We start from the raw sequence: 461,373 nt of genomic DNA on the forward strand, positions 1-461,373 counted from the left end.
AGGTGCACCCACCCAGTAAGTATTCTCGTACGGCTCTTTGTCGTTTGTTCATGTTACAGCTCAGTTGCGGGCTGTAAACCTATTCTAGGACATGACAAGACGATGAGAATCACACTCGTCTATCCCCATCATCGAACCGTCGATTCTAACCTCCGCAGTCTATGCGATTAGTTAAAATTAAAATTGTAGGTTAGGCTGGGAATCGGCGCCCCGAAGATGCTTAACTGGTAGGGCTTGGTGGCCTGCCCCTCGGTTTGATAAAAGAGCGAGTAGACGTTCTTACGACCGTACAGATTGTAAACCGTAAAGTTCCAGTGCCCCTGCCAGCGTCGGTTTTTACGACTGGGGTTGTAGATATTCCAGGAAAAATCCAGTCGGTGATAAGCGGGCAACCGATTTTGATTCCGTTCGTCGTAATAGGGATACGTCCGGCGTTGATAGACAATGAAGCCTTCCGGACTGGTATAGGGGCGGCCCGAACTATAGGCGAAATTGAATGAAAAACTGTGGTGTTTCGTCTGGTTAAGAGTTAGGCTCACGTTTAGGCTGTGGGGGCGGTCGTAATTGGCTCGGTACCAGTTGCCTCCGTTGATCTGCTCCTGAAAGTTGACGCCAGTATTTACCTGATTTAAGGTGCGGGAATAGGTGTAGTTGATCCACCCCGTCAATTCGCCCTTTTTCTTGGAGATCATCACTTCCATCCCGTAAGCTTTACTTCGGCCAGCTAACAACTGGGTTTCGGGATAAGGCTGCAACAGAAAATCAGCCCCCGGTTTGTAGTCTAGGATATGCTGCGTACTTCGCCAGTAAACTTCCATCGAGAGCTCAAAAATGGTATTCGATGAGTTTCTAAAATAACCCGCTGACCATAACTGGCTCACCTGGGGCTGGATGTGCGTATCGGCGGTTTTCCAGCGGGCCGTTGGCAATGGTGTAGTTGTATTGGTAATCACCTGCAAATATTGTCGCATCAGGTTATACCCCAACTTAATCGATGAATTGGACGTCAGCGCGTAGCGCAGCCCCAATCGAGGCTCAAAACCACCGTACGATTTACTGACCTGGCCCGCTCCGTATACGGTAGAGTCAATTACCCGGCCAGCATCGGCTACTTCGCCGGTAGGATACCGGCGAACCACCGACGGGCCTAGATTCAAAAAATGGGAGTAGCGCAGTCCAGCCGATACAGCCAGTTGATCGGACAAACGGATCTCATCTTCGGCATGAATACCCAGTTCCAGCGCGTTTTCAATCGGTGTCCGCTGGTAATTGACCGCCGGACTGTTGCCTGGAATCAACTCGCCGGGGTTCAATCGATAATGCGTGGCGCTGATTCCAACCTCAAGCTTCTGGTTTTCTAACTGGTAGTTGAAATTCGATTTGAGCTGACGCTGGAGCAGTGCCTGTTTCAATACCACCTGGTTGTTGGTCGTGTCTTCGGTGGACAGGATGCGGGGAATATAGCGAGCGATGAGGGCCGTCGTCTGCACATTCACCCGACTGTTAATGGCGTGAAACCAGCGCACCATGCCATTGGCCGTTTGCTGGGCGTATTGCGTATTCACCGCATTCACGTTGGCCAGACTGCCCACCAGATCCGTCTGAAAAAGATCCTGGCTATAATAGCCCATAGCGGTTATGGTGTTACGGTCATGCACTCGCCAGAACAACTTAGCCGTTGCATCGCCGAACTTGGCCCGAATGTTGTCAAAGCGGGGCGAAACGGCCCGTAACAGAAAATCATTAAATGCCCCCCGGCCCGAGACCAGCAAGGATACCTTCCCTGCGATGAGGGGTGTCTCAACGGTGAATCGGTTGGCTACTAGACTAACCCCTCCGCTCATCCGCAACTGGGTAAGGCTGGGGTTACGCAGGCTGATATCGAGTACCGACGCGGCCCGCCCCCCATACCGGGCGGGCACGTTGCCCTTATACAGGTCCAGCCCGCTAACGGCATCTGCCGGAAAGACCGAAAAGAGCCCAAACATGTGTGTAGGGTTAAAAATAGGCGTATCATCCAACAGGATCAGGTTTTGATCCGTTGTGCCGCCCCGGATGTTGAGGCCATTGGCCGCTTCGCCTACACTGGTCACTCCGGGCAGCATCTGCAGACCGCGCAGAATGTCAACCTCTCCTAGGGCCGCGGGTATTTTTTTAAGCGTTGAAATGTTGATTTGACTCACTCCCAGCAGGGGCTGACGAACGGTTCGATCATAGCCCTTGCTGGTCACGACAACTTCTTCCAACTGACTCGATATGGACGAAAGTCGGACGTTTACTGTGGTGTTTTCGCGCAGGTAAAGGGTAGTTCGGTAGGGCTGGTAGCCCACGCTGCGAATGACAACGACATGCTTTCCGGAAGGTAAGCTAACTAAAAACTGTCCTTGATCATTGGTGTAGGTGCCTTTGCCAATTTTTTCGTAGTCGATCAGTATGGTGGCACCAGGCAACTCCCGACCCGTAGCCGAATCGCGGACGATGCCACTAAGCGATAGGAGTCCATTGCGGCCGGTAAGCTCTTGCGGTGCTTTATTAACTGTTATCGCTTCGGTAGGCCGGTTTGGTACAGGGAGGGCGCTAGGTATCACCCTATTAGGCGGGGTCACAGACTGCTGAGATTGAGCCACTATCCGCTTTTGTAAGTAGCCTTGCCTATTTAACCAGTCTCTCCATTGGTTCAGCCAGCTATCAGATACAGGATAGGATAAAGAGATACCAGTGGGTTGGCTGTTCGGGGCGTAATTATGCAACTCTGCTGACCGGCCCGCCCGTAGCCATTGCTGGTATAACTGGGCGGTCTGGATCGCCACCTGGCTAGCCTTGTCCCCTGCCGCCCCCGATAAAGTGGCAATAAACAGGGCGGGAGCATCGGCCGGAACCGACTCAGCGGATAAGGTACCCACTTCCGCCTGAAGAAGGCTCACAAAGTTGGGGTAGGTTATTTCTGTTCGGTTATACACCAGCTGCAGAGCCAGCGTTCCACCCGTTGAGACGCCCAACACGCCAATCTGATCCGGTCTGATACTGAATTCAGCTGCGTGTTGGCGCAGGTAGCCGAGGGCTTGTTTGCCGTCAGCAAGGGCCGTTGATAGCGCATTCAGCGAATCTTGTGGGCTCAACGCTGCAGTTGACAAGGAGTCTTGATTTGTTCTATACGGCAAGACAAAAACCGTTATCCCCAATGCGGTTAGTTGGGCGGCCAAATCCCTGCTTTCCTGATCCATTGACCGAGTAGTTAATCCAATCTTCGGAAACACAAGCACGGCTATACCCGTTGCCAGCGCTGAATCTGGCCGAAAAACCGCTAGCCGAGGTATAGATGCCAGCGTCAATACGTTATTATTTCCCGGGCTGCCCGATATAACGTTTTCGGTTCCGATCCGGTTAGTGGAGCCAGGTGCTTTGCTTCCGGGTGGTGGCATCACATATTGCGCCCAGCTGATGTGGTTGGCAAGTATAATTAGCCCAAGAACGAATACAATATATTTCATCACGGATTTTAAGTGAATTTCGCCTTTTAGCTTTCGATGGACGAGCAGCAATAGGCTTAGTGATACCTACAGATCAAGCCAAATAGTAGGCATAGAGACATGGGACCAGGGAAGACAAAGGTTGTGGTTTTAGGAGGCCCATGGAATTACTTAGAAAAGGCTTTGTATGGCTGGTGGTCAGTACGCCAATTTATCGTCATTCCGAAATTCGTGTTGAGTTACGTATCGCCAGGTACAATAGAATAGACTAAATATCCACATCGTATACCCATTGAGCCGCCCTGTTTGTAAACTTTTCTTGCCATCACGTTTCTTGGACCAACAATGCTTCGGTCATTACGATCAATCTCGCCAGCCAGCGGGCCTATTGGGGGTGCGACTATCACTAGCAACACACACAGCAAGGGGAGGCCGGTTACCTAAGGCAGGCTCATTGATAGGGTCATGGCCGTTGAGGGCTTGAAATAATCCGGGGGCCGTACCCGTCGCATCACTTCGGCTTAACCAATACCGAACGGAAGAAACACCGGATACGGTGAAGAAGCCAACTACAGGTTCATTTCGTTGCGCCACATTTTGCACGTTACCAACTAACAGCGCGGGCTGACCTGCCGCCACCCCTCCGGTTTTCTGGGTCTGGTCGTTCAGTCGTTGCAGGTAATCGTAGGCTTGTTTGGTTAATGAGCTTTGCCTTATCTCAACCAGACTGTGCTCTTTGGAATACAGCGGTACCCGGCCAACAAGTAACCCTTTGACTGGATTTCCGTTACTGAACTGATCGCTGAATAACACCAGGTTGTTACTGTAGATAATTTCCCAGCAGGCCGTTCGGCAGTTGTAATCATAATTGGGGAAGGAAGCATTTAACGTATTATTGATGCAGTCTTCGAGTAGGTTGCCCTGAGTATCCCGGATCTGGTAGAGGCCCTGGTTGCAAGAGCGGCACCACGGCTGGCGCTCCCAATCAATCCATTCCCAGCGGTAATAATTGGGTTGGTCGGCCGGGTCCGCAAAATCTACATAGAAATCATGGGCGGCCGAGTAGCTGTTATTCAAGCGCTCGGTTGCGCGTAGGCTGGTAGGGTTAAACAGGGCACGAACTTGCCCGATCGGTGCCACGGGCAGGAGCAGCTCCGGAGTGGATTCGTATTGAGTGCCATCTGATAAAGTAAACCTGAGTTGATAAATGTGACCCGCTCGCCCCTTGAAGTCAGCGGGTAGCTGATAGCGGCCATCGGTAGTTTCTGTCGCTTTCACTACGTCTAGGGAATCAACTACGATTTGTACGTTCGCCTTGGTGACGGGTACATAGCCGAATCGACCAGTAAGCAAGTCGGATTGAGAGCGATTAAGCCGAATCACTTGGGTCTCGGCTTGATCGGTGATGGTGCCATCAACAATTAAGACATTCAGCGAACTATTGAAGGTTGATTCAACCGGATCCACACAACTAAGCAAGCTTAATCCAAGGATCAAGCAAAGTAATAACTTCACTGGAGTTGAGTACATACTGAGCTAAAAATAACCAATGCTGTAAAGCCGCAATGTAACCATAACCTACTTCCGTTTGTCTCTTTCTAGGCAAGGCGCACCAGAATTTTAAGTATTGTTTGGCTATTATGGGTTTATCCGTTGCTATAAGGGCGGTCCGCTAGCTAGTCAAATAGCACCGAGAATACAAATCAGCAGGTTACTAGTAAGCGACCAGCCTCCCCGCATAAAAAAGTTTTTCTATGATAAACGAGGGAAGTGAGAGGAGTACCGGCTACGCTTACTTGTTCATTAGCTGATGTTGCTCAATCAAAGCAAGGGCTTTTGCCAAGTCCAGGTCATTACGTGTTGCAACCGATTGTGGTGTATTTCGAACAGGGTAGTCGGGTTGTAAGCCATGACCATCTACCGTATTGCGGGAGGCAGAAACAAGGCGCATCCAGGGAAACTGGAGTACCAGTTTAGAGTGAGGTAGCGTCAGCTTGTTGTTTGTTCCTCCTCCGCAGCCCAGTTCCGTCCCACCTGTTTCACGACCAATGAAGACTGCCTTTCGACATTGTGCTTTCAAGGCAGCCGCGAAGTTTGCCCCATTTGAGAACGTCCCGCCATCAATTAACACATAAACGTTACCTCGAAAACGGTAAGCCTGAGCAACTGGCTGATAGCCGGTTAGCTTGCCCATCTCCGGTGAAAACTCGAACTCGTACTCCGTTCCGATCCGGCGACCTGGCTTAAACGTAGCAAAATAACTTCGGGTAAGCTCAGGGTCGAAGTGGGCAGAGAAGCGATTCTTGCCGGGATTAGCCACTTTAGCCGTCACACGCTGAAGAAACACGTAACTGGAGTCGGCCAGGTACGACAACAGCTTATTGATGATTCGAGCGTCTCCGCCGTGGTTTCGGCGGATGTCGAGCACCAGATGCTTGATCTGTTTCTTATCGATTTGTTGGAACGCCTGTTCGTAAAATGCTTCATCACCATATTCGAGTCCGTTAACGGAGAGGATAGCCGTCGCGGAGTCAGGCATGAACCGCACATCTAGGTAACTCCGTTTATGCACTTCTGCCTGTTCCTGAGCTAGCTTTTCTGCTTCGGCAGGTGATTGTTCTAATGTAGGCTTTGGCGTAATAACTGGCTTTGTTGGCACTGTGATGTTTAGGGTACGTACTGAGCCATTCAGGTCTCGTATCTGAAGAGTATATGGACCTTTCCAGCCGTAAATAGTCCCGCAAACGTCCTCAAAGAAATCGTATTCGTTCAGGAAAAACTCGTTCCAGGTTAGGTTATAGCCGTCGCCGTTCCAGCTATTTATGCCTGCCTGAATAAGGTCGGCGCTCATCACTCCGTTAATACGAAGCAACTCATCGCCAACGCGTAGTGTTGAATCTGTTGACTGGTTGCTGACTATCCACGCACGATTACCCTGCACAAACACATCGAAAGGTAAGTGCACCGCTTTGGGGCGGTTCGGTGATTGACGGTAAGCGGTCGAGTGTTCTAATTGTGTATGACCGCAGCGGATTTGACGAATAACCGGATACAGTAGGTTCATAAATTCCGTTTCGGTCATTGGTCGCTTAATTGATGCGTAGGCACGGTCAAACACCGTATTTAGGGAACCCTTGGGCGTATACTGGTATAAGCCTGGGTGAAGCTCTTCCAGCACTTGTCGCATAAATTGAAAATCAGCGCGTAGGGCCGCGACCGGAATTTTACGAAGCGGGTCAACATCTGCTTTCTTAGGCTGAGCAACTAACCAGAAGCAAACGAATAGGGTGTAGGCAAGGGTAAAAAAAGCGCTGCGTATCATAAAAAGTGAGCAAATCCGGTAAAAGTTACACGTTGCCTTGATGCGATGGATGCTAACAATCCATGAATAAAAATAGCTGGTATTAGCCACATATTATACAATGCATATTAATCAATACGCGCAATTGAATTTTTGGCTTTATATAGACAAAATGCCTTAGTTGTTGTAACATTAAGCTGTTTTTTGCCTAATAATATTTGGCTTGAGAATAGTTCTGTTTACTCTTTATCCTGTTCTATTTTATCATAAATGATGAAGCATTATACCGTAGCTGCATTGATTGCACCGCTGTTGATAGGTACCACTTCTTTAGCCCAGGCACAAGCTGAAAAACCTGTAGCCATCGACAAGCGGTACGAAACCGAAATTCAGAATCTGGCAAAACGTCCGGCTGTCCAAAGTGCGTTCAAGACGTTCGTCGATATGGAGCCGCAAACCAAACAGGACCTCATTAGCCTAACGGAAACACCCGCACCGCCATTCAAGGAGCAGGTGCGGGCTAAAAAGTATGCCGATATGATGAAAGCCGCCGGTGCCGATTCGGTCTGGCTCGATGACGTGAGCAACGTACTGGCGCTGCGTCGGGGCAAAGGCGGTAAGAAAACCGTGGTGGTTGAAGCGCACCTGGACACCGTTTTTCCAGAAGGTACCGACGTAAAGGTCAAACAAAAAGGCGATACTTTATACGCGCCCGGTATTGGCGATGACACCCGCGGCCTGACGACCGTGCTGGAGGTGTTGAAAGTGATGGAAAAGCACGGTATCGAAACCGATGCCGACGTACTGTTTGTCGGTGCCGTAGGCGAGGAAGGGCTGGGCGATCTGCGGGGCGTAAAGAACCTGTTTAAACCGAATGGTCCGAAGATTGACTCGTATATTGCCGTGGACGGTGACGGGATCAACGAGATTACCCACCGTGGCTTGGGCTCGCACCGGTACCGCATTACGTACAAAGGACCGGGCGGCCACTCGTACGGCGCGTTTGGTATCGTGAATCCTCATGGTGCATTAGGCAAAGCCATTTATTACTTTACCCAGGAGGCCGATAAATTTACCCGCGAAGGGATCAAAACAACGTATAGCGTGAGCGTGATCAGTGGCGGAACATCGGTAAATGCCATCCCGTACGAATCATGGATGGAGGTGGACATGCGGTCAGAGAGTCCCGAAAAGTTGAATGGCATCGACAAATTGCTTCAGGCTGCTGTGCAACGGGCATTGAAGGAAGAAAACCAGATCAAGCGTTCGGGACCAGACCTGACGGTTGACGTAAAACAGGTAGGCGACCGACCATCGGGACGTATTGAACCAACCGTGCCGCTGGTTCAGCGCGCCATGGCCGTTGCTAAGTTCATGAATGTTGAACCTCGTTTGAGTGTCGGCTCAACTAATGCCAACACCCCCATTGCGAAGGGCGTACCGGCTGTGACCATTGGCAGCGGGGGCAAAGGTGGCAACGAGCACTCGTTGAACGAATGGTGGCTGAACGATAAAGGCTACTTAGGGATGCAACGCGTCCTGCTGGTTCTGCTGGCCGAAGCAGGTATGAAATAAGAATGGGGATCGACCCCATTCTTACTCCGTTCGTAAACTCTTGACCGGGTTGGCCATAGCGGCTTTCAAACTTTGGAAACCGATCGTCAGAACGGCAATGCCAACGGCCAGGCAGCCAGTGGCGGCAAAGACCCACCAGCTTATGTCAACCTTGTACGCAAAGGCTTGTAGCCAGCGGTGGGTAGCATACCACGCCAGGGGAGAAGCAATCGCGATGGCGATGATGACTAGTTTAACAAAGTCTTTGCTCAGTAACCCCACAATGCTACTAACTGAAGCACCAAGTACTTTCCGGACACCAATTTCCTTCGTGCGTTGCTCGGCGGTGAAGGCGGCTAAGCCAAATAAGCCCAGGCAGGAAATCAAGATGGCAAGCCCCGAGAAGTAGAGGACGATCTGGCCCGTTCGTTGTTCCCGACGGTATTGTTTATCCAGCTCCTGATCGACAAAGCCATATTGAAGCGGTGCTTCTTTCTCATATTGTTTGTATAATCGTGAGATGGCCTGAATCGCCTGTTGCGCCTGGCCAGCACGTGTTTTAACCAACATTTGAAAATAGGGATTGTCTGGGGCATACCGGAAAATGAAAGGCTCAATCGCTACGTTGAGCGGCCGGAAATGAAAGTCCCGGACAACACCCGCAATCCGACCTTTAGTACCCCAAAACTCCACGCGTTTACCGATAGCGCTTTCGGCTGTGTACCCCATGCGCCGGGCGGCTGTTTCATTGATTAGATACGTAGCGCTCGTATCCTTCGCTGATTTTTCCCTAAAATTGGCGCCCCGCTCTAACTTCATGCCGACTGTCGACAGAAAGTCGGGGTCGACGTTCATTTGCGTAATCAGAAATTCGTCTTTCGGCTGCTGGCCCTCCCAGTTAATGTTGGACGAGTTCCCCACGTCAACCAATGTAGCCGTCGTGGCGGCAGCAGCTTCAATAGCGCTTTGCCGCAGCAGTTCCTTCTTGAAATCAATCACTTTTCCGCGTAAGGCACCCCCCATACCAACATACAGCAACTGCGACTTGTCGAATCCGAGATTTTTCCGCTGCATGTACTGCAGTTGGTTGTAAATAAACGCGGTGCAGATAATCAGCGCTATTGAGAACGTAAACTGACCCACAACCAGCGCCTGACGGAATGCTTGGCGGTACGTGTGCTTGGCGTTGCCAAATACGCCTTTCAACACGCTAGTCGGCTGAAACGATGACAACAGGAAAGCAGGGTACAGCCCTGATAATAAACCAACGAAAAGTGTTAACCCCATAAGGACTGACCAGAAGGGAAACGCTGTAAAATCGAGCGTGAGATTCTTGCCGGACAGTTGGTTAAAAACTGGCATCAGGGCATTGGCAAACAGCAAGGCGACGAGTATGGCCAAGCCTGTTAACAGGAATGACTCACCCAGAAACTGGAAAATGAGATGCTGCCGATTGGCGCCAATAGTTTTCCGAACGCCTACTTCTTTGGCTCGTCGGGTCGAGCGGGCAGTCGAGAGATTGATAAAATTAACGCAGGCGATCAGCAGCACAATCAAACCAACGGTGCTGAACAGCTTCACGTAGAAAATATCACTATGCTTTCCCCAGTCGGTGTTGAAGGCAAAGTTCGAATACAGATGAATATCAATGAGGGGTTGAAGCGCAAGTGTTGTTTCTGTCTTTCCATAGCGCATATACTGCCCTTTTATCTTCTGGCCGAAGCTCGCAGGATCGGTGCTGGGCGTCACCTGCACATACGTGTGATAGTTGTTACTACCCCAGGCGTATCCCCACTTGTCGAACAACTCTACGTTTTTAAATGAAAGCAGCATGTCGAACTGTAAGTGTGAATTAGCAGGTATATCTTGCAAGACGCCTACAACCTGATAATCGCGCTCATTATTCAGCCGTAGCGTAGCGCCTATCACCTTTGGGTTCTGCTGCCAGTTCGTACCGAAATATTTGCGGGCGGTGCTTTCGGTCAAGAGTAGTTCATCGGGTCGGGTCAATGCCGTAGCTCCGTTGCCACGTATCAACGGAAAGTCGAACATTTGGAGCAGACCATTATCAGCGAAGAACAAGTTGCCCTCTTCAAAAACTTGTTTGCCGTACTTCATCAAGCCGCTCCATTTGCCGATACGTCCCACCTGAACGACTTCCGGAAAGTCGGCTTTAATGGTGGGAGCCAGGGGACCAGGGGTTACAGCTACATCGTAGATTTCGCCCGCTTGTGGCTGCTTTTCAACGACGCGATAAATGGTGTCGGCGTGGCGATGGAATCGGTCGAACGTCCACTCGTCATAAACGTAGAGCGCAATCAGCAGGCAACAGGCGATGCCCATGGCCAGCCCACCAATGTTGAGCAGGCTGTACATGGACGATCGCCAAAGGTTGCGCAGGGCGATTTTGAGGTAGCTGTAGAGCATCGTAGCGAATAATTAACTCATGGTCAATAGCTTCTTCTGCTTTACCCAATCGTCGCGCTTCACGAACGTAACGGGCACAAAGTCGTCGGTTGGCGAACCAATGTAATAGAGCTGCCAGTCCTGATCGTAGTCGGCCAGATGCTGCCGGATACAATCCACGCGGTCGAAGGTTGGAATGGTGCAGTCGCCCCAGTAGAACAGTTCCACGCGGTAGTGCAGCGCTTGTTTCTGCCCGTTGATGGTTACTTCGATTTCGATGTCCTGCTTGCCCGGCAGGTTGGGGATGGGAATAGCGATGTGTGCCATGGTTATTTAGGAATATGGTTTTGAAAAGGGGAAACGGGAGAAAGGAGAAGAGAGGGACGAGTGGGATAACGATGTTCATTCCCGTTTTCCTTCCTCCCTCTCTTCTTCTCTTGCATTTATTCTGCTCGTAAGCTTCGAACCGGATTCATCAACGCGGCTTTCACGCTTTGGAAACTAACCGTCAGTAAGGCGATTAACAGCACGGCTACGAACGGCAGCACAAACAGCCACCAGTGTAAATCTGTTCGGAACGCGTAACTCTCAATCCATTGCGTAATGGCGTACCAGGCCAGCGGTGTGGCTACAACGAATGCGACCAGAATCAGGACGGCAAATTCTTTGTATAACATTCGTACAATTTCGGGTACCGAAGCGCCCAACACCTTCCGGATACCAATCTCTTTTGTGCGCTGGGCCGTAGTGAATGAGGCTAATCCAAACAAACCCAAACAGGCCACCAGAATAGCCAGCGCCGTGAATAAGCCGAATACTTGTCCAAATCGTTGGTCCGCGCGGTACTGATCGGCAAAATGCTGATCCAGAAAGAAGTATTCGAACGGGTTGCCGGGGAAGAACTGGTTCCAGGCTCCCTGAATCGTTGCAATGGTTTTGTTCGCTTCGCCGGGAGCCATTTTTACCGAGAAAAAGCCACGCACATCCGGAATCAACCGGAGAACGAGCGGCTCATAAGCCTCCCGCAGGGATTGCTGGTGGAAGTTGTCGACAACCCCGACAAGCTTGTACGTTTCGCCCCAGAAATCAATATCCTTACCGATGGCCTGCTCGGGGTTGGTAAAGCCCAGCTGCTGGAGTCCCATTTTATTGAAAATAACAGCCTTGGGGTCCGTGCCGAACTCTTTCGCGAAGTTTCGGCCCGCCAGCAGTTTCAGGTTATACGCTTTCAGGTAATCGTAATCAACGCCGATAACCCGGTACTGCGTCCCCTTCGATTCGTCCGTTCCCTTCAGGCGAATACCACCCGCATTCCAGCCCACAGGTTCGCCCGGAATTGAGGTTGACGCGGTGATGCTACGGATGTCTGATTGCCGCTGAAGCTCTTCCTTAAACGCTTTCATCTGCCGCATATAGGTCGAATCGTTGCCAACAATTGGGGGCTTGATCACCAGTGTCTGGTCGATGTTGAGGCCCAGCGTTTGCGCCCGCATAAACTGGATCTGCCGGAAAACGGCCAACGTACCGACCAGCAGGAAGAGCGAAGCGGCAAACTGAAAGACGACCAGTGATTTACGTAGGGCAATGCCCTGCCGTGTGTTGACCATCTGGCCTTTGAGCACAACCACCGGCCGGAAACCCGACAGCACGAAGGCGGGATATAAACCCGACAGGAAAACACCCACAACGAACAAACCAAGCAGGGCTGCCCAGAACCGACCGCTGCTTAGTAAGGACAGCGTCATCTGCTGTCCCGACAGCTCATTGAAGAGGGGTAACGTAACAACCACCAGCACCAAGGCCAGGACGACGGCGATACCATTGAGCAGAGCTGATTCGAACAAGAACTGCTTGATTAACTGTGGGCGCTGCGAACCAACGGCTTTTCGGACGCCTACTTCCTTAGCCCGGTTAATGGCCCGCGCCGTAGCCAGGTTTACGTAGTTCACCCAGGCAATGACCACGATGAAAAAGGCAATCGCCAGCAGAAGGTAAACGGTTTTGCCATCCCCGTTAGGTTCGGTTTCACCGATGTAATGCGAATACAGGTGAATGTCGCGCAGGGGCTGGAGCAGATAGACAGCCGCCGAGTTGTAGCGCTTGTGTTCCGCTCCCGCCAGCTTGTCAACTACGGTCGGAAACTTGGCTTCGAGAGCTTTAGGGTTTGTTCCGGGACGTAACAGCAGGTAGGTTAGGCAACCATCCCACTGCCAGGCGGTTTCCGGGCTGTTGTCAGGACCGAGGTCTTTGACAAACGTAGCGTAGGACGTTAATAAATCGGCTTTGAAATGCGAATTAGCCGGGAAGTCTTTGCACATGCCCGTCACTTTCATGTTCCGTTCGCGGTTGAACTGTATCGTTTTACCCAGTACCTGCGTGCTGCCGAACAGCTTCCGGGCGATCGATTCTGAAAGAACAACGGTGTTGGGCTCCGTCAACGCAGTACGTATGTCTCCGGCTAGTAGCGGATACGAAAACACGGTAAAGAACGCTGGACTGGCGTAATACACCGTTTCGATCTTAACCTGCTCGTGCCCCGGTACGTCGGCTACGACCGAGCGCGTCCGGGCAATTTTAACGTAGTCTTCAATTTCACTAAACGCGTCCTTAAACGAGTTACCCACTGCATACGCGCCTGATGCCCATTCGGTACTAAGCTTGCCGTCGTTGTAGCGGTCCTGTTTGACGCGGTAAATCCGGTCGCCTTTTGTATTGAAGTCGTCGTAGCTCAGTTCATAGGCAACGTACTGTAGAATGAGCAGACAGGCCGCTACCCCGATGGCGAGTCCTAGAATATTGATCGCTGAAAAGGCTTTGTTGCGGCTAAGGTTCCGCCAGGCGATTTTAAAATAGTTGCGTAACATAGAGTCATAGAGGGATGAGAGGAAATAAAGGAGGAAGGGTGGGAGAAAAGAGAAAGGACGAATGGGATACCGATTTTCATGCCTGGTTCCTTTCTTCCCCTTCTTCCGTTATTCTGTTTTAAGACTTTTGACCGGATTCATCAACGCGGCTGACACACTTTGGAAGCTGACGGTTAGGAGAGCTATGCCTGCGGCCAGTAGACCCGCCAGGGCAAACATCCACCATTCGATATCAACTTTATAAGCGAAATCCTGGAGCCAGCGATTCATGGCGTACCAGGCAATGGGCGAGGCAATGACAATCGAGATAAAGACCAGTTTCAGGAAGTCTTTTGAGAGCAGCGCCACAATGCTGCCCACCGATGCGCCCAACACTTTCCGAACACCAATCTCCTTGGTACGCTGTTCGGTCATGTAGGTGGCCAAACCAAACAAGCCCAGGCAGGCAATAAAAATGGCAAGAGCCGAGGCTAAGGTGAATACCTTTCCGTATTGCTGCTCAGTTTCGTATTGCTTATTATAATTCTCGTCGACGAAATAAAACTCAAACGGATTGCCGGGGTAAGCGGCTTTGTAAAGTCGCTCCAGTTCGCTCAGTTTACGTTGAATACTACCCTGCGCTGGGTCGGTTGTGAGTTGGACGGTCAAGCTAGCCGGGCCATGACGACGAGGCATAAAGATGACTGGGTCGATGGCTTTGTGTAAGCCCTGGTGATTATAATCTTTCACGACACCAACGATTTCATAAGGCTGTCCCCATTTGATCACCTGCCCGGCGGCCTGAGCGGGCGATGCGAAGCCCAGCTGCCGGGCTGCCGTCTCATTGATCATTAGTTTGGCACTTTTCTCCCACTCCAATTCAGCTTCCTGGGTAGTGAAATTACGCCCAGCTATTAGCTTTAAGCCGTACGTTTTCAGGTAGCGGTCGTCCACGATACCCATGGAATAATTTTTATTTTCGTCTCCGGGACGCGGATTTTGTCTGGTAATGCCACCAGCTCCGAAGCTATAAAAATTACCCGGCACCACCCCCTGGCAGAAGCTCTTGATATAAGGCAGTTGGGCCAGTTGGTTCTCCAGTACAGTTGCCCGCGAAGCAAGCAGCCTGTCATCACCGATCTGTGGACTTTGAATCACAACACGTTGGTCGAGCTGAACACCCAGGTCTTTGTTTTGCATGTACTGCAACTGCCGATACAGCACCAGCGTCGACACAACTAAGGCTACCGATGCACTAAACTGAGCTACGACCAGCGTTTTACGTAGAAGCCCACCCCGGTTTGTGCGAAATGTACCTTTCAGGGTCTGAATCGGTTGAAACGATGTCATGGCAAACGCTACGTATCCACCCGATGCTAAGGAGCCGACAATCAGCAGGAGTAGCCCGGTTAGCCACCCACCAGTGTTAACCAACGTACTAAGGCTTAATTCTTTTTTGACAAATTCATTAAATACATCCTGTAGAGAAGCAATTAGTAACAGGGCAACTACAAAACCGATGAGGTTGAGCAGAAGTGACTCGCCCAGAAACTGCCCGATTAGCTGTGCCTTACCCGCCCCGACGACCTTCCGAACCCCCACCTCTTTCGCCCGCTTCAAGGCACCAGCTGTTGACAGGTTGATGTAATTGAACCAGGCAATGAGTAAGATGAGTCCGGCAATACCACTTAACAGATACACGAAACCCAAGCTGCCACTCGTGCGGTATGGATCGTTCAATGAGGATGCCAGATGCATATTGGCCGCTGGCTGGAGTAAAAACTGGTTGTCTTCCTGGGGGTCACGTTTCTTCGCCAGATCGTCGAACTTAGCTTCGAGCACTTTATAATCTGTCTCTTCGCGTAGTTGTAAGAAGGTCGTAAGGTAAGTGCCGTCAAAACCGTCGAGCCGGGCCCAGGTGTTGCCGTTTAGGTTCGCTGGGTTAGCCAGTGTTTGCAGCGAAAGAACTGCATCGAACTGCATATCGGAATTGGCAGGCATATCAGCATACACGGCCGTAACGGTATAGAGTGTCTTCCCGAATTGATTGTTTACCGTCAGTGATTGACCAATGGCTCGCTCATTACCGAAATACTTACGGGCGTGGGACTGCGATATAGCGATTGTGTTCGGTTGAGTGAGAGCCGAAGCCGCGGTTCCCTGCACCAGCGGAAATGTGAAAAGATTAAAAAAGCTAGCGTCAGCGTAAGCCAGACGATTTTCCCGAAACGTTTGCTGCGATTGGTCCTTTTTCTGATCTCCTACCGTGATAATGCCATTGGCCGAATTGTCAGCGATGCGGCAGAAGTCGCGTACGTCTGGAAACTCCTGTTTTATCAAAGGTGCCACGGCCGGAGCCATAGAGGTATAAAATCCCTCTTCCGGGTCGTGACCCATGACCCGGTACAGTGTCGGCAGATTATTGTGAAAGGTATTAACGCTTCGTTCAAAGGCGACATACTCCAGAATCAGACCAAAAGCGGCAATACCAAGGCCCAGACCCGCGATGTTAATCAGCGAGAATACCCGGTTCTTCCGCAGGTTGCGAAAGGTAATTTTGAGATACGACTGGAGCATAGGAGTGAAGAGAAGGGAATGGGAAGAAAGGGAGGAAGTAGAGTTGATAAATCTTTTAACCCTTTCGTTCCTTCCTCTATTCTCCTTATTCGGTTTTAAGACTTTTGACCGGATTCATCAATGCGGCTTTCATACTCTGAATACTCACCGTCAATATCGCGACCAACGTACCGAGCAGCCCGACTACCACGAACATCCACCACTCAATCTCGATCTTATAGGAGAAGTCCTTCAGCCACTGGTTCATCGCATACCAGGCAATGGGCGAGGCAATGACAATGGCAATCAGAATCAGTTTCAAGAAATCGCGCGACAGTAGGGAGACCAGGCTCGGCACCGATGCGCCCAGCACTTTGCGTACGCCAATCTCTTTGGTTCGGCGTTCGATCATGAACGTAGCCAAGCCCCATAAGCCCAGGCAGCAAATGACCAGAGCCAGCCCGGCAAATACACGTAGCAGCGTGAACTGGCGTTCTTCGTCTTCGTATTGTTCCTGTAAGCTTTGCTCCAGGAACTTAGCGTCAAATAAGTTATCGGGGTAAAACTTATGCCAAACCTGTTCGACAGAGGCCAGCGTTTTAGCGTAGTTCTGAGTTTGTAAGTTGAGGCCCACCGATCGATAGAAATACGGGAAGTTCATCATCACCATCGGTTGTATCGGGTTGCGTAAAGAGCTCGTGTGGAAGTCTTTAACCACCCCAATAATCTCAGCCGTAATGTCGTTGAGTCCAATGTGTATTTTCCGGCCTAATGCCTGCTCGGGCTGGGCCAGCCCCATCGCCTTCACTGCATTTTGATTGACAACGAATACGTAACGCCGGTCTTTTTCCGCAACCGTACTGGCGATGGCTAACGTATCGTGGTGGTCCAGAAAGCGTCCGGCTAGTAGCTTCAAACCATATGTTTTCAAATAATCAGCGTCGACAAGCTTCAGCGAGATACCCACTTGTTTGTCTTGATTGGCCGGGTCGGGGTGCATATTGGTGCCGAAATTACTATCGGACGTCGGAGCACCCAGCGCGAACGAAAGCTGCCGAACACCGGGAATCTGCCGAAGCTCCTGACCAAGAGCCGCCAGATTGTTGGGTTCAGGTACCGAAACGGTCACCAGCGCATTATGCTGAAAGCCCAGGTCTTTCTGTCGGAAGTAGGTCATCTGCTGATAGATGACCAGAACCCCAACTGCCAATACGAGCGAAATCGTGAACTGAAACACCACCAGTCCCTGCCGTAACCATGCTTGTCCACTCCGCCCTGGTTCCGACTGCGTTTTCAAAACTTTTATGGGTTTAAACCGCGCCAGAAAGAAAGCAGGATATGTACCCGCCAAAACCGTTGTCAGCAACGCGAGTGCGGCAATAAACAGTAATGACTCGTTCCAGCGAAAACCGATCTGTTTTTGCATGAAATCATTAACGGCAGGCAAAACGGAGTAGGTCAACGTCAAGGCGAGTGCGGCCGAAACTGCCGACAGCCAGAACGCTTCGCTGAGAAACTGGCTGATCAACTGAGACTGTGTAGCGCCAACTACCTTGCGGACGCCCACCTCGCGTGAGCGGGTCATGGCCCGGGCCGTCGACATGTTGATGAAGTTAACGCAGGCAATCAGCAACACAAACAGGCCAATGGCAGCGAATACGTAGAGATACGTCGGCGATATGGCTTGGGCAAACCGGGTGCCTTCAAACTCCGGATTCGTATGGATGTCGTGCAGGGGCTGGAGAACCAATTCGTGTTTTTCCCCCTGTTCCCGGGCAAAATACTTTTTGCTGGCGGTTGCTAAGCGGGCTGCATAATCGGTCGGCGCGTGGCCAGTTGGCAGCAAGGCAAAAACGGAACCGCCCGAACGTAACCCCCAGTGATCAATTCCCAGCTCAAAATAGGTTTTCATGGTGGGGAAAGACACGATCAGGCTGGATGCCAGGTTCGACTGCGACGGCATATCGTGCATGATGCCCGCTACTTGTACCGTGGTTTTACCATCCAGTTTGAACGTTTTGCCAATGGCAGGTGCGCCCCCAAAATAGTTACGGGCCGTACTTTCGCTCAAAATAGCCTGGTTAGGCTGTTTCAGTATTTCCCGGCCATTGCCAGACACCATGTCGATGTCAAACACATCGAGCAGTTCAGGTTCGGCAAACAAGACGTTCTTCTCACGGATAATTTTCTCCCGCGATAGCGTGATGTTTATATTTTCATCGGCATGAACACGCGTTATTTTAGCCCAATCGCTAAAGTCGTTACGTAACGCCAGGGCTAACGGATAGGGCGTAATGCCCGATCGTTCGGTTCCGTCGCTCGTCGTAGTAATCTCGCTGACCCGATAAATCCGGTCGCCGAGATGGTGGTGCCGGTCATAGCTCAACTCATTGCGAATAAATAGTACAATGAGCAGGCAGGTCGTTAATCCCAGCGTCAGTCCCAGTACGTGAATACCCGTTGTAGTTGGGTGTTTGAGTAAACTTCGCCAGGCAATCTTCAGGTAATTACGTATCATAACCGATCGACGGAAAATGGTTCAACGACGAGATCTGTTAGATTCGCCCAAACGTCGTACCAGATTTGTAAGTTACTGTAAGTCAATATGTAAAGATTGGTGGACGTACGGATATGTCCGCAAACGGACGATCGTTCGGCCAGTTGCGGACAGGCGATTTGCCGAAAAAAAGCCAGCACTGCTTATCTTCCGGCGAATATATTCTTGGTCAACGTAATGAAAACAGAATTAGAGAAAATGCTCGATGGCGAATTGTACATCGCCAACGATCCGACACTGGTAGACATGCGGTACAAAGCGCGGACTTTGTTCGCCGAATTCAATCGAACGCCCTATGATGCCGAAGACCAACGGCAGGCAATCTTCAAACAGATTTTGGGCGGTTTCGGACAGGGGCTTAATATTCAGGCCCCATTTTACTGCGATTACGGTCCATTCATTACGTTCGGCGAAAATTGCTTCGTCAATTTCTGCACCTTTCAGGATTGTGCCCGAATTATCATTGGCGATAACCTGCAATGTGCGCCAAACGTACAACTCTACACCGCTTATCATCCTGTTATCGCGGCCGAACGGGACAAGGGCCCCGAACTGGCATCACCGATCACGATTGGCAATAGCGTCTGGCTAGGCGGTGGCGTTATCGTTTGCCCCGGCGTAACGATCGGCGACAACACAACCATTGGCGCGGGCAGCGTCGTTACCAGAGACATGCCAGCCAATGTATTCGCAGCGGGTAATCCCTGCCGTGTCATTCGGGAGTTGGTATAGAAGGAAAGAGGGGAGGAAGAGAGGGAAGAAGGGAATAAGGGGAAGAGAGGGGAGGAAGGAAAAGCAGAAAGAATTTTAATTCCTTTCGTCCCCTTAGTCCCTCTCTTCCCCTTCCTCCCCCTTATTCCATTCTCAAACTTTTCACTGGGTTCATCAACGCGGCTTTTACGCTTTGAAAGCTGACGGTTAGTATCGCAATGCTTGCGGCCAAAAGCCCTGCCAGGCCAAACACCCACCACTCCAGGTCGACATGGTAAGCAAAGTTTTGCAGCCACTGTTTTGTCAGATACCAGGCGATGGGTAACCCGATGCCGACAGCTATCAACACCAGCTTAATAAAATCTTTGGATAAGAGAGTCACTACGTTACCAACCGAGGCACCAAGCACTTTGCGCACCCCAATTTCTTTGGTACGGGCTTCGGCGGCAAAGGCCGCTAACCCAAACAAGCCTAAGCAGGCAATCAGCACGGCCAGCAGCGTGAAGGAAAGCAATACCTGCCCCTGTTTCTGTTCAGCTTTGTACTGCTGCGAAAAATTCTCATCGAGGAAATGAAACGACAGACTGGCCGCTGGATCGTAGGTGTGGTAGACCTGACTAATATAGGCCAGGGCTTCGGCGGTTTTTTCGGGCCGTATGCGTACGTAGAGGTTGTCCTTGTCAGCCGGGGCTGGCATCTGCAACACCAGCGGCTCGATTTTGTGCTGGAGCGAATAGGTATGAAAATCCCGAACTACCCCCACAACCCGTGCCTCGGCGGTTTGGTCTTTGCCGATATAGTAGTTTACCCGCTTACCGATCGGCTTCTGCCAGCCCATTTTTTTCACCAACGCTTCGTTGACGAGCACCGCACCGAGTGCATCGCTGGGAAACGAGGCCGAGAAGTTACGTCCCTGAACGAGCTTCAGCTCCAGCGTATTCAGGTAATCCGAATCGACAGAGAATTTCTGAACGACCTGGGTTGACGTTGGCATGGTGCCGTTTTGCTCGAAAAACATTCCGTTCGTACCGATATTGTTGTTACCGATCGGGTTCGACGCGGCCGCTACAGCTTCAATAAATGGGCTTTTGCGGAGTTGCTCTTTCAATGATTCCACCTGCTGGCGAGGTTTATCACTGTCCAGGTGAAAAGTCAGCACCTGGTCTTTATTAAAGCCGAGATTTTTGTGCTGCACATAATTCATTTGCCGGTAGATCATGGCTGAGCAGGCAATTAAGGCCACAGCGGCTACGAACTGGAAGACAACCAGCGACTGCCGGAGTTGAACCTTGCTGAACTGGCCCCCTAGCTGACCTTTCAGCGCCGTAACGGGTCGGAAACCCGATAGCAGCAAGGCCGGATAGAGACCACTACCAACGCCCAGCAATAGTGTAAACAGAACCACAATGGCCAGCGTCGTGCGTTGACCGTACTGCGTAAGTGAAAGCGAACGGTCCGCTAGTTCATTAAACCAGGGCAGAAGAATATTCGCCAGTAAGGCACCCAGCAGGCTCGCCAGGAAAGCCATCAGGAGCGACTCGGTCATGAACTGGCTAACAAGCTGAACCCGCCGGGAGCCGATAGCTTTGCGCACCCCAACTTCGCGCGTCCGGGTGATCGACCGGGCCGTGTACAGGTTTACGTAATTGATGCCTGCAATGAACAAGAGCAAAACCGCGATGATGGCGAACACCGAGACCGTGCGAGCATTGCCATTAAGGCCGATTTCATAGTCCAGGTGCGAGTGAAGATGGATTGATGTGAGGGGCTGAAGCTCCATGCGGTACGTAACCTCACCTATTTCTTTTCGTAGATATTTATCGTAGAAAGCAGGAAGTTTGGCTTCCAGCGCCTTGTAATCGCTGCCCTTTTTCAGCAGTACGTAGGTATAAAGTTCGAAATTCTGCCAGCCACTGGTGTAGTTGGCTGGCATCGAACGTAACGCGCTAAACCGAAAATGCGAACTGTTCGGTACGTCGTCAATGACCCCGGTAACGGTATTCACAAAATGATTGCTGAACTCGATGGGTTGGCCTACGGCTTTAGCTGCATCGCCAAACAGTTTTTCCGCCAGACTTTTGGTGAGAACAATACTTTGGGGCTGCGCTAGGGACGTAGCGGGATTGCCGTACAAAAACGGGAAGGTAAAGACATCGAACATGGTCTTGTCCGCGAAAAAGATGTCGTTCGCTTCAATTTTTTTGTCTTTATACGTAATCAGCCCGCCCCCTTCGGGTTGCATACGTACCGTTTCTTCAATTTCGGGGTACTCGTTTTGGAGGGCGCTGGCATACGGAGCGGAAGTAGGTGCCAGCTTTAGATCACCGCCCGGCCAGGTTGCGTAATGTACAACCCGAACGATCCGGTCAGCATTGGCGTGAAAACGATCGTAGCTAAGTTCGTGCGCGATGTATAGGCTCATCAGCCCAACGGCCGCCATGCCTACGCCCATGCCCACAATGTTCAGGGTGCTGAACAGCCGGTTCTTCCAGAGATTCCGTATTGCAATTTTTAGATAGTTGCGTAGCATAGTTGTTAGGGAAAGAAGGGGAGGAAAGGGGAGATAGGGAGGAAGAGGACGAGAGGGAGGAAGGGGACGAGAGGTAGAAAAGGGAAAGAAAGGGATTGAAAACTCGTTCTGCTCTTTCCTCTTCTCCCACTCTTCCCCTTATTCCCTTTCCTCCCCTTTATTCCATTTTCAAACTTTTGACCGGATTCGCCAAGGCCGCTTTTACGCTTTGGAAGCTGACGGTCAGGAACGCGATAAGTAAGGCCAGTGCACCGGCGAGAAGGAATACCCACCACTGCATGTCGATCTTGTACGCGAAGTTCTGCAACCACTGATGCATGGCGTACCAGGCCAATGGTGATGCAATGACAATAGCCACCAGCACTAATTTCAAAAAGTCCCTGGCGAGCAGATTGACGATACTGGGCACCGATGCGCCGAGGACTTTCCGTACGCCAATTTCTTTGGTCCTGCGCGCTACGGCTAAAGTGGCTAAACCAAATAAACCCAGGCAGGCAATCAGAATAGAGAGTCCGGAGGCAATGGTTACGATATGGCCCAAACGCTGTTCGGATTCGTATTGCCGCTGCAAATCTTCATCCAGGAACGTAAAGCTGAATGGCAGATCGGGCGCAACACGCTTCCAGGTTTGTTCAAGCATGGCTACCTTTTGGGGTAGGTTACCCGCCGTCAGTTTTATCGATAAGTCAGGCGAAGGCGACGACTGAAACATCAGATTTTCGATGCCTTCAAAAATAGAATCGGAGCGCATCATCAGAATGAGCGGCTGGACTTTTTCGTGCAGAGATGCGTAATGGAAATCGTCGGTCACGCCAATAACACGGTGCGCCGGAAACTTACCGGGTATCCGTTCATTGATTGGGTTCTTCCAGCCAAACTGCTTGACAAATGCCTGGTTGACGATGATGGCCCCGTAATTATCAGCACTGTTTTTTGGGTCGAAGTTGCGGCCGGCTACGAGCTTGATGCCATAGGTCGGCAGGAAATACGGATCGACTACGTTGAACAGGCATTTGCGGTACACCTTCTGGTTGTCGGTAAAGCCTATATCGCCCCAGCCGCCCGAGGCAAATGGAAAAGCCGAAGACGTAATCGCGATCACCTCTTTTTGACTGGCTACTGCATTTTTAAACCGATCGACCAGCGCCCGGCCCTCTTCTCCCCCTGTTCTCGTCGGAATAACAACGGTTTGTTCTTTCTGATACCCCAGCGATTTATTTTGCAGGTAGCCCAACTGCTGATTTAAGATGAACGTACCCGCAATGAGCATGATCGATAAGCTGAACTGAACAACGACCAAGATCCGCCGGAAGAGGCTGACATCGCCCTTGAGCGATAACTTACCTTTCAGAACCTCAACCGGTCGGAAGCCTGATAAAACTAAGGCCGGATAGCTGCCCGCTACCAATCCCACTGTAAGGACCAGTCCCACCAGCAAGAGCACCGTCGTGCCATCGAAGCGGAATTGCAGCTGCTGATTGGCTAATTGACCAAACATGGGTGTCAGCGCAAGGGAAAAGAATACGCCCAAACTAACCGCTAGAACGGTCATGAGCAGCGCTTCGCTCCAGAACTGGTTCATCAACTGGCTACGCATGGCACCCATTGCTTTCCGGACGCCCACTTCCTGAGCTCTGCTTACCGAGCGGCCCAGGGACAAGGTCATGAAATTGATACAGGCAATGACGAGCAGAAACAACGCAATGCCTGACAGAATATACGAATACGTCGGGTCGCTGATGGGTTCATAGCCGCCATCCAGTTCTTTGTTTAGATGAATATCGGGGATGGGCTGCAAATTGACGATGTAGTTGTCGCCCTTGTATTTATCGCCGAGTGCAGTACGTAGCATGGCGGGATATTTAGCCGCCAGTTTGTCGGCGCTGGCAGACTTCCCGAGCAAGACATACGTTTCAGGTGTTACGTTGAACCAGCTCTTCAGGGCTCTGTCGGAGGCTATGCTCTTGACGTGCGCCATTGGCAACAGAATACCAAACCGAATGCTTGAGTTCGTCGGTACGTTCTTCGCAATGGCTTTGACCGTGAAGGCCTGCATTGCGTTATCCAACTGAATATTCAGCGTTTTTCCCAGAGGGTTCTCACTGCCAAAATACTTCTGCGCCATGTCTTCGGTCAGCACGACCGAAAATAGCTCCTGCAATGGATTACTGGTTCGCGAACTGACCAGGGGAAAGTCGAACATCTGGAAGAAGGCCGGATCGGCCAGGTGGATGCGCTCGCTGAAGGTTTCTGTACCTTTCTGAACGTTGAAGTTGCTGGCCTGCACACGGCTCATGGCTTCAATTTCTGGAAACGTCTCTTTTAAGGTTGGCCCTAGCACGTAAGGCGTAGTGACGTTTTTAAAGCGATCTCCTTTGTATTCCTCTTCCGTCCAGGCGCGATACAAGCGGTCGGATTTGGTGTGGAAACGATCAAAACTCCACTCATGCCGGATGTAAAGGCCCAGCAGCAGGCAACAGGTAATAGCAACGGTTAGGCCACCAAGGTTAATAAATGAATATACCTTGTGCTTGGCAAAGCTGCGTAGCGCAATTTTCAGGTAGTTCCGTAGCATGGTTGTTAGAAGAAAAAAGGCAGGAAGGGGAGGAGAGGAAGGAAGGGGACGAATGGGAGGAGGAGTAAGAGAAAAAGCAATAAGGAATTTAACTCCCTTTCATCTCACTCGTTTCCTTCCTCCCCCCCCTTTTATTCTGTTTTCAAGCTTTTCACCGGATCCATTAGGGCGGCTCTAATGCTCTGAAAGCTCACCGTCAGCAAGGCAATGCCTACCGCTAAAATCCCTGCCAGGCCAAACACCCACCATTCGATATCGATCCGGTACGCAAAATCCTTCAGCCACTGACTCATGGCATACCAGGCAATCGGTGAGGCAACCAAAATGGCAATGACAACCAACTTCAGAAAGTCTTTGCTTAACAACCCAACGATGCTGAAAATCGACGCGCCTAAAACCTTCCTTACGCCGATCTCCTTGGTCCGTTGCTCGGCCATGAACGCAGCCAGACCGAACAGCCCTAAGCAGGCAATCAGGATGGCTAGGCCCGCGAAGGTCAGGGCGATGGTACCGACCCGCTGTTCGGCGCGGTACATGTTGTCGAACGCTTCCTCCATAAAGGCATAATTGAAGGGTTGGCCAGGAGCCAGTTGCTTCCACCTAGCCTCAATCTGACTAACAACAGCCGGTAAGTTGGTGCTGCTCAGCCGGAATGAAGCTGCTCCGCTGTTTGGAGTCAAAATCATACATAAGGCACCGATGTTGCGCCGGAGCGATTCGTAATTGAAGTTCTTAACGACGCCAACGACCGTGTAAGTTTTAAAGGTTTTGAGGGTTGGGTCGTCGAAGGTGATAATTCGTTTGCCGAGGATGTCCTTGCCGCCAAACTGTTTAGCGGCTGTTTCATTCAGGAGAACGCCTGTGGAATCGGAACCAAACTCGCGGGAAAAGTCACGCCCCTGAGTGATCTGCATACCCAGGGTTTTAACGTAGTCGTGGTCAACGCCCCAGATTTGCATCTGTACGGCATTACGCTGGTCCACTTTGCCTTCGGGAAAAAACGAGTTATCGCTTCGGCTCGACGGTGTCGGCAGATAGCCTGATACAGAACCACTCATTACACCGGGTAGGCGAAGTACTTCCTGCTTGAAGGTTTCGGCTTGGGTTCCCAGGGCGTACACATCATTGATGGTCAGAACCTGCTCACGTTTAAAACCTAAATTAGCCGTTTGTATAAACTTAATTTGCCGGTAAACGATGATGGTGCCGACGATCAGGATGACTGACATCATAAACTGAAAAACAACCAAACCGCTCCGCAGACTGAAGCTCCGGATATTCTGATTCCCCTTCCCAGATGCTGTACTACCTTTCAGCACGCTGATCGGGCGGAACGACGACAGGAAAAAGGCCGGATAACTACCCGCTAGTAAGCCTACAACGATAGGTAGCAGAACCAGTACGGGCAATAAATAAGGTGATAGTAAGCTTTGAATGGTTAACTCTCGGGCGGCAATGGTATTGAATAATGGAATCGCTACAGCAACTATAACCAGCGCCAGTGCCATCGCCAAGACTGTCATCAGCACGGATTCGGACATGAACTGCCCGATCAACTGCTGACGTTCGGACCCCAGAACTTTCCGAACACCTACTTCTTTGGCGCGGTTAGCCGAGCGGGCTGTGGCCAGGTTCATAAAATTGATACAGGCAATCAGCAGAATAAAGAGAGCTACTGCCGAGAAGATATAAACGTACTGAATGTCACTGGCAGGCAAATACTCGATCTGCTGTTTAGAATGAAGATGAATATCGGTGATGGGTAGTAACCAGAATCGGTATGCATTTCCGGCTTTCCGGAACTGCTCCATAGTGGACCCGACCGCCCGAAGGGCTTGCGGGCCGACGTACTTTTCGATAACGGCATCCAGATTTTTCTCAAACTGCTTATAATCTACGCCCTCTTTCAGCACAATGTACGTGTAGTGATTGTTGCTTAGCCACTGCCCCCACGGATATTTATCATTCAGCATGGTCAGGAAGAAATCGCTGTGAAAATGCGCGTTCGTGGGCATATCACGCATTACGCCCGTCACCTTGTACGCCTGCTGGTTGTCGAAAATCAGCGTCTTACCGATCGGGTCCTGAGTACCGAAATGGCGTTTAGCTGCCGATTCACTGATAACGACCGTGTTGGGTGAAGCCAGCGCTCGTTTGGAATCGCCCGAAACGAGGGGTAAGGTAAACACGTCGAATAAGGTAGAGTCGGCGAACGTAATATGATCTTCGCGCAGGTTGGTGGTGGCACCGGCTTGCTTGACGAGCCATATCCCCCGATCATGAAGCCGCACAAATTGCTCAACCTGTGGGTAATCCTGTTTGAGCGTCTGGCCAATGGGATCGGGCGAAACGGCCATTCGCATGTCGTTGCCCCCAAACTTAACGTCGGTGTTGATACGGTAGATGCGGTCGGCCTTGGCGTGAAAACGGTCGTAGCTCAACTCGTCCACAACGTAAAGCGTAATGAGCAGACAGCAGGCCAAGCCTACCGCCAGACCGAAAATATTGATGAAGGTAAACCCTCGTTGCTTGCGGAGATTTCGCCAGGCGATTTTGATGTAATTACGTAACATGTTTATAAATGAGTTTGGGCGAGAGCAATTCGGTAGGCGAGGGCCCCGCTTACCGGATTACTCGCTGCGTAAACTTTTCACTGGGTTTGTTAGGGCTGCCTTGATACTCTGATAGCTAACGGTCAAGAGGGCAATAAGTACCGCCAGGCCCCCTGCCACGATAAATACCCACCACGGCATGTCGATCTGATAAGCAAAATTCGTGAGCCACCCACTCATAGCCCACCAGGCAATCGGCGAGGCAATGACAATACCGATCAGCACCAGTTTGAGGAAATCTCTCGAGAGCAGGCTGACAATGCTGGTAACCGACGCCCCCAGCACTTTTCGCACCCCAATCTCTTTAGTACGTTGCTCAATGCTGAGGACAGCGATAGCGAACAGACCCATGCACGATAACAGAATAGCGATACCAGCCGCCGTCGTAAAAATGGTTGACAGGCGTTGTTCGCGTTTATACCAGCGGTCGGTGTTCTCGTCCAGGAATGACCCCTGAAACTCCTGCTTGGGCGCAATGTCTTTCCAGACGGCTTTTACCTCGCTCATGGCGCTGGTCAGGTTTTGCGGAGCTACCCGAATCAAGACGTAATTGACCGAGCCATCGGTCATTTGCAGGGTAATCGGTTCGGCTTTCTGGTGCAATGAATACAGGTTGAAATCACTGATGACACCAACGATCTGGAATGGCTTCTGATCGGGTTTTATGAACTTGCCAATTGGGTTCGACTCACCCAGTTGCTTGGCCATGCTCTCCGAAATCAGCACGGACGATACCGTATCGGTGCCAAATGTCGAATTGAAGTCACGGCCTTTAACGAGCTTAACCCCTAATGTTTTCAGGTAATCGAAGTCGACCCGCAGCCAGTCGCAGCGTACATCACGCTTATTATACGTAAAGCCGTACATCATACGCGACGAGTTGCCATCCAGCCCGGCACCAATGTTAACCCCTGATCCCGAAACCGATACAATGCTGGGGTTGTTGGCCAGTTGGCTGCGTACCTGTCGCAGGGCGGTTTCCCCATCAAGGTCCTGCCCAACCGGTATACTAATAACCTGCTCCTCGTTGATACCTATCGGCTTTTCGCGCAGGTACTTTATTTGCTGACCCATGATCAGCGTACAAACAATGAGCAGGCAGGCAATGGCAAACTGGGCCACGATAAGGGAGTTACGTAACACCCCCGGCCGTTTTAGACTCACTTTACCCTTTAAGACCTCTACCGCATTGAAGCGGGTCGCAAACCAGGATGGGTAACCTCCCGCCACCAGGGTTACAAGCACAAAACCTAATCCCGTTATGAGCAACGTATCGACTTGCAAGAAGTTGTCAAGCGACAGATGGCTGCTAAAAAGCCGGTTGAAGGTGGGCAAAAAGAACCAGGCCAGTCCGAGTCCAATCAGCAGCGAGACAAAACAGAGCAGAAATGTTTCGCCCCAGATCTGACCAAACAACTGCGCCCGACCAGCGCCCAGCGATTTTCGGACGCCTACTTCCCGGGCCCGCCCGACGGCCTGCGCAATGGTCAGATTGACGAAGTTGATGCAGGCAATTGCCAGAATAAATAATCCTACCAACAGCAGCGTATAAATGTACGTTTTGCTGATTCCCTGGCCTCCGCCCGTTTCTGTGTCAAAATGGACATCGGTAAAGGGCATTAGTAAGAGACTTTTCTGATAGCCCAGACTGTTTTTCGGATACCCCTGAGCGTTACGTTCCTTGTTGTCGGACGCGAAGTATTTGTCGGTAAAGCCCTGCAAGCGCCGTTGCAGCATGGCCGGTGTAGTTCCGGCTTTTAATTTCACATACGTCTCATGATTCGTGTGATCCCACCGGCCTTTATAGTCTGCGTAATCGCCTTTGTTTTCAATACGGGTCAGGGCATCGTACTGCTGAGTAGAGTTGTCCGGAAAGTCGCCGATAACACCGGTTACGACGAAGGGTTGCCAGCCGTTGTCCAGCCGAATCTGGATCGATTTACCCATAGGGTCTGCCGTCCCAAAAATGTCTTTGGCCATGTTCTCACTGATGACAATGTTACTCAGGCCGGCCAGGGCGGTGTTGATGTCGCCTTTTTTTAGTGGAAACGAGAATACCTTCAGGAAGTCGGCGTCGCAACTGCGTACCATTTTCTTATAGGTCTGCTCACCTCTCCGAACCCCTCCACTTCCCCACACAACTCGTGTTACTGCTTCAATTTCAGGAATTTCAGCTTTCAAAGCAGGCGTTAACGGGTAAGGCATGGACGCACTTTTGCTGAGTTTGCCGTCGCGTTCGCTTTGTTCAAAATAGAGCCTGAAAATGCGGTCGGCGTCGGTATGAAACCGGTCGTACGATAGCTCGAAGGCCGAGGTCAGAAAAAGCAGCAGCCCGGTGGCAAAGGCTACCGCTAAACCGACCACATTGATTATCGTGTGCGTACGATGCTTCCAGAGGTTGCGAAGGCCAATTTTGATGTAATTGAATAGCATAGATGGCTAAACGTTAAAGGAGATCGAATCGGGTGTTACGTTTCAAACACCCCCAGAAATTAGTTGCGTTGTGGCGAATGTCGCACTAACTAAGCTCAACTGTTGTGCCATGATACAAAAAGGCCGTTCTCAGTAAGAAAACGGCCTTTTTGTATGGTTTCGTTGTCCAGTTCCGGACAGTCGTACGTCCGATTACGAACGGTTTCTACTCGGTTTTTAAGCTCTTGACGGGATTCATCAGGGCGGCTTTGATACTTTGGTAGCTTACCGTTAAGAAAGCAATAAACACGGCTAGCCCACCCGACAAACCGAAAATCCACCAGTTCAAATCAGTTCTATACGCAAAGGTGCCCAGCCACTTGTTCAGTGCCCACCATGCTATCGGTGAGGCCAGTACCAGAGCAATAAACACAAGCTTGAGAAAGTCTCTTGACAGCAAACTAACAATACTGGTAACGCTGGCACCAAGTACTTTGCGCACGCCAATTTCTTTGGTCCGTTGTTCCGCCATAAAAGCGGCCAGCCCGAACAAACCCAGGCAAGAAATCAGGATCGCCAGCAGGCCAAAGTAATTCACAAGCGTATTGACCTGCTGCTCAGCGCGGTATAGGCCTTCGTATTCTTCATCCAGAAAATGATAGCTGAACGGATAATTTGGGTTGAAGTCTTTGGCCAGCCGCTCCATATCGCTGATGGCCTGTTGGGTCTGTCCGGCTTTGGTTCGTACGAGAAGATAGCTTGTGTTCCGCGCATCGAACGCCAGAATCAACGGTTTAATGGGGTCGTGCAGTGAATTGATATGGAAGTCCTTCATTAACCCAATAATCTTTCCTTTACCGGGCCAGAACGAAACTTCTTTGCCCACCGGGTCTTTCATGCCAGGCCGGTCCGCCGGTGCGGCCGATTCGCTCATCAGTTTGGCCGTTGCTTCATTGATCAGGTAGTTGGTTGAATCCGCCGGACTATCAAACCGGAAATCACGACCGTCGAGCAACTTGATATTCATAGTTTTGGTAAAATCACCGCCAACAAACATGCAGGAGACGTTCGTTTGCTGCTTAGGATCTTTACCCGGCCACGTCAGATCGGCAGAAGAGGCCTGAATATTTACGGGTAACAACATAGTAGTCGTCGCCGATGAAATAGCCGGAGTTCGCATGACTTCCTGCCGGAAAGCTTCTACCTTTTTAGGCTGGGCAATTTCGCCTTCCAGCGGCATGTAAATCACATTTTCGCGGTCGAGGCCCAGGTTTTTGGTACGCAGATAATCCATCTGTCTGCCAACGGCGAGCATGCCTACGATCAGGAATATGGATAAGGAAAACTGAAACACGACCAGCGTCCGACGAAACAGGGTAGGGCCAGAACCGAACTGTAAACGCCCTTTCAGAATTTTGATGGGTTGGAGGGAGGATAGAAACAACGCCGGATAGCTGCCCGACACGAAGCCGGTTACCAGTATGAGGCCCCCAAGCAGGAGCCAGAGCGAAGGCTCACTCAGGTTTATGGCCAGCTGTTTGCTAAATAACGTATTGAACGTTGGCAGTATAAACCAGACCAGTGCTGAAGCCAGCAGTACCGCCAGTAAACTTGTTAATATAGCTTCGCTTAAGAACTGGCCAATCAGCGATGACCGCATAGCCCCGACTACCTTTCGAACGCCAACTTCTTTAGCACGCATGGCCGAACGGGCTGTCGCTAAGTTCATGAAGTTGATGCAGGCAACGAGCAGGATGAATAAGGCTACGATAGAGAAAATTCGAACGTACTCGATCCGGCCGCCAACGGCTTTGCCATTTTTGTAGTCTTCATACAAGTGCAGGTCGGTAATGGGCTGTAAAGTGGGGCGACCCGTTTCAAAGTTCTTTCCGGCATAACGTGGGTAAATCACGCTCATCGCGGTTTCTGTCTGCGCCAGCGTCGTATTGGGCTTGAGCCGGACGAAGGTCTGAAACGAGTTGTTGCCCCAGGTTTTCATCCAGTCCTCTTCCTGCACTTTCCAGTTGACCAGCCAGCCGAATTGCAACGTAGCGTTGTAAGGCAAATCTTCAATTATAGCGCCTACGACGTAGAATTTTTTGTTGTCGAGCTGGACCGTTTTGCCCAGAGCCGACGTATTGGGGAAATATTTCTCGGCTACTTTTCGAGTGATAACAATCTGATTTGTTTGAGCCAGCGCTGCTTTAGCATTCCCCTGCAGGACAGGCAAGTTGAAAACATCAAAGAAGTCTGCGGTTGCGTAATGCCCCTTTTCTTTCGCGGCTTTATCACCTACTTTAATGAGCGTTTCGAAGCCCCAGTTGATTTTGGTGGCAGCCGCCACTTCTGGAATATACTGTGAAATCGTTTCCTGCAATGGCCCCGGCGTAACAAAATTTGTCACCGTGTCGCCGTTGAACGGAAAATTTACCCGTACAAAACAGATTTTGTCAGCATCGGGTAGGAAACGGTCATAGCTCAACTCATCCTTGACCCATAAGCCAATCAGTAAACTGCAGGCCATCCCTAATGCCAGCCCAAATACGTTAATCGACGCGTAGAGTTTATGCTTTAACAAACTCCGAACAGCGATCTTGAAGTAGTTGCGGAACATAGAGATTTTGCTGATTTTGAATGGTGTTAATAAGCAAAAATCGAAAGAGCTTGACGATGATAGGCTATCCTGACCTTGTCCCGCAAAGGTTTGTCACTCAAGGCGCTGGGATCAATGAGCCTGCTTTTCATCAACGCATAATCGCTGGGTTTACCAGTAAATACGCATCGGGCCATATTTAGTCGGAGCTTCTGCCCGAAATAATGGTCGGCTAGTACAACTCACCAATTCCTGATATTGTCTTTGATTGACGAGCAGGATTATAAATTCTGGAAGGCTTCCTATACAATAACAAAATCCGGAGTTGATTACGCTACCGGAAAGGCGACGGTGGACTGACTGAGTCATCCCCATTCTCCAACGTATTGCACTGAATTTGAACGTCTTTTTCTGAACCCAACGGATGACCTGGCAATGATTTTACAGATTAACAGGATTTTGCTTTCCACGAGAGGGGTAAACAAAATCCTGTTAATCTGTAAAATCAGCTAAATCCCAGTTCAACCATCTATACGTGGAAATTTTCGGTGACGACTTTTCCGTCGAACAGATTGACAATGCGGTGGGCAAAGCCAGCGTCGTAGGGGGAGTGCGTTACCATAATGATCGTGGTACCTTCGTCATTTAGCTCGCCCAGCAGTTTCATTACTTCTTCCCCGTTCTTCGAGTCGAGGTTACCCGTCGGTTCATCGGCCAGAATCAGCTTGGGTTTGGCCACAACCGCCCGGGCAATGGCCGTCCGTTGCTGCTGACCACCTGACAACTGCTGCGGAAAGTGATTGCGCCGGTGCATGATACTCATGCGGTTTAAGGCTTCTTCTACCCGAGCTTTACGTTCTTCGGTGGGGGTTTTTAGGTACAAGAGAGGCAACTCCACGTTTTCATAAACCGTTAGTTCGTCGATCAGATTGAAGCTTTGGAAAACAAACCCGATCGAGCCTTTACGAAGTTGGGCGCGCTGCCGTTCCGTCATTTTGGCCACTTCTGTGCCGTAGAAATTGTACTCGCCATCGCTAGGATTATCCAGCAGACCGAGAATGTTGAGTAGCGTCGACTTGCCGCAACCCGAGGGCCCCATGATGGCAACAAATTCGCCGTCTTTCACATCCATGTTGATGCCATTGAGGGCGGTGGTTTCAACCTCTTCCGTGGCGAAGAGTTTCTGAAGGTTAATTGTCTGGATCATTGTTATTTTAGGAGAAGTGGGGAGGAAGGGAGGATAGGGACGAAAGGGATTTTACTAGCTTTGCCCATACTCACCTTAACTCTCGTAATCATGGCTAAAGTTGAAAAATTCGAAGACCTACTAGTTTGGCAAAAAGGGTTAACTCAGGCAGTTGACTTATACAAGTTACTCGCTGATTGTAAAGACTATAGTTTGCGTGACCAAATGCAACGCTCATCCGTTTCTGTGCCGTCAAACATTGCAGAGGGCTTCGAGCGCCACACTAATAAAGAGTTTATTCGGTTCCTACGCATTGCCAAGGGCTCTAATGGTGAGTTAAGAACGCAAATCTACCTGGCTATCGGTGTTGGAATCCTCGATGAGGAAACTGGTAATGAACTGCTAGCCAAGAGCCGTATCATTTCGTCGATGCTGCAAAACCTGATCAAAACCAGAATAGAAAAGTTCTAACAGCATTGAGTAAGGAGGAGCAGGTGAAACAAGACGGAAGCTCCCTTTCTTCCCATTCCTCCTTCTTCTCCTTTCCTCCTTAAAACTCGAGGACTTCGTTATCGCCAAAATTTTCGTAAGAACTTGTAATGACCTGTTCGCCGGGTTGTAAGCCATCCAGCACTTCGTAGAACTCTGGATTCTTGCGGCCTAACGTAATGGTACGCTTAATCGCCCGCTTGCCTGAGTTATCGACAACGTACACCCAGTTGCCACCCGTGTCGGAGAAGAAACCACCCACCGGCAGCAGAGTCGCTTTGGCCGCCTTGCCTAATTCGAGCTGAATCGGCGATGACTGGCCCCGTTTGATGCCGGTTGGCGCGCCATTTACAAACGTCATATCAACTTCAAAACGACCATTCTTTACTTCTGGATAGACGCGTTTGATTTCTAACTGGTGCATTTTGCCATTGAACTCGAACGAACCTTTCAGGCCCGCAAATACGCGGCTGATGTAATGCTCGTCGATGCCCACCCGCATCTTAAAGCCGTTCAAATCATCGATCTGGCCGATGTTCTGACCCCGGTTAATGTTCGAACCTACTTCCACATCGATGCTCGACAACTGCCCCGATACCGGTGCTTTCACGACCAGGTTATCGAGCGTTTGCTGCCAGAGCGCTACGTTACGTTGAGTCCGTTGCAGCGTACCTTCCAGTTGCTGAATCTGAATTTTTGAGTTGTCCTCCTGATATTTCTGAGACTCAACTTCAATTTTGCGCTGCTCGACCAGACGCTCGTACGCCCGTTTGGCTTTTAAATAGTCTTCTTCCGAAACAACCTTGTCTTTAATAAGCTTGGCCTGCCGATCGTAGGTGTCCTTTGCCTGATCGATTTGAGCTTCCAGATCCGCCAGGGTTTTACGCAGGGTGTAGCGTTCAACGCGCAGTCGCTGGCGGGTATTCTGGAGTTCGTTCACAAGCCGGTTCGCTTCCGTTTCCGACTGTAAGAAGCTCAGCTTCAAGTTCTGGTTTTCTAACTTTAGCAAGACATCACCTTTGTTGACTGTATTACCGCCTTCTACCAATTTTTGCGTTACGTAGCCACCTTCAATGGCATCGAGCCGGATGGTTTTAAGAGGCTGCACAACGCCGGTCACCGCAATAAAATCTTCAAACGGACCTGTTTTGACCTCCGAAACGGTGATTTTATCTTTCTCTACATTAAGCTTCGAGCGACGATCGGCAAAGAAGAATGTGTAAGCTAATAAGGCAGCAATCAGTACTCCACCACCTGAGAGTGCAATGCGCTGGGTTGTCCAGAAACGTTTAGGTAAGACGCGATCCATTGTCAAGTAGCGAACGAGTGAAATAGTGAAACCGGGACGCCGACCAGAGCGATCAGACGCTTTGAACTCATTCGCTGGTTAAAATGCTTCCAATAGCCGTGCCAACTACAGGTTACTGTTGAATGTCAGTCGATTGGCTAATCTTGTTGACGAATGTCTGTCCGAAAGCGGACAATTATTTGTCCGCTTTTATCGTATGATATAACACCGCTGAAAACAACGGCAATTTATTGGTTTACTTCCGCCAGAACGTAGGGGATTACCGTCTGGGCGCGGGTCTTATGGTTGAGAAAACCATACGTCAATACACTGACATGGTAGTAGGGAAACGAGGCTATCCGTCGAACGTTGAAACCCCGGCTCGCCAGCGAATCGGCCTCGGTTGCCGTAGTAAACACCTGTTTCGATTGCTCCCGAACCTGAGCGGATAAAGCTGAATCCGACCGGGCATACACAGTCGGAGCATCGGCGTAAAATTCATACGTCCAGTAACTCCCACCTCCCACACCCGTTCCGGGTTCGTACAGTACAGTTGGTCGATTGGCAAGCCCTGGTTGTCCATTCACGTAGCGAGCGGCCGTCATGCCTGCCTGATAGTACATGAGCGTTGGGTACAGAAACAGATTCAGCATGCCGGCCAGCATCAGCACTACGCCAACCATACGGCCCATAAGCGACAACAGACTTGTTTTTCGGAATAGGGTGAACGTAGCGAACGTAATGACCGCAACCCAGCCCAGCGCTAGCCCTGGTTGATTCGGCTCGACCAGTAGCAGAATAGCGACGCTGAGCAGGACTAAAAGCAGGCCAATCACGGTCTGCCCGATGGTCCAGCGCCGGAGCGCAAGTGGGCGTAAATTGACCAGAAAGTGAGCCGTAAGTATGGCGAAAAACGGGAAAACAATGTTCATATAATGCGGTAGCTGAAATCCCGACAGCGAGAACAGCAGGAACGTAGCGAGTCCCGACCCCAGCGATACGTATTCCGGTAAGCTGTCTGAACCTGGCTGGTTTCGCTTCGTTAAACCAACCAGCGCCTTGCCAACGCCTACGTAAAGGAGAAGCGACCAGGGCAGAAAGGCCCACAGGAGCGTATGCACAAAGAAAAACTTGTCACCCTGCCCTTTAATCGGACCCGTATTGAAGAAGCGGCCGAACTGGCTATCCCAAACGAAAAAACGCACGCCCGATACGCCCGTTTCGCCGAATATCACCTTTTCGGGATGAAGGTCAAACTGGACGTACAGGCAATACACTTCGGGGAGCGTAAACAGAAAGGACAAGGCCACCACTACGTACCAGCGCGGTTTTAAAAGCTCGCGCCAGTTACCGGTCAGCAGCCAATGCAGCACAAGTCCGGCTCCGATTGGCACCAGGACAAACACACCTTTGGTCATCAGGGCGCAGCCGGTCAGCAGTGAACCGAGCAGGAGGTGCAGAGGGCTGGAGGTAATCGGCTTGGACGACTCAGACAGTAGGGAAGAACTGCTGCCGGTCATTCCCTGCCCCCTGCTCCCTGCCCCCTGCCCAGCGAACACCCGCCAGAAATGGTAAACTGGACCGATGATCAGGGCCATGAGGTAAGGTTCTGCCCGGACGTCGCTGTTCGACAATACGCCGTGAAAGGCTGTCAGCAGCACGAGTGCCGCAACCTGAGCAACCAGTTTCGGATAAATTAACCGGGCGAAGGCATACGTATAAGCAACGCTGCCCAGAAAGAACAGTAGCGCCGGGAATTTGTAGGCAAACGTGGTAATACCAAATATCTTATAACTAATGGCCGTTATCCAGAATGGAAAATGAGGTTTGTCAAGCCAATCGGTTCCAACGGCATATAGGTTGACAAAATCGCCAGTTTGTGCTATCTTTTTGGCAATAGTTGCGTACAAGGCCCCGTCGGGTTCGAGAATAGGTGCAAACAGGCCGGTTGCGTTCAAAAATAGGCCAGCCGCCAGTAAACCGTAAAACCAGCGATTCGTAAAAGGTAACCGTTCTTCTGTCATTAACTTGGTAGGGAGAGCCAATAAAGCAACGGCGGCCAGGCTCACGAATGAGCCGTGGTCCACACCGACGTAGTGACTTTTATAATCCTCAAAGTACGTAAGAAAAGCCTAATCTGCCGTTCATCCGGTATCGTATGCAACAATATAGTCATCCGGTTTATCTTTGAGCTATGCAAGATGCCAAACTTCTAATCGTCGACGATGACCCCGACGTTTTACTGGCCGCCCGCTTGTTGTTGAAGCGGCACGCCCGTACGGTGGACATTGAAAAGAACCCCGAAAAGCTTCCGTTCCTGCTTAACAACAATCAATATGATGCCATTGTGCTGGATATGAATTTTCAGCGCGATGTGAGCAGTGGACGCGAAGGCTTTGCCTGGCTCGACCGCATTCTGGATATTAATCCACAGGCGCGGGTGGTACTCTTTACGGCCTATGGCGATGTAGAGATGGCCGTTCGGGCCATTAAAGCCGGGGCCGTTGATTTTGTGCTGAAACCCTGGCAGAACGACAAATTTCTGGATACTATTCGGGGGGCCGTTGAGGGCAAAAAAGTTGACGGAGACGAAGGGACCAAGGATAAAGAAGGGAAGATTGTTGGCAAAAATAGCTCGGTTCCGAAAGTCGTTTCGCAGTCTTTAATTGGCGCGGCCATGCGCCCGGTTCTCGATACCGTCGAACGAGTTGCACCTACCGATGCCAACGTGTTGATTCTGGGTGAAAACGGTACCGGTAAGGATCTGGTTGCCCGCGCGATCCACGAACAATCCCTCCGGCGCGATAAGCCGTTCGTGAGCGTCGATGTGGGCGCCTTAACCGAAAGCCTGTTCGAGAGTGAGCTGTTTGGCCATGTGAAAGGCGCCTTTACTGATGCGCGTGAGGATCGGGCCGGACGGTTCGAAGAAGCGAATGGCGGCACTATCTTTCTCGACGAAATCGGAAACTTAAGCGCTTCGCAGCAGGCGCGGCTACTGACCGTTCTGCAACAGCGCCAGGTGACGCGGGTTGGGTCAAATAAAGCGAAGCCCATTGATGTCCGGTTGATCTGCGCGACGAATGCCGATTTGAACGAACGCGTTGCGGAGCGCGTATTCCGACAGGATTTACTGTACCGCATCAACACTATTGAACTGCACTTGCCCGCCCTGCGCGACCGACCTACGGACATTGGTCCGCTGGCCGAGCATTTCATGAAGAAATACGCCAAGCAATACAGCCGACCTGTCAACAACCTAAGCCCAATCTTACTGCAGGAAATGAAGCAATACCGCTGGCCGGGTAACGTACGGGAGTTACAGCATGCGGTTGAGCGGGCGGTGATTCTGGCCCAGGGCTCTACGTTAGAAGTTACCGATTTTGTGTTTCGGAAAGATGCTTCGGCGAGTTCGCCCGTGAACGAAACGTTGCAACTGGAAGACATGGAACGCCAGCTGATTCAGCAGGCTATGCAGAAACACCGGGGCAGCATTACCGACGTAGCGCGTGAGTTGGGTCTATCGCGGCAGGCCTTGTACCGGCGTCTGGAAAAATTTGGGCTATAATATGTACTGGCTTAGGACTGAGCAATAAGTCCATTTAACTCCTCCGTAATGGACTCCTGCGCGAGCCGTACTACTTCATCGGCTGTGCGGCCTGCCGGTTCAATGCCGGGTAACACCCTCCACGACATCGTTGAGAACGACCGGAGCGGAAACACCCCTTTCGGATTGAAATGCCCCGTGCCGCGCACGGCAATCGGAACGACCAGGGCGTTCGGAGCCCGTTTCAATAAGGTAGCCACTCCGCCGGTAACAAAGGGCCGCATTTGCCCTGACGCGGACCGGGTTCCTTCCGGAAAAATAACCGCTGAATAGTTGTGCTGCTGAATAAACTTCCCGAGCCGGGCTATCTCAACGATCGCCTGTTTGGGGTCCTTCCGGTCGATGAGCGCAGCACCACTCTTGCGGAGGTTGTATGAAACGCCGGGAATGCCGTGCGCCAGTTCAATCTTGGAAACAAACACCGGCGTATGGCGACGCAGAAACCAGATGATCGGCGAGATGTCGAACATGCTTTGGTGGTTAGCCAGAAAAATAATGGGACGGTCCGTGGGCAGGTTCGGCTGCTGTTGAAACTGGATTTGGCTGCCGGTCAGATACCACCCGTAGGCGATACACGCATTCATCCAGTCTACCGTCTTTTTGTGGGCGGGCTTGCCAAAGGCATGAAACGCGACTACCTGAGCAACGTGAAATACAACGAGCACCAACCCGAAGTAGAGTAGATAAAGGCAGCTCAGCACGTAATCGAGTAATTTTTTCATAAAGAATGCGCGGCTATACGACTACCGCCAGAACAAATAATTTAGGATCAAAATTAACGATTGGCGGTTTTTTCTTGCGTAGAAATTGATCGGCTGCCTAAAATGGTGGTGTATTTTAATCGTACTTTGCTGGATAATTGGATTATTTGTCAATATTCTGCGTTGAGTTTACATGAGTTTATCTGGAGCACGTTTGGATGTTATGCGTTTCGTCGGTGAGAAAATCGACGCCCTGATCGGAGAGTATCTGAAACCTGTTGAGTCGAACTGGCAGCCGGCGGATCTACTGCCCGATGCTACCAAAGAAGATTTTCTGGCGGAGGTGAAACTGCTTCGCGAAAGTGCGCGTGAACTGTCGTACGATTACGTGGCCGTTCTGATCGGTGACACTATAACCGAAGAGGCCCTGCCCACCTACGAATCCTGGCTGATGGATATGGAAGGGGTTGATCAGGGTGACCAGCAGCAAGCATGGACGAAGTGGATTCGGGCCTGGACTGCCGAAGAAAATCGGCACGGCGACTTGCTGAATAAGTTTTTGTATTTATCGGGCCGGGTTAACATGCGGGCTATGGAAGTATCCACCCAATACCTGATTGCCGATGGCTTTGATATTGGCACGGGCCGCGACCCGTACCGCAACTTCGTCTACACCTCGTTTCAGGAATTGGCCACGAACGTATCGCACCGCCGAACGGCTACGTTGGCCAAGCAGGCAGGCTGCACACAGCTATCCAAGATCTGTGGCGTGATTGCTTCGGACGAAATGCGCCATGCTAAAGCCTACAAGGCCTTTGTGCAGCAGATTTTCGAGGTCGATCCTTCCGAAATGATGCTGGCTCTGGAAGATATGATGCGCAAAAAAATTGTGATGCCCGCTCACTTTTTGCGCGAAACAGGTACCAAAATTGGGCAGACTTTTAGTCATTTCTCCGATGCAGCCCAGCGGTTAGGCGTTTACACGACGTATGACTACATTGACATTGCCGATTCTTTGCTGGCTGACTGGAATATTGGCGCTATTGTTGAACTGAATGACGCCGGTCAGCGCGCCCGTGACTACCTGATGGCTTTGCCGGATCGGTTGCGCCGGGTAGCTGAGCGGACAAAAGTGCCAACGCTCGAATACCCATTTAGCTGGATTGCCTAGATCTCTATGAACCGTTTCGCTTTCGGTATTGGCTGGCGGATTGTCAGTATCGTCGTCCTGACCGGAGCGATCGTAACCATGTATTTGCGGCAGGCCAATCAATTCTGGCTGTTTCCGGCCGCTATTCTGCTGCTGTTGCTCACGCTGAATCTGTATCAGTATGTGACGGGTCTGAATCGTAAACTCACTCGATTTTTGGAGTCGGTGCGCTATTCTGATTTCGCCGTTGCGTTTCGAACCGATAGTAACCTCGGCCCCTCGTTTGTCGACCTCAACGACCAGTTCAACGAAGTGCTGGATGCGTTTCGGCAGGCACGGGCCGAGAAAGAAGCGAACCTGCACTACGTCAATACCATTGTTCAGCACGTTAGTGTTGGCCTGCTGACGTTCGACGTAGCGGGGCAGGTCGAACTCGTTAATCAAACGGCGCTTCGGCTGCTGGGGATCTATCGGGTGCGGACGCTCAGTGATTTGAACGCTACGCACCCCGATCTGGCCGACCTGCTTCGTTCGGCAACGAATGCCTCGGGCCCGGTCATGTACCAGACTGGTACGGATGGCGAATTATCGGTTCGGTGCACGGCCGTGCGACTGCGCGGCCGCCTGGTTACCGTCGCTTCGTTACAGAACATCCGGACGGAGCTGCAACAGCGTGAACTTGAAGCCTGGCAAAACCTGACCAAGGTACTGCGGCACGAGATCATGAACTCCATCACGCCGATTGTGTCGCTGGCGGGTACCATGCGCGATATTGTAGAAACGGATTTAGTGCCGTTAACAAAAACGGAACAGGCGGTAGACCTGGAGAACGGAGGTGCTGACAACGAACTTGTTCTGCCAACGGTTGTCTCCGAATCGATCAGCGATCTGCGCGATGCTTTGAGTACTATTGAGCAGCGAGGGGCTGGTGTCATGCGGTTCGTTGATGCGTACCGGCACTTTACCACCATTCCGCAGCCCATTTTTGCCGAGGTGGGTGTTGAGCAGTTGTTACGTCATGTTGCGCAGCTTGCCCAGGCTAATGCACAGAAAAGCCAGATCACCATCGACATTGCTTCGCCCAATCTGGCCATTCGGGCCGATGCTGCGCAAATCGAAATGGTATTGATCAATCTGCTGAAGAACGCCGTCGAAAGCTTGGAAAAAACACCGGGCCTGACACCGACTGACCCGTCGATCCGGCTTGAGGCTAGTGCCGACGGTCCACACGTAGTGATTCGCGTATCCGACAACGGCCCCGGCATTGAACCCGAAGCACTGGAGCAGATTTTTATTCCGTTTTACACGACTAAAAAAACGGGCTCGGGTATCGGTCTAAGTCTGTCCCGACAAATTATGCAGCTCCACGGCGGTCAGCTTACCGCCGAGTCGACCCCAGGCCAAGGCAGTACGTTCAACATGATTTTCTAAGTTTTTTAGATTATACTTCTGATCTTTAAACCGCATCGGTATGATTAACGCGACGCTGGCCAATGAACTACCGATAGTTACTCGTATTCTCAAAGAGAACGGCGTTGAACGAGCTTATGCCTTCGGCTCGGTTTGTACTGATCAGTTTAACGAGAATAGTGATATTGATATTCTTATTGCGTTCGACGATACATTAGACCCTGTGCATTATGGTGATAACTACTTCAAGATTGCCTCGGCTTTAGAAGCTGTTTTGAAACGCCCTGTAGAGTTAGTAACCGAGCGTTCGCTACAGAATCCGTATTTCATTGCTTCGCTCAATAAAACGAAAACAGCCATTTATGAATGAAGAAGTACGCAAATGGCTCACTGATATTGCGCAGGCTATTCAAAATATCGATGTTCATCATGATAGCAAACGCGACTTTGAGCTTTATACATCAAACATGTCCGGCGGGCGGTCGAGCGTGAGTTAGAGATTATTGGAGAAGCCACAAATCGAATCTTAAAAAATGATAATCACATCGTGATATCAAATGCCCGTCGTATAGTTGACTTACGTAATCGTGTCATTCACGCCTACGACGCTGTAGATGACGTCATTGTTTGGAGTGTTGTTATAAAATATCTGCCTGCTTTGAAGGTAGAAATCGATCAATTGCTATTACTTGGTTAATCTCAAGAAAATTGTCTAGGTTTTTTTGATAATACTGAGCTTAGCAAGTCCACAACACGTAGTATGTGCTGTATCTGACTTATCCTGATGCCACGGATCATTGACCTTTCCAAACCTATTCGATACAATGCCAATGACCCGTGGTTTATGCGGGTAAAGATCAAGCACAAGAGCCACAGTAAGGCCCGGTGGCTGATTCGCTTCCTCGGCTTGCCGTTTCGGCTGTTTCCAAAAGACTTTCAGGGGTGGGCCGACGATACCATCCAGAACATGGGCGTTCATTCGACAACGCACATTGATGCGCCCTGGCATTATGCGCCAACCGTTGCGGGACAGCCCGCCAAGACAATCGATCAGATTCCGCTGGACTGGTGTTATGGCGATGGCGTCGTCATTGATGTGAGCCATAAAGCCGATTTTGACCCGATTACCGTTACCGATTTGCAGGAAGCTTTACAAAAGACGGGTGCCCAGCTTCGTCCTGCCATGATCGTATTGATTCGGACAGGACGCGACAAGCTGAACGGTACCAAAGAGTTTGCCGAGAAAGGAACCGGCATGAGCCCGGAAGCTACTCGCTGGCTGATTGATCAGGGCATTAAAGTCATGGGTATCGACCAGTGGGGGTGGGACTTGCCCTTACCGTATATGATTCAGCAGGCGAAGCAGACGCAGGATCGCGACCTGTTCTGGCAGGCGCATCTGGTCGGTCGTGAGCAGGAATACTGCCACATGGAACAGTTGGTTAATCTGGATGCCTTACCGCCCTTTGGCTTTAAAGTCTGCGTGTTTCCGCTCAAGATTGTCGGCGCATCAGCAGCTCCCGCCCGCGTTGTGGCTATTCTGGACGAATAGGTTATTCGGTATATTTATAGCTCTTCTTATTCGCAGTAAGTAATTCTTTCTTATCGAATTGAAGGCTAAAGGCAAAGGGTCTATCCTTGTGATCTGTGAAGTAAAGCACTCTGGCTTTAGGCAGCCCTTTTAATTCAAAGAGAATAGGAATGATCGGAACCAGTTCATACTCACCATTGCCTGGCAAGATGAGCCACAACGTTTTATTCTCTCTGACCTGAACCGTTACAACGCCTTCAATAGGTACATTCCAGGCCCGATATGTATGTGGGTCATCGCTGATGTTTACGAATTGAGACGGTCTGTTCAGGTTTTTGAATGAGTATTCACCACTCAACGCGTTGAGATAGCTGGTATCCCTCATCTTGGCCGCCGTTGAACTATCCGAATGGTGGGTGATATAAGCGCGGGCTTTTAATGGCGCACTCGCTGAATTGGACGATTGATTGTTTCGTTGACCAGGAGCCTTCGTAGGCGTTTTATTCGAGTTAGTTGGCACGGCCTCTACCTGTACCGGAATCTTTATGGGCGAGCTGGCGGGTTTGTTTGATTTCCGGTTGCTCTGAAAAGGCGCTTTTGTTGGCTTTCCACCCGAATTGGCAGGAACTGCTTCTACAATTACAGGCACCTGTATAGGTTTACCGGTTGTTTTCGTGGGCTTGCTACCAACCTGAGCAGGAACTTTTGTCGGTGGCGATTGAGCATACACAGCCGTAGAAATCAACAACGAGAAAGACAAGCAGAGCCAGGCGTTCATATTGATTACGTTGAGACGTTAAAAACCGTTTATCGTTCATTAAATCGCCTAAGACTAACTTTCCCGTGCCCAGACGATAAAATCGGTTACCGGCGCTTCGGTCAGCATCGGCCGAATGAGCTGCACCACCTGCCCCCGGTGGTAAGCGGCATGGTGACTCATGTGCGTGAGAATGTCGATAAGCGTGCTTTGATACGACTCCCCGGCCGAGGTAACGTACTCGACGGGCTGAAGCAGTTCCGGCTCCGCTAATGCCGTTACGTAACTAACCAGCTGGCGGTGTTGCCGCTCCGCCGTTTCGCCCATCCAGCTGACGGGTATATTTTCCCAAATGGCCACGTACGTAGGCTCTTTAGCAACCCGCCCGAACCAAACCTGCTGAGCCGATAAGATGTGACCCATTACGGCCAGCGCTCTTGCTGGCGGGTTATCAATTGTCTGAAGACTTTCGATGATACGCTGGTTGGCCCAGAGTTCGTAGTTCAGCAGGTGAATAAGAAAGTTTTTCATTGTATACCCCGCTTAATCGCCTGATAAAATGCTTCGGCGACATTCGTTCGTGTATTCAACGTGCTAATCCGATTGTTGTTTCGCGTGGGATACACCCGATTCGATAAAAAAACGTAGGACAGGTTATAGGCCGGGTCCGGATCAATCCACACGAACGTACCGGTAAAACCGGAATGACCGAAGCTGGCCTTCGTGGCCGACCGGGGTGCATTGCCAGTGAAGGTAAACGAGGGCTTCTCAAAGCCGAGCCCACGCCGGTTACCCAGCTCCGGAAACTGATAGCGGGTGAACTCCGCGATGGTCTTGGCCGAAATGAATTGCTGACCCGCGTAAGTCCCTTTCTGGCGGTACATTTCCATGAGCTTCATCAGGTCGTTGGCCGTGCCAAACAGGCCGGCATGTCCCGAGAGGCCATTGAGCATGGCGGCTCCCTCGTCGTGAACGCGGCCCCAAATCAGCGTTTTCCGGAACAGCGAATCATATTCGGTCGGCACAATCCGGTTCAGGCTGTAAAAACGGCGCGGATTATACGTCAGCGTAGTGGCACCCAGCGAGCGGTAAAACGTCGTTTTCAAGTAGTCTTCAAAGTTTTCGCCAGTGAGTCGTTTGATAACCTGCGGATAAAGAATGAACGACAGATCCGAATACACGTATTCTTTTTTCTCGTTCAGCGGGGAGTCTCTGATCTGCTCAAAAATCGTTTTCGGATAATTCTTATACTCAAACAAGCTATCCGTCACCTCAATTGGGTAGCGGCCTGACCGTTCGTTCTTAAACGTCTTTGGCTTCCACGTACCGTCGGGGTTTTTCGTGTCCATCCAGAACGGTATCCAGGCTTTTAGCCGGGCCTGGTGCGTCAGAACGTCCCGCCACACCAGGTTCGCTTTGTTTGATTTTTTCAGGCCGGGCAGGTAATCCGCCATCTTACCGTCCAGATTGAATTTGCCTTCGTCAACCAGTCGCATCAGCGCCGGTGTCGACGTACTGACTTTAGTCACCGAAGCCATATCGAACAGATCGTACAACTGCACGAGGGCTGGCTCGGCTCCGAGTGATGCGTCGTAGGTATGCGTGCCGTATGCCTTCTGGAAGATTACTTTGCCGTCTTTAGCCATCTGCACCACACAGCCCGGAAACGCGCGCTGGCTAATGCCTACGTTGACCAGCGAATCGACCTGACGAGCCAGGAACTGCCCATCGATACCCACTTCTTCGGGAATGGTGTACTTGACCCGGCCAATAGGCCGAACCTGTAAACCGTCGCCTACGCGGAACCGCTGATTCACTGTAACGGGGAGCTTACCCGATGCGCCGATCGCACCAAAAATCAACTGCGCCGATAGTTCTTCCGTGTTGTTCGTCAGCTGATAGGGCATTACAATAGCTCTGGCCTGCTCGATGTTACGTCCCGGTTGCGCCGTATCGGCCGGGAAGGTAAGTTTATCGAGGGCATACGCATTGCCGAAGACCGTAACAATGGCTTTGCCAGTCGCTACCAGTTCGCTGAGCAAACCGGCCGTTTTGGCTTGCAACCCATAACGCGCGCCCGGGCGGATGTTGTTCAGGTGAACATCCACCAGAATCAGGTTGTAGTTCTTCAGCGAATCGCGCACCTGAGCGATGGTCGAGTCGGGTGATTTGGACGTCAGGTTGAAATGGTTAACCTGCGTATAGTTTCCCGCCATTTGCTGAAAAGCCGTTTGCTTGTCGCTCTCCAGGGCAACCGATGCGATCCGTAACGTATCAAGCCGCTGCAGCGGTAAAATATTTTTATCGTTTTTAAGAACGGTCAGGCTGGCTTCGGTCAGTCGGCGATTCAGCAGTTCATCCTGTACGGAATTCAGATCGCGCACTAAATCGTTTAGGACGATTGGGGTATAACGATTCAGACCAACCCAGGCTTTGGCCCGCAGCACTTTCAGGCAGCGGGCATCAATAGACTCCTGCGTAATACGTCCTTCGGTGATCGCCTGTTTGACCAGTGAAATAGCGGCTGGAACGTCTTCGGTAAATTCCAGGACATCCATACCTGCTTCCAGACCAAGCTGATCGGCCCGCCCCGATGGGAAATACTTCGTCACGCCCTTCATGTTCATGGCGTCCGAAAAAATAAGACCCCGGAAGCCCAGTTCGTTTTTGAGAAGGTTGGTAACAATGTTGGGCGAAAGCGTAGAAGGCCGGTTGCGGGTGGTGTCCAGCGACGGAATGCTTAAGTGAGCCACCATTACGCCCGCTGCACCCGCGTTTACGAGTTGCCGGAAGGGGTATAATTCCAGTGAGTCGAGTTCGGCGCGGCTTTTTGTAATCAAGGGCAGATCGTAGTGCGAATCGGTACCCGTATCGCCGTGGCCGGGAAAATGTTTGATACTGGTCAGGAGTTGGTTGTCCTGCATCCCTCGCATGTAGGCGAGTGCCTTGCGCGTAACGGCGTATTTGTCTTCGCCAAACGAGCGGAAGTTGATGACAGGATTATTGGGGTTGTTATTGACATCGACCGACGGCGCAAAATTAACGTGCACGCCCAGCCGACGAGCCTGACGAGCGAGGTTCGCGCCCATCCGGTAGATCAAACTGTCGTTACCCTGAATGGCACCTAAGGTCATTTGGTACGGGTAGCGAACGGTACTGTCGAGCCGCATCGCCAGTCCCCACTCCGCATCCATCGCAATCAGCAGCGGAACCGCCGACAGAGCCTGGAGCCGGTTGGTAAGCTTAGCCTGCCGCATGGGTCCACCCTGGAACATCACAACGCCACCGAGTTTATTGGTGCGCACGAGCGTAACGAGCGAGTCTTCGTAGGCAGGTTTCCGGTTCGAATAGCCAGCCACCATAATCAGCTGGCCGATACGTTCATCGGGCGTCAGCGTGGCGAAGACCGAGTCGGCCCAGCGGTTCTGCCGCTCTGTGAGTTTGAGAAATGAAGGTGCCTGGGTTTGCGCAAGCGCCGAAAGAGATAAACAAAAGCAGACTAAAGCAGAAAGAACAGACCGGCAAAAGGCCATGAGCAAAAAATTGGGTCGTGAAAGGTCAAAAATACGAAAAGTAGCCGAGGGCATGGCCTAAACTTGATAGCGGTCTGCCAGAATTACCCGTTAGAGCCCTGTTATTTAGTATGCGGTTCCGGGGCGTAACGCTTATCTATTGCGTTATGTGACCTAGTGCCTGGTCCAGATCGGCAATAAGCAGGGCAGGGTCTTCCAGGCCGATGTAGAGCCGAACTAGCTTGAACCCGTCGTCTTCCGGGACTGTATCGGAAGCATAGCCAACACTGGCCGGAAACACCAGCGATTCGTGACCACCCCACGAAACACCCAGGATAAAGCGCGTCAGCGAATCGGCAAACGCATCGACGTCTTTCAATCGGTTGGTGTTCAGCTCCAGCGTAATAAGGCCCCCGCAGCCCGTCATCTGCCGACGGGCCAGCTCAACCTGCGGGTGACTATCGGCCAGCGGAAAGTGGACACGACTCAGGGCCGGGTGCGTTTCCAGAAACCGGACAATCTGGTGGGCGCTGTCGTTGCTACGTTGCACCCGCAGTGGCAGGGTCCGTAAGCCTCGAATCAGCAGCCAGGCATTTTGCGGGGAAATAATGCCACCCAGCGTCATGTATTCGCCGAAGAAAATCTTCTTCATCATCGCTTTGGTGCCACAAACCACCCCCGCTACTACGTCCGAATGGCCACCGATGTATTTTGAAGCCGAGTGCATGACCAGATCGATGCCCAACTCAATAGGCCGCTGGAAAAGCGGAGTGCAGTGGCTATTGTCGATCATGGTCAGAATGCCGTGCTGCTTCGCCAGCTGAGCTACAGCTGCGAGATCCTGCAACTCAAACAGCCACGAACTGGGCGATTCGAGGTAAATGATCTTCGTGTTTGGCTGGATAGCCTGCTCAAAATTAGCCAGGTCCGTACCATCGACAAAGGTAGTGGTGACCCCAAAGCGAGGCAGGTAGTTCGCCATCAGTTTCTCAGCCCAGCTATACGGTTTCCTGACGGAGACGATGTGGTCGCCCTGGCTGACATTCGCTAATACCGCAACCGAAATTGCTGCGCTGCCACTCGCCATCACGAGGGCGTCTTCGGCTCCTTCCAGCGCTGCCAGCTTTTTGCGCAGGATCTCGACCGTTGGGTTGTTGCCGCGCGTGTAAAAATGGCGTTCGTCTTCGTGGGCCAGGTCGGCCCGCATGGTCGCTACGTTGGCAAACGTAAAATTGCTGGCCTGGATAACGGGCGGAGCAATGGCGTTGAAGTAGCGCTCGCGCTCTTCGCCAAGCTCGTTAAGAATATAAGAAAGATCCAAAAGCGTGAAGCGTTCTAGGTAAGGAAGCCCAATTTTAAGCAAAAAAGTTGTCCTCAGTACCATTTGGAATAGGGACTGAGGACAACTAACGTAGATCGGAGTGCGGAACACTAGCGCTGGTAGCGGCTGCGGTATTCCGGACCAACGCCAAAGCCATAGCCCAGCGTAAGCGTAACGGTTGAGTTATAGATACTTTGCTGGCCCACACCTCCCCGGTAAATAGGCTGGCTCGTAATATCCGCTAATCCAAACGTGTAGCGGGCATCAATTAAAAACCGCTGGCGCTCGCCGAAGCCGGGCCAGTTTAACTGAAATCCAGCCAGTAGACCCAGATCTAAGTTCTTAAAGGCACTCGAATTATCAATATCGGGCTGCGAGAATCCGTTGATTTTTTGTTTCGTCACTTTGGCGCTCAGCGGAATCGCCAGGGATGGTCCCAGAAAGAGGTTTGGTCTGAACCGGCCGTTCAAGGTCAGGAAGTACCGGAGCGCCACTGGAATCTCCAGGTAATTGACGTGTTGCTTAAATTCTACCGGAACGTTACCGGGATCAACCCCTTCAAATTTACCCCCGCGCTGCGAATACAATACGTCGGCTGAAATACCGAAGTGGTTTAAAGAACTATACATCAAAAAAGCACCAGCGGCTAAGCCAGGCGTTAGTTTATAGCCATTTACGTCGCCCCGGAATGTGGATAAATTTAAGCCCACGCGTGGCCCGGCACTAAAGCGTTGCTGCGCAAAAACGCTTGATACACAGAAGGAAAACAGAAAAAACGCAGTGATGAATGGACGTAGCGAAATTGAGCGAAACATAGAATGTAATAATAGATTGTTACGCCCCGTTAACGCCTGAGGTTTCATAAATGTTTTAATCGGCCAGGCTACTTTTTAGGTTGCGGGCTTAAATTTTGTTTCAACAGCAAGCGTTGATAACCAAAAATTGCCGTTCAGAAAACGAGCATCGCGGTTGCTCAGCGCAGGTTGTTAGTCATCGTTAGCCCCTTTCCTAACTCCGCTACCTACTGTTCTCCAGCCGATATACCGGGTAGCGATTAAATGTCTTTTCGAAGTAATACGTTTGCTTGTAGATGAAGTCCAACTGGGCGTTAGCGTTTTCGGCGAAGGCTTTGTCGGACGTTCGCTTGTCAGTTAACTTCTGGCGCAGGGCAGAATCTTTGCGGAGCAGTTCAGCGGCCGTGTCTTCGAAGATGTAGTCTGAGAAATACTCTTTCTGGTCGAGAATGCTGTCGAAGAAATTCCAGGTAAAAAACGAGTCGGCGGCCTGAGGTTCCAGCGTTTCGATCAGGTACCGGTTGGCTGGCTGATTGGTGAAGATCAAATAATCACCTTTGTAAAACTGAATCCGCTGCGACTCCGTCCGAATCTTTATGCCCGAATGCAGATAGTGCCCTTCGTACGGCCGCTGGCTGGTTCGGTAATCGTCCAGGTAGTAAGCCGACACATTAATCAGCGTATCTTTGGGGAGTGTCTGCATCCGAACGCTGTTACGTTTCAGCAGGGCAATCACGTCCAACCAGGCTTGCGGAATGATGTAGGCACTGGGTTTAGTTAGTTGAAGATCGGGCACAAATGTATTCAAATACGGAATGCGCTTTGTAAACGGTTTTGTCCGGTCGTAATACAGCCGCTTTAGCCCCGACACTTCACTGAGTTTGTACCCCGCTTCGTACCCCAGGAACGTAACGGAGTCTACCTTACTACGGTCGAGCTTGTAATTCGTTGCAAACGTAGCCTGTTGACTTACAGCGGCATCCGCGCGTTGTTTGTTGGCCAGAATCGTTTTGGCGTCACGTTCGCACAGGCGCAGCACAGCCTCATCAAACGCGTAACTGCCCTTTACCCGTGCTGGGTAGTCTTTCCACATATGCGTTTCGAGTGTAAAGCCAAAGCAGTTGAACATAGCCGCGTACCCTGTTGTGTAGCGTGGTGAATCGTTATACCCGAGGAGTCCACTTTCAGGCGTCTCTTTCGGGTGGTTCACGTACGGCGCGGGCGGAAATCCTGTTGAGGTGAGCGCTTTATCCAAATCGGGCTGAAAGGTCTGGGTCATGTAACCTGATACGAGGGGGTGGAGCTTGTCTTTCTGCGTAGCAAAATACGTAACCACGTGCTGATAGTCAGCTCCGTTGCTGGTATGGTTGTCGATAAATACCTGCGGGTTCAACTGCTGATACATCGCCTGAAACGACCGCGTATTTTCAGCATCGGCCTTAATGAAATCACGGTTTAAATTCAGATTGCGGGCATTTCCCCTGAATCCGTAGGTCTCGGGGCCATTCTGATTCACCCGCGATATGCCCCGGTTCAGGCTGCCACCGACGTTGAAAACGGGGACAATAGCCAGCAAGACGTTTTTGGGCAGTTTGTTCGCCAGCAGTAGGTCGCGTGCCAGCATCATACAGGCATCAATACCTTCCGGCTCGCCGGGGTGTATGCCATTGTTGATCAACAACGTAACGCGGTTAGGTCGGGCGGCAAATACTTTATCGGACGCAAGCAGAAATACATGCAGGGGCTTTCCTACATCCGTTTTACCCACCTCGATCAGTTTCGCCTGGTCAAACTGCCGATCGAGCCGTTGATAATAGTTAATGATTTCCGTGTACGTAGCGGTTTGTCGGCCCTGACTCCGTTCGTAAGGGGTAATCCAATTGGGCTTTGTCTGGGCAAAGGAAGCAGGAGAGAGTAGAATGAGCAGCAGGTAAAGCTGTTTTTTCATGGGTAGACCTTTGTAAGCCACAAAATTACCCGAAATGGTATAGAATCGTTTAACTCTGTAGCTACGGGAATAACGCATTAGGCACGGATACTGTCAGGTAATGTACAGAAAATGAAGTAATCGGTATTTACGGGCTTTTCACCCAGCATCCGGATCATATTCACAATCTGGCCCCGGTGGTACGATCCGTGATTGGTTGAATGAATGACTGTGTCCAAAAAAGGTAGGCGGAACGTATCCCCTTTTTTGGTCGCAAAGACAATGTCCTCGTCTGGATTTGTTGCGAGTGCCTCAATGCGTTCTTTAATCTGGTCTTGTATGGGTGTCCAGGTCGTAATTATGGAATGGGCATCGTCTGTAGACCAGGTTTGCGGCACTTCCACGTAGGGAATGCCTTGCCAGCGATGCATCCAGATCCAGTCCGATTCGACCAGGTGACGTAACGTGAGCTGTATCGACGGGAAGCTGCCGCCTAGCTTTTTCGAGAAAAGATCGGTAGCGAACGTAGTTGTTTGTTCAGTGAGTCGTCGGTTCGCCCAGATGTTATAACTGATAAGCTTTACAGCGTCGATCATAAGGCTGCTCATTCAACGTTGAACAATGGCTAACCTCCTGTTGCCCGAATGAGGGTAGCTTTGCCGCCAACCCAAACCGTTACGTTACTTCTGGTCTTATTGAAGACCAAATGGAGTTGCAGCTGCGCGATGCACCAATTGCGAAGCAGGTTTGACTAAGCTTGCATGTGCGGGAGCTGGCTTGGGCGTTGGCGCAGGACGCTTCGGCGCAAAAAAGATAAAGTAAATCGCCATCGCCAGCATAAACAGAATGGCTGCGGTGGTTGTCGCGATCCAGAGGGGCCAGAGTCGTCTTTTGGTGGCCGACTCGTGAATCCGATCGTGCAGGGCGTTACGTAGACTGGCCAGTTGTTCGGCTGTCGGCGTGGCGGTTTGCTGCATGGCTTCCAGACCGGCCAGCGCATCGGCGTAGAACGGATCTTCGAGCAGTAAGCGCTCCACACGATACCGTGCCGGGCCGCTTAGCCGTCCGTCCTGATACGCCTTCAGGTCATCGAAAGTCAATTGGTCGTTCATAGTACTACGGCACAACAGGCCGAGGAAATCACATACCGCCAGTCAAAACCAGCGTTATTTACTCATACAAATTTTCAACATTCGGCGGCCATTTTGCAAATAACTCTTCACCTGTTTTAAATCGTAACCGGTTAGCGTAGCTACCTCGGTGTAGGTTTTACGATCCAGGTAAAACAGGGTGAGGCAGGTACGCTGCTCAATCGGCAACGTTTGCAAACAGGCCTCCATCCGGGTTAGGTCTTCTTCCAGGTCCGGCTCCTCGTTGAGGGGTATATCCACCGACGAGGTTCGCTCATCGTTCGCTGGCCGATCGAGCAGACCGGTGTCTCGATCGTCGAGGCTGGCCATTACATGCGTCTTTCGGCTCCGTAACTGCATCAGGCAGTAGTTTCGGGCTACACTGTGAAGCCAGGCCTGAAACTGCTGCACATCGTGTCGGCGCAGATCGACGATCAACTGTTCGAACAGATGCATCACTGCGTCTTTGGCCTCTTCTTCGTCGCGCAGATAATTATAGCATACGGCGTATACCAGTTCCATGTGCCGCTCATACAGCTCACCCAATATCGCCAGATCGCCCGTGGCCCGGTAGGCCGCGACGTACTCGGCGTCGGTAGAGGGTCTGTGCTTGCGGAACCGTTTCAGAAACATACGCTGTCTGACTGCTTACCAGTAAGATGCAGAAATCGCCCTGATTCCACACCAATCTGTTCATAAAAATAACCTGAACTACGTATTGAAACTGACTTAGCCCGACAGCAGACAGTTTACTGATTTCAGGTGTCGAGACGTCTGCCATTTCATTCGAGCCAAACAACCTTGGTCGCTCGGTGGTAACTCACTAAGTCGATAAGGCTGAGGGCTTATAACTTAAGCCCTTAGATAGGCGTTACGTAGTCATACTAAACAATCAACGTTATGAAACTTTCTCTGTTGTTCGCTGCTGCCATGAGTGTAAGTGTTGCTACTGCTGCCTTCGCGCAGAGCAATCAATCACCGGAGATGCAGCAATCTACCTCCACCCAGGATCGCCGGGCGGCCAATCCACCCCGGCCAAAACTGAAGAAACAAAGTCAACAGCAGCGCTCGAGGATGGAGTCTGGTTTAGACACCACGCTGCCTAAAGATCGTAAGCAAAAGCGACTGCGGCCCGATTCGCTTCGGCGGGGTGGTGCCACGCGGGTTGATACGGTTCGCCGATAACCTTGTTTGTACACGCTCATACCTTTAAACAAATTGGGGCCGCTGCCAGTCCTGTTTAGCAAGAACAACGACAACGGTATGATAAAATTAATGATGGCAGCCCTGCTGACGACTTCCGTAGCAGTGGCTCAGACAACTCCCCAAAACGCGAAAGGGAACGCAACGAATGCAACGACAAGCGCTGGCACGAAAGGCGCATCAGCCACAAAGTCGGCATCAACGTCAAAAACACCAGCTTCGGGCACTGCCAAGGCAACCACTGAACCATCTCGGCCGCTGCCGGAACATTCGTTAAAGACGAAGCTGAAAAACGACAATACGAATAACCCTAATTACAACCTCGAAAAAGCACGAAGCGATCGGGGCACGAAGCGGGAATACACCCCCCGCCGTACGGAATCGGGTGCCCGGAAAGACACCATGGACCGGCGTAAGTCGTCGTAGCTCGCATCTTTCAAGGCAAATTTAAATACCCCTCCCAGCCTCCCCTTGTAGGGGAGGCTGGGAGGGGTACAACAGAGGTGGGTTTTCCGCCTAATCTACCTAGGCTAGAACTATTTCTTTTTCTGACGTTCGGCTTTGCGTTCCTCGCGCTTCTCTTTCCGCTCCGCCTTTCGTTCTTCGCGCTTCTCTTTCCGTTCCGCCTTTCGCTCGGCACGCGCTGCTTTAAAGTCGTCTTTAACGGTTTTTAGCGCATCCTGGAACGTAATGTTGTTGTCGATTTCGCCCTTGAAGGCTTCGATGTAAGCGTTACGTAGTAAACCGAAGATGGTCGGCCATACCGCCGTTTCTACGTTCTCAACCGTGCCCGATATCGGTACGCGGGTGGCTACCTGATCCTTGCGGGGGTTAGTCAGTATACTAGACCCCGCCTGGGCCAACAGTTCGGTGAAGAATTTGCCAACCGAGCGACCTTCGTGCTCGTTCAGCTTGAAAATCTTCATGTCTTTGGTTAGCGGCTTGATGTAACCGTTGAAGCGACTGTCGTACATGGCCATTTCGCTGAAAACACTCACGGTACCGCGCTCGAAGTCAACGTTGGCGTATTCACGGGCCAGGTTATTGATTTTTACCAGCTGAACGTCGGTGAACTTCATGTTGTAGTCGAAGTCTGGCATGACCTTTAACAGGTTCATGTTCGCTGAGAAGTCCAGCTTACCGCCATAGCCGGGCGCATCGGCGGTGGCGATGACTGGCGAAGGCAGTTTCTTGTTCGCGTCGTCGACGTTTCGGATGTTACGTAGTTCGGCGTTGAAGTTTTGCAGCGAAAGGTCGGCACGCGGACTGGTAACCAGACTGGTAAGGTCGATTTTACCATCAATGACGGCGAACCGGTTAATGCTGATGGGCAACAGCTTTTTCAGATAAGCCGTCCAGTCGACTTCGGCCCCGGTCTGGCTGCTGGCTTCGTCGTTGCTGAACGCAAAGTTAAGCTCTGGCTTGTAGGCTTCAACCTCACTCACCAGCTTACCCTTAAATAACGATTTCCATTCGACCGACAGATCCGTCTTGGGCATGTACAGGAATGGTTCTTTTATTTTGCCATTGACCTTACGGATGCGCAGCTCATCGATCTGGTAAGCTCCTCGAATCAGCTGAATATCGATGTCTTCAACGTGACCCGTGTATTCGCCCATATCGGCCAGCGTTTTGTTGACGTACTTCAGAACGAAGTACGGCAGCAGGAGCCGCGCGACAACGAGCAGGACAACAAGTGCTATAAGAATTTTGGTTGTGCGTTTCAAAACGTTGAGTGATTTGGTGTAACGTTCTGATAAACGCAAAAAGAGGGGCAGGGGTTGGGTATTGGCGGAACAAGTGTAGCAATGCCGTGGGTGAAGCAAAGTCGTTTTCTACTTCATCCACGACATTATCAGACTAATTTACCGACTGCCCGGTGCAAACTTGCGGCCGTTCAACGTCGTGTATTTGAAATCGCTGGAGCCGCTAAACGTGACCTCGTCGAAGCTTGTTCCGCGTGGGAAGTGTGTGTATTTGAAATCGGCGTTACCGGAAAACCGAGCCTGGTTGAAATTAACGCCTTCCTCGAATTTGGTGTATTTGAAGTCGGCTGACCGTTCGAAACGGGCTTTCTGAAAGGTCGATTCTTCGTTGAAATGCGTGTATTTGAAATCGGCATAGCCCCGAAACGATGACCCGCTAAAATTAGCCGCATCCTTAAACTTGGTGTATTTGAAGAGGGCCTCTTCGCGGAACGTATTACCCGTAAACATGGCTCGCTGAGCAAACACTGAGTACTTAAAGGCCGCGTCGTCTTCAAACTGGCAGTTTTCAATGGTTACGGCTTCGTTGAAATTGGCGTTGTAGACTTTGTTGCCGCCTTTGCTTAACTTAAAATCTTCCGAGATATACGCCAGAAACTTACCACTGAACGTGCAGTTACGGAACGTAAGCGGAACCTCTACCGTGCTGAGGTATTGCTGGGAATCGCCCCAACCGCCTTCGCGTACCTCCCGGCGATTCGCCAGATTAGTCAGATCGAGGTCGCCAGTTATGGTTACGTCTTGATACGAAACCGGTTCTTTGCGGTTGATCTTATCGATGATCTCACGGGCAGCAACTGTCTTTTGCGCTAGTGATGGTGCTAATGCAATACAGGCGAGCAGGAAGGTGGTAAGAAGGGTTTTCATAGATAGTTGTTGTGCTTGTTTGGGGTAAAGATGCAGACCACGAAACAAAGGTTGCGTAGAGGGTAAAACAAAACCGCCGAACTCTTGAAACGAGTTCGGCGGTTTTGTCAGCGAAATGGGTTTTCTCCTATTGTACTAATCTAGCCACATGACTTTATCATACGCAATTTCGTAGTCCATTTCTTCGAGAGGAATCAGACTGGTGAACTGGCCCGTTTCGGTTGTCTTAATGGCATTCCAGCGGCCCGACGCATCACGTAACAACAGTCGATAGCCGTATAACGGATGCAACGTAGTACCATCGGTACGATGATCCCAGCCGGTTTGCAGTTCAATGGCGAAGGCGATGCGGTTAAGCACTTCATTCAGCTGATATACCAGACTGCCCGCTCCGTCCAGCTCTTCAATCCATAGCACCAGCCCGTCGGTACCCCAGTCGAAGTGGAGTTCGGTAGGCGTAAGTGTGATTATTGACGCATTCATAACGATTCAGAGTTTTGAGTTATCAGTTCGTCTTGGGCTTATCAGTAAAAGCCATTCGGAACGAATCTGCTGTTAAGCGCTCAGGCTCCAGGATGAAACGGAAGGCTGAGCGAATTCCTGTTCTTCACGCCATTTTCGAAGCCAGAAGCGGTATTTCTTACGACCGTAGTCAATAAAGTCTGGAATCGACGTAGCGTCTACCGCAAACAGGCGATGCGGCCGTTGCTTCATCACGCCAATAAACACAAACCGAAATTGCCGGGTCGTAGCCCAGTCCGCTGCTTCAGCGTAGCGGAGGCTGTCCAGGTAAAAAGCAGCCTGTCGATCATAGTCGTATGTATAGCACGACTCCAGGAATTGCGCCTGCGTGCGGGCTGAGGTCGTTTTAACGTCGATGATCAGGGCATTTCGGCGCTTGGGGCTCGTGTACACCATATCTAGCCGCGATTTGCAGGCTACGCCCGTAGCGGGGTCCGTAAACAGCACCACCCGCTCCCGCTCCGACATCCGCAAATACCGGCGACAGAAACCATCCTGCCGAATCGTACGCATCAGCGTGCTTAGCTGCTCGGCTTGCTTAGGAGCCAGCAAATGATTGTCGGGGTTCAAATCGGGCAATAACTGCTGCAACACCGTTCCGACCGTTTCGGGCTCCAGCAGATGCTGGTGAAACGCCCGGCCAAACACCTTGGCTTTCTCGGGAATGAACCGCGCCGAAGGAACTGACCAGTAACCCAGATGCTCTTCCTTAAGCCGGGTCAGGTCCGAATTCGATACACGAGGCAACGCCCGGTAATCGTCGCCGGTACCTATCAACGGCTGAAGTGTATTAATGCGTTGAGAAATCATACGAGAGAGGGAAGAAAAGGGAGTAAGGGGAGGAATGGGACGAACGGGGTGAAGGAAATTCAAAAGCTCCTTTATCCCGTTCGTCCCATTCCTCCCTTTACTCCTCCAATTAAATTTGACCCGCTGGCAACAGTTCTGGTTCTTCGGCGATATTGGCGAAGGGATTGTAGTAGTTCATTGCCGTTTTGATGTTGGCAATGTCGGTAAGCGTTTCCTGCCGGAACACCTTAACCTCCTGCGCAAACTGTTTCAGCTCTTTCGTGCGTTCAACGTCGCCCATCTTGTAGGAGAACGTAGCGATATAATACACGCCTTTGGGCTGGATCTTCGTGTTCTCTTTCTTTTCGGCTACGGCCGTAATCACTACGTCGGCCAGGGTGAGGTCGTCGTAATACAGCGGTTCGATGAGCCGGAATATGTTGTCTACCGAATAGCCATGGAACAGCACCGCCGATACGCAGTTTTTCTCGTCGATAAAGAAAAGCTCCGCCCAGTTCTTGGTGCCCATGTTCAGGATGTTGTCGGTAAAGATTCGCCAGGCAATTGGCTGAAAGGTCAGGGTACGTCCTAACTTCTCGGAACCGTTGATGTTGAACACACCTTCCTTAGCATCGAATCGGTATTGGCGTGGGTGACCCTCCAAATATTTGTATTTGTTAACCACCTCACCCGTTAATTCGTGAATCTTTTGATAAGGTTTCAGGGCCTCACCATTTTGAATTGTCGAAAGTTGGCTTTTGTTTTGTGTGTTCATTAGTATTTGTTGTTTACTGTTCAAGCAGGGGGCCCATATTGCGGTCCCTTTTGCCTTTTTAAACGGTAGTGTTTACTGTTTTAAAATTACACACTTTTACGTAAAAACCAAACCCGTTTAGGAATAATTCCCCCTGAATTTTACGTAGTTTTATGTAAAATAGTGAAGGGCAAAGCGCTTTAGGCATTGGGATAGACGTTCGTTCCCCTACGCCCCAGCCCCCAGCCCTTTTCTCCTGACCTATGACAATCGAATCCCGCCTTCAGCAATTAATTGACGCACTCAATGTGAGCGTTCTGGAATTTGCCCGGCAATTAGGCGAACGGCGGGGCGAAAAAGTGTATCATATTCTGCACGGCCGATTGAAGCCCCGGTACGATACCCTCGAAAAAATTCTGGTCGCTTACCCGCAGGTCAACGCCGACTGGCTGCTGCGGGGCGAAGGGCTGATGTTTAAACAACTCGACTCACCTTCGGCCGCAATTACCACCGAGGAGCGGCTACGTAACGTCGAGTTCCTGCTTTTTCAACTGAACGAACGGATGGCCTTACTCCAGCAAACCAACGATCAGTTGCTGGCTGAGTTAACCGCGCTTAAAGAGACTCGTTGACACCGAAACGGGTATCAGTTAGCCAATTAAGGCCGCGAATCCAGGCGGTTCTTTCTGAACAACTTGGGCGTTTCTGGGTTATACTCCCAAAAACACCTTAGCGTTATGGCAACGACATCACCATTCGACCCCAATAAAGTTGACCCCGAATTTTATTCGCAGGACCCTAATCAGCACGGTGATTCTGATTTCGGCCGCGTATCGGAAGGGGTCGGTAACGCACAATATAACTCTGTCACCACCAACGACCGGGGCGAAACATCGGAAGAAATGGCGCACGTACGCGAAGCAAACGTCAACGTGGGCGATCCTGATTTGCCAGAAGGCGAAAGCTACGGTGGAACACAGGCCTGGGACGTTAACGCTGATGCCATACAGACGGACCAGCCTAAAGGACAGATGATGAGCGATGAAGCGAGTAGAAAACTGAACGAAGTCGCTGAGAACCCATCGGATGATGCGCTCTTCCACCGGGGTGACGCTACGTACCTGGAAGATGGCGACGACCCAAATCAGGGCTACGACCCGCACAACAAAGGCTACGACGGAAAAGACAAGACGAATCCGCAGTAACATACACAGTGAATCGGTAAAGTAACCGATGAGCGGCCGGACCATCTTCCGGCCGCTTTTTTATTGGCAGACAAGCTAATGTATGGGTGCAGCGAGATTCTTTTGTAAACTTGCTGCCTGAATCGTATAGCTCGCGGATGAACGATCCGCTCCCCCGCTTTGCTTATTGAAACTCGTGCTTATGCCCGGGCCGGATTGCTTGGTAACCCGTCCGACGGCTTTTTTGGGAAAACGATTGCCATATCCGTGCGTAATTTCGGCGCGTCCGTTACGCTGTATCAGTCGCCGGAGCTGAACATCGAGCCACAATCCCAGGACACCAACGTATTCCGGAGTATGCACCACCTGCGGGACGCCGTCAGTACGTTGGGCTATCACGGGGGCGTGCCGCTGCTAAAGGCCGCTATCAAGAAATTCGCCGAGTACTGCGAAGCGGAGGGCATCCGCCTGCCGAACCAGAATTTTTCGATTCGCTACAATACGTCAATCCCGCGTCAGGTAGGCTTGTCGGGCTCCAGCGCGATCATTGTAGCGACTTTCCGGGCGTTGATGCAATTCTACAACGTCGAGATTCCAAAGCCCATCCTGCCGAACCTGGTGCTTGCTACCGAAACTGAGGAACTGGGCATCACGGCTGGCTTGCAGGACCGGGTCATTCAGTGCTACGAGGGGTGTGTGTACATGAATTTCGATCAGGCGATTATGGAACGGCAAGGCTACGGTCAGTACGAGCAGGTAGACCCGCGTTTGCTGCCTAAACTGTACATTGCCTACAACACGGACCTGGGCAAGCAGTCGGGGCGGGTGCATAACGACGTCAAAACCCGCTGGCTGAAAGGAGAAGCGTTGATTGTTGACACCATGAGCGCCATCGCCGACGTAGCGCGGGAAGGGCGCGAAGCCATGGTCAGGCAGGACACCGACGCCTTAAACGAGCTGGTAAATCGAAACTTCGATCTGCGGGCGCGTATTTACACCATCAGCGACCGGAATCGCAGCCTGATCGAAACCGCGCGTGCGTGTGAGGCATCGGCTTCGTTTACCGGGTCGGGCGGGTCGATTATCGGCCTCTACCGCGACGATGCCATGCTCAACCGCCTATTCGTCGAACTGAAAAAAATCAACGCTCGCGTGATTAAGCCTTACCTTATATAATGAGCGAAAGAGTGAATGAGCGATTGAGTGAATTAGTTCTCAAGCGTCATTCGCTCTTTCACTCAATCACTCATTCGCTCAATGATTAAAAAAGCTGTTATTCCCGCTGCTGGACTGGGAACCCGGTTCCTACCCGCTACTAAAGCGCAGCCCAAAGAGATGCTGCCGATTATCGACCGTCCAACGATTCAGTACGTTGTGCAGGAGGCCGTTGATTCGGGTATCGAAGATATTCTGATTATTACTGGCAAAGGCAAACGCGCTATCGAAGACCATTTCGACCGCAACTTCGAGCTGGAAACCCGACTCGAAGAGAAAGAAGATCAGTTGCTGCTGGACGAGATGCGCCGACTGTCGGATATGGCAAATCTGCACTACGTTCGTCAGCGGGAGCTAAATGGCCTCGGCGATGCAATTCGGTACGCTCGTCATCATATCGGCAACGAACCGTTTGCGGTGCTGCTGGGCGATACCATTATGGATGCTGTGATTCCGGTGACCCAGCAATTGATTGATACGTATGCCCAATACGGCTGTACAGTGATTGCCGTTGAGGAGGTGCCGCACGATAAGGTGAATCGGTACGGGATCATCGGGGGGAAGTCGCTGAGTGACCGCATTCTGGAACTGGAAACGCTGGTCGAGAAGCCCGCCTTGAACGAAGCTCCCTCTAATCTGGCCATTGCGGGCCGTTACATATTAACGCCCGAAATTTTTACGATGCTGGAGCAGACCCCCGCCGGTAAAAACAACGAAATTCAGTTGACCGACGCCATGCTGCTGCTGCTTAAACGCGAGAATCTGTACGCGCACCGAATAGAAGGCAAGCGCCACGACATTGGCAACAAGCTCGATTTCTTAAAAACAACCGTCGAATTTGCTCTTAAGCGGCCGGAATTTGCCGATAAATTTCGGACCTTCCTGGAAGAGATTCTCAGAAAAGAGTAGTAGCATAAGGCCCCGATGATCGGGGCCTTATACGTTGTTAACGCACCCTTAACGTGAGCGTGGCTTCGTCGTCTTCGCCATTTGCATAGCCGTTGCCCGGTGTCGAGTCGGGGTCAGTGAGGGAAGCTCCCGCTATCTGAGCCTTTAGGGTTCCGGTTCGGCTGCCCCTGACGGATAGCACTAGTGTTGCAGAGCTCCCCGCAGGGACTTGGGCCAGTGTGCCGCTCGCGGCTTGGCCGCTGAGCGTTAACCCAGTGGTGTTGGTCAGTGACCAGCCGTCAGGAAGCTCTACCTGGATGTCGACGTTAGTGACCGAAGCTCCACCCCGATTGCTGACTATGGCCGAAAGGCTAACGGGTATAGCTGATTCAGTGTATAACCGACTGCTCACCAGATCAAGGCTTAAATCAGCTTTCGTTGAATCGACCGGTGGTTGGTTAGTCTCTACGGATGGTAGTGGTGTCTGGTTCGGGTTGGGCGAGACCGATAAGCTACCATTGCCATCGCTTGTCCGCAGGGCTACCTGAGCCGCATCGTCCTGCCCATCGCCGGTACCGGAATTAGGCTGACTGTCCGGATCGGTCTGGCTGCTGGCTGTAATCTGGGCTGCGGTCACAAAGCTGCCCGCCCGGCTGGCTTTCAGCTGAAACACAAAGGGCTGGCTGGTACCTCTGGTTAACGTACCGGCGTTTACGATAACTTCAGTAGCGTTGGCCTGTACCGTGGGGCTGCTGGCTCCCACAAAATCCAGCCCGTCAGGCAGGCGGCTTGTTGCCATGACGCCCTTTGCTGTTCCCGGTCCGGCATTGTTTAGAACCAACGTAAACGTAACGGGTTGGCCTAGTTTGGGAGTTCGGCTATTGGTCTGCAACAAGACGGATAAATCGGCGCTGAGCCCGCTTACTCCGCAGATGGTCAATGATTCGCTGGGTGCGCTGGCTACTGCGGGGTCACTGGCAACTATGCGGATGCGATAATGGTCGCCGGGCGGCAGCGAAGCCGGTAACGTAACCGAAACGGGACTACTTGATCCGCTGCCAATGATGGTTTCGTCCGCAAATGACCCGTCCCCGTCCGATAAGCGCACGCTGTAGACGTTGCCGCTGTTCAGTGGTCCGTCCGTTACGTCAATCGCTACGTTGAACGACCCGCTCAGGCAGGTTGATGCTACAGGCGACGTGCTCGGCGTCAATACCGGAGGAATGGCCGCGACCGGTTCCATGGGGTAGTAAAGAATAGTACGGCCGTCCAGCAGGCGCATCTCGAACCATAGTCCATCGCCCGTGGTTCCCTGCCTGCGCACCGATAACCGATACCGGCCGGGCTCTACACCTCCGGTAGCCATGGCAATGGGTGGGTAGTTGCGTAGGTAATTAAAGTCGGCAAAATCCCAATAATCAGGCTCCTGACTGCTGGACACTACCGGATTCCAGTTTGTGTCTGTAAATGGGCCACCGTCGAGCCGTTGTAGCCTGACTTCCATCGATGTACTGGCCTGGACCATTGCATAAAAACCATGACTGGTGCTTTCGTAGCGGTAGGCAAAGCGTTGTAGCGCCGAATCGGCGAGACCTCCGCTTATGGGCTGACGTAAGATAGGCAGCGGAGCAACGGGAGCGGCTGACTGACGTACGGTAAACGGTTCTCCCAACGTACCGGTCAGAACCGGATGCGTCGACAGCGTACGTAAGCGGTACTGGCCATCGGGTAAGTCCGTTGGCAGGGTAATCAGGATCGGATTATCGACACTCTGCGCCGATTCATAAACTGTGGCCCCGTCGCTCACGCGAATGACCTGGGTGATATATTGATTGTCGGCTTCTGATGGGTTGCTACGTACCGAAGCCACAGCAAGCGTTTCGCCGGGACGCCGGGTTAAGGGGAGCGTGTACCCACTCGTGATGAGGGCGGATTCGTTTTGTGGGGTGAAGGGGATAGCCTGCTGGAAAAAGCTGTCGGATAAACTTTGATTAAGACTAACGACGAATCGAGTCCTGCCAGCTCCCTGCATGTGAACCCCATCGGGTCGGTTTTGTGGGCCGGTGATGCTATCCGTAGCCGGACCGGCAAACACAGAGGGTACGTCGGTAATCAGTCGATTTTGGGCCGCGATGACGCGGGAATTTGTCTGGCCACCGATGTAGCTCACCCGCGAAACAAGCCAGGGGAGTACATACCCACCAAGCTGCTGCCGGCTCTTTTCGATAATGAATTTGATGTTGGTGAAGTAGGTTTCCGCATCCGTGTTTATATCGCTTTCACCCTGGTGCCAGATCACCGCCCGGGCGCCCGTTCGCGCTACGTAGTGGAGTAAAACGGCACCCAAACGGCGATAAACGGATTGGCCGGGCGTTGAACCAACTAATCCGGCCGCCGATTGCTGCCATTGGCTGCTGCTGGTTCCGCCCAGTGCCGCGCCCAGAAACAAGACCGGTACGTTAAGCCGCCGGACGAGGCTGTCGCCTAAACTACCCCACAGATGGGCAGGCTGGCTTGGACCGAGGTTGGTGCCATAACTGATGTGACTGAACTGAAGAGGAAGCAATTGTTCGCTGAGACTATCCTGCCTGAAATCGACGCAGGATACCCGATCGTTGATAGCACTAATGGCTCGCTCGAACCCACCGTATACGTTCGATTGTCCGGCAATGACAAACACTTCACCAACGCCCACTCGATTCACGTGTGTTTCGGCAAGTACTGAAGCCCCCGCTTTGGCCCGGACGTCCAGGCGATACCAGCCCGCGGAAACGGTTGCCTGGCCGAGAAACGACGATGAGGCTGGAAGTCGATCCAGCTTTATCCAGGGAGTTACTTCGCCCTGCCCAATGGCTAAGGGAACAAAACGGGCTTCAATCCGGGTAGCTGCCGCTGGTGCTACCCCCGCCACCGTAATAACCGCTTTGTTCGCTAACGTACGCTGAAAAACCATCCGCGGAACCGGACTACTTACCCGTAACTGGGCAAATGCAGCCGATAAAAGCAGATGATAAATCAGAAAGCTGAGGTAGCCTTTTTGCATGGGTACGGTATGGCATGAGGGAGACCCACCATAGTCGTATCGTTGCAAAAAATATGCCTTGTATATTGATTTAGTATATTATTTAGCTGTATGTACTAGTTTTATGAATTCTGTTAATACGTATGGTATGTTAAGATGCATATCAGCTCTGTACTTTACTAGTTACGTCTACGGATGACTGCATGAATTTATAATCTGGTCCGCAACCGTATTGACGCTTCATCATCCTCCCCATTATCATACCCATTTCCGGGGGTAGAGTCGGCATCGGAGATGCTGTTCGTGAATACCTGCGCCTGCAGTCGACTATCGGTAGTGGCCCGTACCGAAAGCGTAACAACGCCAGAGCTTCCGGAGGCAATTCGTCCTACTGAACTCGATACGTTCTGGCCGTCAACGGTTAAGCCATTGCTATTGGTCACGCTCCAGCCGACGGGTAGTACGGTCCGGACCAAGACGTTTTCGGCTGCCAGGCTGCCCTGGTTTTTTACCCGAAGCTGAACCGACAGCGTATTGTTAGAGAGTGTTGTTAAGCTGCTGGTGATAATCTCCAGACTAAGATCGGACTGGTTAGTCGAGGGCGAAGGCTGGTTTGGCTGAACCGGTGGCAACGGTGCCTGATTTGCGTTGGGCGAGATCGATTGGCCGCCCCCCGCATCCGTTGTGCGTAGATCGATCTGAGCGGCATCATCCTGTCCATCACCGGTACCCGAGTTCGGCTGACTGTCCGGATCGGGCTGACTGCTGGCTGTAATTTGGGCTGCGGCTACAAAACTGCCCGCCCGATTGGCTTTTAGGCGAAATGCAAACGGAACGCTGGCCGAAGGAGCTAGGGATCCTGCGTTAACAGTTACTTCATTGTCAGTAGCGCTGATGGCCGAATGAAGGGCCTCCACAAACGCCAATCCGTCCGGTAATACGCTTTTCGCCGTAATGGCACTGACCGGCGAGGAACTGGAATTGGTCAGGACAAGCGTAACCGTAACGGGCTGCCCTGGCTGGAGCAAGCGGGAACTCGCATACATGGCTAATGAAAGATCCGCCGGTGGAGGGGTAGAAGGTACTCCAGCACAGAAGGTCAACGACTCTCCGGGGGCGCTGGCAACTCCCGGATTACTGGCTACCAGCCGCAGCCGATAGTAATCGCCTGGTGGTAACGAAGCGGGTAAGGTCGCCGAGATGGGACTGCTGCTGCCACTACCGATGGTGGTTTCGTTGGCGAACGACCCATCCTGGTCCGACAGACGAACGCTATACAGGTTTCCAGCATTGACCGGACTTTCTGTAACATCAAACGCAACGCTGAACGTAGTGCCCCGGCACGGCGAAACCGGATTGAGCGAGGTCAGCGTGAGCACCGTTGGAAGGGCACCAACCGGTTCCATTGACGCGTAGAGGATATTGCGGCCATCGAGCAACTGTACCTCATACCAGATTCCGTCGCCAGTTGTGCCCTGCGGCCGAACGGACAGCCGGTAGCGGCCGGGCTCAACCCCACCAACGCCCCCCGAGATAGGTGGGTAACTGCGTATGTAATTAAAGTCGGCAAAATCGGTAAAATCGGGGGCCTGGCTGCTTACGGGCGCCGGGTTCCAGCCGGAGTCGTTGAAACCGCCATCCAGCCGCTGTAAGCGAACTTCCATTGGTGCACTGGCCTGGATCATCGCGAAAAAGCCATGACTTTCTGCTTCGTATCGGTAGCCAATGCGTTGCAGGGCGGAACTGGCCGTACCACCCATTACAACGGGTGGAATCGGCTGGGTTGTGGGAGTAGGCGAAGCCGCATAATCAACGCGAAACGGTTCGCCCAACGTACCGGCCGTAGCTGGGTGCGTCGACAGCGTTCGCAGGCGATATTGCCCGTCGGGTAGATTCGCCGGTAAGGTCAGCGAAATCGGGTTGTCGGTTGAGCGGGCCGATTCGGCAACCAACGTATTGTCGGCCGCCCGGAGCAACTGTACAAAATACTGGTTGTCTGATTCGTGTGGATCAGTACGTAGCGAAGGGGATAACACGATTTCGCCGGGTCGACGAACCAGCGGTAACGTATAGCTGCTGGTGATTAAAGCCGATTCAGTATTGGGGGTGAAGGGGGTAGAATTCGTGAAAAAGTTGCTAGTCAGGCTTTCGTCCCAGCGGTCGGTGAATCGGGCCAGGCCTTTTCCGCCGATGTGAACATTATCGCCGAGCCGATTGTCGGGGCCGGTCAGATCGTCGGTAGAAGGACCAGCAAATACGTCGTTTATAGTAGCAATGAGCCGGTTTTGCGCGGCAATGACCCCCGCGTTTGTCTGCCCCTGTACGTAGGTCGCGCGCGAAACAACCCACGGAAGATTGTCGAACCCGGTTTGCTGGCGCGTTTTCCGGATTACGGAACTGATGTTCGAAAAGTACGTATCACCCGCCGAACCAATATCGCCTTCGCCCTGGTGCCAGAGAATAGCTCGGGCTCCCGTTCGGGCTACGTAATGCTGCAAAACAACACCCAGGCGTCGATACGGGTTGGGCCGCCCTTGCGCATCCGTACCGCCAGCCGCCGATTGCCGCCACTGTTCACTGGAAGTTCCGGCCTGGGCAGCTCCCAGAAAGAGAACCGGTACGTTCAGCCGACGCACCAGCTTATCGCCTAATTGACCCCAGATGTGGGGAGGCTGGCTGGGTCCGATGCTGGTGCCATAGCTTACGTGGCTGAACCGGAGGGGCAGAAGCTGCTCATCTAAAGCGTCCTGCCGGAAGTCGACGCAGGAAACTCGATCCTCGCTGGCACCCGGCTCGCGTTCAAATCCGCCCGCTGCATTCGATTGTCCGGCAATGATAAACACCTCGCCAACGCCCACCGGATTGACCTGCGTTTGGGTAAGTACAGTGGCCCCTGCTTTAGCCCGGACATCCAGGCGATACCAACCCGCCGTAACGAGAACGGTCCCCCGAAATGCTTTTGATGTAGGTAAAAACTCGAGCGGTGTCCAGGGCGTTAGTTGCCCTTGACCTGTAGCCAGCGGCACGAAGCGGGCTTCAATCTGGGTAGCTGTCGCAGGAGCCAGCCCGGCCACCAGTACGTTCGCTTCGTTGTACGAATTTCGCTGAAAAACCATCCGCGGAACCGGACTGGTTATTTGAAGTTGAGCAAATGAAATGCCGGGCAACAGGCAGGATAAAACCAGCCATAGCCGAAGGGCGAATAAAGTCATAAAATGCGTTACGGTGAGTCGGTTTGAAGACCGAATTCTACAAATCTACTAAATCTATTACGTAATGAAAATTAAAAATTGGTGTGCATTGAATAGTTGGAGATAGTTTTTAATTTACGAAAATAGTGTATTGGTAAATATTATTAATAACTGATGTTCATATTGGTATACGATATTGATGCGCATTAAGATTGTCTACAAGACCATTTATTTCACTAGAAAATACGTTCTACATTATCTAACATAAGCTTATGGCTTCGAGGCAAGCACAGCGACTCAAATAAATTAACCACCGCTGATTCCATGGTCGCCGTAAACATCGACTAAGTTCATACCGGAGCCTTCTGCACCCTTACTTCTCCATAGCTCCGTATGCATCTTATGAAAACGACACTAGTCAAATTCCTTCTGTTAAGCGGCATCAGTTTTGCGCTAACCAACTGTAGCAAGAAAGAAGTTGTGCCCCAGTCAGGGCTGTCCCAGGACATCCAAAAAATTGTGCCGCAAACCATTATTAATGACCTGCGTAAACGGGGTATGGTTATTAATGAAGGAGAGAAACCACCTAAACTGGATGGAATTATCTACGCTGATCCGTATCGATTAGTCAGCCCGTACGGCCCCAACGATGCCTGGCGAGAAGGCAAGGTAATTGACTCGTATCACTATAAATTTTACGGGCAGACGGCTGATAATAAAATCACTTATGACTACACGAACGGTTCGGACAAAGGCAAGGGCAACGGTGCTTTCGTCGCGGGTAACGGCAATCTGTTCACGATTTTCTCGGAAGATGTAGGCGTATCGAAAGGAATTAACTATAAGACGGTGACGATCATATCGGGCGAAGTTACCGACAAGGGCGTTCAGGCATTTCAGTACGCGTTTGTGATGACCGAGAAAACAGGTGAGGACCCGACCGTAGAAGATAAATTGATTGCGGTGGGTAACGGACGTATCTGGGACGACGGTGATCAACTCGCCGAGTGGGCCAGCAAGTTTCCACAAGCCGTTTCACCTGGCTTAACCGGCGACGCACGCCGGAAAGCCGCCCTCAGCGCCAGAGAAACTGGAGAGTAGTAAACGATGGATGATGAAAAAAGCCCGGCCAATACGTAACGTACTGACCGGGCTTCGTTATGCTGAGCAATATCTTATTTCGCGTCGGCAACCGTTTTGATTTTCAGTTCATCCAGTTGCTTGTCTGAAATCGTTGATGGCGAATCGATCATGACGTCGCGGCCCGAGTTGTTTTTCGGGAAGGCGATGAAATCACGGATTGAATCGACCCCACCGAAGAGCGAGCACAGCCGGTCGAAGCCGAACGCAATGCCGCCGTGGGGTGGTGCGCCAAACTCAAACGCATCCATCAGGAAGCCGAACTGTGCCTTGGCTTCTTCGTCGGAGAAGCCAAGTAAGCTAAACATCCGGGCTTGCAATTCGCGGTTAAAGATCCGGATCGAGCCGCCCCCAACTTCGGTGCCGTTGATGACCAGGTCATAGGCGTTGGCACGTACTGAACCGGGATCGGTGTCGAGCAGCGGAACGTCTTCGGGCTTCGGCGACGTGAAGGGGTGGTGCATGGCAAACCAGCGCTCCTCTTCTTCGCCGTATTCGAGCAGCGGAAAATCGAGTACCCACAACGTACTGAACACGTTCGGATCGCGCAGACCTAAACGGTTACCCATTTCTAACCGCAGTTCGTTGAGTTGCTTACGCGCTTTAGCCGCATCACCCGAAATGATCAACATTAAGTCGCCGGGTTTTGCGCCAAAACGAGCCGCCCAGGTCTTCAGCGCTTCTTCGTCGTAGAACTTATCGACCGACGATTTTAACGTACCGTCTTCGTTATAGCGAACATAAATCAGGCCTTTCGCGCCAATCTGGGGACGTTTTACCCAATCGGTAAGCTCGTCTAGCTGCTTGCGCGTGTAGCTGGCGCAACCGGGTGCGTTGATGCCAACCACGATTTCGGCCGAATCGAATACCCCGAATCCTTTGCCGGATGTCAGGTCAATCGTATCGAACGTACCTTTCAACTCAACGAACTCCATACCGAAGCGCGTATCGGGTTTGTCGGAGCCGTACAACCGCATGGCGTCAGCGTAGGTCATGCGGGGCACTTCGGCCAGATCAACGCCTTTGACGGACTTGAACAGGTGACGTACCAGTCCCTCGAACATGTTCAGGATATCTTCCTGCTCCACGAATGACATTTCACAGTCGATCTGCGTAAACTCCGGCTGACGATCAGCGCGCAAATCTTCATCGCGGAAACACTTGACAATCTGGTAGTACCGGTCAAAGCCCGATACCATCAGCAACTGCTTGAACGTCTGGGGTGACTGCGGCAGGGCGTAGAACTCACCGGGGTTCATGCGGCTTGGCACCACAAAATCCCGCGCTCCTTCCGGCGTCGACTTGATCAATACCGGCGTTTCAACCTCAATGAAATTCTGGCCGTCCATATACAGCCGCGTTTGCTGCGCCATGCGGTGACGTAGCTCCAGGTTCCGGCGAACCGGATTCCGGCGTAGATCGAGGTAGCGGTATTTCATCCGTAGGTCATCGCCACCATCCGTATCGTCTTCGATCAGGAAGGGCGGTAATTTTGCTGAATTCAACACCTCCAGTGCGGTGACTTTAAGTTCGATGTCGCCGGTAGGCAGATTCGGGTTTTTCGACTTCCGTTCGATCACCGTTCCCGTTGCTTTCAGGACAAATTCCCGACCCAGCGAACGGGCAATTGTGAAGAGTTCGGGGGCGGTTTGACCCTCTTCCAGCAGAAGTTGCGTAATACCGTATCGGTCGCGGAGGTCAATCCAAAGGACACCGCCTTTGTCGCGGGTGATCTGAACCCAGCCCGTCAGGGTGGCGGTGGTGTTGGCGTCTGCAAGGCGGAGTTCTCCGCAAGTATGCGTTCGAAGCATTTTTTATTGAGTGAATTAGCGATTGAGTGAATTAGTGATTGACTAAGCAGCCGTGTAATGAACTGAACCCGTACACTCAATCGCTAATTCACTCAATTACTCAATGAATTTGCCGCAAAGGTAGGGAGTTTGTGCGTATTGGGCACACCTTTCGCTCTTTCACTCCGGTCCGGCGTTCCGGTTCGCTCTTTCACTCATTATTTCCGGTAATCCAGGGCGGGTTTGCGGTCGCCGAGTAAAGCTTCGTATTTGAAGTTGGCTCCGCGTTTCTGAACCCATTCGGCGCGCGCTTTCTCGATCAGGGTAGGTGTTTTGTACAAATCCAGGGCCGTTAAGGCTAAGGTTTTAGCGGCTACGATCATGCCTTTTTGCCCGATGGTCATACCACTGGCGGCTGTTGACTGCCAGCTGTGCGCCGACGAGCCCGGTACCCACGTAGCCGTTTGCAACCCTACGGTTGGCACCGTCCAGCTTACATCACCTACGTCGGTCGAGCCGCCACTAGTAGCACTCTCCGAGGCATCCCGAAAATCTTTAATCTGAGCCGCATTGGTGACGGGCACTTTCTGGCCTTCGCCAAAGGTTTCGCTGATTTTGTTCGCAAACGCTGTTTCTTCTGGCGTATACTGCACACCGCCCACCGTTTTCAGGTTCTGGTGCATCACTTCCGCCAGGGTTACATTTGGCAGGAGATTGAATACACCACCCAGCACTTCCCATTCAACTTTCGTACCGGTGCCTTTGGCCGCTCCTTCGGCCGCGTTTTCAATACGTTTCCACACACTTTGCAGAATATCGCGATCCTTATGACGGGCGTAATAATAGACCTCGGCAAAGGCTGGAACTACGTTCGGGGCTTCACCGCCCTTCGTGATAACGTAGTGAATCCGGGTGTCAGACGGGATGTGCTCGCGCATCATGTTCACCATGTAGTTCATAGCCTCGACACCGTCCAACGCTGACCGGCCTCGCTCGGGCGAGGCCGCTGCGTGAGCGGCAATACCCCGGAAGCGAAACTTCGCATTTTTGTTGGCCAGAGACGTACCGGCATCGGCGGCATTCTGCGAGCCAGGGTGCCAGTGCAGTACAACGTCGACATCGTTGAACAGCCCTTCCCGAACCATATACACCTTACCCGATCCGCCTTCTTCGGCCGGACAACCGTAAATTTTAATCGTTCCGCTATGCCCCGACGATTTCAGCCAGTTTTTCACTTGTACCGCAGCTGCGACTGAGGCTGTACCGAACAGATTATGCCCGCAGCCATGACCACCTTTCTGGCCCTGAATGGGCGTAAACTCCGGTTTGGCTTCGGTGGCCAGACCGGGTAACGCATCGTATTCGCCAAGAATACCGATAACGGGTTTTCCCTTACCATACGTCGCGACGAATGCCGTCGGAATACCTGCTACGTCTGCTTTTACGTCGAATCCTTCTTTTCTTAGCTGCTCCTGAAGCAGAAGTGAGCTTTTCTCTTCCTGATAACCCAACTCAGCAAAATCCCAGATCTGTTTGGAGATGCCTGCGTACTCCGGAAAGCGCTTGTCGAGATCAGCGATGATGGTTTGTTTGTCACGATCCAGGGCTGTCATAGTGCTAGCTTTCTTTGCTTTGGGTTGCGCAAGGCCGAGTAGCGGCAAGAGCAATGCCGTGGTAAGGAGTTGTAGTTTCATAGCGGTTGTATTGGGAGTTGGTTGTAAGCTGATAAAAATAGACGAAAAAGGTAAGCGCGGCAATTTAAGGATAGTAATATCCGTCGAGCGTGATAGGCCCGTTCATTTCCAATGCTTTAGAGTTAGAGCTGATGTGTCGTTAGCAATCTCTAACGTATTGTATTTACGAAGGCCAGCCTTTCGAACCCTAAATTTCGGCATATTTGTAAAATTTACCTTTTGTAGAAGTTTACTTTATCCGGCAATAATCCTACTTTCGCCAATACCGCAACTACTATGTCTCTTCAACTTTCATTCATAGAATCTGAGATTACCGATCAGTATCTGGCCGATGACAACTCACGCCCCTGGATCGTTGGATTTAGTGGGGGTAAAGACAGCACCATGCTGTTGCAGGTCGTCTGGCGAACCATCAAGAAAATCCCGGCTGAGATGCGAAAACGCAATGTATACGTCGTTTGCAACAACACACTGGTTGAGAATCCACGTATTGTTGAATATAACGACCGGGTACTTGCACGAATCAAAGCTGCGGCACTGGAGCAACATATGCCCGTGACCGTACATCAGACCACGCCCCGGCTGGAGGATACGTTTTGGGTTAATCTCATTGGCAAAGGCTATCCGGCACCCAACACGATTTTCCGTTGGTGCACCGAACGACTCAAGATTAATCCGACGACCCGCTTTATTCTGGACCGTATCAACGACGAGGGGGAGGCCATTATTCTGCTCGGCACGCGCTCCGACGAAAGTTCGACTCGCGCCCGGAGCATGAAAAAACACGAGATCAAGGGTGAGCGGCTTCGTAAGCACGTGTTGCCCAATGCTTTCGTTTTTGCGCCTATCAAAGATGTACTGACCAATGACCTTTGGACGTATCTGCAACAGGTACCGTCGCCGTGGGGGGCGAACAACAAAGAACTGGTGACATTATACCGAAACGCTAATGCCGGCGATTGCCCACTGGTCATTGACACAACCACACCTTCGTGTGGTCAAAGTCGGTTTGGGTGCTGGGTCTGCACGGTCGTCAATCGCGATAAGAGCATGGAAGCCCTTATTGAGAACGGTGACGACTGGATGATGCCCCTCATGGAACTGCGCGACCTGCTGGCTATCTCGCGAGACAGCGACCAATACCGCGAAACTCGTCGGCGCAACGGCGAACAGAAAGAAGGGTCACTGGGGCCCTACCGACCGCAGTTTCGGGCCGAAGTACTCGAAAAACTGCTGATTGCTCAGAAAGAGATCCAGCAGGAAGATCCGACGCTAAACCTGATTAACTACCAGGAACTGGTGGCGATTCAGGTGCTGTGGTACCGCGACAATATGTTTACCCACAGCGTGGCCGACATCTATCACCGCGTGATGGGCAACCGTATCAACATTACAGCCGACGACCGAATGGTACGGGAAAAAACGCTGCTAAAAGACGTATGTCAGGATGTACCCGGTGATTTCAGCCTGCTCACTGATTTACTGACACTTCAGAAGTCCCGAACTATCCTCATGAACAATCGAGGGCTACAAACCGACCTGGAAGACAAACTACAGCAGCACATTCAGCTTCTAAACGCCTGATTTTTATGTATATCAGCTACGTTACGCTGGAAAATTTCCGAGTTTATAATGGCGTCAACACCATTCGGTTCGAACATCGCGACGGCCGCAACGTCACGATCATTGCCGGAAACAATGGCTACGGTAAAACCTCCTTCCTGACCTCGCTGGTTTGGTGCTTCTATGGCCGTGCCATGCAGGACGTAGAGCGCAAATACAAAGAGGACATTCAGGAAGGGGGCGGCTACAAAAAATACGCACCGGCCAACCTGAACCGCCTGGCCCGCGCCGAAGGCCAAACGGCTTATTCGGTAACGGTTGCCCTTGCCGACATCCATATTCCGGCCCTGCCCTGCCGTGAACTAAGCATCCAACGCACCTTCGATGTCCAGCACGATAGTGAAACGGTTACGATCCTGATCGACGGTATCGAAAATGAACTGACCAAAGAAGTAGGCGACGATATTTTCGTTAATGACTTTCTACTGCCCAAAGAAATCGCCAAGTTCTTTTTCTTCGATGCCGAGAAAATCGTGGCCCTGGCCGAAATGAAATCAGTTCAGGATAAGCGTAACCTGAGCATGGCTTATTCGGAGGTGCTGGGTATCAAAAAGTACGAAGACCTTAAAGCGAATCTGGAAGACCTGCGGATTCGGTTTCGACGTAATTCCGCCACGCTGGCCGACCGACGAAGGCTGGACGGGCTTCGCAAGGACCTGACAACCGCCCACGAACTCATCGACCTTCACGAGCGAACGGTGGAGAATCTGTTGGACGAGAAACAAGCCAAGCGGCTTTTCTCGGAGCAGTTGCAGGAAAAACTCATCCGGCAGGGGAATGCCATGAGCGCACAGGAACTGATTAGCCTGAAAAAAGTGCGCGAACGCCTGAGCGAAGAGGCCGAAAAGCACCGCGCTAACCTCCGCGACATGATGGAACTTGCCCCGTTTGCCATTGCGGGCAAAGCGATGCTGGGCGTGAAAAATCAACTCGATTACGAGCGAGAGCTTGCTAAAAAACGACTCGACCCAGCTGCGGCCCAAACCATTGTCGACCGCATCAATCACGAACTGCTCAATCTAATTTTGCCCGATGCGTCTATCAATCGCATTCAGGAAATTGTGCTTAAAAATCTGGTAGAAGGCGCACCGGCAGCGGGGAGTCAGCGACCAATCTTGCTGGCGATGACCGAAGCCGAGCAGAACGAGTTCGATGCCATTTTCAACAATTTACGCTTCTCGTTCCGGCAAACGTTTCGGCAGTTGACCAAAGATTACAAGAACAACCGCACGTTTTTCAACAAAGTAAACCGCCAGATAAGCGAAGCCGAATCAAAAGAAAACGATTTGCTGATTCGAGAGATACGCAGAGAGAAAACGTTAATTGATAAACGAATTGACGATATAGACGCGGAAATCACGCGCCTGACGCTGGAGATTGGTGGTCTGAGACGCGACGTAGCTGTAAAAGCCAAGCAGGAAGCCGAAACGGCTAAACTCGTCCGGCTGGAGGAGATCGACCGCCTGAAAGACGAAACAGCCGCCCGGCTGATTGACAACCTAAACCGGTTTCTGCACAACCTCAAACAGGAGAAGAAAGCTTCGCTCGAACTGGGCATCAAATCCGAACTGGACAAGCTGATGCACAAGGGTGGCTTCGTAGACCGGGTAACGGTGACGGTTGAACACGACCTGATCGATATCCTGCTTTACGACGTTCAGGGCGACGTTATTCCAAAAGAAAGCCTGTCGAAAGGCGAACAGCAACTCTACGCAACGGCCCTGCTGAAGGCACTGGTCGATGAGTCGAACGTGCGCTTTCCTATCTTTATCGACAGCCCGCTGCAAAAGTTCGACTCCGACCACACCCGCAATATCATCTCCGAGTTTTATCCCTTCATTTCGGAGCAGGTGGTGCTGTTTCCGCTGTTGAAAAAAGAACTCACCGAAGACGAATACAACTCCTTCCGCGAAACCGTCGGGCAAACGTACCTGATTGAACACAACCCCTCAGCAGGGTCTTCATTCCGTCAGGTGCCAGTCAGGAATCTCTTCGTGGAATTTGAAAGAAAAGGTCAACTCTCAATTAGTTGAATTATGGCACAGATATATTGTCGCAAAATTGACGGTTTCGAGTTTGTCATTTGTCCGCACCACCACAATCATGTGGCAATAATTAATACAGGCAAGGGATTAGCTTTCAAGCCAGTATTCAGTTCAGAAGCGTTCCACGCACCTTGTTTCGAAGTCAATGTACAAAATGCATACTTTCGATATAAGAATCGTCTGTATAGGGTCTGCAATGCTGAAGAATTACCAATAATTCCAGACTGGTTCAGGAAGTGGTTCTCTGCTGGACAATCCGTTAAAATGACCATGAACGCGGAGGAGAAGTTTATGCTGGACGGTATAAAGACGAAGCGCGAAGCTTATTTGACAAATATTGGTTTTTTCGGTTAGAGGATATGTTCAATACGATAAAAACGTCTTTGGCCAACAAGGCACAGGTGTCTGATCTGACACGCAAACTGAGTCTCGGACCAGAAAACGTAATTGCACGTCTTGCTTTCGCTTTTTCTATCGCTTCTGGCAAGAGGATGAACGTGGAAGACATACAAGACTCTAAGGGGAAAGAGTATAGTAAGAATGTTCTGTTTGGCTCAAGTTCTCCTTTCTATATCGCTTTAATATGCCAGCACTACGAATTGTACAAGACAGATAAGGACATTCCTAAATATATCAAAATGCACATTGATGACGGTTTGGAACTAATCGCTGCTGAGATGAGGGAGAACCCGAATGCTACAGGTATGGAGTTTCTTGTCAACAAGATTGAAGAGGGATTTGGATCGGTAGAGTAATGTCAATTCTCGGAATCGAGTATCCGCGCTCTGGTAGATACCGCAGTGGAGCAGAATTTGAGCCACTGACGTTCTTCTTTTCTGTACTCTCGGCAGCAACTACCTGCGATCTACTTCTTGGATATTTCAGTTCGACGGCCATTGCTACGCTGGCTGAAAGCTTTGCATCTTTTATCGTCAATGGAGGAACCATGCGCTTGATAACCAATCATGTGCTTAATCCTAATGATATTGCAACGATTGAGCAGGCTGAGAGGATAAAGGGAGTGAATAACCAGTCAGATATAGCTTATCTCCTGGCTGATTATCGGAAACTCAAATCGCAGTTGACTGCTTACGGTGAACATTTTTTTAACTGTCTAGCCTATCTGATTGCTAACGAGCGAATACAGCTAATAGCCACCAAACCAAAAGGTAGTCAGGGTATAACGCACTATAAAACGGGCACCTTATCAGACGGAAAGAGTCGGGTCATGTTTACGTCTTCATGTAACTTCACGTATTCCGGCCTTGTCGAAAATTTGGAAGTGCTCGACATAAAGAGAAGCTGGGGAAACGAACTCGAACAATTTGGTATAATTGAGCAAGAAGAGGAGTTTGAACGTATATTTAGCAAAGAGGCTGATTATGTTGAGTACCTTGATACCTATCAACTTAAAGAATGCATTTTGACTGATTTTGGTCAGAAACAATTGAGTGAGTTGCTATATGACGAGCGCAAACTCCTGGCAGAAAAGAAAGCCAAAATAGCAGCCAATCCACGCCTAATTAAAATGATAGAAGAAGCGGAACAGCGTATGGTGACACAGGCACAAACTCCCCGTTTCCCGCACGTAGACGGCCCACGGGACTACCAGACAACGGCTTACCAGAAATGGGTTGGTAATCAGTATCAGGGCTTATTTGCGATGGCTACAGGCACCGGCAAAACCCTCACGGCCCTCAACTGCATTCTGGAAGAATACCGACTAACGGGGCACTATCGGGTTATCGTGGTCGTGCCTACCAAAGCACTTGCCATTCAGTGGGTACAGGAAGTTCGGAGTTTCAACTTTCAGGAGGTTGTTTCTACCGTCGCTGATAAAGACTGGACTGAACGGCTATCCAAGTTCAGTCTACGCAGGCGATTAAATAAAGCTGACAACCTCTTTATCATCACTACATACGCGACGTTCAACGCCAAAAAGTTCAAGGCGGGTTTTTATGAGCAGCTACCTGATCTAGAAGGCTTTACACTTATCGCCGACGAAACGCACAACCTCGGTGCGCCTAAATCGCTGAAAAATCTGCCATACGACATCGTCCGCCGGATTGGGCTGTCGGCCACGCCCGAACGGGTTTATGATACGGGCGGGTCGGCGGAGTTGTACGCCTTTTTCAATGCCCGGCCACCTGCTTACACGTTTAGCTATTCGATGAAGCGGGCCATCGACGAGGGTATTCTGTGTCGCTACGATTACTACCCGCTACTGGTGGCGCTGGATACCGACGAAGCCGATGAATACCGGAAGTATACGGCGCAGCTTATGGGCCACTTCGACGCCAAAGCCGGGCATTTTCGCCCTTCCGCCGACTGGCTGCTGATGCAACGAAAGCAGGTCATTCATAAAGCCCGCAACAAAAAACGCGCCCTGCAACGTATCCTGAACGAACGCAATGCTGCCGGGCAGCGGCTGGCTTACACCTTCATCTACGTACCCGAAGGCTACGAACCCGACTACACGACCGATGATGACCATTCGCTTGACCCCGCCGACCGGCGTATCATCGATGAATATGCACAGGCACTAAACGCCGACGGCTACCGAACGCATCAGTTTCTGGGCGAAACAGCCGACAGTCAGCGCATTCTCCGGCAGTTTGCGGAAGGGCGGCTGGATATGCTATTGGCCATGAAGTGCCTGGACGAGGGCGTCGACGTACCCCGTACCGAAACGGCCATTTTCTGCGCCAGCACCGGCAATCCCCGTCAGTTCGTGCAGCGTCGGGGGCGTATCCTTCGCAAGCACAAGGAGAAGCACAAAGCTACCCTATACGACATGGTTGTGATGCCGCCCTTCGGTGAGACCGGCAAGCTGGCCCAGCAGGAAATTAACTTATTCCAGAACGAACTTCGGCGGGTAGTCAACTTCGCATCCCTTGCCGATAACCTTGTCGACATTATGCGGGGGGATGTGTTTCGACTGGCCGAGACGCTCGACATCGACATCTATGCGCAACTAAACGATTTCCAGGACGACCAAAACCAGCACGACAATCCATGAATCCCACACCTAAAAAAGGCGTTCGCGACCGGATGATTGATGAAATAAAAGCCGAAATCAGTCGGCAATCCGCACCCGAAGGCGCTACCGACGACTTGCTCGACCAACTGACGAAGGCCGTAGTCGACGCGCAGTTAGGCTTGAAGAATGGTCGGTTCCCTGATGAAAAAAGGGCCGCCCAAAGTATCGTCACTAAACTCAGTCAGCTTGTTTCCTAATGTACGTCAAATCAATTCGGCTAAAAAACTTTCAGTCGTACTATGGCGACGATAACGTGCTGGCATTCAGCGAGGGGCTGAACGTAGTGGTTGGCAGCATAAACAAAGGCAAGTCGAAGCTGTTCGACGCTTTCTACTGGGTGCTGTTCGGAGACATATACATCACGGGCGACAACTGGGTCAACACCAACCTGCTGTCGCCCAAAGCCTCGTTCATCAACGACCGCGCCCGGTTTCTGACCGGTCCGGGCGAACACGTCGACGTAACCGTTGAACTGGTGATTTGCCATCAGGAAGGCGAACAGCTACCCGTCGACTATACCTTTTGCCGGATGGTAACGGCCGAACGGCTGACCAACGGGGCCAGTTGGCACGACGACCGCGCCTGGCGGGTAGATAACAGCCGGGCCGAAGTGCGTTTCCACGAAGGCACGAACCTAACCATTCTGGATACGCAGGTTGAGGTAGAGGAGCAGCTACGCAAACTTTTCCCTCGCGAAATCAGGAACTACGTCTGGTTTCAGGGAGAAGCCCTCGACCGCCTGATTGATTTCTCGAACCGTAACACATTCGAGCAGGCCATCAAATACATTTCTTATTTCCCGCGCTACGTCACTTTGTCGAGTTTAATCGACCAGGCTACTGACGTTATCGAGAAGGAACGCAATAAAAAGCAGCGTGCCGCTACCAGCAATCAGCGGGAGTATGACGAGCAGGTACGTAAGCTGGCCGAACGAAAAGAAGAACTGCGCCGATTGAACCGGGAACTGGATGACTTGGAAAATCAGCGAACGGAAGCGAGTCAGGCGCAAGAAAAGGCCGAAACGCAGTTGAAGGCATACCAGGAATTTCCGCCCCTGAAGCAAAAGGAAAGTAAAGCCGAAACTGATTTCCAGGTAGCCCGAACCCGCATCGACGACGAAATAGATCGGCAGAAGAGCCAATTTCAGAAAAAGTGGCTGCTGAAAGGTATGGCGGGATTGATGCAGGAAGCCCGGCAGCGAATGCAGGATTACGAAACGCAGCGCAGCGGCAACGCCAAATACGAACTCCCTGCCGACGTACCCGCCAAAGCCTATCTGGAACGTATGCTGGGCGAAGCGCAGTGCCTGGTTTGTGGCACAGATGCGCCAGCCGGTTCTCCGCCCCACACGCACATTCAGAACCGGATTCAGGTACAGGAAGATTTCTATAAACAGCGTAAAGACAACCAGGAACTGCGCGATTCAGTGCAACAGGTACTTAGCTTTCCTGATGAAGCAATTGGCTCGCTGGATGGTATCGATACTCAGATTGCCGAATCGATAGACCGGATAGATGAGGCCGTTCAGCAGCGTAACAGAGCCAACGAAGTTTTGCAGGGTATTCAGGAGACGATTGGCGCTTTGCTGCAAAAACACCACTTGAGCGACCCAAATCAGGCCATGACGCAGCTCAGCAAATTTACGTCGATGAGCCGGGCATTGACCGATCTGGAAACCAGAATCGGGAAAAAGAAGGTAGACATCACTGAGTGCATGGCAAAAATTAAATCGCTCGAATCGACATTGAACCTGTCGGGTGCAGGTAGTGTAGCCAATGTTCCCGAAAAACGCTGGTATGAACTGGCAAACTTCATGAACGGCGTAGTGGGGCAGGTGAAGGACCGGGCAAAAGTTGAGATGGTGGGCACCATTGAGGAACGGGCGAATACCTTCTACCAGGCCATTACCAAACACAATCGGGCTGTCGACGGGAAAATCTCGATTGACAAAGTGACGTATAAAATTGCCCGGACGGAGAACGATGAGTATACAGTCAACAGTGGTAATACCGGCAATTTCACGCTGATGAAGATGTGCATCATCAACGCCATGCTCGCGCTGAACGAAGAGGTTGGCGGCACAAAATATCCGTTTATCGCCGACGCCCCAACATCTAATCTAGACGATGAAACGACCATTGCCTACATAAATAGCCTGGCGTCGGCGTTTGGTCAGAGCATTATTATCACGAAAGACATCAATCAGTATCGCTTCGATGAGGTAAAGCAAAACCCGGCCGTCAGGACCATTTATTCGCTGGAAACCTACTCGGAAAATTCCAGTGCCGAGCGATTCACACAGTACGAAGCCTACACCAAAGCTAAGCGCGTTAAATGAGTTTTCTATCCGACATTGCCGTTCTCAAACCCCGTTACGAAGCCCGTTATCGCAAAGACATTATCGACCGCTACGCCGAGGCACGTGGACAGGTAAGCAACCGTCCCATCTTTTCGCAGCTATGGCAGTGTTATGCTTGGGCGGCTGTGCTTGGCTTCACCAATGACCGGCGTCGCCCTCTCGACGCACCTACCGGTGATGCCTTCGCGTTCAGCACTATCCGCGACAACGGTCCTTTAGTGCATAAAACGCTGATTTGTGCCGCCCTTGCCAAAGCCGACACCGGTATCGACGTCCTGCGCGACCCCCGCGAGGTTATTCGCATCATCGAAGAATACGCCAACGGCGGCTTCGACCTCATCGCCGAGATACTCGACGAAAAAGGCAAAACCCACTTCGACAATTTCGACAACATGCTGAACGAGTTGATGACGCGGGGGTAATTGTAGCAATATATTTTACGAGGCAAGTATATTGAATTGATGAAGACTAAAGAAAAATATTTCTGGTATGTAATTGTCTGTATAGGCGGGGCAGGTGTCTGGCTTCCTATACTAATTACGCTGCTTAGCAACCAAAATTTTGATTGGAAAGACGTTCCTCCAAACATGGTAACTTACTTCATAAGTGTAGTTGTCAGCGGTTGCGCAGACCAAGGTATTCGGCTACTAGACACATTGGAAAAAAATAGCCTTGAAACAAGTGTAAAAAAATGGCAGTCTATGGTGATGGATGGTATTGGAATTTTGGCACTAAGCTTTGTCCTCGTCTTGGTCGCCACGTTAAGTTCGGTATTTCAGCACGTTGGAATAGCTTATATTTCTTCGGGTGCGGGTATTTATTTATCTCTACGAACATGGTGGAACGCTAATGTTAAAGAAGAAAAGGTTGACCCCTTTAATTCGTTGGGAGGCTCTGACTTTTAATTAATTGATTTATGCCGTTCCTCGAGTTTCATGCGATAAAAGTTACTCAGCCATTAGGTGAGTTTTACTTAGCGACTATCCCTGCTGATAAGTTACGGGAGGTCACTTTTGTCGAAGAGATGATCTACGCTGATGCTGCCGGTAACCGAAAAGGGAATCAACGTAAACGCGACAAAAACCGTCTTACTGAAATAGCCCGATATATTGACTCGGTTGAAATGGCTTTCCCGAATTCCATTATTCTCGCGGCCAACTACACGCCGGAGGGGGATGTACTGGAAGAACCAGCCGAAGCCGAAAGCAGTGAAATTGATACAATTCGCTGGCGGGTTGACGAAACGGTGTGTGGAGGAGTTTATAAAATTACGATTCCAACTGCCGAAAAATTAGCATCTATCATTGACGGGCAACACCGGGTCATGGCCTTTGAATATATACAAAATTCCGACCATGCTGCCATAGACCTGCCATGCGCTATCTTCTTTAGCCTCCCTAATGCGTACCAGGCGTTTTTATTTGCAACTATCAACGGCAACCAGAAAAAAGTAGACCGTAGTCTAGCATTAGAACAATTTGGTTTTAACGTCGATGACGAACCGCAAAAATCCTGGACACCTGAAAAGCTGGCCGTTTTCCTGAGTCGTAAGTTGAACAACAAAACAGATTCTCCTTTTTACCGACGAATCAAAATTGCTCCACTCGATCCGAAGAAATTATTCGTCAACAAAGCAGACTGGTTTATTTCGATGGCTACACTTGTTGACGGCATTCTGTCACTCATTTCAAGTAAGCCCAAGCGTGACCGGGTAGAAATGGCGCAGGAGAAGCTGTTTGGCCGCAGTCGGAATATGGTGAATTCATACAGCGATTCGTCTCCACTTCGGGAATTGTATTTGTCCAATCAAGATGATCGAATCTATGACACGATAAAACAATTCTTCGATGAAGTAGACACTTTACTTTGGCGACCGGCACCGGCCACTTCCTACATTATCAAGACGGTAGGCGTTCTGGCTCTTTTCGATTTGCTAAAGCGAATTTTGCAGGATAACCCAAACGAGACCAATTTCAGGCGATATATTGCTTCCGTTAGCCACGTTGATTTTACTAATAATCTGTATCAGGCTTCAGGGGTCGGGCGTTCGCGTATCAGGGCTACGCTTCTGATGGCTAATGGGTTCGAGGTACGGACCACAGAAGGGACGAAGCGGAGTATAGAGGGGTTGCTGGGCAGTATGTGAACTCAGCTTCTCCACGAATTGTAGTATCTTTCCAGTAGTTAACCATATACGATTATGAATACAGCACCAAATTGTGAATAACTTATTACTGAAGGCACCAAAGGCCTGCCCAACCAATACCTTAGCGAGGTGGCTGATTTCGTCGTGTTCATTCGGCGTCGGGCGATGGAACAGGAGCCCTATGATGTAGAGAGCATCCGTCAAGAACTGAGTCTGTTGGACGCTCGTGAGCGGCAACATTTGGAAGATGAGTTTGCCGATTTTATCTAAGCAACTCAGATGCCTTGGATTTCGTTATCTTGGTGGCAGATAAACAGAATAAGCATGGAAGCAACATTTGTCGCTAAGCCAAGCGAGCTAAAAGAGCAACTTCTACAGAAGATTGAGCAGTTGTTTGAGGGAGATGATCGTCCAGTAACCGTCACTCTAAAACGAGATGACGCCCCGCGTTATGACCCCCAGGAACTATTGAAGCGCATGCGAGAGACTCGTCAGAAATACCCCCCTAAGAAAATTGATGCCGACATTGACATCAATAAGATAATTGACGAAATGTATTGGAAGGGCAACCATTAAATGATATACTTTGACACCGATGTGTTGGTAAACTACTGCGTTGAGCAAGAACCTATCAAGCACCAACAAGCCATTCAGCTTATTGAACAGGCCATCACTAATGGCCTGTTTTTTATTTCTACCTTGTCGCTCAATGAACTGGCTTTTGCGCTGACTAAAGTTAGAGTGAAAGTAAGTCGCGATGAAATCACAGGACACTTGAATGACTTTTACCTCTTAAATCCGGTACCTGTTACACTGGAACAAATGCAACGGGCTGCAGAAATAGCCTACCGAGTTAGTTTCAGCCACATGAGTGACTGCGTACATACAGCCGTGGCGGAAGAGTTTTGTGACAGATTGTACACATACAATAGATCTGATTTTCAACTTATTCAGCACCACACAAAGTTGAAGATTACGATCCTTTGAACAACAGTCATGTACACGAAATGCATACGAGCGGTTTATCATGTACAAAAAAGCGCCAAAGATGTACATCATACATTACATCAGCACTCCGAACGGTTCCAATGAGTCCCAAACGTTCGTAATGCTACATACCCGGACATCTTTTTGGAGCCAGTAGCCATCAGCTTCCGGCGTGACAACGAGGGCCTGGTCAATACCAAGGTCGTTAATAGCCTGCGTGTTGCCGCGTGTCAGCGTTGGGGCGTTAGAATACCGAATCTCCAGCGCAACAATTGGTTTTCCGCCCTTAACTAGGAGTAAATCTAGTTCGGCCCCATTCTGCGTCCGATAGTAGTATGGAGTTATATCCGTTTTCAGTCGGGCAATAACCTGCTGAACAACGTAGCCTTCCCATGAAGCACCTAGCAGTAGGTTGCCCGACAAAGCGTTAAAATCGTCGATGCCGGTCAGTCGATGCATTAATCCGCTGTCGCGCACAAATACTTTAGGCGCTTTCACTAACCGTTTACCGATGTTGACAAAGAATGGCGGCAGTCGACGGATCAGATACGTGTTTTCCAGGAAACCAACATAATGCTGAACCGTTGATACGGACAGGTCAAGCGAGCGAGCCAGATCGCTATAATTGAGTTGACCACCCTGAATACCAGCCAGCATCGTCAGCAAGTTACGGACGGTGCTGGCTGGAGCTGGTAAGCCCAAGTCTGGTAGGTCGCGTTGAATGTAGGTCTGGATGAAACTGTCCATCCATAACTGCCAGATTAGTTGGTTTGGAGCCTGCAAGGCGTCTGGAAATCCTCCGCGCAGCCAGTGATCACGGTAGCTATACTGTTCTGAAACTTCCAGTAAATGCAAAGGAGTAAGCTCTAAATAGACAATACGTCCGGCGAGTGTCTCCGACGGATTTTTGAGCAGGTCGGGCGAGGCCGAACCTAATAATACAAAGCGCCCCGGAACCCGGTATTGATCAATCAATGACCGAAGCAGCGGAAACAGTTCGGGCATTCGTTGAATTTCGTCCAGCACAACAACCTTGTCTTGGTTAGCCTGAAAAAATAGGTCAGGTTGTTTAAGCCGATTCTGATCAACGAAATACTCTAAGTCTAAATAGATAACTTCTTTAATGTAATTGCTCAAAAGTGTCTTTACCAAAGTTGTCTTACCTACCTGTCGAGGGCCTAGGACAGCAACGGCCGGAAAATAAGACAAGGTATTTTGGAGCAACGACTGTAGCGAACGTGTAAATATTAATCAAGTAAATTTCCAATGAGAATGCAAATTTACTTGATTAATTGTTAAACTAACGCCCGTAACTCTTCGACTATTCCTTTCACTGCATCTGCTGTGGTCGTTATATCGTCTTCGTTATTGAACCGCCCCAGACTAAACCGCAGACATGAGAATGCTTCTTGCTCGTTCAGGCCGAGTGCGAGTAATACGTGCGAAGGGTCAATACTCGCAGCCGTGCAAGCTGAACCGTTGGAAACAGCCATGCCTTCTAGGCCCATAATTAGCGCATCGGAGTCACAATTTTCAAAGTAGATGTTCGTCGTGTTATAAAGCCGATGCTCCCGGTTACCGTTAACACGAGTACCGGGAATCGTTAGCAAGGCAGCCTCTAACTCGTCACGAAGCGTCCCAATACGCTGATTATCCTTGGTCATTTCAAGGCGAGCGAGTTCGGCAGCCTTACCCAAACCTACAATCCCCGGAACGTTGAGGGTTCCACTCCGCAAACCGCGCTCGTGGCCTCCACCGTGTAAAATTGCATCCAACTTTACCTTGTTCGGCCTGCGCTGCCGGATGAACAGACCACCAACGCCTTTTGGACCGTAAAACTTATGCGCGGAAAACGTAAGTAGGTCTATACCAAACTGGTCAACATTTATCGGGAGTTTGCCTACTGCCTGCGTCGCGTCAGTCATGAACAATGCACCAGCATCATGAGCCAGTGCTGCGATCTCTTTAATGGGTTGAATAACGCCAGTTTCGTTATTAACCAGCATCATCGACACCAATATTGTATCGGGTCGAATGGCTGCTTTTACTACGTTCAGATTTAATAACCCATCGGGTTGGACGGGCAGGTACGTAACCTCGTAGCCATGCGTTTCCAGGTAATGGCAAACGTCCAGCACAGCCTTATGTTCGGTCTGGACCGTGACAATATGCTTCCCTTTGTGAGAATAATTCTCCGTAACACCTTTGATCGCCAGATTGATCGCTTCAGTTGCGCCAGACGTAAACACCAGCTCGTGGGTTTCGCAACCTAGCAAATCGGCCACCTGCTGACGGGCAGTCTTAACGGCTTCGTGCGCTGATACACCGAATGGATGGGTGCTAGCCGCGTTGGCGAAGTTGTCCGTCAGGAACGGCATCATGGTCTCTAAAACGCGTGGGTCAATGCGGGTAGTGGCATTATTGTCGAGGTAAATCATAAAATAAAGATAACGTTAAGAAGGAATCTCTAGCGGCAAAACCTGTATATTTTGCTGATCATAGCGACTAATTCTGCATTTCAAAACCCCAACATTTATGAAAAACATAACTATAATCTTAGACCTGAAATCACTTTGCATTGGTGCGCTGGGCGTGTTCGCCATTATGTCGTTGTCAAACTTTAATCAATCATATAGCCACCAACAAGACACGGCTAATGAGGTACGTCGGTATCAGGTTGTAACGGCTGATAGAGGTGGTTTGATGATTCTTGATACAAAAACGGGCAAGTATTTGATTGATAATACCTTGCGGCCCGCACGTTGGCTAAAAGGTGATTTCACGACCAAGCATGCTGATGCCGCAACGAAACCCGACTGATTTTCGTCCGACAATTCTTATTGGTTTATAACCTGCAGAAGTTAAACCGGCTCTTCGGACTAATTGACTTGATGCAACTAAACAACGTTTCGGTTTAGCAGGCACAAACTCGTTCAGGATGGCGTTACGTGGCTAAGGCTGGCTGATAGACCGCATAGAGTTGTCGAGCCCTAAACTCAATCACTACCAGCGCATAATACGTAACATGGAGCAGCTTCAGTACCCTGTCGGGCGCTTTTCGCCGAAAGATGAGTATTCAACCCAGGAAATCAATCAGCTTATTAAGGTGCTGGAAACGACTCCCGCCCGTTATGAACAACTTTTGGCGAACCGCTCCCAGGAGGAGCTGGCGAAAACGTATCGTCCGGGGAGCTGGACGGTTCAGCAGTTAGTGCATCATGTCGCTGATATTCAGTTGCTCAATTTTGTGCGCATGAAAAAAGCGGTGACGGAGAGCGATTACGTAATGACTACCGTTCTGATGGATGCCTGGGCCCAAACGGCCGATGCTACCGACGCTCCCATTCAGGATTCCTTGGTGATTCTGGATGGTGTTACCCGGCGGTTCGTCATTTTACTACGTAGCCTCGACGAGTCGACATTGGGCAAAACGGTTTACCATCCGGTTCGGAACATAAACCTGAGCCTGACGCAAGCGCTGTATATGGCCACCTGGCACGTAGCGCATCACCAGGGGCACATCGAACTGGCCTTCGGACTTCAACCGAATACCTTGCTGACAAATCTGAGTTGATTCGCTTCGAATCTTCGATAAACAACAGGCCTACAAATAGGATTGGGTTATACATGAATAACCAATCGGAAAATTTAAATACGTATGGATTTGCAATTGACAGGCAAAACGGCACTGGTAACTGGCTCAACGGCCGGAATCGGCTTTGCTATTGCCAAACTACTGGCTAAAGAAGGCGCAAATGTGGTCTTGACAGGACGTAGTCAGGAACGGATTGATGAGGCTATTGCGAAGATTCAGCCCGAAGCAGTTGGTTCTGTAGTCGGCGTAGTGGTCGACTTTGGAAAGATAGATACGATTAACCAAATGCTGGAACAGGTGCCCGATGTGGATATCCTCATTAATAATGTGGGGATCTTCGGTCCCAAAGAATTTACCGACATCACCGATGAGGAGTGGCTGACTTTCTTCGAGGTCAATGTGTTGAGTGGTGTTCGATTGTCGAGAGTCTATTTTCCGAAGATGCTGGCCAGGAACTGGGGACGTATCTTGTTTATATCCAGTGAATCGGCTCTGCAAATTCCCGAAGAAATGATTCATTACGGGACTACGAAAACGGCACAGCTCGCCGTAGCCCGAGGCTTGGCCGAACTCACAAAGGGTACTAACGTAACCGTGAATTCGGTCTTGCCCGGCCCTACGAAAAGCGAAGGTGTGGGTACGTTCGTAAAGGAATTAGCCGACAAGCAAAACATCACCGAAGCGCAGATGGAAGAACAATTCTTCCGGGATATGCGCCCAACCTCGCTGATTCACCGATTTGCTATGCCCGATGAAGTGGCGCAGATGGTGGCTTTTCTAGCGAGTCCGTTATCGTCGGCTACGAACGGAGCCGCGATTCGAGTCGATGGGGGAGTGGTCAAAGCCGCTGTGTAATTGTTGCTTATGTAGCTCCGACAGGAACGGTCCGCCGTAGCGGTGTCGGAGCTACGAAAGTAGCTGGCAACAAGGCAAGACGGAGGTGTATTTAATGCCAAGGCTGATTAAAATTTGGCCTGTCTGCGAAAAAGGGTAGCCACAGCAAACAGATTTCCGTATGTTTGGGGATATACTAAATCGCTATGCTTACTCGTCATTCAAGACCTTTTCTAACCGCTTTCTGCTTATCTGTTCTCCTCGCTGGTGGCTTGACCGGCTGTCAGTCAAAAGGGTCCGATACAACTAAAACCACCGAAACGGCTGCGATCACCGAAGCAGCCGCAGCCGAAAAACCGGCGGAGACAAAAGCTGATCCGGCAACTCCGGCCCCCGATCCGTCGTCGATTCCCGCCAGTAAAATAGCCGATGCGGCCACGATCCTGGCCCGGCCGCAGGTTCCTATTTTGTGCTACCACCAAGTTCGGGACTGGCGTCCGAAAGATTCGAAAACGGCAAAAGATTACATCATTCCCGTTGCTGCTTTTCGGGAGCAGATGCAAATGCTGGCCGACAGTGGCTACCATACCGTTCTACCTGATCAACTCTATGCGTACCTGACCACGGGTGCTCCGCTGCCGCCTAAGCCGATTATGCTGACGTTCGATGATGGTGACCTCGATCAATACGAAACGGCGGCTCCCATTCTCGAAAAACACGGGTTTAAAGGCGCTTTTTTCATCATGACAGTTGCCATTGGCCGACGCGGTAAGCAACCCTATATGGACAAAACGCAGATCAAAGACTTGGCTGATCGGGGACATGCGATTGGCGCTCATACCTGGGATCACCATAACGTGAAAAAATACCAGGGCGAGGATTGGAAAATCCAGGTTGAAGAGCCGAAAGCAAAGCTAGAAGCGATTACCGGTAAACCCATCAAGTATTTTGCCTATCCGTTTGGTTTGTGGAACAAGCAGGCGCTACCCGAATTGCAGAAGCGAGGCTACGCGGCTGCCTTTACACTGGCTGACAAACGCGACGACAGCATGCCGCTTTATACCGTACGCCGTATTATTGCCGGTGGTCAGTGGACGGCGAAAACGCTGCATCGAAACATGGTTCAGAGTTTCGACTAGTTGAATCGACACGCTTGTTGCTGATAAAAATAGAGAGTACCGATCCTTCGGTACTCTCTATTTTTATGAAGAGCATTAGTCAGAATCTCAATTAGAAAAGTCAGAACAAGCTGATGGAGCGTTAGCACTATTCTGTTAATAAGTAGCAGTTACCGGCCATTATCGACCGAATACGTAAATGACGTGAACCTTCCATAAATTGGGTAGTTTAGCTAGCCGGAATCTCTGCTCACCATACACTATGGAAATCTCCATTCGCTTAGCCCTTGACTGGACACCAAATACCATTCACACCGGATTTTACGTCGCTTTAGCGAAAGGTGCGTATAAAAAGGCCGGACTTGATGTGCAAATTAGTACGCCCGATCAGGATAACTACAAGACTACACCCGCCAAACGTGTCGCTCAGGGGCAGGCTGACCTGGCCATTACGCCTTCCGAAAGTGTTATTAGCTACCAGATGAACGGCGTGCCGTTAGTAGCGGTAGCTGCTGTACTGGCCCGTGACGCCAGTGCCGTTGTGACGCTTGCGCAGAGTGGCATAAGTCGTCCGCAGCAACTGGATGGTAAAGTGTATGCGTCGTACGGAGCCCGGTACGAAGACGCCATTATTCGGCAGATGATTCAGAACGATGGGGGACAGGGGCAGTTCGTTTCGTATAAACCGGAGCGGCTGGGTATCTGGCGTTCTTTATTGAAGAACGAAGCCGATGCAACCTGGATTTTCCTACCCTGGGAAGGAATAAAAGCCGATATGCACGGCGTTGAGCTAAATCAGTTTCTGCTCGACGACTACGACATCCCCTATGGCTACAGCCCTGTACTGACGGCTCACCGCGACTGGGCCAGCCAAAACGCCGATGCATTACGTCGGTTCATGGAAGCCACAGCCGCCGGTTTCCGGTTCGCGGTCGAAGACCCCGACGAGGCTGCCCGGCTGCTGGCCGAGACGGCAAAGCATCCTACACTAGCCAATCGTAATTTTCTGGAACAAAGTCAGGAGATGGCGTCTGGCTATTACCTCGATGGCGAAGGCAACTGGGGATTCATGCATCGTGCCGTGTGGACATCGTTCACAAACTGGCTTATCCGAAATCAGTTCATCACCGATGCTGCTGGCAACGTAGTCGGCCAGATTGATCCGGAAACATTATTCACAAATGAATACCTGGAGGAGGTGCCGGCAATAGCCCGCTTTTAGAAGCAACGTGTTACGTTCAGGGGCGGCTGGTAAGTGGCACTAGCCGCCAATGGTAGCCATCGACTCGGTAACGACATCCCGATTCTGCTCAGCCTCAAACCCATTGGCCGGGCGGTGCGCGAAGGCACGCAAAAAAGCGGCTGTTAATTCGTCGTCGGTAGCCCCTGACCGGAGTAAAGCGCGAACGTCTAGCACGCCGTTATCGTACAAACAGGTCTTAAGCGTTCCCTGCGCCGTGAGCCGAATGCGGTTACACGTACCGCAGAACGTCCGGCTGAAAGCGGCAATCACACCGATTGTACCCTGGTGACCCGGAATCTGGTAGTTGGCCGAGGTTGAATACAGCGGGTCGGGCAACTTTTGCAGGCTTGGAAAGTGAGCCTGTATTTCCTCTACAATACGCTTGTGCGTCCAGTTCAATACGGGATAATGGCTCCCTTCGCCGTTGAACGGCATTTCTTCGATGAAACGAACATCAACCGGCAAGGCGCGCGTCAGGTCAGCGAGGGGAATCAGGTCCTGCGTATTCTGCCCGTCCATAACCACGGCGTTGATTTTGGTTTGAATACCAGCCGAAAGCAACGCATCGAGGGTTTTTAGTACCGCCGGTAATTCGTCGCGCCGGGTAATTTGTTTGAAACGGCCCCGGTCCAACGTATCAAGGCTTAAATTAACGGCTTTAACGCCAAGGGCGGCCAGATCAGCAACGTGTGGTGCGGTTAAGACACCATTTGTTGTCATGGAAATGTCCGTCAGTCCGTCAACCGCAGCCAGCCGGTGTAAAAAGTCCATAAGGCCAGTACGAACGAACGGCTCCCCGCCCGTGATACGTACTTTCGATACGCCCAGCCGTGCCAGCACCTGAACCACCCGCTCCATTTCTTCGTAGGTCAGGAGCTGCTTTTTAGGCAGATACGTAATACCCTCCTCTGGCATGCAGTAAAAGCAGCGCAGGTTACAGCGATCTGTCACGGCGAGCCGGAGGTAGGTGATCGGGCGATTGTGGTTATCGTAAATCATGCGGTATCAGACTAACACAAAACTACGAATTTTGATTGCACCGTTGATGGAATGACCGCCTTTACTGCGAAGAGCTGGCCAACTCGCTGACCTAGAATTAGTTGGCGTACAATTTGGCGCAGAGCCAACCTACCCACCAGCTTGTGTCCTTCCTGCGGTTTATTTACGTACTGTGTCTGTTGGCTTTTCATACCGCCTGCATCGTGCAGGACTGGACATTTTACGGCGTCTTCCCAGCCATCTCTCAATCGGGTAGTTTAGGAAAGCGGTTGCAATACAACCTGTACGTATCGGCCACAATCGATGCATTTCATCAGCGTGTTGAGACCAAAGAATTTCCGGCGACAGCGCTTCAATACTATCTTCAACCTAGCCTGAGTTATAAATTTTCGCCGACAGTGCAGGCCGGTTTGGGCTACGCCTATGTGAAGCATAATCTGTTCGGGTTGCACGTACACGAAAACCGGCTTTGGGCACAGGCGGTCGCTACGCATGATATACCCAGCTTAGGTCGCACCAAATTATCGCACCGGTTACGCTACGAAGAGCGCTACCCGCTCAACCGGCGAACCGGCCAGTGGTCGTATGCAACGCTCGTCCGTTATCAGATTGGATTTAATCTGCCACTGTACGATCCGAAGGTAAAAGCAACGGGGTTCTATGCGTCAGCATCCAACGAGTTTTTCTTTTGTCTGACTGGGGCGCAGAATGGCCCGATCCGTTCGAAGAACGCGTTTTACGGTGAAGATTGGGTGTATGGCGGATTAGGTTATAATACGGGTAAGCTGGGTAAAATTGAAGTAGGCTACATGTTCCAGGATTTGATCCGAAACCCTCAGCAAAACCACCGGCATCTGCACCTGATACAGACCACCTGGGCGCTAAACGTCGACCTGTCAGCTATTGGAGTTTGGCTATATACTCCATAAGTTTTCCGGAAAAACTGTGGAGTAACTACGTAGTACTTGTATTGTTTGAAATATTAGTATTATTTTTGGTATTATTTAACTGAGTAATTTGTGAAGAAAGTCGTTTCTATTGGTCTCTTCGGGCTGCTGCTGTACCACACACTGGCACATGTGCTTGTGTGCGTGGGAGCGTGGTGGCAAGCCGAACACGACCTCTCAGAACGGCTCTTGGTGTACCGGTCGGTTGACAGTATTGTCGAGTTCCAGATCCCCCTCAAAGACAAGCCGGATGCCAACGCCATTACCAGTACAACATCCGATGGATTTACGTACCGGGGGCATTATTACGACGTAGTGAGCCTTGAAGTTCGGGGCGATACGCTGCACATTGCGGGTCTGGAATCCGCTGACCGATCCTTCTGGCAGAGTGATCTGCTTTCATTCCTGAACGACCACGTTGCGGGCACCACCGACTCGAACCGCAAGTCAAACCAGCTTCTGAAGCTGCTGCTGAAAGAATACTCGATTAGTCCACGAGCCATTTTCTGTTTTCTTCTCCCCACCTGGCGCGATGCTGTTCGTATTCCTGTGCATGACTTTGTCACGGAATCCCGAGCCCTGCCTGTTCATTCTCCTCCGCCGGAGGTATAAAGGTTATTTCCTGCTTACGCTCAACAGGCTGATCTGGCTATGACTGCCGGATTGCCCCTATGCACGTTGTCTTTGGACCGGCTGTGTTCAGTTCATCCTGTTTCGGGAGGCTGTCCCTGTCTGTTACGTATGTCCTGGGCTGACTATAGTGCATGATGAGCACGTAGCATACACGCGCAACGGATCGGATGTCGCCTGACATCACTCTACGCACGTCCTGTCGAAAACCTTTAAAACGGCAACCAACCGCCATCGCGGTTTCCAATTTTCATGAAAAAAGTAATTTCTACCAGCGTTTTAGCAGTAGCATATATAATTATGGCGCATGCCCCGGCATCAGCACAGGGATGCGTTGCAGTACGGCACATGAGCTCTGCGGCTCCAGTGGGTACGAACTCCGCTGATTTCTTCAAGCAACGTACGGGCCGCTGGCAGGTGTCGGCAGGGTACCGGTTCTTTAAATCCTACAAGCACTTTGTGGGCGACGTTGAACAGAAACAACGCGTTGAACAGAGGACCCAGGTAATCAACGTATCACACGCCATTGATCTGGGCATTACGTATATGGTGAATCACCGGTTGTCCTTCTCGGCGAACCTGCCTATTCAGGACAATGACCGTTCATCACTGTACGAACACTACGGCAATGCGGTTGCGCAGAATCCCGATCAGAAACGCTTTCACACCGGCTCGCGGGGTATCGGCGATCTGCGGATTTCGGGTAGCTACTGGCTGGTCAATCCGGCCGCCTTACCAAAGGCCAATCTGGCCGTAGGCTTGGGGATTAAGCTGCCAACGGGGAACTACAGCGTAACCGACAATTTCCACAAACTGACGAAAGAAGGAGCCGATTATACGATCAATAAACCCGTCGATCAGTCCATTCAACTAGGCGATGGGGGTGTTGGAGCCAGTGTTGAATTACAAGGGTATGTTCAGTTAACCAAAGGCTTAACGGCCTACGCCAATGGATTCTATCTGTTCAATCCGCGTGAAACCAACGGCGTAGTCCGGAGCCCCGAAGCAACCACGATCGATCTGGTAACGGGTACGTTCTCGGTCGCTGATCAGTTTGCGGCTCGGGTTGGGTTAAGTCAGTCAATTGCCGCTATTCCTGGTTTCGCCGTTATGCTCGGCGGTCGGGTAGAAGGGGTTCCAGCCATCGACGCATTTGGTGGAAGTAAAGGGTTCCGGCGCCCAGGCTACATTGTTTCGGTTGAGCCCGGCTTGGCTTATATGCGGAATAAGACGTCTATAGCAGCTACAGTTCCCGTAGCTATTTACCGCAACCGGATTAAGAGCTATTCGGATCGACTCGACCCACTCGGACTTCGTCAGGGCGATGCTGCTTTTGCCGATTACTTAATCTCTGTTAACGTATCCCGCTGGTTTTAATTCGTTACGTGACGCTGCGCTGAACAACGTAGCGTCACCCCTATCTTGTTCACCGTACCTATTATGAAAAAACACCTGTACACGATCCTGACGGGCGCATTGCTAATTGCAGCTCCGGCTTGGGCACAAATGCCCCACGATGCTATTTACATGTCGAAAAATGCGATTTGTATAGCCGCCATGTACGGCGAGAGTTCGTGGAGCCAATACTGGGAAAATAGCCTCAAACGCGAAAACCTGAATATTGGCACGCACACCACCCGAAGCGCCATGGTTATGCCCGCTATCGGTATCAGCAACCGGGTCAACGTTATTCTGAGCCTTCCGTACGTATGGACCAGTACAAGCGCGGGTAATCTGATGGGGCAGAAAGGCTTTCAGGACCTTTCGGCCTGGCTTAAAGTAAAAGCCATCCAGAAAGGCGGTTTTTCGCTGAACGCTCTGGTGGGCGGTTCGCTGCCGGTGGGCAACTACGTCGCTGATTTCATGCCAATGTCGATTGGCCTGCAATGCCGTACGTTGACGGGGCGACTGCTGGCTAATTACAAACATCCGCAAACGGGTATTTACATTACGGCCCACGGTTCGTACGGCTGGCGGGGTAACATTCACGTCGACCGGGATGCGTATCAGGCCGATGATCGGGTGTATAACACCAACGAAGTGAGTGTTCCGAACACCTACGACGCTGCTGTGCGGCTGGGCGTTCTGCGGAAAGGCTTGCAGACCGAGGTATTCGCCGAGCAAAGTTCCTGCCTGAGTGGGGATAACATTCGCCGGAACGATATGCCGTTTCCGACCAATAATATGAAAGCAACCGTAGTTGGATGGTACGGTAAGTTCCAGCCGCGCAACGTCGGTGTCAACGCTCGTGTCGGTTACGTAACTAGTGGACAGAATGTAGGTCAGAGTACCAGCTATTCGGTCGGTTTGTTGTATCAGTTTAAATTCAAGTAAACAAGAGTATGAAATCAATCATCCGTAACCTACTGATCGGAAGCCTGTCTTTGGCGGGTGTATCGTCCGTATTGATATCCTGCGATAAAAGCATTGAGGAACCCCAGCGTATAGGCTATGCGCCCTCCAGCGTAGACGAAAAAGCAGGCACCTGGAAAACATACGTACTTACTTCTCCCGCCGACGTAACGCTGGCGGCTCCGGCGTCGACTACGTCGGCTCAGTATCAGGCCGAGCTGACCGATTTGAAATCAAAGTCGGCAAGCTTAACCCCTGAGCAACAGGAGGCTGTTGTGTATTGGGGAGCCGGAGCGGTATACCGCTGGAATGAGATTGGCCGTGAACTCTCCGCCAAGTACAATCTGCCGCCAGCCTCGAACGCAGAAGGTAAGTACCCCGTGCCCGATGCCGCCAATCCGTTGGCCGATCCGAAGTTTCCGTTCGCCAACCCACCGTACGCAGCCAGAGCACTGGCCTACCTGGGTGTTGCGCAATACGATGCGCTGGTGAGCGCCTGGGATTTCAAGTACAAGTTCAAACGCGCTGCTCCGTCGAAGGTCGACCCAACGGTTCGGGTAGCTCTACCGGCTTCATCGTTACCCGCTTACCCGTCGGAAGATGCGGTGGTAGCGGCTGCGTCCTATACCATCCTCAAAGCGATGTTTCCCGGTGAAGGACCGTTTCTGGATGCGAAGCTGGCCGAGCACCGCAACAGCCGTGTGTGGGCGGGCATGAACGTAACGAGCGACCTCGATGCCGGGGCCGATCTGGGTAATCAGGTAGCTGCTAAAGTGATGGGCCGCGCTAAAACCGATGGCATGGGGACCGCTAACAACCAGGCACTCACCGCGGGTATGATCGAAGCGGCCAAAGGCCGTGGCCAGACAAACGTATGGGTAAGTCAGGAACTGCCTGCCCGTCCGCCCATGCTGCCGAACTACGGGGCCGTTGCTACGTGGAACTTCGACGCAGCGACCAAAGTGAAGCTACGGCCTAGCCCGGCTCCACTACCTGGTAGCGAACAGTTTAACCGTGAACTCGATGAACTAAAGTCGATTCAAAAGAACCAAACCCGCGAGCAGGCTCGTATTGCCAACTACTGGGCCGATGGGGCTGGTAGCTACACGCCACCGGGTCATTGGCTCCGCATGGCGGCTAATGCGGCTCATGAAGCTAAGTATAGTGAGGTGCGTATGGCACGTACGTTAGCGCTCGTCGGTACGGCTTTGCAGGATGCCGGTATTTGCTGCTGGGATGCTAAATATTTTTACTATACCCCCCGGCCTCAGCAGTTTAACGTAAAAACGTCGGTGGGCCTGCCTAATTTTCCATCCTATACATCGGGTCACTCAACTTTTTCGGCGGCTGCTGCCGTCGTGCTGGGAAGTATCTTTCCGGAGCGGGCCGATGAGTACTGGGCAAAAGCTCAGGAAGCTTCGGATTCCCGCGTATACGGGATGATCCACTTCCGTTCTGACTGTACGGCCGGGCTGGCATGTGGGAAGAGTATTGGCAGCTACGCCGTAGCGCGTGGCAAGGCTGATGGATCAGGACTGTAAGCTATAGCAGATTGACTACATTTCGGCAGGGGCATAAAAACAGCTAGTTGAGGTTGTTTTTACGCCCCTGCATTATTTTCAGCCGCTAACCGTTAAACATAATAGCTATCCTAAATCGGTATTAAGCAGCTTCAGGGCAAAACAGGGCCGGTTAGACAGAATCCAGCGTCGAATATCGGGTGAGTACGCTTTACCATTACCTTTACTCGATCTAATACCACTATATGCGATCTACACTAATCCGGTTCGCACTTGTCGTTAGTTGTTTTGCTGCTCAGGAAACGCATGCGCAGGGCTTAGTTGACGGCTTTATGCGAGGGCAGCGGAAAGCCAGCCTTGCGGTAACGTACTCAAAAGAAACGTTCGATACGTATTACAGTAATACCACCGAAACGCGGGACCCAAACCTGGGCACAGTAACCACCGAAGCTATCAACCTGTACGGCGTTTACGGCTTAGGGTATGATCTGGATCTGGTCGTATCGGCTCCGTACGTACGTACCGAAGCCAGCGCGGGATACTGGCAGAAACAGGAAGGTTTTCAGGACCTCTCGGCCGCTCTGCGCTGGGAAGCGTATGATTACAAGATCGGGAAAGCCCGTTTGTCATGGCTGTTTGCCCTGGCTTATACGATGCCGCTTGAAAATTACGTCACTGACGGGTTGGTCACGATCGGGCGCGGCTCACGTAACATCGACGGACGCACGATGCTGCACCTGAAAGCCGGCATTTTTTTCCTGACGGGTCAGTATGGCTACATTCGGCGCGGGCAGGTCACCCTCGACCGAATTGTCAATTATTACGATCCCAGTCAGCTTAATCCCAATAGCGGCTCAAAAGCCAATGTGCCCGATGTTGCCGATTTGGTTATACGTAGTGGATTGGCCACGAAGCATTTTTACGTAGACGGCTGGTTTCAACAGCAAACGCCTTACAACGAAGGCACGAACATTGGGCCGGGCATTCCGTTTCCGACCAATGCCGTTGGCTTTACGCGGGCGGGTGCAACGTTGTACATCCCTATTGTGAAGAAATTTGGGTTTATGGGTACATACAGTACAACACTCGGCGGTCGGAACATCGGCAAAGCCACCCGGCTTAGCGGAGGTATTGTTGTAGGTATATAGTGTTCGATTTTCGGGATGAGAAACTATTTTAAAACGACTTTCGGGCTGATTGGCTTCCTGCTTTGCCTGGCCGGATGCAAAGAGCCCGTGATTACCGAAGGAATCTTACCCCTTCGCGAGCCAGCGACGGCTGACCCTACCGGTGGCAACTGGCGGCCAATCGTGTTGAAGTCGGCCGCTGAAATTAGTGTGCCGCAACCGGCCGCTGTTTCATCCGAATCGTACCAACGGGAATTGGCCGCTATAAAGAGTGGCGTTGCTGGTCTACAGCCTGAGCAATTAACGGCCATTAGTTACTGGGCCGATGGCGGTGTGTTACGTTGGAATCAGATCACCCGGCAGTTGATTTCGAAGTATAATACAACACCACTTCTTAACGAAGCGACTGGACAGTACGCACCGTATGATCCGGCGAAGCCTTCTACCAACGCTCCGCTGGCTGCCCGGATTCTGGCTTTACTGAGCGTAGCGCAGTATGATGCGCTGGTGGTTACCTGGCGGGCGAAATACCAGTACAACCGGCCGTCGCTGGAACAGCAGGGCGTATCAGCGCAGGTACCAGTGGCCGACGTACCGTCGTATCCGTCGGAAGACGCAGCGATTGCCGAAGCTTCCAGTCAGGTGCTGGCTTTTTTCTTTCCGAACGAAGCGGCTTTCCTGAAAACAAAAGCAGTCGAACATAAACAAAGTCGCATCTGGGCTGGCGTGAACGTAGCGAGTGATGTGAAAGCAGGTGAAGAGTTAGCCGCTGCCGTAGCGGCTAAGGTCATGATGTATGCGAAAGCCGACCGGTTTGCTTCGGCACTCGACCCGACCGGAACCTGGGTGACGAAACGGACCAATGCGCCCTACGATACGAAGTGGACGAGCTTAGATATACCCGCGCGGCCACCTGTGTTGCCTTTATTAGGTAACGTAAAAGCCTGGTATGATTCGACCGCCATTACCCGAAGTTTACCGCCGGCTCCCCCGCTGACAACTTCGGCGGATTTTCAGAAAGCCTTAACCGAAGTACGCGAAATTGCCCAGACCCGGACACGTGAGCAGTATCGGATTGCCAGTTATTGGGACGATGGGGAAGGGACCTACACTGTGCCAGGGCATTGGAATCTCCTCGCGGAAGAGTACGTTCGGCAGGGACGGCAGAACGAACTGCGAACTGCCCGCACCTACGCCCTGATGAATCGGGCGTTGCAGGACGGAGCCATGCTGTGTTGGCAAACCAAATACAAGTACTTTGTGCCTCGTCCGTCGCAGGTGGATCCTACGATCAAGACGGCTGTCCTGATTCCGAACTCGCCCAGCTATATTGCGGAACATGCTACGTTTGCCGCTGCGGCTTCTACAGTGCTGGGCTTTCTCTTTCCGGACGAAGCCACGGCTATAACAAATCAAGCTAACGAAGCCACGCTGTCCCGGCTGTATGGCGGTGTACACTACCGGTTCGACATTGACGAGGGCGCGAAAGCAGGCAATGCAGTCGGAAAACTGGCTGTCGATTGGGCCCGGACCGACGGGGCGAAATAAGATACTTCAATTTAGATGTAACTTTTGGCGAGGTTCTCCGTCAAAATGTTGTCGATCAGTAGCAATAATTCGGATTTTTCTGAAAAAAGAACAAAAGTGTTCTCTAAAACTCCGGTTTACTTTACTAAATAGCTAAATCAGTTAGTCCATTTTCGGGCTCCTCGATTAGTTACGTAACGAAATCTACCTGCTGATCGTCAACCGATTATGCACGTTCTTTACAGCTTGTATCTGATTTTTCTGGTTTATCTTGGCCTGTCGGTGCTGTACCTAGCCGTGTTTGCCATTGCGGGCCGGATTGGCCGTGCTGATGACAAGCCGCTGGTGGGGGCTCCCCGCCTATTTCGCAAGATTGGCGTATTGATTCCGGCTTATAAAGAGGACGCGGTTATTGCAGACTCAGTTCGGGTAAATCTACAGCAGGACTACCCGGCTGACCGCTTTGATCTGATCGTCATTGCCGATTCGCTGCAACCCGCTACGTTATCGGAGTTGGCAACCTTACCGATTAAGGTCATCCCGGTTTCGTTCGAAGTGTCTACCGTATCCAAAGCGATCAACGAAGCGCTGGCCCGTATCCCCGACGACGTATACGATCTGCTGGTAGTGGCTGATGCCGATAACCACATGGCTCCGGATTTTTTAAGCCGCATCAATGTCGCCTTCGAACAGGGATGGCGCGCGGTACAAGGGCATCGGGTGGCAAAAAACACCGATACTAGCGTGGCCATCCTGGACGCCATCAGCGAAGAAATCAACAATCATTTGTTCCGAAAGGGCAGCCGGGCGCTTGGGTTGTCGTCTTCGATCATTGGGTCGGGTATGGCCATCGAAACGCGCCTGATGAAAGCTGCTATGGCTGACTTGCGAACGATGGGTGGCTACGATAAAGAGTTAGAAATGAATATTGTGCTCCACGGCGCTACGGTTGGTTATCTGGAAGAAGCGTTTATCTACGACGAGAAGGTTGCCAACCGGGCAGTATTCGAAAATCAGCGCACCCGCTGGATAGCGGCTCAGTGGCAATTCTTAACAAACTACTTTCGTCGGGGCCTAACCGAATTCGTTCATGGTCGAATGGCCAGTACGTTCAAGATTGTGCAGGCGCTGGTTTTGCCCAGAGTCCTGCTGCTGGGCGTATTAGGTGTTTGTGCGGTATTGGGGTTGTTAACTGGTATGGCACTTGCCTGGGCTTTGCCACTGATTTTGCTATTGACGTTGGTGGGCACGCTGCTGATTTCGGTTCCCGGCTATCTGTGGAAACGGGTAACGATGCGCGAACTGCTGCTCATACCGGTCCTGATGTTGAATTTTGCGCGGGCCCTGTTCAATATGCGGAAGGCGTTCAAGAGTTTTTTGCCAACCCCGCACCAGGCTAAGCGTGACGTAGAAACATCAAGGTAAATTACAATAGCACCTTGTAAACTTTATGTGACACGTAGGCGAATAAATCGTCAAAAGGTAAGGGAGTCTATTTAGTTAATAGATAAAATGCTGTTCCAAGGGTATCACTGCTGATTTTAGTTACCTCCCGACTGGCGCAGAAGGAGTTCCGGATTACTGGTTAATGATTATCTTCGTAGGTTGCAAATACGTAAACCTCGGCAAATTGTTCTGAAATGAGATTTTGTTTACTCGATTGCCTACCGTTTTCTTGCCGTCGATTTAGTTTGCCATTCCTGATTGGCATGTTCTCGTTTTTGGTTTGTTCGGCCCAGACAATGAGCGGCCGACGGCTAATGATGTTCGGCCAGGCTACAGCCGGTCAGCCGGTAGATACGGTATACCTCGACGTTGATCAGGACATCGCGGTTCAGCTTATCCCTTTCGACGAATTGTATAAAGTGGCCGTAGCGAACTCTCCGCTGGTTAAATATCAGAACGAAGTGGCTAATTCGTTAAACTCAGCGTATTCGATAGCTAAGGCTCAAATTCTTCAGAACGTATCCGGTTACACAGGATACTCAACTGGTAACCAAGGTATTATTTCTACAGGTAGAGAGACCAGTAACATCAATCAGATTGCGAATGGCTATCGCGTAGGGGTAGATTTACGGGTAAGCTTGTTTGATGTATTTGGGCGTAAGCACCAAACTCGGCAGGCCTATTCGAATTATCGGGCTGCTGTTGTTCAGAAAGAAACGGTTGAGTTGCAGATCAAGCGGGAAATGAGCGACATCTATCAGGACATGATCACGGCGCAGCAGATTCTGAAAGTACTGTTAACGGATGAGCAGGCCTCCTTAACGGCTCTGCGGATTGCGGAGTCTGAAATTCAGAAAAGTAAGATAACGGCCGAAGCGTTGGCTGGGGCTACCAGCCGCTACGCACAGGCGAAAGTGACTTCTGAACAGGCGAAAGGAAATTTCATCAAGAACGTCCACCAATTCGAGATATTGGTTGGAATGCCCATTCAGCGGTTGAAACGTAATTAACAGGGTTCTATGAATATCGAGGTCTTTCAGCGTCTTCTGAAACAATACAGTTTGTGGTTCATTGTGATTCCGGTGATCACGGCGGCTACCGCCTGGTACTTTACCCGGAATCAGCCCAAGGTGTATAAATCACAGGCTACGCTCTATACGGGGCTGGCCTCGCGGTATTCATTACTCTCGGATAAAATACCGGGCTACGGCGACCGATCGGCGGGTGCGTTCGATAACCTGCTGACAACGCTGAATTCAAAGGAAACTTTGCTGCAGGTTGGCATCAGCTTACTTAGCGATCATCTGCGGCTCGAACAGCCCGATTCACTAGTACTCGCTGCGGCCGGGTTCGATAAATTGCAACAGACCGTTAACGCCGAATGGCGGCTCATGCTGCCGATCCAGGGTGATTCGACGCAGCTGCGGCTGACGCTCGATAGTCTGGTGAAAAGCCCGAACGACAACCCGATCAAAACGCTGCTGCTGAAATCGGATTCTTATTACTCCTTCGATCGGTTAAGCGCGAACCTGGTGGCAACCGCCCGGAAAAACAGCAATGACGTACTGCTGATGGAATACGAGTCGGACGATCCGGCAGTAGCCCAGCGAACGCTTCAGTACGCGATCAAATTCCTGAGTCAGCGCTATACGCTGCTGAAGACATCCGAAACAAACTCAGTAGTCGGTTATTACGAAATTAAACTGCAAAAAGCCAAAGCGGCCCTCGATCGGGCCGAAGCCAATCTCCGTGCCTTTAGTGTGAAGCATAAGGTTATGGATTTCGACGAAGAAGCTAAGAACGTAGCGTCGGCGAATGAGGTGCTCTCGAACGAATACAGTCAGGAGTTAATGCGGCAGAAAGCGGCCAAGGCGTCTTTGGATGCGTTAAACAAGCGCATGGGCCAGCAGGGCAGCGTCCGTTCCGCTAATAACGAACTGAATGCCAAACAACGTAAGCTCACCGAAGCGGAGAGCCAACTGGCCAATGCCCGGGCGTATGGCCAGCCTAAACACGTAATCAGCCGTTTACAGACTGCGGTTGCGCAGGCATCAGAGGAGTTGAAGGCTAGTGCCTTGAAGTACGATGCCACCACCGACTCGCCGGAGGCTGTTCCACCCCAGACGATGGCCAACGACCGGTTAGCTAAAGTACTCGAATACGAAGAGTCGACGGCCCGGCTGGAGCTTTACCAGAAGCGCATGAGTGAATACCAGGCGAAGCTGAACGAGTATAGCCCGCTTGGGTCGCAGCTCCGCCAGTTGAACCGGCAACTCAGCGTAGCCGAGAAAGAATATCTCGATCTGCTTCAGAACGTAGATCAGTCCCGTACGCGTCGGCAGGACGTCGCCATTGGCGGAACGCTGGAAATTATGGATGCGCCGGATTTTCCGGTTATGCCCATGCCCTCCAAACGGTTTCAATTGATAGCGATTGGGTTCGGCGTAGGCCTGTTCATTGCCTTGCTGATTACGGCGATCGGCTTCCTGATGGACAAACGGATTTACTCGCCCGACCAGGCCGAAGCCATGATCGGCTTGCCTACAGCCGCGTTTTTCCCGGTGATCAAAAAGCCTCGCGTTTTCTCGAAAGCGACTATGGCGGCCTGCGATATGTTTGAGCAACTGTTCAACACGATCAATATCGAAATCGCTCAGGTAACGGCTAAGCCGTATCCGCCCATTATTACGATGTTCAGTATTCGGTCAAAGCAGGGGAAATCCTGGGTAGCGAATCGCTTGATTGATCTGTACGTAGAAGCCGATCAGCAGGTGGCATATTGCTATCCTCGCGTCACGGGTAAAGAACAGCGGGAAGTAATGAAGGGCGTTACGTTACTGCCCTACACCATTCGGCCGGATTTTATGAACGTAACGAGTATCGATTACCTGCTCGACCATGAATATGGGTTTGATGCGACTCGCTACGATCGCATTATTCTCGAATTACCAGCACTCATCAATAATCAAATTCCGGGCTATCTGCTGAAAGGCAGTGCGCTGTCGCTGTTGGTGGTTGACGCTAATAGTTCGTGGGCACGGGCCGAAAAGCAGCTGTTGAGCCTTTTCGTACGGGTAACCAGTCAGCCTATCCTTATGATTCTGAATCGGGTAGGGGGCAACTACATTGGCAGTCCCGTTCGGATGTCATCGACCAGAAAGCCGCTGGAGCGGCCAGACTATACATTACAGGCTCAACGCAACGAGCCATAGGTTGTTGGGAGGTGACCAATCACACAAGTAGGCATCGAACACTATAAGCCGTAGCTTGTAGGGATTGACGCTTATTCCTCTCAGAAAACAAGTACCTATATGCATGTTTTCAATGGATCTGGCATAGACCAAACTCGTTTCCCGACGGGCTTCGTGCAGGAGCTTGTCGAAGCGGTTGTGCGTGAATACCCTAATCGAGTTGCCGTTAGTTACGGTGATCGCGAGCTAACGTATCGCGAGCTAAATGAACGGGCAGATCAGCTCGGTCAGGCGATTCTGCACGCGAGTCAGACGGCCGACAGCGCTTTCGTGGGCGTAAGCAGCGCCCGTAGCATCGAGATGGTGATCGGGGTACTGGCGGTGCTCAAAGCTGGAAAGGCGTATCTGCCTCTGGATCCAACTCATCCGGAGCAACGGCTTCGCCAGATCGCTACCGATTCGGGAATTCAGCTTTGCCTGGCCACGAATCAGCACAGGGCTACGTTTGAACAGGTTGGTTTAAAGATGCTTACGGCTGAAGAGAAATTCGTTAACGTCGAATCGCTTACTCCGCAGCAGGGAACAGCTGCCTATATACTATATACTTCGGGTTCGACTGGTAAGCCCAAAGGCGTGTGCATGGGACATGGTCCGCTGGTGAACCTGCTGCAATGGCAGGCGAAGCACTCGCAGGCCGGGCTCGATACGCGTACATTGCAACTGGCTCCCTTAAGTTTCGACGTATCGTTTCAGGAGATTTTTGCGACCCTGTGTACGGGCGGAACCCTAGTGTTGATTGACGAAAGCAGACGGCTCGATCCGAATGCGTTATTAACGTATATAGATGAACAGGCAGTCAACCGCCTGTTCCTTCCCTTTGTCGCGCTTCAGTTCCTGGCCGAAACGGCCGTTGCCGACCAGCATTATCCGGTGGCTCTGCGTGAGATCATGACTGCTGGTGAGCAGTTGAAAATTACGCCCCAGGTCGCGACCTTCTTTACGGCTCTTCCTGGTTGCATCCTCTATAACCAGTACGGCCCTACTGAATGCCACGTAGTGACCGAACTGAAACTGGAGGGCGACCCATCGTCGTGGCCACCGTTGCCGACCATCGGTAAACCCATTGATAACACAGTTCTCTACGTTGTTGACGATACGTTAACCATATTGCCCGACGGCGAAGTGGGTGAGTTGTGCATCAGTGGCGCTTGTCTGGCCGAAGGCTACCTGAACCAGCCCGAACTGACGAATGAGAAGTTTACCGCCCTGACCCTTCCCCAGCAGGGAACCGTTCGCATCTACCGGACCGGTGATCTGGCGCGGTACTTACCCGACGGAACCATCGAGTTTCTGGGTCGGCGCGACGACCAGGTGAAGATACGGGGCCACCGGGTTGAACTTGGCGAGATCGAAGTTGTGATCAACCAGACGACCGGCATCAAACAGGCAGTAGTTGTTGCCCGCGAAGGAGCCGATGGTCAAAAGCAGTTGGTTGCTTATCTGCTGTCCTCGACCGATGAAACCGATAGTCTGGCTCTTCGGAAGGCGGTCGAATTGCGTCTGCCGGAGTATATGATGCCCTCTGCATTCGTCTGGCTAGATGATTTTCCCCGGACGACCAGCGGCAAAGTTGATAAGAAGCGGTTACCTGCGCCCGAACGGAAGCGGTCAGACTTGGGCGGAATCTACCGGAAGCCCAAAACTGAGCTGGAAAAGACGATTGCGAGCATCTGGAGCCGACTGCTACAGCTTGACAAGGTTGGTGTCGATGACAATTTTTTTGAACTAGGTGGGAATTCATTGCTAGCCCAAAAAACAGTTGTCGACTTAAAGCAGCATCAGTACACGTTGCCCGTTACCAAACTGTATCAGTATCCAACAATAGCGGGTATTGTTCGGTATTTACAGCCTGAAACAACTGTGGCTGAGAACGTGCAGTCTCAACCAACCCGTCCGTCGGCGCATCAAACTGATGTAGCCGTGATTGGCATGAGTGGTCGTTTTCCGGGCGCTGCCACCGTCGACGAACTTTGGGAAATCTTAAAAGCGGGTAAAGAAACAACGCGTTTCTTTACCGCCGACGAACTTGACCCTAGCATACCCGACCGGATCAAAAACGACCCGTCTTACGTAAAAGCGCGGGGTGTTTTAAACGAAGTCGATCAGTTCGACGCGCAGTTTTTTGGTATACCCCCGAGCCTGGCGCAGGTCATGGATCCCCAGCAGCGCATCTTCCTGGAAATTGCCTGGGAAACGCTGGAACAGACGGGGTATCTGCCGCAGAATTACAGTGGGCGGGTTGGCGTCTTTGCGGGTTGCGGGAATAATACGTATTACCTGAACAACGTACTGGGCCATGCTGACGTGGTCGAGCAGGTTGGTCCGTTTCAGGTAATGACCTTAAACGAGAAAGATTACATTGCCTCCCGGACTGCCTACCAGCTAAACCTGAAGGGACCCGCCGTGAGTGTGTATTCCGCTTGCTCTACCTCACTGCTGGCAATAACGCAGGCCGTTCAGAGCATTCGGAGCGGTCAGTGTGAGGTAGCTCTGGCCGGTGGAGCCAGCGTTACGTCGCCAGTCAATAGCGGCCATATATATCAGGAAGGCGCGATGCTGAGCCGCGACGGGCATTGCCGATCGTTTGATGCCGACGCCCAGGGAACCGTTTTCAGCGATGGAGCCGGGGTTGTGCTGCTGAAAAGTCTGGAAGCTGCCCAGCGCGACGGCGACACGATCTACGCTGTCATTAAAGGAATTGGGGTCAACAACGATGGGGGCGGCAAAGGTAGCTTCACGGCGCCCAATGCCGACGGGCAGGCTGAGGCCATCCGGATGGCGATTGAAGACGCGGGCTTTGATCCATCGACCATCAGTTACGTAGAAGCGCACGGTACGGCTACACCGCTAGGCGACCCCATCGAAATTGAGGGCTTAAAAGCTGCGTTTGGCGATCAGGATCGTACGCAATTCTGCGCAATTGGTTCGATCAAGAGCAATATGGGCCATTTAACCCAGGCGGCTGGTGTGGCTGGATTGATTAAAACGACGCTGGCTTTATACCATAAACAGATTCCGGCGTCTATAAACTTCGACCGGCCTAATCCCGCCATCGACTTTGCCACGAGCCCGTTTTTCGTGAACACCACCCTAACCGACTGGTCGTCGCAGGCGCATACGCGACGGGCAGGGGTCAGCTCGTTCGGCGTCGGTGGAACAAACGTGCATGTGGTGTTGGAGGAAGCCGAACCGGCTGCCCAACTGGCCGAAGACGCTGGACGGCCCGTACAGCTCGTTACGTGGTCGGCGAAGTCGGTGCAAAGCCGCGATGCCTACGCGAAACGCTTAGCGAACGCACTCAATACGTCAGAGAACCTGCAACCGGCCGATATCGCTTTCACGCTCCAGACCACGCGCCCTGATTTCAAACACCGGGCCTTTGTTGTTGGGGCAACCACCGCTGAGCTACAGGATAAGCTTAACTCGGCGCGTCAAACGAATCAGACGGCGGATGGAAGCGTACCGGGCGAGGTCGTGTTCATGTTTCCTGGTCAGGGGGCGCAGTTTGTTAACATGGGGCGGGCTCTGTATCAGCATGAACCCGTCTTCCGACAGGCGGTTGATACGTGCGCCGATATGCTGAACGCGTATCTCAGCAGAGATATCCGTCAGATCCTGTATCCCGAAGTCATTGATTCGGAGGCTGAACAGCGGCTACGAAACACTCGCTACACACAACCGGCGCTGTTCGTGGTCGAATACGCCCTGGCGCAGTTGTGGATGAGTTGGGGAATTGAACCATCTGTGTTTTGCGGACATAGTATTGGCGAATTCGTCGCGGCTCATCTGGCGGGCGTCTTCAGTCTGGCCGATGCCCTGAAACTGATTGCTACTCGTGGCCGCATGGTGAGCGAATTACCCCGTGGCAGTATGCTGTCGGTACGGCTGGCGGCTGAAAAAGTCCAGACGTTGCTACCAACTGAGCTGTCAATGGCGGCCATCAACAGCCATACATTATGCGTCGTGGCGGGCCCCGACGAGCACATTGCGGACTTTGCGCGTGTGTTAGACGAACAGGAAATCCCTAATCGCCTGTTGGCGACCAGCCACGCGTTTCACTCGGTGATGATGGACCCGATTGTGGCCGAGTTTGCCACGGTTGCGGACAGTGTTACGTTAAATCGCCCGCAAAAGCCTGTTGTCTCGACGGTGAGTGGTACGTGGTTGACCGATGCTGAAGCCACCGATCCGCAGTACTGGGCTAAGCACCTGCGGGCAACAGTCCGCTTTGCCGATGCGCTCAACACAATTTTTGAACTGGATCAGCCGCTTCTTCTGGAGGTCGGTCCCGGTCATACCGGAGCAACGCTGGCCCGGCAGCAAGCCGGTACGAAGCCACCTATAATTCTGGCCGGGCTGGGCAATCACGACGATGACCTGACGGCTTATCAATCGATATTAACTACGCTGGGCCAGTTGTATCTCCACGGTATGGAACCTGACTGGAAAGGGTTCTACGCTAATCAGCGCCGAACTAAATTGCGGCTGCCTACTTACGCTTTTAACAAAAAACGCTGTTGGCTCGATCCGGTGGTGACGAAACCAGCCACGGCTGTCCAAATTACGGGTCAGCCTGTCCACACGTTGGATCATTTACCGCCTTCCGTACCCGTAACACCTATGCCAGTTATGAGAAAGACTGTATTACTAGACAAAGTCAAGGCGCTTTTAGAAGATGCATCGGGCATTGAGATGACCGACGTAAAACCCGATGAAAGTTTTCTGGAGATTGGTCTCGATTCGCTCTTGTTGACGCAGGTTGCGTTGACACTCAAAAAAGAATTTGGCCTGCCGATAACTTTCCGCCAGTTGACCAGCGACTACGCAACGCCCGAACTGCTGGCTACGTATCTCGATCGGGAACTACCTGCTGAACGGTACCAGCCTACCCCGGCACCAGCACACGTAACGCCAATGCCATCTGCGCAGCCGCTTGCTGCACCAGCTCCGGTGATGAGCTATGAAGGCACGCCGACTGCGCCGAATGATAGCGCTATCGGTCTGATTGCCCAGCAATTGCAGTTACTGGCCAAACAGGTTGCGTTGCTGCAAAGTCCTCAACAGGCACCACCGGCAATGAACCCGGGACACGTAGTGCCGGTGACAGCGCCATCTGTTGTTGCATCCACACCGCCTTCGGCTAATCAAAATCCAGTCGCTACATCGAATCTAACGGTCTCCCAGGCCGATCTGAGCCCCGAAGAGGCCGCCGAACTGAAAAAGCCGTTCGGCGCCACAGCGCGTATCGAACGGCAGGCGTCTGGCTTAACTCATAAGCAAACGGAGTTTCTCCAGCAGCTGACAACACGGTATAATCAGAAGACAAGCCGCAGTAAGGCATACGCTCAGGAACACCGTTCGCACATGGCTGATCCACGGGTTGTGTCGGGATTTCGGCCAACTACCAAAGAAATCGTGTATCCGTTAGTCGTAAATCGCTCGGCCGGGAGTCGGCTGTGGGATATTGACGGCAACGAATACATCGACGCCCTGAATGGATTTGGCTCGAATATGTTTGGCTATCAGCCCCCGATGATTAAGCAGGCGTTACACGATCAGATTGAACAAGGTTACGAAGTGGGCCCGCAGCATGGATTAGCCGGTGAGGTCAGCCAGCTGATCTGTGAACTGACCGGTGCCGATCGGGCTGCCCTGTGCAATACCGGTTCAGAAGCGGTACTGGGGACCATGCGCATCGCCCGGACCGTAACGGGCCGTTCGCTGATCGTCGCTTTTTCGGGCTCATACCACGGCATCGTGGACGAAGTGCTCGTACGGGGTACGAAAAAGCTTAAATCGTTTCCAGCCGCACCGGGTATCATGCCCGAGTCGGTGCAGAACATGCTCATTCTGGACTATGGTACTGACGAAAGTCTGGCCATCATCCGCGAACGGGCGCATGAGTTAGCCGCCGTTCTGGTTGAGCCGGTGCAGAGCCGTCGGCCCGAATTTGTACCGATCGACTTCCTGAAACAAGTTCGGGCCATAACCGCCGAATCAGGTACGGCGCTTATCTTCGATGAAGTGATTACGGGCTTCCGGATGCACCCCGGTGGTGCGCAGGCCTTGTTTGGTATCAAAGCCGATCTGGGCTCGTACGGGAAAGTGGTCGGTGCGGGTTTACCAATCGGGGTTATCGCCGGCAAGCGCGAGTTTATGGATGCACTCGACGGTGGTTTCTGGCAATACGGCGACAGCTCTATTCCTGAAGTCGGTGTTACGTACTTCGCCGGTACATTCGTGCGTCATCCGCTGGCGTTGGCGGCTGCCAAAGCTTCCCTGCAATACATGAAAGACCAGGGACCTCAGTTGCAACAGGAGCTGACCCGTAAAACAAAACGGCTCGCCGATGCCATCAATACGGTGCTAAACCACCGGCAGCTTCCCATGTTTGCGGCTCAGTTTGGTTCCCTTTGGAAAATAAAATTCAAAGAAGACGTCCCTTATGGAGAGTTACTGTTTACGCTAATGCGTGAAAAAGGTATTCATATCTGGGATGGATTCCCGTGTTTCATTACGGAAGCGCATACTAATCCGGAAATAGATTTAATAATTAGTAAATTTACTGATAGTTTAGATGAGCTAATCGAAGCCGGTTTCTTACAGGGCACTCCAGCGGCCGACATTAAAAGCAAATTAAATGGCTTAACTTTTGCTGGAAATACCCCACCGGCTCCTGGTGCCCGGCTAGGTCGTGATCAGAATGGAAATCCAGCCTGGTTCATGCCTAACCCCGATCAGCCCGGTAAATACATGCAAGTAGAATTAAACTGATGCCTGAATGGTGGCAAGCTCTACCAACGTAAATCTGATTGCCGTTGATTTCGACCCGTTTTCGGGACCGGAGATTGTGCATTTGGCACCCTCTGCCGAGCCTCAACTCGAAATATGGACTGCCTGCCAGTTTGGGGGAGATGACGCCAATCGAGCTTACAACGAATCTGTATCGCTCCGCTTTGCCGGACGTATTAATACATCCGCGCTGGAACGGGCGTTGGCGGAACTCGTAAACCGCCACGAAGCCCTCCGTTCCGCGTTCAGTGCCGATGGTCGTCAAATCTGCGTATTTCAGAACGTACCAGTTCGGCTAGCCTACCAGGACTGCTCCGCAAAAAGTGGAACAGAACAGGAACAGATTGTTCGGCATTACGTAAAACAGGATGCGCTGCATGTATTCGATTTAATTAACGGGCCGCTGTTTAAAGCAGGCCTTATCAAGTTATCGGATAGCCACTATCATTTCACATTGACAGCCCACCACATCGTCTGCGATGGCTGGTCGTTGGGGGTGCTGTTACAGGATTTAAGTGCCTTATATTCGGCTTACGCGCAGGGGACCACGCCCCATTTGCCACCCGCGCCCCTGTATAGCCAGTATGCACTCGATGAGCTGGCGTTTACGGAAAGCAAAGAGTACCGGCAAATCGAGCAGTTCTGGGTTGATCAATATACGGGAACTGTACCCGTTCTGGATTTACCGACCGATTTTCCGCGGCCATCCGTCCGGACGTACGCGAGCAGCCGACTCGATTTCCCAATCGACGATGCGCTGGTGCTGGCGGTTCGGAAAATGGGCATTAAAGCAGGCTGTAGCTTCGTCACGACGTTGATGACGGCCTTTGAGGTATTGCTCCATAAGCTGACTGGTCAGGACGATGTTGTGCTGGGGCTGCCGAGTGCTGGCCAATCGGCTACGAACAATCCGGGATTGGTTGGACACTGCGTCAATCTGCTTCCGTTACGTAGTCATATCAGTAACGAACAGTCGTTTGTTGATTTGCTGAAAGTCCGGAAAAACCAGTTTCTGGATGCGCTGGAGCATCAACGGTTAACGTTTGGGCATTTACTAAAGAAGATTGCCATCGGACGCGATCCGTCGCGGATGCCGCTTGTGCCGGTTATCTTCAACGTCGATATTGGGCTGGATAACGGGGTTTCGTTCTATGACCTTACGTATCAATTAATCAGCAATCCCCGGTCGTTCGAGAATTTTGAACTGTCCCTGAATGCGTCCGGTTCGGAGCAGTCGATGGTACTGGAGTGCTCCTACAACACCCAGTTGTTTACCGCCCAGACGGTGGACCGGATGATGACCGAGTTTGTTGCCTTACTCGAAACCGTCGTTGCTAATCCGGCTGTACAAATTGAACAGATTCGGCTAGGCGATCGGCACGAGTTAAGCCGGAAGCTGGCTCACTGGAACAATACGGCAGCCTCGTACCCGCACGATACTTCCTTGTCGGTATTGCTGACTCAGACGGCTGCCGCCTATCCCGAAAAAACGGCTTTATCTGTTCATGGAAAGTCGCTTACCTATCAGGAACTTGACCAGAAAGCCAACCAGGTCGCGCATCGTATTCAGCAGCAGGGAATCGGCGTGGGCGATGTGGTCGGCGTCAGTTTAGATCGATCTCCCGAATTGATTGTTACGTTGCTGGCCATCCTGAAAGCGGGCGCTGCGTACGTTCCCATCGATCCGGCCTATCCGCAGGACCGCATTGCGTTTATGCTGGCTGACTCGGCGGCCGGTATGCTTATTACGTCCCGCCGGTATGCGGGTCGGCTTACCCATCGGGCTAAAGAAGTGCTGATTGAGGCCGTATTGGCGGATGCGGGTGAGTTGTCGACTGAGGCCCCGGCTGTCACGGCTTCCGGCCACGACCTGGCGTATATTCTGTATACATCGGGATCGACGGGTAAGCCCAAGGGCGTACTGATTGAACACCGGAATCTGGTCAATTTGCTGTATAGCATGATCGCCTGGCCCGGTATTACTAACGATGACGTCTTACTGGGCGTAACGACCATTTCGTTCGATATTGCCGGATTAGAACTATTTCTTCCGTTGCTGGTTGGCGCTAAGCTCGTGCTGGCCGACGCGGAAACGGCTAAAGACGGCCGTGCTCTACTGGATATTCTGCGTGAAGGCGAGGTCACCATTATGCAGGCCACACCGGTTACGTGGAAGATGATGCTAACAGCCGGTTGGGAAGAACAGTTGCCCGTGAAGGTGCTGTGCTGTGGTGAACCGATGTCGCTCGATCTGGCTCAGAAGCTTACGGCACGCTGCGGTACGCTTTGGAACATGTACGGGCCCACCGAAACGACCATTTACTCGACCGGAAAGCAGATTCTGCCTACCGATGAGATTATTACGATTGGTCGACCGATCAACAATACCCAGATTTACATACTCGACGAGCAGCTAAACGTAGTGCCGGAGGGTATCGTTGGTGAGATTTATATTGCTGGCGATGGTGTTGCCAGAGGCTATCTGAATCGTCCGGAACTGAATCGGGAGAAGTTCGTTCGCAACCCGTTCGATCGCTCGGGTTCGGGGATGATGTACCGTACGGGTGATCTGGGTAAATTCATGGCCGATGGCGAAATCTATTGCCTGGGCCGGGTTGATCACCAGATCAAAATCAGAGGTTATCGGGTTGAGCCCGGGGAGGTCGAACAGGCATTATTAAAGCAGGAGGGTGTTAAAGAAGTGCTCGTCATTGCGCGGGAAGATCGCCCGGGCGACCAGCGGCTAACGGCGTACGTAGTCGGCCAGACGCCCGTTACCGATGAGGCTTTTGCCAAAGCTGTGCTGACATGGCGACCCAAGTTGCAGGAGGTCTTGCCCGACTATATGGTACCCGCCGACTTCGTGAACATGGCGCAGTTACCGGTTACGCCAAACGGAAAGGTTGACCGCAATGCCCTACCAAAACCGGCGGCACTGATACGCTCTGAAGAACGTAACGCTTCGGAACCGGTTACGGACGCAGAAAAGCTAATTGCTGCGATCTGGGCCGATGCCTTAGGCATTAGTAAAGTGAGCATCCACGACGACTTCTTTGAGTTGGGTGGGCACTCGATGATTGCCGTTCAGGTCATGACACGACTTGAGAAGGAAACGGGAAAACGGCTGCCTTTATCGACGCTGATGACGTACTCCACCATTGAGAAATTAGCGAAGCTGGTGCAGGACGAGAAACCGCCAACCCGCTGGAAGTCGCTGGTGCCGATCAAGCCGCAGGGCAGCAAAGCTCCGATTTATATTATACACGGTATCGGACTAAACTTGCTGAACTTCAATAGTTTGGTAGCATATATGGACGCCGAGCAACCGATATATGGGTTGCAGGCCCGCGGGCTGGATGGTATAGAAGAGCCACTCGACAACATGGAAGCCATTGCGGCCTGTTACGTTGCCGAAGTGCTGGAGCAGAATCCAACGGGTCCGTATGCCATTGCAGGCTACTCGTTTGGGGGGTACGTTGCCCTTGAGATGGCCCGTCAACTGAAAGACATGGGTAAGGAGGTGAAATTACTGGCAATGTTTGATACCAACGCGCAGGAGTCGACGACCCGTTACTCGCTGCCGGTTCGGATCGGCCGTAAGATCATTCGCCAGTTCCCGAAGTCAATCTGGATTGCCAAATCGTTTATTCAGGACCCTACCACCACTGCCAAATACCAGTGGCAGTTTCTGGAGCGCCACGTCCGGAGCTTCCTCGGCTTAACGGGCTTACACACCGAAACGCAGCCTGACGAAGGGCTGGCCGCGCTGGATCGCATTATTGAGAAGCACGAAATTGCCTATCAGAACTACGTAATGAAGCCCTACGATGGCGTAGTAGATCTGTTCAAGGCGAAGGTGCGTATCTATTTTGTAGAGGATAACAAATACCTGGGCTGGCGGAAATATGCCTTAAAAGGCGTACGCGTACACGAAGTACCCGGCGACCATGAGATGATGCTGCTGCCGCCTAACGATAAAGTGTTTGCCCAGGCGCTGCAACAGGCACTGGATAAGTCCTGACCGAGTAATGAGAGGGGGAGCCAATGAAAGCCTACTGATCAGCTTTATAACAAAGCTTGTCGGTAGGCTTTCAGTTCATTGAAGGAAAGCTTGTACATCAGCGTCAGCAGGGCATAGGTGATCCCGCCGAGTGCCACTTCAAACAACGTATTGAGCAGTCCCGTATACCCGATAAATGTCTTGTACACGAAGACGACGGCGACCATAATCAGGCAGAACAGAACCGGTTTGACGATGTTTCGGAGGAAATCGCGCATGAAGTTGCCCACCAGATAGTGAACAATCACAAAATTAGCCAGCAGGTTGAACAGGGTAGTCAGCAGAAAAGCGACGGCAATGCCCGTAACGTGCCAGTACGTACCGAGCCAGTACACCAGTGGAATCTTGACCAGTAGCGTCCCCAGATTCAGGTAGAACAGCAGATTGGGCTTGCCTTTGGTAAACGCCAGCGTAAACAACGGATGGCTCAGGCAACTGAAAATACCCACAAAAACAAAAATCCGGATTAGCTCGATGGTTTGTTCCCAACCCGGCCCGTACACCAGTGGAACGACACTATCGGCGGTAATGAACAAACCGGCTAACAACGGCAGATTGCAGTAACTAATGAAATCGAGAATCTTCAGATACGCTTTCTGCAGGCCCGCCGTATTGTTTTTCATCTTCGCCAATATCGGATACGCTACCTGTAAAATGATCGGATTCAGTTTAGTTGTTGGATACACCGCTAACTGATACGCGATTGTGTAGTAGCCAAGCAGTTTTACGCCCAGCATACCCCCAATAAAAATGTTGTCGGCGTTCGAGTGGACGAAGCCAATCAGGCCATCGCCCAGGTTGAAGATACCGAACCGCAGATGTTCCTTCGCTTCGCGCAGATTGAAGTACGCGACTGGGAAAAAGAATTTAAAGCCAAAAACGATTTGTAAAATGGTCTTGACCGTCTGCATCGTCAACGAGCCGATAATCAGCGCCAGTTCATGATAATTGCCATACGCCAGTGTGATCGTGGTTGCCGAGCCGATCACCGTACCAACGATGTCGATAATGGCTACCGATTTAAACTTAAGTTCTTTCTCGAGGAGAAACAGATACAACTGACCGAAATAAGCAATGAGAAAGTAATACGAAGACAGATTGAGTACACCCGCTAGCTTGGGTTCGTGGTAGAATGAGATAATGTATGGGCTGCTGATATGAATGGCAGCATACATGAAAAAGCCCACCAGCAGATTCAGGAAATAAAGCGTTGACAAGACTTTTCGGTCGCTCTCCTGCTTGTAAATAATGGAGTTGGAAAACCCCAGGTTCGAGAAAATCTGAAAAAAAGCAATGATCAGGTTACTGATGCTGACGATCCCGAAATCCGTAGGACTTAGCAGTCGGGCCAGAATAGCGACCTGGACAAATTGAAACAAAGTTGATACAACGCTGGCCGCTGTAATCCACTTTCCTCCATTCATTGCTTTACTTGTGTTACTCATGCAGGTCCGCTATTGATACGTTCGTTGTTGATGGGAGACGCCTGATCTTAATGCGCCCGAATGATTTTCTTGGCAACTCGTGACTCGCCCTGGCGAACTTCGAGTACATACAGCCCGTAGGGAAGGGTGCTGATATCGACGCGCTCGGAGAAGACCCGATTTGTCTTCGCCAGCTTTACCTGTTTAATCCGTTGGCCTGAGTTGCTAAAAACCGTTACGTCCACCGTGTCCATGCTACCATTTTCCAGGGTAAGTTCAACGTATTCGGCCGCAGGGGTAGGGTAGACACGGAGCGAGTTGAGCAGATTGCTGGCTTCACTGCCGTTCGTAGAGGATAAGAGGGCAAACAAGGGTGTTTCGGTGACAGTCAGCGGAATGGTTCCAGTTAGACTCACTTTTGTGGTTCTGGTCATTACGTCCGAGCCAATTGTGGGTGAATACAATTTGACCGTATCTCCTTTCGGGACCGACAAATTATACGTACCCGCCCGGCCCTGCTCATCGGGAATCAGCAAGACGTAGGCCGAGCGGCCATCCAGTTCATACCGGTCGACGACTGGATCGCTGTTGATGGTTTCTTTGTACCGATAATCACCGATTAGCTTCCGGGCCTGAATCAAATAATCGGCGGCCGGTTTGCGAGTTTTATTGTCGTTGATCAGCCCCATCGAGCTGAACTGTACCGGATTCTGGATGTTGTCGTCGTACAATTGATAAAAATACAGCCGGTCGATGCCTACCCGCGTGTACAGCAAAGCGGTACGTAACGTCCAGTCAGCCTGCGTTTCCAGGGCCGATTTGCGACCAATCGGAATGGCTCGGATAGGGCTTCCCTGGTTAATGTCATAGCCTGCTTCGGTAATCCAGACTGGCATGTCGTTGGCGTACTGGTGCGCGATGTCGACAAAGGCAGCTGCGCGTTTGCCAACTTCGGCTACTTCCGGTGCGGCACCCCGCTCGGAGTCGCCATCCTGCGACAGCTTGGTATCAGTAGCGTACAGGTGCTGATTAATAATATCCCAACAGAGATTGATCTGCCCGTTGGGCTTATAGCCTCTAAATTCGCGGCACCAGTCAATCATGGCTCTCAAATAATCGGTGGTCGAAGCTGCGAGGCCGCCGATAGCGACCTGAACGGAGGGGTCGGCATTTTTAACCCCGACGCCGGGTCCAAGCGTGTTTTTATGCCCATCGTAGAAGGCCGATAGGTTGGCCGCGTACTCACGGGCCGTCTGGTACGCTTTACGTCCCTTCCAGGTTTTATCCCGCTCGTTTTCGCACTCGATGTAGTGAATCAGGTCCATCCCAATCTTCACGGTATTGGTACCGGCCCAGGTCGTAATGGGGCTTACTTTAACCAGCGAAGGATCGACATTTTTGTTGCTGCCGTACCGGGCAATGTATTGAAATCCCACTTTAGCCTGCGCGATGTAAGAAGCCGGTGACGACAGGTCGCTGCCGTAAGGGGCCGGTACGTTTTCACCATCGCGTTCGTCAGGCGGATACGTCTCCTGTAGCCACTTCGGAATCGTTTTCAGACAGGCAAGTACTTCGATACCTTCGGCTTTGAGCCGTTCATACATGACATCGTAGTGCCAGCTACCGTTCAACGTCGGGTTGTACGTATAGTGCCCTTCCTGCTCTTCGAGCTTTTCCCAATCCATGTAGTGCCGGATAGCAAAAAATCCCTGCAGTGCTTTGATGCGGGCTTCGTCGACCTGCCAGGGTGAGAGGCCGTCTTCGACGTTCCATTCGAAAGCGTTTGCCCCGATGGACTGCCGGAACGGAGTCGATCGAACGGGGGTAGGCGTTGGTGCCTTTCCGGGCTGGTAGGTGCCGTACAACTCCATTTCGGATGGATACGCGCCGGAGGTGTTAATGACCAGATAACGGGCGTTCGACACGGGTGCTTTCAAAGCAAACTCCGTAAGGTTATCCGGATCGGGGCCCACCCAGTTGTTATACGTAGTACCGACAAAACTGGCGATCGGAATGCGTTCCCACTTATCAGTGATAATAGACAAGGTCATGGGCGCATCCTCGTTGGTGCCTTCGCTATCGTAGAACCGAATCCGCTCAATGGTCATCTTTTCGCCCTCGAGCAACGGGTAATACGCGTCATAGTTCTCCACCAGTTTGCTCCAGCCCGTCCGGACCGGTACGTCGGTGATCCCGTCGAAGAGTCCTTCCAGCCCATTACTGACGTTATTGACCTGATACCAACGGCTCGGTACAATTGGAATTTTTCCGCTTTCCAGCGCCGACGCTGATGTTACCATCCGTGAGCGGATTGGCAGTGGACTACATTCTTCGGCATTGGCGAACAGCAGAAGGGTACCAAACGCTATGGTCAGCGTCAGGATCGACTTTCGGAGTCGGGAATTAGAGGAAGAGGTCAGCATAGCCAGTAATGGATTAGCGTAAAAGCATAACGGTGCCCGTCTGAACGTACTGTTTCACTACGTTCGAGGGGTCGGTAAGTTGATAAGTAATGGCCCAGGAATACTTTCCGGTTGGACAGGGCACACCCGCGTAATCTCCGTTCCAGTGGTTAGTGAGGGCATCGCTGTTGAACACAACATTGCCCCACCGATCAAACACCCTCAGGTTGAAGGAAACCGCCCCGCCTAACCGAACCACCAGATTGTCGTTCATACCGTCGCTGTTTGGCGTGAAGGCATCCGGTACGTAAACCGGGGTTGGTGGACAAACTTCGCACTGCTTGAGCTGGAAATCATCAAGGGCCAGGTCGTTTCCACAGCCGCCGTCACCCTGTTTATTAATCAGCTTAACCACTACTTCTTCGGTTGTGATCGGTGCGGTGAACAGGGTGGCAAACTGTCGCCATTGTGGCGCATCCGTTTCGGGAATCGAGCCGATGTCAATCGTTTGTAGAACCTGCCCACTTACGGTTTCGATGCTGATGGATAGCTTCGGAATAAGCGGGTACGTACACACGCCTTTTTTTAACAAATTGACGCCCCATACCGAAAATTCGTAGGTCGTACCGGGGCATAATCCAATGATTGGCTGCCGATAAAACTCACCCGACTCCCGCGAACCATTAATAATGAGCATGTTTCCGTCAACGTCGTTCGGGGTGTGGTCTTCGGGCAGGTTGTGCCATAAGAACCCGAAGCAACTTCCGTCAACGGCGCTCGCTACGGTGTATTCCCCATCCTCCGGGCAATTGGCCGATACGTATTGATACGAAGTCAGACCCGTTAGCGACGGTTTCGAATTGCCGCGGCCGAATGACTGATTAATGGTTAGCGCGCTTGATAAGGAGGGGCAGGTTTGAGCGGAAACAGGCCTGCCAGTAGCACACAAACACCCTATAATAAGTAGTGAAATTAACCGTAATGCTTGACGCAGCCGTAACATAGCATCCTCTAAAAAAGCCCTCTACTGTGGGGGCTCTTGTTGATAGTTAAGACTATAACTTATCGGTTAAGTCACGGGCTTATCGGATTAATCTATTAATAATTTAATATTTTTGGTCACAAAGTAATAATTTAACGTTGTCATCATCTTACCAGACCAGCATGGAGTATGCGTCTGTCCGTTGTCGTACGCTTACTGACTTCGTGTGGCACGACCAGGCTGCCTGCTTTCCTTCGGCCGAGTTCGCCGTTTTTCGGTTACAGATCCCCGATTTCGCGCAACCGCCCTCGCCTGCGTATGATGTATTGTCGGCGGACGAATGGCAGCGGGCACGCCGGTACCGCCGAACTGAGGACCACTGCCGGTTCGTGTATGCCAGAGCCTTACTGCGCGTCCTGCTAGGTACGTATACGGGGCTGCATCCTGGCGCTATCCGCCTGGCCGAGGGAGCTAACAAAAAGCCTTACCTGCCGAACTATCCTGCTTTGCATTTTAACGTATCACACTCTGGCTGCTGGGTTCTTATCGCTGTGGGAGCGGCCAACGTGGGCATTGATGTAGAATACATAAAAGCTGATTTTCCCATTGGAGACGTAATGGCGCACAGCTTTACGGCTGACGAACGGGCGTATATTGAAGCCAGCGAAGTCCCCCAAGACCGATTCTGCCAGCTATGGACCCGAAAAGAGGCACTGGTAAAAGCAACCGCCAAAGGGCTGGACGATGATTTCGTTCAGATACCGGCGCTGGATGGCGTCCATCAGGTTGCGAGTACGTTGCTCAGCGCCGAAGGCAACTGGCAGGTGGCCGGGTTTACCGTGGCAGAGCAGTACCTGGGGGCCGTTGCTTATAACGCTACGTGGCCCGACCCTAAGTTTTATACGGTTGCGTCTTCCATTTTCTGACCAATCGATTGATCTGGTCACGTGGAGCCCTATGGTTAATCGGCCTAAGCAGTGCAGGATAGCTCTTTCTTTCGATCGAACCCGGCTGCTATCTTATAACCCTACCCAATTGATCAACCGCTTTACCAGAAGACAAGTTTATACCAAGCTCCTCACAAAGCTGTGCTGCTGAATCCATTAATTCATCGATCGCCTTGCGCAGCACCGGCGTAAGCGGCTCAACCTGTCGGCGGGTGTAGAGCGAAATCGGAACACCTCGCTTTTGCAGGCTGTATTTAGCGATGGTTGGATAAGCCGTATGCACTAAATCCATGCATTCCGTAAAGAACCGCTGCAACCGCATAACCTCTTCCTGGTGGGCCGGTTGATGGACGTGGGCGCATACCCAACTGATTAGTTCGGGAAAGATATTCCCCTGAATACAGGAGAGACCCGCAGCCCCGGCTTGCAGCGACGATACGGCATTAACCAAGTACGCGTCGTACAAACCAAACGTGTAGCCCTTGGCTGCCTCCAGTCGGCGGGCCACTTCATCGGCATCTAAACTCGTATCCTTGAGGTAAATCAGTCGCTTAGTCGGTAGTAATTCAGTCAGGATCGCACTAGTAATGAGCCGCTTGTAGGGCACTGGACACTCATAGATTCCAACCGGTATGTTTTCGGTCAAATCCAGAAGCCGGTGAAATCGTTCGAGTAAAACTGCGTCACTCTCGTCCTGGCGGACCAACTGATTGGTTGTAATGATCACGGCCTGGATTCCCGTATCGTAGATGCGCTTTATAAAGTCCGCCTGTTGGTCAGTTGTTCCTTGAAAGGTGCCAGTAGCTACGACTGGGGCCCGGCCTGCCACCTGCCTGACCACTTGCTGCGTGACGGCCAGCCGTTCGGCTTCAGTCAGTTCATACATTTCGCTGGACAAACAGTTAGCAAATAAACCGGCCGCTCCGGTTTCCAAATAGAAATCGGTTAGGTGAGATAATCCTTTCCAGTCAACGGCCCCATCGTCGCAAAACGGAGTCAGCATAACGGGAATAAATCCACGGGGCAAGGCGTGGTCAGACGAAATAGGCAAGGGGAAAGAATGAGGCATAGTTATAGCAGATAAGGCTTTAACGGGTTACGGCTGATGGCAGACTGTCAACAGCGTTAGGTAGTTTCGGACTTTGCGGACGGAGCTTGCTCAGGAAAAGCCCAACTAAAAAGATCGTCAGGGTGCCGACAACCATGATCATGTTCGAATGAAAAGGGCTTTGGAATGCTTTTAGATCATTGGGTAGCCGGTTTGAGAAGGTCATCCAGATAATAACCAGCACCCCAATTATCGTTGCGGTAAGTGCCTGTGTATTGCCCGCAGTTTTTGAAATGAGGCCGAGCAGAAACAATCCCAGCATACCCCCGGCAAAGATGCCCGACAGGAGCCACCAGCTATCCAATACGCTCTTGATGCCAATCATAGCGATCCCCGTCAGCATCCCCAAAACGCCGAAACCGGTGGTAGCGATATAGAGCAGTCGCAACGACTGTTTTGAACTTAACTCAGAGGTAACGTATCGCTGGTAAATATCCGCTGAAAAAACGGTAGCCGAAGCATTCATTCCCGAACTGATGGTGCTCATAGCGGCCGACATAATGGCGGCTACAATCAGGCCAACTAAGCCAACGGGGACTTTGTTGACCATAAAATGAGGCATGATTTTGTCGCCTACATCAGCTAGGCTCAGGCTATTGGCTACCTGCCGAAGGGCAGATAAGTTTCCGTTTGGCAAGCGTTCGGCGGCTACCTGCATCCGAACGGCATTGAGCAGTTCGGGATTGTTCTGGTAATACACGTACAGGCTTGACCCGAGAAAAAAGAACAGGAGCGAAATTGGTACGTAGAGGTAGACGCACAGCCAAACCGACTGGTTTGCTTCCCGAATAGATCCTGTGGAATGATAGCGCTGAACATAATTCTGATCCATACCAAAGTTATTGAGGTTCATAAAGAAGCCATACAATAACACCACCCAGAACGTGGGACCAGAGAAATCGGGAGCAAAACTGCCAAGACTAAACTTGTCGTTGGCATGACCAACGGACAGCACCTGGCCTAACCCTCCGGGTAAACCATTGATCACCAACCAAAGTATAATAACCGCTCCGCCTGTTTTGATTACCCCCTGAACCACCTCGGTCCAGATGACAGCTTCGATACCGCCCAGTACCGTGTAGAGAATAATACAACTGCCTACAACGAGCATGACCGTTTCCATCGAGTAACCCGTCAGCGCCTGCAGGCTTAGGGCTATACCGAAAAAAATGGACCCCATCCGGGCCAGTTGAGTAAGCAGAAAACAACATACGGCGTAAGTTCTGGCCCAGGGCCCAAACCGATGCTCTAAATGGGAGTAGGCTGATACCTCGCCTGAGTGCCGGTAAAAAGGCACAAAAAAGCGAGTAGCAACCCAGGCCGCTAAGGGCATTGACAGGCTAAAAACGAACGAATTCCAGTTTGATCCGAACGCCTTGCCGGGTACTCCCAAAAACGTATTGCTGCTCAGGAAGGTAGCATAAATGGACATGCCGATGGCCCAGCCCGGAATCCGTCCTGCTGCGGTCGTGAATTGATCGGCATTGGCCGTCTTACGGGAAAAATAGACGCCTACAGCTACCATACTCCCCAGGTAAAACAGAATAATGATCAGGTCTAGAAGAGGTAAGGTTTTCATTAGGGTAGTACTAAGTCAGAGAACCATTTAAAAGCAACGCCATGTTAATCCACGCCATGAAAGACCGATTCGTAGAAATCGATTGGGTTTAGGAAGACTAACACATAATTGTCTTATGACCCTCGATTTGTTAGAAAACTAATAGTTTATTTAATTTTCCTGGTAAAATTAGATCAGGAGTTATTACCTCTTATACCTTCAATTCGCCAAATAGTGTAGAAAATTAGCATAAATGAAGCCTCAATTTCACCGGGTTCCCATTGACGCCCAAAGTGCCTTTAGCGTCCGGCACGACATCAAGCCAAATTTTGGTACAATCTGGCATTACCATCCTGAGTTGGAACTGCACTATGTCATTCGGGGGGAGGGCGTTCGATTTATTGGCGATAATGTGAGCAATTTTTCAACTGGTGAACTGTTGCTGTTAGGGGAGAACCTACCCCACACTTGGCGGTGCAATAAAGAGTATTTTGATGAGCAATCAGATTTACAGGTCGAAGCTATTGTCATTCAATTTCGACCCGATTGTTTGGGCAATGATTTTCTCAATATGGTTGAAACCCATGCTATTCGTCGGCTTTACGAAAAGGCAAAACAGGGGTTGTTACTGAAAGGAGAAGTAAATGGAAGGATAGCCGGATTAATGCAGCAGACGATTAAAGCGACACCCCTTCAACGATTAAGCCTTCTTTTAACGGCTCTCACCACCCTGGCCGAGTCGGACGACTACGAGACGATTGCCACGGCTCATCGGTTTTACCAGTCTAATGAAGCGGAAACTGTACGATTGAATCGGGTGTGCAGCTATACAATGGCTAATTATGGCAAAGATATTACCCTGGATGAGATTGCTTCGGTGGCTAATCTGAGTACAACTTCGTTTTGCCGGTATTTCAAAATGATGACGCACAAAACGTATCATGACTTTTTACTTGAAATCCGGATCAATCATGCCTGTCGGGCGCTGATTGATAATCAGTTGAATACCGAAATGATCTGCTTTGACAGCGGCTTCAACAATCTATCTAATTTCTACCGTCAATTTAAACGGATCAAAGGCGTTACGCCCAGCGATTACAGACTAAAATATTCACAAGAGTACATCTGAAGGCGATTTCCAGTGAGAAGCAAATCTGGTTAGAAAGGCATTTTATGATAAAACAATACACAAAAATGATATTCGTGGACATTATATCTGACTTTGAGCGTCCTATTTTTGTCAATTAATAGTCCTTTGTGTAGGAAAACTTAAATTTTATTGAGACGATAGCTGCGTTGTTACGTAGGGTCATGAAGCCGTGAAGTGTACTGCATTGACTTGGATACTCGATTCGCATCAACTAGCTGAAACGGCCTTTTCACCAACCAAAGCAGAGTGCCAGAATATACCGGTACGTAGAACGGCATGGGAGGTGAATCGACAGGTAGTGCCGGACGTTCCAATTGGAGTGAAGCAGACTACTACCGATGCTGACGGCGAGTATTAACCCTAGTATATGTAAACCCACCGAAGCCAATGAAAAAGTCATTACTAACCGCATTAACCGCTCTGTGTGTATTTGTTGGTTACGGACAAACCCTGCCGCCCTTAGCCAAACTAGGTAAGGGAGCCTATCTGAAAGGCGAGCTGATTTACCCCTTAGACAACCGGCCCACCCCCCAGGTACACGCGTCAACTATTGTAGAAACGCCCTCCGGTCTGGTGAGCGCTTTCTTTTCTGGCACGGAGGAAAGGCATCCCGACGTTGGTATCCGCGTATCCAGATTGGTGAATGGCAAGTGGACCTGGCCAGAAGAGGTCGTCAACGGTATAATCAATGATACGCTCCGTTATCCATGCTGGAATCCTGTGCTGTTCATGCCGAAAGGTGGTCCTCTGATGCTTTTCTACAAGGTTGGGCCTGATCCGCGTAGCTGGTGGGGCATGGTAATAACCTCCACGGATAATGGAAAGACTTGGTCAAAACCAGTAAAGATGGGAGAAGACAAGAAAATCGGTCATTTGATCGGTCCGGTCAAAAACAAACCCACTCAATTGGCGGATGGCACCATCATTTCTCCGTCCAGTACCGAATATATGGTGGGGAAGGAAACGTACTGGAAAGTACACTTCGAAATCAGCCGGGACGGGGGCAAAACCTGGCGCGTTGTGGGGCCAATCAATGACGGAGTTGAATTCGATGCTATCCAGCCCAGTCTGCTGACCTACGCCAACGGAAGCCTACAGGCCATCGGCCGGACCCGGCAGAATGTTGTTTTTCAGACCTGGTCGACCGATAAGGGAAATACGTGGAGTAAGCTCACAGGATTAGATTTACCCAATCCGAATTCGGGGACCGACGCCGTTACGCTCCGGGACGGTCGACAGTTGCTGATTTATAACCACACCACCCAGCAGGGCAACGAACCCAAAGGTCGAAACATGCTGAACCTGGCCGTATCGGTAGACGGTAAATCGTGGAAGCCGGTGATGACGTTAGAAAATGTACCAAATGAGCATGGATATTCCTATCCCGCCATCATCCAGTCAGCGGATGGGAAGGTACATATCACCTACACCTATAACCGGTACTCAGTCAAGTACGGGGTGATTGATCCGATGAAACTGAAAGACTAATTAAGGCACTATACCAATGAGTAGAGTTTACTCGGCTTGATTCGTATTGTGCGCCTACAAGCGTGCGGAGGTCTGATGCAACCGAGCGGGATTAGCACTAACCACCCGCAGATTGAGCAAACTACAAGAAGAACATCAAAACGTGTGGGAAAAGTAAGGTCAGGCTGTCATTGGAGTAGATACAATAGCTGAGGCCGGAAATCAGGAAAGTAGACTCGGAAACAATTACCTCATTCTTCGTTTAAAATCTTTGTGCCTCGGCTCAGAGGCAACTCATCTGAACTCGGACCTGTGGGCGCTTATAATCGACACTTTGTCGGTGAACACGCGTTCGTACATTGCCTGTCCCCAGAAACCAGCTTTCATACAACGTACTGACTATTCCTTTGACCGAACAAAAGGCATTTGCGGCAAAACCAAAGGGAGTCACCAAGCGTGTGAACGCTTAAAAGCCTTAATCTATCTGGGTATCATATCAAATCTTCAAGGATATTATGAGCGCAACCTGAACGAAGGCATGCGGTCATTAGCGCGGCCGCAGCAAGCTGATTTACGAGTCCGCGCTGTTGTGCGTCGGGTCCAGAAATATGCTACGTCAAAAACTATGTGCCTGCCCTTGCGTAATTCATAGAAATTGGTGCAGTAGCATTCTACAAGTTTAGTTCTTCCACTACGTTTGCCATTTTTCCACTCTTGATTCACAATCAAATTAAATTGGTCTTTACCTGTCACCCAATCGCTATTATTCAGTCTTAAAAGAGATACCTGGTAGATTATAGTCTATCGAACCCAGGTTAAGTAACTTTCTTGTTGATTAAGGTAGCTAGTTAGTTCTCTACACGCTCGTTGTATGCAGCGATTGATTCTGAAGTTTCTGTACGTAGTAGCCACACTCAAAAACCCAGGTATACGACGCGATCTACGCTATTTTGTGCGGGATAATTATTTCTGCCGATTAAACCAGGTTCGGTTTGTAGCGCAGGATTTCTTCATCAAAAAGAAGTACAAGGTCATTGAATACCACGGCGAGTTTCAGTCCGAAATCATCCATGTGCTGCCGTTTGCTTATTGGCATCATTTGAACGGTACGCTCCTGCAAACCATCTCCTGTGCCGATACCAAAGAGTTTTATTTCTTCAGTGAGAACCATGATGAACGGTACCCAGTCCGGGAATGGCAGGCCGGATATGATTATTACGATGTACCCAGTATGACCCACGGTTCATCGTTTAAATCGGTGAAACGGGCGCAGGTGCCTCTAAAAGCACACTACCGCAATGAGTTGATCACCTTCGATAAACCGATACTGGTGATTGCCAACAAGTATAATATTGAGTGGGATAAGCCACCGATGAACTTTTTGAGCATCCCCGTGCTCGACAAGATTGTGTCGACTTATAAGGATCGTTATCAGATTATTTACAACCGGCCGCTGCCCACTCAGATTGTGGAGGACAACAGCGAGATTCTTGACCTCAACGAGCACCAATGGTTACGGGATACGTATCCCGAAGTAATTATGATGAGTGACCTGTTCGAACAGCACCGGACAGCTGTGCGGAATTTTAACCACCTGCAGCTCCTGGTTTATGCAAACTGTGATCGGTTCATATCTGTACACGGGGGTACGGCCGCCCTGGCCAGTTACTTCGGTGGTATCAACATCATTGTATCGAGTCCGGAAGGGGGAATGGAGCATCAGTTCAACGAGTACGCGACTATTTTCCCGGCCTTGTCAGGTGCTAAAATACTGCTCGCCAAGACCGATCAGGAAGTCCTTCCGTATCTCGAAACATACTATTAAAACCAGAAAATCGGGCGAGCTGCCCCTGTTTGCGCTTAAGGTCCAATATGGCTATGGTTGTTGCTAAAATCACAAGTGGTCTGGGAAATCAGTTGTTCCAGTATGCGCTGGCGCGTAGCCTTTCGCTGCGGAACCAGGCATCGCTTTACTTTGACCTCAGCTACTATAACCAGACGTATGCGTCGGATACGGCCCGGCTGTTCCGGCTTCAGCACTTCAATATCAACTATCGGGTATTAAACGCATCGCCATACCGATTCGTAGCGAAGGCCACGAAACTGCTACCCGGCCGTACATTGAAACCACTAATTGAACTCGTTCAGGAAAGACAGTTCCAGTTTAACCCCTCCGTATTACGTGCCAACGCTCGTTTGCTTACCCTCGACGGTTTCTGGCAATCCGAATCTTATTTTGAGACGTATGCAGATTTGATCAGGGCCGAACTTTCGTTTACGCACCAGCACGGACTTGCTTTCACTACGTATCAACGGGCCATTGAAACCAGTACGACGCCCGTTTCGGTACACATTCGTCGGGGTGACTACGTAGCGCATCCTGAGTTTAGCAAGACTTTTGGTTTCGTAGGACTCGACTATTACCAGGCCGCCATCGAACTATTGAAAAAGCAGTTCCCAAACCTACACCTGTTTGTATTCAGCGACGATCAGGCGTGGGTACAGGCCAATCTGGGGCTGGATGTACCCCACACTTTTGTTTCCAACATCGGCGAGAATGCTGATTTGGACGATCTACAGCTTATGAGTCTATGCCAGCATCACGTTATCGCCAATAGTTCGTATAGCTGGTGGGGAGCCTGGCTTAACCCGCTCAAAACGAAAAGAGTTATTGCGCCCAAACAGTGGTTCAGAAATAAGCCAGACTGTAATACCGACGATCTGATACCGCCCTCGTGGCTGCGGCTGTAGTCTATAGGAGGTGTACGAAAAAAGAGTAGCTCTGTTCTGTTCAACAAAGCACCGGATCAGAATCTAGACATGAACATTAAAGAAATTATCGACCGTAAGCCAGCTCTGAAACGATTCGTGCACTGGCTGCTGATTCCAGCAAACCAGGCTAGGCCCCGGCGTTGGGTCAGTTGGTTTGTCAATCCGTTTGTTCATGAACGGGCTCGGTCTTCTTCCATCCGGTCGCGTGCCCGCCTGGACGTACTGCCCTTTAATCCGTTTTCGATTGGCGCTTCGAGTACGGTCGAAGATTTTTGCGTGGTCAATAACGGTGTCGGTAGCGTACACATCGGCGAGCGCAGTCTGGTCGGTATCGGGTCCGTGCTGATTGGTCCGGTAACGATTGGTTCCGACGTAATCATCGCCCAGCACGTAGTGTTGTCGGGCCTTAACCATTCGTACGAAGATATTCAGGTGCCAATCTGCGAACAACCCGTCACGACGCACCGCATTGTTGTGGAAGATGAGTGTTGGCTGGGTGCTAATGTTACGGTTACCGCGGGCGTTACAATTGGCCGTCATTCCGTGGTAGCGGGTGGGAGTGTCGTTACCCGAAATGTACCGGCCTATACCGTTGTCGGTGGTAATCCAGCGCGCATCTTAAAGCAGTATGACCCTACATCCGGGCAGTGGGTAAAAAGCTCCCTGTCTTTGAACCCAAGTCAATAACTACTGGAGAGCCAAAACGTGGCCAGGTAACGTATCACTATCTCTTTTTAATCGAACTATTTGCAGACCGTTGGTTAATGAAAAACCCTCTACTGCCCGGCTGGATCGCTGAACATTTGTTTACGTACGACCCAGCGCAAGTCTCGTCCGAGCAATTCGAATCATTACGGAATCGGCTCGCCCAGTTCCGGACGGAAACCCCGCTGGTTTCGATCGTTATACCTGCTTACAATGAAGAAGCTAGTTTGTTAAATACGCTGTCGTCATTGGCAAGCCAACGGCTCACAATGCCTACCGAATTGCTCGTCGTTAACAATAACTCATCGGATCGGACGCAGGCGTTTTTAGATCAGTGTGGAGTTCGTTCCGTGCTGGAAACGCAGCCCGGCGTGGCGTATGCGCGTCAGGCGGGCTTGTTAGCAGCCAGGGGCCAGTTCGTGGCTAATGCTGACTCGGATTGCCTGTACCCGCCCGACTGGGTTAACGCCATTACCAGTCCGCTGCAAAAGTCAGCCATTGCCTGTACGTATGGCCTGTACTCGTTTCTGCCGCATCAGAACACATCCCGATTTGCCCTGGCCTGTTACGAACGCGTAAGCCATACCCTGAACTTTGCCCGGAGCTTTAATAAGCCTTACCTGAACGTATACGGATTTAATTTTGCGTTTCGGCGGGATGATGCGCTGGCGATTGGCGGCTATGCACTTGATTCAGGACCGGTAGGGTCCGTCGCTGAACTGGTTGAGGCCGGTAAAACGCCCCCTCCACCTTCGGCCAGACGGGGGGAAGATGGCTGGATGGCGCTGTCGTTACGTGAGCAGGGAAAAGGAGGTATCCACCGTGTTACGGATTCGCGGGCGCACGTCTGGACGAGTGCCCGGCGGTTGCTGGCGCACGGCAGTTTGGGAAAAGCCTTTATGGATCGGATTCGGCGCACCCTTAGCTAAACCACCTCTCCTAACCGGTGCTGTCGATTAGGAGAGCGCCTTATCCGTCACCAGAGCTGGCGCGGCCGCTGAGTGTACGGCCTGGTGAAGAACGGCTTCAAAGGCTTCGGCCCGTCTTTCCCAGGAGTTGGCTTTGGCCAGGTTAACCCGCTCCGCTACCCGTTCGGGGCTGTCGTCGGCTAGCGCGCGCCGAAGCGCCTGCGCGAAGGCTTCGGGCTCACGAGCCAATTCAACCACACCCTCAAAATCGTCAAGTATCGAAAACGGAGTGGAAACAACGGGCAGGCCAGCCGCTAAATACTCGTTGATTTTCAGAGGGTAAATTGTGTACGTGTGTTCATTACACAGATACGGAATGATGGCCACCTTCATGTTGGCCAGTAAGGCCGGAAGCGCCGGGGGCTGATGCGGGGGTGTAAACGTAACGTTTGGGTAAGCCGCCAGGCGCTGCGGGATCAGGGGTTGGTTGATTTCGCCAATAAACTGAAACGATACGTCCGGCATGGTGCGAACGCAGTACTCGACCAGCTCAAGATCCATTCGATTATCCATCGAGCCCAGATACCCGACCACCTGCTTTTGGGGCGGGTTTGCTTCGGCTAAAGCCAATGCCTGATTAAACAGGTCGAAATTGACGCCATTTTTGACGCAGAACGTATTGGGTTGCAACGCAGACTTAGCCTGACGTAGACTTTCCGACGTAGTAATGACCGACGTAACGCGCTGAATGTACTGCGGTTCGTAGCGGCTGCCGTGTCGGCTGATCCAGCTCTCAAACGATATTTCATCGAAGCAGTAGTAAACCGTAGCCAATTCGTTCAGCTTATCCAGCATGGGCATGCCAAATACCGGGTTCAGCGCATTGACGATTACCGGCCGACGCATATTTAATCGGCGCATGATCCGCTTCAGGCCGTTGATGAACCGATAGCTGTTCAGGGCGAGGAAACGGTCATGCAGCGCGTTGGGCAGCCAGTTGATGGGCAGCATGAGCGGGGGAGTCCAAACATAAACCACCTGCCCGTCTTTACCGGTCTTCTTCGTTAGCGAATCGGCTAGTCCAATCAGCTCCCGAACCGGAACATCCTGCTTTCCCTGAACGCCCCGTACCCAATCTTTCACGGTATACTGGTAGTCGATAAACAGAACAGGGTGACGGGCCGACAACTCGGTCATTAACTGCACCACCGACTTCTGAAAATCGCCTTCCCAGGTTGTTTGACTAACGCAGATGACACTGTCAAAACTATCCATACTACCTATTGCATTTTTGCCGTTACCGTCCACAGTTTGCCAGACGACAATACATTATTGCATGAACTGAATGTCGTAGTTGTACCGAATCTGTCTGTACACGTACCGGGCAACCGCAATGAGCGGATTATTGCTTTGTGTCCACTCCACCCGTTGTACGGTGCTGGGCTCAACGGCATCGTTCTCCTGCGAAAAAAGACTTTTGAAATCCGTAAAGAATAGTCCCCGGCCACCGCGCTGAATAAATGAAATACACATTTTGTACTCGGTGCGGTCACCGTGCAGCCCTTCGGCGTACCGGCCAAACTTGGTCAGGAACGAACTTCGGCGCAGATGAGGGTGATCGCTGTACACATAAATCTTCGTGTAGTTCAGCGCCCAGCGCGGCACATACATCTCGGCATATTCAGCCGTGAATGGCTTCAGGTACGGATAAGCGTAATAGGCGTAGAAGCGGACGATGTCCAGCGTCTGGTCTTCGTCCATAAAGCCCAGCGATTTTTTGAGCTGGTCGGGAAACGTTGGCTTAGGCACAAAGTCTTCCTGAACGTACAAGGTATACGGCGTTGTTACAGCATCCTGCCCCTTGTTCATATTGTGGCCCAGACCCCGATTCTTGGGAGTAGTGACGAGTAAGAAGCCATATTCCTTCTGCAAGCGAACGAGAACTTCCTGGTGCTCGGGTTTACTGCCATCGTCAGAGACAACGATTGCCGCGAAGGAGCAGGCCAGTTGAGACAACGTAGCGAGCAGCCGCTGAAGTGAATGGCTGCGGTTGTAATGCGTAATCAGTAAGGATACGTTGTCGAAGTGATAACTGACAGGAAGCATAGTGGTGAACTTACGTAAGTGCGTGACGATGGGTGCGTGTTGTCTCAACGGCTTTGGCAGTATCCCAGCGTTCGCAGGTCGTGAACAGAATCGAGTTGATAAACAGAAGCGTACTGGTTGGAAACTGCCCAAGTGTTGGGTTCGAATAACTCATCACCACTATACCAATAAACTCGGCCAGTAGAGCAACCATAATCTTAGTTAGCCACGGATCATTGATCTGCCAGACTTTATACGTACCGACGCAGATGATACCAGTCAGCATGAGCAGATAAAGAACGACACCCACTACCCCGGTCTCGATCCATAACTGAACGTACCAACTGTCGGGCGAAATCCGGGCAGCAAAGTGATTCGGCGAAAAGCGGTTTCCGGCATCCGTCGACGTACCAATTCCGGCTCCAAAGGGAAGGTCTTTCATGTAAGCCCGCAGCTTTCGCTGGTTTTCGAGCCGGAGCTGGAACGATGGGTCTTCGCCGGGGTGCAATGCCGTCCGCATGCGGTAGATCTGGTAATTGGAATCACCGATGTGCGTAAACATCAGGATGGCAAACAGAGGAGCGGCAACGCCTATGCTTAGCAGTATCGTCGTTACGTTACGTCGGAGCAGTAAGTAAGCCGGGTAACCAGCCAGGATAACAAACAACGCGCTGCGCGTTCCAGATACCGCAAACCCCCAAAAGAAGATAACTGCCAGACCAGCGTAGGCCAATTTTTTGAACCATGACCGGGCATCAAACACCCAGATCATGCAAATCAGGGTAAGACCAGCCATTTCGGCTCCGAATTGGGAAGCGTCGGTATAAAATGAGAAGCTACGCAACTGCCCGAACAGCATGTGCGTAGCCGCGCCAACTTCGTTCAGCCACTTAAGCTCCGCCGTCTCCAGTCCGATATACTGCTGTTTAAACGACCACAGACACGCCAGAAACGACCAGAAGAACCAGATTTTCAGGAATAGTTTAATGTCGTGGCGGCTGATGGGTACGACCAAGACGATCAGCGCAACGTATATCCAGTTCAGCGAGAAGTAACGCGCGTGAAAGAACCAGGCTAGGGGGTAGGGCGCTTCCGGATTGAAAAATTCTAAAATGGTGTAGAACAACCAGATCAGCAGCATGTAAAAAACAGGGTGGTGGAGCCGACTCCAGACCATCCGTTTGCCGTTGACGAGCACACTCACGACCGTTAGCGCGACCAGGCCGTCCAGACACAAACCAATCGGAATTTCAACCGGACTGAACCGGGGGAGTCCCAGCAGGAAGCCGAGGTTTACATACAGGAGAAGGCCAAATTTAGGTTCAGCCAGTATGCCAATCAGCCCTATGATCGCAATGGGTACGCCAACGGTCATTAACGCGCCCATAACGCCGAATGTGCCGATTAGCCAGCCCCCTACTATGGCCGTGATTACGCCAATGAAGCCGTATAACCAGCGGTTATCCCGGAAGACATCAAGTATCGAAAGGCCTCTGTCGAACATACAAATCGCTGTAACGAATTAGCGGCTTAAACGGCGCGCTCTGCTTTTTCCCATATCCCCGATAGATTGCCCCGCTGGAAACGGGCGAAACCCAGTAGTACGCACCAGTTCATGAACACAAAATAGAACGGTACGAACGTGAGTTTCCAACGCGTATGGCGGTTTTCCAGGGTATAACCTACGTAAGCTGTGGTATAAAAAAGTACCTGTAAGACAAGTATATACTGCCAAAATGTAGTAGCGGATTCACTAATCGGCAGCATCAGTAAAATTCCGTTCAGGATCAACAGCAAGGGCAGACAAAACGGAGTAACGGCCCAGCGTAGGACGCGGTGCGATACGTACTGAAAACTCAGCCAGCCGTACCGAAAAAAGTTGAGCAGATACGCTAGCCGCTGTATGGCCTGAAAGCCACCAGTAGCGATACGTACTTTTCGTTTCATCTCTTCGCTTACCGAATGAGAAGGCCGCTCCAGCGCATAGGCATCAGGTGCGTACTCAACGCGGTACCCGCGACCGGCAATGCGAAGGGAGATGATGAAGTCATCAAGCAACGTATCGGCTTCCACAGTTTCATAGAGCGCGGTACGGATCGCAAAGAGTTCGCCAGCCGCACCCACGATGGTGTGGAGCTGCGCGTCTAGTTTCTTCAGGAACGATTCGTACCGCCAGTAAAGACCTTCGCCACTGCCCGCGGCAGCCTCGCGCCCCTGCACTTGTATCCGCTTTTCGCCGGTTACGGCACCCACTTCCGCTGCCTCGAATCGTTTAACGAGCCGGCTCACCGCTTCGGGGTTGAGTTGGGTATTCGCGTCGGTAAATATGGTGATTGGGGTAGTTACCTGCCCCATAGCCCGGTTCATGGCAGCTATTTTTCCTAATCGTTGCGTACCGGAGATAATTGTAAGGTTCGGCACATCGGCCTTCCGCTGTTCGAGATATTCCTGAGAGCCGTCGGTGGAGCCTTCCATGACGAAAAGTAGATGAAGATGTTCGACCGGGTAATCCTGGTCTAAACAGTTCTGTAATTTATCGGCGAGGTAAGCGCGTTCGTTATACGCAGGAACGATCAACGTGACATCTGGAACGTACTCCGCTGCTTGATCTGGTGCCTGCTTTGCATTGGTCTTTCCCAGGATCTTCACCAGCAGCCAGGCAACAATGCCGTAGCCGAGGTAGGTATAGAAAACGATAAACGCTAAACCGAAGAACAGGCAACTAACGAGGTAGTAAAAGAAGGTCATTTGTAGACAAACGTTAAGGCGATTTCGGTTATACCGGCGATAGGCTGGTTGAGGTGAAGTTCCACATAACCCCTTTTAGGAATGCACGTGCGTGCTTTCGTTTCCCGGCAAGCAGATACGATGTTACGTGCTTGGGAACGACGCAACTAGCAAAGAACAGGTAAAAGACCAGGCGCTGAAACCTTGTACAGTGACGGCGCATGTACAGGATGCGGTTCCGCGTCAGATAATACGTTTTCAGCGGATTGTGTTCGCCAACCGACACCGACTCCTTATGCAGGATGGAAGCGGAAGGCTGGTAATAAATCAGAAAGCCCGCGTCTTTAATCCGCTGCGACCAGTCAAGCTCCTCGTAGTATAGAAAAAAGCGATCGGCAAACCGACCGACCTGATCGATCACTGCCCGTTTCACCATCATCGCGCAGCCGTGCGCAAAGTTGGTTGCCGAAGGATGATCGTAACGGCTGCTGTCGGGTTGCTTATAACCAATCGGCGTTGCCGTGCCGGTATACATGTTCATGGCGTTGTAACCGGCGTATTGAACGAGGTGAGGAGTATCGTAGAACTTGATTTTGGGACACGTAACGCCGACCTGATCATTGGCCGCGAACGGTTGCAACAGCTCATCGAGTAAGTCAGGATTCAGTTCTGTATCATTGTTCACGATAAAGAAGTAGTCGCCCTGAGCCTGCTGCATGCCCAGGTTATTACCCCCTGTAAAGCCCAGGTTAACCTCACTGCGAACGATGCGCAGACCTATATAGTCGGCCTCGTCAATGAGCGTAATCAACGCGGGTTGTGAGGCATTATCAACCACGATGATTTCGTAGTTTGGATACGTGAGCAGCCTGGACGACTCCAAAAACTGACGGGTTGTTTCTGCCTGATTGTAATTAATGGTAATGATCGATACCAGGGGCGAAGCCGTGAGTACCTGATCGGGAGTCTGTTGGTGGGTCGACCGAGCCGGGCGCTCTATACATTCTCCTGCTGCCATAAGCTAAATATGGTTTGCCAAATGATCGACATATCTGTTCTGAATGAGAAAGACTCGGCGTATTCAATGTCGAGCAGTGTCCGCTCCCGGTCCGACATCGGTCCCTGACCTCTGGCTCGTTTTTTCACCTGCCACAGTCCGGTAAGGCCCGCCGGGCCAGCAAATCGCTGCGCAAATTCATCAGTAGTTAATTTCTCGGCTTCGTATAGGGGAAGTGGCCGATTACCGACCAGCGACATATCGCCGAGGAGAATATTGAGGAGCTGAGGAAGTTCATCGATGCTGCTATTTCGTAGAAACGTACCCAACCGGGTAATTCTGGGATCGTTCCGAAACTTCATAAATTTCGCTACCTCTTCCGTCTCCTGTAAGTACAGCTTTTCGCAAACGGGCTTGTCCTGATCGAACAAAAGTTGCTGGCAGGAAACGCCCTGCTGACGACAGGCGCTACACAGAAATTCAGACGCATCATCGCTTGTTACCTCCACCGACGAAGTCGTTTTTTCTTTCGTATAGATGTTATTGGCGCTGAGGCTGCTCAACATCTGGTCGGCCATGGCGCGCATGGTCCGGAATTTATACATGTCAAAAATATGAAACCGGGCACCGGCTCGCTTCGATTTATAAAGAATAGGGCCCTTAGAGTCCAATTTTATTAATAGGGCAACAAGGACCAGGATTGGGGACAGAATGAGCAGGGCGGTCAGGGAAACCGTAATATCAATAGCCCGTTTCCACCAGGGTAATTTAAATGCTGGGGTAATGAGAGCTGGTTTGCCTTCCGGCAACGCATGTAGGAATGAGTTCAGCTCTAAATAGTAACTTACTTTGGTCTGTAAGTTTTGATTGCCTTCCGTAACAACGAGCACATCGGTTGCTCCGTTATCGAGTGCAGTTTTTACCGAGCGGCTATCCATGAAATTGCAAATCGTTAAAACCGGAATCGGTCGGGCGGAAAGCGTATTTCTGACGAGGGCAGTGATAACTGGGGTACTTTTCTTATCGGTGATTACCAGATGAACTTCAGAAGCACTGGTTAACCAATCCTGCGCTTCACTCGCGTCTTTGAACCGTGATACTAAACAGATTTCGCTAGCAATTGTGACAAGCCGATTGGCGATCAGGTCATTTTCCTCAACTAACAAAAGACGAAGCACGGTAGGTAGATTCAGTCACAGAGTTTATGTACCAACTATCTTGACGACTCAACCAGTACTGGTTGGCATAGATTTTGCGAAGTAGTTGCGGTGGCGTTGTCAAGAGGGATAAACACCAGAGTAATTTGCGTTTTCCGAGATAATATTTCGAAAAGTCGGCTAATTATAGGTAATAGTGTGGTCATTAGTGTGTGTCGTTTACGAGTTGGCATGGCATTTGCACAGATTTAACCGGTTGGTGTGGACTTGCCAGCTTGAAACCAGGTAAAAAAACTAAGCGGTTTGCGATACAACCGAATCCCGGAGCAACATGGATAAAATTCGAGACTTGAGCTGGCCGAAAGGTTTATTTTCCGCTCTTCCCCGAATTGTAAAGGGGTTCTCGCGTATGTTGTTCACGGATGTATCAACCCGACGTAGTAAAGCGTGCAGTCTGGCTTTCACTTCAAGGGGGTTAAACGGTTTAGTAATGAAGCTGTCGACGCCTTGCTCCAGACATTTTATACGAGTTCCGCTGTCAGCTGCGTTAGATAGAACAACAATTGGCGTATGACTCATCAACCGGCTCATGCGAATAAGTTTGGTAAGTTCGAGGCCGTCGAAAAACGGGAGATTTAATTCGGTTAGGACGCAATCGAATTGACTACCCTGAATCAATAAACGAGCCGCTTCCTGACCGGTTGTAGCTACTGTTACGATGAACTCTTTCTTAAAGCATTGTAATAGAATGTCTGCTACGTACGGATTCTCGTCGACTAAAAGCAAGCGATGTTTGGCGGTCATTGTACAAAAGTTTTGTTCTGAATGTGCGTCAGATTAGCTTTTAGACTACAGGGTTGATATTCGGTTACCATTTCTTCCTAAAAAATACATTTTCTACCATCTACGATCTGTCATATCCTGTTGAATACCCTTCGTAAATAGCTCGAGGTAGAATCGAAGCTAAATCTATATACATGTCTGTAAATCAATATATTATCTAGATATTTATGGGTACGTATTAACAGGTTGTACTACTTGCATATAGAAAAAGTTATACTATATATGTAAATAACAAAGCGGACATTCTTTGTTAATTATATATTAAGCGGTATGTACTTTTCGTTGACAGATGGTGCCATTTACTGGTAAAAACGCGAGCTGGGCCCCTAAGCCCGGCTTTTTTTGTAACATTGCCCTGCTAAATCAGCTTAGTAGATTATCGAAAACGAGCGTAATTCAGTATGAGTATTCCTATAGATCTGTCTGGTCAGACTCGTGTTGTCATCGAGCGTATAGTACCCGAACTCGATGATGGTCGTTTCCCGATCAAAGCTGTACCAGGCGATATTATTGCCGTAGAGGCCGACATTTTCGCCGACGGGCATGATTACCTATCTGCCCAATTGCTGTATAAACATATAGAAGATACCACCTGGACCGAGACACCCATGACTCTGCTGGGCAACGATCGCTGGGGAGCTTCATTTGTTGTTGAAAAGCAAGGTCAGTACAGGTATACGTTTGAAGCCTGGGTCGACCATCTGGCCTCCTGGCAACACGAAATTCACCTCAAAGTAGCCGATGGGCAACGGATTACCAGCGAACTGCTGGCCGGGGCTCAGTACGTTGATGGCATGCTGGAACGGGCTGGTGGCAAGCCGGCGGTGAAGAAAGGCGGCAAAAAGCAGAAAGCTTTACCACCCGTTGAGGAGTCAGCCGACGTACGGGCCCTGCGCGAGATGGCCGCACTGTTCAGAGACGAAAGTCGGTACGATGAGGCAGTATCGGTGGCAGAAAGTGATCAGTTTACATTTTACGCGAACCGGTATCCCGAGCGCCAGCACCCCAGTCGGTATCGACACGAGTTAGGCGTTGAGGTCGATCGGGCCCGAGCCGGATTCAGTACGTGGTATTGTTTATTTCCCCGATCCGCGTCGCGCGAGGAGGGGAAGCACGGTACGTTCCGGGACGTAGAGGCTTTGTTGCCGCGCATTTCAGGTATGGGCTTCGACGTATTATACCTGCCGCCCATTCACCCGATCGGGATGGCGCACCGAAAAGGTAAAAACAACTCGGTAGTGAGCCAACCGGGCGACCCTGGTGTACCCTACGGCATTGGCTCTGCCGAAGGAGGACACGATACGATTCATTCCGAGTTAGGTACAGTCGACGACTTTAAACACTTGATTGCCATTGCGGCCAACTATGGTATGGAAGTGGCAATGGACCTGGCCATTCAGTGCTCACCCGATCACCCCTGGGCCAAACAACACCCTGACTGGTTCAAGAAACGCCCGGATGGTACGATTCAGTACGCCGAAAATCCGCCTAAAAAGTACCAGGACATTTATCCGGTTTATTTTGAAACCGACGATTGGCGTAATCTCTGGGAAGAGTTGAAGCGGGTGCTGCTCGTCTGGGGCTCCTGGGGAGTTCGTATCGTTCGGGTTGATAATCCGCACACGAAGCCATTTGCGTTCTGGGAATGGGTCATTGCAGAGGTCAAGAAAGAATATCCGGATATGATCTTTCTTTCTGAAGCCTTCACCAAGCCTAAAGTGATGCAGGAGTTGGCAAAACGCGGATTTGCCCATTCTTATACGTATTATACCTGGCGAAATACAAAAGCGGAGTTGCAGGAATACCTGACGGAGTTGACCCAGAGCGAAATGAAATACTATTTCCGCCCGAACTTCTGGCCGACAACGCACGACATTAACCCGCATAGCCTGCAATCGGGGCATGAGCCGCAATTCCTGATTCGTTATTTTCTGGCTGCGACCTTATCGAGCAACTACGGTATTTATGGCCCGTCGTTCGAACTGATGGAGCACGTACCGTTTCCGGGAAAAGAGGAATACCTGAATTCGGAGAAATACGAGATCCGCTTGTGGGACTGGGAAAAAACGAACAAGCTAACCTATCTGATTTCGATAACGAACCGCATCCGTAAGGAAAATGCGGCCTTGCAAACGACCAACAACCTCACGTTCTGCAACGTTAACGACGATGCGATCATGGCGTATCTGAAAGTTTCGGGCGATAACCGGTTGCTGATCGTAGTGAACACCGATGCGTACCAACGTAGAGCCGCCATGGTTCAGGTTCCTATCTGGCAGTTGGGCATTAATTCCGAGCAGTCGTATACCGTCCATGATTTGCTGACCGGCGCTTACTACGTATGGCAGGGTGAATGGAACTACGTAGAATTAGACCCCTATGTACTGCCGATGCATTTGTTCCGTATTGAGATGTAATACGTATTGACTACATACTTTCTGTACCAAAACAGCATCCCGTTCACCAGGATGCTGTTTTGGTTCGGGGCCCGTTGATAGATTGCCTATTTGGCTCGAATCGCAATGACGGGGTCCATTCGGGAAGCGGAAAAAGCGGGTATAATACCTGATAAGATTCCGATAATGCTCGAGACCCCTAAGCCAAGAGCAATATTGCCCGCTGTTAGCTGTAGGTCCAGGCTGCCCAGACTTATGAAAGATAATAGGTAAACTAAAGTAATACCCGCTAAACCACCTACCAGACTGAGCAGTACGGCTTCGAAGAGAAACTGGAAGAGGACAAAGTAATTTTTGGCCCCCAGTGATTTCTGAATACCAATGATGTTGGTACGTTCCTTCACGCTCACGAACATGATGTTCGCGATGCCGAACCCGCCGATTAGAATTGAAAAGCCACCGATTACCCAACCTGCTACGGTCAATACGGAAAACAAACCGCTAATGGCCTGAGCCGCTGCTTCCGGACGGTTTATGGAGAAGTTATCATCCTGCGCCGGACGTAAACCTCGCCGGGTACGGAGCAGTCCGCGAATCTCGCTTTCCAGCTCCAGCAGCCCCTCGTCCTCCTCGTAACCTTTAATGGCAATGTCGATGTCAGGCCTTGCGGAGTGATACATCTTGGCAAAAGCGCCGAACGGAATCAGGCATTTAATATCCGGATTACCACCCACGTTTAGTATACTTTCCCCTTTTCGCCGTTGCACGCCAATAACCGTGAAATTGTTTCCGCTGATTTTGAAGGACTTCCCGATGGGATCCTGACCAGGAAATATATTGTCGGCTACGTCGGCACCAATGATGGCTACGTTACGGGATACGTCGATTTCCTGTTGGGTAAAATAGCGTCCCTGCTCGATCGGTACGTCCGAGATCTTGTTGTAATCGAACGTAGTGCCCTGAATCAGCGAGGCCATGCTGTTATTGCCCTGCTTGATCGTAACCCGTCCTTTGAAGTCCATGGCTACAATTGCCTGCGCATTTTCGAGCCGATCACTCAGGAACTTGAATTCGGTATACGTGGGCACTGGGCGCTGGAAGAACTTCCACCACTGGTATTCGCCCCCGAACGACCACGGCCACTTTTGCACGTAGACCACCTTATCGCCGATGAACGACAGACTGGTCCGTATGTTCCGCTCAAGTGAATCGACAAGGGTAAATACGGCAATGATGGCGAAGATACCGATCGTAACCCCTAGTAAGGAAAGGGTGGTACGTAAGAGGTTCGAGCGTAACGCCTGCCACGCAAATCGAAAACTTTCAAAAACCTGTCGAATGAATTGCATGGGAGCAAACGAGTGAAAGACAAACAAAGATACCATTTATACCGCTACTGCTCAATGTCTTTCGGATAGCCGTATCACTATGGCGGATAAATGGTTAATTGCCGACCGGTGGTCAAATCAATTGGCTTACAATTGAAAACGAAAGATATCAATCGTTGTCCTGAATGAGCAAATAGTTTCTGAGGATCATGAAACCCAGCAGTTCGATTGTAAAAAGAGAGAACAGGCTGACGCCCAGTCCAGTAAATGGTAATAAAAGGGCCGAGAAGCCTGCTGTAGCCGCCATGCCCCCGAATACCCATCGCATTCGTTGCCGATTCTTTTCCGCTGAAACCTCAATCCAGGCACTAAGTGGCAATACCAGGCCAATAAGCATCAGACCGGTTAGAAACATATTGGCTAGCCACAATTGGTTAAGCGATGCGCCAAAGTACCCAATTAGAGCCATTGGGACACCTGTCCCCAACATACCCGCCACATAGCGGTACCGGTCTCGTTGCCGATCATTCAACAAATGTCGCCCGTCGCGGTCGGTTAACATGAGAACATTGAACAAAGGATCAACGAACCAGGTAAGCCACAAAAACAGAATGAGTGTGAACTGAGCCACCTGAACCACGATACTGGGGTTCTCGATGCTATCAATCCAGCGAACGGCAAAGAACGTACCAATGATAAAAAACCACTGATTACTTCCTTTGAGGTTTGCTATCCAGAAATAATACCGCATGAAGAACCGATACAAGGGATTCTTGGCTTTAATGGCCTGTAGCATACCCTGCTCGGCCCAGGACATACCCGGCGAAATTCGTAGTGCTTCGGCAAAGTGAACGCGGGCCTGCTGGTGGTTACCTGCTTCGAGTAAAGCCCAGCCTGAACTGGCATGGCTGAACGCGTCGCCAGGGTCTTCAGCTAAGGTCTCTTTAATTGACGACGCAATCTCGTCAGTGCGGTGTAACTTGGTTAGAGCCAGGGTCCGCAAGTTTAGACAGATCGTATTGCCCGGATTAAGTCGGAGGCCTTCGTTTGCTGCGTCGAGTGCTTTATCGAAATCTTTCTGGTCAAAGTGCAGCGTACTGGCTGTTGCCCAAAACGCATCTTCACCGGGTGATAAGCTAATGGCTTCTTCAATGAGGGTAAGCGCTTCGTCTTCGCGCTTCAGGTGATTCAGAATCTGCGCTTTCAAATGCAGAATATACGGGTCATTGGGTTCACTGTGCAACAATCGATCGGCGAAGCCAAGGGCTTCGCTGTAGCGATCAAGTTGCATCAGGGTGTATGCCTGATAGAGCAGCGGCTCGTACTGATCGGGATTGTCAGCTATGGCTTGCTGGAAAGCGGTGAGTGCCTGTTCGTAGCGATGCTGCTCATACAGTAATTTACCACGTTCAAGATTAAGGTTTTCGGTGAGCATTTTGGGGGACGTTTGCAGGTGATCGTTAGTTTCCGGAGAGTGAGCTAGCTGGCAATTTAAGCCTACAGCTACAGCCACTTCTGCGTTTTCATATAAGTTAATACAGCTTCATACTGGCCCGCTTCGTTGGCATACAGGGCGTAGTTTTTAGCCGACGAAAACCACTCTCGAACGGTGGGACGGTGTGCTTTAACGGCATCAAGCAGGTCGCTGGTTTTCAAGGGTACAGCCTGCCCAACTTTAAACGCCTGTAAGAGTTTTTGCTCAACGGCGCGGTCAACCACAGCATTTAGGTCCGCCCCAGAATAGGACTCGGTTCGTTTAGCCACCGCTTGAATATCGACGTCCTGCTTGGGAACATCTTGTAGGTGAAGCCGCAGGATCTCCTCGCGGGCGGGCTGATCGGGCGGGGCAACAAAAATCATTCGGTCGAAGCGACCAGGCCGACGAAAGGCGCTATCTAAGTACCAGGGCGAGTTCGTTGCTGCTAACACAAGAACGCCTTCATTTGAGTAACGCACGCCATCAAGCTCGTCCAGGAATTGATTGATTACCGTACGAGCCGCGCTCTTACGCATATCATTCCGGCTTGCCCCAATTGCATCGACCTCGTCAAAGAACAGCACGCAGGGAGCGGAGGCCCGCGCTTGCTGAAACAGGTCGTGGAGGTTACGTTCACTGTTGCCGAGCCACATATCCAGAATGTCATTCAATCCTACCGATAAGAACGCAGCATTAATTTCACCGGCTGTAGCACGAGCCAAGTACGTTTTGCCACAGCCTGGGGGGCCGTATAGAAGCATGCCGCCACCTGTTTTCTTGCCGTAGGCTTTGTACAGTTCAGGACGGGTGAGCGGGAAAATAATTTTTAACGCAATCTCCTCTTTTACGCCTTCCATACCGCCTACATCAGCAAAGCGGATCGATGGCCGTTCCGTTTCCAATGCGAACGAACCTTCCGGTTCTTCGTCTGTCCGCAAACGTACCGGTTCTGATTTATCGAGGGAGTGCAGTTGTTGTGTAATAGAGTCGTCCAGAGCATTATCGCGAAGAGCCGGGTCGAGCAGCACAGCGCGTTGATAATGATCGTAGGCTTCGGCTGGCTGTTTTTGAGTGAGTAGTAGCCGGGCAAGTGACAAATGGGCTTCGGCGTTGTTTTGCTGAGCCAGTTCTTCAAGCAATACCAGGGCGGCCTCGGGTTTCCCGTTCTGGTGGAAAGCGGTAGCCAATCCTAACTTTAATCGGACATTGTCGGGTTGAAGCTGCAAAGCCTCGCGAAAGGTTGCTTCCGCTTCTGCGTACTGGTGAGTGGTGAGTAATGCATTGGCCAGCATTTGGCGCAGTACTACGTTTTCGGGCGATAAGTGAACCGCTTCCCGAAGATTGATCAGGTCAGTGGGTGAGTACATAAAAAAGACGCAACAAAGCAGCAAGATACAGGATATAACTGTAGAGTTTAATGATCCGGATGCCAAGAATAATGCGTTATTTTATAGATTAGTGGTTTCTGATGACAACCTGGATATCTATGAATCGACCCGTACTTCTTTTACTTGGGCTGCCGCTTGCCCTGTTTTCAGCCTGCAAAACGCAATCGCCTGCCACCACGGCGTCGGGCAGCAAGGTGCAGGAAAGCCAGGGTGTTTATCAGTACCGCGACGAGGACCCAACTGTAAAGCCGTTTTACTCGGATCGGGTTGGCGTGACTGGGCGTAATGGCATGGTGGCGTCGGCGCATCCCGAGGCTTCACAGGTGGGCCTGAATATTCTAAAAGCGGGGGGTAACGCGGTCGACGCAGCTGTGGCCGTTCAGTTTGCCTTAGCCGTTGTGTATCCTGGCGCAGGCAATATTGGGGGCGGAGGATTTATGGTATACCGCGATCAGGCAGGCAAATCCTATACGCTCGATTATCGGGAGAAAGCACCGGGTAAGGCGACCCAGAATATGTATCTCGACTCGCTAGGCAACGTTCGACCGGGGTTAAGTATTACGGGGCATCTGGCGAGTGGCGTTCCGGGTTCCGTAGATGGTATGGCCGAAGCGCATAAACGGTTCGGTAAACTTCCCTGGGCGCAGGTGCTGCAACCCGCCGTTGACTTGGCGCAAAAAGGTTTTGCTTTAACCGAGCGAGACGCACTGGGGCTAAACCGCATTAAGAATGACCTGAACACGATCAATCCGGGTAAACCATATTTCCTGAAGAGCGCGAACCCGGCCGATACGGTTACCTGGCACAAAGGCGATGTATTCGTACAGACTGATTTAGCCAATACTCTGCAACGCATACAGGCGCAGGGACGGGCCGGTTTTTACGAAGGTGAAACGGCTCGTTTACTGGCCGAAGAGATGCAGCGCGGCAACGGGTTGATTACGGAAGAGGACCTCCGGAATTACCACTCCGTCTGGCGCGATCCGATTCAGGCTAGGTACAAGAACTACACGGTAATCACCATGCCGCCTACCTCCAGCGGGGGCGTAGCATTGGTGCAACTGATGCGGTTTACGGAGCCGTATCCGTTACGTCGCTGGGGCTGGAACCGGGATTCGACCGTGCAGGTGATGATCGAAGCCGAACGACGCGTGTATGCCGACCGGGCTAAATTCTTAGGTGATCCTGACTTTGTGAAGGTGCCCGTTGATAAACTGACAAGCGTCGATTACCTCAAAAGCCGCTGGACGGACTTCTCCTTTACGAAGGCTACTGACAGTAAAGCCGTGAAAGGGGGGAGTGTTCCAGGTTACGAAAGTCTGGAGACAACGCACTTTTCGGTAGTAGACAAAGATGGGAACGCCGTCAGCATCACAACGACCCTGAACGGAGGCTATGGGAGCCGAGTGGTGATCGGTGGCGCTGGTTTCTTTATGAACAACGAGATGGACGACTTTAGCGTCAAACCCGGCGTACCGAATATGTTTGGCTTAATTGGCAACCAGGCGAATGCCATTGCTCCCCATAAACGGATGCTATCGTCCATGACGCCAACTATTCTGGAGAAAGACGGTAAACTGTTTATGGTGGTCGGAACGCCCGGCGGTTCAACGATCATTACGTCGGTTTACCAAACGATCCTGAACGTAATCGAGCACGGCATGACGATGCAGCAGGCGGTAAATGCCTTGAAATTCCACCACCAGTGGCTTCCCGACAAAACTACGTTTGAAAATGGTGCGTTCTCCGACGCGACCATACAGGCCTTGCAGAACCGGGGTTACGTATTGGAAAAGCTAACGAACACACTCGGCCGAATGGACTGCGTGTTGATTCGGCCGGATGGCTCCTACGAAGGCGCATCTGATCCGCGTGCCGATAATACAGCGAGGGGGTATTAGTGCAGTAAGTGAAGTGAGTATAGTAAGTAAAGTATGTCACCGTATTACAGCCTGTTTATTTACTACACTCACTACACTTACTTCAATCCAAGGCGTTTTTGAGCTGTTTGGCTTGTTCCTTGTGCTTTTTGTCGTCGTCAAGGACCTTCTTGGCGAAAGTTTTAACGGCGTCGGTGGGAGCGTCGTCCTCCAGGTCATCGGCGGCATCGAGTGCGTTGTCGTTGAGAGAAGCCATGTAGTCGAGATACTGGACGTCAAATTCGGTGCCGGCTTTCATGTCGTTCATCTTGCTGACGTAGTCTTTACTTTTGTTCGTCAACGTAGTGGGCAGCACTACGTTCATCTGCTTGGAAACTGCCTGTAGCGTCCGGTCGTCACGCTGATGATCGTTCATGACCGTCCGGGCATACGCTTTAACTTCAGGATTCGTTGCTTTCTGCGTAGCAAGTTGACTAAGTTCGTATTCCGTCATGCTGATATTGGCCAGCTCAACCATATATTGGGCTACTTTCTTGGCCTCTTCTTTAGCATCGCTGCTAACGGCAACCGCCTGTTTGTCGATACGTTCCTCGTTGATCTTGTTGGCCTTTTCGGCACTATCGTTATTCGATGTGCAGCCATACGCCAATCCAAGGCTAAGGCTTATGAAGGCAAATGTGCTAAGTCGCATGATATGTAATAAAGCGTACGTAGTAAAAACTCACAACAATGGTGCTTGTTTGCAAGTCACCGTAGAGAGAATCTGTACCGTCTATGAACGATCAGTTAACTGCGCTCTTCAGCTCCATTGCCTTATCCATGTCCTGCTGGTTGACGGCCATTAGGTTTTCGATGAAACTCATCAGGGCAGGTTTGTCTGTGTTCTTGATCAGGTTCTTGGCTTTACTGACTGAATTGTCGTTCAGTTCGGCCATAAACCTCAGGTACTGTTTGTCAAAATCCGGGCCGGGCTCTTCTTGCTGAAGCATGGCTACCATCGTTTGGCTGTCTTCCGAAAGGGCGGCCGGAAGTCCGATTCTGTACTGCCGGGCCTGCGCGCTGAGGGCTCGCCTTTTCTCAAGGCTGTACTGACGAACGATCTGCAGCGCGAAGTTTTTTACGGTAGGCGTCGCAGCGCGTTGGCTGGCTAGTTCGCTCAACCTGAACTTGGTCAACTCGGTATTTGACAAGTCAACCATGTATTTTGCTACGTTCTCCTGCCCGGATTCCGAGCTGGCCGATACGGTTCGTGCCGTATGCGGCTCCCCACGCTCTATATTTTGTTTGTTAACCTCCTGGGTAATTTGGGTACTATCCTGCGTTGATGAGCAGGCGCTTGTTAAGAAGACTATTGAGACTAGTAAACAACCGACGGTTTGGTTTCTCATAACGATACTACTTTAAGCGAGTAGTCGTTCGGTTAACAGGCTGTTCCAGGCATTGTTTGAAGAGTCAATACGTAATTAGGCATTCGTTTGCAGTAGCGTTAGCCAGGCTTCGCGTACGTTGTTTTCGGCCAGTAGCTGCTTCGCGCGGAGGTGGAGTAAGTCGGGGAGATACTGACAGCCGGATCTGGCTTCGTCGAATAGTTCATTCAGGACACCGGAGACCCGAAACGCATCCACCTCATCAGCAGTAGGAAGGGCAGCAAAACTTCCAAGTTTCCCCAAATCATTCCCCGTGAGAATCGCGCTAGTACGTATGGTCGCTGGCATTTGATCGACACCGATGCCTGCCTTAGGACGGGCAACTTCAAACAAGGCGTCACCGTGCGCACGAGCGTACCAATCGCCACCCATCCGGCCAATCAGGTCAAGGCGATGCGGGTCAATAGCGCCGTTTTCGGTAAAGATATCGTCGTGCAGATGGGCCATAACTACCTCGCAAATCACCAGATGACCAGCACCCGGCTTTTCTCCCCCGGTCAGAATGATTTGCCGAACGACACACTCATAAGCGGCTGGCGATTCGGCTACTCTCGGCGGACGAACCCGATCAGACGGTACCGCAGTAAACCCCGCTTTGTCAAACTCATTGATCCCCCGTTCAAATTCGGCGCTGGCCAGCGACATCTGCTCAACCATAGCGTAGTTGACGATGTTGATAACCACTTCCCCAACTTCCTCGAGGTTAAGAAGCGTGTGTTTTTTGTGACCGTGCCGATTAATACTCGGGGCAAATACCAGCGTTGGTGGGTTATACCCAAAAATATTGAAGAAGCTGAAAGGACTTAGGTTGACGTTGCCTTCGGCGTCAATGGTACTGGCGAAGGCAATGGGACGCGGACCGATCGTGCCGATCATGAACTTGTAAAATTCATTCGGTTGCAGATCAGCGGGGTTAATAGTTCTCATAGATGACTAGTTTGGAGCCGAACGTTGAGTCCGGTAATACAATTGAACGCCAAACCCGAGGCTTATCGAAATGGTTCGACCGGTGCTGCTCCCAAAACCGGGGACGTACATGGATGGTGGTGCCGATGCATTATAACCTATCGTTAGACCAGCTCCCAGTCGGGCGGTTGTGTGAAGCTCGAATCGATCGGACAAGCGGGTGATGCCGCCAATATGCGGTTCGATACCCACAACGGCTTTGGTTTGAGTCGGCAGCGAACGTGTATAATCGCCATAGGTCGCCCCAGGAAACGTGAAGCTCCCCCCTTGTTGATACACCGAAATGATACCCTGCCAGCCAATTAATACGTTTTTCTTGTTGATCCTATCTAGGCCTACTTTCAGATAGAACCCCTCGTATGCCTGGTTCATGTTACGTAATACGGTTCTTGTCGTGAGGCTGGCGTATCCGGGCTGAAGGGTTAATGTATTCGTTGATAACGGAATTTTAATAGTTGGCTCAAGTAGCGTAGCCTGCCGAAACAGCGGCCATCCGTTCGTAGCGGTCAGTACTAATTTAGTCGCATCGATGCCAATGAGTACGGACCGGTCTGTCTGTGACAAACCGACCATGGGCCAGAGCAGTAATAAACAGGTAATGACGCGGTTCATGGCTGGAGGTAAACGGTAATGCCTGTAACATCGGGACCGGGCGATTTGAAAATACCTCCGCCTTCATAGTTCAGAGACGCACTAGCCTGAGGGAAAGTAGTCCTCAAAATATTTTTTCTGGCAGGCGCAGCCAGATCAAGCACGTAGCCGCACTTGGTACTCTGATAAGAAAAAGTACGTTGATAGCGCACGGTTAATGTGTCAGTGCGACTCGCCTGAACAAACACGTACGTAGTACTATCCGCGTTGAGCGATAGAGGCAGCGAAATAAGGCTGTCGGCTGGAACGTTTGATCGGTTCAGCGCCCCGTTGAGACTACTAATTTGCGAAAAAATAACACGATTAACAGGAGCAGACGGGGGACGAGTAATTAAAATCGTAAGTGAAGGCTCACCGTCTGGACCACAACGCTCACAGCTGCTTAAGCCACTGATAACGAATAGACCAACGCAAAAGAGATAGAGATAGCGCATAGCGAAGACAAGACCCCTACGTTAGTCGAGCCGTTGTATGGCTGGTAAAACTTTGCCTGATACGTTACCCAGGTCAACCCGAACCCCGTTTAAGAAACCCCAGCCCCGAAGCTCAACTGTATCGCCATCTTCCAGAAACGTTCGGGTTGAACCGTCTGGTAGATGGAGCAGGCGCGTGCCATTCCAGCTTAGTTCGAGTAATGAACCGTAACTGCCAGGCGTATCACCAGAGACGGTACCGGTGGCTAATACGTCGCCAACTTGTAAGTTGCAGCCGTTAACCGTATGATGCGCAATCATCTGGGCGAAGCTCCAATACAGGTATCTGGCGTTGGTACGACTGATAATGACCTCGTTTTCGCCTTTGGGACGTAAAACGACCTCTAGATTCAGATCAAAATGGCTGGATGTATTTTCCGGCTTTGCTGGCTGTAAGTAAGCGAGTGGTGCTGGCTCCTGAGCAGGGCCCGCAATTCGAAAAGGCTCTAAATCATCAAGCGGAACGACCCAGGCCGACATAGACGAGCCGAAATTCTTCCCTAGAAAGGGACCCAGGGGTTGATATTCCCAGCGTTGAATGTCACGCGCCGACCAGTCGTTGAACAACGTAACGCCAAATATGTACTCTTCAGCTTCATCAACCGCGATCGGTTGCCCTAACGGGTTACTTTTGCCAACGATTAAGCCCAGTTCAAGCTCGAAATCCAGCGCTTGCGACGGACCAAACGTAACCTTGCCATCCTGCATGAACTGACCCTGCGGCCGACGAATGCCGGTGCCGGACACGACGATGGAGGATGCACGACCGTGGTAAGCCACAGGTAACTGTCGATAGTTGGGTAGCAACGGATCAGCATCGGGACGAAACATGCGCCCTACGTTCTCGGCGTGGTGGATGCCTGCGTAAAAATCGGTGTAATCACCAATTCGTACGGGAAGATGCATGGTCACCCGCGATTGATGGATAAATACCTGATCGTGAACAGCAGCAATAGCGGCACTTTCATCGCTGAGTAGCGCTTTCAAATGTTCGTTCACTGCGTGCCATACTGGCTTGCCTAACGTAATGAAATCATTCAGGTAAGGTTTGGCAAATACAGCCGGGTCGAGGTCAAGCGGATTGAAGTAGCCGAGCAGACCAACAATTTCTAAATCGAGCACATACTCGCCAACTTTTACGCCCACACGTGCGCTGGCAATATCGTAGCTAAAAATTCCGTACATCATAACACAGACAGCAGACTGGGCTACTCGCTCATGTTCATGTAAATCGAGTCCATAATCCGGACAAAGTGCTGATAATCTTCATCGCTCAGATCCCCCCAGCCTTTCCGGCGCATGGCTGATACAACCGGTAAGACCTGCCCATGTTTGGTTTCACCCGCTGGCGTCAGATAAACCAGAAACTTACGTCGATCATTATCGGCCATACGACGCTCTGTAAGGCCTTTCTGGCAGAGGATGTCGATAATACGGGTAACGGTTGGGGCGTCTTTGGTGGTTAGTTCAGATAAGGTGTTTTGACTGATACCCGGATTGCGGAATAGGTGATCGATCACCACCCATTGATCAACCGTCAGATCAAAACCCGCATCGTTGAACTGCTTTTGCAGCGCATTTCGGATCTTTTTAATTGTGGTGTCAATCTTAAAAAAATATGCCCTCGTGTCAGATGGGTGAGTCATCGTTAGGAAACAGGAACCGGTTAATAGTTGGCCGTAATCAAGGATTACAGACAAAAATAGCCCAAACTAGCTGACTAACAATTCTTCTAACTTCTCCTCGATTTCCGGCACCGAACGGAATAGCTGTTCGTACGACTTGATTACGAAATACTGCTCCTGAAAATGATCAATGATATACGGCGTTTTCAGCAGCGTTTCAACATCGTATGGAATGCGTTTCGGTATGTCGCTCTCTAGGCTGTAAATCGTTTCACCGGGCGACGATAAGATGCCACCTCCGTAAATGCGCAAACCCTCTGGTTCCTGAATCAAACCAAATTCAACGGTGTACCAGTACAGCCGGGCAATCATTTCGATCGACTCTTCGTGGTCCACGAACTTCAGGGCAATGTGGCTCAACGCGGCCAGAAAATCGCAGAAGTGTTGATTGGTCAATACCGGAACGTGACCGAACGTATCGTGAAACATGTCTGGCTCAGGCAGGTAATCGAGCTGATCCCGGCGACGGAGCCAGGTCGTTGCCGGAAACTGCCGATCGGCCATCAGTTCAAAAAACTCTCGGTTCCCAATTAAGCCAGGCACCGCAATAACCCGCCAGCCGGTTATGGGCAAGAGCCGAGGATTCAGGTCGCGTTCGAAGTTCGGAATCTTATCGTTCGGAAAACCCGTTGCGACAATTCCATCCATGTAAGCCTGACTGGCCCGGCCGGGCAGACGCTCCATTTGCCGCTCGAACAAGAGCTTCCAAACGGCCTGATCGTCGGCGGTATATTTAGAATAATCCTGAGTCATATTTTTGGGGGAGTTAAGAGCGAGGAGATAAGACGCGCCAGCATTCTCACCGCTCGGGCGGCCCCGTCCTATCTCCTCGCTCCTAACTCCTTTTTGTTACAACGTTCCCCGCAGCTCCTGTTCCCGCTCGATGGCTTCGAAAAGGGCTTTGAAATTGCCTTTTCCGAATGAACGGGCTCCTTTGCGCTGAATGATCTCGAAAAATAGGGTTGGACGGGGACAGACTGGCTTCGTGAATATCTGAAGCAGATACCCCTCATCGTCGCGATCGACCAGAATACCCAGTGGACGTAACGTCGCGATTTCTTCGTCGATCTGACCCACACGGTCGGCTAGATCATCGTAATACGCGTCCGGAACACTTAAGAATTCGACGCCACGGTCGCGCAGAGCGATTACCGTCTCCACAATGTTGTCGGTGGCTACGGCAATGTGCTGAATGCCGGGGCCGCCATAGAAGTCGAGATATTCTTCAATCTGCGACTTTTTCTTGCCTTCGGCTGGCTCGTTGATCGGGAATTTGACCCGGCCATTTCCGTTGGTCATTACCTTGCTCATAAGCGCCGTATAATCCGTCGAAATATCTTTATCGTCGAACGACACCAATTGCTGAAAGCCCATTACGTCGGCGTAGAACTGCATCCAGGTGTTCATCTCATTCCAGCCAACATTACCCACCATGTGATCAACGTATTTCAGCCCAGCGTCGGGTGGGCAGTACGTCGGATTCCAAGCTTTGTAGCCGGGCAGGAAAATGCCGTTGTACTGGCTGCGCTCAACGAAAATATGCACCGTGTCGCCATAGGTATGAATGCCCGACCGAACGACGTAGCCGTTCTCGTCTTCGTCGCGGGTCGGCTGCATAAAGGCTTTAGCGCCCCGGCTGGTGGTTTCTTGAAACGCTTTGGTGGCATCATCGACCCAGAGCGCGACCACGCGGACGCCATCGCCATGCTGATCAATGTGCCGACCTATTTCCGAATCACCGTGCAGAGGTGATGTAAGCACAAGCCGAATCTTACCCTGCTGTACTACGTACGATTCCCGGTCTTTCAGGCCGGTTGCCAACCCCGCATAAGCCACTGGCTGAAAGCCAAAGGCCGTCTGGAAATAATGTGCCGACTGGTGGGAGTTACCAACGTAAAGCTCAAGGTAATCGGTACCATTCAGGGGCAGAAAATCGGTAGGCTCCGTGGTTCTGATTTGTGGTTCGAGAATATCTACTGCTTCCATGTTTTGTTTGTTGATGTGTAAAGCGGGTGAAAACCCGCTCTGTTAATTGACCTGCTGATAGCGTTAGAAGAGGTTTGTATTGGTGAGAACCCATTATGTTGATTGACCTGCGGGTTTCCACCCGCGTTACTCTAGCCAGGACTTCCAATACTTACCATCATCCAGCCGCATTGCCTGTTCGGTGACCATCAGCGGACGGAACGTATCGACCATGACGGCGTATTCCTGCGTTTCTTTCTTGCCGATGCTACGTTCCATCGCCCCCGGTGCTGGCCCGTGCGGAATACCGCCGGGATGCAACGTAACGTGCCCCTGGGCAATGTCGTTACGACTCATGAAGTCGCCGTCTACGTAATAGATGACCTCGTCGGAGTCGATGTTCGAGTGGTTATACGGTGCCGGAATCGCTAACGGATGATAATCGAACAGACGAGGCACAAACGAGCACACCACGAACGTATCGGTCTGGAATGTCTGGTGTACTGGTGGCGGCTGATGCACACGCCCCGTTATCGGCTCGAAATTGAAGATCGAAAAGCCATACGGATAGTTGTAACCGTCCCAGCCGACGACATCAAATGGATGGCTGGCATACACCAGTGAATGCAGTGAACCCTGCTTTTTAATCTTCATCAGAAAATCGCCGACCTCATCGTGCGTTTCCAGATCACGTGGCCGAATAATATCGCGTTCGCAAAATGGCGAATGTTCAAGCAACTGACCAAAGTGGTTCCGATAGCGTTTGGGCGTATAAATCGGTGAGTGCGATTCAACGTACAAGAGTCTGTTATCGGACGTATCGAACTCGATCTGGTAGATCATACCCCGCGGGATCACGAGGTAGTCACCGTATTGAAACGGAACTGTTCCGAAAAGCGTCCGCAGTCGACCCGTACCCCGGTGAATGAACAGCATCTCGTCGGAGTCCGCGTTCTTATAAAAGTAGTCCGTCATGGACTGACGGGGAGCCGCTAACCCAAAAATAAGGTCGTTATTGACAAGGAGTGGCACCCGACTTTCGACAAAATCGTCGGTCGGCTCAACGTTGAACCCGATCAGCTTCCGGGCCAGCATATTTTTCTCGACGGCCAGCTTCGGCGTCATGTCAACGCTTTCTAATACGTCGCGCACCATTGTTGGCCGATGCACATGATACAGCAATGACGACATACCGTCGAAGCCGATGGTACCAAAAAGCTGTTCATAATACAACCCCGATCCATCAGGCTTAGCAAACTGCGTATGCCGCTTAGGAGGAATCTGACCGAGTGAGTGGTAGAATGGCATAACGTGTCGGTACGGCTTTCGTCTGGCCAATTCTGGAATGAATCAGCCAGACGTTTAAGCCTCATTGTTGATGAAGTATAATACTTGTTAAAGCAATAATTGTTTAACGTACAATTATAACGCTAATGGCATGAAATTGTATGTTGCGCAGAAATAATTTTATTAAAAATTGATTGCGCGGGTAAAATCACTATACTGAGCCTTCGGGTAGGTAGCCGTACCGCTTTTCTATAACTTTGACCGGGCAGTGCTAGAGGAAGGCCACTGCGCTAAGACTGACATTTTTTGTACTGATTATTCATAATTGAAATGCAACCAACACTTCTAATCTTGGCGGCCGGAATGGGTAGCCGCTACGGTGGTGTCAAACAGCTTGACCAGTTTGGTCCGCATGGCGAGACAATCATCGACTATTCCTTATTCGATGCGATCCGGGCGGGCTTCGGAAAAGTAGTCTTTATTATTCGCGAAGAACTACGCGACGATTTCGAAGAGGTCTTTAATCAGAAACTAGCCGGGAAGATTGAGGTCGATTATGCCATTCAGGCGCTAAGCTCGTATGTGCCGGAAGAACTGGGAGAAGTGAAACGGACAAAACCCTGGGGCACTGGGCACGCCATGCTATGCGCAAAAGACCATGTGAAAACGCCCTTCGCCGTTATCAACGCCGACGATTTCTATGGTCTCGAAGCCTTCCAGCTCATCGGCAACTTCTTGAAAACCGACACGGATGATCAACTGCATGCTATGGTGGGCTATGAGGTAAAGAACACGCTGTCGGAGAATGGCTCTGTGTCGCGGGGCGTATGTGCCGTGAGCGAGAATGGTAACCTGGCCTCTGTGATCGAGCGAACAAAAATCTACGAGAAAGACGGTCGGATTGTGTATGAAGAAGGGGAGGGTGTTACGCCTTTATCGCCCGATACACCAGTTTCCATGAATTTCTGGGGGTTCAAGCCCAGCGTGTTTCCGCTCGTGCAACACCAGTTTGAAAGCTACGCCATTGCCAACATCGACTCGCCCAAAGCTGAGTTTTACATTCCAACTGTTATGACAAACCTGATTCAAACCGATACGGGGCACTGCAAGGTATTCCGCAGCCGGTCGGCATGGTTTGGTGTAACCTATCCCGAAGACAAGCCAACGGTGCAAGCGTCGCTCAAACAACTGCATGACGAAGGGGCGTATCCTGATAAATTGTGGTAGCTACTAAAGGTTAGCATTAAGCCCTAGCTTACATCAAACAACACTATAAGCAAAAAGACCCCGCATACGTGGGGTCTTTTTGCTTAGCACTGCTATCAGTATTAACTGTTACGTTCGGGGAATTTTTCAACAATTCGCTCGGCTTCTTTGCTCAATTGAGCCGCAATACGAGCTGGGTCACCTACGGCGTTCTGAACCGAACCACGCCATACTAGTTTGCGAGTTCGCGCATCAACCATATCGACCACCAACGTACCGGCCTGGTACTGCTCCTGCGTGTATTGCTGACCGCCCCAGCCCCACCAGCTAGGTCCCCAGCCGCCATAGCCCCACCGGCCCCAACCTGCGTAAGGACCGTAATAAGGTGAGTTGGGCGTAGATACGGTACGTGTCTTGTCTTCGACAAAAAAGTGATAGCCTACGATCAGATCTGGCCGTGAATTAACCTGCTTCAAGCCTTTTTCAGTGAGCACTTTGCTCATCGTATTCTCTACATTCTCTGTTGCCAGTTGATTATAATACAATGGGTTTTGACCGGCTTTCACGTCCGAATCCATCCAGGCGAACGTTTTGTATTTGCTAAAGTTGGCCCGGCTGTTGCTATCAACAACTACCTTAGGGGCACAACCGTAAATTATGGCCAGTAAGCTGGCTATCATCAATATGCGTTTCATAACGTTTGTTGTTTACATGTTTTATATAAAATCTATAGATTAATAGAAATGTTTCGCTGCAAGCCTTATAAAAAGGCGGGGCCGACATCCAGTTAGGATTCGGCCCCGTGTTAAAACATGCATCAGTCAATACGTCGCTCGTCTACTTTAACGGCTTGGTCAGCTACTGAAGACTTGGGTGCTTTTTGTGCCAATCGGTTACGTCCTGATACGCTTTGGCAACGGCCAGAACCTTACCTTCTTCAAATAACTGCCCCATGAACGTAATGCTGGTCGGGGTATTCTGCTTTGTAAAGCCGTTTGGCAACACCACGCAGGGGTTTCCGGTCAGGTTCGTCAGCGTTAGGTTGCCACCTGCATACGTCGGGCTTATGTAGACGTCTAGTTTAGCTTCTTTAAGCTGCTTGTTCATGTCGTTGATTAGCTTCGTTCGGGCGCGATTCGCCTGTATGTATTCGACGGCGGGTACAAAGCGCGACGCCCGGAATTGGTTTGGCCAGGCGTTTTTGAGTTGCCGCACCATCTGATCATCACGTCCAGAGCGGGTCAACTCATCAAACGCTGCCGAAGCCTCAACGCCTAATAAAAAGGAGATTCGATTGGCTGGTACGCTCGTCGGTAGGTCGAATGGTACCAGCTCCGCACCCAATTTACGTAAGCTCTCCAGCGTGAGTGAATCGTTTGTTTTGCCTGGGTAATTCGTCTCAAACGCTTTTTTGACGTATCCAATCCGCATGCCTTTTAACGAAGCGGCTGGCGCATACCGAAATGGAGCCGCCATGACGGTGGGGTCATTGCCATCTGGCCCATAAATAGCATTAAAAACCAGAGCACAGTCTTCAACCGAACGAGCAATGGGGCCAATCTTATCCATGCTCCAACTCAATGCCATAGCCCCATGCCGACTCACTCGCCCAAACGTTGGGCGGAGACCGGTCGTCCCGCAAATCGTTGATGGCGATACGATAGAGCCAAGAGTTTCAGTGCCGATGCCGAAGGGTAACAGACCCGCTGAAACGGCCGATGCTGTTCCGGCTGACGAGCCACTAGAACCTGTTTCGGGCTTCCATGGGTTGCGCGTCATACCCCCAAACCAAACGTCGCCCATGGCTAACTCACCCAAGGTGGTTTTGGCGCACAGAACGGCTCCGGCTTCCTCCAATCGCTGGATAACGGTCGCATCCTGATTAAGGGTTTGGTCTTTGTACGGTACCGACCCCCAGGTTGTTTTGTACCCTTTTTTTGCCAGTAGATCTTTGGCACCATACGGAATTCCGTGCAACGGGCCGCGGTATTTTCCCGCTTTCAATTCAGCATCAGCACGTTTGGCCTGTTGGAGGGCCAGTTCCTCGGTCAGCGTAATCACGCAGAGCAGTTTGGGGTTGTACGTTTTGAGTCGATTCAGGAAAAACTGCGTCAGCTCAACCGATGAGAGCTGACGTGTCCGAATTAACTCACTCAACTGCCCGACGGTGTAGAAGGCCAGGTCTTCGCGGTTAGCGGGCAACGTTACGTTGCCCGCCGGTGACGCTTTGAACGACGAGGGGCCGGATGGCAGTTTGAAGCCCGCTGGCAGTGGGTTAAAATATAAGGCTGGTGCTACGTCATTCGGCAGTTCAACCCTACGCAGCTCCTCATAATTCGTACGAAAATTGGTTAAGTTGCCCAGCATCGAGTCGCGTTCGGCGGGGGTAAACTCCAGGCCGAACAACTGAGCGGCTACCTCCACCATGTCGGCGGTCAGGGGTTTCTTGGAGTCGTTAGAAGCTGTGATGAAGGCGCCAAGCAGGAAGCTTCCTGTGCAGGTGATAAGCAAAATAAGTACCGATTTTTTCATGCACTAAAATTAACAAAAGCCTCGTGCAATGTTGTTACCTGCGGAATCAGTAACTGGCTTTCATCGTTGTCAATGACATAATCGGCTAGGGCAACGCGCTGCTCATCGCTGATCTGTCGCTCAATAATGTTGAGGGTTTCGGCTTCCGAGCGGAACGGATCACGCTGCCGGATTCGGGCGAGTCGCAGGGGTATTGGCGCCTGAACCGTAATGACCCAGTTGAGCGAGTTGTTATCGCCAGCCGCTTTCATAATAGCGGCTTCTTTTATAACGTAAGGCTTATCGGCATGTTCCTGGACCCAAGCCTCTGTGTCGGCCATAACCCGTGGATGAATTACACCGTTTAGCCGCGACAGTAACGATGAATCCGCGAACACCTGAGATGCAACCCAACCCCGATTGTAATGTCCGGCGACATCATACGCATTCGTGCCTAACACACGGATAATATCGGCTTTGAGAATCGGGTCGTGTTCGGTCAACCACTTGGCCCGCTCATCGGCTACGTATACTGGAATACCCAGCGCCTGGAAAATCTGACATACCACACTCTTGCCCGAGCCGATGCCACCCGTAACGCCTACCTGATACGGTCTTTGGGTTGGCGTCTGGCTCATCGGCGGGCGCGCGTTGTGGGTTTAGGTTTTTGCGTCGAAGTAGGTTTTTGCGTAGCGGTCGGTGCCAGTGGCGGTGTTGGCAGTGGCGACAGGAGTTCACCAACCTCGAAGCTTACAGCTACACGATCAGCACTGGAATGAAGGAGCGGATGCCGTAGATTAGTCAAGGGAACTTCTTCGTCGTAATTATCGGCAATGCGCTTGCGAGGAATTTTTACGACCAACGTATCGGCCAGACCACGAACTAAGCGGGCGGGGCCATCGACCTGAATCGTACGGGGCGTCAGGTTGATTACGCTCGATACCACATAAGGCGGAACCAGGTTAATGTGCAGGCTGTCGGGAATTAGCCGGATGGTTTTGGTCATACGCCGGTCGAAATCCATCTCCAGCGTATCGGCCACTACGTAGTTAACCTGCAATTTCTTTACGTGTTCGGCCAGGGCGGCCGTTAACGAAGACGTATTGATAACACTAGCCTGCAACGGATTCTTGACTACGTAGTCGACTGGTTCGATGCGAAACGGAAGCCACGAATGACGTAACAATCCCCAACCGTCGCTCGATACGTTGACGGTAACCGTACGCGGCAGGGGAGACGTGGGTATAAACAGCGAATCGTTGTAAACGAAACGTACCGGGTACTCAACATTAAGCGTATACCCCGTTTTGTTCAGCGCGTTCAAAAACCAAAACAAAGCTGCAGCCGCCAGGCACAACAAGGCTTTAGTCGGCTGAAACGATTGTGCGTTTTGTTGGAAATTCAAAGCTGGTCAGTTAGGTAAGTGCAGTGAGCGAATGTAACGGAGTGCCGACAAGCAGCAGGATCCTGTTTCCCTGACAACCTGGTTAGCTCCTGGCTGACTACAGCTTTTCGGTTTCTACGGGCTTGCCGGTGGCTTCGCGGGAAATCGACGTTTTTTCAAAGGTCATCTTCACACCACGGTCAACTTCCAGGGTAACCGTAGTGCCTTCCACCGACACTACGCGGCCGTGCAGCCCGCCAATGGTAACTACGTTATCACCTTTCTTCAGGTTTTCGATAAACGTCTTCTGATCCTTCTGCTTTTTCTGCTGCGGTCGAATCATAAAGAAATAAAAGACGCCGATGATAGCCACCCAGAGCAATACGTTGTAAAGCATGGGGGTGCCGGAGCCTGCTGCGGCCTGTAGTAATATCGAATGCATAAGCGGGTTAATTAAGAGGTTTTAGTTGAATCGGCCTTGGGTTTTACCAACGCCCTGAATTGAAGATCGGTCATCGACGGATCGGTATTGGCGAAGATGGTAATGGTTTTATTCTGCTCACCACCTTTCCCCCGGCTGTTAAACCGTACCCGCACCGACGATTTGGCTCCTGGTGCTACTGGCTCACGCGGCCATTCGGGCGTTGTGCAGCCGCAGGAGGCTGTGATGTTGTTGATGATCAACGGAAACTCGCCGGTATTCGTAAATTCAAAAACGTGCTCAACCGTGTCTCCTTCCGTAAGGGTACCAAAGTCGTAAATGCCTTTTTCCGCAAAGGTAATTTTAGGCATCTTCCCAGAGGCAACCTCCTTAGATGCTTCGCCCTGCTGCCGGTTATCGCAACTGATCTGCCCGAAACTGACGGCGGTTATCGCTGCAATGAAAAGCCAACGTTTACTATGCATTCCAGGTTAAATTATCGGTAAACTATTCATTAGGTACCGTAAGCAGTTATCGCTGAGCCAAATGACTTATGGTGATAACTGCTTACGGGCCAATTCTCTACGCATTCTGCTGCTTGATTTGCGCCATCAAACGGTCTACATCTTCCAGCAGTCGTTCTGCTTTTTCGCGCGCGTCTTTTACAACGCGCTGTCCTTCGTTTTTCGATAAGTTCTCGGGCAGGTCCGCCGAGTTGATCAGATCATTCAGTAACTGTTCAATCTGCTCTCTGTACTTCGACAACCGGAACGACAGCCGATCGCGGGTAATTTCACCTTTATCGGGCGCATACAGCAAGCCAATAACAGCACCGGTAGCAATCCCGGTCAGCAAAAAGGTTAAATCACGGCCAATTCTGCTCATTTTCTTAAACGTTCTAAAGTTGTAGAGTTATAGAGTTACTGAGTTCTAAGGGTAGCCAGGCCAACTTTATAACCGCGACGGCGAACCGCTTACAACTTGACAACTTTATAATTCTTATTTGTTATCCAGCAAACCTCGTCCGCTTTTCCGAAGACGTCCCGACGTCTGTAGTTTTTCGGAAAGGTTGTCTAGAATTCCGTTGACAAACTTACCGCTTTTGGGCGTACTGTAGGCTTTTGCCAGTTCGATATATTCATTAATCGTTACTTTCACCGGAATGTTTGGGAAGTTGAGCAACTCACAAACAGCTAGTTTAAGAATTATTCTGTCGAGGATGGCTACGCGCTCAACGTCCCAGTTTTTAAGCTGATCGGTCAGCAACTGTTCGTAATCCGCATCGTTTTCGAGCGACTTCTCGAACAGGGTCGTCAAAAACAATTCGTCCTCTTCCCAGTCGTCGGTGAGTGGTTCGAGTTGTAATCCCCCTGCACTCTGGGCCGACTTTAACGTACGAATAGCTAAGCCACGGACCACTTCGCTGTTCTCGGCCCAACTCAGGTCGATTTCGGCCAAGTGATCCCGGATTACCTCGTGCTTAAATATCAATGTCCGCAGCACGTACTGTGCCAGCGCCTGATCTTCGTCGGCCGTATGCGTTTTTTGTTCGCAGTAGGCGCGGTACGTATCATCGGTCTTCAGCACCTCACGTAAGGCCTTGCGAACAAAGCCGAGGTCCTCGGTCCACGAAATGCCGTGCCGAACGGCTTCATTGCGGAGTGCCTGGTTTTCTGCCAGCGCTTTCACGACGCTGTTGTCGTTCAGATCCGACTCAAAGGGGAACGGAGCCTCATCAACATCACGGTACCGACGTTCGCGGTCGATGCGGGCGGCATGGCCCAGTTCAACCATCAGCAGCAAAATGCGCAGGTAATCGTCGTAGATACCGTTCACCTGCTTGATCATCATCTGAGCCAGGTGCTGACGGTCTTTCTTCGTACGAATCTGATAGAACAATAAGCCGTCGTTAGCCGCTTTGAGTACCTTTTGGGGAGCGTCTTCGTCCTGAGCGGGCTGATTGGTTTTGATGGCCTCTTCAAACAACAGACCGGCAAGCTTTCGGTAGCCTTCGAGTTGCCGCTTATTCTGCGGCAACATCGAGTTAAGGTCGGGTTGGAAAAGATCAGCAATGCCATCGAGAGCTAGTTGCTGATTAGAAAATTCGGCCTGTCGCAGAGCATATAATGCCTGCATGACCTTTATTCGGAGTAGTCGCCTATTGAGCATCCCGCCTAAAAACTAGTAAATCTACCGATAAGAAAAAGAACTGTCTGAACTGGTTGCAAAAATACGGAATCTACTGTATTTTTCCCAACCGAAACTATATGGCTTAACCTCTACTTCCTCTTTTATGTTCCCTGTTACGTGGCGATCCGGCCGTTCCCGTGCCGTCGCCGTCGCTTCCGTCCTCGCTCTGCTGTCTGGCTGCGGGCCGACCCGCTATGCGTACTTCCAGCCCCAACGAAATGCCATTGAGCGGCTGGCTCCTCCGTCAAATGAGCTTGTTGCCTCGGCCGATACGTTGCCGGAGGCCAGCCCCATTTCGATGCACACAAGCGCGGCATCCCTGAACGCCGACGTTGACTCCCCGGCCTCAGCGCTTACCATTGCAACCCAATATCCGGCATCGGCGCTAACGATAAACGCCAGCAGGCATCTGAACCCCGAAAGCCATTCGCCAAAGCGGCTGGGCCGGTTGTTTCGCTCAATTCCGGCCGCACACGTTGCTCCCCGGATGCAGACCATTGATCACAATAGTACGACTCGGCGAACGCATCCACTGGCGGTAATCGCGCTAGGTGTATCGGTACTGGGCTATGTTCCTCTACTGTTGGCGGCCAGCGGTACGTTGGTGTGGGTGCTGAGCGTAACGCTACCACTGGCAGCCGTGCTGATGGGAGCCGCCAGTCTGACAACGATCAATCGCAACAAGGACCGGTACCGGGGGCGGGGCTGGGCTATGGCTGCCATCATGCTCGGAACGGGGATTCTGGGTTTAGCGCTGGTTGCGATTGCTGCCGTGTCTAAAGTTGTTCTTCAGAAATAAGCTGAAAAAAGCAGAAATCGATCAGGTGAATCGGTGAATATACCTTTCACTCATTCGCCTGATCGATCCGTAATAACCTGCAACTTTTCGCGGATTCACGGGGTTAGGAACAAAAAGCGGTTCGGCCACCTGTGAAAGCACTTTCCTATCTTAACAAATACCTTCTCAAGTATAAATGGTACCTCATTCTGGGAACGGTATTTACCATCATTTCCAATCTGTTCGGCATCTTTCCGGCGCAACTGGTCCGGTACGCGCTTGACCTGGTGCGCGAGACGCTCGACATCTATTACCTCTACGATAAATCACCTTTACAATCTGCACTCTACGACGTTTTTGCCTTTAGCATCCTGCTCTTTGGCGTATTAACGCTCGTGATGGCGTTGCTGAAAGGATTCTTTCTGTTCCTGGTCCGCCAGACGCTGATTGTGATGTCGCGGCACGTGGAGTACGATTTGAAAAACGAGATATACGATCACTACCAGACGCTGCCACTAAGCTTTTACCGCCAGCATAATACCGGTGACTTGATGGCCCGGATTTCGGAAGATGTCAGTAAGGTACGGATGTACGTTGGGCCGAGTATCATGTACGGACTCAACCTGATCGTGCTGTTCATCCTGGTCATTACGTACATGGTAAGCATCAATGCCCGCTTGTCGCTCTACGTACTGTTGCCTTTGCCCATTTTGTCGGTAGCGATTTACATTGTCAACAACATCATTATCCGGCGCTCGGAAGAAATTCAGCGGAGTTTATCGAGGCTATCGACCTACGTTCAGGAAGCTTTTTCGGGTATCCGGGTCTTGAAAGCATTCGTCCAGGAAAACAATTCGGCGGCCAAGTTTGAGATCGAAAGCGATGAGTACCGGGCCAAATCACTCGGTCTGACGCGGGTCGATTCGCTGTTTTTCCCGATTGTAGCTATACTCGTCGGCTTGAGTAACGTACTGGTCGTATTTGTGGGCGGTCAGGAGATTCTGGCGGGTCGGCTGACACCGGGTAATATCACTGAATTTATCCTGTACGTGAACATGCTGACCTGGCCGGTGATGGCCCTCGGCTGGACAACCAGCCAGACGCAGCGGGCAGCTGCCTCGCAGGAACGTATCAATGAGTTTCTGAACATCAAAACCGACATCGTTTCGCAGAAAGACATTCAGCACACGATTAACGGCGAGATTGAGTTTAAGCATGTGCGGTTCGTCTATCCGGATTCGGGTATCATCGCCATCGACAATTTCTCGATGCACGTTCGGGCGGGGGAAACCGTGGCTATTCTGGGAACGACCGGCTCTGGCAAAAGTACCCTGGCTAACCTGCTGACGCGCATGTATGACGTATCGTCGGGCGAGATTTTGATTGACGGTATTCCCATCAAAGATTACAACCTGAACTCATTACGCGGCCAGATGGGCTACGTACCGCAGGACGTATTTTTATTCTCCGAAAGCATCAGCAACAACGTTCGCTTCGGTAAGCCGGACCTGCCGCAGGACCGGGTCGAACAGGCCGTTCGCGATGCTGACTTGTACCAGAACGTTATCGACTTCCCGGAGCAGTTTGAGACGCGGGTTGGTGAGCGGGGCGTTACGTTATCGGGTGGGCAAAAGCAACGCCTGAGCATTGCCCGTGCCATTGCCCGTGATCCCAAAATCCTGATTCTGGACGATTGCTTATCGGCGGTAGATACCAATACGGAAAATATCATCCTGAACAACCTCCGGCGCATCATGGCCGACCGCACATCGGTGGTGATTTCGCACCGCGTATCGTCGGCTAAACTGGCTGATTATATCATCATGCTCGATGATGGCAAGATCATTGAGCAGGGTACGCACGAAGAACTGCTGGCGCAAAATGGCGCTTACCGCGAATTATACGAGAAGCAGCTACAAACCGAAGAGGTGTAGAGCGATCAAGGAATTCCTACTTTTAGTGGGCGGGGATATTTCGGTATCTTCGCCTTTGTTGTTATGTAGCCTGGACGTCCACGTCCGGGGTCAGCGGCACGCTGACAAAAGACCGTTTTGATCAAGTAAGATATGGCTACTGAAAATCCCCGCGTTTGGTTCAAAAGCATTACGTTGGAGAACGTCCGCTCGTTCGGCTCGATGCAAACGATTTATTTAACTGAAGACGGTACAGAGAATGGCAAAGCTGCTCGCTGGAACATTATTTTAGGTGATAACGGGATAGGGAAGACGACTGTCTTAAAAGCAATATTTTTTGGTCATCATGTGATGACTTCAGACACTCAGATAAACCACCAGTTATTTAAAACTCATACATTGAAGCGCGGTGATTTTATACATTCTGAGATGAGGCTATTAAGCAGAATTAGATGGTCTTATTGTGTTAATAATATATCCGAAACAGGGTTTTCCATTGAATTAAAAGATAATGTTTACGAACATGACGGAGTGGCTCGGTTTTATGATGGCAAGAATCCTCTCCGTGATATTATGAGTTCTATATATAACAATAACCCGTCTGTGCAGGGATTTGGCGCCAATAGAAGATCTGATGAAATAAACACTCAACAAACAGGAGCGTCGGCTCTAAGCTTATTTGATGATAATGTAAGCCTTATAGGAGCTGAGACTTGGTTGATGCAAGCGGAATATGTTTCACTAAAGAATAAACAGAATGAAGGTCAATACGAGAAGGTAAGAAAGATATTATTAAAAATTTTAGAAGGGCAGGTACATGATATATTTACTAATGTAGATTTAGGTGTTACACCAACAGTATACTTTAAAACTAATTTTGGTAATGTAAGGCAGCGTGATCTTAGTCTCGGTTATAAAACCCTTATCGCATGGATGGTCGATTTTGCCAAAGGGTTACTTGACCGATATCCAGACAGTGAAAATCCGCTTGCCGAACCCGCTGTTTGCTTAGTCGATGAAATAGACCTGCACTTGCACCCAAAATTTCAACGGAATATAATTCAGTTTTTGACTGCGACGTTTCCTAATACACAGTTCATTGTTACGGCACACAGCCCACTAATAGTATTGGCTGCCGAAGAACGACCTCTCGACGCAAATATCATTCTGCTTAAACGTGAAGGTGACCAAACGGTTGTTGCAAACGATCCCGTAGATGTTAGTAATTGGAGTGTCGACCAGATTTTGAACAGCGATTTGTTTGGGCACGTGCCCGCACGTTCAGAGTCATTGACACAACTACAAACAGAGCGCGACAAGCTGTTAGCTAAGCAAAAACTGACAAAGAAAGAAAGTGCTCGACTGGCTGAATTAGATGAGAAAATCGGCTTTGTGCCTTCCGGACAAGATCAAACCGAAATTCAGGCTGAAACAATTATTCAGCGCTTAGCCGATGTGTTACGTCAACAGCAACAGGTGCAATGATTCGCGTCTCCAAATCGGATAACGTCCCGGCTCCGCTCGTACATAAAGGGATACCAGCTACGGCTGAAAACTGTCGGCTGTACGAAGCTACTCCAGATGCTTATAATACCGGCACAGCTAAGTTTGACATTGATTCAGGCATCTATGGCCATGAATCTGTAAAACAGCAATTGATTGATGAGCAACACGGTAAATGTTGCTTTTGCGAAGCTGACTTCCAAGCCAATGGCTTTGGCGATGTATAGCATTTTCGGCCTAAGGCTGGCTATACTGTAACCCGTACCGGAAAACTAAACCGGCCCGGTTATTATTGGCTAGCTTACGACTGGAACAACCTATTCTTTTCCTGCCAGATCTGTAATCAACGGTTTAAAAAGAATTACTTTCCTATCAGTGACGAAACGCTTCGCGCCAAGAACCATACATTCGATTATCGGCTTGAGCCACGTCAACTGATTGATCCTACACAAGATAATCCCGAAAATCACATTACGTTTAACCGACACATTCCAATAGCAAAGGATAACAAGGGGAAATTATCAATTACTGGTTTTGGCATTGATAGGCCAGAACTAAATCGGGTTCGGGAAAAATACTTGCAAAATGTAAAGAATAACGAGGCCTTTGCTAGAATTAATCTGGATAAACTGACAGAAGATGATCGGCAATATTATAGTCGTATAATGAATCAGTCGTGGCCTTTTCTAGAACAGTTAATCCTGACTGCTAAAGTATTCATGCAAAATGTTGCGCAAGACACTCAGCCTTTTGCCGCGATGGTGCGGGCGAACGTTCCCGAACTAGTTTAAACCAAGGGTAGGCGGTTGGGTTTTAAATGGTATGGCAGACGCATTACGTTTAGAACTATACACACCCGTTATCGATGACCGCCCGGTATTTGTATCGGGTAATTTCAACGACTGGCATTCTAATGCCGATGGTTTTCAGCTTCAGCCAACGGGGGAGGGTCATTACGTCTTTGAGTTTCCGAAGGATTTAGCCCTGCCTGATCCGGTCGAGTATAAATATACCAAAGGTGGCTGGGATCATGTCGAGTTGAGCTCAGCGGGTGAAGGTGTGCCGAACCGCGTTATGGCGTCCAGGGCACACGACGAACCAGACATTGTGCCGCACTGGCGATGGTTCGGGAAGCCGTTCAACGAGGAGTTTCTGCCCAAGCTCTATGGTGAAGAGTTCTATATGCCGCAGCTACATACCGACCGTCGGGTTACGGTTCTGCTGCCGTATGACTATGAGGCTAACCCCGAAAAGCGCTACCCGGTGCTGTACATGAACGACGGCCAAAATCTGGTCGGTGAGGGTACGGGGTACGGCAGTTGGCGCGTTGAAGAGAAGATGGCGATTTTAGCGAGTCGTCAGCACCACGATCTGATTGTCGTGTCTATTCATCACGGCGGAGAACAGCGCATTCAGGAATTTACGGTCGACAAAACGCGGCAGGCTGGCTACGGACGTGGGCGGGAATACCTCAAGTTCATTAACGAGACGCTCAAACCCGTCATCGACACCAATCTGCGGACTTTGTCTGATGCTGAGCATACGGGTATTGGCGGAAGCTCCCTGGGTGGGTTGATCAGTATTTACGGCGGCCTGATGCACCCCGCTACGTTCGGTCGGCTGATGGTTTTTTCGCCCTCGCTCTGGATTTCTCCCAAGATTTATTTCGATGCAATCAAATTCCAGGCCCCGGTACCCATGCGCGTATTCGTATACGGGGGCGAAGCTGAATCTAAATATATGGTGCCTAACTTAGAACGGTTTAAAGAGTCGTTGCAGAAGCAGCAGTACGGTGGCAATCCCATCGATGTACACTTATCCGTTCTTCCCGAAGGCACCCACGAAGAAGTCCACTGGAGCCGCGAGTTTCCTCGGGCGATCGAGTGGTTATTTTACGGCGAACACTACGATGCAAATTAACCTAGAAAAGCAGTCTCTCTTCACTGGAGACGTTATCATTCCGGTTGTCAAGACCGATGAACTGCACAATCAGCTGTCCCCAATTGCTGAACGCCTAAATATACCTGCTTCAGCGCTACAGCGCGATTTTAAAGCCGAGCAAAAGGAAACATTAGCCTTATACGCACCCGACGGTTCGAAAACGTATCTATTAGGCCTGGGCAAAAATCCGCAGGCGATGGACTGGTTGCGGGCGTTTCGAAAGCTGTTTTTCGACCAGAAAGCAAAACTGTCTGAACAGGTTAGCATTGATCTGGCCAACTTCGGGGGAGACGTAGTAGAATCTGTTGTCCTCGGTGTTCGCGGGGGCGCTTACGATCTCGGGCTTTACCAAACTGAGAAAACTGATACGCCTGTTATCTATTCGGATAGTGGTCAGTTGGTCATTCGTATTGCGCCCGATCAACATGAACGAGCGGAGATGGCATTAAGGCAGGGCGAAGCACTGGCTCAAACCCAGCGCGAAATTCTGGATCTGATGAATGCCCCCGCCAACTACAAACGGCCGCAGACGTTAGCCGACTGGGCGGAAGCATCGGGTAAACAGCACGGCTATGACGTAACGATTTTTGACAAGGCTGAACTCGAAAAACAAGGATTCGGCGCTTTGTTGAGCGTTAGCCAGGGAAGTGACGTACCACCCGTACTAATCATTACTGAATACAAGCCGGAAGGCGTGACCAACGCGCCCAAAGTTGGTCTGGTCGGCAAAGGCGTTACGTTCGATACGGGGGGCGTGTCCATTAAGCCGTCGACGAGCATGCACCTCATGAAAAGCGACATGGGCGGAGCTGCTGCCGTGCTAGGCACCGTAGAGGTAGCGGCTAAACTCAAGTTGCCGGTACACGTAATCGGCATTGTGCCGTCAACTGAAAACTCAACGGATGGGCGTTCTACCAAGCCGGGCGACGTAGTCACCTCATACAGCGGAAAAACCATCGAGGTGATCGATACTGATGCGGAAGGGCGGGTGATTCTGGCGGATGGTCTGAGTTATATGGTTCGTCAGTTTCAGCCCGATGTCTTGATTGATCTGGCAACGCTAACCGGCAGCGTAATCGCTACACTGGGCTATCATGCTGCCGGACTGTTTACGCCGAACGACGAGTTAGCCAGTCAACTAACTGCTGCCGCCGACCGCACCGGTGAACGATTATGGCGCCTGCCTGTTTGGGATGCGTATAAAGAAGATATCAAATCGGATGTCGCCGACGTAAAGAACTTCCACGGAAAACCGGTCAACGGAGCCATTGCCGCGGCCAAGTTTCTGGAAGTGTTTACGGAAGATCATCCCGCCTGGGCGCATCTGGACATTGCCGGAATGGCTTTTGCCGATACCGAATTTGGTTCACAAAAGAACGCTACCGGCTTCGGCATCAGGCTCTTGATTGATTATTTACAGAAATTGGCCTAGTTTACACGCTCAGGCGGTTGTTCAATACCGCTAACAAGATGCTGTAAATGAAGTTTGTCCTATGGATAAGCGCTTTAATCTGACTCGATACTCTTTCCCGACATGAGCCAATTGTCTTTTTTGTGCATTGCTACCTTCTTCAAAGGTCACGAGTTCATGCGTACCTGTAAGGAACTAGGCCATAATGTGTACCTGCTGACGGACCAGAAACTGGCTGATGCCGACTGGCCGCACGAAGCCATTACGGAAATATTCTTTCTGCCTTCGCCCAGCAATGCGGCCGAAGACCTGGACCGGATGCTCGTTGGCCTGGCGCACGCCATGCGGTCGCGTTGGATAGATCGGGTCGTAGCTTTAGACGATTTTGATGTAGAGAAAGCCGCGCTTATCCGCGAAACCTTCCGCATAGATGGTATGGGGCAAACCACGTCCCGCTATTTTCGGGATAAACTAGCCATGCGCACGCGGGCCGCCGGGGCGGACATTCGTGTACCGGCGTTCAGTCCCCTTTTTCATGACGAAAGCATCACCCATTTTTTGCGCACAACCGAAGCACCGTGGCTCATCAAACCCCGTTCTGAAGCATCGACAACGGGCATCCGGAAGGTTCACTCGCTGGAAGAAGCCTGGGATGTCGTTCATTCCTTGGGCGATCAACGCTACCAATACCTGATCGAAGAGTTCAAGCCCGGCAAAGTATATCATGTCGACAGCTTGTCAGTGGAAGGCCGGGCGGTGTTTTCGCGGGTGAGTCAGTACCTGGCTACGCCGATGGAAGTGGCGCATGGGGGAGGGGTATTCCGTACTACTACGTTAGCAGACGAAGACCTGGAAGCTACGGCGTTACGTCAGTTAAATAACCAGGTCTTGGAAGCGTTCGGGATGCGGTACAGTGCCTCACATTCGGAGTACATACGGGGCGATCACGACGGCGAACTGTATTTTCTGGAAACGGCATCCCGGGTGGGTGGTGCGCACATTGCCGAGATGGTCGAAGCCGCGTCCGGTGTGAATTTATGGCGGGAGTGGGCGAAGCTCGAAACAGCGATGGCCTTAAAAGAACATTACGTGCCACCGGTTAACGAACCACATCACGCCGGATTAATTGTTTCGCTGGCCCGGCAGCAGTGGCCCGATCTGGCCGGTTTTACCGAGCCCGAAATCTGGTGGCGTATGCACAAGGAATACCACGTTGGCCTGATTGTTCGTTCCGATGATCGAAGCCGTATTCTGGAGTTGCTGGACGATTACATGCGCCGGATCAACGACGATTTCCATGCGTCGGCACCGGTGCCCAACAAAGCAACGAGTTAATGGCTTACGCCTTTGGCTCAATCAAATCCCACAGATTCCCATACAAGTCTTCGAACACAGCCACAGTGCCATAAGGCTCTTCGGCAGGCTGGCGAACGAAACGAATACCTTTTTGGAGCATGGCGTTGTGATCGCGCCAGAAGTCGTCGGTATGCATGAACAGAAAAACACGCCCACCAGTCTGATTACCGATTCGGCTTCGCTGTTCGTCGCCAACGCCTTTGGCAAGTAGCAGTCCGCAGGAGCCTTCACCCTGCGGGGCTACCCGAACCCAGCGTTTGGTATCACTCAGGCGAGTGTCTTCCAATAAAACGAAATTGAGTTTTTGGGTATAAAACTGAATGGCTTCGTCGTAATCGTCGACGACTAAAGCCAACTGAACAAGCCGTTGATTCATTTTTTGTCAATCTTTTCTAGTAAGCCCAGCATCATCTCCTTGAAGTAATCGCCATTGTACGGCCCAAACCAGTTCATGTCGCGGGTTTCGTAGGTCGTGCGGTTGTAATATTTGTCGGGCGTTACGTAACCGATGTAGCCGCCGTCGAAGCTGGTAACCATTACGTTAAGTCCTTTTTGGTCGGCTACGGGATTGATCTCAGCAGCTAGTTCGCCCGAAAAATCGCAGGGTGTACCGAGCAAAACCGTCTGGCCGATACGTAGCGCTTTCAGGTCCGATGGGTAATCGCCGTAGACCGCGTAGAATAGCCAGGGGCGAACTCGCCAGTTGCCAATTACACGCGGATGGGGTTCGCGCAAATCCAGTGGCAACGTTAGTATGGCCAGGGCGCTGTCGGGTTTGGTTTGAATCTGCGGTACGGTACGTTCGATACGGGCGGCTAAATCACCCGCGTAGTTCCGAATTTCCTGAAAGTCGGTATTACCCCGCGCTTTGGGACCGGTGCTGCCCACGGCTCCGGCCATAAACACGGCAAAATCGGCTGACTTCTTCTCTAGCCGATCCACCAGCGAACCGGGGTAATCGCGGCTTAGGTATTCGCTCCTATCCCCCTCAAACAACGTAGCATGACCCGCAAATGAACATAGTAAGGCCGACTCACCCGTATTTTTTTGAATTTTGAGCAGACGGATCTGACCATCGAGTGGTCCGATCGGGCCCGAAAAACCAATGCGGTTATAGATGTGATCGCTGGCGTCGGTTTGACCGAACCCAATGGTAACCGGAGCCATATTCTCCTGCGCCGTGCGAATCGCGTTCAAAATGCCGTCGGTAATGCGCGTAACAATTTTTTCGTCATACCCTCCAGCAATCAACTGACCGACAATGCCCGGTGCCCAACCGCCAACACTGTTATGGGAGTGAATTGCCCCCGTGTACACATTCTCCCAGCGTAGTCCTACTTCGGGCAATCGTTTTTTGAGCGCTTCAGTAACGGTCGGTGGCGTAATGAGGAGGTCGAGTCCAATAACGGCGACTTTCGTTGTTCCGTTGTCCAGCACAATTGCCCTGGCAAAAATCGAGTCGCTGACAATCCGCCAGTGCTCACCCCGCCGGGCTCCGTAGCCCCCCGTTGGGGTTGTGTACGGCGGGGTAATATTTGTTTTGGCCCAACCCGCCCGAAGTGGAGCTTTACCCGGTTGGGGCAACGGCAGTTGAGCAAGTCGTTGTTTGGTCTGGGTGTAATATGGCATCTGCTGATAAGGGGTCTCATCGACAGGAGCCAAGCTTACCGCCAGAAAAAGGATCAGGAAAATAACGATTCCTAAAAAGACTTTGAAGAGTGTACGGAGGACTTTCATACCGGCTTGGCCGACGCAGTAAAATGAGCTGCAAGCAACAAAAAAAGGACTGGATGAAAAAGCCGCAAACAAAAAGGCACCAGAGAATATCTCTGATGCCTTTCAATGATCTACCGGTTACCCGGCTCCTCAAACTAACCTTTACTATTATCGTTTTTCACTGCCTGAACAGTGATGCTAAAGTCATTTTCCCGTATATACGAAAGCCGATATAGTCTGGATTTCGTCTTGGAGAAAAAATTTTGTTAGCCCAAAAAAGGCTGCGCAATAGCCAACACCTGCTCTTTGGTTAACGGCTCATCGAATGCTTCGCGGAGGGCATCGTCTGATTTGCCCAGGTTCAGGGCTTTCAGATCAACACCACCCTGCTTGAACGTAGTCTGAGCTGTGTTGGACACCCAGCCTTTCTGACCGCGCAGCCGACGAACTTCCGATGCGTGACGGGCCTCTACCGAGTGAATCTGCAAGGCAGTCTGCAAGATACCTTTATCATTGATCAGCGTGCCGGCCTGACCTTTGTAGGCCTGCACACCCGTATCTTCCAGCGCCTGCGCCAGACCCAGAAAGGTTTGGTAGTTTGTAAACGCATCCGCGGGAAACTTAAACGTTGGCTTGGCAACGGCCGCTGCCCCTAATGCTCCTCTCAGCAGGCTTACGTGAGCGGTTTCATGCTTACCGATCTGGGTGAAGATGGCCCGGTCGGCCGCTGGGATCAGGTTCGCAGCGGCCAGCGCATTTTTGTAGAACTCATCTTCGAGGTACTCCAGCGTCAGGGCGAAATTCACTACGTCGACCGCAGCCTGTGAGGGAGCACCCGACTGCGCAAAAGCCTGATTGGCGGTAGCAGCGAAGAACGCCGGTGCGGCTGCACTAGCCAGCTTCGTGCCGTATTTGAACAGATTCCGGCGCGAATAGAAGCTATACCGTTCGCTCGCTTCGGAATCAACTTTTTCTATTTCTGAAATTATGTTTAACAGATTCATGATGCTATGTCAGGTTTACATGGGAAGATTAGCCGCCGTGATCGTCGTTTTAACGAACTTCTGAGCGGTTGGCAGAATGGCCGATGGTTTGTCGGCTTTGTCGAGGCCGGTTGCTGCGGCCACAACGTCATCACCAGCGAAGTCTGCTGATTTAGGATTGAGCAGGTCGCGGATAGCCGCTGCGTGACGAGCTTCTACCGATACAATCTTCCCGGCCAGTAACAGGTAATTCGGATCTTTAATCAGGTTACCTGCGCCATTGTAGGCCGATACGCCCAGATCTTCAAACGCTTTGGCCGTACCCAACACACTGGCCCGGTCGCTGAAGTTCACCGAACTGAAATCAGGCGTTAGCCCCGCAATGGCCATTGAGCCCAGAGCCGCCTTGAAAAACTCGCGGTGAATAATTTCGTGATCGCGGATATCGGTCAGCAACTGGCGTTCGGCATCCGTAATCCCCGTGTACGGCGTGGTAATTACCTGTGTATAAAAGGCTGCTTCCAGTTGTTCCAGCGCGTAGGCATAGTTCAGAATACCTACATCGCCCGTACCCAAATCAACGGCCGTCGTTGCGGGCGGTACGTTCGGATTGTCGTCTTTACTGCAGGAAGCTAACAACGCTCCACCGGCAGCAACCGCCCCAGCATAGCGCAAAAACAATCGACGACCGACCATGACCGGCTCCAGCTGACCTGGTAACATCGGCAGGCCTAATTCATTTTGATGCTTACTCATTTCAAGATAAAAGTTATGTGTGCGAAAGCGCTCTTGTCGTTGAGTACTTTGCAAACACTTACGGCTACTCGCTGCGCTTGGATTTATTTTTTTGAAAGACTGCCCGAATTGACCGCTGATAATGGCGTTTGCAAAGCGGTTTTTCGACTGATCCGTCCCGTTCTGTTACCCCTCGATTAGTTTATGCGCTTTTTGAGCGGAACCTAAATCATTTTGGTTCAACGGTCCGTACAGAGCTATGTACCTATCGATGCTGCAATACGCTGGGTTTGACGTTATGAAGATGGATCGCCGATTAATTTTGATTTTTGCTATTACACTACTTGATATTATTGCTGCCAACGGACTGGGGGTTATGGTGACTAAATTTGTTGTCGCGCTTCCTAACAAACCTATTTTGCTCACCGCTGGTACGGCTCTGATGCTTGGCATCCAACTAGCTCTTTCGCCTGCCATTGGTCATTTATCGGATAAGATTGGTCGCCGACCCGTCGTGATCGGCACGACCATAGCTTCGTTGTTGTCATCGCTGTTTCTACTGCCGGTTCAGGCCTGGGGATACGTAGTAAACCGAGCGGCCAAAGGCGGAACGAATGGCCTGTATGCCGTGATGCGTTCGTCGGTGGCCGACATTACCGAGGGGAAAGAACTGATCAAATACTCCAGTCTCCTGAGTTTTCTGGTTGGTTCGAGTATTGTGGTCGGTCCCTTGTTAACGGGGCTTATCCTGGTAGTGTCGGCTGAAGCACGTATCGACGCCATGCCGATGATATTGTTTCTGATCGGGGTTGGAGCTTTGAATATCCTGCTGGCTTTTTTCTTTAAAGAGACCAGCGATACCCGCGAAAAAGTTGACGTAGGCGAACTAAAGGACAAGGCGGTCAACTCCTTGAAAGTCATTACGCTCTGGCGACAACTCGATGAAGCCGATAAGCAGGTTCCGGGCATCAAGGCCATCTTTATTCTGAACATGCTCGGAACGCTGGGCTTCGGGTACTACAACTTCTTTATTGCCTTTCTGACGCAGAGCGACCTGAACATGAGCCCCGTGGAGGTCGCTCACTTCTTTATGTATTTTGGTACGTTAGCGGTGGTGGCGAACCTCATCTTCTTTCGGTATTTTGTCGATCGGGTCGACAAGCAAAAGGCCGTGATCCTCATTGCCATTATCAACATTGGCTTACAGATTCTATACATGTTCTCTGAATCGTCCGTTACGTTGCTATACGTTGTGGGTGGGGTCGATGCCCTAACGGTGTCGCTCATTGGGGGGCTCATTGGCGGGGTGCTCACCGAAATCACGAAAGCAGGCGGTGGACAGGGCGAAATGTTTGGCAATATTCAGGCGTTGGGTGGACTGGCCAGCTTTGCCACAGCGCTGGTCAATAGTCTGCTTTCGGGGGTGAGCATGAAAGCTCCGTTTATCTTTTGCGCCATTTGCTCGGGTATTGTGATCTGGTGGAGCCAACGATTACCCGACGAAGCCAAAAAGTATACCAGTAAGAAAGAAGATAGCCCGGAAGAAGCACCCGCAAACGCTTAGCTGGCCTAATGTGCTGGTTAGAGGACGTAACAAAAATTGCAAAAGGCCCAGGACTAACCCCCATTCAATTTTCTTTATCTTTGCCCGCTACAATTGCCATCATCAACGACTTCTTTGTTTGGAATGAATAATGCATACTAACTAATCACGTGCATGTGTTTGCCGGGCGGCATTATTCATTGGCTTTTATTCATTACACATTTCCACAATGCAGGTTCTTAAGTTTGGCGGTACGTCGGTTGGCTCGGTTGAGAGCATCAAGCAAGTTCTTCAAATTATCGAAAATCACCGCCGTGGTGATAATGATGCGGCAACTCAGATTGCTGTCGTATTTTCGGCAATGGGGGGTGTTACGAACCAGTTGATTGAGATTGGGCGTATGGCCACGACCGGCAATACCGATTATATGGAACTGGTCCGGCGTATTGAAGATCGCCATTTCAACGTTGTGAAGGCTCTGATTCCCATTAAGGAGCAAAGCAAGGTGTTTGCGCACGTACGGGGCATCATCAACGAACTGGAAGATCTGTTACGTGGGGTATCGCTCATTCGGGAATTATCGCCCCGGACGCATGATTTGATTACCAGTTTTGGCGAACGCTTATCCACAACCGTGATCACCGAGTGTGTAAAAAGTCGGGGCATTCCGGCGCAGTATCTGGATGCGCGCACCATCATTAAGACGGATGCGCAGTTTGGCCAGGCTGAGGTGAACTACACCTTGACCAATCAGCTTATTCAGGATCATTTCGCCAAAACGACCGACCTGCAACTAATAACGGGCTTTATCGGCTCGACGGAAAATGACGAAACCACAACGCTGGGCCGGGGGGGATCAGACTATACGGCCAGTATTATCGGTGCAGCCTTAAACGCGGAGATGATCGACATCTGGACGGACGTTGATGGGATGATGACCGCCGATCCACGTAAGGTGCCAAACGCCTTTAACATTCCGACGATCACCTACGCCGAAGCCATGGAGTTAAGTCACTTCGGGGCGAAGGTAATTTATCCGCCAAGTTTGCAACCGGCGTTTGCCCGAAATATTCCAATCCGCGTACTGAATACCTTTAATCCAACGCATGAAGGTACCGTGGTGAGCCGAACGGCCGAACGGCGGCAGTATACGATTACGGGTATTTCGAGTATCGACGATATTGCACTGGTCAATGTGCAGGGTTCGGGGATGATTGGCGTAGCGGGTGTGTCAGCTAAGTTGTTTGGGGTGCTGGCGGCTCACAAAATCAGCGTTATCCTGATCTCGCAGGCTTCTTCAGAACATTCCATCTGTTTCGCTATTGACCCGCGCGGGGCTGAGAACGTAAAGGCCATTCTGGACGCTGAATTTGCGACGGAGATCGCGCATAGCCATATCGATAACATCAGCATTGAGCGTGATCTCTCGGTCATTGCAACGGTTGGGGAGGGTATGCGTAAGTCGTCGGGGATTGCCGGCAAGCTGTTCTCGGTGCTGGGTAAAAACGGCGTTAATATCGTAGCAGTAGCGCAGGGCTCATCGGAGATCAATATCTCGGTTGTTATCAACAAAAATAACCTGTCGAAAGCGCTCAACGCGCTACATAACATCTTCTTCCAGTCAGAAGCACGGGTGTTGAATCTGTATCTGGTTGGAACGGGACTGATTGGCAAAACCCTGGTCAAGCAGATATTCGAGCAGAACAATTACCTACGTAGCGAAAAGCTGCTAAAGGTCTGCGTAGTTGGTATGTCGAATACCAAGAAGATGCTGCTCGACCCGAAAGGTATTGCGCTGGACGACTGGAACGAACGCTTGCTAACCGAAGGCGTAACGACCTCGCTGCCAGCCTTTGTGGATAAGATCAAAGACTACAACCTGCCGAACTCGGTATTCATCGACTGTACGTCGGATAAGGACATCGTGCAGTTCTACGAATCGCTATTAGATGCGAATATTTCGGTCGTTACGCCAAACAAAGTGGCGAACTCAGGCCCTTACAGCGAATACCGGCGTTTGCAGCGGACGGCATTAAATCGGGGCGTTAAATTCCTGTACGAAACCAACGTAGGGGCTGGCTTGCCCATTATCAATACGTTACAGGGCCTGATTACCGCTGGTGATCGTTTCCTGAAGATTGAAGCGATTCTATCCGGTACGTTGTCGTACATCTTTAATAGCTTCAAATCGGGAGCTTCTTTTGCCGATGTTGTTCGCGAGGCTAAAGAAAAAGGCTATACAGAACCCGATCCCCGCGATGACCTGAGTGGTCAGGACGTAGCGCGGAAGATTCTAATTCTGGCCCGCGAAGCTGGTTTCCCGTTGGAGCCGGAGGACGTAACGATCAAAAACCTGCTGCCTGATTCGTGTTTAACGGCCCCCACGATTCCGGCCTTCTTTGAAGAGCTCGAACGTAACAACGCTTACTTCGAAAGCCTGCTGACCGAAGCTGAATCGAACGGCGAAAAATTACGCTTTGTTGCTGCCTTTGAGAATAATAAGGCGGTTATCGAGTTACGCTCGGTTGGTCCCGAACACCCGTTTTATATGCTATCCGGATCAGACAATATTGTTTCGTTTACAACGGAGCGTTACAAAGATCGGCCACTGGTTGTGAAAGGGCCCGGCGCAGGGGCCGAAGTAACGGCCTCTGGCGTGTTCGCCGACGTAGTCAGTATTGGGAGTTATTTGGCGTAAAAGTGTTATATTCGATCTAAGCGTCAACGTAACAGAATTATGAGCCGTCGACAACTGGTAGAACAAGCTCTGCAGACAATTAATCAACTGCCTGAGGATCGAATCAGCGAGGTGGTTGACTTTGCATCATACATTTTAAAAAAGCATGAGGAGTCCATGCTTCAAAAAGGGATTGAACAATTGGTCGAAACCTCCGCTGCTTTTGCCTTCCTGAACGAAGAAGAAGACTTGTACACTATCCACGATTTGAAAGAACGGTATCAATGAACCAGGGAGACATTGTATTGATACCGTTTCCTTTCACTGATTTGACGGGCAATAAAGTTAGACCAGCGGTGGTATTAATGAGTGCACTTGCCGATGTAACACTTGCTTTCATTACAACTCAGCTACATTGGCAAGAACCAGCCGATGTAGTGATAGTACCAACAGTAATAAATGGATTAAAAAAGCCTTCGTTAATTCGCCTAAGTAAGTTAGCTACTATTGATAAGGCGCTACTCTTAGGTCGTTTGGGTGCACTTGATGCTACAGAGTTAACAACAGTAAAGCAGAATCTGCGCTTACTATTTCAATTGTAGAGGTACTTGAGGTAGCTTACTCCAGTTGGTTTTATTGATTGGCCTGATGATTTTGTAGTACGTCTCGCAGTTTGTCCTCAAAACCGGGGAAATCCATTGTCATACGACCTTTTGGGCCCCACTCAATGTGAATGTGGTCGGTGTGGGGCATCGACTGACTTCTTTCGTACGGTACTGGCCCGCCCCGGTTATCCCATGTCTGGCGATTCCAGATGATGGCTCCCCACTTAACCCGTGGCTTCTCACTGACTAACAAACGGACAATGGCGTCGGCAAGCTTCCTTTGATCCGAATCATTCGCATTCAGGAAAATGTCGATCGCGCTACCATCGTCGTGTGGGCCGTGACCAGGATTGAAAATCTCCATCCGTTGGCAGTAGCCTGTGTCTTCGAAGACCTTCGTAAAAATGCGCTTCAACTCTTTTGGGGCTGGCTGTTCCATGGCTTTATGCTGTTTTATTCACGTATAGTAATGCATCTAGCATTATCGCTAATGAGTCGTGGAAAATAACTGGGTTGGAAACAGTCTTGCCCCGATGGGTAAGAAGGGGCTTGAGTCGGCCTGGGTATTAAACGGCTAAAATGTTGTAAATTCGCAAGGTTAACCGCATTATGATAACCGAAGCCCATCAGCAATATCTTATTGAACGCATCCGCGACATTGGCCACCCCGAGGCCGTTCGGCGGTTCTTCGGGTTGCTGAAGGAACTGATTGATATTGTCAATCTGCCCAACGGCGATGCCCGGCTGGCGTTCGTCTCTGAAAAGGAGCGTACGATTACCGCAAACATTAATTTCTTCACCGCACTACGTATTTTTCGGCCTTACGGTGGAGAAATCGAATACAGTCTGACCATTAAGAAGGATTGTCTGGAGCGTTTATCCTTCTCGGAAGAGATAGATGTTGTTCCGCTTACCGAAAAATCCGACTACGTTTCTATCGTGGTCGGGCACTCCGACGTTCACCTGATTAATAATCCTATTCTGCACAGATGCTGGGTGGATTGCCTGCTCGAGCTGGCTGTAACGTCGAAACGGGGACCGCACATGCTTCGGCATGATCCAATGATCTATCAGGCGGCAGAAAACGATGGTTTACGGGAAGATATTTTTAATCAGGCAGCCCAGCAAACGAACGAACGGCGTTATTGGGTGCTCCATGTTAATCCTGATCTGTATGACATCTCATCCGAACTGACGGCAGTGTCTTATTCCGAGTTCAGAGTTTCAGCCAGTGTGAAAGATCGGGTGAAACCTGGCGATAAGTTTACGCTATGGCGGTCGGGGAGCGATGCTGGCGTTGTCGCGTTTGGAGAAATAACGGACAAGCCATCTTTACGCACAAGAAGCAAGGACGAAGATCGGTTCGTTAAAAACGCAGATCGAATCAAGCGGGAACGCTGGGCGGTGACTGTGCACTATCAGGATAAGTTAGTTGATAATCCCGTAAAGCGCAGCGAAGTACTGAGCGATCCGCTACTGAAGGAATTGCGCGTGTTTCAAAATCCACAGGGGATTACCAGTACTGAGCTTACGCAAGAACAGTACGTTACGTTGCGTCAACTGGCTAACCTTAACGACTACGAAGTATCAGAAACGGAAACCGCTTATGGTACGGGGCCCGAACTGCCTAATCAGCCTTGTAATCTGATTTTTTTCGGGCCTCCGGGTACGGGCAAAACCTATGCGTTGCAGCCCTACTTACGGGAGAAACATGCCAGTCTGATTACCTTTCATCCTTCCTACAGCTACGAAGAATTCGTGGAAGGTATACGACCTGAAGTGGCTGGTAATCAAATTGCTTATAAAGTACATAAAGGCATCTTCTACAAAGCTTGTCTGTCGGCTATCCAACAGGCTGGATACGGTACGTTGGCCGATTGCCTGAACGATACGCCTGAGAACCGCAGCCAGAAGCTAAAGAAAGCGCCAGTTCATTATCTGCTGATCGATGAGGTTAACCGAGCAAACGTAGCCAGTGTGTTCGGAGAGTTGATCACGCTGCTTGAAGCTAACAAACGACTTGGCGCAGAACAGGAATTGTGGCTGACGTTACCGTACTCACAGGAGCGGTTTGGCGTGCCGATAAACCTGTTTATTGTCGGAACGATGAATACGACCGATCGATCGATTGCCTTACTCGACATTGCGTTACGTCGACGGTTTGCGTTTCGGGAAATCCTGCCAAATCCAGACGTACTCGGCTCCGTCGACGATGTCGACTTACCGCAGTTACTGCGAGCAATGAACGAGCGGATTGAGTATCTACTCGACCGCGATCATCAAATTGGGCATGCTTATCTGGTAGGTGTTGAAACACACACCGATTTGTGCGGCACGTTTCGTGATCGGATTATTCCCCTGTTACAGGAATATTTTTTCAACGATTGGCCAAAAATTCAGTTAGTACTGGGTGACAATGCGGCCTGGGGCAAAGAGCCTGACCAGCGCTTGATTTGGGTCAAAAAGAAATACACGAGTTCGGCCGCCAGTAAGTTATTCGGCGAGATGCCAGATGCCATCGACGAGGTAGTTACCTACGAAATCAATCCGCATCTACAACGTGGTGAATACGATCAGGTACCAGTCGATGCATTCGTGAAAATTTACCAGAAGTAAGACGGACGGAAGTCTGCTTTTTGGGTAAACAACAGGATATAAACGCAACAAACTCGGACTTCCGTCCGCCTTACCCACTACGTATGAAAGCGCTCGTTTTAACCGAATACAATCAGTTTGATTTGCAGGATGTGCCGAAGCCTACCATTCGGCCAAACGAAGTCTTGGTACGTGTGCAGGCGGTGGGTATTTGTGGGTCCGACGTTCACGGAATGGATGGCAGCAGCGGCCGACGCATTCCGCCGATTGTGATGGGGCACGAAGCGTCCGGAATCATTGCTGAAGTAGGCACCGATGTGAAAGACTGGACGACTGGCGACCGCGTTACGTTCGACTCAACCGTGTACGCGCTTGACGACTGGTATAGCCGTCGCGGGATGTATAATCTGAGTGATGGGCGTGAAGTCGTGGGCGTATCGACTCCTGATTTTAAACGGCAGGGTGCATTTGCTGAATACGTTGCTATTCCGCAGCACATTCTTTACGCCATTCCGGATAACGTCAGTTTCACACAAGCCGCTTTGGTTGAACCGGTGGCTGTTGCCCTACATGCGCTCAGTCTGACACCAATTCAGGTCAACGATTCAGCCGTTGTTGTCGGCGCAGGCATGATCGGCCTGTTCGTAATTCAGGCCCTGAAACTGGCGGGTTGCGGCACCATCATCGCCATTGATCTGGACGACGACCGGCTTTCGCTGGCTCAGAAACTCGGCGCTACGCATATCATAAACGCCAAACAGTCAGACGTACAAAAGCAGGTACAGGACCTTACATACGGACGCGGAGCCGACGTGTCCTTCGAGGTTGTTGGCGCTGGTCCAACCGTAAAAACCGCGATCGACTGCGTTCGTAAAGGGGCAACCGTTACGTTAGTCGGTAATCTGGCTCCAACGGTCGAGATACCGCTACAGGCGGTGGTTACGCGTCAGTTACGTCTACAAGGCTCCTGCGCCATCAATGGCGAATACGAAGCCGCATTGGCCCTGATCTCATCAGGTCGTATAAATGTTGAGGCCATTCTAAGCGCTGAAGTACCGCTCGAAGAAGGAGCCGACTGGTTTAAGCGGCTCTACGACAAAGAAAAAGGCCTGATCAAAGTCGTGCTGAAACCTTAAAGGATTGTACTGATACATCCATCTAATCAGCGCGTTTATGGAGCAATAGGTTGTCGCCGGTGCGCAGGAGCAGGGTATCTTTGTCAACCCGTTCAATAGACCATTGGGCGACACCTAAGTAATCGTAATAGCAGGCCAAATCGACGTATTTGCAGAATTCGGGTTGATCAGTTACGTAATCAAGCGAAAGTGTCTTTTCGTTACGTGTGAAGCGCCGTGGTATACAGCAACTGCCATCGCTGCCATTATCTTCAAAGCGTATCTGGCCATTGGCATTGAACGTAATGTAGGTGGTCTTCGTAACGGCTTCTGGTGCTTTCTTGCCAATCTGTTTCTGAACCAGTTGCCAGCGGTGATAAAGCGCGCTCGTGGAGCTAATCGAGTTATCTCGGCAGGCTCCGCTAAGTAGGATCAACAGGCTAATGAACGCGAAAAGCTTTTTCATACGGGTATGGCGTTAAGGCGCTGGCTCATAGACGAGCGTGATTTTTTCACTTATAAGTACTAGCTTATCGGAAGTAAGCGCCGAAATCTGCCACGTAATATCACCGAATAAAGGCGATAACTTACAGTTGATAAGCGCACATTGCGGGTCGGACGTATCCCAAATGAAGCGGAGTGTGCTATCGTCACCTTCGAATGAAACGGGAGCGCAGCAACTGGATGATCGCTGCCCATTTCCAAATGTGCCGTTACGTTGGAATGTGGCAATACGTGTGTACTGGTTCGTTACGTCCGTTCCATCAATGTCTGCCTTGGCTAGCTGCCACGATCGATATAAGAGATCGGAGGCAGGCAATACGCTTGCCTCGTTCTTTTGGCAACCGAGTAAGCCGATCAGAAGCAGTAAGCCAAGCAACCAACGTAGCATTGTTATCGCGATTTTGAGTAGATGACCCGACAATTGTGCATTTCGTTGGAATACAACATGGATTAATTATGCCTTCACCTATTCGTATTGCCATTATTGGCCCTGGTAAAGTTGCCCACCTTCATGCTAAAGCCGCACTACAAACCGCCGACACTGAATTAGTCGCGGTGTATGGACGCACGTATCAAAAAGCCGAAGATTTCGCCAATCAGTACGGGATTGCCGCCTACAGCGATGTATATGATATGGTTCATCGCGAAAACGTCGACCTCTGCCTTGTCTGCACAACTCACCCTGCCCACCGCGAGCCAACCGTTGCGGCTCTGGATGCCGGAGCACACGTTTTAGTCGAAAAGCCACTGGCGTCGTCGCTCGAAGACTGCGATGCTATGATTGAAGCTGCTCGACGCAGTGGACGGTATTTGGGTACGATCAGCCAACGGCGCTTTTATGAACCTAGCCAGCGGATTCGACGCGCCATTGACGAAGGCAAGATTGGAAAACCCGTGCTGGGTACGATTCAGATGCTGGGCTGGCGTGATGAGAACTATTATAAAAGCGATGCCTGGCGCGGCACCTGGGCCGAAGAAGGGGGCGGTGTCCTCGTGAATCAGTCGCCCCACCAACTCGATTTACTGCTCTGGTACATGGGCGACATTGATGAGGTGTATGGCGTCTGGCGTAACTTGAATCACCCGTATATTGAAGTGGACGATACGGCTCTGGCCATTATTAAGTTCAAAAATGGAGGTTTAGGCAACGTAATCGTCAGTAATTCACAAAAGCCCGGCATCTTCGGGAAAGTACACGTACACGGCGAAAACGGCGCATCGGTTGGGGTACAGACCGATGGTGGCGCTTTGTTTATCGCCGGTATGTCGAGTATTACCGATCCTCCGGTCAATGATCTTTGGACAGTGCCCGGCGAGGAAAACCTGCTGGCTCAATTCGTCGCGGAAGACACGGCGTTCTTCAATACCATCGACGCAACGGTTTATTATTTCGGCCTGCAAATCGCTGAATTCTGCGACGCGATTCGCGCTAACCGCCCGCCCTCGGTAACCGGCGAAGACGGCCGCAAAGTAGTCGCTTTATTCCAGGCTATTTACGAATCAACCCGCACTGGTCTGCCCGTGAAGATGGCGTAAGGTGAGTGTTAAGTAGTACAAATTTTGCTTACAACACGTATCAAAAAGAAAGCGGGTTAATCTGGCCAGATTAACCCGCTTTCAGGTTACACGACACAGATACTATATGGCTGGGTCCTGAGGAGTGCTGGTGTTGTTATCACGTTCCGTTCGTGGGTACGGGAAGAAATTGCGGTTACGCTCGGCACCCGCAGCACCAGGTCCCGGCCGATTGAACCGACGGCTATCTTCCAGTCGAAAACCCTGATACGCCAGCTCGATATACCGATTTTTCAGGATGTCGAGCAAGATCGCATCGGCAGTTTGCGGACCGCTATAGGCTGGTAAACCAGCGCCAACCCCAAACGCATCCTGCGCGGGCGTTTTTGTGCGCACTTTATTCAAACCGGATACAGCCCCAGCTAAATCGCCCTTGCGAGCCGAGGCTTCTGCCTGAATAAGCAGCATTTCACCGGGCAAATACACTGGAATAGCCGCTGCGTTTGCGGTGTAGAAACCCGTTCCCCGATTTTGCGTGGCCGTGGGTGTCGCGCGCGTGTAAAAGGGAATCCGTTGATCTCCAGCCTCTGGAACAAATGCCCCCGACAACCCCAAGTTTACGTCGGTTGGCTCAAACACGTTCCGGTTACCAAAAGCCGCTTCAAACAGTGGATTCCGGGTGTTATCGTCAAAGTTGAATACCGATTTTACCGTCAGATTGACCCGGCCAGCCGCGGCTAAGGCTTTATCGTTGTCGCCTGCGAACAGGGCGTAACGCGCAATCAGGGCTTGAATCGTGTTCGGTATGTCGATACCCAGTACAATTCGGCTCGTAAAATTGGCGGACACCGGCGTCGCTGCTACCTGCGTGGCGGCTGCTTCCAACGTACGGATGGCTTCCGCGAATACCTGAGCGCGAGGAACAAACGCTACGTTGGTACCCGTGGTGATGGGAGCCTGCTCAAAAAACTGCGCCAACGTACCGAGCGATAAGGCCCGAAAAATAGACGCGTAAGCGACAAGCCCACTTTTCGTACCCGGATCGTTGTTGGCAACATTAACGTTTGCCAGAATTAGCTCCGCATTCGCACGGACCAGGTTGCACTGCGTCCAGAGATTGCGCACAACGCCGTTCCCGTTATTGACGTTGCCACCGCCAACGGATAAATTGGCTTCTTCGGTATTTCCTACATTCAGAATAAGCAATTCGCGCGTGGTAAGTCCGGCACCCGCTGTCGCGTTGTACAATACGCTGAGGGCACCGCCAGACGTATACCGGTATTGCAGGCCATTAGCCAGCGTCAGCAGGCCATCAATCGAGCTAACCGCCTGCGACTGACTAATGGAGCTTGGATTGAGGTATTCCTGCTGCTTGCAGGCATTCTGCGCGAGCAGTACCCCACTTACTATGGAAATTATAAACGTCTTTTTCATGATGGTGATCGGAGTCATTAAAGAGTCATCTTTTGTCATGAACAGTCATTCCATGGCCAAAAAAGACTACAAATGACGGTTCTTAAAAAGTGGCCGTTAGTTTAAGCTGATACGTACGGGGAATAGGAACATTACCAAAGTCGACGGCGCGAATCAAATCGTTGTTGCCGCCTGCGTTCGTTTCGGGATCAAAACCCGTGTACTTGTCCCACGAATACAGGTTTCGGCCAATCAGCGATACGTTCAATCGGCTGATGGTCTTTACAAATTGGGGCAATGTATACGACAAGGCTACCTCACGCAGCTTCGTGTACGAGCCCGGATCAATGCGGAATTCCTGGGTGTTATACACGCCAAAGATATAACCGCGTGGGAGTTCACCCCGCAGCTCTTTCTCCGCATAGTCACCCAGACCAACACCCTGCCGGGTACGTTTGTCGGCATTGAAAACGTCAACGCCCTGCACCGCATCAAGCAATACGTGCAGATTCAGCTTCTTATACGATAAGTTCGTGCTAAATGAGCCTGTCCACTTGGGGTTTGGGTTGCCAATAATCATGTTGGCCAACGGTTTGCTTACGTCAACTTTTCCATCGGCGGTGCGGGCGGGTACGAAATTAATGGTGCCGGTATTGGCAGCCACAGCACGTTCTGACTGCGGAAAGCCTGAGGGAGACGGAATTATGTCTCCATTCGGACCTTTTGCGAAGCCCGTACCAAAGAACACGCCAACCGGCTGGTTAACCAGTAGCCGAACCGGTGCACCCGTTACGCCTTCGGCACCTACGTCAATAACCGTCAGACCGCCAAGGTCAGTAACTTTATTGCGGTTGTGGTTATAAATGACGGTGAAGTCCCAGTTAAAATCTTTCGTCTTAACCGGATTTGCGTCGAGCATGATTTCGAAACCCGTGTTTTGCATGGCACCAACATTGTTGAAGATATTGGTACCGCCTGTTGTCGGAGCCAATGTCCGGTTAACCAACAGGTTACTGATTTTCTGCTGATAGGCTGTAACGCTCAGGCCGATACGTCCGTTGAGAAAGCCCATATCAATACCTCCTTCCAGCTCTCCCATGCGTTCGGGTTGCACATCCGGGTTAGCCAGGAGCGTGCCCGGCGTTACGGTGTTCCGGCCTAAAAATCCGACTGGGTTGAACTGGTAAAAACGGCCATAGGTGGGCAGGTTCGCCAGGTTGCCGGCTTCTCCGTAGCTGGCGCGCAGTTTCAGGCTGTTAAACACCTGGCCGAACGTAGCAGCTTTCCAGAAGTCCAGATCGGACACAATCAGCGAGCCACTTACTTTAGGGTAGTACTGGTTGGTTTGCGAAGGAGAGAACTTAGTCGATTGATCGCGCCGGATGGCACCGGTGATAAATGCCAGATTACGATAGCCCAAAGTTGCCTGTGCGAACAGGCCGCTTAAGCCGAATCGATCGAGGCCGTACCCCAAATTGTACGTCGTGTTGCTGGCTCCGCTCACCGTTTCGATAAACGGCGACAGGTTCTGTCCGCTGGCGGTTGAGTAGTCAGATTGATAATACTGATAGCTATATCCGGCCACAGCATTCAGTTTGAGGTTTTCGCCAAACTGCCGCTGGTACGATACGTTCAGGTCGTTGTTGAACTGAACCACCTGGTTAGTAGCGTTGGCGGCAAAACCTTGCGGATACCGGGCTGCCGGTAGACCCGCTACAGCCTGATAGGGATAGGGCCGAATGTAGTTTTTACCAAACTGCGAGTACGCATCCACTCCGGCAATGTAATCAACCGATAAGCCTTTGGCTGGCGTCAGATTCAGCTGAACGCTGCTGATGGTGCGGCTCACCTGCTGCGAAAACTTCATGTCTTCGATGGTAGACAACGGATTTATCCGAGTTGGTTCAACCGCTAACAGATTACCAGCCGCGTCACGCTGGGTAATGTCGTAGATGTTGTTAGTGATATTAACCGAGTTAATTGGGCTGTAGAATACGTTCCCGTTCGCTTTCTCGTTCGACAAGCTATTCGCGTAACTCAGACCCACGGTTACTTTGGCCCAGTTGGTTAGCCGCTGATCAACACGGGTACGTAGGCTATACCGCGTAAAATCAGTGCCTTTAATGATGCCCTGGTTGTTGAGATAGCCCGCCGATACGTAGTACTGCGTGTTGTCGTTCCCGCCCGTAACCGACAGGTTGTTATCGGTACCCGTACCGGTCCGGAAAATCTGGTCGAAGTAGTTGTAGCGCGTTACGTCGACCAGGTTCGTAGCTAATGGCGTATATGTACCATCCCGATAGATGTCTGTCGTAGTAACTCCCGGATTCGCGGTGAGCTGAGCGGGTGTGATGCCACTTATAGTATACAACCGAAAGCCTGGGAAACCAAACTGCTTACCGTACGTATTGACGGGTACGCCTTTACGTAGTTCATTTACATTGAACGATGTCGAAAATGACACTTGTGGTCGACCACTTTGGCCTCGCTTCGTCGTGATAATCACCACGCCATTGGCTGCCCGCGATCCGTACTGAGCAGCCGCAGCTGCGCCGTTTATTACGTTCAGACTCGCGATGTCGTCGGGGTTAAGGTCGGATAGCCGGTTTTGTCCTGGATTAGCCGTACCAATATCGTTAACCAGCGCAAGCTGCGATACGTTGGTGCTGGCGTTGCTCACAATCACACCGTCGACAATGTATAGCGGGTCCGATGAGCCCGCCAGTGACTTAATACCCCGCAGTCGGATGGTGATGCCACCCGCTGGATCGCCCGAGTTCTGAGTAATCTGTGCGCCCGGTACTTTACCCTGCAAGGAGTTGATCAGATTGCCCGAGCCCGAGTTTTGCAGGTCCTGCGCTTTGATGGTGCTTATGGCATTACCCAGTTCGCGTTTGGGCGCTGATAGGGTAGAACCTGTTACCACCACCTCGTCGAGATTTGTCGCGGATGCGGTTAAGGTTGCGTTGCTGGTGATTTGCTCTGCGTTACCGAGCGTCAAGTTTTGGCGTACGCTTTCGTAGCCAATTGCCGAGATAACCAGTGTGATTGGGCCGGGCTTAATCGTGGCCGCAAGCGAGTAATTTCCTTCTGCATCAGAAGCAGTACCAATCGTTGTACCAGCCACTAATACGGTAGCACCGGGTAAGGCTTGCCCATCATTATCGATGATGCGCCCTTTAATTGTATATCGATTCCCTTGCGCAAAGCTGTTCGCGCAAAGTAGAAGGGACAGCCAAAGCATCCAGAATGAGCGAATACGATGACCTACAGAGGAGTAATTGTTGATCATAGAAAGTACGAAGTAAATTGTAAGACAATAAGTAATTAATGCAAAGTTGAAAGATAGCACAAATTGCTGTTGTATTGACTGATTCAGGCCGTTTATCTGTAGGCCTGAATATGCTGTTTTTTAGTAAATTTGAATCTTGGATAAGTTCTATACTTTATGACAAAACGTACTTCATCAACGTATCTGTTGACTATAACAAGTCTGGTTCTGTTGTTAATAAGTGATCAGTTAGCAGTAGCCCAAACCAAACAACGATACGCCAATCTTCAGGAGGCCCTTTTCTCGGCCGGTCAGCTTAATGGCTCCAACGGGCCACGTAGTGTGAACTGGATTGAGGGAGGCAATAAGTTTTCGTTCATCGACGGGCAAAGCACCATTAAATCGCTCACCCCGAAAGACCAGAAAGAAGAACTTGTTTTCGATGGGAGCCAGCTCAAATTTCCCGGCACTGATAAGGCATTTGCCTATGGCTCATTTCAATGGTCTAAAGACTCTAAAAACATTCTGTTCCAAAGTAATTTCCGACCGGTATACCGGCGCTCGGGCGTGTCGGATTATTACGTGTATTCGGTAGTTAACAAGAGCCTGAAGCTGGTCGCGAAGGATGCACAAACGGCTGAGTTATCGCCCGACGGATCAAAAGTCGGGTATGAGCGGGGAGGAGATTTGTTTGTGTTTGAATTTACTACCCAAAAAGAAACGCAGTTGACGAACGATGCTAAACCGGCGTTCTATAACGGCCGTTTCGGCTGGGCGTACGAAGAAGAGTTCGGTTTGGCGCAGGCCTGGGAATGGTCGCCCGACAGTAAGTTTATCGCCTTCTGGCAGTCGGACGAACGGCAGGTGCCCATCTATAAATTAACTGACTACAAAGGCTTCGACGAGAAATATGATTCGTTGCCGTACCCGCGCGTTGGTGATCAAAATCCAACCGTCCGTATTGGTACTATCGAAATCGCCAACCGGAACAAGCAATGGATGAAGGTTGAACTCGGTCGTAACGGCGAACCGGATGGCTACATCCCCCGCATTTACTGGACAACGCAGGAAGGCCAGCTGGCTGTTGTTCACCTCAACCGGAAACAGAATCACCTTCGCCTGTTCATGACGAACGCCCGGACGGGAGAGGCCAGACAAATCATGGAAGAAAAATCGAATACCTGGATTGATGTATTCGATTTCTTCGCCGGAATCAACCACTTGCTGTACTTCCCGGCAGGAACTCAGGAGTTCTACTGGGTGTCGGATCGGGATGGGTATGCACATCTGTATCGATACGATTATTCAGGCAAATTGCTGAATGCGGTGACAAATGGAAAATGGGAAGTAACGTACGTTCACCACATCGATCCCAAAGCGGAAAAGGTGTATTTCACGTCCACAGAAGTGTCGCCTATGGAGCGGCACCTGTTTGTGGCCGACCTCGATGGAAAAAACAAGCGTCGGCTAACCACCGTACCGGGTCGGCATACGGTGAACTTCTCACCCAATGGCCAATATTTTATTGACCGCTATTCGAACGTTCAAACACCGACGCAGGTAGAATTGCGTGACACGAAAGGGCAGCTGATTAAAGCGCTGGAGACCAATCCGAAGGTAAAAGAGTACGTGGCTAGTCATGATTATTCGCCGAAAGAGCTGACGAACTTTACTACGTCGGATGGCCAGACAATTGATATTTCGATTATCAAACCGTTTGATTTTGATCCAACTAAAAAGTATCCGGTTGTGATGGATATATACGGTGGGCCGGGCGCTCAATCCGTTTATAATGATTTCGCGACTACGGGCTGGCACCAGTGGCTTGCTCAATCTGGCTACGTTGTCGTAAGCGTCAATAACCGGGGAAGCGGAGGTTATGGCCGTGATTTCGAAAAGGTAGTGTACGAAAAGTTGGGTAAATACGAGAGTCAGGATTTTGCCGAAGCAGCTGCTTACCTGGCTAAACAGCCCTGGGTCGATGGCAACCGGATGGCGATTCGGGGTCATAGTTACGGCGGTTACACCAGCAGTTACACGATGCTGACCCATCCGGGTGTATTTAAAGTGTCGCTCGTCGGTGCACCAGTTACGGATTGGCGGCTCTACGATAGCATCTATACCGAACGTTATATGGGCCTGTTACCCGAAAACGAGGAGAAGTACAAGGCCAGCGCCGTCTCTACATACGCGAAAAAACTGACCGGGAAAATGTTCATCGCGCACTCAACGATGGATGAAAATGTGCACGTTCGCAATACATTCCAGTTGATGAACGCCCTGGAAGACGCTGGTAAGGATGCCGATTTACGAATTTATCCACCCGGCGCCCATGGTGTTTCGTATAATTCGGCCAGTTACGTATTGCTCTATCAACAATACACAACGTATTTGGAAAACTATTTAAAGGGAAGTCCTATCAACTGATCATTTATCTACAAAAAGCCCGGATGTCCAGGCTTTTTGTAGATATGCATCAAGAGCAAAGCTGATTAGATTAATTTATAATACTTACTTTCTAGATTTTATGTGTTTATAAGGTTTCTCACAAAGCGTAGAACTAATTTTATGTGAAGTGAAAACAACCTGATCGTGTTGAAGTTATTAGACATCAGAAAGCCTGTTAAACAAGCAGGTATCTCACTTAATTCTCAACACAATGAAAACGTCAAGCGTCATTTTTGCGGCTCTATTTCTGTTTACTGCAACCACAGCCGCTTCTGCACAAGCCGTTCAAGAAGGCAAGCAAGCCAAGAAAGAAATGAAAGCCGAGAAAAAAATGGCTAAAGCTCATGAATACAAAGTGGAAGCTAAAACCGGCAAGGGCGTTGAAATAGCGGGTATTTCCGATCCTAAAACACGAATGGCTAAAGCGGAGCGGAAAGAAGAAAAAGCCGAGAAAAAAATGATCAAAAGCGACGCAAAAGGCTTAAAGGCAATAGCGAAAAATAAGAAAAAGAAAGCGGACGGAGTCGATTAAGTAGTAGTCAGCTTTTAATGATAAGCCTTTAATAAAAGCTCACACAGCACGGCTTGTATGAGCTTTTATTAAAGGCTTATTGGTTTAGTTGCCCACTAATATAACTAGCGTGATATTGGCGCAACAACGCATCGAGCTGATGCCCGACTCGGTAACGTGAACCGACATTAGCCTCTCCATTATAAGTGTATTCCCACCTGAACTCCTCGGTGGTACGTATTCGGAATCGTTGACTTTGAATTAATCGTCCCGGTGGAATGGGTATGGCGAAATTGAAACCAGCTGTCGAGCCCCGTGTTGTCATTGTGGCATAAATACCAACCTCTACGGAATAAAATTGACGGATAAAATCAAGCCGTGCTCCCTGATCACCATAGAGATATTGACCGCCTGATAATTTCAACGTAACATCGCGCGCTCTAATTCGATATGCTACGTCTGCTAACAGCATGAACCGTTGTAGGGGCTCATAATAAATACCCCGTTTCGGGAAATAGTAGTCACCTGTTAAACTGGTTTCAAGTCCAAAAGACCAGGCGTTTGCTAGATTAGCCCATCGATACTGGACGTTAAACCCGTATTGATTGTTGTAAAACAAACCGGCTGAAACACTCAAAAAATTTTGTTTGTCAAGTGCTAAAAACTGGTTCAGATATACAGGAGCTGGCCGAATATTCATCGGCTGTGTATCATAGTTATTAACTAAGGGAAATAACACACCCCAATTTAAAACTAAGCCCCGGAGTAAATACAATTGACTCTGCAGAAGCAGGCTTGTCTTCGATTGCAACGCGTCTGGTTTATATCCAAAATTAGCAATAAACTCCGGCTGTATTCTAAAATCAAATTTATACCGGCGTTGGCTAAATGGATATGCCTTATTTAATTTTACGCGTTCATGATGGGAAAGCAACGTGGTTTTAAAAGGAGAAGTAAGATTGTAAACTGCAATTGGTACGCCCTGATAATAAGGAACGTATTCGATTGGGCTCAGCTTATCTAGGGCTTGGCTTAATTCTAGCAGACCAATAGCAGGATTACGATATAGACGCTGCTCGTAATGAACACGTTGCGATACGCTGTCTACTGTTAAATTCTCGAAGTTCTTAAGCGTATTGGATTGATTAGACTGGCAAATCCCATTCTGGAAACCAATAATTATTATAATTAAACAGGAATAAAAAGTAAAGGAAAACCTTTTAGGAATAGAGTAAAGCTTAAGACAAACTATTTTATTAATGTAGAAACTATCCATGCGTGCTGCCTAAACTTATTGAGTTAATTGTTCCGGTTTCGATCGTAACCGTTTGGGAAGCTGTAGTAATGAAACGGCATAGGATGTACCAAAGGTAAGCTGGTCGAAACCGCTGATACCAGCTTGTATTGTCCAGTGATTGAATAACGTAACATAGGCTCCCGCATTAAGCTGGCGAGCGTCCCATTCGACCATCGCTCCCGCTTTTTTAGCCAACCGGAAATTTACTCCACCAAAAGGACCGGATAAATACGGAATCGGGCGGTCGTTTTTATTGTGAAGTTTATAATTCGAGAAGATATTAAAATCATTTCCCTGATTATCGCTACGGTCAAAATAGAAAGGACTTCCAAAACCCGCCGTTACTTCAGCCGTAATTGATTTAGTAATCGATACGTTTTTAGTAGCTACTATCGAATAAGCAATAAGCGAATTGTCAACACCAAAAGGAGCGGAGGCAATCACCGCAACAGAAGGTCTCGAGTTATTTTCAAGCAAAACAGCATATTTAACGTCCAGTTGACGATCACCTATCCCCCGCGATTCTAAAGGTATATAACCATTTATGCGAAATAAGCATACGCTTAATTCGAGACGCTTCAACATAGCCAAATGCACAAAAAATGTGCTCGATGACCGCTGGCCAGTACAATCTACAATAGGATTTGGATTATTTAATCGGTAATCGTTACGGAACGGATTGTAATGATAACCGATATAAAATGATCCTGCGGGTAATATGCGTGCGGTTGGGATATTTATTAGTCCAGGTTTTCCGGCAATATTTACCTGCGCCATTCCTGAATAGCATTGCAGAGTTAAAAGTAGTAGTAAAATTCTTGTAACATATTTTCTCATACAGGTGAGTTATTGTACAGGTTAACAGCTATAAATAGAGTTTACCGAATCGAGCTTAATCTTTATTGTTTATTTAAAGTTGATTATGCCAGTCTAATTAACATATTCATATACTGGCTATACAAGATATTCATTACTGACCGCTACCTTGCGTATCGTTTGAACTTTGATAAAGTTTAATGATTAAGTCCTGAGTTGATTTCAATGTATCGTTAAAACTTACATTCACCGAGTTTATGTCTGTATCGCGTGTAATAGTGGCAGATAAATATTTCAAATCTGCCGCAATGCGGAGCGCATTATTGTCAGTAGTACGTAAATTATAGTTCGTTTGCTGCTGAGTGCTATATATAGTATACACTAAAGCTGTAATTAAATTATACGTTTGATCATTTAATCTAGGTCTTGCGATTTTCAATGCATTAATATTTGTTATGAATATTTGATTCACAGCTCCAATTTTCTCTATATATTTTGCCGAGATTTGATTCGATTCGTTTTGAAGTTCTTTACTTATTCTAATTTTTTCCTGATCGTAAGCTGAATCGATTCTACTTATCTGTTTGGTCCTTGACTCCTCAAACTCCTGTACTTTTGACCTAAGTAATCTATTTAATCTTTGAAGAAGTTCATTACTAGCAGGACTTACAGCTTTGCTTGGCAGAGAATTTTGGGTTGATGTGATTGAAATAGGTTTTATAATCTCTGGAATACTACGTGGATAAGTTATCGTGGTTGAGGTTGCATCAATTTCTTGCCCGTTTACGGTTGCTGATGAAGAGCTGGATAGATAAGCTCGTAGGTTAGGCGTTTTTATCAATTCATTGACTTTCGCCTGTAGTGTAGCGGGCAATTCGCCTTTCAATGATAAATTGGTTAGTACGTCCGGCGTAAACTCGTTGATAAATTGACTTGGTGAAATATTCGTGATCACCAGTGCGCCGTTCATATTCGCAGCCGCCTGGGTTAGAACAGAAGATAGCTCGCGAGAAGTTGGTAGACTGCTGATTCCTGCATTGAGGGATGCGGACAGAGCAGCCGTGGTTAGTGTAGAAAACGTAATAGCTATCGGGTCCGGAGACGAACGTTGAATTTCGGGAAGCTTTATGGCCGTAACTTCCTCAAACTTATGAGGCAGTAATGGCTCCACATCCGCAGACTTGCAGCCTTGAAGGATGGTTGCAACTACCACACATAGCAGGATAAAAGCTCTCGTCATTTGAAAACTTAATAAACACTAGCTTATAGCGACGTACAAAGATGACTCGGGTAAGTAGGCAATTCCTAATATAGCTCGCTAACTAACGCTACGGTCTCCTAATTTCTGATTAGGAGACCGTATATTAACTACTAGCGTAGAGCCCGTCGAATTACTTCTTCAACAGTTAGATTCGGGTCAGCTTTTAAGGCATCATCCACGCTCTTTTCGGCCGTAGGTTTTGGAAAGCCCAATGCCACCAACGCAGCTAACGACTCTTCACGGACAGGATTCGTCGCCTGTTGACGATACGTTGGGCCATCAGGGACGACACCAGCTTTCTTCATCTTATCGCGTAGTTCGAGAATAATACGTTGGGCCGTTTTTGCTCCAATGCCCTTAATTGCTTGTACCGCTCGAACATTTTCACCTAAAATAGCTAAGCGTAAATCACCGGGCTGCATAGCCGAGAGCATACCCAAAGCTGTGTTAGGACCTACGCCTGATACGCCGATCAGATCGAGAAAAAGCGATTTTTCGTCAGCCGCAGCAAAGCCATATAGGGTCTGTGAGTCTTCGCGAAATAAATGATGGATGAATAGTTTTACCCGATCGCCACCACCGGGTAGGGTGGAATACGTCTGGAGCGAAATATGAACAGCATATCCTACTCCGTGTACGTCAATGATCGCGTAGGTAGGCTCTTTATACGATAGCAATCCGTCGAGATAAGCAATCATTCAGATTGAAAAAATCTTGTTAATAAGGTAGTTATAACTAGTAAAGATACAAAAATCCCACGACTTTTTAAGATGAGTCGTGGGATATAGAAGGGTTTGCCTACAGATTATTGAATGCTATCCAACAATCAGTTTTTGGCCGGGCCGAAGGGCATTGCCTCGAATGTTATTCATTTTCTTCAGTTGATCAATGGTCAAACCGTCGTAGCGCTGGGCAATATTCCAGAGCGTATCCCCGTTCTGAACGCGGTGATAGCGGGGTTTGTACCGCTTAGTTTTTGTTAGGCTTTCTGCTTTTTTCTCAGCTTTTGGACTTCTCTGATCGGCCAGCCGTTCGGTACGCGTTTCGGCAACTTCTTTCAGAATGACAAGTTTCTGGCCCCGTTCAATACGTGATGAACGAATGTGATTCCAGCGTTTAAGGTCATACAGTTCTACGTTGAACCGATTTGCAATATCACCCAGATTATCACCCCGCTTTACAACATACGTTTGCTTACGGGGCTTGCGGGAAACAACCGTTTCAATATCATCCTGTGGCTCAGGAGCGGGTTCTGCAATAGCGAGTTGACTGACCAACCGCGCCTGTTTGTCGACGCCTTTCGATGAGGCAACTACTTCGGTAGGCGTTTCTTCTAACGTAATATGGGCCAACGGATTCTTACCTAGTTCTGCCCAAATGTCGACCGAATCATTGCCGTACCGGATGTCTTCGGCATGCGCAAACAGAATATGGGGCATAGCCACCGGCAGACGGCTTGCTGAATCCATAATGGCCCGCCGACGACTCGCAAAGTAGGGAAACTGCTCGCGCGGCACCCGTAACGGATAACGATTCGTGTATTCCGGTAAGATCGTTGTTGTTACGGCTGGATTCATTTTCTGGAGATCGGCTAACGGCATAGTGCTATGCTTGGCAAACGTTTCCAGATTGAAATAGCCTGTAACCTGAATGGTATCGTGCGGAATGGGGTATTCGTAGTTCTCCGCAAAGATACCGTGGTCATTGGCGTAATGCATCAAATACGTAAATGCCACAAACTGCGGTACGTACCCGCGCGTTTCTTTGGGAAGGGCATCGTAAATTGTATAGAAGGAATCGCCACCCGATCGGCGCATGGCGCGTTTAACAGCACCCGGCCCACAGTTATAAGCAGCCATCGCTAATTCCCAGTCGCCAAAAATGTTGTAAAGATCGCGGAGATATTTGCAGGCTGCCTCAGTCGCTTTAACCGGATCCATACGCTCGTCGATGTAGTCGTCCTGATAGAGCCGCATGTCTCGACCCGTACCCGGCATGAACTGCCACAGCCCACCCGCGCCAGCATGAGAAATAGCTCGTGGGTTTAGGGCCGACTCAACAATGGAAAGAAATTTAAGCTCTTCGGGTAGACCATATTGAGCAAACATCTTCTCATACAAGGGAAAGAAGAGAGGAATCCGCTCCAGCATCAATTTGGTCGAACTGGCTTTCCGGAAGGTGAAGTAGTCGACATAAGCCTGAACGGCCTTGTGGTAATTCAGCGGAATGGTTTTTTGTAATTTCGCTAACCGTTCACGTAACAGGCTATCGTTAACGGTGGGAACGATGGCTACAGTGTCTTTTTTGACAATGGTAGTGTCCGTTACGCCCGAATTAGCTTGCCTGATTACAGGCGATTGAAACGTAGTCCCGGCGTAGCTGGCTGTTGCCAGACCTAACACCGCACTCATAAAGCCCACTCCCAACAGGCTACGATTCAAATAGTTCATGTAGTTTTTGGTTAGGTTTATGTTACGTTAATAAAGCGACGATGAAGTCACAAATTACTTTTGATACGTTCTAGTATGTGGCCTTTCCGGCAGTTGCCAGAGCTGCCATTTGTAGTTGGTTGGCCAGTGCTACTAACGAACCCTCGGCGAATGGAGGAGCCATGAATTGCAGGCCGATTGACAGTCCGTTGGCGTCAAGACCATTCGGAATCGATATGGCTGGATACCCGATTACGTTAGCCTGAACGGTAAAAATATCTGCCAGATACATCTGTAAAGGGTCATCCATCTTTTCGCCCAGCTGAAAAGCGGGGGTAGGGGTGGTTGGCGATAGTAAGAAGTCATATTGCTCAAAAACCCGTTCCGTTTCCTGCCGAATCAGCCGACGTACCTGCTGCGCTTTTGTGTAATAGGCGTCGTAGTAACTGGCGCTCAGCGCAAACGTACCTAACAAAATTCGCCGACGTACTTCCGGGCCAAAGCCCTCCGTACGACTGCGCTTGTACAACGATAAAAGGGCGTTTGCTGATGTATCGGCCAGCGGTTTACTTCGGTACCCGTACCGTACACCGTCGAAGCGGGACAGGTTTGAGGAAGCTTCTGCCGTAGTCAGAATGTAATACGTTGGCAGCAAGTAGTTCAGTAGTGAAAAATCAACGGGTTCGACAACATGACCGGCTGACCGCAAGTCGTCAATCTTCTGTTGGGTTGCCTGGCGGATGCTGGCATCGATGGCCTCGCTTTCGACACCATCGCGCAGATACGCAATGCGAAGCGGACGTTCGGGTAACTGAGCTTGCGTATACGCACCAACGGGCAGGCTTGATACCGTACTGTCGAAGTCGTCGGCACCTGCCATTATCTCAAGCAGCAGTGCAGCATCTTCGGCGGTGTTCGCGATTGGACCAATACAGTCGAAGGAAGAGGCATAGGCAATTAAGCCCCAGCGGCTGATCCGTCCGTAGGTGGGTTTTAAGCCAACCACGCCACAGAAGGCGGCCGGTTGCCGAACTGAGCCACCCGTGTCGGAGCCGATACTCGCCAGGCATAGCCCTGCCTGAACCGCCACCGCCGAACCACCGCTCGATCCCCCCGGCACACGAGTAGGATCAGCCGCGTTACGTACGGGACCAAATGCTGAATTTTCGTTCGATGAGCCCATCGCGAACTCGTCGCAGTTTTGCCGACCGATGATAATAACATCTTCGTCGAGCAGCCGCTGAATGGCTGTGGCGGTAAATTGAGCAGTAAAATTATCGAGAATCCGACTACCCGCCCGCACGCCATGACCAGCATAGCACAATACGTCTTTTATGCCGATAACCATGCCGGCCAACCGTCCAGCCGTTCCGTTTGCCAGCTTTTGATCAACAACAGCGGCCTGTTGACGGGCTTCGTCGGCGTATACTTCGGTGAAGACATTCAGGTGTTGGTACTCCGCGATTCTGGTCAAGTATTGCTCTACTAACTGGAGACACGTAATGGAGCCGCTTTGCAGATCAGCCTGAACAGCAGAAAAGGTACGGTGTAAAGTCACAAGAGGAGGGTTACTAATTACAAATTCACGCTTACTTCCCGCCGGTTCAAGGCCCGAGTAAAGCCTTGAACCGGCAAAACTGGATCAAAAGAAACAGACAACCAGGCAGCCTGTGATAAAGCTACCTAATTGTCTGCTTATGATCAAACTCGATTATTTACCTGGTTCTTTCAGACCTTCTTCGATATTCTCACGAACGTCCTTCGTGGCATCTTTGAATTCTTTGATGCCTTTGCCAAGGCCGCGTGCTAGTTCAGGGATTTTCTTAGCGCCGAACAATAGGAGCAGTGCTAAGAAAATGAACACCATTTCCTGACCGCCCAAACCCATAATTGCGAAAATGCTTGCCGAAATCATGATTCTTAGGATTTGAATATATGCAAATTTATAAAACTCTCGCGTAGTACCCTATAAAAACAGGGTTAAAGTTATTCTACTTTATTTCTAGACCTTCAAATCGCATCAGAACGATATTCGCTTGAGGGACATGGGCTTTAGCAGCGCAGGCAAAAGGTCTGTACAAAAAGCAGCCGTACTAGCCAATCTTAATCGTTTGTCGACGTGGGGCCTCTTCCTGCGAGGCCGAGTTAGACTGTTCCCACAGCCGAAATTTTTCAATGTCATCTTTAATGCCGCTGAACAGCCACAGCATTAACGCAATATCATCCGTCAAGCCAACAATTGGCAAGAAATCAGGCAGTATGTCGATTGGCGATACGAAATAGATCAATACCGCAATGACCCGAATCAAGGTCTTCCAGGGTAGCTGACGATAATCGCCCGAAGCGTAGGCTTTCAGCAGGCGGGTCACAACGCCCAGCTGTTCCCGAAAGACCGCAATATTTTTGCCCGACAAGCCACCGCTTTTATCGAGTGCTTCCCGAATTAAGGTGTATAAGCTTCGCGTGTTACGAGCGTAACGGACGGCACCGATATTGGCTCGTTTGAAAAAGATGGATGTTAGGACTCGCGTCAGTATACTCTTGTTTGCCATTGACGTTTGAGGATCATCTGACTCATCTATCTGAATTGCCAGGTGAATGGTTAGTTACTTTCCCTATAACAAAAAAAATCTCTGAATAGTCCATAAACTGAGCCAAGAGACTAGAAGTTTATTCGGGTTGTCATTGGTTTGTCTTAAACTCGGACCGTACTTTTGCGCTCGCTTGTTAACCTTTTAATTCCGAATACGCTATGAAAGTAACCGTAGTAGGTGCGGGGGCCGTTGGAGCCACCTGCGCCGATAACATCGCCCGCCGTGAACTCGCCCATGAAGTTGTGTTATTAGACATTAAAGAAGGCATCAGCGAAGGGAAATCGCTCGATATGCTTCAGGCGTCAACATTACTCGATTGCGACGTCAAACTGACGGGTTCTACTAATAACTACGAAAAAACTGCGGGTTCAGATGTAGTGGTTATTACATCGGGTTTGCCCCGTAAGCCCGGTATGACGCGCGAAGAGCTGATCGGTATCAACGCGGGCATCGTAAAAGGCGTTACCGAAAATATCCTGAAACACTCGCCCGACGCTATCTTCGTCATTATCTCTAACCCGATGGATACGATGACGTACCTGGCGCTGAAATCGTCGGGTTTGCCAAAAAATCGGGTAATCGGATTAGGTGGGGCGCTGGATTCGGCTCGTTTCAAAACGTATCTGTCACTGGCTATGAACTGTTCGCCCAACGATATTCAGGCGAGTGTGATTGGCGGACACGGCGATACAACGATGATTCCGCTGACTCGCCTGGCTACCAAAGGCGGTGTACCCGTTAGTCAGTTCCTGGACGAAGAGACCCTGAAAAAAGTAGCGGCTGACACGATGGTTGGTGGCGCGACGCTGACGAGCCTGATCGGTACGTCGGCCTGGTACGCACCGGGTGCGGCTGGAGCCTATATGGTTGAAAGTATCCTGCGCGATCAGAAACGCGTGATTCCGTCCTGCGTTCTGCTCGAGGGAGAATATGGTCAATCCGACATCTGCCTGGGCGTTCCAGTGGTGCTGGGACGTAACGGCTGGGAAGAAATTATCGATTACAAACTGAACGACGAAGAGCAGGCTGCCTTTAATAAATCAGCCGATGCCGTTCGGAATATGAACAACGTATTGAGCACGTTGAACATCGGCGTCTAGATACGTAGCTGATAATAGTCGTATTAATAAAAGCCCTGCTGATCCACAGCAGGGCTTTTATTATGGAAGAACAGGTGTTTAAATAAACGCCTGGAACTGGAGCACAAACTGGCCGCGTCGCCCGGCTGCATTGACCTGTTGAACATTGCCATCTACTGTTGCTCCCGTTTGGTAGTACGGCCGGTTCTGATAATCGAGGGTTATCTTCGTGTTATTACCGCGAATGAGCCAGTTGATCCCAACGCTATAGACGCCTAACGTGCCATTGATACGTTGATAATTTGCAATCTGGGCTTGTGCGTATGGCATTAACGTACCGTTGCCATTGCCGAACAAATTCTGCCGCAGCAAATACCCCAATTGGCTGTACACTACGTTACCAGTACCAAACATCGGAAACGCATTTCCCTGCGTGCCGCCAATACCGGCCGGGGCCGATGCAATCCCCGATGCGGGGTTCATGATGCCGTTGAAGCGCAGGTAGTTCTTGCCGTAGTCGGTATGAAAATACCCCAGATAGGCATTTAGGGCCGTACCTTTCTGTCTGTTCAGGGGCATGTCGAGAAACGCGGCAACCGACCACAGGTTCAGCGCTTCGTAGACCGTATCGGGAGCCGTTGTGGTACCTTCGCGATGCCACATAGCGTTGTTCTGATGAATGATGCCCGCTTCCAGATTAAGAATTTTCTTCTTGCCGAGGTACGTACCGGTCATATAGCCCGGAGTTTGGTGCGATTCCTTATCAAAGAATTGATAGAGCAGTAAACCCTGGAACTGCTTTTGATGCCCTTTCTGAGCGAATGACGAGTATTGATTAAAAGCCGCAGGGACTGTGCCATTGGTCTGAACCGGAAACGGATCGCTCATGGCAAAGCGGTAATCGATCGGCCCAATCTGACCGCGGGCGTACAAGCTCAGCTTACGGGCAAATTCGTCCGTCTGGTCTACCGTTGCCTGCGCGAACACCGGTACGTCCATACTCACAATGGTGCTGATGCTAGGCTGACTAAATCGGGACAGACCATTTACGATGGTCAGGCCATAGCCGATCTTCAGGTAATCTTTGTTTTTGAAGACCAGGTATTCCGCTACCGCGTCGTGGAAGAAGGCCTGCACTTTCCGGTTGGGTGGCGCTGTCGTAGAGCCGTAGGCCGGGTAGGCATTCAAAAAATTGAAGTTGTTCAGACCAAATTGAAAGTACACCAGAACCCGGTCATTGAGCTGTCCGAACAACTGGATACGTGTTCGGCGAAGCCCAATATCAAGGGTCTGGTCTTTTGCCGTGTTCGCGACCGTAGTGCCGGGGTTGCTGTTGTTAAGTCGTAACCACGACTGATTCAAAAGCGTAATTTTGAAAAAGTGGGTACCTGAAGTATTCAGGTTGTATTTGAGTTCATTCTTATCTGCCCCGGCCGTACCGGTCATGGCAGAAGGGCGGACAACAGTTCCGGGAGCCTGCTGGGTTTGTTCAGCCGGAGGAGCCAGCGTATCAACTGGTAACGTAGTCGTGGGTTGCTGGGCTGCGGCTAGGCCACTACTTAATAGAGTAAGTGCCGCTAGTATTCGGTTCATAACAGATTGCAGGGGAAGAGGTAAAAAACGCACGGCCAAAAGTAGACCGTGCGTTCCCTGACTTGCTTAGAAATTTATTAGAATACCTGTATCGGGTCGTTAAAAGTTATGACCAGTGCTAGATCATTCGGGTTATCGCCAGTCACAATCGGCAGAAAGCCAGTCCTGACCTGGATCAATAGGAGCACCATCGGGAGGTATAAGGGTTGACGGGGTTACGGACCGATCGGGATCGGAGCGATACTGCTCAATTAACCACCGGTGGTAATCGTACCGATACGTAGAGAACGTTTTTGAATTGGTGTAGTAGGCCTGCAAGCGCATAATGGCTTCGTGCGTTGCCGCTCGGACACTACCATCCGCGTCTTTATTGGTGGCCAGTCGAATGAGTTGATCGAGCATCAACCGCTCGGTTTGCCGGGCAATTTCCCCTCTGTACGTTTCCTGATTAATGTAAGGTGATTTGACAACCCCGTCACGTAGTCGATCAAGAACGTCGGTTAACCCTGGGAGCGTGGAGTCAACGGCTTTTTGGCGTACTAAGCGAGCACATCGTTCAGGGTTTAGCAGCAATCGTAAGGTCATGCCCACAGCCGCTTCTGGTGGCCCTAATGGGTCGAACGTCATACCCGTATGCCGTTTAAAGACTTCACGCGGATTGGGCTCATAGCGGAAGGGGCGGGGCGGAATCAGGCTGAGGAGCTTTTCGGGTACGGCTAGTGCCTGTGCATCAAGCGTCTGAAACAGGGCAGCCAAGGCTTTCTCCTGTTCAGCCGCCGGAACGGTTTGTAACACTTGCTGTCCATCTCCACGTAGCGCGTTGGTATACGCCTGACCACCGACGACTTTTGCGGCTGCTTCAACCTGATACCGGTGAAACATATACATCGGTACAAACACTTCTTCCAGCGTAGCCATAGGCGTTCCCGAAGGAATCTTTTTATCCGTAAAATTGGCGAGCGCCATGCGCCGAACGGTCATTACGCGCTTTAGTTCGTCTACGGCGTTAGAGCCATTATCCCAAAGATGAGTGGCCGGGTGCGATGAGCCTTCGGGTCGGGCGTCCTGATCAGTCAGGAACGACAGCCCGGCCGCGTGCATCTGGTTGATGATCTTGGTAAGCTCCTGTTTCTCGTTGGCTCCGGCCGGAAACTGTTCATACCCATATCGGATACTCCACTTATCGTAAGCGCCTATCCCTTTGGCGTAAGCGTCGGATAAGTCAATGGAAGCGCCTTTAATCTTGGCGACCATCGTCGGATAATCCATAACCGACGCGCGACCGAACTGGTCGGGTTGTCCGGGTTGACCGCCTTGCGTACTGGCCAGATAATTATGCGGCAGACCCAGTGTGTGGCCTACTTCATGGGCGGCTAGTTGGCGCAGTCGATCCAGCGACATCGTCATCAGTTCGTTGACATAGGCCGAATCGCTCGTATCAAAATTGCCGATTAGTCCCTGGGCGATCAGATAATCCTGCCGGACACGTAATGAACCTAACGTAACCTTTCCTTTTATGATCTCGCCGGTACGTGGATCAATAATACTGGCTCCGTAGCTCCAGCCCCGCGTCGACCGGTGAACCCATTGGACAAGGTTATAACGTACATCCATTGGATCGGCGTCGGGCGGCAAGAGCTTAACCTGAAAGGCGTTCCGGTAGCCAGCGGCTTCGAAAGCCTGATTCCACCAACTGGTGCCTTCCAGCAACGCCGACCGAATGGGCTCGGGCGTACCGGGGTCGAGGTAATAAACGATTGGCTTCACCGCTTCGCTGACGGCTGCATTGGGGTTTTTCTTTTCCAGTCGGTGCCGGGAAATGTAGCGTTTGGTGATGGGCTGGCTGACGGGCGTCGCATAATCGAAGAACTCGATGCCACCATAGCCGATACGTGGGTCAAAGGCGCGGGGCTTGTAACCAGCATCGGGTAGCTGCACGAACGAGTGGTGCTGGTGCATAGTCACAGCCGCTGGCGTTGGCACCACATCCCGGAGGTACGGACCGGCGTTTTCGCCCGTGAGCGTAATGATGGTCTCGAATTCGGTATTCTGAGGGAAGCTTTTGGTGCGCGGCATATACATAGCGCTGCGCGTCAGATCAAATTTATAGTTGCCCTGTTTGGTCTGAGAAATGGCCTGAACGGCTCCAACCGCGTCCTGCATCAGAAACGGCGTCAGGTCGACTAGTACCCGGTCGTTTTCCTCGGCCGCAATCTCAAATCCGGCGTGTACCGATTTAGCAAACGATTCTTCGACCGCCCGTCGTTCGAGTGGGTCACTGCTAATGGCCCGATACGCATAATTCGGCTCGATCAGTAATACCTTCGGACCACTCCGTTGAAACTTGACAATGTGCTCCTGGCCGAGTCGTCCGCGGTCCAGGCCAATATCATTAGAACCAACGCCTTGAGCGAGGGTAGGGTAGTAGAGAAGCTCCGTGTCGAATTTATCGATCTCCAGCCAGATCTTGCCTTTTTTTGCGTCCCAGTAGTACGTCAGAAAGCCAGGGTAACGCTCCATGTTAGCCGTGAAACCCGTAATGCTAACAGGAGTGGTGTTGCTAGTAGATTGGGCGTTTGCGGTGAAGGAGGCTGGTAATACGAAGCAAAGAAGAGAGAGTACGCGTTTAATCATCTTGAGCGAGGTTGTATTTCCCCGCTCAAGATAAAAGAAAAGCCAGACAATCTAACGCAGGCGATCAGACCCCCGCACCAGCTTCTCATCCCGACGAATAAACCGATTGGCCAGTGCGTTAAACAATAAGGCTGCGATGACGGCGTAGAAGCCTAACAGAAAATTGCCCTGATCGGCCGGGTTGCCGAATTCCTTACCCGCGTATAGGGTTCGATATAATATGATCCCCATGATAGCCGTGAGCATCAGCGCATTTACGGCGCACAGCGCAGTTTGGGTCAGCCGGTTGCGATACTGAAAAATGGCGTACACAGACGATAATGCCACTAAAGCCAGGAGTAAACCCAGGTACCATACCGACGTAATCACCGTCATAGGAGCTTGTTGAGCCGGAATGCCTGCCTGTTGCGGAACTGGTTGTTGTTGCGTGTATTGCAGCGCCGTTAATTGTGCTAGTTCGGTAGGTTGAGTGCCGGTCTTCTCCCAGAGGGGATTAGCCAACGCAACGCCCATAGCGACAGCGATAAGAAACAAAAAAATGGTTTGAACGCGTTGAATCATTGGAATAAATGAAAGATGTGTAATTGGTAGCAAATCATCGACCGCGAGGAGACAGTACGTCGCATCGCTTACCAGTTATGCATTACCTGGAGGCAAAATTAGCCCAAAACCGATAGATTATGAAAGCAGACGTCCGTTTGGTCCTTACGGCCGATGGCTCACATACCGCCGTCAATCAAACGCTCGATAAAACATACCATTCAATCCACGGAGCCTATCAGGAATCGCAGCGTGTGTACATTGAGTTAGGCCTCCTGGACGCGTTCGAGAAATTTCAGGATCAGCCGTTGCGCGTATTTGAAATGGGATTCGGCACTGGCCTAAACGCGTTGCTGACAGCACGCGAAGCCGAAAAATACCAGCAGCCTGTTCACTACGTAGCGGTCGACGCTTACCCAATGCCTATAGCCGACGCCCGACAACTTAACTACGACGCTATGCTTGGCACGGATTATCTGACGAAGCTGCACGAATCGTCCTGGAACGTACCGGTCGAAATCAACCTGTATATGACCTTCACCAAACTAGAAAGTAGCCTACAGGAGCTTCAACTCGACGAGCTGTTTCATCTGATTTATTTTGACGCCTTCGCGCCAACGGCGCAGCCTGAGCTTTGGGAAGAGCCGATTTTTCGGCAAATGGCAAACTTATTGCTTCCTAACGGTATACTGACTACGTACTGCTCCAAGAGCTACGTGCAACGAAACATGCGGTCGGCTGGCTTAACGGTCGAAAAACACCCGGGACCTCCGCACAAGCGTGATATAATCCGGGCTGTCCGTCGGACTGACGGATAAATTACATTTTAGCGGCTTCGGCTTAATTTTATTGACGACTGTACGTTATAAACGAAACAACTGCATCGGTAACCTCAACCGCGTATGAACCGTCTGCTTCTCTTCTTTGCTGCGTTTGTGATCGTCACAATCAGCGCCTTCCGTACAACGCTGCCAACGGAGTCATTTGTGAAGGCTCCTGCCGAAACCAAACATATCAATTGGTTAACCGTCCAGCAGGCCTATGCCTTGACCCAGAAGAAACCTAAGAAATTTGTTATTGATGTATATACCGATTGGTGCGGCTGGTGTAAGGTGATGGATCGGGAAACGTTCTCGAAGCCGGCTATTGTCGATTACGTTAACGAAAACTATTACGCGGTACGGCTCAATGCCGAACAGCCGGGCGACATCACGTTAGGCAAACAAACGTTTAAATACATGAGCAGCGCAAACGGGCGGGGCGTTCAGGAACTGGCCGCTGCACTCATGAAAAACCAGTTGAGCTACCCGACCACGGTGTTTATGGACGAAAAATTCAATTTAATTCAACCGATTCCGGGGTATCTCGAACCTCGTACGTTCCATCAGATCATTACGTATTTCGGAAATGATTATCACCAGAAAGAACCCTTCGATCAATACAAATCGGGTACATACACCAAGCAGTATCAGGCTGCTCTGAAAGCCAGTAAATAACGTAACAATACCAGCAACGCGGGTCGACAGGCTCACCAGTAAAACAGCTAATCGTTTTATACTGGTAAGTCTGTCCGACCCGCGTTATTCGTTCGTATAAATGCAAGAAGATAAGTATTTTTGTAGCCTTCAATTACCCCAACTGGTACAAGTACATGAATCAACAACTAATTTTTCTGTCGGCAATTGCTGTGTCGGTAAGCCTGACGGCTGCCACCCCGCCGAAGAAAACAACCGATGACCCCATAAATCGGTCACGGCCAAGCGCTCGCCTGAAAGCCGACCCGCGCAAGTTCATCGACCCGCAAAACATGGACGTGTCGGTAAAGCCGGGCGACAACTTCTATCAATACGCCAACGGGAACTGGCTCCGTCAGAACGCTATACCCGCGTCGAAAACGTCCTGGGGCAGCTTCAACGAACTACGCGATAAGAGTCTGGACGCTATGAAGTCGCTGCTCGAAGATGCATCAAAAACCACGACCAAAGGCCGTCTGTACCAGATGGTTGGCGATTACTACGTCAGCGGTATGGACAGCGTAACGATCGAGAAACGGGGCTTTGATCCGATCAAACCCGAGCTGGCCCGAATCGAGAAGGTTAATAACAAGCCTGCATTTCTGGACGAGTTAGCGTATCAGCGTTCGCAGGGTAACGGGATGCTGTTTGGCTTCTTTGTCGCGCAGGATCGCAAAAACGTAAGCAAATATCTGCCCCAGCTCAGTCAGGGCGGTACTACGCTGCCCGATCGTGATTATTACCTGAAGAATGATGCGCGTAGTCAGAAAATCCGGGAAGCGTACCGCGATCACCTGACCAAAATGTTTGCGCTGATTGGTGAAGAACCCTCGCAAGCTTCCCAGGATGCGGACGTGATCATGCGGGTTGAGACAGCACTGGCCAAAGCGCAGATGGCCCGTGTTGAACTGCGCGATCCCTATAAGACCTACAACAAGTTAACGGTCGCTAATTTCAGCCAGCAAACACCCGGCATCAACTGGGCGGATCAACTGACGAAATACGGCGCTAAGGGGCAAGATACAGTGTTGGTACAAAGCCCAACGTTTTTCCGCTCGTTGGATAGTTTAGTCGCGGCTACGCCCATCGAAGACCTACGGACGTACATGCGCTGGAATATCCTCAAAGGATCGGCTCCGTACTTAAGTGATGCATTTGTTAAGCAAAACTTTGCCTTCTCTAAAGTTCTTACTGGTCAGAAAGAACAGACACCGCGCTGGCAACGTATCAGCGGGCTGATCGACGGATCGCTGGGTGACCTGCTTGGACAGTTGTACGTGCAGCGCTACTTCAAACCTGAAGCCAAGCAGCGCATGTTAACGCTGGTTGATAACCTGGAAGCCTCGTATAAGGAGCACATCAAAAATCTGGATTGGATGAGTGAGGATACGAAAAAGCGTGCTCTAACGAAACTCACCTCGTTTAAACGGAAAATTGGCTATCCGGATAAGTGGAAAAATTACGAAGGTGTTGCGATTGCTCGGAATGATTTCTACGGAAACGTTAAGTCAGCCAGCAAATGGCAATATAACTACATGATCAATCGCCTGGGTAAGCCGGTCGATCGGACGGAGTGGGGTATGACACCTCCAACGGTTAATGCGTATTACAATCCCGTAAACAACGAGATTGCATTCCCGGCAGCTATTCTACAGTTCCCGTTCTTCGACTTCGACGCCGATGATGCGGTTAACTACGGTGGCATCGGTGCAGTTATCGGTCACGAGATGACACATGGCTTCGACGATTCGGGCCGTCAGTACGATGCCGATGGTACGTTACGTGACTGGTGGACGAAGTCGGATGCTGATAATTTCAAGAAGCGGGCCGATCAGGTGAAAGAGCAGTTCTTCGGCTTCAAAGTACTTGACTCGATCAAAGTCAATGGCCAACTGACACTAGGCGAAAACTTAGCTGATTTAGGTGGATTGGCAATTGCTTACGACGCGTTCAAGAAGACAGCACAAGGCAAAGCCAATGCGAAAAAAGCCATGATTGATGGCTTCACGCCCGACCAACGCTTCTTTTTATCTTGGGCACAGATATGGCGAATCAACGTATTGCCTGAAACGCAGGCGCAGTTGATCATGACCGATCCACACGCACCAGGCATCTATCGGTGCAACGGGCCTCTGTCTAACATAAATGCCTGGTATCAAGCCTTTAATATTCAGCCCGGCGATAAAATGTACAAGAAGCCGGAAGACCGAATAAAGGTCTGGTAATGCAGACGTAACGAATACTTGGAAGAGCCGTATCTATCACGTAGATACGGCTCTTCTGTTTTGTGGAGCTAATTTTAGTAGATTGCCCACTCAACCTAAACACCGATAAAATGTCATGAACTTCTTAAAACTAGCTAGTACCATCCTACTCGCAAGCAGCTTCGCCTGTCAGACAACATCAAAAACAGAAACAACGGCTACCACGCCAACCGAAGAAGTTGACAGCGTCGCTCTGCTTACAAAACGGCCTTCTCCGGAGGCTCCTAGATCGGCTGCGGATCGGTTGGTAAGAGCCCTTTACTTTGAGCATAGGAAAAAAGAAAATCCGTTTAAAGAAACAAAAGACCGCGCCCTTGTTGACCAGTTCTTTGCAAAACCAACGGCGGATCTGATCTGGGAAAGTACGAAGCCGTTAAAAGCTGATTTACTGTTTAATGCGCCCGATAAAGCCGTTGAAAAAGCTTGGGTATTGCCCGCTAACGTAGCTGGCAAAAAAGCTGTTGTGTTTGTCACGTTCAACCGCGAAGGAAAGCCTGTTGAACTCCAATGCGAAATGCAGCAACAAGACGGTCGCTGGCGTATAACGGACATGTTATATCCAGATGGTAAGCGATTAACGGAGCTGCTCCAATGATATGCTAGTTCTGTAAATGCCTTCCCTTCTTAAGTTTCTGCACTGGTTCTAAATGATTTAGCCTGCTTCCTTAAATTATTTTCAACCTAGCTGTTGACAACACCGTAAAAGCGTGTAATTTTGCAACTCCAAACCCGACAAGGGAGCGGAAATTGTTCTTTAACAGTGATTTTTGGGGAGTTTCCAGAGTGGCCAAATGGATCAGACTGTAAATCTGCTGGCGTACGCCTTCGGAGGTTCGAATCCTCCACTCCCCACCAATAAAAAGCGGAAGTAGCTCAATTGGTAGAGCGATAGCCTTCCAAGCTATAGGTTGCGGGTTCGAGACCCGTCTTCCGCTCAGTTGATTACACACTGTTAAAAACAAGCCGTTATAGCTCAGCGGTAGAGCACTTCCTTGGTAAGGAAGAGGTCCGGGGTTCAAGTCCCCGTAACGGCTCAAGACTTCTTCGTGAAGTCTTTTTGCGTATTAAAGCCGTATCCTGGTCACGCTGTTTGGGCGTAATTTCGGACGGCTTGACTGACGTTCAGCGAGTTAATCCAAAAACAAACAACAGTTCACAATAGCGTTTTAAAAACATGGCAAAAGAGAATTTTGACCGCTCGAAACCGCACGTAAACATCGGTACGATTGGTCACGTTGACCACGGTAAAACGACGCTGACGGCTGCCATTACGAAAGTGCTGGCCGAAAAGGGTCTGGCCGCAATTCGGGACTTCTCCTCGATTGACAACGCTCCAGAAGAAAAAGAGCGTGGTATCACCATCAATACATCACACGTTGAGTACGCGACAGCCAACCGTCACTATGCGCACGTTGACTGCCCAGGCCACGCTGACTATGTGAAAAACATGGTAACGGGTGCTGCTCAAATGGACGGTGCTATCCTCGTGGTAGCTGCAACGGACGGTCCTATGCCACAGACTCGTGAGCACATCCTGCTCGCCCGTCAGGTAGGTGTACCTCAGCTCGTTGTGTTCATGAACAAAGTGGACATGGTGGACGATCCAGAGTTGCTCGAACTTGTAGAAATGGAAATCCGCGAACTGTTGAGCTTCTACAACTTCGACGGTGACAATATTCCAGTTATTCAAGGTTCGGCTCTTGGTGGCCTGAACGGCGACGACAAATGGGTTAAAACCATTGAAGAGTTGATGGATGCTGTTGACAGCTTCATCCCATTACCTCCTCGTCAGACGGATCTTCCGTTCCTGATGCCGGTGGAAGACGTATTCTCGATCACGGGTCGTGGTACAGTTGCTACGGGTCGTATCGAGCGGGGTGTTATCAACTCGGGCGAACCAGTTGAAATCCTGGGTATGGGTGCTGAAAACCTGAAGTCAGTTGTAACAGGTGTTGAAATGTTCCGGAAAATTCTGGACCGTGGCGAAGCCGGTGACAACGTAGGTCTGCTGCTCCGTGGTATTGAAAAAACCGATATCCGTCGTGGTATGGTTATTTGCAAGCCTGGTTCGGTAACTCCTCACATGAAGTTCAAAGCTGAGGTTTACGTATTGTCGAAAGAAGAAGGCGGTCGTCACACCCCATTCTTCAACAAGTACCGTCCTCAGTTCTATTTCCGCACCACCGACGTAACGGGTGAGATCGCTCTTCCTGCTAACGTTGAAATGGTGATGCCAGGTGATAACATCACGATCGACGTAACGCTGATCAACAAAATCGCTATGGAGAAAGGTCTTCGCTTCGCTATTCGTGAAGGTGGCCGTACCGTAGGCGCTGGTCAGGTAACGGAGATCCTTGATTAAGTAAGTAATTCAAAACAAGTGCATTTCTTTCGAGGAATGCACTTGTTTTTTGATATTATTTCGTAATTTTGCAGTCCGTTTCGGAGGCACGCCGTGACGGACTTTTTTTAAAACAGTATTCCGATACGGGTGTAGTTCAAGGGTAGAATAGCGGTCTCCAAAACCGTTGATGGGAGTTCGAATCTCTCCACCCGTGCAAATCCCTTACTTAACAATGGACAAGTTTATCTCGTTTCTGAAGGCCTCCTGGGAGGAAGTTCAGCACAACGTGACTTGGCCCAAATTCAGCGATCTACAATCCAGCTCAACGCTGGTACTAGTAGCATCGCTGATTTTTGCGCTATTAGTCGGGCTAATCGATTTGGTGTTTGAGAACGGACTGAACGCGTTCTATCAGTCATTCTAAAGCAATAACAAACATGAGCGGCATACAGTGGTACGTCATTCGGGCGGTCTCTGGACAAGAGAAGAAAATCAAATCCTATCTTGATAACGAGATTATACGGCAAAAGTTGGATGAGATTATTCCGCAGGTATTAATTCCGGCGGAAAAAGTATATGAAATGCGCAATGGCAAAAAGCGCGTTCGGGAAAAATCGTTTTTTCCTGGCTATATCTTAATCTCGGCTGACTTAGGCAATAACCGTGCGCTTGACTTGATTCTGAATATGCCAGGTGTGTTAGGTTTCTTAGGAAACTCGCAGGCTGGAACAACATCTAAGGTTCCAGTTCCTTTACGTCAGGCCGAGGTAAACCGGATATTAGGTAAGGTTGACGAGGAAACTCAGGAGGTAGCAACCCCGACTGTTGCTTATCTGAAAGGTGAGTCTGTAAAAGTAGTTGATGGCCCCTTTGGTGGCTTCATCGGTACAGTAGAAGAAGTATTCGACGACCGTAAGAAATTAAACGTCGTTGTGAAGATATTTGGCCGGAGTACTCCGGTAGAACTCAGTTACGCACAAGTAGAAAAAGAAAGCTAATCTTCCAGTTAGCTTTCAGTTGGTCAGGCGTTCTTTGCTTCCCTTAGAGGACAAATGACCGGAATTGAATTGATGGTCAATGGTTGCGGTTTACGATGTGACTACTAAACCGTAATCAGAAATCAGAGTAGGGCCGCTCAGGCGGTCGTAAATTATTCAGACAATGGCAAAAGAAGTAGGTGGCTACGTAAAGCTGCAAGTCAAAGGCGGGCAGGCTAACCCTTCTCCTCCGATCGGTCCGGCGCTGGGTTCCAAAGGTTTAAATATCATGGAATTCTGTAAGCAGTTTAACGGCCGTACGCAGGATAAAATGGGGATGGTTTTGCCGGTTTTGATAACGTACTACAAGGACAAGTCCTTTGATTTCGTCATCAAAACGCCACCGGCACCAATTCTGCTGATGGAAGCGGCTAAGCTGAAAGGCGGATCTGCTCAACCAAACCGGAACAAAGTTGGCTCTGTATCGTGGGATCAAGTTCGGACAATCGCGGAAACGAAGATGCCCGATTTGAACGCGTTTACGGTAGAGTCTGCAATGAAGCAGGTGGCCGGCACGGCTCGCAGTATGGGTATCACGGTGACAGGCACTGCGCCTTTCGAGATTTAATCAGACTTGCCGAAGCAAACACAGAGATGGCTAAGTTAACGAAAAAACAAAAAGAAGCGCAATCGAAGTACGATGCCTCTAAAGAATACTCGCTGCAACAAGCTGCTGAGATTCTGAAAGAGATTTCGTTCACTAAATTCGACGCTTCTGTGGATATTGACGTTCGGTTAGGCGTTGACCCGCGCAAAGCTGACCAAATGGTACGTGGTGTTGCCACATTGCCGCATGGTACAGGAAAGACGGTTCGCGTTCTGGTGCTTTGCACGCCGGATAAAGAAAACGAAGCGAAAGAAGCAGGAGCTGACTTCGTAGGTCTCGACGATTATATTCAGAAGATTGAACAAGGCTGGACGGACGTTGACGTGATCATCACGATGCCGAACGTAATGGCTAAAGTTGGTCGTTTGGGTAAAGTATTGGGACCTCGTGGTTTGATGCCAAACCCAAAATCGGGTACGGTAACGCCAGAAGTTGGTAAAGCAGTTCGTGAGGTGAAGGCTGGTAAAATTGACTTTAAAGTTGATAAAACCGGTATTATTCACACCAGTATTGGTAAAGTATCGTTTACGCCGGAAAAACTGGCTGAGAACGCGCAGGAGATTATTTCTACGTTAATGCGTCTGAAGCCTTCTTCGGCTAAAGGTACATACGTTAAGACGATCAACCTGTCGAGCACGATGAGTCCGGGAGTTACGATTGATAAAGGCACAGTTGCCGGAATTTAAGCCATGAAGCGCGAGGACAAAGGAGCAATTATTGAGGAATTGACTGAAAAGTTTCAGTCTACTCCCTTCTTCTACATCACGGAAGCCAATGGCATGACGGTTGCTGAAACCAACGATCTCCGTCGGATGTGTTTTGAACGGGGCATCGAGTACAAAGTGGTGAAAAATTCATTCATCAAAAAAGCGCTCGAAACCCTTGATACGGATTATACGCCGTTTAACGATGCGGTGCTGCACGGTCAGTCAGCGGTGATGTTTCACCCTGAAAATGGCAAAGCACCGGCGCAGCTTATCAAAGAGTTCCGCAGAACGAACGATAAGTTGCAATTAAAGGCTGCTTCTATTGATTACAGCCTGTTTATTGGTGCCGATCAACTGGATACGCTCATCGCATTGAAGAGCAAGCAGGAATTGATCGGCGAAATTATCGGCCTGCTGCAATCACCTGCCAAAAACGTTATTTCGGCGTTGCAAGGTGGTGGCAACAAACTGGCCGGTATCCTCAAAACGTTGTCGGAGCGCGAGGAAGCAGCTTAATTATCCGACGTATAATTTTCAACATCGTATAACAATCAAATTAAAATACTACAATGGCAGATTTGAAAGCGTTCGCTGAGCAGCTTGTAAGCCTAACGGTTAAAGAAGTAAACGAACTGGCTGCTATCCTGAAGGATGAATACGGAATCGAGCCGGCTGCTGCCGCTCCCGTAATGGTAGCTGGTGGTGCCGCAGGTGGTGGTGATGCTGCTCCGGCTGCTGCTGAAAAAACCTCATTCGACGTGATCTTGAAAGCGCCGGGTGCTGGTAAACTAGCGGTTGTTAAACTGGTTAAAGATCTGACAGGTCTGGGCCTGAAAGAAGCGAAAGAACTGGTTGACGGCGCACCAAAACCTGTAAAAGAAGGCGTTGCTAAAGACGAAGCAGAAGCACTGCGCAAGCAGCTTGAAGAAGCTGGCGCTGAAGTTGAAGTGAAGTAAGCAATTGCTTATCGCATATCACTCCAGGCAGGGGAGGCCAGACCAACGTCTGGTCTTTTCCTGTTTGGAGACTTTTTTGTCTATGCCCTTGCAAAAGACAAACTTATTTTTATTGACTTACGTTGTCTATTTACGCCCCTTGGGTTGGGTGACGCCTGGGGTCTGAATAGCCGCTTAGTCCGAGCGCCGTAGCAACTCTTCGCAACGCACTCATTAAGAATCGGTTACGCAACTAAACAGAGTACAATCTTGGCTACAAACGCGAAAATCAGTACGCGCAAAAATTTTGCGACGATTCAGCCAGTGATTGAATATCCGGATTTTCTGGATATTCAGGTAAAATCCTTCAAAGATTTTTTCCAGCTTGATACCCCTTCGAACCAACGTTCGGAGGAAGGGCTGTTCAAGGTGTTTCAGGAAAACTTTCCTATTTCTGACTCCCGCGAGAATTTTAAGCTGGAGTTCATCGATTATTCAGTTGACCCACCGAAATATTCGGTTGACGAATCCATTGATCGGGGGTTGACTTATTCTGTGCCTTTGAAAGCCAAATTGCGTCTGTCGAATAATGATCCTGACAACGAGGATTTTGAAACGATTGAGCAGGAGGTATTCTTGGGTAACATTCCGTACATGACCGAGAAAGGCTCGTTCGTCATTAACGGAGCTGAGCGGGTGATTGTTTCGCAGTTACACCGTTCGCCAGGTGTGTTTTTCTCGATGAGCAAGCACACGAATGGTACAAAACTATACTCGGCTCGGATCATTCCATTCAAGGGATCTTGGATTGAGTTCTCGACGGATGTAAACAATGTTATGTATGCGTATATCGACCGGAAGAAGAAATTTCCGGTAACGACGCTGTTACGTGCCATTGGGTTTGGATCTGATAAAGACATTCTCGACCTGTTTGGTTTGTCGGAGGAAGTTCCAGCTACGCCAGCGAATCTGAAAAAAGCGATCGGCCGTCGGTTGGCGGCTCGGGTGCTGCGCACGTGGACAGAAGACTTTGTGGACGAGGATACGGGCGAGGTAGTTTCGATCAGCCGGAATGAGGTATTGCTTGAGCGTGACTCAGCGATTACGGCAGACGACATTGACGTGATTACAGAATCGGGCCAGAAATCAGTCATCCTGCATAAGGAAGATATGAACATGGCTGATTATAACATTATTTATAACACCCTGCAGAAAGATAGCTCTAACTCTGAAAAAGAGGCTGTGGAGCAAATTTATCGGCAGTTACGTAACGCGGATGCGCCAGACGAACAAACAGCTCGTGAAATTATTCAGAGTCTGTTCTTCTCGGACAAGCGTTATGACCTTGGTGATGTAGGTCGGTATCGGATTAATAAAAAGCTCGGTCTCGATATTTCGTCGGATATGAAGGTACTAACCACAGAAGACATTGTGTCGATTGTGAAGTACTTGATTGGTCTGATTAACTCGAAAGCGGTTGTCGATGATATTGATCACCTTAGCAACCGGCGTGTCCGGACTGTAGGTGAACAGCTATACGCTCAGTTTGGCGTTGGTCTGGCTCGTATGGCTCGGACCATCAAAGAACGGATGAACGTACGGGATAACGAAGATTTCAAACCGGTTGACCTGATCAACGCTCGTACGTTGTCGTCGGTTATCAACTCGTTCTTTGGTACGAACCAGCTGTCGCAGTTTATGGACCAAACCAACCCGCTGGCTGAAGTGACGCACAAGCGTCGTATGTCGGCACTGGGACCGGGTGGTCTGTCGCGCGAACGGGCGGGCTTTGAAGTTCGTGACGTACACTATACCCACTACGGTCGGTTGTGTACGATCGAAACCCCGGAAGGTCCGAACATTGGTCTGATTTCTTCATTGTGCGTCTATGCCAAAATCAACAGCATGGGCTTCATCGAAACGCCATACCGGATCATCGAAAACGGGAAGGTATCGATGGATAAGCCGGTGATGTATCTGACGGCTGAGGAAGAAGATACCCATTATATCGCCCAGGCAAATGCCGGTATCGATAAAGGTGGTAACTTCCAGGTCGACCGCTTGAAAGCTCGTTTCGAGGGCGACTTTCCAATGGCCGAGCCTACGAACGTTACGTTCATGGACATTGCGCCGAACCAGATTGTGTCGGTGGCAGCTTCCATGATTCCGTTCCTTGAACACGACGATGCTAACCGGGCGCTCATGGGCTCGAACATGCAACGTCAGGCAGTGCCGCTGCTCCGTCCTGAAGCGCCGATTGTCGGTACAGGTTTGGAAGGCCGTGTTGCTGTTGATTCACGGACGCTGGTTATTGCCGAAGCTGACGGAGTAATTGAGTTTGTTGACTCAACTAAAATTGTGGTACGGTATGAGCTTGATGACGACCAGATGGCCGTTACGTTCGATGAAGAACGGAAGACGTATAATCTGATCAAATTCCGCCGGACGAACCAGGATACCTGCATCAACCTGAAACCAACTGTCCTGAAAGGTCAGAAGGTGAAAAAAGGTGATGTACTCTGCGAAGGCTACGCTACCCAGGCTGGTGAGTTAGCGCTCGGCCGGAACATGAAGGTCGCCTTCATGCCTTGGCAGGGGTATAACTTCGAGGATGCCATCGTGATTTCTGAGCGTGTCGTACGTGAAGATATCTTTACCTCGATTCACATTGAAGAGTTTGAACTGGAAGTACGGGATACGAAGCGGGGCGAAGAGGAGTTAACCTCTGAAATTCCGAACGTAAGCGAAGAGACGGTTCGTAACCTGGATGAGAATGGTATCGTACGAGTAGGTACTGAAGTTAAAGAAGGTGATATTCTGATTGGCAAGATCACACCGAAAGGAGAAAGTGATCCGACTCCAGAAGAAAAACTGCTTCGTGCCATCTTCGGTGATAAGGCTGGCGACGTAAAAGATGCATCCAAGAAAGCACCACCGTCCTTAAAGGGTGTCGTTATCGATACCAAGTTGTTTGCCCGTCCGGCTAAAGAGGATCGTGGTAAGCACAAAGACGAGGTGAAGTCGTTGATGAAGAAGTACGGTCGTGAGCTGAACGACTTCCGTGCCCGGATGATTGAGAAACTGGTTACGTTACTTGACGGTAAAACAAGCCAGGGCGTCAAGCATAAGTTTGGCGATGACATTGTTAGCAAAGGCGTGAAGTTTAACCGTAAGAACATTACGGATAACCTTTTTCCTGATCGGAACCCTTATCGCGACGAAAGCGGCTACGCCGTTCCGGAAGAAGCGAACCTGCTGATTGATCTCAACCTCGACGGCTGGACAGACGACGATAAGCTCAATCACATGATTGTTCAGTTGGTGAAAAACTACAACAATCGTCGGAGCGAAATCACTGGTCGGTTTAAGCGGGAGCGCTTCACGCTCGAAGTAGGTGACGAACTACCTGCTGGTATCGTGAAACTGGCCAAAGTGTACATCGCCAAGAAGCGTAAGCTGAAAGTGGGTGATAAGATGGCCGGTCGTCACGGAAACAAAGGGGTTGTTGCCCGGATTGTACGGGATGAAGACATGCCGTTCCTGGAAGATGGAACCAAAGTTGACATCGTATTGAATCCGCTTGGCGTACCGTCCCGGATGAACCTTGGCCAGATCTATGAAACGGTATTGGCGTGGGCCGGTCAGAAACTCGACCGGAAGTACGCAACACCGATCTTCGACGGAGCAACGGAGCAGCAGGTTGCGGATGAATTGAATGCCGCTGGCTTGCCGTCGTTCGGCCGGACGTATCTGTACAACGGTCTGACGGGTGAACGGTTCGATCAACCGGTAACGGTCGGTATCATCTATATGCTCAAACTGGGCCACTTAGTTGATGACAAGATGCACGCCCGTTCGATTGGACCATACTCGCTTATTACGCAGCAACCGTTGGGTGGTAAAGCACAGTTTGGTGGTCAACGGTTCGGTGAGATGGAAGTGTGGGCGTTGGAGGCTTTCGGAGCATCAAACATCCTGCAAGAAATCTTGACGGTTAAATCCGATGACGTAGTTGGTCGTGCCAAGGCATACGAAGCGATTGTGAAAGGTGAAAACCTGCCGAAGCCGAATATTCCTGAGTCGTTCAACGTACTTGTTCACGAGTTGCGCGGTTTAGCACTTGAAATTACACTTGAATAATAGAGGTTAGAAGCGAGGAGTAAGAAATGAGAAGTCGTGCGTCAGCAGAAACTTTTCGCTTCTTACCCTTGCCTTCTCACTTCTCGTTTTAACCTATAATCTCCAACCAATGTCGTTCAAAAAGAACAAAAAACTCAATAGCGACTTCCAGAGCGTGACAATCAGCCTGGCATCGCCCGAGTCTATTTTGGAGAGTTCCTACGGCGAGGTGACACAGCCGGAGACAATCAACTACCGGACTTACAAACCTGAGATGGGTGGCTTGTTTTGTGAGCGCATCTTTGGGCCTGTAAAGGACTGGGAATGTCACTGTGGTAAATACAAGCGTATCCGTTACAAAGGCATCATCTGTGACCGTTGTGGCGTGGAAGTTACCGAGAAAAAGGTACGCCGGGAGCGTATGGGGCACATCGAACTGGTGGTACCCGTTGCGCACATCTGGTACTTCCGGAGCTTGCCCAACAAAATTGGCTATCTCTTAGGTCTTTCGACCAAGAAGCTTGACCAGGTGATCTACTACGAACGCTACGTAGTTGTTCAGCCAGGTGTTAAAGCTGAAGATGGCATTAACCAGCTCGACTTCTTAACGGAGGACGAGTACCTCGATATAATCGACAAACTGCCGAGTACGAACCAGCATCTGGACGACAAAGACCCTAACAAATTCATCGCGAAGATGGGGGCGGAAGCGTTAGAGATGTTGCTGTCGCGTGTGCAGTTAGATGAGTTGTCATACTCACTACGTCACGCAGCGGCTACCGATACGTCACAGCAACGTAAAGCGGAAGCGTTGAAGCGGTTAAAAGTAGTAGAAGCATTCCGGGAGGCAAACGGCCGGATTGAAAACCGTCCTGAGTGGATGGTGATCAAAATGGTACCCGTTATTCCACCCGAACTTCGTCCACTCGTCCCATTGGATGGAGGTCGGTTTGCTACGTCCGATTTGAATGACCTGTATCGTCGGGTAATCATCCGGAACAACCGTTTGAAGCGTCTGATCGAGATCAAAGCGCCAGAAGTAATTCTGCGTAACGAGAAGCGGATGTTGCAGGAAGCTGTCGATTCGCTGTTCGACAACTCGCGGAAGGTAAACGCCGTTCGTTCGGAAGGTAACCGGGCGCTGAAGTCGTTATCCGACATGCTGAAGGGTAAGCAAGGCCGTTTCCGGCAGAACTTGCTGGGTAAGCGTGTTGACTACTCAGGTCGTTCGGTTATCGTGGTTGGTCCTGAATTGAAACTGCACGAGTGTGGTTTGCCAAAAGACATGGCGGCTGAGCTATTCAAGCCGTTTGTTATCCGCAAGCTCATCGAGCGGGGTATCGTCAAAACAGTGAAGTCGGCGAAGAAAATCGTGGACCGGAAAGATCCTGTTATCTGGGATATTCTCGAAAACGTGCTGAAAGGTCACCCAGTTCTGCTGAACCGGGCTCCAACGCTGCACCGTTTAGGTATTCAGGCTTTCCAGCCGAAGCTGATTGAAGGTAAAGCTATCCAGCTTCACCCACTCGTTTGTACAGCTTTCAACGCTGACTTTGACGGTGACCAGATGGCCGTTCACGTGCCGCTGGGCCAGGAGGCTGTGCTTGAAGCTTCGCTGCTGATGCTTGCGTCGCACAATATTCTTAACCCTGCCAACGGTGCGCCGATCACGGTACCATCGCAGGACATGGTGTTAGGGCTATATTACGTAACGAAAGGACGTAAGAGCACACCTGAATATCCAATTGCCGGTGAAGGTATGACGTTCTATGGTGCCGAAGAGGTAATCATCGGTATCAATGAAGGTAAAGTTTCTAAGCACGCCAATATCAAGTGCCGGGTGAAAGTCCGGGACGAAAACGGCGAGCTGGTTGAGAAAGTAATTGACACAGTAGCGGGTCGGTTGTTGTTCAATCAGGCTGTACCGGAAGAAGTTGGTTATATCAACGAACTGCTGACGAAGAAAAAGCTGCAACAAATCATTGCACTTATCTTCAAAATCTCGGGTGGAGCACGGACTGCTCAATTCCTGGACGAAATCAAAGAACTAGGGTTCCAGATGGCGTTTAGAGGTGGCTTGTCTATTGGTCTGAGCGACGTAATGATTCCTGATGCAAAACAAGGACTCGTTGAGGAAGCGAAAGCCGAGGTACAAGGCGTATGGGATAACTACCTGATGGGTCTTATCACCGAAAACGAGCGCTACAACCAAGTTATCGATATCTGGACGCGGGTGAACTCCCGGTTGACCGAGACGCTGATGAAGCAGCTTGAAGCCGATCAGGGTGGTTTCAACTCAATCTACATGATGATGCACTCGGGTGCCCGTGGTTCCCGTGAGCAGATTCGTCAGTTGGGTGGTATGCGTGGTCTGATGGCTAAGCCGCAGAAAAACCTGCAAGGTTCAGTTGGTGAGATTATCGAAAACCCAATCCTGTCGAACTTCAAAGAAGGTCTCGACGTATTGGAGTACTTCATCTCAACCCACGGTGCCCGGAAAGGTCTGGCCGATACGGCTCTGAAAACGGCCGATGCTGGTTACCTGACCCGCCGTCTGCACGACGTAGCGCAGGATGTCATTATCAGCGAAGATGATTGTGGCACGTTACGTGGCCTGCAAGTGTCGGCGCTGAAAGATAATGAAGATATTGTTGAGCCACTGTCTGAGCGTATTCTCGGTCGGACAACGGTTCACGACATATACGATCCGCTCGAAAAAGACGAAAACGGCAAGCCCGTCCTGATTATTGGTTCTGGTGAACTAGTAACCGAAGAGGTAGCCGCCCGTATCGACGAAACGAGCATCGAAACAGTCGAAATTCGTTCGGTATTGACGTGCGAATCGCGGCAGGGTGTTTGCGCCAAGTGCTACGGTCGTAACCTGGCCTCAGGTCGCATGGTCGACATTGGTGAAGCAGTTGGTGTAATTGCTTCGCAGTCGATTGGTGAGCCCGGTACGCAGTTAACGCTACGTACGTTCCACGTTGGTGGTACGGCTTCTAACATCGCGGTTGATGCGTCTATCAAGGCGAAATTTGATGGTCTGATCGAGTTCGAAGAAATGCGGACGGTTGAGTCGGAAGATAACGAAGGCAACCCACAGACGGTCGTTATGGGCCGCTCGGGTGAAGTTCGGATTGTGAACCCGAACGACCGCAACGTAGTCCTGATCAGTAATAACGTGCCTTACGGTGCATTCCTGCGGGTGAAGGATGGCGATATGGTGAAGAAAGGCGACGATATTTGCGCCTGGGATCCCTATAACGCCGTTATCCTATCTGAATTGACAGGTACGTTGACGTTCGACGCGATTGAAGACGGCATTACCTATCGTGAAGAGTTCGACGAACAGACGGGCTTCCAGGAAATGGTGATCATTGAAAGCCGCGACAAAGCGAAGAACCCGGCTATCGTTGTACAAGGCACGACGACCTTAGCGCTGCACTTGCCTGACGCTGATGCGAGTGGCAAGCTGCAGAAGAGCTACAACTTACCGGTTGGCTCACGTCTGGTCGTAAAAGAAGGACAATCGATCAAAGCGGGTCAACCGCTGGCGAAGATCCCTCGTAACGTTGGTAAGACTCGTGACATCACGGGTGGTCTGCCACGGGTAACGGAGTTGTTCGAAGCTCGTAACCCGTCGAACCCTGCCGTTGTCAGTGAAATTGACGGTGTTGTTACGTACGGTACGATCAAGCGTGGTAACCGTGAGATCTTCATCGAGTCGAAAGACGGTACGAGAAAGAAGTATCTGGTGCCGCTGTCGAAGTTCATCCTTGTCCAGGACAATGACTTCGTACGGGCTGGTGCTCCGTTGTCTGACGGTGCCATTACGCCAAGTGACATTCTGGCCATCAAAGGTCCAACCGCGGTTCAGGAGTATCTGGTAAACGAAATTCAGGAAGTATACCGCCTGCAAGGGGTAAAAATCAATGATAAGCACATCGAAGCCATCGTGCGCCAGATGATGCAGAAAGTTGAAATCATCGACTCAGGTGATACCAATTTCCTTGAAGGACAAGTTGTCGATAAGTGGGCGTTCCGCGAAGAAAACGACAAGGTGCTTGACGCCAAAGTGGTTATGGACGCTGGTGACTCGACCAACTTCAAACCCGGTATGATCGTGACGAGCCGTCAGCTGCGTGATGAGAACTCAAGCCTGAAACGTCGTGATATGGCCCTTGTGACTGTTCGTGACGCCATGGCTGCCGTATCTCAGCCAACGCTGATGGGTATTACGCAATCATCGCTGGGTACGGATAGCTTTATCTCAGCTGCTTCCTTCCAGGAAACAACGAAGGTGTTGAGCGAAGCGTCGATTCGTGGAAAGCGTGATACGCTCGATGGATTGAAAGAGAACGTAATTGTTGGGCACCTGATTCCTGCCGGAACCGGTATTCGACGCTACCAAGGCTCGATTGTAGGTTCGAAAGAGGAGTTGGATACCATCACCGAGTCTCGCGAACAATTTGCCCGCACTAAGAAACGGGCTACTGTTTAATTGTGTTAGCTCAAATACATGCCAAACGCCCCAGCCAAGTTGGTTGGGGCGTTTTCATAGCCATACCTTTGTTTAAAAACCTTTTTTATGCAATCAGAACAACAAAATCCAGAAGGTTCGATTGACGTTGAGTTGAGCGAAGAAATCGCCGAAGGCGTTTACGCGAATCTGGCTATGATTGCTCACTCAAACAGTGAGTTTATTTTAGATTTCATCCGGTTGATGCCAGGTGTGCCAAAAGCAAAAGTAAAAGCCCGTATTATCCTTACGCCTGAACATGCAAAGCGCTTATTGGAGGCTCTAAAAGAAAACGTAAGCCGGTATGAGGAAGCTTACGGTGGCATTAACGAACCCAATAATACGTTCCGCTTTCCAGGGGGCGGTTTTAGTGGACCAGTTGGTCAGGCTTAGTACATCATAGTTCCTGTTTTGATCAGTTTCAATAAAGCATAACCCCTGCGTAAATAGGCTATAAGCTTGGCTATTAACGGACTTTTTCTTATCTTTGCACCTCAAAATTCGGGAAGACTATTTTTTTGTAAACAAATTTAAAATGCCTACCATACAACAATTGGTGCGTAAAGGCCGCGAAAAGCTTGAATTCAAGTCGAAATCGCCGGCTTTAGATGCCTGCCCACAACGTCGGGGTGTGTGTACGCGTGTGTACACAACGACGCCGAAGAAGCCGAACTCGGCGCTTCGGAAAGTTGCTCGGGTTCGTTTAACGAACCAGAAAGAAGTAAACGCCTACATTCCAGGCGAAGGCCACAACCTGCAAGAGCACTCAATCGTGCTGATTCGCGGTGGCCGGGTTAAGGATCTGCCGGGTGTTCGCTATCACATCGTACGGGGTGCTCTGGATACGGCTGGTGTAAACGGTCGTCTGCAAAGCCGCTCGAAATACGGCGCGAAGCGTCCAAAACCAGGTCAGGCTCCAGCCGGTAAAGGTGCGCCAGCAAAAGGCGGTAAAAAGAAGTAATTTAATTTAACTGGGCGTTGGAACACTTGTGTAAAGTGGGCTGCGTTCAGAGTAAGATCAAAAATCTGAAGCAATCATGAGAAAGGCGAAACCGCCCAAGCGTTACGTATTACCTGATCCTAAATACAAGGAGGTTCTCGTAACCAAATTTGTAAACAACCTGATGTACGAAGGCAAAAAGAGCCTGGCGTACGGTATCTTCTACGATGCACTTGACGTGGTAGCAAAACGCACGAGCGAAAGTGGTCTGGATACATGGAAAAAAGCGTTAAACAACGTAATGCCATCGGTTGAAGTAAAAAGCCGTCGCGTTGGTGGAGCTACCTTCCAGGTGCCAACCGAAGTACGGGCAGACCGGAAGGTCGCGGTAGGCATGAAATGGCTGATCCGGTATGCTCGTTCGCGGGGCGAAAAAACAATGGTTGACCGCTTAGCAGCTGAGATCATCGCTGCCTCGAAAGGGGAGGGTGCCGCTGTGAAGAAGAAAGACGATACGCACCGTATGGCCGAAGCCAACAAGGCGTTCTCGCACTTCCGGTTCTAATTACCATCTGATCAAAGTCCCGGTGATCAACAAATTCATAAAAGCCACTCAACATTGGGTGGCTTTTGTTGTTGTCAAGCTATGGTAACTCTGGAAAACGACCTTCTTCGTATCGCTGTACAGCCTAAAGGAGCTGAACTAACGTCAATCTTTGACAAAATAGCTGGAATAGAACATCTATGGCAGGCTGATCCGAGCGTCTGGCCCTGGCATGCTCCAAACCTGTTTCCGGTGGTTGGCGGACTTTTAAACAACCAACTACTTATAGATGGGAACCCATACCCGATGGAACGCCACGGATTTGGACGCCATTCGGTTTTTGAGATTACTGAATCAACCGGTACGCACGCGGTTTTTTCGCTACGATCGAATGACACTACGTATGCGGTGTATCCGTACAAGTTTCTGTTCCAGATCATTTATGAGCTATCCGGCTCAAGTTTGAGTGTTACGTACCGGATTCTAAACGAGGATAACAAAACCATGTTCTTTTCGGTAGGTGCTCATCCCGCTTTTGCGGTACCGTTTCAAGCTGGTGATACCTATGAAGATTATTATCTTGAGTTTGACAAGCCCGAAGCGTTAGCAACGCACATGCTTTCGTCGGGTGGTTACTTCACGGGCGATGTTAAATCTGTACCTACTGAATCAGGTAACCGGCTTCGATTAACAAAGCATTTGTTTGATCAGGATGCGCTGGTCTTTAAGAATTTATCGTCTCAGCGTGTCTCCATCCGCAGCGACAAACATGCACAAGCTGTAACGGTTGCATTTAGTGGGTTCCCGTATTTAGGCGTATGGGCTAAACCAGGTGCCTCGTTTGTGTGCATTGAACCCTGGTTAGGTTGCGCTGATAGTGAAGGGCCTCAACTTCCAATAGAAAAGAAAGAAGCTATCCAACACGTTGAACAAGATAGCGTATTTGAAGCGACGTTTGTCATTTCGATTGGCTAACTGTTACGTTGCTGCAATGATAAAAAGAAGGCCTGCTATACAATTTATAGCAGGCCTTCTTATGTATTCAGCGAGGTTATCTACTGGGTTTCTTCCAAAGGCACAAAGTCTTTAAACGTTCGTTTAATAGCCTTGTCGGTTGCTTCTTTCTTGCTTTGCCAGTTCGCATCCAGCTCTAAGGCCACCAGACCGCTCAAACTCATCGAGTTACGGAAATCATCAAGCTTCTTCACAAATTCGCCACTACGTCGGGAGGATTTAAGCGAGAATTCACGCGAGAATACGTCACCTTTGTTCTGTAGTTCGTTACGCTTGCCTAATACGTAATTGTAGCGGTCCATCAACTCCTTCATCGACTTCCCGATCACTTCGGTGGCTTCGAGCGTCCCCATGGTCAGCACCGCAGTACCACCAACGGCAGATACATATTTCGATTGCTCCGGATTGACAACCGGCGCGACACCCGTAATTGCCCCCAGCGACGCGTTGGCCACCGACCGGTTACGCTTACCGCTTTTTGCTTTTTTGTAATCGTGTTTAAGCTGTTCTTCTTTCTCGCTTAACTGCTGAACCAGTCCCCAGGCCTGCACCAGTAGTTGTCGATATTGAGTGTATAGATACCGGTCTTTTTCGGCTTCATTTACCGTATTAAACACCGTAAAGGTGATTCGACGTTCCTCGCGGTTCTGTGCCTTATCCAATACGTAGAACGTTATCTGAGTACTTAACGAGTCATAAGGGTCTTTAACAAAGTCGTAGCCCGGTTGCCAGATAAATTCGTACTGATTCTCGGTATTCTTGACTAAGGCTGTTTTGGGGATTTGCTGATTGTCCGACAAAAAACCAAAGGCTGTTACGTCGTCGTCACCGTTCGGATCAGACAAGTAAAACTTCAGGTTAACCGTGGCGTTCTCGCGCAGCCGGTAATGCGTTTCTTTCGGTATTACGGCGATATCGGGCGGCAAATCCATCTGAGTGATCTCAACTTTCAAGCGGCCTTTAGTACGCGCTTTTGATGGCTGATCTTCTACCCAAAACTCGATGTACTGTGAATTAACCTGTTTTAACCGGTTAAATTGATTCTGGGATAGCAACCAGCTGAATTCGCCCTGCGAAGTAAGTTTACTACCCTCGGGCATCTGATCGACGATAGGAATAAATACGATGGGGTCCCCGTCATCATCACGAACCATCTGGGCGTCCATCTTATACGTATTCTGCGTGCGGTACCGTACGTAGAACGGACGTAGTTCGCCAATGGTAGGCGGCCGGTTAACGTGCAGAATCTTAAAATCAATGGTTTGTGAAGCCGATTGACCACGTTGGTTACGTACCTCAAAAATTACAGGGCAGATTTTAGTCGTATTAATGCGATCGGCCAGGTCATAGCTGGGCGTCCAGCTAAAATGACCCAAAGAGTCTAAATGCATGTTCTCCTGCTTATCAGAACTGAGCGAAAACCGGAGCGTATCGCCAGGGGCACCCACCGCTTTTATATCGAACCGGATTGCACTACCTTCAGGAATAACATTCCAGTTTGGTTGCGTAGGAAAAACGAGCTGAATTGATTTTGACTCTTGTGCATTACTGCTGAAACTAAGTATATTAATCAGCAAATACATGACACTACCGGCAATTCGGGTCATAGGCAATGATCTGATAGTGGTCTGTTTTGAAGAACGTAAAAGTAAGGCTAAGATTTTACAGGCAGAGGTATAGACGCTGTAATTTGTTTTTTTCTTAGTTAAAACCTCACTTTCTGCCTACAAAATTATCTTTTTTCTAGGTCACTCTAAACAAAAAGCCCCTCCGGGTAGAGGGGCTTTTCCAGATAACAAATTAAAACTAGTTCTTCTTGGGAGCTGGAGTGCTGCCTCCGGTGGTAGCTGGCTTGTTAGCCGTAGTTGTGGCTGCCTTAGCAGGATCAATACCTAACTTCTTCAAAACTAACTCCGTGATGTTGTTCTCTTCAGGAGCTACTAACAGAATAGGAATGGTATTCGCACCGGCATCGAGGTTGAAAACGTACTGATAGCCATTGTCTTTAGCCACGGCATCAATCGCCTTCTGAATCTTCTGCACCACTGGGTTCACTAACTGCTGATATTTGGTCTGCAGCGATTGCTCCGCCGTACGGCCAAACTCCTGAATACGAGTTTGCAAACCCTGCAATTCCGTTTCGCGGTCTTTGCGAATTACGTCCGACATTTGGGCTGCGCCTTTTTCGTAAGCACCGTATTTGTCTTCCAGCTCTTTCGTCATCCGCTTCAGTTCATTTTCTGACTGCGTACGCTGAATTGTCAGCTGGTTCTGAATATCTTTAGCTTCTGGGGTTTGAGCCAGGACGTAATCAATATTGGTATAGCCTAACTTCAGCGGGCCGGCTGCGGTTGTGGCAGGCGTCGTTGGGGTCGGGGCTTGTGCCTGTGCGTTTAAACCGCCCAACAAGAGGGCTGCAGCAAACGCCATGACGAGGTTTTTCTTCATTTGAAATAGATTGTTTGTATTACTTCGGTTTTGTGGTTGCTTTGTTTGCCGGATTATTTCCCGCCGTAGGCTTACTGGCTGCGTCTAAGCCCAATTCCTCCATGACGTAATCCGTGTAGTCGTGTCTTGGATTTGTGTAGAGCATAACAAAATCAGACGCCTTATCGAACATAAAGTCTAATTTTTTTTGCAAAGACACTTTCTCAATCGCCCGGTTCACCAGCTCCATCGGAGCCTTCATCAGTTCTTTCTTTTTCTCAAAAAGTAAGCCCTGATAGCCAAATACCTTGTTATTATAATCCCGTGCTTCGCGCTCTTTATCGCTAAGAACACGTTGCCGTTCGCGCTTCATCTCTTCAGTAAGCAGAATCTCTTCGGCCTGATAAGCGCGCTGCATTTTCTCGAGGTCAACGTACTTATCCTGAATGTCTTTCGACCATTTGTCCGTAAACTTATCAATCTCGCTCAATGCCTTTTGGTACTCGGGCATCTTGCTGAAAATGAACTCGGTGTCTACGTATCCAAACTTCTGCGCTCTTGCGGGAGTCGTCAGCCAAACGGCACACAAAAGTACAAAAAATAAGGCTTTTTTCATTATTAGCCGTCTAATTTTTACGGGAAGTGATTGATTGTCAGTTTGAATCTTCGCCGTGCCGCTTTTAGTAATTTGATTAAAAAACGACCCGAACGTTTAATGAGTTCTTAACAAAATCAGGACTTTTCACCAATTTGTTTTGGTAAGAACGTTCGGGCCGTCGCTAATCTTATCTGAACTGCTGGCCAATCGTAAAGTGGAACTGGCCTGCCGCTTTGTCTTTAACGCCCGGAATCTTGTCGAAGCCGTAGCCGTAGTCAATCCCAATCAGTCCGAAAGCAGGCATGAAAATACGGGCACCGAAACCAGCCGACCGTTTCAGGTCAAACGGATTATACTGCTTATAGGTACCCCAGTTGTTACCGGCTTCGAGGAAGCCCAGCACGAAGATGGTGGCGGATGGGTTCAGCGAAACGGGGTAACGTAGTTCGGCAACAAACTTGTTGTACACCACACCGCCCTGGCTGCGTGAGTTGGCATCCACAGCCCGATCGTAGTCGGCAGTATACACGCTACGATCGTCATACCCGCGTAAGCCAATGATGTCCTGAGCGAGCGCAAACTGTCCCTGACCGGCCAGGCCTGATCCACCTAACACAAAGCGCTCGAACGGACCGATGTTGGTACGTTTGTTATAGCTGCCCAGGAAGCCCATGTGGGCTCGTGTATTCAAGACCAGCTTACCGAATACCGTCTGGAACCAGCTGGCGTCAAACATCCATTTGTGATACTCCACAAACTTGTATTTATCCTCCGGCTTTTCGGGAGTGGTTGTCGCCGTCTTAAACGCTGAATAGGGTGGCGTAAACGAACCACTTAAGCTGAACGACGAACCAGAACGTGGAAACTGGGGATTGTCGATGCTGTTCCGGGCAATGGTCGTATTGAGCGTAATGTTGTTCGAGATTCCGTCTTTATAGCCGATGTAGAACAAGTCGAGGTTGTTCAGATCGTACCGCTGGAATGACAACGAATGGCTTAACGTAAAGAAGTCATCGGGTACCTTCAACTGCCGACCCAGACCAATTGTTATTGCTGTGTTGGTATACGATCCGGTTGGTGTACGACCTTGCAAGCTTCTATAAATGCTGTATGGGTCAAGTGGGTCGTAGAACGTCTTATAGACCGTGTGGCTCGCGCTTACCGATAAGGCATTGGGCTTACGACCGCCCAGCCAGGGTTCGGTAAACGATAACGAGTACACCTGGTACTGCGCGCCGTTCGCCTGGAAGCGCAGTTGTACGCGCTGACCATCACCGGCCGGCAGCGGACGCCAGGCGCTGAAGTTCGGAATGTTGCGGGCCGAGAAGTTATTGAACGTTAAGCCGAGCGTACCGACAAAGCCGACGTAGCCACCCCAGCCACCCGAGAGTTCAATCTGGTCGGAAGGTTTCTCTTCAACGCTGTATTCAATATCAACTGTACCGTCGTTTTGCGGCACGGGGTTAATCCCAATTTTTTCAGGATCGAAATAACCGAGGGTCGCTAATTCACGTTGCGTCCGGATCAAATTGGTTTTTGAGAACTTCTGACCAGGCAGCGTCCGGATGGTACGCATCACTACGTGGTCGCTGGTTTTCGTATTCCCGTTCAGGATAATCCGGTTAATTGTCGCCTGCTTGCCTTCGAAAATACGTACTTCAAGATCAATCGAGTCGCCGTCAATCGCTTTCTCAACAGGCTGCGCGTTGTAGTACAGATAGCCGTCGTCCATGTACAGCGAACTCAGATCCTGTCCTGGATTTCCATTTAGCTTTTTCTCTAAATCTTCCGGGTTATATACGTCGCCTTTGGCAATGCCCAAAACCTCCCGGAGCCGGTCGGCCTTATACAGATAATTGCCCGAGAAGTCGATATTGCGGTAGTAGTATTTCCGGCCTTCGTTAACGTTGATATTGAGCGAAATAGCATCGCTACCCGTATTGATAACGGTATCGCTCTCGATCATGGCGTCGCGGTAGCCAAGCTTGTTGTAGTATTCAATCAGTTTCAGCTTATCTTCTTCGTACTTTTTAGGCACGAACTTCGACGGACTGAACAGACGGCCAAAGCGCTTTTCTTTGGTGCTCTTCATCTTCATCCGAACGGCTGATTCCTCGACCTCCTCAAGGCCTTCAAAGGTAATCTTGGCAATTTTTACCTTCTGTCCTTTGTCGACCAGCACGCGCATGGTTGCGTTGTTCCGGGCGCTGTCGGGTATGGTGGTAATCTTAACCTTTGTATTCAGGAAGCCCTTATCAACGAAAAACTTCCGGACGGCCAGCTGCGTATTCTTCGTGATGGTATTGGTAACGATCTTACCCAGGTTCAGCTTTACCTTATCTTTTAACTGGTCCTGCTCGCCTTTTTTAACGCCGAGAAAACTAACCTTGTACAGCCGGGGCCGTTCGCGCACCCGGAACATCAGCGCTACTTTTCCTTCGCCCGATGGCGTAGCAAATAACTCAACATCGTCGAGCAGACCTGACTCCATCAGCTTACGTACCGATGAGCCGTTCGCTTCGCCGGGGAGCCGAACTTTGTCGCCTATTTTCAGGCCTGACAAAGAAACCAGCGAATTTGGGTCGAGGTAACGAGTGCCCGTAATGGTTAAGCCAGTGATCTCGTATTCTTTGGGACTGGCATAATTCAACAGCTCGTTCGAGTCGGTAGATAGGTCGGTACCTCGTCCGACGCCGACGCGTACCTGTGCCTGAGCAGGAAACAGGGCCAGGAGCAACAGAACTGCTCCTAAAATGACTTTTATACGGTGTTCCAAGTTGTGGTACGTGTTAATCGTTGATTGGGCGGATTCTTTATCGACTTAAACAGTCGCCAACATTAAATTCGTCTATAGAAAGGCTGAACCGCGTCTACTTGACGAGCTGTTCGCTGATTTTTCCGAACCGCCGTTCCCGACGCTGGTAATTTAAAATCGCTTCGTACAGATGCTGCTTTCTGAAATCGGGCCAAAGCACATCGGGCATATACAACTCGGAGTAAGCTAACTGCCAAAGCATGAAGTTGCTGATGCGCATTTCGCCACTAGTACGAATCATTAATTCGGGATCAGGTATGCCGCTGGTCGACAAGTGCTGGCTAAAGGCCGCTTCGTCGATCTCTGACGGTGTCAGCTTTCCGTCCCGCACGTCGGCGGCTAATTGCCGAACGGCTTCCAGGATTTCCCACCGGCCGCTGTAACTAAGTGCCAGCACCAGCGTCAACCCCGTGTTCTGACTGGTTTCGCGCATGGCTTCGGCCAGTTCCCGCCGACAGTCGGTAGGCAGGCTTTCGGTATTGCCGATGGTGGTTAACCGCACGTTGTTATCCATTAGTGTTTTTATCTCTCCACGGATGGTGTGTACGAGCAACGTCATTAAAGCGTCTACTTCAATTTTGGGGCGGTTCCAGTTCTCGGTCGAGAAGGCGTAGAGCGTCAGGTATTTTACACCCAGCTCAGCGCATCCTTCGGTTACTTCACGTACGGCCTTAATTGCGTTACGGTGGCCAAACACCCGGGCAGCGCCCTGCTGTTTCGCCCAGCGTCCGTTCCCGTCCATGATAACGGCTATATGCTGGGGCAGATTGCTCGGGTCAATGTGTTCCTTCATCCCAATTGGGGAGTTTTAACATTAATTAACAAGACCGCGAAGGTACGAAAATTTAACCAGTAAGTCAGTAGTCTATTCGGTCCTTACAGAAAGGAATTCATGCGTTCGCTGATGAACTCTCTTATCTTTGCCCGACTAAACCGAATGCCCATGAACAAGCTATTTCTGGCCGGAATTCACCGGATAATCGTTTTGAACGCTTTGCTGCTGATCGTACTCGCCTGCCAAACAAACGATACCAACACGGCCGTTCCCAAAACCATTGCCGACCGGGTGCTGGAAGACAGTCAATTCAGTCTTTTGCGGGCCGCCGTTACGTATGCGGGCGTTAGCGATGCCCTCAAAGACGCTAACCTGACCCTATTCGCGCCTACCGACGCGGCTTTTCAAGCCTCCGGACTGACCGAAAGTGCAATTCGGGCGCTGCCGAAAGAGCAGGTCAAGAATATTGTGTTGTACCACGTACTGTATTCCCCCGTATCCGCAACGGCGATTCCGTCGGGCCAAAACTCCGTGCAGACGGCCACCAACGGGGTTGCCTTCGTCAACAAGACAAACGCGGGCACCGTCTACGTCAATCAGGCCCGAGTAACAGAAACTGATCTGGCCACGGCCAATGGCGTTATTCACGTAATCGACCGCGTGCTGATGCCGTCGGCCGACAATATGCTGGCGGCCATCCAGGGTAATCCGAACCTGACGTTTCTGGCGGCTGCCGTTAGGCGGGTGGGTTCCAGCAGCCCGACATTGCTAGCGGCACTTTCCAGTTCGAGTACGTCTAATCCAGTCACTGTGTTTGCGCCCAGCGATGTGGCCTTTAAAGCCGATGGTCGTTACAATTCGCTGGCTGCGATCGAGTCGGCCAACCCGCAGACGCTCGCGTCGCTGCTGTCGTATCATGTAGTGTCGGGGGTACTTTTCTCGAACCAGCTCCAAGCTGGATCAGTCAATACCCTGCTGAATGGGAACAGAGTAACCATTGCATCCGTTAATGGTACAGCAACGGTGAAGGGCGCTAAAAACTCGACTCCGGCTGCGCTGAAGACAACCGATCTGGTAGCGGCTAATGGCGTGATTCATATCATCGATCAGGTCCTGCAGCCTTAAGCGAGGAGTTGATCGGCGTTTGGTTCAGGTGGCTATGTTCCCCAAAATTATGCTTTACATTGGCCTTGGCCTCCTGCTGATTATCGCGATTGCCGTAGCGATCGGTTACGCTGTGTCGGCCCCGCGTTATACCGGTCCTGTCTCCGATCATTTCGATGGTAAGGAGTTTCAAAACCTGAACGGGGTGAAGCCGAAAGGATTTCTTGAGTTATCGGGCTGGCTGTTCAACCGGGAGCGAACGCAGCCCTGGGGTGCTTTTCACGACGATAAACCCGGCCCTCCTCCGCCCCGGCGCGTAACGGGGCACGAAGTACGCGTTACGTTCATCAACCATTCGACGGTATTGTTGCAATTCGATGGCCTAAACGTATTGACAGATCCAGTCTATTACGAACGCGTTAGCCCTTTTCAGTTTGCGGGCCCGAAACGAAACCGACCGCCGGGTATTCGCTTTGACGATTTGCCCAAGATTGACATTCTTTTGTTGAGCCATAATCACTGGGACCATCTGGATATTGGGACGGTGGAGCGACTTTGCGCTCGTGACCAACCCAAGGTTTACTGTCCCCTGGGCGTGAAAGCTTTTCTGGATGAGCACGGGTGTGGTAACGTAACGGAGATGGACTGGCGGCAGGCGGTAGCTTACAACGATAACACGACGATTCACTGCGTTCCTGCCCAGCATTTTTCGGGGCGTGGTATTTTTGATCGCAATGCCACCCTCTGGGCCGGATACATAGTAGACAGTAAAGCCGCGGGCAAGCTTTATTTCGTAGGCGATACGGGCTATGGCCCCTTCCTGAAGGAGATTGGCAAACAGTTCGGTCCGTTGCGCTTAGCGCTGATTCCCATTGGTGCTTATAAGCCACCGTTCTTTATGGCACCCATCCACTGTTCACCAGCTCAGGCGGTACAGATTCACCAGGACGTTCGGGCTGAGCAGAGCGTAGCGATTCATTTTGGCACATTTCCTTTAGCCGACGATGGCGAAGACGAGCCGGTTACTGATCTGGCTAATGCATTGACGGCAAATGGTATACCATTCGACCGCTTCAAAGCGTTGAAATCAGGAGAGAGTTTGGTGATGCCGTGAAAAGTTTTGGGCATCTTCCCAACGCTACGCCACGATAAAGGGTCAATAGACGTATTGACAGTATTGTTTGTTAAATTTATTCCATGCGTAAACTTCAGTTAACATTTTTCGGTGCCATTCTTGTGGGCGGACTGGCAGGCTGTACGAGCGAAAGCGTCGACCCGTCGAGCAAATACTACGACGATAACGACGCTCAGATAAAGACCTATGCCACGGCAAAAAATCTTAATGGGACAACAAGGACTTCTGGCTTGTATTATGTGATTACGACTGCTAACCCAACGGGCAAACAACCTGCAGCCGGTGAGGAGGTTGAATTTAGTTTCAAGTCGTATAATTTACAGGATGTGCTGGTCGATAGCACGAAGGCAAACGCTCCGGTCTATTATCCGCTGGGAATCCGATCTATTCTGGCGGGATTGGAAGAAGGGGTTAGCTTGATGCGGGAAGGCGAAAGCGCTACATTACTGATTCCGTCGTATCTGGGATATAACGATCAGGTTGTGAATTCGAATTTGCCCGCTTACTCGGTCGTTCGGTTCGATGTGAAGTTGAAGCGGTCACGCAGCGAAGAGGAGCAGATCGACGAATACATTGCCGCTCAGAACCTTACGGTTACCGAAAAGCTGACCGATGGGCTCCGCTTCATCAAAACGCAGGAGAATCCATCGGGAACCGTACCGATTCAGGGGCAAACACTAACGATCCGGTACAAGGGTAAGCAACTCCGGTCGCCATCCGCCTTCGACAGCACGGGCACCGGAACGTTCGACGCCATACTGGGTCAGAACCGATTCATCAAAGGATTTGAAGAAGGCTTATCAAAGCTGAAAGTTGGGGAGAAAGCAACCGTCATCTTCCCATCCTCGATTGGCTACGGGCAGCAGGGTGCGGTTCAGAGCAACCGGTACCTCATTACACCGTACGCGCCGTTACGCTTCGACCTCGAAGTTGTCTCGGTAAAGTAAATCTCATTTCGTATAGTAATCCCGGAGCAGGCCCTGTGATTTCACGGGGCCTGCTTTGTTGTATAACCCGCTGAATGGAGTTCCGACGGATTAGGATACGCAACAAAACCGATGGACTGGCCTCCGGCGCATGCAACATAAGCGGTAGGATTGTGTTATTGGGGAACGCACGAAGGCTACTTATGGCAAATAGCTTTGGGCGAATACACCTTCTAACTTATCCAACGTATGAACAACAATTACAAACACCATCGCTTCGTGCTGAGTGTGGCCTTCTGGCTACTCGCATTCACGCTGACACAAGCCCAGGGGGTTCGCGGCAACGTAACGGATGTTTCAGCCAACACCCCAATCCCCGGCGTAACGATTGCCGTTGTTAACACAAATTTCGGTACCACAACCGACGCCAACGGTAATTACTCACTCCGGCTTAGTCCAGGCAGTTACACGATTCGGGTCAGCTTTGTCGGCTATCAAACGAAAAGTATACCCGTAACTGTGGCTGGTTCCGACTTTGTCACCGCTGATGTTACGTTGCAGGAAGGCACAGCCAGTCTTGGTGAGGTAGTGGTGGTTGGGTCACGCTCGACCCAGGTACGGACCAGTACCGAAACGGTTGCCCCGGTCGATGTCATCCAATCGCGGGATTTGATTGCTACCGGGCAGATTGAGCCAACGCAGCAACTGAACTTTGTGGCACCCTCATTCAACTCGTCCCGCCAGACAGTTGCCGACGGTACCGACCACATTGATCCGGCTACGTTACGTGGGCTCGGCCCCGATCAGGTGCTGGTGCTGCTAAATGGGAAACGGCAACATAACACGGCGCTCATTAACGTAAATGGCACTATTGGCCGTGGGTCGGTCGGTACGGACTTAAATGCCATTCCCTCGGCCGCCATTGAACGTATTGAAGTGTTACGGGACGGGGCTTCGTCCCAATACGGGTCGGATGCCATTGCGGGCGTAATCAACCTCCGATTGAAAGAACGAGTCGGTACAAGCGTTAACGCGCAGCTTGGCCAGCAGTATGCCGGTGATGGGCAGGTAGCACAGATTGGCATTAACCAGGGCTTCAAACTAAAAAATACTGGATTTTTAAGCCTGACCGGTGAGTTTCGACACCGGGGTGCTACAAATCGCGCGGGTGATTATACCGGTCCTGTATATGTGAACTGGAACGCGGGACGTAACACGGTGAACGGTGTCGCCGAAACGGATGCCGAATACATTGCCCGTCGGCAAGCGCTTTATCAGCAGGATCAGACTCTGATTCAGCAGAATCGGTTCGATCGGTCGCGAAATATTCAGGTAGGTAACTCGCAGGTTGAGAATGCCGGTTTCTTCCTTAATGCCCGAGTTCCGCTCACTACTCGCTCTAGCTTCTATGCGACGGGAGGGCTGAACTATCGGCGTGGGCTGGCAACGGGCCTCTATCGCTATCCGTACCAGACTACGCAGGTTATTACCGAACTGTATCCGAATGGGTTTCTGCCGAACATTCAATCGACGATCAACGACCAGTCGCTGCTGGTAGGTGTTAACGGCGAATCGAACGGCTGGCGCTGGGACATCAGTAATGTATACGGCGGCAACTCGTTCCGATTCGACGTAACGAACTCCAACAATGCGTCGCTGGCGTACCTGGGCACCTTAAATAACCCCACTAGTTTTTACGCTGGTACGTTGAGCTTTTATCAGAATACGGCCGACGCCAGCGCGGCTAAAGATTTTGGCAAACAGATTGGCTTACGCTCGTTTAACGCAGCCGCCGGGGTTACGTATCGTAATGATCAATACCGCATCAAACAAGGCGAAGCGGCTTCTTTTCTCAACTTTAGTCCGCAGTCGGGTCGAGTGGGAGGGGCGCAGGTATTTCCGGGTTACCAGCCCGCCAATGCCGTCAATGCAACACGTAACGTTTATGGGGCCTATGTCGATATTGAAACCGATTTGACGGATCGACTTTTGCTGAACGCGGCCGGACGCTACGAATACTATACCGACTTTGGCAGTAATCTGGCTGGCAAGCTGGCGGCCCGATACAAGTTCAGCGAAGCGTTTTCGTTACGTGGCTCCATCAGTAATGGCTTCCGGGCCCCTAGTTTGCACCAGCGCTATTACAGCGCGATCAGCACCCTGTTCGTATCGACAGGGCAGGGACTGGAACCCCGACAAACAGGTACGTATCGGAATGATAGCCCGATTGCACAAGCGTTTGGCGTACCTCCGCTCGGCGCTGAGCGCTCCACAAATTACAGCGTCGGTATTACGTCGCGGCCGTTGCCAAACGTAAGTATTACGATCGATGCGTATCAGATTGATATCCGCAACCGCATCATTTACAGCAATCAGTTCAATCGCGGCACGACCGGGGCGGGCCTGATAGTGGCGAACATTCTGAACAGTGCGGGTCAGCAGGATGTAAACAGCGCTCAGTTCTTCGCCAATGCGGTAAACACCCGAACCCAGGGTATCGACGCAGTTATTGCCACGAGCCCACGTTTGAACAACAGTTCGCTGGATATAACGCTGGCGGCCAATTTCAACCGGACGCAGGTACGGGGCGATATTCAACGACCTGCAAACCTGCCGGCCGATGCACAGTTAGGCAATTCCCTGTTCAACCGGCAGGACAGCGCTCGACTAACTGTGGCACAGCCCAAGAGCAAAGTATCATTAACGTTCAACTACCGAGTGCGGAAATTTGGGGCGGTGCTGCGCTTTACACGCTTTGGTGAGGTACAGAGCTACGACCCGATCAACCCGGCCCTGGATGAGGTATTTACACCAAGAGTTGTCACCGATTTCAGCGTAAACTACCGGCTTGTACCCAGTGTGGTGCTGACGTTAGGCGCAAACAACCTATTCGACGTATATCCTGACCAGTTGCGGGTAACTCAATACGCAACTCCTGAACGATTCGGGTCTGCCGTACAGGACAACACCTCGTTTGGGCGGTTCGTCTACAGTCGAAACGCAACGCAATTCGGTTTCAACGGTGGGTACTACTTCCTGAACGTATCAGCTAATTTCTGATAGGTGTAAAAGATTGATGTGTAGCAATACCCCTCCCAGCCTCTCCCCCCTCGAGGGGAGAGGCTGGGAGGGGTATTGCTACACAGCGTTTGAGAAAGGGCTAGAGAAAGTCCAGTACGACTTATCTGTCCCCGGAAACAAATCACTTACACGTAGCAAAATCATCCGGCCGTTTAGGTCTGTGTGGATACAGACCTAAACGGCCGACTTATGTCTCCCCTCTCCCAGTGGGAGAGGGGTTGGGGGTGAGGGTAAGTTATTTCGGAGCCATACGGATCGCACCGTCGAGCCGGATGACTTCGCCGTTGAGCATGGGATTCTCGAGAATACTTTTGGCCAGCATGGCGTATTCATTAGGCCGCCCTAAACGCGACGGGAACGGTACCTGCTGACCTAGCGAAATACGCGCTTCTTCGGGTAGGCCCATCAGTAAAGGCGTTTCAAACAGGCCGGGTGCAATCGTCATGACTCGGATGCCAGAACGGGCCAGATCGCGGGCGATGGGCAAGGTCATACCGACAATACCGCCTTTCGAGGCTGAATAAGCCGCCTGGCCCATCTGACCATCGTAGGCGGCTACCGACGCCGTGTTAATAATGACGCCCCGTTCGCCTTCTTCATTCGGTGTATTCTGTTCCATCGTCAGGGCCGCCAGACGTATCACATTGAACGTACCGATGAGGTTAATCGAAATGGTCTTCTGGAAGGCCGCCAGTGAGTGAGCGCCGTAAACACCATCGACCTTGCCAAGCGTTTTGCGAGCTTCCGCGATACCTGCACAGTTGACGTTGATGTGCAAAGCACCGAAGGTTTCGACGGCCAGATTAATGGCCGCTTGTACATCGGCTTCGTCGGTAACGTTGGTTTTGGCGAATCGAACGCTAGTGCCCAGTTCTTCGGCTAAAGCCTGACCTTTTTCTTCATTCAAATCGAGAATGACGACGTTGGCACCCTGCGATGCCAACATCCGAACGGTGGCTTCTCCCAGTCCCGAAGCGCCCCCCGTAACAATAGCAGTGGCTTGTTGTAAGTTCATTTGTCTGACGGGCTGAGTGCCCACATCTTAGTTTGTTGGGATGAATAATACGGCATCAGCCACTACGGGCTGCTCGGCACCCGCCGTCGTTATGTCGACATAAGGTTGCTGAGCGGACGCCCTGGACGTAGTAAAGGCATACTCGCCTACGCGTATCCAGTCGTTGTTGTGATTTTGCTGATCAATGGTAGTTTCGGCAACGGTCTGGCCAGTGTGCACGCGCACCCGAACACGACTCGACTTGTTGGTTTGCTGGCTGTCCTGATCGGGATTACCTCCGCCACCTAGCCGCGAGGGATTATAGATGAATACGGCATACCGACCGGCCTGTAAACGGCCAGGCTGAAAACGTACCGATGCCGACTGACCAGACGGACTGATTAACAACGACGTACCGTATTTTCCGCCTTTGGTGTCGCGCTGCCAGGTGCCCTGTTGAACAACCTGCGTGCTGTCGTCATTGTCGATGAGAATTTCGGGGCGGGACCCATTCATCAGTGGGTTCTGAGCCAGATGCATTTGTAGTTTCTTCACGTCGATGTCCTGCACCGCTTTGCGGTCGTCGATAGCCTGACAAGCCGCTACTGCCGCCGACTGCGCCAGGACCATAAAAACGGGCTCCATCCGGATAGAGCCGTAGGCAATATGACTGGCTGATAAGCAAACCGGTACCAGCAGATTCAGAACGCTACCCCGTTTCGGAACGAGCGCCCGATAGCTAACCGGATAAGGCGGGAAGCCGCCGACCTGAACGTCACCTTCGTTTCGGACCTGCGCGACACCGCCCGGGCCTTCAGCCACCAGCCGCTGGCAGTTGTGCGAATCCATCGTGTAAGCGGCCATACCAACGCCGTCGGTTACCGTGGCTTTCCCTTCGCAGTTGGCCTGCGTCATTACGTATTCACCCACCATGCGCCGGGCCTCGCGGATGTAAAGCTGATGCGAGAAGTGTTCGTTATCCGTGTACTCGTCTTTGGGGTAACCCCATTGCAGCATCTCATCACGGAGATGTTTAGGGACGCGTGGGTCATGGCCAATGAAGTAAAAGAACCCCTTTGTGTATAACTCGTGATCGCGGATGATCTCGGCCCGGCGCGCGTAGCTGGCCGTCGGATAATCGTGATTTGCGCCGATCATGTCGGTTGACAGGCCACCGCAGTTGTTGATGTCGGTTTTGCGGTTCGGCATCATCACGAAGTGCATCAAATTCCAGGTCAGCTCGTTAGCCTCTTTCTTAGCCATCTGCCGCAAGAGTAATTCATACTTCGTGGAGTCGTATCCAGCGGGCCGAGTAATCGGAATTTGGTTAGCCGGATTATCGGTCAGGCACATACGGTAATTGTAGGCCTGAATGAACTTGCTGGCTGAACCATTGGGAGTCAGTTTAGCGTCGCTGATGCCGTAGAGTAATCCGCTTTCGGGTTTGCCCGGAATACGATAGGGGTCAACACCATCGGGAAATTGATGCTTGTCCAGCAGCTGAACGCCATTCCAGGTTTCGCCATATTGGCTATTCGCTTCGCGACCGACTGTAAACGTAACGCCAGCCTGTGCCATCAGATCGCCTTCGTAGGTGCAGTCAATAAACTGTTTGGCGCGGATGGTCTGCTTTGAAGTTGACCGATCAGTTGATGGTTCGATGGTGATGCTAACGATTCGACCGTTACTGACCTGCGTTGAGGCCAGACGGTGTTCCATCAGCGGTTTAATACTGGCTTCGGCCAGATATTGCTTGAACAGGTTCTCGGCTACGTGTGGCTCAAAGACCCACTGTTCGAGTTTACCGTAATGCTTGCCGATACGTCGATAAAAGTCACGGGCCAGGCCGGTTATGGCGAATTTGTTGCCGATGTCAGTAGCGCCCAGACCGCCCGCCGTGAGCCCGCCTAGGTGCCGACCGGGCTCAATGAGCACCACCGTTTTTCCCGCTTTCTTCGCCGAATACGCAGCCATAACTCCGGCCGATGTGCCGCCGTATACGCAAATGTCCACGTTGAGTGGCTGCTGGGCGAATCCTAAAATCGGACTAAGCAGCAGCAGTGCAAACCTGCTGCTGCGTGACAGAAAGAAGCTGCTCATAGTGGGTTTAGTGGGTAATCACAATATAGCCATCAGCTCTTTCCAATGGCGAATATCGTAGGTAGGCTGGTCATCGACCAGCGCACCTGCTGGATTATAAAACACGGTATCCAGTCCGACGCCTTTAGCGCCCAAAATATCGGCTTCGTAGTTATCGCCAATCATTAGGCTGTCGGTAACACGTGCACCCGCGGCCGATAGAGCGTATTCAAACACCAGCGGATCAGGCTTTTTTGCATTGGCGTTTTCGCTGGTAACAACGAGTGTGAAGTAATGCGCAATTTCGGCGCTATCCATCTTCACCGCCTGAATTTCGGCAAAACCGTTGGTGATGATGTGCATGGTGTAGCGATCTTTCAGGTAATCCAGAATGTCACGGGCCGATTCGAGCAGATGAGGTTTCCGGGGCAGCAGGCGCAGGTATTCGGCGTTCATATCGGTATGGATACTACCTTCGTCGACGCCCAGCGACTTGAACACCATCGGAAAGCGATTCTCCCGGATGTAGCTGTGCGTAATCAGGTTCTTGTCGTAGTCAGCCCATAACTTCCGATTTATGGTAATGAAATGGCGACTGAATTCTTCAGCCGAAGTGATGCCTACGTCCGTTAATCGAAATGTCTCGAATATCTCGGCAATGCATTCGGCTGAGTTACGGTCGAAGTCCCATAACGTGTGGTCGAGATCAAAGAAAATGTGCTTGTACTTCATTAGGTATAAAGTTGTACAGGTAGTAAGTTATCAAGTCAATATGTAGTTGACGCTTGCCCTAAGGCTAGTTTTTAGATTTCATTTTGAAAATGTTTTTGTCATTCCGACGCCAGGAAGAATCTTCTTTAGCAGGATGGTTACCTGAGAAGATTCCTCCTGGCGTCGGAATGACAAAAATGCCCATCATGGATAAGCGTCAGCTACTTTATAACTTACTGACTTTATAACTGTGCAACTAACTTTAAAAATCTAGCTTAAGCCGTTCGACGGGCTGGTTATTGACTAAATGGCTGTCGACGATTTCATTAACATCCGACAGTTGTACATTTCCGTAGTACGTGCCTTCGGGATAAACCACCAGCGCGGGACCAAAGGCGCAGGCATCCAGACATCCGGTACGTTGCGCCCGCATTTCTTTCAGTAACCCGCGTTCGGCCAGTGCTGCTTTGAAGGCGTCAACCAGTTCGTTGCCGTGCGCTTCCCCACACGATTTTTTCGGGGCTACTTTCTGGTTGTTGCAGATAAAAACGTGCTTTTTGTATTTCATACGATCGTTCGATATCAAGGTGCAAAGGTAGCCAACGTAGCGCACCCAATTGTTATGCTTGTTCGTCTAAGCACCGCCGGGTCTCAGTTAACCACTAAAATGGAATGGATCGCCAGGCTGGGTACTCGTACGGTCGCTATTCCGTTGGCATAGGTTATGGCGAGTGGTTTGTTTTCGGGTTGTTGAACAATACGTTGCGGCTTTTTGTCGACACGAATCCTGACGGTCAGATTCGTAAGCGGAGGTAACTCGTCGTACGAGAACACGTGCGGATTGGCGTGTTTGCCACCGGTGTTAATGAGATTCACAGTCAGCTTGTTGCCTAACTGATTGACGACGACATGGGCCAGGTGCGTCCCACTCACTTCTACTTTAGGGTTTGTCAGCAGGGGCTTGGTGAGCCAACTAATGAAGTCGCGCTGTTTAGGGGATTGATGCAGCTGATAGTCCCGGCTTAAGTCGGCATAGACGCCAATCAGCTTGCCTTTGCCAAACGGGGTCGTGGTGGCAATAGGGCCAAGCTCCTGCCCGCCCGATTCGCGGCTGAACACGCGGCCTAGCACCTGAGTTGTCGCGCTGGTTTGAACAGGTTGAAACGTGCCGTTTACAACAACGTATGGACCAGAGTAACTCACCCATTTTGTGCTGGTTAATGGTGAGCCGATGAGCGTTACGTTTAATTCATTGGCAAAATTGCGGGTGGTTTCGGCTCCCATGAGTACCAGATTCCCTCCTTGCCGGGCATACGCCAGTAACTCTTCACGAAAAGCCGGGGTTAGCGAATCCTGTTGGGAAACGATGATAACCGGATACTGGCTCATGCGGCCCTGAATATGATGCTCGGCCAGTACGTCAACGGGCAATTGTGAGTCGAGCAGAGCAGTTAATAGACCCTGGATACGTTGCGTCTGTTCGTTACCAAACAGGGGGGTATTGTACTTCCTGAACGTAGCGTTGGTGTACAATAGCGCAACTTGCGGAACCGGCGTTGAGCCCTGACAAAACGGTTGTCTGGCCCGCACAAATTGGCTTAACGACCTCATCGTCTCGATTTCAGCGGTTGGTAGGGATGCATCCCGGTGCTGACGGAAGTAAACCTGAAACCCACCACCCAGCGATATGATCTCGGCGGCATCCTGCATGAGGTGAACGGCTGTTTTCTGGTCGCCACCCATCGGTGGAGTAAACTGCTGCCAGAAACTCCAGGTCATCAGATCCCAGGGTTTTTGGTAAAGCTGCCCTTGCGGAGCCAGGATGCGCCCTTCTAAAGCGGCTGAGTTAATGCTATTGCCGGGTGTAAGATCGCCAGACAGGTAGTCAACATGGGTCGTAATGGGCTCGGGCATCATCGAGGAATACGCCCAGTTTGAGGCTACCTTGAATTTTGGATTATGACGGTGCAACTCATCGACGTAGTGGCCCAGGTAGCGCAGAAACGACTGGCGAGAAAAGTTTTTGAATACCTGATAGTGGGCGTCTTTATCGGATTTGGGTACGGTCTGAATGCCGGTTTCTGCCTTAAAACGCGCCAAGGCTGCGGGAGAATAATCAAGCACTGTAGCCCAGCATTCTCCATCTACCCAAACGCCGTTGATGCCATAGTCAGCCACTTCGTTTAGCTGCGGAATAAGCAGCGAGTCTACGTAAGGGCCGTGTACCGACGCTTTCGACTTATCCGGCTCGCCATTTGCTTTAATGGCGCTCCAGCCTGGATGTTTAGCCAAGATGGCATCGTCAAACACACCCGAATAGTGGACATACAGGTCTATGCCATGCTTTTTGGTAATGGTGCGATAAAACGCCAACGGGTCGCTTACGATACGTTTTGTAGTGGTCGCATTGGCTACTTTGGAAGGATAACTTGCTACGCCCGGATGCCCTTTAGAATCGACCTGAATAAAATCGGGTTTTATGGCGGTCAGTAGTGAATCAAGGCTGCGCTCCGATAAGGTTTTACCCACCAGCGTATCATTCGGCTCGGCATGGAAATCGAAGTGCATGCCAAAGTAGCGTTGACCTGTTGGATTTTGACTGGTCTGGGCAACCACCCGAATGTTAATCAAGACGATCAGTAACGTAACGAACTGTTTCATTGATGAGGGGACAACAGACGCAGGTTGTTTGTGCGGCTTGTGCCTGTATCAACCCAAAGCAGAAATAACAACAGAATTAACGAATTAGCTGTCTCACCGCTTGGCGACAACCATTGTGCGGCCGGGCATGGTACGGTAATGAATGACTTTGTGGCGCTTTAGCCCTGCTGATTGCTGCCAGCTCTGTATTTCGTCAACGGAATAGTTGCCCGCCGTACTGCTCAGCCCGTAAAACAAATCAGTGCTGCTGCCGATCAGGTCAGGCTTGGCTCCAACTTCGGGTCGGATAAATTCATTGACGATGAACACGCCACCGGGCTTAAGTGCTTTAGCTACCTTGTTCGTGACTAACTGGTTCTGTTCGGGCGTGAAATGATGCGCCAGACTCGACATAAGAACAATATCAAATACAGCGTCGCCGAAGTCGTCGGTAAGGGCATTACCAGCCTGATGCCGTATCCGGTCGCCCATACCTTGCTGCGCCAGCAGAGGAGCGGCCTGTTCGATTGCCGCGGACAGGTCAAGGATCGTAGACGTAAGATTCGAATGTTTCTTGCACAACGCTACGGAGTGCTGCCCGTGTGAACCACCAATGTCCAGCATCTGCGTCGGTGCACCCGACCGTACCGATTTAGGAATGGGGGCTCGATAACCAAACTCGCGGGCTTCGGTGCTGCTGGCCGCAACCATCGCCTGTTGGTAGTAATTCCACTGCTCGGCGTTGAGCTTGTCGTGATATTGAATACCCTGTCCCGTTTGTAAATACTCGCCTAACTGACTCATCCATTCCCAAACAACGCGGTTATTGAAGATCATCATGCCATAGACTGACAGAGGATCGTCTTTAAGCGTGAAACGTCGGGCCATGCGCGTAAGCGCGAAGCGGTTATCCCGAAAGGTGAAGTAGCCCATAGCGGTCAGTAAGCCCATAAGTTCGCCCAGGGCTTTTCGGTTCAGATTTAATTCGGCAACGAATTCATCGAGGGTCCTCGGTCCGTTTTTAGCGGCTTCAAAAACGCCTTTGTCTGCGGCTTCCAGTGCGGCTTTCGCCAGCATCGGCATGATTTGAGCGTGTAATAAGGGAATGGGAGCAAGATTAGCACGAAGGGCAAACCACTCAACGGGATTCTCGGGGGAAATAGTCAGTTGCATGAATAAACAGATGCCTATGTTCAGTAAACGATTTTACGAGGCAATCGGCTTTTCGATATGTAAATCGGCTGTTGGCGGTACACCGCATTACGTCTTAAACCGGTTTGATGAAAGACATAGTAAACGTATCAGGAAGTAAACGCTGAAAAGCCCAGCCCCTTCCTTGACTCGGAAAAGAACTGGGCTTTGTTGTACTTGACTCGAAGAAACTTGATCTAACGTATCGCTACGTTGGGACGTAATGCTTATCGATCCAGACTATGATTTTTTAGCCGATGTTTTGGCGGTAGCTACTGTCTTTTTGGGCGCTGTTGCTGGGGCCGTCGACGTCTTTTTCGTCATGGTAACGGGGTCCCACAGCACGACTTTATTCTCGAAGTAGCTTTCGTTGCAGGCCAGAACCGGAGCCGCAGCCCGGAACCCGAAAACCGGATCTTCGATGGTGCCCTGACTGCCTTCGCGAACGTTTTTGAAGAAATCGCCGAAGTGTTTCGCGTGCGCATCGTCGTCTTTGGGCGCTTCAAACCGTACCTCCTTAACCGGTTCAGCCGTGCGCGTTTCGGGGGGGTACTGCGCATCGTACTGCCGCACAAACTCCTGCTGAACGTCGGGTGTGAACGTAAAGAAGCTGTCGTAATTACCGTATCCCGGTGCCTTGGCCAGTTTCTTTTTGGTCAGGATCAGGTTATTCTCCGAAAACTCGATCTGGCCTTCGTTGCCGATGATCCGCGTTACGTCGCTGATCTTACCCGCGTTGGCGAAGTTAACCCGCAGCACCATCTGGAACGCTTCGTGCTGATCGGTTTTCGGGTAATCCATGATGCTCGTCATTACGTCAGGAACGTCGCGGCCGTCTTTCCAGTACGCCAGGTTACCCGACGAGAAAATGCGCGTCGGTCCCAGCGAGTTCGTTACGTAATGCACACCTGTGATCAGGTGAACAAATAAATCACCTGCTACGCCCGTGCCATAATCTTTGTAGTTCCGCCAGCGGAAAAAGCGTTTCGGGTCGAAGGGACGCTTGGGAGCGTCGCCCAGGAAACGGTCCCAGTCAATGGTTTGTGGAGAGGCATCCGGAGCGACCGAGTAATTCCAGGCACCGATGGAGTTGAACCGGTCGTTGTTCGACTCGATGTAGTTGATATTGCCAATTTCGCCAGCCTGTACGAGCCGCTTAGCTTCCTGAAACGATGCGCTGCTGATTCGCTGGCTGCCGACCTGCATGGTTTTCCCGGATTTCTTCCAGGCATCGATAACGGGCTTCCCTTCATTGATGTGCTGGACCATGGGTTTCTCGCAGTACACGTTTTTCCCGGCTTTCAGCGCGGCAATAGTGATGTGGTCGTGCCAGTGGTCAGGGACGACAATCAGTACGGCGTCAATGTCCGGACGGGCCAGAATTTCGCGGTAATCGCGCGTAGCAAACAACTCTTTATCCTTACCAAAAGCGGTCTGGGCGGTCTTCAGGCGACCTTCGTACAAGTCCGATACGGCGACTAACTCAACATCCGGATTGCGCAGAGCTGCTCGGGTATCGTAATTGCCCTGAATCCCCATGCCAATGGTAGCAAAGCGGATTTTGTCGTTAGGGGCAATCTTTTTCAGATTCGGGATATAAGCCGGAAAACCGAACGGCTTGGCAATACCCTGGGTGGCTACCAGTGCCGAAGCAGCTGATATACCTTTTATAAATTTGCGACGGGACGACTGCATAAATTGATACGATTTTATGTCTCTACCCAAAAGCCAATCCGGTAGCAGATTTACCTGTAACGACTTTGGGGAAGCTGTTACGGTAACGCGCTGGCGGAATCGTTATAACAATGGGTTATGTACCGACTAACGTAATAAACCAGACTGATTAGGCGTATTGGGTTTCGTTCAGCGCAGCCGCTGGTTTGATGAGTGGCAGACTGATCGAAAACAGATTATTGTCTTCGTTTATAAGCGGAGCGGATTGTTGCAACTTTTGATATTGGGTGGTGATCGTCGAAAGCCCTACGCCGTTGGATAAGACCCGTGTATTCTTCCGCTGCAAATTGTTCTGCACGATCAAATGGCCCTCTGTATCCGTAAAAATAGCGATGGCCAGAGGACGTTTGGGCGATGTTACGTTATGCTTTACCGCATTTTCGACTAGTAATTGCAGGGTTAGCGGAGGTAGTAACTGGGTTTGGTATTGAGGCTCTACGTTAACGGCTAAATCCAGACCTGCGCCGTAGCGCGTTTTCAGCAGGTGATAGTATGATTTAATAAAGTCCAGTTCGCTGGCTACCGTAGTTAAGGGTTGATCATTCGCTTTCAACAAGTACCGGTATACCAAACTCAGCTGATCGACAAACTGGCCGGCCCGCTCGGGTTCGTCTTCGATCAGTGACGATAAAGAGTTCAGGCTGTTGAACAAAAAATGCGGATTGACCTGCGCCTGTAGAGCCCGCAACTGCACGTCGGTCTTTTCCTGCTCTAACCGGCGAACCGATAGCTCCGTCTCCAGCCGCTCCTGTACCAACTGATCTTCGGTTCGCGCCTTTTCAACGGCCTGCGCTACCGCAAGCTGCCGCTGTCGGAAAACCAGACAAAGCGAAAAGCAAAGTAATTCAACAATGAAGCCACCCACGATGATCTGTCCAGCCAGATCCCGTTCTGAGTTGGAATGGTAGGTTTCCAGCTTTAGAAACAGACTCAAATAGTAGTAGACAATCTGGGCTTCGTTCAGCAGGAGCAAAATACTGCCACCGATAAAGAAACGCCCAATGGCATCCCGACGACCGGCCGCTACCCAGATACCCACCGCGCAGCTTAGTGTCAGGGCGCTCCAGAACATGAGCCCGAGGTAACGATGGGGAAGCGTATCCAGCCAGTGTTCCGGACTAACCAGTATGAAGCTAACCTCCAATACTAAGTAAAGGAATAAGCCGAGCTGCACCCAGCGAAACCAGGGAGCAAGGCGACGTTTAACTGGGTGCAGCTCGCCAAATAAACGATGCACTAATTCCAGATAACTGACGACAATCAGCCCATTGGTTGCTGCGTGAAGCGCTACTCCCTGCGGTTGGGTAAGCGACATTCCCTGAAGAAGCGCATACGAAAACCAAAGAAGTGTCTGGAACGTAAACAGGCCGTATATCCAGTCGCGAAACAGACTCCACTGGACGGCATTTAAGAGAAAGATGGAACCGACCGCACCTAGGTAGGCGTCATATATCATAGAAGAACAAGCGGGCTTGCCACCCCTGCCGTGTTAAATATACGCTGATACGGTAAGAATAACAATCGGTGCTAACGGGTGTATTAGCCGAAAAAACGCCCTGGTCTGCTATCTAATAATGGCGGACTAACAGGGGCAAAGCTGCTCAGTAAAATTTTTGCTTTAATGATCTCCTAAGCTAAGCGCAATAGGGTTATGGCCAAATGACTCCCAATGAATACGTTGGTGCCCGGAGCCGACAATAACCTGCTCCGGGCCCCAACGTATTCATTGTCGTACAAGCGTAGAAAACTCGGCAAATGTGCTGGTCACGACGTGTTTCTTTACGTTACACTTATCATCTTCCTCGTGCACGTTTACTAGCGTACCCGAAACGCGGCACTGTAGCTTGATAGACCCACCCGACTGCTCAAACTTGAGGATGTTAACGGTTCCTCCCGAAGCTTTCGGTTTGTTGCATTCCGTATACTCCGATGCGGCTTGCGTTTCCATACTTTTTGCGGCCTCGTTCAGCAAACTGACATTGGTATGTTCGAGATCAAACGCGAAGGCACTGACCTTAGGGTTCTTCACGAGTAGGCTCATCATAGCCCGTTTTCCGGTCGAGTCCGTACCAATAACGGTCAGATTAAGCGTGCCTCCAGCGTACGAAGCCTGTACTGCCAGAGCGTTGCTGAAGTCCCTGCCATTAGCCGTCAAGGTGTTTTCACCTTTTACGTACATCTGGCTGATAAGCATCAGTTTGGCGCTCGATTCGTGATTCGAAATCTCAATGGTTATCTGAACCGGATTCTGGGTTTTAGGTTTTCGGTTGGGGCCGATATACAGAATCCGTTTATCGCTATAACTGAACGACATACTTCCCCAGGTCTGATCTTTGGGGGCACCGTTGGTCCAGTCCTGGCCATTCAGATACGCTCCTCTAACGTCTTCAAAAGCTGGCCTTTCGGCACTTATCGCGTATTTGGGATAGTTGAGCGATTTGCCTTCGTCAATGTCTTTCTGCGTGTAGGTACGCCATTCGAACGGCGTTGAAATCCGCATCAGTTTCAAGTCTCTCAGTTCGCCAACTTCGGCCGTATCCAGCGCGGGCAATAAGCGGTACTGGGCGATGAAACCCCACCACTTAGCGCTTTTTGACCAGAATCTGATGCGTTTCCTGGGTTTATCGACGGTAACGGGCTGGGCTAATTGCCATACCTTGTTATCATCCTGAAAGGCCATGGCCAGGGCGTCGACAGAGGTGCCTATCACTTCTTTGTCCTGATAGACGTAATCAAAGGAAACCGGTTTGTCAAACGTCAGATTATCCGGGCTTATGTGGTAGCTGGTGCCTACGCCGTTCGGGGCCGTATTTTCTACCGGCTGCACCGTAAGCTGGGTTTCTTTGCTGACCGCTCCGGCGGGAAACGTCACCGATAATTTGCCGTCCGGGGTAACGAGTGTACCTCCCGCCGGGCCGATTGTGGTGGTAAAGGGTGCGCCAAGTGGCTTACCAATCGACGTAGCGGTGCCGGGTAATTCCTGATCTGGCCCTCCGGGGTTGGGAATAATCCCGTCTTCGTTCGACTTAGGGTCACAGGCTAGTAGACCGAGCAACAGGATAGGCAGTAGTTTTGCGAATGTCTGATAATGAATATGCATAGGTATGGCGAGAACAAGTAGCTGCTAAGAATACGATTAGCGGTTTGTGTAGCCAATACCCATCATGTTCGAGCGGGTAGCCGATTCCCGACCGGTAAAATCGACGGTCACCGACGAGCTGTAGTTGTAATCGCTGTCGTTGTAAACATCGCAGACGCGTAGGGCTTGTCCCGTTGGTTTATAGACAGCCGTCACTTTATAACGCCCGATTGGTACATCTTTAATGAACGAATCGTAGCGCTTTTTCGAACGTAACGTCAGCGCTTTACCCGCAGAGCCATCGATGAGCGGACCAACGGGCGTGAAGGTGAACTCAATATTTTCGTTGTCGCGCAGTTCGTCAGCATTCAGATCGCGGAAGGTTTCCACAGTGCCGCCGTAGTACAGGTCGAGGCTTAGATCAGGAATGTGCCCGGTTAACTTCCACTGAAAATTGCGAACGGGCTTCTCCTCTTCCGTAAACGAATCCGGGTTTTCGGGGTCGAGATTGATTTTATAGACCCGGTCGTTGTATTGTTTCAGGATGTATCCCTTGGCGACCCACTGGCCTAGATCTTTAACTAATTGCAGCTGATACGTACCATTGGCGGTTGTATTCACTTCGGCCCCGCGACCTTTGATTACCGTATTATCGGTGTAAATGGTGGCTCTGGACAGCGGTTTTCCCTGCGGGTCGGTAACGGTACCGATCAGATAGCCTGCTTTTCCGGCGGTGGTGTTGCCCGCATCGGGCGTTGTGGTGGTGCCATCGCCTGGGTTGACTGAATTGGTCTGGCAGGAAGTCAGGGTGCAGATGCTGCTCATAACCAATAGAAAGGCGCTGGTTAAGGTGCGGAAAGATTGTTGGGTGTTCATTGGATGTTGTTCAGAAATGGTTGATTAAAAAGAGGGTATGGGTCAGTAATTGATTGCGTTGCTTTCGGCGTTCGTGTACACTGAAGGAAACGTTTGTTGTGAAACCTGCGGGGTCGTTCGGACCAGGTAGGCCATAAGCCCCCAGCAGACCGTGCCGTAGATACCGGAGATGCTCATGGCGATCAGCGTTCCGCCTGCTGCGCCCGGCGAGACGATAAGCTCCGTTAGTTTGCCAGCCAGGGCCGTAACGGGTAACCACAGGCCAACAGCCAGCGGTACGTAACGACGCCAGCCTTGCAGAACACCCGCCCTGGCCACTGTGATACCCACCAGCAGCATAGTAAGCATACTGATCGGCCAGAAGGCATCCAGAAACCAGAAAAGCGGAGTTCCCGCCCAGGGCTCAACGGCGTTATAGACGTTCCAGCAGTTGGCCAGGGTCAGTGTGATCAGGTTGGCCGGAATGATCCAGCGCCCGAATAGGGAATTGCCTGCAGCATTCAGGCGCAGCAGTCCAACCAGGCTACCCATCCAGGGCAGCATAAAGACCAGGCCACTTAGGCCATCGAAAGCAGTTTTTTTCAGATCGGGAAACTGCTCCATCAGCAACATACTAATCATCATAAAGGGCGCACAGATCAGACCAGTTGTGCCCAGGGTGCGGTTGTTCAGCGGTAAGGTGTTCATTCGTTGTTGTATCGTTTGCGGTGTAGGATGTCAGCGATTACTGACGATGCAAAACTGGTGAATAGATGGGGGGAGATTCAATGCGGACCGTTGCCAACTGGCTCACGAGCGTTATCAATTGACGACATACCAGCGCGAATTGTCATAAAATAGTCAGCAGAGAATGGCCGATGGATACGTAACGAAGTCCGTCACCAGCGGCTTAGACCTGGGTTGGGTAAGTTTCGGATTAGGACGGATGTATCCCACTTGATTCACTAAATCTGGCAGTTCAGGATTCATTACGTAGTAATCACCGGGGAGGCTAAGCAGCTTTGTAGACGAACGTAACAACTCGCTAATGAACGACATACATCGCCAGAATAAGACTAGACAAAATGACGCTGTTCGCAGGATGTTTAAACACGCAACATTTACCTCAAGCTACGTAACGATTGCTCACCAGGAGTTCGTTACGTAGGATAGTTTGTAGGGTAATGGATGGCCGCAACCTTGACCTACATCAAGGCCATTTCTTAACATACATCAAGCAACTGAGGCTGTGGGTCGCTCTAGTTTTGTGGGGTCAAAATGAATTGACCACGACAAGCCAACAAAGCGATGAACAAGCCTTCCCACATTCACTTACCTAACCCGCTCGCGTTGAACGGTCGGGCTCTTGATACCCGAGAACGGGATACGAATCAACTGGTCGTCAGGCCGGAAAATGATACGGTGTCTATGTTAGCCAACGCCTACAGCACAGTGCGTTATGCGGATGATCTGGAGATGTTGGTTCGGGAGTTACAGGCCGTTGGGCGGGCCACAGCCGCCTACCGCAGTCGGTTTTTAGTCAAGCAGGGAACCCGGCTGATTCCCCTGCCCGTCGATCAGGTCGCTTATTTTTTTAGCAAGCAAAAAATGACGTTCGCCAAAACCTGGGACAACCGTTTTCACAGCATCGACTACCACCTGGACGAGCTGGAGAAGATGATTGACCCCCGATTGTTTTACCGGGCGAATCGACAGTTTATCATTAGTCCGAAGGCCGTTGAGCGAATTAGACCGCAGGCGTATAACCGTCTTAAAGTTGAGCTTAGACCCGCCAGTGAAGTCGAGGTATTTATTAGCCGCGATAAAGCCGTTGACTTTCGGATCTGGATGGGTGAATAATGCCTAAAATGAGAGGAAGGCCTATAACCCCTTCAATTTATTCGATTACACTATGCAAACACTAACCATTCCTATTGTAAATGCCTTCGTTGACGGAAAACAGGGTGGTAATCCAGCAGGTATTGTCCTACAGGCCGACCGATTTGACTCCGCAACGAAACAGCTCATTGCCACTCAGGTCGGTCTTTCAGAAACGGCTTTTGTGTCAGCTTCATCAGTGGCCGACGTTAAACTGGAATTTTTCACCCCGGCCCGTCAGATTGCTCAGTGTGGCCACGCGACTATTGCCACGTTTTCCTACCTCGCGCAGCAGGGTGTATTGACCAAAGAACGTAGTGTGATGGAAACGGTGGATGGTCCACGCGCTATTTCTTTAGAAGGTGACCAGGCCTTTATGCAGCAAACGGCCCCAACCTTTACCGCGCCGGAGCGTCTTCATCCCGAAGTTACAGTGCCGGCTATTTTGCGTTCTCTGGCTTTGTCGACCACTGATCTGATTGATGGGCTACTGCCCACGGTAGTAAATACCGGCAATTCGTTTTTAGTGGTTCCGCTACGGTCGGCTCAGGGCGTTAGCCGGGTCGTGCCGGATCTGGCTGCTATTGACCGGATAAGCTCGTTACTGGGGCTGGTTGGTTATTATGTCTTTTCGCAGGAGACCCAACAGGCTGGGCGCGACGCGGGTGCGCGCATGTTTGCGCCGTATTATGGAATTGCCGAAGAAGCCGCCACCGGGATGGCGGCTGGCCCGTTGGCCTGCTACCTGTATACGTTCCTGCATCAACAGAAAGCAACGTTTGCGATCGAACAGGGGCACCTGATGCAACCGCCGTCGCCGAGTGTGCTAACGGCCAGACTACAGCTCGACCAGGGAAACATTACTGGTCTGGACGTAGGTGGCCGGGCTGCGGTATCGCACTCCGTCGACATTACGGTTTAAGCGCCGGTCTACCAAGAGAACCGATACCGGCGTTCATCCACAATTCAACTTTAGAAGAACATGAAACGGAAAGAAGCAACGTATGTACCGCAGGAAAAACTGATTGTTACGCACATAAGTGGCGACCTGGATGCTAATGACATCAACGAGTGGCGGCTGGCCCTGGCGCAGGTTTTCGACCAGCTTCCCGACGGCTCCCGGTTCAAGATTCTGGTCAATCTGCACGGGTTTAAAGCCGTTGATTTTGAATCGCACAAGCAGTTCAGGACCATTATTCCGCTCGCGCTGGCCAACTACGGGTGGTACATCGGTTATCTGCGGCTGTTTCCCGAAGCCGAAATCACGATCCGGTCCGAGCGGGGAATTCACTGCATAGCGGCCGCTCATGTGCATCATGATGAAACGAAGATTACCAACTACGATACCAACTACCGGATGCACAACGAACGATTCTTTACGGACACGCAAACGGCAAGAGATTGGATAGACGGCATTGTCGTGCCTGACTAAACTATACACTACATGACACGAATCAGCTTTCTCTTTTTAATTGTGCTTATGTTGAACTCTGCCACAGCGCTGGCCCAGCCATCGGCCAGTGATACGTCCCCAAAAACCGCTAGACAAGTGGTGGAAGGATTTCTGAAATACGTTCGCTCGGGGCTTCACCCCGAGCAGGCCGGTAAATACATGGCTGATACAGTGTTGGCCCACCAGCTTACGGCTGAAAAGCCAACTACAGTTCGTCGCACACCGGCCAATTATGCCGCCCACGTAATGGATTTTCTAACCCTATTTGGCGAGTTTAAGCTTGAGGTGACCGAACTGCTGGCCGATGGGGATAAAGTATATGTTCGGTGGAAACAAACCGGCAAGCACTTGGCTGAGATCGACGGATATGTCCCCACGGGCTTACCGCTCATTGAACTGACCTCGGTGGTGTACCGGGTTGAGCGAGAGAAAATTGTGGAATACTGGCTGCAAACCGATCGTCTGGGGTTTGAGCAGCAACTGAAGCAGCAGGCGGTGTCGAAAAAGTGATACGTATCTCCTCACCAGAAGCGGGGAGATACGTAGTAACTGCGATGTGATTCAGACTCAATTCTTGTCGAATTGAATCGCTACCCACTGGCGATCGGCGGGGAGTTTGTGCGTGGCATTCCAGACAAACATGGCCTGTTCCAGTGCCGTATTCAGATTGCGTTTGGTTTGAGTACGCGCAATGTTCAGGCGACGCTCTACTTTTTCTTCGTAGATCAACTGATTAGCGTTGGTATAGAAACGAACCGTGCATTCGTTGCCTTTAGCGGGTGTTTCGATCACCCAGTAGCCTTCACGGGCAACAAGCGGTGCCTGTTTCTTTTGCGCCTGTGCCGCGAATGAAACCGTCGTGAATAGGAGGCCCAGCAGGGCTAAGCGGATAGCGGAAATGGTGTTCATAGCGTTTGTGTTTGATTGGGTCGATTACTGCATCAAAGGTAGAAACGCAACCCCCTGTCCGCTGACAAAGTAGCTGGCCAGCAACCATTCGTTGTTATACAGCAGATAATTGACAATCAACGTCAAACGTCGCGAAAACTGCCGTTCAGCGACGAATAAACGTCGTTTGTCGACAAACCCATCGGCTCATAGGCGAACCGGTCACGTTTGGCTATATTCGGGTACTGAATCAGCACGGCTATGCAACGTTTCAATAAAGAATTTGTCTTCTCGAACAAACCCCGTTACCGACTGGCCCGGCACGGATTGTTTTGGCTGGCATGGACCTTATTTTTCGCCATTACGTATTCGTTCCTGCCAGCGGGCTATCTGATCAGGACGGGCATAGCACCCGCTTTGGCACTCCTGAAAGGTGTTGTTGTCGCGGCCATTGATGCTATGCTGTTCATGCCCGCTCATATGCTGTTAACCTACAGTATTATGTACTGGCTAATGCCCCGCTTTCTGTTCAAAGGACGGTACGGCTGGGTGATTGTGCATTTGCTGTTGATCATCGTTATGGCTGCGCTGTTCTCGGCAACGCTAACTGTGTTCGTTGTGGACCCGACCCGAGTTAATATGGGTATTGTTCCCCATACGTCAGGAAACACGTTCTCATTTGCTATGATGGCGGGTATGCGTGGTGGAATTACCATCGGTGGCTTTGCCGCTGCCATTAAATTGGCAAAGGTTTGGTATCTTAAACAAGAAGCTTTTAAGCAGATTGAACGCGAAAAATTACAGGCGGAATTGCAACTGCTTAAATCACAGATACACCCGCATTTTCTGTTCAATACGTTAAACAACCTGTATGCCTTTACGCTCCGTAAATCCGATCAGTCGCCAGCCGTTGTTCTGAAGCTATCGGAGCTGCTGAGTTACATGTTGTACGATTGCAACGCGCCGGAGGTATCGCTCGAAAAAGAGATTACGTTCATGCAAAATTACATTGGTCTGGAGCAACTGCGCTATGGCGATCGGCTGGATATGTCGGTTACGATCTCGGGCGATTATCAGGACAAACTAATCGCGCCTTTGCTGCTGGTACCATTTCTGGAAAACGCGTTTAAACATGGAACGAGTGAACAGCTCGAACAAGCCTGGATGCACCTCGACTTGTCGGTCCAGGATGACAGGCTAAAGTTTAAACTGATCAACAGCCGGGAGGTAACAAGCCATGACGATACGTACGTTGGCGGCATTGGGCTGCAGAATGTGAAAAAACGATTAGAACTGCTTTATCCCAATCGGTATAACCTGCGTATTAAAGCCGAAGACGAGACCTTCATGGTTACGTTAACGCTGACATTATTCCCTGCGAAAATCGATAATCTGGTTTCTACCCCTCAACTGACCGAGGCTGTTTAATTTTCGTTACGTTATGCATCTACGTTGCCTGCTTGTTGATGATGAACCGCCCGCGCTGGAGGTAATCGAGTCGTATATTGATATGATCGACGGACTGGAGGTTGTGGGTAAATGCCCCAACGCAGTTCAGGCGTTTAGTCAGTTGCAGGAAACGCCAGTGGATCTGATGTTTCTGGACATCAAAATGCCGAAGCTGCTGGGTACCGATTTCCTGCGCAGTCTACGTCAGCCGCCCAAAGTTATTTTCACGACGGCGTATCGTGATTATGCCGTAGATGGTTACGAACTTGATGTAGTCGACTACCTGCTGAAGCCTATCTCGTTCGAGCGGTTTTTGCGGGCGGTTTCCAAAGTGATGAAGGCTGATCCGATTGCGGTAGGTGGAAACCCGTTTGGTTCGTTACCGACTCCGCCGGTTGAGAAGTCGACTGCGCAGCCGACCACAAACACGTTCCTATATTTCCGGGCCGAACGGAAGATGGTCAAGGTGTTTACCCGTGATATTCTCTACGTGGAAAGCCTGAAAGATTACGTCAAGATTGTTACCACAGCGACGAAGCCGCTGCTGGTCAAGCAAAGCATCAGCTCGCTGGAAGCGATGTTGCCCGAGACTGATTTTGTGCGTATTCACCGGTCGTTTATTGTGGCGGTCGATAAAGTAACGGCCTATACACCCACGCACCTGGACATTGCCGGTCAGGAGCTGCCCATCGGTCGCTTATACCACAAAGACGTTGGACGGCTTCTGAAAGTAAGTATGGAATAGTGCAGCATTGGTCTGCCCAGCTTGAGCCGCCTGATTCATTACAAAACGGGTATTATCGGTTTGGACAGCAGCAAAAGGAGAGAGGGGAAGATAATTCCGTGTGCTCCTGCGTCAACGTGATTTAAACACCCTGGCTGTAACTGGCTTAAACCGATATCCAGTGGAGGTTACTTTGTATTGTATTCGGCGTTCGTAACGGCCTGTAACCACTTGACGATGCCTTTTTCGGTATTCGGCAGTATGTATGTATGGGTCATACTACTTCCAGGGCTGGCTCCGTGCCAATGAATCACATTAGGCGGACATCTAACCACTTCGCCTTTCCGAATCATTTGTTTGGGTTCGCCCTTTATCTGATGGTATCCAACGCCATCCGTGACAATGAGTATTTGCCCGGCCGGATGAGAATGCCAGTGGGACCGGGCTCCTGGCTCGAATTTTACACTGCCTGCTACAGTCGTAAAGGTAGAGTCATTCGCAACAAGGCTCGTTACCCAAACGGTGCCCGTAAACGTTTCGGCAGGGCCCCGCGTCGCGGCCTGTGGACTCGTCACTACGTTAGCATGCTGCCCAAATACAGAAAGAGGAGAAGCCAGAAAGGCGACTACTATCAGCAGGAGGTTGAGCGCCATGCCGGTAAGCTGCGGATTGGCTACCGAATGACCGGTAAAGTATACTGTCCTATTACCAACTGAATTTTGCATGATGGTTTGTTTAGTCTTCTTGTCGTTATAGTCATAGTGTCTTTACTACCTTGGCAGGAACTCCGGCCACAACCGTATTCGGCGGTACGTCCCGACTTACGACCGCACCAGCTGCCACGATCGCGTTTTCGCCCACCGTTACGCCCGGCAGAATGGTGGCTCCTGCGCCAATCCAGGCATTGCGTCTGATGACAATCGCTCTGGGCAGGACGGTCTTGCGGTTGGCGGGGTCGAGCGGATGATTCTCAGACGTAAGATTAACGCTGGGACCAATCTGCACATCGTCTTCAATCGTGATGCCTCCAATGTCCAGAAGCGAGCAGTTGTGGTTGATAAAAATGTTTTTGCCCAGGCTAATGAATCGGCCAAAGTTGGTGTAAAACGGCGGAAACACCGTTGTTGACCCGTCTATTGGCGTTCCAATGATGTCGCTCAACCGCTCGCGGACCAGGTCTATGTCCGTGGCTGTGGCGTTCATTTCGACGCATAAGCGAATGGTCCGGGAAACGACTTCAGCGAACTGGGTATAGTCAGGATCATCCTTTTGGAGCGGTTCGCCGGCCCGCATCCGCTCAAAAATATCTTTCGTATTTGATTGATCTGTCATTGGTTTCGCAGCTTGTGATCTTCTGCGCCATTCTTATTTTGAGTAGTCATCATCACTTACTTTTTCCAGCCAGTCCACTACTTTGCCGTCGAAGTTCTCCTGAATGGCAATGTGCGTCATGCCGGTTGTTGCGGTAGCGCCGTGCCAGTGCTTTTCGTCTGGCTCAAACCAGACGACGTCACCAGGGTGAAGTTCTTCTCTCGAACCGCCTTCGCGTTGCGCCCAACCGCAACCGGCCGTGACAATCAGTGTCTGGCCGAGGGGGTGCGTATGCCAGGCAGTACGTGCTCCCGGCTCAAACGTAACACTGGCGGCTGCTCCACGCCTGGCGTCATTTGCGGCAAATAATGCATCAATTCGTACGAGTCCTGTGAACCAGTCTTCCGGTCCTTTAGCAGAGGGTTGCGAACCTACCCTTGTGATTTCCATATCTTGACAATTGTATGATGAACGATTGAAGTCTAGCCGACGCCGTATGGCTACGTTGGCCTGAAAGTCTTCTCCAGCGCTTACACATCAAGGCCTACTACTAATGCCGCAATTCTTGCATGAATGAGCGCCAAGGTAGTAGGCCCGATCTGGTTCTAAACCAGCTTTTGCATTACTTTATCTGGCATAATGGGTAATTCTCGGATGCGTTGACCAGTGGCGTTGAACACCGCGTTAGCGACGGCACCGGCGAAGCCGATCAGGGCAATTTCGCCCATGCCTTTCGCGCCCATCGGGTTGATAATCGGGTCGGGTTTATCGATCATGATTGTTTCGATGGCCGGTACGTCGGCGTGAACCGCTACGTGGTAATCGGCCAGGTTGTTGTTGACAAACCGCCCAAATCGATGGTCAATAATGGCCTCTTCGGTCAGGGCCATACCAATGCCACCGGTTACCCCACCGATCATCTGACTAGCCGCCGTTTTAGGGCTGACAATCCGGCCCGAATCAGCTACACTCACGGCTTTAGCGACCCGAACCACGCCCGTCATTGGGTTGACCCGTACCTGTACGAAATGCACCGAAAACGAATACATCGAGTACTTTTCCTGCTGCGGCCCGCCCTTCGACTCCTTGGTTTTATCAATCACCGTCAGGTTATTAGCCTGCATCAACTCACGCGCGACTACTTTTTTGCCCGGCTCCTTCTCGACCGAAAGAACACCGTCTGCCAGCGATAATTCTTCAGCCTGCCGACCGGCTAACGGCCCTCCGTCTTTGACGGCCAATTCGATCAGCGCCTGTTTGATGGCCGTGCAGGCATCGAATACTGCCGAGCCAACCGCTGAGACAATGGCCGAGCCACCCTGGGTTGGCGCTTTGGGCAATGAAGTATCGCCGTATTCTACGTTGATCTTGTCAAAGGAAACACCCAGTACGTTGTGGGCAATCATCGTCAGGGCCGTTCCTGTTCCCGGACCGATGTCCGTCACGGCACTCTGCACCGTCAGTGACCCATCAGCTTTCAGTATGGCCCGTGCACTAGCCTCCCACCGGAAAGCGTTGAATACGCCCGTGCTCATGCCATAGCCAATTTGCCAGTCGCCCTCACGCTGGCTACCCGGTTCGTTTTTGCGCTGGCTCCAGCCAATGGCTTCCGCTCCACGCTGATACGCTTCTTTCAGGTGCTTGCTCGAATAAGGCCGGTTGTGTTCAGGATCGGTTTCGGTGTAGTTGCGCAGGCGGAACTCGATGGGGTCGAGGTTGAGCTTGTGAGCCATTTCGTCCATAGCTGATTCCAGCGCAAAAGCGCCGGTGGCTTCGCCGGGGCCGCGCATCCAAATCGGCACGCTGCGGTCGAGTCGGACAAGGCGGTAGCGAGTGCTGACGTTAGGGCAATCATACATGAACTTGGTCATGTTGACGGTCGCTTCCGTGAAGTCCTCGTAACTCGCCGTCTCGGCCGAGGCCGCATGGGCGATACTCACCAATTTGCCGTTCTGGTCGGCTCCCATCTGGATAGTCTGCACCGTATAAGGGCGGTGTCCCACCAGCGTAAACATCTGACTACGGTTTACCACCAGCTTAAGAGGACGGCCAATTTTCTTGGCAATGGCTACGACCGCTGTTTCCTGCGGCCAGGTACGCAACCCCATACCAAAGCCTCCCCCCATAAATTCGGTATGGACATGGATGTTCTTCGGGTCAATCTTAAACGCTTGCGCCATAGCTTGCTGCGTCGCGTTAACGCCTTGTGTTTTCGCGTAAATCATCAGTTGCTTATCGTCCGTCCAGTGGGCCAGAATGCCATGGAGTTCCATTGGGTTATGTACCTCAATAGGGATGGTGTAATTGGCCTCCAACGTAACGGGGGCCGTCTGATAAGCATCGGCTTTGCCCCGCGAATAATTACCGCCTTCAGCCCCCTTGGGTGCAACACCCTCCGCTACGTGTTTAGGAAGGTTCGTGCGGGCCGTTTGTTTGCTGTAAGTAGTTTTGACGAGCGAAGCCGCGTAGGTAGCCCGCTCATAGGTATCCGCCACTACGATAGCAATGGGTTGTCCATCAAACAGAATCTTCGGGCTGCTCAGAATTCGGTAGGTTTCTTCGGTCTTAGGTTTGGGCGCAGGGCCGTCAGCCTCCCCGCCAACAGGTGCGTCCCAACCTGGAATGGGCGGCATATTCTGATGCGTAAAGACGCCCAATACACCCGGTGCTCCCTGCGCTTTTTTCGTATCCAGGCTGGTGATGGTGCCCCTGGCAATTTCGCTGCCGACGATGACACAATAGGCCATTTTAGGGAGTTCAAAATCAGCGAAGTACTGAGCCCCGCCCGTTACTTTCAGTCGCCCATCGACCCGGTCTATCGGCGGATTTTTCGTGTCTTTGGTCATGATCAGGCGGTTTTGGTGGCGATTGTCAGCGCTTCAACGATTGAATTTGGAGCCAGCGTGAGCTTAAAGTCATTTTCGCCGTAGCCTTTTGCTCCCTGCATAGCTAATAGGGCGGCCTGTTTGAAGTTGGCTTCTGTGGCTTCTTTGCCGCGTAGAAAAGCCTCGGCTTCGGTGAGTCGCCAGGGCTTGTGCGCCACTCCACCCATTGCGAGTCGGACACCCTGAATTGTGTTTCGTTTCATATCTACTCCTACACCCACCGATACGAGGGCAAAGGCATAGGAGGCCCGATCCCGCACTTTAAGGTAATATGAGTTGTCGGCGAATCGGTTCGTTGGCAGGTCGATCGACATGATCAGTTCGCCGGGTTGCAGCGTATTGTCTTTCTGCGGCAGATCGCCCGGCAAGCGGTGAAACTCGCTGAACGGAATCTGACGGTCACCCTTCGGCCCCGATACGTTCACCGTCGCATCGAGCGCTACCAACGCAATGCACATATCGCTGGGATGTACGGCAATGCATTTTTCAGAGGTGCCAAAAATGGCGTGCATCCGGTTGAAGCCGCCGATGGCTCCGCAGCCCGTCGGCCCGTTGGGTTTCCCCTTGTCGGGACCGGCCTGCACAGGACTGCGTTTGTTACAGGGCATCGAGGGATCATAAAAATATGAACAACGGGTGCGCTGCATCATATTACCCCCAATGGTAGCCATATTTCGCAACTGCGCCGAAGCTCCGGCGTTCAACGCCATCGACAGAAGCGGAAAATGCGTTTTGACCAGTTGGTGATCGGCGACTGCCGAGTTTTTGGCCATTGCACCAATCCGTAGGCCAGTCGCTGTCTTTTCAATGGTGGCCAGGGGGAGCTTATTGATGTCGACCAGTTTTTCGGGAATAATTACCTCCCGCTTCATCAGGTCGATGAGGTTGGTGCCACCGGCGAGAAAATAAGTACCGCTTTCTTTCGTGATAGCAGAAATGGCGGCTTTGGGGGTTGTAACCCGCGTAAATTGAAACGGATTCATACCTTGACTCCTCCTTTCTTTACATCCATAATGGCATCGACAATATTGGCGTATGCTCCGCACCGGCAGATGTTGCCGCTCATGTACTCGCGGACCTCATCGGGCGTATTGGCGTGACCTTCCCGGATACAGGCTACCGCCGACATAATCTGACCGGGGGTGCAGTACCCGCATTGAAACCCATCGTGGCTGATGAACGCCTGCTGCATGGGATGTAATTCGTCTCCGTTGGCCAGTCCCTCAATGGTCGTGACTTTGCAGCCTTCGGTAGTCATGGCCAACGTCAGGCACGAGTTGACCCGCTGCCCGTCGACGTGAACTGTACAGGCACCGCATTGGCCGTGGTCGCAGCCTTTCTTGGTGCCGGTCAAGTGCAATTGTTCGCGCAGCAGATCCAGCAACGTAACGCGGGGCTCGATGGACAACTGGCGAACTGTTCCGTTGATCTCGACTCGGAGCGGCATTTGTTCGAAGGTTATGGCCACTTTCTCGTGGAGACCTTTGTCAACGGCTGAAATGGCGGCTGGGGGCGTCATCGCCAGAGCTGCCAGGGCGGATGACTGCTTTAGAAAATTTCGTCGGGACGAATCAGATGATTCCACTTCATCACCGAAATGTTCAGGTTGGTCCATAATGCAAGTTTGTTAACGTTGATGATCAACTTTCGCCAGACACTATTCGCGTTTACTACTCAATCCCAAAAGACACCGTTATGTTTCCAGCACCCAGGGCGGCAGCGAGGCCCGATGGGTTATCAATCCGCCCAAGTTTTGTATAGCTGTACGAGGTTCGGAACGTTTCGTAGAACAGCACCAGCGTATTCGAGCCATACAGCATTAAATCGCCCGCCTGAATCGTACCGGGGTTTAGGGCGTCCGTGGGCAGTTCGTTAGGCAGTTGCGCAAACTTCTCATTGCGGTTCAGTTCCCTCATGGATAAAGTCATTGGTAGCCGCGCTTTGAAAGCAGTGGCGGTTGCGGTATTGAGGAGTGTAGCTGTAAACGTGCGGGTCCCTATTCTCAGAATTAACCGATTGCTCATGGTATCATTAGCGTTGTTAGTATTGGTTGCTGTACCGCCCTGCGTAGGAACCATACCATTATCTGTTTTGCAGGCTGTACTGCCGATGGATAGAAGCAGGAAAAACGATAGGAATATGGGCTTCATTTACAGGTGATTAAGTTAGTAGTTCAGTACGTACGCTGCAAAGCTACCGGGTACCTGTAGACTTACTTTTATACATTTTACGGTTTTACTTACCAGTTTTACAGGGGCCAAGGAGACCTATAAGTTTCGCGGGTAAATTTGATCTAAAAGCGAAGCAGATGATTGTCTACGATACCATCAAAAAGTACAGCGATACGTTCAATAACCAGACGCAGCACCCGCTCATTAACCTGGTTGATTTGAACAAATCGGCTCCTTTGGAAAGAATGAAGTTCACCATGGGGTTTTATGCCGTTATCATCAAAGAGACCTACTGTGGCGATTTGCGGTACGGTAACAAGTATTATGATTATGCCGAGGGCACGGTCGTCTTTCTGGGGCCAGGGCAGGTCATTACCAACGAACCGGAAGGAGAAATGCATCAACCCTATGGCAAAGCCCTTATCATCCATCCCGACCTACTTATGGGCACGAGCCTGGGCAAGCATATCCACGAGTATTCGTTCTTCAGCTACCAATCCAGCGAGGCTTTGCATCTTTCAGATCGGGAAAGAGACATTGTAAATACCTGCTTTGGGAACATTGCCACCGAGATTAGCCAGAATATTGATCAGCACAGTAAAAAGTTGATTGTGGCTAATCTGGAATTGCTGCTGAAGTATTGTTTACGGTTTTATGACCGACAGTTTATCACCCGCGAGCACGTCAATAAGGGTATTGTTGAGCAGTTTGAGCTGCTGCTAAACAGGTATTTGGCCGGAGACAGGCTCAAAACGGATGGTGTGCCTACGGTAGCTTACTTTGCTGACCAGTTGCACCTTTCGCCGAACTACTTTGGCGACTTGATTAAGCGAGAAACCGGAAAATCGGCTCTGGAGTATATTCAGATGCACCTGATTAACCTGGCCAAAGAACGGATTTTCGACACCAGCAAATCGGTCAGCCAGATTTCTTACGAACTGGGGTTTAAGTATCCGCAACATTTCACCCGATTCTTCAAACAAAAGATGGGAGTTTCGCCCAATGAATACAGAGGGCTTAATTAAAAAAGGACTATTGAATAAGCGTAGTAAAGCCTTTGGTTGAGATAAATCAAACCGCACGGGAAATCAGCCAGATAATTGATTTTGCTAGTGCTTCCCAAACGAACCCCAACACCTGTTGCATGTCGGGCTTTCGTTTATTCGGTTTCTACGTAGTTCAGGTCTTTGCTAAAGGTTTCCTCCATGAATCGTAGAGCGATGAGCGCCAGCGCTACGGTCAGCAGGCCAACGCCCAAGGCACTGTACAGAACGCCCACCTGGGCTTTTCCCAGTACAAACAGCGAAGTTAGCGGGATTACAGCCCCTCGTACAAAGTTCGGCACCGTTGTGGCCACAGTTGCCCGAAGGTTCGTGCCGAACAACTCAGCCGCAATGGTCACAAATAAGGCCCAGTAGCCATTGGCAAAGCCCAGGAAGATGCAGACTAAATAGAACGTATCGATGTCGCGCAACGGGGCTAACAGGTACACCAGCACAAAAACCAGCGATAGCCCGATAAAGCTGCCGATGGCCTTCTTGCGGCTTTGAATCCGTTGACTAAGCAAGCCGCTGGCTACGTCGCCAAACACCTGACCCGTAAACGACAGCATAACGGCCTTGCCCGCTACAACCGGCGCTGAGAGTCCCATCGCCTGCCCAAACTCCGGCGAGAACGTAATGAGAATGCCAACTACGAACCAGATCGGTAAGCCAACCAGGATACATTGCAGGTATTTCAGAAAGCGGGCCCGGTTGGAAAACAGCATGATCAGATCCCCGCGTTTGACCTGGCGTTCTTTTACGGTTTCGAAAATGCGCGATTCAAACACGTTGACACGTAGTAACAGGAGTAACAAGCCCAATCCTCCACCGATAAAATACGCGTTACGCCATTCGAACAGATCGGCCACGAAATAGGCCATAATCGCGCCCAAAACCCCCATTGTAGCGACGATGGTGGTCCCGTAGCCGCGAATTTTCTTCGGTAATACTTCGGTTACTAACGTAACACCGGCACCTAGCTCGCCCGCCAGGCCAACCCCGGCCACAAAGCGCAGGATGGCGTATTGGTTTAGTGACGTAATGAGGCCGTTGCCAATATTCGCCAGGGAATAGATCAGAATGGAGCCGAACAAGACTGACAGCCGCCCGCGCTTGTCGCCCAGTACACCCCAGAAAATACCGCCTACCAGCATCCCGGCCATCTGCATATTCAGGAGCATAATGCCATCGGGCAGCAACCGGTCGGGAACGGTGCCTAAGGCTTTCAGGCTGGGTACCCGCACGACGCTGAACAGAAAGAGGTCGTACATATCCACCAGATAGCCCAATGCCGCCACCAGTACCGGGAGTTGCAACAATTGTTGGGCAAGACTACGTTGCTCCGTTTTGGGTTGTTCGACCATTTTGTTCGACGTAAAAGAAAGGATGTAGGGTTAAATTAATCGGCAGGCGAGTCACTACGTATAATTTACACTTGCTGGGGTACGGTATAAGGCGTGCGGTATTTACGGGTCAGCATGGCGTTGGCCTCCGAGTCACTGATGAATTCTTCCTTTTTAGGATCGAACTTCAGCGTGCGGCCCAGGCGGTACGCGATGTTGCCCAGGTGCGCAATGCCGGATGCCAGATGCGCCGTTTCGACCGGACCATTCAGCTTCGATTTGTCCCGTGCCCGCACCGCTTCGATAAAATTCAGGTAGTGATCGCCACCGGCGTGACCGGCTGGTCCGGGTGTTCGCTCTCTGCCCAGAAAGGTTTTGTAATCGTTGTAGCCATTGACGACCATGTACCCCTTATCGCCGTAGAAGAAGTTGCCAATCTCAACGCCATCTTCCCGGTTGGTCATCCACGGGCGAACTTCAAACTGAATCACTTTTCCTTCCTTCGGGTAATTATAGGTCGACATCAGGGTTTCGGGCGTTTCCTTGCTGTCTTTCCAGAGGTACTTACCGCCGGCCGAGGTAATCTCTTCGGGCAGGCCTACGTCCAGTCCCCACATGCACAAATCCGTTTCGTGGATGCCCTGATTGCCGATGTCGCCATTGCCGTAATCCCAGAACCAGTGCCAGTTGTAGTGCACGTAGTTTTTGCTGAACTGACGAGTTTGGGCTGGTCCTTGCCAGAGGTCCCAGTTTAACCCGTCGGGTACGGGTGATGGCCCCTGATTGCCAATGTCAGCCCGCCATTTATACACGATACCCCGGGCCATATACACCTTGCCGATCAGGCCGTCGCGCAGGTGCTTGATGGCTTCCTGAATAGCCGTTGAACTGCGAAGCTGTACGCCATGCTGTACGATTCGCTTGTATTTGGTGGCCGCTTCCACCAGCTTGCGCCCTTCGCGGAGGTTGTGCGAACCCGGTTTCTCGACGTACACATCTTTACCCGCCTGACACGCCCAGATGGCTGCCAGCGAATGCCAGTGATTCGGCGTGGCAATACTCACCGCGTCGATGTTTTTGTCGTCGTACACCTGGCGGAGGTCTTCCATCATCTGCACTTTTCGCCCGTATTTCGTCTCAAACTCACCCGCCCGCTTCGCCAGGATGTTTTTATCCACATCACACAAGGTAGCGACCTCTACGTTGGGCAGCTTCGAGAAACCGGAGATGTGATCGGTGCCGCGTCCATTGACACCAATTACGGCCACGCGGATGCGGTCATTCGACCCAAAAGCGTGGGCCGGAATAATGATGGGCATACCGAGCACCGCCAGGGAGCCGGTGGCCGCGGTTTTAAGGAATTTCCTGCGGGAATCTGATTGAGCGTTCATACGGGGTCATGGAGTTTAGGAACTGATGTATCAGGTATAGAAAAGGGTATTCTGGACGGGCTATACTTACAATCTGGGTAAGGTTAAGCCGCCGTCAATCATTATGACCTGCCCGGTTGAATACGGGAAATCGCCACGGGCGAGCGAGGCTACTGCTTTCCCTACATCTTCGGGAAAGCCCCACCGCTTTTGCACGCAGAGGCCGTCGTCGATTAGTTTGTCGTATTTACTGGTCACGCCAGCGGTCATATCAGTGCGGATGATGCCCGGACGGACTTCATACACCGGAATATCGTATTCACCCAGCCGGGCCGCAAACAGCTGCGTGGCCATACTTAGCCCCGCCTTCGCTACGCAGTATTCTCCCCGGTTAACGGAGGCTACGGTTGCGGAGATCGACGATACGTTGATAATGCAGCCGGTAAAATCCGGCTGTCCTGTCTTTTGCTGAATCATCCAGTTGGCGGCCGCCTGAGTCAGAAAATAAGCGCCTTGCAGATTGGTGGTCAATACGTGCTGAAAGCTTTCTTCGGTCGCTTCCAGAATATCACGCCGTTCTTTGGGGGCTACTCCCGCATTGTTGACTAATACGTTCAACCGTCCGAAATGCGAACGAATCTTATCCAGCATAGCAAGCCTGGCTTGGGTCGATGCTACGTCGCCGGAGCAGTAGATGACGTCAGCGCCTAGCGCCCGCAGCCCATCGAGGGCCTCGTGGGCAGCCTCTTCCGGACGAACCCCATTGATAGCCAGATCAAACCCCGCTTTCGCCAGGTGTTCGGCAATGCCATATCCAATTCCCCGGCTGCCTCCGGTTATGAAGGCTACTTTCTTCATAGTCATTTCCTTCGTGTCATTTTGGGTCGTTAACTGGCATGGGACTGCGCTATACTTTTACGGCTTTCAACTGTTCGGCTTCCGGCATCTTTTTGTAGTGCGGGTCCAGGGGGTAACAGCCCGAAACCATACCATGGCGAGGGGCCGTAGTGCAGTCCGAAAATGTACGGCACAGCATGTTACGCACGAGAGGTCGACCGGCGGTCATATCAGCGGGCATGGCTGGGTAGGAGAGTACCATCCGGCCGAAGCCTATACTGTCGGCCATGCCGGTTCGCAATACGTACTGCGCTACGTTCGGCAACCATTCCTGTAAGTAAGAATACCCCGACCCAATAATTACCAACTTAGGAAAGGCTTTTTTTAGCTCAAACGTTACGTCGATATGGCGTTTCACGCCTTTGAATGGCTCTTCGGGGGGCAGGTACCCATCGGAAGGCGGAAACAGGGCTGGACGCGTCAGGTGGGGGTTGTAATACGGACTACCCGCCGTGATACAGACCAGTTGAATGCCCAACGACTGGACGAGTTCGAGCATCGCTTTGGTTTCGGTCAGGTCGATGCCCAATCCGTTTGGCTGCCCACCGAAGGCAAACGGGTATTGATCCGCAGACTCAGGGATGCCGACATCGTCGGGGCCTTTTTTGAAGGGAAGAAAATCAAATGCACTGAGACGAATGCCCATTTCTAAGCCTGGTGCTGCCTGCTGGATACCAGCAACGATGCTACGCAGGTACCGGGTCCGGTTTTCAAAACTACCGCCGTATTTACCCGGTCGGCTGACGGCGCTCAGAAACTCATGACCAAGATAACCGTGGCAATGCTTGACATCCACAAAATCAAACCCGGCTTTCTGCGCCAGCACAGCCGCCTTAACGTAGTGGTCAATGATATGGTCAATTTCGTCATCGGTAAGCGTCGGGTAATCCGCTTCCATCCCGAAGCGCTTGTTCAGAAATGGGTGGCTATATAGAATCTTTGATTCAAACGCTTTGTGGCTGTGGGGCTTACAAAAACGTCCCGAGTGCGTCAGCTGTAAGCCAATGACGAGGTCGTCGGTACGTCCGAATTGTTCGGTATGCTGATCGAGAATCTGCTGGCGGAGCTGGACAAAATCAGGAAAAGTATCGTCGTTCAGTACCAGCTGATTCGGATTGGCCTTACCCGAATGACAAACGGCTACGGCTTCGCAGCCGAACAGCAGCTTAGCCCCACTGACCGCAAATTTTCGCCAGCGGTTACGTGTCAGGTCAGTTGGTCGTCCATCGAGTGTACCGTCCCAGCCTTCCATGGGCAGAATGCACAGGCTGTTGCCGATGACCTTACCCGATTTAAGCGGGATAGGCCGATTGAACGGGCTTTCGTCGGGTGGTAACAGCGTTTCGTCAAATGGTAATTCGACACCGCTGGCTTCCAGGTAAGATTGAAAATCATCGGCTGTTTTTAACTGAGCGACGCGGGAATACTTCGGTTTATTTTTCGCACTCATGGTTGCAGGCAGTTGAAGAAGGCGTAGTAAGGTTGAGCATTGACAATGCGCTGAAGGTACAGCGCCACTTCGCGGATGTGATAATCGCCCCACATGCTCGACTCGCCGTACGGAATCTTGCTGCCTTCCGGTACGTAGTCCCAGCCGTTCGGGCGGTGGTAGATCGAGTGCAGCAGTAAGCCCTGGTGATTTGGATCGGTACTCAGATACGGCTCGTCGAGCAGCGAGTTCAATACGGTCAGACCTGCCTGCCAATAGCGGCTCCCTGCTTCTGTATCGCCTTTGTGGGTCAGGTAGTTGCCGAGCCGGAGTAAGCCCTGGGCACCAATGGCCGCTGCGGTGCTATCTACTGGTTCGTAGTCATTATACGGGTCGGCGGCCCGGTCGAGGTAGTCACCCAGTTTATACAGGTTGGGTGCGCCGGTGTCCCAGTACGGGATGCCGTTGATGGGCGTATGCTCAATGTAAAAATCGCAGGTGGCGCGGGCCGCTTTGAGCATGAAGGCTTCGATGGCTGCGCGTCCGCCCAGCGGCTCAAGCGCGCTGTCGTCAAGAGTGGCCAGGTATTCGAGTTCTTCGGGGAAGCCGCACATGGCCCAGGCCAGACCACGCGTCCAGGTTGTAAATCCGGAATACCCCTGCTGCGAATTCGGACAGCGGTACTGGCCATCCTTGACGTTAAATACGCATTCGTGGGCGGTGCGGCCCCAGATGTCATACGTATCGCGGCCTTCCCCATAAAATACGGAATAGTCGGCCGTGGCTTTCATGTGCAGAATAGCCCGCTCAAGCAAGCTGATCTTTACATCACCTTCGGCCTGAAATACGTGACCCAGGCTGTGACTAAGCACCAGCGCCCGGCACGAACGTATCGTATCAACAAATAGTGAATGGGCTCCGTTAAATGAGTGAATGAACCCTGCGCTGGCAGACTGCCCAGCTTTGATCGTAGTCCAGCGGCTGGCCTGAACTGCGCCCGATATTTTCAGGGCCAACTCATAAAAATTTCGTTCGGGCTCATTAAACGGCAACCTGCCTTCTACCATGAGTCGAAGCAGGTTGCCGTAGGTACTGACATTGTTGAATCCGTGGTCGTGAACGCCGATGTGACTAACGTGCGGAGCCATAAACTCCACCGTTTTCTGGCGGCCCATATCCAGAAAATACGCGTCGTCGGTAGCGTCGTATTGGAGAATAGCCGAGCCATACTGAAAGCCCTGTGTCCATTCCGTCCAGCCGCGGGTGGTGTACTTTCCCTGAACCGTAAAAACAGGTGAGCCTTTGTCCGTGTCGTATTGCTCGTCGATCAGACGTATTTTTTGCCCGGAAAGCGTCCAGAACTGAGCTAGTTTTGCTGAAAAATCGGTGGGGGTAAGATCGTTGTTAATCTGAATCATTTGCCGGTTAAAGAAGGAATCCACCGACTAAAGAACAACACCCCCATAAGTTACTAACCTATTACGTCGGCGACAGTTGGCTTTTTGTCGAGAGCTGACGTACTGCTGACCTGATTCGAGGAGGCCAGAGCCTGTAACTCCTGAGTAAGCCCTTTATACATGCCGGGGTTGAATGGGGCCATAAACTCCTTGATCGGATTAGCTGTCCGACGTGTTTTCAGGCCCATATCGCGCATCAGCTCGTCGGCGTGGTGGAACGAGAACGGAATGATGCAGGTACCCGACGAGTGACCGTGCGGGACGCGTTTTAACAGCCACTCCTGATGCTGAGCCAGTTCTGCTTTCATTACGTCGGTGTTGGGCAAACGAAGCTGCTTTTTGAAATATTGAGCGGAATAATGGGCTGCCAGCTCGGAGGTGAAGGGCGTAAACAAAGATGGATTATAACCCACAAACGCCAGATTCGGTACGTCGATCGGCAGTACGTTCCGGTAGAGCTGGAACCAGCCTTTCGGGTTGCGTAACTGACGGCTGATGGTCTGGCTGAAGAAGGGAACCGTTTGCCGGAAACCCGTCGCAAAAACAACCAGGTCAGCCGCTATTTTTTTGCCGGTTGTCAGCATAACACCATCGGCCTCGAAGCGGGTAATCTCGCCCTTCTCCAGTTGAATTTCACCGCTTGCGGCCCGTTCATAAAAGTTATCAGAAGTAAGTCCGATGGAGCAGTTGGCAATACTGTCGAATGGTTTGTCGGGTAGCAGACCGCTTTTTTTGAGTTTTAGCTGAGCGGCTACCAGCTTACCAATGGTTTTTACCAGTACGTTGGTTACGGGTTTGCCCAGCGGCCCGTGCAGAAACTTGTGGATGCCGTACAGGAACCGATACGGAAACAGCGATTCGCCAAAGCGGTGAAGCAACAGGTATTTAAAGTTAAGTCCCCAGAAAATACGGGGCATTTTCCACTTGGCTTCCCGATAAATGCAGACCGGATTTTCGGAGACATTACTGACCTGGGATAGAATATCGTGGGCGGATTTAGCAAAGCCGACCACGGCTACTTTCTGGGTTCTGGCGGCCTCGAGGTGCTCCTGCCGGAACTGGGTGCTGTGTAGTATCTGACCGTTGAACTGGTTCTGTCCCTGAATCTGCGGCATGTTCGGTTCGCTGAACACTCCATTGCATACGACCAGGAAGTCAACCTGTATCTCTGTTGAGTGTCCATTTGCTGTGATACAAAGCACCCAGCCACCGGTTCCCTGCTCAATCGGTTCCGCTTGTTCAACCTTCGTGTTGAAACGGATGTAGGGAAGGATGCCGAACTGGTGGGCGTAGCCCGTGAGGTATTCCTGCACATGTTGTCCCGACGGCCATTCCGGATAGTGTTTAGGCATCGGGAAATCGGAAAACGTATACGTATCACGCGTGTTTTGGGTTGTTACGTTCGGATACCGACGGGTAGACGTCCAGACACCGCCCAACTCCGCTTCTTTTTCAAAGACGATGACGTCGAAACCGTGCTCGCGCATGGTTTTAGCGGTTACCAGGCCGCTCACCCCGGCACCAATAATGCCAACCAGTTTTTTACGGTCATGGTCTTTGGTGCGGGTGGGTTGGTGTGGATCAATCGCCCACTGCCGTTCAGGCAGTACGGCCGAAGAAGTTTTCACGGATGGAGCTGAAAGTTGGTTGAACTGGAGCGTTTTCATAGCTTTTGCGATGGTTGACTGATGGGACAAAGTTGGCGGATTGAGGAGGGGCATTTCCATACCAACTTGTTTGTATTTTTAAGGGCAAAGGCCTGCCTTATTACGTATTACCGAGCTGACCAGTCAGGGCGGCTCGGTGATACGTATATAGTGTCGTTATTTCCAGGAGCTTTCGAACGCGGTCTGGAGCCAGCCAAAGCTTGATACGTTGCTCTCGTTCTGATTCGTGACCACAGCTACCTGTACGTTGGCGGCTGTGCAGTTGAAGTCAGCCAGCAACGTAGCGACTCCGCCCGAATTACCGTTAGAAACCCAAGTGTTGCCGCCATTTTTGAAATAATAGTCTCCGTATTTGCCCGTACTAAAATTGTCGAAGCCGAGTGGCCGATTTTTGTAGCCGGTTCGAATCTGGGTCATATTCGTGGACGATACAATCTTGTTTTGCCGGGCTGCCGATACAACCTGAGCCAGTTCGAAGGCACTGATGATAAACCCGCCCGAACCCAGGTGCAGAATGTCATTATAGGCGCTGTTTACTCCCACGGAGGCCGACGAGTTAGTACTGTAATACATGGGTGGATTTGCGTTGGATGGATCGGTAGCGCCCAGAAATTCCCAGCCGGTTAAACCCGCCGGTTTGAAGACGTCTACGCGAACGAAGTTTAGAAAAACAGTGGCTAGCTCTGTGTCCAGATTCGTTTGATTGGCTTCTTTGCCTTTTAGGGTTTGTGGGCTTAGCTTCAATACCTCTTTCCAGTAAACATACGGCAGCAGGAGCCGACAGAGGGCAAAATTCATGTTGTTGTACTGACGCGTGTCGTATAAGGCACTATTGTCGGCCTCGACCGACTGCTGCATCTTGGCCAGCGTAATGTTTATGTCGTTTACCCCCCCAACCAGTCCTGAATGGTGAGAAAGCAACTGTCGAAACTTAATCTGGCGAACACCGGCTGAGGGAGTCATGTAGGTTGGCAGGTAGGGCCAGATCGGACTGTCGAGGCTTACATTGGCGCGTTCCAGCATCCGAACCATAGCCAGCGTTGTGATGTACTTCGAGCAGCTGGCTATTTTCTGCCGTACCCAAGGGGCATGAGCAAACTCAGGTGCATTCACGGCTTTGCGAGCCAGACCGCTTTTCCCCTCAGCCGATACCACCCGTTTGCCGTCGACAAAGATGCTGAACGCATAACCCGTAAGATTCTGCGAATTCATAAAGGATTCGATTTTGCTTTTCAGTTTCAGGGCGTCAAAGCCGTGGGCGCTGATGTCGCCAATGTCACCAACGCGGGCACCGCTGGCGGCATCGAGTGGCTGTACCTGGTTTTCGAGTTTGTCGCAGCCAGCCAGCGTCAGCAGGCCGGCAGTGAGGACTAATGCAGTCAGGAAATTAACGGAGCGTTTCATGTTGTTTGTGTCTGTAATGCGGGTAAGTCCGCAGTTAAAAAGTTGATATTGTGTCGTTTTGAACAATGCAAAGGTGGACGATTGGGTAGGGGTGTTTCCATACCAACTTGTTTGTATTTATTGGAGAAATAAGTTTCTTTTGACCGATGTCTGTCTGGTTGGCCTCTCTAACAAGCTGACGAATAAGAGCGTAAGCGCGTTGCCGGATAGGCTGGCAACCTTAACCTATCCCGCCGAATGAGATACGTCTGGTTTCTGTGGCTGTTTCTCGGAATAGCCCGTGCGGGTTGGTCGCAGTCCGACCAACAGCCCTTGCTGGTCGGGGCCTCTACGTTGCCGTCTGGCGAGTTGCCGCTCAGGAATGCCTTGTATCGCCTGGAAGATTCGACGGGAAAGCTTACCATTCGAGAGGTAATTCATCGGCGCGGACAAAGCCAGTTTACGCCTTCCGTTAGCCCTACGTTTCGGCAGGATTTCGGCTACAATACCTCGGTTCAGTGGCTGTATTTTGAATTGGAATCGGTTCAGCAGGCCGATCTGATGCTCGAAATTGAGTACGCCAACATCGATCAGGTTGAGTTATTCGAAGTTCGCAACCAACGAGTGCGATCAGTGGCGCTGACGGGCGATCGGTTTCGCTTTAGCAGGCGGCCGTACGTAAACAATAACTACGTGTTTCCCCTGCGCATACCGGCAGGCGGCAAGGCCGGATACTACCTGCGATTCGACCGGCCCAACGCCATTCTCTCGTTCTTCATCCGGCTCTGGCCCCGCAATGTATTTTCGCACATCGACCGCGACGAGTATTTTATCTGGGGCATCTACATCGGCGTCATCTGCATTGTACTGGTTGTTACGCTGGTCATGCTGCTCGCCACCCGCGACCGCATTTACTTATGGTACGCGTTGTATCTGCATTTTATGACCATGCATCTGTTTTCCGATGCCGGGCTGGGGTTTCAGTACCTCTGGCCTGATACGCCACAAATCAATGCGTACAGTCCTGTCTATCTTTACGTTTGGGCGGCTATGGTGGCACAGATCACCTTTATGCAGTTTTTTATTCACCAGACCGCCAAAAATAGCCGTGTTTTTCGCTGGATAAATCTCTTCAAATTTGTAGTCATTGGCACCTTACTACTGGTTGTTGGTATTCAGGCTATTGAGCTTGATGGACGCGAAACGTACCTATACAACCTGATTTCGTCGGCTACCCGCTATTTCGTAATCATACTACTGCTGCTGACGGCCATCAGTCTGTATGAATCGGTACGGCGGAGTGCTCAACAACAGGGGGATAAAATAATCCGGTACTATGTGTATGCGCTTATTATTCAGTTCACGGGATTTTTAATCGTGGCGTTTATTAACTTTTGCCAAAACCAGGGGTGGGCGCTGCCATTCGATATTGAAACGTACGTGATTATGGGCATAACGGTGTTTCTGGACATCGTCTTTTTCTCATACGGATTAGCTTATCGCTACAATTCTTTCCGGCAGACCAATCGAGCGCTCGAACTAAACCTGCTCGAAGCCCGGCAGGAGTCGCAACGGCGCGTGATCGACGTCCTGGAAGACGAACGACGTCGGCTGGCGCAGGACCTCCACGACGATGTTGGTGCTACGTTAGCGACGGCTAAAGGCTACCTGTCGATGCTTAGCCGCGACTCAGCATCGACTCCTTTGCTTCATTCGCAGGCTTTGCTCGACCACGCGGCCCACGAACTACGGACCCTCTCGCATCAGTTGATGCCTCGTCATTTTGAGCAGATCGGGCTGGCAAAAGCGATTGAACAAACCATCCGGAACGTAGCGGGTGACCATACGCAGGTTGAGTTTGTTAGTGTAGGGGAGATAAAACGGCTGGATGCCCAATCCGAAATGCTGGTGTTTAGTATGGCTACTGACCTGCTTCGTCGGGTTCAACAGCGTCCGGATGCGACCGAAGCGACCGTGCAACTGATTTATCATCCCGACCGGCTGAACCTGACCGTTGAGGACAATGGCCTGAATACCAACGATGAGGATACAGCTACTAGCTGGCGCAGTATCCACACGAAAGCAGAGTATCTGAACGCCGATCTGCTGATCGACGCCAATGAGCAGGGCCATTCGGTTATGGTTAGTATTCCCCTTTCCACTCCCTGATATGGTTCGCAATCTGATCGGATTATTTGCGGTTGTGGTCCTGTCTATTTCAGGTCTTGCCTGGTACCATGCCCAGTCCGTCAAGTCGATAAACGCCCAGCCGCTCTCCCTGTTTCACTGGGAAGATACCACCGCGCGGGCCACCATTCGGCAGGTGATGCAGGTACGTGATTTCAAGCCTGTCCGGCTGCGTCGGCAGAGTTTCGGTTATACCGAGTCCATGCACTGGTTCCGGTTTCGCGTATCGGCTGATGATAAACCTCGGGAGCTTACGCTCGACGTCCGCAATCACACAATCAACCGCCTGGACGTACTAGCCGTACAAAACGGCCGACTGATTTCCGTGACCAGAACCGGCGATTGGCTACCGTTTGTACAGCGGCCCATTCTCACCAAAAGCCTGGCGTTCCCGATTTATCTCGACGCCCACCAAACCATCGAGTATTACGTCCGGATTGACAAGCGATTCGAAAACCTGGCTACTGAAATTACGCTCTGGCGCACCAGCGATTTTGAAGACAAAGAACAGCGGGCGTATTTTCTGTGGGGCATTTTTGTGGGCGTAGTGGTGCTGGTGGTGCTGCTCAATTTCATTTACTGGGGCACAACCAGCGATCGAGTGTATTTATGGTATGCGCTCTACGTACTCGGCCTTACGTTGCGGCAGGCGGCTGACACAGGACTTGGCTTTCAATACCTGTGGCCTGCTCTTCCGGCTCTGAACGCGCCCGATCCGGTTATTCAGGCGCTATGGCTCTACATCCCGGCTATGCTACAGTTTCAGCAGTATTTTCTGAATCTACGCCAGGAAAGCAAACCCCTTTTCCGGGCTACGCAGGTCATGAAATACGTCTTCTGGGCAGGCTCCTTGATCATTATCGTACTGCAAGTGCTGGCTATTCCGCAGCAGTACCCCGAAACGGTCGTTACCATCACACGTATTCATGCTATGTTAGCGAATATAATGGCGGTTTTATTCGTATGGACTGCCATCGTGGGCCTGCGTTCAGGTGATGAATTAAGGCAATTATATGGAGCTGGAATTGCCCTGCAAACGGCCTGTCAGCTGATTAACATTATCCAGAGTACGATGCGGTATCTGGCCAACAGCACCTACTTCATTGATCCGTATCTGATCCTAACGGTAATCTTTTTCATTGATCTGGTAGTCTTTGCTTATCTGTTGGCGTATCGCTATCGTCAATCGCTTCGTGAGCAGCAACAACTGACAATCAACCTGGCCCAGGCACGCCAGGAAACTAACCAGCGGATTATCGAGGTGCTCGACGCTGAGCGGCAGCAGATTCACAGCCTGTTACGTTCAAATATAGGTCGGCAACTTCAGGAAGCCGAACAGACGTTAGCAGCCGTTGCTCCGTCGCCGAAACTGGTTGAGTCCGTACGATTAATCCAGAAAGTTGACACCGATTTAAACCAGATCATACAGAATAGTCTGCCGGTTGTTGTTGCCGAAAAGGGTTTGGCAGCTTCGCTTTTTGAGCTGATTCAACACCTGAACCGAACGCAGCCAGTGTCCTTTACATTTACGCAAACCGGCGACGTACCCTTCTTGTCGATTGGTCAGGAAGTTCAACTGTACCGGATTGGTACCGAGCTGATTACCAACGTCATCAAACACGCAAACGCAACCCAGGCCAACGTAGTAGTCAGTGCCGACAGCGAGAGCGTTTCGTTGACGGTCAGCGATAACGGAAAGGGGTTCGATACGGCTGTGGCCGAAGCGACGGGTGGCATTGGTGTGCGAAATCTGTACGCCCGCGCCCGCGAACTACAGGCTGAGGTAACGGTCAACTCTGGTATTGACGGCACAGTCGTAACCATTTTATTCCCTCAAAAAATACAAACAAGTTAGTATGTTTTAGGGCGCAGCCCTGGTCTACATTTGTTTAAAGCCCGCTGCCATTGAAAAGGATAGGTTACATATTGCTGTTGCTGACGCTGAGCACTACCTGGTCGCAGGCCCATAAAACGTATTGGGTTGAAGCGGGTAAGCACCTGGCGCTGGACGGCTTTGTTGCCCATTACGAAGATACATTGGCTAAACTCACCATTCGCCAGATCGTCGAACTGGAAAAACGGCGGGCTTTCAACGACCTTTCGACCAGCGTACTGAACCGGGGATATACGGCATCGCACCACTGGCTGCATTTCCGCCTGGCGTCTAAAGCGTCACGTACTGTTTTCGTTGAACTAGACAATCCGCGAATCAACGATTTCTGGTTTTATCAGGTGGTTAACAACCGGCTGGTGAAGCAGGTGATTACGGGCGATGCGCTGCCGTTCAATTCAAGAGGCTTCCCCAGCAACAACTGGATCTTTCCGGTGGCCCTGGATGAGAAAACGCCCACCGACATTTACGTAATGGTTGCCAAGCGGTACGAGGTACTGGGCGTGCGGGCTAGTCTGTGGCAGGCCGACGTCTTTGAGCAGGCCGACCGAAAAAGCTATCTGTTTTGGGGGATCTTGACCGGGCTGAGTGTACTGATTTTCCTGATCAACGTCGTGGCCTATGCGGCTACCCGGGAGACTGTCTACTTCTGGTTCGTGGGGCTGATTGTGGCGATTGCCTTTCATATATCGGCTCAATCCGGATTAGGGTTTCAGTACCTGTGGCCCAATTCGCCGGGTTTCAACCGGCTCGATCCGGCACTACTGTCGGGCTGGCTGATCATGCTGGCTCAGTTGCAGTTCATGCAGCATTTTATCGGCCAGCGGGCAGCGCATAGCCGGGCGTTCTGGGCGGTGCAGACGTTCAAATACAGTATGCTGACGATCCTGGCGCTCAACATCCTTTTGCGGGTGCTGGATGTGTTTCCGCACAACCATTTCCAATGGACCTACAACACGACGCTGGTGTTTATGATCATCAGCATCGTGCTGGCGTTCTGGTCCATCTTTGAGCGGATTGGCCGACGCGAAAATGTAGTCATCTTCTACACTGTTACGCTGGTGCTTCAGCTTATCGGTTACCTGCTTGTTTTCTTCATCAATCTGGCCTTTACCCGTGGGCAGGAGCCTTTGTTCCAGGTTGATAGCTACGTAGTGGTCGTTATTAATTTTCTATTCGATCTACTGGTTCTGTCGTCGGGCGTGCTCTACTTCTGGTTTCAGAAGTACAAGCTGCAAAACGAACAACTGCTGACAGCTCTCCACCAAAGCGAACAGGAACAGTCGCGGAAGATCATCGACGCCCTCGAAATCGAGCGAAATCGAATTTCCGAAGATTTATACGACGACGTAGGGGCGATGCTGTCAACGGCTATTGGGTATCTGTCGAGTGCGCTTCGCAAGCCTGAAATCAGCGAACGCTTTCCCGTATTGGCCGAAGCCCGCAAGCTGTTAGACCGGGCCGTCGAGAACCTGCGCACGGTTTCGCACAACCTGATGCCAAAAAATTTCGCGCAGTTGGGTCTGTCAAAATCACTGGCCGAAACTATTGATAAAGTGGCTGATACTAGCCCCATCCAATTCGAATACATGGTAGTCGGTACGGAACGTCGGCTCAACGCATCGACGGAAGTACAGGTGTTCCGGATCGCGTCCGAACTGATCAACGATATACTCAAAAACTCCACCGCTACGCAGGCAACGGTGCAACTGATTTTTAATCACGATCACCTGAGCTTCATCACCGAAGACGATGGTCCGCGAATGCCGGATTACAATAACCTGAGCTCTAAAGTAGATTTTATCCAGGGAAAGCTTGACGTGGATGCCAGCCCACACGGCGTAACGGCGATCGTCGAGATTCCATACCAATAATGAACTCAATGGAAACACAAACCCGAATCTTAATTGCTGACGATCATCAGCTGTTCAACGACGGTATGAAAATGATGCTGTCCACCGAACCGAGCCTGGCGGTAGTAGGGCAGGTGTTTAGCGGAAAAGATGTGCTGGAGGCCGTCAATCGGCTGATGCCCAACGTAGTGCTGCTGGATATCAACATGCCGTACATCAACGGGCTGGACGTAGCGACTCAACTGCTACGCGTCGCCCCGACCGTTAAAATCATCGTGCTGACGATGTATAACGATCGGAAGTTCGTGGACGATTGCAAAAAGATGGGTGTGCAGGGTTATATCTTAAAAAATTCGGGTGTCGACGAAGTCATTAACGCCATTGAGACCGTCAGTGCCAACAAGACGTACTACGACCCGAAACTGACTCAGGCGCACAAAGTGAATATGCACGCCGACGATTCGTTTATGAAGCAATTTCAACTCACGAAACGCGAACTTGAAATCATCGGTCTGGTAGGGCAAAGTTTCACCAACGAAGAAATTGCCGAAAAACTGTTCCTAAGCGTAGCGACGGTCAAGACACACCGCAACAACATAAACCTGAAACTAGGTATCAACAAACCCGCCGACTTGGTCAAATTTGCCCTGGAGCATGGACTAGCCTGACTAGCTGCTCCTGTAGAATCGATGCATGGCGTACAGAGTATCGCCTATTCCGACTAACGAATCATTTGTAAAGCCACTTGAGCAGCGATTTGTTAAAGCGATCGGGTTCCTCGAACTGGGGCGTATGGGCGCTCTTGCTAAATACGTGTACGGTCAGGTTTTGGAATTGAGGCCGAACATCATTCCACAAAAAAGGTAAGCCCGTTAGGTAATCATACTTGCCCAGCGCCAGAAATACCGGCTTGTCGAACGTATCAAGTCCTTTCGTTATGTCAATATCCCGAAACACTACGCCCCAGACGTAATCCAAGATCTGCATATTGGTATACACACCTTCCCATAACGTAGTGGCGTCGAACGTATAGTCGTACCAACTCAGCGGACCGGCGCAAACGCACATGTGAATAAAGCGCCGGTCGGGTTGGGCCATGATCCGGGCGGGCAACAGGGCCATGCTTTTTTCAAGAGCCGATTTTCGGGCTGGCGTTGCGTGCTGATCGAAGAAGGCCTGCCTTGCCTGGGTGGTAGCCTCACTGTAGTCAGGGCTGGCACCGATCATAACCACCTGTGATACGTGTTGCGGATAGGCTTTGGCATATTCGAGCGCCAGAAACGCATGCCCCGAATGACCAATGACTACACAGCGAGTTACGTTCAGGGCGGCCCGCATGGCGTCAATGTCCTCCAATAATACACCTATCTCATAATCATCGGTGGTCAACTCGGCAGATGGCGGTCGAACAAAACCCCGATGATCAATAAATATCAATTGCAGGTGCTCCCGAATCTCGTTCAGAAAGGTTCTCGGGTAATAAGTGGCACTACCAATTACCAGCGCCGGGATACCCTTACCTTCAATGCTATATCCTAGATTGAACCCCTGAATGTCGATTACTCCGCTACTAGTCATTACGTTATTCGTCTGTTCGTTGTTCACGAACGCTGGCAAACTGGGGCTGTATCCATAGTACCGATACGGATAACGCAGGCAGCCATCGAAGCCTTATTAAAGCTAAGGTAGCCCGAATCTGCTACGTAGTGAATTTAATCGCTATCAATCCGCTAATTGGATCGATGAGTTGAGCCAAAGTGTGCATGAATTGAAGACTGTTTACGCCAGTTCAACGGCGATTTAGCTTTAGATTGGGTTATTTACCCCGCCAGAAAACGCTTCCGCTTTGGGTGATGTAAACAGTTTCGAGCCCTTTGAATAAGCTGCCCGTTTCCATACGAGCCAGCCCATTCCGAAAAATTGAGGTCAGACCGGTATAGGTTGTTGGAATTACTTCCCGGCCCTGTCGATCAATAAAGCCCCAGCTGCGACTTTGGTCATTTTGTACGGCGCATAGCCCCTGCGCGAAAACACCCGCAGATCGATACTTGGGAAGCTCCGCAATGGGTTTGCCGGTCGCATCGATCAGTCGCCACTGCCAGCGCGTGCGGTCAGCTGATAACGACGCTACGGTCGCTAACCCCTCGCGAAACGCATGGGCGTCTTCGTACTGAGTTGGTTCAATGACCCATTTGCCTTCGCGGTTTATGAAGCCCATCTTTCCTGTTTCCGTCGAGGTTACTAAAGCGCGGTCATCGCGAAACGGCTCGACAAACGAGAAGTCCGGCGGAAATGCAAACTTACCCGTATGATCGATGTAGCCAGACGGGCCGTTGTCGTAGGTGGTATACACAGCCGCCAACCCATCTTTGAACGTCGATACATAACAGGATCGTTTAAACTGCGGTTTAATGACCATAGTCCCCTGTTTGTCGATAAACCCGTTTTTGCCCTGTTGTTTCACGCAGGCCAGGCCCTCCGAAAAATAACCCGCGTCTTCGTATTGCAGCGCAATGACTAGCTTCCCGTGCTTATCGATAAAGCCCCATTTGTCATTTTTCTGCACAGCGGCCAACCCTTCGCTATAATCCAGAATGCGGTCGTAGGGCTGATCGGTGATCGTTTTGCCGGTTACGTCGATAACCGTATAACGTTGATTATGATCAGGGTCGTCAGCCAGCGTCTGCACAATGGCGCGGTCTTCCTGAAAGTCGCTGGCCATAAAATAGGCTGGCGTAATAACGATTTGCTTCCGCCCATTCATGTAACCCCATTTACCGTTGACCGGAATCGGGAATAAGGCATTCGCTGGAATAGCCTGCTGCTCCTGAGTGGTGAGTGGGGCTGAGGTCAGGTCAGTGCGTTGGCGTACCAGTTGCCATACGTACTGAACGGCCCAGAGCGAGCCCAACACGGCGATAACGTAGACGATTTTCATTCGTTGTTGTTTCTGTATTGCTTGTGAATCAGGTACAAAGAAATATGGCGCCCTGCTTTCCTGTCCGTCTGAGCGCCTGCGTTTTGTGTAAACGGCAAACGAGTTCGTGATCGATCTGTGTTTGTCGTGCTGGACCACGGGGCATTGATAGGCGAAAGACAGTAAACCAAATGCGGTTAATCCTTTACCCAGGAAAGTTTTGTTGGTGAATACGTATGAAATCAGTGTCTCGTCGTACGTTTTTAGTGTCGTCGGCTGCGTTAACGGGTAACCTGCTGACGCTACGTTACGCAGCATTCGGCTTTACCCAGAAAGCGTTACGGCTGGGCGGTCCCATTTTCCTGAAAAGCGACGACCCCGAGGAGCAGGCCCGCGAGCATCGACGGCTGCGCTACAGTGCGGCTTATGTACCCAAAGTTGAGTTGATCGATACGGCCCGCATTGCTGCCATTCGCAAAGCGTTTGCCGCCCAGAATATTGTCATTGCCGAAGTTGGGGCCTGGGCGAACATGCTGGATCAGGATGTCGAAAAGCGCCGGAAGAACCTCGACTACGTTACCGAACGATTGGCCTTAGCCGAGGCAGTTGGCGCGCTTACTTGTGTGAACATCGGTGGGTCGTATAACCCCGTTCGGTGGGATGGCCCCGACGCCCGTAATCTGAGCCGGGAGTATTTCGACGCAACGGTTGAAAACTGCCGGAAGGTGATTGATGCGGTGAAGCCGAAGCAGGCAAAGTTTGCGCTGGAGATGATGGGCTGGAGCCTGCCAGATGGGGCCGATTCGTACCTTAAGTTCATAAAGGCGATCGACCGCCCAGCTTTTGCCGCTCACATCGACATCGCCAATATCATCAACAGCCCCGATCGATACTATAACAATACGGCGCTGATCAACGATACGTTCCGTAAACTGGGTCGCTGGATCGTGTCCGCCCATGCCAAAGACATATACGGGAAAGATGGCCACTTTGCCGAAACTATGCCCGGTCGGGGCGGTCTGGATTACGGTACGTATCTACGGAATGTGTCAGCCCTACCTCAGGATGTCCCTTTACTGCTCGAGCATCTACGCACGCCGGAAGAATACGACGAAGCGCGCCAGTTTGTGATAAATAAAGCTGCTGAAGCTAAGATCGAACTGGCCTAAAGCAGAACCACGTCAACTTGTTGATAAGCCCGATTTTGAACCGGCACAGGCGATCATCAGTTCATTAAGCGAACACCAACCGCCAGACGGCTCGATTTCGCATGATCACCATAAAACGCATCCATCAAGCTGAATATGCGCCCATCAGCGATCTGATTACGTACCGGGCCATTCCGACTCGTTCGATTGACTACCTCGATCCATTTTTGTTCCTGAACCACCATGGGCCACAGGTTTACAAGCCGCAGAACCGGGGCCTGCCTTTCGGACCGCACCCGCACCGGGGTATGGAAACCGTTACGTTCATACTCGAGGGCGACATTGCGCACAAAGACAGCAGCGGGCACGATAGCGTAATCACGGCGGGAGGTGTGCAGTGGATGACCGCCGGGCGGGGTCTGATTCACGCTGAAGTGTCGTCGGATGCATTCAAAGAAACAGGTGGCCCCCTCGAAATTCTTCAGCTATGGCTCAATCTACCAGCGCGGCTTAAAATGACCGAGCCGTTTTATAAAGGCTTACAGCGGGATGACATTCCAAGCCTAACTTTAGATAACGGTAACGTAACGGTTAATCTGGTTGCTGGTGATTGGGATGGGCACAAAGCCGCGTTTGATTCCAGCACGAACGTACACCTGAGCACCATTTATTTTAAACCCGGCGGTAGCCTGAACCTCAAGGTTCCTAAAGCACATACCCTCTTCTTTTACGTCATCAAAGGCGTTATTACGGCGAATGGCACTGATGTGGAAGCGCTTTCGCTGGCCGAATTTAATCGGGATGGAGAAGAACTGGCACTGACCGCGGGTGAAGACAGTATTTTGTTATTCGGCCATGCCGAGCCGTTCAATGAACCGGTAGTGTCTCAGGGGCCATTCGTGATGAATACCCAGCAGGAAATTATGGAGGCATACGACGATTACCGGCGTGGTAAATTCGGCACCTGGAATCAGTAAGGATACCTAAGGGCCGACTGTCGATTACCGGGTCGATACGTCCGGATAGGGCGTTTATAGCGCCTTACCCGATCGTGATGGTTTACCATGAATCGCCCGGTACCGGTTTATGCCCACTTCGGATTTTAATCGGTGGACCTGCTTTGATTTTACAGACTCCTGATCGACCTGATGAATTAGAGTTGATAATTGCTCCGTGAGTGAGTTAAGTTGTTGCTGTAATGAAGCAACTTGCTGATGTAGTGACATGATGTATGGTTGATTAAGTACATTAACGATGTTCGGGCGTGCAGCACACCAGCCGTAAGGGAATAGTCGTTAACGCAGTCTTTGAAAGAAAGTGATGTTGGTGCCGATGCGAGGCTTGTGGGCGTATAAGATGATCAGACTAGTTACCGTAACGATCTGTAGAGCCTAGCCAGTTACCGCCCCAAGGGGCCGCCATTCGGGTCAAGCCCTCAAACACACTTGCATTTGCCTGGATAAACCCTTTGGTATACAATCGTAAAAAAGTCCAAATGCTGATGAATGCGGCTTTAGTTTTATTACTATGTTTATAAGATTGTGTAATTTCCATTTTAGATATAATTAGCTAGCTATCAACATTTAATTATTCAAATACTAGTTAGCTTGTACACAGTATATAACTGATTCTCTACCTGTAAAAGTTTGTATTTATAGGTATAGTGCAATAAGTGCCTATTATATATCAGTGGAAAGCCAGATTGTGCAAGCGATTCTTAAGTTAATCTAATTGTTGTTGCGCTTAATTAAGGGAGGTTATGCAACTTTATCAGACTAAAAGCATCTTTTTGTAAATTCGACCTATTCACTTAACGCATTAACCATGTTACGTAAAGCTTTAGCTATACTGCTGCTCACAATTGTCGCTACGTATACGGCGGCATCGGCACAAACAACTGCCTCAACGACTGATTCACTGGCTGCGGTTGTCGGCAAATGGACCGGAACGTTTGACGGTGCTTCATCGGGGAAGTTCGAGCTGGTTCTTAACAAAGACGCTTCCAATAAGCTCGGTGGGCAGATTATTATGCTGGCGGATGACGGCAACAAGTATCCCATTGACCTCAAGACGGCCAACTGGCGGAACGGAAAGTTAAGTGCTTCGTACAGCGATCCGTCGGGCGGAGACGTCAGTTTTTCGGGCACCTTAACCGACCCAACGCTGAAAGGAAGCTGGGAGGCTAACGGCGGACAGGCAACCGGAACCTGGCAGCTTACCCGCGCTCCGAAATAGCTATTTTAGAAGTAATCCACTTCCAGAGCGGTCTGTTTATACAGACCGTTTTGTGTTATAAGCAGGTAATCTTTTTGGCACAAACAACAGATTGGCGGATTGTATGCCACTACGGCTTCTAAGTCAGCCTGACCTGGTTTAGCAAGAGGAGATCATCATTTAAGTGCATCTCGTACGGACCTTTGATAGGACTGCCCGATGGGTAATTCGATTTCGTTTATCTCAACGTGAGTCGTGCTATACGCCCGGATTCGATTCATGGCAATGATAAACGAGCGATGAATTCTTAAAAAATCTGCGTCGGCCAGCCGCTGTTCGAAGTCCTGAAGAGTCTGATACGTAACGATGTCGCCATGAACCGTCTTAATCCGTACGGACTCCTTCATCCCTTCCAGAAAAAGAATATCTTTCAGAAAAACTTTAATCGTTTTCTTGGCAGATTTCACGTAGATGAAGGCATCAGTTGCGCCAATCGACACCGTCTGTGGCTGATACGATCGGGGATTTGCTGGTAAGGCCATCGTTTCAAACTTATCGATAGCCCGCAGGAATCGGTCGAAAGAAATTGGCTTCAGCAGATAATCAATGGCATTAAGGTCATACCCGTCCACGGCATACTCACGGAAGGCGGTCGTGAAAATAACGGGTGGGACGGTTTTCAGGCTTTTGACTAATTCGAGCCCGGTCAACTGGGGCATCTCAATGTCGAGAAATAATAAGTCGACAGTGCCTGTTTTGAGTGCGGTGAATACCTCTATTCCATTCTTACACGTTGCCAGCAAGTGATAGTTGTCCAATTTGGAAAGGTAATTTTCCAGGACTTCGGACGACAGCACTTCATCATCAGCAACGATGCATTTAACCTTCTTCATGGAGTTGTATGGTTAGATTTACGCTGAATGTGTTCTCTTCCTGGCTGATACGTAATTCGTGGCAACCGGGGTACGACAAGGCCAGTCGCTTCTGTACATTCATCAGGCCAATGCCCTGCCGCGACGGAGAGGCACTCGCCCCGGCCCGGCTATTTTCTACGTTAAAATACAATTGACAGCCCACCACTTTAAGCGTAACGGTAACCCAGGCTTTGTTCAATTCGTGACTAAGGCTATGCTTAAACGCATTCTCCACGAAGGGTAACAACACCAGCGGACTAATCCGCTTCCTTTCCACCGCCCCCGAACTTTGAAAAGAATACTCAATCCGGTCGGCAAAGCGCAACTCTTCGAGGGCTATGTAATTCTTAAGTTGGGTTATTTCCTCTTCCAGTACAACCAGCTCTGCGTTGGTGTCGTAAAGCATGTACTGCATCAGTCCCGAGAGCCGCATAACTACGTCCGACGCCCGGTCTGACTTCTTTAAGGTTAGCGCATACAGACTACTCAGCGTATTAAAGAAGAAATGAGGATGGATTTGAGCCCTTAGGTAGGATAACTCTGCTTTGTAGCGCTCAGACTCCGCAATCCGGAGTTGTTTCTCTTTACCATACGAATTCCTCAATACGTTGATCAGCATAGTGAGGGCCATGATTGGATACAGACGGAACGCATTTCTGGCAATACGAATGGGAACAAAGAAATTTTTGGGCTCCATGACGTAATACGAATGCGCATGTTGTTTATCCCAGGGCAACCAAAACTGGTAGCCAATAAATCGGGTCAACAGGGCGTAAACAAGCACCACGGCCAGCAGGCTTAGCCCATACTGCACGTATTTCCGGGAGTACAGATACCGGGGCATCAGCCCGTACAGGTTCAGGTAGACGACACCGATGGTGAGCGGAACATTGGCCCATACCTTATGAATTTGCGAGAAGTCAAAGTAATCATGCTCACCCCAACTGGCGTTCATCGTATCGTAGAGGATATAAAGTATCCAGAATAGTAGGTGAGCACCGATCCGTCTAGGTTTGCTGTTCAACATAGAAAAGCCACGGGACTAAGTAGAGAGAAGATGTTGGTTTGGATGGGTGTATTCGAGTAACAGACAGTATGACAATATGGCTTTGGTAATCAATTGATTGGATTTAGTGGCTATTGGCTCCTTTTGGTAGGCATAAATAGCGGCCACGCATCTAGGTAAAAATAAGCTTTTCTAACCAGCACTTCGGTGTTTGCCCGTGAACAGGTGGTTTTATTCCGTGAATACAAGACCAGGCAGCGTCAATGACTAATAGGGGCTACAACTCGGCTTTGAGGTAGCCCAACGAGCTATTGGCCTGATCGATACTGAACCAGATGGTAATGTTTGCTTGCTTTGCCCGGCATGAAGGAAAAAAGCAAATGCCAGCAGCTACCATGAACTACGTTACTATAGATCAGCAGGCTACAACGTTCCTCTCGATCGGAAGAGGTCTTTTTGCCTTGGGTATTGTCGGTATCGGTCTGATCCATTTCTTTTTTCCTGGGCTCCAGCCTCTTATTGCACCATTGCCTGCCGAGGAAGTATGGCCTGGTTTCGGTTACGCCGTAGGGGCTGTATTGACGGTGGCTGGCGTAGGTATCCTGCTGAATCAGAAACCAAAAACACTCTCATTCTTTTTAGCGATCCTGCTTATCCTTTTTGTTGTTTTCGGACATCTGCCCAACCGACTGGTTCACCACCCCGAAATTCTCGGCTATTGGACAGATACCCTCAAGCTGATGGCACTGGCTGGTGGTGCATTCGCCCTATCCATAACGTCGGGGTTGCCCGAACTGCCCAAGCAGTTGGCCCGTATAGCGCTTTATGGCCGATACGTATACGCACTCATGCTGATTCTATTCGGGATCGATCATTTTATCTACTCCGAGTTAGTTAAGTCGATGGTTCCTGGATGGATACCGGCCCCGCTTTTTTGGACCTACGCAACCGGCCTGGCTCTGATCGGTTCAGGTTTATCGATCGTAACGGGGTTTAGGGCAACGCTGATCATGCTTTTGCTAGCCATCATGCTGCTTTCGTGGTTGGTGTTATTGCACATACCAGACGCCATTAACCACTCAGCAGACAATGCCATTGCTGCGATTAGCTCGTTGGAATGCCTTGCCTTCAGTGGAATAGCGTTACTGCTGGCAGACTTCTACAAGCAACGTGATCAGGTGCCGACTCTATAGTCCTTTAAGTACTGAACGTATGATCGTGACATGAGAAACCTGGTCGCCCATCCGCGCGAATACCAGTGGTAGAGTATCATCCATTGATATAGTCAGGGGATTAGTAATGATCATCATGGCTCTTGACCACGTCAGGGATCTGATGCACGTTTCTTCACTAACGCAAAGCCCAACGGATCTAGCGACCACTACGCCTGCCCTGTTCTTTTCGCGCTGGATAACCTACCTCTGTGCGCCCAGCTTTGTCTTCTTATCGGGGGTATCGGTGTGGCTGTCCGTTCGGAGAAAAGGAAACGAAAAAGCTGTTTTTTTAGCCAAGCGAGGGCTATGGCTCATCCTTCTGGAATTCACTTTGGTAAATTTTGCCCTTTGGTTCGACGTTCAGTTTCGCCTGCTGATGCTACAGGTAATTGCGGCCATTGGCGTAGGGTTTGTCGTTCTGGCGGCCTTACTTCGAATTGCTCCTAGGGCCATTGGCGTCGTGTCAGCCGTCATGTTGGCTACCCACAATCTGCTTTCGTTTGTGCCAGCGTCTGATATTGCGTTTGTGGATGCCGCCAGGAGTTTTCTGTTTATCCCCGGTCCGTTGCAGGGGGCACCCGATTTCACCTTTTTCATTGCCTATCCCCTTGTTCCCTGGATTTCCGTTTTGCTGCTGGGGTATTCGTTGGGTGAGGTGTTCGAAAGAAACAGAGCAGAGCGAAACCGGATTTTGCTGACTGTAGGTGTAGGGTTGCTTATCTCGTTTTTTGGGCTGCGCTTTCTAAACGGATATGGTGACCCGATCCCCTGGCGGGTCGAGAAGAGCACGACGCTAACCCTGTTGTCGTTTGTAAATGTCACAAAGTATCCGCCATCGCTAGACTTTATTTTGTTGTTTCTGGGCATCCTCTTTATCCTGTTAAGGGTTGTCGATAAATGGCATGAAGTCGTTCGGCAGGTACTATCTGTATATGGTAGGGTACCCCTCTTTTATTACCTGCTTCACCTCTACTTAATTCGGGTGTTCGTCTTTGCAATGGTGTATGCCCAGGGGTATCGTTGGAACGATTTGTTGTTTGGCCCCTTTCAGTTCGGTCGCCCGGCAACCGGGTCTGGACTAGGTCTATCGGGTGTCATTCTGGTTTGGCTTGTGCTCGTAGCGATGCTTTATCCGCTTTGCCGATGGTATGGCAATTATAAAAAAGACAACCCTAACGTTTGGTGGCTGCCCTATCTGTGAACGAATACTTGTTCAAAGTATATGCTACAAAAATCCTACGCCCTCTTCTTCATACCCTATTGCTCATAGCTTGACTCTTACGTCAATTAAAAGCGGTTATTACGTCGCTGATCTGTGCCTGTGAATAAAATTACTGTCCCGGAGTGGTATACAGTAGTTGTTTAGGTAGCTTCTGTTGGAGCGGAAGCCAATACGTATGCGCAGATACATCCTGGTTATAGCACTTTTGAGTTTACTTTCTTTTTCGGCCTCGGGGCAGCAAAGTCGGCTGAACGATTACAATCAGATCAGTTGGTTTGTCTATAACGGCGATCACAAAGTGAGTCAGAAATGGGCGATACATACCGAATACCAGTGGCGACGCGTGAACTGGGGCAAATCCTGGCAGCAGTCGCTGGCCCGGCTGAGTGCTGTTTATGCCGTAAATGACCGAATCGCCGTAAGCAGTGGGTATACGTATTTCGTTACGTATCCTTACGGGGACTACCCTACCGCAGATACCGGAGTGCCTTTCCCCGAACATCGCCTGCATGAGGACATTGAGTTATCGGATGCTGTAGGCATTGTGGCGCTGAAACACCGGCTTCGTCTGGAGCAGCGCTGGATCGGCGAGGCTGCCGAAGATGGTTCGCACCGGATCACGGGCTGGGAATATCAGAACCGCATTCGGTATCAGCTAGCAGCTACTTTACCCCTGCAGGGACGTACCCTCGATGATCGCGAGTTCTACCTTTCTTTCTTCGATGAGCTCTTTATTAGTTTTGGTCCAAACGTTGGCTACAATACGTTCAACCAGAACCGGATCTATGGGGCGGTTGGGTATCAGTTTCAAAAGAATTTCAAACTGGAACTCGGTTACCTGTATCAGATTACACAGCATGCCGAAGCCGATCCAATTACAAACAGTCGTGTGTTCGAGATGAACAATGGCTTCCGGCTCAATGTGATGTATGATCTCGATTTTACGAAATAAACAGAGCGAGCCCTCACGAGCTCGCTCTGTTTATTTCGTAAGGATGCGCTGGATTAACGCGCTGGGGTTACTCGCCATAATGTATTGCCCGAATCATCAGCAACCAGCAGTGAGCCGTCGGGCATAACCGTTACACCTACTGGTCGGCCGTAGGCATCGTCGCTGCCTTCTTTCAGAAAACCTGTCAAGAAATCTTCGGGCTTACCCGGTTTGCCATCGGCGAAGGGAACGAACACGACCTTATACCCCGAAAACGCCGAGCGGTTCCAGGAGCCGTGCTGCCCAACGAACGCGCCATTGCGGTACTTTTCAGGAAACGCGTCTTTGTCATAAAAGGCCAGCCCAAGCGAGGCCGTGTGCGCTCCAAGCGGTACGTCGGGTACTAGGGCTTTTTTCACCAGATCAGGGCGTTGCCCTTTAAGCCGGGGATCTTCGTTTTGCCCGTAATAGGAGTAGGGCCAGCCATAGAAAGCACCTTCTTTCACGCTGGTGATGTAGTCGGGTACGAGCTCATCACCCAGTTCGTCGCGTTCGTTAACGGCGGCCCATAGCTTTTTTGTGCCTGGCTGCCAGTCAATACCGACCGGATTACGAAGGCCACTGGCGTAGATGCGTTCGCCCGAGCCGTCGGGATTGATCTCTAAAATGTTAGCGCGTCTGATTTCGTTTTCAGGCCCATGTTCCTGTACGTTACTCCCCGATCCAACCGTTACGTAGATCTTGGAGCCATCTTCATTGGCAAGCAGGTTACGGGTCCAGTGGTTATTGTAGCCACCTGCGGGCAGTTCTTTAATCTTCTCCCCTTTGCCCGTGATTTTCGTCTGCCCGGTCTGATAAGGAAATTTGATTATTCCGTCGGTATTAGCCACGTAAAAGGCGTTACCGATAATGAGCATACCGAAAGGCTGGTTCAGGCCGGTCAGGAACGTTTCGCGCACATCAGGCTTCCCATCTTTATTCGTGTCGCGCAATAGCGTAATGCGGTTTGCACTTTCGTCCATACGCTGCGATTTGGCCTGCCCACTCACCACCGCTTTCACTTTTTTGGTGCCTTTGGGCTCCGTATTTGATTCGGCTACAAGTATATCTCCATTCGGAGCTACGTATGTCCAGCGGGGATTAACGAGGTCGCCTGCGTATTTCGTTACTGTAAAGCCAGCAGGGGCGGTCGGTGTTTTATCCGCAGGCCAGCCAATCACTTTTGTAAAATGAGTCGCGGACTTCGTGGCGTAAGGGGCGGGCAGGTTGAGCGCCGTGTCTGCGGTGGCCACGGTGGCGGCTTCGCCTTCTTCCTTGTTTTCTTTTTTGCCGCAGGCAACCAGGCCGATCGCCAGCGCGCCACCTATAAGAATGTGTCTTGTCTTCATCGTTGAGTAAACATATCCGGTGTATATACCAACCTTTAACCATACGATGAAGGGCATTGTTTGTCCGACCCCGAGCGCGCTTGTTCGGTCGCTGTTCAGGCGAATTTGCTGATAGTGAAAACCCGAACCTCAGGTCCTGATCTTACCGGAGTTGCTCACCTATCTGACGAACAGTCAAATGAGCCTTTCGCTGACGCGAATCGTTTTTAAAGAAACTACGAGAAACATGAATTGGGTAGGCTGGCACCGTCACATCATGATAAAATGACGCATTTTGCCTATCGTGTGTAGTTAATAGGTGAGTAACCTGTCCAGCGTTTGAACGCTCTCGTGAATGCACTGATCTCGTTGTAGCCGAGGATATACGAAATTTCTTTTATAGGGTACTTGCCAGATTCGAGGTAGTGAAGAGCCAGCGATTTTCGAATTGAATCAGCTAACTGCTGATACGTAACGCCTTCTTCCTGAAGCTTGCGTTGCAGGCTGCGCGAACTGGTATTGAAGTTAGCGGCAATGCCGTCCAGGGTGGGAATACCTAAGTACGCGTTGGCGAGCAGAAACGTACAGATACGTTCTTTCATGGATTGACCGGTCTCCAGCGAATTGCTCATAGCACTGGCTTTCTGAAGCAACAGCTGCTGCAACTCGTAATTGGCCGTTAGGATCGGTACGTCCCAATACCGACCGTCAAACAAAAGGGCATACGTATCGCCTTCGTTAACCGACCGGCAACGAAGAACCCGCTCATACTCCTGATAATCGGATGATTTGTAGGGAAGTGTTACGCTAAGCGGGGCCATCTTCTCTAACAACAAGCCATCTAATTCGTGTAAGACAAAGACCGTTGCCAAATCAGCCAGCTGTCGATATAAAAACGGATACGCTTGAGCCCGATCTTCATTCGCAACAAACTGCACAGCGAAGGTTTGACCGGTTTGCGTTACGTCCATGTCGAACAAATCCGTCAGTAAATGGATAAATTCGGCGGCATGCGTTAAAGCTTCGCTAACGGTTCGACTGTTCTGAATAATCTGGCCGACAATGCCTAAAGCCGCCAGTTGTAAGGATTCGCCGAAGTGTAGGCCAAACAAAGGGTCTTTGGTCAGGTGGCTTGCGTTGAGCCAGAGGTCACTTACCTGCTTAGCCGTAAGGGGCGTTTTACCTGCCTTTACTTCGTCCCAATTAACACCTGCAAGTTTGCACAGCCGTTCGGGCGATACGTCTTTTTGAATCGTATAGGCGAGCATGCCCAGGACGAAACGGAGTTGAAATTCTTCCATGACTGAATGTTTCGACTAAAGTAAGCCGAATCTTTCTGTGTCGTTCCTCCGTGGCGTGAAGTGGTAATTCATTGGCGGATTTGGGTAAGACCCAGCACAGGGTCTCAGGGTAGTTTTGCCTTGTAATCAACGCTGATCAACAGCCCAACGAACATGAACGCACAACGTATCACCCACGCAGTTGCAGGCCTTGCCCTGGCCGTATTCAGTCAGTCGATCACCCAGGCTCAGGTACAACTGGCCAGCAAAACAACTAATCAATCAACAACCAATTCTAAAAACGCAAACAGCATGGAAAATCAAGCCGCACAAACCGTCAAGACGTTTTTAACTGCCGTTCAAAAAGGAGATCAGGCCACGTTTGGCGGTTTAGTTCACCCAAATATTCGCTGGAGCCAACCGGGTACCAACCGGTTTTCGGGTGTCAAAAAGTCGAGTGCCGATGTATTCAAGATGGTAGGAGGGATGTTCGAAGCGACCGCGAATACACTCCGCCTGACCGACATCAAGCAATTGACCGTTAATGGCAATCAGGTAGCCTGTCTGATCCGTTGGGAAGCTGCGCAACCTGGTGGAGGAGTACTAAACGTAGACAACATCGATGTCTACACCGTTGAAAACGGCAAAATTGTCGAAGCCACTGTCTACTCAGCAGACGTAGCCCAGGAAGATTATTTCTGGGGTAAGTAACAGAATCAAGTACCCTACAAGGTATTTCAAAAAATACCTTGTAGGAGTGATTTGTTATAGGCTGGCTTTGGTGCTTCGCCGTAGGCGGTGGTAGGTGTAATCGTTTTTTAAGAAGCGCTTGACCATATCGCGGCTCATCAGTTGTGCCAGGGCCAGTTGCAAGTGGGCTTGAATATGGTCGGCATCGTGATAATGAATGGCTACCGCTTTTTTAAGGGCTTGCTGATGGGGTTCATTGGTGAGCGAGAGGACCAGTTTACGGCCTTGTCCTTTCTGGCGCATGAGACCCGCCAGCCCCTGCTGTTCAAAGGCAGTGAGCCAATTACTAACACTCTGTGGGTAGACTTCCAGTGCTTGAGCAATGGCTTTAATAGCCTATGTTATTCCACTACAAGTCCTGACAACTACGGCGAAACTCATGCTTGAGGTGATTTTCGAGACCTTCGTGCGAGGTGAGTTGCTCAGCGTCAGTGAGTTCAATGTGGCGTTTGCGTCCCATGACGCTAAAGTAAAAACGCAATCTAAATTTGCTTGACTACTCAATATGCTACGGAAAATTAATTTTAACAAAGCTGGGTTTAAGAACAGTAGTGTTATCGCCTAACTCACCAGAATCGTTGATGCCAGCTGCCCAAAGGGAGTTATCGGTTTTTACAATGAGGCTGTGCTCTTTACCTGCTGCTACTGCTTTAACATCAGTCGTGATTTGAAAGAAAATATTTTTAGTTTTAAATACTTCAATCGTTCCATCCCCTAGCTGGCCCGTGTTACTGCGCCCAGCGCCCCACAGGCTGTTGTCTGTTTTTATGACAAAACTATGATCGTAGCCTGCTGACATAGCCTTGACGTTATCCATTATCTTTACAGGGCTATAGCTCCTGAAATTCGTTCCATCACCCATTTTGCCGTATGAATTAGACCCAGCCCCCCAGAGCGTATTGTCTGTTTTTAAGAAAAAATTATGGTCTATACCCGCCGACATTGCTTTGACATTGTCCATAACCTTAACAAAACTATAGGTGGCTTTATCTTTTGGGTGCGTAGGATCGCCCAGTTGTCCATCATAGTTTGACCCAGCTGCCCAGAGGCTATTGTCTGTTTTAATGATAAGGCTATAACTACCTCCGGCTGATATTTCTTTAACATCATCCATAATTTTGACAAAAGATGCCCCATCTACGTCTTTGCCAAGCTGCCCAAAGAAGTTATATCCAACAGCCCAAAGGCTATTATCTGTCTTTATAATGAGACTATGCCAAGACTTTGTTGCTACGGCTTTAACGTCAGACATCACTTTAATATAGCTAAATTGCGTTTCTCTCCTTCCATTGTCACCTAATTGCCCATAATTATTGAAGCCGGTGGCCCATAGGCTGTTATCTGTTTTGATGATAAAACTATAGGATTCTCCTGCTGCTATAGCTTTGACATCAGACATTACTTTAGTCGGCTTAAATTTGCTGACGTTCGTTCCGTCTCCCAATTGACCTTTTATATTTATTCCATTGACCCATAGGGTATTGTCAGACCTCAATATAAGGCTGTGGTTAGCACCTACGGAGATTTCTAGAATCTCCGTAGATGAGACAGATGATTTTTCTACCTTCACCTCATACGCCTGCTTACTGCCATCTTCGGCTGTGACGGTGTAGCTGACTGGGTTGGTGAAGTTCTGCGCTACGCCTGATGCAGGTGAGACAGTGGCCTTGCTCGACACGGTCAGGGTGGGTACTAGCTTGGTTATGTCCGTGCTGGCAGGCACCGTAGCGGTGATCTTGTGGGTGGTCTGGTCAATGCTGGCCTGCACGACTGGGTTGAGAGTGGCAAAGCTGAAGGCGGTGATCTGCTTCTCCGACGATTTGGGTGCCTGCTCAACAACGACTGTAACCCGGATGGTCTGCTGGCCTCCATCAGCGGCTGTGATGGTGTAACTGACGGGGTTGGTGTAGTCGCGGGCAATACTAGGGTCAGGATCAACCCTGCTTCCACTGGCTACTGGTATGCTGATCTTAAGGACTTTGACGTTGGTACCGGCTGGTACGGTAAGGGTGTAGGTAGAGCCGCTGACCGAGACGCTGGCTCCGCTGACGCCGGTAACGGTGGGGTTGGCCGTGATGAGGTTACCCGCTGGGGTAGGGTTGGGTTGCTCAGTATCTTTTTTGCAAGAGAGCACCGTCAGTATACAAAGAAGCAGGAAAGGCAGAAGTCGACTCATATCGTACATAGTTTAAGTGGGTGGATGGTAACAAAAGGCTGTACTCGTTTGCAGCGCAACCACAAACGAGTACAGGTCGAGGCTGAAATAGACGGTAACAGATTCAGTTTACCGACACTTAATTTATCAAGTATTAAGTCGCTGTATCGTCGAGGTCAGACGCGTTAATCTTACTCTATAATGAGCTAGTCAGCCCCCATAGCATTGGCAAAATCTGTTTCATAACCAATGGGCTATTTATCTTTATAATGGTGTGGATAGAAGCGTTCGATAGATACACAGATAGTATCTGTTCGAAGACGTTATAGTAAAGAACCTTCATTTTTTGTATTCACCCGTTTTAAATTATACAGAACCAGACTTTTTCTTGATAAAGGAGCCATTTTTCCGAATGGTCAAATGAATCATGTTAGATTCGTGATTTACCCCTTAATTTACTCCCTGATTCACAGCGATTAAGCAGGCATGTCTCCGAACTTAGGTCTCTTTTTTAGGTACACCCAACTGTGTTTTGTTATCCTGCTTTCTTCCCTGACTGGCTTTACCCAGTCAACGACTCCGTTAAAACTTCAACCTCACAAGTTACAGTTAGCGCAAAGGCTGTATCGGGAAGGTATTACCCAGAAAAAGCCTATGCTTGTGGCCGAGGGGTATTACGAATACGGTAAATTATATGCGGCCGCCAGTGATTATATCAGCGCGCACCGCTGGTTTCTGAAGTCGCTTCGCATCGTAGAACCACGGGGAGATTCTTATGAATTAGCGCGCCTTCATGTTCGGCTTGCTGATCTGGCCATTCTTCAAAGTCAATACCCGGAAACTGTGCAGCATGCCTATGAAGCTTTGGCAGTGGCCAAACGAAGCCAATCCAAACGGGCTATGATCCGCGCCTGTGCTTTGCTGGCTCGCGTACACGAGATTAACTGGACAGATCGAAGCCCGCCTTCGTTGCGCTGGCCTAAAGCGAATAGTGATAGTGCCCTTTACTACTTCCGTAAGGTTGAGGCACTAGCCTATCAGCTGGGTGATCCAATGGAAGTAGCTCATGTAAAAGAATCCATCGGTGGACAGTTGATCGGTCGCAATAATTCACAGGCTATTACGTACCTGACTGATGCTCTGGCAATTGCGACGCGCCAAAACAGCGCGGATAAACTCCACATGACGCTTAGTGTAGCTTCGGCTTATCTACACTTCGGACAACCAAAACGCGCCTGGACCTATATTCAGCGAGCCCGGCGGATGGGGCAGGTAGAATATCCTGATGTATATTATTGGCAGTTTGCTGTCGAAAGTTCGCTTGTTGAATTCTATCGTCAGACTGGTGACTGGAAACAGGTTGCGATTCATGCCGAACGAATTCACCAGTGGGAAAAACGCGATTTACTGGCTGATCGGGAAGGGGCTATTTCCCGGCTCCACCTTGATTACCAGACCCAGAAAAAAGATTTATTGCTCAAAGCCCAGCAAAAGCAGGTGCAGCTTCAGGCCGAAAACCTACAGGCTCACCAACAAATGACCCTTACGGCCCTGGCTTTACTCGTGCTGGCAACCGTGGCGAGTGTAGTCTTCTACGTGCTTTACCGGAAGAATCGGCGCATTAGTGTTCTGAATGCTCAGTTGGTTAACGAACAGAACCACCGGGTTAAAAACAACTTACAGGTCGTTTCCAGCTTGCTCAGTTTACAGGCGAATCGACTGACGGACGTAGGGGCGAAGGAAGCCATTGAAAAAAGCCGTTTACGGGTTGAGTCGATGGTCATTTTGCACCGCAGGCTTTACGAAGGCGACAAATTAGCTTACGTGAACCTGCATGACTTTATCGACGAGATCGTAGAAACGGTTTTACAAACCTACGGCTATGAGTCTATTCAGCCCACCCTTGAGCTGGAGTCGATCTATTTATCCGCCGATGATGCCGTAGCGGTGGGCTTACTGGTCAACGAGCTGACAACTAACGCCTGTAAACATGCCTTTCCTGGTCAGTCTTCGCCCAGTTATCGCTTAGTTTGTCGACGTAACAAACAGCAGGTTAACTTAACGGTGGCTGATAATGGTCCCGATTTCGTCAGTGACGTTGCGCTGGCCGCTAAAACGAGTTTTGGGATGCGCCTGATTCAGACTTTGTCGAATCAACTTCGGGGTGCATATCAATTTAGTTATCAAAATGGAACCGTATTTACGTTAACTTTCTCGCGAGACGAACCATGAATTCCCTGAACATACTACTGGTTGAAGATCAGTCCATAACGGCTGCGGATATTGAGGAAACGTTAGAGAAAGCCGGTCATCGTATTACCGCCATAGCGTCTAATCGGCACGAAGTGCTGGCGGCTGTTCAGGCAGAAACTCCGGATTTGGCGATCATTGACATTCACCTGGAGGGGTCAACGGCGGATGGAATTGCCATAGCGCAGGAGTTACTTAAACTGAACGGAATGCCCATTATTTATCTGACCGCCAATTCTAAATCGCCCACCTTTCAGCGCGCCAAGAAAACTCGGCCAGCTGCGTATCTACTCAAACCTTTTCGGCAGGAAGAGCTGGCGTTTCAAGTAGAATTGGCGTATCTCAACCAGCGTGAAGAACGCTACGTTTTAACCCCCGATCAGTCGGAAAGTCTGTATGTTCCGTTGAATAAAGGGTATGAACGAATTGATAAAAAAGACGTACTCTATTTACAGGCCAGTGGTGCGTATGTCAAGATCTTTATGGCTGCTGAAGCGCAACCGCATCTGTTGACCATGCATTTGGGTCATTTGGCTCAATATTTCTCCGGCGCTGATTTTTTTCGTCTATCCCGGTCGCTCCTGATCAACCTAAGCTACGTTTCGCGTCTGGAAAGCAATCAGTTATATCTGCTCGGTAACCAAGTTTGCTTACCAATCTCCGAAGGTAGCCGACCGGACCTGTTAAAACGATTAGCCGTTGTACGGACGCCAGCCAAGCCGAGAGAAAAGTAAGAATCCTGCCGGGCCTTGTCTCTTTGGTGGGTAACCGCTCATATAATATCCGTTGGGCGTCGTTGTGTAGCACTTTTCGATTCCTTAATTTGCTAGCATACCTTAAACCGACCCGCTGGTATGCAGCTAGAAATTACGGACTTAACCAAGACTTACTCAAACGGCGTACGCGCCCTAAAAGGAGTTTCGCTAACCATTTCGCAAGGCATGTTTGGCCTGCTTGGCCCAAACGGAGCCGGCAAGTCGAGCCTGATGCGGACCATCGCTACGTTGCAGGAAGCCGACAGTGGCCGCGTCCGGCTAACCGGCGTAACGGTACCCGGCATGGCTGAAACCGACATCGACGTACTCACGCAAAAAGACGCGTTACGGCGTGTACTGGGTTATCTGCCCCAGGAGTTCGGCGTGTATCCGCGCGTAACCGCCGAGTCCATGCTCGATCATATCGCTACGTTAAAAGGCATCACCAACAGCCGCGAACGGAAAGAGATCGTAGAAGCACTGTTGCAGAAGGTCAACCTGTATCAGGTGCGTAAGAAGAACCTGGGTACGTACTCGGGCGGGATGAAACAGCGATTCGGCATTGCGCAGGCCCTGATTGGCAACCCGCGACTGATTATTGTGGATGAGCCCACCGCGGGTCTTGATCCGGCCGAACGTAACCGGTTTCATAATCTGCTCTCTGAGATCGGCGAAAACACCATTGTGATTCTGTCGACCCATATTGTCGAGGACGTGACGAACCTCTGCTCCGACATGGCGATCATCTGCTTGGGCGAAGTGGTGGCCACGGGCAATCCAAATGATCTTGTGCGTGACCTGCGCGGAAAGGTATTTGCCAAATCCATCGACAAAGCCGAACTCAGTACGTATCGATCAACGCATCGGGTTATTTCTACGCAACTAAAAATGGGTAAAACCCAGATTCACGTCTTGGCCGATACGCCACCGGCTAGTTTTGAGCCAGTTAGCCCCGACCTTGAAGACGTGTACTTCGCGAAGATTACGGAGAAAATGGATGTGGTAACTGTATAGGGGTTCGGAGCGAGGAGATAGAAGAGAGGAGTTGCTGACGCTTCCTGTTATTCCTATCCGCATGAATGGCTCCGTCCCATTTTATCTTCTCTTTTGATACTACCCACTAGCACTTTGAAAATGGAAAAGACAAAACATTTCACGGAGCTGATTGTCTGGCAAAAGGCTCATCAGTTTGTATTGAAGGTATATACGTTGAGCAGGCTGTTCCCTAAAGAAGAATTGTTTGGGTTAACCTCGCAGCTTAGACGTAGTGCTACGTCGGTACCCGGCAATATTGCCGAAGGATACCGAAAACGGACTATTCCAAATAAAGCTAAATTCCTGAACACCGCACAAGGATCACTCGATGAATCACATTATTACCTGATTCTGGCCCATGATCTGGACTATGCCAACACTAAAGACTTGCAGGCTGATCTCGACGAAATAGCCCGTTTGCTAAATGCGTATTATATGGCGGTTAACAGCCAACGATAATTGGCTACCTCTCCGACCGGATGGCTTCTCTCTCCTCGCTCCTAACTCCTCAATACTATGTTTTTCGAGATCTTCCGCTTTGAACTGGCGTACCGGCTCAAGCGCCCCGCTACGTATCTGTACGCCTTGATTCTGTTCCTGTTTACGTTCCTGTTTGTCATTTACGGGAGCGGGCCAGCCTCCGAGAAAACGAATGTTAACTCGCCGTATGCCATTAGCCAGTTCGTTGTGGTCATGACCATTATTGGAATGCTGGTCGCGTCGGCGATTATGGGAGTACCCGTATACCGTGACATCGAACACAACACAAAGAATTATTACTTCAGCTTTCCCATCAGTGAGCGAGGCTACCTGTTGGGCCGCTATCTGGGGTCATTCGTTGTGCTGTTGGGTGTAATGGCCGCTGGCATGCCGGGAATCGTGATCGGGTCGCTACTCGGGCCGGTGTTCAACTTAGCTAACAACGTCGAACGCTTCGGACCGATTCGCTTCCGTGATTATGTAAATCCGTTTCTGGTATTTGTGATACCTAACATGTTTTTGGTCGGCAGCATCTTCTTTGGTTTAGTCGCCTTCTCGCGGCAAGTGTTTACAACGTATGCGGGCAGTATTCTCTTGTTTGTGGCCTATCTGTTAGGGTCGACGCTGATGCAGGATCTGGATAACAAGCACCTCGTTAACCTGCTCGATCCGTTCGGTTCGTATGCCTATGATGCAGCCACTAAATATTGGTCGCCGGTGGAGCAGAACACCTTGCTAGCCCCGCTGGAGGGCGATCTGCTCATGAATCGTCTGATCTGGTTCGGTGTGGGCCTGCTGGTGTTTCTCCTCACGGTAGCACGTTTCAGTTTTATCCGGTTTCTGGCCGTTAAACTAGGGAAGAAAGAGAAAGGCGAAAGTCCGGCGAAGGCTGTTCCGTCCTTAGCAAGCTTACCCACGCCAACGCCGGTATTTCAGGTCAGTACGTACGTTCGGCAGATGTTTCGCCAGGCCCGTATCGAATTTGTCAGCATTGTCCGAGACCCTTATTTCATTGCCATTCTGCTGGGTGCTGTGCTGTTTCTGTTCCTCGATGGCTGGTTCGGCATCACAACGTATGGTACGCCTTCGCTGCCTACGACCTATACCATGCTTGAGGCCCGCAACGGTACGTTCTTCTTTTTTGTCCTGATCGTGTTGATTTTTTATACGGGTGAGGTTGTTCACCGCGACAAGGCCGTTCATTACGATGCGATTGCCGACGCCCTGCCCGTACCGGACTGGATGAACTACGGCGCTAAGCTCTTGTCCATGATCTACATCTGCCTGCTGCTGACGACCTTGGTGCTGGTGTCGGGCGTGTTGAATCAGACCGTGAAGGGGTATTTCAATTACGAGTTTTCGATCTATTTCCGTGATCTGTATCTGATTGCGTTTACCCAGTATTTTCAGCTGGTGATGCTGGCATTCTTCGTGCATACGTTGGTCAATCAGAAATTTGTGGGGCACATCGTTACGTTGGCGACCTACATCGTGATTTGGGCGGTGCCGCAGTTCGCCGAGTTCAATTACCGGTTAGCCTTGCCGTTTTCGGGGGGAACCATCCAGCTTTCCGATATGAATGGCTTTGGTCATTACGTAGCAAGTCTGGCTTCCTTTCGGGTGTACTGGTATGCCTTTGGCGGATTGCTGCTCGTACTGGCGCTGTGGTTCTGGAACCGAGGTGCCGACACGAGTATGAAGGCCCGCTGGCAGCTTGCTCGTCAACGTATGGGGCGTTTGTCCATGCTGGTATTTACCGTGTTGCTGCTGGCGTTCGTAAGCATGGGCGCCTGGATTTACACAAATGTAAGCGTGCGCAACCGCTATTACTCGGCCGATGAACAACGCGAACGGCAGGCCGGGTTCGAGAAGACGTATCACCGCTATGCAAATGTTCTTCAGCCAAAGATTACCTCAGCAAAGGTGAACGTGGACGTGTTTCCGGATGAGTTTAAAGCTGTTGCGTCGGGGCTATTTTCAATCGTGAATAAAGGCAATCAGCCGATCGACTCGCTGCACCTGAGCCTGCCCGCCGATAATTTTCATCGGCAATTGACCAAGCTGCTTATCGACGGAAAGACACCTGGCTTGCTGGTGAACGACACTGAGTTGGATTACTATATCTACAAGCTTCCACAACGACTAAATCCCGGCGATACGGCCCGGATGGAGATGGCGGTGACGGGTCAGTACGTTGGTTTTGCCAATAGTGGTGATAGCCGGGATGTAGTGGCCAACGGTACGTTCTTTAACGTTGGTATCTTCCCCGGTTTTGGCTACGACGAAGGTCGGGAGCTGAGCAGCGACAAATACCGCAAGAAGTATAAGTTGCCGGTTAAAGAGTGGACGCTGCCAGTGCAAACCGATTCACTTGGCCTGCGTGACTTTCTGTTTACTGACGATGCCGACTGGGTAACGTTTGAAGGAACGATCTCTACTACACCCGACCAGACAGCTATTATGCCCGGCCAACTGCTCAAAACCTGGACGAAGAATGGGTCTGATGGGAAGCCTCGCAAGTATTTTCAGTATAAGCTACCGGGCTTTTCCGATTACTTCTTTAGCATGTGTTCGGCCAAATACGGCGTTAAGCGCGATCGTTGGACATCACCCGCCGGGCAAACCGTTGCGCTGGAAATTTATCACCATCCCGGCCACGAACGTAACCTCGACCGGTTTATGGCGAGTATGAAAGCGTCGCTGGCATACTATTCGAAAAACTATGCACCGTATCCGTACCCAGTATTGCGGGTGCTGGAGTTTCCGCGCTACGCTACGTTTGCGCAGTCCTTCCCCACAACTGTACCGTACTCGGAAGAATTCGGTTGGGTAGGCGACTTTCGCGATCCCAACAAAACAGACTATGCGTATTTCGTTACGGCGCATGAGGTAGCGCACCAGTGGTGGGGGCACCAGATTATGCCTAGCCGAACAAGAGGAGCTAACCAGATTTCAGAGACGATGGCTGAATACTCGGCGCTTATGGTACTCAAGCAGCGCTACGGTACCGACGCCATGCCTAAGTTCCTGAAGTATAGCCTGGACCAATACCTGCGTGGGCGGGCGAATGAGGATAAATTTGAAGCCACGTTATTACAGAACGATACGCGTTCGTACGTCTGGTATCAGAAAGGGTCGCTGATTATGTACGCGTTGCAGGACTACATCGGCGAAGAACGAGTGAATCAGGCCTTGAAGAAATACATGGAAGCCGCCCGATTCCGGCAAAAAGCGCCATTTACTACGTCAACCGAGTGGTATAGCTTCCTGAAAACGGCTACCCCAGATTCGCTACGTCCGTGGCTAACCGATGCCTTCGAAAAGCTGGCCTTGTATGACAACCGGATTACCAAAGCAGAGGCTAAATCCATCGGTAACGGGCAGTACCGGGTAAAGCTTTACGTGCGTACCGCTACCGAATACTACGACAAGACAGGCAAGGAAACGGCGAAGGGCAAAGGACCGGTAATTGCCGACATTGCGGTGTTGACCGATGATAGCAAGAACAAAGACGGGATGACGACGAAGACGCCTTTGCTGATGCAGAAGCGCAGCCTGACGCCCGGCGAACACGTAATCGAAGTGACAGTTAAAGGTAAGCCCGTGAAAGCCGGTATCGACCCGTACAACAAACTCATTGATCGGGTGTCAGACGATAATCTGGTGAATGTGGAGATGCTGTAGGAGTAGGTTTTTCTGAGATTGTAGTCGCCAGCTCTCAACGTATTGGGGGCTGGCGACTGCGTTTAGCCGATTACCCCGCCCAGTTCTCGCGATCGAGACTACGGTATTGGATGGCTTCGGCTAGATGTTCAATACGGATTTCTTCGGTGCCCGCCAGGTCGGCGATGGTACGGGAGACTTTCAGGATACGGTCGTAGGCGCGGGCGGATAGCCCTAGCCGTTCCATCGCCGTCTTCAATAAGGCCCGACCCGCATCACCAATCTGGCAGACTTCTTTTACCATCTGCGAGGGCATCATCGCATTGGAGTAGATACCCGGTTGATTGGCAAATCGCTCGGTCTGAATGTTGCGGGCTTTGATTACGCGTTCGCGAATGGCTTCGCTGGTTTCGGCGGGGCGGTTGGCCGTCATCTGATCGAAGGAAACCGGTGTTACTTCCACGTGTAGGTCGATGCGGTCGAGTAGGGGACCGCTGATTTTGGCCAGATACTTCTGCACAATGCCCGGTCCGCAGACGCACTCTTTTTCGGGGTGATTGTAGTAGCCGCAGGGGCAGGGGTTCATGCTGGCAATGAGCATAAAGCTAGCTGGAAACTCCACCGCCCACTTCGCCCGGGAGATGCTCACTTTCCGGTCTTCGAGCGGCTGACGCATCACTTCGAGCGCGGAACGTTTGAACTCCGGTAACTCATCCAGAAACAAGACACCGTTATGCGCCAGCGATATTTCGCCCGGTTGCGGAAAACTACCGCCACCGACCAGAGCCGCATCGGAAATGGTATGGTGCGGAGCCCGGTAAGGACGAGTCGCCATGAGGTTGGCCCGGGCGCCGAGCTTGCCCGCTACGGAATGGATCTTGGTTGTTTCGAGCGCTTCCTGCAACGTCAGCGGAGGAAGGATACTCGGCAGACGTTTTGCCAGCATGGTTTTACCCGCACCCGGAGGCCCAATCATAATGACGTTATGCCCACCCGCGGCCGCAATCTCCATCGCCCGCTTGATGTTTTCCTGGCCCTGCACATGCGAAAAATCAGCATCGTAGGCGTTAATCTGGCTCATGAACAAGTCGCGGGTGTCACTAGACAGGGGAGCGATGTCTTTTTTACCCTCAAAGAACTCAACCGCTTCCTGCATCGTCGTGACGCCAATCACATCCAGATTGTTGACGATGGCCGCTTCCTGCGCATTTTCGACGGGTAATACAAAGCCTTTGTAGCCTTGTTTTCTGGCCTCAATCGCGATCGGCAATACGCCCTTTATCGGTCGCAAACTGCCATCAAGCGCCAGCTCACCCATGATTACGTAATCGCCAAGATTTCGCTGGGTTGTAATCTGTTCAGAAGCCTGCAGTACGCAGAGGCCAATCGGCAGGTCGTAGGCTGAGCCTTCTTTTCGAATGTCGGCGGGAGCGAGATTGACGACAACCTTCTGGCGGGGCATCCGGTACCCAAAAAACTTGAGCGAAGCCTCAACCCGCTGCTCGCTTTCTTTTACGGCGCTGTCGGGCAAGCCGACCATATGAAAATGCAACCCCTGCGCAACGGCAACTTCAATGGTAATGATACTGGCATTGACGCCATACACGGCCGCGCCAAAGGTTTTAGCTAACATGTTAAGTTACGGTAGATAGTAGGGTAAACGAAACCAAAGCTACAGAATTAAATTTTCTCGGCAATTCGCAGCTTGGCGCTTCGGGCACGCGGATTTTTAGCGGTTTCGTCGGGCAGAGCCTCAATGGGTTTACGCGTTACGGCACGTAGCGGTTTGATCTCGTTGCCGAACAAATCTTTCTCGACTTCACCCTGAAATTTACCTTTGTTGATGAAGTTCTTCACCAGCCGGTCTTCCAGCGAATGATACGACATAACCACTAGACGCCCGCCGGGTTTCAATACGTCCGGTACCTGTTCCAGAAACTCCTCCAGTGCCTGTAGTTCTTCGTTTACTTCGATACGTAACGCCTGAAAAACCTGCGCAAAATATTTGTTTTCCTTGCCCCGGGGAGCAAAGCGCTGGAGCGCGGCTTTTAAATCATTAACCGTTTTCAGCGGCCGGTTTGAACGGGCGGATACAATGGCACTAGCGGCCGTTCTGGCATTCGTGATTTCGCCGTACATTCCTAAAATCCGATGGAGGTCGGCTTCGGTATACTCATTCACAACCTGCCGGGCCGTGCGATCCGCCTGCTGGTTCATGCGCATGTCCAGTTCCGCGTCGTAACGGGTAGAAAAACCACGTTCGGGCGTGTCAATTTGGTGCGACGAAATACCCAGATCGGCCAAAATACCGTCGACCTGCTCGGCTTTATAGAGCCGTAAATAGCGTTTTAAGTTCCGAAAATTTGAGGCAACGAACGTTAGGCGAGGGTCGCCAATCGCCTGGGCATTGGCACGCGCATCGGCATCCTGATCGAAGCCGAACAGTCGACCGCCTTCCAGCTGACGCAGAATTTCACGGCTGTGGCCACCACCCCCGAACGTAATGTCAACGTAGGTGCCGCCGGGTTGTATATTCAGGCCATCAATGCAGGCCTGTAGTAAAACGGGTTCGTGGTAATTGGTCGTCATAAAAAGAACGGATAAGCAGACCTCCGTCGAAAGAAGGAATTGTTACTTAGTAGCCGAGGAGCTTAACGGAATAACCGCCCGTACAGTAAACGAAGGACGGATATAGTTGGTGCCATTTTCCCGAAAACCGCTGAGTACACCCGCAAACACCGGATAGCGCGTTTCGACGGAGAATATTTTCCGGTAGCTGATACCAACGCCCGTGTCGAGCGGCCCAAAAACCGTGGACAAACCCGTATAAATCTTCCCCTGAACGGCGCGCCGACCAATGTACTGACCAGCATAAAGGCCTAAGTGAAGGGCCGTTTCTGTATCAATAAGCGTTTTCCGGTTATATCTTCCAATTTCTACTAATGTAAAGACATTATGAAGCCGACGAGGTAGTAGCACTTGCACAGCGAAACCGTACCCAATAGCTTTACCCTGAGCACTAGTCCAGGACGAGCCGAAGGTGCCTAAACCGACTATTGCTTTACCAAACTTCTTCTGTTCCAGATAGATCTTCGAATCAATTCGGCAGAAGGACAAGTATTCTTTTAACAGGTTGATAAGACTGGCTTCCGTATAAGTAACATTGTCGGTATTTAGCGTAGGACACTCACTCAGAACGGCCGAAAGCGTCTTGCGGAAAGCGGGATCATTGAATGCGTATAGCGTTTCGCGCCTGTTGATAGAAAGATGTATGTCGTCGAGTAATACGAGCGAATCGTACTTTGCCACAACAAAACGAAGTTTGGCGTCTGCATCGAAGTACCGATAGAGCTTAACCGCAGGACTTTCCAATAGAACTTCGGCCAGAAAGTAAGTCGAATCAATACGTCCAACAATGTCGTCGCCCACTCGTACCGGCGCTTTTGTATAGTAAGGTACTTTCAGATATAAACCTTCATATACCGGACCATCCTGAATGGTTAGTTGCTGGATGGCTTTGACCGGTATGGTTTGTACAGAAGAAGAGCGGGCAGGTATAAATTCAATGGATTCAGGACTTTTACTCCAGTCATAAAACTTGACGATTCCTGTACGGGTGCTATCATTACGATCCGTCAGCGTAGCCGCTCTATGTTCGTATTGAGCAAATGTAGTAATGGAGAATAGACAATATAAAGCTGTAAAGTATGGACGCATAGAAGGGGTTGATGGGACAGAAAACAACAAACAACTAATTCCGTTTCTTTTGCGTTGCAAAAAGCAAACCCCGCAAGATACTAATCGGTAACCAGCTATCAACTTGCATGAAGACAATAGTCAACTATTTATATGTAATCATTTGTCTGTCAGCCATAACTTGCTCTGGGCAGTCTACTTCTGTTAAGCCAGGACAATACCGCGCCGTGTTAAAAACTCGTGGTGGTGAACTCCCCTTTGGGCTTGACATTCAGCCTTCGGGTACAGACACTAAAACGTATACGGTCTTTGCCTTAAATGGTAACGAGCGCTTAAAAATGGACCCCGCCACTGTACAGGGTGATTCACTTCGTATACCAATGGCCTTGTTTGAATCGGAACTGGTTGCCAAGATAGACGATAATACGTCCGGCGTGGCAACGCTCCGGGGTGTCTGGCGTCGACGCCGGGCCGGGCAACAGTATCAGACGCTACCCTTCGAAGCACAGCAGGGATACACGTATCGCTTCGCACCTAGCAGTGAGGCTGCACCAGCGAACCTAAGCGGAAAATGGGCAACAAATTTTGATAGTAAAACCGGACGCGTTGATACGGTGAACGCCGTTGGCGTGTTCGACCAAAAAGGCAACCGCGTCACTGGAACGTTTCTGACGCCCACGGGTGATTATCGGTATCTCGATGGCAACGTAGTGGGCGATAGTCTGTTTTTGTCCTGCTTCGACGGCTCACACCTATTTCTGTTTAAAGCGAAACACAACCCCGCGACTAAGACGCTGACCGGTGGTTTCTGGTCGGGTGTATCAGGTTACGAGTCATGGGTAGCCCGCTTCGACCCCAAGGCCGAACTGCCTGACCCGGCTAAGTTAACGTATCTTAAACCCGGTGCTAAGACGCTTACGTTCTCGTTTCCGGAGCCGAACGGGAAAATGGTTTCACTGGCTGATGACCGATTTAAGAATAAGGTGACGATCGTGCAGATTCTCGGCACCTGGTGCCCAAACTGTATGGACGAAACCAATTTCCTGAGCCCCTGGTACAAACGTAACAAACAGCGGGGCGTTGAAGTCGTTGGGTTAGCCTTCGAGCGGTCGGCTGCACTGGCCGAGTCGGGACCGAAGATTGAGCGTATGAAACAGCGGTTTCAAATTGATTACCCCGTTGTTTTGGCGGGCACCAACGACAAAGCACAAGCCTCAAAAGCCCTACCTGATCTGAACGCCGTTGTGGCCTTTCCAACTACGCTGTTCATCGACAAAAAAGGGCAGGTACGTCACATCCACACCGGCTTTTCCGGTCCTGGAACAGGAAAATATTATGACCAATACGTAGAAGAGTTTAATCGACTCGTTGATAAGCTGCTGTCTGAACCCGGATTAAATTGATTTTAAATGATTAACAGGATTTTGCTTTTTTAATTTATGAAGGTGGAATCCTGTTGATCCATCTTGAGTTAAATTTGGGTTTAAGTGGTATGCATGCATACTATTTTCTGAAAAAATAGTAGATTTACAGTCTGTAATTGGACAGGACGACACCTACTATGAAAAAGGAAAAAACCGTTGATTTTCATATAAAATGGGGTTGGCATGCCATTTCGCGCATGTACAACGCCTACGCAGCCCGCTTCGATATTACAATGGCGATCGGGTTTGTGCTGATTAATATTGATCTGGAAGAAGGCACGCCCGCCACGAAAATTGGGCCTCTTCTGGGTATGGAGCCCCGTTCGCTGGTCCGGATGCTGAAGAGTCTCGAAGAGCGTGGCCTGATCCGCCGGGAGGTTGACGGCAACGATAAGCGCTTTGTGCGGATCTACCTGACCGAAGAAGGAAAAGTAAAGCGCGAGATGGCACGTGATGGGGTTATTCAGTTCAATAACATGATCCGCGAGAAGATCCCGCTCGATAAGCTGGTAGTTTTCTTTGATGTTATTAAGGACATCAACCGCATTGTCGAAGAAGAAAACGCGAAGATCAAAGCGGCTGAGGCCGAGATTGAGGAACTACCCCTGGATTAAAGAATTCGAAAGCCATGCCAACGACTGCTGTTAATCTCGCTCAGGACCGATTGAAGGCGTTCACGAGGCTGATGAGTCTGGCATCAACGCTTTACCACGCCAACCCAAAAAATACTACAAAGAGAATGAACATTGCTGACGACGATGTACGACAACTGCTCGAAAGTTTGAATCAGCATAACGTAAAGTTTCTGTTAGTGGGTGGTATGGCGGGCGTTATTCATGGTCATGTCCGAACTACGCAGGATATGGATTTGTGGCTTAAAGCAGATGAAGTGAATAAAGCTAATCTGATACTGGCACTGAAAGAAAATGAAGTCGCTGGAGCCGATTACTTAAAAGATGTTCCGCTCATATTCGGTTGGACATCCGTAGCGGTTGGCAAGTACGGCTTTACGTTGGATATGGGGTATAATCTAAAAGCTTTTCGCGATATAGATTTTGATGCCTGTTATGAACGATCGATTGAAGTGGCCTTCGATGGCGTTACGTTCAACGTGATCCAGCTTAATGATCTCATCACAGAGAAGCTGGCAACCGGGCGCTCAAAGGACCTTGTTGACGCAGAAGAATTAACTAAATTAAAAAACGAAGGAAATCAGGATAGTACTGACCAACAAGGATAGAGCTGTTTTCGATTCCTAATTTACACTTTGTTCATGGAAGCAACCTTAGAAAAACCTAAAAGTGTATCAAAAAACCGGACCATTCGGCGCGTAGCGGTGCTGGGTTCGGGTATTATGGGTTCACGCATTGCTGCCCACTTCGCAAACATTGGCGTCGACGTATTGCTGCTGGACATTGTTCCGAAAGAGCCAAATGCTGCCGAGCAGGCAAAAGGTCTTACAACCGACAGCCCGGCTGTACGTAATCGCATTGTTACCGAAGCATTTCAGACGATGCTTAAGGCTACACCAGCCTCGCTTTACAGCTCTAAGTTTGCCGAACGTATCAAGCTGGGCAACTTCGACGACAACCTGAAAGACATTGCCAGTTACGATTGGATTATTGAGGTTGTGGTTGAGCGGCTTGATATCAAGCGCTCCGTGTATGAACGGGTTGAACAATTCCGTAAGCCAGGTACGCTCATTACGTCGAATACGTCGGGTATTCCGATGCATTTGCTGACCGAAGGCCGGAGCGACGATTTTCGTCGTAATTTCTGCGGTACGCACTTCTTCAATCCGCCCCGGTATCTGCGGTTGCTCGAAATCATTCCAGGGCCTGAGACCGACCCCGCCGTTATTGATTTCCTGATGAATTACGGCGATTTATACCTTGGCAAAACGACTGTACTGTGTAAAGACACGCCTGGCTTCATCGCAAACCGACTCGGAATTCAGTCGCTGATCCAAACCATTCGGGTTGCTGAGGAGATGGGCTTGACCGTCGAGGAAGTAGATAAGCTGACGGGACCGGTGGTTGGACGGCCTAAATCCGGTACGTTCCGCTTATCGGACGTAGTGGGTCTGGATACGACGGTGAACGTAGCGAGTAACCTCGCCAAAATGGAGCATGATGAGTCGCGGGCTTCGTTCGAGCTACCGGCTTCGGTGCAGAAACTGATGGAGAACAAGTGGCTCGGCGACAAAACCGGTCAGGGCTATTACAAAAAGACTAAAGACGAAAAAGGGAAAACGCTGATTCTGGCGCTTGACCTGAAAACATTTGAATACAAACCTTCCGAGAAAGTAAAATTCGCTACGCTGGAAAGCACAAAGGCGATTGATAACCTGAAGAAACGCTTCCCGGTGCTGCTGGCCGGACAGGATAAAGCCGGTGAGTTCTATCGTCAAACATTTGCTGATGGCTTTCAGTACGCGACGCACCGCATTCCTGAAATCTCCGATGAACTGTACCGGATTGATGCGGCCATCACAGCAGGCTTTGGCTGGCAGGTTGGTCTGTTCGAGACCTGGGATGCCATTGGCGTTCGGAAAGGCGTTGAACTCATCGAAGCACAGGGTAAGAAACCTGCGCAGTGGGTCTACGACATGCTCGACGCTGGCTTTGAGCAGTTCTACAAAGTTGAAGGTGGAAAGCGGAAGTATTACGACATCCCGACGAAGAGCTACCAGATTATTCCGGGTACAGAAACCTTCACGATTCTCGAAAATCTCAGCAATAATATCGTCTGGAAAAACTCGGGGGCAAATATCATTGATATCGGTGATGGTATTCTGAATGTTGAGTTCCGCAGCAAGATGAACACCTTCGGGCAGGAGGTTTCCGAAGCTTTACTGAAAGGAATTTCATTAGCCGAAAAAGACTTCCGGGGTTTAGTTGTGGGCAACGATTCTACCGAAGCGTTCTCAGCCGGGGCCAATCTGGGTACGTTGTTCATGTACGCCGTAGAGCAGGAGTTCGACGAGGTTAATTTGATGATTGCCCAGTTCCAGAAGCTGATCACGCGCCTGCGCTATTCGTCGATTCCGGTTGTTGTGGCTCCGCACACGCTTACGCTTGGCGGTGGCTGCGAGGCCGTGTTACATGCTGACCGGGCCGTTGCTCATGCCGAAAGCTACATTGGTCTGGTCGAAGTTGGTGTCGGTCTTATTCCGGCCGGTGGCGGTACGAAAGAGATGGCGGCTCGTGCATCTGATCTGTACCAAACCGGTGATCCGGAGTTGAACATTCTGCAAAGTGTGTTCATGAATATCGCTACGGCGAAGGTATCGACTTCGGCGCAGGAAGCGCGGGAGATGAATTACCTCCGTTCGACGGACCAGATCGTGCTGAACCGTAGCCGACTGCTGGCCGAAGCCAAACAAGCAGCCATCAATCTGGCTGAAGATGGTTATACACAACCCAAACCTCGTACCGACATTAAAGTACAAGGCAAAACCGGTATTGCTTTATTCAAGGCGGGGATCACGGCTATGCGTATGGGTAACTACATCTCGGACCACGACGTAAAGATTGCCGATAAGCTGGCATACGTCATCTGCGGTGGCGACTTAAGTGCTCCGCAAACTGTATCTGAGCAATATCTGCTCGACCTGGAGCGCGAAGCCTTCCTGTCGTTAACCGGTGAGAAGAAAACGCTGGAGCGGATTCAAAGCCTGCTCACGGGTGGTAAGCCGCTACGTAATTAGATCTATAAGTATATCTTTAGACACAAAAAAGGCAGCTCACTAGCTGCCTTTTTTGTGTTCCAAATTATGAACCTGTCTAAAATTTAGAAGATCACCTAAAAAAGAAATGCCAAACAGGTCTGAATCCTTTATGCCTTCTCGGCTTGGCTGTCTCGTCTGGCATTCAGGTAGCCTTTCACGACGGTATACGTCGTGATGGCCAGGAAGAAAATAATAATCCAGTGGACGTAATTGATAATCCACGGAAACTTCTCGCCAAAGTAGAATCCGCCACCAACGAGTGTGCCAACCCAAATTGCTCCGCCAACAATGTTGTATAACATAAAGAAGCGGAAGTTCATGTGGATCAGGCCCGCCAGGAGCGGGGCAAACGTGCGAACAACGGGCAAAAAACGGGCTACAATCAAGGCACTGGTACCGTATTTCTCGAAGGCGGCTCGTGTATTATCAATATACTTTTTCTTAAAAAACAGCGAATCAGGCCGGTTCTGCAAGCGGCCACCTGCCAAATGACCAGTCAAGTAACCGGTTAATGATCCGAGAACGGCCGCGCCGAAAATGCATGTTAGCAGAAGCCAAAGCGGTACATCGAGCGTTCGGGTACCGGCAAAAACACCCGACAGGAACAACAAATAATCGCCCGGCAGGAAAAAACCGAAGAATATCCCATTCTCAACGAAAATGATGAGCGTGATAATTACCAATCCTCCGGTCCGGATGATTTCCTCGGAGTCAAGCAGGTATTTGAAGAAATCGACGATTTGATCCATTTTGATTGAGTGAATGAGCAAATGAGTGATTGAGCGAAACCAACATATAAGGATATTCACTCAATCACTCATTTGCTCATTCACTAATTAAATATATTCCGCCAACTCAAGCCAGCGATCAGATTTTTGGGCAATTGCCTGGTCAATTTGCTCGATTTCCCGTGCCCATTCTGTGAGTTGCTCATGATGGCCACCCCCATTCAACAGACCCACAACGTCGAGCTTTCGTTGCTCCAAAGATTCAATTTCTTTCTCCAGCGTTTCGTACTCACGAAGCTCCTTAAACGACAGTTTCTTTTTAGCTCCGTTGGCGTTGTTCGTAGGGGAAGCTGCCTGAGAAACCGAAGCCGTTGTCGTTTGGTTCTTTGTCGATCCTGGCTTAGCCGAAGCTATCTCAGTTTTACGAGCTGGCTGTGCATCACGCCATTCCCGATAATCGGTATAATTGCCCGGATAGTCGCGGACTTTACCTTCGCCTTCCAGCACAAACACATGGTCGACGAGCCGGTCCATAAAGTAGCGGTCGTGCGTCACGATGAGTACGCAGCCTGAGAAGCTCAGCAAAAAATCTTCCAGTACGTTCAGCGTCGTAATGTCCAGATCGTTGGTCGGCTCGTCAAGAATCAGAAAGTTTGGGTTCTGTACCAATACCAGCAGCAACTGAAGCCGACGTTTTTCGCCCCCGCTTAATTTCGATACGTAGTCGTATTGCTTCTGGCGGTTGAACAGGAACCGGCTCAGCAGTTGACTTGCCGTAACCGTATCGCCATTCGCTAATTTCATAACTTCGGCTACGTCCTGCACGACATCGATAACCCGCTGATCTTCGGGCATATCGAGTTCGTTCTGGGTATAATAGCCAAACTTTACCGTACCGCCCGTCATAATCTTACCGGAGTCAGGACGTAATTGGCCAGTCAGCATGTTCATGAGCGTTGTTTTACCCATGCCATTCTTACCAATCAGCCCGACGCGGTCGAAGCGTTTAAACGTATACGTAAAATGGTCGAGCAAGACCTTGTCGCCAAAGCGTTTGCTGAGATTTTCGACTTCCAGAATTTTCGTGCCTAGCCGTGATGTGCGTAAGTTCAGGTCCAGCTCACCGTCGTTACGTCGGCCGCTGGTTTTTTCTTTTAATTCTTCGAACGCATCGATTCGGTACTGGGCTTTGGTGCCACGCGCCTTGGGTTGCCGACGCATCCATTCCAGCTCTCGCCGGAACGTATTACGGTCCTTAGCCAACTCGGAAGCGGCCGCCGTCTCGCGCTCGTCTTTTTTCTCCAGGAAATAAGCGTAATTGCCTTTGTACGTGTAAAGCTGGCCGTTATCGAGTTCCGCAATCTGGTTGCAGACCCGATCCAAAAAGTACCGATCGTGCGATACCATCAGAAGCGTACCATTGTTCGTATTCAGGTAGTTTTCCAGATATTCAATCGCTTCCAGGTCGAGGTGGTTAGTGGGCTCGTCGAGAATCAGCAGATCGGGGTTCTGAATCAATACTCTGGCCAGAGCTACCCGTTTGCGCTGTCCGCCCGACAAGGCGCTGACGGGCTGGTTAACATCCTGTATGCCTAATTCGCCCAGTATTTGCCGAATCTGGGCTTCGTAATCCCAGGCTTCGAGTTTCTCCATATCACTCATCGCCCGTTCGAGCAACGTGTGATCTTCGTGGGCCAGCGCGTGTTCGTAAGCCCGAACCGCATCGAGCTGCGCACTTTCTCCCGCCAGCACGACCTCCATGACCGTCAAGGCATTGTTAAGGTCGGGTTGCTGGTCGAGATAGCCTACTGTGATGTCTTTTCGCTGGCTAACAAGACCCGAGTCTGGCGGCATAGCGCTTGCCAGAATAGAGAGTAAAGTTGTTTTGCCCGAGCCATTGGCTCCGACAATAGCTACCTTGTCGCCCCGGTTTACTCCAAACGTGAGGTTGCGGAACAGCACGCGGTCGCCGTATGATTTCGTTAAGTTTTCAGCTGAGAGGTAATTCATAATTCGCTAAGCCCGTGAGGTCTTAGATTAGGCCGCTCTGGCCTTACAGGTTTTAGAAGACAAAGGTACAACAAAGAAATTCGTTCGTACTTTTGGGCATGGTCTTTACGCCAATTGACGCAACGAATCCTTTTCTCCTAAAACCAAGAATGTACGCAAAACCTCTCATAGCAGCGTTTGCAGCAGCAATTAGTTCGGTTGTTACGCTCTCTGCTCAGACAACCACTGCGTTTAAATCGTATACCCAGGTCGTGCCGGGCAGCAACCAGACGTACGCTATGGTCGCTATTCCAGGTGGAACCTTCACGATGGGTAGCCCGGCAACTGAAAAAGGCCGCAAGCCCGACGAAGGCCCGCAGCATAAGGTAACCATTGAACCCTTTTATATGGGGAAGTATGAGGTTACCTGGGATTTATACGACCTATTTGCCTTCACAAACATGGAGAAGGAGATGGCGGCTAAGTACACCGACGCTAATGCAAACCTGGCCAAAACGGATGCGACGATACGTCCCAGTCCACCGTATGTCGATATGTCGTTCGGTATGGGTCGGGCGGGTCACCCAGCCATTAACATGACCCAATATGCCGCCATTAAATTCTGCGCCTGGCTCTACGCAAAAACGGGTATATTTTACCGGCTGCCAACCGAAGCCGAATGGGAGTATGCCTGCCGGGCGAATACGACCACACCTTATTCGTTCGGAGCCGATGTGAAAAAGCTGGGTGAGTACGCCGTTTTTAAAGGCAACAGCGACGGAGCTTATAAAAAAATAGGTACCAAGAAGCCCAATCCATTTGGCTTATATGACATGCACGGCAACGTAATGGAGTGGACGAAGGATCAGTATATTGCCGATTACTACGCGTCAGTTGCCAAGGGAACGGTTAAAGAATCGTTTGCACCAACAACGGAACTGTATCCCAACTCAGTGCGGGGCGGGTCGTGGGACGATGACGCGGAGGTTCTCCGTTCAGCAGCTCGGACACCATCAGAACCCGCCTGGAAAGTTCTCGATCCGCAAAGTCCGAAATCTGACTGGTGGTTAACGTCGGCTTCATTCGTCGGTTTCCGTATCGTTCGCCCGGCCAAGACACCAAGCGCAGAAGAAATCAACGCTTATTACGACATAAAACCAATTAAAGACTATTGATCAAGTTGTGAATGTGTGATTGAGCGAATTAGTTAATAAAGTTAACACGCACACCAATCACGCATTCACGCATTCACTCTTTCGCTCATTGACCGTTTATCTCCTCCTTGGCGCTAATCTCGGCGACCGTACCCTGACGCTACGTCGGGCCGTTGAGTTGATTAGCGAACGTATTGGCAACGTAGTGCAGCAGTCCAGTCTGTACGAAACGGCTCCCTGGGGTGTTACTGATCAGCCTTCGTTTCTCAATGAGGTGGTACGGGTTGAGACCGGGTTAGAGCCGGAAGCGCTGCTGGTACAGACACAGGCTATTGAAGAAATGCTGGGGCGCGTCCGGCATGAGCGGTGGGGAGCACGGCAGATTGACGTTGATATTCTGTATTACGATCAGGTAATTCTGCGTACCGGTACGTTAACCATTCCGCACCCGTATCTGCACCAGCGTCGGTTTACACTCGTCCCACTGGCCGAAATTGCGCATGAGTTTAGACATCCACTTCTGGGTAAGACAACGGGTCAACTGCTGGCCGAATGCGGAGATACAAGCGAGGTTACTCCTTTATCTATAGCTTAACAATTTTTAATTTTCGAATAAGTACATCCCTCCACTGAAAAGGTAGTACCTTTGCACCCAGTTTGTTGTCAAATTTTCAAAAATTACCACCAATTATGTCTGCCACGCTCGACACCGTGAGTTTGTTAGCCGACCGCATCAACGCGCTGGAGGAATCGTCCACGCTGGCGATGACCAAAAAAGCCCGTGAACTGGCTGCACAGGGCCACAAAGTAATCAGCCTAAGCGTTGGGGAGCCGGATTTCAAGACGCCCCAGCACATCTGCGAGGCTGCCAAGAAAGCGATTGACGATGGTTTCCATGGCTATTCGCCCGTTGCTGGTTACCCTGATCTGCGCAAAGCCATTGCCGATAAATTTAAACGTGACAACAACATTGACTGGAAACCTGAAAATATCGTTGTGTCGACGGGTGCGAAGCACTCACTGGCTAACGTCATTCAGGTGCTGATTAACCCTGGCGACGAGGTAGTTATTTTCTCGCCGTATTGGGTTAGCTACTCGGAAATGGTAAAGTTGGCCGAAGGGAAAGCCGTTGTTGTCGATGGCTCATTCGAAAATAACTTCAAAGTAACGCCCGAACAATTCGAAGCGGCCATCACCGACCGTACCAAAATTGTGATGTACGCGTCGCCGAACAATCCAACCGGTTCCATTTATTCGGAAGCTGAACTTCGGGCTATTGCTGACGTAGTGGCTCGTCACGAAAACGTATTCGTGTTGGCCGACGAAATCTATGAATACATCAACTTCACGCCGGAAGGGCATTTCAGCATTGGGTCGATTCCTGAAATCGCTGATCGCGTGATTACGGTGAATGGCGTTGCTAAAGGCTATGCCATGACCGGCTGGCGCATTGGCTACATCGGTGCAGCCAAGTGGATTGCCGATGGCGTTGAGAAGTTACAGGGTCAGGTTACGTCGGGCACGAACTCGATTGCACAAAAAGCCGCTGCTGCCGCCATTAGCGGACCACTGGAGCCGTCAATGGAGATGGCTAAAGCCTACCAGCGTCGCCGGGATTTAGTAGTAAAATTGCTGAAAGAAGTGCCTGGTTTTCGGACCAATGTGCCCGAAGGCGCGTTCTACGCGTTTCCGGATATCAGCTACTACTACGGTAAATCGGACGGTACCACGACCATCGAGAACTCAGACGATTTTGCCTCCTGGTTACTCAATACCGCTTATGTATCGACCGTAGCCGGTTCGGGTTTCGGAGCGCCTAACTGCTTACGCATCTCGACGGCTGCTTCGGACGAAGCCTTAGCCGAAGCCGTACAACGTATTAAAGACGCCGTTGCTACCTTGAAATAAGGTTGTGTTACGTATAAAGTACAGAAGCCAGTCGACGGTGTGTCGACTGGCTTCTGTACTTTATGGAACGGCCTATTTAGCCTTTCCTCGCACCGAACGGTACCACCACCTTCACACTCACATTGCGGCCCATATTGAAAACTCCCGCCCGGCCGGTAACCTCGTTGATGCCGAAGTATTTGAGCCGGTTCTGGTGACTTTGATACGCTACGTCGAATAGATTCTGAATGGTCAGATAAACCTGAAACAGCGTCCGCCCGTTCGCATTGACCAGATCACTGCCTGCGCCCAGATTAACGAGTGTATACGCTGGTGTGGTTGTTTCGGTACCGTATGCCAGCAAAGCCTGATTTTGCCGGGCGTTGTGTTCGACCTCCAGCAGAGCATAGGCGTTACGCCAGTGGCTTCCCATCTCAGCCTTTGTGAATTTGAGCTGGCTGATAATGCGGGGAGGTGGCAGGAAAGGCAGATACCTGGCTGAGTCGGACGTAGCCGATAAATTGCGCGACCGCACCAGCGAATAGGAACCCGTGAAGTGAAACCAGCGGGCTGAGCTTGGATTAACGCTGATCTGTGCTTCGCCACCGAACAGGACCGCGTTCCCCTGCACATATCGATACGTAAGAATCGGACGAGCAGGGTCAACAATTGAGTCGCGGCCGAACCGGTCGAGCACCTTCTCTGAATACGTGTAATTGTTGATCCGATTCTGGAATAAGCTGGCCGTAATGGATACGTCGGGCGATTCATAATTTATCCCTAAATCGCCCTGCCATGAGGTCTCCGATCGCAGATTGGGGTTGCCGATTTCGTAGCGGAACGTACCGGCATGTTCGCCGTTCGCCGATAATTCGGGTGTGGCGGGTGCACGGAACCCACGACCCAGATTGGCTTTGATAATCCAGCGGGTCGACAAATTATACGTGGCTCCGAAGCTGGCCGTCGGATTTGAGTACGTTTTATCCAGACCCACAAAACGTACCTGCCCGTTGGGAATGGGTTTCTCACTGAATACACCATCCGCGTCAGAATAAAGCCGGTTGATCTGCATCTTCCGAACGTCCATCCGCAAACCGCCGTTGACGATGAACCGGTTGGTTTTCTTTTGGGCAAACAAAAACAGGCCATTGTCCCAGGACTTATACCCTGGATATAACACCTGTAAGCCCAGGTTCTGATTGTGCTGATAGATGCCGTTGCCGCCTACCGTAAAGTCCCATCCGTTACGTCCGCCAAAGTAATATTTCAGGTCGTAGAAAACGTTCTGGAGGTAAAAATATAAGGCTGGCTGCCCAGGCGTGAGCGTGCTAGCAAACTCCTGCCGCCGATTCTGGCTGTAGCTGACAATAGCCGATACGTTACCACCGCCAATTTTGGCAAACGTATTCAACGAGGTTTTAAAGTTGTTCAGACTTTGATAGTTCGCCGGTATGATGGCTCGGCTGCGCAGGGTAGCATCCGAAGCGGGACGTAGAGCCTCCGAGTCTGCCGATACGCGAACGAGTTCCTGGAACCGGCCTGTGCGGTCACGCTCACCCGTTACGACGTTAATGTCCTGATGCCAGTTCGAAACGTAAAGCTGCGTATAACCCCAATTGCGATTGATGCCGACCGTTGTATTTATATCAAACTCGCGGTACGCTGACCCATAGACGCGCCCATCGTAGCGATTCTGGTAGTTTCCGGCATTTTTTGAACTGATACGTACGCGCCCGAATAACCCTTTCTGCGTGGTGCCTTCGAGCACGCCCGATATACCAATCAGGCCATTGTTGCTTTGATAATTGGTCAAAAGCTGACCTCGGAATGTACCCGCTTCCGGCGGACGCGCCGAGATTAAACTCATAACACCCCCCAGGCCATCGGAACCGTACAGTAAGCTACCTGATCCTTTGATGATCTCATACCGATCAATGGAGTATTCGTCGATCTGGAGCGCGTGCTCTTCGCCCCATTGGTTATCCTCCTGCCGAACGCCATCGTGGACGGTAATGACTCGGTTAAACCCTAGCCCGCGAATAACAGGTTTTGATAAACCTACGCCGGTCGTGATCTGCGACATACCCGGCAGTTTACCGACCGCATCGACCAGGTTGGTTGACGACGTTTGCAGCCATTGAATCTTGTTATACGTCATGATAGGCACCGGACTTTCTTTTACCGTTGAGCCGGTTGTTAATCCTGTTACCACAACTTCCTGAAGTTGGGCGGCCTCGGGTTCAAGCGCAACATCAACCGTGGTTTCCCCGTCAAGGATGCGGATCGAACGGGTCAGAGTCTTGTAGCTCAGGAAACGAACCTCGGCTTTGTGCTGCCCCGCTGGTATGTCGGCTAACCGGTATCGGCCTAAGGTGTCGGTTAAGCTGCCTTTTTGCAGATCAGGTAAGTAAATCGTAACGCCAATGAGTGGTTCACGCGTGGTTTTATCAATAACCCGGCCCGCGAGTATAGCCTGAGCGATTGCTGCCGTCGGCAGCAGTACTGCAATAAGAAGAAGTCGAAGCATGGAAGGAGGGAAAGCATTTGGGTTAATTGAACCGAATACACGCAGGCACGTGCATGCATCGCACCGAGTTTTTGGGAAACTTCAGATTGATAGCAGCGCAGGTGTGCGTCGAAAAACAGAACCTATACCAAATGCTCGGGCGGTCCCCGGTGCCTGTAGGCAACATGAACCGCCGAAAATGAAATCGAAACGGAAGCCGCCCCAACAAGGGTTAACAGAGTAAGGATAGCGACTAGGGCTGTCCAGACGCTGAGATCCGATTGGGTATAAACGCCGTTTGAAAAAGCCGCCAGCCAGATAAACTCATCGCGGCTGTGGGCGTGGGAAGGGTACTGGCTACCCGGAGATGATTTGTACGGGTGAGCGTGACAAATGATAGTTCCGTCGGCTAACCGGTGGGCGTGGCGAAACACGATCCCGTTGATCAGTATAGCGATATACAGACCAAGGAGCACGCGAGCTATGCCAAACCGATATACCTGTAGCCGGAACACTCTGAGTAGTTATAAAAAAATAATGCCGTAAAAGTATCAAATTGAACGTAATTTCAACTATCTTCCTTACGCTCAATTAGCTGCTGCTCATGTTGGCACAGTAATTGACTGGATTTTAAAGTCGATTATCAAGTGACATAAACTATACCTGATCCGGCGTTTCAAATGCGCCAACTTGAGTAAACTTTTTCAGTTTTAGCTTGTTTTTGTATTAAGTCAAGGTTAACTTTGAATATGATAAGAACAGCATCTACAAGTTCGTATCTATTCATTAACAAAGTTGATAATGCCGTATACTTAATTTTAAATATCCTCTGAGCTGATGAAAAATGTTCGTTTATATATGATTTTCCAGTGGGTATTCTTTTTGCCCATTATTTTGCCGCTTTGTCTGACGTACGGTGCCATTCGGGGTGCAGTACAAATGGCTGAGCGCGTAATGGAGCAGATACTTACTGATGTTGCGCCCCAGAATGAGGCTCAACCTACCATCGACTAACTCGTTACGTATTCAGATATTTATGCGAAAGAGCCGCATCGTCTACTGTGGAGTAGGGGATGCGGCTCTTTCTATTAAGACAGAAACTCGATTACTCGTAGATATAATCCAGGTTCTTGTCTTTATAATTTTCATCGTCCAATTCCAGGAACTCTTCCCAGAACGGGTCGTTCGGTAATCCCGCTTTGCAGATGATTGGCCGGTCTGAGGTCCCCGCTGGCTTCACCGGATGGATAAAGTACAACCGGCGGGCATGCAGATAAATCTTTTTGTCTGGCACAGCCCGATCATACCCGTACTTTACGTCGCCCCGAATCGGACAGCCCATGTGCGCCAACTGCGACCGAATCTGATGGGGACGCCCCGTAATGGGGTTTACTTCCAGAAGGTAATGCTCGTTGATACGGCCCATGACTCGGTAGGATAGCTCGGCTTTCTGCGAGTTGGGTACTTCATAATCGTAGACGGTAACCTGATTTTTCTGTTCGTCTTTAACGAGCCAGTTCACCAGTTTGTCGGAATCTTTCGGTGGCTTTTGGCGGACTACCGCCCAATATGTTTTTTGCACCTGCCGTTTCCGAAAAATCTCGTTCATCCGCTCCAGCGCTTTCGACGTGCGGGCAAACACAACCAGACCACTCACCGGGCGGTCAAGACGGTGCACCAGGCCCAGAAATACCTCACCCGGTTTGTTATATTTTTCTTTAATATACTCTTTCAGGACGTCCAGCAACGTAACGTCGCCGGTGCGGTCGCCCTGCACGAGTATACCCGGTTCTTTATTGACAATCAGCAGGTGATTATCTTCATAAACAACCTGAAATGGTTTCTTCTTCATTACCCTTTTACATAAACGAGAAAAGACGTTTTCAATTCGTCTTCTATCTTTTCTCGTAGTGCTAACTAATTCTATTTCACTTAGTAACTCAATATGCTTCGTTCTCGTTCGGGAAATCGTTGGCCTTTACGTCGTCGACGTAATGACCGATTGCCTGCTTCATCAGCGTGTGCAAATCGGCGTAGCGCCGTAAGAAGCGTGGTTTAAACTCGTTGGTTATGCCCAGCAGGTCGTGAATCACCAGAATTTGCCCGTCAGCATCGGGGCCAGCGCCAATGCCAATGGTCGGGATTGTTAGGCTTTGCGATACGGTTTTGGTCAAAGCAGCTGGAATTTTTTCCAGAACCAGACCAAAGCAGCCAATGTCCTCCAGCATATGGGCGTCGTCCATGAGTTTCTGGGCTTCGGCGTCTTCTTTGGCCCGAACGGCGTACGTACCAAATTTATAAATGGATTGGGGAGTTAGTCCAAGGTGGCCCATCACGGGTACACCGGCGCTCAGGATGCGTACGATCGATTCTTTTATTTCCAGGCCACCTTCCATTTTCACGGCGTGCGCTCCAGATTCTTTCATGATGCGAATCGCCGATCGTAAAGCTTCGGATGAATTACCCTGGTACGAACCGAACGGCAAATCGACGACGACCAGGGCCCGCTTGACCGCGCGTACTACGGAACTCGCGTGATAGATCATTTGATCCAGTGTAATGGGTAGGGTCGTTTCGTGGCCGGCCATGACATTTGACGCTGAATCGCCTACCAGAATCAGTTCAACGCCCGCCATGTCAACTACACGCGCCATGGAGTAGTCATAGGCTGTAAGCGCCGTTATTTTCTCGCCTTTATTCTTTAACTCCTGAATTGTGTGCGTAGTAACGCGTTTAATATCGGGATTATGAACAGACATCGGAGCAGTTATGAACGTGATAAGAGCGCAAAGGTAGGGAGTTCAGGGTGTCAGTTCACTTTTGCTCGAAAACTAACTTCGTATCCAGATGACTGTTGCCTGTTATTCATCCACTTCGGTAAATACTTCGCCCTTCCCTACTGCTCTTAAAACGATGTACCCGAATAGGCCTGACAGAACCGATGCCGTGAGCACGGCGAATTTCGCTTTTGATGAGATTGCTTCCTGGTCCGGGAACGAAAGCAGGGCGATAAAGATCGACATTGTAAAGCCGATCCCCCCCAGGATACCTACCCCAACAATGTGCCCCCATCGCGCGGACGTTGGCAGAGTGCCTAGGCCTAGTTTTACTGCTGCCCAGGAAAAGAGTGAGATGCCCAGTGGCTTGCCAACCATCAGTCCCAGTAGAATTCCCAGCCCCATCGGCGTTGTCAGGCCCTGCATCATGCCTGGTTCAAACCTGATATTCGTATTTGCCAGAGCGAACAGTGGCATAATGAAAAAATTCACGGGTTTTAATAGAGCGTGTTCCAGCTTTTCAAGAGGAGATTCTGTATCATCTGGTGTTGTAGGCAGCGTCAATGCCGTCAGCACACCCGCAATGGTGGCATGGATGCCGGAGTGATGGACGAAATACCACATGATCACGCCTGGAACCAGGTAAAAGGCCAGGTGCTTTATGCCCATACGATTGAAGATCACCAGCAACACAAAAATGCCTCCTGCAAACGCTAGATACATTGTATGTAATTCCGTGGAGTAGAACAGGGCAATGACTATAATCGCGCATAGATCATCAACAATGGCCAGTGCTGCCATGAACACTTTGAGTGAAGCTGGAACCCGTTTGCCCAGTAGTGTGATAATGGCCAGCGCGAAGGCAATATCGGTAGCCATCGGAATGCCCCAGCCAGCGGCAGTAGCAACTCTCTGGTTGAGCAGGAAATAAAACAGAGCAGGTGCGATAAACCCGCCGAGGGCGGCCAGAATAGGCAGGGCCGCTTTTTTGAAAGATGACAACTCGCCCTCTACCAGTTCGCGTTTAATTTCCAGGCCGACCATTAGGAAAAACACGGCCATCAGGCCATCGTTGATCCAGGTCAGCAGAGAGTAGTTCAGGTCTAGGCCCGCGCCATCAAATCCGATGGTGAGTTCCAGCATATTCACATAAGCGGACCCTAAAGGAGAGTTGGCGATGATCAGCGCCAGAATGACGCTACCCATCAGGATCAGTCCGCTGAGCGAACTGGAAGCGGAGAACGTTCGGAATAGTTTTAAAATTTTCATCAGATACGATCTAGCGAACTGGCTCTTAATCTCCCGTCACCCCTAAAACCAGTTTCATGGCTAGGAACATTCGATTCACAAAAAAGGTCATTAATCGAATGTTGCCCCTTTAGCACGGGCAACAACGCATGCGTAGCGAGAAGCTAATAAATGGAGTTTCGGTCCAGACAAGTAAATAACTTATCGCTTGTGTACAGCGTCCATCTATCGGGGAGTCAACCACGACTCGGGGTTGAGTTTGGTAAATTCTTTCCAGATCTGAAACTGGATTTCCGACACGCCATTTTTATCGGTGGCGACCGTGCCAATCTGTTCGCGGGCTTTTACGCGCTGACCCGCCCGGACCGATACGCTACGTAGTTTGGCATAAACCGTAAAGTAATCGCCGTGCTGAATGGCTACTACGTTGTTCATGCCCGGCATGCTGGTTACGTCCTGAACAATGCCGTCATATACCGTACGGACGCCCTCTCCAGCATTTGTCTGAATGTCTATCCCCTGGTTTTCGACGTAGATACCTCTTAGAACAGGGTGCGGTTTCCGACCAAAGCGGTCAGAAATGAACCCCTTGGAAACAGGCCAGGGTAAACGGGCCCGCGAAGCCGTAAACGACGAAGCCAGGGCTGTTTCTTCGTCGTTGAGATTATTGTTACGTCGTTCGTCAGGTTTTGGCGGGGTGGGTTCTGGTTCAACGGGCTTTTCGACTTTAGCTACGTCAGCAGGAGCGGGTTTCTCCCCAGCTTTTTCAGCGGCAGCAATGGCTTCTTCCGCCCGTTTGCGCTCGGCACGCTCAGCAGCTTTTCGGGCGGCTTCAAGGCGGGCCAGTCGCTCTCGTTCGGCGCGTTCGCGGGCTTCCCGTTCTGCCCGCTCTTTGGCCTCGCGCACAATGATGCGTGTAATCATAGCTTCCAGCCGGTTAATCGCCCGCCGACTTTCGGCCAGTTCAGCCCGAAGCTCAGTTTCTTTCTGCCCCAGTTCCTGGACAACCTGATTTTTTTCTTCTTTCAGCGTTTCCAGCTTTTTCGTTTCGGTCAGTTTTGTCGTCAGTGTGCTCTGCTGCTGCTGGCGTTTGCGCTGGGTGGCTACCTGCTTACCCTGTAGCATGGTCTGCACATTGTTCATCTGGCGAACCTGACTTTGGCGGGCGTCGGAATACTGGCGCAAATAGCGGTAGCGGGCAACCAACTGGTTGAAATTGTCGGAGGCAAACAAGAAACCCAGTGGGTTAACCTGCTGCCGCCGTTTCTCAGCCGCGTAAATCATGGACCCGTATTCGTCTCTCAGCTTATCCAGATCGCGGGCCAAGGACTTACTGGCCTGACGGAGTTCGGCAATTTCGGTCTCGGTTAGCCGGAGGTCTTTGTTGAGCAGACCAATTTGCTGCGATTGCGCCTGAATCTGTTGGTTGAGTGCCTTTAGCTGACCGATGCCTACCTGTTTTTCAGAAGCCGTCTGCTTTAAGATGGTTCGGATCTGGTTCATCTTTTCCAGATTCTGCTTTTTCTCTTTTTCCAGAACCTGTCGATTCCGCTGAGTCTGCTGGGCTGATGCTGGCGTAAGCAACAGGCCAACAAAGGCCAGGCTGATGAGAAGCCCCCGGACGAGAAAAGAAGAACGCAAAAAAATGGAGTGCATAAATGAACCAACAAATAAACTTACTGCCGACGTTGATACGTAGCCGGAATGGTAAACGGAAATCCCGGACTCTTGTCAACTAATTCTACCTTACTGTGCTTAATGCGAAGCAAGGTTTGATAAAACTGACCGTCAGTCTTCGATTTATAATCGAGCGTTACCAGACTCGTGTACGGGAACAGAAAATTGTTGAGCGACGTGAAATCTTCGTAATCCAGCCGAAGGGTATTTTTCGTGGGTTGCTCAGTTACCATCAACTTCTTGAGTTTACGATCCTGCTCACCAATGTAGTTCTCGACCAATACTTTGCCTTCACTCTGACGTAACAGAAGATAGTCCCGCTCATTTTTGATCTTTTGAGCAGGGCGTTTTGGTAACGGTAAATTACCGACAATCAAGGCTTGCAGCAACTCGAAATTCATATTAAAATTGAATTGGCGGCTCAAGGTCGGGAAATCGTAGACCGAATACTCTTTATGGATTTTGTCAATGATGATGATCGAGTCTCTGGTGATGAGCCCGCGCACGGCTTCAATGCCAAGTTTTGACACCGACAACCAGATCAGGCTGTCTTTGCGTACCCGGATGTTGATGTTGGCATTGTCAATATCCTGTTCAGGTCCTTTAAACGAAATCTTTGACTTAGCCGTCAGGTACTGAAAGTCAATCTCGGCCACGTTGGCGCGAGCCTCTTCAATGCCGGGGCGGTTTGGCTTGCTGGTGGTTGTGGAATCGGGCAGACGATTGGGCCGAATGGCCGCTAACGTATCGGATTTAGCTGAATCGGCCGCATTTACAACCGAGGGCGCCGATGTCGGCGTTGAATGGGATGGGGAGGTTAACTGACTGCGCCGACAACCCGACCAGTATAATGATGTGCCTACTAAAAAGGTTACGAACAGGTATCTATTCATTTAGGTAGTTTACAGCTTTAAGAACCTGATTAAACAGGTACGTATCGGGTGCTACGCTCCGGCATAAGTACCGCCTGCACCAGACCGTCTGCCAAAACCGGTTTACAACTTTCCGCTGGCAATTTTCTTGTCAAGATCGGAGCTGGCTCCACCTTTTGCTTTTGCTTTTTTCCACTGCTCTAAAGCTTTATCGGGCTGGCCAAGCTGAAAAAGAACGTCGCCGTAGTGTTCGATGATCGTGCCACTTGCTCCTGCCGGATCGGCTAATGCTTTTTCGAGGTACTGCCGGGCTTTGGCGTAATCTTTCGATACGTATAATACCCAGGCATACGTATCGAGGTAGGTCGCGTTTGTTGGGTGGCGTTCTACAAGCTTCTGGGCAAGCTGCGCGGCACGCGGCAGGTTGGCTTTCCGCAGCGACAGAAAGTAGCTGTAATTGTTGAGCACGTGATCGTTCAGCGGGTCGGCCTTTAAAACAGCTTCATACGCTTCATCCGATTTGGCATGATCGCCGATTCCGTTATATGCGTCACCCAACTGAGCGTTCAGCCCATTTTTTAACTGCGTATTCGACGTAGCGGCCAGTAACTTCTGACTTTCTTCGAGGGCGTCGACTGCCTGCTGATACTGACGTTTCATCAGATGAGCTGCCCCGTTCGAATACCAGAATAAGCCTTGTGTTGGAAACACTTCAAGGGCCTTTTGCGAATGGTCTAGAAGACTGTCAACCTGATTTAACTCGCTATCCAATTGCAGCAGGGCTTCCCATACTTCGTAGACGGAGCCATCGAGCCGGGCCGCCCGGGCATAGGCATCGCGGGATTCTACTTTTTTACCTTGCTGCATAAGCAGATCGGCCACCATAATCTGTGATTTGGGGTCGTTGGGATGGGATTTAGCCAGGTCCTGCGCCATCTTCAAGGCATCCTGTTGAGCGTTCGGATTTTCGCTCGTCATGCCAGCGTAGCTGGATAGAATGCGCGCTTTCAGGCCGGCTTCCAGGTTGGGGTTCGCAAACACCTGATTAAGCTCTTTGGTCACGCGCGCCATGTCGCCCTTTTTGCGGTAGATGTCGGCGAGAAGGACGTGAGCCTGGGGCAGGTCGGTGTTTAGTTTAAGGGCGCGGTCAATCCAGCCGATGGCCTGATCGGCCCGGTCGTTGGCGATGAGTAGTTCGGCTCCTTCGAGCAGATAATCCGGATCGCTGGGCTCTGATGCAACCAGTTTTTCGGCCTCTTCAATTGCCTTGTCGATCTTGTTTTGCTTGAGATAAATGCGTTGTTTCTGACGGGTAATCTCTTCGTTTAAACCAAGCTCGCGTTCCACTCGGTTGTAGGCATCCAGTGCTTTGTCGGGTTTGTCGTCGAAGAGGTAAATAGCTGCCAGTTCAACCCCGTACTCGGCATTATCAGCCCCTTTTTTCAGCAGATTCTCGTAAAGTTCCTCCGCTTCGCCATAGCGCTTTTGCTTTACATACAGTTCGGCCAGCAGCAAGGCGTAAAACTTGTTGTCCTTGTCCAGCGAATACGCTTTGGCTGCGTACGGTATAGCTTCGGCAGTCTTGCCCGTTTTCAGCATCGCGTTCGCCGTAGAATACTGAGCCGCTGCGTTGTTGGGATCTTTTTGTAAAACTTTGGTGAACTGCGTAATAGCCTTCGTTGGCTCGTCAGTCATCAGGTACCGGATACCTTCCGTAAATTGGGTTTCGGCCTCAATACGTGTTGTGGTTGTAGATGTTGCTTTGGCCAGCGTAGTATCCGCTTTAGGGTTGGCTTTCTCCCGTTTGCGCTGCGACAGGGCAGGGGTAGTAACTACCCAAAGGGCCAGAACAAATCCGCCGACCCAGCCGGGGCACTGCCAGTTGCGGTAAAATTTATGCGTAACATTCATGCTGGTCAGCGTGTTGAGATGCGTATTTAGCAAAAAACGTGGCTTCCCTTGTTCTATTGCGGCTTACGGCTAATAACGGCCTAAGACAAAGGTAGTTTAAAACGGTGGAATGTCCGTCAACTCTCGATACACCGGTTCTGTACGTCCAGTACGGTATTTCTTCCGCAATTATCCTGCCTTTCTGTTTCGAATAAGGGGGTATTAAATATAACGAATCCGGCTGATACTAAAGACCAGTTGAGTGGGCATTACGTTGCCTGATCCGACAAATAGTTGCTGGTCATTCGAAATCTGGTGAACAAGTGGGCCGTTTTGGGTTTACACTTCAGGATGTACATGTGTACCGATGACGGATGAAGAAACTAGCCTCTGTTCTACGCGGTACTCACTAACTTAAAACGTATATGGCAGAAACTGTGTATACCGCCACCGTAAGTAATGTCGGTGGGCGAGAAGGTGACGTGAAGTCGCTTGATGGAAATTTAGAGTTAAACGTTCGGCGCCCCGTTGAAATGCACGGCGAGGGTGGAGCCGCTAACCCCGAGATGTTGTTTGCTGCGGCCTACAGCTCCTGTTACAACGGCGCACTCATGGGCGTTGCCGAACGTCGGAAAGTCATACTGCCCGAACATGCCGTCGAAGTGAGTATATCACTCAATAAGGACGGTAACAACATGTTCCTGTCGGGCAAAATCACCGTGAAGGCACCACACATGGACAAGGATCAGCTCCAGCAACTGGCCGAAACTGCTCATGCGGTTTGTCCATACTCGAAAGCCGTCAAAGGCAATATGGAGATGAAGATCGAAGTGATGGTGTAAGTGAGTAATCAGGAGCCAGGAGCGGGAAGTGAGCTTATTGAACTCCTCACTTCCCGCTCCTAGCTCCTGATTACTATTTTCCTACAGCATCATAAACCTGAACCCGTTCCCAAAGGTGGCTGCACTCGGCCACAAACTCCAGGTGAACCGGATGCTCCTGATACGTATCGTGCGCGGCTTTGTCTTCAAAGACGAACGTTATCGAGTAATCGTACGAGTGATCGATAACAGGTCGGCGGGTTTCAGCAGGTGTACCGATGTAAGCGGCCGAGATGTCTTTGACACCTTTTAAGGATTCGAGCCCGGCTCCTAAAGCGGTACGGTCATCCTGGCTTTCGGGGTGCTTAAGCCAGAAGAAAACAGTATGAACGAACATATTGCGAATGGGTAAGTGAATAAGTCGGTAAGTTAGTAAGTCCCGAACGAAAGAAGCGGCTCTCCGGCCACAACTTACTAACTGAACTTCTCCAACTGCTTTACCAGTACCCCAAAGTCTTTCGGATACGGCGCCACAAACGTTTGCTCTTTACCATCTAATAAGGTGAACGTAAGCGAATGGGCATGGAGCGCCACCCGTTGAATGAGTGGTAACTCCTCTGTTCCTTGCTTTAGGTTGAATTTGCGTTTGACTTCGGAGAGGTAAACCGGCTCGCCCCCATACGTAGCATCATACACGATGGGCGCTTTCAGGCACATCAGGTGAACCCGAATCTGGTGCATCCGACCCGTAATGGGCATACACTCGACCAGCGTCGTTGTGCGGAACGCCTGTAACGTATTGAAAATCGTTTCGGCGACCTTTCCCTTCTCCCGGTCAATCCGGACCGCCGTTCCATCTTTGATGGGCGAGATAGGCAGGTACACAGAAATCCCCTCAAAATTATGCACCCCGTTCGTGACCGCGTGGTAGCGTTTGGTAACCTCCCGGTGTTCGAACTGCATAGCCAGATGACGATACGCTTCCGGATTTTTGGCGATGGCCAGAATACCCGACGTTTCTTTGTCCAGCCGATGGCCGAGCTGCGCATCGGGATGATACGCCTTCGCCATACGCAGAATACTCTGACCACCCCGGTCGATTGTTCGCTCATCGAGCGAGGCTACGTAAGGCGGTTTGTTTATGAGTATATAATCATCGTTCTCAAAAACGATCAGGTCTTCAAAATTCAGTTTCATCTGTAAAGTCAGTAGTGGTCATTATTAGCCATTCGCTGTCATTACGTTGTATTCGTAAGTAACGGCAACGTATCACCAGCAATGACCATTGAATGACAGGCTATGTAACGCAAAAAAGCCTCCTCCAGACGGAAGAGGCTCAGGACAAATATCTTTGGTAAGACTACAACGACAGCGTACCGCGCTCGTGAGCCTTGCGAAGCGTTGCTTCTAATCCGTTCTTGTTGATCGTCTTGATTGCCGACGTAGCAACTTTCAGCGTAACCCACTCACCTGTTGATTCGATGAAGAACCGCTTCTTTTGCAGGTTCGGGAAGAATTTACGCTTTGTTTTATTGTTGGCGTGGGAAACGTTGTTTCCTGTCCGCGTGCGTTTTCCTGTTATTTGACAAACTCTGGCCATTACCGTACTCGTTTTCCGTATGAGGGCGCAAATTTGGCTAATTTATTCATAATCTGCAACTCTTCGTTACTTTTTTTTGAACCCGTAGGGGCAGTGGCGGCAGCCATTCTTGCAGCAATAGCCGCGCTTGAGGTGATAGGCTGCCGTAAACACGACAAATCCCTCGGGTGTATAGTAGTAATCTTCGTCGGCTAAGCCGGGAATCTTTTTGTGCTGGGGGTGGGATTGCATGATTTTGTGCGTCTGTGGAAGAAGCCGTACTTTTGAGGTCAAACGCACTGTTTACACAGTTAGTTGTAAATCGTGTAAATTACTTCATCGACAGACTCATTCTCAACCAACTCTCGCTACAGCTATGGAAACAACATTGCTCACCCAGACCGGACCTATTTCAGCCGCTGATCAGGCTATGCAACTAGAGTGGAATTACGGGGCTCATAATTATCACCCGATTCCGGCTGTTCTCTCGCGGGGAGAAGGGGTTTTTGTTTGGGATGTAGACGGCAAGCGGTATTTCGATTTTTTGTCGGCCTATAGCGCCGTTAGCCAGGGACACTGCCATCCACGTATCATCAACGCGCTGATTCAACAGGCGCAGCGCTTAACCCTCACATCGCGGGCGTTTTATAATGACAAAACCGGCCTTTGCGAGAAGTTTCTTTGCGAGTACTTCGGTTACGACAAGGCGCTGCTGATGAACTCAGGGGCCGAAGGCGGAGAAACGGCTCTGAAGTTGACGCGCAAATGGGCGTATAAAGTGAAAGGCATACCGCAGAATCAGGCCAAAACGGTATACGCTGCTGGTAATTTCTGGGGCCGGACGCTGGCGGCTATTTCCTCGTCGACCGACCCAAGCAGTACGAATGATTTTGGACCCCTGCTGCCGGGTTACGTCGTTATTCCGTACAACGACTTAACTGCGCTGGAGGATACGTTCAAAGCTGATCCGAACATCGCTGGCTTTATGGTAGAGCCGATTCAGGGCGAAGCCGGGGTTGTTGTGCCCGATGAGGGGTATCTGCGGGGCGTTCGGGAGCTGTGCACAAAATACAACGTTTTGTTCATTGCCGACGAAGTACAGACCGGCATCGGCCGAACGGGAAAGCGCGTAGCCTGCGACCACGAAGGCGTAAAACCTGATCTGCTCGTGTTGGGGAAAGCCCTATCGGGCGGAACCATGCCGGTTTCGGCCGTACTGACGTCCGATGAGGTGATGCTAACTATCAAACCCGGCGAACACGGCAGTACGTACGGCGGAAACCCGCTGGCTTGCGTCGTAACCATGGAAGCTCTTCGGGTAGTGGAAGACGAGAAACTGGCCGACAACGCAGCTGCAATGGGTGAGGTGTTTCGGGCTCGGATGAGTGGGTTGAGCGAGAAAACCGACCTTGTTAAATCCGTGCGGGGCAAAGGGCTACTGAATGCCATCGTCATTGCCGAACGGCCAGATCTCGGTTCCGAAACAGCCTGGGAAATTTGCCTGAAGCTGAAGGACAATGGTTTACTGACTAAACCTACGCATGGTGATAAAATCCGCTTTGCACCCCCGCTCGTCATTAACGAGGAGCAAATACACGAAGCCTGCGATATAATCGAGAAGACAATCCTGGCTTTTTAGCTACACAAAGATAGAAAACCAAAAGAGGGCAGAACATGCCCTCTTTTGGTTACCTGCCTCCCCGTTCTTTCGTGCCGTCGGCGTTGTAGAGGGCGGCATTGCTGGTAGGTTGCCCGTTCAGGAACGTACCGACAATGCGGTCGCCATCGGCGAAGTAATACGTTCCTTTTCCGTTGGGTACGTTCTTCTGGAACCAGCCCGTGTACTTATCTCCATTCCGATAATAATACACGCCGTAGTCAGCGCGCAGGTTATCTCGGAAATTGCCTTTGTATTTCAGCTTGCCATCTGCATAATATTCCGTGCCTTCGCCGTGTTTATCGCCTTCCTCAAACTCGCCAACGTAACGCTCGCGGGTTGGGTAGACAAATACGCCTTTTCCATCCTCACAATCACCCGATACGCAGCCGACTGTTGTCCGGGACGTAGCCTGGGGCGCAACAACCGGCCGGGTAGCCGCTACCGACGTAGTGTTCGTGTTGATGGGCTTCGGAGCCATGGCTACCGCTGGTTTACCCGCAGCAACCCGCGTTTTAGGATACATCGCTTCGGCTTCCAGCCAGCCTTTCCGAATGGCGTCAATTCGGGCGGGTTTGGCGGGGTGCGTTGGTGTGGCCCGTTCGTTACCCAAGGCCCGCACGGCCACGAGCGATTCCTCCAGCGAAGCGCCTAACTGATGCAGCACAAATCCTGAGAACTTATCCGCTTCGATTTCTTTCTGGGGCTGACCACCCCGACCATCGATGGTGTGGCCCTGCAGGTGATGACCAATTTCGTGGGCCATGATGCTGATAGCGGACCAGTCCGTTTCGGTTTCTTCTTCGATGGTTTGCATAAAGGCCGCATCATACACAATGAAGCGTTGACCTTTTAGCACCGTAGCGAAACAGTTATCGGTATTGGAGCACTCAATAACCTTGAAATTTCGCATCAGGCCAATAGGTCTGAGAATCCGGTCAACAACCCGCTCCGCATGGCCGTTTGACGCGGTTGTCGGTGAGCAGATGACCTCCGAGCCAGCATTGCGGCCGGTGTAGTTGCAGATAAAGGGTTGTTGGTGAGGCTGGGCTTGCAGCGAGCTCACGGGGACTGCACTCAGTAAAGTGATGAAGAGGGATAAAGCCGTTTTCACAAGTATAACCAGGTGGGTTAATCGTTCGACACGGCAGAATAACGACGAAAACGGGCTATGGATTGTGATGAACGTAAAGTCATTTGTCAGTCAGCTGACAATGACCACTGAACGACAACGAATGACTGGCGATGGGGATTATTTAAATACCTGCTTACTCACTTTCCCCTTGCTTCCGACTGCGTAACAGGTGCCTTTGGCGCAGCCAACAGAATGGTAGCCATCGGTATCCAGTTTTTGCCAGGTCTGCCCCTGATCCGCCGAGAGGCTTGTGCCCGAAGGACCAACCGTTAAGAGTCTATCTCCGGGCAAGAGGGCGACGGCTTCTTTCAGGCCGGGTGGGTCGGTAGGGGTGAGTAACTGCCAGGTCTGGCCACCGTCGCGGGTGATGGCTGCGTTAGGGCCGGTCTGCTGTTCCTGCTTGTAATTTCCGCCAACGGCGACACCAATTTTTTTGCCGAAAAATTGCAGGCCGAAAAGACCCGTAGCTTCTCCCGCGGGTAAAGGCGTTGACGTAACGCTCCAGCTTTTGCCCCGGTCGGTTGACCGAAACACCCGACCAGTTGTGCCCCCGCCGGAGGCAATCCAGACGTTTTGCTTGCCTTCTACCACCAGACTGGTTCCGCTGGCCGCGAATGCGGCTTCGCCGGGCTGCATAAGGGGTAAGGTCGCTGTCGATACGGGCTGCCAGGTTTGGCCACCATCGGCCGTTGTCAGGATAAACCACTTGCCATCGATTGGATCGCTGAACACGATGCCATGCTGTTTATCCCAGAAGTCCATGCCATTGAAAAACACACCGGGCTGTTGGGTCTGGTACACCAAGGCCCAGGTTTGCCCGCCGTTTTGGGTTTTATAAATGCGGGCCTGGCCTTTTTCGGCAGGCCCTGCACTCATCAGATAAGCGGTTTGGGCATCTACGGCCTGAACATCTCTGAAGTCGCAGGTCTGGGCATCGGGTACCGTACCGGTTTGCCAGGTCTGACCACCGTCCGCCGTTCGCACAAAGGTGCCTTGCGTGCCGCCAATCCAGACTACGTCGGCACTGGCTACACTTACGGCCCGGAAATTAGCGTCGGTATTGACAACTTGTGAGCGCCATTGCGCCACACCAGGCAGTCCAAACACCAAACAAAGGGCCAGGCTATAGAGAACTCGTTTCATGAAAAGTAGTTACACAGGACAACTCAGGGGTTGCCACCGCGGGGCATTGATGTCGACTGGTGCATTTCGGCTTTCAGTCGGTCAATTTCCTGCTCCATACTGGAGGATTTGAAATAATAATAAAGCCCCAGTACCAGAAATATCTTCGATAAGACAAAGACCGCAATGAACGCAAGACGCCAGTACTTATGTACCCGAATGTACGTATCATTAATCTCGACGTCCAGATACTGAGGGCCTTCGGGGCCGGGGGCTTCTTGGTAGGGGGCTTTGCGCTCCGTGGGTTCCCACTTCTTCACCTCCGTGTTGCCAATACGTCTCATCAAAGCCTCTTTCACGTTGGGTGGGGGCGGAACGGCGTTGCTCAGGAAGTACTGCTCTATGTCGGTTTCGAGCTCATTCAGCTCTGCTAAAATCTCCGGATCAGCGGTTAATACACGCTCTACCTCCTCCTTCTCCTGATCAGAAGTCAGGTTCAGCAGGTAGGCTTCCAGAATACCGCTTGTCAAATATTGATGGGTCTTCAAGGTATTGCGTGTTTAACGGTTACGAAGATAAGCAAAATGATCCCGAATTGCTTTCATTACATCCGTATGTGTTATCTGTAATTTTTCGGCAACAAGTTCAGGCTTACACCCTTGACAAAACGTCAGATCAAAAATAAGTGCGCCAAGGTTCTCGTGTTTCGTTGAATTCGAGTCTGCCGATACGGGGGTATCCTGTAATTCTCTGGGTCGAGCCGCCAGGGCTCTCTCGCGGGCGATTCGGATAATCGTGGTAGCTGGATTGGCCGTAATCGTAGTAGACGTCCGTAGTTCCGTCGACGCAAACATCTCGACCAATACACGCTGTGCTATGTCAGGTTGGCGGACAATGCGCAGGATGATCCCGTAGGCTATTGAGCCGTACTTGTCATACAGCGCAATGCGGTCTGTCTCCGGCCCAACTCCCTGCGAAGTGGATTTTGCACCCAACCGTTCCAGTTTGTTCATATTAACGACAATTAGGTAATGCTTTGAAATCCCCGTAAGAACTTCGGCAACTCACCTGAATAATCCCGTGTTGTTTATGATTGGTTACACAGGAGTAAGCTTGTGAACTCTAAAGTACAAGAAATTCATGAGTATATAACAAGTTATATGCCGTTTCGGCTAGCGTCAACAAAATAGTAACAAGGCTATTGTCTTCATTTAATGGCTATTAGCGCTTATAGTGCCGAAGAATACTCTGTGTCAGCACCTGGTATAGCTCCGACAACTGCGGATGCTGACCAAGCACAGTGAGGTGGTTCTCAATGGTCGTCAGGTCCCCTCGCCGGGCCGGGCCGGTCTGGACAGTAGCCGGGTTATCGGCCGCCAATCCTTTACGGATCGTTTCCTGAATGAGCGGACGTAACAAATCAAACTCTAACCCGTTTGCCGTAACCAGCTCATGAGCAATGGCAAGCAAATGGTTGGTAAAGTTACAGGCAAATACAGCGCCAACGTGTAGCAAACGGCGCTCTTCGGACGTAATTAAGTAAACCGTATCGCTTAGCTCCTGGCCAAGTTGAACCAGTAGGTCCTCGGTTGTTTTGTCGGACGCTTCCAGGCAAAGCGGAATCTCATCGAATACCATAAACGGTTGCCCTTTTGTGAACGTCTGCAACGCGTAGAAAACGCCGGTCTGAACCGGAATATCACTATAAATCGCCATCCACTGCTCCAGAGCGTAGAGTGATTGGCTGCCTGAGGTGTGCACAAGAATGGCCTCTTCGGGTAGCACGAGCCGGGAGCAGACGCTATCGAGCGTATCGTCTGGAACGGCCAAGATAAACAGCCGTGAGGGACTATCGGCAAAATTCAGGTCGGAATGAGTGTGCGCATCGTATAAGTTGCTGACCAGCTGACGCGCGTGTTGGAGTTGGCGGCTGTAGACTTCGTTGATGTGGTGGCCAGCACTTTCGAAAGCCGGAGCCAGATGCCAGGCAAGATTACCCGCGCCAATAAATGAAATTTCCATCGCCAAGTATAAGCGTTTTTTTGCCAGGTAGATACGTAGTAACCGCTATGCCTTGCTGAACACTACGTATCTATAGAACAGGACGTACCGGATCGGAAACACAGGCCGTTTTTTCAGCTTGGCATGAGCTTCTGAGCAGATACTTCAGCTTAACTGAATAAATTATATAGACTAAACAGAATCGGCAAGTCTGGCCGCTTCGTCGGGGTGAATGACCTACGCTCAGAATTAGCAACAAAAACCAGGGGTTCTGGTTCTTCTGCATACGAATTGAAGAGCGGGGTATCCGATTTATCTCCTCAACGAATCTATACTCAACGCGACGATTTTTGATAGTTACTCAATATGGACACTGTAGTTGTTACACTATATGGCTTAACATTACTCCTTTTGTTCCTGTACAACTGCGGTCAACTAAGCCTGATTATTATTTACCTGCGTTCCGTACGAAAGCGACGATCCGCGATTCGACTGGCCGACATAAATGCACCGGATACATTGCCGCGAGTGACGGTGCAGTTACCGGTTTATAACGAACTCTACGTCATAGAGCGCCTGATCGATGCGGTTGTTCTGCTACGTTACCCGAAAGACAAGCTCGATATTCAGGTTTTAGACGATTCGACGGATGAGACGGTCGACATTATTGCCGCTAAAGTTGACGAATACCAACGTCAGGGTTTCGATATAACCCACGTCCGTCGGCCGGAGCGCAAAGGGTTCAAGGCGGGGGCGCTGGCGTATGGGCTTGAGTTTGCCAAAGGGGAGTTTATCGCCATCTTCGACGCTGACTTTGTGCCTGATCCGGATTTTCTGCTCAAGACCGTACCGCACTTCAACGATCCCAAGGTTGCGATTGTACAGACTCGCTGGGAGCACCTGAACGAGGATTTTTCGCTGATGACTCAGCTACAGGCGTTTGGCCTGAACGCCCATTTCACCATTGAGCAAAGTGGCCGGTACGCAGCTGGTTTCCTGGCGAATTTCAATGGAACGGGGGGCGTATGGCGAAAAACAGCCATTGCCGATGCCGGTGGGTGGCAAAGCGATACGTTGACCGAAGATCTGGACCTGAGTTACCGCGCGCAGTTGCGGGGCTGGAAGTTTGTGTATCGCGAAGATGTAGGCTCACCCGCCGAACTACCTGTGGCGATGAACGCCATCAAATCGCAGCAGTACCGTTGGATGAAAGGCGCTGCCGAATGCGCCCGTAAACTGTTTGTTCGGGTACTCCGGACACCGGGCGTATCGTTTATGATGAAGTTGCACGCCTTTTTTCACCTGTTTAGCAGCGCTACGTTCATTCTGGTGCTTGTTCTGGGCGTAATGAGCGTACCTCTCATTTACATTCGGAGTCAGCACCCCGAATGGGAGCGGGTGTTTTATGTGATCAACCTTTTCCAGTTCAATTTGCTCATTCTGCTTTCCTTCTATGGCATCCCATTTTTGCTGCTGAAGCGCGAAAGTCCGGCCAAAATCGGATGGTATTTTCCAATGTATTCGTCATTAATGATGGGACTATCGCTGCACAATACCATTGCTGTGATCGAAGGATATATTGGCCGTAAAACGCCTTTCGTCCGGACGCCAAAATTCAACGTAACGACCGCAAAAGATAGCTGGGCCGCCAATAAATACGTCAGCCGACAAGTGAACTGGTTAACCGTGCTGGAAGGGATGCTGGCGCTGTATTTTCTGGGCGGACTGGCGCTGGCTTTTTATATCCATGACTTCCGGATGTTTTTCCTTCACATCATGCTGATGGTGGGTTTCGGGATGGTATGCGCTTATTCGCTGGTTCACGCCCGACGTCGGTTCGCCGTGGCGGGTGAGTGAACACAACATAACACCATGTGTACTATATACTTGCTTGATTTACAACGCATCAACGCGGACAAACTCGTAGGATTTGCTACGCATTTCGGTGATGAACGTATCCAGATGCTCGTAAAGCTTATCGGTGCGGGCGGGTGCGGTTCCAATATGCATTAACAGAAAAAAGCCGTTCAGACCAGTTGCGCTCTTTTGCTCATACGTACGAATGGACTGGAGAATGGTGGCGCTGCTGCGGTAGTTACGCGCTTCGGGCGTTGTGTAGTCCGCGTGGCTAAGCGTACCGGGTGTATAATTGATCAGCGTTATGCCTTCTGTCCGTGCCCAATGAGCAATGCTATCGTTGTACCACTCGTACGGGGGTAAAAACAGGGAAGCGTTACCCAATTTGATGCCGAACGGAGCTAGCGCAGCATAATTAGCCCGTAAGTCAGCAACGAACTGATCCCGGCTGACGAGCAAACTGTCGCGCTTTTGCCAGTCGCAGTACAGCAGGTGCTGATCCGAATGCGGGCCGATGTAATGACCGTCGCGGTGTAGTTGCCTGACAAGCGCCGTAAACGCCGGGTTGCGCAGAAAACGACCGGTCAGAAAAAAAGAAGCCCGGACACCATGCTTCTTGAGGGTCCGGGCAATGTGTTGGCCACCGTCGGCGTATTCGTCGCCGGTAAAGACTAGGGCAATCCGTCGGGCTGTCGTGTCACCGCGGATTTTAGCCCCTTTAAAATACGTTGAAAAGCGATGGGATGCTGCCTGCGGCTTCTGGTGTGGGCTCAGCTGCTGACTCAGCTTAGCGCGTTGACGAACGGGCTTTGTGTTACGTGGGGCGGGCTTGGCCGAAGGACGGTTCTCGGCTTGCTTGGCTGCTAACAGGTAAATCAGCGAAGCGGTACCATCCATAGTCGGCTCGTTGGTGCTGTAGTCGCCGTAATCATCATGATACACCGCTACGTCGCTCTGAAACGCGGCATATTCGTCGGGTTCATGAAGCGTTATCGCAATCAGGTTTTTGTAAATGCTGGTGCGCACGGGTCCATCGACCAACCCACCGTCAATAGGGTATTGTTTCAGATTGGTAAAAGCCGAATGCGGATCGGTCGGGGTATCGCCCCCCGCCGGAAGCCCATAAACAAAGCTGGTGCCCCACGGATTGCAGCCAAACAACCAGTCGAAATTCGCCTGTTCAAAGGCCGCATACCGCTGATCGCCGGTGAGTTGCCGGTACCAGAAACACTGCGTGGCAAAGGACGTAGTCAGGTTGTTGCTGCACCACACAAACGGCACCCCCCGATAAAACGCGTTTTGTTTGGCGCGTTGCCAGACGACCTCGATGCCCTGTTTGTAAAAATCGGTGACGGTCTTCCGTTCCTTAGCTGGCAACCGCTTGGCCAGCTCAGCGTGGCCGACATTCACAAAGGGATACCACTGATAATGGCGGGCTGTATCGTTCAAAATCCAGGGCGTAACTGGCTCCTGCCGGGCAAAATCCAGTGCTCTGTTCAGGCCGGTCTGCGCCTGCTGGCCCGTTGCGTTGGTCGCATTAAGCTGTTCGACGGTCGCCAGCTCCATGTCGTCGGTATAGTTGTCTTCTTCGTAAAAGTAAGGGGCGCGACCCGGTGCGGTCTGGCAGTTACCCGGCTTTTGCAAGCCCAGTTGATACGCTGATTTCGATCGCTTTAAGAGCTTATCGGCGTAATCCGGCTGCCGGTCTCGCCAGAGTTGGTAACCCAGAGCCAAGGCACTGCTCACTTTTCCCGCCGTCGACGCGACGCCCGTAGCCCGGTTCTTGTACTTAAACATGCCCTGTGGCTGACCGCTGGCGAAGTACACCGGACGTTCAAATCCTTTGCCGTAGAAGTTATCTTCTTTCGGAATCCGCATACGGGCGTGGTCCCGGTCGTCGCCAAGCTGATTGAACAGCCACTCGTCGGTGGGGTGCATTTTCAGGAGCCAGTCGAGGCCCCAGCGCGCTTCGTCGAGCACATCCGCGTGGCCGTTGCTGCCCGCCAGACCGTTTGCCTGGTGCTGATCCCCGAAGGCAGCTGGGAAGTCACGGGCGGCAGCCAGCAGGTGATAGGCCGCATTGGCCGAGGTCGTTACGTATTGCAGGTAATCGGATGCGTCGTGCCAGCCACCCGATGCGTCAATATGAGTACTGTCGGGCATGGGTCCATACAACGTATAGCCATCGTGCGTGTGGCAGGAATCTTTTAGAAATGGGTTGAATCCACTACGTTGCTGACGCATGTACCGCAGGCAGAAATCAGCGGCTCCGTCGTACACATCTTCACCGATGCGAACGAGGGGTGAACGAACCCCTTCGACGGTACGTACGTAATAGCGGCCAGGCCGACGAAAGGCCGAAAAGTCGAGTCGGTAACTTTGCCGGAATGGGCCGTAAGCACCAAACGAGCGTCCGGCTTTACCTGACCAGACCACCTGATTCGTTTGTTCGTCAACCAGTTCAAAGCGGCTTGTGGTCTGATCGGTCAGACTTCCCCAGACAGCAATTTTCGGACTATCAGGCCGGTAACCCAGCAGATTGATACGAATAACGGCTGACTCATCGGCGCGGCTCAGGAAAGCCGCCAACCCAATCACCAGCGTTATCAGGGCAAGAAGACGAATAAACATAATACGTAATGAGAAAACGGCATTTTCGGGACAAGGTAGAAAAAAAGCGCATGTGCGGAAACAACAGTATTTTAGCGAGTGTGAGCTTTTTTTTGGGATTATCACTACGTAATCAGCCTGCCTGAGCCCGCAGCCAGGCTTTAAGTTGAACCGGGTCTGTCAAGGTCTTGACCAGATTACGTAACGACTTTGTGCTCTTCTTCAGGGTGTTAATGTCCGCATTGAGCGATTGCTCAAGCTGGGTCATCGATGTACCGGCTGGGACCGGTTTGCCCAGCAGACGCTCCAGTCGATTTGTTGACTCGGCCAGCGTTTGCGTCAGCTCATCTACCTGCTGCTGCAAAATCGCGTTGTAGTAGCGAAGCTGATTGTCGGCCAGCTTTTCCAGGTGACGTTCGTCGATGTGATCTAACTCCAGTTGAAGCTGAAGCAGGGCCAGTAGATTGCTTTTTTCGTAGGCTTCGGTTACGCGCTGCATAATGGTCGTTTTCCGGAGCTTTTCGGCTTCATTGGGCTCCCAGTCGGGGTGAAACGCTTTCACGAGATCGACGTAAAGCGTCCGTACAGCTTTAGTACTATTCTGTTCCTCTGCCTGAATCCGGGCTTCCCGCTTTTGCTGGCGTGCCGATGTGAAGTGCGTTTCGGCTGATTCGGCTGAGGTCTTCTGCTCGGATTGCGATTCTTCCGAATACGTATACCGGTCAATACGTTCGCTGGTCTTCTTACGGCGGTCCGATCCGGCATGGGTATATTTGTCGAGAATCGGCTGTAGCTCATCCAGCCCGTGTTGCCTGATAAGTTCTTCAGCCAACTCACGAATCAGTCCGGCTAGTTTTCGCTGCTCCGGCCGGCTGGTTTCGGGGCGGTCATGGGCCCGGTCGTATAACCTGACAAGTCTGGCACGGTGTTGGTTGTAGGTAGCTAGCAAGGGCTCGTATTTGGCCATTATGCGTTCCTGAACGGTTTGGGCAAGCTGGCGAATAGTTGCCAGTTCCTCGTCTAGCTGGCTAATCTGCTCTGTAAGCCGGTTGAACGCCTTCTGGTATTTCGAGAGTGGGGCCTGATTGCTGGCAGAAGAAAGAATGCGGACGAGCTGAGACGACGGCATGACTTATGTCTTTAATTTAACCCAAATGGTTTCCAAATGGAGCACTTAATTTGTAATTTTACTCTTCCTACTATCCGTAAACTGTCTTTATTTGCAGAAAATCTACCTTTTAAAAAATCTATCAAGTTATTAGACGATTGGCCTGATATTGGCCGTTTGATAGAAGAACAGACCGTACGCTACTAATACTGAACCCGAAAGTACCCCTAATGGTGAACCCTTACTTTGTTCACAACTTCGTTGCCAGCACTCAACTTTACGTCGTTAACAGGTTGCCAATCGTATCCGTTGGTTGGTTGATGCCGGTTTGCTGGCTATTGCTGGGCCTGGGCGTTACGTTCGGACAGGACCCGCAAACGCCGACGCCTAACCGGCGCGGAGCTACCGGTCGACGTCAGCAGGCAGCCGCCGATTCAGCCAGAGCAGAAGCACGTCGGCGTGCTGTTATGCGCGCTGATTCAATCAAGCAGGCTGTTCAGGAACGTAACGATAGCATCCGGGCGGCACGTAGTGCCAATCGTCGGCCAACCGTTAACTGGCCCGACCGGCGCGCCACGCGATTCTCAGAACGACCGTCTAAGTCTCCGTTTATTCTCCGTGACCCGAAAGGGGTGTCAACCGACTTCCGGCTCGACCCGGAGGGGCGTGTTGCGGTTACCGAACGCGTTCGGGCGGGGGTATCATTATCGGGTGCCCCTTTACCGAATAGCGTACAGGGACGGTCGCCGATTGGCGTACCGGGCAGCACCACCACAACGCCCGGCTCACCGTTTCCCGATGCGGCCGCTCCGAGCACTACGCCACCGGGTACTATCTCGCCCGGCATACCCGCACCGGGTTTGGCTTTGCCGCCCTCGCAGTATGGTCTGCCGTACCGACCCGCCGAAACAATTCCATTTTCGACTTATAATCAGCTTCAGAACCAGCGCGTTGAGCAAAGTCTATGGCGCGAATACGGGGCTCGGCGGGATGGACAAAGTGCGATTAGCGGCCGTGGTCTGGCTCCTAAGCTGGAACTGCCGCCCATTATCGACCGGCTGTTCGGGGGGAGTCAGGTAGACTTTAAACCCAACGGTTTTGTCACGCTCGACTTTGGTTATCTCTACCAGTTTATCGACAATCCAGTTATTCCCGTTCGGCAGCGCCGAAACGGGAATTTTATATTCAACGAGCAGATCAGTATCAATTTTAACGGTAAGATCGGCGAGAAACTAGGCGTACTGGCGAATTTTGATACTAAAGCCGCCTTCAACTTCGAGAATGCCTTAAAGGTGAACTACCGGCCGGGAGGTGGCCTACCGGCGTTAGGTTCTGGCCAGGGGCTGCCGAATTTGCCTAACCTGCCCAGCGCTCCCGACCTGCCGGGTGTTCCCGGCGTAAACGGGACAACACCCGGCCTACCCGGCTTCACCCCGCAGAACGAGAGTATCCTACAGGGGCTCGAAGTAGGAAATATTAGCTGGGCGGTAAATAGTCAGCTGATTCCGGGTGTACAGAACTTATTCGGTATCAAAACCCAACTGCGGTTCGGTCGCCTGAACGCTACGGTAGTGGCTTCACAACAGCGTTCCCGCAAGGCCGAGATTGTATTGCGCGGAGGCACTTCGAACCGCCCGTTCGAAATTCGGGCGGACCAGTACGACGAAAACCGGCACTTCTTCCTGTCGCAGTTCTTCCGGGCGCGGTACGAGTCATCCCTGCGTTCGTTGCCGCAGGTAACGTCGGGCATCAACGTAACTCGCGTGGAAGTCTATGTGACGAATCGAACCAACACCACCGAGTCGCTACGTAACATTGCCGGGTTTCAGGACCTGGGCGAAGGCAATCCATATAGCCAGCAGAATCCGGCGGTTCAGCCTTTCTCGCGGAGTAACCTGACGCCAACGGCCAATGCGGCCAATGGCCTCTTCGAAAAACTAACGAGTAACTCCACCAACCCTTTTCGACAGGTTGACCGGGCTAACGACGTCCTGACGAGCACGTTCAATCTGGCGAAAGGAACCGACTACGATCTGCTCAGGGGCGCCAAACGGTTAACGGATCGTGACTATAAACTTCAACCCGAACTCGGCTATATTTCGCTGGTAACGCCCCTGCGTAACGACGAGATCCTGGCCGTAGCCTACGAGTACACCTACCAAGGTCGACGGTATAAAGTAGGGGAGTTGACGGAGGATTATCAGGCTCGTCAGGATAATGAAGTGCTGGTATTGAAGCTGTTGAAATCAGCCACGTTACGTAATAATCTTCAGTTGCCGATGTGGGATCTGATGATGAAAAACATCTACTCGCTTAATACAGCGCAGATTAGTCGGCAGGGTTTTCAGTTACGGATTGTTTATAAGGACGACATTACCGGGATTGATAACCCCAACTTACAGGAAGGGCGACGTGTGCAGAACCGTCCGCTGGTGCAGGTGTTCAACATGGACCGGCTCAATCAACAACTGGACGCGCAACCGGATGGCAATTTCGACTACGTGGAAAACATAACGGTCGATAGCCGGTTCGGGAAGATAATTTTCCCGGTGCTGGAGCCATTTGGGTCATATCTGGATCGTCAGTTTGATCCCGACGAAACCAATCTGAAATCTAAATACGTCTTCAATCAGCTATACCGCACCACGCTGGCCGATGCTCAGCAGGTAGCTGATAAGAACAAGTTTTTCCTGCGGGGATCATTCCAGTCCGGAAATGGTCAAGAAGTGGCTTTACCTTATGGCGTTAACGAGCAATCGGTGCAGGTAACCGCGGGTGGCGTACCGCTGATGGCGGGTCAGGACTACGTGTTCGAAAGCCAGACGGGGCGGCTACGCATCACCAACGAAGGGGTTACCAACTCGGGCCGCGAGATTCGCATTAGTTATGAACAGCCGGATTTATTTCAGAATCAGATCCGGTCACTGATTGGAACCCGTCTGGATTATGCCATCAACCGGGACGTAAGCGTTGGGCTGACGGCCATGCACATGAAGGAAACCCCGGCGGGTTACCTGACGCGCGTAGCCATTGGCAACGAGCCGGTTAACAACACCATTCTCGGCGTTAACGCCAGCATTCGGAAAGATGCGCCGGGCCTAACGCGTCTGCTGGATAAGCTGCCCATTGTCCAGACCAAAGAACTGTCGACAATTCAGTTTACAGGCGAAGTGGCACAACTGTTTCCGGGGACAAACCAGCGCGCCCGCAGCGACAGTTATCTCGATGACTTTGAGGCCGCCCGGACCATCTTCGATTTAACCCGTCAACCTACTCGCTGGCGACTAGGCACTACCCCGCAGCAGTTCCCGCAGGGCTCATTCCAGAACCCACTCGAATCGGCCTTTAACCGGGCTCGTATTTCCGTCTATTCCGTCGACCCGAGTTTGTATACGCCTGGTTCGCTGGGCGCGGTCTCGAACGTTGACCCCGATGATGCTAATGCGCACGTCTACGAGCGGTACTTCCTGCCGACAGATCTGTTTCCTGGCCGGTCGGCGCGCCCCGTGCAGCTGCCCGAAAGCATTCTGGACGTATCGTACTTCCCGAGTGAGCGGGGGATGTACAACTACAACCCCAACCTGACGGCAGCCGGTTTGCTCCCGAACCCAAGACGTAATTTTGGCGCGGTAACCCGCGCGATTGCATCGGATATTGACTTCGATAATGCCAACGTCGAGAACGTTACGTTCTGGCTGATGGACCCGTTTGTACCGGGGGAGGCCGGAAAAATTCGGGCAGGTACTGGTGCCGGTCAGATCTTCGACAATACCGGTCGTACGCAGGGCGGTAAACTGGTTTTTAACCTAGGCGATATTTCAGAAGATGTTATTAAAGACAGCCGATACCAGTTCGAGAACGGCTTTAACAACGTAGATTCGACAAACCGCCAACTGGGTACGGAAACAACCGCCTGGGGTCGCGCGCCCTTGCAGCAGTTTGTTACCAATGCGTTTCAGAGTGGTCTGCGCGACCAGCAGGATATTGGTCTGGACGGACTCAGCAGCCGCCAGAACGCCGACCCGGCGACGAGCGAGCAGCAATTCTTCCGAGATTACCTGAACACCGTCCGGACGCGGGTAACAGACCCCGCAGCGTTGGCTGACATTGAGCAGGACCCCTCAAACGACGATTTTAGATTTTATCTGGGCGAAGAGGCCGATCAGCAGAAATATATTGTGGCGCGGTACAAGCGGTTCATGGGTATGGAGAACAACTCGCCCGAAAATGTATCGGCAAGCCAGTTCTTAACTCCGGCCTCAACCACCTTGCCCGACATCGAGGACCTGAACATCGATAATACCATCAACGACAATGAAGCGTATTACGAGTATGAAATTGATCTTCAGCCCGGTAAGCTGGAGGTAGGGCAGCGGTACATCGTGGATAAAGTATCGGTGCCAACACCCGGTGCGCCCGGTGGAGTTGTTACGTGGTATCAGTTCCGGATTCCGGTTCGGGAGCCGTTGCGTAAAGTTGGGAGCATCAATGGCTTTAAGTCGATCCGATTCATGCGGATGTACCTGACCGATTTTGCCGATCCGGTTGTCCTGCGCTTCGCCCAGTTACAGATGGAGGCCAATCAGTACCGGAAGTATACCGGTGACCTGACCCAGCGCGGCTTGCAGGAAGTTCCCGAGCCGTACGACGCTAACTTCACCGTTTCGACAGTCAATATCGAAGAAAACAGCGGAGCCGATCTATCGACTCAGGGGGGCAGCAAATACGTGTATCAGGTACCGCCGAACTATGAGCGGGACCGCGACTTCACGCAGGTGAGTACCGTTCAGCTGAACGAACAATCCATGCGGTTAAGCGTAACGAACCTCCGCGACGGCGATTCGCGGGGCGCTTTCCGAAACACGAACTTTGACCTTCAATTCCGGAAGCAGCTAAAAATGTTCGTGCACATGCACAATCCGGATAACGAAAGCGGTCAGGTGTCGGCCTTCGTTCGCCTGGGTACGGATTATACCGACAACTATTACGAAATCGAAATTCCGCGTCTGCGCGCTACGCCCGAAGGAAATCGGTCTGCAGAAGAAGTATGGCCGGTGGATAATGAACTCGACCTTGCGCTCGAGGAATTGATCAATCTGAAAGCCGATCGGAACCGCAACCTGAGTCGGCGAACGTCGCTGCCCTTCTCGCTCTCGTCCGCCAACGGACGCTATATCCTGACGGTAGTCGGTAACCCGGATTTAAGTTCGGTGCAGTCGATCATGATTGGCGTGCGGAACCCGAAGATTCCGGGTGATGGCGAGCGGGCGAAGACATTTACGATTTGGGTGAATGAACTCCGGGCCAATGGCTATGACCAGCATGCCGGGATAGCCGCCATTGGTGCGCTGAACATGAAACTGGCGGATCTGGCTACAGTCACCGCTTCGGGCCGCATCACGACCTTCGGCTTCGGAGGTGTACAAACAAAAATTGGCGAACGATCCCGGGAAACAACATCAGAGTTCGGGTTGTCGTCGGCGATTTCGGTGGATAAGTTTATGCCTGCCAACTGGGGGCTGCGCATTCCGCTGTACGTAAACTACGATCACCGGAATGTTGATCCGCACTTTAATCCGCTTGATCCCGATACGCCCCTAGAAACGTCGTTGTCGACCTTACCCGAAGGGCTTGAGCGCGACAACTACCGCCGATTAGTGCAGGACAACACCACCCGGCGCGGGTTCAATTTCTCGAATGTTCGGAAGGTAAAGGTGAATCCAAACGCCAAAGCGCACTTCTGGGATATAGAAAACTTTGCGTTTACGTATGCGTTCAACGACACCAAACGGACGAACATCTTAACCGACGAATATCTGCAGCAGCAGTACCGGGGCGGCATTGCCTATACCTATGCGGCCCAGCCGAAAGCGTTTGAGCCGTTCCGAAATAAAGCTTCCTTCGAGGCTCCGTATTTACGTTGGCTCAAAGACTTTAACCTGACATTGCTGCCCTCACTGGTGTCGATTCGTACGGACCTAGACCGCAGCTTTGTTAAAACCCAGCTTCGCTCTTCGGATCTGACTACCAACGGGATTATACCCCAGTTTGAGAAATATTTCCTCTTTAACCGGTATTACGACCTGACCTGGAACCTGACGCGCAGCCTGGTGCTTACGTACCACGCGCAGGCGAACGCAGTCATTGATGAACCGGCGGGCGACATTAACACCAAAGCCAAACGGGATTCAATCGTCAACAGCCTGAAACATTTGGGGCGAATCAAGAATTTTGTGCAGGACATTAAGGCAACGTATCGACTGCCGCTGGACAAGATTCCGCTGCTCGACTGGATCGCTGCCGACGCTGTGTATGGCGTAGGGTATCAGTTCCAGGCAAACTCATTCGGTATTGCCGATACGCTTGGCGTGCCATTTGGGAATGTACTACGTAATAATCGGGAGCGAGGTATAACTGGCCGCGTCGATCTGATCCGGTTGTATAACAAAATTCGATACCTGCGCTTTGCAAACACACCAGCCCCCGTTCGGAAGAACTTTGCCCGAAACCCCGGCGACATTGAAGAGATTGAACGTGGGGAAAGTAAGGTGCTGAAGAACTTTACACGGGCTCTGCTGACCGTTCGTGGAATCAACTTCTCGTACACGGTGCAGGAATCTACAATTCTGCCGGGCTTTCTGCCGACGCCAAAATTCTTCGGACTCGATCAGAACAACGCGCCTGGTCTCGGCTTCGTACTGGGCAGTCAGGAGCGAACTATTCAGGAGCGGGCGGCCAGCAAAGGATGGCTCACGCCGAGTACAGTTTTGAACACGGCTTTCCAGCAGAGCTTGTCGAAAAACTTCAGTGCGCGAACAACGCTGGAACCGTTCAAAGATTTCCGGATGCAGGTCGAGTGGCGTCTGACTCGTACGGATGCGTATCAGGAATACTACCGGCCAGGGGCGCTGGGTGGACCTTTCGAAACGCAGTCGCCGGTACGTAACGGCCAATTCAACATGTCGTTCTGGTCGTTCCGTACTGCCTTCATCGGCTTACGGGATAACAATACGTCTCCAATTTTTGACAAGTTTGAGAGTTATCGTCAGTACTTCATCGATAAACTCACAGCGGCCAATCCGGAAAAGCGGGGAACGTACGACAACCGGTCGCAGGATGTTCTGATTCCGGCCTTCTTCGCGGCTTATAGTGGTCAGCCAAAGGAAAAAGCGCAGCTTTCGCCATTCTACAACTTCCCGCTGCCCAACTGGCGGATCGACTACAACGGTTTGTCAGGGCTTAATTTTATTCGGAACCGGTTCAGCGCGTTTACAATTACGCATAGCTATACTTCGAACTATAGCGTCGGTAACTTTATTTCGAACCTGGAATATGGAGCCGCTTACGTCAATTTATCGGTGCAGGGCTACCCGATGGCAGCTTCTGTGAATCAGCTTAATCAGTTCATTCCGGTATTTGCGATGAGTACCATCACCATGTCGGAGAAGTTTGCGCCGATGTTGGGCGTTCAGTTCCAGACCAAGAGCCGGATCAGCGGGCGGCTGGAATACAACCAGAGCCGCGACGTAGCGCTGAATCTGTCGAACGCGCAGGTAGCCGAACTGACCAACAAAGACTTAACGGCCTCGGTTGGTTTCACCCGGCAGAACGTCCGGATTCCGTTCCGGATCAACGGTGCGTATAAACGGCTGAAAAACGACCTGACCTTTTCCTGTAACCTGACGTTACGTGATACCCGCGCTATTCAGCGGAAGCTGGACGCCGAACAGATCGTGACCGCTGGTAACGTGAACTTCCAGCTGCGTCCGCAGGTGAGTTATATCGTGAGCCGTCGCCTGAACTTCAACTTCTATTTCGACCGTACGTTTAACGATCCGCTCGTGTCGAACTCGTTCCGCCGGGCTACTACGTCGGGTGGCGTTCAGGTGAAATTCAACCTGGCCGAGTAGGTTCTCGATTCCCCACTAACATTTTTTCAGGTTCATGGTTGATTACAGAAACGCTTTCCTGTAATCAACCATGAACTACAATCAATTAGGGAATACCGGCGTACTGGTGTCGGAGATCTGTCTGGGTACGATGACGTTTGGGGGTGAAGGCCATTGGAAGGCCATGGGTACGCTCCAGCAGGACGCCGTAAATGACATCGTGAAGACGGCTGTTGACAACGGCATCAACTTCATCGACACGGCAAACGTCTACTCGTTTGGTCAGTCGGAAACGCTGCTAGGGCAGTCGATAAAATCGCTGGGCCTGTCGCGTGAGGAATTGGTTATTGCTACCAAAGTAAGAGGCCGGATGGGACCCGGCAAAAATCAGGTGGGCTTAGGCCGGTTGCAGATCATGCAGCAACTGGACGACAGCCTGAAACGCCTGCAACTGGATCATGTCGATCTGTACCAGATTCATGGATTCGATGCCATTACACCCCTTGAAGAGACCATGCGTGGGCTCGAAGACGTAGTACGTAGTGGCAAGGTTCGCTATATCGGCTGCTCGAATCTGGCGGCCTGGCAGGTGATGAAAGCCAACGGTATTGCCGATAAATACGGCTGGTCGAAGTTCATCTCGACGCAGAACTATTACTCCATCGCCGGGCGAGATCTGGAGAACGAGCTTGTGCCGATGGTGCAGGATCAGGGTATGGCCATTCTGCCCTGGAGCCCGCTGGCTGGTGGATTCCTGTCGGGCAAGTATACCCGCGACAACAAACCTGCCGACGACTCGCGTCGACTCGCGTTCGATTTTCCGCCCGTTAACCAGGAAAAAGCCTACGACATTATCGACGCCATGCAGACGATTGCCGAAGCGCATGGCGTGTCGGTAGCTCGTATTGCGCTGGCCTGGGTGCTGGCCAAGCCGGGGGTAACCAGCGTGATCATTGGCGCGAAAAACACCGATCAACTGCTGGACAACATCAAAGCTGCTGAACTGAGTTTAACCACCGAGCAGCTCACCGAGCTTGATGCCATCAGTGCTACGCCTAAACCGTATCCGCAATGGATGATCGAACGCCAGGGAAATGATCGGCTCGCCCCCGCTAACTTCGCGCCGAGTCAGCCGACAACCGCGGCCAAATAAGGTAACCGTCTACAGAAGCGCTAAGAGAATACTGCTTGCAAATCCGGTGGCGGGTACCGTATTTTGTAGATACAAACTAATTCCCCCATAATGAATTTTCCCGCAGAACTGAGTTATACGCAGGACCACGAGTGGATTCGACTGGACGAAGACGGTACCGCCGTTATTGGTATTACGGACTTTGCTCAGCATGAGCTAGGCGACATTGTCTACATCGATGTAAATACCGTTGGCCAGTCGCTGGGTAAAGGCGATGTGTTCGGGTCGGTAGAGGCCGTGAAAACGGTATCTGATCTATTTCTGCCCATTGAAGGAGAAGTGCTGGAACTGAATACGGCCATTGAAAAATCGCCTGAACTGCTCAACAGCGATCCTTACGGTGAAGGTTGGATCATTAAACTAAAGCCAGCCAATCCTGACGATAAGGATGGCCTGCTGACCGCCGACGCCTATCAGGATCTGGTGGGTGCCTGATGCATATCCGTCAATACTAATCAAGGCTCCGGTAGGGGCCTTTTTTTTAGAACTTCCTCATTCAATGCCTCTTTTTACAAGGAAAAGGGCAGTCATTTATGCAACTTCTGATCCGTTCCGCCCGTATTGTTGATAGCGCTTCGTCGTTTGATGGGCAAACAGGTGATATTTTTATTGAAAACGGTCTGATTCGTCAGATTGGCCAAAACCTGAGCGTTGACGAAGGGACTCGCGTTCTGGACGTACCAAATCTGCACGTATCGCCAGGCTGGGTTGATATGCGGGTGTTGGCCCAGGACCCTGGCTTCGAGCATAAAGAAGATTTAACCAGCGTTTGTCAGGCGGCCGCAGCGGGGGGCTTCACCGACATTGCCGTATTGCCGAACACCTCACCCGTTATCGACGCGAAGGGCACGCTCGGCTACGTACGCCGAATGGCCGAAGGCCAGGCAGTACGTGTCCACGTAATTGCCGCCATCACTAAGAAAGCCGCCGGGGAGGATTTTACGGAGATGATCGACTTGCACCAGGCCGGAGCGATTGCGTTTTCGGATGGTACTCATCCTCTACAAAACCCTGATCTGCTGCTCAAAACCTTGCAGTATCTTCAGCCAATAAACGGTTTGCTGATGAACCGCCCCGAAGAAATGCTCCTGACTCGGTTTGGGCAGATGCACGAGGGCGTTCAGAGCACGCTGCTGGGGCTTAAAGGAATGCCCGCGCTGGCCGAAGAGCTCATGGTCGAACGCGACCTTCGCCTTCTCGACTACGTACTGGGTAGCGGTCAGGATGCCGGGTTTACCCAGAATAAGAGCAGTGCGCCTTTGCCATCGGCACTCCACTTTTCAACGATCTCGTCGGCTCGGTCGGTCGAACTGATCCGTCAGGCCAAAGAAAAGGGAATGCCGGTCAGTTGCGACGTAGCGGCTCATCAACTGGTGTTCGATGACTCGGCGCTGGCTGGCTTCGACACCAATCTGAAAGTAAACCCACCCTTCCGCAGCTCCGACGACGTAGCTGCCCTCTGGGCGGGGCTGGCCGACGGCACTATCGATGCCATCGTGTCTGACCATTCTCCGCAGGATGCAGAAAGTAAGAACCTCGAATTCGATCAGGCGGAGTTTGGAATCACTGGACTCGAAACGGTATTCAGCGCGGTGATGACCCACAATCGGGATTTATCGCTGACACAAATTATCGATGCCTTAACGACCCGGCCCCGGCAGATTCTGCGTTTACCGACCGTTCATATCGCCGAGGGGCAGCCCGTTAGTCTGACCCTATTCGATCCGGCTGGAAACTGGGACTACACACGTACACAGTCAAAATCTGTTAATTCTCCCTTTTTAGGCCAGACACTCACTGGCCGTGTTATCGGAACGGTGCATCAAGGGATGCTTATTCATACTTCATGAAAGCCATTATCGCTTATTTCAGCCACCCCCTGTTAAAGATCCCGCTGCTGGCCGGATTGATTACGGGCGTGTTGTGCTTTGGTTATTTTCTGGCGTTATACGCCCTCGGCATACCTGCTTTAGGGAATATCCGGGTGCTTGACTTCGGTATCCACATTATCGTCATGATTGGCACGATATGGTATTATCGAAAAACGATTGGCCAGGGCCGGATGCACCTTTGGGAAGGTATCACCATCGGATACGTATTGAATACCGTAGCGGCTCTGATCACCGGCTGGCTTATTTACCTGTTTGTGACCCAGATTGATCCGGGTGTGTTCACGGAGTACGTCGCCAACTCGAAGAAACTACTTTTGGAAGGTAAGAAACAGATTGTCGATCAGTTTGGGCCGGAAACGTTTCAGGACCAGTGGAGCAAGGTGAGCACCATGCAGCCCGGCGTTTTACTGCCCGATGAATTGACCAAGAAAACGGCGTTGGCTGTATTGCCCGTTCTGATTATATCGCTCATCTTCCGTAAGCAAGACTATAGTGTCTTAAACCCCTAACCGATTATGAATGATACACCATCTACAGCTCGCGTTGCGCTTAAGTGGGGACTGATCACCGGGCTTGGCCTGGTTGTTTACTCCATTATTCTGTACACCCTCGACCTGACGACCATTCCCTGGCTAGGGGCTCTGATCTACGTACTGCTGATTGTCGGCCTGATACTGGGTATGCGGGAGTACCGTTCCGCTAACGAAGGGTATATGACTTACAGCGAGGGCCTGACCGTGGGGGCGCTCCTGTCAGCAATTGCCGGATTTTTGTCGTCGGCGTTTTCTGTGTTTTACACAACCATCATCGATCCCGGTTTTCAGGAAAGGCTGTATGACCAGATGCGCGAGCAGATGGAGGAACAGGGCAAGCTGTCCGATGAGCAGATTGACAGCATGATGGAAATGACCCAGAAGTTCCAAGGCCCGGGCATCACGTTTTTCTTTGGTATATTCTGGTTCGTCCTGGTTGGGGTTATTCTGTCGCTGATCATTGCTGCGGTTATGCGTAAAAACAAGAATAATCCGTTTGATTAACAACAGGCGTGCTGCTAAGAAGATGCTACGTAGGCATCCGCAGGTAACGTACTGATACGTATTGATTGATCTTACCTGACTACCGTGCTGGCTATCTTTCGCAAAGAAATTAATCAGTTCTTCTCGTCGCCCATCGCCTATATTATCATGGGCGTATTCCTGACAGCCGTAGGGTTGCTATTGTGGGTGTTTCCGGATACGAGTCTGCTCGAAAACGGATACGCCGATATGGGCACATTTTTTAACCTGACGCCCTACGTCATGCTGTTTTTAGTGCCTGCCATTACCATGCGTTCGATTGCTGATGAGGTCCGGTCGGGCACCCTCGAGTGGCTGTTGACAAAGCCCGTCAGCCGGTGGGGCGTAGTGGCCGGTAAGTTTCTGGCGAGCTGGCTGCTGGTAGTCCTGACGCTGCTGCCAACGCTGGTCTATTACGTTACGCTCTATCAACTCGGCACTCCGGCCGGCAATATCGATTCGGCAGGTGTTTTCGGCTCCTACATAGGCTTGATACTCCTCGGCGGAGTGTTTGTCGCCATTGGTTTGTGGGCTTCGTCGCTCAACGACAATCAGGTTGTTGCGTTTGTCCTGGGCGTATTTTTCTGCTTTCTGTTTTACGTGGGGCTGAGTGCACTGGCTGGCTTATTTGGAGCAAGCGACGTTGGTTATTACGTATCGTATCTGGCTTTGGATGAACAGTACCGTGCGTTAGGACGGGGGCTGGTCGATTCGCGGAATGTCGTTTATCTGCTTAGCCTGATGATTCTCTTTATCCTCTTAACTGCTAACCGGCTCAAGCCATGAATACCCGCCTTATTGATAAGACAAAATTGGTTTACTACCTGGCCGTAGGCTGGACAATCGTTCTGTTTATCGGCTGTTCGCTACCAGGCAATGAGTTACCTGACCTATCGTCGAACCGCGATAAGTGGGTGCATATTGCCATATTTCTGCCGTTTGGCCTACTGTGGCGCGTAGCGGGGCGGCCGGTTGCTTGGGTGTTTATTACCGGGGCCCTTTATGGGTTGCTGATCGAGATCTGGCAGGGGATAATGCCCATCGGCCGCTCCTGCGATTTGTACGACGCCCTGGCCGATGCGGTCGGAACCGTCGTTGGAATCGGCTTAGCCTGGGTGCTGGCCAAATCCGTAAAAATATAGGGTTGTTACGTCAGTAGAACGCTCAACTACGCAACAACCCTGTTGAGTTTGGTCAGGCTCGGTACCGACTCGACTGTCGAATCTGCTGAGCAAGCGTTAGGTTTACAGAAAGAGCTACCTTTATATGTCGTAGGTAAAGGCTTTTCGGAGAACCTCCAGACTTTTGGGAACGGCTACATTAGGGTCTTCTTTGCCTTCGAACTCTAACGATACAAACCCTTTATAATTCGCTTTCTGGAATATTTTGCCGATCCGCGGGTAATCCATGTCCTTATCATGAAAAGTACCCCCGCCATAATACGTTTTTGCCTGAACGATGGTGGCATAAGGCGCTAGTCTTTCGAGTCCGGCGTACGGTTCTCCGACAAAGTTGCCTGTATCTACGTTCAGTCCCATAGCGGGTGAACTCTTCAGTGCATCATAAATCCGGAGTAGATAATCGGTGTTAGAAGACAAGCCCCAATGATTTTCTAAAGCCAGGGTTACGCCCGCCTTTTCCGCATAGGCCAGGCATTCGCCCATGCCTTCGATGACCCATTTAATGCCATCTTCATCGGTATAACCGGCAATAGGCGGTTCGATACCTGTCTGATAATAGTCCGTTTTAATCTTGTTTTTCACCGTGCCCCAGCTTCCGGTATTCATCCGAACGCAGGGAATACCCATCTGGGTAGCAATATTTATGCATTTGACCGTGTGGGTAATATCCGCTTTACGCTTATCCGCGTCCGGCTGAAGGAAATTCTGGTGAATCGACAAGAGGGGGAGGGCAAGTCCGCTATCCAAAGCCATTCGCTTCAATTTATTTTGATACGCGATGGATTCGTCTGCCATTTGTCTGTGCAGGACTTCAACGCCGTCAAAACCCAGCCGGGCCGCTTCTTCAATCACCTTTTCAATGGGAAACTTCTGGGGCGTGAAATGCCAGTACGAATAACTGGAAACACTGATCGGAATTCGGCGGGTGGCGGTTGTCTTCGGTTTTGCTTCGACGTTCGGAGATTGTTCCAACAGCAAAGCCGTTCCAAACAAAGATGATTTTTTGAGCCATTCCCGCCTTGAATTAGTATCAGAACTAGGCATAAGTAGTAGATAGTTAAGGGTTGACGTAAAGCGATTCAAGCTACTTAAAGTTTAAGTAGAATGGATAATCTCCTATAAATTTTGAATACGGCAATCGTGATGTGCGTACTTTATACTACGTAACAAGGAGAGAATTCTGACCGATGACAAAGAGGACGGGTTAAAAGCGATCACGTTCCTGATTTTAAATGGATTGGATCAACGGCTCTCTACTCGCAGTTCCAGTACATTGCTCGGATTAACTTACTTACGAAAGTTTGCGTAACCTATTTGTCTCAAAAACGTTGTAACCTCTTTAGCTAAACTTTTACAGCCGGTAATTACGTCCAATACGCTCACGCATGGCTAAAATCAGGGCTGTAGGCTAAATGTCATTATTAACCCAAGGAGGTTTAGGAAAAAATCACCAATTTGACCGCTCAAACCATTGATTGTTATGCACATTGGATTTATTGGCTTAGGCAAGATGGGATTCAATCTCGTCAGTAATTTAGTCCGTCACGGTCACACGGTTGTCGGCTATGACATTAACGAGACTTTGGTCGAAGCCATCAAAACAGAAGGCGCACAGGGCGTTACCTCATTGCAGGACCTGTACAATGCCTTGCCCGAAAAGCGTGTTTTATGGCTGATGATTCCGGCAGGTCCGCTTGTCGATAACGTAATTGAACAACTCCTGCCCATTATGCAGGCGGGAGACGTAGTGATTGACGGTGGTAACTCGCATTACCAGGATTCGGTACGTCGCCATACGTACCTGAAAGAAAAAGGAATCGGTTTCCTGGACTGCGGTACCAGTGGCGGCATTAGCGGGGCGCTCAACGGGGCCTGCACGATGGTAGGCGGAGATGCGGACGTAATCGAGCCGCTACACCCTGTGTTCCGGGATATTTCGGTCGAAGACGGCTACCTCTATACCGGTCCTGCGGGTAGTGGTCACTTCACGAAGATGGTGCACAACGGTATAGAGTACGGCATGATGCAGTCTATTGCCGAGGGATTTGAAGTATTACAGAAAAGTCAGTTTCCGTTCGACTTCGCGGCCGTTGCTAAGATGTGGGGGCACGGATCGGTGATTCGGGGCTGGTTGATGGAGCTAACCGAAAATGCCTTCCGGAAAGACGCTAAGCTGGACGAAATCAAAGGACGGATGTTCTCGTCGGGTGAGGGCAAATGGACGCTTGAAACGGCGCTCGACCTCGGCGTACCGACGCCCGTTATTGCGCTTTCGCTGATCATGCGCTATCGGTCTTTGCAGGACGACACCTTCACGGGTAAAGTGGTTGCTGCACTCCGGAATGAGTTCGGCGGCCACGCGGTTGAGAAAAAATAATTTAATTGTATCAAGGTTTCATTCAATCTTCTTATCTTTTCATCGTTCTTTAGAAAGGGAAGGGTTTAGGCAGTTTCGATTGTCCTCCATAGCGCAATCGAAACAGTCTGAACCCTTCTCTATGTTTCTCATAAACCGTATCCGCTTGTATGAAAGTATTAGGCACTATTCAAGACCCCATTTTCCGGGAAAAACGCTACAACAGGATTGAGCAGTTTTTTTTACGCTACATCAAGGATGAGCGGGATCTGCCGTTTGTGTTCCTCTCGATTCGTATCAGTCTAGTGTTGATTCCGCTGAGTGTGCTTTTGTTTATGCCGTTTGTAACGGGCTGGGTCTGGTGGACAGTAGCTGCCGTTCACTTCTATGTCAGCAATTTTGTTTTTAAAGGACCTTTCGGTTTAATGCTGCACTGCACTAGCCACCGGCCATTTTTTAAACCGGAATACGGCTGGATGAATAATTATCTCCCCTGGATTGTAGCGCCGTTTTTTGGGCATACGCCGGAAACCTATTATAGCCATCACATTGGCATGCACCATCCGGAAAACAATCTGGAAGATGACGAAAGCAGCACAATGGCTTACCAGCGGGACAGCTTTCGGAGCTTCCTGGCCTATTTCGGGCAGTTTTTCGTGCGAGGTGTCCATGACCTGCTTACGTATCTGCGCTGGAAGAAACGGCCGAAGCTCGCTAAACGCGCCTTGATTGGTGAGATCACCTTTGGTATTATCTGCCTCGGACTGCTGTTTATAAACTGGCCTGCCACGGTACTGGTATTCCTGCTGCCGCTATTTATTTATCGCTTCATTGCCATGTTGGGCAACTGGACGCAGCACGCCTTTGTGGACTTCGAAGATCCGGGCAATGCGTATAAAAACAGCATTACGTGCATCAACGTCAAGTACAACAAAAAATGCTGGAACGATGGCTACCACATCAGCCACCACGTCCGCCCGGCGATGCACTGGACCGAGCATCCCGTCTTTTTTCAGAAGACACTCGATAAATACGCACAGAATCAGGCCATTATCTTTGACGGACTAGACTTTTTGCAGGTGTTTTTCCTGCTGATGCGGGGCCGGTACGATAAACTGGCGCATAACATGGTCAACGTAAACGGTACGTTCGCGGACGATGCCGATGCCATTGCCTTGCTGCGTCGGCGCACCCAACGCATCGTCGTCGCGCAACAGGTTGAGTTGGTTTAATACGTAATACCAAGTAGGGTACTTAGTTATAGGCTCCATCGACACGAGCCTCAATAATTCGTTGTACCTCAGTTGGTACGTTCGACAGAAAGTCGAAGCCCGTCAATTGTTCGATTGCATCAACGCTGGTCAGATAAGCCCGCCAGGGTTTATCGGCTGCGGATTGATTGTTGGGAATCATAACGGCAAGGACACGCGTGTTCGTTGATACCCGCGCGGCATCGTTCGAACCCGTTGGCAATACGACCATAACTTTCCAGAGCGTGGCCGGAACGGTCAATTTCCCGTTGGCCAGTGACTCCACATAGCCGTTCTGTCCGGTGCCTCCCGTTCCGGCGGTACCGGCAATTACGTATACTTCATTACCGCCCGTAGTTAGCTGGCGTTCGTAATCTTCCAAGTTTTTCCAGACTTCCCGGTTGTGGCGCGGAGCTTGTGGCACGATGTTGGTTAGAAGGAAGGTGGTAGCATTGTCTTCCGGTGAACCATCACGGTCGTCGGAAGGGCACAGGTGGCCCCGGTCAAAGCCCGTGTTTGTGTAGTCGGACGTCCGAACGGCGTACCAGCCGCTGGGTAGGGTAGGGTCAGGGCGAAAGTCGTTGGTTCGTCGGCTGTCACCTTTCCAGGCCGGGCTCAAATGCCAGCTTACCCAGTTCGCGATGCCCCGCTGGCGGTTGTAGGATAGGGCGTAGGCTGATTTTGTGAGCAGGTAATTGGCTGGGTCACTAACCGACGCTCTACTTGGATTACCCAACGTTAGATTGTCATCGCGCGTTGGTTCGGTTGAACCCGTACTTGCTGTTTTGGGCGTAGCAACGGGAGTGCAAGTCTGGATAAGTAACCCAATGCCTACAGAAAACGCAATAGTTTTAATTGTATGACCGATATGAATTGATTTTACTGACATTCTTACGGAACTTTACATCAAGTAAACTATCTAATAACTACTTTGTCTACCAAGATAGTGAGTAGCTGCAAAATTGACCTAAAATAAACAGAGTTCTCCGCTGTCATGGCCAAAAAAAAGCAACCAACCGGTCCCGGCCCAGAAAAACCTCGCCCGGTGGCCCCTAACCCTGCTTTATCTTCAACTACTGCTTCTTCCCGTACCAGTTCAGCCCGTGCTGCTGAAGCCGTTATGCGCCCACCCACGCGCCCAACGGCAGCAAAATCAGCCGACACGACCTCTTCATCCGATTTGCCGATCGATGAACGGACGGTGTTATGGTGGCCACCGGTGCTGCTGGCCCTTCTGGGGGCGTTGTTGTACGTCAATACGTTCGGCCACCAGTACGCGCTGGACGATATTGCGGCAATCGGGCAGAATTTATTCGTGAAAAAAGGTATCGCGGGTATCCCTGATCTGCTACGAACCGAATTCTGGCATTTCAGTAATATTTCGCTGGGGTACTATCGGCCTTTATCGCTGATTACGTTCGCTTTAGAGCAGGAGTATTTTAAGGACAATCCGAACATCAGCCACATGATCAATGCTGGTCTGTACGGACTGACCGGGCTGGTAACAGGCATCCTGTTGCAGAAATGGCTGCCGAATCAAATTATCCTGGCTGTACTGATTGGTGTAGTGTTTATGGCGCACCCACTCCATACGGAGATTGTCGCCAATATTAAGGGACGGGATGAGATTTTGAGCTTCCTGTTTATCGCGCTGATGCTATTAACGTATTGGCGCTATCTGGAAACAAAGCATTGGGCCTGGATTGTGGCCGCCTGCGTTTCGCTTTATCTGGCGTTTCTATCCAAAGAATCCTCAATTGTTAGCTTAGCCTTGATTCCGGCTATGCAGTACTGGTTTGCACGTCGGAACCTGTGGCAGTCGCTTATTAGTTTGTGGCCGTTCCTGATCGTTGCTGCTCTGTTTTTCTACCAGAAAAAGGTGATGATCGGCACACTTAGCGGTAATCCACCCGTTGACTGGGCGAACTATCCGTACGCGATCGAGAAAACGCAGAAGTCGACGATGTTCAAATTTTTTGAGTACTATCTGCGCCTGCTGATCTTACCCCATCCACTCGTCTATGACTACTCGTATAACGTAATTCCGTCGGGCAGCAAAGGCGATTTGTTGACGTGGGCTGGCTTCTTTACGTTGGTAGGGATGCTATGGCTTACCTGGAAAGGCTTTGTGAAACGGACGTTGTGGGGCTTTGGTCTGTTTTGGTTCTTTGTAACGATGACACCGGGCTTGGGCTTCATCTGGTTGCGGGGCGGTATCCTGGCCGAACGCTTTACGTATGCTGCAGTAATGGGCTTTGCGTTTGTCCTGATCTGGGCGTTACATAAATTGCTGGTTCGCAATCCGGAAGATGGTAGTAAGCCGCTGCTGGTTCGGTATGGGGCATTGCTGGCCCTGATGGCCGTTGTTACCGGACTGTACTCGTTCAAGACGGTGGTACGTAACCGTGATTGGGAAAATAACTTCATTCTCTTTAACTCGGCTTTGCCTTACGCACCGAACAGTTGTCAGGTTCAGCGGCACGTAGCCAACGAGTGGATTGAAAAGGGGCTGAAAGATCGGGCGAAAGCCGATTCGATCGCCAGCGTTACTAATGCGATTAAGCCGAAGCCGTCGATCGAGCAAATCAAGAAAGCGCAGGTGCTGATTGACACCAACATTGCCCATGCGAATAAGCACGGCCGCTGGGCGCTTGATCACTTGCAGGAGTCGACCCGTATCTATCCAAACTTCGGCGAAGCGTACTTCTCCATGGCGTACGTATTCCAGAAGATCATACCGAACGTAGACTCGGCTAAGCATTATTACAAGCAAACCATTCGGGCGGCTTCGGCGTACGCGCCGGCCTACAATAACCTTGGCGTTATCTATCAGGGAGAAGGCTTTACGCAGAACAACCGGCAGAAACTTGAGCTTGCGTCGTATTACTACAATCAGTCGATGATTGTGAATCCGGCGTATCAGGATGGACGTAATAATCACGCGAATCTGCTGAAGGCTACGGGGCTTGACGTCAGAACCTTACCTGATTCGATCATCAAAAAATACTAAGCCAACTCTATAGTCAAAACCCCGACCCTGATTACCAGGGTCGGGGTTTTTGTTGTTAGGAGCCGATTCGGAAATTTGCTGAGAAGTAGCGCTACCGGGTTTGAAGCAACGCGCGTAACGCTTCTTTGTTGGCTTCCGACTCAAAGATAGCGCGTACCGGAATTGAGAAGTCGGGCAGGGTTAAGGCCTTGATTGTGTCGTTGAGATGAAAATTGCCAACGGCGTCGAAGGCCATAAACTCTTCATCCAGTTGGAACTGTTCAACGGTTTGACGAGTAGGGTCAACTAGCCAGTATTCCCGAACGCCATGAGCTGCATAATCCTCATATTTAATTCCCCGGTCGCGTTTAGCGGTCGCTTTCGATAGAATCTCGACGACCAGATCTGGAGCCGGGTGCTGCATGGTGTCGTCAGTAAATGTATCGGCCACTTCCTTCCGCCAGTAACAAATATCCGGCTCATAGTCGTTGCGTGTAAGCGTAACCATCGCTTTCTCAATGTCAACTTCCCCTAGATCGTAAAATTGCATGTAAATACGTAATAAAGTGGCTAAGTTGCCACTCGCCCGTAGATGACGACGTTTAACGGGTGAGTGCATGATGACCTCACCATTGATGAACTCGGCCTTTACCTCATCCGTAAGCCACTCATAGAACTCCTGCCGACGTTTTTTCTCGTCGTCAAGCATGGCTTGAACCCGGTTGATGATCAGTTGAGCATCGGGTGCGTCAAGGAGTTCAGCAATTAATTCGTCGGCCATGATTCAGATTCGTTTACGAGTGAATATACGAAAAATCGTGTTATGCCGTACCGATCAACTCCTTCAGGATCTTCTGGGCGGCTATCGAAATAACGGTTCCGGGACCAAATATGCCTTTCACACCAGCATCGTACAGGTATTGATAATCCTGCGCTGGAATTACGCCACCCGCAATAACCATAATATCGTCACGACCGATGGCCTTTAGTTCATCGATCAGTTGGGGTACTAACGTTTTGTGGCCAGCTGCTAAACTGGATACGCCAACGATGTGTACGTCGTTTTCAGCGGCCTGGCGCGCTACTTCGGCCGGTGTCTGAAATAGGGGGCCCATGTCGACATCAAAGCCCAGATCGGCGAAACTGGTGGCAATAACCTTCGCGCCCCGATCGTGGCCATCCTGCCCCATTTTAGCCACGAGGATACGAGGACGACGGCCGTCCAGCTCCGCAAACTGGTCGCTCATCTCGCGCGCCAGCCGGAAGTTTTCGTCATCGGACACCTCCGCTGAATAGATGCCCGATACGGCCCGGATTGTTGCCTTGTGGCGGCCAAATGCTTTCTCCATAGCGTCAGAAATCTCCCCTAATGTGGCCCGGTGCCGAGCCGCTTCAACGGCCAGACTCAACAGATTACCGTCGCCAGTTTGTGCACACGTAGTAATGGCCGCCAGGGCGCTCTGGACCTGCTCATTGTTACGTGTCGATTTGATTTGCTGGAGCCGCCGGATCTGGGCTTCGCGAACGGCCTGATTGTCGATGTTGAGCAGTTCAATCGTGGTTTCGGAAGCTGGTTTGTAGCGGTTCACGCCAACGATTACGTCCTTTCCACCGTCAATCCGGGCTTGTTTTCGGGCGGCTGCTTCTTCAATACGTAATTTTGGGAGGCCTGTTTCAATCGCTTTGGTCATGCCGCCCAACTGCTCTACTTCTTCGATTAACGTCCAGGCTTTTTCGGCGAGTTCTTTGGTTAGGTATTCAACGTAGTACGAGCCTCCCCACGGATCGACCGCCCGCGTTACGTCGGTTTCGTGCTGTAGATACAACTGGGTGTTCCGGGCGATACGTGCCGAAAAATCAGTTGGTAACGCAATAGCTTCATCCAGCGAATTGGTGTGCAAGCTTTGGGTTCCGCCCAGTACCGCAGCCAGCGCTTCGATGGTCGTGCGTGCTACGTTGTTGAACGGGTCCTGCTCGGTGAGGCTGTAGCCCGACGTTTGGCAGTGGGTACGTAATGCCAGCGACTTGACGTTCTTAGGGGCAAACTGGTTGACGATCTTAGCCCATAACAATCGACCGGCCCGTAGCTTGGCGATCTCCATGAAGTGATTCATGCCAATACCCCAGAAGAACGATAGGCGGGGGGCGAAGGCATCAATGCTCATGCCCGCCCGTAACCCTGTTCGAATGTATTCCAGCCCATCCGCCAGCGTATAAGCCAATTCAAGCTGCGCCGGAGCCCCCGCTTCGTGCATATGATAGCCGCTGATACTGATGGAATTGAATTTAGGCATGTGGCGACTCGTATACGCAAAGATGTCGCCGACGATACGCATGGATGGTTCTGGCGGATAGATATACGTATTCCGCACCATGAACTCCTTCAGGATGTCGTTCTGAATGGTACCTGAAAGTTTTTCGGACGTAACGCCTTGTTCTTGAGCGGCCACGATGAAAAAGGCCATGATCGGCAACACGGCTCCGTTCATCGTCATCGACACCGACATCTGATCGAGTGGAATCTGGTCGAACAAAATTCTCATGTCCTCGACCGAGTCGATGGCTACACCCGCTTTGCCTACGTCGCCGACAACCCGCGGATGGTCGGAGTCATAGCCCCGGTGAGTAGCTAAGTCAAAAGCAACTGATAAGCCTTTCTGTCCGGCCGCGAGATTACGCCTATAGAACGCATTCGATTCTTCGGCGGTCGAGAAGCCTGCGTACTGCCGAATGGTCCAGGGCTGGCGAACGTACATGCTGGCGTAGGGACCACGCAGATAAGGAGGAATTCCGGCCGCATAGTTCAGGTGTTCAGCGGCCTGTAGGTCGACTTTCGTAAAACGCGGCTTTACCTTGATTCCTTCGGCGGTGGTAAATAATTTTACCGGGGTTGCTTGAGCCGTGTCGGCCGTCGGAACTAATTTATTGATGAAGTCAGGTCTCATGCTCTTACTCTAATTCGACTTTACTCAAACGATTCGGCTAATCGACGGTTTGGGAGGTCCGTATTGAATCCGGTACGGTTTTCCTGCTGTGTTACCGGGGTATTGCCTGCATCGAATCGAAACTTATTGACGCCGACAAGCACCTTACCGCTTTCAACAGCCTCAACTTTGGCCTGATACGACTTGTCAATTTCGCCGGGAATAAACCCATTTTCCATTGCTTTCGTATAGCCGCCCTGCTTCTCTACGTCAAGAAACAATGTCCAGGCGGCTGTGACAAGTTGGCTCGTTAAGATTTCGACGTAATACGAACCGGCAGCTGGGTCCGCCACCTTACCCAGATAGCTTTCTTCAGTCAACAGCAGGGATACGTTCCGGGCGATACGTTCTGAAAAGTCGCTCAGTGGCTCATGAGCACGATGGCCGAGTACCGTGTCGTACGGATGAATGGTAAGGACATCGCAACCGCCCATGACCGCTGCCATCGCTTCGGTCGTGGCCCGGAGCAGGTTCGTATAAGGTGTCGCGGTAGCGTCATAAAAGGTCGACGTTTGCGCGTGAACCATCACTGATACGTTTGATGTACCATAAGCTCCAATAAACCGTTGCCACAGGACACGTAACGCCCGCAATTTGGCAATCTCCATAAAGTAACTGGTGCCAACCGAAACCGAAATAAGTGTCTTTGGGGCAAATTCCTCGGCAATCAGTCCTGCCTCCGTCAGTTGATCGTACGCATCGGATAGCCGGGCGAATGTAAACGCTAACTCCTGGGTAGCTGTCGCTCCGGCATTGTGAAATGGGTGACTGTTTACGCAAACCGTTCGGAACTGGGGTGAACCTGCCAGTTGGCGCGTGATCTGGGCTGTGTCTGCGCTCACATCCGTTAATAATCCACCTTTTAATTGATACGGAGCCGCAGTTTGCAGTGCATGTATAAAGTCGAGGGTGTCATCTGCCACGCGAAAATAAACTGGTGTATCGCTAAGCTTAATCCCATCCAGCAACCGGCTTACATCGACCCGCTGAGGTAGATCGAGAACAAACGCATCGGCGCCATTACTTAGCGCAGTCCGCAAGGCTGTATTGTCAAGTATTTCGTTCGTAATGCGCCGTTCGGGCGCGTTGAGCCAGCCCGGTACCGCTTTCTGCGCATTCTGGATTTCAGTGAGTGGCAGATTCATTAGGTCGTCGGCAGTATAGTACGGTTCGACCGCAAAACCTTCCGGCGATGACCATCGCAGACTCTCGTAGGCATTTTCGTCTTTTAACTCAGCCCGGACCTGGGCTAACCAGGCCGATTTGTCGGCTGATGAAAATATGTTCTTAAAAAGCGGCTCCATCCTGCTTATGTCTCAATGTCTAGTAAATGTACTACTTTCTCTTTTTTTAGGCAAAATGGCGTTTGTAACGGCCTATGGCCCAATGCGATTGCATTATTCGAAGGGATTAGGCAGTCGCCTTGACGTTCTGTCCGAATCCCGTAATTTTAACAGGTTAAACGCCAAACGCAGGGAGAAGAACTAAAAAACGAAGGCTATAGCTGTGGCTCGGGCCGGATAATTAGCTACATTTGTCTCCCTTTTTTTGGACGTTACTCACCGTAATCAGTAAGTCAATTGTGAATGGAACGACCCCGCCAGGCATGCAACGCGAAGTAACAACGGTATGGAACCGCTGTCTGAACGTGATTCGGGATATTGTGCCCGAACAAAGCTTCAAGACATGGTTTGAGCCGATTGTTCCCCTTCGGCTTAACGGGAGTGTACTGACCATTCAGGTACCGAGCGAGTTCTTCTACGAATGGCTCGAAGAAAACTTCGTACACGCTCTCCGCAAAGCTCTCGATACGGCTATCGGCCGCGACGGGCAACTGGAGTATTCGATCATTGTCGATAAGGGAAATGAGCAGAACCGGCCCCTGACGGTCAACGTACCGACGACGAAAAGCCCGCAGACGGCCAAGCCGGACAACGTAAATCCGGATATTCTGAAAAGCCCGTTTCAGCTGAAAGACCTCGATTCCCTGACCCTGGATTCGTACCTGAATCCAACGTACACGTTCGACAATTACGTAGAGGGGGATTGCAACCGGCTGGCCCGATCAGCGGGTTACGCCGTAGCCGAACGGCCTGGCGTTACGTCGTTTAACCCGTTAATGATCTACGGGGGCGTTGGGCTGGGCAAAACGCACCTGGTGCAGGCGATTGGCAATTACATCAAGAATAACAATCAGAACAAGTTTGTCCTCTACGTTACGTCGGAGAAGTTCACTAACCAGTTCCTGAACGCTATCCGGACGGACGGTATTCGCGACTTCACGAGCTTTTACATGCAGGTCGACGTACTGGTGATTGACGATGTGCAGTTCCTGCAAAAGAAAGAGAAGACGCAGGAGATTTTCTTCCACATCTTCAACCATTTGCACCAGTCGGGTAAGCAGATTATTATGACGTCCGACCGGGCTCCGCGCGCGCTCGACGGACTCGAAGATCGGCTCTTATCCCGTTTCAAATGGGGTCTCTCGGCCGACCTGCAAACGCCCGACCTCGAAACCCGCATCGCCATTATTCAGAAGAAGCTTCAGGCTGAGGGCATTTACATCGAAGACAACGTAATCGAATACCTTGCTCACAGCATCAATACGAACGTTCGGGAGCTGGAAGGGGTGATTGTGTCACTAATGGCGCAGGCATCGCTGAACCGCCGGGATATTGACCTGGAGTTGGCCAAGCAGACGCTCCGTAACATCGTCGTCGATTCGGAGCGGGAAGTAACCATCGACTCGGTGCAGGAAGCCGTTGCTGACTTTTTCAACGTAACTATTGCCGACCTGAAAGCCAAAAGCCGCAAGCGCGAACTGGTGCACCCCCGGCAAGTGGCGATGTATCTGGCTAAAGAGAAAACCGACCTGTCGCTAAAGTCGATTGGGTACCATTTCGGCGGTCGCGACCACAGCACAGTTATTCACGCCGTGCAGACCATCAGCGACCTGGTCGCCAAACACGCCGAAACGCGCGACATTATTGAGAAGTTGAAAGCCCAGTTCAAATAAGCGGACTATGGTGGACAGCGATGCGTTTATTGTATCCGTTACGTCCCCGACTGCTACGTCCCATAACGCTGCCGGTCAGGTCAGGCTGTTGACTCGGTCCGAGATTGATGCTGTTGCCTGGGACGCCTGTGTAGCCGCTTCTGCCGAGCGTATCGTTTATGGGTACTCCTGGTATTTAGACGCTGTGCTGCCTAAGCCGGAGTGGAAATGGGTCGGGCTGGTCATGACTAACCCGTCGGGCGACTACGAAGCGGTAATGCCTCTGCCGTTACGTCGGAAATCGGTGGTCGGCATACGGTATGCCTGGGTGATTCATCAGCCGTTCTTCTGCCAGTTTCTCCCCGTTTTTCGACGAACGGATTCCATTGATCCAGCTTTGTTCTTAGCGGTTGCCTATGAGCATTTCCGGTATGCGTCCAGTTTTCACTGGCAGTCAGCATCCATTACGTTCCCTGGCTCGCTGACGAATCAGGTTTTATCGACGCACCTCCTGGATTTGTCGGTTGGGTACACCTCAATTTATGAGCATTATACATCGGACCGGCGACGAAATCTTCGTATAGCGCAGGCACTGGATTGGACAATTGTAGACTCAACCGATTTGCTGCCACTGCTTAGTCTGTTTCGCGATAACCACGCAGCAGGTATTTCCGGAGGAGTGAACCGGCAGGCGTATACAATCCTGGAAAAGCTAATTGCCGAGCTAACGAAGCGTGGATTGGCCAGTATTCAGTATACGGTAAGTAACGGACAGATTGAAGCAGGAGCGATGTTCGTGCGGGAAGGAAACCGGCTAATTTATCTCTTCAATGCCGCATCTGAAATCGGCCGACGGGGCAACGCACGAACTCTATTGATCGATCAGCAAATTCTGCAACACGCCGGTCAGCCACTCATCTTCGATTTTGAAAGCCCTCAGAAACCGTCTATCCGGGCGTTTTACAAGAGTTTTGGCGCGGTGGAAGCCCCGTTCTGGGCCTTACGCTGGAACCGGCTAAGTAGCGTGGAGCGACTGGCCGTTGGCCTGAAAAACAAAATAGCCCGGCGTTGACCGGGCTTTGCTTAAAAATAACGCAGGGGTTGTTTCAGTCCCTGGTTCATGCGGAGGTCCATCACCATGGAGCCGACCCACAAATCTACTTCGACCTTGACAGGGATTTTGTTTGTATCATCCGACACGAAGATGCGGATCGATTCCTCATCCTTAAATAGCTTGTTCTGCGGCAAAACCGGGTTGAGCCGAAGTACGTTGATTTTGCCTTGTTTGGTTTTGATCACCGATTTCCCCCGGTAGCGAACCTTCATGTTGTAGACCGTATCGTCGTAGAAGGCTGGTACTTCGAGTACCTGTCCACTGCTCAGGTGGTTGAAATCAATGGTTCGCAGGAAATAATAGCCGCTGATGAAATCGTGTACGTTATCAGGTACTTTGAACACGTCTTTTTCAGTACGCTCTTCCGCTTTAACGGTGTTAGTCGCGTGATTGAACGTAATGTTCTCTTCCTTGCGGTAGTTATTTTCCTGAAGATTGCTGTAAAACTTCTGGGGTAAGATCGCCGACGTATCGATGTACGAACGCCAGGTGTCGCGAATGCGCGTCACAAGGTCGAATGCACCAACCGTCCGGCCATCAACGTTGACGCGGTAGCAGGGGCGGTCGTTTACTTTGTATAGCGTCGGGCTTACGTCGACAATGGCTTCGGCAGCATTCAGAAATCCATAGTGAACGCGGTACTCCAGATGCTCACCGGGGCCGAAGCTATTATTTACCACGCGCCGGTACGTGTTCAGGGTAGTAAAGCCAGCGCCCAGAACCGCTATAACGCTAAGACCAATCAAATACTTCTTCATACGAACAACCGCCCACAGTAGGCATCGTTTATAAAGATGGATATGTTTCTTTTAAATACGTAAAATACCGTTTAAAATCGCTCGTAAACCGACTCTCGAACTCCTGCCGAAACCGGTTCTGCTGCTTCCGGTAGGTTAAATACCCAATAAAGTACGCATTATTGGGTAGGTTTCGTTTGTCTAACCGCCGTTTTCTTAGTAAGCGTTTACCCGATTCCCTACGTTCGTCGGTAATCGTGTCCGACGACGTAACAATCTGACGGATCGTTTGCCACTTGAGCGTATCTTTGACTGCCACGGGCGTTTGAGGTTTAAACGATCGATACAAACTATCCAGCGTTTGAGTACCTCGTAGTATGTGGTCGTCGTACCGTTCATAAAACGCCTTTGTGGCCAGGTAGTTTCGATACGGTTCAGACTTGGGGCCGTACTTGGCCGCCATAAACCGCAGCGCACCGTACTCACCGACAAAATCAGCCAGGTTTTCGTTGTATTCTAAGTTATCCTTCACAAACAATGTGCCGTGGGTTAACTCATGAATAATTAATTCGGCCAGGCTGCCCTCCGTTCGACTCAGCATGTTCGACAGGATGGGTTCTTTGAAAAATCCTAACGTCGAGTATGCCGCCACTTCATTAATCCGCGTATCGTACCCCTGTTTTTGCAACAGGCTGTCCGCTTCCGTAAGTCGATCATAATCGAAAAAACCCTTGTACGAAAACGTGCCGAGTATCGGAAAGCTGTATTCAACGGGTATGAGCCTATATTTCTCCGACCCAATCAGCATCCACATCAGCGGCTTGCCTTTCAAATCATGAAACGACTCGTAACTACCCGATGGGTTAAGCTCCAGCGAGTCAATAGCAAAACGCTTGATTTCTCGGATAAGTTCTATTTTCTGCTTTAGAGAGTCTGGGTAAGCCGGGTCAGCCAATACCTCGGCTACCGGCTGCGTATTGAGCATAATTCGCAACTGGCCCTTCGCCTGCATATACCCGTAACTGACTAACTCCCATTGCCAGACCCCTAAAACGACCAATACCCCTACGACAATAAGAGCAATTTTTTTACCCATTGGTTGGAAACGTCATGATGAAGTATAAACGCAAAAAACAGGGATGGGGGTTTACCAATCTGAATGATACGTCATCTACTCCAATGCCTGATACACAGCGATCCGGAATTTCTTCACGAAATCGCTGTAATAGGCGTAGGGCTGAACGTTTGTGAAAATGAGTAGAATCAGCTCTTCTTTGGGGTCGATGGTGAACTCCGAGCAGTACATACCACCCCACGTAATCGAACCGGGCGAAGCCTGATCACCATAATGAGAAGCTTCGGTAATCAGTTGAAAACCCAGGCCAAACTTATCCTTGCGATCCCAGACTTCGGCCGTACCAATCTGATTGCGAACCATCATGTCAACGGTCTTGCGGCCGAGTATCCGCTTGTTGTTGAACGTACCGCCATTGAGCAGCATCTGACAAAGCCTGGCGTAGTCGGCAACGGTGCTGATCAGACCGGCTCCCCCAGAGAAGTACGTTCTGGCACCGGTTACTGCATAATTCCGGTACGTAGCATTTGGGTGCGGGGTAATCGGCTTAGCCATGGTTGGTTTTTCGTATAACTCGACCAGACGGCTGGCTTTGTCGGCGGGCAGATAAAAATACGTATCGTTCATGCCGAGGGGCTCCAACACGCGTTCACGAATGGCCGCATCGAGTGGTTTCCCCGACAGGATTTCGACCAGTCGGCCAATGATGTCTGTATTCAGCCCGTACATAAAACCCGCGCCTGTCGAGTCCGTACCCGGATCACGAAGGAGCGGACGGGCAGCCAGTTTATTGATTACGTCTTCGAGCTTGTCGGGCTGGGTTGAATTAAAAAAAGGTATTTTGAACTCCGGCCGCTGATCGAGCGGGTGCTCATAAGGAATACCTGCATTGTGGCTTAACAGCTGCCGAATGGTTATTTCACCTTTGGCGGGCCGGGTATCGTAGCTACCTCCGGTAGGGTTCTTCGAATCATACCTGACCAACACTTTGGGATTTTTGAACGCGGGAATGTACTTTGAAATCGGATCATCCAGCAAAAACTTTTCTTCCTCGAACAACGTCATTAAGACCGTTGTGGTAATGGCTTTTGATTGCGAAGCAATGCGGTACATATCGTCGCGCTTGAGGGGCGTCTTCTTCTCCAGGTTGCTGTAACCGAAGGCTTTATTATGAACGATTTTACCGCGATGGGCTACGAACGTAACGGCGTTAGGCGCAATATCTTGATCAATAAGGCCTTGGAGCCACGTATCGAGTCGTTTTAATCGGTCAGTTGAAAAGCCAGCTTCAGCAGGTGACTTGGCAACGGTGAATGTCTGCGGTGGTTGAGCGAAAAGCGAAGAACTGATGAACAGAAACAGGATGCAGATACGCATGACAGAGTAATTAGCCGGGTTACGGGGAGGGCGAAGTTACAGCTAAAGCCTGGAAGGGATCGCATTCTACTTTTGCCAGTCCCAGACGACAATGACCCAGGTTTCATCGAGCGTTACGTCGTGAAACGAATGGATCGGTTCGAAACCGACGCGGGCATGGGCACGTAACGAACGGGTATTTAACTCCGAAATATCGGTCACCAGCAGTTGGTAACGGTCGCTATACACCTCGCGCTGGTGCTCGTACATGCGGTCGAATAACCGTTGGCCCCGATAGCCGTCGGCTACACAAACCTGCCCCATTACGTACCAGTCGTAGCTACGTAATGGTTTATCCTGATACGTTAGTGTGTTGATCAACTCAAAAAGCGGGAGCAATTCAGGAACATCGGTTCCGAATTGAGGAAGCATGGTTAGAGCGTAACCCACAACAGCATCGCCATCTTTGGCAATGACGCTGGGAGCCGCCTGATTCATGCGAGTAAGCACGTCCGGGTCGTGTTCAACCGTTACAAAACCCTGATCGACCTGTATATCGAGGGAGACATTTTTGCGCAGATTTTTCTGTTGTAGATCCAGAATGCCATGTACATCGGCATCAGACTGGACAGTGGTAATCGATATCATGTACTAATTAAGAAATACGGATACGATCAGACTGAGCCAGAAATGCCGGATCAACCTCGGCCCCAATGCCGGGCGTATCGGGCAGGCTAATCTGATAGTTTGTGTACGAAATACCGCCCATAACAGGATCATCGGCATGTTCAAAACAACCGTCGAGGTCGTAGAAACAAACGTTCTGCCGGGCTGCGGCAAAATGGGCATTTGCCGTTAACCCAAGTCTCGACTCCGACATACAGCCAATCATGCACGGAATGCCAGCCGCTTCGGCAATGGCGTTGATTTTAAGCGCTTCGAATAATCCCCCGCTTTTGGATAGCTTGATGTTGAAATAATCGACGGCTTCTTCGCGTACCAGTCGGATGGCGTCGGCCGCATCAAACAGGCTTTCATCGGCCATAATCGGTACCGGCGAGTCGCGACGAATCTGCCGCAATGCAGCAATGTTATGCCGACGGATGGGTTGTTCGCAGTATTGCACGTTCCAGGAGCCAATTGTACGTAGTACGGCCGAAGCGGTTACTACGTCCCAACCCTGGTTCGCATCCGTACGAATGGGTGTTTGATCGCCAATAGCCTGGCGGATAGCCTCAATACGTTGAACATCGTCGCGCAGGTTTGTGCCTAGTTTCACCTTGATGGCTTCCGCTCCCTTAGCCTGAATACGCAGGGCGTCGTCAACCATGCGCTCCGGTGTGTTGATGTAAATGGTTTCGTCGGTGACAAGATCACGTTTGGCCCCACCCAGAAACTGATAGAGCGGCATTCCGGCGGCTTTGGCAGCAATATCATACAAGGCCATATCAAATGCCGAGCGCGTAGTGGGATGGCCGGGCAGGTAACGCGTGAGCGTAGTCATGTTCCCTTCAATGTCGAGCGGATCACGACCGATCAACAAGCGGGCCATGTCCTGCGCGGCCGCTAGCCCTGATGCCTGTGTTTCGCCGACAATCATCCAGAACGGCGACCCTTCCCCCCAGCCTGTAATACCTTCACTGGTTTGAATTTCAATCAGTACGTTACGAGCGTGCTCAATGGTGCCGAGCGAAATGGCGATAGGGGCTTTAAGCGGAATATCGTAGCGGTACAGGCTAATGCTGGTGATGGTCATGCCCAACGGGTCACAGGTTTTTGTCAATAATTTCGGTGAGCATAGCCAAGGTTTGCAGGCCGATCAGGCGTTGATTTGGTTTGCCTTCTTTTAAAAAAAGCAGGGTTGGAATTTCATCGACCTGATAGTGCTGCATTAACGCTTTGCTGGCATCTGCGTCTGCTTTGACGACGACCAGCTTACCGGCATACTTCGCCTGAAGCTCTTCGATGAGCGGCATCATCTTTTTGCAGGGCGCGCACCAGGGCGCATAGAAATCAACCAGTACCAGGCGGTTGCTGGTGGCGATGTGCTGTACCTGATCGGGCGTAACGGCTTTGGCTGATGCGTCCGAGGGCGCACCTTCAACTGGCTTAAGTTTAGTTGTCCACTTCAGGTAACCGCCCTGAAGCTCGTATACGTTTGCGAACCCTTGCTCTCGCATCAGTTTGGCGGCTTCCGCCGAGCGCCCACCCGACAGGCAATACACATACACCGGTTTGGTCTTGTTGAGACTGGCCAGATTTTGTGGGAAAGCCGCATCCCTGAAATCAATGTTCTTGGCCCCAATCAAATGCCCACCGTTGAACTCGCCGGGCGTTCGTACGTCGATCAACTGGCCCGACGGTTGCTGTTGGAGTTGCGTAGCAAACGCATCGGGCTGGAGCGACTGGGCCTGTACCGCATAGCTGCTCAGGAGCAGAAAAATGGCTATATGGACTTTGTAGTTCATGAGTACTGTTGGTTAGCTTAATTCGGGAATTGGCTTTTGTCGAGCCCCGGAATGATACGTAACGCGTTTTTGTAATACACCTTTTTCAGCACTTCGTCGGGTAAGGCCATGCCATACATGCGCCAGAAGGCATGGTATTTCTTGTGGTACGGAAAATATTCATCATCCGTTTCAAGCACGCGGAAGTACGTAGCGTATTCGGAGGGAACCCAACTGTCTTTTCCGAATAGGATGCGGTCCTGGTATTTCTCGAAGAACTTACGCGAGGCCCGTGGCTGACGGCCCAACTCGGCGATAACGGCTCCGATCTCCACATTCATATTCGGGAACACCTTCATCAGGCTATCGAGTTTGTTCAGATCGTTGGGAAACCAGCCCATGTGCGCAGCGATGAACGTGGTTTTTGGATGCTTGCGGAATACGTTGTGCTGCTCGGCAATGAGCTGCTCCCACGACACGGGATTGGTTTCTGAGCGTTTGCGACCGGGGTGCAGTTTCAGCTCCAGCCACCGTTCATTAAAGCGATCCATTGGGTCCCAGAAGGGTTTGGGGTCGGCCGTATGAATGAGCACTGGAATGCCTAACTGACCGCATTTGGCCCAGATCGGGTCAAGCCGGGGGTCATCGACGCGCACTCGGTTTCCCTTGTCGTCTTTTACGTTAAAGCCGAGGTTTTTGTAAATCTTCAGTCCGCGGGCTCCTTTCTTCACATCGTCTTCGAGGGTCTTAACCGCCTGGGCTGTCCAGTCTTTATCATTTACCTCCCCAAAGTTGATGTTGGTGAATAACGCGATACGCTTGGGATTCGTTTTCTGAATATTGGCGAGGGCGTTATCGAAGAACTTCGTGCTTTCGCTGGCATTACTGCTGAAGCCTCGTCCACTCAGGTTCACCATCAGTCCCATGTTCAGGCTGTCCATTTGCTTAACCAGCGGGCGCAGATCACCATTATCCATCTGATACTGATGATTGTGAACATCAATAAATGGGTATTTGGATCGGCCCAGCTTGTGTTCGGACACTTTGAGGGTCGAAACCGGTTCGTATTCTTCAAAATCGATAGGACCAGCCGGTGTCGACACCTTAGGCTGGGCCAGAGCAGCAGTTACGGAGAAGGTAAAGGCAACCAGAGAAACAGTGAAGCGCATGGGTAAATTAGAACGGGGGTTTATGAATCTTCTCTAAAGATAAGGGCAACACAATGAGCAGCAATACCTTCGCCACGACCAACGAATCCAATGTGTTCGGACGTAGTGGCTTTAATCGAAATATCGTCTTCCGGAATGGCCATTACGTCAGCCAGACAGGTTTTCATGGCCGGGATGTGCGGATTCAGTTTTGGCTCCTGCAACACGACTGTTACGTCGACGTTCGAAACCTCGTAGCCTGCCCCGCGCACCATACGTAGCACTTCGGCCAGCAGCAACTTACTATCGACCCCTTTCCAGCGCGGATCTTTATCCGAGAAATGATAGCCGATATTTCGCATGTTGGCGGCACCCAACAGGGCGTCGCAGAGCACATGACACACAACATCGGCGTCGGAGTGGCCTACTGGCCCAAATGAACTGGGAATCTGAATGCCACCGAGCCAGAAGGGTCGTCCTTCTTCCAGGCGATGTACATCATACCCTTGTCCTACCCTAATTTTCATGAAACCAATAAATTAAATAAGGCCAAGTCGGTGGAGGTAATTACGTACTTCCTGTAAAAACTGACTAACCTGATCAATAGCAGATTAAGCATCTTCCAAAGAAATAGCAAAGTCTAAATCGTAATCACCACCTTGCCGAAGATTAAACAACTCGGTGATGGTGGTGCTATACTCTTCACCGATAAGACCTGTTCGGATAAACTGCTTGCGAAATTCCGTATGTGCTCCTGTATGGGTTTTAGGAATTGGTCCATCTGTGGTGTTAAGCAAGGCCAATATACCATCAAATAAAGCGTAGTAAGCGCGATTGATGGTTCCATCAGCGTATGCTGCGTCGAATAAGATATGAGCTTGTTGTAAGTCATCTTCGGCTTTTTGCAAGTAAGCCAGAGATCGATTTAAATCACTCATAAACGTGTGCCTTCCTGTTCCACAGCCTGGTAAAATAGCGTGTATCCTTGTTCGTACTTGGTCGCTGTTGTTGGGAAGATAGATAGTTCAACGCCGTATTTTAAGGCCAAAGCCCCAATACGTGATGCCATTTTACGGATTTCCCGACCAGCCTCCATTTTATCATCGTTCAGCACCACCAGGTAGTCAACATCCGATTCGGCATGGAAATCACCACGGGCATAGGAACCGTACAGAATTACTTGCGCTAACCGATCACCGTATAGCTCCATCAAGGCTTGTTTCACCTCATGTGACAACGCTTTTAACTCATCGGCAGTGAGCGGTTTAGACTCGTAGGTTGCTTCCATGGTTTTCGAATAAAGTTAGGCATCAACCGGTTCGGCCCGTCGGTAATACAGGGTCGAGCAGTTTTCTTTGCGTAATACCTTTCGAGCTGCGGCTTGTATATCGTCGGGTGTCACTGCCTGTAATTTGGCGGCTTCCTGATTGACCAGTTCTGGGTCGCCCGCGTTGGCGGCATAGGCCAGATTCATAGCCCGGTTCAGTAACTCGACTTCCGAAAAGGCCAGCGTTGCCTCTGCCTGATTTTTAACTTTGGCCAATTCCTCTTCCGGTACGGGCTGATCAATAAACTCCTGTACGACCGCTTCAACGGCTGCGTCAGCTTCTTCTAAAGTTACCCCTTCATTTAGCGTTCCCTGAACGACTAACAGGCCCGGATCAACCGAGGACGTAATGTAAGCGCCCACGTTACTAAACAAAGGATTGTCGCGCAGCAGGCGCTGATACAGCCGCGACGATTTACTCCGGCCAAGCATATCACTCAACAAATCGACCGTCTGGAAACCCTCGTCGAAACGACCGGGCATGTGATAGGCTTTGTACAGCGCATTCAGCGGAACTTTCGCACTTGTTTCCAGCTTGCGGGCTTCCTGCTGAACCGGCTCCTGGGGCAATTGGCGAAAATAAGCATCGCCCGCCGGAATCGGGGCAAACCACTTTGCGCACAACTGCTTCACCTGCTCAACCGTTACGTTACCTGCCACCACCAAGATGGCGTTGTTGGGCAGGTAGTACTTGAAAAAGAACGCTTTTACGTCGTCTAACGTAGCGTTTTCGATATGGCTGATGTCTTTGCCAATGGTTGCCCAGCGGTACGGGTGCTGTTGATACGCCAGCGGACGAAGCTTCAGCCAGACGTCGCCGTAGGGCTGGTTCAGGTAACGCTGCTTGAATTCCTCAATGACCACTTTCTGCTGCACATCAAGTACCTGCGGGTCGAACGACAGACTCAGCATCCGGTCCGATTCGAGCCAGAAGGCCGTTTCCAGATTAGCTGCTGGCAGCGTAATGTAATAGTTGGTGATGTCGGGACTGGTAAAGGCATTGTTTTCGCCACCGACCTTCTGCAAGGGTTCGTCATAGCTTGGAATATGCCGAGAGCCGCCAAACATCAGGTGCTCAAACAAGTGGGCGAATCCCGTGCGGTTCGGGTCTTCGTCGCGCGATCCGACATTATATAAAATATTAACGGCCGCTATTGGGGTGGACTCGTCTTCGTGGACGAATACCCGAAGGCCATTATCCAGAACAAACTGCTCGTAATGAATCATGAATTAAACTTTTGCGTATAGCCCTCGTTAGATAATACGCACTTAACAAAAGTACGGTTCCGACCGTACAGAATCAAACGACGTCCATTGGCACTACGTATATCCATCTCTATAAGAAGAATTTTCTTGCTTAGCTTCGTCTGTTTGCCGCTGCTGAATCAAGCTCAGATCATGACCGATTCACAGGTACAGCAAACGGTGCTTAAAACCCTGGATCACATTTATAACCTGGAGTTCAGCGAGGCCGACAACCTGACCCGTCAGCTTCGGGCGCGATTTCCCCAGCATCCGGTCGGACCCATTCTGCGCGCTACGCAGCTTGAACTGCAATATCTGCCCCTGCACGAAAACAAAGCGGCAACCGCTCAATTCATACAGGCGGCTAACCAGGGCCTCGATCTGGCTAAGAAACTACTTGATAAGAACAAGGAAGATCCCGAAGGCGTATTCTTCGCGTTAACTGCGCACAGTTATCTGGCCTCGCTTTACAACAACCAGGGCGAATCGCTGAAAGCCGTTAGCGAGTCGAAAAAGTCGTATAGCTACTTAAAGGACGGCTTCAAGCTGATGGACAAAAGCCCGGACTTCTTCTTTACGACGGGTCTGTATAACTATTACGTGGAGCGTTATCCGATGGATCATCCGATCGTGCGCCCGTTCATGATCTTCTTCGATGATGGAGATATGGCGCTGGGCTTGAAACAAATGGATATGGCGGCCAAAAAAAGTCTGTTCATGCGGGCTGTAGCGAACTACTATCTAGCGCACATTCTGATCAAGCATGAGATTCAGCCGGGCCGGGCGGCCATGTATACAAAGTACTTGGCCGATAAATATCCGAATAATCCCCTTTTCGGTATGGTGAACGCCGAAGCGCTGCTCTTAGCGGGGCGATACACCGAAGCCCGACCCTACGTACAACGACTCAAACAGATGCCGGATAGATTAGTGCCGCTTGCGGTTAATACGTTCGACGGAATGCTGGCGGAGTATGCCGATAAAGACGATAAAGAAGCGTCGAACTTGTATCAACTAGCGCTGAAACAGAAGTTTAACGATCCATATACGAAAGAGTACCATGCCTTTGCGTATGCCGGATTAGCCCGTATTGCCGCCCGCACCAATGACCGGAACCTAGCCAAAATGTACTACAAAAAAGCGCTGGCTATTGGCGAGCATAAAGCCTTGATTCGGGAGGCAAAAGCCTATACGAAGTCATAAGATTTCACTTCTTTTGTTCTTCGACTCTAACGCGTATGCTTTCCCGACGTTCGTTTTTTCGTAGCTCGCTGGCCGGGCTCTGGATGCTTTCTGCCGACAAACTCCATGTTCAAACCGTTACGGGTCTAATACCGGCGGAGAATATGGGTCTGACACTTATTCACGAGCATATTCTTGTCGACTTCATTGGCGCCGATGCGATACATCCCGACCGGTGGAACCGAGCCGAGGTTGTGGCTAAAATGTTGCCTTACCTGCAGGAGTTAAAGCGGCTGGGCTGCCGGACGCTGCTCGATTGTACCCCGTCTTATTTAGGTAAAGACCCACTGCTGCTTAAAGAACTGTCTGAGCGATCGGGCGTTACCATACTGACCAACACCGGGTACTACGGGGCGGTGGATAATAAGTATCTACCGGCGCACGCGTTAATCGAAACGGCCGACCAACTGGCCGATCGCTGGGTTGCTGATTATGAAAAAGGCATTGACGGAACCGGAATTAAGCCTGGATTTATCAAGATCAGCGTTAATCCGGGGCCGTTGTCTGACTTGCATCGAAAGCTCATCACGGCCGCAGCCCGGACCCACAAACGGACAGGCCTGACGATCTGCTCACATACCGGACCGTACGTACCCGCGTTTGAACAGATCGACGTAGTGAAGCAGGAAGGGATTCGTCCTGATGCGTTTGTGTGGGTACACGCGCAGGGTAACAACATGGTGCACTACGCCCGGGCCGTCCGCGAAGGGGCCTGGGTAAGTCTGGATGGATTGGACAACAGCAATGTCAAGCAGTACGTCGAAACCTTGCTGCTGATGAAAGAGAACCGGTTTCTGCATCGAACGTTACTCTCCCATGATGCAGGCTGGTTTGATCCCGCTAAGCCCAACGGCGGACCAATCGGTCGCGACTATACTGTGCTCTTCAAGCAGCTAATGCCCGAACTGAACAAGCGAGGCTTCACGAAGAAAGACTGGAAACAGCTTCTGGTCGAAAATCCTGTTGCGGCTTTTGCCCTGTAACACGTATCCAGATCTAAATACAGCCCGGCTTAGTAGTCGACTTCCAGGTTCAGCGCTTTTCGTAGCTCATGCAGCGCCGGGTTCTTTTCAGCAAGGTAGTTGTACTTGTCCTGCGGACTGTAAATCATTTTTTTTACTTCCTGTAACCGAACCTCGTGTTCAATCTGTATCTGGCTGTTTTGCAATTGCGACCGCAGGTAGCCGAGTAGTTCAGGTTTTACTTCGGTTAAGTACCCAACCTGGAGCGTGTTGTCGAGGGTAATGCGAATGGTGGTGCCGTCGAGCACAATGTCGCGGTTCAGAATCAGCTGCTCACTAGCCGAATCATTCTGCTGCTGCCGAATCCTGGCAAACGCTGACCAGGCAGCCTGTAACTGTTCGAAAATGAACGGTTTGTCAGGGCGTGTCGGAGCGGTTGCCACAACCTCTTCGGCGGCTGTCGCCTGAACGGGCGTAGCGGTCAGCGATACGGTAGGCCGGAGCCGACTGGTGGCCGGCCGAGCCGGTGGTGCCGTTAGCGGTTTTGCCGTGGCTACGCTTGCCTGCGCTACGGAAGGAGCAGCCTGAGTCGCATACCCAACGCCATTCGTGGAAGATCCGTTGACGGGGGGCACTGCCTGATACCCGTTCGTCGGCTCACTGGTAATAGGGTGCTGCTCAACTACGGAGTGGCTATTGCTGCCTGACGATCCGTTAAACGCTGATCCGTTGGTTTTCGGCTCGTCGTGTGTCGGTCGGCCGTTTTTTTTTTCGTCTACCGACTGATCCAAAGTAATTGATTCACCGTTTCGTGAGCCATTCAGTGTACCCGCAACTGGCGCGTCGGCACGATCGGGATACGTAGTCCAATCCAGTACGTTGCGCAGATTGGCCAGCTTCATGAGCCACAGTTCGATGTGCAGCCGCTGATCTTTGGCCTGCTTGTAATTCATGTCGCACTGACCACCAAGGCTTAACGCCGACAGCAGAAACGACATGGGCGCGCGTGCCGCCTGATCGAGGTATTGCCGACGAACGTTTTCAGTTACCTGTAACAACTGAACCGTCGCGGCATCCTTACACACTAGCAAATCGCGGAAGTGGCGACATAGGCCAACCACAAACTGATGCCCGTCAAAACCTTTACGTAATATCTCATCAACCGTCAACAGACTCTGAGGAAGGCTCCCCGCCAAGGCCTGATCGGTCAGCTTAAAGTAATAATCGTAATCAAGGATGTGCAGGTTATCCAGCACCTCCTTGTAGCGAATCACCCGATCGGCCGAGAACGTTACGTTCAAATCGAACATCGACAGCGCGTCACGCAGGCCGCCATCCGCTTTCTGGGCAATCAGGTCAAGCGCTTCGGCTTCGGCTTCGATGCCTTCTTTTCCGGCTATTTTCGCCAGGTGATCGGCGATATGTTGCGGCTGAATCCGGTTAAAATCGAAGATCTGACAGCGCGACAGAATCGTCGGCAGGATTTTGTGCTTCTCCGTTGTCGCCAGAATAAAAATAGCGTAGGAGGGAGGCTCTTCCAGCGTTTTCAGGAACGCGTTGAAAGCCGCCGACGAGAGCATGTGCACCTCGTCAATAATATAGATCTTGTACTTACCCGACTGGGGCGGATACCGTACCTGGTCGATGAGATTACGAATGTCTTCGACCGAGTTATTCGAGGCCGCATCGAGTTCGTGGATGTTAAAAGACGCGTTCTGATTAAAACTCACGCACGACTCGCAGTGGTCGCAGGCTTCGCCCTCGGGAGTTAGGTTTTGGCAATTGATGGTCTTGGCTAAAATCCGGGCGCAGGTGGTTTTGCCAACCCCGCGCGGTCCGCAGAAAAGAAACGCCGACGCTAAGTGATTGGTCTTGATCGCGTTCTTAAGCGTAGTTGTAATATGCTCCTGTCCAACGACCGTATCAAAGGTTGCCGGACGGTACTTGCGGGCCGAGACCACGAAATTTTCCATACTGCAAGTTAGCATGCAGGGGGGAGGAAATCAAACGAGACTGGTGAGTAGAAAAAGTAGAGTATGTGAAGTGATTTTGATAAATAGCTGAATGTCAGCAAGGTGCGAGCAGGGGCTTTGTTACGATTCAAATCGTTCGCCAATCTGCCGGTAGTGACGTAATGCCAGAAAGATAACGAGTACGGCGCATCCCGCCATGACGCCTGAAAACAAGCCAATCGTTGGCGCAGAAAATAGGGTCAGCGCTTCGCCGGAAAGGTACGTACCGGCGATGTCGCACAGGTTGACGAAGGCCATATACGTAGTAAACTGCGACCCTTCAACCCCTTTCCGGCAGATGGCCATTAGCACCGGCATAGCCGCTACACTGATACTGGGGTCCATAAAATACAGCGCGACCAGACCTGTTTGCGCTACGTCGCGCCGTGCCCACAAATTAGCGATCAGGTTGAACCCAATCAGGTAGCTCGCAACGAGTACCAGCATAACCACCAGCAGCCGACGCGGGCCAATTCGATCTGCGATGTACCCACCCAATAAGGAAACGCCGGCCGCCAGCAGCATACCATACGTACCTGTCAACACAGACAAGTCCGTATCATGCCAGCCAAGCTTGCGAATGAGATGAAAATTGTAAGCCCGTACGAATAAAGAGACGCTTGTATAAGCCAAGATGATCGAGCCAAACAGCAGCAGGCTGCGTCGGGCAAACAGTCCCCGGAAAAGCTCTGTAAACAGCCAGCGGAAGTTGTGGTCGGGCGGCTGGTTTGTTAGCCCGGCGGGTGAATAGTCAATTCCAGCTGCGCTGGTGATTGTAGTTTTGTATGGATTAGGTCGTAAACGGTCGGGTGAAGTATCGCGTGAATGTGACGACTGAAACGTAGGCAGCAGCCGATCTTGGGGTCTCTCCCGGATGAAAACCATCAAAATCGCCCCTGTTAACAAACAAAGTACCTGCGTTAAGGCGGCCGTCTGAAAATCATATTGCCGCAGAATCTGAGCAAAAATGGCGGCTCCACCGCCGTAACCGATCAGGAAGCCGCACCGCATAAAGGCATTAACCCGACCCCGTTCTGTTTCGGGAATAACGGTAATAGCCATGGCGTCAACGCTGGCATCCTGAATAGCGGCAAACAGGCTGCGAATCAGGAACAGCCAGCCCAGCAACGAAATTTGCCGGATCGGGTCGTCCACAAATAAAATAGCCAGCGAGGCCAGGACAGTCATGAATTGAGACCCAACCACCCACGGTTTCCGGCGACCCATCGTTGAGTTTTGAAACCGATCGATAATGGGTCCCCAGACAAACTGAAACGCCCAGGGTATGCCAATGATGGCGATAAACGATCCTACTACGTCGGGTCTGACACCTTCAGCCGTAAAATAATTTGTCAACGCGGTGGTATAGAATCCGGCCGGAACCCCCTGCATGATGTAGAGATACAGAAAGACACCATACCGTAACGGGCGACTTTCGCTGAGTGTCAGCGGGTAAGATGGCGAAGGGAGGGCGGTTAACATGGGTTCGGCAGCCCCTCGTCCGATAATTTGGATCCGTGGCCAGGCCAGTAAGACAAGTTGATCAATTAATATGTTTTACCGCTCCCGAACTATCCCACAAAAAATCCGTTATTCTATTGCAAGACCCGGATAATTTATCGAACATTGTCCGCGTTTTTCACGCAACACCGATGGCAAAGCTCGTTTACATACCGACCTTCTTCCATACTACGCCATTTCGGTCTAGGTCCGAAAGGACTATATCTATTTGTTTGCCTATGCGGTAAACTTTTTCCGACTCGTTTTCTTATTCAATTCACTTTAACAATCTGAACGGATCACAACGTCTCCGTACGCGGAATAATCCGCCAATTAACGACGATGATAACGCCCGAAGTAGTCAACGATCAATATATAGTGCAGGTCGCCAGTGAAAACCACTTACGGTTGGCCGAAACCATCTGCCATGAAATGGAAGAAAGCGCCAAGGCTCGGGGAACCGGCATTGCCAAGCGATCACCCATTTATGTGATGGAAAAAATGCTCGAAGGCAAAGCGATTGTCGCCACGACCATGTCGGGTGACTGGGTCGGCTTTTGCTACATCGAGACGTGGGAACACGGTAAATTTGTGGCCAATTCCGGCCTGATCGTTCATCCTGAACACCGGAAAAGCGGCATCGCTACGCGCATCAAAGCCAAGGCGTTTGAATTGTCGCGAAAACGGTTTCCGGATGCTAAAATCATCGGGATTACCACGAGCCTGGCGGTGATGAAAATCAACTCTGACCTGGGGTATCAGCCCGTTACGTTGAATGAGCTGCCGGGGGACGATGCGTTCTGGAAAGGCTGCCAGACTTGCGCCAATTTTGATATTCTGACCCGTACGAACCGCAAGCACTGCCTGTGCACGGGGATGTTGTACGATCCCGAAGAGCACAAGAAAGAGCAGAAAGAGGATAAATGGAATTTCCTGAAGGAATCCAAGCTGTACGAACGCTGGATGCGTATTAAAGAACGGATTCTGCTTCGGCTGCACGTTCACGATCGACCACGTTCGCGCAAATCGGAGCGGGAGCTGGAAACGGTTTAGCTATTAGAAAGACTTTATAGCAAGAGCCTTCACCAATAAATGGGTGAAGGCTCTTGTGTTGTAAATCCTATCAAGTGAGCTACGAATGAGCTAATTACAACGTATGTGCTCGTGCGTTGGAGCCGTAATCTTGATTTGCCGTAAGCAACTTGCCCCGGTTTGGTGTTGTACTAGTACGTTGTTGAATTCACGTTTTTCCGAACGGCCAACTTTTATGATTATTAACCTACCTGAACGTGTGCTTGTGCTGCTGATCGGTGTCAGCAGTTCGGGCAAGTCTACGTTTGCGGGGTTGCATTTTAAGCCGACGGAGATTGTATCATCGGATCATTACCGGGCGGTTATCGCCGATGATGAGAACGACCAGCGAGCTACTCGGGATGCGTTTGAACTAGTTCATCTGATTGTCGAAAAAAGACTTAAACGGGGGCTGCTTACCGTAGTCGACGCAACAAACCTGAAAGCGATTGACCGCAGCGATTACCTGAACATGGCCAGGCGCTACGGATTGCCCGCTGTTGCGCTGGTGTTCGATCTGCCCGAATCGGTGCTAGTTGATCGTCACCGCTGGCGGGCCGACCGGGATTTTGATGAATCGGTCATTCTGCATCAACTGACGAACCTTCAGCATACACAGGAACATCTGCTGGATGAGGGATTTCTGGCCGTGCACACGTTAGACTCACCGGAGGTCATTAATAGCGTCGTTATGAAACGAATCACGCAGAGCGATACGCATCAGAAAGAAACGGGCCCATTCGACATTATCGGCGATGTGCACGGCTGCTATGACGAACTAACCGAGTTGTTGTTGAAACTAGGCTACGACTCGACTGAGTTTACGCATTCTGCCAGCCGAAAACCAGTATTTGTGGGTGATTTGGTAGACCGCGGCCCTAACTCAGTCGCCGTGTTGACACTGGTGATGCGGTTGGTGAAAGAAGGAAAGGCCTTGTGTGTGTCGGGAAATCATGACGATAAACTCAGGCGGTATTTGCGGGGAAACCGGGTGTCGCTCACGAACGGACTAGCCGAAACCGTAGCCCAGGTTGAGGAACAGCCCCGCGCTGTACGCGATCAGATTCGGTCATTTCTGGAAAGTCTGCCGTATTACGTCCGGCTTGACGGCGGGCGATTGTTGGTTGCCCATGCCGGCCTGCGGGAAGACCTGCACGGACGTAGTGGTGAAGTGGTACGGGCATTTTGTCTGTTTGGTGCAACCAACGGCCAAACGGATGCGTTTGGCTTGCCGGTTCGCCTGAACTGGGCCGCAGAGTATACAGGCAAAACGGTAATTGTGTATGGGCATACACCCATTGCCAACCCGGTCTGGCTGAACAACACCATTGACATTGATACAGGCTGTGCGTTTGGCGGCAGACTGACCGCGTTACGTTACCCCGAACGTGAGTTAATATCGGTTTCGGCAAAGCAGCAGTACGCGATTCCGTCGCGCCCATTTTTGCCCGTTTGACTAGATTGAGTATACTTACTTCGTTAACATTCACTCAGCTATTTAATCACTTCTTCATGTTGACTATTAGAAAGCGGCTGCTAACCGTAATCCTGTTGGCAGCGGCTTCGTTCAGTTACGCACAGCCCGGTGCCGATTCGCTGTTTGTTCGTCAGAACTACGTAAAAATGGATCGCCGGATACCGATGCGCGATGGTACAAAGCTCTACACCGTTATCTACGTACCGACCGATGCCAGTACGACGAACCGGTACCCGATCCTGATGGAGCGAACGCCGTATTCAGCCGAACCCTACGGTGAGGGCAAATATCCGAAAACCGGACCGGGCATGAGCCGGGAACTGTCGCAGGAGAAGTACATTTTCGTGTATCAGGATGTGCGTGGCCGGTACATGAGCGAAGGGAATTTTGAAGAAATGACGCCGAACGTACCTGATTCCGCTCCGGCCAAAAAGGCACCGAAAAAGGGAGCTGTAGCCACCGACGAAAGTTCAGATACGTATGATACCATTGAGTGGCTGCTGAAAAATATTCCGGCTACGAATGGCCGAGTGGGCCTGATGGGAATTTCTTATCCTGGTTTTTATGCCTCGGCGGCTTTGCCCAATGCCCACCCAGCGCTAAAAGCGGTATCACCGCAGGCACCGGTGACAGACGAGTTCATTGGCGATGACGCCCGACACAACGGCGCGTTCTTTTTGCTGGACAACTTCTCGTTCATGAACTACTTCGACGCGCCCCGGTCTGGGCCGGTTGAAAATTATGATGTGCTTTTTCGCTGGAGCCCAACCGATGCATACCAGTTCTTTCTTGACTTAGGTCCCGTCAAAAACGCCAATGGGGCAACGTATTTCAACAATAGGGCGAAAATTTGGAATGAATATTTACAGCACGATACGTATGACACGTATTGGCAAAGCCGGAACATCCGTCCACACCTGAAAAATGTAAAGCCGGCGACGCTTGTTGTTGGGGGCTGGTTCGATGCTGAAGATTTATTCGGGGCGTTACGTACGTATGAGTCGATTGAAAAGCAATCGACGGGTAACCAGAATCAACTGGTTATGGGCCCTTGGACGCACGGAGCGTGGGGGCGACCGGACTGGAGTCAGTTTGGGCCACTTACATTTGGACAGAACACGGCCAAGTATTATCGTGACCAGTTTGAATCGTCATTTTTCGCGTTCCATCTGAAAGACAAAGGCCAATTCAATCCGGCCGAAGCGTCCGTGTTTGATACGGGCACCAACGCCTGGAAATCGTTTGATACCTGGCCGCCCAAAGCCGCTCAATCCCGAATGGTTTATATGGCACCCAATCGCCAATTAGGATCGACACCTCCCCAGGTCGCCGATTCGTTCGATGAATACGTCAGTGATCCGGCTAACCCCGTGCCGTATACCGACGGTGTTCATGCCCGGCGAAATAATCAGTATATGATCGAAGATCAGCGGTTTGCGGCTAAGCGTCCAGATGTAGTCACGTACGAGACTGAGCCGTTGGCTGAGGATATGGTGGTAGCTGGCCCGATCAACGCGACCTTATTTGCGTCAATGACCGGAACGGATGCCGATTTCATCGTGAAAGTGATTGATGTACTTCCGGACAGCGCGGCCCAGGGAAATCAGTCGACGGGCTATCAACGGCTGGTGCGGGCCGACGTGTTACGGGGTAAGTTTCGCAACTCGTTTGTTAAGCCTGAACCGTTTAAGCCTAACGAAATAACCCCGGTTGCTTTCCAGTTGCCTGATGTGATGCATACGTTCCGGAAAGGCCATCGGCTGATGGTACAGGTGCAAAGCTCCTGGTTTCCGCTGGTTGACCGAAACCCTCAAAAATTCATAAATATCGGTAAAGCTGAGGCTGCCGATTTTCAGAAAGCAACCATACGTCTGTATCATGACAAGGCACATCCTTCCCGCATCGAGCTGCGAGTACTGACGAACTAAAGCAGTCGCTTAACATTAACGTAACATTACTACCAGATTTATCTGAAAAAAGCCGCCTGTCACTAAGGCGGCTTTTTTATTATATCCAACTGATTGTCAGATTGAAATATAGACAAATGGATGAGTTTGATTATAAACGTGGTGCGTCCGATTATGGCTCAAAAATATAATATACCCTTTTGTTAACATTTACTTAACATTAGCGTAATATTACAATACCATTAAGTCTTATAACGCAAACGGGTTATCTAGACAACTGGGCATTGTTCCGCTTTACGACAACCGAAGTCCATGAGAAACTTTTTTTTTCTTATTACGCTGATCGGCTTCCTGGCGACGCAAGCCTACGCTACGTCGACAAAAGCGCGCAAACCCAAAGCCGCTAAACCTACTCTGGCACAGCAACTCGCCAGGTACGTTTCCTTTCCGGATGCACTCCGACCAGCTAGCGGGGCCAGTGTGGTGGTCATTCGGTTTCGGGTCAATGCTGACAACGAGCTTTGCCAGTTGGAGGTCTTTAGTAAGAACGAACAAATCGATACGGCTTTAATTCAGCAGTTAACGGGCAAGAAACTGGTTGGCTACGAAAGCGATGCCAGCGAATACGTACCGGGCGAACGACATACGGTTCGGCTGCGTTTTCAGCCCCAATAGGTATATCTTCGATAATGAATGAGTCGTTCGTGATCCTGCTTACGAACGACTTTTTTATGCTCAAACATTTGGGTTGAACCCCTCGTTAGGCCACCGATCAATAACCCACTGTACAAAATGACTGAACCGCTGTCCATTGTATGGCTCCGGCGTGACCTGCGCCTGCACGACAATGCCGCTTTGTATTACGCACTCAGAAGTGGCAAGCCCGTGCTTGTCGTTTTTATTTTCGACCGCCTGATTCTGGATACGCTGGAAGACCGTCAGGACCGGCGCGTGGAGTTCATCCATACCGAAATTCATAAGCTGCATCGTGACCTGGTGAAGATGGGATCGGGAATTGTAGCCCGTTACGGTCGTCCCATCGACGTTCTAAAGCAATTGACCGAAGAATACAACATTGCCGATGTATACACGAACTACGACTATGAAGTATACGCCAAAGAGCGTGACGCTGTTGTCGGTACTATGTTAGAGGAGCGGGGCATTGGCTTTTATGTCAGTAAAGACCAGACAATTTTCGACCGAGAAGAAGTGGTGACCGGCAGTGGTTCACCATATACCGTTTTTACGCCCTACAGCAACAATTGGTCGGGTAAGCTGGCGGGGCGTTTGGGGGAGTTCTATCTTAAATCGTACCCAACGGAGAAATACTTTGCCAATTTCTATAAAACCCAGTCCGATAGTACTATCCCTACGCTGGAGGAAATGAATTTTCATCCGGTAGGAGAAGCTTTTCCGAAGCCAACCGTTTCGGCCGAACTCCTGCGGGCCTATCAAAAAATGCGGGATTTTCCGGCGCAAACCGGCACGAGCGAGTTAGGCATTCATCTGCGGTTTGGCACCATCAGCATTCGCGATCTGGCCCGGCAGGCGCAGGAAACTAGCCCCACGTTTTTGAAAGAACTGGCCTGGCGAGACTTCTACTTTCAGGTTCTGGACCATTTCCCACACGTCGAAAAACACTCGTTCCGGCGTGAATACGACAACATTCAGTGGCGAAACAACGAAGCGGAGTTTGAACGCTGGTGCGCCGGACAAACGGGCTACCCGTTAGTCGATGCCGGAATGCGTCAGCTAAACGCAACGGGCTGGATGCACAACCGGGTCCGGATGGTAACGGCCAGTTTCTGCGTAAAACACCTGCTCATTGACTGGCGCTGGGGTGAAGCCTATTTCGCCCGAAAACTGCGCGATTATGATCTGGCTGCGAACAACGGGGGTTGGCAATGGGCGGCTGGCTCTGGTACCGATGCTGCACCCTACTTCCGCGTGTTCAATCCGGCGCTACAGGCCCAGAAGTTTGATCCACAGGGAGAATACATTCGCAAATGGGTACCTGAATTTAACGGGCTGAGCTACGTGCAACCCGTTGTCGAACACAGCGTTGCCCGGCAGCGGGCTATTGATACGTACCGAAACGCGTTGGCTAAGTAGTTTGTCGCTGTTGCAACCTTTTTCGTAGCCTACGGGTCGCTCTCTGGCTGTCTCGTTGGTCAACGGTATGATCTTTCGGTATCTTCTTGCCTGTGTATTCGCGCTTCTCCTTATTCCGACGTCGGTTCGGGCTCAGCAGCGGTTGCGTATGACCGTCCTGGTGCGTGACGGCGTCACCAAAAAGCCTATTCCCGGAGCCAGCCTGCTGGTTGGTGAAACCCGAGCGGGGGCGCAAGCCGACAGTGCGGGCGTCATTACGCTGAATCATGCGCCGGGTGCCCTGACCGTATACATTTCAGCCGTTGGCTACATACGTGGCCGAGAGACTATTGTTCTTGATTTCAACAAACGTATCGAGTACTTCTTACAGCCCCGGTCAACCGACCTGGAGGAAGTGGATGTCCGGGCTACGCGTGAGGATAAAAACATCAAAACTGTGCAGATGGGGCAGATTCAGTTAAGTATGCCCGAATTGAAACGAATGCCCGTGGTGCTGGGAGAACCGGATATTTTGAAGGCGCTGGCCCTTCAGGCGGGGGTTACTACGGCGGGTGAGGGGGCCGGAGGCTTCAACGTTCGGGGCGGACGGGCCGACCAGAACCTGGTTCTAGTGGATGGAGCTCCGCTGTTCAATACGTCGCACCTGCTCGGCTTTTACACCAACATCAACCCGGACCTGGTACAGGACGTTAGTCTAAACAAAGGCGCTTTTTCTGCGCAGTACGGTGGGCGGGTGTCGTCGCTGCTGTTGATGAGTACTCGGAACGGAAACAAAGAAGGCTGGCGCGTGTCGGGCGGACTTAGCCCGGTGAGCGTTCGGGCCCTGGTTGACGGACCGATTTCGAAAAAACTGACGCTGGTAGCAGGCGGACGGTTTGCGTTTCCAAACTATTTGCTTCGGTCGTTTCCCGTAACCAGCGTAAAAAATAGCCGCGCATCTTTCTACGACGGCAACATTAAGCTGACGTATACGCCCGATGAACGGAATACCATTGCTATTTCAGCCTATCGGAGTCAGGATAACTTTCGCTTTCCGGGCGATACGTTATACGGATGGCATTCCGATGTGCTGACGGGGCACTGGAGTTACCTGGTTCGCCCAAACGTACAGCTTAACCTAACGGCGCTTTACAGTGGCTATCACCTGAACGTAGACGGGGTGACACCGGGATTAACCTTTCAGTTTACATCGTTTATCGAGCAGCGCGAGGGGAAGGCAGATGTCTATTATACCATCAATCCGAAAGCGAAAGTGCAGGCCGGGATCAACGGCATTCTGTACCGAGTTCAGACCGGTGACATTACGCCCTCGGGCGAAAATTCAAGCATCAATCGGCAGCGTATCGACCCCGAGTTAGGGCGTGAACTGGGTGCTTACGTGAATACTGAGTGGGAACTAACCCCGCGAATTTCGCTCATGGCGGGCTTGCGGTATTCGATGTTCTCCTTTCTAGGGCCGCAGACAATTTACCGGTACGCAGAAAACGTACCGCGTTCACCCGAAACGGTGGTTGATTCCGTGGGGTACGGGAGAGGGCAGGCAATTCAGAACTACGGCGGTCTGGAACCGCGCGTGGCGTTACGTATTCAGGTTGCCCGAAACTCGGCCATAAAAGCCAGTATTGGTCGCACCCGCCAGTACGTAAATCTGATTTCCAATACCACTGCTATTACACCCCTCGACTTCTGGAAATTAAGCGATCGCTACGTACCACCGCAAATTGCCGATCAGGTGTCGCTGGGCTTATTCCAAAATCTCAGCAACAACGCCATTGAGCTAAGTATAGAAGGGTATTACAAACGACTTCAGAACCAGATCGACTACCGCTATGGAGCAAACCTGATTCTGAACCCCAGGCTCGAAACTGCCTTGCTGCCCGCGTCTGGCCGGGCCTATGGGGTGGAGTTTGGCGTCAGCAGCAACAAAGGCCGATTAACGGGGCAGTTTAACTACACCTATGCCCGCTCGCTGATTGCCGTGCAGACGCCGTTCGACGAGCTTCGTATAAACGGCGGTGACTATTATCCGTCGTATATCGACCGGCCGCATACGCTGAATCTTCAGGCTCGCTGGGCCATGTCGCACAACTGGTCATTCTCCACCAATTTTGTGTATTATACCGGCGTGCCTGCTACGTATCCTGACGGTCAGTACACCTACGCGGGCGAACCGGTGCTGGACTACTCCCGGCGCAACGCAGACCGGATTCCGGATTACCACCGGCTGGACGTAGCGTTTTCAAAAGACACTCGATTTACCAAAGCGCAGAAACGATACGGTATCTGGACGATCGGGATCTATAACCTGTATGCCCACAAGAATCCCTACTCAGTCTATTTTACCCGCTACAACCAGCGGACCGAGTCATACCGATTATCGGTCTTCGGTACGTTGATTCCATCCATTGCTTACAATTTTTATTTCTGACCATGACTCGGTTCATTGTCTTTATACTTGCGGTAACGGCGCTCATAAGCTGCATTGATCAGGTGCAGTTGCCGGTTCGGACGGAGGAACCAAGGTTGGTGGTTGAGGGCCAGATCACCAACGAAGCTCCGCCTTACACGGTCAAACTTACCTATACGGGGAAATATAGCGGGAGCGAAGGACAAAACCCCGCCGATCAGTTTGTGTCCGGAGCCCAGGTTAGCTTAGCCGACGATCAGGGCCGTTCAACTCGATTGGTAGCAACAGGGCCGGGTGTTTACCAGACGGCTGATTCGACCTTCCGCGGGCAGGTAGGGCGTTCGTATAGCCTGAGTATTGTGCTGACTGATGGCAAACGCTACGTTACCAGTCCGGAGCGAATGCCGATTGTACCGGCTATCGATAGTATCTCGAGCCGCTTAGTTCGCGTTGAAAATATTATCACACCCTTTCGGTATAGTTATGCAATTACGACGCAGGACCCGGCTGCCGAGAAAAATTACTACCGCTGGACGGCTTTTGGCGTAACAACCCGGCGCTCAACGGGATTGCCCTGCTGTCTGGGGTGCCCATCGATTTGCCTGGACCGCTGCTGGGTAACCGAGTCGACCGATGCAGTCAACATTTACAGTGATGAAGCGATCAACGGCAATCCGATACGGAACAGGGCTGTTTTTCAGTTGCCGGTTTATGCCATTGGGCCGCAACTGGTAGAGGTGCAGCAGTACAGCATGACGCAGAGTAATTACCAGTTCTGGAAGCTGTATCAGCAGCAGAACGCCCGAACCGGCAGCATTTTTGATCCTTTACCTGCTCCTGTAACAGGCAACGTAGTGAATGCCGATAATCCAACTGACCGGGCCAGGGGGTACTTTGCCGTTACGTCCATTACCCGGAAGCGGTTTCGCAATCCAGCTGTCGAAACGACCGGTTCTGCCGTGTACGGATTTATTGCCAGTCAGATCATACCACTATATGATTGCCGGGATACATATGGTCCAGTGCCCGTTATGGAACCGGAGGGCTGGCGATAATCAGAGCTTCCATTGAACGAGCCAACCCGGTTTAATCTGTTTAGGTCGGGGGACACCGGCCAGTCCCGTTGCAGGGTTCATGGCCATCAGGGTAAGTGGAATGGTCGTTTGGGTTTCGGCCGAAATGGCTTTTGTGGCCCTGAAAAACACGGTGCCGCGCGCGTCAATATCATCCACAATGGCGTACAAAACGTCGCCCACTTTTAAGGCGTCCTCGCCAATCTGAACATCTTCGGTCAGTGTAAAGGCCCAGCTTTGCCCTAGCTTAAGTTGACCAGCCCGCAGGAGTTTGGCGCTTACGTCGCCCACGAATACCGGCGCAGTGGTTGGCTGCTGCTTGAGTAACTCCGTCAGCAGACTATCCATGACGCTGGCTTCGTTGCGGACGGCACCGGCTGGTTCATCTGCCAGCTGACCGATGGGAATGCCTACCGGTTCAGGCTCTTCGTCCTGAAGCCAGCCCATCCGCCGGGCCTGTTGCCGCTCAAGTTCGTAGGCATTGACGGACGCAGCCAATAAAGCCCCGTTGCCCAAGCTATAAGACGGGTTCGTGAACAGCTCTTTCATGGCGAGAATTCGGTACAGGTAATAGCCGGTTTCAGGGTTCATGGTCATGGCGTAATAGTCGCGGTGGCCAACTCGGGTGATTTTCCGCTGCACCATGCCAACGCCCCCGTTATAGGCCGCGGCCACGAGCGTCCAGGAACCCAGTTTGCGGTACAGAAACTTCAGGTATTTGCAGGCCGCTTCGGTGGATTTCTTCAGGTCCGTCCGTTCGTCATTGCCGGGGGTAATCGACAACCCCATATCCTGCGCCGTATCGTCCATAAACTGCCAGTAACCCACAGCACCCGCCGACGAAATGGCACTGGCGTGCCAGGCGCTTTCGATTAGTGGCAGGTACTTGAAGTCGTTCGGAATCGCATGCTTACTGAGAATGGGCTCGATCACCGCGAAATAGGGAGTCGAGCGTGCCCGTAAGGCTTGCACATGCTGAATATAGCCCGAACTGCTGGCCAGGGCGAGCGCTAGTTTAGCCGATACGTCACCCTGTTCGGTCGGTACCAGTTCACCGCAGAAATGCAATCGCTCCGGACGAAGCCGCTGGGGCTGCAATTTGGTTATCGGTCGCACCGCTTTACCCGGATGCGCAGCCGCTTTCTTTTGCGCCCAGCCGACCTGACTAGTCAGTAAAACACTTAAAATCAGAAGAGGTACGTATTGAATGGCTCTTGTCAAAACAATCAGCATTGGTTCAGCCCATAGACAACGAAGCCCGCCTTGGGTTTAGTTCGGATGGATGAGGGCGAGTTAGGAAACGGGAAATAGATGACGCTGCCGCTAAGCCCGCTTTACAGGCAGTATTAAAGCGCTTTCCACGTAAGAATCCAGCCGGATTTGAGCTGATCGACATCCGGTAGGTTGATGCCGATGCGGCCGGTTGAGGCATCAACGGCCGTCAGGGTCAAATTATACGTGTATTTGTCCTGAGTCGAATACAGCTTGTCTGCGCGTAAGTACAGTTTGTTCGTTTTGGGGTCTATGTCTTCAACTACCGCGTAGAGCAGGTCGCCTTCTTCTACCTCAATGCCATCGGCGAGGCCATGTCGGGTCAGGTGAAACACCCAGGTCTGACCGCGTCGTAAATCGGCCGTTTCGCTCAGTCGCGCCTTGATACCCCCCCTGAAAACGTCGGCTGCATTGGGTAGCGGAATATCCATCGTTCGTCCGGCGAGGTGGGTGGCGCTTTCTGGAATGGGTGTATCTACCGCTGCCTGCGTAGCGTCGTCTACAATCAGTTCCGGAATTAAAATGTCCTGACCAGTTTCGGAACCTGGGTAAAGGGGTTCACTCAGGTACGCCATCATCTGGTCGGGAATAATGTGCGGGTAGCTTTGGTAATTCGAGAATAGCTCTTTGAAGGCCAGTATCCGATACAGGTACTTTCCGGTTTCGGCATTCAGGCGGAGGTAATAATAATCGCGCTGCTGTTGTTTCCGGATATTGCCTAGTAAAGCGCCGATGCCGTTGTTATAAGCCGCAGCGGCCAGGGTCCAGGAGCCCAGTTGATTGTGGAGATAATTTAAGTAACGGCAGGCCGCGTTCGTCGACTTGATGAGGTTGTGGCGCTCGTCGTATCCAGGCCGAATCGTCAAACCCAGTTCGCGGGCGGTAGCGGGCATAAACTGCCAGTATCCAACAGCCCCTTTAGGTGACACGGCGAACCCTCGAAGCGCACTTTCAACCAATGGAAGATACTTAAAATCGAGGGGAATGTGATGCCGGGCCAGAATCGGCTCAATAATGGGAAAGAACGAGGCCGCCCGCTGTCTGATCCGGAACAGGGCCTGGTTCTGGTTGGTGTTTTGCACTAAAGCGGATACCAGCCGACGTGCAACAACTTCTTCGTGTATGGGCACTGACTCACCACAGAAATAGACAGGAGGTAGTACTTTGATCAGTCCGGGATCGGTTGACGGCAGCGCAGGCTCCATTGCGTTCGACATCCGGTTATACTGACTTGTTAATACCAGACTGGTTATCAACGTACAGGAAGCAAGCAAATTCATCAAACAGGCACGTACTAGTTACGTATGGGTACCTTACTTTGACGGGTTATATAGTCTATAGTAACACAATACTATAGTTATTTTTTTGTCGCTTGATCTACCGCTACGGCACACAAAAAGGTCACCCTGACTAGAGCGACCTTTTGTGTTACGTACTGAATGTCAATTAAAGCCAGTCCCAGAAGTGCAGCGGACGAGTGCCTTCGCCTTTGTTTAACTGCAAAAAGCGGGGGCGACGGAACCGAAGTACCATCAGGCCCATCATCAGCTTCTTAATGGGTAAATGATCGCCTTGTTTTTCCAGACCCGCATCACGCGTGGCCGAGGAAGATTCCGGTGATTTGGAAGCCATCGCAATAAACTGCTGCGTGTCCGATGGCGCTTTCGTCAACGCGGTGTTTGGCCGGGGACCCCAGGTTGGGTCGTTGTAGTCTTCGTCAACGAGTTCTACGGTCGGCGAATCCTTGATTTTCTTCGACAGCGCCAAAGGCTTTGTCCAGCTTGGCAGCGGCTTGGTCAACTGCGCAATCGTGGAATTACGGAGCAGCAACGAATACTGCCGCGGGTTACTGAGCAACTCCTTATACGCCAGAATCCGGAACAGATAGTGACTTGTTTCGCGGTGCAGGCGGAGTCGGTAGTAATTTTTCTGCCCTTGCTGCACCATCCGATTCTGTACGTGCGTAATACCGCCGTTATAGGCAGCAGCTACCAGCGTCCACGAACCTAATTCAGCGTAGAGTTGGTGCAGATACCGACAGACGGCCACTGTTGCTTTCTGGAGATTGTAGCGTTCGTCGACTTTGCCATTTACGGTCAAGCCTAACTCCCGGGCGGTGCCAGGCATCAACTGCCAGTAACCCGATGCACCTTTCGGAGATACACAGTCGTTGACCAGCGCACTTTCAGCCAGCGGCATGAATCGGAAATCCCGGGGAATCTTGTACTTCCGAAGAATCGGGTCGATGATGGGAAAGAACGTAGAGGCCCGACGGCGGAGGTCAAATAAACATTCGGGCTGAGCGCCATACGTCCGGAGCGTTTGTACCCACCGGCGCGAAACACGGGGTTCGTCGACCGGAACTTCTTCCCCACAAAAATAAATTGGAAATACCCGTTTGGAGGAATCAACAACCAACAGCGAAGGGTTATTTAGGCCGTCTGGCGACTGAAGATTTCGGCTTGTATCCGCCCCGATTGTGGCTAAGCCAAAGGCCGGTTTAATGGCGGCCATAAGCAATGAAAAACCTACTTCTCTTATCAAAATAACGGTATTTGTTGTGGTACATAGAGACGACAAAGCCCGTACTAACGTAGCGGGCTTGCCATACATGACTCTACGAATATAGCTGATTATCTGCGAACTACAAAACCGCCGTTCTGAGAATTATCCAACGGCCCAGCGAAAAGTAGGATTTTATCTGCCCATCAGCCCCACAACCAGGGTTATTTTGGCGTAATCGTACCGCCCTTCCAGATGGTCGAAAATGGGCTTGAGCCGGCCTTCTTCGAGGCCGACGATGTCAATCGCCTGCTCAATTTGCCGACGCTCAAACGGGTCGACAAGAGAGGCTAAATCCAGGTCGTAGCCTGCCTTCGCGAGCTGTACCAGATGACCTGCAATGGAGCCCGCCGTAAGCTGCCGTTCGGCCGCAATTTCGTCGATCGTGAGGCCCCGATTATACAGATCGAGGGTAATTAATTGGGTAGCTCCCTTGGGCTTTTCGCCTGCCTGCACCCGGCCCTTTACGTGTCCGACAATCGCATCCAGAAACCGCCTGCCGAACAGTTGCAGCTTGCGTTCGCCGACACCACTTACGTTACGTAACGCATCGGGCGTGGTTGGTCGCTGCCGCGCCATGTCTTCCAGCGTAGTGTCGGTGAAAATAACGTAAGGGGGTACATTCTGCTCGTCGGCCAGTTCTTTGCGGAGGGCACGAAGCCGCTCGAACAAATCGTCGCGGTTGGTTTCCGTTTTGGTCTTTGGTTTCTCGACCACCGGTTTCGGCGCATCGTCGGGACGAACCAGATCAATTTTGCGGCCTCCGTAAAGCACCTGATCCGCCAGGATTCCCCGACGTAAAGCGTAGTGCTGGTCATAGCCAACCTCAATCACGCCAATGTTAATGAGTTGATGCAGGTAGTTGCGCCAGTCTTCAAAGCGAAGGTCCCGCCCAGCGCCATACGTTTTTACCTGATCGTAACCACCCTGTAGCACCGCCTGGCTACGCGAACCGCGCAGAATGTCGATCAGCAGGTTCATCGGTACGCGTTCGCCCGTCCGGATGATAGCCGAGAGCGCTTTCTGGGCCAGGATGGTGCCGTCGAACGTAACGCGCGGGTCGCGGCAAACGTCACAGTTGCCACAGGGCTCCGCTAACTCCTCCGAGAAATACGACAGCAGGATCTGACGACGGCAGGTGTGGGCATCAGCGTATTGCTGCATCCGCTCCAGCTTAGCGAGCTGTAAGCCCAGGTTCGCCGGGCTGTTTTCGGCCAGCATTTCCTTATACGTCGCTACGTCGGCAAAGCTGTAAAACAATACCGTCTGCGCATCGGCTCCATCACGCCCCGCCCGCCCAATCTCCTGGTAAAAGCTTTCGATGTTTTTGGGCATGTTGTAATGAATCACCCAGCGCACGTTCGACTTGTCGATGCCCATGCCGAAGGCAATGGTCGCGCACATGATCCGAACGTCGTCGCGCAAAAACGCTTCCTGCGTACGCGCCCGATCGTCGGGGTCCATCTTGGCGTGGTAGAAGGCCGCGCTGAATCCCTTTTCCTGAAGCTTTGCCGCCAGCGACTCGGTCGATTTACGGCTCAGGCAGTAGATAATACCCGACGTATCGGGTTTGCGTTGCAGGAGCCGGATAATCTGCTGAATGCGGTTCTGACCAGGTAAGACCTGAAGACTAAGGTTGGTCCGGTTAAACGATGAGATAAAGACCGCCGGGTCGTTCATGCCCAGCCGCTGGCCAATATCCTGACGCGTAAGTTTATCGGCCGTAGCGGTTAACGCTACGGTGGGTACCTGCGGAAAATGTTCTTTTAATACGTGTAACTGCGTGTATTCCGGCCGGAAGTCGTGCCCCCAGGACGAAATACAGTGCGCTTCGTCAATGGCGAAGAGCGAAATGGTCACGCGCTTCAGAAACGCAAAAAAGGACTCAGTTAGCAGTTTTTCGGGGGATACGTACAGCAGTTTAAGCTTGCCGCTGAGGCAATCGGCTTCAATATCGCGCTGCTCTCGACTGGTTTGCGTGCTGTTGTAGAAAGCCGCCTGAATGCCGTTCATGTGCAAGGCTCCAACCTGGTCTTTCATCAGGGCGATCAGGGGCGATACCACAATAGTAATACCCGGCAGCATCAACGCCGGAATCTGAAAGCAGACTGACTTACCACCTCCCGTAGGCATCAGCACCAATGTATCCCGTCCGCTCAGGATGGACCGGATGATGTCTTCCTGCATGGGGCGGAAGCGGTCATATCCATAATAACGTTTGAGATAATCAACTGGCGACTGGTCGGCGATGGTCATTTTACTACGGGTATATACCTATCAAAAATACAAAAAAAAGCGGAAAACAGTGCCCTGTCGGTGCACTTAGGATTCTGTGATTTCAGCCCCGATTGGCTTGATTACAGAATAGACCATTTATGTAGTTTTAACCGATAATTAATAAGCATTTACAAAAAAATATTGAAATTACTACCAGAATAAAATTAGTTAAACACACATTTTTATGAAAAAAGTCTTAATCATGCTTGGCCTTTCTCTGGGCTTACTGGTAACTGGCGCGGGTATAGCGCAGGATACGAAGACCGCTAAGAAGGAAATGAAGGAAGCCGACAAATCGGCTAAAAAAGCGGCTAAAGCTGAAACAAAGGCCGCTAAAGATGCTACTAAAGACACCGAGATGGCCGATCGGATGGCAAAGGCCCGCGCTGCGAAAGCCGAGAAAAAAGCGGCTAATGACGCTGGTAAAGTGGATATGACAGATGGGGCAGGCCTGAAGGATGATAAGATGAGCAAGTCGGTTGCCAAAAAAGAGGGTGGAAAAGCAATGGCTAGTGCCGTGAACCGCACAACTGTTCCGAACAAGGCGGGGATGAAAGAAGAAAAAGCGACCCCAGCCGATTATAAAGCCCCTGTCGATAAGTCGCAGAAAGGACCCAGTGGTGAGGTTGTGTATACCGGCCCACGCGGAGGGAAATATTACATTAACAAAAACGGAAACAAGACGTATCTGAGCAGCAATCAGTAGACGACCTCTTTTATAACAAACCAGGACCATTGTCAGCGACAGCCCTGGTTTGTTATAAAAGAGTGTCAGAACCTGACAGGGCTAAGAGGACTTAACAGATAGGTAACAGAACCTGGTCTTGTTCTGCATTACCTTTACATTCCCTAAACCGTCCTGCTATGCGCTCTTTCTTCGTCTCTATTCTCTTTGTTGCGTGTGGCTTGACCTTCGCGCAGGTGCCCAAATCGCCTGCCCCAGCTGTTGCACAACGGTTGTTGTTACCCAATGGCTGGAGTCTGACGCCGGTAGGTCATTCGCTTCCATTGGGCGATCTGCCCCTGAACATGGCCGTATCACCCAATGGCAAGCGGCTGGCGGTGACCAACAACGGGCAGAGCACGCAGAGTATTCAGCTTATCGACGTAGTGGGGGAGAAGATTCTGAGTGAAGTAGAAATCAGTAAGTCGTGGGTAGGCCTTCGCTTTCACCCCGACGGGAAGCGACTACTGGCCTCGGGTGGCAACGACAACCGCATTCTAATCTACGACATAACCGGCGACAAGCTGGTGAAAACCGATTCGGTGGTACTCGGCAAACCCTGGCCCATCCGCATTTCGGTGGCGGGTATCGAAACGGATAGAGCCGGAACAACGTTGTACGCGGTCACGAAAGACGACAGTACGTTGTATGTCTGTGACCTGGCAACGAAACAGATACGCGACCGCATCAAACTCCCTGCTGAAGCATATACCTGCCTGCGGTCTCCGGTTTCCGACGAACTATATATATCTGTGTGGGGCGCTGAGAAAGTTGTCATTTATGATCCCAAACAGCAGAAGCTTACCGGCGAGATCAAGACCGGCAGCCATCCCAACGACATGCTGTTTAGCCGGAACGGTAGGCTGTTATTTGTTGCCAATGCCAACGACAATTCGGTTTCGGTGATTGATGTCAAGTCGCGAAAGGTGCTCGAAACGGTCACTACGTCTCTGTACCCCGATGCTCCGGCGGGCAGCACGCCCAACGGGCTTGCCTTATCGGCCGATAATAAAACCTTGCTCGTTGCCAATGCCGACAACAACTGCCTGGCTTTGTTCGACATGTCGAGGCCCGGCCGCAGCCGATCGCTGGGCTTCATTCCGACCGGCTGGTATCCGACGTCGGTAAAAGTTGTTGGCAAGAAGGTACTGGTGGCCAACGGTAAAGGGTTTTCGTCGAAAGCCAACCCGAACGGGCCGAACCCGTACAAACGCCGGGAGTCGGGGACGGAATACATCGCGGGCTTGTTCAAAGGAACCTTGTCTATGTTCGATCTGCCGAAACCGGCAGAGTTGGCGGGTTTGTCGAAACTGGTTTACCAGAATACGCCCTACACCAAAGAGAAAGAGAAGCTAGCCGCTGGCGAAACCGGTACTCCCGATGCGGCCTCCCCAATTCCGAGGGTTGTTGGTGCCAGAAACTCGCCGATCAAATACGTCTTCTATATCATCAAAGAAAACCGGACATACGACCAGGTGTTTGGTGACATGCCCGGCGGCAATGGCGATACGTCGCTCTGTTTGTTTCCCGAGAAAGTAACGCCCAATCAGCACGCTCTGGCACGGGAGTTTGTGCTGCTCGACAACTTCTACGTAGATGCTGAGGTCAGCGCCGACGGTCACAACTGGAGCACGGCCGCCTACGCAACGGATTACGTGGAAAAAGTCTGGCCAACCAGTTATGGTGGCCGGGGCGGTACGTATGATTTTGAAGGAAGCCGCCCGGTAGCCTATCCCAAAAAAGGGTTTATCTGGGATTATTGTCAGCGGGCCGGGCTTCGGTACCGGAGCTACGGTGAATTTGAAGCCTATTCTAAACGGAAAGGGTCATCGCTGGACGGTCGGTTTGCGCCGGGGTATCCGGATTATGATCTGAAGATCAAAGACATCGACCGCGTTGAAATCTGGAAAAAGGATTTTGATTCGTTGGTAGCAGCTAAGGCGGTGCCGCATTTCAGCAGCATTCGACTTGGTAACAATCATACGAGTGGGCCCCGAGTAGGCGCGCCTACGCCAGCGGCTCACGTCGCCGATAACGATCTGGCGGTGGGGCGATTCGTAGAGTATCTGTCAAAAAGCCCGATCTGGAGTGAATCGGCCATATTCATCCTCGAAGACGACGCCCAGAACGGAGCCGACCACGTCGATGCGCACCGCTCACCGGCGTTGGTGATTAGCCCGTACACGAAGCGTAAACACATTGAGCATACGATGTACTCAACTTCGGGTATGCTACGTACCATGGAGTTGATTTTGGGATTGCCACCCATGAGCCAGTACGATGCGGCCGCCCGGCCGATGTTCGCCTGCTTCACCAACACGCCAACACTGACTCCCTACACGCATATTCCGGCCAACATCGATCTGGAAGCCAGGAATACCGCCATGACCGAATCCGCGCGCCAATCGGAAAAACTCGATTTGCGCTATGCCGAAAAGATTGATGACCGCCTGTTCAACGAAATCATCTGGAAGGCGGTTAAAGGGGAACACTCGGTTATGCCTGCTCCTAAGCGTGGCGCGTTTCTGGTTGTCGCTAAGAAAGACGACGATGATGACGACGATTAACCGTTTATGAAGTTGTCGCTCATCGGCCCAATCTCAATCTGTAATTTGCGTACGAATAGTATTGTTTGAGATTAGTTCGGTCTAACAAACCATTGTTGGACACAGGATGAGACACGTAGTATGCTGAAAACAGCTTTCCAAAAAGAACTTACTTTTTCCGATACGCTTGAACAGGGAAGTCGTGGCGCTGATGTGAAGCGCGTTCAGGAATGGCTTTCGCTTAATGCGTTACGCTTTCCCGACGTAAGCCTGACGACAAATGTAGACGGTCAGTTTGGCCCGGCGACGAAACGGGCGGTGTGTAATTTTGAGGAAGCCGTCGACCTGCCCCGAACCGGTGTGGTTACGCCCGATTTGTTTGTGCACCTAAGCAAGCCATTGGCTACCGCTTTCCAGACAGTCGCGTCGATTCCCGATGTTCGGCAGGCGGTGGTGCAGGTCGCCCGGCTGCACTTGAAGCAACGGGCTACGGAGCTTCAGACAACCGACGCGCAGAATCTGGGTCCCTGGGTACGTAGTTACTGCGACGGTCTGGACGGTTCTCCGTTTAAATGGTGCGCTGGCTTTGTGCAAACTGTTTTGGATCAGGTGGCGTCTGCGCATGACCGTTCGTTTACGGCCATTATGCCGCAAACGTTAAGCTGTGACGTACTGGCCCTGAGCGGTCAGCAGAATGGCAGATTGATTGACAACGCCGTGCTTCAGAAGAACCCGGCCCGGATGCGGCCTGGCGACGTATTTCTGCTACGTTACCCTAAAGCTCCCGACTGGTACCATACCGGATTCATCACCAAAATTGAAGGCGATGTGGTAGAGACAATTGAAGGCAATACCGACTCGAAAGGCTCCAGCAACGGAACCGCCGTATTCGCCCGCGTCCGCAACTTTCGCAAGACGACGCTGGACGTATTCTCCATCGACGGTTTATAAGGTCAAAGGTGGGTGAAAATCGTTTCGGCGAACGCTACGTCGGAATTCTGGCTAGCCACCGTTTGCAGGTTCTCTTTCGAATACGAAATGCCCTGCGTTACAGCTTGTTCCAGCAACTGGCTGATAGCCGCTGGCGAGCTGGAATCAACCACTGCTCCTAACTGCTCCTGCTGCACCAACTGACCCATGTAGCCATAATCGGACGACAGCAGTGGCTTGCCCGAAACAGCCGCCCGAATAATCACCGAAGCCATACCCGTATGCCGTTGGTATAAGGCCAGCGCGTAATCGGCCAGTTCGAAATAAAGCTGAATCTGTTTGCCACGCGTGTCGCGGAATACGCACACGATTTGAATAGCCGGGTTTACCTCCGTGATCAGGCGTTCGATTTGTTGCTGATAATCGGGTTTGATGGCACCGACCAGCAGCACACATACGCGTGAATGTACCGTTGGATTGAGCTGTTTGAGCGATTCGATCAGTGGTTCGATGCCTTTCCGATCCTCAAGCGTGCCAAATAAGAGAAAGACTTTACGGGCGGGGTCAATACCTAACTCGGTACGTAGCTGAGCCACTTCCGCCGGGTCGATGGGGTACGACTTGACTGGGTCGGGTAGGGGAACCACCGTTACGTTGGGGTTCATCGCGCGCAGGGCGGGCACCGCCGAATGGTCGAGGCAGAACAGGTTCTTTAGGACGCCCCGGTCCAGAGCGCCCTGAAGCGTTATTTTCTTGCGGACCATGTTTAGACGGGCTTTTAAACCGGGCGGAGCGGGGTAATGAAAATCAGGCCGGAAGTAAATACCCGACACGGGGCAAGGCGATTTTCGACCACACCAGAGCGCCAGTTGAAAAATGTCCGAATACATCATCACCGCATGCGTTGGCGCGTGTTCATTGATGTAGTCCAGCAGTAAGTTCCACTCGTTGAAGGAGCGACGTACCACCGACGACTGGTGAACACGGTCGATGTCCTCGGGCGGGATGGGGATAAACCGTACGGTCGTCTGATGGGGGTCTTGTGCCAGTAACTGCTGAAAGGTTGGTTCAAACGAGGCTTGCGTAACCACGATCAGTTCACCTTTGATTCGGTAGTGAAGCCAGTAATGAATCAGGTGCGTCAGATAATCGGCGTGGTGACCATTGATGATCGTATCGAACAAAAGTATTTTCCTCGCCATATCTATGAAACTACGCGCCGGTATACGTCCAGCGTTTGATTAACTACGTTCTCGGGCGAGAAGGCCTGCTGCCGTTCGTACCCCTTTTGCCGTAACGATTGCCGCAACGTATCGTCGAGAATAACCCGCTCAATCTGCTGTTGAATACTCGCTTCCGATGTAGGGTCGAAGTAAAGGGCGGCATCCTCGGCCACTTCCGGGAAACAGGACGTATTACTCAGCACGACCGGGCAACCCGTAGCAAACGCTTCCAGGATCGGAATGCCAAACCCTTCGTACAGCGACGGATACACGAAGGCAAGGGCGTGCTCGTACAGGCGAAACAAAATAAAGTCATTAATGGCAAAATAAACTACCTGATCAGTTAGGCCGAGGCTACCGATCAACTGCTTTTCGGCATCACTAAAGTCGCCACCCCCGGCACAAACTAACCGGACGTCAGGAGACTTCTTTAAGATTGACGCGACGGCTGTCAGGAAGAAATCGAAGTTCTTGTACGTACCCCGCATGCCTACGTACAGCAGATACGTTTCGGGAGCCTGAATCTGAAACGTATCGGGTACGCTTAATGTCCGGAAGTTCGTGGCATGATGAACCACTGTTATTTTATCGGGGGCAATGGTAAAAACCTCAACCAGGTCTTTCTTGGTGTTTTTGGAGACCGCAATCACATGCGCAGCCCGGTCGAGCAGTTCTTGCTTCTGCGCCTTCGAGGCATTGTCCAGATGTCCGTACGCGTCGCCCAGTTTTTCTTTGATCACATCGTGATACGTTAGCACAAAGGGCTTGTTGCCAATGAACTTCAGAAAGTAGCTGTGGAAAAACGTCGGGTGGAAAACGTCGTAATCCTTCCGGATCAACTGAATTGAACTCAACAGGCGATTCACCTGGGAAAACAACATGCTGGTGTACATGTAGCCCAGAAAATACCGGAACGGATACGTATGGAACTGCTTGCTGTTCAGCAGGTAATCGTTATTGGAGAAGCGAACGGAGAGCGTTGTGTCGACGCCTTTCTTGCGAAGCGATACAATCAAATCGTAAAAATACCGAGCCACCCCCCCAAATCGCGCACCTGTAAAAGCCTGATGGTCGTACAAGATTTTCATAAGAAGCAAAAGCACCGCAATGTTACGCATAAAGTCGTAACCCGCGGTTACGACCGGTCCAAAACCCCGCCGTCGCCCGTCGGACGTAACGATTAAGAACATTGATGACCGATTACTCTAATGGATACATACGGTAAGCGGCTTTCTCTATTTTTTTGCGCTTTACATCATTCACAAACAACAAATACAGCAGTACTCATGCAGACTAAATACGTTCGTTTGCTCGCGCTCAGCTGGGCGATTGGTTCGACGGCTTTCGGCCAGTCGACCGGAGAGTTAGGCGGTTCGCTCCGCGAGGTGGCGGTTCAGTTGAAGCCGGTCAAAGCGGCCGATAAGGAGTTTAAACAACAGGTGAAGACGCTCGGTAATCAGCCGTATCTGGTTGCCTTCGAGGTGACCGAAACCGACAAAAAAGGGAAATCGACGGAATATATTTACGAAGTTAATCTGGCCGATGTAGACCCGAACTCGGTGAAGTATGACACCCGGAAAGATTTGATGCCGATTACGCTTAAAACCGTTAACGGGAATGACTTCGTCCGTGTGAAGGAAAACGGCCAGCTTCGGTTTAACAATACGTTGACGCTGTACGCAGAAAATATTGATAATGCGCGGGCCCTCACCGAAGCGTTACGGAGCACTCCGACGTCGGCCAAGAAACTCCTCGAAAGCCGCCTGAACGTTGGTAATTCATTATCTGCGCTAACCGATTGGCTGCGCAAGAACGTGATCGATGCCACCAGTAGTGACGAGACGTACCGGCAGACCGTAACGCTTCCCGATGCAGCAAACCCGCTGAAGGTTCGGGTCACACAACAGCAGAATACGGGCAAAAAAGTAGTCGACGAAACAACGGACCTCAATTTAGGCGACCTCGATCCGTCTGGTGTGAAGCTCGATGTGAAAGGAAAATGGATATTCATTGAAGCGAATACACGTAACCGGGAAAACTTCATCCGGCATGCGGAAGGCGGTAAGCCGAGTAACGACCGCGCCGTCCGGTTCTACTTTGCTGATCTGGAAAAAGCCCGCGAAGGCAGTATGGTTCTGCAAAAGTTGCTGCCGCTGGCTCAGCAGAAGCAAAAGGATATGGCACCCGCCTACCGCTCCGCCGACGATACGCAGCAGCGCCTAGTTGCCGCTTTGAAACCCATCGGTGGCGTTGAGCAGTCGTTGAAGCCCGGCTGCCAGACCGTGTTTACAGTTGCCGAATCAGGGAAGACAACGGAGTACCGCTTCTTCTGGGGAGATCTGAACGAGAAAGCAACCAAGCTGAGTGCATCGGGTAAGGCGTTCACCCTCGAACTGGCCATGCCTACCAAGCAGAAGTACATAGAAGTCTGGCGAAACGGCGAAAAGCAAAGCTACGTTGGCGAACTGGAGATCCAGACGGACGATATTGAAGTAATTCGGTACCTGCCGGGGCAACTGGAAAAGATGATTCCGCAGTGTAGGGATAGCCGAAAACTGACTGTACCGGGCGGCAGTACTGAAGCGAAGCTTGACTTCGTGTCGCAGAAGTTAACGCCCGTGCAGGCCGGACGTAAAACCATAACCCAAAAGCTGGAAAAGGCGGGTGGCTGTGCCATCAAAGTGACGCAAAGCACAAGCGATGGTAAGAAAACCGTGGACGAACAGTTCGAATTCAGCTTAAGTGAAATCGATCCGTTGGCAGTAGAGCTTGTTACGTCTGGCGACGAAGCCTATGTGCAGTTGATGACCAAAAGCAAAGAGAAAACCATCAAGGCGTTCAAAAACGGCAGTCCATCTAACTACGTCAACGCCGTTCAGTTCTTCGGTAACGACATTCCAACGGGTTTGCAGGTGCGTGAAGCCTTCCGTCAGGCGGTACAAGGTTGTAAGAAATAGACCTAAAAGTGACAGACCTACTCCATAAGTCGAGTAGGTCTGCGCTATCATCATAGGTTAGTTAGATTGAGGTATTGCCTTACAGGAATTTTTAGGGTTGCGTAATGGCAAAAGTCAACGAAACGCTGTGCCTGTTTGGGGCTTTATTCTCGTCTATCTGGGACCGCATTTTGTCCGCTACGTTGGGGATAAACGACGCTTAGCCCGACAGTTGCTCTTATAGGCTAAGTAACAAAAAGAAATGCGTACGGTTGTTAAATGTCAGTTAAAGTTGTATTGTGCACAGCGTTAACCGGTTCATTTCAACTACGTACCACGCTATGCGTTCGTTACTTCTGCTTGCCTTACTTCTTCTTACGGCCCATTCTTCTTTTTCGCAACGAATACCGGGTTTGCAACAGCCCGTCGAAATAATCCGCGACCGCTGGGGCGTCAACCATATTTATGCGAAGAACGAACATGATCTGTTCTTTGCTCAGGGCTATGCCGCAGCCCAGGATCGGCTCTTTCAACTCGAAATCTGGCGTCGTCAGGCAACGGGTACGGTGGCGGAGCTGCTTGGACCGCAGGAGGCAAAACGCGACATCGGTACCCGACTGTTTCGGTTTCGTGGCAACCTCGATCAGGAGTTGAAGCATTATCACCCGCGTGGCCCGCAGATCGTCAGGGCGTTTGTGGATGGGGTCAATGCCTATATTACGCAGATACTCAAAACGCCCGAAAAGCTACCGTTCGAATTTCAGGTACTCAATACGAAACCAGGGCTGTGGACGCCCGAGGTGGTCATCAGCCGACATCAGGGGCTAGCCTATAATGTACGCGAAGAGTTGAACTATGGGCGGTTGGTGAAACTGATTGGTGCTGATAAACTTCGGGAGTTGCAATGGTTTCATCCCCTGCCCACTGGCAGTAAAGCGAACCAACCCGACTTAACGCTTCACGTGAACGGCAAGGAATTGTTTCAACCCATTCTTGAACTATACGAAGCATTCCGATTACCCTTAAAATTTGGTGGTCAGCCTGCCAAAGCCGACGAAGACGAAGCACTACGCTCTAGGGAGACAATTGATGACTGGTTCAACGTAGATAGGCAGTACGTTGGCTCGAACAACTGGATCATTTCGGGCAATAAGTCAGCCAGTGGTTATCCGATGTTGGCGAATGACCCGCATCGGGCGCAGTCTACGCCCTCGCTGCGGTACTGGGTACATTTGAACGCGCCGGGCTGGAACGTAATAGGAGCTGGAGAGCCGACGCTGCCCGGTATTTCCATTGGACACAACGATTACGGTGCCTGGGGGCTGACCATTTTTGAGACAGACAACGAAGACCTGTACGTCTACGAAACCAATCCGGCTAACCCGAATCAATACCGCTATAAAGGCCGCTGGGTAACCATGAAAACGCTGGTAGAAACTATTCCCGTTAAGGGCGCACAGTCGGTTCGGGCGGAGCTAAAATTCACTCAGCATGGTCCGGTGGTGTTTGAGGATAAAAAGAACCATAAAGCCTATGTCGTTCGGGCGGGTTGGCTGGAAGTAGGCTGTTCGCCTTATCTGGCGAGCCTGCGCATGAATCAGGCCCGCAACTGGACCGAATTCCGCCAGGCTTGTGCGTTCAGTCGGCTACCGGGGGAAAATATGATCTGGGCTGATAAAACTGGTACGATTGGCTGGCAGTCGGTTGGGCTGTCGCCGATTCGCAAGAATTTTACGGGGCTGGTGCCTGTTCCGGGCGATGGCCGCTTTGAATGGGGTGGCTACCTGCCTATTACGCAACTGCCCAACAAGCTTAATCCGCCAGAAGGATACGTAGTCACGGCAAACAACAACCTTACGCCCACTACGTACCCGTACCGGAACGCCGTTGGCTGGACCTGGTCTAGTCCGGCCCGGGCGCATCGGATCGAGGAAATGCTGAGCGATGGGAAACGGAAGACCCTGACGGATTTCATGGCGCTGCAGGCTGACTATCTCGCCATTCCGGCCCGAACGTTGGTTCCCTTGCTGCAAAATCTCTCATCGACCGAAACCCGTACCGAACAGGCGATGGCGTATTTACGACGGTGGGATTACAAACTTGAGCCGAGTTCGGTGGCGGCTTCGATCTACGTAGCGTGGGAAGGGCAGTTAAAACAAGCGGTTTACGCGCAAAACGTACCTCAAAATGCCCGGCCTTATCTCAAAAGCTTACCCTCGAAGCGGGTAATTGACGCCCTGCTGGTTCCGACTACCAATCGCGATAGTTTGCTATTAACCTGTCTAGACCGGGCCGTAGCTGAACTCTCGAAACGGCTTGGTAACGAGATGGAGGACTGGGTGTATGGGCAGCGAAAGAACAAACACATCACGATTACGCATCCGCTGAACAACATGGTCGACAAGGCGATGCAACAGAAAATTAACCTTGGGCCGGTAGCCCGGGGCGGGTACGCCGAAACGGTAAATGCCACAGCCAATGATCTGAACCAGACGCACGGAGCCTCGTTCCGTATTTTGGTAGATACCGAAAATTGGGATAAAACATTGGGCATCAATAGTCCGGGTCAGTCGGGCGATCCGGCGAGTCCGCATTACAGAGACTTATTTCCGATCTGGGCGGAGAATGGCTACTTCCCGGTGTTCTTCTCAAAGCCCAAAGTCCAGTCCGTAGCGGAAAGCACCGCTGTGCTACAGCCTTAACGACTGTTGCGGTTGCAAACAGACGTAATGCCGTACCTCCGGCTATATTTCGTAGGTTTGTAACCGCAAACCGCAAGACAGGCGGTTCAACTCGTTCATGGATATTCAGGAAGATTTAAAAGGAGCCATTCAACGCGCCATTGCTGAACTGTATCAGCAGGAGGGGGTTGACGTGGTTTTGCAACCGACCAAAAAAGAATTTGAAGGACTGTATACGTTCGTTACGTTCTCACTAACGAAAGCACTTCGACAACCGCCCGCAGCAATTGGACAAGCTATCGGCAGTTGGCTGGTTGAAAATAGCGATGTCGTCAGTGGCTTCAACGTCGTGCAGGGATTTCTAAATATCAGCGTCGCCGATGCCGCCTGGGTCACCGTCATCAACGACATCGCGGCTGATGCCGACTTCGGTACGTTGCCCTCGAAAGGACAGTCGGTCATGGTCGAATTTTCCTCCCCAAACACGAATAAACCGCTGCACCTTGGGCATTTGCGCAATAACTTCCTGGGTGATTCGGTAAGCCGTATTCTGAAAGCCAACGGCTACGAAGTCACGAAAACGTGCATCGTCAACGATCGGGGAGTGCACATCTGCAAATCCATGCTGGCCTATTGCATGTTCGGCAATGGCGAAACGCCGGAGTCGGCAGGCATGAAAGGCGATCACCTGATCGGGAAGTATTACGTCCTTTTCGACAAAGCGTACAAAGCGCAGGTCGAAGAGATGGTTAATGAGGGAACCCCAAAGGAAGAGGCCGAGAAGAAAGCCCCTTTGATGCAGGAAGTACAGCAGATGCTTCGCCTTTGGGAGCAGGGCGATCCGGATACCGTTACGCTCTGGCGGCAACTGAACGACTGGGTGTATGCCGGTTTCGACGCTACGTACCAAAGCATTGGTGTAAGCTTCGATAAGACGTATTACGAATCAAATACGTATCTGCTCGGTAAGGAAGTCGTTGAAGAAGGCCTGCAAAAAGGCGTTTTTTACCGCAAAGACGATAGCTCGGTCTGGATCGACCTGACCGAAGACGGACTGGATCAGAAGCTCGTTCTGCGTGCTGATGGTACGTCGGTGTACATGACTCAGGACCTCGGTACGACCGATCTGAAATACCAAGATTTTCACAACGACCGTCAGATCTGGGTGGTTGGCAACGAGCAGGATTACCATTTCAATGTATTGTTCGCTATCCTGAAACGACTCGGTCGGCCGTACGCCAACGGACTGTATCACCTGTCGTATGGGATGGTCGATCTGCCAACGGGTAAGATGAAATCGCGGGAAGGTACGGTTGTCGACGCCGATGATCTGATCCAGGAAACCACCGAAGCCGCTGCTACTGCCGCCGACGAAGCCGCCAAAGGTAAACTCGACGAATTCAGCGAAGCTGAGAAAGCTGAGTTGTTTAAGATGCTGGGACTAGGCGCCCTTAAATATTACCTGCTGAAAGTCGATCCCCAGAAGCGGATGCAGTTCAACCCCGCCGAATCCGTAGATCTGCACGGCAACACGGGGCCATACATTCAGTACGTTCACGCCCGTATTCGATCCGTTTTACGGAAAGCAGCTGAGATGGGCGTATTGACCGATGGAGTTGTAGAGGCCAGTATCTTAGATGAGATTGAGCAGCAGCTTGTGTTTCAGCTCAGTCAGTTTCCGCAACGAGTGAAAGAGGCCGGTGATGACTATGCACCGTCGTACATTGCGCAGTATGCTTATGAGTTAGCGAAGACGTTTAACCAGTTCTACGACAAGCTATCGATCCTGAAAGAGACTGATCCGATTAAGCTGCATACGCGTCTTGTACTGTCGAAATCCGTCGCGGAGACTATCCGTAAGAGCATGGATCTGCTGGGCATACAGGTTCCGGAAAAGATGTAATGCTCAGGTGAAGTGGATTACGCTATCGCTTTCAACGCAAAGTTCAGTATATATTCGTGACGTCACCGATTAACAAGCGATTAGAGTTTACGATCTGTAAACTATTTCGTTGATCATCCCGTTTTGCCAGTAATCCAAACAAACCCAAGTTCTTACCCCTAGTTCGCTATGAAAAATAGAATCCTACTTACACTCACCGCTCTTGGTGTGTTTATTCTTGCTTCTGGTTTTATGTTTAAAAACATTGTGAAAGGCATTTTCAGCGATAAAAGTGAAATCGCTGTAGCCCCGGCTGAAATCGACGCTCCCACCAAGTCGCTTTACGACTTCACCGTAAAAAGCATCGACGGCAAACCTGTATCGCTCAGTGGTTTCAAAGGAAAGAAAGTCGTTATCCTGAACGTAGCGTCGAAGTGTGGGTTTACGCCCCAGTACGCTGATTGGGAGAAGTTTTACAAGCAGCATGGCGATAAAATTGTGGTACTCGGCTTCCCAGCCAACAACTTCGCGAGTCAGGAGCCAGGTAGCAACGAGGAAATTGCTTCGTTCTGCCAGAAGAATTACGGCGTATCATTCCCGATGTTCGAAAAAGTAAGCGTGGCCGGTAACGATCAGTCTCCTCTGTATCAGTGGCTGACGACCAAGTCAATGAACGGCTGGAACGACAAAGCCCCAACCTGGAATTTCTGCAAATACGTTATCAACGAAAAAGGCGAACTGACGCACTTCTTCGCATCGAAGATCAAACCCGACGACGAAGAGTTCAAGAAGGCAGTAGGCATTTAAACAATGAGTGAAAGAGCGAATTAGTGATTGAGTGAAATGTGCGTCAGCTATTCACTCAATCACTAATTCGCTCTTTCACTAAACGAAACATGATGAATCCCTGGGTTGCAGCTGCCCGACCGCGTACATTGCCGCTGGCCTTAGCTAGTATTATCCTTGGCAGCTTTTTGGCCTGGGCCGATTTGCAGTTTGACTGGCGGATCGCTCTGTTAGCCGCGCTGACCACGATCTTCCTCCAGATTCTTTCCAATTTTGCGAACGACTATGGTGACGCCGTGTCGGGTAAAGACACCGAGTTGCGGGTAGGACCACGCCGGGCCGTGGCAACGGGCGATATTACCAAAGAGGCAATGCTGCGTGGTATCATCGTTACGTCTATTCTTTCGCTGATTAGCGGTGTCTGGCTGCTGGTCGTTTCGTTTCAGAAGGCCGACGCCAGTATTTTCTGGTTCTTCTTCATTCTTGGCTTATTGTCGATTGCCGCAGCGATTGGGTATACGAACGGCAAACGTCCGTATGGCTATGCAGGTTTTGGTGATATTGCCGTCCTGATGTTCTTCGGCTGGGTTGGTGTGCTGGGTACGTACTTCCTGCATACGTTATCATTCAGCCCGATTCTTTTATTACCAGCAACCAGTGTTGGCTTATTTGCTACCGGTGTTCTGAACATCAATAACATTCGCGATATTGAAACGGATACAATGACTGGTAAACGCTCGATTCCAGCCCGACTAGGGCTTTCGTTGGCCATCCGTTACCATTGGGGGCTACTTCTTGCCGGTATGTTTTGCGCCCTGGTGTACTCGTTTCTTACCAGCGCAAATTGGTTCAGTTGCCTATACATACTAGCTTTCCCTCTATTCGTCATAAACGGTCGGGCGGTTGCTACCCACAAACGTCCGGTTGAGCTGAACGCACGCTTAGGCCAGCTCGCCCTAACGACGCTGTTATTCGTGGTGTTGTTTGGAATCGGGCAGGTGCTGTAACCTCAACTAAACGGGGAGAGGATACGTATTACTACCCCTCCCGGCCTCCCCTAGAAGGGGAGGAGTTTTTGACTGGCAGGCTCTGCTGCTTCCCTTCGAGGGGAGGACGGGTACAACAGCCTTTACAGAGGGAAATTCAGTCTTGCCTACTAGATTGTAGCAGAAGGTGCTTCCGTGTTGTTTTCCGAGTCAAGTGTATCTGGCGACTGGTTAGTCCCTGGAACGTACACTGGCTGAATCACGGGTTTGGGTAGTGTCGTATAGATGCTGTAAGCTGCTCCCAGCGCCCAAACTTTCAGGCCGATCCTGGCAAAGACCAGTGCCTGCTGAATGAGAAACATCAGGAGAATCGTAAGCCAGCCACTCATCAGAATCGTGGCATCCAGCAACAGGTAAAGGCCCAGCATTCCCGCGCCAATCAACAGGAACAGCCAGTATAATCCATACGTCCTGCGAAGATTACGTAGCACGAGCCGCCCCGCCTGGCCGAATGCACGGAAGGAGTTGGGTTCGTCTTCGCGAAACATGAGCACTTTCGCGTAATCACTTACGCAAAGGACGAGCGTAGCCGTTAAAACGAACAAGGCAAAGAAAGCGACCCCAATCCAGAAGAGGCCGCGCTCGGTCAACGTATCGCTAAGCAGAACGCCAGCCAGCGTACCAAGTATAAGCCAGATGCCTGCCCCGGCTACCAGAAACAGGCCGGTTACGCCAAGTAATCGGGTGAAGCGACCAACGTAATGACTACACGCCTGCCAGAAAACACCGGCATTAAACCGTCCTTGAGGCTGAGCAAAACTCACTAGTATGCCACCGCCGAAAAATAGGCTCAGACATACGTACAGAACACCCAGCCAGCTGCCAACGCTCAGCAGCGGATCAATGGCTTTTCCACTCTGGTGCATAAAGTCCGAATACACCGTATAATCGAATCCGTCCAGCAGATTCAGAAAGGCTAGTGAGCTCTGGCCCTCGGCTTTCAGTGTGTTATAGAACGGAATGGCTGCCAATAGGCCCAACACCAACGTAACGCCATACATCAGCCAGAGAAGCCGAATTGCAGTAAGGGTTTGCCGAAAGGTGCTGGATAAGACAGACACAGCTAAAAAGATTTATTTTGAGTTCAGCAGCGGATGTTCGGTTCTGATCTTTTCCTGAAGCTTCAGAAACCCGTCAATTAACGCTTCGGGGCGGGGCGGACAGCCCGGCACGTACACATCCACGGGAATAATTCGGTCAACCCCTTTCACGACATGGTAACCATGCTGCCAGTAAGGGCCACCACAGTTCGAGCAGGAGCCCATTGAAATCACGTAACGTGGTTCCGGCATCTGCTCATAGAGCCGCCGAATGCGGTCGGCCATCTTGTAAGTCACGGTACCCGATACAATCATAATATCGGATTGGCGGGGGGAAGGACGCGGAAAAATGCCGAATCGATCAAGATCATAATTAGCCGCGAACGCCTGCATCATTTCGATGGCGCAGCAGGCCAGCCCGAAACTCATCGGCCATAGCGACTTCTCCCGCGACCAGTTCAGGAGTTCCTCCGAGTGCAGCAGAATGACACTTGCTTCGCCGGTTTTATTGGATGGATCAGATAAATTCATGCCGTTAATTTACAAAACAACGCATTAAGGTTGAGCGCGGTTCAGGACGTCGATTTGATACGAGTAGGTAAACGGTTCGAGCTGTCGGCGCAGGTTTTCACGGGCTTCCTCACGGTCTCTGCCGCGTGGTCGAATCACTTTCCGGGCGATTGGTCCAATGCGATAGCCTAATAAGCCGCCGGTAGCGGCCCCGCCGACCATCGCTAAACCAAGGTTAAGGCTGTAGACCGCTGGACTGCGAAACCCATTTTTCTTTGACGATTGAATGACCGTATACCCGAGTACCAGCGCGCCAACAACGCCCCCCTGAATGGCGCTTTTTTTGCGGCTATTCCGACGCAGCACCAGCTTCCTGACGTTCGCCAGCGGAACCTCGCCATCTTCATACCGAAAGCCGTTACTCGTTTCGTTGCTTAAGCTGATCGCTGTCTGGGAAACATCATCCAGGATGCCGATGAACCGATCTCCTTCCAGCGTAACGATCTTTATTTTATACGACTCCGGTTTAGACGTTTGAGCATACGCAGCCGGTACGCATAACAGCAGGAAAACCAGCGCGTAATATCTCATAGAGGCTAACTGGTTTGCCGGGGTTGGGTACCCACGGCAGAACGGTATTTAGCGTTTACCTGGTCATACAAGGCCTTCGGCACTTTCGTCTCCATAGTTGGTACTTTCGGATCTGGTTTTACCCAGTCCAGATACCCTTTCGCCCATACATACGCTAAACCCAATCCGAGGATAACCACGAACAAGATGGCTTCAATCAGGGCAAACCAGCCCCAGGCCCCATTTGTAGCCTCAATCAGCCGAGACTGCCCAAACACCGTAGCCCAAGGAAAGAGGAACACCAGTTCTACATCAAACAGCACGAACACCAGCGCCACTACGTAGAACCGAATGTTGAACTGCACATTCGCGTTGCCTATGGGCTCTTCCCCCGACTCATACGTACTGTTTTTCTCGACGTTTGGTCGGTCTGGACGTAAGAGCCGAGCAATAAACAAGACGATGCCGATAAAGGCAAAGGCGGCCACAATGAACAGTAAAATGATGCCGAAATCAGAGAGCATAAGTCAAGGTGGCCACAAACGTCAGAACTAAATACAAAGCGCACAAGCAGCGGTATAAGGGTACCGGCTGTAGGGTTTACTTCTTTTTCTTTTTGTAGAAGTTGTAAACAACGGCAACCTGGAAGGCTCGGTTTTTATACGTAGCCAGCGGTTCGGGCGATACGTTGGTGTAGCCCTGTACGTAACGGACGTGCAAACTAAGCTTATCGAGCAGATCAAGAAAGTCGTAATGAGCACCAACCACCAGGCCAACATCGTTTTTGGCACCGGGGCCATTCGTCTGACCAGCGTTCAGGGCGTAGCTGAACTCCGGGCCAACCTGCAACGTAATGCCTTCGGTCGGAATGAAGCCAAACAGGACAGGTACGCTGGCGTAGTAATAGCTATTAGCCGTTGTCTGACGGCCTCCCACGCGCTCGATCTGAAAGTTCGCGCCTTTTACGGAAAGCAACACTTCGGGTTGAATCACAAACCGCTGAAGCCGGTACCGATACATAACCCCCAGGTGGGGTTGCAAAGTCTGCTTGGGAATATTAGGGCTAATGCCAGAAATCTGCACCTGCGTTAGCGACGCACCAGCCTTAAAACCGAAGTGGCCACCAACGGGGTTATTGCTTTGCGCCCAGGCGAAAAGGGGCGAGAAAACCAGAAACGCAAAAAAGAGTAATCGATTCGTGTGCATACGGGAACTGTTGGAAGAGAATAGACCCTTCGATAACGCATTATCAGCCCGCAAAATTGGTTAAAAAAAGTTAATTCAGCCGTGGGTCAACCGGATAATGGGCAATGGATTTATATTCTCCCCCCATCCGCTTTAAAACACCCCGCCAGAATTCGTTGGTAGGCGTGTTAAACAGAAAGTTAGCATCGGTCCGGCTAACAATCCAGGCCTTTTGCCCGAGTTCTTCGTCAAGTTGCCCTTCGCTCCAGCCCGAATACCCAATAAAGAACCGAATGTCCTTGTCGGCCAGGGTGCCTAGATTGACGGCCTGCTTGACCTGATCAAAGTCACCACTCCAGAATAAGCCGTCGTTTATTCGAATCGAGTTGTCGATCAGATCGGGGCGTCGGTGAATAAAATGCAGTGTATTCTGCTGTACTGGTCCTCCTACAAACAAAGGCAGTTCGGCGTGAACTTCATCGATGACATCGCTCAGGTGAATATCGGTCAGTTGGTTAAGCACCAGACCGAACGTACCAGCCGCGCTATGCTCACAAACCAGCACCACACTGCGTTCAAAGTTCGTGTCGCCCATGAAAGGTTCGGCAATCAGCAAATCTCCGTTTGTAACGGTTGGCGTATTGGTGTTCATGGGACATCGTATGTTGATAGGTTCGTATTGAGAAAACGACTTTTCGAAAGCTATGTTACTCAAAAACTATTGAATTGGCCTCGTAAGCGAAGAAACAACCAGTATACGGAACGGCTGTGGATCCAGATTGCCCCACTGGCTCTGTTTACTGGTTGAACGTAACGCGCACTTTTTTGTTTGAAACCCGTTCCAGTAAAGGCCGCAGGAGCTGATCGGCATTGTGACGCGCCTGCTCCAGAATACCTCCGTTTAAAGCCGACTGACGAATCTGCTTTTCCGCCTGGCGATACGCATCACTGACCAATTGCGAGTCATCTAAAAAAGAGAATTTAGTGTCGTACACCCGGGAGCGGTCGTGGTTGATCTTCCAACTACACAACTCGGGCTGCGGTAACTCAACAATTACTGAATCTGCGGTCGTACTGATACTGGCGGGTGCCAACTGAGTTAGGTCGATGCAGCCTGTGGCTTCGCCTTCTACGATAAGCACGGCATTAGCGTTGGGCAGCAAGGTGTTGATCTGCTCGTGCTCGACAATGTCTTTGAATGTGTACTTCACCAATTCAAGCTTACCCAGTGCGGTTACTTCTTTTAGAACAATGCTTTGTGTACTGTCATTACGTCGGAAGCGGCTCAGAACAGAAGCTGTACGTACCTGTTCCCATACCGCAATGAGACCCGCTATCAGTACGGCGGTAAGAAACAGGCGAAGAAGGGCAGTGATAAGCTTAGGCATAGCAAGGGTGGGTTAATGCGGAAACTCGACCCTATAACAACGAAAAACTCCCAAATCGTTGCCAATCCGGGAGTTTTGCATTAGATCTATCTGTTGTTAAACGCGCTTAGGTTCTTCGGCGGTTTGTTTCTCTAAATCAAATAAATCATTCAGGACATCGATCAGGGTCTCGGCTTCACCGCGTTTACAAGCGGCTTTCAACTGCAAAACGGGAAGCTTGATAATCTTTTGCATGATGCCCCGCGTGATCTTGTCTACTTTCTCTGATTCATCGGGTGTCAGATGCTTCAGGTGACGGGCAATCTCATCGCGACGAATTTGCTCTAAGGCATTCTTCAGCTTGTTGATGGTCGGTGATACCACCATTTCCTTCGACCAGTCGCCGAACTCGGCTACCGATTGGCTGATAATGGCTTCAACCTGCGGAATAGCGGCCAGCCGTTGATTCAACGCTTCGTCGGCGCGGTTCCGGATGTGGTCGATATTGTAAACCAGTACACCCGGAATCTGCTCAACCGCAGCATCGACGCTACGTGGCACCGACAAATCAATGAAATATTTATACGTCAGTACGTTAATGTCTCGCAATAAGCTCGGCGTGATAAGCGGCTCGTCGCGCATGACCGACGAAATGATGACGTCGGCCCGTTGAATTTCGTCGGTTAGGTTCGCAAAATCCGCCACCCGGAATCCGTACTGTTCGGCCAGTGCTTCGGATTTCGCCTGCGTGCGGTTGCAAAGCGTAATATTCTGCCCATCGCGATCAGCCAGATTTTTGCACACATCGGCTCCAATTTCACCTAAGCCGATAACCAGTATATTGGGGTGCTGATTGGCGCCAACCAGTTCGTCAATCAATTCTACAGACGCGTACGAAACCGAAGCGGCTCCGTCCCGAAAGGCGGTTTCCTGAGCAACCCGCTTGTTGGTGAAAAAGATCGTGTGCATCAGCCGATGCAGGAACGGTCCGGCCATTTCCAGATCCGCCGACCATTGGTAGGACTGCTTTACCTGATTCGGTATCTGCATATCGCCTACTACCTGCGAATGCAACCCAACGCATACTTCAAACAAATGCCGAACGGCCTCCTCGTGCGCTCCGAAAAATTGAAAATAAGGCAGGTAATTGTCGGTATCCAGAAGCCCTTTCTCGATGAGTAACAGGCGGGCAATATCAGCGTTAATGTCTTGTTCAAAAGCGTAATACACCTCCGTACGGTTGCAGGTCGAGATGACGAGCAAGTCCGTCAGCCCGAAGAAATCCCGCAGCCGAAGCATCAGCCGCTTCGCTTCGTCTTCGTTAAGTGCAATTAGTTCACGTACCCGAAGAGGGGCCGTTTTGTGCGATAAACTAATTGATTTAAATGTATCTAGCATTGGTCCGAATCACACTAATTGGCTATTGGCCTTCGCAAATTTACAGCACAATCGTCGTAGATGAAAATGCACTGTATAAACGGGGTAGTTATTTAGAAACTATATAAATAACTAGTAAACTTCTTGCTACAATCCAATTTACAGATAGAACACAAGTGCTTTGTCAGTGGTTCTTTTTTGTACAATCAGCCGTATTTTTTCGTTAACTACCTGTACGCAGTACCTGGCTAACAACCGAATAAAAGAAGTGAATTTTCTGAACGGAGACCACGTATCGAGGTTGATTCTAAACCGCTTTCCGATCAGTCATCACGTTCGTAAACCCTGATTTTGCTGATCAGAGCCCCGCGCCATGCTAAAGTCATTTGACATTTATAGTCAGAACAACATTCTCAAAATTATTGTGGCCCTGAATCTACTGCTGGTGGGTACGGGTTCGCTACTGTACACGAATCGCCTGATTAACAAGCTGGAAGATCGTGAATATCAGTACGTGCAGTTATACACAAGGGCGATTGCCTACGCCAGCGATACCAGCCATACGAATGCCGGGGATATGAACTTTGTGACCAGCGAAATTCTGGAGGCAAACAAAACGATTCCGGCCATTTACGTCGACCCAGACGGGTATATATCCATGCAGGTTAATCTGAATACACCCGGCCATTTTTCCGACAAGGAGAAACAGGACTTCTGGCGGCAGAAGATTGTGGAGATGAAAAAGAAACACCCCCCAGTCGTGGTGGAACTGGGTAATGGCGAACGGGGGCTGGTATACTATAGTAATTCGAATCTGTTACGCCAGTTAACGTACTTTCCGTATGTCTTACTGACGATCCTGACGGCTCTGGGTGTGCTGGCTTATCTGGCCTTTAGCTCATCCCGACGGGCCGAGCAGAATCGCGTTTGGGTCGGCTTAGCTAAAGAAACGGCTCACCAGTTGGGCACGCCTATGTCGTCGCTGATGGCGTGGGTGGAGTACATGCGCTCTGATCCAGCGCAGTACGATCAGTCGATAACCGACGAAATTGAAAAGGACGTACGTCGCCTAGAGACCATTACGGCGCGTTTTTCGAGCATAGGCTCTATTCCTACGTTGAAAGAAGAGAATCTGAACGAGGTCGTTCAGCAGTTCACTGATTATCTATCCCGGCGAATCTCCACGAAGGTGAAAATGACGCTAAATAGCCAACTGCCGCCTAATCAACTCGTTAAAATCAATAAGCTACTGTTTGAATGGGTGATTGAAAACATCTGTAAAAACGCCGTTGATGCCATGAAAGGGACGGGCGAGCTACGGCTAAATATGGTGCCGCTGCCGCATCAGGAGGTGGCCATCGACATTACGGATACCGGAAAGGGAATCTCGAAGAAGAACCTGCAAAAGGTGTTTTCGCCGGGGTTCAGCACCAAAAAAAGGGGTTGGGGACTTGGCTTAACCCTGGCTAAACGTATCGTTGAGGAGTACCATGACGGTCGACTCTACGTGAAGCATTCCGAAGTCGGCAAAGGAACCACTTTCCGGATTGTGCTGAACAGCGACTAAAAAAGCCTGGCCGATCAGACCAGGCTTTCTCTCAGAAGTTATCAGTTACCGCGGGAAGGGAAGGCTGATTGTATCCGTTTCGACCACATTGCTGGTGTTCAGGTCGCGGTCACGAATCCGGATCTGGAACTTTACCGGGTAGAACTGAGAAGACGAACCGTACAGGAACGTCTGGTTGAAATCCAGCGAGCCCTCAATGGCACCTTTGGGTTTTCCTTTGGTCAGATCAGGGAAAAACAGGGTTAGTAGCTCGGGTGAGACAAACTCAACAAACTGTCGGTTGATAAGCCGGAACGTTTTGATCTCATAGTTGCCCCAGCCGCCGTTCTGTTTATATCTGATGGAGTCTTCCCGAGCGATAGGAATGTTGTTGCCCAGGTTACCGTCGCCATCTTTAAACCCGATGGTAACAACAACCGAGTCGCGCTTGCCACGGCCAACGCCCCGCTGCGCTTCAAGCGTGTATTTAAACATGCTTCTAAAACTGATCTCGGGGGTATTAGAGTAGTTAGGCTCGTTGAAGCAGGCCGACATGGTCAGGGCTACGCCCAATGTAAAGAGATACGGTTGAATTAGTTGCCGTCGCATACTGTTGTACTCGTTGTGCAATAATCGCTTTTGTTACTTTGTCTGTTTCATTATCACTCTCCAACGAAGCGACTTCCCTTCGGCAATCCCTTCGTCAACAAATTTTAAGCGTCGAGGCCAGTAGCTTCGCATCACTGGCGTTGGCTGTATTTCGGTATCAGGCGACGTATAACCCCGTTTATCGCGATTACGTTCGGTACTTAGGCGTTCAGCCAGAACAGGTTACGGACCTGCGTCGGGTACCGTTCATGCCGATTGGCTTCTTTAAAAAACACACCATATTGGCCGGATTCACGGCCAGCGATGCTCCAATAGCAGATACTTTGACGTTTGCCAGCAGCGGTACTACCGGTGAGCAGACCAGCCGCCATCTTGTGCCCGATCCGCTTCTTTACGATGCCGTAAGTACCCGAATCTTTGAGCAAACCTACGGCTCTTTACGCAACTTCCACATTCTGGCGTTACTACCGTCGTATCTTGAACGAAATAACTCGTCGCTGGTGTATATGGTTCAGCGATTTATAGCTCGGTCTGACTCGAATTTGTCGGGATTTTTTCTGAATAATTTCGATGAACTGACCGACCGCCTGGAGCAGTTGGCCGAACCGAATCATCAAACGAAAGAGCCCGCAAAACAGATTCTGCTAATCGGTGTTACGTTTGGTTTGCTGGATTGGGCTGAATCGGCCCGGCGTTTGTCGTTCCTGGGCGATCTACCCAATTTAATCGTTATGGAAACCGGCGGGATGAAAGGCCGGCGTAAAGAGCTGCTTCGCGAAGAGGTGCATGAACTTCTGATGCGTCAGTTAGGCGTGAAGGCTATTCATTCCGAATACGGAATGACTGAGTTGCTTTCACAAGCCTATTCCACGGGGGAGGGGGTGTTTCAGCCGAGTCCGACGTTACGTATTTTTCTGCGCGACATCAACGACCCGTTCCTGCTGTATCCGGATGACTACCCGCGTACAGGCGGCATTAACGTAATAGACCTGGCTAATCTGGATTCATGCGCATTCATTGAAACCCAGGACCTGGGTCAATACGTTGGCACCGACGGACAATTCAGGGTAATTGGCCGATTCGACAATTCTGATGTCAGAGGCTGCAATCTGATGGTACTGTGAAAAAGAGGAGCGAGGAGTTAGTAGCGAGACGTGAGAATAAATCATTGGCGTCAGCCTTCTCTCTTCTCGCTACTAACTCCCCGCTCCTTACCAGCTATGCGTACGATTTTACGTCCTCGAACGAGATTTCATCACCACACATAATGACCAGGCGCTCGATGACGTTCCGAAGCTCACGCACGTTACCCGTCCAGGGTAACGACTGGAGGTAGTTCATGGCATCGGGCGTAAGCTCCTTCGCGGTCGATCCGTATTCAGTGGCGATGTCCTGCAAAAACTTATCGGCCAATAAGGTAATGTCGGACCGGCGTTCGGCGAGGGGCGGCACGTGAATCATAATCACACTCAGGCGGTGGAATAAGTCTTCGCGGAAGTTACCGTTGATGATTTCCTGCCGAAGGTCTTTGTTCGTCGCGGCAATTACCCGTACGTTCACCTTGATCTCTTTGTCACCCCCGACGCGGGTAATTTTGTTTTCCTGCAACGCACGTAACACTTTGGCCTGCGCGGATAAACTCATATCACCGATCTCATCGAGGAATAACGTACCACCGTCGGCCTGCTCGAATTTACCCACCCGCTTGGCGGCTGCTCCGGTAAAAGCGCCTTTCTCATGGCCAAATAGTTCGCTCTCAATCAACTCGCTTGGGATAGCCGCGCAGTTCACCTCGACCAGTGGCATGGTGGCCCGGCTACCTTTCTCGTGAATCTGTTTCGCCACCATCTCTTTCCCCGAACCGTTCGGGCCGGTGATCAGCACGCGGGCTTCGGTAGCCGCTACGCGGTTGATGGTGTCCTTTACCTTGCGAATCGGTTCGGATTCGCCGACGATCTCATTGAGTTTATAGATTCGCTTTTTAAGCGTTTTGGTTTCCTGAACCAGTTTCGCTTTTTCAATAGCATTTCGAACCGTGATGAGCAGGCGGTTGAGATCTGGTGGTTTGGTAATGAAATCGAAGGCACCCCGTTTTGTGGCTTCAACCGCATTTTCGACGTTACCAAAGGCCGAAATCATCACAAACTGAGTGGTTTTGCTGGCTTCGTTCGCCTTCTGCAGCAACTCCAATCCGTTCAGTTTCGGCATCTTGATGTCGCAGAGGGCTACGTCGTACCCCGTGCGCATAATCATCTCAAGACCCTCTTCGCCGTCTTTCGCTTCGTCCACATCGTAGCCTTCATACTCCAAGATATCGCGTAGAGCCGCACGAATGGGTTTTTCGTCGTCCACGATAATCAATTTGGCCATACAGCAGGTAGGGTAGGTTTGAACATTGGGTTAGTATAAGGCCGAAAATAGGGGTTTTCTAGCTGCATCCGCAAGCTGCTCCCCTTTTATTTGATAGAATACTTCGCGGCTCCTGATTTGTCCGTTACTGTAATGGAGGTGTCAATACGGTTACATAGTTGCGTTAATGGGTCATAGCCAACGCCTTTCGGAAAGGTCGAATTGCCTAATTGATCACTAGCGTTACGTCGTCGAAATACGCCGTTCCGGTGGTTCCGGGCAGGTAAGACAAAATGACGGCCATGTAATCGGTGTTGCCCGTGTATTTGTCCAGCACGATACTATACTCTTTAAAATCACTAGTGCCCGTAATCGGAGTTTTGCCGTCGGTACTAATAAAGAGCACCGCATTGCCCCGCCCGTCAATGATTTTGTCTCCGCGGAGCGTAACGGTTACACCTTTCCCTTTGACATCCGCCGTTTTTACTTTGGCTTTCAGGGTAACCTTAGCGCCCACGGGAATGGGGGCTGATGAAAAGCTTTGGTAGACAAAGCAGTTGGCCAGGGTGTCTTTAATCGTCGCACAGTTAAGCTTAATCGAGTGCGTACCTGAGGCCGCAGCTTCCGTAGAGTGGCTGAATTTATAATCGTTTGGATTAGGCGTTTTGCTATTGTGGACGACAAAATTCCAGTCGGTTCCGGGCACTTGCTCCATGTCGCTGTTCTTAATCAGCGGTTTGTTTGCCAGCGTATCTTTCTGGCTATAGCCTTCAACGGAGCAAAGCAGCGATAACGCGAATAAAAATAATAAGGGGCCTTTCATGAGTTTAAATAATCCTGGGCGATGGTATCAGATTGTAAATATGGTTATTGAGAAAGACTTCTGCTACTTGTTTTCGTTGATATGTGTAAAAGGGATGTTTACGTAAGCACTACGTATCCCTACTAGGTCTCTCTGGCGCGTAGGCGCAGTCATCGGGGCAGGGAAAGACCGATCACGCCCACGATATTCGTTCGGGAATCAACCGGGCGCAGCCGAAAGGAATAGCGGTACGGTTTTGTGGCTGGTAACTGATACTCGGCATGCACTCTGGGTGTCCAGCTATCGTCACCCCCCAGGCCCATCTGTGCCATGTCGACATTAACTACCGTTACGTTACCGCGCTCTAGCTCCTGCGTGTCGGGTTGCTTAGCGCGTAGCAGGGTTTCGTCCGTGTAATCCCGTGCGTTTAGATTGAGCAGCGAGCCGTCTGTCGACTGGTCGCTCATGATGAGCAGGCCGACGCCACTTGCATCGGTCAGTTCGGCCCATCGAACATCTGTTTTGTTGCCGTTCTCCTGCGCCATCGTATACGGAAAATACTGGTCGGCTACTTTGCTCTCGTATAAACCTACCTTAGCCGCTTCTTTGCGATCGGCATAGCTTTCAAACGGCCCTCGGCCATACCATTTCAGATTTGTGAAGGTAGGTGGCAGTTGAAACTGCATGCCCACTCTGGCCAGCGGAGGCAGCGTACCCGATGGGGTATAGGTGGTCGAAACCTGTAGGTCGCCGGTGCCGTACACGATGTAGTCGGTTTGCTGCTGGATTCGCCCACCGTCACCGACCAGTTCGTTTAGACACGTAATACGGACCAGGTGGGGACTAGGCTCGACCTTCAGGTCAATCGGCCTGGCTTTGGCGGTGTCTAAACCAGCCCGACGCCAGCGGGCTGCGAACGACCGGTTACCTCCGCCCTCGTCATTGTCGGTCGGTACGCGCCAGATACTGGGCTGTAGACCTTTGGCCAAGAGGTTCTTTCCCCGAACGATCCATTGGCTGAGAGACCCGGTCGCTTTGTCGAAGACAAGGGCGAAGTCCTTACCACGTACCGTTACGTTGGTTGGCGACGTGGTGGCTTTCACGACTGGAATGCGGTTCATGCCCATGATAGGCAACGTTGGCGACGTAACACGCACCGGAAACTGGCCTGATGCCACTTCATGAGCCACCGGAGCCCAGCTAGTGGCCTGTTTCAGCCGGATGCTGACGTTAAGAAAATACTCGCTATTGGGCTCAATAACCTCTGGGAATTTCACCGGCAGGGTCACGACCTGCGTCTGTCCGGGTTTAGCAACCAGGTTGTTTTCGCCACCCTGCTGCACCACCTCGCCGTTGCGGACTAAACTCCACTCAAGTCGGTATGGCTCCAGCGTCTGAAAGTCGTAGGTATTCCGAACGTTCAATTTAACTGGATTACCTGCTGACAGCGCTGTTGGTGTAGTAAGTTTCACGTACTGATACACTAGCTTCACTTCGTTGATTTCCGGCTGCGGTGTACGATCAAGGTTGACCAGCCCATCGCCTGCATTGGCCCCATCGATGTAATTAATGTGGGCAGTATACTCTTTGCCGGCTTTGTTACGTAGTCGTAGGCCCTGATCGACCCAATCCCAGATGAAGCCACCCTGTAACCGTGGGTACTTGTCAATGGCCGCCCAGTAGTCTTTCAGATTGCCTACACTGTTGCCCATGGCGTGGGCGTATTCGCAAACGATGACGGGTCGACTTGGGTCTTTCTCCATAAGCTTAATCATATCGTCGACCGATGGGTACATAGTCGAGATAATATCGAAATTGCTCAAAGACGTACCGGTATAGGGGCGACGGCCTTCGTAATGAATCGGTCGCGTTGGGTCGATGAGCCGCATAATATCGGCCATGTCCCGGAAATTTTGTCCCATGTCGGTTTCGTTGCCGAGCGACCAGATAACGATGGATGGGTGGTTCTTGTCCCGTTCGACCATGGCCCGGCCGCGGGCGACGAACGCATCGCGCCATTCGGGTCTAGCCGCCGGGGTTTGCCCTTTATTCCAAAGCTCGTGGCTTTCGATATTCGCTTCGTCGATCACGTACAAGCCATATTCATCGCAGAGGTCGTACCAATCCGTTACGTTCGGGTAGTGCGAGGTGCGTACGGCGTTGATGTTGTGTTGCTTCATCAGCTTGATGTCCTGAATCATGGCCTCCCGACTGATGACGCGCCCCGTGTTAGGATCGAACTCGTGCCGGTTGACGCCTTTGTACGTAACAGGTCGGCCGTTCACCAGCAGCTGACCCTCCGTGATAGTCATCTCCCGGAAGCCAATCCGCTGAGCCACCGCTTCGCTTACCTGACCATCCGCGCTAATAAGCTGAGCGGTTAACGTATACAGCGCGGGCAACTCGGCGTTCCAGAGTGCCGGCGATTTGACGTCTTTTCGTAGCCGCAAAATGGCTTCCTGACCCGCATCGGTCGCGTTTTCAGACGTAACGACTTCCGAAAAAACAAGCGTCTTTTTGGGGTCATACAGCGTAAATTTAAGCTTATAGGGCGCTTGCTGACCCGACGGAGCCAGGTTTCGAACGTTCGCTGTAATTTTGAGCGTGGCGTCCCGGTACTGATCGTCTAAGTCGGTTACTACGTATACATCGCGGAGGTACGTTTTGGGCGTAGCGTAGAGCAACACGTCCCGGAAAATGCCGGAGATGCGCCAAAAATCCTGGTCTTCGAGGTAGCTGCCATCCGACCAGTTAATGACCTCGACGGCGAGCAGGTTTCCGTTCGGTTTTAGTTTATCGGTAATGCGAAATTCAGCGGGTGTCATGCCGTCTTCGTGGTAGCCGATAAACTCACCATTCAGGAATACCCGGCATGTGGACTGAACGCCCGCAAAGTGCAGAAACACCTCACGGTCCTGAAAATTACCCGGAACTGTAAATGGCAGCCGGTACAAACCAACGGCGTTCGTATCGGACGTAATGCGCGGGGGCGTAGCTGGAAACGGATGCTTGATATTTGTGAAGATCGGGCGATCGTAGGGCCTGCCCTCGCGGGCACCGACTACTTGCCAGTTGGACGGTACGGGCAAATCGTCCCAAGTTTTATCGTTCAGTGTCGGCTGGTAAAAGTCGGACGGAATCTGGCTGGGATGCTTCACCCACTTGAATTTCCAGATGCCGTTCAGCAGTTTCACATAAGGCGACGTGCGCCAGTCGGGGGCGGATAGGGCCTGCTGTTCGGTCGGGAAAGGAATTAACGTAGCGTGCGGTTTTTCGGTATTCCGGCTAAGAATCTGCGGGTCTTCCCAGTCGGGTAGAGTTTGCTGTGCTTCAGCTTGTTGCACCAGAAAGCCAATCAGAAACAACGAGACAAGCAGGCGGGTATGCATGAAGGGATGGGTTAGTTACGTTATCTACTAGAACACACGCTACGTTAGCCAATGAACGAGCCGGTTGTGATCAGGGCAGTTCCGAACAACTGCGCTTAAATTTCGCCTAAATTTAACCGCCATCCCCTAAAGTCATGGTTGTACGTACTGTACTTTTCTGTATATTGTTGATTATCTGCGTAATAGTAGCCCCGGCTCAGTCACGTCGGCGGGCGCAGCTAACAGCTCCACAAACTTCTGGCCCCGTTCCCGTGGTGGCCGCTCCGCAGGCACGTTTACTGGAGAGTCTGGTGCTGAACAGTTCGCTGTTGAACCGGGCCGTTAAATATTCGATTTTTCTCCCCCCTGATTATTACACATCAAACCGACGTTATCCGGTGGTTTATTTGCTGCACGGTTACGGCGATGATGAAACGGGCTGGATACAGTTTGGCGAGGCCGACCGTATTACTGATGAGAAAATTAAATCGGGAGAACTGCCGCCGATGATCATCGTCATGCCAAACGCCGGAGCATCCTGGTACATCAACGATTACCAGAATAAAGTCCGGTACGAGGATATGTTTGTGCAGGAACTGATTCCCCACATTGATTCGATGTTTCGTACGCGTACCCAACGCGAGTATCGGGCTGTGGCGGGTCTGTCGATGGGTGGATCTGGGTCGTTAACGCTGGCCATGCATCATCCCGAATTGTTCAGTGCCTGTGCGGCTCTCAGCGCCGGTATCCGCACCGACGAAAGCTTTAAAGAGATTCCCGATGAGCGCTATAATACCGTTTTCGCACCCGTATTTAGCGGCCCAGCTAAAGGCGAAGACCGACTGACCCTGACCTGGAAACGAAATAGCCCCATTACGTTGGCCAGATCTGCGCCCGAAGGTGATCTGATGAAGGTACGCTGGTGGATTGATTGTGGCGATGACGACGCCCTGACGGTAGGGAACGCTATGTTGCATCTGGCGCTTTTGAACCGGAAAATTCCGCACGAATACCGCGTTCGGGATGGTGGTCATACGTGGTCGTACTGGCGGACCGGTCTGCCCGATGCGCTAAAATTCATAGCGACAAGCTTTCATCGGTAATAAAGGCTTGCCGCTAGAATTGACGCGTATCGAAAATAGATGTTACCGCTTTTGTATGGGCACGATTGCTTCGGTCTCATCCCAGGCAAGCACCATATCCGTACCGTTTGAAGCGGGTACGAAGGTGATGTAAAACTGTTCGGCTGGGGGGCTGTGCTTGCGTGATACAATGGGGACGCGCAGTACGTCCTTGGTCTGATCATAATTTGTACCCCATTGCCCGGTTTCACGGTTAAAAATCGCAATCCAACCCTGTTCCGACGGAATGGTCCAGAGCGAGTACTCACCTTTGTCTAAGGGCTGACCAGCTACCGCTACGTCCTGATTGAATTCGATCACAGTGGCCTCATTGGCTCCGGTCCGCCATACCTGGCCGTACGGCACCAAGCCACCGAAAATCTTACGACCTTTCTTGTAAGGCTGGCAATAGTCGACCTTTACGTGGAAGCCGTTTTGGTCGATTTCTGCAATGGACTCAGGACTGTTGGACTTGGTTAGGCTGCGCAGCACGAAAAAAGCAATAAGCAATACAGCCGCGATGCTGCCAATGATGATAAAAATACGTTTCATGGTAGTTCGGGTGGTTTGGAACTGATGGTCTGTAAGTTAGAAAGAATTGACAACTTGTCCGTTTCTATTAGCCATTACGTACTAAAATGCTGACTTCCGATTGGTTCTGGTACGAATCGGAAAGGTGGGTCGGTATAAAATACAATGAGGTGACACAGCCAAACCGCATCACCTCAAAGACGGCTTGGGAGCTTTCCCCAACCGTTACAAAGATCATTCGTTCTTACGCTGTTTCCTTCTTGAGCTTGTCACGTAGTTGAAATAACTCATCACGTAGTCGCGCTGCTTCCAGGAAGTCGAGTTCTTTGGCGGCCCGTTCCATCTTCGCCTGCGTTTCGTTGATGACCTTCTCCAGATCATTCTTACCCATATACCTGACCACCGGATCGGCGGCAATACGTATCTCTTCGGGTTCGATGTATACGTGTTTCGGCTTCGAGTCGGCGACTTTCGTCTGACCCATAATGGCCTCGCGTGATTTCAGTACGGTCTGCGGCACAATGCCATGATCTGTATTGTATTCCATCTGGATGGCCCGGCGACGATTGGTTTCGTCGATGGCTTTCTGCATGGAACCCGTAATGGTATCGGCGTACATGATTACCTTCCCATTGGCGTTACGTGCCGCCCGGCCAATCGTCTGGATCAAGGATCGAATGTCGCGCAAAAAGCCTTCTTTGTCAGCATCCATAATGGCTACAAGCGACACTTCGGGTAAGTCAAGACCTTCGCGCAGGAGGTTAACTCCCACCAGAACATCGAAGTTGCCCAGGCGCAGATCCCGCAGAATCTCGACCCGATCGAGCGTTTTGACTTCTGAGTGTATATATCGCGTTTTAACGCCCACCCGCTCCAGATACTTGGTTAGTTCTTCGGCCATCCGTTTGGTTAACGTAGTGACCAGTACGCGTTCGTTCGCTTTGATCCGGGCGTCGATCGACTCTAGGAGGTCGTCAATCTGGTTAAGACTGGGCCGAACCTCAATTTCGGGATCAAGCAGACCCGTCGGCCGAATCAACTGCTCAACGACCACACCTTCTGCTTTGCGGAGTTCGTAATCCGATGGGGTCGCTGATACGTAGATCGTCTGGCCGGATAAATCTTCAAACTCCTGGAAGGTAAGTGGCCGATTATCCATGGCCGATGGGAGCCGGAAACCATAGTCGACGAGCGCCGTTTTGCGGGAACGGTCACCGCCCCACATCGCGCGAATCTGCGGAATTGTTACGTGGCTTTCATCGACCACCAACAAATAGTCATCCGGGAAATAATCGAGCAGACAGAACGGCCGCTGACCCGGCTGGCGCCGATCGAAGTAGCGGGAATAGTTCTCGATGCCGGAGCAGTACCCCAATTCACGCATCATTTCGAGGTCGAACTCAGTCCGTTCGCGAATCCGTGTCGCTTCCTGCTCGCGAAATTCGGACTCAAAATAACGTATTTGAGATACCAGATCGTCCTGAATCTCGTACATGGCGTTGTTCAGCGTATCGCGACCCGTAACGAAAAGATTAGCCGGGAAGATGGTCACGAGGCTTTCATTCGAGATTTTCTTACCCGTCGACGGATCGATACGCTGGATGGTTTCAATCTCATCGCCAAAGAAGATAACCCGGTACGCAAAATCAGCGTAGGCAACGTACAGATCAACTGTATCACCCTTTACCCGGAACGTACCCCGCTGAAACTCGCCCTCAGTTCGACTGTAGAGAATGCTGACGAGCTGGTGCAGGAACTGATTGCGACTCATCCGCTCACCAACGCCAATCCGAACCACATTCCGCTTGAACTCTTCGGGATTTCCCATGCCATAGATGCAGGACACCGACGCGACCACGATTACGTCGCGTCGACCGCTCATCAGGGCCGAAGTGGCCGATAGGCGCAGCTTATCGATCTCTTCGTTGATGGCCAGGTCTTTCTCGATGTAGGTGTTCGTGGTGGCTATATAAGCCTCTGGCTGGTAGTAATCGTAATAGCTGATGAAGTACTCAACGGCATTATCTGGGAAAAACTGCTTGAATTCGCCGTAGAGCTGAGCGGCCAGCGTTTTGTTGTGGCTTAACACAAGTGTTGGCCGGTTCAGTTGAGCAATAACGTTGGCAACCGTAAAGGTTTTCCCGCTGCCCGTTACGCCTAAAAGCACCTGCGCTGGTTCGCCTTCTTTAAGGCCACCGATTAACTTGTCGATGGCTGCGGGCTGATCGCCGGTAGGTTGAAATTCTGAAGTTAATGTAAAGTTCATTCGTAGCGCTGCCTGTGCGGCCCTGTCTAATCAGGCTAATTTACGAAAAAAGTAGCCTGATCGCAAGGTGGGTTTTATTGATAAACCTTATTCCTTACAATAAGTTAAGCTTGTCTGGCAGTGGGCTAATTCTCCTTGATTGCGAGTAATTTATAGACTGGCTTTTCGTTGATAAGTAGCCTTCCTGTATAGTGTTGGAAGCGTTTTTGCAGTATAAAGTAGACGGGTACTAGTTTTACGCTAGAAATCTTTCGTTAATTATTCAATTTATGCGACTTCATGTACTTAGCTGGCTCAGCATTTTGACCGTTTGTATTGCATTTACCGCCTGCCAGGACCACCGCATGTTGCAGGGCCAGGAGTCAGGATTCCGGTTGAAAAAAGTGGTATCCCAGTCGAAAGGCGCTTACTCGTCGACGGTATACACGTATTCAAGTGGCAAACGATTAGCAAGTTACGTGTCGCGGGTAGATACCAGCAGCGCTGCCGAAAATACGCCCGGCCAGACGACCATTATGCAGTATAACGCCCAGGGACAATTAGCCAGTGCTGAGAAGCAGCCTGCTGCACCAGCCTACGCCCTGACGCGTGTTACGTATGCGTTCGATGGAAGTGGTACTATTACTTCAGCCGCCCTGTATCAGGACGAGAATAGGTCGGGTAACTACACACTCGTTGAAACGTACAAACTCCAGTATGGCGCGGCCGCTACGCCAACCAGCGTTACCATCGTTCGTGGTTCAGACCAGGAAATTCAGCAGTATACGTACGAGAAGGAAAACATTGTTAATTCGATCCGAAGCGGAAACAAAGGCACCAACCGGTATAACGTCAGTCTGAACGGATTTCAGTACGATGATAAACCGAACCCATTTTATAAGTTGATTACCGGCGGACCAGACGCTGCCGTTTACAACAAAAATAACGAGGTGGCCAGCAACATTATCAATACGTATAATGCCGCTGGGTTGCTGATTAAGAAAGTAGTCAGAAATGTCCAGGGTAATGCGGCACTGGACGTAACGACTACGTTTGAGTACGAGCAGTATTAACTCGAGGATCCTTGTCAACTGCGATTCACCGAAAGAAACGTGTTGGTAGTCTTATTGAACGCAAAGCGGTCCTGTTACATGTAACAGGACCGCTTTGCGTTCAGACAATAGCTGAAAGAGAGCTTACGCTATCTCTCGCTTAAGCATGATAATCAAGCCTTTGGAGCCACCACCGTATACTGCTGTATCTACAGCCGAAATGACCTCCCAACCATCCCGACCAAGTTCATTCAACTTGTCTGTTAGCATTTGAGAGTCAATATCGCCACCCCAGAATCCACTGGCGGCAACGTCCAAAACACGATATTCAAACTTTTTCATGAGAATAGATTAGGGCTCTTCGAATCGCTCTGTTAACCGATTGGGGTCTTGTCGAACATCGAAGACAGTTAAAATGAGTACGTGCGTTGGGTCAATAATCCGATAGATGATTTTGTGATAACCTTCCAGCAAATAACGTGGCTTTCCGGGGTGATTCGCTAAAAGCGGTTCAACTTGGCCAATCTCCAGAAAGCCTTGCTTTAACAAATCGACCCGACCGATAATATGGCTGACGATCCGGTCGGCTAGTGCTGGCGAATGACCAGCGTAAAAGTCGTAAATGTTTTGTAGGTCTTCCAGCGATGGATTGGTCCACGTAATGCTCACTTTTTGCTCCACGTGGCGATCAGGCGTTTAACGTCTTCATGATCGGTTACCGCGCCGTTTTGATAAGCGTGTTCAGCCCGCTCAATTTTTGCCATAAAAGCGTCGCGGCTCATGGGCGGGTTTGCATAATCCGTTAGGGCAGGCGTGTGTAACAGACTAGCTATCTCACGCAGTAACAAGGCATCGTCTGTTTCGAGTATTTTTTCGATCACTTTAATTTTCTCTTCGGCGGCTGTCATAACACATAACTTTTTAAGTAAAACCATAACTGTCAATCCACTCCCCCCAAACTTCATACACCGACCTAGTTTTTAATATTATGTCTCTAAATAGGGGTATATTATCTTCGTTCCAAGATAAGTAATCTAGAAAATATTTCATCTCAACTTCACGCCAATCGCCTAGTTCTTTGCCTGCCTTATCTTCTGCGTATTTATTCAATACTCTATACCAGTACCAAGAATTAAGCAATATCTCTTCAGGATTGTAATCAGCCAAATGTTGCCTCCAAAACTCTTCATAATATAAATAGCGGTCACGATATGTGTCGAAGAGTTGATCTTCGGTTGACTGTTTAAACATGTTTGCTCCATACCAGTCTGGAATGGCAGTATGAATAACAGTTTCCGTTACAAGGCAATCAATGTATTCTGTTGCAAGAGAAGGTATTTGTGGTAAGCTTCTGACCATATTACCCATAGCGCCCTAATAAAAAGCCCCTACGTTTTCGCAGGGGCTTCAATATAATCAGAATTTTGAGTCATACTTAACCAACAGAACCTTCCAGGCTGATGGCCAGCAGTTTCTGGGCTTCAACAGCGAACTCCATGGGGAGCTGGTTCAGGACTTCTTTGGCGTACCCGTTGATAATCAGCGCTACGGCCTGTTCCGTTGGGATACCACGCTGGTTGCAGTAGAATAACTGATCTTCGCCGATCTTAGAGGTCGTAGCTTCGTGCTCAACCGTAGCCGACGGGTTATTTACTTCCAGATACGGGAAGGTATGTGCACCACACTTATCGCCTAACAACAGTGAGTCACATTGCGAGTAGTTGCGGGCATTCTCAGCACGTTTCAGGACCTGCACCAGACCCCGGTACGAGTTTTGGCTTTTACCGGCCGAGATACCTTTCGAGACAATCCGGCTCTTGGTGTTTTTACCAATGTGAACCATCTTAGTACCCGTATCCGCCTGCTGCATGTTGTTAGTGACAGCCACCGAATAGAACTCACCAATCGAGTTATCACCTTTCAGGATAACCGAAGGATATTTCCACGTAATAGCGGATCCGGTTTCGACTTGCGTCCACGAGATTTTGGAATTCGGGCCGTCGCAGATGCCGCGTTTGGTCACGAAATTGTAAATACCGCCACGGCCTTCTTTGTCGCCGGGATACCAGTTCTGTACTGTCGAGTATTTGATCTCTGCATCGGCATGAGCCACTAACTCAACCACGGCTGCGTGGAGCTGATTCTCATCGCGCATCGGAGCCGTACAACCTTCGAGGTAGCTGACGTACGAGCCTTCGTCGGCAATGATGAGCGTCCGCTCAAACTGGCCGGTTCCAGCCGCGTTGATACGGAAGTAGGTCGACAGTTCCATTGGGCAGCGAACACCCTTTGGAATGTAGCAGAATGAGCCATCGGAGAACACAGCCGCGTTAAGCGCGGCAAAGTAATTGTCTTTGGCCGGAACAACCGAGCCGAGGTACTTCTTAACCAGCTCAGGGTGTTCATGCACAGCCTCCGACATCGAGCAGAAGATAATGCCGCGTTCGGCCAGATCCTTCTTAAACGTAGTGGCTACCGATACGGAGTCCATAACGGCGTCGACAGCAACGCGTGGGCGTTCACCTTCTGGCTCGTCAATCACACCCGCCAACCGTTTCTGTTCGCTTAATGAGATACCTAGCTTGTTGAACGTATCAAGCAGTTCAGGGTCAATCTCATCGAGACTGCCTACTGTTTTCTTCTGTTTTGGAGCCGAATAATACTTAATGGCTTGATAGTCAATCTTAGGGTACTTGACATTTGGCCAGTGGGGTTCCGTCATTTCCTGCCATAACCGGAATGCTTTCAGGCGGCTTTCGAGCAGCCATTCAGGTTCATTCTTTTTGGCGGAAATGAAACGAACAGTGTCTTCATCAAGACCAGCCGGAGCTTCATCAGCTTCAATCAGCGTCTCAAATCCGTATTTATATTCGGAATTGGTAATACTTTCTAAAATTGCCTCGTCCTTAGTCATGGTCGGTTGCGTGCGCAGTTAATAAGCACCGTTGCAGTATAAATTTAACAATCGGCCGGATGGGTACGTTCCGGGCAGGCTGGACAAATATCGGAAACTTTCCGTTATTTCGAGTAATTCATACTCTTACGTATGGCTGCTTCTCGACGACGTTTCAATACCGAACTACTTCTAGGGATCTCGGCTACGTTCTTAAGCTTAGCCGCACTGATCGTATCTATTGTCCAGACTAAGATCGCTCGCGAGCAGCAGCAAGCATCGGTGTGGCCACATTTGGAGGCAGACTTTACCAAAGCGGCTGATGAGTTTCAATGGGCTACAATAAACAACGGAGTAGGGCCTGCTATTATCAAATCTGTTCAGATAACGTATAAAGGGAAAGCGTATACAGATGCTGCCCAACTGATGAGAGAACAGATTAACCGGGCTGTACGGGCATATCCCAAAGGACAAGGACTTTCCTTAGACCTATACAATGGTAGTGTAACGTCGGGCGACGTAATCAAAAACGATGGCCAAATTATTCTGGGTAAGGTTGCTAAGAGTGAACAGGTCGCTAACACCTTGCTCGAGATTATTCAGGACTCTTCCTACCATTTTCGAATTGTATACAGCGATATTTATAATAATTGCTGGTTGCTTAACTATACACAAGGTCGAAGTCAGGTAACTCAACTATCAAATTGCCCTGAGTAATAGAACGAACAAGGCTGTCACGTTGTGTGACAGCCTTGTTCTCGTGGTAAACCATCTTCTACTTCGCTGTTACCTTAACATTGCTGTAGTACAAGGTGGTAAGCCCTTCGTAGCCAGAGTCGGTGCCGACAATCAGCCAGAGTTCGCCTTTGTCGTTGGTGCGCGCGGTGAGCGGAGCTTCGGCATTGCTGCGCGTGATGAGTTTGTAATCCGTTACGTCCTCACCAGCGCCGACAGTGCCTAAGAGCACCGCATTACGTCCGCCTTCCGACTGACTTCCTTTGTCGATGTTCATGCCGTAATAATCGTCCTTCAACTCCTTCTTCGGCTCAACGGACGTAGCGCCCGCCTTCAGAAACACACTGCCTCCGGGCGAACCACCGATACCTACCGAGTTGTCGGCGTACGAAGAAGCGAGTTCTACGTCGAACACCAATTTGTAGTCGGAATTAGGACGTAAGCCGGTCAGCTTCTTTTTCATGAACATAAACACATCATCGCTACGGTTCATGCTCGATAGCATGATCGACTTACGGGCACCATCTAAGGGCGCGGGCAGCCCTGTCCACTTCGATTCGAACCGAATGTCGCCTATCTGGGTATGATAATCGCTGTAATCAGCCTCCCAGCCATCGCTGTTTTGCTGAAAATTGGTCTGGTAGATTACGCCGGTTTGAATGGGTTCCGGCACATTTGGATTACTTTCCTGGTTGCAGCTCGAAAGCGCAACTAGACTGCCTGTAAGAATAGTGGCAATAAACAACGTTGACTTCATTGGATGTACTCAATTGGTTTCCTGTATTGACTCTGCCTTGCCGAAAACCGTTGGAATACGTACTCAACAAATATCACCACCGGCGATTGTTGTCGTCTAAACCGCGTAGTGCCAGGTAGAAAGCAATGACGTAAATCAGTTGGTTAGCCGCGCCAGCCCAGTCCTCTTTCAATGTTGTACCAAACAGCAGTGCGCCTATAATCAGTCCGCCGAGCGCATAGCCAATTTTGCCGAAACGGCCGCCCAGCAGGATCAGAAGGCCGGTGATAAATTCAGCAAAGGGCAGTACGTACAGGAACGCTTTCGTTACCAGCTCCGGTAAAATTGTAGCCGCAAATCCGGCTGACATTTTTGTAACAAACGCGTTGAGCTTTGGTATCCGGACTAGGCCATGCATGAGCATATTGATACCTAAGCCAATGCGAATAACAAGCTGAGCGAGTTGATTGGCACTCATTCGTCGGTTTCGTTGTCTACTTCCACATCACCTGCCTCAACGTCTTCTTCGGCCGTTAGGTCGTCGTTTACGCCGTTCGAGTCACTGTCCGAATCATTTACTTCTTCTTTGATCGGCTCCGGCCCCTGGTTGGTCACGGGGTTCATGTATTCAATTTGCGAAACGCCATTGTTGGCTTCCTGACCCTGCGCCAGTTTCGTTAGTACGCCCTGGTTTTCGTCTTCTGCCGGATTATACTCCTGATTGTTTGTTGAGTTCATTGTACTGCTGAGTTGAATATTGTTTAGACACTGCCCGAACGGGTTACGTGGCCGCCCAACGCATAGTTATCATCCTGATGATGGTCGTGTTCGCCGGTTGGGTCGCCATCTTCATCGACGGGCTCATCGGATACACCGTCGTCTTCGGTTTCGAGCGATCCGTCGCCACGATCGGCGTCGCCGTCTTCCATGGCAACCGGTCCGTCGCCACGGTTAGGTTGATTGCGGAAATTATCGGGATCAATTCGTTCGACGCGTGAACCAATTAATTCCGTATTATCCTTTGCTATTGCATCTGTTATTGCCGTTTCCATATTGGTTGAGGATCTGTAGTTTATAACTTAACTCGGTAGAATGACGAAAGGTTAAGCTTATTCGGCTACCATTCTTTGTTCGATCGTTTATATTGCTTCATGAAACTACTTCGACTCGTTGCTCTTTTGCTGTTGCCGCTCCTATCGTTTGCACAAGCCAGCCGTGAACCGTTGTTTACCTCTTTTGATGGGACTAAAATTCACTATGATGTAATCGGCGAAGGGAAGCCCGTTGTGCTGCTCCACGGATTCATTACAAACGGGGAAAGCTGGAAGCGGGCTTCGGTACGTCAAGCGTTAGCCGATGCTGGTTTTAAAGTCGTTACGCTCGATTTACGGGGTAATGGCCAGTCTGACAGGCCGCATGAAGCCAAAGCGTATGCGGATAACGCGGAGCTAAAAGACGTAATGGCTTTGATGAAGCACCTGGGCCTGACAAACTACGACGTGGTTGGGTACTCGCGGGGAGCTATCCTGACCGCTAAACTGCTGACGCTCGACAAACAGGTTCGTCGGGCGGTAATGGGTGGTATCAGCGTCGACTTCTCCGATCCGAACTGGATTCGCCGTAAAAATTTCTACGAAGCGTTGACAAAACCCGGTAGCCATCCGGAACTACAACCTGCAGTCGACAATGCGCAAAAAAGCGGAGCCGACATGGTCGTGCTGGCGCGTTTGCAGGAATTTCAACCGGTTACAAGTAAGGCTGAATTAGCTAAAATTAAAATACCCGTGCTGGTTATCAATGGCGATAAGGATAACGACAACGGCGATCCGCAAACCTTGGTCGACGCTATCCCTGGCTCTCGGTTGGTCGTTGTACCCGGCGATCACGGCGGAGCCATGCGGACTCCCGAATTTGCTAAGGCAGTAGTAGATTTTTTGAAGCCATAACTACGATGCCACTAACGTATTGACTGTTTCCTCAGCCCTTGGAAACTTAAAACTAAAGCCTGCATCCAGCAAGCGTTGGGGGATAACGTTGCGGCTTTTAAGCACTAGCTCGGTCTCCGTTCGAAGGAAAAAGGCTCCAATTTCGAGCATCCAGGCTGTAGCGGGTAAACCTATCCATACGCCTGTTGCTCGCCGAAGCAGAGCCATGAAGGCTCGGTTGCGAATAGGATTCGGAGCGGTAGCATTGACAGGACCTGCTATTGCCATATCCGTTATCACGAAATCAACTATCCGGATAAAATCATCGATATGGAGCCAGCTTACAACCTGTTGGCCGGAACCCTGCTGACCGCCTTGACCTAGTCGTACCAGACGACGTAGTACCGGAAATACACCGCCTTGCTGGCCGAGCACCAGCGATGTTCGGAGAGCGACCCGCCGAACCGTAGCGGGAAGTTGGGCACCAAAAAACGCTTGTTCCCACGCCTGACAAACTTGTTCCGAAAAGCGGTAGGATAGCTGCGGGCTTCCTGATTCGCCGGTTGCTTCATCCATTGGCCGATCAAGCGAATGGCGATAGATGGTTGCTGAGGCTAAGTTTATCCAGACTTCTGGTGGATTAGCAACCTGCCTGATCGCTTCGCCCAGGACTGTCGTAGACTTGATACGTGACTCTATAATGAGCCGTTTGTTCGGTTCTGTATACCGACAATCGACCGACTTACCAGCTAGATTGATGAGTACATCAGCCCCGTCGAGTTCAATGCTCCAGGGACCTACCGTTTCTCCATCCCAAGCTATATAACGAACACGTCCATGATTAGTATAGGCTTGGCGTGAGAGCACGACAAGGTCAATGGGAACGGGCTGGGCTTCCCAATAGTCGATCAAAGCTTGGCCCAGGAAGCCTGACCCGCCAGCGAGAACAATTTTACGAATACTGTTCATACCTGTACAATCAAAAGATAAAGAGCGGTGAAACTGGCACTCAGCCAAGGGCTCATGCCGAGCCGATAGGTGCGGATGAAATGCTGACTGATGGTTAGTGCATAGCCGACTGGAATCAGTGCAGTCCAGTCAGTACTTATACCGACGGCGCTAATCAATCCACCTAATAGCAGGCTCATGCCCAAGTGGCCGGTGTAATCCAGGATAGATTGCAGAAAGCTGTCTCTATGTTGATGGAGGACATAAAGGCAAGCAATCGTTAACTGCGCTACGAGTAACGCTAAGACCGATGGCAGCCAAATAGGGAAGTAAGCAGAGGAGAAAAGCAGACCAACGAGCCCGAAAACAAATAGAATGAAGATCAGTCGGTAACTGAGTCTAAAATCCGGTTGAAGGTCAAGCAGATTCCAACGGCCAGGTGCTGATGTGACAATGATTCGCCGGTTGTAGGAGATAAACGCATATACTTTTTGCAGAATAGCTTTCAACCATGTAAGTGACAACAACTGCTCAATCTGTTTATTCTGCTTTCCAAAGGCATAAGCCCAGGTGTCGACGCCGTAGATTGTTTCACCCCCGTCCAGGTCTACTAACGGAATTTCATGCCTGGCGCGTTGGGTATCTAAACGATTTAGTATATCCTGCGTGAGTTGAGAACTACTTATTCGGTTCATGTTACCGCTATGATCAGCTGCCATCATGCCCTTCGTATATAACCTACACATCGGGCAGCTTTTGTCATAAATAATTAGCTTTTTCATGGGTTTATTGTTTTGAAATTTCAGAAATTTTTGAAATGTAAAAACAAGAAATATTACCGGAATACTTTCAGAAACTGTCCCATCAACCAGTTCTCTTCGGCTTTAATGACTGCGTTCAAGGTGCTATCGGCAAAACCAACAACGCTACTCAGACCAGTCATCACTCGTTGAAACTCCTGAGCTTCGGGCGTATCGGTTGGGATTGACTTTAACTCATTCAACACCTCGACGACGGGCGTTATTTCACGACGACGACGTTCTTTGGCTACCTGCCGGGCTACCTTCCAGATATCTTTCTCGGCAACGAAAAATTCCCGACGCTCACCTGGTTTTAACTGCTTATAAATTAGCCCCCAATCCATCAAATCGCGAAGGTTCATGCTGGCATTACCTCTTGAGATTTGAAGTTGTTCCATGACATCCTCAGTCGACATCGCTTCCGGAGCAATCAACAAAAGGGCGTGAAGCTGAGCCATCGAGCGGTTAATGCCCCATTGCGTAGCGAGTGTGCCCCAGGTATGAATGAATTTGTCTTTAGCTTCTTCGAATGTCATGCCCAAATGTAAATTAATGTTTTTATTATTTCAAAATATTTTGAAAGTTTTAATTCTGCGTACGCATGTAACCTTACGTTTGTTTCGGGCTAGAGTAATCCTGAAATACGTAACAGGCTATTCGGATTCGGACAGATAGCCAGAAACTTCTCTCGGTCAGCTAATGAACACACGCCGGGGAAGTCACCTTTTAAGCCCAGCATGTCGGTCATGAGTTGGAAGTGGAGGTGTGGAGGCCAGTCGCCATTGTCGGGGTAGGGGCCAATCTCGGCGATCTTCTGGCCTGCTTTTACGTCTTTGCCCTCATACAAACCATTTAGCGATGAGCGGGTTAAATGGCCGTATAAACTGAATAAAGGCTTGTCGTCAATGCGGTGTTCGAGGATTATGGTAGGGCCGTAATCACCGAAGTTAGCGTTATCTTGAAAACTCTGTACCACACCATCTAAAGGCGCAAAAACGGGCGTTCCCGCGTCAGCCCATAGGTCGATACCGAGGTGAATTTCGCGCGGGTCAGCCGTTGTCTGCTGGAAATGAGAACTTCGACGGTAGATAACCCGATGTTCATTGTAGCCGCCAACTCCTACTTTCGCACCTGCCGACCTAAGCTTGCCAACTACGTAGTCCGTAAACGTAGCGGTATTGGTCAGATCAAGCGTAGCGAGGTCTGGATTGGTCGCGGAAAAATCGAGAATGAGATAGGGGTCTTTCTGAAAATCGAAGGGAAGAAGCATTGCGCATGCGGATTGACATCTGCAAGTTAAGCATCAAATGACATCAGGGGTTCGGTTGGCTACAATTCGCGGGTTATAGGTATCTTTGCGGCTATTTTCTTCGTTAACTAAGCTATATTCTTCGGTCAATAGACCGTTTAACCTAACTGCATGGAATCGACCATCAACAAACCCGCCCGTCAGGCTACTTTACTTGGCCACCCGGTGGGTCTTTTTGTTTTGTTTTTCACCGAGATGTGGGAGCGGTTTAGCTACTACGGTATGCGGGCCATTCTGTTGCTGTTCCTGATCGATAACGTCCGGGGCGGCATGGGCCTGACCGAAAGTGAGGGTGCGGCTATCTACGGTATTTATACCGCTTCGGTGTATCTGCTTTCCGTACCGGGCGGTTGGATTGCTGATAATGTAATCGGCCAACGTAAATCCATCTGGTACGGTGGGCTGGTAATCATGCTCGGCCACATCATCCTGGCCATTCCGTCCGGATCAGGAATTTTCTACCTGGGACTTTGCACAGTAGCGCTTGGAACTGGTTTATTGAAACCTAACATCAGTAGCATTGTAGGTGAACTGTACCCTGAAGGCGGAGCTCGTAAAGACGCGGCCTTCTCGATTTTCTACATGGGCATCAATACCGGTTCACTGCTCGGTATCTCAATTGTTGGTTACCTGGGGCAGAAGGTGGGCTGGCATTATGGCTTCGGCGCAGCCGCTGTGGCGATGGCTCTGGGTATCATTACGTTTCGAACATTAGGGCAACGTTACCTTGGCGAGTATGGCAATTACGTAGCGCAGCCCGCAAGTACCGATAAATCCTCGAATGGTAACCGGTCTCTGCTTGTGTTTCTGGCCGTGATTGTAGTCTTACTGGCCGTACTTCAACTGACGCATGTCCTAGATTTAACGACTGCGCAGGGTCTAGCCAAGGCGATGGGTACTATTATTTCGCTGGTTGCGCTGGGAGGGTTTGCCTATATCCTGATTGCTGGAGGACTAGATGTCGTTGAAAAGAAACGAGTCGTGGTACTCTTTATATTTTTCCTCGCATCGGCAGTTTACTGGGCCGGAAACGAACAGCAGGGCTCATCGCTGCAAATCTTTGCCGACCGATATACTGATCTCAACTTGTTTGGCTGGCAAATGCCATCGAGCTGGTTCCAGAACCTTAACCCTGCCTTCATCCTTATTTTTTCGCCGGTGCTGGCGGCCTTATGGGTATTCCTGGCAAATCGTAAAATCAACTATTCCGTACCCGCCAAGTTTGCAACCAGCCTGGTTTTACTCGGACTGGCCTACGTCGTGATGGTTGTCGCTTCAAAGCTGGCCCTGACCGGTACCCGTACGTCCCCTTTTTATTTAGCCACTACGTATCTTTTCTTTACGCTGGGTGAGTTGTTCCTCAGTCCGGTGGGCTTAAGTGCGTTTTCTAAGCTGGCGCCTAAACGGTATACCAGTCAGTTAATGGGCCTGTGGTTCGTTGGGTCGTCGTTAGGGAATCTGATTGCAGGTTTATTCGCCGGAGGCTTCGAGGAAAACAACGTTCAGCAGATGCCCGAGATGTTCCAGAGTGTAGCCTTGTTCAGCATTGGGGCAGGTGTATTGATGCTGCTCTTTGTGAAGCCACTCAGAAAGTGGATGGGTGGAATAGACTAACCTCACCCACCTGCTTTCTTCGCTTTGTAGCCTTTATTGGTGAGCCACGTCAGGACTTTGTCGCGGTGGTCGCCCTGAATTAGAATTTCGTCGTCTTTTGTAGAGCCGCCTGCCCCGCAGGTGGCTTTCAGTTGTTTACCCAGCTCGGCTAAATCAGCATCGGTGCCGATAAATCCCCGAACGGCGGTTACAACCTTATTCCCGCCGAGTTTCACCAGCCATATTTTAAGGTTCTGCTGAGTCGGTGGCAGTGTTTCGGCTTCCGGTTGCTCGTCGGACTGGTAGTCAAAGTCAGGATTGGTTGAATACACAATCCCGTTTCGGTTTTTCTTGCTCATAAACTGTCAATCTTCCCGCAAAAATAGCGGCTTCCCCGGGTTAGTGAACATGCCCTCCGGCAGTACGCCACTTAGCAGTGCGTTACCTAGTAGTACGCCACCATTTTCGGACGTAATGCCCCAGCCATAGCCAGAACCCCGATAGTACAACGGCGGGCAGGATCACAAATTTTACCGCGAAGGCTGGTTCGGGCAATGTAGCGACGGGCCCGTAGATATAGCCCAAAATGGGAATGCTGGCCAGAATGTGAAACCAGCGAATAAGTTTACGTTCCGTGGCTGCTTTCATGGTTCCTATTACAACTCCAGCAGCTGCCGTACGGTATCACCATACGTACTGCCGGTCGTGACTTTTGTGGCTTTCTTATCCGTTAACGCGAGCAGGAATTTTCCGTCGAAATGCCGGTGAACCTCGGCAATCTTATGCCGGTTAACCATTACGGAACGGCTTACCCGTACGAACGTATCGGGTAGCTTTTCGGACAGCGTTGTCAGCGTATAGGTTGTTAGGAACTTCTGACCGTCCATAGTGGCCAGGAAGACGTACTTGTCTTCAGCCTCAAAAAAGGCAATGTCCGACAAAGGAATCAGTTTGATTTTATCGCCGGTTTTAACCGAGATCGAATACACCTCTTTCTTCGGCTGCATCTGCGCAATCAGCCGCATTACATTCTCGGTCATGGGGTTGTTGAGTGGCTGACCTACTTCAGTACGTTCGACCAGCGCCCGAATTTTCTGCGCCGTACGCGCTAACCGTTCGGCTTCGATGGGCTTGAGCAGGTAATCGACCGAGTTTTCTTCGAAGGCCCGAATGGCGTATTGGTTGAAGGCGGTCGCGAAAACGACCATCGGCACCGTAGTTAATCGGGATAACATATCGAAGCCGTTCAAGAGTGGCATTTCGATGTCCAGGAAAATAACATCGGGTCGTTCGCTTTCAATAAGTGTCAGGCCTTCGGCTCCATTAGCGGCTTCACCAATGACGTCAAATGTGTCGCGGTGCTTGTCCAATAATCGACGCAGACGGCTAATGGCTAACGACTCGTCATCAATCAATAACGTTTTTAATGGAAAGATCATACGCTTTCAGTAGTAGGTTTCATAGCAGGGTGCTTCCCCTGAATTTTGTCCATCTGTATTGATAACAGCACCTGTTTCAGTGGCCAGTTCTGAAATTCGATGGTGGCCTCGTCGCCGTACAGCAGTTTGAGCTTGTCCTGGATGCTACGTAAGCCATAACCCCCATCCATGTCGTCGGGAAAAGCCGGACCATTGTCGTGGACGCACAAATGCAGGGCGTCATTCTTGCGGTAGATCCGAACGTCGATGCGCCCCATATCGGCGAGTTTGGCAATGCCGTGTTTGATGGCATTCTCAACGATGGGCTGGAGCAGAAACTGGGGTAATTTCAGATCGTTCAGGGCCGGGTCTGATACGTCGACGCTAAAGGTTAACCGGTTTCCAAATCGCACCTGCTCGACTTGCAGATACGTCCGCACCATCTCCAGTTCATCGGCCAGCGTCGCGAACAACTCGCCATTACGTCCCGTCGAATAACGAAACAGTTTCGATAAGAGCAAGGTCATCTCTTCGGCCTTATCCGGGTTGTCATGCACCAGGCTGGCAATGCTGTTGAGGGCGTTGTACAGAAAGTGCGGATTGATTTTAGCCTGTAAGGCGTCGAGTTCGGCGCGGGTTTTTAGCTTTTCAAGATTAAGCAGCTGGTATTCCTGTTCCGAGAGTTTGCGGGTTAACTGGCGGCCTTGTTGCAGGACGTACAGAAACACGTTGGCGATTAATACGTTGCCGAGTGCATATACAAACCAGGGAGCATTCTCACCGATATACTCGGGGCGTTTTGCTAACTGGTTTAAAACTTCCCGGCCTACCCAGAAGTAAGCAATGGTTGTTACCACCAGAAAATCGATGAGAATAATGCCACTGATCACTACGTGCCGTACCCAGACTTGTGAAAACCGATTGGTTAACCAGCCAAATAAAGCCCACGTAATTAAGAACGCTGCGGCTCCATTCAAAATGTTCTGGGTAATCACAAACCGGTAAAGGCCAGCAATAAGTGGGTCTTTTGCGGTCACAATCAGAGTGGTAAAATAAATAACACCACTGCATCCATATACCAGCAAAGCCCCCAGGATGGACCCGATCAGGATACCCCAACCCGGCTTTTGCAGCAAGTTGGTTAAGGTGATGCGTTCGGGCCGGATCAGTCCAGTTCGGTAATTTCCACGTCCCGAAAAGTTGAATTTTGCGCCTTCGACGTTCGCGCCGGTCAGGTTCGTACCTTCCAGGCCACTGAAGCTAAGATTGGCTTCGTACAAATCAGCATCCGTAAAATCGGCCCCATTCAGGTCAGAAAAGCTGAGGTCAGCCTGTCGCAGTATCGCTCCCCGAAAGTTAGCCCGCGCCAAGTTAGAAAAACGCAGATCCGCCTGGGTCAGGTCGAGGCCGCTAAAGTCGAAGTCAGCCATGTCCGAAGCCCTCATTTTCAGGCGTCGGCCGTTCTTGCCGATGGTGCCGATTAATTGTTCACGCGTCATAGAGAGAGTCTGTCAGGGGTGAAGGAGTGAGCTGATTCTAGCCCATGAATGGGGTTGCCAACTCAGTCCCAACGACCGCTATTTGCACTTTGCCAGTAGGGGTTCGATATTTTTCTGGCCCCAGGCCGGATGCAGCTCACTAGCTGGTTTAAATGTAGCAAATTTTTCTACGGCCTGCTTAAGCACCGGGCAACCCGTACTAGGGCCACCGCCGAACTGCTCGGGCGTGTACATAAGTGAGGAGCCTTCGAGCGCATACGGGCGTGGATTCGCCGGATTCAAACTTTTCGCCTTTTCGATACCCGCCTGAAATAACGGGCCGTATTGTTGCCAGCGGTTCGTTGGGTCAACAACCATGCGAGCCTGTGCAATGTACGCTTTTAATACAGCCAGTTCATCGTTAGCCGGCGATAGTGCTTCGGCGGCTTTCAGGTTTACGTCTGCCTGATCGAGAAACTTATCTTTTTCGGCTTCGTCTTTGCCCATAAAGCCCAGGTACACGTAGTTAAGTCCAGCATAGTAACGGGGTAACCACTCCTTCGGCTCTGCATTCGCGATACGTTCAAACTTGTTGGCAGAAGCGAGTATGTCGGCAGTTGGTGATTTTTGACTTGTGTTCTGCATATCGCCAATTGCCTGGGCCATGGCTTGCTTATACTGCTCTGACTGAGCCCAAACAGATGTTAGCCCAAACGTTAGGACTGTGATGAGTACAATGGCAATCGTTTTCATTGGTTTATTGGTTTTAGAGGATGATTGTTTACTACCAAAAGACATGAGTAAGCGCTGAAAAATACCCGGCTGTTGAATCCGGCAGTTATGAAAAGCGCGGACCTTCCAACTGCAATTCGTCTTAATTAAGACCGTTGTCTGAATCGACTGTCTACTTGCCGGAGGCTGCTTATGAAAGCGAAGTTGGATAACACCTGTTGAGTGCATGAGCGCCACGGTTGGGCTTAGTAAAACAACGGTTGGCGGAGTAGCGCCCGGTCGCATAAGAGAGCCTTTTAGTGCCCACGAGTTAAACAGCTCTTCGTGAATTTTTCGGTTGGCTTCGCGCCCTTTGATGTGTTGACCAGCGAAGGTGATGTAATCGCAGTCGTCAGTCATGCATTGGACGAACGCGTCGGCATCACCATCGTTCCAGGCGGATTCCAATTGGGCAAAAACTTGGCGTATCGCTGCTTCTTCGGCGGCTACGACAGCGGTCTTTTGTGTTTCGTTGGCCGTTTTCATGCGTAAGTTGATGATCGATGTTACAATTCGTTGATATTGACTTTAGCTTTCTTCGAAAGCATGACTAGGCCGCCGACGAAGAAACTCCGGTACGATTGCGGACCAACAGCGTAGCGCGTCTGGCTCGGTCCGCCATCGCGATTGGGAGCGTAGCGGTACGTGAACACATTCTGCGTGTTCAGAATATTATCCACCGATGCGTATAAGACGACGAGGTTTCGTTTAATGCGGGTGACGTGGCTGGCCGAAAAGCTCAGGTTGTTGACAATGGGTGTACGATCAGCCAGGAAATCAGTATCACTCCGGTTAGGATTGTAATAAGGCCGCCCGCTGCTGATGGTGTACGTCAGGCCCATGTTCGTGCTGATTTTCTCGAAATATCGCTTCGTGATGAGGCTGATGTTGTGATTCGAGATAAAGGTGGGCGTGGCCGCAACGGTATACTGTTGAAAGAGACGCTTGGTGTCAACGTAACTATACGTAACCCAGTAGTCCAGCCCTTTTACGGTTTTCTGGTCGCGCCAGAACACATCAAAACCTTTGGCGTAACCGGAGCCGCTGTTGTCAGTACGTCCCCAGGGAAAGCGGTAGGGATTGGCATCGAAGGGTTGGCCGGTGAACTCACGTATCAGTTGCGCGTAATTCTTGTAGAAGGTTTCGATCCGGAACGTGCGCTTATTTTTGATGATCTGGTAGTTGAGAATCAGGTGATCGGCCCGTTCGAAATCAAGCGATTTGTTTAGATAGAGATAACGATAATCCGGGGTTTGGTAAAACTGTCCGTAGGCCAGCGAGACCTGACTAAATACGCCGGTTTTATACGCCAGCGACAAGCGGGGTGATACGCTAAACCGGTCGATAACGGACGAATATTCACCACGCAGGCCCAATTGAACCGCCAGGTTACGCCCCAGGTACGTTTGGGACTCCGCAAACACCGATCCATACGCATCGTGCAGCTTATACTGGGTGCCTAATACTGAATTTCCGATGGTGATGGAATGCGCTTCTGCCCCAAACAGAAACGAGTTATTGCTGCCTAAAAGTCGGGTTAAGACAAGCCGACCCTGAGCGCGTTCACTCGACCGGCCGAAATCCTGCGCATCGAAGGTGGTGGCATCGGTATCGTAGCTGTACGATAAACCAGAGTTTAAGGACCAGCGACCGTTTGCCCAACTGTCGGTGTACGTACTGGTCGTAAAGAAGTTGCGGTTATGCTGTTGTAAAGCGGTTAAACCAAGCTCGTTTGATGGGTCGCGAAAATTCATGCCTAACCGGCTGTCGGAGTACATGCCGTAAAACTTGAGCATACCCGTCTGGCTGGGTTTAAGCCGGTAGGTGAGCGAAGAACCAGCGAACTCAGGCTCACGCGTCCACTCAATGGTTTGCTTAACGAGCGCAAAAAGCGGTTTCAGGTTTCCGTAGTAACCCGTTGCCGAAATCGACGATTTTTCGCTGGCGTGATCGTAGCTGATACCCGCGTTGGCCAGATTTAGGCTCAGTCCCAAGCCTTCGTTCTGCGTTTTATCGACAGTGTTCAGCAAGAGTACCGATGACAGCGCCTGACCGTACTGCGCCGAGTAACCGCCTGTGCTGAAGGACGTCCCCTTGAACATGAAAGGCTGAAACCGGCCGCGCGACTGTACATCGGGTAGTGAACTAAAGTATGGATTCTGAACAATCATGCCGTCGATCACTACTTTGGCTTCAGCATTAGACCCACCACGTACAAACAGACCTTCCTGCTCCCCGACGCGCTGTGTGCCGGGCAACAGATTCATAGCGGCCGTAATGTCGGCTGCGGCTCCCGCGGTCGTGACAATGTCCATGGGTTTCAGCATGGTCATCCGTTTTTCGTCCGACGCTTCGAACGACCCAGCCGTTATGACGACCGTATTTAGCTCATTGGCCATCTCGGTCAGGCGAATGATTAGCGGGCTAGACTGTGCGACGATAATTTTCTTAGCAAATGGTTCGTAGCCAATGTAGGATACCATCAGGGTGGCTGTGTCCTGGCGGGAGGTAGAGAAGCGGAACGCTCCAGTGCTGTCGGTATTGGCCCCGTCGTAGGTACCGCGCAGAAATACGTTCGCACCGGGCAAAGCATGCCCTTTCTGGTCCAGTACGCGACCGACTAGAGCGACCTGGGCTAACAGCGGACTTGTTATTAAGACGAGAATAAAGAGGACGTAGGGCGGTTTCATGGCGGCTCTTGTTGTGACCTGATGAGTCAAAACTAGCGTGCCGGATTGCCGACCTTTTGCCTTTTCCGACGAATGTCGGTAGGTGGGGCGTGAAATAGGGTAGGAAAGGGACGAAGTTATTTTTGTAGTATTGACGTATCAAACGCAATCCAGGCGCTATGACTGCCCGCAACCAACTCCTTGACCGTATTCGCCAGAATAAACCTGAGCCACTTCCTCTGCCCGAAGTTCCTTTATTCATAACTGAGACCGACGATCTGCTCGCTCAGTTTCAAGACGCCCTGACGTTTGTTGGGGGGCAGTTGATCGACCTTAGAGCGGGGGGGACATTAGCGGAACCCCTTCGGCAACGCTTTCCGGAAGCACAGCGTATTGTATCGGCCGTAGCACTTCCCGGTATCGAATTGACAACGATCGATGCACAGACCGACAAAGTCATCCTGGAGCAGATTGACGTGGCAGTCTTACAAGGCGAATTTGCGGTAGCCGAGAATTCCGCTATCTGGGTGCCGGAAGCGGCCATGTTTCACCGCGCACTTCCATTTATTGCGCAGCACCTGGTGCTGGTGATCAACCCGGCCCGGCTTGTACCGAATATGCACGTAGCGTACCAGCAAATCGACCGGACGCAACTCAGTTACGGGGTATTTATCGCGGGCCCATCCAAAACCGCCGACATTGAGCAATCGTTAGTGATTGGTGCACACGGTGCCCGCAGCTTAACGGTTGTGTTTATGAATGATACGTTGCGCTAACATTTAGAGCAATCTGTTGTTACTGACGTAAAACCCTGCGCTCCCTTGACTACTACTTTGATTACGTTTCAGCTTTCGGTTGGTCGCCTTCGTCCCTGGCGCGAGGGAGACGAAGATTCGTTATCGCATCACGCCAGTAACCGGCGTATCTGGAATAATGTACGCGACTTTTTTCCCTATCCATATACGCCCCGGGATGCTCACTCGTGGGTGCGTTCGAATAAATCGTACCAGCAGCCGAACAACCTGGCCGTTGAAATAGACGGGCAGGCCGTGGGTAATATTGGCTTTACGGTTAAAGATGATATTTATCGCTATAACGCCGAAATTGGCTATTGGCTGGGTGAAGATTACTGGGGGCGGGGCATCATGACCGAAGCGGTACCGATTATGACGAACTATATCTTCCAGAATTTTCAGGTCAACCGCATTTTTGCCTGCGTACTCGAAGGCAACATCGGGTCCATGCGCGTGCTCGAATCAGCGGGTTATCGGCACGAAGCTATTCACCGGAAGGCCGCCGTTAAAAACAATCAATACCTGGATGAGCATATCTTTGCCTTGCTTCGGTCGGAGCATAAAGAGCTGGTTATATAACGTAGTTGGTAGCAGGACGTAACGCCTGCAACGTCACCATTGCGAAGGTACTTACCCCGCGTCATCCTTTGCCCTCCGCGTTTTTTGTGGTTATTTTGCCAAAACCTTACCGCTTCGGCGGGTCGTTTTCATGCCGAAGATCGTAATTGCCATTGACGGATACTCAAGTTGCGGGAAGAGCACAACCGCCAAAGCTGTAGCCGCCCGAATGGGCTACGGATACATTGA

381 protein-coding genes and 4 tRNA genes (1 of these 385 only partly in view) are annotated in these 461,373 nt (G+C 50.9%); 172 read left to right on the top strand and 213 right to left on the bottom strand.

Going from position 1 to position 461,373, the window contains the following annotated elements:
* Nucleotides 1-167: 167 nt before the first annotated feature.
* The 3 genes from ACYVIY_RS00005 to ACYVIY_RS00015 form a co-directional block, all read right to left on the bottom strand.
* Entirely contained in the window at nt 168-3,491 is a 3,324-nt protein-coding gene (locus ACYVIY_RS00005) for a TonB-dependent receptor domain-containing protein (RefSeq protein ID WP_460974181.1), read from the bottom strand.
* A gap of 342 nt (nt 3,492-3,833) precedes the next feature.
* Nucleotides 3,834-4,937, bottom strand: a complete 1,104-nt coding sequence (locus ACYVIY_RS00010; protein WP_460974182.1) for a DUF4249 domain-containing protein — start codon at nt 4,935-4,937, stop codon at nt 3,834-3,836.
* A gap of 325 nt (nt 4,938-5,262) precedes the next feature.
* Nucleotides 5,263-6,792 carry a S41 family peptidase gene (locus ACYVIY_RS00015; protein ID WP_460974183.1) on the bottom strand — a complete coding sequence of 510 codons (1,530 nt, stop codon included), beginning with the start codon at nt 6,790-6,792 and terminating at the stop codon, nt 5,263-5,265.
* Nucleotides 6,793-7,044: 252 nt separating this feature from the next.
* Between ACYVIY_RS00015 and ACYVIY_RS00020 the strand changes: the two genes are divergently transcribed.
* Complete coding sequence (locus ACYVIY_RS00020) at nt 7,045-8,346, top strand: M20/M25/M40 family metallo-hydrolase (protein WP_460974184.1); 1,302 nt, start codon at nt 7,045-7,047, stop codon at nt 8,344-8,346.
* 21 nt (nt 8,347-8,367) lie between these two features.
* Here the strand turns inward: ACYVIY_RS00020 and ACYVIY_RS00025 are convergent, their stop codons facing one another.
* The 5 genes from ACYVIY_RS00025 to ACYVIY_RS00045 all read right to left on the bottom strand — a co-directional run bounded on the left by ACYVIY_RS00025 (nt 8,368) and on the right by ACYVIY_RS00045 (nt 18,648).
* Nucleotides 8,368-10,752, bottom strand: a complete 2,385-nt coding sequence (locus ACYVIY_RS00025; RefSeq protein WP_460974185.1) for an ABC transporter permease — start codon at nt 10,750-10,752, stop codon at nt 8,368-8,370.
* 12 nt (nt 10,753-10,764) lie between these two features.
* Entirely contained in the window at nt 10,765-11,058 is a 294-nt protein-coding gene (locus ACYVIY_RS00030) for a hypothetical protein (RefSeq protein ID WP_460974186.1), read from the bottom strand.
* 116 nt (nt 11,059-11,174) lie between these two features.
* On the bottom strand, nt 11,175-13,595 hold the full coding sequence (locus ACYVIY_RS00035; protein WP_460974187.1) for an ABC transporter permease: 2,421 nt from the start codon (nt 13,593-13,595) through the stop codon (nt 11,175-11,177).
* A 108-nt stretch (nt 13,596-13,703) separates the two neighbouring features.
* A complete protein-coding gene (locus ACYVIY_RS00040; RefSeq protein ID WP_460974188.1) occupies nt 13,704-16,151 on the bottom strand; it encodes an ABC transporter permease in 2,448 nt (815 codons plus the stop codon).
* An 85-nt stretch (nt 16,152-16,236) separates the two neighbouring features.
* Nucleotides 16,237-18,648, bottom strand: coding sequence for an ABC transporter permease (locus ACYVIY_RS00045; protein WP_460974189.1), 2,412 nt, complete (start codon nt 18,646-18,648; stop codon nt 16,237-16,239).
* Nucleotides 18,649-18,864: 216 nt separating this feature from the next.
* Here ACYVIY_RS00045 and ACYVIY_RS00050 point away from each other — a divergent pair, with 216 nt between their 5' ends.
* Complete coding sequence (locus ACYVIY_RS00050) at nt 18,865-19,419, top strand: sugar O-acetyltransferase (protein WP_460974190.1); 555 nt, start codon at nt 18,865-18,867, stop codon at nt 19,417-19,419.
* 121 nt (nt 19,420-19,540) lie between these two features.
* Here ACYVIY_RS00050 and ACYVIY_RS00055 read toward each other — a convergent pair whose 3' ends face one another.
* The 6 genes from ACYVIY_RS00055 to ACYVIY_RS00080 form a co-directional block, all read right to left on the bottom strand.
* Complete coding sequence (locus tag ACYVIY_RS00055; RefSeq protein WP_460974191.1) at nt 19,541-21,928, bottom strand: ABC transporter permease; 2,388 nt, start codon at nt 21,926-21,928, stop codon at nt 19,541-19,543.
* A gap of 157 nt (nt 21,929-22,085) precedes the next feature.
* A complete protein-coding gene (locus ACYVIY_RS00060; RefSeq protein WP_460974192.1) occupies nt 22,086-24,503 on the bottom strand; it encodes an ABC transporter permease in 2,418 nt (805 codons plus the stop codon).
* Between the two features lie 131 nt (nt 24,504-24,634).
* Nucleotides 24,635-27,076, bottom strand: coding sequence for an ABC transporter permease (locus tag ACYVIY_RS00065; RefSeq protein WP_460974193.1), 2,442 nt, complete (start codon nt 27,074-27,076; stop codon nt 24,635-24,637).
* A gap of 57 nt (nt 27,077-27,133) precedes the next feature.
* Nucleotides 27,134-29,548 carry an ABC transporter permease gene (locus tag ACYVIY_RS00070; RefSeq protein ID WP_460974194.1) on the bottom strand — a complete coding sequence of 805 codons (2,415 nt, stop codon included), beginning with the start codon at nt 29,546-29,548 and terminating at the stop codon, nt 27,134-27,136.
* Between the two features lie 205 nt (nt 29,549-29,753).
* A complete protein-coding gene (locus ACYVIY_RS00075) occupies nt 29,754-32,141 on the bottom strand; it encodes an ABC transporter permease (protein WP_460974195.1) in 2,388 nt (795 codons plus the stop codon).
* A gap of 508 nt (nt 32,142-32,649) precedes the next feature.
* Nucleotides 32,650-33,327, bottom strand: a complete 678-nt coding sequence (locus ACYVIY_RS00080; protein ID WP_460974196.1) for an ABC transporter ATP-binding protein — start codon at nt 33,325-33,327, stop codon at nt 32,650-32,652.
* Nucleotides 33,328-33,417: 90 nt separating this feature from the next.
* On the opposite strand from ACYVIY_RS00080, the gene ACYVIY_RS00085 reads away from it, so the two are divergent.
* On the top strand, nt 33,418-33,777 hold the full coding sequence (locus ACYVIY_RS00085) for a four helix bundle protein (protein WP_460974197.1): 360 nt from the start codon (nt 33,418-33,420) through the stop codon (nt 33,775-33,777).
* Nucleotides 33,778-33,856: 79 nt separating this feature from the next.
* On the opposite strand, the gene ACYVIY_RS00090 is transcribed toward ACYVIY_RS00085, so the two are convergent.
* On the bottom strand, nt 33,857-35,104 hold the full coding sequence (locus ACYVIY_RS00090; protein ID WP_460974198.1) for an efflux RND transporter periplasmic adaptor subunit: 1,248 nt from the start codon (nt 35,102-35,104) through the stop codon (nt 33,857-33,859).
* A 227-nt stretch (nt 35,105-35,331) separates the two neighbouring features.
* Nucleotides 35,332-37,107: an ArnT family glycosyltransferase gene (locus ACYVIY_RS00095; protein ID WP_460974199.1), complete on the bottom strand. Its 1,776-nt coding sequence runs from the start codon at nt 37,105-37,107 to the stop codon at nt 35,332-35,334.
* A 170-nt stretch (nt 37,108-37,277) separates the two neighbouring features.
* Here ACYVIY_RS00095 and ACYVIY_RS00100 point away from each other — a divergent pair, with 170 nt between their 5' ends.
* Complete coding sequence (locus tag ACYVIY_RS00100; protein WP_460974200.1) at nt 37,278-38,648, top strand: sigma-54-dependent transcriptional regulator; 1,371 nt, start codon at nt 37,278-37,280, stop codon at nt 38,646-38,648.
* A gap of 11 nt (nt 38,649-38,659) precedes the next feature.
* Here ACYVIY_RS00100 and ACYVIY_RS00105 read toward each other — a convergent pair whose 3' ends face one another.
* Nucleotides 38,660-39,409 (bottom strand): lysophospholipid acyltransferase family protein, encoded by a 750-nt coding sequence (locus ACYVIY_RS00105; protein WP_460974201.1) that lies wholly within the window; start codon nt 39,407-39,409, stop codon nt 38,660-38,662.
* Between the two features lie 202 nt (nt 39,410-39,611).
* Between ACYVIY_RS00105 and ACYVIY_RS00110 the strand changes: the two genes are divergently transcribed.
* The 5 genes from ACYVIY_RS00110 (at nt 39,612) to ACYVIY_RS00130 (ending at nt 43,500) form a co-directional block, all read left to right on the top strand.
* Entirely contained in the window at nt 39,612-40,559 is a 948-nt protein-coding gene (locus tag ACYVIY_RS00110) for an acyl-ACP desaturase (RefSeq protein ID WP_460974202.1), read from the top strand.
* Between the two features lie 6 nt (nt 40,560-40,565).
* A complete protein-coding gene (locus tag ACYVIY_RS00115; RefSeq protein ID WP_460974203.1) occupies nt 40,566-41,969 on the top strand; it encodes a sensor histidine kinase in 1,404 nt (467 codons plus the stop codon).
* Nucleotides 41,970-42,009: 40 nt separating this feature from the next.
* Nucleotides 42,010-42,318, top strand: a complete 309-nt coding sequence (locus ACYVIY_RS00120; RefSeq protein ID WP_460974204.1) for a nucleotidyltransferase family protein — start codon at nt 42,010-42,012, stop codon at nt 42,316-42,318.
* Between the two features lie 153 nt (nt 42,319-42,471).
* Nucleotides 42,472-42,645 carry a HepT-like ribonuclease domain-containing protein gene (locus ACYVIY_RS00125; RefSeq protein WP_460975132.1) on the top strand — a complete coding sequence of 58 codons (174 nt, stop codon included), beginning with the start codon at nt 42,472-42,474 and terminating at the stop codon, nt 42,643-42,645.
* 87 nt (nt 42,646-42,732) lie between these two features.
* On the top strand, nt 42,733-43,500 hold the full coding sequence (locus ACYVIY_RS00130) for a cyclase family protein (protein WP_460974205.1): 768 nt from the start codon (nt 42,733-42,735) through the stop codon (nt 43,498-43,500).
* Between the two features lies 1 nt (nt 43,501).
* Here the strand turns inward: ACYVIY_RS00130 and ACYVIY_RS00135 are convergent, their stop codons facing one another.
* The 9 genes from ACYVIY_RS00135 to ACYVIY_RS00175 form a co-directional block, all read right to left on the bottom strand.
* On the bottom strand, nt 43,502-44,257 hold the full coding sequence (locus ACYVIY_RS00135) for a hypothetical protein (RefSeq protein ID WP_460974206.1): 756 nt from the start codon (nt 44,255-44,257) through the stop codon (nt 43,502-43,504).
* Between the two features lie 54 nt (nt 44,258-44,311).
* Nucleotides 44,312-44,767, bottom strand: coding sequence for a DinB family protein (locus tag ACYVIY_RS00140; protein WP_460974207.1), 456 nt, complete (start codon nt 44,765-44,767; stop codon nt 44,312-44,314).
* Nucleotides 44,764-47,769: a glycoside hydrolase family 3 N-terminal domain-containing protein gene (locus tag ACYVIY_RS00145; protein ID WP_460974208.1), complete on the bottom strand. Its 3,006-nt coding sequence runs from the start codon at nt 47,767-47,769 to the stop codon at nt 44,764-44,766. The genes ACYVIY_RS00140 and ACYVIY_RS00145 overlap by 4 nt, the downstream gene beginning before the upstream one ends.
* 136 nt (nt 47,770-47,905) lie before the next feature.
* Nucleotides 47,906-49,069 (bottom strand): trans-sulfuration enzyme family protein, encoded by a 1,164-nt coding sequence (locus ACYVIY_RS00150; RefSeq protein WP_460974209.1) that lies wholly within the window; start codon nt 49,067-49,069, stop codon nt 47,906-47,908.
* A 110-nt stretch (nt 49,070-49,179) separates the two neighbouring features.
* Nucleotides 49,180-49,884, bottom strand: a complete 705-nt coding sequence (locus ACYVIY_RS00155) for a porin family protein (RefSeq protein WP_460974210.1) — start codon at nt 49,882-49,884, stop codon at nt 49,180-49,182.
* 202 nt (nt 49,885-50,086) lie between these two features.
* On the bottom strand, nt 50,087-51,811 hold the full coding sequence (locus tag ACYVIY_RS00160) for a M14 family metallopeptidase (protein ID WP_460974211.1): 1,725 nt from the start codon (nt 51,809-51,811) through the stop codon (nt 50,087-50,089).
* 77 nt (nt 51,812-51,888) lie between these two features.
* The gene (locus ACYVIY_RS00165) at nt 51,889-52,398 is read right to left on the bottom strand and encodes a DinB family protein (RefSeq protein ID WP_460974212.1); all 510 of its coding nucleotides are present in this window, start codon (nt 52,396-52,398) and stop codon (nt 51,889-51,891) included.
* Between the two features lie 84 nt (nt 52,399-52,482).
* Nucleotides 52,483-52,902 (bottom strand): hypothetical protein, encoded by a 420-nt coding sequence (locus ACYVIY_RS00170; RefSeq protein WP_460974213.1) that lies wholly within the window; start codon nt 52,900-52,902, stop codon nt 52,483-52,485.
* A gap of 54 nt (nt 52,903-52,956) precedes the next feature.
* Nucleotides 52,957-53,553: an RNA polymerase sigma factor gene (locus ACYVIY_RS00175; protein WP_460974214.1), complete on the bottom strand. Its 597-nt coding sequence runs from the start codon at nt 53,551-53,553 to the stop codon at nt 52,957-52,959.
* A gap of 267 nt (nt 53,554-53,820) precedes the next feature.
* Between ACYVIY_RS00175 and ACYVIY_RS00180 the strand changes: the two genes are divergently transcribed.
* Together ACYVIY_RS00180 and ACYVIY_RS00185 are read left to right on the top strand one after the other, a co-directional pair.
* Nucleotides 53,821-54,105 carry a hypothetical protein gene (locus ACYVIY_RS00180; protein WP_460974215.1) on the top strand — a complete coding sequence of 95 codons (285 nt, stop codon included), beginning with the start codon at nt 53,821-53,823 and terminating at the stop codon, nt 54,103-54,105.
* A 78-nt stretch (nt 54,106-54,183) separates the two neighbouring features.
* A complete protein-coding gene (locus ACYVIY_RS00185) occupies nt 54,184-54,549 on the top strand; it encodes a hypothetical protein (RefSeq protein WP_460974216.1) in 366 nt (121 codons plus the stop codon).
* Between the two features lie 110 nt (nt 54,550-54,659).
* On the opposite strand, the gene ACYVIY_RS00190 is transcribed toward ACYVIY_RS00185, so the two are convergent.
* From ACYVIY_RS00190 to ACYVIY_RS00210, 5 genes are all read right to left on the bottom strand, one after another.
* Entirely contained in the window at nt 54,660-55,850 is a 1,191-nt protein-coding gene (locus tag ACYVIY_RS00190) for a DUF748 domain-containing protein (RefSeq protein ID WP_460974217.1), read from the bottom strand.
* A gap of 138 nt (nt 55,851-55,988) precedes the next feature.
* Entirely contained in the window at nt 55,989-56,756 is a 768-nt protein-coding gene (locus ACYVIY_RS00195; protein ID WP_460974218.1) for a pentapeptide repeat-containing protein, read from the bottom strand.
* A 135-nt stretch (nt 56,757-56,891) separates the two neighbouring features.
* Nucleotides 56,892-57,239: a hypothetical protein gene (locus ACYVIY_RS00200; RefSeq protein ID WP_460974219.1), complete on the bottom strand. Its 348-nt coding sequence runs from the start codon at nt 57,237-57,239 to the stop codon at nt 56,892-56,894.
* Nucleotides 57,240-57,311: 72 nt separating this feature from the next.
* Nucleotides 57,312-58,088: a PD-(D/E)XK nuclease-like domain-containing protein gene (locus ACYVIY_RS00205; protein WP_460974220.1), complete on the bottom strand. Its 777-nt coding sequence runs from the start codon at nt 58,086-58,088 to the stop codon at nt 57,312-57,314.
* 109 nt (nt 58,089-58,197) lie between these two features.
* Entirely contained in the window at nt 58,198-58,842 is a 645-nt protein-coding gene (locus ACYVIY_RS00210) for a hypothetical protein (RefSeq protein WP_460974221.1), read from the bottom strand.
* Nucleotides 58,843-59,084: 242 nt separating this feature from the next.
* Here ACYVIY_RS00210 and ACYVIY_RS00215 point away from each other — a divergent pair, with 242 nt between their 5' ends.
* The 4 genes from ACYVIY_RS00215 to galU all read left to right on the top strand — a co-directional run bounded on the left by ACYVIY_RS00215 (nt 59,085) and on the right by galU (nt 62,129).
* On the top strand, nt 59,085-59,453 hold the full coding sequence (locus ACYVIY_RS00215; RefSeq protein WP_460974222.1) for an XRE family transcriptional regulator: 369 nt from the start codon (nt 59,085-59,087) through the stop codon (nt 59,451-59,453).
* A gap of 105 nt (nt 59,454-59,558) precedes the next feature.
* Nucleotides 59,559-60,026, top strand: a complete 468-nt coding sequence (locus ACYVIY_RS00220; RefSeq protein ID WP_460974223.1) for a hypothetical protein — start codon at nt 59,559-59,561, stop codon at nt 60,024-60,026.
* Between the two features lie 159 nt (nt 60,027-60,185).
* Nucleotides 60,186-61,181 (top strand): mevalonate kinase family protein, encoded by a 996-nt coding sequence (locus ACYVIY_RS00225; RefSeq protein ID WP_460974224.1) that lies wholly within the window; start codon nt 60,186-60,188, stop codon nt 61,179-61,181.
* A gap of 81 nt (nt 61,182-61,262) precedes the next feature.
* A complete protein-coding gene (galU, locus tag ACYVIY_RS00230; RefSeq protein WP_460974225.1) occupies nt 61,263-62,129 on the top strand; it encodes a UTP--glucose-1-phosphate uridylyltransferase GalU in 867 nt (288 codons plus the stop codon).
* A 37-nt stretch (nt 62,130-62,166) separates the two neighbouring features.
* Here the strand turns inward: galU and ACYVIY_RS00235 are convergent, their stop codons facing one another.
* Entirely contained in the window at nt 62,167-65,151 is a 2,985-nt protein-coding gene (locus ACYVIY_RS00235) for a sialate O-acetylesterase (protein WP_460974226.1), read from the bottom strand.
* 188 nt (nt 65,152-65,339) lie between these two features.
* Nucleotides 65,340-68,342, bottom strand: a complete 3,003-nt coding sequence (locus ACYVIY_RS00240) for a sialate O-acetylesterase (RefSeq protein WP_460974227.1) — start codon at nt 68,340-68,342, stop codon at nt 65,340-65,342.
* Between the two features lie 381 nt (nt 68,343-68,723).
* Between ACYVIY_RS00240 and ACYVIY_RS00245 the strand changes: the two genes are divergently transcribed.
* The gene (locus tag ACYVIY_RS00245) at nt 68,724-69,422 is read left to right on the top strand and encodes a hypothetical protein (RefSeq protein ID WP_460974228.1); all 699 of its coding nucleotides are present in this window, start codon (nt 68,724-68,726) and stop codon (nt 69,420-69,422) included.
* A 74-nt stretch (nt 69,423-69,496) separates the two neighbouring features.
* On the opposite strand, the gene aspS is transcribed toward ACYVIY_RS00245, so the two are convergent.
* Nucleotides 69,497-71,272: an aspartate--tRNA ligase gene (aspS, locus tag ACYVIY_RS00250; protein WP_460974229.1), complete on the bottom strand. Its 1,776-nt coding sequence runs from the start codon at nt 71,270-71,272 to the stop codon at nt 69,497-69,499.
* A 197-nt stretch (nt 71,273-71,469) separates the two neighbouring features.
* Nucleotides 71,470-72,945: an amidohydrolase gene (locus tag ACYVIY_RS00255; protein WP_460974230.1), complete on the bottom strand. Its 1,476-nt coding sequence runs from the start codon at nt 72,943-72,945 to the stop codon at nt 71,470-71,472.
* Between the two features lie 276 nt (nt 72,946-73,221).
* On the opposite strand from ACYVIY_RS00255, the gene dndC reads away from it, so the two are divergent.
* The 13 genes from dndC to ACYVIY_RS00320 all read left to right on the top strand — a co-directional run bounded on the left by dndC (nt 73,222) and on the right by ACYVIY_RS00320 (nt 85,145).
* Nucleotides 73,222-74,529, top strand: a complete 1,308-nt coding sequence (gene dndC, locus ACYVIY_RS00260; RefSeq protein WP_460974231.1) for a DNA phosphorothioation system sulfurtransferase DndC — start codon at nt 73,222-73,224, stop codon at nt 74,527-74,529.
* 5 nt (nt 74,530-74,534) lie between these two features.
* Nucleotides 74,535-76,601, top strand: coding sequence for an AAA family ATPase (locus tag ACYVIY_RS00265; protein WP_460974232.1), 2,067 nt, complete (start codon nt 74,535-74,537; stop codon nt 76,599-76,601).
* A gap of 3 nt (nt 76,602-76,604) precedes the next feature.
* Nucleotides 76,605-76,967, top strand: a complete 363-nt coding sequence (locus ACYVIY_RS00270) for a hypothetical protein (RefSeq protein ID WP_460974233.1) — start codon at nt 76,605-76,607, stop codon at nt 76,965-76,967.
* A 5-nt stretch (nt 76,968-76,972) separates the two neighbouring features.
* The gene (locus ACYVIY_RS00275) at nt 76,973-77,368 is read left to right on the top strand and encodes a DndE family protein (RefSeq protein ID WP_460974234.1); all 396 of its coding nucleotides are present in this window, start codon (nt 76,973-76,975) and stop codon (nt 77,366-77,368) included.
* Nucleotides 77,368-79,632 (top strand): DEAD/DEAH box helicase family protein, encoded by a 2,265-nt coding sequence (locus ACYVIY_RS00280; protein WP_460974235.1) that lies wholly within the window; start codon nt 77,368-77,370, stop codon nt 79,630-79,632. Before ACYVIY_RS00275 ends, ACYVIY_RS00280 begins: the two co-directional genes overlap by 1 nt.
* Complete coding sequence (locus tag ACYVIY_RS00285) at nt 79,629-79,850, top strand: hypothetical protein (RefSeq protein ID WP_460974236.1); 222 nt, start codon at nt 79,629-79,631, stop codon at nt 79,848-79,850. Before ACYVIY_RS00280 ends, ACYVIY_RS00285 begins: the two co-directional genes overlap by 4 nt.
* Complete coding sequence (locus tag ACYVIY_RS00290) at nt 79,850-81,991, top strand: AAA family ATPase (protein ID WP_460974237.1); 2,142 nt, start codon at nt 79,850-79,852, stop codon at nt 81,989-81,991. Before ACYVIY_RS00285 ends, ACYVIY_RS00290 begins: the two co-directional genes overlap by 1 nt.
* Complete coding sequence (locus ACYVIY_RS00295; protein ID WP_460974238.1) at nt 81,988-82,434, top strand: hypothetical protein; 447 nt, start codon at nt 81,988-81,990, stop codon at nt 82,432-82,434. The genes ACYVIY_RS00290 and ACYVIY_RS00295 overlap by 4 nt, the downstream gene beginning before the upstream one ends.
* Nucleotides 82,435-82,473: 39 nt before the next feature.
* Nucleotides 82,474-82,917 carry a hypothetical protein gene (locus tag ACYVIY_RS00300; protein WP_460974239.1) on the top strand — a complete coding sequence of 148 codons (444 nt, stop codon included), beginning with the start codon at nt 82,474-82,476 and terminating at the stop codon, nt 82,915-82,917.
* Between the two features lie 11 nt (nt 82,918-82,928).
* Nucleotides 82,929-84,158 (top strand): DGQHR domain-containing protein, encoded by a 1,230-nt coding sequence (locus ACYVIY_RS00305; protein ID WP_460974241.1) that lies wholly within the window; start codon nt 82,929-82,931, stop codon nt 84,156-84,158.
* 129 nt (nt 84,159-84,287) lie between these two features.
* Nucleotides 84,288-84,428 carry a hypothetical protein gene (locus ACYVIY_RS00310; RefSeq protein ID WP_460974242.1) on the top strand — a complete coding sequence of 47 codons (141 nt, stop codon included), beginning with the start codon at nt 84,288-84,290 and terminating at the stop codon, nt 84,426-84,428.
* A 54-nt stretch (nt 84,429-84,482) separates the two neighbouring features.
* Nucleotides 84,483-84,734 carry a hypothetical protein gene (locus ACYVIY_RS00315; RefSeq protein ID WP_460974243.1) on the top strand — a complete coding sequence of 84 codons (252 nt, stop codon included), beginning with the start codon at nt 84,483-84,485 and terminating at the stop codon, nt 84,732-84,734.
* Entirely contained in the window at nt 84,735-85,145 is a 411-nt protein-coding gene (locus tag ACYVIY_RS00320) for a PIN domain-containing protein (RefSeq protein WP_460974244.1), read from the top strand.
* A gap of 75 nt (nt 85,146-85,220) precedes the next feature.
* Here the strand turns inward: ACYVIY_RS00320 and ACYVIY_RS00325 are convergent, their stop codons facing one another.
* Both ACYVIY_RS00325 and ACYVIY_RS00330 read right to left on the bottom strand, forming a co-directional pair.
* Nucleotides 85,221-86,369: an ATP-binding protein gene (locus tag ACYVIY_RS00325; protein ID WP_460974245.1), complete on the bottom strand. Its 1,149-nt coding sequence runs from the start codon at nt 86,367-86,369 to the stop codon at nt 85,221-85,223.
* Between the two features lie 71 nt (nt 86,370-86,440).
* The gene (locus ACYVIY_RS00330) at nt 86,441-87,583 is read right to left on the bottom strand and encodes a cysteine desulfurase family protein (protein WP_460974246.1); all 1,143 of its coding nucleotides are present in this window, start codon (nt 87,581-87,583) and stop codon (nt 86,441-86,443) included.
* Nucleotides 87,584-87,680: 97 nt separating this feature from the next.
* Here ACYVIY_RS00330 and ACYVIY_RS00335 point away from each other — a divergent pair, with 97 nt between their 5' ends.
* The 5 genes from ACYVIY_RS00335 to ACYVIY_RS00355 all read left to right on the top strand — a co-directional run bounded on the left by ACYVIY_RS00335 (nt 87,681) and on the right by ACYVIY_RS00355 (nt 91,914).
* A complete protein-coding gene (locus ACYVIY_RS00335) occupies nt 87,681-87,965 on the top strand; it encodes a hypothetical protein (RefSeq protein ID WP_460974247.1) in 285 nt (94 codons plus the stop codon).
* Nucleotides 87,966-88,170: 205 nt separating this feature from the next.
* Nucleotides 88,171-88,719: a DinB family protein gene (locus ACYVIY_RS00340; RefSeq protein ID WP_460974248.1), complete on the top strand. Its 549-nt coding sequence runs from the start codon at nt 88,171-88,173 to the stop codon at nt 88,717-88,719.
* A gap of 84 nt (nt 88,720-88,803) precedes the next feature.
* A complete protein-coding gene (locus tag ACYVIY_RS00345; protein ID WP_460974249.1) occupies nt 88,804-89,595 on the top strand; it encodes an SDR family NAD(P)-dependent oxidoreductase in 792 nt (263 codons plus the stop codon).
* Nucleotides 89,596-89,780: 185 nt separating this feature from the next.
* On the top strand, nt 89,781-90,713 hold the full coding sequence (locus ACYVIY_RS00350) for a polysaccharide deacetylase family protein (RefSeq protein WP_460974250.1): 933 nt from the start codon (nt 89,781-89,783) through the stop codon (nt 90,711-90,713).
* Nucleotides 90,714-90,954: 241 nt separating this feature from the next.
* Complete coding sequence (locus tag ACYVIY_RS00355) at nt 90,955-91,914, top strand: ABC transporter substrate-binding protein (RefSeq protein WP_460974251.1); 960 nt, start codon at nt 90,955-90,957, stop codon at nt 91,912-91,914.
* Nucleotides 91,915-91,953: 39 nt separating this feature from the next.
* Here the strand turns inward: ACYVIY_RS00355 and moaA are convergent, their stop codons facing one another.
* The gene (gene moaA, locus ACYVIY_RS00360; RefSeq protein ID WP_460974252.1) at nt 91,954-92,934 is read right to left on the bottom strand and encodes a GTP 3',8-cyclase MoaA; all 981 of its coding nucleotides are present in this window, start codon (nt 92,932-92,934) and stop codon (nt 91,954-91,956) included.
* Nucleotides 92,935-93,077: 143 nt separating this feature from the next.
* Between moaA and ACYVIY_RS00365 the strand changes: the two genes are divergently transcribed.
* The 12 genes from ACYVIY_RS00365 to ACYVIY_RS00420 all read left to right on the top strand — a co-directional run bounded on the left by ACYVIY_RS00365 (nt 93,078) and on the right by ACYVIY_RS00420 (nt 116,547).
* Nucleotides 93,078-93,863 (top strand): DUF2490 domain-containing protein, encoded by a 786-nt coding sequence (locus ACYVIY_RS00365; RefSeq protein WP_460974253.1) that lies wholly within the window; start codon nt 93,078-93,080, stop codon nt 93,861-93,863.
* A 90-nt stretch (nt 93,864-93,953) separates the two neighbouring features.
* Complete coding sequence (locus tag ACYVIY_RS00370; protein ID WP_460974254.1) at nt 93,954-94,493, top strand: hypothetical protein; 540 nt, start codon at nt 93,954-93,956, stop codon at nt 94,491-94,493.
* A gap of 270 nt (nt 94,494-94,763) precedes the next feature.
* Nucleotides 94,764-95,888 carry a hypothetical protein gene (locus ACYVIY_RS00375; protein ID WP_460974255.1) on the top strand — a complete coding sequence of 375 codons (1,125 nt, stop codon included), beginning with the start codon at nt 94,764-94,766 and terminating at the stop codon, nt 95,886-95,888.
* A gap of 63 nt (nt 95,889-95,951) precedes the next feature.
* Nucleotides 95,952-96,845: a hypothetical protein gene (locus ACYVIY_RS00380; RefSeq protein ID WP_460974256.1), complete on the top strand. Its 894-nt coding sequence runs from the start codon at nt 95,952-95,954 to the stop codon at nt 96,843-96,845.
* A gap of 8 nt (nt 96,846-96,853) precedes the next feature.
* Nucleotides 96,854-98,404 carry a phosphatase PAP2 family protein gene (locus ACYVIY_RS00385; protein WP_460974257.1) on the top strand — a complete coding sequence of 517 codons (1,551 nt, stop codon included), beginning with the start codon at nt 96,854-96,856 and terminating at the stop codon, nt 98,402-98,404.
* 224 nt (nt 98,405-98,628) lie between these two features.
* Nucleotides 98,629-99,531, top strand: coding sequence for a hypothetical protein (locus ACYVIY_RS00390; protein ID WP_460974258.1), 903 nt, complete (start codon nt 98,629-98,631; stop codon nt 99,529-99,531).
* A 15-nt stretch (nt 99,532-99,546) separates the two neighbouring features.
* Nucleotides 99,547-101,058 carry a phosphatase PAP2 family protein gene (locus ACYVIY_RS00395; protein WP_460974259.1) on the top strand — a complete coding sequence of 504 codons (1,512 nt, stop codon included), beginning with the start codon at nt 99,547-99,549 and terminating at the stop codon, nt 101,056-101,058.
* A 207-nt stretch (nt 101,059-101,265) separates the two neighbouring features.
* Entirely contained in the window at nt 101,266-102,462 is a 1,197-nt protein-coding gene (locus ACYVIY_RS00400; RefSeq protein WP_460974260.1) for a glycosyltransferase family 2 protein, read from the top strand.
* A 284-nt stretch (nt 102,463-102,746) separates the two neighbouring features.
* Complete coding sequence (locus ACYVIY_RS00405; RefSeq protein ID WP_460974262.1) at nt 102,747-103,493, top strand: TolC family protein; 747 nt, start codon at nt 102,747-102,749, stop codon at nt 103,491-103,493.
* Between the two features lie 9 nt (nt 103,494-103,502).
* Complete coding sequence (locus ACYVIY_RS00410) at nt 103,503-105,695, top strand: GumC family protein (RefSeq protein ID WP_460974263.1); 2,193 nt, start codon at nt 103,503-103,505, stop codon at nt 105,693-105,695.
* A gap of 99 nt (nt 105,696-105,794) precedes the next feature.
* A complete protein-coding gene (locus tag ACYVIY_RS00415) occupies nt 105,795-112,508 on the top strand; it encodes an amino acid adenylation domain-containing protein (RefSeq protein ID WP_460974264.1) in 6,714 nt (2,237 codons plus the stop codon).
* 7 nt (nt 112,509-112,515) lie between these two features.
* On the top strand, nt 112,516-116,547 hold the full coding sequence (locus tag ACYVIY_RS00420; protein WP_460974265.1) for a non-ribosomal peptide synthetase: 4,032 nt from the start codon (nt 112,516-112,518) through the stop codon (nt 116,545-116,547).
* 44 nt (nt 116,548-116,591) lie between these two features.
* Here ACYVIY_RS00420 and ACYVIY_RS00425 read toward each other — a convergent pair whose 3' ends face one another.
* Genes ACYVIY_RS00425 through ACYVIY_RS00435 form a run of 3 tightly spaced genes read right to left on the bottom strand, consistent with a single transcriptional unit; the run spans nt 116,592 to nt 121,415 of the window.
* The gene (locus ACYVIY_RS00425; RefSeq protein ID WP_460974266.1) at nt 116,592-118,031 is read right to left on the bottom strand and encodes an MOP flippase family protein; all 1,440 of its coding nucleotides are present in this window, start codon (nt 118,029-118,031) and stop codon (nt 116,592-116,594) included.
* Between the two features lie 47 nt (nt 118,032-118,078).
* Nucleotides 118,079-120,433 (bottom strand): T9SS type A sorting domain-containing protein, encoded by a 2,355-nt coding sequence (locus ACYVIY_RS00430; protein WP_460974267.1) that lies wholly within the window; start codon nt 120,431-120,433, stop codon nt 118,079-118,081.
* Between the two features lie 13 nt (nt 120,434-120,446).
* Nucleotides 120,447-121,415, bottom strand: coding sequence for a gliding motility-associated C-terminal domain-containing protein (locus ACYVIY_RS00435; protein ID WP_460974268.1), 969 nt, complete (start codon nt 121,413-121,415; stop codon nt 120,447-120,449).
* 161 nt (nt 121,416-121,576) lie between these two features.
* On the opposite strand from ACYVIY_RS00435, the gene ACYVIY_RS00440 reads away from it, so the two are divergent.
* Complete coding sequence (locus ACYVIY_RS00440; protein WP_460974269.1) at nt 121,577-122,320, top strand: 4'-phosphopantetheinyl transferase family protein; 744 nt, start codon at nt 121,577-121,579, stop codon at nt 122,318-122,320.
* Nucleotides 122,321-122,408: 88 nt separating this feature from the next.
* Here ACYVIY_RS00440 and ACYVIY_RS00445 read toward each other — a convergent pair whose 3' ends face one another.
* Together ACYVIY_RS00445 and ACYVIY_RS00450 are read right to left on the bottom strand one after the other, a co-directional pair.
* Nucleotides 122,409-123,410: a dihydrodipicolinate synthase family protein gene (locus ACYVIY_RS00445; protein WP_460974270.1), complete on the bottom strand. Its 1,002-nt coding sequence runs from the start codon at nt 123,408-123,410 to the stop codon at nt 122,409-122,411.
* 19 nt (nt 123,411-123,429) lie between these two features.
* Nucleotides 123,430-125,028 (bottom strand): sodium:solute symporter family protein, encoded by a 1,599-nt coding sequence (locus ACYVIY_RS00450; RefSeq protein ID WP_460974271.1) that lies wholly within the window; start codon nt 125,026-125,028, stop codon nt 123,430-123,432.
* Nucleotides 125,029-125,260: 232 nt separating this feature from the next.
* Here ACYVIY_RS00450 and ACYVIY_RS00455 point away from each other — a divergent pair, with 232 nt between their 5' ends.
* The 6 genes from ACYVIY_RS00455 (at nt 125,261) to ACYVIY_RS00480 (ending at nt 132,030) form a co-directional block, all read left to right on the top strand.
* Nucleotides 125,261-126,136: an AraC family transcriptional regulator gene (locus ACYVIY_RS00455; RefSeq protein WP_460974272.1), complete on the top strand. Its 876-nt coding sequence runs from the start codon at nt 125,261-125,263 to the stop codon at nt 126,134-126,136.
* Nucleotides 126,137-126,544: 408 nt separating this feature from the next.
* Nucleotides 126,545-127,645 (top strand): sialidase family protein, encoded by a 1,101-nt coding sequence (locus tag ACYVIY_RS00460; protein ID WP_460974273.1) that lies wholly within the window; start codon nt 126,545-126,547, stop codon nt 127,643-127,645.
* Nucleotides 127,646-128,495: 850 nt separating this feature from the next.
* Nucleotides 128,496-129,449, top strand: coding sequence for a hypothetical protein (locus ACYVIY_RS00465; RefSeq protein WP_460974274.1), 954 nt, complete (start codon nt 128,496-128,498; stop codon nt 129,447-129,449).
* Between the two features lie 53 nt (nt 129,450-129,502).
* Entirely contained in the window at nt 129,503-130,375 is an 873-nt protein-coding gene (locus tag ACYVIY_RS00470; protein WP_460974275.1) for an alpha-1,2-fucosyltransferase, read from the top strand.
* A 69-nt stretch (nt 130,376-130,444) separates the two neighbouring features.
* Nucleotides 130,445-131,083 (top strand): acyltransferase, encoded by a 639-nt coding sequence (locus ACYVIY_RS00475; RefSeq protein ID WP_460974276.1) that lies wholly within the window; start codon nt 130,445-130,447, stop codon nt 131,081-131,083.
* A gap of 77 nt (nt 131,084-131,160) precedes the next feature.
* Nucleotides 131,161-132,030 carry a glycosyltransferase family 2 protein gene (locus tag ACYVIY_RS00480; RefSeq protein WP_460974277.1) on the top strand — a complete coding sequence of 290 codons (870 nt, stop codon included), beginning with the start codon at nt 131,161-131,163 and terminating at the stop codon, nt 132,028-132,030.
* Between the two features lie 27 nt (nt 132,031-132,057).
* On the opposite strand, the gene ACYVIY_RS00485 is transcribed toward ACYVIY_RS00480, so the two are convergent.
* From ACYVIY_RS00485 to ACYVIY_RS00515, 7 genes are all read right to left on the bottom strand, one after another.
* Complete coding sequence (locus tag ACYVIY_RS00485; RefSeq protein WP_460974278.1) at nt 132,058-133,284, bottom strand: glycosyltransferase; 1,227 nt, start codon at nt 133,282-133,284, stop codon at nt 132,058-132,060.
* A 54-nt stretch (nt 133,285-133,338) separates the two neighbouring features.
* On the bottom strand, nt 133,339-134,115 hold the full coding sequence (locus ACYVIY_RS00490) for a glycosyltransferase (RefSeq protein WP_460974279.1): 777 nt from the start codon (nt 134,113-134,115) through the stop codon (nt 133,339-133,341).
* A gap of 10 nt (nt 134,116-134,125) precedes the next feature.
* Nucleotides 134,126-135,598 carry an O-antigen ligase family protein gene (locus ACYVIY_RS00495; protein ID WP_460974280.1) on the bottom strand — a complete coding sequence of 491 codons (1,473 nt, stop codon included), beginning with the start codon at nt 135,596-135,598 and terminating at the stop codon, nt 134,126-134,128.
* A 26-nt stretch (nt 135,599-135,624) separates the two neighbouring features.
* Nucleotides 135,625-136,842, bottom strand: a complete 1,218-nt coding sequence (locus ACYVIY_RS00500) for a glycosyltransferase family 2 protein (RefSeq protein ID WP_460974281.1) — start codon at nt 136,840-136,842, stop codon at nt 135,625-135,627.
* A gap of 28 nt (nt 136,843-136,870) precedes the next feature.
* Nucleotides 136,871-137,839: a glycosyltransferase family 2 protein gene (locus ACYVIY_RS00505; protein WP_460974282.1), complete on the bottom strand. Its 969-nt coding sequence runs from the start codon at nt 137,837-137,839 to the stop codon at nt 136,871-136,873.
* Nucleotides 137,818-138,996 carry a sugar transferase gene (locus tag ACYVIY_RS00510; protein WP_460974283.1) on the bottom strand — a complete coding sequence of 393 codons (1,179 nt, stop codon included), beginning with the start codon at nt 138,994-138,996 and terminating at the stop codon, nt 137,818-137,820. Before ACYVIY_RS00510 ends, ACYVIY_RS00505 begins: the two co-directional genes overlap by 22 nt.
* A 273-nt stretch (nt 138,997-139,269) precedes the next feature.
* Complete coding sequence (locus tag ACYVIY_RS00515; RefSeq protein WP_460974284.1) at nt 139,270-139,779, bottom strand: response regulator transcription factor; 510 nt, start codon at nt 139,777-139,779, stop codon at nt 139,270-139,272.
* Nucleotides 139,780-140,219: 440 nt separating this feature from the next.
* Here ACYVIY_RS00515 and ACYVIY_RS00520 point away from each other — a divergent pair, with 440 nt between their 5' ends.
* Nucleotides 140,220-142,235 (top strand): alpha-1,4-glucan--maltose-1-phosphate maltosyltransferase, encoded by a 2,016-nt coding sequence (locus ACYVIY_RS00520; protein WP_460974285.1) that lies wholly within the window; start codon nt 140,220-140,222, stop codon nt 142,233-142,235.
* Nucleotides 142,236-142,321: 86 nt separating this feature from the next.
* Here ACYVIY_RS00520 and ACYVIY_RS00525 read toward each other — a convergent pair whose 3' ends face one another.
* From ACYVIY_RS00525 to ACYVIY_RS00535, 3 genes are all read right to left on the bottom strand, one after another.
* The gene (locus ACYVIY_RS00525; protein ID WP_460974286.1) at nt 142,322-143,563 is read right to left on the bottom strand and encodes an ABC transporter permease; all 1,242 of its coding nucleotides are present in this window, start codon (nt 143,561-143,563) and stop codon (nt 142,322-142,324) included.
* A 148-nt stretch (nt 143,564-143,711) separates the two neighbouring features.
* Nucleotides 143,712-144,977: a tetratricopeptide repeat protein gene (locus tag ACYVIY_RS00530; RefSeq protein WP_460974287.1), complete on the bottom strand. Its 1,266-nt coding sequence runs from the start codon at nt 144,975-144,977 to the stop codon at nt 143,712-143,714.
* 68 nt (nt 144,978-145,045) lie between these two features.
* Entirely contained in the window at nt 145,046-146,386 is a 1,341-nt protein-coding gene (locus tag ACYVIY_RS00535) for an ATP-binding protein (protein ID WP_460974288.1), read from the bottom strand.
* Nucleotides 146,387-146,505: 119 nt separating this feature from the next.
* Here ACYVIY_RS00535 and ggt point away from each other — a divergent pair, with 119 nt between their 5' ends.
* Complete coding sequence (gene ggt / locus ACYVIY_RS00540; RefSeq protein ID WP_460974289.1) at nt 146,506-148,308, top strand: gamma-glutamyltransferase; 1,803 nt, start codon at nt 146,506-146,508, stop codon at nt 148,306-148,308.
* Nucleotides 148,309-148,390: 82 nt separating this feature from the next.
* Here ggt and ACYVIY_RS00545 read toward each other — a convergent pair whose 3' ends face one another.
* The 10 genes from ACYVIY_RS00545 to ACYVIY_RS00590 all read right to left on the bottom strand — a co-directional run bounded on the left by ACYVIY_RS00545 (nt 148,391) and on the right by ACYVIY_RS00590 (nt 156,762).
* Nucleotides 148,391-148,978 (bottom strand): DUF4142 domain-containing protein, encoded by a 588-nt coding sequence (locus ACYVIY_RS00545; RefSeq protein ID WP_460974290.1) that lies wholly within the window; start codon nt 148,976-148,978, stop codon nt 148,391-148,393.
* A gap of 91 nt (nt 148,979-149,069) precedes the next feature.
* On the bottom strand, nt 149,070-149,675 hold the full coding sequence (locus ACYVIY_RS00550; protein ID WP_460974291.1) for a DUF4142 domain-containing protein: 606 nt from the start codon (nt 149,673-149,675) through the stop codon (nt 149,070-149,072).
* 75 nt (nt 149,676-149,750) lie between these two features.
* On the bottom strand, nt 149,751-150,641 hold the full coding sequence (locus ACYVIY_RS00555; RefSeq protein ID WP_460974292.1) for a flavin reductase family protein: 891 nt from the start codon (nt 150,639-150,641) through the stop codon (nt 149,751-149,753).
* A gap of 6 nt (nt 150,642-150,647) precedes the next feature.
* Nucleotides 150,648-151,292, bottom strand: a complete 645-nt coding sequence (locus ACYVIY_RS00560; RefSeq protein ID WP_460974293.1) for a hypothetical protein — start codon at nt 151,290-151,292, stop codon at nt 150,648-150,650.
* A complete protein-coding gene (locus ACYVIY_RS00565) occupies nt 151,289-151,765 on the bottom strand; it encodes a DUF6452 family protein (RefSeq protein ID WP_460974294.1) in 477 nt (158 codons plus the stop codon). The genes ACYVIY_RS00560 and ACYVIY_RS00565 overlap by 4 nt, the downstream gene beginning before the upstream one ends.
* Before the next feature lie 21 nt (nt 151,766-151,786).
* Nucleotides 151,787-152,992 (bottom strand): fumarylacetoacetase, encoded by a 1,206-nt coding sequence (gene fahA / locus ACYVIY_RS00570; RefSeq protein WP_460974295.1) that lies wholly within the window; start codon nt 152,990-152,992, stop codon nt 151,787-151,789.
* Nucleotides 152,993-153,012: 20 nt separating this feature from the next.
* Entirely contained in the window at nt 153,013-153,450 is a 438-nt protein-coding gene (locus ACYVIY_RS00575; RefSeq protein WP_460974296.1) for a MarR family winged helix-turn-helix transcriptional regulator, read from the bottom strand.
* Nucleotides 153,451-153,516: 66 nt separating this feature from the next.
* Nucleotides 153,517-154,314, bottom strand: a complete 798-nt coding sequence (phhA, locus tag ACYVIY_RS00580; RefSeq protein WP_460975133.1) for a phenylalanine 4-monooxygenase — start codon at nt 154,312-154,314, stop codon at nt 153,517-153,519.
* 24 nt (nt 154,315-154,338) lie between these two features.
* Entirely contained in the window at nt 154,339-155,475 is a 1,137-nt protein-coding gene (gene hppD, locus ACYVIY_RS00585; protein ID WP_460974297.1) for a 4-hydroxyphenylpyruvate dioxygenase, read from the bottom strand.
* 126 nt (nt 155,476-155,601) lie between these two features.
* Nucleotides 155,602-156,762: a homogentisate 1,2-dioxygenase gene (locus ACYVIY_RS00590; RefSeq protein ID WP_460974298.1), complete on the bottom strand. Its 1,161-nt coding sequence runs from the start codon at nt 156,760-156,762 to the stop codon at nt 155,602-155,604.
* Between the two features lie 309 nt (nt 156,763-157,071).
* Between ACYVIY_RS00590 and ACYVIY_RS00595 the strand changes: the two genes are divergently transcribed.
* A complete protein-coding gene (locus ACYVIY_RS00595; RefSeq protein WP_460974299.1) occupies nt 157,072-157,968 on the top strand; it encodes a nucleotidyltransferase family protein in 897 nt (298 codons plus the stop codon).
* Between the two features lie 101 nt (nt 157,969-158,069).
* Here the strand turns inward: ACYVIY_RS00595 and ACYVIY_RS00600 are convergent, their stop codons facing one another.
* The 8 genes from ACYVIY_RS00600 to nusB all read right to left on the bottom strand — a co-directional run bounded on the left by ACYVIY_RS00600 (nt 158,070) and on the right by nusB (nt 164,399).
* Complete coding sequence (locus ACYVIY_RS00600; protein WP_460974300.1) at nt 158,070-158,642, bottom strand: DUF4136 domain-containing protein; 573 nt, start codon at nt 158,640-158,642, stop codon at nt 158,070-158,072.
* Between the two features lie 163 nt (nt 158,643-158,805).
* Nucleotides 158,806-160,479, bottom strand: coding sequence for an amidase (locus tag ACYVIY_RS00605; protein ID WP_460974301.1), 1,674 nt, complete (start codon nt 160,477-160,479; stop codon nt 158,806-158,808).
* Nucleotides 160,476-161,096, bottom strand: a complete 621-nt coding sequence (gene coaE / locus ACYVIY_RS00610; protein WP_460974302.1) for a dephospho-CoA kinase — start codon at nt 161,094-161,096, stop codon at nt 160,476-160,478. Before coaE ends, ACYVIY_RS00605 begins: the two co-directional genes overlap by 4 nt.
* Nucleotides 161,093-161,863 carry a YbbR-like domain-containing protein gene (locus ACYVIY_RS00615; RefSeq protein WP_460974303.1) on the bottom strand — a complete coding sequence of 257 codons (771 nt, stop codon included), beginning with the start codon at nt 161,861-161,863 and terminating at the stop codon, nt 161,093-161,095. The genes coaE and ACYVIY_RS00615 overlap by 4 nt, the downstream gene beginning before the upstream one ends.
* Nucleotides 161,864-161,960: 97 nt before the next feature.
* Nucleotides 161,961-162,284 carry a preprotein translocase subunit YajC gene (gene yajC / locus ACYVIY_RS00620; RefSeq protein ID WP_460974304.1) on the bottom strand — a complete coding sequence of 108 codons (324 nt, stop codon included), beginning with the start codon at nt 162,282-162,284 and terminating at the stop codon, nt 161,961-161,963.
* A gap of 11 nt (nt 162,285-162,295) precedes the next feature.
* A complete protein-coding gene (locus ACYVIY_RS00625; RefSeq protein ID WP_460974305.1) occupies nt 162,296-162,748 on the bottom strand; it encodes a DUF1573 domain-containing protein in 453 nt (150 codons plus the stop codon).
* Between the two features lie 97 nt (nt 162,749-162,845).
* A complete protein-coding gene (locus ACYVIY_RS00630) occupies nt 162,846-163,148 on the bottom strand; it encodes a YtxH domain-containing protein (protein ID WP_460974306.1) in 303 nt (100 codons plus the stop codon).
* Nucleotides 163,149-163,262: 114 nt separating this feature from the next.
* Complete coding sequence (nusB, locus tag ACYVIY_RS00635) at nt 163,263-164,399, bottom strand: transcription antitermination factor NusB (RefSeq protein WP_460974307.1); 1,137 nt, start codon at nt 164,397-164,399, stop codon at nt 163,263-163,265.
* A 157-nt stretch (nt 164,400-164,556) separates the two neighbouring features.
* Between nusB and ACYVIY_RS00640 the strand changes: the two genes are divergently transcribed.
* The 7 genes from ACYVIY_RS00640 to ACYVIY_RS00670 all read left to right on the top strand — a co-directional run bounded on the left by ACYVIY_RS00640 (nt 164,557) and on the right by ACYVIY_RS00670 (nt 173,334).
* The gene (locus ACYVIY_RS00640) at nt 164,557-165,252 is read left to right on the top strand and encodes a hypothetical protein (RefSeq protein WP_460974308.1); all 696 of its coding nucleotides are present in this window, start codon (nt 164,557-164,559) and stop codon (nt 165,250-165,252) included.
* A gap of 131 nt (nt 165,253-165,383) precedes the next feature.
* On the top strand, nt 165,384-167,165 hold the full coding sequence (locus ACYVIY_RS00645; protein WP_460974309.1) for an ABC transporter ATP-binding protein: 1,782 nt from the start codon (nt 165,384-165,386) through the stop codon (nt 167,163-167,165).
* A gap of 132 nt (nt 167,166-167,297) precedes the next feature.
* Complete coding sequence (locus ACYVIY_RS00650) at nt 167,298-168,629, top strand: AAA family ATPase (protein ID WP_460974310.1); 1,332 nt, start codon at nt 167,298-167,300, stop codon at nt 168,627-168,629.
* Nucleotides 168,626-168,874, top strand: coding sequence for a hypothetical protein (locus tag ACYVIY_RS00655; protein WP_460974311.1), 249 nt, complete (start codon nt 168,626-168,628; stop codon nt 168,872-168,874). The genes ACYVIY_RS00650 and ACYVIY_RS00655 overlap by 4 nt, the downstream gene beginning before the upstream one ends.
* A 595-nt stretch (nt 168,875-169,469) precedes the next feature.
* A complete protein-coding gene (locus tag ACYVIY_RS00660; protein WP_460974312.1) occupies nt 169,470-170,567 on the top strand; it encodes an alpha/beta hydrolase in 1,098 nt (365 codons plus the stop codon).
* The gene (locus ACYVIY_RS00665; RefSeq protein WP_460974313.1) at nt 170,557-172,020 is read left to right on the top strand and encodes a leucyl aminopeptidase family protein; all 1,464 of its coding nucleotides are present in this window, start codon (nt 170,557-170,559) and stop codon (nt 172,018-172,020) included. Before ACYVIY_RS00660 ends, ACYVIY_RS00665 begins: the two co-directional genes overlap by 11 nt.
* A 102-nt stretch (nt 172,021-172,122) precedes the next feature.
* Nucleotides 172,123-173,334 carry an ATP-grasp domain-containing protein gene (locus ACYVIY_RS00670; RefSeq protein ID WP_460974314.1) on the top strand — a complete coding sequence of 404 codons (1,212 nt, stop codon included), beginning with the start codon at nt 172,123-172,125 and terminating at the stop codon, nt 173,332-173,334.
* Nucleotides 173,335-173,338: 4 nt separating this feature from the next.
* Here ACYVIY_RS00670 and ACYVIY_RS00675 read toward each other — a convergent pair whose 3' ends face one another.
* The 4 genes from ACYVIY_RS00675 to ACYVIY_RS00690 all read right to left on the bottom strand — a co-directional run bounded on the left by ACYVIY_RS00675 (nt 173,339) and on the right by ACYVIY_RS00690 (nt 176,810).
* Nucleotides 173,339-173,731, bottom strand: a complete 393-nt coding sequence (locus tag ACYVIY_RS00675; RefSeq protein ID WP_460974315.1) for a VOC family protein — start codon at nt 173,729-173,731, stop codon at nt 173,339-173,341.
* Nucleotides 173,728-175,092: a neutral/alkaline non-lysosomal ceramidase N-terminal domain-containing protein gene (locus tag ACYVIY_RS00680; RefSeq protein ID WP_460974316.1), complete on the bottom strand. Its 1,365-nt coding sequence runs from the start codon at nt 175,090-175,092 to the stop codon at nt 173,728-173,730. The genes ACYVIY_RS00675 and ACYVIY_RS00680 overlap by 4 nt, the downstream gene beginning before the upstream one ends.
* A gap of 245 nt (nt 175,093-175,337) precedes the next feature.
* Entirely contained in the window at nt 175,338-176,075 is a 738-nt protein-coding gene (locus ACYVIY_RS00685) for a ferritin-like domain-containing protein (RefSeq protein WP_460974317.1), read from the bottom strand.
* Nucleotides 176,076-176,090: 15 nt separating this feature from the next.
* Nucleotides 176,091-176,810 (bottom strand): ferritin-like domain-containing protein, encoded by a 720-nt coding sequence (locus ACYVIY_RS00690; protein ID WP_460974318.1) that lies wholly within the window; start codon nt 176,808-176,810, stop codon nt 176,091-176,093.
* Nucleotides 176,811-177,048: 238 nt separating this feature from the next.
* On the opposite strand from ACYVIY_RS00690, the gene ACYVIY_RS00695 reads away from it, so the two are divergent.
* The 4 genes from ACYVIY_RS00695 (at nt 177,049) to ACYVIY_RS00710 (ending at nt 181,611) form a co-directional block, all read left to right on the top strand.
* Nucleotides 177,049-178,353: an MFS transporter gene (locus ACYVIY_RS00695; protein WP_460974319.1), complete on the top strand. Its 1,305-nt coding sequence runs from the start codon at nt 177,049-177,051 to the stop codon at nt 178,351-178,353.
* A 208-nt stretch (nt 178,354-178,561) separates the two neighbouring features.
* On the top strand, nt 178,562-181,030 hold the full coding sequence (gene thrA, locus ACYVIY_RS00700) for a bifunctional aspartate kinase/homoserine dehydrogenase I (RefSeq protein ID WP_460974320.1): 2,469 nt from the start codon (nt 178,562-178,564) through the stop codon (nt 181,028-181,030).
* A gap of 39 nt (nt 181,031-181,069) precedes the next feature.
* Nucleotides 181,070-181,297, top strand: a complete 228-nt coding sequence (locus ACYVIY_RS00705; RefSeq protein ID WP_460974321.1) for a hypothetical protein — start codon at nt 181,070-181,072, stop codon at nt 181,295-181,297.
* A complete protein-coding gene (locus tag ACYVIY_RS00710; RefSeq protein ID WP_460974322.1) occupies nt 181,294-181,611 on the top strand; it encodes a type II toxin-antitoxin system PemK/MazF family toxin in 318 nt (105 codons plus the stop codon). The genes ACYVIY_RS00705 and ACYVIY_RS00710 overlap by 4 nt, the downstream gene beginning before the upstream one ends.
* Nucleotides 181,612-181,642: 31 nt before the next feature.
* Here the strand turns inward: ACYVIY_RS00710 and ACYVIY_RS00715 are convergent, their stop codons facing one another.
* Nucleotides 181,643-182,053, bottom strand: coding sequence for a hypothetical protein (locus tag ACYVIY_RS00715; protein WP_460974323.1), 411 nt, complete (start codon nt 182,051-182,053; stop codon nt 181,643-181,645).
* 170 nt (nt 182,054-182,223) lie between these two features.
* Here ACYVIY_RS00715 and ACYVIY_RS00720 point away from each other — a divergent pair, with 170 nt between their 5' ends.
* Nucleotides 182,224-184,230 (top strand): McrB family protein, encoded by a 2,007-nt coding sequence (locus ACYVIY_RS00720; protein ID WP_460974324.1) that lies wholly within the window; start codon nt 182,224-182,226, stop codon nt 184,228-184,230.
* Between the two features lie 83 nt (nt 184,231-184,313).
* The gene (locus ACYVIY_RS00725; protein WP_460974325.1) at nt 184,314-185,345 is read left to right on the top strand and encodes a galactitol-1-phosphate 5-dehydrogenase; all 1,032 of its coding nucleotides are present in this window, start codon (nt 184,314-184,316) and stop codon (nt 185,343-185,345) included.
* Nucleotides 185,346-185,367: 22 nt separating this feature from the next.
* On the opposite strand, the gene ACYVIY_RS00730 is transcribed toward ACYVIY_RS00725, so the two are convergent.
* Both ACYVIY_RS00730 and ACYVIY_RS00735 read right to left on the bottom strand, forming a co-directional pair.
* On the bottom strand, nt 185,368-185,790 hold the full coding sequence (locus ACYVIY_RS00730) for a hypothetical protein (RefSeq protein WP_460974326.1): 423 nt from the start codon (nt 185,788-185,790) through the stop codon (nt 185,368-185,370).
* Nucleotides 185,791-185,802: 12 nt separating this feature from the next.
* Nucleotides 185,803-186,216: a hypothetical protein gene (locus ACYVIY_RS00735; RefSeq protein ID WP_460974328.1), complete on the bottom strand. Its 414-nt coding sequence runs from the start codon at nt 186,214-186,216 to the stop codon at nt 185,803-185,805.
* Nucleotides 186,217-186,284: 68 nt separating this feature from the next.
* Here ACYVIY_RS00735 and ACYVIY_RS00740 point away from each other — a divergent pair, with 68 nt between their 5' ends.
* A complete protein-coding gene (locus tag ACYVIY_RS00740) occupies nt 186,285-187,364 on the top strand; it encodes a Gfo/Idh/MocA family protein (protein WP_460974329.1) in 1,080 nt (359 codons plus the stop codon).
* Nucleotides 187,365-187,466: 102 nt separating this feature from the next.
* On the opposite strand, the gene ACYVIY_RS00745 is transcribed toward ACYVIY_RS00740, so the two are convergent.
* Together ACYVIY_RS00745 and ACYVIY_RS00750 are read right to left on the bottom strand one after the other, a co-directional pair.
* The gene (locus ACYVIY_RS00745) at nt 187,467-188,777 is read right to left on the bottom strand and encodes a RagB/SusD family nutrient uptake outer membrane protein (RefSeq protein ID WP_460974330.1); all 1,311 of its coding nucleotides are present in this window, start codon (nt 188,775-188,777) and stop codon (nt 187,467-187,469) included.
* Between the two features lie 82 nt (nt 188,778-188,859).
* Nucleotides 188,860-192,000 carry a SusC/RagA family TonB-linked outer membrane protein gene (locus ACYVIY_RS00750; protein ID WP_460974331.1) on the bottom strand — a complete coding sequence of 1,047 codons (3,141 nt, stop codon included), beginning with the start codon at nt 191,998-192,000 and terminating at the stop codon, nt 188,860-188,862.
* Between the two features lie 204 nt (nt 192,001-192,204).
* On the opposite strand from ACYVIY_RS00750, the gene ACYVIY_RS00755 reads away from it, so the two are divergent.
* Complete coding sequence (locus ACYVIY_RS00755; RefSeq protein WP_460974332.1) at nt 192,205-194,454, top strand: S9 family peptidase; 2,250 nt, start codon at nt 192,205-192,207, stop codon at nt 194,452-194,454.
* Nucleotides 194,455-194,686: 232 nt separating this feature from the next.
* A complete protein-coding gene (locus ACYVIY_RS00760; protein ID WP_460974333.1) occupies nt 194,687-195,007 on the top strand; it encodes a hypothetical protein in 321 nt (106 codons plus the stop codon).
* 76 nt (nt 195,008-195,083) lie between these two features.
* Here ACYVIY_RS00760 and ACYVIY_RS00765 read toward each other — a convergent pair whose 3' ends face one another.
* From ACYVIY_RS00765 to ACYVIY_RS00800, 8 genes are all read right to left on the bottom strand, one after another.
* Complete coding sequence (locus tag ACYVIY_RS00765) at nt 195,084-196,262, bottom strand: YjbH domain-containing protein (RefSeq protein WP_460974334.1); 1,179 nt, start codon at nt 196,260-196,262, stop codon at nt 195,084-195,086.
* Nucleotides 196,263-196,277: 15 nt separating this feature from the next.
* A complete protein-coding gene (locus tag ACYVIY_RS00770) occupies nt 196,278-197,120 on the bottom strand; it encodes a YjbH domain-containing protein (RefSeq protein ID WP_460974335.1) in 843 nt (280 codons plus the stop codon).
* A 133-nt stretch (nt 197,121-197,253) separates the two neighbouring features.
* Complete coding sequence (locus ACYVIY_RS00775) at nt 197,254-198,339, bottom strand: hypothetical protein (protein ID WP_460974336.1); 1,086 nt, start codon at nt 198,337-198,339, stop codon at nt 197,254-197,256.
* 131 nt (nt 198,340-198,470) lie between these two features.
* On the bottom strand, nt 198,471-199,058 hold the full coding sequence (ruvA, locus tag ACYVIY_RS00780) for a Holliday junction branch migration protein RuvA (RefSeq protein WP_460974337.1): 588 nt from the start codon (nt 199,056-199,058) through the stop codon (nt 198,471-198,473).
* A 117-nt stretch (nt 199,059-199,175) separates the two neighbouring features.
* Nucleotides 199,176-200,810 (bottom strand): lytic transglycosylase domain-containing protein, encoded by a 1,635-nt coding sequence (locus ACYVIY_RS00785; protein WP_460974338.1) that lies wholly within the window; start codon nt 200,808-200,810, stop codon nt 199,176-199,178.
* Between the two features lie 70 nt (nt 200,811-200,880).
* Nucleotides 200,881-202,347 carry an Asp-tRNA(Asn)/Glu-tRNA(Gln) amidotransferase subunit GatA gene (gene gatA / locus ACYVIY_RS00790; protein WP_460974339.1) on the bottom strand — a complete coding sequence of 489 codons (1,467 nt, stop codon included), beginning with the start codon at nt 202,345-202,347 and terminating at the stop codon, nt 200,881-200,883.
* 153 nt (nt 202,348-202,500) lie between these two features.
* On the bottom strand, nt 202,501-202,704 hold the full coding sequence (locus ACYVIY_RS00795; protein ID WP_460974340.1) for a Sec-independent protein translocase subunit TatA/TatB: 204 nt from the start codon (nt 202,702-202,704) through the stop codon (nt 202,501-202,503).
* A gap of 178 nt (nt 202,705-202,882) precedes the next feature.
* Nucleotides 202,883-203,341 (bottom strand): YkvA family protein, encoded by a 459-nt coding sequence (locus tag ACYVIY_RS00800; protein ID WP_460974341.1) that lies wholly within the window; start codon nt 203,339-203,341, stop codon nt 202,883-202,885.
* Between the two features lie 200 nt (nt 203,342-203,541).
* Here ACYVIY_RS00800 and mdh point away from each other — a divergent pair, with 200 nt between their 5' ends.
* Nucleotides 203,542-204,483 carry a malate dehydrogenase gene (gene mdh / locus ACYVIY_RS00805; protein ID WP_460974342.1) on the top strand — a complete coding sequence of 314 codons (942 nt, stop codon included), beginning with the start codon at nt 203,542-203,544 and terminating at the stop codon, nt 204,481-204,483.
* Nucleotides 204,484-204,561: 78 nt separating this feature from the next.
* Here mdh and ACYVIY_RS00810 read toward each other — a convergent pair whose 3' ends face one another.
* The 3 genes from ACYVIY_RS00810 to ACYVIY_RS00820 form a co-directional block, all read right to left on the bottom strand.
* Entirely contained in the window at nt 204,562-206,055 is a 1,494-nt protein-coding gene (locus ACYVIY_RS00810; protein WP_460974343.1) for a hypothetical protein, read from the bottom strand.
* Nucleotides 206,056-206,187: 132 nt separating this feature from the next.
* Nucleotides 206,188-208,689: a zinc-dependent metalloprotease gene (locus ACYVIY_RS00815; RefSeq protein ID WP_460974344.1), complete on the bottom strand. Its 2,502-nt coding sequence runs from the start codon at nt 208,687-208,689 to the stop codon at nt 206,188-206,190.
* A gap of 51 nt (nt 208,690-208,740) precedes the next feature.
* On the bottom strand, nt 208,741-209,250 hold the full coding sequence (locus ACYVIY_RS00820) for a DUF4293 domain-containing protein (RefSeq protein ID WP_460974345.1): 510 nt from the start codon (nt 209,248-209,250) through the stop codon (nt 208,741-208,743).
* A 119-nt stretch (nt 209,251-209,369) separates the two neighbouring features.
* Here ACYVIY_RS00820 and mnmC2 point away from each other — a divergent pair, with 119 nt between their 5' ends.
* The 21 genes from mnmC2 (at nt 209,370) to ACYVIY_RS00925 (ending at nt 229,734) form a co-directional block, all read left to right on the top strand.
* Nucleotides 209,370-210,047 (top strand): tRNA (5-methylaminomethyl-2-thiouridine)(34)-methyltransferase MnmC2, encoded by a 678-nt coding sequence (gene mnmC2 / locus ACYVIY_RS00825; protein WP_460974346.1) that lies wholly within the window; start codon nt 209,370-209,372, stop codon nt 210,045-210,047.
* Nucleotides 210,048-210,131: 84 nt separating this feature from the next.
* Nucleotides 210,132-210,725 carry a thioredoxin family protein gene (locus tag ACYVIY_RS00830; RefSeq protein WP_460974347.1) on the top strand — a complete coding sequence of 198 codons (594 nt, stop codon included), beginning with the start codon at nt 210,132-210,134 and terminating at the stop codon, nt 210,723-210,725.
* 155 nt (nt 210,726-210,880) lie between these two features.
* Nucleotides 210,881-212,968 (top strand): M13 family metallopeptidase, encoded by a 2,088-nt coding sequence (locus ACYVIY_RS00835; protein ID WP_460974348.1) that lies wholly within the window; start codon nt 210,881-210,883, stop codon nt 212,966-212,968.
* 115 nt (nt 212,969-213,083) lie between these two features.
* Nucleotides 213,084-213,602, top strand: coding sequence for a YqhG/Tai3 family protein (locus ACYVIY_RS00840; protein WP_460974349.1), 519 nt, complete (start codon nt 213,084-213,086; stop codon nt 213,600-213,602).
* A 174-nt stretch (nt 213,603-213,776) separates the two neighbouring features.
* Nucleotides 213,777-213,862: transfer RNA gene (locus ACYVIY_RS00845), tRNA-Tyr, on the top strand.
* Between the two features lie 7 nt (nt 213,863-213,869).
* Nucleotides 213,870-213,942: transfer RNA gene (locus ACYVIY_RS00850), tRNA-Gly, on the top strand.
* 27 nt (nt 213,943-213,969) lie between these two features.
* Nucleotides 213,970-214,041 (top strand) — tRNA-Thr (locus ACYVIY_RS00855).
* A gap of 140 nt (nt 214,042-214,181) precedes the next feature.
* Nucleotides 214,182-215,369, top strand: a complete 1,188-nt coding sequence (gene tuf / locus ACYVIY_RS00860) for an elongation factor Tu (RefSeq protein ID WP_460974350.1) — start codon at nt 214,182-214,184, stop codon at nt 215,367-215,369.
* Nucleotides 215,370-215,494: 125 nt separating this feature from the next.
* Nucleotides 215,495-215,565 (top strand) — tRNA-Trp (locus tag ACYVIY_RS00865).
* Between the two features lie 18 nt (nt 215,566-215,583).
* Entirely contained in the window at nt 215,584-215,775 is a 192-nt protein-coding gene (gene secE, locus ACYVIY_RS00870; RefSeq protein ID WP_012928967.1) for a preprotein translocase subunit SecE, read from the top strand.
* Between the two features lie 13 nt (nt 215,776-215,788).
* On the top strand, nt 215,789-216,349 hold the full coding sequence (gene nusG / locus ACYVIY_RS00875; RefSeq protein WP_460974351.1) for a transcription termination/antitermination protein NusG: 561 nt from the start codon (nt 215,789-215,791) through the stop codon (nt 216,347-216,349).
* 163 nt (nt 216,350-216,512) lie between these two features.
* Nucleotides 216,513-216,956: a 50S ribosomal protein L11 gene (gene rplK / locus ACYVIY_RS00880; protein WP_381523162.1), complete on the top strand. Its 444-nt coding sequence runs from the start codon at nt 216,513-216,515 to the stop codon at nt 216,954-216,956.
* 26 nt (nt 216,957-216,982) lie between these two features.
* Nucleotides 216,983-217,681 carry a 50S ribosomal protein L1 gene (gene rplA, locus ACYVIY_RS00885; RefSeq protein WP_460974352.1) on the top strand — a complete coding sequence of 233 codons (699 nt, stop codon included), beginning with the start codon at nt 216,983-216,985 and terminating at the stop codon, nt 217,679-217,681.
* Nucleotides 217,682-217,684: 3 nt separating this feature from the next.
* Nucleotides 217,685-218,218 (top strand): 50S ribosomal protein L10, encoded by a 534-nt coding sequence (rplJ, locus tag ACYVIY_RS00890; protein ID WP_460974353.1) that lies wholly within the window; start codon nt 217,685-217,687, stop codon nt 218,216-218,218.
* 53 nt (nt 218,219-218,271) lie between these two features.
* Nucleotides 218,272-218,658 carry a 50S ribosomal protein L7/L12 gene (rplL, locus tag ACYVIY_RS00895; RefSeq protein ID WP_460974354.1) on the top strand — a complete coding sequence of 129 codons (387 nt, stop codon included), beginning with the start codon at nt 218,272-218,274 and terminating at the stop codon, nt 218,656-218,658.
* Between the two features lie 249 nt (nt 218,659-218,907).
* The gene (gene rpoB / locus ACYVIY_RS00900) at nt 218,908-222,777 is read left to right on the top strand and encodes a DNA-directed RNA polymerase subunit beta (RefSeq protein WP_460974355.1); all 3,870 of its coding nucleotides are present in this window, start codon (nt 218,908-218,910) and stop codon (nt 222,775-222,777) included.
* Nucleotides 222,778-222,886: 109 nt separating this feature from the next.
* Nucleotides 222,887-227,257 (top strand): DNA-directed RNA polymerase subunit beta', encoded by a 4,371-nt coding sequence (gene rpoC / locus ACYVIY_RS00905; protein ID WP_460974356.1) that lies wholly within the window; start codon nt 222,887-222,889, stop codon nt 227,255-227,257.
* Between the two features lie 87 nt (nt 227,258-227,344).
* Complete coding sequence (locus ACYVIY_RS00910; RefSeq protein ID WP_460974357.1) at nt 227,345-227,668, top strand: DUF3467 domain-containing protein; 324 nt, start codon at nt 227,345-227,347, stop codon at nt 227,666-227,668.
* A gap of 142 nt (nt 227,669-227,810) precedes the next feature.
* Complete coding sequence (gene rpsL, locus ACYVIY_RS00915; RefSeq protein ID WP_381523172.1) at nt 227,811-228,236, top strand: 30S ribosomal protein S12; 426 nt, start codon at nt 227,811-227,813, stop codon at nt 228,234-228,236.
* A gap of 76 nt (nt 228,237-228,312) precedes the next feature.
* Nucleotides 228,313-228,780, top strand: a complete 468-nt coding sequence (rpsG, locus tag ACYVIY_RS00920; protein WP_460974358.1) for a 30S ribosomal protein S7 — start codon at nt 228,313-228,315, stop codon at nt 228,778-228,780.
* 81 nt (nt 228,781-228,861) lie between these two features.
* Nucleotides 228,862-229,734 carry an aldose 1-epimerase family protein gene (locus tag ACYVIY_RS00925; protein WP_460974359.1) on the top strand — a complete coding sequence of 291 codons (873 nt, stop codon included), beginning with the start codon at nt 228,862-228,864 and terminating at the stop codon, nt 229,732-229,734.
* A gap of 80 nt (nt 229,735-229,814) precedes the next feature.
* Here the strand turns inward: ACYVIY_RS00925 and ACYVIY_RS00930 are convergent, their stop codons facing one another.
* The 5 genes from ACYVIY_RS00930 to ACYVIY_RS00950 form a co-directional block, all read right to left on the bottom strand.
* The gene (locus tag ACYVIY_RS00930) at nt 229,815-231,380 is read right to left on the bottom strand and encodes a hypothetical protein (protein ID WP_460974360.1); all 1,566 of its coding nucleotides are present in this window, start codon (nt 231,378-231,380) and stop codon (nt 229,815-229,817) included.
* A 199-nt stretch (nt 231,381-231,579) separates the two neighbouring features.
* Nucleotides 231,580-232,221, bottom strand: a complete 642-nt coding sequence (locus tag ACYVIY_RS00935) for an OmpH/Skp family outer membrane protein (protein ID WP_460974361.1) — start codon at nt 232,219-232,221, stop codon at nt 231,580-231,582.
* A 19-nt stretch (nt 232,222-232,240) separates the two neighbouring features.
* Complete coding sequence (locus ACYVIY_RS00940; protein ID WP_460974362.1) at nt 232,241-232,816, bottom strand: OmpH/Skp family outer membrane protein; 576 nt, start codon at nt 232,814-232,816, stop codon at nt 232,241-232,243.
* Nucleotides 232,817-232,985: 169 nt separating this feature from the next.
* Nucleotides 232,986-235,574: an outer membrane protein assembly factor BamA gene (gene bamA / locus ACYVIY_RS00945; protein WP_460974363.1), complete on the bottom strand. Its 2,589-nt coding sequence runs from the start codon at nt 235,572-235,574 to the stop codon at nt 232,986-232,988.
* Nucleotides 235,575-235,668: 94 nt separating this feature from the next.
* Nucleotides 235,669-236,406, bottom strand: a complete 738-nt coding sequence (locus ACYVIY_RS00950) for an isoprenyl transferase (protein WP_460974364.1) — start codon at nt 236,404-236,406, stop codon at nt 235,669-235,671.
* 150 nt (nt 236,407-236,556) lie between these two features.
* Here ACYVIY_RS00950 and ACYVIY_RS00955 point away from each other — a divergent pair, with 150 nt between their 5' ends.
* From ACYVIY_RS00955 to ACYVIY_RS00970, 4 genes are all read left to right on the top strand, one after another.
* Nucleotides 236,557-237,513 (top strand): fasciclin domain-containing protein, encoded by a 957-nt coding sequence (locus ACYVIY_RS00955; protein ID WP_460974365.1) that lies wholly within the window; start codon nt 236,557-236,559, stop codon nt 237,511-237,513.
* A gap of 49 nt (nt 237,514-237,562) precedes the next feature.
* A complete protein-coding gene (locus ACYVIY_RS00960) occupies nt 237,563-238,606 on the top strand; it encodes an MBL fold metallo-hydrolase (RefSeq protein WP_460974366.1) in 1,044 nt (347 codons plus the stop codon).
* A gap of 83 nt (nt 238,607-238,689) precedes the next feature.
* Complete coding sequence (locus ACYVIY_RS00965; protein ID WP_460974367.1) at nt 238,690-239,574, top strand: FKBP-type peptidyl-prolyl cis-trans isomerase; 885 nt, start codon at nt 238,690-238,692, stop codon at nt 239,572-239,574.
* Nucleotides 239,575-239,802: 228 nt separating this feature from the next.
* The gene (locus ACYVIY_RS00970) at nt 239,803-242,613 is read left to right on the top strand and encodes a TonB-dependent receptor (RefSeq protein ID WP_460974368.1); all 2,811 of its coding nucleotides are present in this window, start codon (nt 239,803-239,805) and stop codon (nt 242,611-242,613) included.
* Between the two features lie 256 nt (nt 242,614-242,869).
* On the opposite strand, the gene ACYVIY_RS00975 is transcribed toward ACYVIY_RS00970, so the two are convergent.
* The 12 genes from ACYVIY_RS00975 to ACYVIY_RS01030 all read right to left on the bottom strand — a co-directional run bounded on the left by ACYVIY_RS00975 (nt 242,870) and on the right by ACYVIY_RS01030 (nt 256,976).
* A complete protein-coding gene (locus tag ACYVIY_RS00975) occupies nt 242,870-243,649 on the bottom strand; it encodes a 3-hydroxyacyl-CoA dehydrogenase (protein ID WP_460974369.1) in 780 nt (259 codons plus the stop codon).
* Between the two features lie 27 nt (nt 243,650-243,676).
* A complete protein-coding gene (locus ACYVIY_RS00980; protein WP_460974370.1) occupies nt 243,677-245,728 on the bottom strand; it encodes an FAD-dependent oxidoreductase in 2,052 nt (683 codons plus the stop codon).
* Between the two features lie 18 nt (nt 245,729-245,746).
* The gene (locus tag ACYVIY_RS00985; RefSeq protein ID WP_460974371.1) at nt 245,747-246,439 is read right to left on the bottom strand and encodes a YjjG family noncanonical pyrimidine nucleotidase; all 693 of its coding nucleotides are present in this window, start codon (nt 246,437-246,439) and stop codon (nt 245,747-245,749) included.
* 241 nt (nt 246,440-246,680) lie between these two features.
* Complete coding sequence (locus ACYVIY_RS00990; protein ID WP_460974372.1) at nt 246,681-246,986, bottom strand: (2Fe-2S) ferredoxin domain-containing protein; 306 nt, start codon at nt 246,984-246,986, stop codon at nt 246,681-246,683.
* Between the two features lie 83 nt (nt 246,987-247,069).
* Nucleotides 247,070-249,079, bottom strand: a complete 2,010-nt coding sequence (locus tag ACYVIY_RS00995; protein ID WP_460974373.1) for a hypothetical protein — start codon at nt 249,077-249,079, stop codon at nt 247,070-247,072.
* Between the two features lie 93 nt (nt 249,080-249,172).
* Nucleotides 249,173-250,231 carry a class I SAM-dependent methyltransferase gene (locus ACYVIY_RS01000; RefSeq protein WP_460974374.1) on the bottom strand — a complete coding sequence of 353 codons (1,059 nt, stop codon included), beginning with the start codon at nt 250,229-250,231 and terminating at the stop codon, nt 249,173-249,175.
* Between the two features lie 258 nt (nt 250,232-250,489).
* Complete coding sequence (locus ACYVIY_RS01005; protein ID WP_460974375.1) at nt 250,490-251,944, bottom strand: Gfo/Idh/MocA family protein; 1,455 nt, start codon at nt 251,942-251,944, stop codon at nt 250,490-250,492.
* Nucleotides 251,945-252,092: 148 nt separating this feature from the next.
* The gene (locus ACYVIY_RS01010; RefSeq protein WP_460974376.1) at nt 252,093-253,439 is read right to left on the bottom strand and encodes a sensor histidine kinase; all 1,347 of its coding nucleotides are present in this window, start codon (nt 253,437-253,439) and stop codon (nt 252,093-252,095) included.
* A 267-nt stretch (nt 253,440-253,706) separates the two neighbouring features.
* Nucleotides 253,707-255,083: a hypothetical protein gene (locus ACYVIY_RS01015; protein WP_460974377.1), complete on the bottom strand. Its 1,377-nt coding sequence runs from the start codon at nt 255,081-255,083 to the stop codon at nt 253,707-253,709.
* A gap of 36 nt (nt 255,084-255,119) precedes the next feature.
* Nucleotides 255,120-255,938, bottom strand: coding sequence for a carboxypeptidase-like regulatory domain-containing protein (locus ACYVIY_RS01020; protein WP_460974378.1), 819 nt, complete (start codon nt 255,936-255,938; stop codon nt 255,120-255,122).
* Between the two features lie 42 nt (nt 255,939-255,980).
* On the bottom strand, nt 255,981-256,625 hold the full coding sequence (locus ACYVIY_RS01025) for a hypothetical protein (protein ID WP_460974379.1): 645 nt from the start codon (nt 256,623-256,625) through the stop codon (nt 255,981-255,983).
* A gap of 153 nt (nt 256,626-256,778) precedes the next feature.
* Entirely contained in the window at nt 256,779-256,976 is a 198-nt protein-coding gene (locus tag ACYVIY_RS01030; protein ID WP_460974380.1) for a hypothetical protein, read from the bottom strand.
* 249 nt (nt 256,977-257,225) lie between these two features.
* Here ACYVIY_RS01030 and ACYVIY_RS01035 point away from each other — a divergent pair, with 249 nt between their 5' ends.
* The 4 genes from ACYVIY_RS01035 to ACYVIY_RS01050 are packed head-to-tail and all read left to right on the top strand — an operon-like array spanning nt 257,226 to nt 259,758.
* The gene (locus tag ACYVIY_RS01035; protein ID WP_460974381.1) at nt 257,226-257,777 is read left to right on the top strand and encodes a LytR/AlgR family response regulator transcription factor; all 552 of its coding nucleotides are present in this window, start codon (nt 257,226-257,228) and stop codon (nt 257,775-257,777) included.
* A 52-nt stretch (nt 257,778-257,829) separates the two neighbouring features.
* Nucleotides 257,830-258,717, top strand: a complete 888-nt coding sequence (locus ACYVIY_RS01040) for a PhzF family phenazine biosynthesis protein (protein ID WP_460974382.1) — start codon at nt 257,830-257,832, stop codon at nt 258,715-258,717.
* Nucleotides 258,718-258,777: 60 nt separating this feature from the next.
* On the top strand, nt 258,778-259,227 hold the full coding sequence (locus ACYVIY_RS01045; protein ID WP_460974383.1) for a hypothetical protein: 450 nt from the start codon (nt 258,778-258,780) through the stop codon (nt 259,225-259,227).
* Between the two features lie 48 nt (nt 259,228-259,275).
* A complete protein-coding gene (locus tag ACYVIY_RS01050; RefSeq protein WP_460974384.1) occupies nt 259,276-259,758 on the top strand; it encodes an ester cyclase in 483 nt (160 codons plus the stop codon).
* A gap of 57 nt (nt 259,759-259,815) precedes the next feature.
* On the opposite strand, the gene ACYVIY_RS01055 is transcribed toward ACYVIY_RS01050, so the two are convergent.
* Nucleotides 259,816-260,157, bottom strand: coding sequence for a hypothetical protein (locus ACYVIY_RS01055; protein ID WP_460974385.1), 342 nt, complete (start codon nt 260,155-260,157; stop codon nt 259,816-259,818).
* Nucleotides 260,158-260,397: 240 nt separating this feature from the next.
* Here ACYVIY_RS01055 and ACYVIY_RS01060 point away from each other — a divergent pair, with 240 nt between their 5' ends.
* Both ACYVIY_RS01060 and ACYVIY_RS01065 read left to right on the top strand, forming a co-directional pair.
* Nucleotides 260,398-261,564: a sensor histidine kinase gene (locus ACYVIY_RS01060; RefSeq protein WP_460974386.1), complete on the top strand. Its 1,167-nt coding sequence runs from the start codon at nt 260,398-260,400 to the stop codon at nt 261,562-261,564.
* A 13-nt stretch (nt 261,565-261,577) separates the two neighbouring features.
* Nucleotides 261,578-262,330, top strand: a complete 753-nt coding sequence (locus ACYVIY_RS01065) for a LytR/AlgR family response regulator transcription factor (protein ID WP_460974387.1) — start codon at nt 261,578-261,580, stop codon at nt 262,328-262,330.
* Nucleotides 262,331-262,497: 167 nt separating this feature from the next.
* On the opposite strand, the gene ACYVIY_RS01070 is transcribed toward ACYVIY_RS01065, so the two are convergent.
* The 7 genes from ACYVIY_RS01070 to ACYVIY_RS01100 form a co-directional block, all read right to left on the bottom strand.
* Nucleotides 262,498-263,034 (bottom strand): (R)-mandelonitrile lyase, encoded by a 537-nt coding sequence (locus ACYVIY_RS01070; protein ID WP_460974388.1) that lies wholly within the window; start codon nt 263,032-263,034, stop codon nt 262,498-262,500.
* Nucleotides 263,035-263,065: 31 nt separating this feature from the next.
* Entirely contained in the window at nt 263,066-263,641 is a 576-nt protein-coding gene (locus ACYVIY_RS01075) for a sugar O-acetyltransferase (protein ID WP_460974389.1), read from the bottom strand.
* A 33-nt stretch (nt 263,642-263,674) separates the two neighbouring features.
* On the bottom strand, nt 263,675-264,070 hold the full coding sequence (locus ACYVIY_RS01080; RefSeq protein ID WP_460974390.1) for a (R)-mandelonitrile lyase: 396 nt from the start codon (nt 264,068-264,070) through the stop codon (nt 263,675-263,677).
* 155 nt (nt 264,071-264,225) lie between these two features.
* Entirely contained in the window at nt 264,226-266,466 is a 2,241-nt protein-coding gene (locus tag ACYVIY_RS01085; RefSeq protein WP_460974391.1) for a xanthine dehydrogenase family protein molybdopterin-binding subunit, read from the bottom strand.
* Between the two features lie 2 nt (nt 266,467-266,468).
* On the bottom strand, nt 266,469-267,488 hold the full coding sequence (locus ACYVIY_RS01090; protein ID WP_460974392.1) for an FAD binding domain-containing protein: 1,020 nt from the start codon (nt 267,486-267,488) through the stop codon (nt 266,469-266,471).
* Nucleotides 267,485-268,120 (bottom strand): (2Fe-2S)-binding protein, encoded by a 636-nt coding sequence (locus ACYVIY_RS01095; protein WP_460974393.1) that lies wholly within the window; start codon nt 268,118-268,120, stop codon nt 267,485-267,487. Before ACYVIY_RS01095 ends, ACYVIY_RS01090 begins: the two co-directional genes overlap by 4 nt.
* A gap of 55 nt (nt 268,121-268,175) precedes the next feature.
* A complete protein-coding gene (locus tag ACYVIY_RS01100) occupies nt 268,176-268,655 on the bottom strand; it encodes a cyclophilin-like fold protein (RefSeq protein ID WP_460974394.1) in 480 nt (159 codons plus the stop codon).
* Nucleotides 268,656-268,813: 158 nt separating this feature from the next.
* Between ACYVIY_RS01100 and ACYVIY_RS01105 the strand changes: the two genes are divergently transcribed.
* The gene (locus ACYVIY_RS01105) at nt 268,814-269,701 is read left to right on the top strand and encodes a helix-turn-helix domain-containing protein (RefSeq protein ID WP_460974395.1); all 888 of its coding nucleotides are present in this window, start codon (nt 268,814-268,816) and stop codon (nt 269,699-269,701) included.
* Between the two features lie 134 nt (nt 269,702-269,835).
* On the opposite strand, the gene ACYVIY_RS01110 is transcribed toward ACYVIY_RS01105, so the two are convergent.
* From ACYVIY_RS01110 to ACYVIY_RS01140, 7 genes are all read right to left on the bottom strand, one after another.
* Nucleotides 269,836-271,083, bottom strand: coding sequence for an MFS transporter (locus ACYVIY_RS01110; protein ID WP_460974396.1), 1,248 nt, complete (start codon nt 271,081-271,083; stop codon nt 269,836-269,838).
* 65 nt (nt 271,084-271,148) lie between these two features.
* On the bottom strand, nt 271,149-272,453 hold the full coding sequence (locus ACYVIY_RS01115) for a Gfo/Idh/MocA family oxidoreductase (RefSeq protein ID WP_460974397.1): 1,305 nt from the start codon (nt 272,451-272,453) through the stop codon (nt 271,149-271,151).
* Between the two features lie 66 nt (nt 272,454-272,519).
* Nucleotides 272,520-273,296 carry a 3-ketoacyl-ACP reductase gene (locus ACYVIY_RS01120; RefSeq protein ID WP_460974398.1) on the bottom strand — a complete coding sequence of 259 codons (777 nt, stop codon included), beginning with the start codon at nt 273,294-273,296 and terminating at the stop codon, nt 272,520-272,522.
* A 43-nt stretch (nt 273,297-273,339) separates the two neighbouring features.
* Complete coding sequence (locus ACYVIY_RS01125) at nt 273,340-274,779, bottom strand: oxidoreductase (RefSeq protein ID WP_460974400.1); 1,440 nt, start codon at nt 274,777-274,779, stop codon at nt 273,340-273,342.
* Nucleotides 274,776-276,176, bottom strand: a complete 1,401-nt coding sequence (locus ACYVIY_RS01130) for a glycosyl hydrolase (RefSeq protein WP_460974401.1) — start codon at nt 276,174-276,176, stop codon at nt 274,776-274,778. The genes ACYVIY_RS01125 and ACYVIY_RS01130 overlap by 4 nt, the downstream gene beginning before the upstream one ends.
* A gap of 53 nt (nt 276,177-276,229) precedes the next feature.
* Nucleotides 276,230-277,882, bottom strand: coding sequence for a flavin-containing monooxygenase (locus ACYVIY_RS01135; protein ID WP_460974402.1), 1,653 nt, complete (start codon nt 277,880-277,882; stop codon nt 276,230-276,232).
* 156 nt (nt 277,883-278,038) lie between these two features.
* Nucleotides 278,039-279,286: a serine hydrolase domain-containing protein gene (locus tag ACYVIY_RS01140; protein ID WP_460974403.1), complete on the bottom strand. Its 1,248-nt coding sequence runs from the start codon at nt 279,284-279,286 to the stop codon at nt 278,039-278,041.
* Between the two features lie 237 nt (nt 279,287-279,523).
* Between ACYVIY_RS01140 and ACYVIY_RS01145 the strand changes: the two genes are divergently transcribed.
* Genes ACYVIY_RS01145 through ACYVIY_RS01160 form a run of 4 tightly spaced genes read left to right on the top strand, consistent with a single transcriptional unit; the run spans nt 279,524 to nt 285,864 of the window.
* Nucleotides 279,524-281,434, top strand: coding sequence for a sensor histidine kinase (locus ACYVIY_RS01145; RefSeq protein ID WP_460974404.1), 1,911 nt, complete (start codon nt 279,524-279,526; stop codon nt 281,432-281,434).
* 1 nt (nt 281,435) lies between these two features.
* Nucleotides 281,436-283,307, top strand: coding sequence for a sensor histidine kinase (locus tag ACYVIY_RS01150; RefSeq protein WP_460974405.1), 1,872 nt, complete (start codon nt 281,436-281,438; stop codon nt 283,305-283,307).
* Between the two features lie 50 nt (nt 283,308-283,357).
* On the top strand, nt 283,358-285,217 hold the full coding sequence (locus ACYVIY_RS01155; protein WP_460974406.1) for a sensor histidine kinase: 1,860 nt from the start codon (nt 283,358-283,360) through the stop codon (nt 285,215-285,217).
* Nucleotides 285,218-285,225: 8 nt separating this feature from the next.
* On the top strand, nt 285,226-285,864 hold the full coding sequence (locus ACYVIY_RS01160; protein WP_460974407.1) for a response regulator: 639 nt from the start codon (nt 285,226-285,228) through the stop codon (nt 285,862-285,864).
* A 61-nt stretch (nt 285,865-285,925) separates the two neighbouring features.
* Here the strand turns inward: ACYVIY_RS01160 and ACYVIY_RS01165 are convergent, their stop codons facing one another.
* Nucleotides 285,926-286,801: an alpha/beta fold hydrolase gene (locus ACYVIY_RS01165; RefSeq protein ID WP_460974408.1), complete on the bottom strand. Its 876-nt coding sequence runs from the start codon at nt 286,799-286,801 to the stop codon at nt 285,926-285,928.
* Nucleotides 286,802-287,012: 211 nt separating this feature from the next.
* The gene (locus ACYVIY_RS01170; RefSeq protein ID WP_460974409.1) at nt 287,013-288,134 is read right to left on the bottom strand and encodes a WG repeat-containing protein; all 1,122 of its coding nucleotides are present in this window, start codon (nt 288,132-288,134) and stop codon (nt 287,013-287,015) included.
* A 215-nt stretch (nt 288,135-288,349) separates the two neighbouring features.
* Here ACYVIY_RS01170 and ACYVIY_RS01175 point away from each other — a divergent pair, with 215 nt between their 5' ends.
* Together ACYVIY_RS01175 and ACYVIY_RS01180 are read left to right on the top strand one after the other, a co-directional pair.
* Entirely contained in the window at nt 288,350-289,282 is a 933-nt protein-coding gene (locus ACYVIY_RS01175; RefSeq protein ID WP_460974411.1) for a sugar phosphate isomerase/epimerase family protein, read from the top strand.
* A 101-nt stretch (nt 289,283-289,383) separates the two neighbouring features.
* The gene (locus ACYVIY_RS01180) at nt 289,384-290,238 is read left to right on the top strand and encodes a pirin family protein (RefSeq protein WP_460974412.1); all 855 of its coding nucleotides are present in this window, start codon (nt 289,384-289,386) and stop codon (nt 290,236-290,238) included.
* Nucleotides 290,239-290,292: 54 nt separating this feature from the next.
* Here the strand turns inward: ACYVIY_RS01180 and ACYVIY_RS01185 are convergent, their stop codons facing one another.
* Nucleotides 290,293-290,487: a hypothetical protein gene (locus ACYVIY_RS01185; protein WP_460974413.1), complete on the bottom strand. Its 195-nt coding sequence runs from the start codon at nt 290,485-290,487 to the stop codon at nt 290,293-290,295.
* Nucleotides 290,488-291,085: 598 nt separating this feature from the next.
* Between ACYVIY_RS01185 and ACYVIY_RS01190 the strand changes: the two genes are divergently transcribed.
* On the top strand, nt 291,086-291,496 hold the full coding sequence (locus ACYVIY_RS01190; protein WP_460974414.1) for a hypothetical protein: 411 nt from the start codon (nt 291,086-291,088) through the stop codon (nt 291,494-291,496).
* Between the two features lie 155 nt (nt 291,497-291,651).
* Here ACYVIY_RS01190 and ACYVIY_RS01195 read toward each other — a convergent pair whose 3' ends face one another.
* A complete protein-coding gene (locus ACYVIY_RS01195) occupies nt 291,652-292,368 on the bottom strand; it encodes a LytR/AlgR family response regulator transcription factor (RefSeq protein WP_460974415.1) in 717 nt (238 codons plus the stop codon).
* Nucleotides 292,355-293,344: a sensor histidine kinase gene (locus ACYVIY_RS01200; protein ID WP_460974416.1), complete on the bottom strand. Its 990-nt coding sequence runs from the start codon at nt 293,342-293,344 to the stop codon at nt 292,355-292,357. Before ACYVIY_RS01200 ends, ACYVIY_RS01195 begins: the two co-directional genes overlap by 14 nt.
* Before the next feature lie 446 nt (nt 293,345-293,790).
* Between ACYVIY_RS01200 and ACYVIY_RS01205 the strand changes: the two genes are divergently transcribed.
* From ACYVIY_RS01205 to ACYVIY_RS01215, 3 genes are all read left to right on the top strand, one after another.
* The gene (locus ACYVIY_RS01205; protein WP_460974417.1) at nt 293,791-294,588 is read left to right on the top strand and encodes a DoxX family protein; all 798 of its coding nucleotides are present in this window, start codon (nt 293,791-293,793) and stop codon (nt 294,586-294,588) included.
* A gap of 82 nt (nt 294,589-294,670) precedes the next feature.
* Nucleotides 294,671-295,810 (top strand): DUF1624 domain-containing protein, encoded by a 1,140-nt coding sequence (locus ACYVIY_RS01210; RefSeq protein ID WP_460975134.1) that lies wholly within the window; start codon nt 294,671-294,673, stop codon nt 295,808-295,810.
* Between the two features lie 196 nt (nt 295,811-296,006).
* On the top strand, nt 296,007-296,783 hold the full coding sequence (locus tag ACYVIY_RS01215) for a DUF2490 domain-containing protein (protein ID WP_460974418.1): 777 nt from the start codon (nt 296,007-296,009) through the stop codon (nt 296,781-296,783).
* A 53-nt stretch (nt 296,784-296,836) separates the two neighbouring features.
* Here the strand turns inward: ACYVIY_RS01215 and ACYVIY_RS01220 are convergent, their stop codons facing one another.
* Together ACYVIY_RS01220 and ACYVIY_RS01225 are read right to left on the bottom strand one after the other, a co-directional pair.
* Nucleotides 296,837-298,150, bottom strand: a complete 1,314-nt coding sequence (locus ACYVIY_RS01220; RefSeq protein WP_460974420.1) for a PQQ-dependent sugar dehydrogenase — start codon at nt 298,148-298,150, stop codon at nt 296,837-296,839.
* Between the two features lie 278 nt (nt 298,151-298,428).
* On the bottom strand, nt 298,429-299,430 hold the full coding sequence (locus ACYVIY_RS01225; RefSeq protein WP_460974421.1) for an AraC family transcriptional regulator: 1,002 nt from the start codon (nt 299,428-299,430) through the stop codon (nt 298,429-298,431).
* Nucleotides 299,431-299,583: 153 nt separating this feature from the next.
* Here ACYVIY_RS01225 and ACYVIY_RS01230 point away from each other — a divergent pair, with 153 nt between their 5' ends.
* The gene (locus ACYVIY_RS01230) at nt 299,584-300,120 is read left to right on the top strand and encodes a nuclear transport factor 2 family protein (RefSeq protein ID WP_460974422.1); all 537 of its coding nucleotides are present in this window, start codon (nt 299,584-299,586) and stop codon (nt 300,118-300,120) included.
* Between the two features lie 54 nt (nt 300,121-300,174).
* On the opposite strand, the gene ACYVIY_RS01235 is transcribed toward ACYVIY_RS01230, so the two are convergent.
* Both ACYVIY_RS01235 and ACYVIY_RS01240 read right to left on the bottom strand, forming a co-directional pair.
* The gene (locus ACYVIY_RS01235) at nt 300,175-300,492 is read right to left on the bottom strand and encodes a hypothetical protein (RefSeq protein WP_460975135.1); all 318 of its coding nucleotides are present in this window, start codon (nt 300,490-300,492) and stop codon (nt 300,175-300,177) included.
* A gap of 175 nt (nt 300,493-300,667) precedes the next feature.
* Nucleotides 300,668-302,335, bottom strand: coding sequence for an RCC1 domain-containing protein (locus ACYVIY_RS01240; protein ID WP_460974423.1), 1,668 nt, complete (start codon nt 302,333-302,335; stop codon nt 300,668-300,670).
* Nucleotides 302,336-302,800: 465 nt separating this feature from the next.
* Between ACYVIY_RS01240 and ACYVIY_RS01245 the strand changes: the two genes are divergently transcribed.
* The 5 genes from ACYVIY_RS01245 to ACYVIY_RS01265 all read left to right on the top strand — a co-directional run bounded on the left by ACYVIY_RS01245 (nt 302,801) and on the right by ACYVIY_RS01265 (nt 310,518).
* Complete coding sequence (locus ACYVIY_RS01245; RefSeq protein ID WP_460974424.1) at nt 302,801-304,546, top strand: histidine kinase dimerization/phosphoacceptor domain -containing protein; 1,746 nt, start codon at nt 302,801-302,803, stop codon at nt 304,544-304,546.
* On the top strand, nt 304,543-305,298 hold the full coding sequence (locus ACYVIY_RS01250; protein ID WP_460974425.1) for a response regulator: 756 nt from the start codon (nt 304,543-304,545) through the stop codon (nt 305,296-305,298). The genes ACYVIY_RS01245 and ACYVIY_RS01250 overlap by 4 nt, the downstream gene beginning before the upstream one ends.
* Nucleotides 305,299-305,418: 120 nt before the next feature.
* Complete coding sequence (locus ACYVIY_RS01255) at nt 305,419-306,333, top strand: ABC transporter ATP-binding protein (protein ID WP_460974426.1); 915 nt, start codon at nt 305,419-305,421, stop codon at nt 306,331-306,333.
* 120 nt (nt 306,334-306,453) lie between these two features.
* Complete coding sequence (locus ACYVIY_RS01260) at nt 306,454-306,813, top strand: four helix bundle protein (RefSeq protein WP_460974427.1); 360 nt, start codon at nt 306,454-306,456, stop codon at nt 306,811-306,813.
* A 57-nt stretch (nt 306,814-306,870) separates the two neighbouring features.
* On the top strand, nt 306,871-310,518 hold the full coding sequence (locus ACYVIY_RS01265; protein WP_460974428.1) for an ABC transporter permease/M1 family aminopeptidase: 3,648 nt from the start codon (nt 306,871-306,873) through the stop codon (nt 310,516-310,518).
* Nucleotides 310,519-310,588: 70 nt separating this feature from the next.
* Here the strand turns inward: ACYVIY_RS01265 and ACYVIY_RS01270 are convergent, their stop codons facing one another.
* From ACYVIY_RS01270 to ACYVIY_RS01280, 3 genes are read right to left on the bottom strand one after another with little or no spacing between them, the layout of a single operon-like run.
* A complete protein-coding gene (locus tag ACYVIY_RS01270) occupies nt 310,589-312,130 on the bottom strand; it encodes a YifB family Mg chelatase-like AAA ATPase (RefSeq protein ID WP_460974429.1) in 1,542 nt (513 codons plus the stop codon).
* Nucleotides 312,131-312,177: 47 nt separating this feature from the next.
* Nucleotides 312,178-313,086 (bottom strand): 16S rRNA (cytosine(1402)-N(4))-methyltransferase RsmH, encoded by a 909-nt coding sequence (gene rsmH, locus ACYVIY_RS01275; RefSeq protein ID WP_460974430.1) that lies wholly within the window; start codon nt 313,084-313,086, stop codon nt 312,178-312,180.
* A gap of 42 nt (nt 313,087-313,128) precedes the next feature.
* Entirely contained in the window at nt 313,129-314,214 is a 1,086-nt protein-coding gene (locus ACYVIY_RS01280) for a hypothetical protein (protein ID WP_460974431.1), read from the bottom strand.
* A gap of 107 nt (nt 314,215-314,321) precedes the next feature.
* Between ACYVIY_RS01280 and ACYVIY_RS01285 the strand changes: the two genes are divergently transcribed.
* The 4 genes from ACYVIY_RS01285 to ACYVIY_RS01300 all read left to right on the top strand — a co-directional run bounded on the left by ACYVIY_RS01285 (nt 314,322) and on the right by ACYVIY_RS01300 (nt 319,326).
* Nucleotides 314,322-315,596, top strand: coding sequence for a TlpA disulfide reductase family protein (locus tag ACYVIY_RS01285; protein ID WP_460974432.1), 1,275 nt, complete (start codon nt 314,322-314,324; stop codon nt 315,594-315,596).
* 158 nt (nt 315,597-315,754) lie between these two features.
* Complete coding sequence (locus ACYVIY_RS01290) at nt 315,755-316,231, top strand: MarR family winged helix-turn-helix transcriptional regulator (RefSeq protein ID WP_460974434.1); 477 nt, start codon at nt 315,755-315,757, stop codon at nt 316,229-316,231.
* A 125-nt stretch (nt 316,232-316,356) separates the two neighbouring features.
* Nucleotides 316,357-316,857: a nucleotidyltransferase gene (locus ACYVIY_RS01295; protein ID WP_460974435.1), complete on the top strand. Its 501-nt coding sequence runs from the start codon at nt 316,357-316,359 to the stop codon at nt 316,855-316,857.
* Nucleotides 316,858-316,890: 33 nt separating this feature from the next.
* A complete protein-coding gene (locus ACYVIY_RS01300; protein WP_460974436.1) occupies nt 316,891-319,326 on the top strand; it encodes a 3-hydroxyacyl-CoA dehydrogenase/enoyl-CoA hydratase family protein in 2,436 nt (811 codons plus the stop codon).
* 128 nt (nt 319,327-319,454) lie between these two features.
* Here the strand turns inward: ACYVIY_RS01300 and ACYVIY_RS01305 are convergent, their stop codons facing one another.
* Together ACYVIY_RS01305 and ACYVIY_RS01310 are read right to left on the bottom strand one after the other, a co-directional pair.
* Nucleotides 319,455-320,096 carry a DedA family protein gene (locus ACYVIY_RS01305; RefSeq protein ID WP_460974437.1) on the bottom strand — a complete coding sequence of 214 codons (642 nt, stop codon included), beginning with the start codon at nt 320,094-320,096 and terminating at the stop codon, nt 319,455-319,457.
* Nucleotides 320,097-320,183: 87 nt separating this feature from the next.
* Complete coding sequence (locus ACYVIY_RS01310; RefSeq protein ID WP_460974438.1) at nt 320,184-322,085, bottom strand: ABC-F family ATP-binding cassette domain-containing protein; 1,902 nt, start codon at nt 322,083-322,085, stop codon at nt 320,184-320,186.
* Nucleotides 322,086-322,234: 149 nt separating this feature from the next.
* Between ACYVIY_RS01310 and ACYVIY_RS01315 the strand changes: the two genes are divergently transcribed.
* The 3 genes from ACYVIY_RS01315 to ACYVIY_RS01325 all read left to right on the top strand — a co-directional run bounded on the left by ACYVIY_RS01315 (nt 322,235) and on the right by ACYVIY_RS01325 (nt 325,126).
* The gene (locus ACYVIY_RS01315) at nt 322,235-323,239 is read left to right on the top strand and encodes a formylglycine-generating enzyme family protein (RefSeq protein WP_460974439.1); all 1,005 of its coding nucleotides are present in this window, start codon (nt 322,235-322,237) and stop codon (nt 323,237-323,239) included.
* A gap of 88 nt (nt 323,240-323,327) precedes the next feature.
* Nucleotides 323,328-323,813, top strand: a complete 486-nt coding sequence (folK, locus tag ACYVIY_RS01320; RefSeq protein WP_460974440.1) for a 2-amino-4-hydroxy-6-hydroxymethyldihydropteridine diphosphokinase — start codon at nt 323,328-323,330, stop codon at nt 323,811-323,813.
* Between the two features lie 95 nt (nt 323,814-323,908).
* The gene (locus tag ACYVIY_RS01325; RefSeq protein ID WP_460974441.1) at nt 323,909-325,126 is read left to right on the top strand and encodes a pyridoxal phosphate-dependent aminotransferase; all 1,218 of its coding nucleotides are present in this window, start codon (nt 323,909-323,911) and stop codon (nt 325,124-325,126) included.
* Nucleotides 325,127-325,202: 76 nt separating this feature from the next.
* On the opposite strand, the gene ACYVIY_RS01330 is transcribed toward ACYVIY_RS01325, so the two are convergent.
* Both ACYVIY_RS01330 and ACYVIY_RS01335 read right to left on the bottom strand, forming a co-directional pair.
* On the bottom strand, nt 325,203-327,632 hold the full coding sequence (locus tag ACYVIY_RS01330) for a TonB-dependent receptor (RefSeq protein WP_460974442.1): 2,430 nt from the start codon (nt 327,630-327,632) through the stop codon (nt 325,203-325,205).
* Between the two features lie 122 nt (nt 327,633-327,754).
* Nucleotides 327,755-328,126, bottom strand: coding sequence for a hypothetical protein (locus ACYVIY_RS01335; RefSeq protein WP_460974443.1), 372 nt, complete (start codon nt 328,124-328,126; stop codon nt 327,755-327,757).
* A gap of 322 nt (nt 328,127-328,448) precedes the next feature.
* Here ACYVIY_RS01335 and ACYVIY_RS01340 point away from each other — a divergent pair, with 322 nt between their 5' ends.
* Complete coding sequence (locus tag ACYVIY_RS01340; RefSeq protein ID WP_460974444.1) at nt 328,449-328,625, top strand: hypothetical protein; 177 nt, start codon at nt 328,449-328,451, stop codon at nt 328,623-328,625.
* A 91-nt stretch (nt 328,626-328,716) separates the two neighbouring features.
* Here ACYVIY_RS01340 and ACYVIY_RS01345 read toward each other — a convergent pair whose 3' ends face one another.
* From ACYVIY_RS01345 to ACYVIY_RS01370, 6 genes are all read right to left on the bottom strand, one after another.
* On the bottom strand, nt 328,717-329,463 hold the full coding sequence (locus ACYVIY_RS01345) for an RluA family pseudouridine synthase (RefSeq protein ID WP_460974445.1): 747 nt from the start codon (nt 329,461-329,463) through the stop codon (nt 328,717-328,719).
* 88 nt (nt 329,464-329,551) lie between these two features.
* Nucleotides 329,552-330,370 (bottom strand): 3-methyl-2-oxobutanoate hydroxymethyltransferase, encoded by an 819-nt coding sequence (gene panB / locus ACYVIY_RS01350; protein ID WP_460974446.1) that lies wholly within the window; start codon nt 330,368-330,370, stop codon nt 329,552-329,554.
* A 102-nt stretch (nt 330,371-330,472) separates the two neighbouring features.
* Nucleotides 330,473-331,657: a Na+/H+ antiporter NhaA gene (nhaA, locus tag ACYVIY_RS01355; RefSeq protein WP_460974447.1), complete on the bottom strand. Its 1,185-nt coding sequence runs from the start codon at nt 331,655-331,657 to the stop codon at nt 330,473-330,475.
* A gap of 204 nt (nt 331,658-331,861) precedes the next feature.
* Nucleotides 331,862-333,292, bottom strand: a complete 1,431-nt coding sequence (locus ACYVIY_RS01360; RefSeq protein ID WP_460974448.1) for a murein hydrolase activator EnvC family protein — start codon at nt 333,290-333,292, stop codon at nt 331,862-331,864.
* A gap of 20 nt (nt 333,293-333,312) precedes the next feature.
* Nucleotides 333,313-334,206 carry a DUF4292 domain-containing protein gene (locus tag ACYVIY_RS01365; RefSeq protein WP_460974449.1) on the bottom strand — a complete coding sequence of 298 codons (894 nt, stop codon included), beginning with the start codon at nt 334,204-334,206 and terminating at the stop codon, nt 333,313-333,315.
* A gap of 102 nt (nt 334,207-334,308) precedes the next feature.
* Nucleotides 334,309-336,096 carry a tetratricopeptide repeat protein gene (locus tag ACYVIY_RS01370; protein WP_460974450.1) on the bottom strand — a complete coding sequence of 596 codons (1,788 nt, stop codon included), beginning with the start codon at nt 336,094-336,096 and terminating at the stop codon, nt 334,309-334,311.
* Nucleotides 336,097-336,500: 404 nt separating this feature from the next.
* Between ACYVIY_RS01370 and ACYVIY_RS01375 the strand changes: the two genes are divergently transcribed.
* Complete coding sequence (locus ACYVIY_RS01375; protein WP_460974451.1) at nt 336,501-336,917, top strand: Ohr family peroxiredoxin; 417 nt, start codon at nt 336,501-336,503, stop codon at nt 336,915-336,917.
* A 73-nt stretch (nt 336,918-336,990) separates the two neighbouring features.
* Here ACYVIY_RS01375 and ACYVIY_RS01380 read toward each other — a convergent pair whose 3' ends face one another.
* The 4 genes from ACYVIY_RS01380 to ACYVIY_RS01395 all read right to left on the bottom strand — a co-directional run bounded on the left by ACYVIY_RS01380 (nt 336,991) and on the right by ACYVIY_RS01395 (nt 338,727).
* Nucleotides 336,991-337,293, bottom strand: coding sequence for a Dabb family protein (locus tag ACYVIY_RS01380; RefSeq protein ID WP_460974452.1), 303 nt, complete (start codon nt 337,291-337,293; stop codon nt 336,991-336,993).
* Nucleotides 337,294-337,370: 77 nt separating this feature from the next.
* The gene (locus ACYVIY_RS01385; RefSeq protein ID WP_460974453.1) at nt 337,371-338,093 is read right to left on the bottom strand and encodes an RluA family pseudouridine synthase; all 723 of its coding nucleotides are present in this window, start codon (nt 338,091-338,093) and stop codon (nt 337,371-337,373) included.
* Nucleotides 338,094-338,256: 163 nt separating this feature from the next.
* On the bottom strand, nt 338,257-338,496 hold the full coding sequence (gene rpmB, locus ACYVIY_RS01390) for a 50S ribosomal protein L28 (protein WP_460974454.1): 240 nt from the start codon (nt 338,494-338,496) through the stop codon (nt 338,257-338,259).
* 66 nt (nt 338,497-338,562) lie between these two features.
* Entirely contained in the window at nt 338,563-338,727 is a 165-nt protein-coding gene (locus ACYVIY_RS01395; RefSeq protein ID WP_460974455.1) for a DUF5522 domain-containing protein, read from the bottom strand.
* 124 nt (nt 338,728-338,851) lie between these two features.
* On the opposite strand from ACYVIY_RS01395, the gene rocD reads away from it, so the two are divergent.
* Complete coding sequence (gene rocD, locus ACYVIY_RS01400) at nt 338,852-340,114, top strand: ornithine--oxo-acid transaminase (RefSeq protein WP_460974456.1); 1,263 nt, start codon at nt 338,852-338,854, stop codon at nt 340,112-340,114.
* A 49-nt stretch (nt 340,115-340,163) separates the two neighbouring features.
* Here rocD and ACYVIY_RS01405 read toward each other — a convergent pair whose 3' ends face one another.
* From ACYVIY_RS01405 to ACYVIY_RS01425, 5 genes are all read right to left on the bottom strand, one after another.
* Nucleotides 340,164-341,252, bottom strand: coding sequence for a M48 family metalloprotease (locus ACYVIY_RS01405; protein ID WP_460975136.1), 1,089 nt, complete (start codon nt 341,250-341,252; stop codon nt 340,164-340,166).
* Between the two features lie 132 nt (nt 341,253-341,384).
* Entirely contained in the window at nt 341,385-342,410 is a 1,026-nt protein-coding gene (locus ACYVIY_RS01410; protein WP_460974457.1) for a WD40/YVTN/BNR-like repeat-containing protein, read from the bottom strand.
* Between the two features lie 23 nt (nt 342,411-342,433).
* Nucleotides 342,434-342,937 (bottom strand): hypothetical protein, encoded by a 504-nt coding sequence (locus ACYVIY_RS01415; protein ID WP_460974458.1) that lies wholly within the window; start codon nt 342,935-342,937, stop codon nt 342,434-342,436.
* Nucleotides 342,938-342,949: 12 nt separating this feature from the next.
* Nucleotides 342,950-343,402, bottom strand: a complete 453-nt coding sequence (locus ACYVIY_RS01420) for a hypothetical protein (RefSeq protein WP_460974459.1) — start codon at nt 343,400-343,402, stop codon at nt 342,950-342,952.
* Nucleotides 343,403-343,610: 208 nt separating this feature from the next.
* Nucleotides 343,611-344,411 carry a Rossmann-like and DUF2520 domain-containing protein gene (locus tag ACYVIY_RS01425; RefSeq protein ID WP_460974460.1) on the bottom strand — a complete coding sequence of 267 codons (801 nt, stop codon included), beginning with the start codon at nt 344,409-344,411 and terminating at the stop codon, nt 343,611-343,613.
* A gap of 345 nt (nt 344,412-344,756) precedes the next feature.
* Here ACYVIY_RS01425 and ACYVIY_RS01430 point away from each other — a divergent pair, with 345 nt between their 5' ends.
* On the top strand, nt 344,757-346,247 hold the full coding sequence (locus ACYVIY_RS01430; RefSeq protein WP_460974461.1) for a cellulose synthase family protein: 1,491 nt from the start codon (nt 344,757-344,759) through the stop codon (nt 346,245-346,247).
* Between the two features lie 39 nt (nt 346,248-346,286).
* On the opposite strand, the gene ACYVIY_RS01435 is transcribed toward ACYVIY_RS01430, so the two are convergent.
* The gene (locus tag ACYVIY_RS01435) at nt 346,287-348,878 is read right to left on the bottom strand and encodes a glycoside hydrolase family 9 protein (protein ID WP_460974462.1); all 2,592 of its coding nucleotides are present in this window, start codon (nt 348,876-348,878) and stop codon (nt 346,287-346,289) included.
* A 112-nt stretch (nt 348,879-348,990) separates the two neighbouring features.
* Complete coding sequence (locus ACYVIY_RS01440) at nt 348,991-349,986, bottom strand: hypothetical protein (protein WP_460974463.1); 996 nt, start codon at nt 349,984-349,986, stop codon at nt 348,991-348,993.
* 209 nt (nt 349,987-350,195) lie between these two features.
* Between ACYVIY_RS01440 and sov the strand changes: the two genes are divergently transcribed.
* The 8 genes from sov (at nt 350,196) to ACYVIY_RS01480 (ending at nt 363,135) form a co-directional block, all read left to right on the top strand.
* Complete coding sequence (sov, locus tag ACYVIY_RS01445; RefSeq protein WP_460974464.1) at nt 350,196-357,875, top strand: T9SS outer membrane translocon Sov/SprA; 7,680 nt, start codon at nt 350,196-350,198, stop codon at nt 357,873-357,875.
* A gap of 70 nt (nt 357,876-357,945) precedes the next feature.
* The gene (locus ACYVIY_RS01450; RefSeq protein WP_460974465.1) at nt 357,946-359,007 is read left to right on the top strand and encodes an aldo/keto reductase; all 1,062 of its coding nucleotides are present in this window, start codon (nt 357,946-357,948) and stop codon (nt 359,005-359,007) included.
* A 90-nt stretch (nt 359,008-359,097) separates the two neighbouring features.
* Complete coding sequence (gene gcvH / locus ACYVIY_RS01455; protein WP_460974466.1) at nt 359,098-359,481, top strand: glycine cleavage system protein GcvH; 384 nt, start codon at nt 359,098-359,100, stop codon at nt 359,479-359,481.
* Between the two features lie 98 nt (nt 359,482-359,579).
* Nucleotides 359,580-360,896, top strand: coding sequence for a dihydroorotase (locus tag ACYVIY_RS01460; RefSeq protein ID WP_460974467.1), 1,317 nt, complete (start codon nt 359,580-359,582; stop codon nt 360,894-360,896).
* Nucleotides 360,893-361,447 carry a DUF4199 domain-containing protein gene (locus ACYVIY_RS01465; RefSeq protein ID WP_460974468.1) on the top strand — a complete coding sequence of 185 codons (555 nt, stop codon included), beginning with the start codon at nt 360,893-360,895 and terminating at the stop codon, nt 361,445-361,447. The genes ACYVIY_RS01460 and ACYVIY_RS01465 overlap by 4 nt, the downstream gene beginning before the upstream one ends.
* A 6-nt stretch (nt 361,448-361,453) precedes the next feature.
* Nucleotides 361,454-361,975 (top strand): DUF4199 domain-containing protein, encoded by a 522-nt coding sequence (locus ACYVIY_RS01470; RefSeq protein WP_460974469.1) that lies wholly within the window; start codon nt 361,454-361,456, stop codon nt 361,973-361,975.
* An 84-nt stretch (nt 361,976-362,059) separates the two neighbouring features.
* The gene (gene gldF, locus ACYVIY_RS01475; protein WP_460974470.1) at nt 362,060-362,779 is read left to right on the top strand and encodes a gliding motility-associated ABC transporter permease subunit GldF; all 720 of its coding nucleotides are present in this window, start codon (nt 362,060-362,062) and stop codon (nt 362,777-362,779) included.
* On the top strand, nt 362,776-363,135 hold the full coding sequence (locus ACYVIY_RS01480) for a VanZ family protein (protein ID WP_460974472.1): 360 nt from the start codon (nt 362,776-362,778) through the stop codon (nt 363,133-363,135). The genes gldF and ACYVIY_RS01480 overlap by 4 nt, the downstream gene beginning before the upstream one ends.
* Before the next feature lie 120 nt (nt 363,136-363,255).
* On the opposite strand, the gene ACYVIY_RS01485 is transcribed toward ACYVIY_RS01480, so the two are convergent.
* Entirely contained in the window at nt 363,256-364,218 is a 963-nt protein-coding gene (locus ACYVIY_RS01485) for a sugar phosphate isomerase/epimerase family protein (protein ID WP_460974473.1), read from the bottom strand.
* Nucleotides 364,219-364,654: 436 nt separating this feature from the next.
* On the opposite strand from ACYVIY_RS01485, the gene gnd reads away from it, so the two are divergent.
* Complete coding sequence (gnd, locus tag ACYVIY_RS01490; protein WP_460974474.1) at nt 364,655-365,551, top strand: phosphogluconate dehydrogenase (NAD(+)-dependent, decarboxylating); 897 nt, start codon at nt 364,655-364,657, stop codon at nt 365,549-365,551.
* A gap of 149 nt (nt 365,552-365,700) precedes the next feature.
* Nucleotides 365,701-366,762 (top strand): fatty acid desaturase family protein, encoded by a 1,062-nt coding sequence (locus tag ACYVIY_RS01495; protein WP_460974475.1) that lies wholly within the window; start codon nt 365,701-365,703, stop codon nt 366,760-366,762.
* A 22-nt stretch (nt 366,763-366,784) separates the two neighbouring features.
* Here ACYVIY_RS01495 and ACYVIY_RS01500 read toward each other — a convergent pair whose 3' ends face one another.
* Nucleotides 366,785-367,669: a DNA/RNA non-specific endonuclease gene (locus tag ACYVIY_RS01500; protein ID WP_460974476.1), complete on the bottom strand. Its 885-nt coding sequence runs from the start codon at nt 367,667-367,669 to the stop codon at nt 366,785-366,787.
* A gap of 105 nt (nt 367,670-367,774) precedes the next feature.
* Here ACYVIY_RS01500 and ACYVIY_RS01505 point away from each other — a divergent pair, with 105 nt between their 5' ends.
* Nucleotides 367,775-369,790: a tetratricopeptide repeat protein gene (locus tag ACYVIY_RS01505; protein WP_460974477.1), complete on the top strand. Its 2,016-nt coding sequence runs from the start codon at nt 367,775-367,777 to the stop codon at nt 369,788-369,790.
* A gap of 91 nt (nt 369,791-369,881) precedes the next feature.
* Here the strand turns inward: ACYVIY_RS01505 and ACYVIY_RS01510 are convergent, their stop codons facing one another.
* Genes ACYVIY_RS01510 through ACYVIY_RS01520 form a run of 3 tightly spaced genes read right to left on the bottom strand, consistent with a single transcriptional unit; the run spans nt 369,882 to nt 374,057 of the window.
* Nucleotides 369,882-370,550, bottom strand: coding sequence for a Uma2 family endonuclease (locus ACYVIY_RS01510; RefSeq protein ID WP_460974478.1), 669 nt, complete (start codon nt 370,548-370,550; stop codon nt 369,882-369,884).
* Between the two features lie 40 nt (nt 370,551-370,590).
* A complete protein-coding gene (gene scpA, locus ACYVIY_RS01515; RefSeq protein ID WP_460974479.1) occupies nt 370,591-372,714 on the bottom strand; it encodes a methylmalonyl-CoA mutase in 2,124 nt (707 codons plus the stop codon).
* 20 nt (nt 372,715-372,734) lie between these two features.
* Nucleotides 372,735-374,057 (bottom strand): methylmalonyl-CoA mutase family protein, encoded by a 1,323-nt coding sequence (locus ACYVIY_RS01520; RefSeq protein ID WP_460974480.1) that lies wholly within the window; start codon nt 374,055-374,057, stop codon nt 372,735-372,737.
* 302 nt (nt 374,058-374,359) lie between these two features.
* Here ACYVIY_RS01520 and dnaA point away from each other — a divergent pair, with 302 nt between their 5' ends.
* Nucleotides 374,360-375,769 (top strand): chromosomal replication initiator protein DnaA, encoded by a 1,410-nt coding sequence (gene dnaA / locus ACYVIY_RS01525; RefSeq protein ID WP_460974481.1) that lies wholly within the window; start codon nt 374,360-374,362, stop codon nt 375,767-375,769.
* Between the two features lie 7 nt (nt 375,770-375,776).
* Nucleotides 375,777-376,820 (top strand): GNAT family N-acetyltransferase, encoded by a 1,044-nt coding sequence (locus ACYVIY_RS01530; RefSeq protein WP_460974482.1) that lies wholly within the window; start codon nt 375,777-375,779, stop codon nt 376,818-376,820.
* Nucleotides 376,821-376,831: 11 nt separating this feature from the next.
* Here the strand turns inward: ACYVIY_RS01530 and ACYVIY_RS01535 are convergent, their stop codons facing one another.
* From ACYVIY_RS01535 to ACYVIY_RS01585, 11 genes are all read right to left on the bottom strand, one after another.
* The gene (locus tag ACYVIY_RS01535) at nt 376,832-377,620 is read right to left on the bottom strand and encodes a DUF3108 domain-containing protein (protein ID WP_460974483.1); all 789 of its coding nucleotides are present in this window, start codon (nt 377,618-377,620) and stop codon (nt 376,832-376,834) included.
* 28 nt (nt 377,621-377,648) lie between these two features.
* Nucleotides 377,649-378,695: an aminopeptidase gene (locus tag ACYVIY_RS01540; RefSeq protein WP_460974484.1), complete on the bottom strand. Its 1,047-nt coding sequence runs from the start codon at nt 378,693-378,695 to the stop codon at nt 377,649-377,651.
* Nucleotides 378,696-378,770: 75 nt separating this feature from the next.
* Nucleotides 378,771-380,051, bottom strand: a complete 1,281-nt coding sequence (locus ACYVIY_RS01545; RefSeq protein ID WP_460974485.1) for a serine hydrolase domain-containing protein — start codon at nt 380,049-380,051, stop codon at nt 378,771-378,773.
* Between the two features lie 66 nt (nt 380,052-380,117).
* A complete protein-coding gene (locus ACYVIY_RS01550; protein WP_460974486.1) occupies nt 380,118-380,678 on the bottom strand; it encodes a GNAT family N-acetyltransferase in 561 nt (186 codons plus the stop codon).
* Between the two features lie 7 nt (nt 380,679-380,685).
* Nucleotides 380,686-381,786, bottom strand: a complete 1,101-nt coding sequence (locus ACYVIY_RS01555) for a mandelate racemase/muconate lactonizing enzyme family protein (RefSeq protein ID WP_460975137.1) — start codon at nt 381,784-381,786, stop codon at nt 380,686-380,688.
* 10 nt (nt 381,787-381,796) lie between these two features.
* On the bottom strand, nt 381,797-382,498 hold the full coding sequence (locus ACYVIY_RS01560) for a thioredoxin domain-containing protein (RefSeq protein ID WP_460974487.1): 702 nt from the start codon (nt 382,496-382,498) through the stop codon (nt 381,797-381,799).
* Between the two features lie 17 nt (nt 382,499-382,515).
* The gene (locus tag ACYVIY_RS01565; RefSeq protein ID WP_460974488.1) at nt 382,516-383,646 is read right to left on the bottom strand and encodes an amidohydrolase family protein; all 1,131 of its coding nucleotides are present in this window, start codon (nt 383,644-383,646) and stop codon (nt 382,516-382,518) included.
* A gap of 20 nt (nt 383,647-383,666) precedes the next feature.
* A complete protein-coding gene (gene ispF / locus ACYVIY_RS01570; protein ID WP_460974489.1) occupies nt 383,667-384,152 on the bottom strand; it encodes a 2-C-methyl-D-erythritol 2,4-cyclodiphosphate synthase in 486 nt (161 codons plus the stop codon).
* Nucleotides 384,153-384,236: 84 nt separating this feature from the next.
* Nucleotides 384,237-384,563 carry a HEPN domain-containing protein gene (locus ACYVIY_RS01575; RefSeq protein WP_460974490.1) on the bottom strand — a complete coding sequence of 109 codons (327 nt, stop codon included), beginning with the start codon at nt 384,561-384,563 and terminating at the stop codon, nt 384,237-384,239.
* Nucleotides 384,560-384,913: a nucleotidyltransferase domain-containing protein gene (locus ACYVIY_RS01580; RefSeq protein WP_460974491.1), complete on the bottom strand. Its 354-nt coding sequence runs from the start codon at nt 384,911-384,913 to the stop codon at nt 384,560-384,562. The genes ACYVIY_RS01575 and ACYVIY_RS01580 overlap by 4 nt, the downstream gene beginning before the upstream one ends.
* A gap of 15 nt (nt 384,914-384,928) precedes the next feature.
* Entirely contained in the window at nt 384,929-386,179 is a 1,251-nt protein-coding gene (locus tag ACYVIY_RS01585; RefSeq protein ID WP_460974492.1) for a M16 family metallopeptidase, read from the bottom strand.
* Nucleotides 386,180-386,350: 171 nt separating this feature from the next.
* Here ACYVIY_RS01585 and ACYVIY_RS01590 point away from each other — a divergent pair, with 171 nt between their 5' ends.
* Together ACYVIY_RS01590 and ACYVIY_RS01595 are read left to right on the top strand one after the other, a co-directional pair.
* Nucleotides 386,351-387,400, top strand: coding sequence for a hypothetical protein (locus ACYVIY_RS01590; RefSeq protein ID WP_460974493.1), 1,050 nt, complete (start codon nt 386,351-386,353; stop codon nt 387,398-387,400).
* Between the two features lie 35 nt (nt 387,401-387,435).
* Nucleotides 387,436-388,422, top strand: a complete 987-nt coding sequence (locus tag ACYVIY_RS01595; RefSeq protein WP_460974494.1) for a phosphotriesterase family protein — start codon at nt 387,436-387,438, stop codon at nt 388,420-388,422.
* A gap of 29 nt (nt 388,423-388,451) precedes the next feature.
* Here the strand turns inward: ACYVIY_RS01595 and ACYVIY_RS01600 are convergent, their stop codons facing one another.
* Together ACYVIY_RS01600 and ACYVIY_RS01605 are read right to left on the bottom strand one after the other, a co-directional pair.
* Nucleotides 388,452-390,374 (bottom strand): DNA polymerase III subunit gamma/tau, encoded by a 1,923-nt coding sequence (locus ACYVIY_RS01600; RefSeq protein ID WP_460974495.1) that lies wholly within the window; start codon nt 390,372-390,374, stop codon nt 388,452-388,454.
* A gap of 120 nt (nt 390,375-390,494) precedes the next feature.
* On the bottom strand, nt 390,495-391,895 hold the full coding sequence (locus tag ACYVIY_RS01605) for an MFS transporter (protein ID WP_460974496.1): 1,401 nt from the start codon (nt 391,893-391,895) through the stop codon (nt 390,495-390,497).
* Nucleotides 391,896-392,255: 360 nt separating this feature from the next.
* Between ACYVIY_RS01605 and ACYVIY_RS01610 the strand changes: the two genes are divergently transcribed.
* From ACYVIY_RS01610 to ACYVIY_RS01640, 7 genes are all read left to right on the top strand, one after another.
* Nucleotides 392,256-392,966, top strand: coding sequence for a GNAT family N-acetyltransferase (locus tag ACYVIY_RS01610; protein ID WP_460974497.1), 711 nt, complete (start codon nt 392,256-392,258; stop codon nt 392,964-392,966).
* Nucleotides 392,967-393,180: 214 nt separating this feature from the next.
* Nucleotides 393,181-394,440: an AAA family ATPase gene (locus tag ACYVIY_RS01615; protein WP_460974498.1), complete on the top strand. Its 1,260-nt coding sequence runs from the start codon at nt 393,181-393,183 to the stop codon at nt 394,438-394,440.
* 56 nt (nt 394,441-394,496) lie between these two features.
* A complete protein-coding gene (locus ACYVIY_RS01620) occupies nt 394,497-396,389 on the top strand; it encodes a CocE/NonD family hydrolase (RefSeq protein WP_460974499.1) in 1,893 nt (630 codons plus the stop codon).
* 291 nt (nt 396,390-396,680) lie between these two features.
* Nucleotides 396,681-397,043: a hypothetical protein gene (locus ACYVIY_RS01625; RefSeq protein ID WP_460974500.1), complete on the top strand. Its 363-nt coding sequence runs from the start codon at nt 396,681-396,683 to the stop codon at nt 397,041-397,043.
* Nucleotides 397,044-397,160: 117 nt separating this feature from the next.
* Complete coding sequence (locus tag ACYVIY_RS01630; protein WP_460974501.1) at nt 397,161-398,480, top strand: cryptochrome/photolyase family protein; 1,320 nt, start codon at nt 397,161-397,163, stop codon at nt 398,478-398,480.
* A gap of 67 nt (nt 398,481-398,547) precedes the next feature.
* On the top strand, nt 398,548-400,908 hold the full coding sequence (locus tag ACYVIY_RS01635; RefSeq protein WP_460974502.1) for a TonB-dependent receptor: 2,361 nt from the start codon (nt 398,548-398,550) through the stop codon (nt 400,906-400,908).
* Nucleotides 400,909-400,910: 2 nt separating this feature from the next.
* Nucleotides 400,911-401,942, top strand: a complete 1,032-nt coding sequence (locus ACYVIY_RS01640; protein ID WP_460974503.1) for a DUF4249 domain-containing protein — start codon at nt 400,911-400,913, stop codon at nt 401,940-401,942.
* On the opposite strand, the gene ACYVIY_RS01645 is transcribed toward ACYVIY_RS01640, so the two are convergent.
* The 4 genes from ACYVIY_RS01645 to recQ all read right to left on the bottom strand — a co-directional run bounded on the left by ACYVIY_RS01645 (nt 401,943) and on the right by recQ (nt 408,050).
* The gene (locus tag ACYVIY_RS01645; protein WP_460974504.1) at nt 401,943-403,181 is read right to left on the bottom strand and encodes a lytic transglycosylase domain-containing protein; all 1,239 of its coding nucleotides are present in this window, start codon (nt 403,179-403,181) and stop codon (nt 401,943-401,945) included.
* A gap of 125 nt (nt 403,182-403,306) precedes the next feature.
* Complete coding sequence (locus ACYVIY_RS01650; RefSeq protein WP_460974505.1) at nt 403,307-404,512, bottom strand: lytic transglycosylase domain-containing protein; 1,206 nt, start codon at nt 404,510-404,512, stop codon at nt 403,307-403,309.
* 166 nt (nt 404,513-404,678) lie between these two features.
* Nucleotides 404,679-405,746 carry a lytic transglycosylase domain-containing protein gene (locus tag ACYVIY_RS01655; RefSeq protein ID WP_460974506.1) on the bottom strand — a complete coding sequence of 356 codons (1,068 nt, stop codon included), beginning with the start codon at nt 405,744-405,746 and terminating at the stop codon, nt 404,679-404,681.
* Between the two features lie 183 nt (nt 405,747-405,929).
* Nucleotides 405,930-408,050: a DNA helicase RecQ gene (recQ, locus tag ACYVIY_RS01660; RefSeq protein WP_460974507.1), complete on the bottom strand. Its 2,121-nt coding sequence runs from the start codon at nt 408,048-408,050 to the stop codon at nt 405,930-405,932.
* A 205-nt stretch (nt 408,051-408,255) separates the two neighbouring features.
* Between recQ and ACYVIY_RS01665 the strand changes: the two genes are divergently transcribed.
* The 3 genes from ACYVIY_RS01665 to ACYVIY_RS01675 all read left to right on the top strand — a co-directional run bounded on the left by ACYVIY_RS01665 (nt 408,256) and on the right by ACYVIY_RS01675 (nt 412,292).
* The gene (locus ACYVIY_RS01665) at nt 408,256-408,777 is read left to right on the top strand and encodes a hypothetical protein (protein WP_460974508.1); all 522 of its coding nucleotides are present in this window, start codon (nt 408,256-408,258) and stop codon (nt 408,775-408,777) included.
* Nucleotides 408,778-408,935: 158 nt separating this feature from the next.
* On the top strand, nt 408,936-411,362 hold the full coding sequence (locus tag ACYVIY_RS01670; protein ID WP_460974509.1) for a YVTN family beta-propeller repeat protein: 2,427 nt from the start codon (nt 408,936-408,938) through the stop codon (nt 411,360-411,362).
* Nucleotides 411,363-411,482: 120 nt separating this feature from the next.
* Nucleotides 411,483-412,292: a peptidoglycan-binding protein gene (locus ACYVIY_RS01675; protein WP_460974510.1), complete on the top strand. Its 810-nt coding sequence runs from the start codon at nt 411,483-411,485 to the stop codon at nt 412,290-412,292.
* Nucleotides 412,293-412,294: 2 nt separating this feature from the next.
* Here the strand turns inward: ACYVIY_RS01675 and ACYVIY_RS01680 are convergent, their stop codons facing one another.
* Together ACYVIY_RS01680 and ACYVIY_RS01685 are read right to left on the bottom strand one after the other, a co-directional pair.
* Nucleotides 412,295-413,473, bottom strand: a complete 1,179-nt coding sequence (locus ACYVIY_RS01680) for a glycosyltransferase (RefSeq protein WP_460974511.1) — start codon at nt 413,471-413,473, stop codon at nt 412,295-412,297.
* A 2-nt stretch (nt 413,474-413,475) separates the two neighbouring features.
* On the bottom strand, nt 413,476-414,684 hold the full coding sequence (locus ACYVIY_RS01685) for a glycosyltransferase family 4 protein (protein WP_460974512.1): 1,209 nt from the start codon (nt 414,682-414,684) through the stop codon (nt 413,476-413,478).
* Between the two features lie 96 nt (nt 414,685-414,780).
* Between ACYVIY_RS01685 and ACYVIY_RS01690 the strand changes: the two genes are divergently transcribed.
* The 5 genes from ACYVIY_RS01690 (at nt 414,781) to ACYVIY_RS01710 (ending at nt 422,786) form a co-directional block, all read left to right on the top strand.
* Entirely contained in the window at nt 414,781-416,451 is a 1,671-nt protein-coding gene (locus ACYVIY_RS01690; RefSeq protein WP_460974514.1) for a hypothetical protein, read from the top strand.
* 320 nt (nt 416,452-416,771) lie between these two features.
* Nucleotides 416,772-419,132: a penicillin acylase family protein gene (locus ACYVIY_RS01695; RefSeq protein ID WP_460974515.1), complete on the top strand. Its 2,361-nt coding sequence runs from the start codon at nt 416,772-416,774 to the stop codon at nt 419,130-419,132.
* Between the two features lie 97 nt (nt 419,133-419,229).
* Nucleotides 419,230-421,014, top strand: a complete 1,785-nt coding sequence (argS, locus tag ACYVIY_RS01700; protein WP_460974516.1) for an arginine--tRNA ligase — start codon at nt 419,230-419,232, stop codon at nt 421,012-421,014.
* 168 nt (nt 421,015-421,182) lie between these two features.
* Complete coding sequence (locus ACYVIY_RS01705) at nt 421,183-421,800, top strand: glutathione peroxidase (protein WP_460974517.1); 618 nt, start codon at nt 421,183-421,185, stop codon at nt 421,798-421,800.
* 92 nt (nt 421,801-421,892) lie between these two features.
* Nucleotides 421,893-422,786, top strand: coding sequence for a 1,4-dihydroxy-2-naphthoate polyprenyltransferase (locus ACYVIY_RS01710; protein WP_460975138.1), 894 nt, complete (start codon nt 421,893-421,895; stop codon nt 422,784-422,786).
* 149 nt (nt 422,787-422,935) lie between these two features.
* On the opposite strand, the gene ACYVIY_RS01715 is transcribed toward ACYVIY_RS01710, so the two are convergent.
* The 8 genes from ACYVIY_RS01715 to hemA all read right to left on the bottom strand — a co-directional run bounded on the left by ACYVIY_RS01715 (nt 422,936) and on the right by hemA (nt 428,895).
* Nucleotides 422,936-423,886 carry a hypothetical protein gene (locus tag ACYVIY_RS01715; RefSeq protein WP_460974518.1) on the bottom strand — a complete coding sequence of 317 codons (951 nt, stop codon included), beginning with the start codon at nt 423,884-423,886 and terminating at the stop codon, nt 422,936-422,938.
* A gap of 12 nt (nt 423,887-423,898) precedes the next feature.
* Entirely contained in the window at nt 423,899-424,396 is a 498-nt protein-coding gene (locus ACYVIY_RS01720) for an NADH-quinone oxidoreductase subunit B (protein WP_460974519.1), read from the bottom strand.
* Between the two features lie 24 nt (nt 424,397-424,420).
* Nucleotides 424,421-424,966, bottom strand: coding sequence for a hypothetical protein (locus ACYVIY_RS01725; RefSeq protein WP_460974520.1), 546 nt, complete (start codon nt 424,964-424,966; stop codon nt 424,421-424,423).
* Nucleotides 424,967-424,971: 5 nt separating this feature from the next.
* Nucleotides 424,972-425,469: an NADH-quinone oxidoreductase subunit A gene (locus ACYVIY_RS01730; RefSeq protein WP_460974521.1), complete on the bottom strand. Its 498-nt coding sequence runs from the start codon at nt 425,467-425,469 to the stop codon at nt 424,972-424,974.
* A gap of 76 nt (nt 425,470-425,545) precedes the next feature.
* Nucleotides 425,546-426,151 (bottom strand): outer membrane beta-barrel protein, encoded by a 606-nt coding sequence (locus tag ACYVIY_RS01735; protein WP_460974522.1) that lies wholly within the window; start codon nt 426,149-426,151, stop codon nt 425,546-425,548.
* A gap of 70 nt (nt 426,152-426,221) precedes the next feature.
* A complete protein-coding gene (locus ACYVIY_RS01740) occupies nt 426,222-426,782 on the bottom strand; it encodes a YqgE/AlgH family protein (protein WP_460974523.1) in 561 nt (186 codons plus the stop codon).
* Between the two features lie 145 nt (nt 426,783-426,927).
* A complete protein-coding gene (locus ACYVIY_RS01745; protein WP_460974524.1) occupies nt 426,928-427,518 on the bottom strand; it encodes a DUF4230 domain-containing protein in 591 nt (196 codons plus the stop codon).
* Between the two features lie 96 nt (nt 427,519-427,614).
* Complete coding sequence (gene hemA, locus ACYVIY_RS01750) at nt 427,615-428,895, bottom strand: glutamyl-tRNA reductase (protein WP_460974525.1); 1,281 nt, start codon at nt 428,893-428,895, stop codon at nt 427,615-427,617.
* A 352-nt stretch (nt 428,896-429,247) separates the two neighbouring features.
* Between hemA and ACYVIY_RS01755 the strand changes: the two genes are divergently transcribed.
* The gene (locus ACYVIY_RS01755) at nt 429,248-430,441 is read left to right on the top strand and encodes a sensor histidine kinase (protein WP_460974526.1); all 1,194 of its coding nucleotides are present in this window, start codon (nt 429,248-429,250) and stop codon (nt 430,439-430,441) included.
* Nucleotides 430,442-430,486: 45 nt separating this feature from the next.
* Here ACYVIY_RS01755 and ACYVIY_RS01760 read toward each other — a convergent pair whose 3' ends face one another.
* Nucleotides 430,487-431,029, bottom strand: a complete 543-nt coding sequence (locus ACYVIY_RS01760; protein WP_460974527.1) for a hypothetical protein — start codon at nt 431,027-431,029, stop codon at nt 430,487-430,489.
* A 38-nt stretch (nt 431,030-431,067) separates the two neighbouring features.
* On the opposite strand from ACYVIY_RS01760, the gene ACYVIY_RS01765 reads away from it, so the two are divergent.
* The gene (locus ACYVIY_RS01765) at nt 431,068-432,153 is read left to right on the top strand and encodes a LuxE/PaaK family acyltransferase (protein WP_460974528.1); all 1,086 of its coding nucleotides are present in this window, start codon (nt 431,068-431,070) and stop codon (nt 432,151-432,153) included.
* Nucleotides 432,154-432,247: 94 nt separating this feature from the next.
* On the opposite strand, the gene ACYVIY_RS01770 is transcribed toward ACYVIY_RS01765, so the two are convergent.
* The 3 genes from ACYVIY_RS01770 to lacZ form a co-directional block, all read right to left on the bottom strand.
* Entirely contained in the window at nt 432,248-433,399 is a 1,152-nt protein-coding gene (locus ACYVIY_RS01770; protein WP_460974529.1) for a sigma-54-dependent transcriptional regulator, read from the bottom strand.
* 205 nt (nt 433,400-433,604) lie between these two features.
* Nucleotides 433,605-434,201 carry a hypothetical protein gene (locus tag ACYVIY_RS01775; RefSeq protein ID WP_460974530.1) on the bottom strand — a complete coding sequence of 199 codons (597 nt, stop codon included), beginning with the start codon at nt 434,199-434,201 and terminating at the stop codon, nt 433,605-433,607.
* 149 nt (nt 434,202-434,350) lie between these two features.
* Nucleotides 434,351-437,569, bottom strand: a complete 3,219-nt coding sequence (lacZ, locus tag ACYVIY_RS01780) for a beta-galactosidase, LacZ type (RefSeq protein WP_460974531.1) — start codon at nt 437,567-437,569, stop codon at nt 434,351-434,353.
* 134 nt (nt 437,570-437,703) lie between these two features.
* On the opposite strand from lacZ, the gene ACYVIY_RS01785 reads away from it, so the two are divergent.
* On the top strand, nt 437,704-438,651 hold the full coding sequence (locus ACYVIY_RS01785) for an alpha/beta hydrolase (protein ID WP_460974532.1): 948 nt from the start codon (nt 437,704-437,706) through the stop codon (nt 438,649-438,651).
* A gap of 42 nt (nt 438,652-438,693) precedes the next feature.
* Here the strand turns inward: ACYVIY_RS01785 and ACYVIY_RS01790 are convergent, their stop codons facing one another.
* Together ACYVIY_RS01790 and uvrB are read right to left on the bottom strand one after the other, a co-directional pair.
* On the bottom strand, nt 438,694-439,221 hold the full coding sequence (locus ACYVIY_RS01790) for a DUF2911 domain-containing protein (RefSeq protein WP_460974533.1): 528 nt from the start codon (nt 439,219-439,221) through the stop codon (nt 438,694-438,696).
* Between the two features lie 223 nt (nt 439,222-439,444).
* A complete protein-coding gene (gene uvrB / locus ACYVIY_RS01795; protein ID WP_460974534.1) occupies nt 439,445-441,466 on the bottom strand; it encodes an excinuclease ABC subunit UvrB in 2,022 nt (673 codons plus the stop codon).
* A gap of 269 nt (nt 441,467-441,735) precedes the next feature.
* Here uvrB and ACYVIY_RS01800 point away from each other — a divergent pair, with 269 nt between their 5' ends.
* Entirely contained in the window at nt 441,736-442,518 is a 783-nt protein-coding gene (locus tag ACYVIY_RS01800) for a hypothetical protein (protein ID WP_460974535.1), read from the top strand.
* 123 nt (nt 442,519-442,641) lie between these two features.
* Here ACYVIY_RS01800 and ACYVIY_RS01805 read toward each other — a convergent pair whose 3' ends face one another.
* The 5 genes from ACYVIY_RS01805 to sufB all read right to left on the bottom strand — a co-directional run bounded on the left by ACYVIY_RS01805 (nt 442,642) and on the right by sufB (nt 445,411).
* Nucleotides 442,642-442,839, bottom strand: coding sequence for a DUF4177 domain-containing protein (locus tag ACYVIY_RS01805; protein WP_460974536.1), 198 nt, complete (start codon nt 442,837-442,839; stop codon nt 442,642-442,644).
* Between the two features lie 9 nt (nt 442,840-442,848).
* Nucleotides 442,849-443,178: a type II toxin-antitoxin system RelE/ParE family toxin gene (locus tag ACYVIY_RS01810; RefSeq protein ID WP_460974537.1), complete on the bottom strand. Its 330-nt coding sequence runs from the start codon at nt 443,176-443,178 to the stop codon at nt 442,849-442,851.
* Nucleotides 443,163-443,405, bottom strand: coding sequence for a hypothetical protein (locus ACYVIY_RS01815; protein ID WP_460974538.1), 243 nt, complete (start codon nt 443,403-443,405; stop codon nt 443,163-443,165). The genes ACYVIY_RS01810 and ACYVIY_RS01815 overlap by 16 nt, the downstream gene beginning before the upstream one ends.
* A gap of 13 nt (nt 443,406-443,418) precedes the next feature.
* Nucleotides 443,419-443,865: a hypothetical protein gene (locus ACYVIY_RS01820; protein WP_460974539.1), complete on the bottom strand. Its 447-nt coding sequence runs from the start codon at nt 443,863-443,865 to the stop codon at nt 443,419-443,421.
* Nucleotides 443,866-443,932: 67 nt separating this feature from the next.
* On the bottom strand, nt 443,933-445,411 hold the full coding sequence (gene sufB / locus ACYVIY_RS01825) for a Fe-S cluster assembly protein SufB (RefSeq protein WP_460974540.1): 1,479 nt from the start codon (nt 445,409-445,411) through the stop codon (nt 443,933-443,935).
* 132 nt (nt 445,412-445,543) lie between these two features.
* On the opposite strand from sufB, the gene ACYVIY_RS01830 reads away from it, so the two are divergent.
* The gene (locus ACYVIY_RS01830; RefSeq protein WP_460974541.1) at nt 445,544-446,107 is read left to right on the top strand and encodes a hypothetical protein; all 564 of its coding nucleotides are present in this window, start codon (nt 445,544-445,546) and stop codon (nt 446,105-446,107) included.
* A 58-nt stretch (nt 446,108-446,165) separates the two neighbouring features.
* On the opposite strand, the gene ACYVIY_RS01835 is transcribed toward ACYVIY_RS01830, so the two are convergent.
* The 4 genes from ACYVIY_RS01835 to ACYVIY_RS01850 all read right to left on the bottom strand — a co-directional run bounded on the left by ACYVIY_RS01835 (nt 446,166) and on the right by ACYVIY_RS01850 (nt 447,913).
* The gene (locus tag ACYVIY_RS01835; protein ID WP_460974542.1) at nt 446,166-446,882 is read right to left on the bottom strand and encodes a hypothetical protein; all 717 of its coding nucleotides are present in this window, start codon (nt 446,880-446,882) and stop codon (nt 446,166-446,168) included.
* A 73-nt stretch (nt 446,883-446,955) separates the two neighbouring features.
* Nucleotides 446,956-447,339 (bottom strand): DoxX family protein, encoded by a 384-nt coding sequence (locus ACYVIY_RS01840; RefSeq protein ID WP_460974543.1) that lies wholly within the window; start codon nt 447,337-447,339, stop codon nt 446,956-446,958.
* On the bottom strand, nt 447,336-447,599 hold the full coding sequence (locus ACYVIY_RS01845) for a hypothetical protein (RefSeq protein WP_460974544.1): 264 nt from the start codon (nt 447,597-447,599) through the stop codon (nt 447,336-447,338). Before ACYVIY_RS01845 ends, ACYVIY_RS01840 begins: the two co-directional genes overlap by 4 nt.
* Nucleotides 447,600-447,622: 23 nt before the next feature.
* Nucleotides 447,623-447,913 (bottom strand): hypothetical protein, encoded by a 291-nt coding sequence (locus tag ACYVIY_RS01850; RefSeq protein WP_460974545.1) that lies wholly within the window; start codon nt 447,911-447,913, stop codon nt 447,623-447,625.
* A gap of 99 nt (nt 447,914-448,012) precedes the next feature.
* Between ACYVIY_RS01850 and ACYVIY_RS01855 the strand changes: the two genes are divergently transcribed.
* Nucleotides 448,013-448,807 (top strand): alpha/beta fold hydrolase, encoded by a 795-nt coding sequence (locus ACYVIY_RS01855; RefSeq protein WP_460974546.1) that lies wholly within the window; start codon nt 448,013-448,015, stop codon nt 448,805-448,807.
* Here the strand turns inward: ACYVIY_RS01855 and ACYVIY_RS01860 are convergent, their stop codons facing one another.
* The 4 genes from ACYVIY_RS01860 to ACYVIY_RS01875 all read right to left on the bottom strand — a co-directional run bounded on the left by ACYVIY_RS01860 (nt 448,808) and on the right by ACYVIY_RS01875 (nt 451,804).
* Nucleotides 448,808-449,755, bottom strand: coding sequence for a TIGR01777 family oxidoreductase (locus tag ACYVIY_RS01860; protein ID WP_460974547.1), 948 nt, complete (start codon nt 449,753-449,755; stop codon nt 448,808-448,810).
* On the bottom strand, nt 449,752-450,516 hold the full coding sequence (locus ACYVIY_RS01865) for a thiol-disulfide oxidoreductase DCC family protein (protein ID WP_460974548.1): 765 nt from the start codon (nt 450,514-450,516) through the stop codon (nt 449,752-449,754). Before ACYVIY_RS01865 ends, ACYVIY_RS01860 begins: the two co-directional genes overlap by 4 nt.
* Nucleotides 450,517-450,569: 53 nt before the next feature.
* Nucleotides 450,570-451,070 (bottom strand): GbsR/MarR family transcriptional regulator, encoded by a 501-nt coding sequence (locus ACYVIY_RS01870; RefSeq protein WP_460974549.1) that lies wholly within the window; start codon nt 451,068-451,070, stop codon nt 450,570-450,572.
* Nucleotides 451,071-451,159: 89 nt separating this feature from the next.
* Nucleotides 451,160-451,804: a peptidoglycan DD-metalloendopeptidase family protein gene (locus tag ACYVIY_RS01875; RefSeq protein ID WP_460974550.1), complete on the bottom strand. Its 645-nt coding sequence runs from the start codon at nt 451,802-451,804 to the stop codon at nt 451,160-451,162.
* Between the two features lie 150 nt (nt 451,805-451,954).
* Here ACYVIY_RS01875 and ACYVIY_RS01880 point away from each other — a divergent pair, with 150 nt between their 5' ends.
* Nucleotides 451,955-453,457 (top strand): peptide MFS transporter, encoded by a 1,503-nt coding sequence (locus tag ACYVIY_RS01880; protein ID WP_460974551.1) that lies wholly within the window; start codon nt 451,955-451,957, stop codon nt 453,455-453,457.
* A gap of 2 nt (nt 453,458-453,459) precedes the next feature.
* Here the strand turns inward: ACYVIY_RS01880 and ACYVIY_RS01885 are convergent, their stop codons facing one another.
* The 6 genes from ACYVIY_RS01885 to ACYVIY_RS01910 all read right to left on the bottom strand — a co-directional run bounded on the left by ACYVIY_RS01885 (nt 453,460) and on the right by ACYVIY_RS01910 (nt 459,793).
* On the bottom strand, nt 453,460-453,795 hold the full coding sequence (locus ACYVIY_RS01885) for a translation initiation factor (RefSeq protein WP_460974552.1): 336 nt from the start codon (nt 453,793-453,795) through the stop codon (nt 453,460-453,462).
* A gap of 82 nt (nt 453,796-453,877) precedes the next feature.
* Nucleotides 453,878-454,084: a hypothetical protein gene (locus tag ACYVIY_RS01890; RefSeq protein ID WP_460974553.1), complete on the bottom strand. Its 207-nt coding sequence runs from the start codon at nt 454,082-454,084 to the stop codon at nt 453,878-453,880.
* An 8-nt stretch (nt 454,085-454,092) separates the two neighbouring features.
* A complete protein-coding gene (locus ACYVIY_RS01895) occupies nt 454,093-454,875 on the bottom strand; it encodes a LytR/AlgR family response regulator transcription factor (protein WP_460974555.1) in 783 nt (260 codons plus the stop codon).
* The gene (locus tag ACYVIY_RS01900) at nt 454,872-456,353 is read right to left on the bottom strand and encodes a histidine kinase (RefSeq protein WP_460974556.1); all 1,482 of its coding nucleotides are present in this window, start codon (nt 456,351-456,353) and stop codon (nt 454,872-454,874) included. The genes ACYVIY_RS01895 and ACYVIY_RS01900 overlap by 4 nt, the downstream gene beginning before the upstream one ends.
* 78 nt (nt 456,354-456,431) lie before the next feature.
* Nucleotides 456,432-457,589, bottom strand: coding sequence for an SgcJ/EcaC family oxidoreductase (locus ACYVIY_RS01905; RefSeq protein WP_460974557.1), 1,158 nt, complete (start codon nt 457,587-457,589; stop codon nt 456,432-456,434).
* A gap of 20 nt (nt 457,590-457,609) precedes the next feature.
* Complete coding sequence (locus ACYVIY_RS01910; RefSeq protein WP_460974558.1) at nt 457,610-459,793, bottom strand: TonB-dependent receptor; 2,184 nt, start codon at nt 459,791-459,793, stop codon at nt 457,610-457,612.
* A gap of 158 nt (nt 459,794-459,951) precedes the next feature.
* On the opposite strand from ACYVIY_RS01910, the gene ACYVIY_RS01915 reads away from it, so the two are divergent.
* The 3 genes from ACYVIY_RS01915 to cmk all read left to right on the top strand — a co-directional run.
* Nucleotides 459,952-460,548, top strand: a complete 597-nt coding sequence (locus ACYVIY_RS01915) for a LutC/YkgG family protein (protein ID WP_460974559.1) — start codon at nt 459,952-459,954, stop codon at nt 460,546-460,548.
* Nucleotides 460,549-460,593: 45 nt separating this feature from the next.
* Nucleotides 460,594-461,145, top strand: a complete 552-nt coding sequence (locus tag ACYVIY_RS01920) for a GNAT family N-acetyltransferase (RefSeq protein ID WP_460974560.1) — start codon at nt 460,594-460,596, stop codon at nt 461,143-461,145.
* A gap of 130 nt (nt 461,146-461,275) precedes the next feature.
* On the top strand, nt 461,276-461,373 hold the beginning of the coding sequence (cmk, locus tag ACYVIY_RS01925) for a (d)CMP kinase (protein WP_460974561.1). The gene runs 619 nt beyond the window's last position; only the first 98 of its 717 coding nucleotides appear in the window; the start codon lies at nt 461,276-461,278; the stop codon falls past the right edge of the window.

It is taken from the genome of Spirosoma knui (assembly GCF_054780635.1).

Excerpts from the sequence above, each read along its gene's own strand:
- hemA (WP_460974525.1), bottom strand. The coding sequence starts at position 428,895 with ATGCTAGATACATTTAAATCAATTAGTTTATCGCACAAAACGGCCCCT.
- gnd (WP_460974474.1), top strand. The coding sequence starts at position 364,655 with ATGCACATTGGATTTATTGGCTTAGGCAAGATGGGATTCAATCTCGTC.
- ACYVIY_RS01225 (WP_460974421.1), bottom strand. The coding sequence starts at position 299,430 with ATGGAAGAATTTCAACTCCGTTTCGTCCTGGGCATGCTCGCCTATACG.
- ACYVIY_RS01655 (WP_460974506.1), bottom strand. The coding sequence starts at position 405,746 with ATGGCCGCCATTAAACCGGCCTTTGGCTTAGCCACAATCGGGGCGGAT.
- ACYVIY_RS00740 (WP_460974329.1), top strand. The coding sequence starts at position 186,285 with ATGCCTTCACCTATTCGTATTGCCATTATTGGCCCTGGTAAAGTTGCC.
- ACYVIY_RS00925 (WP_460974359.1), top strand. The coding sequence starts at position 228,862 with ATGGTAACTCTGGAAAACGACCTTCTTCGTATCGCTGTACAGCCTAAA.
- ACYVIY_RS00220 (WP_460974223.1), top strand. The coding sequence starts at position 59,559 with ATGGCAACGACATCACCATTCGACCCCAATAAAGTTGACCCCGAATTT.
- ACYVIY_RS00495 (WP_460974280.1), bottom strand. The coding sequence starts at position 135,598 with ATGTTCGACAGAGGCCTTTCGATACTTGATGTCTTCCGGGATAACCGC.
- ACYVIY_RS00055 (WP_460974191.1), bottom strand. The coding sequence starts at position 21,928 with ATGCTACGCAACTATCTAAAAATTGCAATACGGAATCTCTGGAAGAAC.
- ACYVIY_RS00070 (WP_460974194.1), bottom strand. The coding sequence starts at position 29,548 with ATGCTATTCAATTACATCAAAATTGGCCTTCGCAACCTCTGGAAGCAT.
- ACYVIY_RS01150 (WP_460974405.1), top strand. The coding sequence starts at position 281,436 with ATGGTTCGCAATCTGATCGGATTATTTGCGGTTGTGGTCCTGTCTATT.
- ACYVIY_RS01775 (WP_460974530.1), bottom strand. The coding sequence starts at position 434,201 with ATGAAAGGCCCCTTATTATTTTTATTCGCGTTATCGCTGCTTTGCTCC.
- ACYVIY_RS01230 (WP_460974422.1), top strand. The coding sequence starts at position 299,584 with ATGAACGCACAACGTATCACCCACGCAGTTGCAGGCCTTGCCCTGGCC.
- ACYVIY_RS01005 (WP_460974375.1), bottom strand. The coding sequence starts at position 251,944 with ATGCAGTCGTCCCGTCGCAAATTTATAAAAGGTATATCAGCTGCTTCG.
- ACYVIY_RS01845 (WP_460974544.1), bottom strand. The coding sequence starts at position 447,599 with ATGAACTCAACAAACAATCAGGAGTATAATCCGGCAGAAGACGAAAAC.
- ACYVIY_RS01770 (WP_460974529.1), bottom strand. The coding sequence starts at position 433,399 with ATGGCCAAATTGATTATCGTGGACGACGAAAAACCCATTCGTGCGGCT.
- ACYVIY_RS01080 (WP_460974390.1), bottom strand. The coding sequence starts at position 264,070 with ATGGAAATCACAAGGGTAGGTTCGCAACCCTCTGCTAAAGGACCGGAA.
- ACYVIY_RS00265 (WP_460974232.1), top strand. The coding sequence starts at position 74,535 with ATGTATATCAGCTACGTTACGCTGGAAAATTTCCGAGTTTATAATGGC.
- ACYVIY_RS00775 (WP_460974336.1), bottom strand. The coding sequence starts at position 198,339 with ATGACGAGAGCTTTTATCCTGCTATGTGTGGTAGTTGCAACCATCCTT.
- ACYVIY_RS01285 (WP_460974432.1), top strand. The coding sequence starts at position 314,322 with ATGAAGACAATAGTCAACTATTTATATGTAATCATTTGTCTGTCAGCC.
- ACYVIY_RS01000 (WP_460974374.1), bottom strand. The coding sequence starts at position 250,231 with ATGCAACTGACTATTTCCCCCGAGAATCCCGTTGAGTGGTTTGCCCTT.
- ACYVIY_RS00405 (WP_460974262.1), top strand. The coding sequence starts at position 102,747 with ATGTTCTCGTTTTTGGTTTGTTCGGCCCAGACAATGAGCGGCCGACGG.
- ispF (WP_460974489.1), bottom strand. The coding sequence starts at position 384,152 with ATGAAAATTAGGGTAGGACAAGGGTATGATGTACATCGCCTGGAAGAA.
- ACYVIY_RS00130 (WP_460974205.1), top strand. The coding sequence starts at position 42,733 with ATGCCACGGATCATTGACCTTTCCAAACCTATTCGATACAATGCCAAT.
- ACYVIY_RS01310 (WP_460974438.1), bottom strand. The coding sequence starts at position 322,085 with ATGAATTACCTCTCAGCTGAAAACTTAACGAAATCATACGGCGACCGC.
- ACYVIY_RS00135 (WP_460974206.1), bottom strand. The coding sequence starts at position 44,257 with ATGAACGCCTGGCTCTGCTTGTCTTTCTCGTTGTTGATTTCTACGGCT.
- ACYVIY_RS00380 (WP_460974256.1), top strand. The coding sequence starts at position 95,952 with ATGAAAAAACACCTGTACACGATCCTGACGGGCGCATTGCTAATTGCA.
- ACYVIY_RS01565 (WP_460974488.1), bottom strand. The coding sequence starts at position 383,646 with ATGCGCTTCACTGTTTCTCTGGTTGCCTTTACCTTCTCCGTAACTGCT.
- ACYVIY_RS00005 (WP_460974181.1), bottom strand. The coding sequence starts at position 3,491 with ATGAAATATATTGTATTCGTTCTTGGGCTAATTATACTTGCCAACCAC.
- ACYVIY_RS01705 (WP_460974517.1), top strand. The coding sequence starts at position 421,183 with ATGAAAAATAGAATCCTACTTACACTCACCGCTCTTGGTGTGTTTATT.
- ACYVIY_RS01425 (WP_460974460.1), bottom strand. The coding sequence starts at position 344,411 with ATGGAAATTTCATTTATTGGCGCGGGTAATCTTGCCTGGCATCTGGCT.
- ACYVIY_RS00675 (WP_460974315.1), bottom strand. The coding sequence starts at position 173,731 with ATGAATCAACGGCTTGTTCAGTTGGCTTTAGTCGTCGACGATTACGAC.
- ACYVIY_RS00980 (WP_460974370.1), bottom strand. The coding sequence starts at position 245,728 with ATGAGCAGCTTCTTTCTGTCACGCAGCAGCAGGTTTGCACTGCTGCTG.
- ACYVIY_RS01105 (WP_460974395.1), top strand. The coding sequence starts at position 268,814 with ATGATTGTCTACGATACCATCAAAAAGTACAGCGATACGTTCAATAAC.
- thrA (WP_460974320.1), top strand. The coding sequence starts at position 178,562 with ATGCAGGTTCTTAAGTTTGGCGGTACGTCGGTTGGCTCGGTTGAGAGC.
- rpsG (WP_460974358.1), top strand. The coding sequence starts at position 228,313 with ATGAGAAAGGCGAAACCGCCCAAGCGTTACGTATTACCTGATCCTAAA.
- mnmC2 (WP_460974346.1), top strand. The coding sequence starts at position 209,370 with ATGAAAGCAGACGTCCGTTTGGTCCTTACGGCCGATGGCTCACATACC.
- ACYVIY_RS01815 (WP_460974538.1), bottom strand. The coding sequence starts at position 443,405 with ATGACAGCCGCCGAAGAGAAAATTAAAGTGATCGAAAAAATACTCGAA.
- ACYVIY_RS00355 (WP_460974251.1), top strand. The coding sequence starts at position 90,955 with ATGGAAATCTCCATTCGCTTAGCCCTTGACTGGACACCAAATACCATT.
- ACYVIY_RS01755 (WP_460974526.1), top strand. The coding sequence starts at position 429,248 with ATGCTAAAGTCATTTGACATTTATAGTCAGAACAACATTCTCAAAATT.
- ACYVIY_RS01680 (WP_460974511.1), bottom strand. The coding sequence starts at position 413,473 with ATGGCGAGGAAAATACTTTTGTTCGATACGATCATCAATGGTCACCAC.
- ACYVIY_RS00505 (WP_460974282.1), bottom strand. The coding sequence starts at position 137,839 with ATGGCAGCAGGAGAATGTATAGAGCGCCCGGCTCGGTCGACCCACCAA.
- ACYVIY_RS01685 (WP_460974512.1), bottom strand. The coding sequence starts at position 414,684 with ATGTTCTTAATCGTTACGTCCGACGGGCGACGGCGGGGTTTTGGACCG.
- ACYVIY_RS01115 (WP_460974397.1), bottom strand. The coding sequence starts at position 272,453 with ATGAACGCTCAATCAGATTCCCGCAGGAAATTCCTTAAAACCGCGGCC.
- ACYVIY_RS00465 (WP_460974274.1), top strand. The coding sequence starts at position 128,496 with ATGCAGCGATTGATTCTGAAGTTTCTGTACGTAGTAGCCACACTCAAA.
- ACYVIY_RS00425 (WP_460974266.1), bottom strand. The coding sequence starts at position 118,031 with ATGAGTAACACAAGTAAAGCAATGAATGGAGGAAAGTGGATTACAGCG.
- ACYVIY_RS00795 (WP_460974340.1), bottom strand. The coding sequence starts at position 202,704 with ATGATTTCGGCAAGCATTTTCGCAATTATGGGTTTGGGCGGTCAGGAA.
- ACYVIY_RS01375 (WP_460974451.1), top strand. The coding sequence starts at position 336,501 with ATGGCAGAAACTGTGTATACCGCCACCGTAAGTAATGTCGGTGGGCGA.
- ACYVIY_RS00730 (WP_460974326.1), bottom strand. The coding sequence starts at position 185,790 with ATGAAAAAGCTTTTCGCGTTCATTAGCCTGTTGATCCTACTTAGCGGA.
- ACYVIY_RS01650 (WP_460974505.1), bottom strand. The coding sequence starts at position 404,512 with ATGAATTTGCTTGCTTCCTGTACGTTGATAACCAGTCTGGTATTAACA.
- ACYVIY_RS00020 (WP_460974184.1), top strand. The coding sequence starts at position 7,045 with ATGAAGCATTATACCGTAGCTGCATTGATTGCACCGCTGTTGATAGGT.
- ACYVIY_RS00985 (WP_460974371.1), bottom strand. The coding sequence starts at position 246,439 with ATGAAGTACAAGCACATTTTCTTTGATCTCGACCACACGTTATGGGAC.
- nusG (WP_460974351.1), top strand. The coding sequence starts at position 215,789 with ATGAGCGGCATACAGTGGTACGTCATTCGGGCGGTCTCTGGACAAGAG.
- ACYVIY_RS01145 (WP_460974404.1), top strand. The coding sequence starts at position 279,524 with ATGAGATACGTCTGGTTTCTGTGGCTGTTTCTCGGAATAGCCCGTGCG.
- ACYVIY_RS01270 (WP_460974429.1), bottom strand. The coding sequence starts at position 312,130 with ATGTTAGCTAAAACCTTTGGCGCGGCCGTGTATGGCGTCAATGCCAGT.
- ACYVIY_RS01215 (WP_460974418.1), top strand. The coding sequence starts at position 296,007 with ATGCGCAGATACATCCTGGTTATAGCACTTTTGAGTTTACTTTCTTTT.
- rsmH (WP_460974430.1), bottom strand. The coding sequence starts at position 313,086 with ATGACGACCAATTACCACGAACCCGTTTTACTACAGGCCTGCATTGAT.
- argS (WP_460974516.1), top strand. The coding sequence starts at position 419,230 with ATGGATATTCAGGAAGATTTAAAAGGAGCCATTCAACGCGCCATTGCT.
- ACYVIY_RS01760 (WP_460974527.1), bottom strand. The coding sequence starts at position 431,029 with ATGCGACGGCAACTAATTCAACCGTATCTCTTTACATTGGGCGTAGCC.
- ACYVIY_RS00605 (WP_460974301.1), bottom strand. The coding sequence starts at position 160,479 with ATGAAAAAATCGGTACTTATTTTGCTTATCACCTGCACAGGAAGCTTC.
- ACYVIY_RS01045 (WP_460974383.1), top strand. The coding sequence starts at position 258,778 with ATGAAACGGAAAGAAGCAACGTATGTACCGCAGGAAAAACTGATTGTT.
- ACYVIY_RS01630 (WP_460974501.1), top strand. The coding sequence starts at position 397,161 with ATGACTGAACCGCTGTCCATTGTATGGCTCCGGCGTGACCTGCGCCTG.
- ACYVIY_RS01595 (WP_460974494.1), top strand. The coding sequence starts at position 387,436 with ATGCTTTCCCGACGTTCGTTTTTTCGTAGCTCGCTGGCCGGGCTCTGG.
- ACYVIY_RS01365 (WP_460974449.1), bottom strand. The coding sequence starts at position 334,206 with ATGAATAGATACCTGTTCGTAACCTTTTTAGTAGGCACATCATTATAC.
- ACYVIY_RS00815 (WP_460974344.1), bottom strand. The coding sequence starts at position 208,689 with ATGATTAAACGCGTACTCTCTCTTCTTTGCTTCGTATTACCAGCCTCC.
- panB (WP_460974446.1), bottom strand. The coding sequence starts at position 330,370 with ATGTCTGTTCATAATCCCGATATTAAACGCGTTACTACGCACACAATT.
- ACYVIY_RS00685 (WP_460974317.1), bottom strand. The coding sequence starts at position 176,075 with ATGAATCTGTTAAACATAATTTCAGAAATAGAAAAAGTTGATTCCGAA.
- ACYVIY_RS00765 (WP_460974334.1), bottom strand. The coding sequence starts at position 196,262 with ATGGATAGTTTCTACATTAATAAAATAGTTTGTCTTAAGCTTTACTCT.
- ACYVIY_RS01580 (WP_460974491.1), bottom strand. The coding sequence starts at position 384,913 with ATGGAAGCAACCTACGAGTCTAAACCGCTCACTGCCGATGAGTTAAAA.
- ACYVIY_RS00270 (WP_460974233.1), top strand. The coding sequence starts at position 76,605 with ATGGCACAGATATATTGTCGCAAAATTGACGGTTTCGAGTTTGTCATT.
- ACYVIY_RS01635 (WP_460974502.1), top strand. The coding sequence starts at position 398,548 with ATGATCTTTCGGTATCTTCTTGCCTGTGTATTCGCGCTTCTCCTTATT.
- ACYVIY_RS01590 (WP_460974493.1), top strand. The coding sequence starts at position 386,351 with ATGACCGATTCACAGGTACAGCAAACGGTGCTTAAAACCCTGGATCAC.
- ACYVIY_RS01885 (WP_460974552.1), bottom strand. The coding sequence starts at position 453,795 with ATGAGCAAGAAAAACCGAAACGGGATTGTGTATTCAACCAATCCTGAC.
- ACYVIY_RS01710 (WP_460975138.1), top strand. The coding sequence starts at position 421,893 with ATGAATCCCTGGGTTGCAGCTGCCCGACCGCGTACATTGCCGCTGGCC.
- ACYVIY_RS00395 (WP_460974259.1), top strand. The coding sequence starts at position 99,547 with ATGAGAAACTATTTTAAAACGACTTTCGGGCTGATTGGCTTCCTGCTT.
- ACYVIY_RS01330 (WP_460974442.1), bottom strand. The coding sequence starts at position 327,632 with ATGCTTCGACTTCTTCTTATTGCAGTACTGCTGCCGACGGCAGCAATC.
- ACYVIY_RS01190 (WP_460974414.1), top strand. The coding sequence starts at position 291,086 with ATGTTACGTAAAGCTTTAGCTATACTGCTGCTCACAATTGTCGCTACG.
- ACYVIY_RS00640 (WP_460974308.1), top strand. The coding sequence starts at position 164,557 with ATGTTCCCTGTTACGTGGCGATCCGGCCGTTCCCGTGCCGTCGCCGTC.
- ACYVIY_RS01420 (WP_460974459.1), bottom strand. The coding sequence starts at position 343,402 with ATGAACAAACTGGAACGGTTGGGTGCAAAATCCACTTCGCAGGGAGTT.
- ACYVIY_RS01555 (WP_460975137.1), bottom strand. The coding sequence starts at position 381,786 with ATGACCATCACCAGCATTAGCCTGTACCGCTACGATATTCCGCTTAAA.
- ACYVIY_RS01110 (WP_460974396.1), bottom strand. The coding sequence starts at position 271,083 with ATGGTCGAACAACCCAAAACGGAGCAACGTAGTCTTGCCCAACAATTG.
- ACYVIY_RS01085 (WP_460974391.1), bottom strand. The coding sequence starts at position 266,466 with ATGACCAAAGACACGAAAAATCCGCCGATAGACCGGGTCGATGGGCGA.
- ACYVIY_RS00240 (WP_460974227.1), bottom strand. The coding sequence starts at position 68,342 with ATGACTTTATTCGCCCTTCGGCTATGGCTGGTTTTATCCTGCCTGTTG.
- ACYVIY_RS00655 (WP_460974311.1), top strand. The coding sequence starts at position 168,626 with ATGATTCGCGTCTCCAAATCGGATAACGTCCCGGCTCCGCTCGTACAT.
- ACYVIY_RS01740 (WP_460974523.1), bottom strand. The coding sequence starts at position 426,782 with ATGAACACCAATACGCCAACCGTTACAAACGGAGATTTGCTGATTGCC.
- ACYVIY_RS00455 (WP_460974272.1), top strand. The coding sequence starts at position 125,261 with ATGAAGCCTCAATTTCACCGGGTTCCCATTGACGCCCAAAGTGCCTTT.
- ACYVIY_RS01460 (WP_460974467.1), top strand. The coding sequence starts at position 359,580 with ATGCAACTTCTGATCCGTTCCGCCCGTATTGTTGATAGCGCTTCGTCG.
- ACYVIY_RS01135 (WP_460974402.1), bottom strand. The coding sequence starts at position 277,882 with ATGAAAACGCTCCAGTTCAACCAACTTTCAGCTCCATCCGTGAAAACT.
- ACYVIY_RS00145 (WP_460974208.1), bottom strand. The coding sequence starts at position 47,769 with ATGGCCTTTTGCCGGTCTGTTCTTTCTGCTTTAGTCTGCTTTTGTTTA.
- ACYVIY_RS00305 (WP_460974241.1), top strand. The coding sequence starts at position 82,929 with ATGCCGTTCCTCGAGTTTCATGCGATAAAAGTTACTCAGCCATTAGGT.
- scpA (WP_460974479.1), bottom strand. The coding sequence starts at position 372,714 with ATGAGACCTGACTTCATCAATAAATTAGTTCCGACGGCCGACACGGCT.
- ACYVIY_RS01520 (WP_460974480.1), bottom strand. The coding sequence starts at position 374,057 with ATGGAGCCGCTTTTTAAGAACATATTTTCATCAGCCGACAAATCGGCC.
- ACYVIY_RS01820 (WP_460974539.1), bottom strand. The coding sequence starts at position 443,865 with ATGGGTAATATGGTCAGAAGCTTACCACAAATACCTTCTCTTGCAACA.
- ACYVIY_RS00440 (WP_460974269.1), top strand. The coding sequence starts at position 121,577 with ATGGAGTATGCGTCTGTCCGTTGTCGTACGCTTACTGACTTCGTGTGG.
- ACYVIY_RS01805 (WP_460974536.1), bottom strand. The coding sequence starts at position 442,839 with ATGAAAAAGTTTGAATATCGTGTTTTGGACGTTGCCGCCAGTGGATTC.
- ACYVIY_RS00485 (WP_460974278.1), bottom strand. The coding sequence starts at position 133,284 with ATGGATAGTTTTGACAGTGTCATCTGCGTTAGTCAAACAACCTGGGAA.
- ACYVIY_RS00520 (WP_460974285.1), top strand. The coding sequence starts at position 140,220 with ATGAGTATTCCTATAGATCTGTCTGGTCAGACTCGTGTTGTCATCGAG.
- ACYVIY_RS01800 (WP_460974535.1), top strand. The coding sequence starts at position 441,736 with ATGCGACTTCATGTACTTAGCTGGCTCAGCATTTTGACCGTTTGTATT.
- ACYVIY_RS00735 (WP_460974328.1), bottom strand. The coding sequence starts at position 186,216 with ATGCTACGTTGGTTGCTTGGCTTACTGCTTCTGATCGGCTTACTCGGT.
- ACYVIY_RS01435 (WP_460974462.1), bottom strand. The coding sequence starts at position 348,878 with ATGTTTATTCGTCTTCTTGCCCTGATAACGCTGGTGATTGGGTTGGCG.
- ACYVIY_RS01675 (WP_460974510.1), top strand. The coding sequence starts at position 411,483 with ATGCTGAAAACAGCTTTCCAAAAAGAACTTACTTTTTCCGATACGCTT.
- ACYVIY_RS00750 (WP_460974331.1), bottom strand. The coding sequence starts at position 192,000 with ATGCTTTGGCTGTCCCTTCTACTTTGCGCGAACAGCTTTGCGCAAGGG.
- ACYVIY_RS01345 (WP_460974445.1), bottom strand. The coding sequence starts at position 329,463 with ATGAAGAAGAAACCATTTCAGGTTGTTTATGAAGATAATCACCTGCTG.
- ACYVIY_RS00330 (WP_460974246.1), bottom strand. The coding sequence starts at position 87,583 with ATGATTTACCTCGACAATAATGCCACTACCCGCATTGACCCACGCGTT.
- ACYVIY_RS01305 (WP_460974437.1), bottom strand. The coding sequence starts at position 320,096 with ATGGATCAAATCGTCGATTTCTTCAAATACCTGCTTGACTCCGAGGAA.
- ACYVIY_RS00095 (WP_460974199.1), bottom strand. The coding sequence starts at position 37,107 with ATGACAGAAGAACGGTTACCTTTTACGAATCGCTGGTTTTACGGTTTA.
- ACYVIY_RS00490 (WP_460974279.1), bottom strand. The coding sequence starts at position 134,115 with ATGCTTCCTGTCAGTTATCACTTCGACAACGTATCCTTACTGATTACG.
- ACYVIY_RS00165 (WP_460974212.1), bottom strand. The coding sequence starts at position 52,398 with ATGAGCAGCCTTATGATCGACGCTGTAAAGCTTATCAGTTATAACATC.
- ACYVIY_RS00030 (WP_460974186.1), bottom strand. The coding sequence starts at position 11,058 with ATGGCACACATCGCTATTCCCATCCCCAACCTGCCGGGCAAGCAGGAC.
- ACYVIY_RS01535 (WP_460974483.1), bottom strand. The coding sequence starts at position 377,620 with ATGAAGAAGTATTTGATTGGTCTTAGCGTTATAGCGGTTCTGGGCGCT.
- rplJ (WP_460974353.1), top strand. The coding sequence starts at position 217,685 with ATGAAGCGCGAGGACAAAGGAGCAATTATTGAGGAATTGACTGAAAAG.
- ACYVIY_RS01395 (WP_460974455.1), bottom strand. The coding sequence starts at position 338,727 with ATGCAATCCCACCCCCAGCACAAAAAGATTCCCGGCTTAGCCGACGAA.
- ACYVIY_RS00910 (WP_460974357.1), top strand. The coding sequence starts at position 227,345 with ATGCAATCAGAACAACAAAATCCAGAAGGTTCGATTGACGTTGAGTTG.
- ACYVIY_RS01130 (WP_460974401.1), bottom strand. The coding sequence starts at position 276,176 with ATGATTCAGATTAACAACGATCTTACCCCCACCGATTTTTCAGCAAAA.
- ACYVIY_RS00025 (WP_460974185.1), bottom strand. The coding sequence starts at position 10,752 with ATGCTCTACAGCTACCTCAAAATCGCCCTGCGCAACCTTTGGCGATCG.
- ACYVIY_RS01485 (WP_460974473.1), bottom strand. The coding sequence starts at position 364,218 with ATGCCTAGTTCTGATACTAATTCAAGGCGGGAATGGCTCAAAAAATCA.
- nhaA (WP_460974447.1), bottom strand. The coding sequence starts at position 331,657 with ATGAAAATTTTAAAACTATTCCGAACGTTCTCCGCTTCCAGTTCGCTC.
- ACYVIY_RS00565 (WP_460974294.1), bottom strand. The coding sequence starts at position 151,765 with ATGCGCTATCTCTATCTCTTTTGCGTTGGTCTATTCGTTATCAGTGGC.
- ACYVIY_RS00215 (WP_460974222.1), top strand. The coding sequence starts at position 59,085 with ATGACAATCGAATCCCGCCTTCAGCAATTAATTGACGCACTCAATGTG.
- ACYVIY_RS00840 (WP_460974349.1), top strand. The coding sequence starts at position 213,084 with ATGAACTTCTTAAAACTAGCTAGTACCATCCTACTCGCAAGCAGCTTC.
- ACYVIY_RS01245 (WP_460974424.1), top strand. The coding sequence starts at position 302,801 with ATGTCTCCGAACTTAGGTCTCTTTTTTAGGTACACCCAACTGTGTTTT.
- ACYVIY_RS00410 (WP_460974263.1), top strand. The coding sequence starts at position 103,503 with ATGAATATCGAGGTCTTTCAGCGTCTTCTGAAACAATACAGTTTGTGG.
- ACYVIY_RS00180 (WP_460974215.1), top strand. The coding sequence starts at position 53,821 with ATGAAACTTTCTCTGTTGTTCGCTGCTGCCATGAGTGTAAGTGTTGCT.
- ACYVIY_RS00690 (WP_460974318.1), bottom strand. The coding sequence starts at position 176,810 with ATGAGTAAGCATCAAAATGAATTAGGCCTGCCGATGTTACCAGGTCAG.
- ACYVIY_RS01360 (WP_460974448.1), bottom strand. The coding sequence starts at position 333,292 with ATGCACTCCATTTTTTTGCGTTCTTCTTTTCTCGTCCGGGGGCTTCTC.
- ACYVIY_RS00185 (WP_460974216.1), top strand. The coding sequence starts at position 54,184 with ATGATAAAATTAATGATGGCAGCCCTGCTGACGACTTCCGTAGCAGTG.
- ACYVIY_RS01380 (WP_460974452.1), bottom strand. The coding sequence starts at position 337,293 with ATGTTCGTTCATACTGTTTTCTTCTGGCTTAAGCACCCCGAAAGCCAG.
- rplL (WP_460974354.1), top strand. The coding sequence starts at position 218,272 with ATGGCAGATTTGAAAGCGTTCGCTGAGCAGCTTGTAAGCCTAACGGTT.
- ACYVIY_RS01620 (WP_460974499.1), top strand. The coding sequence starts at position 394,497 with ATGTTGACTATTAGAAAGCGGCTGCTAACCGTAATCCTGTTGGCAGCG.
- ACYVIY_RS01300 (WP_460974436.1), top strand. The coding sequence starts at position 316,891 with ATGGAAGCAACCTTAGAAAAACCTAAAAGTGTATCAAAAAACCGGACC.
- ACYVIY_RS01500 (WP_460974476.1), bottom strand. The coding sequence starts at position 367,669 with ATGTCAGTAAAATCAATTCATATCGGTCATACAATTAAAACTATTGCG.
- ACYVIY_RS00090 (WP_460974198.1), bottom strand. The coding sequence starts at position 35,104 with ATGGATCGCGTCTTACCTAAACGTTTCTGGACAACCCAGCGCATTGCA.
- rpmB (WP_460974454.1), bottom strand. The coding sequence starts at position 338,496 with ATGGCCAGAGTTTGTCAAATAACAGGAAAACGCACGCGGACAGGAAAC.
- ACYVIY_RS01790 (WP_460974533.1), bottom strand. The coding sequence starts at position 439,221 with ATGAAACGTATTTTTATCATCATTGGCAGCATCGCGGCTGTATTGCTT.
- ACYVIY_RS00630 (WP_460974306.1), bottom strand. The coding sequence starts at position 163,148 with ATGAGCAGAATTGGCCGTGATTTAACCTTTTTGCTGACCGGGATTGCT.
- sov (WP_460974464.1), top strand. The coding sequence starts at position 350,196 with ATGGTGAACCCTTACTTTGTTCACAACTTCGTTGCCAGCACTCAACTT.
- ACYVIY_RS00435 (WP_460974268.1), bottom strand. The coding sequence starts at position 121,415 with ATGTTACGGCTGCGTCAAGCATTACGGTTAATTTCACTACTTATTATA.
- ACYVIY_RS01290 (WP_460974434.1), top strand. The coding sequence starts at position 315,755 with ATGAAAAAGGAAAAAACCGTTGATTTTCATATAAAATGGGGTTGGCAT.
- ACYVIY_RS01880 (WP_460974551.1), top strand. The coding sequence starts at position 451,955 with ATGGAATCGACCATCAACAAACCCGCCCGTCAGGCTACTTTACTTGGC.
- ACYVIY_RS00550 (WP_460974291.1), bottom strand. The coding sequence starts at position 149,675 with ATGAGAAACCAAACCGTCGGTTGTTTACTAGTCTCAATAGTCTTCTTA.
- ACYVIY_RS01315 (WP_460974439.1), top strand. The coding sequence starts at position 322,235 with ATGTACGCAAAACCTCTCATAGCAGCGTTTGCAGCAGCAATTAGTTCG.
- ACYVIY_RS01720 (WP_460974519.1), bottom strand. The coding sequence starts at position 424,396 with ATGAATTTATCTGATCCATCCAATAAAACCGGCGAAGCAAGTGTCATT.
- ACYVIY_RS00295 (WP_460974238.1), top strand. The coding sequence starts at position 81,988 with ATGAGTTTTCTATCCGACATTGCCGTTCTCAAACCCCGTTACGAAGCC.
- ACYVIY_RS01205 (WP_460974417.1), top strand. The coding sequence starts at position 293,791 with ATGAACTACGTTACTATAGATCAGCAGGCTACAACGTTCCTCTCGATC.
- ggt (WP_460974289.1), top strand. The coding sequence starts at position 146,506 with ATGAATCGACCCGTACTTCTTTTACTTGGGCTGCCGCTTGCCCTGTTT.
- ACYVIY_RS01035 (WP_460974381.1), top strand. The coding sequence starts at position 257,226 with ATGAACAAGCCTTCCCACATTCACTTACCTAACCCGCTCGCGTTGAAC.
- ACYVIY_RS01280 (WP_460974431.1), bottom strand. The coding sequence starts at position 314,214 with ATGCGTCCATACTTTACAGCTTTATATTGTCTATTCTCCATTACTACA.
- ACYVIY_RS00375 (WP_460974255.1), top strand. The coding sequence starts at position 94,764 with ATGAAAAAAGTAATTTCTACCAGCGTTTTAGCAGTAGCATATATAATT.
- nusB (WP_460974307.1), bottom strand. The coding sequence starts at position 164,399 with ATGCAGGCATTATATGCTCTGCGACAGGCCGAATTTTCTAATCAGCAA.
- fahA (WP_460974295.1), bottom strand. The coding sequence starts at position 152,992 with ATGATGTACGGAATTTTTAGCTACGATATTGCCAGCGCACGTGTGGGC.
- aspS (WP_460974229.1), bottom strand. The coding sequence starts at position 71,272 with ATGCTTCGAACGCATACTTGCGGAGAACTCCGCCTTGCAGACGCCAAC.
- lacZ (WP_460974531.1), bottom strand. The coding sequence starts at position 437,569 with ATGCATACCCGCCTGCTTGTCTCGTTGTTTCTGATTGGCTTTCTGGTG.
- ACYVIY_RS01785 (WP_460974532.1), top strand. The coding sequence starts at position 437,704 with ATGGTTGTACGTACTGTACTTTTCTGTATATTGTTGATTATCTGCGTA.
- ACYVIY_RS00390 (WP_460974258.1), top strand. The coding sequence starts at position 98,629 with ATGCGATCTACACTAATCCGGTTCGCACTTGTCGTTAGTTGTTTTGCT.
- ACYVIY_RS00650 (WP_460974310.1), top strand. The coding sequence starts at position 167,298 with ATGGCTACTGAAAATCCCCGCGTTTGGTTCAAAAGCATTACGTTGGAG.
- ACYVIY_RS00245 (WP_460974228.1), top strand. The coding sequence starts at position 68,724 with ATGAAAACGACACTAGTCAAATTCCTTCTGTTAAGCGGCATCAGTTTT.
- ACYVIY_RS01900 (WP_460974556.1), bottom strand. The coding sequence starts at position 456,353 with ATGACGCGTGAACAATTAATCGGCACCATCGGCAAGAACGGCCGACGC.
- ACYVIY_RS00745 (WP_460974330.1), bottom strand. The coding sequence starts at position 188,777 with ATGAAAAAGACGTTTATAATTTCCATAGTAAGTGGGGTACTGCTCGCG.
- ACYVIY_RS00300 (WP_460974239.1), top strand. The coding sequence starts at position 82,474 with ATGAAGACTAAAGAAAAATATTTCTGGTATGTAATTGTCTGTATAGGC.
- ACYVIY_RS00115 (WP_460974203.1), top strand. The coding sequence starts at position 40,566 with ATGAACCGTTTCGCTTTCGGTATTGGCTGGCGGATTGTCAGTATCGTC.
- ACYVIY_RS00450 (WP_460974271.1), bottom strand. The coding sequence starts at position 125,028 with ATGAAAACCTTACCTCTTCTAGACCTGATCATTATTCTGTTTTACCTG.
- ACYVIY_RS00110 (WP_460974202.1), top strand. The coding sequence starts at position 39,612 with ATGCGTTTCGTCGGTGAGAAAATCGACGCCCTGATCGGAGAGTATCTG.
- ACYVIY_RS01480 (WP_460974472.1), top strand. The coding sequence starts at position 362,776 with ATGAATACCCGCCTTATTGATAAGACAAAATTGGTTTACTACCTGGCC.
- ACYVIY_RS00035 (WP_460974187.1), bottom strand. The coding sequence starts at position 13,595 with ATGTTACGCAACTATTTTAAAATCGCCTGGCGGAACCTTAGCCGCAAC.
- ACYVIY_RS00315 (WP_460974243.1), top strand. The coding sequence starts at position 84,483 with ATGGAAGCAACATTTGTCGCTAAGCCAAGCGAGCTAAAAGAGCAACTT.
- ACYVIY_RS01010 (WP_460974376.1), bottom strand. The coding sequence starts at position 253,439 with ATGATATATGACGCCTACCTAGGTGCGGTCGGTTCCATCTTTCTCTTA.
- ACYVIY_RS00285 (WP_460974236.1), top strand. The coding sequence starts at position 79,629 with ATGAATCCCACACCTAAAAAAGGCGTTCGCGACCGGATGATTGATGAA.
- ACYVIY_RS00200 (WP_460974219.1), bottom strand. The coding sequence starts at position 57,239 with ATGAATGCGTCAATAATCACACTTACGCCTACCGAACTCCACTTCGAC.
- rplA (WP_460974352.1), top strand. The coding sequence starts at position 216,983 with ATGGCTAAGTTAACGAAAAAACAAAAAGAAGCGCAATCGAAGTACGAT.
- rocD (WP_460974456.1), top strand. The coding sequence starts at position 338,852 with ATGGAAACAACATTGCTCACCCAGACCGGACCTATTTCAGCCGCTGAT.
- ACYVIY_RS00340 (WP_460974248.1), top strand. The coding sequence starts at position 88,171 with ATGGAGCAGCTTCAGTACCCTGTCGGGCGCTTTTCGCCGAAAGATGAG.
- ACYVIY_RS00470 (WP_460974275.1), top strand. The coding sequence starts at position 129,503 with ATGGTTGTTGCTAAAATCACAAGTGGTCTGGGAAATCAGTTGTTCCAG.
- rpoC (WP_460974356.1), top strand. The coding sequence starts at position 222,887 with ATGTCGTTCAAAAAGAACAAAAAACTCAATAGCGACTTCCAGAGCGTG.
- ACYVIY_RS00830 (WP_460974347.1), top strand. The coding sequence starts at position 210,132 with ATGAACCGTCTGCTTCTCTTCTTTGCTGCGTTTGTGATCGTCACAATC.
- ACYVIY_RS01850 (WP_460974545.1), bottom strand. The coding sequence starts at position 447,913 with ATGGAAACGGCAATAACAGATGCAATAGCAAAGGATAATACGGAATTA.
- ACYVIY_RS00175 (WP_460974214.1), bottom strand. The coding sequence starts at position 53,553 with ATGTTTCTGAAACGGTTCCGCAAGCACAGACCCTCTACCGACGCCGAG.
- ACYVIY_RS00210 (WP_460974221.1), bottom strand. The coding sequence starts at position 58,842 with ATGAACACACAAAACAAAAGCCAACTTTCGACAATTCAAAATGGTGAG.
- ACYVIY_RS01510 (WP_460974478.1), bottom strand. The coding sequence starts at position 370,550 with ATGGCCGACGAATTAATTGCTGAACTCCTTGACGCACCCGATGCTCAA.
- ACYVIY_RS01195 (WP_460974415.1), bottom strand. The coding sequence starts at position 292,368 with ATGAAGAAGGTTAAATGCATCGTTGCTGATGATGAAGTGCTGTCGTCC.
- ACYVIY_RS01055 (WP_460974385.1), bottom strand. The coding sequence starts at position 260,157 with ATGAACACCATTTCCGCTATCCGCTTAGCCCTGCTGGGCCTCCTATTC.
- ACYVIY_RS00705 (WP_460974321.1), top strand. The coding sequence starts at position 181,070 with ATGAGCCGTCGACAACTGGTAGAACAAGCTCTGCAGACAATTAATCAA.
- ACYVIY_RS01020 (WP_460974378.1), bottom strand. The coding sequence starts at position 255,938 with ATGAACACCCAACAATCTTTCCGCACCTTAACCAGCGCCTTTCTATTG.
- ACYVIY_RS00105 (WP_460974201.1), bottom strand. The coding sequence starts at position 39,409 with ATGAAAAAATTACTCGATTACGTGCTGAGCTGCCTTTATCTACTCTAC.
- recQ (WP_460974507.1), bottom strand. The coding sequence starts at position 408,050 with ATGACCATCGCCGACCAGTCGCCAGTTGATTATCTCAAACGTTATTAT.
- moaA (WP_460974252.1), bottom strand. The coding sequence starts at position 92,934 with ATGATTTACGATAACCACAATCGCCCGATCACCTACCTCCGGCTCGCC.
- ACYVIY_RS01860 (WP_460974547.1), bottom strand. The coding sequence starts at position 449,755 with ATGAACAGTATTCGTAAAATTGTTCTCGCTGGCGGGTCAGGCTTCCTG.
- ACYVIY_RS01255 (WP_460974426.1), top strand. The coding sequence starts at position 305,419 with ATGCAGCTAGAAATTACGGACTTAACCAAGACTTACTCAAACGGCGTA.
- ACYVIY_RS01905 (WP_460974557.1), bottom strand. The coding sequence starts at position 457,589 with ATGAAAACGGCCAACGAAACACAAAAGACCGCTGTCGTAGCCGCCGAA.
- ACYVIY_RS00290 (WP_460974237.1), top strand. The coding sequence starts at position 79,850 with ATGTACGTCAAATCAATTCGGCTAAAAAACTTTCAGTCGTACTATGGC.
- ACYVIY_RS01075 (WP_460974389.1), bottom strand. The coding sequence starts at position 263,641 with ATGACAGATCAATCAAATACGAAAGATATTTTTGAGCGGATGCGGGCC.
- ACYVIY_RS00575 (WP_460974296.1), bottom strand. The coding sequence starts at position 153,450 with ATGACTCACCCATCTGACACGAGGGCATATTTTTTTAAGATTGACACC.
- ACYVIY_RS00050 (WP_460974190.1), top strand. The coding sequence starts at position 18,865 with ATGAAAACAGAATTAGAGAAAATGCTCGATGGCGAATTGTACATCGCC.
- ACYVIY_RS01240 (WP_460974423.1), bottom strand. The coding sequence starts at position 302,335 with ATGAGTCGACTTCTGCCTTTCCTGCTTCTTTGTATACTGACGGTGCTC.
- ACYVIY_RS01140 (WP_460974403.1), bottom strand. The coding sequence starts at position 279,286 with ATGAAACGCTCCGTTAATTTCCTGACTGCATTAGTCCTCACTGCCGGC.
- ACYVIY_RS01095 (WP_460974393.1), bottom strand. The coding sequence starts at position 268,120 with ATGGACCAACCTGAACATTTCGGTGATGAAGTGGAATCATCTGATTCG.
- ACYVIY_RS00710 (WP_460974322.1), top strand. The coding sequence starts at position 181,294 with ATGAACCAGGGAGACATTGTATTGATACCGTTTCCTTTCACTGATTTG.
- ACYVIY_RS00170 (WP_460974213.1), bottom strand. The coding sequence starts at position 52,902 with ATGAACGACCAATTGACTTTCGATGACCTGAAGGCGTATCAGGACGGA.
- ACYVIY_RS00060 (WP_460974192.1), bottom strand. The coding sequence starts at position 24,503 with ATGCTACGGAACTACCTGAAAATTGCGCTACGCAGCTTTGCCAAGCAC.
- ACYVIY_RS01835 (WP_460974542.1), bottom strand. The coding sequence starts at position 446,882 with ATGAAGTCAACGTTGTTTATTGCCACTATTCTTACAGGCAGTCTAGTT.
- ACYVIY_RS01665 (WP_460974508.1), top strand. The coding sequence starts at position 408,256 with ATGAAAAAAGTCTTAATCATGCTTGGCCTTTCTCTGGGCTTACTGGTA.
- ACYVIY_RS00970 (WP_460974368.1), top strand. The coding sequence starts at position 239,803 with ATGAACAACAATTACAAACACCATCGCTTCGTGCTGAGTGTGGCCTTC.
- ACYVIY_RS00235 (WP_460974226.1), bottom strand. The coding sequence starts at position 65,151 with ATGCAAAAAGGCTACCTCAGCTTTCTGATTTATCATCTGCTTTTATCG.
- yajC (WP_460974304.1), bottom strand. The coding sequence starts at position 162,284 with ATGCATTCGATATTACTACAGGCCGCAGCAGGCTCCGGCACCCCCATG.
- ACYVIY_RS01465 (WP_460974468.1), top strand. The coding sequence starts at position 360,893 with ATGAAAGCCATTATCGCTTATTTCAGCCACCCCCTGTTAAAGATCCCG.
- ACYVIY_RS01030 (WP_460974380.1), bottom strand. The coding sequence starts at position 256,976 with ATGTCGTTCATTAGCGAGTTGTTACGTTCGTCTACAAAGCTGCTTAGC.
- ACYVIY_RS00935 (WP_460974361.1), bottom strand. The coding sequence starts at position 232,221 with ATGAAGAAAAACCTCGTCATGGCGTTTGCTGCAGCCCTCTTGTTGGGC.
- ACYVIY_RS00930 (WP_460974360.1), bottom strand. The coding sequence starts at position 231,380 with ATGACCCGAATTGCCGGTAGTGTCATGTATTTGCTGATTAATATACTT.
- ACYVIY_RS00420 (WP_460974265.1), top strand. The coding sequence starts at position 112,516 with ATGGTGGCAAGCTCTACCAACGTAAATCTGATTGCCGTTGATTTCGAC.
- sufB (WP_460974540.1), bottom strand. The coding sequence starts at position 445,411 with ATGACTAAGGACGAGGCAATTTTAGAAAGTATTACCAATTCCGAATAT.
- ACYVIY_RS00725 (WP_460974325.1), top strand. The coding sequence starts at position 184,314 with ATGAAAGCGCTCGTTTTAACCGAATACAATCAGTTTGATTTGCAGGAT.
- ACYVIY_RS00715 (WP_460974323.1), bottom strand. The coding sequence starts at position 182,053 with ATGGAACAGCCAGCCCCAAAAGAGTTGAAGCGCATTTTTACGAAGGTC.
- ACYVIY_RS00400 (WP_460974260.1), top strand. The coding sequence starts at position 101,266 with ATGCACGTTCTTTACAGCTTGTATCTGATTTTTCTGGTTTATCTTGGC.
- ACYVIY_RS01910 (WP_460974558.1), bottom strand. The coding sequence starts at position 459,793 with ATGAAACCGCCCTACGTCCTCTTTATTCTCGTCTTAATAACAAGTCCG.
- ACYVIY_RS01695 (WP_460974515.1), top strand. The coding sequence starts at position 416,772 with ATGCGTTCGTTACTTCTGCTTGCCTTACTTCTTCTTACGGCCCATTCT.
- ACYVIY_RS01200 (WP_460974416.1), bottom strand. The coding sequence starts at position 293,344 with ATGAACGCCAGTTGGGGTGAGCATGATTACTTTGACTTCTCGCAAATT.
- ACYVIY_RS00475 (WP_460974276.1), top strand. The coding sequence starts at position 130,445 with ATGAACATTAAAGAAATTATCGACCGTAAGCCAGCTCTGAAACGATTC.
- ACYVIY_RS01175 (WP_460974411.1), top strand. The coding sequence starts at position 288,350 with ATGAAATCAGTGTCTCGTCGTACGTTTTTAGTGTCGTCGGCTGCGTTA.
- ACYVIY_RS01370 (WP_460974450.1), bottom strand. The coding sequence starts at position 336,096 with ATGAATGTTACGCATAAATTTTACCGCAACTGGCAGTGCCCCGGCTGG.
- ACYVIY_RS01600 (WP_460974495.1), bottom strand. The coding sequence starts at position 390,374 with ATGGAAAATTTCGTGGTCTCGGCCCGCAAGTACCGTCCGGCAACCTTT.
- ACYVIY_RS00100 (WP_460974200.1), top strand. The coding sequence starts at position 37,278 with ATGCAAGATGCCAAACTTCTAATCGTCGACGATGACCCCGACGTTTTA.
- ACYVIY_RS01540 (WP_460974484.1), bottom strand. The coding sequence starts at position 378,695 with ATGGGTAAAAAAATTGCTCTTATTGTCGTAGGGGTATTGGTCGTTTTA.
- ACYVIY_RS00085 (WP_460974197.1), top strand. The coding sequence starts at position 33,418 with ATGGCTAAAGTTGAAAAATTCGAAGACCTACTAGTTTGGCAAAAAGGG.
- ACYVIY_RS00960 (WP_460974366.1), top strand. The coding sequence starts at position 237,563 with ATGCTTTACATTGGCCTTGGCCTCCTGCTGATTATCGCGATTGCCGTA.
- dndC (WP_460974231.1), top strand. The coding sequence starts at position 73,222 with ATGTCTCTTCAACTTTCATTCATAGAATCTGAGATTACCGATCAGTAT.
- tuf (WP_460974350.1), top strand. The coding sequence starts at position 214,182 with ATGGCAAAAGAGAATTTTGACCGCTCGAAACCGCACGTAAACATCGGT.
- ACYVIY_RS00940 (WP_460974362.1), bottom strand. The coding sequence starts at position 232,816 with ATGAAAAAAGCCTTATTTTTTGTACTTTTGTGTGCCGTTTGGCTGACG.
- ACYVIY_RS00480 (WP_460974277.1), top strand. The coding sequence starts at position 131,161 with ATGAAAAACCCTCTACTGCCCGGCTGGATCGCTGAACATTTGTTTACG.
- mdh (WP_460974342.1), top strand. The coding sequence starts at position 203,542 with ATGAAAGTAACCGTAGTAGGTGCGGGGGCCGTTGGAGCCACCTGCGCC.
- ACYVIY_RS01340 (WP_460974444.1), top strand. The coding sequence starts at position 328,449 with ATGAAAAATGTTCGTTTATATATGATTTTCCAGTGGGTATTCTTTTTG.
- ACYVIY_RS01495 (WP_460974475.1), top strand. The coding sequence starts at position 365,701 with ATGAAAGTATTAGGCACTATTCAAGACCCCATTTTCCGGGAAAAACGC.
- ACYVIY_RS01100 (WP_460974394.1), bottom strand. The coding sequence starts at position 268,655 with ATGAAGCCCATATTCCTATCGTTTTTCCTGCTTCTATCCATCGGCAGT.
- gcvH (WP_460974466.1), top strand. The coding sequence starts at position 359,098 with ATGAATTTTCCCGCAGAACTGAGTTATACGCAGGACCACGAGTGGATT.
- ACYVIY_RS00625 (WP_460974305.1), bottom strand. The coding sequence starts at position 162,748 with ATGCATAGTAAACGTTGGCTTTTCATTGCAGCGATAACCGCCGTCAGT.
- ACYVIY_RS00770 (WP_460974335.1), bottom strand. The coding sequence starts at position 197,120 with ATGAGAAAATATGTTACAAGAATTTTACTACTACTTTTAACTCTGCAA.
- ACYVIY_RS01670 (WP_460974509.1), top strand. The coding sequence starts at position 408,936 with ATGCGCTCTTTCTTCGTCTCTATTCTCTTTGTTGCGTGTGGCTTGACC.
- ruvA (WP_460974337.1), bottom strand. The coding sequence starts at position 199,058 with ATGATTGCTTATCTCGACGGATTGCTATCGTATAAAGAGCCTACCTAC.
- ACYVIY_RS01730 (WP_460974521.1), bottom strand. The coding sequence starts at position 425,469 with ATGCTCTCTGATTTCGGCATCATTTTACTGTTCATTGTGGCCGCCTTT.
- ACYVIY_RS00385 (WP_460974257.1), top strand. The coding sequence starts at position 96,854 with ATGAAATCAATCATCCGTAACCTACTGATCGGAAGCCTGTCTTTGGCG.
- ACYVIY_RS00065 (WP_460974193.1), bottom strand. The coding sequence starts at position 27,076 with ATGTTACGTAATTACATCAAAATCGCCTGGCGAAATCTCCGCAAGCAA.
- ACYVIY_RS00525 (WP_460974286.1), bottom strand. The coding sequence starts at position 143,563 with ATGCAATTCATTCGACAGGTTTTTGAAAGTTTTCGATTTGCGTGGCAG.
- ACYVIY_RS00950 (WP_460974364.1), bottom strand. The coding sequence starts at position 236,406 with ATGAAGGAACACATTGACCCGAGCAATCTGCCCCAGCATATAGCCGTT.
- ACYVIY_RS00720 (WP_460974324.1), top strand. The coding sequence starts at position 182,224 with ATGATAACCGAAGCCCATCAGCAATATCTTATTGAACGCATCCGCGAC.
- ACYVIY_RS01690 (WP_460974514.1), top strand. The coding sequence starts at position 414,781 with ATGCAGACTAAATACGTTCGTTTGCTCGCGCTCAGCTGGGCGATTGGT.
- ACYVIY_RS00670 (WP_460974314.1), top strand. The coding sequence starts at position 172,123 with ATGAGCCAATTGTCTTTTTTGTGCATTGCTACCTTCTTCAAAGGTCAC.
- ACYVIY_RS00015 (WP_460974183.1), bottom strand. The coding sequence starts at position 6,792 with ATGATACGCAGCGCTTTTTTTACCCTTGCCTACACCCTATTCGTTTGC.
- ACYVIY_RS00665 (WP_460974313.1), top strand. The coding sequence starts at position 170,557 with ATGCAAATTAACCTAGAAAAGCAGTCTCTCTTCACTGGAGACGTTATC.
- ACYVIY_RS01505 (WP_460974477.1), top strand. The coding sequence starts at position 367,775 with ATGGCCAAAAAAAAGCAACCAACCGGTCCCGGCCCAGAAAAACCTCGC.
- ACYVIY_RS00280 (WP_460974235.1), top strand. The coding sequence starts at position 77,368 with ATGTCAATTCTCGGAATCGAGTATCCGCGCTCTGGTAGATACCGCAGT.
- galU (WP_460974225.1), top strand. The coding sequence starts at position 61,263 with ATGATTAAAAAAGCTGTTATTCCCGCTGCTGGACTGGGAACCCGGTTC.
- ACYVIY_RS01295 (WP_460974435.1), top strand. The coding sequence starts at position 316,357 with ATGAACATTGCTGACGACGATGTACGACAACTGCTCGAAAGTTTGAAT.
- ACYVIY_RS01220 (WP_460974420.1), bottom strand. The coding sequence starts at position 298,150 with ATGAAGACAAGACACATTCTTATAGGTGGCGCGCTGGCGATCGGCCTG.
- ACYVIY_RS00990 (WP_460974372.1), bottom strand. The coding sequence starts at position 246,986 with ATGAAATACAAAAAGCACGTTTTTATCTGCAACAACCAGAAAGTAGCC.
- ACYVIY_RS00590 (WP_460974298.1), bottom strand. The coding sequence starts at position 156,762 with ATGCCATTCTACCACTCACTCGGTCAGATTCCTCCTAAGCGGCATACG.
- ACYVIY_RS01125 (WP_460974400.1), bottom strand. The coding sequence starts at position 274,779 with ATGAGTGCGAAAAATAAACCGAAGTATTCCCGCGTCGCTCAGTTAAAA.
- ACYVIY_RS00595 (WP_460974299.1), top strand. The coding sequence starts at position 157,072 with ATGCAACCAACACTTCTAATCTTGGCGGCCGGAATGGGTAGCCGCTAC.
- ACYVIY_RS00335 (WP_460974247.1), top strand. The coding sequence starts at position 87,681 with ATGAAAAACATAACTATAATCTTAGACCTGAAATCACTTTGCATTGGT.
- ACYVIY_RS01615 (WP_460974498.1), top strand. The coding sequence starts at position 393,181 with ATGATTATTAACCTACCTGAACGTGTGCTTGTGCTGCTGATCGGTGTC.
- ACYVIY_RS00555 (WP_460974292.1), bottom strand. The coding sequence starts at position 150,641 with ATGAGAACTATTAACCCCGCTGATCTGCAACCGAATGAATTTTACAAG.
- ACYVIY_RS00530 (WP_460974287.1), bottom strand. The coding sequence starts at position 144,977 with ATGCTCACCGAAAACCTTAATCTTGAACGTGGTAAATTACTGTATGAG.
- ACYVIY_RS01865 (WP_460974548.1), bottom strand. The coding sequence starts at position 450,516 with ATGAAAAAGCTAATTATTTATGACAAAAGCTGCCCGATGTGTAGGTTA.
- ACYVIY_RS00785 (WP_460974338.1), bottom strand. The coding sequence starts at position 200,810 with ATGAACTATTTGAATCGTAGCCTGTTGGGAGTGGGCTTTATGAGTGCG.
- ACYVIY_RS01070 (WP_460974388.1), bottom strand. The coding sequence starts at position 263,034 with ATGCAAAATTCAGTTGGTAATAGGACAGTATACTTTACCGGTCATTCG.
- ACYVIY_RS01890 (WP_460974553.1), bottom strand. The coding sequence starts at position 454,084 with ATGAAAGCAGCCACGGAACGTAAACTTATTCGCTGGTTTCACATTCTG.
- ACYVIY_RS00445 (WP_460974270.1), bottom strand. The coding sequence starts at position 123,410 with ATGCCTCATTCTTTCCCCTTGCCTATTTCGTCTGACCACGCCTTGCCC.
- ACYVIY_RS00255 (WP_460974230.1), bottom strand. The coding sequence starts at position 72,945 with ATGAAACTACAACTCCTTACCACGGCATTGCTCTTGCCGCTACTCGGC.
- ACYVIY_RS00995 (WP_460974373.1), bottom strand. The coding sequence starts at position 249,079 with ATGAAACAGTTCGTTACGTTACTGATCGTCTTGATTAACATTCGGGTG.
- ACYVIY_RS00320 (WP_460974244.1), top strand. The coding sequence starts at position 84,735 with ATGATATACTTTGACACCGATGTGTTGGTAAACTACTGCGTTGAGCAA.
- coaE (WP_460974302.1), bottom strand. The coding sequence starts at position 161,096 with ATGAGCCAGACGCCAACCCAAAGACCGTATCAGGTAGGCGTTACGGGT.
- ACYVIY_RS00680 (WP_460974316.1), bottom strand. The coding sequence starts at position 175,092 with ATGAAAGTCCTCCGTACACTCTTCAAAGTCTTTTTAGGAATCGTTATT.
- ACYVIY_RS00075 (WP_460974195.1), bottom strand. The coding sequence starts at position 32,141 with ATGTTCCGCAACTACTTCAAGATCGCTGTTCGGAGTTTGTTAAAGCAT.
- ACYVIY_RS00660 (WP_460974312.1), top strand. The coding sequence starts at position 169,470 with ATGGCAGACGCATTACGTTTAGAACTATACACACCCGTTATCGATGAC.
- ACYVIY_RS01015 (WP_460974377.1), bottom strand. The coding sequence starts at position 255,083 with ATGCATATTCATTATCAGACATTCGCAAAACTACTGCCTATCCTGTTG.
- ACYVIY_RS00045 (WP_460974189.1), bottom strand. The coding sequence starts at position 18,648 with ATGATACGTAATTACCTGAAGATTGCCTGGCGAAGTTTACTCAAACAC.
- ACYVIY_RS00140 (WP_460974207.1), bottom strand. The coding sequence starts at position 44,767 with ATGAAAAACTTTCTTATTCACCTGCTGAACTACGAACTCTGGGCCAAC.
- secE (WP_012928967.1), top strand. The coding sequence starts at position 215,584 with ATGGACAAGTTTATCTCGTTTCTGAAGGCCTCCTGGGAGGAAGTTCAG.
- ACYVIY_RS00965 (WP_460974367.1), top strand. The coding sequence starts at position 238,690 with ATGCGTAAACTTCAGTTAACATTTTTCGGTGCCATTCTTGTGGGCGGA.
- ACYVIY_RS00955 (WP_460974365.1), top strand. The coding sequence starts at position 236,557 with ATGAACAAGCTATTTCTGGCCGGAATTCACCGGATAATCGTTTTGAAC.
- ACYVIY_RS01605 (WP_460974496.1), bottom strand. The coding sequence starts at position 391,895 with ATGTTAACCGCCCTCCCTTCGCCATCTTACCCGCTGACACTCAGCGAA.
- ACYVIY_RS01180 (WP_460974412.1), top strand. The coding sequence starts at position 289,384 with ATGATCACCATAAAACGCATCCATCAAGCTGAATATGCGCCCATCAGC.
- ACYVIY_RS00205 (WP_460974220.1), bottom strand. The coding sequence starts at position 58,088 with ATGATTTCTCAACGCATTAATACACTTCAGCCGTTGATAGGTACCGGC.
- ACYVIY_RS00545 (WP_460974290.1), bottom strand. The coding sequence starts at position 148,978 with ATGCGACTTAGCACATTTGCCTTCATAAGCCTTAGCCTTGGATTGGCG.
- uvrB (WP_460974534.1), bottom strand. The coding sequence starts at position 441,466 with ATGAACTTTACATTAACTTCAGAATTTCAACCTACCGGCGATCAGCCC.
- ACYVIY_RS01915 (WP_460974559.1), top strand. The coding sequence starts at position 459,952 with ATGACTGCCCGCAACCAACTCCTTGACCGTATTCGCCAGAATAAACCT.
- ACYVIY_RS01065 (WP_460974387.1), top strand. The coding sequence starts at position 261,578 with ATGCATCTACGTTGCCTGCTTGTTGATGATGAACCGCCCGCGCTGGAG.
- rplK (WP_381523162.1), top strand. The coding sequence starts at position 216,513 with ATGGCAAAAGAAGTAGGTGGCTACGTAAAGCTGCAAGTCAAAGGCGGG.
- ACYVIY_RS01410 (WP_460974457.1), bottom strand. The coding sequence starts at position 342,410 with ATGAAACGAGTTCTCTATAGCCTGGCCCTTTGTTTGGTGTTTGGACTG.
- ACYVIY_RS00560 (WP_460974293.1), bottom strand. The coding sequence starts at position 151,292 with ATGAACCGCGTCATTACCTGTTTATTACTGCTCTGGCCCATGGTCGGT.
- ACYVIY_RS00120 (WP_460974204.1), top strand. The coding sequence starts at position 42,010 with ATGATTAACGCGACGCTGGCCAATGAACTACCGATAGTTACTCGTATT.
- ACYVIY_RS00155 (WP_460974210.1), bottom strand. The coding sequence starts at position 49,884 with ATGTTTCGCTCAATTTCGCTACGTCCATTCATCACTGCGTTTTTTCTG.
- ACYVIY_RS00535 (WP_460974288.1), bottom strand. The coding sequence starts at position 146,386 with ATGTACTCACCCACTGACCTGATCAATCTTCGGGAAGCGGTTCACTTA.
- ACYVIY_RS01870 (WP_460974549.1), bottom strand. The coding sequence starts at position 451,070 with ATGACATTCGAAGAAGCTAAAGACAAATTCATTCATACCTGGGGCACA.
- ACYVIY_RS01440 (WP_460974463.1), bottom strand. The coding sequence starts at position 349,986 with ATGCCGTCGTCTCAGCTCGTCCGCATTCTTTCTTCTGCCAGCAATCAG.
- ACYVIY_RS00460 (WP_460974273.1), top strand. The coding sequence starts at position 126,545 with ATGAAAAAGTCATTACTAACCGCATTAACCGCTCTGTGTGTATTTGTT.
- ACYVIY_RS00820 (WP_460974345.1), bottom strand. The coding sequence starts at position 209,250 with ATGATTCAACGCGTTCAAACCATTTTTTTGTTTCTTATCGCTGTCGCT.
- ACYVIY_RS00810 (WP_460974343.1), bottom strand. The coding sequence starts at position 206,055 with ATGAACCGAATACTAGCGGCACTTACTCTATTAAGTAGTGGCCTAGCC.
- ACYVIY_RS00415 (WP_460974264.1), top strand. The coding sequence starts at position 105,795 with ATGCATGTTTTCAATGGATCTGGCATAGACCAAACTCGTTTCCCGACG.
- ACYVIY_RS01060 (WP_460974386.1), top strand. The coding sequence starts at position 260,398 with ATGCAACGTTTCAATAAAGAATTTGTCTTCTCGAACAAACCCCGTTAC.
- ACYVIY_RS00975 (WP_460974369.1), bottom strand. The coding sequence starts at position 243,649 with ATGAACTTACAACAAGCCACTGCTATTGTTACGGGGGGCGCTTCGGGA.
- ACYVIY_RS01575 (WP_460974490.1), bottom strand. The coding sequence starts at position 384,563 with ATGAGTGATTTAAATCGATCTCTGGCTTACTTGCAAAAAGCCGAAGAT.
- dnaA (WP_460974481.1), top strand. The coding sequence starts at position 374,360 with ATGCAACGCGAAGTAACAACGGTATGGAACCGCTGTCTGAACGTGATT.
- ACYVIY_RS01450 (WP_460974465.1), top strand. The coding sequence starts at position 357,946 with ATGAACTACAATCAATTAGGGAATACCGGCGTACTGGTGTCGGAGATC.
- ACYVIY_RS00080 (WP_460974196.1), bottom strand. The coding sequence starts at position 33,327 with ATGATCCAGACAATTAACCTTCAGAAACTCTTCGCCACGGAAGAGGTT.
- ACYVIY_RS00160 (WP_460974211.1), bottom strand. The coding sequence starts at position 51,811 with ATGAAAAAACAGCTTTACCTGCTGCTCATTCTACTCTCTCCTGCTTCC.
- ACYVIY_RS01875 (WP_460974550.1), bottom strand. The coding sequence starts at position 451,804 with ATGCTTCTTCCCTTCGATTTTCAGAAAGACCCCTATCTCATTCTCGAT.
- ACYVIY_RS01550 (WP_460974486.1), bottom strand. The coding sequence starts at position 380,678 with ATGATATCGATTACCACTGTCCAGTCTGATGCCGATGTACATGGCATT.
- ACYVIY_RS01830 (WP_460974541.1), top strand. The coding sequence starts at position 445,544 with ATGGCTGCTTCTCGACGACGTTTCAATACCGAACTACTTCTAGGGATC.
- ACYVIY_RS01185 (WP_460974413.1), bottom strand. The coding sequence starts at position 290,487 with ATGTCACTACATCAGCAAGTTGCTTCATTACAGCAACAACTTAACTCA.
- ACYVIY_RS00600 (WP_460974300.1), bottom strand. The coding sequence starts at position 158,642 with ATGAAACGCATATTGATGATAGCCAGCTTACTGGCCATAATTTACGGT.
- ACYVIY_RS01265 (WP_460974428.1), top strand. The coding sequence starts at position 306,871 with ATGTTTTTCGAGATCTTCCGCTTTGAACTGGCGTACCGGCTCAAGCGC.
- ACYVIY_RS01090 (WP_460974392.1), bottom strand. The coding sequence starts at position 267,488 with ATGAATCCGTTTCAATTTACGCGGGTTACAACCCCCAAAGCCGCCATT.
- ACYVIY_RS01585 (WP_460974492.1), bottom strand. The coding sequence starts at position 386,179 with ATGATTCATTACGAGCAGTTTGTTCTGGATAATGGCCTTCGGGTATTC.
- ACYVIY_RS01640 (WP_460974503.1), top strand. The coding sequence starts at position 400,911 with ATGACTCGGTTCATTGTCTTTATACTTGCGGTAACGGCGCTCATAAGC.
- ACYVIY_RS00275 (WP_460974234.1), top strand. The coding sequence starts at position 76,973 with ATGTTCAATACGATAAAAACGTCTTTGGCCAACAAGGCACAGGTGTCT.
- ACYVIY_RS00800 (WP_460974341.1), bottom strand. The coding sequence starts at position 203,341 with ATGGCAAACAAGAGTATACTGACGCGAGTCCTAACATCCATCTTTTTC.
- ACYVIY_RS01260 (WP_460974427.1), top strand. The coding sequence starts at position 306,454 with ATGGAAAAGACAAAACATTTCACGGAGCTGATTGTCTGGCAAAAGGCT.
- ACYVIY_RS01735 (WP_460974522.1), bottom strand. The coding sequence starts at position 426,151 with ATGCACACGAATCGATTACTCTTTTTTGCGTTTCTGGTTTTCTCGCCC.
- ACYVIY_RS01385 (WP_460974453.1), bottom strand. The coding sequence starts at position 338,093 with ATGAAACTGAATTTTGAAGACCTGATCGTTTTTGAGAACGATGATTAT.
- ACYVIY_RS00345 (WP_460974249.1), top strand. The coding sequence starts at position 88,804 with ATGGATTTGCAATTGACAGGCAAAACGGCACTGGTAACTGGCTCAACG.
- ACYVIY_RS01170 (WP_460974409.1), bottom strand. The coding sequence starts at position 288,134 with ATGAAAATCGTCTACGTTATCGCCGTGTTGGGCTCGCTCTGGGCCGTT.
- ACYVIY_RS01250 (WP_460974425.1), top strand. The coding sequence starts at position 304,543 with ATGAATTCCCTGAACATACTACTGGTTGAAGATCAGTCCATAACGGCT.
- ACYVIY_RS00695 (WP_460974319.1), top strand. The coding sequence starts at position 177,049 with ATGTACCTATCGATGCTGCAATACGCTGGGTTTGACGTTATGAAGATG.
- ACYVIY_RS01840 (WP_460974543.1), bottom strand. The coding sequence starts at position 447,339 with ATGAGTGCCAATCAACTCGCTCAGCTTGTTATTCGCATTGGCTTAGGT.
- ACYVIY_RS00195 (WP_460974218.1), bottom strand. The coding sequence starts at position 56,756 with ATGAAAACCCTTCTTACCACCTTCCTGCTCGCCTGTATTGCATTAGCA.
- ACYVIY_RS00500 (WP_460974281.1), bottom strand. The coding sequence starts at position 136,842 with ATGACCTTCTTTTACTACCTCGTTAGTTGCCTGTTCTTCGGTTTAGCG.
- ACYVIY_RS01725 (WP_460974520.1), bottom strand. The coding sequence starts at position 424,966 with ATGAGATATTACGCGCTGGTTTTCCTGCTGTTATGCGTACCGGCTGCG.
- ACYVIY_RS00760 (WP_460974333.1), top strand. The coding sequence starts at position 194,687 with ATGAAAACGTCAAGCGTCATTTTTGCGGCTCTATTTCTGTTTACTGCA.
- ACYVIY_RS01160 (WP_460974407.1), top strand. The coding sequence starts at position 285,226 with ATGGAAACACAAACCCGAATCTTAATTGCTGACGATCATCAGCTGTTC.
- ACYVIY_RS00040 (WP_460974188.1), bottom strand. The coding sequence starts at position 16,151 with ATGCTCCAGTCGTATCTCAAAATTACCTTTCGCAACCTGCGGAAGAAC.
- ACYVIY_RS00430 (WP_460974267.1), bottom strand. The coding sequence starts at position 120,433 with ATGCTGACCTCTTCCTCTAATTCCCGACTCCGAAAGTCGATCCTGACG.
- ACYVIY_RS01470 (WP_460974469.1), top strand. The coding sequence starts at position 361,454 with ATGAATGATACACCATCTACAGCTCGCGTTGCGCTTAAGTGGGGACTG.
- ACYVIY_RS00835 (WP_460974348.1), top strand. The coding sequence starts at position 210,881 with ATGAATCAACAACTAATTTTTCTGTCGGCAATTGCTGTGTCGGTAAGC.
- ACYVIY_RS00350 (WP_460974250.1), top strand. The coding sequence starts at position 89,781 with ATGCTTACTCGTCATTCAAGACCTTTTCTAACCGCTTTCTGCTTATCT.
- ACYVIY_RS01025 (WP_460974379.1), bottom strand. The coding sequence starts at position 256,625 with ATGAACACCTTACCGCTGAACAACCGCACCCTGGGCACAACTGGTCTG.
- ACYVIY_RS00755 (WP_460974332.1), top strand. The coding sequence starts at position 192,205 with ATGACAAAACGTACTTCATCAACGTATCTGTTGACTATAACAAGTCTG.
- ACYVIY_RS01625 (WP_460974500.1), top strand. The coding sequence starts at position 396,681 with ATGAGAAACTTTTTTTTTCTTATTACGCTGATCGGCTTCCTGGCGACG.
- ACYVIY_RS01745 (WP_460974524.1), bottom strand. The coding sequence starts at position 427,518 with ATGCCTAAGCTTATCACTGCCCTTCTTCGCCTGTTTCTTACCGCCGTA.
- hppD (WP_460974297.1), bottom strand. The coding sequence starts at position 155,475 with ATGGAAGCAGTAGATATTCTCGAACCACAAATCAGAACCACGGAGCCT.
- ACYVIY_RS01040 (WP_460974382.1), top strand. The coding sequence starts at position 257,830 with ATGCAAACACTAACCATTCCTATTGTAAATGCCTTCGTTGACGGAAAA.
- ACYVIY_RS01895 (WP_460974555.1), bottom strand. The coding sequence starts at position 454,875 with ATGATCTTTCCATTAAAAACGTTATTGATTGATGACGAGTCGTTAGCC.
- ACYVIY_RS01855 (WP_460974546.1), top strand. The coding sequence starts at position 448,013 with ATGAAACTACTTCGACTCGTTGCTCTTTTGCTGTTGCCGCTCCTATCG.
- ACYVIY_RS01545 (WP_460974485.1), bottom strand. The coding sequence starts at position 380,051 with ATGCGTATCTGCATCCTGTTTCTGTTCATCAGTTCTTCGCTTTTCGCT.
- rpsL (WP_381523172.1), top strand. The coding sequence starts at position 227,811 with ATGCCTACCATACAACAATTGGTGCGTAAAGGCCGCGAAAAGCTTGAA.
- ACYVIY_RS00515 (WP_460974284.1), bottom strand. The coding sequence starts at position 139,779 with ATGACCGCCAAACATCGCTTGCTTTTAGTCGACGAGAATCCGTACGTA.
- ACYVIY_RS01430 (WP_460974461.1), top strand. The coding sequence starts at position 344,757 with ATGGACACTGTAGTTGTTACACTATATGGCTTAACATTACTCCTTTTG.
- ACYVIY_RS01050 (WP_460974384.1), top strand. The coding sequence starts at position 259,276 with ATGTTGAACTCTGCCACAGCGCTGGCCCAGCCATCGGCCAGTGATACG.
- ACYVIY_RS01530 (WP_460974482.1), top strand. The coding sequence starts at position 375,777 with ATGGTGGACAGCGATGCGTTTATTGTATCCGTTACGTCCCCGACTGCT.
- ACYVIY_RS01325 (WP_460974441.1), top strand. The coding sequence starts at position 323,909 with ATGTCTGCCACGCTCGACACCGTGAGTTTGTTAGCCGACCGCATCAAC.
- ACYVIY_RS01560 (WP_460974487.1), bottom strand. The coding sequence starts at position 382,498 with ATGAACTACAAAGTCCATATAGCCATTTTTCTGCTCCTGAGCAGCTAT.
- ACYVIY_RS01120 (WP_460974398.1), bottom strand. The coding sequence starts at position 273,296 with ATGACTATGAAGAAAGTAGCCTTCATAACCGGAGGCAGCCGGGGAATT.
- ACYVIY_RS01610 (WP_460974497.1), top strand. The coding sequence starts at position 392,256 with ATGATAACGCCCGAAGTAGTCAACGATCAATATATAGTGCAGGTCGCC.